Annotated in this window: 392 protein-coding genes, 2 tRNA genes, 19 pseudogenes and 1 riboswitch (1 of these 414 only partly in view); of the genes and pseudogenes, 174 read left to right on the top strand and 239 right to left on the bottom strand. The window is 65.7% G+C overall.

Annotation, left to right across the window (positions count from 1 at the left end; genetic code table 11):
- Positions 1–62 precede the first annotated feature (62 nt).
- From HWX39_RS06090 to HWX39_RS06075, 4 genes and pseudogenes are all read right to left on the bottom strand, one after another.
- Positions 63–1,004, bottom strand: a complete 942-nt coding sequence (locus tag HWX39_RS06090) for an AAA family ATPase (protein ID WP_175966015.1) — start codon at positions 1,002–1,004, stop codon at positions 63–65.
- A gap of 584 nt (positions 1,005–1,588) precedes the next feature.
- Positions 1,589–3,379 (bottom strand): annotated as a pseudogene (locus HWX39_RS06085) (ATP-dependent metallopeptidase FtsH/Yme1/Tma family protein).
- Positions 3,380–3,429: 50 nt separating this feature from the next.
- Positions 3,430–3,543: pseudogene (locus HWX39_RS36115) on the bottom strand (OsmY domain-containing protein); the annotation flags it as partial.
- A gap of 365 nt (positions 3,544–3,908) precedes the next feature.
- On the bottom strand, positions 3,909–4,562 hold the full coding sequence (locus HWX39_RS06075; RefSeq protein ID WP_175966013.1) for a response regulator transcription factor: 654 nt from the start codon (positions 4,560–4,562) through the stop codon (positions 3,909–3,911).
- 504 nt (positions 4,563–5,066) lie between these two features.
- Between HWX39_RS06075 and HWX39_RS06070 the strand changes: the two genes are divergently transcribed.
- The gene (locus HWX39_RS06070) at positions 5,067–5,630 is read left to right on the top strand and encodes an SOS response-associated peptidase family protein (RefSeq protein WP_279613064.1); all 564 of its coding nucleotides are present in this window, start codon (positions 5,067–5,069) and stop codon (positions 5,628–5,630) included.
- 419 nt (positions 5,631–6,049) lie between these two features.
- Here the strand turns inward: HWX39_RS06070 and HWX39_RS06065 are convergent.
- The 6 genes and pseudogenes from HWX39_RS06065 to HWX39_RS06040 all read right to left on the bottom strand — a co-directional run.
- Positions 6,050–6,151: pseudogene (locus HWX39_RS06065) on the bottom strand (CsbD family protein); the annotation flags it as partial.
- Positions 6,152–6,350: 199 nt separating this feature from the next.
- Positions 6,351–6,752, bottom strand: a pseudogene (locus HWX39_RS36765) (PRC-barrel domain-containing protein); the annotation flags it as partial.
- 688 nt (positions 6,753–7,440) lie between these two features.
- On the bottom strand, positions 7,441–7,611 hold the full coding sequence (locus HWX39_RS06055) for a hypothetical protein (RefSeq protein WP_175966008.1): 171 nt from the start codon (positions 7,609–7,611) through the stop codon (positions 7,441–7,443).
- 481 nt (positions 7,612–8,092) lie between these two features.
- Positions 8,093–8,266 (bottom strand): CsbD family protein, encoded by a 174-nt coding sequence (locus HWX39_RS06050; RefSeq protein WP_175966006.1) that lies wholly within the window; start codon positions 8,264–8,266, stop codon positions 8,093–8,095.
- A gap of 139 nt (positions 8,267–8,405) precedes the next feature.
- Positions 8,406–8,876 carry a PRC-barrel domain-containing protein gene (locus tag HWX39_RS06045; protein ID WP_105819269.1) on the bottom strand — a complete coding sequence of 157 codons (471 nt, stop codon included), beginning with the start codon at positions 8,874–8,876 and terminating at the stop codon, positions 8,406–8,408.
- A 274-nt stretch (positions 8,877–9,150) separates the two neighbouring features.
- Positions 9,151–10,437 carry a divalent metal cation transporter gene (locus HWX39_RS06040; RefSeq protein ID WP_175966004.1) on the bottom strand — a complete coding sequence of 429 codons (1,287 nt, stop codon included), beginning with the start codon at positions 10,435–10,437 and terminating at the stop codon, positions 9,151–9,153.
- Between the two features lie 946 nt (positions 10,438–11,383).
- Between HWX39_RS06040 and HWX39_RS06035 the strand changes: the two genes are divergently transcribed.
- Both HWX39_RS06035 and HWX39_RS06030 read left to right on the top strand, forming a co-directional pair.
- Entirely contained in the window at positions 11,384–11,971 is a 588-nt protein-coding gene (locus HWX39_RS06035) for a YSC84-related protein (RefSeq protein WP_175966129.1), read from the top strand.
- A gap of 479 nt (positions 11,972–12,450) precedes the next feature.
- Positions 12,451–13,170, top strand: coding sequence for a Crp/Fnr family transcriptional regulator (locus HWX39_RS06030; protein ID WP_175966127.1), 720 nt, complete (start codon positions 12,451–12,453; stop codon positions 13,168–13,170).
- A gap of 243 nt (positions 13,171–13,413) precedes the next feature.
- On the opposite strand, the gene HWX39_RS36760 is transcribed toward HWX39_RS06030, so the two are convergent.
- Positions 13,414–13,596 carry a hypothetical protein gene (locus HWX39_RS36760; protein WP_105821277.1) on the bottom strand — a complete coding sequence of 61 codons (183 nt, stop codon included), beginning with the start codon at positions 13,594–13,596 and terminating at the stop codon, positions 13,414–13,416.
- Between the two features lie 317 nt (positions 13,597–13,913).
- Between HWX39_RS36760 and HWX39_RS06025 the strand changes: the two genes are divergently transcribed.
- The 4 genes from HWX39_RS06025 (at position 13,914) to tkt (ending at position 18,091) form a co-directional block, all read left to right on the top strand.
- Positions 13,914–14,402 carry a Spy/CpxP family protein refolding chaperone gene (locus tag HWX39_RS06025; protein ID WP_105821278.1) on the top strand — a complete coding sequence of 163 codons (489 nt, stop codon included), beginning with the start codon at positions 13,914–13,916 and terminating at the stop codon, positions 14,400–14,402.
- 133 nt (positions 14,403–14,535) lie between these two features.
- Positions 14,536–14,799, top strand: coding sequence for a hypothetical protein (locus HWX39_RS06020; RefSeq protein WP_226248740.1), 264 nt, complete (start codon positions 14,536–14,538; stop codon positions 14,797–14,799).
- Between the two features lie 350 nt (positions 14,800–15,149).
- Complete coding sequence (locus tag HWX39_RS06015) at positions 15,150–15,935, top strand: PRC-barrel domain-containing protein (RefSeq protein ID WP_175966002.1); 786 nt, start codon at positions 15,150–15,152, stop codon at positions 15,933–15,935.
- Between the two features lie 80 nt (positions 15,936–16,015).
- Positions 16,016–18,091 carry a transketolase gene (gene tkt / locus HWX39_RS06010; protein WP_175966000.1) on the top strand — a complete coding sequence of 692 codons (2,076 nt, stop codon included), beginning with the start codon at positions 16,016–16,018 and terminating at the stop codon, positions 18,089–18,091.
- A 23-nt stretch (positions 18,092–18,114) separates the two neighbouring features.
- On the opposite strand, the gene pgm is transcribed toward tkt, so the two are convergent.
- The gene (gene pgm / locus HWX39_RS06005; RefSeq protein WP_175966125.1) at positions 18,115–19,791 is read right to left on the bottom strand and encodes a phosphoglucomutase (alpha-D-glucose-1,6-bisphosphate-dependent); all 1,677 of its coding nucleotides are present in this window, start codon (positions 19,789–19,791) and stop codon (positions 18,115–18,117) included.
- 167 nt (positions 19,792–19,958) lie between these two features.
- Positions 19,959–20,177, bottom strand: coding sequence for a hypothetical protein (locus HWX39_RS06000; RefSeq protein ID WP_089484737.1), 219 nt, complete (start codon positions 20,175–20,177; stop codon positions 19,959–19,961).
- A 382-nt stretch (positions 20,178–20,559) separates the two neighbouring features.
- Between HWX39_RS06000 and HWX39_RS05995 the strand changes: the two genes are divergently transcribed.
- Positions 20,560–21,849, top strand: a complete 1,290-nt coding sequence (locus HWX39_RS05995; protein WP_175965998.1) for a cation:proton antiporter — start codon at positions 20,560–20,562, stop codon at positions 21,847–21,849.
- 127 nt (positions 21,850–21,976) lie between these two features.
- Here HWX39_RS05995 and HWX39_RS05990 read toward each other — a convergent pair whose 3' ends face one another.
- Together HWX39_RS05990 and HWX39_RS05985 are read right to left on the bottom strand one after the other, a co-directional pair.
- On the bottom strand, positions 21,977–22,135 hold the full coding sequence (locus tag HWX39_RS05990) for a DUF3309 family protein (protein ID WP_175965996.1): 159 nt from the start codon (positions 22,133–22,135) through the stop codon (positions 21,977–21,979).
- Between the two features lie 271 nt (positions 22,136–22,406).
- Positions 22,407–22,706, bottom strand: coding sequence for a hypothetical protein (locus HWX39_RS05985; protein ID WP_157062172.1), 300 nt, complete (start codon positions 22,704–22,706; stop codon positions 22,407–22,409).
- Between HWX39_RS05985 and HWX39_RS05980 the strand changes: the two genes are divergently transcribed.
- Positions 22,705–22,911 carry a hypothetical protein gene (locus HWX39_RS05980; protein WP_105801282.1) on the top strand — a complete coding sequence of 69 codons (207 nt, stop codon included), beginning with the start codon at positions 22,705–22,707 and terminating at the stop codon, positions 22,909–22,911. The genes HWX39_RS05985 and HWX39_RS05980 overlap by 2 nt on opposite strands.
- Before the next feature lie 347 nt (positions 22,912–23,258).
- On the opposite strand, the gene HWX39_RS05970 is transcribed toward HWX39_RS05980, so the two are convergent.
- Together HWX39_RS05970 and HWX39_RS05965 are read right to left on the bottom strand one after the other, a co-directional pair.
- Complete coding sequence (locus tag HWX39_RS05970) at positions 23,259–23,405, bottom strand: DUF3096 domain-containing protein (protein ID WP_006413561.1); 147 nt, start codon at positions 23,403–23,405, stop codon at positions 23,259–23,261.
- A 61-nt stretch (positions 23,406–23,466) separates the two neighbouring features.
- A complete protein-coding gene (locus HWX39_RS05965) occupies positions 23,467–24,054 on the bottom strand; it encodes a YSC84-related protein (RefSeq protein WP_089448655.1) in 588 nt (195 codons plus the stop codon).
- Positions 24,055–24,374: 320 nt separating this feature from the next.
- Here HWX39_RS05965 and HWX39_RS05960 point away from each other — a divergent pair, with 320 nt between their 5' ends.
- On the top strand, positions 24,375–24,551 hold the full coding sequence (locus tag HWX39_RS05960; protein ID WP_175965992.1) for a CsbD family protein: 177 nt from the start codon (positions 24,375–24,377) through the stop codon (positions 24,549–24,551).
- A 116-nt stretch (positions 24,552–24,667) separates the two neighbouring features.
- On the opposite strand, the gene HWX39_RS05955 is transcribed toward HWX39_RS05960, so the two are convergent.
- Both HWX39_RS05955 and HWX39_RS05950 read right to left on the bottom strand, forming a co-directional pair.
- Complete coding sequence (locus tag HWX39_RS05955) at positions 24,668–25,006, bottom strand: hypothetical protein (RefSeq protein WP_175966123.1); 339 nt, start codon at positions 25,004–25,006, stop codon at positions 24,668–24,670.
- A 69-nt stretch (positions 25,007–25,075) separates the two neighbouring features.
- Positions 25,076–25,270 (bottom strand): hypothetical protein, encoded by a 195-nt coding sequence (locus HWX39_RS05950; protein WP_098553546.1) that lies wholly within the window; start codon positions 25,268–25,270, stop codon positions 25,076–25,078.
- A gap of 263 nt (positions 25,271–25,533) precedes the next feature.
- Here HWX39_RS05950 and HWX39_RS05945 point away from each other — a divergent pair, with 263 nt between their 5' ends.
- Positions 25,534–25,806: a hypothetical protein gene (locus HWX39_RS05945; RefSeq protein WP_175965990.1), complete on the top strand. Its 273-nt coding sequence runs from the start codon at positions 25,534–25,536 to the stop codon at positions 25,804–25,806.
- 52 nt (positions 25,807–25,858) lie between these two features.
- Complete coding sequence (locus HWX39_RS05940) at positions 25,859–26,038, top strand: hypothetical protein (protein ID WP_098553544.1); 180 nt, start codon at positions 25,859–25,861, stop codon at positions 26,036–26,038.
- Between the two features lie 64 nt (positions 26,039–26,102).
- Here the strand turns inward: HWX39_RS05940 and HWX39_RS05935 are convergent, their stop codons facing one another.
- From HWX39_RS05935 to HWX39_RS05920, 4 genes are all read right to left on the bottom strand, one after another.
- A complete protein-coding gene (locus HWX39_RS05935; protein ID WP_175965988.1) occupies positions 26,103–27,284 on the bottom strand; it encodes a fatty acid desaturase in 1,182 nt (393 codons plus the stop codon).
- A gap of 88 nt (positions 27,285–27,372) precedes the next feature.
- A complete protein-coding gene (locus HWX39_RS05930) occupies positions 27,373–27,597 on the bottom strand; it encodes a glycine zipper 2TM domain-containing protein (RefSeq protein ID WP_012328540.1) in 225 nt (74 codons plus the stop codon).
- A 155-nt stretch (positions 27,598–27,752) separates the two neighbouring features.
- The gene (locus tag HWX39_RS05925) at positions 27,753–36,377 is read right to left on the bottom strand and encodes a glucoamylase family protein (protein WP_175965986.1); all 8,625 of its coding nucleotides are present in this window, start codon (positions 36,375–36,377) and stop codon (positions 27,753–27,755) included.
- A gap of 59 nt (positions 36,378–36,436) precedes the next feature.
- Positions 36,437–36,889 (bottom strand): type II toxin-antitoxin system HicB family antitoxin, encoded by a 453-nt coding sequence (locus tag HWX39_RS05920; protein ID WP_175033131.1) that lies wholly within the window; start codon positions 36,887–36,889, stop codon positions 36,437–36,439.
- 327 nt (positions 36,890–37,216) lie between these two features.
- Here HWX39_RS05920 and HWX39_RS05915 point away from each other — a divergent pair, with 327 nt between their 5' ends.
- Complete coding sequence (locus tag HWX39_RS05915) at positions 37,217–38,089, top strand: slipin family protein (protein WP_098553541.1); 873 nt, start codon at positions 37,217–37,219, stop codon at positions 38,087–38,089.
- Between the two features lie 706 nt (positions 38,090–38,795).
- On the opposite strand, the pseudogene HWX39_RS05910 reads toward HWX39_RS05915, so the two are convergent.
- From HWX39_RS05910 to HWX39_RS05860, 11 genes and pseudogenes are all read right to left on the bottom strand, one after another.
- A pseudogene (locus tag HWX39_RS05910) lies at positions 38,796–39,886 on the bottom strand (IS5 family transposase).
- A gap of 68 nt (positions 39,887–39,954) precedes the next feature.
- Positions 39,955–40,764, bottom strand: a pseudogene (locus HWX39_RS05905) (integrase); the annotation flags it as partial.
- Positions 40,764–41,396 carry a hypothetical protein gene (locus HWX39_RS05900; protein ID WP_175965984.1) on the bottom strand — a complete coding sequence of 211 codons (633 nt, stop codon included), beginning with the start codon at positions 41,394–41,396 and terminating at the stop codon, positions 40,764–40,766. The gene HWX39_RS05900 and the pseudogene HWX39_RS05905, both read right to left, overlap by 1 nt.
- Positions 41,397–41,823: 427 nt before the next feature.
- Positions 41,824–42,669, bottom strand: coding sequence for an SDR family oxidoreductase (locus tag HWX39_RS05895; RefSeq protein WP_175965982.1), 846 nt, complete (start codon positions 42,667–42,669; stop codon positions 41,824–41,826).
- Between the two features lie 67 nt (positions 42,670–42,736).
- Entirely contained in the window at positions 42,737–43,327 is a 591-nt protein-coding gene (locus HWX39_RS05890; protein ID WP_279613063.1) for a TetR/AcrR family transcriptional regulator, read from the bottom strand.
- Positions 43,328–43,407: 80 nt separating this feature from the next.
- Positions 43,408–44,652, bottom strand: a complete 1,245-nt coding sequence (locus tag HWX39_RS05885) for an MFS transporter (RefSeq protein ID WP_175965978.1) — start codon at positions 44,650–44,652, stop codon at positions 43,408–43,410.
- A gap of 17 nt (positions 44,653–44,669) precedes the next feature.
- On the bottom strand, positions 44,670–47,747 hold the full coding sequence (locus HWX39_RS05880) for an efflux RND transporter permease subunit (RefSeq protein WP_175965976.1): 3,078 nt from the start codon (positions 47,745–47,747) through the stop codon (positions 44,670–44,672).
- Positions 47,748–47,754: 7 nt separating this feature from the next.
- Positions 47,755–48,945 carry an efflux RND transporter periplasmic adaptor subunit gene (locus HWX39_RS05875; RefSeq protein WP_244134919.1) on the bottom strand — a complete coding sequence of 397 codons (1,191 nt, stop codon included), beginning with the start codon at positions 48,943–48,945 and terminating at the stop codon, positions 47,755–47,757.
- 8 nt (positions 48,946–48,953) lie between these two features.
- Complete coding sequence (locus HWX39_RS05870; protein WP_175965974.1) at positions 48,954–50,471, bottom strand: efflux transporter outer membrane subunit; 1,518 nt, start codon at positions 50,469–50,471, stop codon at positions 48,954–48,956.
- 46 nt (positions 50,472–50,517) lie between these two features.
- Positions 50,518–50,895, bottom strand: coding sequence for a hypothetical protein (locus tag HWX39_RS05865; protein WP_175965972.1), 378 nt, complete (start codon positions 50,893–50,895; stop codon positions 50,518–50,520).
- Positions 50,892–51,506, bottom strand: coding sequence for a VOC family protein (locus HWX39_RS05860; RefSeq protein ID WP_175965970.1), 615 nt, complete (start codon positions 51,504–51,506; stop codon positions 50,892–50,894). The genes HWX39_RS05865 and HWX39_RS05860 overlap by 4 nt, the downstream gene beginning before the upstream one ends.
- Before the next feature lie 154 nt (positions 51,507–51,660).
- Here HWX39_RS05860 and HWX39_RS05855 point away from each other — a divergent pair, with 154 nt between their 5' ends.
- A complete protein-coding gene (locus HWX39_RS05855) occupies positions 51,661–52,371 on the top strand; it encodes a TetR/AcrR family transcriptional regulator (protein ID WP_175965967.1) in 711 nt (236 codons plus the stop codon).
- Between the two features lie 4 nt (positions 52,372–52,375).
- On the opposite strand, the gene HWX39_RS05850 is transcribed toward HWX39_RS05855, so the two are convergent.
- The gene (locus tag HWX39_RS05850) at positions 52,376–53,296 is read right to left on the bottom strand and encodes a LysR family transcriptional regulator (RefSeq protein WP_175965965.1); all 921 of its coding nucleotides are present in this window, start codon (positions 53,294–53,296) and stop codon (positions 52,376–52,378) included.
- 115 nt (positions 53,297–53,411) lie between these two features.
- On the opposite strand from HWX39_RS05850, the gene HWX39_RS05845 reads away from it, so the two are divergent.
- The 7 genes from HWX39_RS05845 (at position 53,412) to HWX39_RS05820 (ending at position 58,172) form a co-directional block, all read left to right on the top strand.
- Positions 53,412–54,017, top strand: a complete 606-nt coding sequence (locus tag HWX39_RS05845) for an FMN-dependent NADH-azoreductase (RefSeq protein WP_175965963.1) — start codon at positions 53,412–53,414, stop codon at positions 54,015–54,017.
- A 245-nt stretch (positions 54,018–54,262) separates the two neighbouring features.
- Positions 54,263–54,529: a hypothetical protein gene (locus HWX39_RS36105; protein WP_244134918.1), complete on the top strand. Its 267-nt coding sequence runs from the start codon at positions 54,263–54,265 to the stop codon at positions 54,527–54,529.
- Between the two features lie 74 nt (positions 54,530–54,603).
- Positions 54,604–55,038 carry a DoxX family protein gene (locus tag HWX39_RS05835; protein WP_175965960.1) on the top strand — a complete coding sequence of 145 codons (435 nt, stop codon included), beginning with the start codon at positions 54,604–54,606 and terminating at the stop codon, positions 55,036–55,038.
- A 52-nt stretch (positions 55,039–55,090) separates the two neighbouring features.
- A complete protein-coding gene (locus HWX39_RS05830; protein ID WP_175965958.1) occupies positions 55,091–55,936 on the top strand; it encodes a pirin family protein in 846 nt (281 codons plus the stop codon).
- A gap of 4 nt (positions 55,937–55,940) precedes the next feature.
- Positions 55,941–56,297, top strand: coding sequence for a 4Fe-4S ferredoxin (locus HWX39_RS36100; protein WP_347879568.1), 357 nt, complete (start codon positions 55,941–55,943; stop codon positions 56,295–56,297).
- Between the two features lie 22 nt (positions 56,298–56,319).
- Positions 56,320–57,216, top strand: coding sequence for a haloalkane dehalogenase (locus HWX39_RS05825; protein ID WP_175965957.1), 897 nt, complete (start codon positions 56,320–56,322; stop codon positions 57,214–57,216).
- A 44-nt stretch (positions 57,217–57,260) separates the two neighbouring features.
- Positions 57,261–58,172 carry a VOC family protein gene (locus HWX39_RS05820; protein WP_175965956.1) on the top strand — a complete coding sequence of 304 codons (912 nt, stop codon included), beginning with the start codon at positions 57,261–57,263 and terminating at the stop codon, positions 58,170–58,172.
- A gap of 325 nt (positions 58,173–58,497) precedes the next feature.
- On the opposite strand, the gene HWX39_RS05815 is transcribed toward HWX39_RS05820, so the two are convergent.
- The 6 genes from HWX39_RS05815 to HWX39_RS05790 all read right to left on the bottom strand — a co-directional run bounded on the left by HWX39_RS05815 (position 58,498) and on the right by HWX39_RS05790 (position 65,349).
- A tRNA-Ile gene (locus HWX39_RS05815) sits at positions 58,498–58,573 on the bottom strand.
- A gap of 129 nt (positions 58,574–58,702) precedes the next feature.
- A complete protein-coding gene (gene rpoD, locus HWX39_RS05810) occupies positions 58,703–61,120 on the bottom strand; it encodes an RNA polymerase sigma factor RpoD (protein WP_175965955.1) in 2,418 nt (805 codons plus the stop codon).
- A gap of 88 nt (positions 61,121–61,208) precedes the next feature.
- On the bottom strand, positions 61,209–63,086 hold the full coding sequence (dnaG, locus tag HWX39_RS05805) for a DNA primase (protein ID WP_175965954.1): 1,878 nt from the start codon (positions 63,084–63,086) through the stop codon (positions 61,209–61,211).
- Between the two features lie 68 nt (positions 63,087–63,154).
- Positions 63,155–63,601, bottom strand: coding sequence for a GatB/YqeY domain-containing protein (locus HWX39_RS05800; protein ID WP_175965953.1), 447 nt, complete (start codon positions 63,599–63,601; stop codon positions 63,155–63,157).
- Between the two features lie 210 nt (positions 63,602–63,811).
- Positions 63,812–64,024 (bottom strand): 30S ribosomal protein S21, encoded by a 213-nt coding sequence (rpsU, locus tag HWX39_RS05795; protein ID WP_006479415.1) that lies wholly within the window; start codon positions 64,022–64,024, stop codon positions 63,812–63,814.
- A gap of 104 nt (positions 64,025–64,128) precedes the next feature.
- Complete coding sequence (locus HWX39_RS05790; protein ID WP_175965952.1) at positions 64,129–65,349, bottom strand: NAD(P)/FAD-dependent oxidoreductase; 1,221 nt, start codon at positions 65,347–65,349, stop codon at positions 64,129–64,131.
- A gap of 130 nt (positions 65,350–65,479) precedes the next feature.
- Here HWX39_RS05790 and tsaD point away from each other — a divergent pair, with 130 nt between their 5' ends.
- On the top strand, positions 65,480–66,520 hold the full coding sequence (gene tsaD, locus HWX39_RS05785) for a tRNA (adenosine(37)-N6)-threonylcarbamoyltransferase complex transferase subunit TsaD (protein ID WP_175965951.1): 1,041 nt from the start codon (positions 65,480–65,482) through the stop codon (positions 66,518–66,520).
- A 92-nt stretch (positions 66,521–66,612) separates the two neighbouring features.
- Here the strand turns inward: tsaD and folE2 are convergent, their stop codons facing one another.
- The 4 genes from folE2 to HWX39_RS05765 form a co-directional block, all read right to left on the bottom strand.
- A complete protein-coding gene (folE2, locus tag HWX39_RS05780) occupies positions 66,613–67,422 on the bottom strand; it encodes a GTP cyclohydrolase FolE2 (protein WP_006486446.1) in 810 nt (269 codons plus the stop codon).
- A 154-nt stretch (positions 67,423–67,576) separates the two neighbouring features.
- A complete protein-coding gene (gene dxs, locus HWX39_RS05775) occupies positions 67,577–69,481 on the bottom strand; it encodes a 1-deoxy-D-xylulose-5-phosphate synthase (protein ID WP_175955045.1) in 1,905 nt (634 codons plus the stop codon).
- An 81-nt stretch (positions 69,482–69,562) separates the two neighbouring features.
- A complete protein-coding gene (locus tag HWX39_RS05770) occupies positions 69,563–70,447 on the bottom strand; it encodes a polyprenyl synthetase family protein (RefSeq protein ID WP_175955043.1) in 885 nt (294 codons plus the stop codon).
- Positions 70,444–70,737 carry an exodeoxyribonuclease VII small subunit gene (locus tag HWX39_RS05765; protein ID WP_011355806.1) on the bottom strand — a complete coding sequence of 98 codons (294 nt, stop codon included), beginning with the start codon at positions 70,735–70,737 and terminating at the stop codon, positions 70,444–70,446. The genes HWX39_RS05770 and HWX39_RS05765 overlap by 4 nt, the downstream gene beginning before the upstream one ends.
- A gap of 271 nt (positions 70,738–71,008) precedes the next feature.
- Between HWX39_RS05765 and HWX39_RS05760 the strand changes: the two genes are divergently transcribed.
- On the top strand, positions 71,009–72,115 hold the full coding sequence (locus tag HWX39_RS05760) for an aromatic ring-hydroxylating dioxygenase subunit alpha (RefSeq protein WP_175965950.1): 1,107 nt from the start codon (positions 71,009–71,011) through the stop codon (positions 72,113–72,115).
- Between the two features lie 117 nt (positions 72,116–72,232).
- Positions 72,233–73,102, top strand: a complete 870-nt coding sequence (locus HWX39_RS05755) for a sulfurtransferase (protein ID WP_175965949.1) — start codon at positions 72,233–72,235, stop codon at positions 73,100–73,102.
- Positions 73,103–73,156: 54 nt separating this feature from the next.
- Here HWX39_RS05755 and HWX39_RS05750 read toward each other — a convergent pair whose 3' ends face one another.
- The 3 genes from HWX39_RS05750 to polA all read right to left on the bottom strand — a co-directional run bounded on the left by HWX39_RS05750 (position 73,157) and on the right by polA (position 78,815).
- The gene (locus HWX39_RS05750) at positions 73,157–74,032 is read right to left on the bottom strand and encodes a dienelactone hydrolase family protein (RefSeq protein ID WP_175965948.1); all 876 of its coding nucleotides are present in this window, start codon (positions 74,030–74,032) and stop codon (positions 73,157–73,159) included.
- Positions 74,033–74,455: 423 nt separating this feature from the next.
- A complete protein-coding gene (locus HWX39_RS05745; protein WP_175965947.1) occupies positions 74,456–75,790 on the bottom strand; it encodes an NAD(P)/FAD-dependent oxidoreductase in 1,335 nt (444 codons plus the stop codon).
- A gap of 271 nt (positions 75,791–76,061) precedes the next feature.
- Complete coding sequence (gene polA / locus HWX39_RS05740; protein WP_175965946.1) at positions 76,062–78,815, bottom strand: DNA polymerase I; 2,754 nt, start codon at positions 78,813–78,815, stop codon at positions 76,062–76,064.
- A gap of 1 nt (position 78,816) precedes the next feature.
- Between polA and HWX39_RS05735 the strand changes: the two genes are divergently transcribed.
- A complete protein-coding gene (locus tag HWX39_RS05735) occupies positions 78,817–79,575 on the top strand; it encodes a TIGR00730 family Rossman fold protein (RefSeq protein ID WP_175965945.1) in 759 nt (252 codons plus the stop codon).
- A 391-nt stretch (positions 79,576–79,966) separates the two neighbouring features.
- Complete coding sequence (locus HWX39_RS05730; RefSeq protein WP_175965944.1) at positions 79,967–80,266, top strand: hypothetical protein; 300 nt, start codon at positions 79,967–79,969, stop codon at positions 80,264–80,266.
- Positions 80,267–80,760: 494 nt separating this feature from the next.
- On the opposite strand, the gene HWX39_RS05725 is transcribed toward HWX39_RS05730, so the two are convergent.
- Entirely contained in the window at positions 80,761–81,198 is a 438-nt protein-coding gene (locus HWX39_RS05725; protein WP_175965943.1) for a hypothetical protein, read from the bottom strand.
- A 188-nt stretch (positions 81,199–81,386) separates the two neighbouring features.
- Between HWX39_RS05725 and HWX39_RS05720 the strand changes: the two genes are divergently transcribed.
- The 3 genes from HWX39_RS05720 to HWX39_RS05710 all read left to right on the top strand — a co-directional run bounded on the left by HWX39_RS05720 (position 81,387) and on the right by HWX39_RS05710 (position 84,031).
- The gene (locus tag HWX39_RS05720; protein WP_175965942.1) at positions 81,387–81,641 is read left to right on the top strand and encodes a hypothetical protein; all 255 of its coding nucleotides are present in this window, start codon (positions 81,387–81,389) and stop codon (positions 81,639–81,641) included.
- A gap of 438 nt (positions 81,642–82,079) precedes the next feature.
- Complete coding sequence (locus HWX39_RS05715; RefSeq protein ID WP_175965941.1) at positions 82,080–83,141, top strand: RelA/SpoT domain-containing protein; 1,062 nt, start codon at positions 82,080–82,082, stop codon at positions 83,139–83,141.
- An 89-nt stretch (positions 83,142–83,230) separates the two neighbouring features.
- Complete coding sequence (locus HWX39_RS05710) at positions 83,231–84,031, top strand: DUF4145 domain-containing protein (RefSeq protein ID WP_175965940.1); 801 nt, start codon at positions 83,231–83,233, stop codon at positions 84,029–84,031.
- A 436-nt stretch (positions 84,032–84,467) separates the two neighbouring features.
- On the opposite strand, the pseudogene HWX39_RS05705 reads toward HWX39_RS05710, so the two are convergent.
- Positions 84,468–85,217: pseudogene (locus HWX39_RS05705) on the bottom strand (phage portal protein); the annotation flags it as partial.
- Here HWX39_RS05705 and HWX39_RS05700 point away from each other — a divergent pair.
- The 5 genes and pseudogenes from HWX39_RS05700 to HWX39_RS05680 form a co-directional block, all read left to right on the top strand.
- Positions 85,208–85,600: a phage tail protein gene (locus HWX39_RS05700; RefSeq protein WP_175966118.1), complete on the top strand. Its 393-nt coding sequence runs from the start codon at positions 85,208–85,210 to the stop codon at positions 85,598–85,600. The pseudogene HWX39_RS05705 and the gene HWX39_RS05700 sit on opposite strands and share 10 nt — an antisense overlap.
- Positions 85,600–86,052 carry a phage virion morphogenesis protein gene (locus HWX39_RS05695; RefSeq protein ID WP_175965939.1) on the top strand — a complete coding sequence of 151 codons (453 nt, stop codon included), beginning with the start codon at positions 85,600–85,602 and terminating at the stop codon, positions 86,050–86,052. The genes HWX39_RS05700 and HWX39_RS05695 overlap by 1 nt, the downstream gene beginning before the upstream one ends.
- A gap of 392 nt (positions 86,053–86,444) precedes the next feature.
- A complete protein-coding gene (locus HWX39_RS05690; RefSeq protein ID WP_175965938.1) occupies positions 86,445–86,870 on the top strand; it encodes an RICIN domain-containing protein in 426 nt (141 codons plus the stop codon).
- Between the two features lie 185 nt (positions 86,871–87,055).
- Positions 87,056–87,139 (top strand): annotated as a pseudogene (locus tag HWX39_RS05685) (phage baseplate assembly protein V); the annotation flags it as partial.
- A pseudogene (locus HWX39_RS05680) lies at positions 87,138–87,733 on the top strand (tyrosine-type recombinase/integrase); the annotation flags it as partial. The pseudogenes HWX39_RS05685 and HWX39_RS05680, both read left to right, overlap by 2 nt.
- Before the next feature lie 109 nt (positions 87,734–87,842).
- Here the strand turns inward: HWX39_RS05680 and HWX39_RS05675 are convergent.
- Entirely contained in the window at positions 87,843–89,369 is a 1,527-nt protein-coding gene (locus HWX39_RS05675) for an AMP nucleosidase (RefSeq protein ID WP_175965937.1), read from the bottom strand.
- Positions 89,370–89,498: 129 nt separating this feature from the next.
- On the opposite strand from HWX39_RS05675, the gene HWX39_RS05670 reads away from it, so the two are divergent.
- The 5 genes from HWX39_RS05670 (at position 89,499) to HWX39_RS05650 (ending at position 93,007) form a co-directional block, all read left to right on the top strand.
- Positions 89,499–89,894, top strand: a complete 396-nt coding sequence (locus tag HWX39_RS05670; protein WP_039358086.1) for a hypothetical protein — start codon at positions 89,499–89,501, stop codon at positions 89,892–89,894.
- 101 nt (positions 89,895–89,995) lie between these two features.
- A complete protein-coding gene (locus HWX39_RS05665) occupies positions 89,996–90,994 on the top strand; it encodes a homoserine kinase (protein ID WP_175965936.1) in 999 nt (332 codons plus the stop codon).
- A complete protein-coding gene (locus tag HWX39_RS05660) occupies positions 90,985–91,794 on the top strand; it encodes a BPSS1780 family membrane protein (protein ID WP_175965935.1) in 810 nt (269 codons plus the stop codon). Before HWX39_RS05665 ends, HWX39_RS05660 begins: the two co-directional genes overlap by 10 nt.
- Before the next feature lie 185 nt (positions 91,795–91,979).
- The gene (locus HWX39_RS05655) at positions 91,980–92,432 is read left to right on the top strand and encodes a MarR family transcriptional regulator (protein ID WP_175965934.1); all 453 of its coding nucleotides are present in this window, start codon (positions 91,980–91,982) and stop codon (positions 92,430–92,432) included.
- Positions 92,433–92,587: 155 nt separating this feature from the next.
- On the top strand, positions 92,588–93,007 hold the full coding sequence (locus HWX39_RS05650; protein WP_175954992.1) for an organic hydroperoxide resistance protein: 420 nt from the start codon (positions 92,588–92,590) through the stop codon (positions 93,005–93,007).
- Positions 93,008–93,124: 117 nt separating this feature from the next.
- Here the strand turns inward: HWX39_RS05650 and HWX39_RS05645 are convergent, their stop codons facing one another.
- A complete protein-coding gene (locus HWX39_RS05645) occupies positions 93,125–93,301 on the bottom strand; it encodes a DUF3563 family protein (RefSeq protein ID WP_175954990.1) in 177 nt (58 codons plus the stop codon).
- An 81-nt stretch (positions 93,302–93,382) separates the two neighbouring features.
- Complete coding sequence (locus tag HWX39_RS05640; protein ID WP_175965933.1) at positions 93,383–94,492, bottom strand: PHB depolymerase family esterase; 1,110 nt, start codon at positions 94,490–94,492, stop codon at positions 93,383–93,385.
- A 248-nt stretch (positions 94,493–94,740) separates the two neighbouring features.
- Between HWX39_RS05640 and HWX39_RS05635 the strand changes: the two genes are divergently transcribed.
- The 4 genes from HWX39_RS05635 (at position 94,741) to HWX39_RS05620 (ending at position 97,831) form a co-directional block, all read left to right on the top strand.
- Positions 94,741–95,439 (top strand): phosphatase PAP2 family protein, encoded by a 699-nt coding sequence (locus HWX39_RS05635; protein ID WP_175965932.1) that lies wholly within the window; start codon positions 94,741–94,743, stop codon positions 95,437–95,439.
- Positions 95,440–95,576: 137 nt separating this feature from the next.
- Positions 95,577–96,377: a molybdate ABC transporter substrate-binding protein gene (modA, locus tag HWX39_RS05630; protein ID WP_175965931.1), complete on the top strand. Its 801-nt coding sequence runs from the start codon at positions 95,577–95,579 to the stop codon at positions 96,375–96,377.
- A gap of 10 nt (positions 96,378–96,387) precedes the next feature.
- Positions 96,388–97,065 carry a molybdate ABC transporter permease subunit gene (gene modB, locus HWX39_RS05625; protein ID WP_175965930.1) on the top strand — a complete coding sequence of 226 codons (678 nt, stop codon included), beginning with the start codon at positions 96,388–96,390 and terminating at the stop codon, positions 97,063–97,065.
- Between the two features lie 64 nt (positions 97,066–97,129).
- Complete coding sequence (locus tag HWX39_RS05620; RefSeq protein WP_175965929.1) at positions 97,130–97,831, top strand: ATP-binding cassette domain-containing protein; 702 nt, start codon at positions 97,130–97,132, stop codon at positions 97,829–97,831.
- A gap of 167 nt (positions 97,832–97,998) precedes the next feature.
- Here the strand turns inward: HWX39_RS05620 and HWX39_RS05615 are convergent, their stop codons facing one another.
- From HWX39_RS05615 to HWX39_RS05605, 3 genes are all read right to left on the bottom strand, one after another.
- Positions 97,999–98,835, bottom strand: coding sequence for a TOBE domain-containing protein (locus HWX39_RS05615; protein WP_175965928.1), 837 nt, complete (start codon positions 98,833–98,835; stop codon positions 97,999–98,001).
- A 48-nt stretch (positions 98,836–98,883) separates the two neighbouring features.
- On the bottom strand, positions 98,884–100,521 hold the full coding sequence (locus HWX39_RS05610) for a CHAD domain-containing protein (protein WP_175965927.1): 1,638 nt from the start codon (positions 100,519–100,521) through the stop codon (positions 98,884–98,886).
- Positions 100,522–100,647: 126 nt separating this feature from the next.
- A complete protein-coding gene (locus HWX39_RS05605; RefSeq protein WP_175965926.1) occupies positions 100,648–101,031 on the bottom strand; it encodes a tautomerase family protein in 384 nt (127 codons plus the stop codon).
- A 115-nt stretch (positions 101,032–101,146) separates the two neighbouring features.
- Here HWX39_RS05605 and HWX39_RS05600 point away from each other — a divergent pair, with 115 nt between their 5' ends.
- From HWX39_RS05600 to HWX39_RS05580, 5 genes and pseudogenes are all read left to right on the top strand, one after another.
- Positions 101,147–102,004, top strand: coding sequence for a LysR family transcriptional regulator (locus tag HWX39_RS05600; RefSeq protein WP_175965925.1), 858 nt, complete (start codon positions 101,147–101,149; stop codon positions 102,002–102,004).
- Positions 102,005–102,045: 41 nt separating this feature from the next.
- Entirely contained in the window at positions 102,046–102,969 is a 924-nt protein-coding gene (locus HWX39_RS05595) for a DMT family transporter (protein WP_175965924.1), read from the top strand.
- A gap of 67 nt (positions 102,970–103,036) precedes the next feature.
- Positions 103,037–103,813: pseudogene (locus HWX39_RS05590) on the top strand (HAMP domain-containing sensor histidine kinase); the annotation flags it as partial.
- A gap of 79 nt (positions 103,814–103,892) precedes the next feature.
- The gene (locus HWX39_RS05585; RefSeq protein WP_175954966.1) at positions 103,893–105,236 is read left to right on the top strand and encodes a hemolysin family protein; all 1,344 of its coding nucleotides are present in this window, start codon (positions 103,893–103,895) and stop codon (positions 105,234–105,236) included.
- A 22-nt stretch (positions 105,237–105,258) separates the two neighbouring features.
- On the top strand, positions 105,259–105,843 hold the full coding sequence (locus tag HWX39_RS05580) for a thiamine phosphate synthase (RefSeq protein WP_175965922.1): 585 nt from the start codon (positions 105,259–105,261) through the stop codon (positions 105,841–105,843).
- A gap of 71 nt (positions 105,844–105,914) precedes the next feature.
- On the opposite strand, the gene HWX39_RS05575 is transcribed toward HWX39_RS05580, so the two are convergent.
- Positions 105,915–107,567 (bottom strand): DUF3459 domain-containing protein, encoded by a 1,653-nt coding sequence (locus tag HWX39_RS05575; RefSeq protein ID WP_175966116.1) that lies wholly within the window; start codon positions 107,565–107,567, stop codon positions 105,915–105,917.
- Between the two features lie 309 nt (positions 107,568–107,876).
- Between HWX39_RS05575 and HWX39_RS05570 the strand changes: the two genes are divergently transcribed.
- Together HWX39_RS05570 and HWX39_RS05565 are read left to right on the top strand one after the other, a co-directional pair.
- Entirely contained in the window at positions 107,877–108,584 is a 708-nt protein-coding gene (locus HWX39_RS05570) for a class I SAM-dependent methyltransferase (RefSeq protein WP_175965921.1), read from the top strand.
- A gap of 111 nt (positions 108,585–108,695) precedes the next feature.
- Positions 108,696–109,364, top strand: a complete 669-nt coding sequence (locus tag HWX39_RS05565) for a glutathione S-transferase (protein WP_175965920.1) — start codon at positions 108,696–108,698, stop codon at positions 109,362–109,364.
- A gap of 12 nt (positions 109,365–109,376) precedes the next feature.
- Here HWX39_RS05565 and HWX39_RS05560 read toward each other — a convergent pair whose 3' ends face one another.
- Positions 109,377–110,030, bottom strand: coding sequence for a DUF1345 domain-containing protein (locus HWX39_RS05560; protein WP_175965919.1), 654 nt, complete (start codon positions 110,028–110,030; stop codon positions 109,377–109,379).
- Between the two features lie 137 nt (positions 110,031–110,167).
- Between HWX39_RS05560 and HWX39_RS05555 the strand changes: the two genes are divergently transcribed.
- Positions 110,168–110,899 (top strand): metallophosphoesterase, encoded by a 732-nt coding sequence (locus HWX39_RS05555; protein ID WP_175965918.1) that lies wholly within the window; start codon positions 110,168–110,170, stop codon positions 110,897–110,899.
- Between the two features lie 24 nt (positions 110,900–110,923).
- On the opposite strand, the gene HWX39_RS05550 is transcribed toward HWX39_RS05555, so the two are convergent.
- A complete protein-coding gene (locus tag HWX39_RS05550) occupies positions 110,924–111,625 on the bottom strand; it encodes an RES family NAD+ phosphorylase (RefSeq protein ID WP_175965917.1) in 702 nt (233 codons plus the stop codon).
- Entirely contained in the window at positions 111,622–112,041 is a 420-nt protein-coding gene (locus HWX39_RS05545; protein ID WP_175954952.1) for an MbcA/ParS/Xre antitoxin family protein, read from the bottom strand. Before HWX39_RS05545 ends, HWX39_RS05550 begins: the two co-directional genes overlap by 4 nt.
- A gap of 233 nt (positions 112,042–112,274) precedes the next feature.
- On the opposite strand from HWX39_RS05545, the gene HWX39_RS05540 reads away from it, so the two are divergent.
- Together HWX39_RS05540 and HWX39_RS05535 are read left to right on the top strand one after the other, a co-directional pair.
- Positions 112,275–113,057 (top strand): ABC transporter substrate-binding protein, encoded by a 783-nt coding sequence (locus HWX39_RS05540; protein ID WP_175965916.1) that lies wholly within the window; start codon positions 112,275–112,277, stop codon positions 113,055–113,057.
- A 1,126-nt stretch (positions 113,058–114,183) separates the two neighbouring features.
- Entirely contained in the window at positions 114,184–114,570 is a 387-nt protein-coding gene (locus HWX39_RS05535; protein ID WP_175965915.1) for a GtrA family protein, read from the top strand.
- A 21-nt stretch (positions 114,571–114,591) separates the two neighbouring features.
- On the opposite strand, the gene HWX39_RS05530 is transcribed toward HWX39_RS05535, so the two are convergent.
- Entirely contained in the window at positions 114,592–116,064 is a 1,473-nt protein-coding gene (locus tag HWX39_RS05530; protein WP_175965914.1) for a sigma-54 dependent transcriptional regulator, read from the bottom strand.
- Between the two features lie 450 nt (positions 116,065–116,514).
- Positions 116,515–117,432: a metal-dependent hydrolase gene (locus HWX39_RS05525; RefSeq protein WP_175965913.1), complete on the bottom strand. Its 918-nt coding sequence runs from the start codon at positions 117,430–117,432 to the stop codon at positions 116,515–116,517.
- Positions 117,433–118,013: 581 nt separating this feature from the next.
- Between HWX39_RS05525 and HWX39_RS05520 the strand changes: the two genes are divergently transcribed.
- The 3 genes from HWX39_RS05520 (at position 118,014) to HWX39_RS05510 (ending at position 120,820) form a co-directional block, all read left to right on the top strand.
- Positions 118,014–118,355, top strand: a complete 342-nt coding sequence (locus HWX39_RS05520) for an FKBP-type peptidyl-prolyl cis-trans isomerase (protein ID WP_043177872.1) — start codon at positions 118,014–118,016, stop codon at positions 118,353–118,355.
- A 35-nt stretch (positions 118,356–118,390) separates the two neighbouring features.
- Positions 118,391–119,164 (top strand): AraC family transcriptional regulator, encoded by a 774-nt coding sequence (locus tag HWX39_RS05515; protein ID WP_175965912.1) that lies wholly within the window; start codon positions 118,391–118,393, stop codon positions 119,162–119,164.
- 207 nt (positions 119,165–119,371) lie between these two features.
- Positions 119,372–120,820, top strand: coding sequence for an MFS transporter (locus HWX39_RS05510; protein WP_175965911.1), 1,449 nt, complete (start codon positions 119,372–119,374; stop codon positions 120,818–120,820).
- Between the two features lie 13 nt (positions 120,821–120,833).
- Here the strand turns inward: HWX39_RS05510 and HWX39_RS05505 are convergent, their stop codons facing one another.
- On the bottom strand, positions 120,834–121,286 hold the full coding sequence (locus HWX39_RS05505; protein WP_175965910.1) for a helix-turn-helix domain-containing protein: 453 nt from the start codon (positions 121,284–121,286) through the stop codon (positions 120,834–120,836).
- 154 nt (positions 121,287–121,440) lie between these two features.
- Here HWX39_RS05505 and HWX39_RS05500 point away from each other — a divergent pair, with 154 nt between their 5' ends.
- The gene (locus tag HWX39_RS05500) at positions 121,441–122,676 is read left to right on the top strand and encodes an MFS transporter (RefSeq protein WP_175965909.1); all 1,236 of its coding nucleotides are present in this window, start codon (positions 121,441–121,443) and stop codon (positions 122,674–122,676) included.
- A gap of 126 nt (positions 122,677–122,802) precedes the next feature.
- Here HWX39_RS05500 and HWX39_RS05495 read toward each other — a convergent pair whose 3' ends face one another.
- From HWX39_RS05495 to HWX39_RS05450, 10 genes are all read right to left on the bottom strand, one after another.
- A complete protein-coding gene (locus HWX39_RS05495) occupies positions 122,803–123,969 on the bottom strand; it encodes a glycosyltransferase family 4 protein (protein WP_175965908.1) in 1,167 nt (388 codons plus the stop codon).
- Positions 123,969–125,153, bottom strand: a complete 1,185-nt coding sequence (locus HWX39_RS05490; RefSeq protein ID WP_175965907.1) for a glycosyltransferase family 4 protein — start codon at positions 125,151–125,153, stop codon at positions 123,969–123,971. Before HWX39_RS05490 ends, HWX39_RS05495 begins: the two co-directional genes overlap by 1 nt.
- The gene (locus HWX39_RS05485) at positions 125,150–126,616 is read right to left on the bottom strand and encodes a glucose-6-phosphate isomerase (protein WP_175965906.1); all 1,467 of its coding nucleotides are present in this window, start codon (positions 126,614–126,616) and stop codon (positions 125,150–125,152) included. The genes HWX39_RS05490 and HWX39_RS05485 overlap by 4 nt, the downstream gene beginning before the upstream one ends.
- A gap of 10 nt (positions 126,617–126,626) precedes the next feature.
- Positions 126,627–127,763 (bottom strand): glycosyltransferase family 4 protein, encoded by a 1,137-nt coding sequence (locus HWX39_RS05480; protein WP_175965905.1) that lies wholly within the window; start codon positions 127,761–127,763, stop codon positions 126,627–126,629.
- 49 nt (positions 127,764–127,812) lie between these two features.
- Positions 127,813–128,772 carry a glycosyltransferase family 2 protein gene (locus tag HWX39_RS05475; RefSeq protein ID WP_175965904.1) on the bottom strand — a complete coding sequence of 320 codons (960 nt, stop codon included), beginning with the start codon at positions 128,770–128,772 and terminating at the stop codon, positions 127,813–127,815.
- 64 nt (positions 128,773–128,836) lie between these two features.
- On the bottom strand, positions 128,837–131,062 hold the full coding sequence (locus tag HWX39_RS05470; RefSeq protein ID WP_175965903.1) for a polysaccharide biosynthesis tyrosine autokinase: 2,226 nt from the start codon (positions 131,060–131,062) through the stop codon (positions 128,837–128,839).
- Positions 131,063–131,112: 50 nt separating this feature from the next.
- A complete protein-coding gene (locus HWX39_RS05465) occupies positions 131,113–132,291 on the bottom strand; it encodes a polysaccharide biosynthesis/export family protein (RefSeq protein WP_175966114.1) in 1,179 nt (392 codons plus the stop codon).
- Positions 132,285–132,728 (bottom strand): low molecular weight protein-tyrosine-phosphatase, encoded by a 444-nt coding sequence (locus tag HWX39_RS05460; RefSeq protein ID WP_175965902.1) that lies wholly within the window; start codon positions 132,726–132,728, stop codon positions 132,285–132,287. Before HWX39_RS05460 ends, HWX39_RS05465 begins: the two co-directional genes overlap by 7 nt.
- Before the next feature lie 37 nt (positions 132,729–132,765).
- Entirely contained in the window at positions 132,766–134,178 is a 1,413-nt protein-coding gene (locus tag HWX39_RS05455; RefSeq protein ID WP_175965901.1) for a UDP-glucose/GDP-mannose dehydrogenase family protein, read from the bottom strand.
- Between the two features lie 80 nt (positions 134,179–134,258).
- Complete coding sequence (locus tag HWX39_RS05450) at positions 134,259–135,632, bottom strand: undecaprenyl-phosphate glucose phosphotransferase (RefSeq protein ID WP_175965900.1); 1,374 nt, start codon at positions 135,630–135,632, stop codon at positions 134,259–134,261.
- Positions 135,633–136,060: 428 nt separating this feature from the next.
- Between HWX39_RS05450 and HWX39_RS05445 the strand changes: the two genes are divergently transcribed.
- Complete coding sequence (locus HWX39_RS05445; RefSeq protein ID WP_175965899.1) at positions 136,061–137,587, top strand: mannose-1-phosphate guanylyltransferase/mannose-6-phosphate isomerase; 1,527 nt, start codon at positions 136,061–136,063, stop codon at positions 137,585–137,587.
- A gap of 121 nt (positions 137,588–137,708) precedes the next feature.
- Here the strand turns inward: HWX39_RS05445 and HWX39_RS05440 are convergent, their stop codons facing one another.
- The 8 genes from HWX39_RS05440 to HWX39_RS05405 form a co-directional block, all read right to left on the bottom strand.
- The gene (locus HWX39_RS05440) at positions 137,709–138,650 is read right to left on the bottom strand and encodes a transposase (protein ID WP_175965898.1); all 942 of its coding nucleotides are present in this window, start codon (positions 138,648–138,650) and stop codon (positions 137,709–137,711) included.
- Positions 138,651–139,383: 733 nt separating this feature from the next.
- Positions 139,384–139,965, bottom strand: coding sequence for a DUF3501 family protein (locus tag HWX39_RS05435; RefSeq protein WP_175965897.1), 582 nt, complete (start codon positions 139,963–139,965; stop codon positions 139,384–139,386).
- Positions 139,966–139,996: 31 nt separating this feature from the next.
- Positions 139,997–141,334 (bottom strand): heterodisulfide reductase-related iron-sulfur binding cluster, encoded by a 1,338-nt coding sequence (locus tag HWX39_RS05430; RefSeq protein WP_175965896.1) that lies wholly within the window; start codon positions 141,332–141,334, stop codon positions 139,997–139,999.
- A 120-nt stretch (positions 141,335–141,454) separates the two neighbouring features.
- Positions 141,455–141,877, bottom strand: a complete 423-nt coding sequence (locus HWX39_RS05425) for a rubrerythrin family protein (protein WP_027791020.1) — start codon at positions 141,875–141,877, stop codon at positions 141,455–141,457.
- Positions 141,878–142,281: 404 nt separating this feature from the next.
- Entirely contained in the window at positions 142,282–143,547 is a 1,266-nt protein-coding gene (locus HWX39_RS05420; RefSeq protein ID WP_175965895.1) for an RNA polymerase sigma factor, read from the bottom strand.
- Positions 143,544–143,960 carry a glyoxalase/bleomycin resistance/extradiol dioxygenase family protein gene (locus HWX39_RS05415; RefSeq protein ID WP_175965894.1) on the bottom strand — a complete coding sequence of 139 codons (417 nt, stop codon included), beginning with the start codon at positions 143,958–143,960 and terminating at the stop codon, positions 143,544–143,546. The genes HWX39_RS05420 and HWX39_RS05415 overlap by 4 nt, the downstream gene beginning before the upstream one ends.
- A 41-nt stretch (positions 143,961–144,001) precedes the next feature.
- The gene (locus tag HWX39_RS05410) at positions 144,002–144,421 is read right to left on the bottom strand and encodes a YciI family protein (protein WP_175965893.1); all 420 of its coding nucleotides are present in this window, start codon (positions 144,419–144,421) and stop codon (positions 144,002–144,004) included.
- 125 nt (positions 144,422–144,546) lie between these two features.
- Positions 144,547–144,900, bottom strand: a complete 354-nt coding sequence (locus tag HWX39_RS05405; protein WP_175965892.1) for a YciI family protein — start codon at positions 144,898–144,900, stop codon at positions 144,547–144,549.
- Positions 144,901–145,103: 203 nt separating this feature from the next.
- Here HWX39_RS05405 and HWX39_RS05400 point away from each other — a divergent pair, with 203 nt between their 5' ends.
- Positions 145,104–146,969 carry an ExeM/NucH family extracellular endonuclease gene (locus HWX39_RS05400; RefSeq protein ID WP_175965891.1) on the top strand — a complete coding sequence of 622 codons (1,866 nt, stop codon included), beginning with the start codon at positions 145,104–145,106 and terminating at the stop codon, positions 146,967–146,969.
- A gap of 33 nt (positions 146,970–147,002) precedes the next feature.
- Here HWX39_RS05400 and HWX39_RS05395 read toward each other — a convergent pair whose 3' ends face one another.
- Complete coding sequence (locus HWX39_RS05395; protein ID WP_175965890.1) at positions 147,003–147,212, bottom strand: hypothetical protein; 210 nt, start codon at positions 147,210–147,212, stop codon at positions 147,003–147,005.
- A 42-nt stretch (positions 147,213–147,254) separates the two neighbouring features.
- Between HWX39_RS05395 and HWX39_RS05390 the strand changes: the two genes are divergently transcribed.
- From HWX39_RS05390 to HWX39_RS05380, 3 genes are all read left to right on the top strand, one after another.
- Complete coding sequence (locus HWX39_RS05390) at positions 147,255–147,641, top strand: DUF883 family protein (RefSeq protein WP_175965889.1); 387 nt, start codon at positions 147,255–147,257, stop codon at positions 147,639–147,641.
- A gap of 64 nt (positions 147,642–147,705) precedes the next feature.
- On the top strand, positions 147,706–148,290 hold the full coding sequence (locus tag HWX39_RS05385) for a YSC84-related protein (RefSeq protein WP_175965888.1): 585 nt from the start codon (positions 147,706–147,708) through the stop codon (positions 148,288–148,290).
- Positions 148,291–148,526: 236 nt separating this feature from the next.
- Positions 148,527–149,579, top strand: a complete 1,053-nt coding sequence (locus HWX39_RS05380) for an AI-2E family transporter (protein WP_175965887.1) — start codon at positions 148,527–148,529, stop codon at positions 149,577–149,579.
- 43 nt (positions 149,580–149,622) lie between these two features.
- Here HWX39_RS05380 and HWX39_RS05375 read toward each other — a convergent pair whose 3' ends face one another.
- The 6 genes from HWX39_RS05375 to HWX39_RS05350 form a co-directional block, all read right to left on the bottom strand.
- The gene (locus HWX39_RS05375; protein ID WP_175965886.1) at positions 149,623–150,138 is read right to left on the bottom strand and encodes a thioesterase; all 516 of its coding nucleotides are present in this window, start codon (positions 150,136–150,138) and stop codon (positions 149,623–149,625) included.
- A gap of 205 nt (positions 150,139–150,343) precedes the next feature.
- Complete coding sequence (locus tag HWX39_RS05370; protein WP_175965885.1) at positions 150,344–151,360, bottom strand: NADP-dependent oxidoreductase; 1,017 nt, start codon at positions 151,358–151,360, stop codon at positions 150,344–150,346.
- A 37-nt stretch (positions 151,361–151,397) separates the two neighbouring features.
- Positions 151,398–152,186 (bottom strand): SDR family oxidoreductase, encoded by a 789-nt coding sequence (locus HWX39_RS05365; protein WP_175965884.1) that lies wholly within the window; start codon positions 152,184–152,186, stop codon positions 151,398–151,400.
- Between the two features lie 454 nt (positions 152,187–152,640).
- Positions 152,641–153,231 carry a phosphatase PAP2 family protein gene (locus tag HWX39_RS05360; protein ID WP_175965883.1) on the bottom strand — a complete coding sequence of 197 codons (591 nt, stop codon included), beginning with the start codon at positions 153,229–153,231 and terminating at the stop codon, positions 152,641–152,643.
- 81 nt (positions 153,232–153,312) lie between these two features.
- Positions 153,313–154,629: an Nramp family divalent metal transporter gene (locus HWX39_RS05355; RefSeq protein WP_175965882.1), complete on the bottom strand. Its 1,317-nt coding sequence runs from the start codon at positions 154,627–154,629 to the stop codon at positions 153,313–153,315.
- On the bottom strand, positions 154,578–155,630 hold the full coding sequence (locus tag HWX39_RS05350) for a helix-turn-helix domain-containing protein (protein WP_175965881.1): 1,053 nt from the start codon (positions 155,628–155,630) through the stop codon (positions 154,578–154,580). The genes HWX39_RS05355 and HWX39_RS05350 overlap by 52 nt, the downstream gene beginning before the upstream one ends.
- 496 nt (positions 155,631–156,126) lie before the next feature.
- Here HWX39_RS05350 and HWX39_RS05345 point away from each other — a divergent pair, with 496 nt between their 5' ends.
- A complete protein-coding gene (locus tag HWX39_RS05345; RefSeq protein WP_175965880.1) occupies positions 156,127–157,050 on the top strand; it encodes a LysR family transcriptional regulator in 924 nt (307 codons plus the stop codon).
- Positions 157,051–157,148: 98 nt separating this feature from the next.
- Positions 157,149–157,550, top strand: a complete 402-nt coding sequence (locus tag HWX39_RS05340; protein WP_175965879.1) for an OsmC family protein — start codon at positions 157,149–157,151, stop codon at positions 157,548–157,550.
- A 94-nt stretch (positions 157,551–157,644) separates the two neighbouring features.
- Here HWX39_RS05340 and HWX39_RS05335 read toward each other — a convergent pair whose 3' ends face one another.
- The gene (locus HWX39_RS05335; protein WP_175965878.1) at positions 157,645–158,526 is read right to left on the bottom strand and encodes a Dyp-type peroxidase; all 882 of its coding nucleotides are present in this window, start codon (positions 158,524–158,526) and stop codon (positions 157,645–157,647) included.
- 490 nt (positions 158,527–159,016) lie between these two features.
- Between HWX39_RS05335 and HWX39_RS05330 the strand changes: the two genes are divergently transcribed.
- Positions 159,017–160,879 (top strand): ABC transporter ATP-binding protein, encoded by a 1,863-nt coding sequence (locus HWX39_RS05330; protein WP_175965877.1) that lies wholly within the window; start codon positions 159,017–159,019, stop codon positions 160,877–160,879.
- Positions 160,880–161,088: 209 nt separating this feature from the next.
- Positions 161,089–161,802 (top strand): riboflavin synthase subunit alpha, encoded by a 714-nt coding sequence (locus tag HWX39_RS05325; RefSeq protein WP_175965876.1) that lies wholly within the window; start codon positions 161,089–161,091, stop codon positions 161,800–161,802.
- A gap of 14 nt (positions 161,803–161,816) precedes the next feature.
- On the opposite strand, the gene HWX39_RS05320 is transcribed toward HWX39_RS05325, so the two are convergent.
- The 13 genes from HWX39_RS05320 to HWX39_RS05260 form a co-directional block, all read right to left on the bottom strand.
- Complete coding sequence (locus HWX39_RS05320; RefSeq protein WP_175965875.1) at positions 161,817–162,395, bottom strand: hypothetical protein; 579 nt, start codon at positions 162,393–162,395, stop codon at positions 161,817–161,819.
- Positions 162,392–163,051 carry a shikimate kinase gene (locus tag HWX39_RS05315; RefSeq protein ID WP_244134916.1) on the bottom strand — a complete coding sequence of 220 codons (660 nt, stop codon included), beginning with the start codon at positions 163,049–163,051 and terminating at the stop codon, positions 162,392–162,394. The genes HWX39_RS05320 and HWX39_RS05315 overlap by 4 nt, the downstream gene beginning before the upstream one ends.
- Positions 163,052–163,096: 45 nt before the next feature.
- Complete coding sequence (locus HWX39_RS05310) at positions 163,097–164,338, bottom strand: voltage-gated chloride channel family protein (protein ID WP_175965874.1); 1,242 nt, start codon at positions 164,336–164,338, stop codon at positions 163,097–163,099.
- 79 nt (positions 164,339–164,417) lie between these two features.
- Positions 164,418–164,521: riboswitch (Fluoride riboswitch) on the bottom strand.
- A gap of 85 nt (positions 164,522–164,606) precedes the next feature.
- Complete coding sequence (locus HWX39_RS05305; RefSeq protein ID WP_175965873.1) at positions 164,607–165,626, bottom strand: chemotaxis response regulator protein-glutamate methylesterase; 1,020 nt, start codon at positions 165,624–165,626, stop codon at positions 164,607–164,609.
- Complete coding sequence (locus HWX39_RS05300) at positions 165,623–167,932, bottom strand: hybrid sensor histidine kinase/response regulator (protein WP_175965872.1); 2,310 nt, start codon at positions 167,930–167,932, stop codon at positions 165,623–165,625. Before HWX39_RS05300 ends, HWX39_RS05305 begins: the two co-directional genes overlap by 4 nt.
- Positions 167,929–168,636 (bottom strand): chemotaxis protein CheW, encoded by a 708-nt coding sequence (locus tag HWX39_RS05295; protein WP_175965871.1) that lies wholly within the window; start codon positions 168,634–168,636, stop codon positions 167,929–167,931. The genes HWX39_RS05300 and HWX39_RS05295 overlap by 4 nt, the downstream gene beginning before the upstream one ends.
- Before the next feature lie 46 nt (positions 168,637–168,682).
- Complete coding sequence (locus HWX39_RS05290) at positions 168,683–170,089, bottom strand: CheR family methyltransferase (RefSeq protein ID WP_175965870.1); 1,407 nt, start codon at positions 170,087–170,089, stop codon at positions 168,683–168,685.
- On the bottom strand, positions 170,086–170,598 hold the full coding sequence (locus HWX39_RS05285; protein WP_175965869.1) for a chemotaxis protein CheW: 513 nt from the start codon (positions 170,596–170,598) through the stop codon (positions 170,086–170,088). Before HWX39_RS05285 ends, HWX39_RS05290 begins: the two co-directional genes overlap by 4 nt.
- Positions 170,595–172,271 carry a methyl-accepting chemotaxis protein gene (locus HWX39_RS05280; RefSeq protein WP_175965868.1) on the bottom strand — a complete coding sequence of 559 codons (1,677 nt, stop codon included), beginning with the start codon at positions 172,269–172,271 and terminating at the stop codon, positions 170,595–170,597. The genes HWX39_RS05285 and HWX39_RS05280 overlap by 4 nt, the downstream gene beginning before the upstream one ends.
- 123 nt (positions 172,272–172,394) lie before the next feature.
- Complete coding sequence (locus tag HWX39_RS05275; RefSeq protein WP_175965867.1) at positions 172,395–173,528, bottom strand: hybrid sensor histidine kinase/response regulator; 1,134 nt, start codon at positions 173,526–173,528, stop codon at positions 172,395–172,397.
- A 480-nt stretch (positions 173,529–174,008) separates the two neighbouring features.
- Positions 174,009–175,592: a Na+/H+ antiporter gene (locus HWX39_RS05270; protein ID WP_175965866.1), complete on the bottom strand. Its 1,584-nt coding sequence runs from the start codon at positions 175,590–175,592 to the stop codon at positions 174,009–174,011.
- 286 nt (positions 175,593–175,878) lie between these two features.
- Positions 175,879–177,312: an aldehyde dehydrogenase family protein gene (locus tag HWX39_RS05265; protein ID WP_175965865.1), complete on the bottom strand. Its 1,434-nt coding sequence runs from the start codon at positions 177,310–177,312 to the stop codon at positions 175,879–175,881.
- Between the two features lie 29 nt (positions 177,313–177,341).
- Positions 177,342–178,982 carry an acetolactate synthase large subunit gene (locus HWX39_RS05260; RefSeq protein WP_175965864.1) on the bottom strand — a complete coding sequence of 547 codons (1,641 nt, stop codon included), beginning with the start codon at positions 178,980–178,982 and terminating at the stop codon, positions 177,342–177,344.
- Between the two features lie 359 nt (positions 178,983–179,341).
- On the opposite strand from HWX39_RS05260, the gene HWX39_RS05255 reads away from it, so the two are divergent.
- Both HWX39_RS05255 and HWX39_RS05250 read left to right on the top strand, forming a co-directional pair.
- The gene (locus HWX39_RS05255; RefSeq protein WP_244134914.1) at positions 179,342–179,659 is read left to right on the top strand and encodes a type II toxin-antitoxin system RelE/ParE family toxin; all 318 of its coding nucleotides are present in this window, start codon (positions 179,342–179,344) and stop codon (positions 179,657–179,659) included.
- A gap of 3 nt (positions 179,660–179,662) precedes the next feature.
- Positions 179,663–179,962, top strand: a complete 300-nt coding sequence (locus HWX39_RS05250; protein ID WP_175965862.1) for an addiction module antidote protein — start codon at positions 179,663–179,665, stop codon at positions 179,960–179,962.
- A gap of 48 nt (positions 179,963–180,010) precedes the next feature.
- Here the strand turns inward: HWX39_RS05250 and HWX39_RS05245 are convergent, their stop codons facing one another.
- The 6 genes from HWX39_RS05245 to HWX39_RS05220 all read right to left on the bottom strand — a co-directional run bounded on the left by HWX39_RS05245 (position 180,011) and on the right by HWX39_RS05220 (position 184,950).
- Positions 180,011–181,297, bottom strand: a complete 1,287-nt coding sequence (locus tag HWX39_RS05245; protein ID WP_175965861.1) for a DUF445 domain-containing protein — start codon at positions 181,295–181,297, stop codon at positions 180,011–180,013.
- A 123-nt stretch (positions 181,298–181,420) separates the two neighbouring features.
- Positions 181,421–182,641, bottom strand: a complete 1,221-nt coding sequence (andAa, locus tag HWX39_RS05240; protein ID WP_175965860.1) for an anthranilate 1,2-dioxygenase system ferredoxin--NAD(+) reductase — start codon at positions 182,639–182,641, stop codon at positions 181,421–181,423.
- The gene (gene andAb, locus HWX39_RS05235) at positions 182,631–182,957 is read right to left on the bottom strand and encodes an anthranilate 1,2-dioxygenase ferredoxin subunit AndAb (RefSeq protein WP_175965859.1); all 327 of its coding nucleotides are present in this window, start codon (positions 182,955–182,957) and stop codon (positions 182,631–182,633) included. The genes andAa and andAb overlap by 11 nt, the downstream gene beginning before the upstream one ends.
- A gap of 17 nt (positions 182,958–182,974) precedes the next feature.
- Positions 182,975–183,451 carry an anthranilate 1,2-dioxygenase small subunit AndAd gene (gene andAd, locus HWX39_RS05230; RefSeq protein WP_006490977.1) on the bottom strand — a complete coding sequence of 159 codons (477 nt, stop codon included), beginning with the start codon at positions 183,449–183,451 and terminating at the stop codon, positions 182,975–182,977.
- 14 nt (positions 183,452–183,465) lie between these two features.
- The gene (andAc, locus tag HWX39_RS05225) at positions 183,466–184,737 is read right to left on the bottom strand and encodes an anthranilate 1,2-dioxygenase large subunit AndAc (RefSeq protein WP_175965858.1); all 1,272 of its coding nucleotides are present in this window, start codon (positions 184,735–184,737) and stop codon (positions 183,466–183,468) included.
- A gap of 69 nt (positions 184,738–184,806) precedes the next feature.
- Positions 184,807–184,950 carry a hypothetical protein gene (locus tag HWX39_RS05220; protein WP_175965857.1) on the bottom strand — a complete coding sequence of 48 codons (144 nt, stop codon included), beginning with the start codon at positions 184,948–184,950 and terminating at the stop codon, positions 184,807–184,809.
- Between HWX39_RS05220 and andR the strand changes: the two genes are divergently transcribed.
- Complete coding sequence (andR, locus tag HWX39_RS05215; protein WP_175965856.1) at positions 184,949–185,908, top strand: anthranilate 1,2-dioxygenase regulatory protein AndR; 960 nt, start codon at positions 184,949–184,951, stop codon at positions 185,906–185,908. The two genes, HWX39_RS05220 and andR, sit on opposite strands and share 2 nt — an antisense overlap.
- A 224-nt stretch (positions 185,909–186,132) precedes the next feature.
- Here the strand turns inward: andR and HWX39_RS05210 are convergent, their stop codons facing one another.
- Positions 186,133–187,023, bottom strand: a complete 891-nt coding sequence (locus tag HWX39_RS05210) for a LysR family transcriptional regulator (RefSeq protein WP_175965855.1) — start codon at positions 187,021–187,023, stop codon at positions 186,133–186,135.
- A gap of 91 nt (positions 187,024–187,114) precedes the next feature.
- Here HWX39_RS05210 and HWX39_RS05205 point away from each other — a divergent pair, with 91 nt between their 5' ends.
- From HWX39_RS05205 to catC, 3 genes are read left to right on the top strand one after another with little or no spacing between them, the layout of a single operon-like run.
- Positions 187,115–188,248 carry a muconate/chloromuconate family cycloisomerase gene (locus HWX39_RS05205; protein WP_175965854.1) on the top strand — a complete coding sequence of 378 codons (1,134 nt, stop codon included), beginning with the start codon at positions 187,115–187,117 and terminating at the stop codon, positions 188,246–188,248.
- A 31-nt stretch (positions 188,249–188,279) separates the two neighbouring features.
- The gene (gene catA, locus HWX39_RS05200; RefSeq protein ID WP_175965853.1) at positions 188,280–189,182 is read left to right on the top strand and encodes a catechol 1,2-dioxygenase; all 903 of its coding nucleotides are present in this window, start codon (positions 188,280–188,282) and stop codon (positions 189,180–189,182) included.
- A gap of 43 nt (positions 189,183–189,225) precedes the next feature.
- The gene (gene catC / locus HWX39_RS05195) at positions 189,226–189,516 is read left to right on the top strand and encodes a muconolactone Delta-isomerase (protein WP_105830058.1); all 291 of its coding nucleotides are present in this window, start codon (positions 189,226–189,228) and stop codon (positions 189,514–189,516) included.
- Between the two features lie 90 nt (positions 189,517–189,606).
- Here the strand turns inward: catC and HWX39_RS05190 are convergent, their stop codons facing one another.
- From HWX39_RS05190 to tssB, 13 genes are all read right to left on the bottom strand, one after another.
- Positions 189,607–190,371, bottom strand: coding sequence for a hypothetical protein (locus tag HWX39_RS05190; RefSeq protein ID WP_175965852.1), 765 nt, complete (start codon positions 190,369–190,371; stop codon positions 189,607–189,609).
- Positions 190,368–190,886, bottom strand: coding sequence for a type VI secretion system lipoprotein TssJ (gene tssJ, locus HWX39_RS05185; protein ID WP_175965851.1), 519 nt, complete (start codon positions 190,884–190,886; stop codon positions 190,368–190,370). Before tssJ ends, HWX39_RS05190 begins: the two co-directional genes overlap by 4 nt.
- 13 nt (positions 190,887–190,899) lie before the next feature.
- Positions 190,900–191,991: a type VI secretion system baseplate subunit TssG gene (tssG, locus tag HWX39_RS05180; protein ID WP_244134913.1), complete on the bottom strand. Its 1,092-nt coding sequence runs from the start codon at positions 191,989–191,991 to the stop codon at positions 190,900–190,902.
- A gap of 17 nt (positions 191,992–192,008) precedes the next feature.
- Positions 192,009–193,823: a type VI secretion system baseplate subunit TssF gene (gene tssF / locus HWX39_RS05175; RefSeq protein ID WP_175965849.1), complete on the bottom strand. Its 1,815-nt coding sequence runs from the start codon at positions 193,821–193,823 to the stop codon at positions 192,009–192,011.
- Positions 193,824–193,832: 9 nt separating this feature from the next.
- Complete coding sequence (gene tssA, locus HWX39_RS05170) at positions 193,833–195,416, bottom strand: type VI secretion system protein TssA (protein WP_175965848.1); 1,584 nt, start codon at positions 195,414–195,416, stop codon at positions 193,833–193,835.
- Positions 195,413–199,186, bottom strand: a complete 3,774-nt coding sequence (locus HWX39_RS05165) for an ImcF-related family protein (RefSeq protein ID WP_244134912.1) — start codon at positions 199,184–199,186, stop codon at positions 195,413–195,415. The genes tssA and HWX39_RS05165 overlap by 4 nt, the downstream gene beginning before the upstream one ends.
- Entirely contained in the window at positions 199,183–200,304 is a 1,122-nt protein-coding gene (locus tag HWX39_RS05160; protein WP_175965847.1) for a hypothetical protein, read from the bottom strand. The genes HWX39_RS05165 and HWX39_RS05160 overlap by 4 nt, the downstream gene beginning before the upstream one ends.
- Before the next feature lie 63 nt (positions 200,305–200,367).
- Complete coding sequence (locus HWX39_RS05155) at positions 200,368–200,631, bottom strand: PAAR domain-containing protein (RefSeq protein WP_175965846.1); 264 nt, start codon at positions 200,629–200,631, stop codon at positions 200,368–200,370.
- A 74-nt stretch (positions 200,632–200,705) separates the two neighbouring features.
- On the bottom strand, positions 200,706–201,806 hold the full coding sequence (locus HWX39_RS05150; RefSeq protein WP_175965845.1) for an SUMF1/EgtB/PvdO family nonheme iron enzyme: 1,101 nt from the start codon (positions 201,804–201,806) through the stop codon (positions 200,706–200,708).
- A complete protein-coding gene (locus HWX39_RS05145) occupies positions 201,806–204,196 on the bottom strand; it encodes a hypothetical protein (RefSeq protein ID WP_175965844.1) in 2,391 nt (796 codons plus the stop codon). Before HWX39_RS05145 ends, HWX39_RS05150 begins: the two co-directional genes overlap by 1 nt.
- On the bottom strand, positions 204,189–206,663 hold the full coding sequence (gene vgrG, locus HWX39_RS05140) for a type VI secretion system tip protein VgrG (RefSeq protein WP_175965843.1): 2,475 nt from the start codon (positions 206,661–206,663) through the stop codon (positions 204,189–204,191). Before vgrG ends, HWX39_RS05145 begins: the two co-directional genes overlap by 8 nt.
- 80 nt (positions 206,664–206,743) lie before the next feature.
- Positions 206,744–208,294, bottom strand: a complete 1,551-nt coding sequence (gene tssC, locus HWX39_RS05135; protein WP_175965842.1) for a type VI secretion system contractile sheath large subunit — start codon at positions 208,292–208,294, stop codon at positions 206,744–206,746.
- 73 nt (positions 208,295–208,367) lie between these two features.
- On the bottom strand, positions 208,368–208,880 hold the full coding sequence (gene tssB, locus HWX39_RS05130; protein ID WP_175965841.1) for a type VI secretion system contractile sheath small subunit: 513 nt from the start codon (positions 208,878–208,880) through the stop codon (positions 208,368–208,370).
- A gap of 575 nt (positions 208,881–209,455) precedes the next feature.
- Here tssB and tssK point away from each other — a divergent pair.
- The 6 genes from tssK to tssE all read left to right on the top strand — a co-directional run bounded on the left by tssK (position 209,456) and on the right by tssE (position 217,172).
- Entirely contained in the window at positions 209,456–210,808 is a 1,353-nt protein-coding gene (gene tssK / locus HWX39_RS05125) for a type VI secretion system baseplate subunit TssK (RefSeq protein WP_175965840.1), read from the top strand.
- Positions 210,805–211,560: a DotU family type IV/VI secretion system protein gene (locus tag HWX39_RS05120; RefSeq protein ID WP_175965839.1), complete on the top strand. Its 756-nt coding sequence runs from the start codon at positions 210,805–210,807 to the stop codon at positions 211,558–211,560. The genes tssK and HWX39_RS05120 overlap by 4 nt, the downstream gene beginning before the upstream one ends.
- Positions 211,557–213,320, top strand: coding sequence for an OmpA family protein (locus HWX39_RS05115; protein ID WP_175965838.1), 1,764 nt, complete (start codon positions 211,557–211,559; stop codon positions 213,318–213,320). Before HWX39_RS05120 ends, HWX39_RS05115 begins: the two co-directional genes overlap by 4 nt.
- 94 nt (positions 213,321–213,414) lie before the next feature.
- Positions 213,415–213,900, top strand: coding sequence for an Hcp family type VI secretion system effector (locus tag HWX39_RS05110; protein WP_006479553.1), 486 nt, complete (start codon positions 213,415–213,417; stop codon positions 213,898–213,900).
- Between the two features lie 138 nt (positions 213,901–214,038).
- Entirely contained in the window at positions 214,039–216,753 is a 2,715-nt protein-coding gene (tssH, locus tag HWX39_RS05105) for a type VI secretion system ATPase TssH (protein WP_175965837.1), read from the top strand.
- The gene (tssE, locus tag HWX39_RS05100) at positions 216,750–217,172 is read left to right on the top strand and encodes a type VI secretion system baseplate subunit TssE (protein ID WP_175965836.1); all 423 of its coding nucleotides are present in this window, start codon (positions 216,750–216,752) and stop codon (positions 217,170–217,172) included. Before tssH ends, tssE begins: the two co-directional genes overlap by 4 nt.
- A gap of 13 nt (positions 217,173–217,185) precedes the next feature.
- Here the strand turns inward: tssE and HWX39_RS05095 are convergent, their stop codons facing one another.
- On the bottom strand, positions 217,186–217,968 hold the full coding sequence (locus HWX39_RS05095) for an NAD(P)H-dependent oxidoreductase (protein ID WP_175965835.1): 783 nt from the start codon (positions 217,966–217,968) through the stop codon (positions 217,186–217,188).
- A gap of 86 nt (positions 217,969–218,054) precedes the next feature.
- Here HWX39_RS05095 and HWX39_RS05090 point away from each other — a divergent pair, with 86 nt between their 5' ends.
- Together HWX39_RS05090 and HWX39_RS05085 are read left to right on the top strand one after the other, a co-directional pair.
- The gene (locus HWX39_RS05090; protein ID WP_175965834.1) at positions 218,055–218,948 is read left to right on the top strand and encodes a LysR family transcriptional regulator; all 894 of its coding nucleotides are present in this window, start codon (positions 218,055–218,057) and stop codon (positions 218,946–218,948) included.
- A 215-nt stretch (positions 218,949–219,163) separates the two neighbouring features.
- Positions 219,164–219,568 carry a DUF2471 family protein gene (locus tag HWX39_RS05085; protein WP_175965833.1) on the top strand — a complete coding sequence of 135 codons (405 nt, stop codon included), beginning with the start codon at positions 219,164–219,166 and terminating at the stop codon, positions 219,566–219,568.
- Positions 219,569–219,785: 217 nt separating this feature from the next.
- Here the strand turns inward: HWX39_RS05085 and HWX39_RS05080 are convergent, their stop codons facing one another.
- Positions 219,786–221,819, bottom strand: coding sequence for an NADPH-dependent 2,4-dienoyl-CoA reductase (locus HWX39_RS05080; RefSeq protein ID WP_175965832.1), 2,034 nt, complete (start codon positions 221,817–221,819; stop codon positions 219,786–219,788).
- 75 nt (positions 221,820–221,894) lie between these two features.
- Here HWX39_RS05080 and HWX39_RS05075 point away from each other — a divergent pair, with 75 nt between their 5' ends.
- The 3 genes from HWX39_RS05075 to HWX39_RS05065 all read left to right on the top strand — a co-directional run bounded on the left by HWX39_RS05075 (position 221,895) and on the right by HWX39_RS05065 (position 224,218).
- On the top strand, positions 221,895–222,977 hold the full coding sequence (locus HWX39_RS05075) for an AraC family transcriptional regulator (protein ID WP_175965831.1): 1,083 nt from the start codon (positions 221,895–221,897) through the stop codon (positions 222,975–222,977).
- A gap of 96 nt (positions 222,978–223,073) precedes the next feature.
- On the top strand, positions 223,074–223,619 hold the full coding sequence (locus tag HWX39_RS05070; protein WP_175965830.1) for a hypothetical protein: 546 nt from the start codon (positions 223,074–223,076) through the stop codon (positions 223,617–223,619).
- Positions 223,616–224,218, top strand: a complete 603-nt coding sequence (locus HWX39_RS05065) for a hypothetical protein (RefSeq protein ID WP_175965829.1) — start codon at positions 223,616–223,618, stop codon at positions 224,216–224,218. The genes HWX39_RS05070 and HWX39_RS05065 overlap by 4 nt, the downstream gene beginning before the upstream one ends.
- Positions 224,219–224,239: 21 nt before the next feature.
- Here the strand turns inward: HWX39_RS05065 and HWX39_RS05060 are convergent, their stop codons facing one another.
- From HWX39_RS05060 to HWX39_RS05050, 3 genes are all read right to left on the bottom strand, one after another.
- Positions 224,240–224,689, bottom strand: coding sequence for a DUF126 domain-containing protein (locus HWX39_RS05060; RefSeq protein WP_175965828.1), 450 nt, complete (start codon positions 224,687–224,689; stop codon positions 224,240–224,242).
- Positions 224,682–225,929: an aconitase X gene (locus tag HWX39_RS05055; protein ID WP_175965827.1), complete on the bottom strand. Its 1,248-nt coding sequence runs from the start codon at positions 225,927–225,929 to the stop codon at positions 224,682–224,684. The genes HWX39_RS05060 and HWX39_RS05055 overlap by 8 nt, the downstream gene beginning before the upstream one ends.
- Positions 225,930–226,113: 184 nt before the next feature.
- On the bottom strand, positions 226,114–226,542 hold the full coding sequence (locus HWX39_RS05050; protein WP_175965826.1) for a MarR family winged helix-turn-helix transcriptional regulator: 429 nt from the start codon (positions 226,540–226,542) through the stop codon (positions 226,114–226,116).
- A 91-nt stretch (positions 226,543–226,633) separates the two neighbouring features.
- Here HWX39_RS05050 and HWX39_RS05045 point away from each other — a divergent pair, with 91 nt between their 5' ends.
- The 6 genes from HWX39_RS05045 to HWX39_RS05020 all read left to right on the top strand — a co-directional run bounded on the left by HWX39_RS05045 (position 226,634) and on the right by HWX39_RS05020 (position 233,074).
- On the top strand, positions 226,634–227,554 hold the full coding sequence (locus HWX39_RS05045) for a LysR family transcriptional regulator (protein WP_175965825.1): 921 nt from the start codon (positions 226,634–226,636) through the stop codon (positions 227,552–227,554).
- A 107-nt stretch (positions 227,555–227,661) separates the two neighbouring features.
- Positions 227,662–228,093 (top strand): MarR family winged helix-turn-helix transcriptional regulator, encoded by a 432-nt coding sequence (locus HWX39_RS05040; protein ID WP_175965824.1) that lies wholly within the window; start codon positions 227,662–227,664, stop codon positions 228,091–228,093.
- Positions 228,094–228,157: 64 nt separating this feature from the next.
- Positions 228,158–229,252, top strand: a complete 1,095-nt coding sequence (locus tag HWX39_RS05035) for an HlyD family secretion protein (RefSeq protein ID WP_175965823.1) — start codon at positions 228,158–228,160, stop codon at positions 229,250–229,252.
- A 13-nt stretch (positions 229,253–229,265) separates the two neighbouring features.
- Positions 229,266–230,840 (top strand): DHA2 family efflux MFS transporter permease subunit, encoded by a 1,575-nt coding sequence (locus HWX39_RS05030; protein WP_175965822.1) that lies wholly within the window; start codon positions 229,266–229,268, stop codon positions 230,838–230,840.
- Between the two features lie 19 nt (positions 230,841–230,859).
- Positions 230,860–232,299, top strand: a complete 1,440-nt coding sequence (locus tag HWX39_RS05025; protein WP_175965821.1) for an efflux transporter outer membrane subunit — start codon at positions 230,860–230,862, stop codon at positions 232,297–232,299.
- Between the two features lie 199 nt (positions 232,300–232,498).
- Entirely contained in the window at positions 232,499–233,074 is a 576-nt protein-coding gene (locus HWX39_RS05020) for a hypothetical protein (protein WP_244134911.1), read from the top strand.
- A gap of 215 nt (positions 233,075–233,289) precedes the next feature.
- On the opposite strand, the gene HWX39_RS05015 is transcribed toward HWX39_RS05020, so the two are convergent.
- Positions 233,290–234,615 carry an epoxide hydrolase family protein gene (locus tag HWX39_RS05015; RefSeq protein ID WP_175965820.1) on the bottom strand — a complete coding sequence of 442 codons (1,326 nt, stop codon included), beginning with the start codon at positions 234,613–234,615 and terminating at the stop codon, positions 233,290–233,292.
- A gap of 126 nt (positions 234,616–234,741) precedes the next feature.
- Positions 234,742–235,524: a sulfite exporter TauE/SafE family protein gene (locus HWX39_RS05010; protein ID WP_175965819.1), complete on the bottom strand. Its 783-nt coding sequence runs from the start codon at positions 235,522–235,524 to the stop codon at positions 234,742–234,744.
- A gap of 303 nt (positions 235,525–235,827) precedes the next feature.
- On the opposite strand from HWX39_RS05010, the gene HWX39_RS05005 reads away from it, so the two are divergent.
- On the top strand, positions 235,828–237,171 hold the full coding sequence (locus tag HWX39_RS05005) for a PLP-dependent aminotransferase family protein (RefSeq protein ID WP_175965818.1): 1,344 nt from the start codon (positions 235,828–235,830) through the stop codon (positions 237,169–237,171).
- Between the two features lie 901 nt (positions 237,172–238,072).
- Here the strand turns inward: HWX39_RS05005 and HWX39_RS05000 are convergent.
- Positions 238,073–239,245: an iron-containing alcohol dehydrogenase gene (locus tag HWX39_RS05000; protein WP_175965817.1), complete on the bottom strand. Its 1,173-nt coding sequence runs from the start codon at positions 239,243–239,245 to the stop codon at positions 238,073–238,075.
- A gap of 527 nt (positions 239,246–239,772) precedes the next feature.
- On the opposite strand from HWX39_RS05000, the pseudogene HWX39_RS04995 reads away from it, so the two are divergent.
- Positions 239,773–240,039, top strand: a pseudogene (locus HWX39_RS04995) (IS5/IS1182 family transposase); the annotation flags it as partial.
- A 102-nt stretch (positions 240,040–240,141) separates the two neighbouring features.
- Here HWX39_RS04995 and HWX39_RS04990 read toward each other — a convergent pair.
- From HWX39_RS04990 to HWX39_RS04965, 6 genes and pseudogenes are all read right to left on the bottom strand, one after another.
- Positions 240,142–240,648, bottom strand: coding sequence for a hypothetical protein (locus tag HWX39_RS04990; RefSeq protein ID WP_175965816.1), 507 nt, complete (start codon positions 240,646–240,648; stop codon positions 240,142–240,144).
- A 148-nt stretch (positions 240,649–240,796) separates the two neighbouring features.
- Positions 240,797–241,429 carry a glutathione transferase gene (gene yfcF, locus HWX39_RS04985; RefSeq protein WP_175965815.1) on the bottom strand — a complete coding sequence of 211 codons (633 nt, stop codon included), beginning with the start codon at positions 241,427–241,429 and terminating at the stop codon, positions 240,797–240,799.
- A gap of 143 nt (positions 241,430–241,572) precedes the next feature.
- Positions 241,573–241,983 carry a TIGR02594 family protein gene (locus tag HWX39_RS04980; protein ID WP_175966108.1) on the bottom strand — a complete coding sequence of 137 codons (411 nt, stop codon included), beginning with the start codon at positions 241,981–241,983 and terminating at the stop codon, positions 241,573–241,575.
- 324 nt (positions 241,984–242,307) lie between these two features.
- A pseudogene (locus HWX39_RS04975) lies at positions 242,308–242,430 on the bottom strand (LysR family transcriptional regulator); the annotation flags it as partial.
- 189 nt (positions 242,431–242,619) lie between these two features.
- Positions 242,620–242,847, bottom strand: a complete 228-nt coding sequence (locus tag HWX39_RS04970; protein WP_175965813.1) for a hypothetical protein — start codon at positions 242,845–242,847, stop codon at positions 242,620–242,622.
- Positions 242,848–242,890: 43 nt separating this feature from the next.
- Positions 242,891–243,151, bottom strand: coding sequence for a hypothetical protein (locus HWX39_RS04965; RefSeq protein WP_175965812.1), 261 nt, complete (start codon positions 243,149–243,151; stop codon positions 242,891–242,893).
- Between the two features lie 206 nt (positions 243,152–243,357).
- On the opposite strand from HWX39_RS04965, the gene HWX39_RS04960 reads away from it, so the two are divergent.
- The 3 genes from HWX39_RS04960 to HWX39_RS04950 all read left to right on the top strand — a co-directional run bounded on the left by HWX39_RS04960 (position 243,358) and on the right by HWX39_RS04950 (position 246,967).
- Entirely contained in the window at positions 243,358–244,269 is a 912-nt protein-coding gene (locus tag HWX39_RS04960) for a LysR substrate-binding domain-containing protein (RefSeq protein WP_175965811.1), read from the top strand.
- 133 nt (positions 244,270–244,402) lie between these two features.
- Positions 244,403–245,719: an MFS transporter gene (locus HWX39_RS04955; protein ID WP_175965810.1), complete on the top strand. Its 1,317-nt coding sequence runs from the start codon at positions 244,403–244,405 to the stop codon at positions 245,717–245,719.
- Positions 245,720–245,731: 12 nt separating this feature from the next.
- Complete coding sequence (locus HWX39_RS04950) at positions 245,732–246,967, top strand: amidohydrolase family protein (RefSeq protein WP_175965809.1); 1,236 nt, start codon at positions 245,732–245,734, stop codon at positions 246,965–246,967.
- 167 nt (positions 246,968–247,134) lie between these two features.
- Here HWX39_RS04950 and HWX39_RS04945 read toward each other — a convergent pair whose 3' ends face one another.
- The 3 genes from HWX39_RS04945 to HWX39_RS04935 form a co-directional block, all read right to left on the bottom strand.
- The gene (locus HWX39_RS04945; RefSeq protein WP_244134910.1) at positions 247,135–247,479 is read right to left on the bottom strand and encodes a hypothetical protein; all 345 of its coding nucleotides are present in this window, start codon (positions 247,477–247,479) and stop codon (positions 247,135–247,137) included.
- 260 nt (positions 247,480–247,739) lie between these two features.
- Positions 247,740–248,081: a hypothetical protein gene (locus HWX39_RS04940; protein ID WP_175965808.1), complete on the bottom strand. Its 342-nt coding sequence runs from the start codon at positions 248,079–248,081 to the stop codon at positions 247,740–247,742.
- 54 nt (positions 248,082–248,135) lie between these two features.
- Positions 248,136–248,549 carry a hypothetical protein gene (locus HWX39_RS04935; protein WP_175965807.1) on the bottom strand — a complete coding sequence of 138 codons (414 nt, stop codon included), beginning with the start codon at positions 248,547–248,549 and terminating at the stop codon, positions 248,136–248,138.
- A 521-nt stretch (positions 248,550–249,070) separates the two neighbouring features.
- On the opposite strand from HWX39_RS04935, the pseudogene HWX39_RS04930 reads away from it, so the two are divergent.
- A pseudogene (locus HWX39_RS04930) lies at positions 249,071–249,263 on the top strand (IS5/IS1182 family transposase); the annotation flags it as partial.
- A gap of 57 nt (positions 249,264–249,320) precedes the next feature.
- Here the strand turns inward: HWX39_RS04930 and HWX39_RS04925 are convergent.
- Both HWX39_RS04925 and HWX39_RS04920 read right to left on the bottom strand, forming a co-directional pair.
- Entirely contained in the window at positions 249,321–250,244 is a 924-nt protein-coding gene (locus tag HWX39_RS04925) for a patatin-like phospholipase family protein (protein ID WP_175965806.1), read from the bottom strand.
- Between the two features lie 146 nt (positions 250,245–250,390).
- Positions 250,391–251,686, bottom strand: coding sequence for a hypothetical protein (locus tag HWX39_RS04920; RefSeq protein WP_175965805.1), 1,296 nt, complete (start codon positions 251,684–251,686; stop codon positions 250,391–250,393).
- A gap of 470 nt (positions 251,687–252,156) precedes the next feature.
- Between HWX39_RS04920 and HWX39_RS04915 the strand changes: the two genes are divergently transcribed.
- From HWX39_RS04915 to HWX39_RS35915, 3 genes and pseudogenes are all read left to right on the top strand, one after another.
- Positions 252,157–252,657 (top strand): hypothetical protein, encoded by a 501-nt coding sequence (locus HWX39_RS04915; protein WP_175965804.1) that lies wholly within the window; start codon positions 252,157–252,159, stop codon positions 252,655–252,657.
- Positions 252,654–253,106, top strand: coding sequence for a hypothetical protein (locus tag HWX39_RS04910; protein ID WP_175965803.1), 453 nt, complete (start codon positions 252,654–252,656; stop codon positions 253,104–253,106). Before HWX39_RS04915 ends, HWX39_RS04910 begins: the two co-directional genes overlap by 4 nt.
- Positions 253,107–253,992: 886 nt before the next feature.
- Positions 253,993–254,165, top strand: a pseudogene (locus HWX39_RS35915) (tyrosine-type recombinase/integrase); the annotation flags it as partial.
- Positions 254,166–254,409: 244 nt separating this feature from the next.
- Here HWX39_RS35915 and HWX39_RS04900 read toward each other — a convergent pair.
- From HWX39_RS04900 to HWX39_RS04855, 10 genes are all read right to left on the bottom strand, one after another.
- Entirely contained in the window at positions 254,410–254,865 is a 456-nt protein-coding gene (locus HWX39_RS04900) for a GNAT family N-acetyltransferase (protein WP_175965802.1), read from the bottom strand.
- A gap of 191 nt (positions 254,866–255,056) precedes the next feature.
- Positions 255,057–255,845 (bottom strand): hypothetical protein, encoded by a 789-nt coding sequence (locus HWX39_RS04895; RefSeq protein ID WP_175965801.1) that lies wholly within the window; start codon positions 255,843–255,845, stop codon positions 255,057–255,059.
- 104 nt (positions 255,846–255,949) lie between these two features.
- On the bottom strand, positions 255,950–257,812 hold the full coding sequence (locus tag HWX39_RS04890) for a methyl-accepting chemotaxis protein (protein ID WP_175965800.1): 1,863 nt from the start codon (positions 257,810–257,812) through the stop codon (positions 255,950–255,952).
- A gap of 169 nt (positions 257,813–257,981) precedes the next feature.
- The gene (locus tag HWX39_RS04885; RefSeq protein ID WP_175965799.1) at positions 257,982–258,656 is read right to left on the bottom strand and encodes an OmpA family protein; all 675 of its coding nucleotides are present in this window, start codon (positions 258,654–258,656) and stop codon (positions 257,982–257,984) included.
- Between the two features lie 39 nt (positions 258,657–258,695).
- The gene (locus HWX39_RS04880) at positions 258,696–259,460 is read right to left on the bottom strand and encodes a flagellar motor protein (protein WP_175952203.1); all 765 of its coding nucleotides are present in this window, start codon (positions 259,458–259,460) and stop codon (positions 258,696–258,698) included.
- A 13-nt stretch (positions 259,461–259,473) separates the two neighbouring features.
- Positions 259,474–260,715 carry a cyclic nucleotide-binding domain-containing protein gene (locus HWX39_RS04875; protein WP_175966103.1) on the bottom strand — a complete coding sequence of 414 codons (1,242 nt, stop codon included), beginning with the start codon at positions 260,713–260,715 and terminating at the stop codon, positions 259,474–259,476.
- A gap of 289 nt (positions 260,716–261,004) precedes the next feature.
- Entirely contained in the window at positions 261,005–261,436 is a 432-nt protein-coding gene (locus tag HWX39_RS04870; RefSeq protein WP_244134928.1) for a lytic transglycosylase domain-containing protein, read from the bottom strand.
- Between the two features lie 89 nt (positions 261,437–261,525).
- Positions 261,526–261,909, bottom strand: coding sequence for a hypothetical protein (locus HWX39_RS04865; RefSeq protein WP_175965798.1), 384 nt, complete (start codon positions 261,907–261,909; stop codon positions 261,526–261,528).
- Between the two features lie 14 nt (positions 261,910–261,923).
- Positions 261,924–262,310, bottom strand: a complete 387-nt coding sequence (locus HWX39_RS04860; protein ID WP_244134909.1) for a hypothetical protein — start codon at positions 262,308–262,310, stop codon at positions 261,924–261,926.
- A gap of 202 nt (positions 262,311–262,512) precedes the next feature.
- Entirely contained in the window at positions 262,513–263,175 is a 663-nt protein-coding gene (locus tag HWX39_RS04855) for a glutathione S-transferase family protein (RefSeq protein WP_175965797.1), read from the bottom strand.
- A gap of 288 nt (positions 263,176–263,463) precedes the next feature.
- Between HWX39_RS04855 and phaZ the strand changes: the two genes are divergently transcribed.
- Positions 263,464–264,819 carry a polyhydroxyalkanoate depolymerase gene (gene phaZ, locus HWX39_RS04850; RefSeq protein ID WP_175965796.1) on the top strand — a complete coding sequence of 452 codons (1,356 nt, stop codon included), beginning with the start codon at positions 263,464–263,466 and terminating at the stop codon, positions 264,817–264,819.
- A 106-nt stretch (positions 264,820–264,925) separates the two neighbouring features.
- Here the strand turns inward: phaZ and HWX39_RS04845 are convergent, their stop codons facing one another.
- The 12 genes from HWX39_RS04845 to kdpA all read right to left on the bottom strand — a co-directional run bounded on the left by HWX39_RS04845 (position 264,926) and on the right by kdpA (position 276,885).
- A complete protein-coding gene (locus HWX39_RS04845) occupies positions 264,926–265,393 on the bottom strand; it encodes a hypothetical protein (RefSeq protein ID WP_175952207.1) in 468 nt (155 codons plus the stop codon).
- Between the two features lie 61 nt (positions 265,394–265,454).
- Complete coding sequence (locus HWX39_RS36095; protein ID WP_244134908.1) at positions 265,455–265,595, bottom strand: HHHH-motif protein; 141 nt, start codon at positions 265,593–265,595, stop codon at positions 265,455–265,457.
- A gap of 313 nt (positions 265,596–265,908) precedes the next feature.
- Positions 265,909–266,343 carry a cupin domain-containing protein gene (locus HWX39_RS04840; RefSeq protein ID WP_175965795.1) on the bottom strand — a complete coding sequence of 145 codons (435 nt, stop codon included), beginning with the start codon at positions 266,341–266,343 and terminating at the stop codon, positions 265,909–265,911.
- A 62-nt stretch (positions 266,344–266,405) separates the two neighbouring features.
- Positions 266,406–267,173: an ATP-binding cassette domain-containing protein gene (locus HWX39_RS04835; protein ID WP_175965794.1), complete on the bottom strand. Its 768-nt coding sequence runs from the start codon at positions 267,171–267,173 to the stop codon at positions 266,406–266,408.
- A 33-nt stretch (positions 267,174–267,206) separates the two neighbouring features.
- Complete coding sequence (locus tag HWX39_RS04830; RefSeq protein WP_175965793.1) at positions 267,207–267,920, bottom strand: ABC transporter permease; 714 nt, start codon at positions 267,918–267,920, stop codon at positions 267,207–267,209.
- Positions 267,917–268,606, bottom strand: coding sequence for an ABC transporter permease (locus tag HWX39_RS04825; protein ID WP_175965792.1), 690 nt, complete (start codon positions 268,604–268,606; stop codon positions 267,917–267,919). The genes HWX39_RS04830 and HWX39_RS04825 overlap by 4 nt, the downstream gene beginning before the upstream one ends.
- A gap of 174 nt (positions 268,607–268,780) precedes the next feature.
- Positions 268,781–269,554, bottom strand: a complete 774-nt coding sequence (locus tag HWX39_RS04820; protein ID WP_175965791.1) for an ABC transporter substrate-binding protein — start codon at positions 269,552–269,554, stop codon at positions 268,781–268,783.
- Between the two features lie 274 nt (positions 269,555–269,828).
- Entirely contained in the window at positions 269,829–270,581 is a 753-nt protein-coding gene (locus HWX39_RS04815; RefSeq protein WP_175952214.1) for a response regulator, read from the bottom strand.
- Entirely contained in the window at positions 270,578–272,284 is a 1,707-nt protein-coding gene (locus tag HWX39_RS04810; RefSeq protein ID WP_175965790.1) for a DUF4118 domain-containing protein, read from the bottom strand. The genes HWX39_RS04815 and HWX39_RS04810 overlap by 4 nt, the downstream gene beginning before the upstream one ends.
- A gap of 80 nt (positions 272,285–272,364) precedes the next feature.
- Positions 272,365–274,413 (bottom strand): potassium-transporting ATPase subunit KdpB, encoded by a 2,049-nt coding sequence (gene kdpB, locus HWX39_RS04805; RefSeq protein WP_175966096.1) that lies wholly within the window; start codon positions 274,411–274,413, stop codon positions 272,365–272,367.
- 56 nt (positions 274,414–274,469) lie between these two features.
- Positions 274,470–275,171, bottom strand: a complete 702-nt coding sequence (gene kdpC, locus HWX39_RS04800) for a potassium-transporting ATPase subunit KdpC (protein WP_175965789.1) — start codon at positions 275,169–275,171, stop codon at positions 274,470–274,472.
- Between the two features lie 10 nt (positions 275,172–275,181).
- Positions 275,182–276,885: a potassium-transporting ATPase subunit KdpA gene (gene kdpA / locus HWX39_RS04795; protein WP_175965788.1), complete on the bottom strand. Its 1,704-nt coding sequence runs from the start codon at positions 276,883–276,885 to the stop codon at positions 275,182–275,184.
- Here kdpA and HWX39_RS36090 point away from each other — a divergent pair.
- The 4 genes from HWX39_RS36090 (at position 276,865) to hutC (ending at position 279,940) form a co-directional block, all read left to right on the top strand.
- Positions 276,865–277,287 carry a hypothetical protein gene (locus HWX39_RS36090; RefSeq protein ID WP_244134907.1) on the top strand — a complete coding sequence of 141 codons (423 nt, stop codon included), beginning with the start codon at positions 276,865–276,867 and terminating at the stop codon, positions 277,285–277,287. The two genes, kdpA and HWX39_RS36090, sit on opposite strands and share 21 nt — an antisense overlap.
- Positions 277,288–277,440: 153 nt before the next feature.
- Positions 277,441–277,755: a hypothetical protein gene (locus tag HWX39_RS04785; protein ID WP_244134906.1), complete on the top strand. Its 315-nt coding sequence runs from the start codon at positions 277,441–277,443 to the stop codon at positions 277,753–277,755.
- Between the two features lie 179 nt (positions 277,756–277,934).
- On the top strand, positions 277,935–279,062 hold the full coding sequence (locus HWX39_RS04780; protein WP_175965787.1) for a porin: 1,128 nt from the start codon (positions 277,935–277,937) through the stop codon (positions 279,060–279,062).
- Between the two features lie 182 nt (positions 279,063–279,244).
- Positions 279,245–279,940 carry a histidine utilization repressor gene (gene hutC, locus HWX39_RS04775; protein WP_175965786.1) on the top strand — a complete coding sequence of 232 codons (696 nt, stop codon included), beginning with the start codon at positions 279,245–279,247 and terminating at the stop codon, positions 279,938–279,940.
- A 15-nt stretch (positions 279,941–279,955) separates the two neighbouring features.
- Here hutC and HWX39_RS04770 read toward each other — a convergent pair whose 3' ends face one another.
- Positions 279,956–281,197 (bottom strand): glycosyltransferase, encoded by a 1,242-nt coding sequence (locus HWX39_RS04770; RefSeq protein WP_175965785.1) that lies wholly within the window; start codon positions 281,195–281,197, stop codon positions 279,956–279,958.
- Between the two features lie 94 nt (positions 281,198–281,291).
- Here HWX39_RS04770 and HWX39_RS04765 point away from each other — a divergent pair, with 94 nt between their 5' ends.
- Positions 281,292–281,912 carry a TetR/AcrR family transcriptional regulator gene (locus tag HWX39_RS04765; RefSeq protein WP_175965784.1) on the top strand — a complete coding sequence of 207 codons (621 nt, stop codon included), beginning with the start codon at positions 281,292–281,294 and terminating at the stop codon, positions 281,910–281,912.
- Between the two features lie 306 nt (positions 281,913–282,218).
- Positions 282,219–282,572: a hypothetical protein gene (locus HWX39_RS04760; protein ID WP_175952223.1), complete on the top strand. Its 354-nt coding sequence runs from the start codon at positions 282,219–282,221 to the stop codon at positions 282,570–282,572.
- Between the two features lie 37 nt (positions 282,573–282,609).
- Here HWX39_RS04760 and HWX39_RS04755 read toward each other — a convergent pair whose 3' ends face one another.
- The 5 genes from HWX39_RS04755 to HWX39_RS04735 form a co-directional block, all read right to left on the bottom strand.
- A complete protein-coding gene (locus tag HWX39_RS04755; RefSeq protein ID WP_175965783.1) occupies positions 282,610–283,440 on the bottom strand; it encodes an alpha/beta fold hydrolase in 831 nt (276 codons plus the stop codon).
- A 109-nt stretch (positions 283,441–283,549) separates the two neighbouring features.
- Entirely contained in the window at positions 283,550–284,467 is a 918-nt protein-coding gene (locus HWX39_RS04750; RefSeq protein WP_175965782.1) for a LysR family transcriptional regulator, read from the bottom strand.
- 181 nt (positions 284,468–284,648) lie between these two features.
- Positions 284,649–284,894: a DUF3717 domain-containing protein gene (locus HWX39_RS04745; RefSeq protein ID WP_175952226.1), complete on the bottom strand. Its 246-nt coding sequence runs from the start codon at positions 284,892–284,894 to the stop codon at positions 284,649–284,651.
- Between the two features lie 264 nt (positions 284,895–285,158).
- Positions 285,159–286,694, bottom strand: a complete 1,536-nt coding sequence (locus HWX39_RS04740) for an amino acid permease (RefSeq protein ID WP_175965781.1) — start codon at positions 286,692–286,694, stop codon at positions 285,159–285,161.
- Positions 286,695–287,113: 419 nt separating this feature from the next.
- Complete coding sequence (locus HWX39_RS04735) at positions 287,114–287,356, bottom strand: hypothetical protein (protein ID WP_175964992.1); 243 nt, start codon at positions 287,354–287,356, stop codon at positions 287,114–287,116.
- On the opposite strand from HWX39_RS04735, the gene HWX39_RS04730 reads away from it, so the two are divergent.
- The 3 genes from HWX39_RS04730 (at position 287,295) to argG (ending at position 291,724) form a co-directional block, all read left to right on the top strand.
- Positions 287,295–288,827, top strand: a complete 1,533-nt coding sequence (locus HWX39_RS04730; protein WP_175965780.1) for a sensor domain-containing diguanylate cyclase — start codon at positions 287,295–287,297, stop codon at positions 288,825–288,827. The genes HWX39_RS04735 and HWX39_RS04730 overlap by 62 nt on opposite strands.
- A 163-nt stretch (positions 288,828–288,990) precedes the next feature.
- The gene (locus HWX39_RS04725; RefSeq protein ID WP_175965779.1) at positions 288,991–290,061 is read left to right on the top strand and encodes an FUSC family protein; all 1,071 of its coding nucleotides are present in this window, start codon (positions 288,991–288,993) and stop codon (positions 290,059–290,061) included.
- 328 nt (positions 290,062–290,389) lie between these two features.
- Complete coding sequence (gene argG / locus HWX39_RS04720; protein ID WP_069250949.1) at positions 290,390–291,724, top strand: argininosuccinate synthase; 1,335 nt, start codon at positions 290,390–290,392, stop codon at positions 291,722–291,724.
- Between the two features lie 67 nt (positions 291,725–291,791).
- On the opposite strand, the gene HWX39_RS04715 is transcribed toward argG, so the two are convergent.
- Positions 291,792–292,421, bottom strand: a complete 630-nt coding sequence (locus HWX39_RS04715; protein WP_175965778.1) for an Imm5 family immunity protein — start codon at positions 292,419–292,421, stop codon at positions 291,792–291,794.
- 152 nt (positions 292,422–292,573) lie between these two features.
- On the opposite strand from HWX39_RS04715, the pseudogene HWX39_RS04710 reads away from it, so the two are divergent.
- A pseudogene (locus HWX39_RS04710) lies at positions 292,574–292,783 on the top strand (argininosuccinate synthase); the annotation flags it as partial.
- Positions 292,784–293,030: 247 nt separating this feature from the next.
- On the opposite strand, the gene HWX39_RS04705 reads toward HWX39_RS04710, so the two are convergent.
- Together HWX39_RS04705 and HWX39_RS36085 are read right to left on the bottom strand one after the other, a co-directional pair.
- Entirely contained in the window at positions 293,031–293,537 is a 507-nt protein-coding gene (locus HWX39_RS04705; protein ID WP_175965777.1) for an endonuclease V, read from the bottom strand.
- A complete protein-coding gene (locus tag HWX39_RS36085) occupies positions 293,534–294,412 on the bottom strand; it encodes a hypothetical protein (protein WP_244134905.1) in 879 nt (292 codons plus the stop codon). The genes HWX39_RS04705 and HWX39_RS36085 overlap by 4 nt, the downstream gene beginning before the upstream one ends.
- Positions 294,413–294,813: 401 nt before the next feature.
- Between HWX39_RS36085 and HWX39_RS04690 the strand changes: the two genes are divergently transcribed.
- Together HWX39_RS04690 and HWX39_RS04685 are read left to right on the top strand one after the other, a co-directional pair.
- Complete coding sequence (locus HWX39_RS04690; protein ID WP_347879566.1) at positions 294,814–295,329, top strand: shikimate kinase; 516 nt, start codon at positions 294,814–294,816, stop codon at positions 295,327–295,329.
- Positions 295,330–295,680: 351 nt separating this feature from the next.
- Entirely contained in the window at positions 295,681–296,475 is a 795-nt protein-coding gene (locus HWX39_RS04685) for a polysaccharide lyase family 7 protein (RefSeq protein WP_175965775.1), read from the top strand.
- A gap of 189 nt (positions 296,476–296,664) precedes the next feature.
- Here the strand turns inward: HWX39_RS04685 and HWX39_RS04680 are convergent, their stop codons facing one another.
- The 3 genes from HWX39_RS04680 to HWX39_RS04670 all read right to left on the bottom strand — a co-directional run bounded on the left by HWX39_RS04680 (position 296,665) and on the right by HWX39_RS04670 (position 299,104).
- On the bottom strand, positions 296,665–297,666 hold the full coding sequence (locus HWX39_RS04680) for a LysR family transcriptional regulator (protein ID WP_244134904.1): 1,002 nt from the start codon (positions 297,664–297,666) through the stop codon (positions 296,665–296,667).
- A gap of 95 nt (positions 297,667–297,761) precedes the next feature.
- Complete coding sequence (locus HWX39_RS04675) at positions 297,762–298,181, bottom strand: ATP--cob(I)alamin adenosyltransferase (protein ID WP_175965774.1); 420 nt, start codon at positions 298,179–298,181, stop codon at positions 297,762–297,764.
- A 122-nt stretch (positions 298,182–298,303) separates the two neighbouring features.
- On the bottom strand, positions 298,304–299,104 hold the full coding sequence (locus HWX39_RS04670) for a helix-turn-helix transcriptional regulator (protein ID WP_175965773.1): 801 nt from the start codon (positions 299,102–299,104) through the stop codon (positions 298,304–298,306).
- A gap of 169 nt (positions 299,105–299,273) precedes the next feature.
- Here HWX39_RS04670 and HWX39_RS04665 point away from each other — a divergent pair, with 169 nt between their 5' ends.
- From HWX39_RS04665 to HWX39_RS04655, 3 genes are all read left to right on the top strand, one after another.
- Positions 299,274–299,900, top strand: a complete 627-nt coding sequence (locus HWX39_RS04665) for a LysE family translocator (RefSeq protein WP_175965772.1) — start codon at positions 299,274–299,276, stop codon at positions 299,898–299,900.
- Between the two features lie 13 nt (positions 299,901–299,913).
- On the top strand, positions 299,914–300,675 hold the full coding sequence (locus HWX39_RS04660) for a class I SAM-dependent methyltransferase (protein ID WP_175965771.1): 762 nt from the start codon (positions 299,914–299,916) through the stop codon (positions 300,673–300,675).
- A 96-nt stretch (positions 300,676–300,771) separates the two neighbouring features.
- Positions 300,772–301,362, top strand: a complete 591-nt coding sequence (locus tag HWX39_RS04655) for a nuclear transport factor 2 family protein (RefSeq protein ID WP_175965770.1) — start codon at positions 300,772–300,774, stop codon at positions 301,360–301,362.
- Positions 301,363–301,425: 63 nt separating this feature from the next.
- On the opposite strand, the gene rtcR is transcribed toward HWX39_RS04655, so the two are convergent.
- Entirely contained in the window at positions 301,426–303,042 is a 1,617-nt protein-coding gene (rtcR, locus tag HWX39_RS04650) for an RNA repair transcriptional activator RtcR (RefSeq protein ID WP_175965769.1), read from the bottom strand.
- A 335-nt stretch (positions 303,043–303,377) separates the two neighbouring features.
- Here rtcR and HWX39_RS04645 point away from each other — a divergent pair.
- From HWX39_RS04645 to HWX39_RS04630, 4 genes are all read left to right on the top strand, one after another.
- Positions 303,378–303,450 (top strand) — tRNA-Cys (locus HWX39_RS04645).
- A gap of 258 nt (positions 303,451–303,708) precedes the next feature.
- Positions 303,709–304,848 (top strand): slipin family protein, encoded by a 1,140-nt coding sequence (locus HWX39_RS04640; RefSeq protein ID WP_175965768.1) that lies wholly within the window; start codon positions 303,709–303,711, stop codon positions 304,846–304,848.
- A 66-nt stretch (positions 304,849–304,914) separates the two neighbouring features.
- Positions 304,915–306,138, top strand: coding sequence for an RtcB family protein (locus tag HWX39_RS04635; RefSeq protein ID WP_279613060.1), 1,224 nt, complete (start codon positions 304,915–304,917; stop codon positions 306,136–306,138).
- A gap of 55 nt (positions 306,139–306,193) precedes the next feature.
- Complete coding sequence (locus HWX39_RS04630; RefSeq protein ID WP_175965767.1) at positions 306,194–307,009, top strand: nucleotidyltransferase domain-containing protein; 816 nt, start codon at positions 306,194–306,196, stop codon at positions 307,007–307,009.
- A gap of 92 nt (positions 307,010–307,101) precedes the next feature.
- Here HWX39_RS04630 and HWX39_RS35905 read toward each other — a convergent pair whose 3' ends face one another.
- Positions 307,102–307,269, bottom strand: coding sequence for a hypothetical protein (locus HWX39_RS35905; RefSeq protein WP_208458826.1), 168 nt, complete (start codon positions 307,267–307,269; stop codon positions 307,102–307,104).
- Here HWX39_RS35905 and HWX39_RS04625 point away from each other — a divergent pair.
- Positions 307,268–308,416, top strand: a complete 1,149-nt coding sequence (locus HWX39_RS04625; protein WP_175965766.1) for a DUF1176 domain-containing protein — start codon at positions 307,268–307,270, stop codon at positions 308,414–308,416. The genes HWX39_RS35905 and HWX39_RS04625 overlap by 2 nt on opposite strands.
- A 62-nt stretch (positions 308,417–308,478) precedes the next feature.
- A complete protein-coding gene (locus HWX39_RS04620) occupies positions 308,479–309,768 on the top strand; it encodes a nitrite reductase (protein WP_175965765.1) in 1,290 nt (429 codons plus the stop codon).
- 36 nt (positions 309,769–309,804) lie between these two features.
- On the opposite strand, the gene HWX39_RS04615 is transcribed toward HWX39_RS04620, so the two are convergent.
- Positions 309,805–310,473: an O-methyltransferase gene (locus tag HWX39_RS04615; RefSeq protein ID WP_175965764.1), complete on the bottom strand. Its 669-nt coding sequence runs from the start codon at positions 310,471–310,473 to the stop codon at positions 309,805–309,807.
- A 132-nt stretch (positions 310,474–310,605) separates the two neighbouring features.
- Between HWX39_RS04615 and HWX39_RS04610 the strand changes: the two genes are divergently transcribed.
- Both HWX39_RS04610 and HWX39_RS04605 read left to right on the top strand, forming a co-directional pair.
- Entirely contained in the window at positions 310,606–311,901 is a 1,296-nt protein-coding gene (locus HWX39_RS04610; RefSeq protein ID WP_175965763.1) for an aminotransferase class I/II-fold pyridoxal phosphate-dependent enzyme, read from the top strand.
- 183 nt (positions 311,902–312,084) lie between these two features.
- Complete coding sequence (locus HWX39_RS04605) at positions 312,085–312,810, top strand: hypothetical protein (protein WP_175965762.1); 726 nt, start codon at positions 312,085–312,087, stop codon at positions 312,808–312,810.
- A gap of 22 nt (positions 312,811–312,832) precedes the next feature.
- On the opposite strand, the gene HWX39_RS04600 is transcribed toward HWX39_RS04605, so the two are convergent.
- Together HWX39_RS04600 and HWX39_RS04595 are read right to left on the bottom strand one after the other, a co-directional pair.
- Positions 312,833–313,336, bottom strand: a complete 504-nt coding sequence (locus tag HWX39_RS04600) for a hypothetical protein (protein WP_175965761.1) — start codon at positions 313,334–313,336, stop codon at positions 312,833–312,835.
- Positions 313,337–313,401: 65 nt separating this feature from the next.
- Positions 313,402–313,677, bottom strand: coding sequence for a DUF4148 domain-containing protein (locus HWX39_RS04595; protein WP_175965760.1), 276 nt, complete (start codon positions 313,675–313,677; stop codon positions 313,402–313,404).
- Positions 313,678–313,994: 317 nt separating this feature from the next.
- On the opposite strand from HWX39_RS04595, the gene HWX39_RS04590 reads away from it, so the two are divergent.
- Positions 313,995–315,155 (top strand): porin, encoded by a 1,161-nt coding sequence (locus HWX39_RS04590; RefSeq protein WP_175965759.1) that lies wholly within the window; start codon positions 313,995–313,997, stop codon positions 315,153–315,155.
- Positions 315,156–315,354: 199 nt separating this feature from the next.
- Here the strand turns inward: HWX39_RS04590 and HWX39_RS04585 are convergent, their stop codons facing one another.
- A complete protein-coding gene (locus HWX39_RS04585) occupies positions 315,355–315,603 on the bottom strand; it encodes a hypothetical protein (RefSeq protein WP_244134903.1) in 249 nt (82 codons plus the stop codon).
- A 298-nt stretch (positions 315,604–315,901) separates the two neighbouring features.
- Between HWX39_RS04585 and HWX39_RS04580 the strand changes: the two genes are divergently transcribed.
- Positions 315,902–316,186 (top strand): DUF4148 domain-containing protein, encoded by a 285-nt coding sequence (locus HWX39_RS04580; RefSeq protein WP_175965758.1) that lies wholly within the window; start codon positions 315,902–315,904, stop codon positions 316,184–316,186.
- Positions 316,187–316,268: 82 nt separating this feature from the next.
- Here the strand turns inward: HWX39_RS04580 and HWX39_RS04575 are convergent, their stop codons facing one another.
- The 5 genes from HWX39_RS04575 to HWX39_RS04555 form a co-directional block, all read right to left on the bottom strand.
- Positions 316,269–317,693: a heavy metal sensor histidine kinase gene (locus HWX39_RS04575; protein ID WP_175965757.1), complete on the bottom strand. Its 1,425-nt coding sequence runs from the start codon at positions 317,691–317,693 to the stop codon at positions 316,269–316,271.
- On the bottom strand, positions 317,690–318,370 hold the full coding sequence (irlR, locus tag HWX39_RS04570; protein ID WP_175952251.1) for a heavy metal response regulator transcription factor IrlR: 681 nt from the start codon (positions 318,368–318,370) through the stop codon (positions 317,690–317,692). The genes HWX39_RS04575 and irlR overlap by 4 nt, the downstream gene beginning before the upstream one ends.
- Positions 318,370–321,594, bottom strand: coding sequence for a CusA/CzcA family heavy metal efflux RND transporter (locus tag HWX39_RS04565; RefSeq protein WP_175965756.1), 3,225 nt, complete (start codon positions 321,592–321,594; stop codon positions 318,370–318,372). The genes irlR and HWX39_RS04565 overlap by 1 nt, the downstream gene beginning before the upstream one ends.
- Before the next feature lie 125 nt (positions 321,595–321,719).
- Positions 321,720–323,195, bottom strand: a complete 1,476-nt coding sequence (locus HWX39_RS04560; protein WP_175965755.1) for an efflux RND transporter periplasmic adaptor subunit — start codon at positions 323,193–323,195, stop codon at positions 321,720–321,722.
- A 34-nt stretch (positions 323,196–323,229) separates the two neighbouring features.
- The gene (locus HWX39_RS04555) at positions 323,230–324,567 is read right to left on the bottom strand and encodes a TolC family protein (protein ID WP_175965754.1); all 1,338 of its coding nucleotides are present in this window, start codon (positions 324,565–324,567) and stop codon (positions 323,230–323,232) included.
- 172 nt (positions 324,568–324,739) lie between these two features.
- Here HWX39_RS04555 and HWX39_RS36080 point away from each other — a divergent pair, with 172 nt between their 5' ends.
- The gene (locus HWX39_RS36080) at positions 324,740–325,156 is read left to right on the top strand and encodes a M35 family metallo-endopeptidase (protein ID WP_244134902.1); all 417 of its coding nucleotides are present in this window, start codon (positions 324,740–324,742) and stop codon (positions 325,154–325,156) included.
- Positions 325,157–325,171: 15 nt separating this feature from the next.
- Positions 325,172–325,621 (top strand): OmpA family protein, encoded by a 450-nt coding sequence (locus tag HWX39_RS04545; protein WP_175965753.1) that lies wholly within the window; start codon positions 325,172–325,174, stop codon positions 325,619–325,621.
- A 174-nt stretch (positions 325,622–325,795) separates the two neighbouring features.
- Here HWX39_RS04545 and HWX39_RS04540 read toward each other — a convergent pair whose 3' ends face one another.
- The 6 genes from HWX39_RS04540 to HWX39_RS04515 all read right to left on the bottom strand — a co-directional run bounded on the left by HWX39_RS04540 (position 325,796) and on the right by HWX39_RS04515 (position 333,620).
- Positions 325,796–326,986 (bottom strand): phosphotransferase, encoded by a 1,191-nt coding sequence (locus tag HWX39_RS04540; protein WP_175965752.1) that lies wholly within the window; start codon positions 326,984–326,986, stop codon positions 325,796–325,798.
- Positions 326,987–327,028: 42 nt separating this feature from the next.
- Positions 327,029–327,661 (bottom strand): nicotinamide riboside transporter PnuC, encoded by a 633-nt coding sequence (pnuC, locus tag HWX39_RS04535; RefSeq protein ID WP_021157393.1) that lies wholly within the window; start codon positions 327,659–327,661, stop codon positions 327,029–327,031.
- A gap of 59 nt (positions 327,662–327,720) precedes the next feature.
- The gene (locus tag HWX39_RS04530; RefSeq protein WP_175965751.1) at positions 327,721–329,952 is read right to left on the bottom strand and encodes a TonB-dependent siderophore receptor; all 2,232 of its coding nucleotides are present in this window, start codon (positions 329,950–329,952) and stop codon (positions 327,721–327,723) included.
- 603 nt (positions 329,953–330,555) lie between these two features.
- Positions 330,556–330,759 carry a DUF2970 domain-containing protein gene (locus tag HWX39_RS04525; protein ID WP_175952258.1) on the bottom strand — a complete coding sequence of 68 codons (204 nt, stop codon included), beginning with the start codon at positions 330,757–330,759 and terminating at the stop codon, positions 330,556–330,558.
- Positions 330,760–330,881: 122 nt separating this feature from the next.
- Entirely contained in the window at positions 330,882–332,939 is a 2,058-nt protein-coding gene (locus HWX39_RS04520) for a pyridoxamine 5'-phosphate oxidase family protein (RefSeq protein WP_175965750.1), read from the bottom strand.
- A gap of 36 nt (positions 332,940–332,975) precedes the next feature.
- The gene (locus tag HWX39_RS04515) at positions 332,976–333,620 is read right to left on the bottom strand and encodes a glutathione S-transferase (protein ID WP_175965749.1); all 645 of its coding nucleotides are present in this window, start codon (positions 333,618–333,620) and stop codon (positions 332,976–332,978) included.
- Between the two features lie 126 nt (positions 333,621–333,746).
- On the opposite strand from HWX39_RS04515, the gene HWX39_RS04510 reads away from it, so the two are divergent.
- On the top strand, positions 333,747–334,676 hold the full coding sequence (locus HWX39_RS04510; RefSeq protein WP_175965748.1) for a LysR family transcriptional regulator: 930 nt from the start codon (positions 333,747–333,749) through the stop codon (positions 334,674–334,676).
- Between the two features lie 796 nt (positions 334,677–335,472).
- Here the strand turns inward: HWX39_RS04510 and HWX39_RS04505 are convergent.
- Positions 335,473–336,114: a TetR/AcrR family transcriptional regulator gene (locus tag HWX39_RS04505; protein ID WP_244134901.1), complete on the bottom strand. Its 642-nt coding sequence runs from the start codon at positions 336,112–336,114 to the stop codon at positions 335,473–335,475.
- A 103-nt stretch (positions 336,115–336,217) separates the two neighbouring features.
- Here HWX39_RS04505 and HWX39_RS04500 point away from each other — a divergent pair, with 103 nt between their 5' ends.
- From HWX39_RS04500 to HWX39_RS04490, 3 genes are read left to right on the top strand one after another with little or no spacing between them, the layout of a single operon-like run.
- On the top strand, positions 336,218–337,120 hold the full coding sequence (locus tag HWX39_RS04500; protein ID WP_175965746.1) for an SDR family NAD(P)-dependent oxidoreductase: 903 nt from the start codon (positions 336,218–336,220) through the stop codon (positions 337,118–337,120).
- Positions 337,117–338,691 (top strand): NAD(P)/FAD-dependent oxidoreductase, encoded by a 1,575-nt coding sequence (locus tag HWX39_RS04495; protein WP_175965745.1) that lies wholly within the window; start codon positions 337,117–337,119, stop codon positions 338,689–338,691. Before HWX39_RS04500 ends, HWX39_RS04495 begins: the two co-directional genes overlap by 4 nt.
- 7 nt (positions 338,692–338,698) lie before the next feature.
- Positions 338,699–339,682 carry an alpha/beta fold hydrolase gene (locus HWX39_RS04490; RefSeq protein WP_175965744.1) on the top strand — a complete coding sequence of 328 codons (984 nt, stop codon included), beginning with the start codon at positions 338,699–338,701 and terminating at the stop codon, positions 339,680–339,682.
- Between the two features lie 57 nt (positions 339,683–339,739).
- Here HWX39_RS04490 and HWX39_RS04485 read toward each other — a convergent pair whose 3' ends face one another.
- Together HWX39_RS04485 and HWX39_RS36755 are read right to left on the bottom strand one after the other, a co-directional pair.
- Entirely contained in the window at positions 339,740–340,138 is a 399-nt protein-coding gene (locus HWX39_RS04485; RefSeq protein ID WP_175965743.1) for a carboxymuconolactone decarboxylase family protein, read from the bottom strand.
- A 415-nt stretch (positions 340,139–340,553) separates the two neighbouring features.
- Complete coding sequence (locus tag HWX39_RS36755; RefSeq protein ID WP_347879565.1) at positions 340,554–341,603, bottom strand: highly repetitive protein; 1,050 nt, start codon at positions 341,601–341,603, stop codon at positions 340,554–340,556.
- 46 nt (positions 341,604–341,649) lie between these two features.
- Between HWX39_RS36755 and HWX39_RS04480 the strand changes: the two genes are divergently transcribed.
- From HWX39_RS04480 to HWX39_RS04470, 3 genes are all read left to right on the top strand, one after another.
- On the top strand, positions 341,650–342,969 hold the full coding sequence (locus HWX39_RS04480; RefSeq protein WP_347879564.1) for a collagen-like triple helix repeat-containing protein: 1,320 nt from the start codon (positions 341,650–341,652) through the stop codon (positions 342,967–342,969).
- 120 nt (positions 342,970–343,089) lie between these two features.
- Positions 343,090–344,373 carry an isoprenylcysteine carboxylmethyltransferase family protein gene (locus HWX39_RS04475; RefSeq protein ID WP_175965741.1) on the top strand — a complete coding sequence of 428 codons (1,284 nt, stop codon included), beginning with the start codon at positions 343,090–343,092 and terminating at the stop codon, positions 344,371–344,373.
- 128 nt (positions 344,374–344,501) lie between these two features.
- Entirely contained in the window at positions 344,502–344,999 is a 498-nt protein-coding gene (locus tag HWX39_RS04470) for a GNAT family N-acetyltransferase (RefSeq protein WP_175965740.1), read from the top strand.
- Between the two features lie 78 nt (positions 345,000–345,077).
- On the opposite strand, the gene cml is transcribed toward HWX39_RS04470, so the two are convergent.
- The 5 genes from cml to HWX39_RS04445 all read right to left on the bottom strand — a co-directional run bounded on the left by cml (position 345,078) and on the right by HWX39_RS04445 (position 360,139).
- Complete coding sequence (gene cml / locus HWX39_RS04465) at positions 345,078–346,310, bottom strand: CmlA/FloR family chloramphenicol efflux MFS transporter (protein ID WP_175965739.1); 1,233 nt, start codon at positions 346,308–346,310, stop codon at positions 345,078–345,080.
- A gap of 415 nt (positions 346,311–346,725) precedes the next feature.
- Positions 346,726–347,316, bottom strand: coding sequence for a hypothetical protein (locus HWX39_RS04460; protein ID WP_175965738.1), 591 nt, complete (start codon positions 347,314–347,316; stop codon positions 346,726–346,728).
- Between the two features lie 133 nt (positions 347,317–347,449).
- On the bottom strand, positions 347,450–349,189 hold the full coding sequence (locus tag HWX39_RS04455) for a ShlB/FhaC/HecB family hemolysin secretion/activation protein (RefSeq protein ID WP_175965737.1): 1,740 nt from the start codon (positions 349,187–349,189) through the stop codon (positions 347,450–347,452).
- Between the two features lie 304 nt (positions 349,190–349,493).
- Entirely contained in the window at positions 349,494–350,504 is a 1,011-nt protein-coding gene (locus tag HWX39_RS04450) for a hypothetical protein (RefSeq protein WP_175952274.1), read from the bottom strand.
- An 8-nt stretch (positions 350,505–350,512) separates the two neighbouring features.
- Positions 350,513–360,139 (bottom strand): hemagglutinin repeat-containing protein, encoded by a 9,627-nt coding sequence (locus tag HWX39_RS04445; RefSeq protein ID WP_244134900.1) that lies wholly within the window; start codon positions 360,137–360,139, stop codon positions 350,513–350,515.
- Between the two features lie 1,132 nt (positions 360,140–361,271).
- Here HWX39_RS04445 and HWX39_RS04440 point away from each other — a divergent pair.
- The gene (locus tag HWX39_RS04440) at positions 361,272–361,862 is read left to right on the top strand and encodes a histone acetyltransferase (RefSeq protein ID WP_175965736.1); all 591 of its coding nucleotides are present in this window, start codon (positions 361,272–361,274) and stop codon (positions 361,860–361,862) included.
- 161 nt (positions 361,863–362,023) lie between these two features.
- On the opposite strand, the gene HWX39_RS04435 is transcribed toward HWX39_RS04440, so the two are convergent.
- A complete protein-coding gene (locus HWX39_RS04435) occupies positions 362,024–362,548 on the bottom strand; it encodes a hypothetical protein (protein WP_175965735.1) in 525 nt (174 codons plus the stop codon).
- Between the two features lie 140 nt (positions 362,549–362,688).
- Here HWX39_RS04435 and HWX39_RS04430 point away from each other — a divergent pair, with 140 nt between their 5' ends.
- On the top strand, positions 362,689–363,249 hold the full coding sequence (locus HWX39_RS04430; RefSeq protein ID WP_175965734.1) for an NADPH-dependent FMN reductase: 561 nt from the start codon (positions 362,689–362,691) through the stop codon (positions 363,247–363,249).
- Between the two features lie 79 nt (positions 363,250–363,328).
- On the opposite strand, the gene HWX39_RS04425 is transcribed toward HWX39_RS04430, so the two are convergent.
- Positions 363,329–363,640 (bottom strand): DUF4148 domain-containing protein, encoded by a 312-nt coding sequence (locus HWX39_RS04425; RefSeq protein ID WP_175965733.1) that lies wholly within the window; start codon positions 363,638–363,640, stop codon positions 363,329–363,331.
- A gap of 240 nt (positions 363,641–363,880) precedes the next feature.
- Between HWX39_RS04425 and HWX39_RS04420 the strand changes: the two genes are divergently transcribed.
- Entirely contained in the window at positions 363,881–364,384 is a 504-nt protein-coding gene (locus tag HWX39_RS04420; protein WP_175965732.1) for a DM13 domain-containing protein, read from the top strand.
- A gap of 33 nt (positions 364,385–364,417) precedes the next feature.
- Here the strand turns inward: HWX39_RS04420 and HWX39_RS04415 are convergent, their stop codons facing one another.
- Genes HWX39_RS04415 through HWX39_RS04400 form a run of 4 tightly spaced genes read right to left on the bottom strand, consistent with a single transcriptional unit; the run spans position 364,418 to position 369,541 of the window.
- Positions 364,418–365,059 (bottom strand): DUF2894 domain-containing protein, encoded by a 642-nt coding sequence (locus HWX39_RS04415; protein ID WP_175965731.1) that lies wholly within the window; start codon positions 365,057–365,059, stop codon positions 364,418–364,420.
- Positions 365,056–365,700 carry an OmpA family protein gene (locus tag HWX39_RS04410; protein ID WP_175954149.1) on the bottom strand — a complete coding sequence of 215 codons (645 nt, stop codon included), beginning with the start codon at positions 365,698–365,700 and terminating at the stop codon, positions 365,056–365,058. Before HWX39_RS04410 ends, HWX39_RS04415 begins: the two co-directional genes overlap by 4 nt.
- Positions 365,701–365,703: 3 nt before the next feature.
- Positions 365,704–368,751: a DUF802 domain-containing protein gene (locus HWX39_RS04405; RefSeq protein WP_175965730.1), complete on the bottom strand. Its 3,048-nt coding sequence runs from the start codon at positions 368,749–368,751 to the stop codon at positions 365,704–365,706.
- A gap of 10 nt (positions 368,752–368,761) precedes the next feature.
- Positions 368,762–369,541: a DUF3348 domain-containing protein gene (locus HWX39_RS04400; protein ID WP_175965729.1), complete on the bottom strand. Its 780-nt coding sequence runs from the start codon at positions 369,539–369,541 to the stop codon at positions 368,762–368,764.
- 453 nt (positions 369,542–369,994) lie between these two features.
- Here HWX39_RS04400 and HWX39_RS04395 point away from each other — a divergent pair, with 453 nt between their 5' ends.
- On the top strand, positions 369,995–371,206 hold the full coding sequence (locus HWX39_RS04395) for a hypothetical protein (protein WP_175965728.1): 1,212 nt from the start codon (positions 369,995–369,997) through the stop codon (positions 371,204–371,206).
- Between the two features lie 87 nt (positions 371,207–371,293).
- Here the strand turns inward: HWX39_RS04395 and HWX39_RS04390 are convergent, their stop codons facing one another.
- Positions 371,294–371,932, bottom strand: a complete 639-nt coding sequence (locus tag HWX39_RS04390) for a LysE family translocator (protein ID WP_175965727.1) — start codon at positions 371,930–371,932, stop codon at positions 371,294–371,296.
- A 148-nt stretch (positions 371,933–372,080) separates the two neighbouring features.
- On the opposite strand from HWX39_RS04390, the gene HWX39_RS04385 reads away from it, so the two are divergent.
- The 3 genes from HWX39_RS04385 to HWX39_RS04375 all read left to right on the top strand — a co-directional run bounded on the left by HWX39_RS04385 (position 372,081) and on the right by HWX39_RS04375 (position 374,731).
- Complete coding sequence (locus HWX39_RS04385) at positions 372,081–372,545, top strand: GNAT family N-acetyltransferase (RefSeq protein ID WP_175965726.1); 465 nt, start codon at positions 372,081–372,083, stop codon at positions 372,543–372,545.
- Positions 372,546–372,594: 49 nt separating this feature from the next.
- Positions 372,595–373,173, top strand: a complete 579-nt coding sequence (locus HWX39_RS04380; RefSeq protein ID WP_175965725.1) for a hypothetical protein — start codon at positions 372,595–372,597, stop codon at positions 373,171–373,173.
- Between the two features lie 178 nt (positions 373,174–373,351).
- Positions 373,352–374,731, top strand: coding sequence for an FAD-containing oxidoreductase (locus tag HWX39_RS04375; RefSeq protein ID WP_175965724.1), 1,380 nt, complete (start codon positions 373,352–373,354; stop codon positions 374,729–374,731).
- 55 nt (positions 374,732–374,786) lie between these two features.
- Here the strand turns inward: HWX39_RS04375 and HWX39_RS04370 are convergent, their stop codons facing one another.
- Positions 374,787–375,680, bottom strand: coding sequence for an SDR family oxidoreductase (locus HWX39_RS04370; RefSeq protein ID WP_175965723.1), 894 nt, complete (start codon positions 375,678–375,680; stop codon positions 374,787–374,789).
- Positions 375,681–375,778: 98 nt separating this feature from the next.
- On the opposite strand from HWX39_RS04370, the gene HWX39_RS04365 reads away from it, so the two are divergent.
- Complete coding sequence (locus HWX39_RS04365; RefSeq protein ID WP_175965722.1) at positions 375,779–376,636, top strand: helix-turn-helix transcriptional regulator; 858 nt, start codon at positions 375,779–375,781, stop codon at positions 376,634–376,636.
- A 282-nt stretch (positions 376,637–376,918) separates the two neighbouring features.
- On the opposite strand, the gene HWX39_RS04360 is transcribed toward HWX39_RS04365, so the two are convergent.
- Positions 376,919–377,302: a hypothetical protein gene (locus tag HWX39_RS04360; RefSeq protein WP_175965721.1), complete on the bottom strand. Its 384-nt coding sequence runs from the start codon at positions 377,300–377,302 to the stop codon at positions 376,919–376,921.
- 207 nt (positions 377,303–377,509) lie between these two features.
- Here HWX39_RS04360 and HWX39_RS04355 point away from each other — a divergent pair, with 207 nt between their 5' ends.
- Both HWX39_RS04355 and HWX39_RS04350 read left to right on the top strand, forming a co-directional pair.
- Entirely contained in the window at positions 377,510–378,031 is a 522-nt protein-coding gene (locus HWX39_RS04355) for a GNAT family N-acetyltransferase (protein ID WP_175965720.1), read from the top strand.
- A 149-nt stretch (positions 378,032–378,180) separates the two neighbouring features.
- Positions 378,181–378,366, top strand: a pseudogene (locus HWX39_RS04350) (flavin reductase); the annotation flags it as partial.
- Between the two features lie 20 nt (positions 378,367–378,386).
- On the opposite strand, the gene HWX39_RS04345 reads toward HWX39_RS04350, so the two are convergent.
- Together HWX39_RS04345 and HWX39_RS04340 are read right to left on the bottom strand one after the other, a co-directional pair.
- Positions 378,387–379,655, bottom strand: a complete 1,269-nt coding sequence (locus tag HWX39_RS04345; protein WP_175965719.1) for a YbfB/YjiJ family MFS transporter — start codon at positions 379,653–379,655, stop codon at positions 378,387–378,389.
- A gap of 226 nt (positions 379,656–379,881) precedes the next feature.
- On the bottom strand, positions 379,882–380,427 hold the full coding sequence (locus tag HWX39_RS04340) for an alpha/beta hydrolase (RefSeq protein ID WP_175965718.1): 546 nt from the start codon (positions 380,425–380,427) through the stop codon (positions 379,882–379,884).
- Between the two features lie 117 nt (positions 380,428–380,544).
- Between HWX39_RS04340 and HWX39_RS04335 the strand changes: the two genes are divergently transcribed.
- The 3 genes from HWX39_RS04335 to HWX39_RS04330 all read left to right on the top strand — a co-directional run bounded on the left by HWX39_RS04335 (position 380,545) and on the right by HWX39_RS04330 (position 382,525).
- Positions 380,545–381,000: an Lrp/AsnC family transcriptional regulator gene (locus tag HWX39_RS04335; RefSeq protein WP_175965717.1), complete on the top strand. Its 456-nt coding sequence runs from the start codon at positions 380,545–380,547 to the stop codon at positions 380,998–381,000.
- A 390-nt stretch (positions 381,001–381,390) separates the two neighbouring features.
- Positions 381,391–381,513, top strand: a complete 123-nt coding sequence (locus HWX39_RS36615; protein ID WP_006766865.1) for a hypothetical protein — start codon at positions 381,391–381,393, stop codon at positions 381,511–381,513.
- Positions 381,514–381,571: 58 nt separating this feature from the next.
- Entirely contained in the window at positions 381,572–382,525 is a 954-nt protein-coding gene (locus tag HWX39_RS04330) for a leucyl aminopeptidase (protein ID WP_175965716.1), read from the top strand.
- 16 nt (positions 382,526–382,541) lie between these two features.
- Here HWX39_RS04330 and HWX39_RS04325 read toward each other — a convergent pair whose 3' ends face one another.
- Both HWX39_RS04325 and HWX39_RS04320 read right to left on the bottom strand, forming a co-directional pair.
- Positions 382,542–383,051, bottom strand: coding sequence for an N-acetyltransferase (locus HWX39_RS04325; RefSeq protein WP_175965715.1), 510 nt, complete (start codon positions 383,049–383,051; stop codon positions 382,542–382,544).
- A gap of 55 nt (positions 383,052–383,106) precedes the next feature.
- Positions 383,107–383,441, bottom strand: a pseudogene (locus HWX39_RS04320) (helix-turn-helix transcriptional regulator); the annotation flags it as partial.
- Between the two features lie 3 nt (positions 383,442–383,444).
- Here HWX39_RS04320 and HWX39_RS04315 point away from each other — a divergent pair.
- The 3 genes and pseudogenes from HWX39_RS04315 to HWX39_RS04305 all read left to right on the top strand — a co-directional run.
- A pseudogene (locus tag HWX39_RS04315) lies at positions 383,445–383,633 on the top strand (hypothetical protein); the annotation flags it as partial.
- Positions 383,634–383,993: 360 nt separating this feature from the next.
- Positions 383,994–384,308, top strand: coding sequence for a type II toxin-antitoxin system RelE/ParE family toxin (locus HWX39_RS04310; RefSeq protein ID WP_175966085.1), 315 nt, complete (start codon positions 383,994–383,996; stop codon positions 384,306–384,308).
- Positions 384,305–384,634 carry a transcriptional regulator gene (locus tag HWX39_RS04305; RefSeq protein WP_175965714.1) on the top strand — a complete coding sequence of 110 codons (330 nt, stop codon included), beginning with the start codon at positions 384,305–384,307 and terminating at the stop codon, positions 384,632–384,634. The genes HWX39_RS04310 and HWX39_RS04305 overlap by 4 nt, the downstream gene beginning before the upstream one ends.
- Positions 384,635–384,658: 24 nt before the next feature.
- On the opposite strand, the gene HWX39_RS04300 is transcribed toward HWX39_RS04305, so the two are convergent.
- Positions 384,659–386,677 carry an LssY C-terminal domain-containing protein gene (locus HWX39_RS04300; protein WP_175965713.1) on the bottom strand — a complete coding sequence of 673 codons (2,019 nt, stop codon included), beginning with the start codon at positions 386,675–386,677 and terminating at the stop codon, positions 384,659–384,661.
- A gap of 102 nt (positions 386,678–386,779) precedes the next feature.
- The gene (locus HWX39_RS04295) at positions 386,780–387,232 is read right to left on the bottom strand and encodes a hypothetical protein (protein WP_175965712.1); all 453 of its coding nucleotides are present in this window, start codon (positions 387,230–387,232) and stop codon (positions 386,780–386,782) included.
- Positions 387,233–387,553: 321 nt separating this feature from the next.
- Here HWX39_RS04295 and HWX39_RS04290 point away from each other — a divergent pair, with 321 nt between their 5' ends.
- The 3 genes from HWX39_RS04290 (at position 387,554) to HWX39_RS04280 (ending at position 390,937) form a co-directional block, all read left to right on the top strand.
- Complete coding sequence (locus HWX39_RS04290; RefSeq protein ID WP_175965711.1) at positions 387,554–388,198, top strand: response regulator transcription factor; 645 nt, start codon at positions 387,554–387,556, stop codon at positions 388,196–388,198.
- Positions 388,195–389,985 (top strand): sensor histidine kinase, encoded by a 1,791-nt coding sequence (locus tag HWX39_RS04285; RefSeq protein WP_175965710.1) that lies wholly within the window; start codon positions 388,195–388,197, stop codon positions 389,983–389,985. Before HWX39_RS04290 ends, HWX39_RS04285 begins: the two co-directional genes overlap by 4 nt.
- A gap of 271 nt (positions 389,986–390,256) precedes the next feature.
- Positions 390,257–390,937: a hypothetical protein gene (locus HWX39_RS04280; protein WP_175965709.1), complete on the top strand. Its 681-nt coding sequence runs from the start codon at positions 390,257–390,259 to the stop codon at positions 390,935–390,937.
- Between the two features lie 12 nt (positions 390,938–390,949).
- On the opposite strand, the gene HWX39_RS04275 is transcribed toward HWX39_RS04280, so the two are convergent.
- From HWX39_RS04275 to HWX39_RS04265, 3 genes are all read right to left on the bottom strand, one after another.
- Positions 390,950–392,260, bottom strand: coding sequence for an MFS transporter (locus HWX39_RS04275; protein ID WP_175965708.1), 1,311 nt, complete (start codon positions 392,258–392,260; stop codon positions 390,950–390,952).
- A gap of 111 nt (positions 392,261–392,371) precedes the next feature.
- Complete coding sequence (locus tag HWX39_RS04270; protein ID WP_175965707.1) at positions 392,372–393,388, bottom strand: ABC transporter substrate-binding protein; 1,017 nt, start codon at positions 393,386–393,388, stop codon at positions 392,372–392,374.
- A complete protein-coding gene (locus HWX39_RS04265) occupies positions 393,385–393,579 on the bottom strand; it encodes a hypothetical protein (RefSeq protein ID WP_175965706.1) in 195 nt (64 codons plus the stop codon). The genes HWX39_RS04270 and HWX39_RS04265 overlap by 4 nt, the downstream gene beginning before the upstream one ends.
- A 47-nt stretch (positions 393,580–393,626) precedes the next feature.
- On the opposite strand from HWX39_RS04265, the gene HWX39_RS04260 reads away from it, so the two are divergent.
- Both HWX39_RS04260 and HWX39_RS04255 read left to right on the top strand, forming a co-directional pair.
- Positions 393,627–394,292 (top strand): response regulator transcription factor, encoded by a 666-nt coding sequence (locus HWX39_RS04260; protein ID WP_174944973.1) that lies wholly within the window; start codon positions 393,627–393,629, stop codon positions 394,290–394,292.
- Entirely contained in the window at positions 394,279–395,700 is a 1,422-nt protein-coding gene (locus HWX39_RS04255) for a sensor histidine kinase (RefSeq protein WP_175965705.1), read from the top strand. The genes HWX39_RS04260 and HWX39_RS04255 overlap by 14 nt, the downstream gene beginning before the upstream one ends.
- A gap of 25 nt (positions 395,701–395,725) precedes the next feature.
- Here the strand turns inward: HWX39_RS04255 and HWX39_RS04250 are convergent, their stop codons facing one another.
- The 5 genes from HWX39_RS04250 to HWX39_RS04230 all read right to left on the bottom strand — a co-directional run bounded on the left by HWX39_RS04250 (position 395,726) and on the right by HWX39_RS04230 (position 400,916).
- Positions 395,726–396,172 (bottom strand): hypothetical protein, encoded by a 447-nt coding sequence (locus HWX39_RS04250; RefSeq protein ID WP_175965704.1) that lies wholly within the window; start codon positions 396,170–396,172, stop codon positions 395,726–395,728.
- 74 nt (positions 396,173–396,246) lie between these two features.
- On the bottom strand, positions 396,247–397,011 hold the full coding sequence (locus tag HWX39_RS04245) for an ABC transporter ATP-binding protein (RefSeq protein ID WP_175965703.1): 765 nt from the start codon (positions 397,009–397,011) through the stop codon (positions 396,247–396,249).
- A complete protein-coding gene (locus HWX39_RS04240) occupies positions 397,008–397,865 on the bottom strand; it encodes an ABC transporter ATP-binding protein (protein WP_175965702.1) in 858 nt (285 codons plus the stop codon). The genes HWX39_RS04245 and HWX39_RS04240 overlap by 4 nt, the downstream gene beginning before the upstream one ends.
- Before the next feature lie 11 nt (positions 397,866–397,876).
- Positions 397,877–399,688 (bottom strand): ABC transporter permease, encoded by a 1,812-nt coding sequence (locus HWX39_RS04235; protein WP_175966083.1) that lies wholly within the window; start codon positions 399,686–399,688, stop codon positions 397,877–397,879.
- Between the two features lie 34 nt (positions 399,689–399,722).
- Complete coding sequence (locus HWX39_RS04230; protein ID WP_011356128.1) at positions 399,723–400,916, bottom strand: ABC transporter substrate-binding protein; 1,194 nt, start codon at positions 400,914–400,916, stop codon at positions 399,723–399,725.
- Between the two features lie 355 nt (positions 400,917–401,271).
- Between HWX39_RS04230 and HWX39_RS04225 the strand changes: the two genes are divergently transcribed.
- From HWX39_RS04225 to HWX39_RS04210, 4 genes are read left to right on the top strand one after another with little or no spacing between them, the layout of a single operon-like run.
- Positions 401,272–402,288, top strand: coding sequence for a LysR family transcriptional regulator (locus HWX39_RS04225; RefSeq protein WP_175965701.1), 1,017 nt, complete (start codon positions 401,272–401,274; stop codon positions 402,286–402,288).
- The gene (locus HWX39_RS04220; RefSeq protein WP_175965700.1) at positions 402,285–403,718 is read left to right on the top strand and encodes an NAD(P)/FAD-dependent oxidoreductase; all 1,434 of its coding nucleotides are present in this window, start codon (positions 402,285–402,287) and stop codon (positions 403,716–403,718) included. Before HWX39_RS04225 ends, HWX39_RS04220 begins: the two co-directional genes overlap by 4 nt.
- 45 nt (positions 403,719–403,763) lie before the next feature.
- Positions 403,764–404,294, top strand: coding sequence for a hypothetical protein (locus tag HWX39_RS04215; protein ID WP_175965699.1), 531 nt, complete (start codon positions 403,764–403,766; stop codon positions 404,292–404,294).
- Complete coding sequence (locus HWX39_RS04210) at positions 404,291–404,884, top strand: peroxidase-related enzyme (protein WP_175965698.1); 594 nt, start codon at positions 404,291–404,293, stop codon at positions 404,882–404,884. The genes HWX39_RS04215 and HWX39_RS04210 overlap by 4 nt, the downstream gene beginning before the upstream one ends.
- A 108-nt stretch (positions 404,885–404,992) precedes the next feature.
- Here HWX39_RS04210 and HWX39_RS04205 read toward each other — a convergent pair whose 3' ends face one another.
- Together HWX39_RS04205 and HWX39_RS04200 are read right to left on the bottom strand one after the other, a co-directional pair.
- Positions 404,993–405,637, bottom strand: coding sequence for an isoprenylcysteine carboxylmethyltransferase family protein (locus tag HWX39_RS04205; protein WP_244134899.1), 645 nt, complete (start codon positions 405,635–405,637; stop codon positions 404,993–404,995).
- 429 nt (positions 405,638–406,066) lie between these two features.
- Positions 406,067–406,498 (bottom strand): Lrp/AsnC family transcriptional regulator, encoded by a 432-nt coding sequence (locus HWX39_RS04200; RefSeq protein ID WP_006479718.1) that lies wholly within the window; start codon positions 406,496–406,498, stop codon positions 406,067–406,069.
- 550 nt (positions 406,499–407,048) lie between these two features.
- On the opposite strand from HWX39_RS04200, the gene HWX39_RS04195 reads away from it, so the two are divergent.
- Entirely contained in the window at positions 407,049–408,128 is a 1,080-nt protein-coding gene (locus HWX39_RS04195) for an ornithine cyclodeaminase (RefSeq protein ID WP_175965696.1), read from the top strand.
- A gap of 62 nt (positions 408,129–408,190) precedes the next feature.
- Positions 408,191–409,192, top strand: coding sequence for an arginine deiminase-related protein (locus HWX39_RS04190; RefSeq protein WP_175965695.1), 1,002 nt, complete (start codon positions 408,191–408,193; stop codon positions 409,190–409,192).
- Between the two features lie 152 nt (positions 409,193–409,344).
- Here HWX39_RS04190 and HWX39_RS04185 read toward each other — a convergent pair whose 3' ends face one another.
- The 4 genes from HWX39_RS04185 to HWX39_RS04170 all read right to left on the bottom strand — a co-directional run bounded on the left by HWX39_RS04185 (position 409,345) and on the right by HWX39_RS04170 (position 415,268).
- A complete protein-coding gene (locus HWX39_RS04185) occupies positions 409,345–412,146 on the bottom strand; it encodes an Hsp70 family protein (RefSeq protein WP_175965694.1) in 2,802 nt (933 codons plus the stop codon).
- A gap of 5 nt (positions 412,147–412,151) precedes the next feature.
- Positions 412,152–413,993 (bottom strand): Hsp70 family protein, encoded by a 1,842-nt coding sequence (locus HWX39_RS04180; protein WP_175965693.1) that lies wholly within the window; start codon positions 413,991–413,993, stop codon positions 412,152–412,154.
- Positions 413,990–414,577: a DUF2760 domain-containing protein gene (locus HWX39_RS04175; RefSeq protein ID WP_175004607.1), complete on the bottom strand. Its 588-nt coding sequence runs from the start codon at positions 414,575–414,577 to the stop codon at positions 413,990–413,992. The genes HWX39_RS04180 and HWX39_RS04175 overlap by 4 nt, the downstream gene beginning before the upstream one ends.
- A 250-nt stretch (positions 414,578–414,827) precedes the next feature.
- A complete protein-coding gene (locus HWX39_RS04170) occupies positions 414,828–415,268 on the bottom strand; it encodes an Rrf2 family transcriptional regulator (protein ID WP_175965692.1) in 441 nt (146 codons plus the stop codon).
- Between the two features lie 140 nt (positions 415,269–415,408).
- Here HWX39_RS04170 and HWX39_RS04165 point away from each other — a divergent pair, with 140 nt between their 5' ends.
- The 5 genes from HWX39_RS04165 (at position 415,409) to HWX39_RS04145 (ending at position 420,529) form a co-directional block, all read left to right on the top strand.
- Positions 415,409–416,323 (top strand): NAD(P)/FAD-dependent oxidoreductase, encoded by a 915-nt coding sequence (locus tag HWX39_RS04165; RefSeq protein WP_175965691.1) that lies wholly within the window; start codon positions 415,409–415,411, stop codon positions 416,321–416,323.
- Between the two features lie 197 nt (positions 416,324–416,520).
- A complete protein-coding gene (locus HWX39_RS04160; RefSeq protein ID WP_175965690.1) occupies positions 416,521–417,447 on the top strand; it encodes a LysR family transcriptional regulator in 927 nt (308 codons plus the stop codon).
- Positions 417,448–417,575: 128 nt separating this feature from the next.
- Positions 417,576–418,706, top strand: coding sequence for a DSD1 family PLP-dependent enzyme (locus tag HWX39_RS04155; protein ID WP_175965689.1), 1,131 nt, complete (start codon positions 417,576–417,578; stop codon positions 418,704–418,706).
- 109 nt (positions 418,707–418,815) lie between these two features.
- Positions 418,816–419,787 carry an ornithine cyclodeaminase family protein gene (locus tag HWX39_RS04150; protein WP_175965688.1) on the top strand — a complete coding sequence of 324 codons (972 nt, stop codon included), beginning with the start codon at positions 418,816–418,818 and terminating at the stop codon, positions 419,785–419,787.
- A 19-nt stretch (positions 419,788–419,806) separates the two neighbouring features.
- Complete coding sequence (locus tag HWX39_RS04145; RefSeq protein WP_175965687.1) at positions 419,807–420,529, top strand: HAD-IA family hydrolase; 723 nt, start codon at positions 419,807–419,809, stop codon at positions 420,527–420,529.
- Between the two features lie 125 nt (positions 420,530–420,654).
- Here HWX39_RS04145 and HWX39_RS04140 read toward each other — a convergent pair whose 3' ends face one another.
- Together HWX39_RS04140 and HWX39_RS04135 are read right to left on the bottom strand one after the other, a co-directional pair.
- Positions 420,655–421,272 carry a glutathione S-transferase family protein gene (locus HWX39_RS04140; protein WP_175965686.1) on the bottom strand — a complete coding sequence of 206 codons (618 nt, stop codon included), beginning with the start codon at positions 421,270–421,272 and terminating at the stop codon, positions 420,655–420,657.
- An 88-nt stretch (positions 421,273–421,360) separates the two neighbouring features.
- The gene (locus HWX39_RS04135; RefSeq protein ID WP_175965685.1) at positions 421,361–421,729 is read right to left on the bottom strand and encodes a hypothetical protein; all 369 of its coding nucleotides are present in this window, start codon (positions 421,727–421,729) and stop codon (positions 421,361–421,363) included.
- Between the two features lie 81 nt (positions 421,730–421,810).
- Here HWX39_RS04135 and HWX39_RS04130 point away from each other — a divergent pair, with 81 nt between their 5' ends.
- Positions 421,811–422,275 (top strand): MarR family transcriptional regulator, encoded by a 465-nt coding sequence (locus tag HWX39_RS04130; protein WP_175965684.1) that lies wholly within the window; start codon positions 421,811–421,813, stop codon positions 422,273–422,275.
- A gap of 31 nt (positions 422,276–422,306) precedes the next feature.
- On the opposite strand, the gene HWX39_RS04125 is transcribed toward HWX39_RS04130, so the two are convergent.
- Positions 422,307–422,900 (bottom strand): TetR/AcrR family transcriptional regulator, encoded by a 594-nt coding sequence (locus tag HWX39_RS04125; RefSeq protein ID WP_175965683.1) that lies wholly within the window; start codon positions 422,898–422,900, stop codon positions 422,307–422,309.
- Between the two features lie 118 nt (positions 422,901–423,018).
- Here HWX39_RS04125 and HWX39_RS04120 point away from each other — a divergent pair, with 118 nt between their 5' ends.
- The 4 genes from HWX39_RS04120 to HWX39_RS04105 all read left to right on the top strand — a co-directional run bounded on the left by HWX39_RS04120 (position 423,019) and on the right by HWX39_RS04105 (position 426,407).
- Positions 423,019–424,065 (top strand): saccharopine dehydrogenase NADP-binding domain-containing protein, encoded by a 1,047-nt coding sequence (locus tag HWX39_RS04120; protein WP_175965682.1) that lies wholly within the window; start codon positions 423,019–423,021, stop codon positions 424,063–424,065.
- Positions 424,062–424,823, top strand: a complete 762-nt coding sequence (locus HWX39_RS04115; RefSeq protein WP_175965681.1) for an isocitrate lyase/phosphoenolpyruvate mutase family protein — start codon at positions 424,062–424,064, stop codon at positions 424,821–424,823. Before HWX39_RS04120 ends, HWX39_RS04115 begins: the two co-directional genes overlap by 4 nt.
- A gap of 132 nt (positions 424,824–424,955) precedes the next feature.
- A complete protein-coding gene (locus tag HWX39_RS04110; protein ID WP_175966081.1) occupies positions 424,956–425,513 on the top strand; it encodes a carboxymuconolactone decarboxylase family protein in 558 nt (185 codons plus the stop codon).
- Positions 425,514–425,561: 48 nt separating this feature from the next.
- Entirely contained in the window at positions 425,562–426,407 is an 846-nt protein-coding gene (locus HWX39_RS04105; RefSeq protein WP_175965680.1) for a helix-turn-helix transcriptional regulator, read from the top strand.
- 41 nt (positions 426,408–426,448) lie between these two features.
- Here the strand turns inward: HWX39_RS04105 and HWX39_RS04100 are convergent, their stop codons facing one another.
- Positions 426,449–427,348 (bottom strand): LysR family transcriptional regulator, encoded by a 900-nt coding sequence (locus tag HWX39_RS04100; RefSeq protein ID WP_175965679.1) that lies wholly within the window; start codon positions 427,346–427,348, stop codon positions 426,449–426,451.
- Between the two features lie 96 nt (positions 427,349–427,444).
- Here HWX39_RS04100 and HWX39_RS04095 point away from each other — a divergent pair, with 96 nt between their 5' ends.
- Complete coding sequence (locus tag HWX39_RS04095) at positions 427,445–428,323, top strand: aldo/keto reductase family oxidoreductase (RefSeq protein ID WP_175965678.1); 879 nt, start codon at positions 427,445–427,447, stop codon at positions 428,321–428,323.
- A gap of 49 nt (positions 428,324–428,372) precedes the next feature.
- Here the strand turns inward: HWX39_RS04095 and HWX39_RS04090 are convergent, their stop codons facing one another.
- Positions 428,373–429,575, bottom strand: coding sequence for an MFS transporter (locus HWX39_RS04090; protein ID WP_175965677.1), 1,203 nt, complete (start codon positions 429,573–429,575; stop codon positions 428,373–428,375).
- A 70-nt stretch (positions 429,576–429,645) separates the two neighbouring features.
- On the opposite strand from HWX39_RS04090, the gene HWX39_RS04085 reads away from it, so the two are divergent.
- Positions 429,646–430,695: an AraC family transcriptional regulator gene (locus HWX39_RS04085; RefSeq protein ID WP_175965676.1), complete on the top strand. Its 1,050-nt coding sequence runs from the start codon at positions 429,646–429,648 to the stop codon at positions 430,693–430,695.
- 121 nt (positions 430,696–430,816) lie between these two features.
- On the opposite strand, the gene HWX39_RS04080 is transcribed toward HWX39_RS04085, so the two are convergent.
- Positions 430,817–430,984 carry a hypothetical protein gene (locus HWX39_RS04080; protein WP_174378269.1) on the bottom strand — a complete coding sequence of 56 codons (168 nt, stop codon included), beginning with the start codon at positions 430,982–430,984 and terminating at the stop codon, positions 430,817–430,819.
- 49 nt (positions 430,985–431,033) lie between these two features.
- A complete protein-coding gene (locus HWX39_RS04075; protein WP_244134927.1) occupies positions 431,034–432,920 on the bottom strand; it encodes a DUF3857 domain-containing protein in 1,887 nt (628 codons plus the stop codon).
- 253 nt (positions 432,921–433,173) lie between these two features.
- Here HWX39_RS04075 and HWX39_RS04070 point away from each other — a divergent pair, with 253 nt between their 5' ends.
- Positions 433,174–433,332, top strand: a complete 159-nt coding sequence (locus HWX39_RS04070; RefSeq protein WP_175965675.1) for a hypothetical protein — start codon at positions 433,174–433,176, stop codon at positions 433,330–433,332.
- Between the two features lie 69 nt (positions 433,333–433,401).
- On the opposite strand, the gene HWX39_RS04065 is transcribed toward HWX39_RS04070, so the two are convergent.
- On the bottom strand, positions 433,402–435,372 hold the full coding sequence (locus tag HWX39_RS04065; RefSeq protein ID WP_175965674.1) for an APC family permease: 1,971 nt from the start codon (positions 435,370–435,372) through the stop codon (positions 433,402–433,404).
- A 210-nt stretch (positions 435,373–435,582) separates the two neighbouring features.
- Positions 435,583–436,090: pseudogene (locus HWX39_RS04060) on the bottom strand (glucokinase); the annotation flags it as partial.
- A gap of 482 nt (positions 436,091–436,572) precedes the next feature.
- Between HWX39_RS04060 and HWX39_RS04055 the strand changes: the two are divergent.
- On the top strand, positions 436,573–437,436 hold the full coding sequence (locus HWX39_RS04055) for a crotonase/enoyl-CoA hydratase family protein (RefSeq protein ID WP_175965673.1): 864 nt from the start codon (positions 436,573–436,575) through the stop codon (positions 437,434–437,436).
- Positions 437,437–437,484: 48 nt separating this feature from the next.
- On the opposite strand, the gene pdeR is transcribed toward HWX39_RS04055, so the two are convergent.
- Positions 437,485–439,060 carry the 3' portion of a cyclic di-GMP phosphodiesterase gene (gene pdeR, locus HWX39_RS04050; protein ID WP_175965672.1) on the bottom strand. It continues 428 nt past the right edge of the window, so the window shows 1,576 of its 2,004 coding nt (coding positions 429–2,004); the start codon falls outside the window, past its right edge; the stop codon is at positions 437,485–437,487.

Genomic DNA, 439,060 nt, shown 5'->3' with positions numbered 1-439,060 from the left:
TGAAGCGCTTGCGTTTCATCGTACGGCTCCTTTCATACTGAAAAAGTCCGCCGAAAACTCGCTTACATCATGGCACTGTTTACTGGGGGCCGCTCAGTGGAAATACGTTTGTCGGCCCGCCAAGAAGTGGAAATCCGATAGATATCACGAGAACTGTGACTGTCGAGGAACACCGTGCGCAAATGTTTCCGCACCTGTGCTGAGCAGGATCGCACGCCCCCGGTATGGTACCGCTCGTTGAAAGGAACTACTTTAATCTCTGTCGCGAACGTCGACTGGATTGTTTTCAGAAGAATTTCCCACGCGTCATTTTCCCGTAGGGATTTGAGATCCGAGTTGCTGATCTTTGTCTTCCCTTCCCGCATTTTCGCCCGTTTCCGCTTGTTCTCCTCATGAAGTTCGAAGAGCACATTTCGGATCACCCCACCTGATAATCCTTGCCCAATTAATCGCTCACGCATCGCTGGCGTAAGCCTAGCTTCCCGGTCAGTGATTCCCGCAAAAGGCGGCAAGTACCCGATCCTCGGGACGTTGCCATCAATCGGACTACCGTCTTTGGTCATGACCTCGCCTTCCGAAAGGTTCGTCGAAGTGGTCTTGACAAACAACCGGTCATTGGCCAACGACAGTCCTATCTCGAGGTGACGTTCTTCCCCCGAATCAAGATCCCAAGAGACCCCAATCTTTAACGTGTAGCCATCGGTTTCCGTGTCCTTGTTTGATTTTAGATTCGTCCAAAGATGGCTCAATGAGGGTATCTGCAAAGGTGTAAAGTCCACGATCCCCATCCCGACACCTGCTTTTGTTTTCGTTTGTAGCCAGCCGGCTCGCCCCTTCTCAATTTCGAGCAGCGTTTTGCAGAACTGCCAAGTCGCAAGTGCTTGCAGGAGGGAAGACTTACCACTATTGTTACCCCCCACCACGAGGGAAAGCCCCGACTGCAATCGGATGGTCGTGTCCTTGAACTGCTTGAATCGGTGGAGAGTTATTTTTTTGACGTACATGGCCTATTGGGGATTGTGCTGTTCGATTCAGCTTAAGCCTATTCAATACCCACTCCGCGTGCTGGTTTCACTGCTTCGCGCACGTAGCTACCCCGGGACAACCATCAAAGGGCTGCCGTGGGTTATCTCGAAACTCGGGCATGCGCAGACGACGTCGAAGACTACCATAGAGCGCCCCTCACGGCCCGTGAGCGGTCGCCCGATTGGCGCTTCCGACTGTCCCTTCTTGGCCGGAGGCCGTCAGTAGCTGCTGAGCCACCACCGCCCATACAGTCCTCCAAGGCGTGTCCGGGCGTACCGAGAATCGTATATAAAGCATCCCTCTACGGCCGTTCGGAAGTGTGTACGAGGCGAATTGACGACTTTGCTTCGGACATAGACGAAGTGACGACATTATTTCGGTGAGGTTGTCGATAATGTCGTCAACTCGGACGCAAAGAACCTCGTGCGATGGGCCCCGCGAATTGACATCTTTGCTTTGCTCTACGATTGTGACGCCCCTCTGACAATTAACAGAGTCTGCGTCGTCTCTCATTAATTTGGCGTCTTGAGTCAATGGCGGTGTTCGACGAATCAGTGGACCATCATCTGCTCTCACCGAGCCGTGCGCGTCGCCCGTAAAACGACACGATGCGCTGTACCGGAACACGCGCCGTCGCCTCCGCCCGCGTCGCCAGATCGGCATCGGCCGGCGGCGCGATCAGGGCCGCCAGCGAGCCGTGATCGATCGACTCCTGTTCCAGCAAGCATCGGGCAATCTGCTTGAGCGCGTCATGCTGCTTGAGCGCGTCATGCTGCTTGCCGAGCGTTGACGCGACACGCGTATGCGCATCGGCGAGCAGCGCGCGCACCTCGTCGTCGATCGTCCGCCGTATGTTCGCTGCAACGCCCGTTACCCAGCATCCACAAGCCCGCCGGGCCGTCCGGTGGCGCGCCATCGTCGAACGTCGACAGGTCGATCTGCGCAGCACGTCGCGGCCCTCGGTCGGGACCTGCTGCGTATAGCCGAGCGTCGCGACGCCGCGCGGAATGATGGATACCTTCTTCACGGGATCGCAGTGCGCGCGGCTTTGTGCCACGAGCGCATGCCCGGATTCGTGATACGCGATGATCCGCTTCTCCTGCTCGTTCATCACGCGGCTCCTGTACTCGATGCCCGTCATCGCGCGGTCGATCACCTCGGCGAAATCGGCCATGTCTATCGCCGGCTTGCCGAGTTCGGCCGCGTGCAGCGCGGCCTCGTTGACCACGTTTGCGAGATCCGCGCCGACGAAACAGGGCTTGCGCGACGCCAGTTCGGCAAGATCGACCTCCTGCGCAAGCTCCACACGTTTCGTATGCGCGGCAAGGATCTGTTTTCGTCCGGTCAGGTCCGGCCGGTCGATCGCGATGTGACGGTCTGCGGCCCGGCCGCAGCAGCGCCAGGTCGAGGATCTCGGGCCGGTTGGCCGCGGCAATGATGATCACGCCAGAATTCGCCTGGAAGCCGTCCATCTCGACGAGCAGCTGGTTCAGCGTCTGCTCGCGCTCGTCGTTCCCCGACATCGCGCCAACGCCGCGTACCTTGCCGAGCGCATCGAGATCGTCGATGAACACGATGCATGGCGCCTTCTGCTGCACCTGTTCGAACAGATCGCGCACACGCGCGGCGCCGACGCCGACGAACATCTCGACGAACGCCGAGCCGCTGATCGAAAAGAATGTTACGGCCGCCTCGCCGGCCACCGCGCGCCAGCAGCGTCTTGCCGGTTCTAGGCGATCCGACGATCAAGGCTCCCTTCGGGATCTTCCCGCCGAGCCGCTGACGGCGTTCGGGTTCACGCAGGAACGCGACGATCTGCTGCAGTTCGGCCTTCGCCTCGTCGATGCCTGCGATATCGTCGAACGTGATACCCGTTTCCTGTTGCACGTAGACCCGAGCCTGGCTCTTGCCCATGCCGCTCAGGTCCCGCACCCCGCCAAGCCTGCGCATCATGATGTTCCAGATCAACACGAAGGCGATCACGGACAATGCCCATGACACGAGCGTACCGATCCAGGCGGCTTCCTGCATACCGCGGTAGCGAATGCCGGAAGCCGTCAATGCCGTCGACCAGATGGTCGTCGGTCACGCGATTGGTCGTGAAGCCCCACGGCGGTCCGGTTTTTTTCACCGCGACGGCATCCGGTGCCGGCAGCATCGCCCCGGCCTCCGGCATGCGCAACACGCCGGAAACCGACGACTGGTCGATCTCCAGATCGTCGACGAGCTTCGCTTCGACGAGCCGGTGGAAATCGCTGTAGCCGATCGACGTCGTCGGCTGACGCGACATCAACAGTTGGGCCGCGACCAGTACGACGAAGCCGATCACGATCACCAGCCCGGTGTAGTTGATGGGGCTTTCATCGCATGGGGTCGGAGGATTAAGGCGGAGAATCGCGCGGGTCAGGCGACGGTCAGCTGATCGACGACTTCCCGGACGCCCTTGACCGACCATGCCGCGTCGCACACGGCGCGACGCTCCGCCAGCGATGCGACCTTGGCCGTCACCGAGACGATACGGCCGACGCGCCACGCGACTGCGACTACGAAGTTCGCGTGGTTCGCGTCGGCAACGGAGCCGAGATGCGCCGCGATGACGGCGCATCATCTTGTAGGCGACTCGCATTTAGTGGGGGCGGGTCGCAAACCCGCATGCAGTCAAAAGCGCTCTAACCGGAAAATTACAAGGAAATCAAGGTTACCCCAGCAAAGGCGACGTTTGGACCCGCCGTCATTGTCAGCGCGCGTCGAGAGCGGACGTTGACAGAAATCAACCGTACAAAATGCCCGGTATCGCGCCGGATATCGATGCAGAATCCGCACGACAGGCTCTGCTATGCGATTTCGCACACCGTTGGCGTTTCACCCGTCGCAGCAATCGACTACCCGAGAATATTGTCGCCAAGGTCCAGCAACTGATGACGTAGTGCAAAGCGAATCATGTCCGATTCATTGGTCAGATCCAGTTTTTCCAGAATGCGCGACTTGTACGTGCTGACCGTTTTGATGCTGATGCTCAGGCTCCCGGCCATCTGCGAGATCGATTGTCCGGCGGCCAAACCAACTAGGACCTCGAACTCCCGCTCAGTCAGACGATGATGCGCGAGCGCCCCACTGTCGCCGTTGGCGGTTTGCGCCAACAGATCGCCCACCATCGTGCTCACGTATACCCCGCCATCGGCAAGCTTTCGAACCGCGTCGATCAGGTCCGACCGCGAGCAAGTCTTGGAAAGAAATCCCGAAGCCCCTGCCCGGAACGCACGCACCGCATGGGTCTGTTCGGAATGCGCGGTCAGAACGAGCACCCGGACGTCCTGGTGCTCCTTCTTGATTCGCCTGATAAGGTCGACTCCGTGAATGCCGGACATCATCCATCCGAGCGACAGCACGCGCGGCTTCAAAGCGCGCACGAGTTCGAGTGTGCCGGCCCCGTCCGTCGCTTCACCTGCGACGTCGAAATCGCCGACCGCTCCTAGGACGTCGCGCACACCTTCCCGCAAGACAGCATGCGCGTCGGAAATCACCACTTTGATCATGACAAACACCCATCCGCTCGGCAGGTGAACGAACTCGCAATGACGTGCGATTCACAGACACCGGTTTGTTTGAAAGCATGGGGGCGTAAAGGCGTGTCGTCTGCACGCTGACGTACAAAGTACGTCGGCCTTGGCCGATCGCCACGGCACGCGCGCTTCCGAGCGAAACAAGGTCCGTTCAAACCCGGAGCCGAATGTCGAGCGATACCCCGAAGTTGCGCCCTCTTGATCCAGATCAGCTGCGCAAGCCAGGCCCGTGCCGATGCTGTTCATACGCCGTCAACGGTGTTCCAGCCTGCCGTACGATGTCATCCGTGGGAGCTGTCGGAACCACCTCCTGTACGGCACCGGACAGACCGCGGATTCGGGCGGGTGAGATGCTTCGAGACGGGGCGCGAGGCCCACCCATCATGTCCATGATCGTGAGAGCACCATGTGCGTCCGCTATGTCCGCACTGCTGCCGCCGTCAGCTATTGCGCACCGCTTTCGGCTGAACTTTCCCGATGCGGGGATCCTCGGGAGATCGATTCCCCGACTTGGAACGCCGGATCCGGCACGCGGCAGCTCGTCATCTATCCAGATGGCGTTGTGCGCAGCATCAATTGGGGATACCGCCCCCCTTGTGTGTTGCCCAGCAGCTTCCGCAAATCGTCACTGCACGCGCAGAAAACGTCACCTACAGCGCGGTCTTGCGAGCTCTCTGGACGTCGGGCCGGGTGATCGTGCCAGCTGACACCTGGTATGAGTGGATCGGAACAGACAGCGGAGGGCGGCAGCCCTATGCAATCAGGCCAAAAACCGCCGGCCCGCTCTTTTTCGCGGGCGTTAGCAGTGTGCTGCTCGACCACGAAGTACGCAATGGAGACGGGTTCATCATCACTACGGCCGGCCGATCAGGTCTTTTCGAAGTGCATGGCAGGCGCCCGATGGTATTCGCCGAAGACGCCGCCCGCGAGTGGCTGGATCCCGCGACGTCGGCCGAGGTGGCCGACAAGCTCGTGCGCTACGCTGTCGTTTCAACCGACGCATTGGAATGGTTTCGGGTGGGTCCCGCCGTCAATAGGTGAGGGAATGACGGTGCGGAACTGATCAAACCAATTTGACGGGTACAAAGGACAGGACCGAACTGTCTGCTAGGAAAGCTTCATTGCACGTTGCTTACATCATCGAATGGTCGAGATGTTGACCCTATTACCGATCAGGCTTCAGGCGAGGCGTCCCCGCGAGTGCCGATCTCACCCGCTAAATTGAACATATGACTCAGGACTCCGACATCACAATTGGCGCGAGGATGCCGGCCATCATTCGGCAACCCGGTTCGGTCCGTCGACTTGTGCCAATCGGCAGACTTTTTGTGGTGCTGATGCATTGTATTGCTTAACATGCGAAGGCTCGATTTCGTCAAGAGGCGCGCCATCGAAGAATTCCTTTAACCGCCGAATCTGCATGAAGTTGCAGTTCCTCGCGCGATCGCCCGCGGCGGCTAGCCTTTGACTTCCTGCTTCGTGTCGCCAGTGGCTCGGCCAATTTCCTCGTTGACCTTGCCCTTTGCCTTCTCCGCGACGCCCTTGACGTGATCCTTGTTCATATGAATGTTCCAGTCACACCTGCTGGATGGATGACCTACCTCCCGTCGCGATGAGCGCATCGAGCGATGCACGCGATACGGCAGAAGCTGAAAAGCGGCAATTGCTCACCGCATTCCGCAGTCACGCTGGCGCGTGCATGGCGGAATGCCGGCCGAGCCTCCTGCTGACGTGCCGCTACATCGGCGGCGTATTACCCGAATGAACCGCCCCGCCCCATTGCGAATCCGCCACCGCAGGCCAATGGTCTTTGTCGAATCCGGATGCGCTCTTCATCCGTTCTTCTGTTACGTCGAGCCGGAAGCATTTCTTGCCGGTATCGAGGGTGAACGCGCTCCACGGCACCGCGAAGAGTTTGTCGCCTATCCCGAAGAAACCGCCACACGACAGTACGGCGTACGCGATCCGGCCGCTGCCAACGTCTAGCATGATGTCTACGACCTTCCCGATCTCCTTGCCATCGGATGATAAAACGTTATCGCCGGTCAGCGTGGTAGCAGCCATAACATCAGGACCAGGCCCGCCTGTGGTGGTTGCGCGACCGATGATGCGGGCGCCGCTGCCGTTGCTCGGAAGTGGATTGCTGGGAGAAACAGGTGTCATGATCAGCTCCGGTATTCGTTGCACGAAATGCCGGCGAGCGTCGCCGGCCAGCGTGACGGTGCGAAGCGGGCGCCGATCCGGCTCTGTTCCGAGCCGGGACGATGCGCGCTTCGCCTGCAATTGCCCGCCGTCATTCGGGCCGAAAACATTCTCGATTCGAGCAGCGTTTCGGGCTGAAATGCAAGCTGGTTTCCGCGCTATGCCCAGCCTGGATCGTTGCCGTATCACACTGCGCATCGCCTCGAGCAGCACCGGCTTTCGGCCCCGGTATCCATTGCTGTCGACGAGATGACATTGGAAGCGCGACGCATGTACGATGCGCGTCGACGTGCCGTGCCGAGGCTCCCGCGGTGTCGATGTGTGCTCGGTGCGCGTACCGGGCATGCGGCTGGAGAACACATCCGAACTATCGTGGCATGAGTACATGTCAACTCAACCTACCCTATGCGTGAGCAGCCCGGGAGTCCGTACGCTGCCGTACCCATGCGGGAACGGCAGTGATGCGGTCGCAGCATGGGAGCGGTCACCGACCGCCTGTTGCGACGCCGCCTTGGTCTCAAGCGTCGATTGAAAATGGAATGCCGATTTTCGATCCATGCGGACATCGACAATGGCGTATGCGCCTCCACCCTCCGCATGACGGGGTCACTCAAAGCAAGTCGGGAACGGTCAGCCGGTGGCGGGTTACTTAACCGAAGTGATTCGGCGATTCGGGGGTGGAAAGCGGGTTGCCGGTCAGTCCCGGTCGCTGCGCATCGTGAGAAATCATGCCGTCCTCCAGGATCGCGCACATTGCGACGAGCAGAATGATCGCGACGGCCACGAGTCCCGCACAGCCGATGATCTTGAGCGTTTTCATTTTGCTTCCTGCGATAAACGATGGCTGTCGCGACCTGGATCGTTTTGATCGCGATCGTTGACCAGCCATTGCGCGACGAGCACGTGAACAGGATGCCCTATCTCAATCCCAAATAGCCGAGGACGAACAGAACGATGACCACGGCTCCAACGAGCCAGACAATGTTGTTCATGGCAACTCCCCTCAAGTTAGACGCCAACCTGATCTGCTGCGCGGCTTGTGGGCCACGGAGCCACGCTGGCGAAGCTTCCAGCGATACCCGGCATTTTGCCGCAGCAAAGACTTGCGCGATTGAGCCGGTTATCGGTTCGAGGACGCGCCTCGCGACGGGGGCCGGGACCCCGTGCGCGAAGGACGAAACTTGACGTTCTCGCATCCGACAGCGCATGTCTGTACGGTAGTAGCCGCAGTGAGGTTGGCACGATGCGTGAAGCACCGTCCGAGAGGGGAATAGCCCCCCTCATGAAGCCTCCGTGTCCAATCAGACTTTTTTGACAGCTTCCTTGGCGTCGCCAAGATTCTTGCGCGCCTGGCCGGCTGCTTGCTGGAGATCGCCTTTGACTTCCTGTTTCGTGTTGTGCGTGGCACGGCCAATGACCTCATTCACCTTGCCTTTGACCTTCTCCGCAGTTCCCTTGACTTGATCCTTGTTCATGGTAGAGCTCCAATACGTAACTGATCTGTGGATGCTGCTGCTATCTGTTGCCGTCAGGTGATGACACCGTCCGACCGGTTAATCGGTATTCGATAAAAATCATCAGATATCCATATTTTTACCGGCTGGCAAGGGCGTTTCAATGTGCGGGCGGACGATTCATGGCGACGTCTCGGGTCGCTGCCCAGTACGGCTGCCGATTGTAGAACTGGTGAAGCGACGAGCCCCACTGCTCGTCCGCCATCGATGGCCAATGGTCCTTGTCGAACGCGGGGGCATTTTTCACGTGGTCTGCGGTAACGTCGAGCCGGAAGCATTTTTCGTCCGTGTCCAGGGTCAGCGCACTCCACGGAATGGCGTAAAGTTTTCCGCCGATACCGAGAAAGCCCCCGCTTGACAGCACGGCATAGGCAACCCGGCCGCTGCGTACGTCCAGCATGATGTCTGAAATCCTCCCGATCTCCAGCCGGTCGGACGTGAAGAGCTTGTTTCCCTTGAGCGTATCGGCTTCCATCACGTTGGGGCCGGGTCCGTCGCCGGCCCCACTGCCGACAATCGCCGCACCTGTATCGCTGGTCGATGGCCGATGGGTCGGGTCTAGTATCGTCATGATTCCCTCCTGGGTTCATTTCGCAGGACGCCGGCGCGGATCGCCGGCTCGCCGGCTCGCCGCGATGGACAGCACGCACCGGTCACGCGATATGAACGGTTACGTGCCGGACAGGTGTCGCCTCTGGCCGCCCTACCCGCTGCGCACCTGCCGCTCACGCTGAGCGTCCGGTGCATTGAAGAGGGAGAGCGAGTCGCAACGATGCGCGCAGCCGGGAGACGAAGTCGGTACGGCGCCGTACCGGGCCGAGAAAAGGAACGATCGGAACCGATGCTCAGATGAAAACGAACATCGCGATCACGGCGGCGCCCATCACACCGGTTGAAAGCCACCCCACCCACCGCAGCAGCACGGGCGTGACGAAGGTGCCCATGACCTTTTGGTTCGACGCCATCAGCATCATCAGCACCATGATCGGTACCGACGTGACGCCGTTGATGACCGCGCTCCAGAACAGCGCCTTGATCGGGTCGATCGACGTGAAATCGAGCGCGAGGCCCACGACCGTCGCGAGCACGATGATCGCGTAGAACCGTTTCGCCAGTTGCGGCTCGAGCGCGAGGCTGTTTCTCCACTTGAACGTGCCGGCCATCGCGTAGGCCGCCGAGCCGGCCAGCACCGGCAGCGCGAGCAGCCCCGTGCCGATGATGCCCAGACTGAAGAGCAGGAACGCAAACTGGCCGGCGATCGGTTTCAATGCGGAGGCGGCCTGCGCCGACGTCTGGATGTCGGTGATATGGTGCGCATGCAGCGTGACCGCAGTCGTGAGAATGATAAAAAACGCAACGAGATTGGAAAATGCCATTCCGATCGACGTATCAAGGCGGATGCGGCTCAGGTTTGCCGGCCCTTGCGACGGCATTTTCGTCAGCGCCTGCTGCTCCTTCTTCGCCTGCAGTTCCTCGACCTCCTGTGACGCCTGCCAGAAGAACAGGTACGGGCTGATGGTCGTGCCGAACACGGCGACTACCGTCGTGACGTAGCCGGTGCTCCACGAGCCGTGCGGAAGTACCGTGCGCAGCGCCACGGTCGCCCATGGGATCTGGACCGCAAAGATCACGCCGACGTAGGCGAACAGCGCCAGGGTGAGCCACTTGAGGATGCGGACATACCTGCGGTACGGCACGAACATCTGCAACACCAGCGAGAACACGCCTAATCCGACCGTGTAAGCCCGCGTGGGGCCGCCGACCAGTAGATTGACGGCTGCGCCCATGGCCGTCAGGTCGGCCGCGATATTGATCGTGTTCGCCACCAGCAGGAGGATGACGGTGCCATACAGCAGCCACCGCGGGTAATGACGTCGCAGATTCGTCGCGAGACCATGGCCGCTCACCCGGCCGATCCTCGCGCTCACGACCTGAATGGCGACCATCAGCGGATAGGTCAACAGGACGGTCCACAGCATGTCGAAGCCGAATTGCGCACCCGCCTGCGAATAGGTGGCAATGCCGCTCGGATCGTCGTCCGCCGCACCGGTGATCAGTCCAGGTCCGAGCTTCGTCAGCCACGAGTCGGCCTGGCTATCGACATCGCTATTGAGTTTTTCAGACGGAACCATGTCTTAATCCATAAACGCTCGGAGCGGCGCGACAACTGTTGATTGCAGGACCGAATCCACTATTCATGCCGCGCACCAGACGTGGTTCGGTACCCGAAGTGATTGACCGAGGGCACCACCGCGAAGGCGTGCGGCGTGCCGCCGATCGAACTGCGCCGGCACAGCTTTCCATTGCGCAGTCGTGACATCGGTCACGACGAACCATGCCTGAAGGAACATGGTTGGCCGGTTTCATGTGATGACCGCAGCCGACCTACCATCCTTCCCGTTGCCCGGACCCATGCGCGCCCTGGTCGTCGGCATGCCCGGAGTGATTCATATGGTCGCGGGAAGGGCCACTTTGATTCCACCCGCTTTCGTGACCACCTCCATACGAACCGCCATACCCCCCGCCTCGATCACCACGATAGCCGTCGCCGGGTACCCAAAGGCATCCGGCAAGCACGGTTGCAATAGCGGCAAGACAGACATAGGTCAATGAACTCATGTTGCTCTCCTTACCAGTCGCATCCGAGTGTGGCGCTTCGTTTGATCGACCGGAGACGAATGACGGAATCATTCTCCACAGATGTGAACCACGTCGATGTTCGTGAAAAGATCGTGCACGAATGGATGGTTGCACGAGACATCCTGCTGTCGACGAGATTGCGTGTCTGTACGGTGAAGAACGCTTGTGGAGGCGGACAGGTGGACGCGCCTTGTCGCCATCGTGATTCTTCGTAATACGATTTGACATACGTTGCCGGACCGGTTGCGCGACATCGACCGGCACGGACCATCTCCGTTGTCGGCTTGCCAAAATCGACACGCCGGACGTGACGCGCCCGCTGCAACGCTGAACGAAACGCGGGCCGAGGAAGGTGTTGCGTCTTTGTACGCTGTCGTACCGCGTCCGCAGCCGCCCTGGCGTAGCGTCTGAAGCTCCAGCAACCACCAGGAGACGATGATGCTGCGACGAACATTCATATGGGGTACGCCGGGATCCATCCTTGCCATTTCTCTTGCGGTTTCGGGTTGCACGATGACCGGCACATCCGACGCCAGCGGCCATCAGGTCGACAAGCGCCACACCATCGATGCAGGCGTCGACTCGACCCTTGCACGCCTTTACACGAGCGCCAACGGCTCGCATGAGCTCGTCGGCAAGGCGCGTGGCGTACTGGTGTTCCCGTCCGTCATCGCGGCCGGCTTTGGGATCGGCGGTCAGTACGGTGAAGGCTCGCTGCGCGTTGCCGGAAACACGGTCGGGTACTACAGCACCACGACAGGCTCGATCGGGCTGCAGATCGGCGCGCAATCGAAAGCCATCATTTTCCTGTTCATGACAGCGGATGCGCTTGATCGCTTCCGTAACAGCGAAGGCTGGTCGGCGGGCGGCGATGCATCGGTGGCGGTACTAAAGGTCGGCGCGAACGGCAACGTCGACACCAGCACCGCGACCACGCCGATCGAAGCGTTTGTCATGACGAACAGCGGATTGATGGCGGGTGTGACGCTCGAAGGAACGAAGATCACGAAGCTGACGGCGCTGTAGCGCTCACGCTCAAGGCCTGCCGGGCGAACGAACCGGCCAACACGGCGATCCGATGGCGTGGCGGCGGATCCGAATTCAACGCGCCTGATACCCTCATAAACTTACTCGTGCACGGAGCTTGTCCGGCGACGTACCGGACGCACGCGATTCATCGCGTGCACACCGTTCCGCGGTCGACGCCGGGCAGGCCTCGCGACCGCGATTTCCCGTCAACCGCTACGTGAAATATCGGTTCCATATCGAGTGCGCGTGATTGCGCGCACCTTGATGAGACATGTGCCGACACTATAATTTTTGAAGGCAGATTCGCATTCGAACGGTCATTCCGAACTCATCGAAAAAAGGACGCATTGGCACCGCCCTCCCGTCCGGTCGTCGGATCGGTAAAGTATGATGGTTGTCTGGTCCCGCCGATTCCCGCTGCGCCCATATCGGCCGGATTCTCCATCACCTTCCGGGCGCGAGCGCAGGAGCCACGCATGCAGGACAACCCGCCCATTACCGAAAATCACCTGCTTGCCGCGCTGCCGGAAAACGAACGCGCGCACCTCGCCCCCCACCTGACCCTTGTCGACATGCCGTTGGGAAACGTGCTGTACGAGTCGGGCGGCCAGATGCATCACGTCTATTTTCCGACCACGTCGATCGTGTCGCTGCTGTATGTGATGGAGGATGGCTCGTCCGCTGAAATCGCGATCGTCGGCCATGAGGGCATGATCGGCGTGTCGCTGTTCATGGGCGGCGAAACGACGCCGAGCCGCGCCGTCGTGCAAAGCGCGGGGCAGGCCTACCGGCTCGACGCGCGCATCCTGAAAGAAGAATTCCGGCGCGGCAATGCGATGCAGCGCCTGTTGTTGCGCTATACCCAGGCGCTCATCACGCAGATGGCCCAGACCGCGGTGTGCAACCGACATCACTCGATCGACCAGCAACTTTGCCGCTGGCTGCTGCTCAGCCTCGACCGCCTGCCTTCGAACCAGCTGCGCATGACGCAGGAACTGATCGCCAACATGCTGGGCGTGCGCAGGTCGGGCGTGACGGAAGCGGCACTGAAGCTGCAGGACGCGGGCCTCATCCGCTACAACTACGGCCATATCGAGGTGCTGGATCGCCCTGGGCTCGAAAAGCGCGTGTGCGAATGTTATGGGGTGGTCAAACGCGAATTCGATCGCCTGCTTCCCGATCTGAAGCGACTCTAGCCGCTACTGCGCCGCATCGTACCGGCCTTTCCCGAACGTGCCCCTGGCGCCACGCGAATGCGTGGAAGCGACCCGATATCTCCGTGGCAACGTCTCATCCGGCTACCCTGTACACCGGGAACATCGGCGCGCCATCGCCACGATCGATACCTCCTCGATCAGCGATATCGCTGAATACCGGCGACGACTCGATGGATCGCGGTCACGCAGGGCGCTGACCCGCGCCGCGCCGTGCAAACTGCGCTAACGGTGCTTGACGTGCGACAACTTCCGGTGATGCTTTCGATGTGCCGGGCGGGAAATCATCCTGGTGACACCGCCGATCGACGGCGGATCGCTGGCGGGGAATGTCCCCTCGACTGCCTCGTCGACATTGCGTTCGCTCTTGCCGCCGTTCGTATGCTGCTCTCGATACCTGCTGCGCATAACCGCCTCCGTGGCGCTGAGTGTCGGACGAGGCTGGCCGGCTTCGACTGACCGGCGTATCGACGGCCAGCCAGCGTGGAATCCCGCCGATTACGATGCCAGCATAGGCCCGATTTGAAAATTCCGCTGGACGCGGATCGCGAGCCACCGCGAAGCGCCGCGCATCGGGAGACGAGCCACGCGCACCGGCAAACCGTCCGGCATCGGACAGACTGAGCCACGCGTCCCGCGTATAGCTACGCTACCGGGCCGAATTTTCCGTCGACCGAGTGAGTCGCGGTACGTCGACTCCTTCAGAAATTTCATCAGGATCCACCATGACACCCGCTCTTCTCGCCGCCCCCCGAAAGATTGCCTACGCGTTCTCCCTGGCGGCAACAGTCGCCTTCGGCGCAGCCGTCTTCCCCCAACTCTCGAAGGCCGCCGGACCCGCACCGGACCGGTCACCGCCCCACGTCATGACCGTGGCCGCCCAAAAGTCGGTCGACGGGCGCATCAACAGCCTGCACCAGCGACTTGGCATCACACCCGGCCAGGAATCCCTGTGGCAGCCAGTCGCGCAGGTGATGCGGGACAACGCGAAAGCGATGGAGACGCTCAGGAAGATCCGTAGCGATCATGCGAGCAGCATGAGCGCGATGGACGATCTCCACTCCTATGGCGATGTCGCCAACGTGCACGCCGATGGCGTCAAAAAGCTGACCACGGCATTTCAGCCGCTGTACGACAGCATGTCCAATACGCAAAAGCAGAACGCGGATGCGATTTTCCGTGGCAACGACCACCACCTGATCAAGAAACAATAGTTCCGGACCGTCCGCCGATACCGGCTGTCGATGGCAGTCACTGACCAGCGGATTCCGGATTCGTACACAGGAGAACATGATGGACGTTTCTATCGGACATGCACGTCGAACCACAATGGCGCCGAGATCGGGCATGCGACTCGTCGGCCTGATAGTCGCGATCGGCTGCCTTTTCGCCGCACCGCCGTTGCATGCGGAGAGAATGAATCACGGTTTGGACCAGGGCAATCACGCGCGCATGACACATCAGGATGGTCGTCACTACGGCCATTACCGGAACGGTGGCCACGACGGTTATGACGGCGACGAGGAGTATGCGTATGGCGCGCCTCCGATGGTTTACGCGCCGGTACCGGCACCGGGCATCTCGCTGTTCATGCCGCTGCGGCTGCGCTGAGACACGAACCGAATCCGGCAGCCTCGGTCGCCCGGCAGCCCGTCGACGTGTTGATCCTAACTGCTTCGCGATCCTGACGACGAAGACCGAGAGAATGTTCCGCGACATATCGGGAAGGACGGCTCGCCGCCGGATGGATCACCCCCGTGCTCAAGCGGGTGCATGCTTTGTACGGTTTCGTACCGCATCGGCCATTCGGCGCGTGTAGCGTTTCAACCATGCCGACCATCCGAGGGGGCGCGATCGGCAGGAATCGCTCGGCACCAACGGACGAACGACTGGATGCCACGGTGTGACAGGCAGTTCAGCCGGATCACCGACGTGCCGGGCATCGCTCTGGCGAGGACATCATGTTGCGAAGCATTCGAAGGTTGCACGGAGACACGGTTCGAGCGAAGGACGGCGATATCGGCCACATCCACCAGGCCTACTTCGACGATGGCAACTGGTGCATCCGTTACCTCGTCGTCGAGACGGGCGACTGGCTGCACGACAGGCAAGTGCTGGTCTCGCCATATTCCGTCACGCATGCCGATCCCGAGACCCGTACGCTATACGTCAGCCTCACGCAACAGCAGGTGAGGGACAGTCCGAATGTGGACACGCACAAGCCGGTATCGCGCCAGCACGAGATCGAGTACCTGCGTTACTACAACTACCCGACCTACTGGGGTGGCCCGAACCTTTGGGGAATGGGCGCATACCCTGCTTTCGATCCCGCCGGGCCGTCGCAGGACGCCGACGCGGGCGATCCGCTTCTCCCGCACACCGCGCCGGCCGGCACAGCGGCGGATACGCATCTGCGCAGCACCGGCGAGGTCGACGGATATCGGCTCGAAGCCAAGGACGGACATCTCGGTCACGTGTCCGACTTCATTTACGACGATGAAGCCTGGGTGATCCGCTATCTGGCAATCGACACGTCGAGCTGGTGGTCGACCGGCAAGGAAGTGCTGATCGCGACTCACTGGCTCGACCAGGTGGACTGGCCCACGGAAACGGTATCGACCACGCTCACGCGCGACGCGATCCGCCAGAGCCCTCCATACGACGACTCGCAGCTCGTTCATCGCAGCTACGAGATCGAGTTGCACGAGTTCTACGGCAAGCACGGCTATTGGCACGGAGACCGATAACGCTGACCCGCGCAACGGGTAGCCAACGCAACCCCCTTCCATGCGGGATATCGCGTGACAGGACGCCAGGGAGCAGCTGCATGACCTCAACCGATTTCCCGCCAACCGAAGGTTCGGCACTCGATGCGCTCTGTATCAATACGCTGCGCTTCCTGTCGATCGATGCCGTGCAGAAAGCAGCGAGCGGACATCCAGGCTTGCCGCTCGGCGCCGCACCGATGGCCTATGCGCTATGGATGCGCCATCTCAAGCATCACCCCGCCAATCCGGCGTGGCTCGATCGTGATCGCTTCATCCTGTCGGCCGGACATGGTTCGATGCTGCTGTACAGCCTGCTTCACCTCACCGGTTACGACCTGCCGCTCGATCAGATCGTCCGCTTCCGGCAATCGGGCAGCCTCACGCCCGGCCATCCGGAGCGTGGCCTCACGCCGGGCGTCGAGACGACCACCGGCCCGCTCGGCCAGGGCCTCGCCAACGCCGTCGGCATGGCGATGGCGGAAACGCGGCTCGCCGCGTGCTACAACCGCCCCGGTTTCGAGATCGTGGATCACCACACCTATGCACTCGTCAGCGACGGCGACCTGATGGAAGGCGTCGCGGCGGAAGCCGCATCGCTTGCCGGCCATCTCCGGCTCGGCAAGCTGATCTGCCTGTACGACGACAATCGCGTCACGCTATCCGCCGGCACCGCGATCACCTTCACCGAAGATCGCGCGCAACGGTTCGACGCCTACGGCTGGCATACGGAAACGGTCGACGACGGCAACGACCTTGCCGCCATCGACGCGGCGCTGCTCGCCGCACGTGCCGAGCAGCGGCGTCCGTCGTTGATCCTCGTGCGCACACATCTCGGCTACGGCTCGCCCAACCGGCAAGACACCTACCAGGCTCACGGATCGCCGCTCGGCGACGCCGAGGTGCGCCTGACCAAGCACAACCTCGGCTGGCCGCCCGATCCCGCGTTTCATATCCCCGCACCGGCGCTCGCGCATTTTCGCCGGGCGCTGGCGGAGGGGCAAATACGGGAAGCGCACTGGAACACCTTGTTCGCAGCCTATGCGCGCGCGTTTCCCGAGCTGGCGGAGATGCTGCTGAGCTCGGTGCGCGGCGCGCTGCCCGACAGTTGGGACCGCAATATCCCGGTCTTTCCGGCCGATCCGAAAGGCATGGCGACGCGGGTCGCATCCGGCAAGGTGCTGAACGCCCTTGCCCCCCGCGTCCCGTCGCTCATCGGCGGCTCCGCCGATCTGAATCCCTCCACCTTCACCGCGCTGACCGGGCACGGCGATTTCGAGGCCGTCGGCATGAACGCGCTCGACCGGCAAGGTTCCGACGGCGGCGGCTGGAGCCGCAGCGGCCGCAATCTGCATTTCGGCGTGCGCGAGCATGCAATGGGCGCGATCCTGAACGGCCTGGCGGCCCACGGCGGCATCGTGCCGTTCGGCGCGACCTTCCTGATCTTTTCCGACTACATGCGTCCACCGATCCGGCTCGCCGCATTGATGCGTCTGCAGGTGATCTACGTGTTCACGCACGACAGCCTCGCCGTCGGCGAGGACGGTGCGACGCATCAGCCGATGGAACAGCTTGCCGGCCTGCGTGCGGTCCCGGGCCTGCTGGTGATTCGACCGGCCGATGCCAACGAAACGGCCGTCGCGTGGCGCGTGGCGCTCGAAGCGCGAGAACGGCCGACCGCGCTGATCCTGACCCGCCAGGACGTGCCGACCATCGATCGCCTCCGGTTCGCGCCGGCAGAGGGCTTGCGGCGCGGCGGCTACGTGCTCGCCGATGCCCCCGACGGTCGCCCCGCGCTGATCCTGATCGCGACAGGCTCGGAAGTCGGGCTCGCGCTGGCAGCGCACGCCGAGTTGCTCGCGCGCGGCGTGGCGGTTCGGGTGGTGTCGCTGCCCTGCTGGAGATTGTTCGACGCTCAGCCCCAGTCGTATCAGGACGCCGTGCTACCGAAGTCGGTCGGTGCGCGGCTGGCGATCGAAGCGGGCGTGTCGCAAGGCTGGCACCGCTATGTCGGCGATCGTGGCGACGTACTCGGCATTGCGGGTTTCGGCGCGTCGGCGCCGGGCGCCGAGCTGATGCGCGATTTCGGCTTCACGGTCGAGAACGTCTGCGACCGCGCACTGAAACTGCTCGTGTGACCGTTGGGCGGCCCATGCGCGTATCAGGCGTTCGAGCCGCCACCGGCATCGCGCGTGCCTGCTTCGAGCACCGCGTCGACCATCGACTGCGCATCGGACACGATGCGCGCCACGTGATCCTCTCCGTTGAAGCTTTCCGCATAGATCCGGTAGAGATCTTCGGTACCTGACGGCCGCGCGGCAAACCAGCCGTGCTCCGTCATCACCTTGATGCCCCCGATCGCGGCCCGGTTGCCCGGCGCCCGATCGAGTATCCGGACGATCGCCTCTCCCGCCAGTTCGGTGTGCGTGAACTGATGCGGCGTTAGCCGCGCCAGCAGCGCGCGCTGCTCAGGTGTGGCTGCGGCCTGTACCCTCCGTTCGGCGGGCGCGCCGAAGCGGTGCGCCAGGTCGCGGTAATGCTCCGCCGGATCGCGGCCGGTTCGGATCGTGATTTCGGCCGACAGCAACGCGGGAACGATGCCGTCCTTGTCGGTCGTCCAGGGTTGCCCGTCGAGCTGCAGGCACGTGGCCCCCGCACTCTCCTCGCCGGCGAACCCCAGCGTGCCGTCGAGCAATCCGCCGACGAACCACTTGAAGCCGACGGGCACTTCGTAGATTGCGCGATCGTGTGCGCGGGCGACACGATCGATCATCTCGCTGCAGACGACCGACTTGCCGACCGCCGCGCGAGCGGGCCATTTCGGCCGATGCGCGAGCAGATAGTCGACGAGCACCGCGAGATAGTGATTGGGCGGCAGCAAACCGTCGCTGCGTGTGACGATCCCGTGCCGGTCGTGGTCGGTATCGCACGCAAACGCGACATCGAATTGGTCTTTCCGCGCGATCAGGCTCTGCATCGCATACGGCGACGACGGATCCATGCGGATCCGCCCGTCCCAGTCGACGCTCATGAAGCGAAAAGTCGGATCGACTTCCTCGCTGACGATCGCAAGATTCAGTTGGTAACGCTCGGCAATCGCACCCCAGTAGTGCACGCCGGCGCCGCCGAGCGGATCGACGCCGAGCCGGATCGGCGCGCCGCGCAGGATGTCCATGTCGATGACGCTGGCCAGGTCGTCGACATACGTCGCGAGGAAGTCGTACCGGTGCGTCGTGGCGGCATTCGATGCCGTCGACAACGAGACGCGGCTCACCCCCGCGAGCCGCGCTTCGAGCAGATCGTTCGCGGCCGCTTCGATCCATCGGGTGACGGCTTCCCCGGCCGGGCCGCCGGTCGCCTGGTTGTACTTGATGCCGCCGTTGTCCGGCGGATTGTGCGACGGCGTCACGACGATGCCGTCGGCGAACCCGGCATTGCGTCCCCGGTTGTACGTCAGGATCGCGCGCGAAACGGCCGGCGTGGGCGTGTATTCACCCGGCGGCGCCAGCATGACCTCGACGCCATTGGCAGCCAGCACCTCAAGCACGCTCGCCTGCGCCGGTTCGGAAAGCGCATGCGTATCGATGCCGACAAACACCGGACCGTGGATGCCGTGCGAACGTCGATACCGGCAGATCGCCTGCGTGATCGCGAGGACATGCCACTCGTTGAAGCTGCGGGTCAACGCGGAACCCCGGTGTCCCGACGTGCCGAACGTCACGCGTTGCGCCGGGACTGCCGGGTCCGGCATATCGGTGTAGTACGCGGTCACGAGGCGGGGAACGTCGATCCACAGCGCGTAAGGCGCGAGCCGGCCTGCCAGCGGACTGACGGGCATCGCGGCCGGCGCGCCCGGCGGGTCGGATGTAGCGGGATTCAACATGCCTCCTGTCTGGGACCCAGCCGCCATTCTCGTTCGAGCGCGAACCATGACTACCGCCACGCGCCCGGCGGATGGCGGGCGCCGCCGCGCCCCCCCTCGAACGCGCGACGCGGCGGCCGTGCTCAATGCGCGGCCAGCTTGCCCGCTCGACGCTCGAGCATGAGGAGAAGGGCGATGATGCTGACGAGATGCATGCGCTCCGAGGGTGTCACGCAGCCGTGTTCCAGGATCGATTCCAGCCGAATGCGCCAGAGAGCCCATGGCGCAGGCTCACCGAGCGTGACGCGTGCAACGAGTCGTTCAAGTGAACGCAGATCTCCCTCGATTGCTGTATGCGCCATGGCCATGCTCCAGTTGTCACGAGGATCGGCGAACAGTCTATGACGAAGCACTGCACCGCTCTGCCCGCTACCGTACATGGGTGCATGCCGCTTCGTGCGCACTTTCCCGGCTGCGTCAGCCGCGGCCACGCGTCATTTCGATCGCGATGGTTGCGACGGTTGCGCCCGGTCCTTTGTCCGCCATCGGACAGACGCCGAATCGACTCGCTGCGAACGTGGTACGACCGGAGCGATATTGTGCGACGAATGCAAGGCATCGACGCCCAGTTCGGTGTGTGCCGTCCCGCGCGTGCCGCGTGCCGCCTGAACGACACCGCATGGCGACCTGCGTTCGACGCTCGACGCGCGGCGAGCGCGACGTTACCCATGCAGGACGTTCAAATTGACCGAAACCATCGGATGCCTCATCTTCGGAGCCCTGCTGATTTTCATGGGACTCATCGGGTCGTCGCTCAAGCGTCTGCCGCTGAGCGCGGCCATGGTGTATCTCGGGATCGGCTTTCTGATTGGACCGGCCGGCCTCGGCTTCCTGTCGCTGACATTGCCGGACGACGTCACGCACTTGCGCATCGCGGCCGAAATCGGCTTGCTGATCTCGCTGTTCGCGATCGGCCTGAGGCTGCGTGTCCCACCCGCCGATCGCCGCTGGATGCTGCCGATTCGGCTTGGCGTCGTCGCGATGATCTTCACCGTCGCGTCGATCGCCGCGCTCGGCATGCTGGTGCTGCATTTGAGTCTCGGCGTCGCGGTACTGCTGGGCGCGATGATCGCGCCGACGGATCCCGTGCTCGCTCATGACGTCGGCGTGCGCGACGCGGGTGACGTCGAACTGGTGCGTTTTTCGTTGTCCGGCGAAGGCGGGATCAACGACGGCACCGCCTACCCTTGCGCGGTGATCGGCCTGCTTGCGTGCGGGTCTGGCACGATGTCGGAGCTTCACTGGAGCATGCTCGGCGGCATTGCATGGGGTATCACCTCCGGCGTGGGCGCCGGCTGGCTGCTCGGCTTCGCCACCGCCCGGCTCGTCGCATTCCTGCGCAGCCGCCACGGACAGGCGCTCGGCCTCGAAGGGTTCTTCGCGCTGGGCCTGATCATGCTGTCGTACGGCGTGACGCTCGCCATTCATGGCTACGGGTTCCTGGCCGTGTTCGCCGCGGGCATCGCGATGCGGCGTGTCGAGCATCGAACGAGCGGCCGGAAGACGTCGAAGGAGACGGTCGGCATCGTGGACAGCGAGGATGTCGAGGCCACCGCCACCGATCCCGACAAAGCCCATGCCTTCGTCGCGGAATCGGTCATGGGATTCACGATCGAGCTCGAACACATCGCCGAAGCCGTGCTGATCCTGCTGATCGGCGCGCTCGTCTCCGGCTATTGGGTTGAAATGCTCACCTGGGCCGGCGCGGCCGTGGTCGCGACCCTGCTGTTCGTCATCCGGCCGGCGGCCACCCGGCTCGCGCTGATCGGGTCCCGGGCGTCGCGCCACCAGCGCCGGCTGATCAGCTGGTTCGGCATTCGCGGCGTGGGTTCCCTGTATTACCTGATGCTGGCCCTCGAGCAAGGGCCGCGTGCGCAACTGTTGCCGCTGGTTCCATGGGTACTGGCCATCATCGCCATGTCGATCGTGCTGCACGGCATTTCAGCCGCGCCGCTCATGCGTCGCTATGCGTGAGATCCAGCGCGGGCGCGGTGGCGCGATGCGTACGCGGGTCGAACGGTTCGGCGGGATGCCACACCCGACACTCGCGGTGTCGGGCGGCAGTCTTCCCATGAACCTGCAGCGTCGATGATGTCCCGCGTCACAGCCTGCCCAGCAGCATCAGGATGAGTAACACGACCAATACCACGCCCAGCAATCCGCTTGGACCATACCCCCAGCCGTTGCTGTAGCGCCAGGTCGGGATCACCCCGACCATCAGCAGCACGACAACGATCAGTAGAAGAAGTCCCAGTGACATGTCGTCTCTCCTCAATCAATCATCCGGCGGGTCATGGCGCAGTGCGCTCGCAACGATGGCCATCGAATGCAATCGAACCGATGTGTCCGTCGATACGCTCCCGTGCGCTTCCACGTCGACGCGCGCACGCGCCGTTCGCCGCCTGTCGCGTCGAAATGGGCGGTGCCGCATCTCGAATGCCGGAGGAGCCGGGGAGTCAGTCGTCCTGCTCCTTCATGCAGGACGCGTGCTCGATGCACCCGGTTCGGGACGTGCATCGACTCTTTCGCTATCAATGTAGGCGGACGCGCGCGTGGAGTCTGTCCGGCAACGTACCGGACGCGTGCGGATTATCGCGGACATCGGCGCAAATCATCGGCTTGCCGGTCCGAAGCGACGCCAGCCGCCACTGCACGGCATCGTACCGACTTCCGCTGTTCGCTCGTCCATTCTGGGTCGGCACGCGCGCATGCGCTGCCGATGCCGATACGCGTTCGGCGCCACAACGCGCCGACACATTGCCGATGTACTCGCCGCGATCCGGTTCTAGCGGCCGGATCCATGCGAAGCGGCATTCACCGGAGAAGCTCATGAACGACCTGACTCGGAAAGCCCGCGGCACGCCGCAACAGCATCGGAAATATGCGCAAGATACCGCGACCGATGACGGAATGCCCATTGCCCCCGAAAAGCCGAGGCTGACGAACCCGAACGCGCGCGAGCAACCGCGCACCGCGGAGCAAAAGCGTTCCGACGCGAGCCCGCGTCCGGGAACGGCATGCCGATCGACTCGATAGCGCATCATGCAGCCTGCTTCAGCCACCACGCGCTCAGGGTCGTGCGATGCGGCGGCCAACGCCCGTCAACGGGCGGCAGGGTGCCCTCGTTGCGCTCCGGAGCGTGAAGATGGCGCGGTCGGCCCGCGCCTATGTCCGGGGCAATACCGTCAGATTCCACGCATGGCTCGAGAGCCTGGAGCGTCGCACGTTACCGGAAAACCCCCCGGTCCGGATTGGCGGCAACTGCCACGCAGGCAATCCGTGCCCCGTCGCGAACGCTCAGGGGCACGTCGACAGTCGGAGATCGCGGGCGCCGCCCGCGAGGTTCGTCACCTGCTTTTTCGCGAGAGGCTCGGTTCAGTGGTTCAGTGGAGATGTCCTCCGAACAGCCCGAGCAACCCGATGACGATGAGGTAGATCGCCACGATGTAATTCAACAGACGGGGCACCACCAGAATCAGAATGCCGGCGATCAGCGAAACCAGTGGGCCCGCGCTCGTGAGAATGTGCATACGCCCTCCGCAAGAATGAAAACAACCAATGGAGACCAAGCCGCCCCGCGTCCGCCGCTCGTTACAGCGACTTGAGCCGGGTGACCTTCGTGCCTTCCAGCGTCACGCCGGCCATCAATCCGTTGTTCGTCAGTACGAATGCTTCGATCGGCGCGGTCGCGGTGCTGGTGTCGACATTGCCGTTCGCGCCGACTTTCAGTACTGCCACCGACGCGTCGCCGCCCACCGACCAGCCTTCGCTGTTACGGAAGCGACCAAGCGCATCCTCGGTCATGAACAGGAAAATGATGGCTTTCGATTGCGCACCGATCTGCAGGCCGATCGAGCCGGTCGTGGTGCTGTAGTAACCGACCGTGCTGCCGGCAACGCGCAGCGAGCCTTCGCCGTACTGGCCGCCGACGAAGAAGCCGGCCGCGATGACCGACGGGAATACCAGCACGCCGCGCGCCTTGCCGACGAGTTCACGCGAGCCTTTGGCGGTCGTGTAAAGGCGTGCGAGGGTCGAGTCGACGCCTGCATCGATGGTGTGGCGCTTGTCGGTCTGGTGACCACTGGCGTCGGATGTGCCGGTCGTCGTGCATCCCGAGACCGCGAGGCCGATAGCCAGGATCGATCCCGGCGTACCCCATAGAAATGTTCGTCGCTGCATGATTCACCCCAGGTTGTTCGTGGATACCCCTGACGCTACACACAGGCGAATGCGAATGCGGTACGAAAGCGTACCAAGCCTGCAAAAACAGACAACCTTCTCAACCTGACTTCGCGGCGATCGATCCAACCGCCGCCCGCATGCATACGCTGGCGCACCGGCGGCGATCCGCGTACGGCATCGTACCGACTTCCATCGCGATTGCGCTCAGTGTGTCTTCGGGCGCACCGGCTGTTCCGCGTAAAGCGCCCGATACGACGCTTCGATGGTTCCAGGTTTCGTACCGATCAAGCAGGCGACCCATGTCAAGGAGCAGTGTGATGAACAGGGATCAGGTGAGAGGCCGCATCGCGGAAGCGAAAGGCAGACTGAAGGAAATGGTCGGCAGGATCTTGGGAAATCGATCGACCAGAATGCAGGGTACGGTCGAGCAGGTCGTCGGAAAGACACAAGCGTCATTCGGTGACGCGAAAGAGCAATTCAGGAAGCGGCCGTAGGGGGTTCGCGCGAACGGTTCCGTAGCGCCGCGCGATCGGGCAACGTGATGCGGATTCACTGGATGTTGACCGCGCGTGCAGGCAACATCCGGCGAGACCCGTTTCCCGACTGACCGTCACGATGCCGCAATGCGTCGGGGGTGGTGGTCGCCATGCGCAGCGGCAAGCGGCTTGTGCTGCTCGTTTCCCACGCCGGGAAAGAACGCGTCCCACGCGTCCCGGACACCTTTCGCCGCGGTCGCATCTGCGGTCGCATCCACTGCGTCGCCCGACTTGTCCGGATCGGAGCGCAAGCCTCGCCAGCGCGTAAAGGTGAGCATCGGTTTTTCCGTCCATTCGCCATCGCCAAACTTCGCAAACGCCGTGTCGCCGCTCACCAGTCTCACTTCATACCATCCGTCGCGAACGGGCGCGTATTGGTCCAGCGCAAACCATCGTGTAGATTGGGTTTTCATCATTGCCTCATGGATCCATGAATCGTTGTACAGGACAAAATCCGGTCTCGCCTGGTCGACGCATGCGCGCTAGTCCGCACACCGATTCAGCCACAGACGGCCTGCCGCCGTCATGTTGATCGAACCGCCGGTGCGCGACTCGTATGCAAGCCCGTGAGCCAATAGTTCATCGGCTATGGCGCGTGGAATATCGGCCTGGGAATCCGGAATTCGATCAAGCGATTTGAGTGTCTCGACGACCTCGAGTGAAAGTGGGATGCACATGGCGGCCTCCTCGGTGTTGAGTTCATCGTGAACCGGAAGACGCGCGTCGGTCTGTACGGTATCGACTATTTGGAAGCAGATTCTTCCGCAACCGCACCGCAACCCGGTGATTGACCCGCATCGAGAATATGCTTCGGCATCCGATATTGTTATTGCGAAACCATTGTCGAGCGCGCACACTGAAGATACCTGCCGGTTTGTTGCCAAGGCATCGGCGCCCTTGAATCCTTCGGCGCCAACCGTTGCTCTGTCAGGAGCAAATCATGACCATCCCCACGCTCGAATATCGCGGACATGAACTCCGCGTCTATTCACAAATGCTTTTCCCGCCGTTCGGCGATCCCCACGCTCCCGGCCCGAAGCGTTTTGCTTCAGTCGTGCGCATCGACACGATTCCGGCAACCTCCGCAACGGCACCGCGTTACTCGACCATTTTCGAGCATGGCGCTCCGCAAACGGCGGCGCTCGCACTCGATCTGGCGATGCAATTCGGCAAGGACATCGTGGACGGCAAGATCGCCCCTGCGGCGATCTGATCCGTCCGCCGCATCCGACCCGACGCGAGCACACCTCACTCAGGAGCGATTCATGAAATATCACTCAGGCACCTCAATCGATCGGCGCGATGACGCGACCCGCCAAAAGCAGCGGGATGATCTGGCCCGTGCCGACGTCGAACGCGCCGAAAAGCGCATCCGCCAGGATGCCGGCATCAATTCCAATGCGAGCAAGTGGCGTTATTCGCGTCCAGACAATCGGGCGAGATGAGCGGCGCTTGCGCCGCACCCTGTGGCAGACCGGTCCCGCATGGCGGGTCACCGGCGTGCCGGGATCACGCATACCGGCGCAGACGCATCGAGAAATCGGCAATCGCCTTGATGCCGCTCTGCTCCGCGCAACGGCACCAATCCTGCAACTGAACCAGCAATTGCTCGTGCGACGCGTGCGACCATGTCCATAGCTCGAGCAACGCCTCGTACATATCGACGTACACGCGCATTCGCCGGTTCGCATTGGGGCTCGTCAGCGCCCGCAGATCGGGCTTGCCCCGATGGCCCCAGGCCTGGCGCAACCAGCGTTTCATGGCGAGCGCGAACGCGCGCTTGTCGTCGCGGCTCATGTCCTTGATGCGGCGCAGTTCCCGCCGGCAGGCGGGTTCGAGCATGCGCGCATAGGCGGCCATCACCGCATGGCGGTTGCGGATGACCGCTTGCAGCGTTGCGTCGTCGACCACTGCCTTGTTCGGGAGCAGGCGCGGCTTCGTAGCGACGCGCCGAACGGTCGCCAGTCTCAACGCCGCCAGCAGGCGGATGTACAGCCAGCCGATGTCGAACTCGAACCATCGGTTCGACAGCCTGGCGGACGTCACGTATGCGTGGTGATTGTTATGCAGTTCTTCCCCGCCGATCAGGATGCCCAGCGGGAAAATGTTGGTGCTCGCATCGGGCGTCGCAAAATTCCGATAACCGCCGAAGTGGCCGCAACCGTTGATCACGCCGCTGGCCCAGAACGGAATCCACATCATCTGGATCGCCCACGCCGCCACGCCGGGGAGCCCGAACAACCCGACGTCGATCACGGCGAGCAGCCCGACGCCGAGATTCGGATAGCGGGCATAGACGTGGCGCTCGAGCCAGTCGTCGGGCGTACCCGATCCATACCGGCGCAGCGTTTCCTCGTTCCGCACTTCCTCCCGGTACAGTTCCGCGCCGCGAAGCAGCACGGTCGCGAGGCCACGGGTTCGCGGGCTATGCGGATCCTCCGGGGTCTCGCTTCTCGCGTGATGCTTGCGATGCACCGCGACCCACTGCAGGGTCAGCATGCCGGTCGTCAACCACAGCCAGAACCGGAAGAAGTGGCTGACGCACGGGCGCAGATCCAGCGCCCGATGCGCCTGACAGCGGTGCAGGTACACGGTCACGCTGATGATGGTGACATGCGTGAGCACGAACACGACCCCCGCAAGCTGCCACCAGGACAGCCTCAGCTCGCCGTTCAGGAGAAATGCCGACATACCGGTCGCACTCCGGGTCACGCATGTATCCGCGCGCGCTTCGCCGCGACGGCGAGTGCGCGTGCCGATTCCCTACCCGTCGGCCGGCCTATTTCCCGACCTGGTTGCCGACAACGCCGCCGACGGCCGCGCCGCCCACCGTGCCCAACGCACTGCCGCCCGTCAGGACCGCGCCGGCGACGCCACCGACACCCGCCCCGATCACGGTATCCGTTCCGCGGCGAGACATACCGCCGCAACCCGCCAGCACGACGATCGTCAACGTGACGATCGCCATCTCGACTGCCATGGAATGTAGCTTTCTCATGATCATCCCCTCGGGTTGCCGCCGCGCCGTCCGATCCGGCACGACGCACGGAAGCCCATGCGCTGACATCCCGATGAAGTTCGGGACGTCGGTTCATGATGGGCGGTGAATCGCGCACAGTCCGTCCGCTAACGTACCGGCCCGAATGCCGCCCCGTCGCCTCACAGAAGCACCGCTTGCGCCGCCCCCAGCGTCACGACCACGCTGTGACGCCGACCGTCGTCCACGAGTCGCACCATCGCCTCTCCGGCGGCGAGCCGCACGCCATCCACGACGAGGCGGGACACGCCGCCGCTGACGTCGTCCGGATTCTCGACGACGATGTCGTAGTGCGACGCCCCGTGGCGCAGCGTTGCCCTGAAGCCCGGCCAGGATCGCGGTATGCACGGTTGAATGGACAGCATGTCGCCATGCCTGCGCAGGCCGAGCAGGCCTTCGATGCCCGCACGATATAGCCAGCCCGCCGAGCCGGTGTACCAGGTCCATCCGCCACGGCCGACATGCGGCGCGACCGAATAGACGTCGGCCGCGACCACGTACGGTTCCACCCGATAACGATTCGCGCCGCTGCGCGTGCGGCTGCGATTGACCGGATTGAGCAGCGCGAACAGCTTCGCGGCGCGATCTCCGTCACCCATTTGCGCAAACGCAAGCACCGACCACGTGGCCGCATGCGTGTACTGGCCGCCGTTTTCCCGGATGCCCGGCGGATAACCCTTGATATAGCCGGGATCGACCGGCGATCGATCGAACGGCGGCGCAAACAGCAATGCCAAGCCATCGTCGCGGCGGATCAGCCGCGCTTCCAGCGCGTCCATTGCCTGCGCGGCGCGCGCCGGGTCCGCCGCGCCCGACAGCACGCTCCACGACTGCGCGATCGCGTCGATCGCACATTCGGCGTTGCCGGCCGAGCCGAGCGGCGTACCGTCGTCGAAGTAGCCACGCCGATACCACTCGCCATCCCACCCCGCATCGGCAAGCGCATCGCGCAACGCGCCGGCGCGCGCCAGCCAGCGCGCCGCCAGTTCGCCCGAGCCGCGCGCCGTGGCGAGCGGAGCGAACGCCGTGAGCGTCGCATGCAGGAACCACCCGAGCCAGACGCTTTCGCCCCGCCCGGCCTCGCCGACCCGGTTCATGCCGTCGTTCCAGTCGCCCGTGCCGAACAGCGGCAGGCCATGCTCGCCGACCTGCGCGAGACTCGACTCCAGCCCGCGCGCGCAATGCTCGAACAGCGACGCGCTCGTTTCCGAGACGCGCGGGATGAAGAACGCGTCGTGCTCGTCGGCGGCCAGCGGTCGCCCGTCGATGAACGGGATCGACGCATCGAGAATCGCGCGGTCGCCGCTGACGTCGACGTAGTGCGCAACCGCATGGGCGAGCCAGACGCGATCGTCGGAGATCCGCGTGCGTACGCCGCTGCCGCTTTCGGGCAGCCACCAGTGCTGCATGTCGCCCTCGGGAAACTGGCGCGCCGCCGCCCGCAGCAGATGCTCGCGCGTCAGGGCCGGGCGGGCGACCGTGAGCGCCATGCCGTCCTGCAGCTGGTCGCGAAAACCGTACGCGCCGCTCGCCTGATAGAAGCCCGCACGCGCCCAGATCCGGCACGACAGCGTCTGGTACAGCAGCCAGCGATTCAGCATCAGATCCATCGCGCGATCGGGCGTTTCGACCTGAACGGCGCCGAGCGTCTCGTCCCAGAACGCCGTCACGGCGGCGAATATCGCGTCGAGATCCGCCTGACGGTAATGCGCGATCAACTGTCGCGCCGTTGCCGCATCGGCGCCTTCGCCGAGCAGCAAGACGATTTCGACGCTGCCGCCGGGTTCGAGATCGACCGTGGTCTGCAATGCGGCACACGGGTCGAGCCCGGCGCCGACGCGGCCCGACAGCGGCGACGCGCCGGCCCTGCCCGGAAAACCGGCGGGATCGCTCAGGACGCCATTGCGGCCGATGAACTCGCGCCGGTCCGCGCTCCACGAGGTTTGCAGGCCGCGTAAATCGGCGAACGCCACGCTGCCGCGATACACCTGACTCCAGTCGTTGCGGGCAAACATCGCGCCGGTCGGCGGATCGATCTCGCTCGCGGTGTGTGGCGCCGCGACGCTGCGCGGCGCCCCCAGCGCCCACTCCGCATAGGTGGCGACGGACAGCCGGCGGCGCCGACTCGACAGGTTGCGCAACGTCAGGCGGGAAATCTTGACAGGATCGGCCAGCGGCACGAACTGCAGCAACTCGACGGCGACGTCGGCGGCGGAATGCGCAAACCGGCTGTAGCCCTGGCCGTGACTCGCCACGAAAGCGCTCGCGCTCGGCGCGTCATCGCCGATCGAACCCGCCTGCGGCCCCCAGCGCACGCCCGTCTCGTCGTCGCGGATGTAGAACACTTCGCTCGGCGGATCGGTGACCGGGTCGTTCGACCACGGCGTCAGCGGATGCTCGCGGCTGTTCGTCACCCAGGTATAGCCGCCCCCCTCCGCCGACGTCAGGAAGCCGCACGACGGATTCGCGACGACGTTGACCCACGGCATCGGCGTGCATTGACCGGGCTGCAGGATCACGACGTATTCGCGGCCGCCGCGCGCGAAACCGCCGATGCCGTTGAAGTATTCGAGACCGGCGCCGGCCTGTGCGCCCTTCGGTGACGGATTCGCAGGCGGCAGCAGCGGCGGGCTCGCGGCATCCGGGCGCGCGGCCAGCGGCGAAGCCCCGAGGCGCCGCAATTGATCCACCAGCCGGCCATTGCGCGCGGCAAGCACGGCCCGCGCAACGGCCGGAAACAGCGCGCGCGCCGCCACCGCCATCAGGTCCTCGCGCAGCACGAAAATACTGCCGCGTCCGGCTTCGCGCGGCGGCTGCCGGGGCCGCACCAGCCCCTCGAGCGCCGCCTGCAAATCCTGCACATACGACGCCGCGCGCTCGTTGATGATGACCAGATCGACCTCGAGCCGCTTCATCCGCCAGTACTCGTGCGCGCGAATCAACTGCCGCACCATGGCGATGTGCTCGATGTCGTCGATCCGGACCAGCAGTATCGGCAGATCCCCCGATACGCCATGCGTCCATAACGGCGACGCGCCCACGCCGCCCGCCGCCGATATCGCCGCCGCATGGCGCAGCAGCGCCGCGGAGCCCGGCCGCATCGACGCATCGCTGTAGAGCATGTATCCGGCCAGTTGCTGGAACAACGCGGCCTCGTCGAGGCTCACCGCGCTGTGCCGCAGCTGCACCTGCGCCTGGGTCCACGCGAGCATCGCCGCACGCGCGAACGATTCGCCGTCGCGATGCTTGTCGACCAGATCGAGCAACTGCGCGCGCGAATCCGCGACGATGGTCCAGTAGACGATGCTCGCCTTCGCGCCCGGCTCGATGCGCAGTTGCCGCCGCAATGTGAACGCCGCGTCCAGCACCGCGCCTTCGGAAGCGCTCAGCGCACGCCGTTCGGTCAGCGCAAGCGGCAAGCGAACGCTGCGTCCGCGTCCGATGACACGCAATCGATCGGTATCGAATTCTTCCGCGCCGACGGTTTCGCCGGCAGTCACCGCCAGATGAGCGGCCCAAACCTCCGCCTCGTTCGGCGCGCGCTTGCGGCGCGTCGCCAGGATGGCGCCGGATGCCGGCATGTACTCGGTCTCGATGAACAGCTTCGAGAATGCGGGATGCGCGTGATCGGCGGCGGCCGGCGCGAGCACGATTTCCGCGTACGACGTGAATTCGATCACGCGCGGCCGGGTGCCCGTGTTGGCTACCGACACCCGACGCACCTCTGCGTCGTCCTCGGCGGATACCACCACCTCGAGCGACGTCGTCAAGGTGCCGTCGCGACGCACGAACTCGGCGCGATCCTCGGTGAACGTCACGTCGTAGCTGTCCGGTACCACGCCAGTGGGCTGCCATGTGGCCGACCAGACGTCTCCGTTCTCGGCGTCTCGCAGATACAGATAGCTGCCCCAATCGTCGCGCGTCGCGTCCTCCCGCCAGCGCGTAACGGCCAGATCGTCGCGACGGCTGTAGCCGGACCCCGCGGCCGTGAGCATCACGGCATAGCGGCCGTTGGACAGCAGATGCGTGACGGGGGCGGGATCGTTCGCGGACAGCAGGCGCCGCGCCACGCCGGCATCGATCCCATGCATCCTGCCGGCGGGGCGCGTGTCGACCCGCGGCCGCCCTGCCGCGACCCGGCCCGGCACCCGCTCCTGCAACAGCAGCTCGGTGGCTCGAACGGCCGGTTCCGCATGGAAGAAGGTACGAATGCGCCCGCCCAGCAACGCATTGGCGATCGCCACGATCGACATGCCCTGGTGATGCGCCATGAACGCCTGCACGATGGCAACCGGCACGCCTTCCGGCACGCGCGCGGGTGTATAGTCGAGCGCTTCGTAGAAGCCGAAGCGCCCGCACGCGCCGGCCGTGCGCAGCCGTTCGAAGTTGCACGCGGCGGCATGCGGCGCGACCATCGCCGCCAGCGCGGTCGCATAGGGTGCAACCACCAGATTCTGGTCGAGATCGCGCTTGAGTCCCAGCTCCGGCACGCCGAAGCTCGAGTACTGATAGGTCAGCTCGATGTCGCGCGTGTTGTACGCCGACTCGGACATGCCCCACGGCAGCCGCAGCCCGTCGCCATAGGCGATCTGCCGACGCACCACCAGATGGTTGGTCCGCGCGAGCAGGCTGCTGTCCGGCGCGCGCATCACAAGCGACGGCATCAGGTATTCGAACATCGATCCCGACCACGAGACCAGCGCGGCGCCGTGCCCGATCGGCGTCGCCAGGCGGCCGAGCCGGAACCAGTGGCGCGCCGGGACATCCCCTTTCGCGATCGCGACGAAGCTCGCCAGGCGAGCCTCCGACGCCAGCAGGTCGTAGTTGCCCGGATCGCGCTGGCCGTCGGCCACGGCATAGCCGATCGAAAGCAGGTTCCGCACCGGGTCGAGCAGAAAGCCGAACTCCATCGCATAGGCCATCTGCAACGCGGAATCGGCCAGCACCTGAAGACGCTTGTTCAGCACGTCCGCTTCGTCCGGCGTACGCGTCGCGTCACGACAATGCCCTTGCACCCCGTGCTCCAGCGCCTGCGCCCAGAACAGCACGTCGTCGACGTCGCCGCCCCGCACCCGGCCGACCTCGTCCATCAGCGCGCGCGCGACGTCGGCGACTGTCGCAGCGAGGATCGTGATCGCGTTCCATTCCGTCGCGGCGCGGCCGTCCGTCGCGGCGAGCGTGTCCTCCAGTTCGGTCGCGGCCCGCTCGAATTCGCCGTGCAAGGCCGTCCGGGCGTCGCCATTTCGGCACACGGCCTTGCGCAACAGCGCCAGCGTATCGCCGATCCCTTCATGCGCGGCCTGCCATCCCACGCCAGCGGGCTGATTCGCCCACGCCCGGCAACCGTTGCCGAGCGCGATCAGGTGCCCGGCAAGATTGCCGCTGTCGACCGACGATACATACCGCGGCTCGAGAGGCCGCAGGTCGCGCGTGTCGTACCAGTTGTAGAAATGGCCCCGATAGCGCGACATCAGCCGCATCGTCGCGAGCGTCGCCTCCAGCCGCGACACCGCGTCCTGCGTGCCGAGCCAGCCGAACTCGCGGGCGCTGACGACGGACAACAGGTACAGCCCGATATTGGTGGGCGAAGTCCGGCGCGCACAAACGGGCTTCGGGTCCTCCTGGAAATTGTCCGGCGGCAGCATCTGATCGTCCGCCGTCACGAACGTCTCGAAATAACGCCAGGTCCGGCGCGCGTCGAGCCGCAGTTGACGCGCATCGTGCGGGGTCACCGCCAGTTCGCCCGCCGGCCGTGGTGCACGGCTCAGCCAATACGCGATCGCCGGCGCGGCGAGCCAGACGAGTGCGAACGGCACGGCCAGCCAGCCCGTATGACGATCGAAGCGCCAGCCCGCCGTCAGGCTGGCAGCCGCAGCAAGCAGCGCGAGCGTCACGCCGCCGCGCATTTGCAGATAGGTGGACGCGAGGGTCCGCCGGTCGCGCGCGCCCGCTGCGGCCGCTGTCGTCCATTCGAGCAGGTGGCGACGGCTGATCCCCAAGCGAAACAGCGTACGCGCGATCGCGTCGCCCATCGACCACGCCTGCTGCGGCAGCATGACGATCGACAGGCCGAACCGCGTCAACGCGAAGCGCAGCTCCATCGACCACGCATGGAGCACGCTGCGCGTCGTCATCCTGACATGCGTGCGCCGCCAGCGCGGCACCAGTCCGCTCAATACGGGCAACAGGAACGGCAGCGCGATCATCACCAGCACGAAGGCGCTCCAGCCCAGCGATACGGGGAGCGGCTGCATCCATCCGGCCAGTAGCGCGATCAGCATGGCGGGCGCCGTGAGCGTGCGGCGCAGGTTGTCCAGCATCTTCCAGCGGCCGACCGCCGTCAGCCGTTCATGGCCGGAAATCAACCAAGGCAGGAGCTGCCAGTCCCCGCGCGCCCACCGGTGCAGGCGTCCCGCCGCGACGTCGTAGCGGGACGGCGACGCTTCGACGACCTCGACATCCGACGCCAGCCCGGCCCGCGCGAAAATGCCTTCGAACAGATCGTGACTGAGCACCGTGTTCTCCGGCACGCGGCCGGCGAGCACCGCCTCGAACGCGTCGACGTCGTAGATGCCCTTGCCCGCATAGGAGCCTTCGTCGAACAGATCCTGGTAGACATCCGATACGGCCGACACGTAGGGATCGATGCCGTGCGCGCTCGACGACACGCGCTGGAACAGCGACCCCTCGTCACCGCTTGCGAGGGACGACGTGACGCGCGGCTGAAGCACGCCGTAGCCTTCGACGATGCGCCGGCTCGCCGAATCGAATACCGGCCGGTTGAGCGGGTGCGCCATCTTGCCGATCAGGCGGCGCACGGTATCGCGCAGCAACCGCGTATCGGCATCGAGCGTGATCACGTAGCGCACGTCAGGCGGCACGCGCGGCGGCCTGCCTGCCAGCGAGATGAATGTCGTGTCCGACGCCCCGCGCAGCAACCGGTTCAGCTCGTGCAGCTTGCCGCGCTTGCGCTCCCAGCCCATCCAGCACCGTTCGCCGTCGTTCCACACGCGCTTGCGGTGCAGCAGCAGAAAGCGCTCGCCCTCGCCCGGCGCCGCCGGATAAAGGCGATTCAACCGGTCGATACCCGCCGCCGCGGATGCCAGCAGCCCGTCGTCGCTGTCTGCGTGCGGGGTGGGCGCGTCCACCCAGTCGGAGAGCAAGGCGAAGTAAAGCGCGCCGTCAGGGCTCGCCAGGTGATGAATTTCCAGTTGCTCGATCTGCTCGCCGAGCGCCGCTTCCGTCGTCAGCAGCACCGGCACGGCGACCATCGTGCGCAGGCCCGGCGGAATGCCGTCGAGCAAGGCGAGGCCGGGCAGGATCTTCGCACCGACATCGCGCATCACGCTGCGATTGACGAGCGCGATCGCGGTATCCAGCGCGGGTAGCAGGCCGGCGACGCCGAGCCAGATCAGCCAGTGACCGGGCGGCTCGATGCGAGTGAGCCACGCCAGCATGGCCGTGAGCAGCAGTGCCGCAATCAGCCCGATACGGCCGAGATAGCCGCCGAGACCGGCGTGGCGCGTCAGGCGCCGCAACCACAACGCAACGGGCGGCCGATAGCCGATCTCCGCCTCGAACGCGGTGCGGCCGTCCGCCAGCAGGTAGTAACCGGGGTCCGTCTCGCGGGCCGGCACCGCGTCGGCGGCCGGCACGCGGCTCGCCCCTTGCGCCGCTGCATCGGCGACGACGCGGCGGGCAATCTCGAGTTCGCTGACGGGCGCGCCGCGGGCAAGCGCTTCCACCGCGTCGCGATACAGGTTGCGCGTGGGGAAATCCATCTCCGCGAAGCCCGGATGGCTGCGCAGCACCTGATCGACCAGGCTGATGCGCTCGAACAGATCGGTCCAGTCCACCTCCGAAATCAGCCGCATGCTGGTGATCACGTTGCGCACGGTCAGGCTGGCGGCGCCCTGCTGATGGTTGACGGAGGCGACGATCTGGTCCGGCGTCGCGCCGCGCGCCGCCAGGTGCCGATGCAGCCACGCCAGCGCCGGCACGACGGCCGGATCGGGATCATGCAGCCGCTGAATCAGTTGCACTGCGAACGCATCGTGCAATACGGCCTGCTCATAACGGGCGACGAGCGGCTCCATTTCCTCCCGCGCCTGCCCGCGTTCGCCGAGCAGGCGATCCGCGAGCGCGTCGGCGTCGAGTCGCGCGCGCCGATCGTCGATGATCTGGTCCGCGAGCCGCCGCAGGTTTTCGATCAAGACGATCCGCAGCGTGATCGCCACTGCCCACAGTTCGCCGATCGTCAGCGGTTCCACGGCCTGATAGGCAAGCATGAAACGGCATAGCATATCGGGATCGAAACGGCTGTCCGTATGGGCGACGAACGACCAGTTGATCTCGAATACGCGCGGATAACCGGCAAACGGCCCGTTGCCGAGCTTGGGAAGTTGCCGGTAATAGCGCGGGGAAAGATCGTCGCGGATCTGCCGCACCTGCTCCGCGACAAGATAGTAGTTGTCGAGCAGCCACTCCGCTGCCGGCGTGATTTCCTCGCCGCGCGCATCTGCGGCCACCGTGTTCCGGTACGCCTTCAGCAGATGATCCGCGTTGTCCTTCAGCCGCGTCGCCAGAGACGGGCCAGAGGGCGCCCCGGGAAGTACCTTCTGCGCACGCGCCAGACTGCCCGCATGCTGCGCAAGCCGTTCATCGCCGAAGAACTCCTCGCGAATCGGCCGTGCATTGCTCCATGGCGATGTCCGGCGTCGCGAAACACGCGCAACGTGAATCTTCAACGCACCTTCTCCCAATGACCGCACCACCCGTCCGTCGTCATACGCGGTGCGTCGCTCCATCAACCAGCTTCCGACAGCGATTTCGCGACGGGTTCGAAACGCACGTCGCGATGCTGCGCGGATCGGTCGGCGGCGTTCGCGCACGCCATCGACACGAACGCGTCGCGAGTCATGCGCAGCGCGCTCGCCGTCATGTCGATGTCGCGCACGATGCGCTTCGGCAGGCACAGCGCGATCCGCACGGAACTCGAGGTCACGCCGGTCAGGTCGATATCGAAGAACCGCCAGATTCCGTTACCCCGGTCGACATCCGACGCCTGCAATATCGCCATGTCCGTGGTCGGCGGCGGCACGAGACGCGCGGAGCGGTCATAGCAGGCCATGACCTGTCGCGCCGCGGCCGCCTGCAACTCGCCATACGAGTCGCCCTCCACATCGATTTCCGGAAAATCCGGAAGCGCGCCGCGATAGCGGGGATTCCCGTGATGCGTGATATAGACCGGATATTTCATGAACCGCTCCCGACAGAAAATGACGACGAACGTCATCATGCGTCGCGGCGGCCCGACGAGTCGGTACGCTGAAGAACAGTCTGCGGGGCACGTTTCGTGGTGACCTGCCCGCCGTTCACACCCCGGATCGCCCGATGCCTCGCCACCCGGTCAGTCAGGCACAACGCGCTCGATCGAGGTACGGCACCGTACCGATCGGCACTGCAATGGCGCGCACACTCATATCAAGGGCCGCTGTCCCTGTTGCCAGAATGCCCAAGACGACCTGAATGCGGCGCGCTTCATCGCTCATCCGACAGGTCGTTGTCACCCAAACGGAGCCTCACCATGAATCCCATCACACTCGTTTTATCGGCTGCGTTCGTCCTCGCGGCATTCGCCGCCGGCGCGTGGGGCTACCTGTATCTCGCGGTCTCCCTTTTTATCGTCGCGGTACTGATCGCGTTGTCCGTGCGGGTCGCCAACGTCTGGGAAAAGTTCGTGATCCTTCGGATTGGCAAGTTGCAAAGCGTCAAGGGTGCCGGTTTCTTCATGATCATTCCAATCCTGGACAACGTTGTCGCGATTATCGACGAACGTATTCAAACCACCGCCTTCAACGCCGAACAAGCGCTGACCAAAGACACTGTTCCTGTCAACGTCGACGCCGTGATTTTCTGGCACGTCCATGACGCGCAGAAAGCCGCGCTCGCCATCACCGACTACCGGCAAGCCATTGACCGCGTTGCGCAAACCTCACTGCGGGAAATGATCGGGGCATCGATGCTGGCTGCATTGTTGTCGGATCGCAAGGCGGCCGACATGCACTTGCGCGACGAGATTGGCAGAAAGACCGTGGAATGGGGCGTGACTGTCCGCTCGGTCGAGACCCGCGATGTCGCGATCCCGGTCGCGCTGCAGGATTCGATGTCGCGGCAGGCGCAAGCCGAGCGCGAAAAGCAGGCACGGGTGATCCTCGGCTCGGCGGAGGCCGAAATCGCCGCCAAGTTCGTCGAAGCGTCGCAGGTCTACGAAAATCATCCGGGTGCGCTTCAGTTGCGGGCGATGAACATCATCTACGAAACGACGAAGGAACGCGGCGCGACGATCCTGATTCCCAGCGCGATGGTGGACAGCCTGAATCCCGTGCTCGCGCTTGCGATTGCCGGGCATGACGCGGCGGGCGCCGCGCCCGTGCCTTCGCTCAAGACAGCGGCGTAATCGCTAGCTCGTATTAACTCCCCTGCGACGCCTTGCACAGATCGCCCGGACATTGCCAGAACGGGGTACACCTACAATTTGATGACGAGTCTGTTGTGAATACTCCACCATGGGCAGGAGGCAGAAATCGCTTTACCACGTTACAACGCGGGGATGGTCGCGGCGAAGGTCAGTCCGACACTCATTCCAGATCGGCCGTCGATCCTGATATAGCATCGATTGCTGAACCTGCGTGAACGTGTCATGGCAAGAAGGTAGTGGCCGCGCTCATATCGCAAAGGCTGATCTTCGAATTGCACCTGGTTCGTCACCGAGACGGTGCCGCCGACGCGCCACGCGACTGCTGCTACGAAGTTCGCCTGGTTCGCGTCGGCAACTAACCCGACATGCGCCGCGATGACGGTGCATCACCTTGCGGGAGACTCGCGCGCTTTCATTTCCTATTAACGGTTGGTTTGACGGTATGCCTCGAACCCGCCGGCATGGCACCCAGACAACAACCATTTGATTTTAAACCAATATTTAGTGGGGGCGGGTCGCAAACCCGCATGCAGTCTAGCAGGCCGTTGAAATACCCATCGACCGGATTCAGACCACTCTCGCAAATGACATGAATTCGCTCAACGGCTCGGCAATTTTGTTGCGTCACGCCGGGTTCAGCGGTAGAGCCCGGCCGGCGAAGGTATTTCCCGCCAGATTTCCTGCATTACTCGCCCTGCGGACTCACGAATCCCAACGTTCTCAGCCGCGTCAGGTTGTAGGCCGCCATCGTCAGCGTGAGCAACTGATCAACTTTCTCCAAGCCTCTCACCATCACCTGCCGGATCGGCCCGATCCGTTTGCCCCAGCCGAAGCACTGTTCGATGCATTTCCGTTTGCGCTGGCTCAGTGCGTAACCGAGATGCCGCGTCGTCCGACCATCGATTGCACTTCCGCCGGTGCGCTTCGTGTTGCGTGCGACGTGCGGCGTCACGTTGTATTCGCGGCAGTCCTTCACAAATCCACGCGTGTCGTACGCCTTGTCTGCGCCCACCGTAATACGCACGTCCGAACCCGACACATCGCGCAGCATGTCCGTCGCCACTTTGCGTTCCGCCCGGCCATTCGCCTCGCTGGCCTGAACGTTCACGACCAGACCGTGCCGGTTATCCGTCAGCACATGGCCCAGGTAACTCGGCAAGGCTGGCGCGGCATTGCTCTTGCGATAGAGCGGCTCTCACCGTCGCTCTTCGATTCGTGCGTTTCATTACTGCGCGATTCGCCATGCCAATTGTCAGGCGGACGATCATCGTCCCCGCCATCCTTGCGCCGGATGCTCTTGTGGCTGGCCCACGCATGGATCAAGGTGCCGTCCACACTGAAGTGCTCGCCCGACAGCAAGCCGCGTTTATGCGCCGTTTCCACCGTCGCGTTGAACAGGTCAGTCACTGCGTCGAACTCGATCAGTCGATCCCGGTTCTTGCTGAACACCGAGTGATTCCACACCGCGTCTTCGGTCGACAGGCCGACGAACCAACGGAACAAAAGGTTGTACGAGATCTGCTCGACCAGTTGCCGCTCGCTGCGAATGCTGTATAGCACCTGAAGTAGCATCGCCCGCATCAGCTTCTCCGGCGCAATGCTCGGCCGACCGCCTTTGATGTCCGCTTCGTACATCGCCGAGAACTTGGCATCCATATTCGACAGCGCCTCGTTCATCCAAGTCCGGATCGGGCGCAGCGGATGCGTTTGCGGTACGAACTCCTCCAGTCTGACTGTACTGAACAGGGATTCGTTGTAGCTGTCGGTGCCTCGCATGCTGCCTTCGTGCCTTGGGATCGGGTTCGCTACATCGTGACGGATCGGCGGGGGTATTTCAACGGCCTGTTAATGATCACCAGCAACCAGACGCGTTCGATTTCGAACTCGTGCGTAAAACCGAGCGGATCGAGCATCACGATCTTGAGCCGGATATCGAGCCGGTGCTCGTCGAATTCAACGACCTGGTAAGGACGCGTCGCGGCGGGCGCAGCGAACTCATCGCTGCGCGGCAGGCCTTTCAGATGCGCCGCGCCAGCGGCTCGCGCAGCGATGCCGAATTCGCTCAGCAGTTCGCTTTTGACACGGGCCGAGAGCGATCGGATCGCGTGGCTCGCCGTATTGAACGGATAGTCGGCAGGCGTGAGGCCGCTCTGGCGACATTGCAGCAGAAAACTCGCATGCAGTCCTTGAAGGCCTCTCAAGCGGGTGCGCAATTCGCCGCCGGTACGGATCTCGATCAACGCCACGCGACGCTGCTTGATTTGCAGCCGCAGCCACGCCGCGAGCACCGGGAATCGCTCGAACAGTTGCGATAGCGCGCCGGCGGCGCTGCGGATACCGCGTTCGTCGTTCGGTTTCACCGGACTCAAACGGACGTAATCGGCAACGCGGGCGTGCAAGACCAGCGCGCGAAAGCCATAGAGGCGACCGTCCGGGTGCGCTGCGAGTGCCCGCTCGAGCAGGCGATAAAGTTGTCGTCGGTTGACTCCCGTGCTCTGCTCAATCTCCTTGATCGCAGCGCCACGCGCATACTGCTCGATCGCTGCCATACGCGCCTGGATCGATTCCCTTTCGGCAGCATCAAACTCGGTCCACGCGATGGTCGGCCAGGACGACGGATCCAGTGTCTGAAATTCCGGCTTGCGACGTGCCATCATGCCGCCTCGGTTGCGACGAAGCGCGTCAGCAACGACAGAGGCTCGGTACGCAGATCAACCGCGTCCACGTGCCCTGCATACACGAGCGCGAAAACCGCCGCACGGACCAGCGCCGGATCGCCGACAGAGAGCTCACGCTCGATCTCGAGCAAGGTATGCGGCATCGTCACGAAAGTTTTGACTGCGCGTAGGAGCGAAGACGCGACCAACCCGCGCGCCGCGACCAGGCAGGGCAGCATGTGCCGCCAGTTATCGATCCAGGCGCGCGCGGCCGCGAGGTCGGTTGATGTCACCGACCGGACGGGAACGCCGTCCAATTCATACTTGGGGCGAGCAGCATGGAGCCGCATGTCCGCGAGCGAATCGGACAGGATGACCACCTCTTCGCGGTCGGCGTAGCGGATCCAAAAATCGGCGAGATAGCGCTGTCCGTTGAGCTGCACGTAACCCGGCCGCTCACAAAATGATTGGACAGCGGGATCCGTTTCGATGAGCAGCCACAGTTCGGGCGCGCCACGTTGAAACAGCGTCAGTCGACGATCGAGTTTGAGGCTGAAGGCGTCCAGCCGGGGTGCGCCGCGCGGGCGCGGCGTCGCAACCGGCCGCATCGCGTGCCGGGAATCGTCCATAAGATCAAGGCCTTACGGTCGGGCTTCGAAGTCTATGATGCGAGTTGACAAATTTAATCCGGACATATGCGAATTGACGACTTTATTTTGGTAAGACCGTCAACAAAGTCGTCAATTCAGGGTCCGGATGCCTAGATCGGCGGGATTCTGGAGTGACAGATTTATTTCGCTCTACAGTTGCGGTGGATGACACCGGCGGAATTCGCCCGCCAGTGCTCCGATCGGGCCGGTTCGGCGCGCTCCGAAGAGCCGGAATTTTCCAGCTGAGACTGGGACCGAAATTGGACCAGCCTCAGCGTCGCCGCCTTTCGGGCACACAACCTTCGAGCTCGCCCGTCGCTTCTCGAAGAAATTTGATAATGCATCAGTGCGCGCTACCTACCTACACAACCTGACGGACATGCAGCGGAACCGACGCAACGAGTGATCAAGATGCCAAAGCTTCTGCAACCGCTTCTTGAAGAGAGGCCGTCGCTCGACCGATAAGTGTGGACAGAACTCGAGATTCGTCTTTTAACACTCCAGTGGAAACGCCGCGCGCCTCGATCTCGGCAACCAGCAACGCCATCGGTGCAGGCAAGCCAATTTGCTGCAGTGTGGCGACGAAATCGACCTCTGACTGATTGACATAGCTCACCGATTTGCCGCTCTGACGTGCAGCTTCCGCAGCCAAATCCATGAGAGTGTAGGCTCTATCCCCGGCCAATTCATATGTTTTGCCCTCGTGGCCTGCTTCGGTCATGACTGCCACTGCAGCGTCGGCAAAATCCTGACGAGACGCCCACGATATCTCGGCTTTACCGGCACTGCCTACGAGAGAACCATACTGCACAGCGGCCGGCAAACGGGTCGTATTGTTCTCCCAATACCAGCCATTGCGCAGGATCGTGTATTCGGCCCCCGAAGCCTTTATCCACTGCTCAGTCACCAGATGGTCCTGGGTAAAAGGAATTCCCCAGCTCTCCGCGTGTAGGCAACTCGTATAAAAAATATGCTTAACGCCCACATCCTTGGCTGCAGCCAGAACGTTCGCGTGCTCCGGTTGCCTGTCGAGCGAACTTGACGAAATCAACAGCAGCTTGTCAACGCCGGCAAAGGCATCTTTCAACGCTGCGACATCTTTGTAATCAGCCTCCCGGACATTTACCCCGAGATTGGCCGCGTTGCTCGCACTTCGAGCGATGGCCACAATCTGCGATGCGGGGACCCTCGTTTTGAGACTTGCAATAACCTTGCGGCCCAATTGGCCTGTAGCACCTGTTACGGCATACATGGGATGATCTCCAGAATTAAGCGTACATCATTGTACGCTTAATCGTACATCCGTGTACGCTTGCACCTCAAAAGACGATCCTCTCGTAAGCATGAAGGTCCGGCGTGGCCTGCTCTATTCGACCGGCGTCGACGCCGAGTCCCCGTGCAACCAGCCGAAATCGACGCTCGAGCGCCGCGATACGATCCGGCGCCATATCCAGACGCCAACCCACCGCAATCATTCGACAGGCAAGAAGAACCTCGGCAGACGTTAGGTCGGCGCGAACGATGCCTGCCGCCTGAGCGGCCGCCAAGGGGCGATCAACGAGAGCCTGCAGATTGTCGAGCCGGCAATTAGCCTCGGCAAAGCCTTCTATCTGGGGCAATGCATAGTGAAATTTTTCATAGACGTCCATCAACCCGACCATGCGCCGCATCAGTTCGAACAGACCACACGGCTCCTTTCCTTGAAGCTCTAGGCGAATCAGGTCGATCTCTCGATCCAGCACCGCAAGGTACAACTGGAAGCGGTCAGCGAAATTCCTGTACATCGTCCCGCGTGTGACACCGGCGCGCTCCGCAATGGCCTCAAGAGGAACATCCCCCCCGCTCTCGCGCATGATTGCGCTCGCGGCCTCAATCAGTCTCAGTCTGTTTTCGGTTGCATCTCTCCGCACGTTTACCCTATCCCATTGTGACTGCGGTAAAGCCGATAGTTTATCGCCGGGATCCGGTCGCGTCCCGCCGCTCCGAGGCGTTATTGCCGCTCCGGCCGAAGCGCCCCTTCCACCGACAGCGGGATACGGTTGATAGGCCACTTTTTTCGCCTTGCCAGAACCAACGTGCAGCACCCGCCCGCTGCCATAATGCAGGCGATGGCCAGCCCCCAGCCGACATACAAGCCGTGATCAATACACGCCCCCGCAAAGAGTGGCGCAAAGATATTGCAGACCGCCATGAGAGAAGTATTCACTCCCATCAGGGCGCCCTGCTGCTGCGGTGAAGACGTCATCGACAATGCGGCCATCAGCGTCGGCCTGGTCATTGCCGTTCCAATGCTTGCCATCACCAGTCCAACAATCAGCGGCGCGAGACCTGGCAGAACAGTAAAGATGGTGATTCCCGCAGAAAATAACAGCAGGCTGACAACTGCAAGGAGATGTTCGGGAATGACTCGTTCAAGCCTTTTCATCGCGATGACCTGAATCACGATATTGATCGCACCGGCCGCGGTGAAAATGTAGCCCACCTCACGTGGCCCGAACCGGACTCCATTCCAGAGGTAGTGCGCTTGCAGAAACAGCGCAAACTGAGACACGTACATGGCAAAGGCAAAGTAGAACAGTGCCAGAACGACAAGCACGGGCGATGCACCTGCAGAGCCGAACGATTTCCATACAGATGACATCTGTTGAGCGACGCGACTCAACGGGCCCTTTTCGTCAGGCGGCAGCCAGACCAGATTGACCACCACACTCAAGGCGGACAACATCGCGGCTCCCCAGACCGGGGCAGTCATCGAGATATGCGACAGACCTGCGGAGAGGGACGGGCCAAGCATCATTCCCACGCCGACTGCGGCACCGACGAGGCCGATTGCACGGCGTCGAGTTTGCGGGGAACTATGATCGACTGCATAGGCATTGGCGACAGAAAGATTGCCGGACGTAATACCGTCAAGCATGCGCGCCACGAAGACGACCACAAGATTGCCTGCGCATGCAAGCACAACCAAACTCACACATGTCCCAATTTGGCTCCCCAGAAGAACGACCTTCCGGCCATACCGATCAGAGAGCCTGCCAAGCATAGGAGCGGCAACAAACTGCCCCAGCGAAAAAATAGCCACCAGCGCGCCGATGGCGAACGGGCTAGCACCAAAGTGCTGCGAATAGAACGGTAGCAAGGGCAAGATAACGCCCATGCCAATCGCGTCGATGGCTACTACCCCGAACAAGGGGGCCATAACTCGCAGCGGCAGACGATTCGTTGTTCCAGACATGGTATCGCCACCTCCTGTCACGATCTGGAAAACACTACAGGCGCATCCGGAACACGTGCCGGTTCAGCAGCATCAGTTGCGTGCGTGCTGCCGACGAACATGTACATTGCGGGGACCACGAACAACGTCAGCAACGTACCAATACCCAGGCCCGAGAAGATCACAAGCCCCATATCGTGCCTCCCTGCTGCACCCGCACCCGCAGCCCATACCAGCGGTGCGACACCCAAGACCATGGCGGCAGTCGTCATAAGAATTGGCCGCAGGCGCACAGCTGCAGCTTCCTGAATCGCCTCGCGCTTGCTGCGGCCGCCACGCTGAAGTTCATTGGCGAACTGCACCATCAAAATGCCATGCTTCGTAATCAGGCCCAACAGGGTCACGAGGCCGACCTGTGTATACACGTTAATGGACGCAAATCCGGTGGTGATAAACGCCAGCGCGCCGAAAAGCGCTGGCGGCACGGAAAACAAGATCACCACAGGATCGCGATAGCTCTCGAACTGGAAAGCAAGCGCCAGATAGACAATCAGGAGGGAGAAAAGGAGCAGGCCCAGAAAACCGCCGGACTCCTGGACAAATTGTCGCGACTCACCTGAGGAATCAGCCGAATAGCCTTTGGGCGCAACCTTCTCGAGAATAGCTTGGAGCTTCGGCAACAACTCGCCCTGCGAGAGTCCGCTAACACCAGAAATCGTCGCCGAATTGAGCTGCTGGAAGTGGTTGATCGATTGCGGCTGAACCGACGTCTCAACATGGGCCACCGTGCGCGCAGGAATCATGGCGCCTGACGGGGTGCGGATGTAGTTGTCGAGAATCTGATCGGGATTCAGGCGATCAACCTGCAGCAATTGTGGAATCACTTTGTAGGAGCGCCCTGCGATCGAGAAGTAGTTCACGTAGTTGCCGCCAAGTGCCGCAGACAACGCTGAGCCGAAATCCGCCTCCGTCATACCCATGGCAGCGAGCTTCTCACGGTCAACCACCACTTTTGCCCGAGGCTTGTCCAGCTTGAGGTCAAGATCCGCGAACCAGAAGAGTTGCTGCCTCTGCGCTTCTGCCATCACGGCCCGCGCAACATCGTTCAGATTGCTGATCGGCTCAGTCGTAGTGATCACAAATTGAACAGGCAACCCTTGCGAGCCTGGCAGGGAGGGTAGCGGGAAAGCCGCGATCAGTGCGCCAGGAACATTGTTCCATTTGCGCTGCAGGTCCATCACAAGATCTGCTTGAGTGCGAGCACGCTGGTCCCACGGCTTGAGCAGCACACCGCCCAATCCCTGATTGAGGGCGGGCACGCCGATCAACTGAAACATCTGACTGTATTCCGGCTCTTTGCGCGCAATCTGGAAAGCCTGATCCGCAATGCGCTGCATCTGTTCGGGTGATGCATTAGCAGCCCCCTTGATCTGCATAAATACCAACCCTTGGTCCTCGGTCGGCGATAGCTCACTTTTCGCCGTCATGGCCGCAGCCCCTGCGAGCAAGGCAAGGATGAAACCGAAAGTCACGAGAACCGGCCACACATCGATTGCTTTGACAAGAACCCTTTCATAGCTGTCACGCAGCCGGTCAAAGTACCGGTCCAGCAGAAGCGCAAAGCGTCCTTCCTGCTGCCCGGCCTTAAACAAGCGCGAAGTCATCATTGGAGAGAGGGTGAGCGCTACGATCGCGGAAACGACCACTGCGCCGGCGAGCGAAAAGCAAAACTCCTTGAAGAGTGCGCCTGTGAGGCCCGTGCGCATCCCGATAGGGACGTACGCCGCCACGAGAACCACCGTCATAGCCACAATCGGACCACCGAGTTCGCGCGCCGCGATGAGGGCGGCTTCGAGTACGCTCTTACTCTCTTCCTTGATGTGGCGATCGACGTTCTCCACCACAATAATGGCGTCGTCTACCACAAGGCCAATCGCAAGCACTAGCGCAAGCAGCGTGAGCAGATTGACCGAATAGCCGAGCACATACATGATGAAGAAGGTGCCGACCAGCGACAGCGGTATCGCGACAAGCGGCACGACGACAGCGCGCAACGAACCAATAAAAAGGAAGATGACGACCGTTACGATGAAGAGCGCCTCGACCAGCGTCTTGACGACCTCTTTGATCGACGTGTTGATGTATTCCGTGGAGTCGTACACGATTCCACCGGTCACACCCGACGGCAACTGTGCCTGCAACTCCGGAAAGACGGAGCGAACCTTCGATGCGACGGTCAGAATGTTGGCGTTCGGGGCCACCTTGATACCAATGAAGACGGAACGCTTACCGGAGAACGCAACACTCGAGTTATAGTCCTCAGCACCCAACGCCACGGTGGCCACGTCCTGGAGGCGCACGAGCGCGTCACCGCTCTGCTTGACAATAAGCTGCTTGAACTCGTCAACACTGTGCAGATCGGTGCCGGCTGTCAGGTCGACCATAACCATCTGACCTTTCGTCGAACCAATGGCGGACAGGTAGTTGTTGTTCGACAATGCGGCGTACACGTCCTGCGCAGAAATGTTGTGTGCCGCCAGTTTGTCCGGATCCAGCCACGCGCGGAGGGCAAACTGGCGCCCGCCCAAGATTTCTGCCGTTTGCACCCCTTCAATCGAATCGAGCTTTGGCTTCACGACCCGGCTCAGATAATCCGTAATGTTGTTGGTCGGGAGAACATCGCTGTAGAACCCAATGTACATCGCGTCGGTGGTTTGGCCTACCGCGACAGAGAGAATTGGCTGCTGCGCCTGCGCGGGGAGTTGGTTGCGAACCGAGTTGACCTGAGTGTTTATCTCAGTCAACGCTTTGGTCGCATCGTAGTTCAGACGTAGCGTCGCAGTGATGGTCGACACACCCGACACACTTGACGAAGAGAGATAGTCGATTCCTTGTGCCTGGGCAATCGCAGATTCAAGCGGCTGCGTGATGAAGCCGGCGATCGTGGATGCGTCGGCGCCGTAGTAGTTGGTCGTAATGGTCACCACCGCGTTTTCTGTACGCGGCCATTGCGCAATGGGCAGACTGGCGATCGAACGCAGACCAAGTATCAAGATTAGTGCGGAAATAACGACTGCCCAGACAGGCCGCTTGATGAAGATATCGGTAAATTTCATGGCGGCCTCAATTTTCCTGCGGTGTAGGAAACGCGTCATTCGTCGGCGGGTTACTGTTGTCTATCCTCACGGTCGAGCCATTCTTGAGCTTCATTTGCCCGCTCGTGATCACCACGTCTCCTGCCCTCAAACCGTTCGTTACGGCAACCTGATCGCCTTGCGTTGCACCGAGCCGCACAAAGGTCTGCTTCGCAGTCGATATATCCTTCCCCTGCGCATCCTTGCCCGGAATTGCAATGAAAACGGTGGCACCGTAGGGGTTGTAGGTCACGGCCGTCTGCGGGATTGTCAGATAGTCTTGCGGTACTCCGGAGGTGACGACCGCGCGAGCAAACATGCCGGGAAGCAGAAGCTGCCGCGGATTGGGAACCGTCGCTTCGATCGTGATATTGCGCGTGGTCTGATCGACTTTTGTATCGATGGCCGTCACCTTGCCGGTGAACATCTGTCCAGGTACCCCCTCCGTGCTCACCGAAACGACCTGGCCCAATGCGATCTCGGACTTCTGGCCTTGCGGCACATTGAAATCGATGTAGATTGGATCGAGCGTCGTCAGCGTGGCAATCTTGTCGCCGGGATTCAAGTACTGGCCCGGGTTGATTGCAGTGATCCCGATGCGCCCGGAAAACGGCGCAGCGATCGATTTTTTCGCAAGCAGCGCGCGCTGCTGGTCGACGGCTGCTTGCTTGGACTTCCAGTCACCTTCGTCGGCGTCGACCTGGGCTTGGGAGATGGCGCTCGCATTTAATTGCGCCTTGTCCCGCTTCAGAACGGTGGCGGCAAGTTGGGCCGTTGCCTCAAGCGAACGCAGTTGCGCGAAGTCAGTATCGGCATTGAGCTGCAGTAGGGTCTGGCCGGCCGAAACGTCTTGCCCCGACTTGAACGCGATAGCGCGTACGATGCCTCCCACTTCCGACGTAACGTCGACACCGCGATACGCTTTCAGGGATCCAACTGCGGAGACGCCCGGCTGCCACGAGTCGAGCCGGACGGGGCTAGCGGTCACGACGGCAGGCGGCTGAGGTGTCTTTGCCTGCGCGATCAACTTTGATACCTGAACGAACTTTGTGCCGCCGATGATAAGCACAACCACGACGACGACGACGAGCATGATGAGCATTGGCCGCAACAAGCGCCGTTTTGGAAGACTCTTCTGCGTTTCCGCTTGGCCGGAGGAGTAAAGCGAGTGATCTGCCATGGTTAGTCTCAAGGATTCCGTTGTTCGACGCGGCGCGAGGAAATATTCTCGGCGACCGATTGACTGGGCGGTTCAGTACGGCGGTTCCACCAACCGCCGCCTAACGCTTGAAACAGCGCGACTGTATCGCTGTAGCGACTGGCTTGTGCACGCACGCGTGCCAAGATGGCATTTTGGTAGGATTGCTGAGCGGTTAGTAGATTGATATAGCCAACCGCTCCGAGTCGATACTGGGTCTGCGTGAGATTCAGGCTATCGCGCGCAGCTCGCTCGGCCTTAACCTGCTCGACGAGAGTGTCGGCATCGGTCTCCAGCGCTCGCAAAGCGTTCGAGACGTCTTGAAATGCTCTGATGACCGTGCCTCGGTATTGTGCAGATGACGCATCGTAGGCCGCGATAGCCGCCAGTTTGCGGTGCCTGAGTGCACCTGCATCGAAGATTGTCTGCGTGACTGAACCGGCAAGACTCCAAATGCCCGTGCCGGAAGAAAACAGATCGGCAAGACGAGACGCGTTGCTACCAATAGACCCCGTGAGGCTGAGCTGGGGCAATTGATTGGCGATAGCCACACCGATATTGGCGCTGGCCTGGTGTAATTGCGCTTCAGCCGCGCGCACGTCGGGTCGCTGCTCCACAATCGCGGATGGAAGGCTTACGGGCAGATCGTCAGGAAGACGAAGGTCCTCCAGTTTGAAGCGCTCAACGCGCTCATGGTTTGGAAAACGCCCCAAATAGGCCGTCATCTGGTTGCGAGCCTGGTCGAGCTGCTTCTGCAGAGGCGGAAGGGTCGCCAGCGTTTGCGCCAACGCCGCCTCCTGGGCGAAAACATCCGCGTTGGATACGGCCCCTAGTGCAAGCCGAGACTTGATCAGGTTCAACTGCGCCGTCTGCACGCGCACGATTTCGTTCGTAGCGGCAATCTGGTCGCGAACGGACGCCAGCGTCACAGCTGTATTTACAACGTTAGCCGTTAGCGTTAGGTAAGTCGCTTCGAGTTGAAACCGCTGGTATTGCGCCTGTGCTTCGGCCGACTCGACTTGCCGACGTGTTCCGCCAAATATGTCCGGCGCATAGGAGACGGTAAGTGAAGCCGTGTTGACGGTCAGCAACTGGGGCGGAAATGCACCGAATGAGGCCTGCTCTCTGGTGACCGACCCGCTCGCACCCAAAGTGGGGAAAAACGATGCGCGATCTGCGGATGCGAGTTCGTTCGCTTGCCGAAGCGAAGCCTGCGCGGCAGCAACGTCGGGATTGGCGTGCATGGCTTCGTTGATCATCTCGTTCAGATCGGGCGATCTGAATAGCGTCCACCAAAGGCCCGGAATATCCATGCCGATGACGAGGCGTTGTGAGGCACCGCCCGGTACGTCGGTCGATGCAGTGCCCGTGGGAATCGGGCTCGAAGAGTAGTCGGCATCTTGGGTCGGCGGCCGAACGAAGTCGGGGCCGACGGCACAAGCACCAAGCAATACGACGCTCAGCAGGCTGAGTCGTGGTGTCCAGCCACGGAGTACGGAGGTCTTCATGGATTAGCCTTGACGGGAGTGGCAGGCGCGACGATGCAGTGCACCATCACGAGCGCGCGTAAGCGTAAGTGAGGTAGTTTTGCTCACGTGCGGCCGCATGCCTGTCCTGACTCATAGGCGCGCCGAGGTACAGCGAACCGATTAGTTGCGGTGCTGATTCGTGCGGGCAATGCAAATGCGTGATCGCGCTCGCAGGGTAATCGCGCAGTACGCCCGTGAATAGCCGATCTTTTTCGATGAGGCCCATCGAGAAACCCGATAGATGGATGCGCAATTGCTCGGGTATCCCGCAGCCACCTGTGTCTTCGATTTCCCAAACCGCAAACGAAGTGACTTGGCGATTGCGCCGCACTCGGTACTTGCCGGTCCCTAACTCTTGTGTTCGGATATTCGACCGGTTCAGTGAACCCCATGGATGGCTCATGACTCGCTGGTGTGGCGCCTGCCGTGTGAACGCTCCTGCGCGAATTTACCGGCCAAAATTTCCTCGTGGATCTGCTCCGGTGTCGCGCCGGCGAGACGAGCGGCGACGAGTTTTTCGGGATCGAGGAGCTTGCGCCACGCATGCCCTCCCGGTGGGTTACGCATGTGCTCGGATGCCGTCCAATCGTTGCCGTAGTTATTGACGTTCAGTTCCACCACATTGCCATCCGGGTCCGCGTAGTTGAACACGGTTTGAAAACCCTCCCCCGCAGCAAAGAGCGGCTCGATCCCACAACCTTTCAGCCGTACATAAGTGCCCAGAAGGTCATCCAGAGTGCGGTACTCAAAAGCGACGTGCTGCATGCCGGCCCGACGAGTCGCGTCAGGTTCATAGCCAGGCACCTCGAAGAACACGATGCGATGGTGTACCTCGTCATTGCTGACAAAGACCCCATGAAATGGAGGCCCGCCTTGCGTACCCCCTTCGTTACCGAAGCGATAGTTGACGGTCATGCCCAGCACCTGCCGATACCAATCGGTCATTGCGTCGACATTGCCGGTGACAAGCCCGAAGTGTTGCAGCTTCGGGCGGATAGTGACTTCGGTATTCATTAGACATCTCCTGTGACTCGACCATGAACGAAACGATACCGTTTCGTTCATTTAAACTACCGATTCGATCACGGAGTGTCAACAACTTTCGATACGAGACCGTTTCGTTTCTTTACGGAAGCGCCCAAGCGTGGTAAATCAAGGGGATCTCGTGATGCAAACAACCTTCGCCTTGCCTATGCCGCCGCCGAAAGCTGCCCCGAAAAAGACGTCCAAGCCGCCAGCCGTCCGTACCGGACGTCCGCCGGACACGCTCGCCGGCGAGGTTGACGAACGTATCCTGAACGCTGCCTATTCAGTTTTCATGGAGCGCGGCCTTCATGGAGCAAGCATTGATGAAATAGCGCGCCTCGCCCGCGCCGGCAAACCGAGCATATATTCGCGCTTCGCGACCAAGGAGGCACTCTTCGCCGCGGTAGGAATCCGCAATGCTGCGCGGGTCAACGCGAACTTTGGCCACTACGCAATCCAGGGAGCAACCCTGGAGGAGCGACTCATCAACATCGGACAGGGCATGCTCGGCCAGTTGCTCTCAGACGATGTGATCGATTTCATGCGCCTTTCCGCCGCCGAGGCGCGACGCGTTCCCGAACTGGCCAATTTCGGACTGGGCGCACGAGAGCGAGGCGTCGCCAGGGTACTGGAAGCCTTGCGCGACATCGTAGGTACTGCGGACATCCGGCGGTATCCCGCTCTTGGCCCTGCACATATCGAGACCACAGCACGCTTCTTTCTTGATCTGGTCGTAGGCCCCCTGCTCATGCGGGCGCTCGTTGGCGAAGATCTCACGTTATTGCGCGCCAAAATCGATCAGCACGTACAGGCTAGCGTCGCATTTTTCCTGTCGGGATGCTGCAATACTTGACCATTCAGGGCGAATGGCGCGCGGACTTTTCGCGACCGGCCACCGCTTTGAGCTGGTCGAGTAGCCACCGCCCTGCAGGACCGGGTGGTGTATCGGTCCGGTAGATGGCCGCCAATGAGATGGAAGCGTTGGCACGTGTTTCCTCGAACTCCAGCGGCACGAGAGCACCGCTGTCGACGTCCGCTTGAACGACGTGCAACGGCATGCCGCCCCAACCCAATCCGGCCTTCAAGAAGGCATGTTTTGCCCCCAGGTCAGACAGCCGCCACGTTGCCGGAGATAGCACGCCCAGATCGGTCTTTCCCGTCAACTGTGAACGGTCGCTCAGCACAAGCTGCACGTGCCGTGCCAGTTCGCGCGCAGGAATCGGCCCTTGATGGAGGGCCAGCGGATGCTGAGGCGAGGCAACCATCAGATAGGGCACGGTCATCAGGTGCTCACTTGTCAGATCCGGATGATTCGTAAGTAGTGGTGCGCGTATGCCGAAAGAGCTTTGCCCCTCAAGCACCGGTTCGATCACGGCTCCCATGCCCTCCACTGAAATGCGCAGAGGCGTGCGAGGAAACATGCCATGAAAGGCGCTCACCGCTTGGGTCAGCACATCAGTGGGGAGGAAAACGTGAACCACCACACTAAGCTCCGGCTCCAGCCCTCCGGCCAGTCCCTTCGCCCTGGCCTTAAAGAGGTCCATGTCGCTCGCCACGACGCGAGCATCCGCAAGTAATTCTCGGCCAATCACGGTTAGCGTGGGGCTGCGACTTGTCCGATCAAACAGCTGCACGCCAAGTTGAGCCTCGAGATTGCCAAGAGTGTGGCTCACGACCGACTGCGCTCGCCCCAGCTTTCGACCCGCAGCCGAGAAGCTTCCGGTTTCAGCCGCCGCAATAAAGGTGCGCAATTGATCCAGTGTTACCGCGTCAAGCATATATCCACCAGATAGATACGTTTCATCGAAAAATATAGGCTACTCAGATTGTAAGTCAAAGCCTATCGTTCGACGCATCGGCAAACGCACCGTCTGCCCCTTCGGAGAACTTGTTATGAAACTGCTACACGTCGATTCCAGCATCCTCGGCCAAGGCTCTGTCAGTCGTGATCTGTCGGCGGAAATCGTTGAAACCTTTCGGGCTCGGCACGCTGACCTCAACGTCACATACCTGGACCTTTCTGCCACGCCCATTGGCCACCTGACAGCAGCGCACCTCGCGGCCGCGCACGGCGCGCCCGTCGACGAGGCGTTGAAGGCTGACGTGGCGACTGGCCAAATCGCGCTCGAAGAGTTCCTCGACGCCGACATCGTCGTCATCGGCGCGCCGATGTACAACTTCGGTGTTCCGTCCCAATTGAAGGCCTGGATCGACCGCCTTGCTGTGCAAGGAAAGACATTCCGCTACGACGCAAACGGCCCGATCGGACTGTGTGCGGGCAAGAAGCTGGTGATCGCGTCGTCGCGTGGCGGTGTGTTCAGCGAAGGCACCCCTGCTGCATTCCTGGATCATCAGGAAACCTACCTGAAAGCACTGTTCGGCTTTCTCGGCATCTCGGACATCAATTTCATTCGTGCCGAGGGCGTGGCGATGGGCCCGGATTCCCGCAACGGCGCTATTGCTGCCGCGAAGGAAAAAGTTGCCTTGCTCGCTGCCTAATGTGGCACTGCCATGTCGACCTCGCGCTTGCCGACGTACTTCCTCAGCCATGGAGCAGGCCCGTGGACATACATGGCGGGCACGTTTCGTAAGCAATTTTCCACCCTGGAGATGGCGTTGATGGAAACCGGGGGAGAGCTGGCGCACGCCGAGACTCTCCTCGTAGTGTCCGCGCACCGGGAAACAAGCAGATTCGCGCTCTCGTCGCCATCATTGGCAGCGGACAGAGTTTTCAGAATCTGTCGGTGCGCGACACGCGAGCGATTGAGCCTTCCCCACAGTTCGATCATTGGTTGCAAGACACCATCTCGCCGGACGACCGCAGGGATCGCCTTCTGCGATGGCGGGATGCCCCTTACGCGAGACTCGTGCACGCGCGCGAGGAACACCTCGTACCGCTCATGGTCGCCGCTGGCACCGCACGCGAGGACGATGGCCAGTGCATTTACCGGGAGCAACTAGCAGGCGTCACGACGGCAGCCAGCTTCCGCTTCGGCCCGAGTCCCGGATAGTTGTGCCGAAGTCCGGTCGCTAAGTCCCACCGCCTCAGCACGCTTTCGACAATTACCCAAACAGTAGTAACGCTATGTCAAACACCCAAGTCCCGTCCTTCAATCCTGTGCGCGCTCACCGCGGATGGCATATCTCGCTGTGGATCATCCAGGTCCTTCTGGCGACTGCCTACGCCATGTCGGGGTACATGAACACCTTCACGTCTCCGCAGCAACTGGTCACCATGGGTATGAGCCATGCAGCGGTCTTGCCGTATGGACTGCTACGTTTTCTCGGTATTGCCGAATTGGCAGGATCAATCGGCCTTCTCCTGCCAGCGCTAACGCGCGTACGTACCTCACTCACGCCGCTTGCCGCGCTCGGATTCATCGTCCTTCAAGTGCTAGCAATGGGATACCACGTGACTCACGGTGAGTTCTTCATGCTTCCGGTAAATGTGGTGTTGATGGCTCTTGCAGCCATGCTCTGGTGGGGACGATCCAGGAAGGTCCCCATCGCTTCCCGCTAAGAAGTCCGAGACGCCCCCCCCCTCGCAACTTCATCTCTAGTGAGCCATAGACATGACAATCCAGCTTTCTACACCGATCCAGAGCCAGCCCAGAGGCGGTCCGAATTTCTTCGTGAGGAGTATCGACCTGCACGAACGGGGCGAGCTGATTTCTCCCATTGCGACACTCGACGATTTCCGCGTGAGAGACCGCCCGTTTCCACCTCACCCGCACGCTGGATTCTCTGCGGTTACCTACGTGTTTGAAGACTCTCCTGGTGATCTGCGTAGCCGCGACTCGCTGGGCAATGACATTCGTGTAGGCCCTGGCGGAATCGTATGGACGCAAGCAGGCCGCGGCATCGTGCACCATGAGGTGCCCGCCCTGCAGAACTGTGAACTGCATGGGGTCCAATTCTTCGTCAATTTGAGCGCTGAAAGCAAGCTCATTCCGCCGCAAGTCCTGTCAGTCGACGGCAAGGACGTTCCGCAATGGCATAGCGAACGCGGCGATCGCGTTCGCGTAGTCGTGGGAAGTTATCGCGATATTGAATCGCCGCTCGTTCCAGCAGAACCCTTCATGCTGCTAGATGCGGAAGTGCGCCACGAGATCGCGCTCGACCTTCAGCCGCAACAGTACGGCTTGCTCTCCGTGCAATCAGGCAGTGCCCGAGTCGTCACCGATACGGGAACGACAATCGTGGCGCAGGATCAAGCGGTCACGGTACGTGGATCTGGTTCCTTCTCGGTCGTAGCCGCGCAACCGGTTCGGCTGCTGCTCCTCGTCGGCATGGAAATCCACGATCCGGTGTTCGTCCATGGACCATTCATCATGAACGATCCGAAACAGATTGCCGACGCGATCAATCGTTACCAAGCAGGCGATATGGGGCATCTCACCCCTCTTCCGCGAGATTGATGCGATGGCTCCCTCCGGTTTACCGCTCGCGAAACACCGGCAACGTCGCCAACCGCACGTCACCGAAACGGCGAGAAACTCGCAACATTGCAATGCCGAGCCAGGCGAGTTTAGGCCTGTCGTTAATCCGAAACGTTGCGAGGGAAAAGGCGACTGCGTCGCCGTCTGCCCTTACGCGGTGTTCGAGATCGGACGCATGCCTGACGATCAGTTCGCTGCCATGCCCCTTATTGCGAAGCTGAAGCTATGGGCTCACGGTCGGCAGACTGCCTTTACCCCGAATTCGGATGCATGCCGCGCCTGTGGGGCATGCGTAACTTCATGTCGCGAACGCGCCATCTCGCTGGCCCGTATGGCCTAGCATCCATCATTGGAGAAACGCAATGTCAACTATTGAACGATACGGCGAGCTGAAATATCGAGATGTCCGTGGCATCCGGATGGCATATGTCGACGAAGGGGAAGGCGACACTATCGTCTTTCAACACGGGCAGCCGACATCCTCATACGTATGGCGCAACGTCATGCCCCATCTAAAGGGCATGGGGCGATTAGTCGCGTGCGATCTGATCGGCATGGGCGCGTCCGATAAGCTCCCCGACTCAGGGCCTGGCAGTTACGGCTACGCGCAACACCGTGACTATCTCTTCTCGCTTTGGGATGCGCTTGGCTTGGGAGAGAACGTGATTCTGGTGCTCGACGACTGGGGCGCAACGCTGGGATTCGACTGGGCCAACCGCAATCGCGACCGTGTGAAAGGCATTGTCCACATGGAGTCGGTCGCCCTGCCGATGAGTTGGGCGGACATCCCCGAGCCGGCACATCCGTTTTTTCAGGCGCTACGCTCGCCAGCCGGCGAAGAGCTCGTGTTGCAGCAGAACATCTTTATTGAGCAGCGTCTGCAGCCCGCCATTCTTCGCCCGCTTGATCCCCGCGAAATGGCGGAATACCGCATGCCGTATCTGGAACCTGGCGAAGGACGCAGGCCAACGCTTTCCTGGCCGCGAAGCCTGCCGCTTGACGGTGACCTCACCGATGTCTATCAGGCGATGGAAGCCTATCGTCCGTGGGTCGCCAGCAGCGCAGTGCCCAAGTTGCTGATTAACGGCGATCCCGGAGCCATCATGACCGGACGCATCCGCGACGAGATCCGCACGTGGCAAAACCAGATCGAAATCACCGTCAAGGGTCGCAAGATCCTCCAAGAAGACAGCCCCGAAGAAATCGGTGCGGCCATCGCGAGCTTTGTCGAGCAGGTGCGCGCCCGTGTGGCTGGGTGATCCGACGCTCCAATTCTATTTCTCCGTATTCGGGAGTGTATGAAATGAAAGTAACCAAGCTAGCCTATGTAGGCACGAACGCATCGGATCTCGACGCATGGAAAGAATACGCGCCGCAAGTCCTGGGGCTCGAGGTCAGTGGTGACAGTTCCGATAACTTGCTATATCTGCGCGCCGACGAACGCCATCACCGGCTAAGCATCCATCCCGGGGAATCCGACGACATCGCCTACGTCGGTTGGGAAGTAGCCAACCATGAAGCCCTCGAGGCAGTCGCCTCCCAACTCGACCGCGCAGGCATTAAGGTTCAACCCGGTACTGCAGCAGAACTGGTTGAGCGACGTGTGCTGGAACTCGTTCACTTCACGTGTCCGCATACCGGCGTGCGCATGGAACTGACTGTCGGCAACGAAGTGATCTTCAACCCACGATTCATGCCAACCCGCCCGTTGGCGGGGTTCAAAACTGGAGAGCTTGGGCTGGGGCACGTCGTGCTTTACGTCAAAGCAGACCTCAGAAAGGTCGTGGATTTCTATGTTAAGACCCTCGGCTTCGGCATCTCGGATTGGGTAGTCAATCCTGAAGGTATGCCGCTAGCCGCTTTCCTGCACTGCAACGCGCGGCACCATTCGCTGGCTCTAATTTTCTACCCGCCTGCCCCCCGAAATATCCAACACGTCTTCTTTGAGACCAACTCGCTGGACGATGTGGGCACCACGTACGACCTGTGCCGCGAGCAGCAAATCGCCGCCACCGGAATCGGCCGCCATCCCAATGATCGCTCCGTGTCCTTTTACTTCCGTAATCCCTCGCGATGGTTCATTGAATACGGCTGGGACTTGCGCACGGTGGATCCACAGAATGTGACGGTGGAAAGTTACGTCTTGCGTCCAGGCATTGGCTGGGGACACGATGGATTGCGCAATCTGGAAGACCCACCGACGCAGCTGAAATAGTACGTTGGCCAGTAGTATCAAAGAAATGCTTTGGCTCGGCGACCGCATTCTTCGGCGCCGAGTTTGACGTAGCTAGAAAGCCGCAATTGCACAGCGCCGCAATCAGCACACGCCGAGGCGGACTCGACACATGGTCTCAAACTGTCGCCAAAAGTGGAACCGGGCGACCTGGAGCAGCCCCCTGAAGCGCCGGACACAGTCACCCACTTACAATAACGGGTAGCTGTCCATGGAATCGCTTGGACACATCTGGAATTAAAAAACCCGCGAAGCCTTGCAGCCTCGCGGGTTTCGAGACTTCCTTGGACAATCCTGGAAGGGAATTTGGTGGGCCCGGCGGGGTTCGAACCCGCGACCAATCGATTATGAGTCGACTGCTCTAACCGCTGAGCTACAAGCCCTGATGAGAAGCAAAGCGTGTCACACGCCGCCCCGACAAAGAAGCCGGGCCGGCATTGTAACAACAAAGGAGACAAACGCCACCGGCATCACGCGGATACCGGCGGCGTTCGCAGGAGAGACGCTGGAAATCAGTTCCCTTCGAGGAACGACTTCAGCTTGTCGGAACGGCTCGGGTGACGCAGCTTGCGCAGCGCCTTGGCCTCGATCTGACGGATCCGCTCGCGCGTGACGTCGAACTGCTTGCCGACTTCCTCGAGCGTGTGGTCCGTGCTCATCTCGATGCCGAAGCGCATCCGCAGCACCTTCGCCTCGCGCGGCGTCAGCGAATCGAGCACGTCCTTCACGACGTCGCGCATGCTCGCATGCAGCGCGGCATCCGCCGGCGCGACCGTGTTGGTGTCCTCGATGAAGTCGCCGAGATGGGAATCGTCGTCGTCACCGATCGGCGTTTCCATCGAGATCGGCTCCTTTGCGATCTTCATGATCTTGCGGATCTTGTCTTCCGGCATTTCCATCTTCTCGGCGAGCGTTGCCGGATCCGGCTCGAGACCGGTTTCCTGCAGAATCTGCCGCGAGATGCGGTTCATCTTGTTGATCGTCTCGATCATGTGAACCGGAATCCGGATCGTGCGCGCCTGGTCGGCGATCGAGCGCGTGATGGCCTGGCGGATCCACCACGTCGCATAGGTCGAGAACTTGTAGCCGCGACGGTATTCGAACTTGTCCACCGCCTTCATCAGGCCGATGTTGCCTTCCTGGATCAGGTCGAGGAACTGCAGGCCGCGGTTCGTATACTTCTTCGCGATCGAGATCACGAGACGCAGGTTCGCCTCGGTCATTTCGCGCTTCGCCTGGCGCGCCTTCAGTTCACCGGCCGCCATCTGGCGGTTGGTTTCCTTCAGGTCCTTCAGCGGCAGCACGACGCGCGCCTGCAGGTCGAGCAGGCGCTGCTGCTGTTCGCGGATCGCCGGAACGTTACGCGACAGCACCGCGCTGTACGAATGGCCTTCGGCCATGATCTTCTCGGCCCAGTCGAGGTCGGTTTCATTGCCCGGGAAGCGCGCGATGAATTCCGAACGCGGCATGCCGCACTTGTCGACGACGATGTGCAGGATCTGGCGCTCGACCTGACGCACTTCGTCCACCTGCGCACGCAACGTGTCGCAAAGGCGTTCGACGGTACGCGCGGTGAAGCGGATCGTCATCAGTTCGCTCTGGATCGTTTCCTGCGCCTTCAGGTAGGCCTTCGACTTGTAGCCTTCCTTTTCGAACGCGCGGCGCATCTTGTCGAACCACTCGCTGATCTGCGCGAACTTCTCGAGCGAGGCACGCTTGAGGGCTTCGAGCTGGGCGGCGTTGGCCGATGCCTGGGCGGCACCGTCGTCCTCCTCCTCTTCCTCTTCTTCCTCTTCCTCTTCGGCTTCCTCGTCCTCGTTCTCGATGGCTTCCGCTTCCTTCGCGGAGAAGCCGTCGGTATCGGCGGAGTCCGAAGCATTCGGATCGAGCAGGCCGTCGACGAGTTCGTCGACGCGGATCTCTTCGTTCGCGACGCGTTCGGCCATCGCGAGGATGTCGGCGATCGTCGTCGGGCACGCGGAGATGGCCATCACCATGTGGCGCAGGCCGTCCTCGATCCGCTTCGCGATCTCGATTTCGCCTTCGCGCGTGAGCAGCTCGACCGTGCCCATTTCACGCATGTACATCCGGACCGGATCGGTCGTGCGGCCGAATTCCGAATCGACGGTGGACAGCGCGACTTCCGCTTCCTCTTCGACTTCATCGTCCGACGACGCGGCGGGCGCGTTGTCGTTCAGGAGCAGCGTTTCCGCGTCCGGCGCCTGCTCGTAGACCGCCACGCCCATGTCGTTGAACGTGCCGATGATGCCTTCGAGGGCTTCGGTCTCGGTGAAGTTGTCCGGCAGGTGGTCGTTGATTTCGGCGTACGTCAGGAAGCCGCGCTCCTTGCCGAGCTTGATCAGCGCGCGCAGTTTCACGCGGCGCTCTTCGAGCTCCTCGGCCGTACCCGGCGTGCTCGTCGCGAACGCTTCCTTCAGCAGCGCCTTCTCCTTGGCGCGACGATCGCGCACCTTGGATTTGCCCGGTGCAGCCGCCGCTGCGGGCTGCTCGTCGCTCTGATTTGCGTCGTCTTCGACGGATACTTCGTTCAGCTTTTTGGTCATGGAGTTCGCCGTACCGGCTATATCGACTCGCGGCTGCTGGACGACAGCCGGTTGAACCGTGGGTGCATGAGTAGTACGTACTGCCGTTTCGTCCGCGGCGGCAGTCGTGTCCCTTGCGCTTTTCGCACTTGCCCGCTTCGCCGCCGGCTTGGCCGGCCCGGAGTCGGGTCTGGCGGCAGCCCGTGTTCTGGCTGCCGGCGCCGGCGCAGCCTGAGCAGTGCCGGCCGCGGTTTTCTTTCCTGCAGCGGCTGACGTGGCTGAAGACGTTGTCCTGGTGGAAGAAGCAGACTTGGCCGCTGTGACCTTTTTGGTCGGCTCCGTCGAGCCCTTGCCCGTTGCTTTCTTTCCGCCTGTCGTCTTTGCCATCGCGATTCTCGCCTCTGCTTGGAAAACAAACCGCTGGAAACCTTATATTATAGCACGCTGGGGAGCCCTCTCTAAGCTCCCCAGCCGCCTACAGCCCGAGCCGACGCTTCATGTCGGTTCGCTGCTGGTTCAATTCCGTCAATTCGGCCAATTCCTCGGGTGTGAAGGTGGACTGCCGCGCCAGCCTGTCTAGCCGGTCGCAGCAGGCGTCGTAACGCATCTTGAGCACCGCCGCCTGCAGTTCCTCCCCCGCGATCCGCTCCTGTTCACGCTGCCGCTCGGGCACCGTCTCGTCTTCCGGATTCTGTAACAGCAAATCGCGGACGTTTTCATCATAGTCCAGAATTTCGCGGAAGATTTCCTCGTAAGTCGCTCCATTCGAGGACGTTCGCAGGACATCCGACAGCAGCCGGAACTCCGCGCCATCGCCCAGCGCGCGCGCATGATCGACGACTTCCGCGAACAGTTCGCCGATGCGCGGCAATGCGCGCAAGGTCGCAATTTGTTCGTCGTCGAGCTGCGACGCGATACGCGGATGCATCACCAGCGTGCGCAACGCGCGCTTTTCGCTGTCCGTCACGCGGCGCCGCTCGCTGCGCGCGGGCGCCTGGCGCGGCGGCGCCGCGATCCGCGTATCGACGTCGGACAGCGCCGCGACCTCTTCGAACGGGATGTCGAGGCGGTCCGCGAACATGTGCATGATCTGCGCGCGCAACGCGTTCGCGGGCAGCGCCTGCAGCAGCGGCTTCGCATCGAACAGCGCTTTCGCGCGGCCTTCCGGCTGATCGAGCGCCTTGCCGGCAATTGCTTCGTTCAGCAGAAATTGCGACAGCGGCATGGCGCGCTCGACCTGCTCGGAGAACGCGTCCGCGCCGAACTCGCGCACATAGCTGTCCGGATCGTGCTCGGCCGGCAGAAAAAGGAACCGGATCGTGCGGTTGTCCGCCGCATGCGGCAAGCACGCCTCGAGCGCGCGTCGCGCCGCCCGCCGCCCGGCCGAATCGCCGTCGAAACTGAAAATGACCGTATCGGTCTGGCGCAGCAGCTTCTGCACGTGAATCGGCGTGCACGCGGTGCCGAGCGTCGCGACCGCATTCGGGAAGCCGAGCTGCGCGAGCGCGACGACGTCCATGTAGCCTTCGACGACCAGCACGTACTTGCGCTCGCGAATCGCGAGCCGCGCCTCGAACAGGCCGTACAGCTCGCTGCCCTTGTTGAACAGCGGGGTTTCAGGCGAATTCAGGTACTTCGGCTCGCCGCTGCCGAGCACGCGCCCGCCGAAGCCGATCACCTGCCCCTTCACGTTGCGGATCGGGAACATGATCCGCTCGCGGAACCGGTCGTAGCGGCGCGCAACGCCCTGCGCATCGGTCTTCTCGCTGACGATCACGAGCCCCGACTCGACGAGCGATTCGTCGCGATAGTCCGGGAACGCGGCTTCGAGGTTCTGCCAGCCGTCCGGCGCGTAGCCGAGCCCGAAGCGCGCGGCGATCTCGCCGGTCAGGCCCCGGTTCTTCAGGTACTGGATCGCGACGGTCGCGCCGCGCAACTGCTTGCGGTAGTAGTCGCACGCGGCGGTCATCGCATCGGACAGCGCGGTCGCGACCGATTTCGAAACCGGCGCCGGATAGTCAGCCCCCCCGCCTCCACCCCCACCGCCGCCACGCATCGAAGGCTCGTGCGGCACGGTCAGGCCAACGGACTGCGCGAGCTCCTGCACGGCCTCCGGGAACGTGAGCCCCGCGTGTTCCATCAGGAAGCCGATCGCCGTACCGTGCGCGCCGCAACCGAAGCAGTGATAGAACTGCTTGGTCGGGCTGACCGTAAACGACGGGCTCTTCTCGTTATGGAACGGGCACAGCCCCATGAAGTTGGCGCCGCCCTTCTTGAGCTGCACGTACCGGCCCACCACGTCGACGATATCGACGCGGTTCAGCAAATCCTGCAGGAACGAATGCGGAATCACCGTGGGTTCGAGCGAAAAAAGACAATACGGCACCCCGGCGCACGCACTGCGCGTCGGGGAGACAGGTGTTACTTCGTGAGCGCGGCCTTGACCAGCGCGGAAATGGCCGTCATGTCGGCACGGCCGGCGAGCTTGCCCTTCAGAACGCCCATCACCTTGCCCATGTCCTGCGGGCCGGCGGCGCCCGTCTGCGCGACAGCTGCCTGGACTTCGGCGGCCACCTCGGCCTCCGACAGTTGCTCGGGCATGTAGCCGCTCAGCACGACCAGTTCGGCCTGCTCCTTCGCGACGAGGTCGTCACGGCCGGCTGCCTGGAACTGGCTGATCGAATCCTTGCGCTGCTTGATCATCTTGTCGATCACGGCCGTGATGCCCGCATCGTCGAGGGTGACCTGATCGTCGACTTCGCGCTGCTTGATCGCGGCCATCAGCAGGCGAATCGTTGCCAGGCGCTCGCTTTCCTTCGCGCGCATCGCGGCCTTCATGTCTTCGCTGATCTGCTCTTTCAAACTCATCTCTCACCCGGGAAGGAAACGTGAATCCGACGCCCGCCATAAGGGCGTCAACACAAAAACCCGCTTGGGACAGTGTCTCAAGCGGGTTGCTCGAATCCGGCATCGGCGGCTCGCCTGATCGGTCGCACGATCAGGCGCGATCTTTCGCGATCGCCCGATCGCATGGAGTCGCCGGTGCGCCGCTCAGCGAACCGCGCGGCGCCCAATCGTTCAGTACAACTTCTTCGGCAGTGTCTGGCTGCGGATACGCTTGTAATGACGCTTCACCGCAGCAGCCTTCTTGCGCTTGCGCTCCGCGGTCGGCTTCTCGTAAAACTCGCGCGCACGAAGTTCGGTCAGCAGACCATTCTTCTCGATCGTGCGCTTGAAGCGACGCATTGCAACTTCGAACGGCTCGTTCTCTTTAACGCGAATGATCGTCATGATCCGACACGAATAAAGGTTTGCAGGGAAAGACTACCGAGTATAGCAGAGCGATTGCCTAAAGGCACGGGGCCTGGTCCCGCCAAAACGGCGCCTCCGGCCCGTCAGGTGCCGCGCGAATACTCTGCCGCGGCCTGTCCGGCCGCCGTGCCGGACGCCCACGCCCACTGGAAGTTGTAGCCGCCGAGCCAGCCCGTCACGTCCACCGCCTCGCCGACGAAGAACAGCCCCGGCACGCGCGCGCTCATCATCGTCGCCGACGACAGGTCGCGCGTATCGACCCCACCTTTCGTCACTTCGGCCTTCTTGTAGCCCTCGGTGCCGTTGGGCGTCAGCGTCCAGCCGGACAGCGCGTCGCCGATCTGGCGCAGCGTCTTGTCGGGCAGGTCCGCGAGCCGCGCGTCGGCCGCGACGCGATGCGTGTCGAGCCACGCATGCGCGAGACGCGACGGCACCCAGTCCGCGAGCAGCGAACCGATCTGGCGCCTTGACGTGCGCTTCGCGTCAAGCAGGTCGGCGACCGTGTCGCGCTGCGGCAACAAATCGACGCGGATCGGGTCGCCAGGCTGCCAGTAGCTCGAGATCTGCAGGATCCCGGGCCCGGACAGGCCGCGATGGGTCAGCAGCAGATCCTCGACGAATTCGCCGCCGCGTTTCTTGTCGCCGGTCGATACGCGCACTTCGAGCGATACGCCGGACAACGCCGCGAACGGCTCCCAGTCCTGCTGCGCAAACGTCAACGGCACGAGCGCCGGCCGCGTATCGATGAGCTTGTGACCGAACTGCTTGGCGAGCCGGTAGCCGAAGTCGGTTGCGCCGATCTTCGGGATCGACAGGCCGCCGGTCGCGATGATCAGCGCACGCGCACCGATCGTCCCCGCCTGCTGCGTGTCGAGCGTGAAGCCGTCGGCCGGCGCGTGGCGCACCGCGTCGACGACCACGGGCCGGCGCCACGCAACGCCGCCCGAATCGCACTCGTGCTTCAGCATGTCGATGATCGCGTCGCTGCCATGGTCGCAAAAGAGCTGCCCCTTGTGCTTTTCGTGCCAGGTCACATGATGGCGCTTGAGCAGCCCGAGGAAGTCACGCGGCGTATAACGCGCCAGCGCCGAGCGCGCGAAATGCGGATTCGCCGACAGGTAGTTGTCGGGGCCGGCATACAGGTTCGTGAAATTGCAGCGGCCGCCGCCCGAGATGCGGATCTTCTCGGCGAGCCGCGGCGCGTGATCGATCAGCACGACGCGGCGGCCGAGCTGCCCGGCAACCGCGGCGCTCATCATCCCGGCGGCGCCCGCGCCGATCACGGCGATGTCATAAGTTTCCATGGCGCGAATTGTACCCGCCCGGCATCGGACCCGGGCCGCTGCCGGCGGCGACAGGCCCCCGCCTGCTATACTTTCCGGTTACGTTGACCTTCCTGCGGCGTGCCCGATACGGCGCGCCCTGCCCGTACCCATGCTCGTTCTCGGCATCGAAAGCTCCTGTGACGAAACCGGCCTCGCGCTCTACGACACGCAGCGCGGCCTGCTCGCACACGCGCTCCACTCGCAGATCGCCATGCACCGCGAATACGGCGGCGTCGTGCCCGAGCTCGCGTCGCGCGACCACATCCGCCGCGCGCTGCCGCTGCTCGAGGAAGTGATGGCGCAAAGCGGCACGCGCCGCGACGACATCGACGCGATCGCGTTCACGCAGGGCCCCGGCCTCGCCGGCGCGCTGCTGGTCGGCGCGAGTATCGCGAATGCGCTCGCGCTCGCCTGGAACAAGCCGACCGTCGGCATCCATCACCTCGAAGGCCACCTGCTGTCGCCGCTGCTCGTCGCCGAGCCGCCACCCTTCCCGTTCGTGGCGCTGCTGGTGTCCGGCGGCCACACGCAATTGATGCGCGTGACCGACGTCGGCGTGTACGAGACGCTCGGCGAAACGCTCGACGACGCGGCCGGCGAAGCATTCGACAAGACGGCCAAGCTGATCGGCCTCGGCTACCCGGGCGGCCCGGAAGTGTCGAAGCTCGCCGAGACCGGCACGCCGGGTGCGGTCGTGCTGCCGCGCCCGATGCTGCACTCGGGCGACCTCGACTTCAGCTTTAGCGGCCTGAAGACGGCCGTGCTCACGCAGATGAAGAAGTTCGAAGCGGCGAAGCTCGAGGGCGGAGCACTCGAGCGAGCGAAGGCCGACCTTGCGCGCGGCTTCGTCGACGCGGCCGTCGACGTGCTCGTCGCCAAGTCGCTCGCCGCGCTGAAGAAGACGAAACTCAAGCGCCTGGTGGTCGCGGGCGGTGTCGGCGCGAACCGTCAGTTGCGCGCTGCACTGTCGGCCGCCGCGGCCAAGCGCGGCTTCGACGTACACTACCCCGATCTCGCGCTCTGCACCGACAACGGCGCGATGATCGCACTCGCAGGCGCATTGCGGCTCGGCCGCTGGCCCGAGCAGGCGAATGCCGACTACGCATTCACGGTGAAGCCGCGCTGGGATCTCGCATCGCTCGCGCGCTGAACCATGCGGCGCGACGCAACGTCGCACCGACAAACAACAAGGCCGCTCATTCGAGCGGCCTTGTTCCATCAGCGTGACAAAACGTCGCGGCGTTATGCAGCCTGCCGCTTGTCGCGCTCGATCAGCGCATACGCGCTGTGATTGTGGATCGACTCGAAGTTCTCGGCTTCGAGCACGTACGCCACCACACGCTCGTCCGCATCGAGACGCTGCGCGACGTCACGCACGAGATCCTCGACGAACTTCGGGTTCTCGTAGGCACGCTCGGTGACGAACTTCTCGTCCGGACGCTTCAGCAGGCCCCACAGCTCGCACGACGCCTCTTCCTCCGCGATGCGGATCAGCGCCTCGACCGGCAGGTCGGCCGCGAGCTCCGCATCGATCGTCACGTGCGAACGCTGGTTGTGCGCGCCGTACTGCGAGATCTTCTTCGAGCACGGGCAGAGGCTCGTCACGGGCACGAGCACCTTCAGGAACAGGCGCGTGTCGCCGTTGCGGCTTTCGCCCGCGAGCGTCACCTCATAATCGAGCAGGCTCTGCACGCCTGACACCGGCGCCGTCTTGTTCACGAAGTACGGAAACGTGACTTCGATGCGACCGGCCTCGGCTTCCAGCTTCTCGAGCATCGACGCGAGCATCGCGCGGAAACGCTCGACCGTGAGCGGCGCACGATTCTCTTCGAGCAGCGCGACGAAGCGCGACATGTGCGTGCCCTTCTGATCGGCAGGCAGGCGGACATCGAGGTTCCAGACGCCGACGGTCGGCTGCACGTCGCCGCTTTCGGTACACACCGTCAACGGATGCCGGACCGCCTTCACGCCCACGCGCTGAATCGGAATCTGACGGGTATCCACCGTGCTCTGCACGTCGGGCATCACGAAGGCGGGATTCATCTGGTTCATCTTGTTCAATCCTTGTAAGCCGCGCGTTCGACGACGCGCACGCCGCGTCATGCGGCAGCCGGAAAAGCAACATGGGCCCGCAGGCCCATGTTTTCCGCATCAATGAAGACCGGTTGCGCCAGTCGCACCGACGCCGCCCGCAGGCGGCGCCAGCTTATGCGACGCGCTTCGCCTGACCGGCGACATCGGCCGCCGGATTCAGAAAGCGTTCGCGAATCGATTTCGCGATACCCGCGCCGTCGAGGCCGCATTGCGACAGCAGCTTCGCGGGGTCGCCGTGATCGATGAACAGGTCAGGGAGGCCCAATTGTAGTACGGGTCGGATAACCCCACTCTCCATCAGGGCTTCCACGCAGGCCGAGCCCGCGCCGCCCATCACACAGCCTTCCTCGACCGTGACGAGGTAATCGTGCGTCTCGGCGAGTTCACGCACGAGCGCCCCATCGAGCGGCTTCACGAAGCGCATGTTCGCGACAGTTGCATCGAGCTCCTCGGCCGCGGCGAGCGACGGTGCGACCATCGTGCCGAACGCGAGGATTGCGACGCGCTTGCCTTCCGGCTGCGACGTGCGGCGACGCACTTCACCCTTGCCGAGCGGGATTTCGGTGAATTCCTTCACCGTCGCCACGCCCGTGCCCGCGCCGCGCGGATAGCGCACTGCGGTCGGGTTCGGCTGCTGCAGCGCCGTGTGCAGCATCTGGCGGCATTCGTTCTCGTCGGACGCAGCCATGATCGTCATGTTCGGGATGCAGCGCATGAACGCGAGATCGTACGCGCCCGCGTGCGTCGCGCCGTCCGCGCCGACGAGGCCCGCGCGGTCGATCGCGAACACGACCGGCAGGTTCTGCAGCGCGACGTCGTGGATCAGCTGGTCGTACGCACGCTGCAGGAACGTCGAGTAGATCGCGACGACCGGCTTCAGCCCTTCGGTTGCGAGGCCGCCCGCGAACGTCACCGCGTGCTGCTCGGCGATGCCGACGTCGTAGTAGCGCTCCTTGAAGCGCTTCTCGAACTCGACCATGCCCGAGCCTTCGCGCATCGCGGGCGTGATACCGACGACGCGCGTATCGCGCTCGGCTTCATCGCACAGCCACTCGCCGAACACCTGCGTGTACGTCTTCTTCGCGGGCGCGGCCGACGGCTTGATGCCTTCGGCCGGGTTGAACTTGCCCGGGCCGTGATAGAGCACGGGATCGGCTTCGGCGAGCTTGTAGCCCTGGCCTTTCTTCGTCACCACGTGCAGGAACTGCGGGCCGCGCAGCTCGCGGATGTTCTGCAACGTCGGGATCAGCGAATCGAGATCGTGACCGTCGATCGGGCCGATGTAGTTGAAGCCGAACTCTTCGAACAGCGTAGCCGGCACGACCATGCCCTTCGCGTGCTCCTCGAGCTTGCGCGCGAGTTCCAGCACCGGCGGCGCAACGCTCAGCACGCGCTCGACGCCCGCGCGCGCAGCCGCATAGAAGCGGCCCGACATCAGGCGGGCGAGATGGCGATTCAGCGCGCCGACCGGCGGCGAGATCGACATGTCGTTGTCGTTCAGGATCACGAGCACTTTCGCATCTTCCGACACGCCCGCGTTGTTCATCGCCTCGAACGCCATGCCGGCCGTCATCGCGCCGTCGCCGATCACGGCGATCGAGAAGCGGTCGTCGCCGTTCAGCTGACTGCCGATCGCCATGCCGAGCGCGGCCGAGATCGACGTGCTCGAGTGCGCGGTGCCGAACGTGTCGTATTCGGATTCGCTGCGACGCGGGAAGCCCGAGATGCCGTCCTGCTGGCGCAGCGAATGCATCTGGTCACGGCGGCCCGTCAGGATCTTGTGCGGGTAGGTCTGGTGGCCCACGTCCCAGACGATCCGATCGTTCGGCGTGTTGAACACGTAGTGCAACGCGATCGTCAGCTCGACCGTCCCGAGGTTGGACGACAAATGGCCGCCCGTCTTCGACACGCTGTCGAGCACGAACGCGCGCAGTTCATCCGCGAGCGGTTGCAGTTGGCGACGATCGAGGCGGCGCAAATCCGCCGGGTCGTCGATGGTTTTCAGCAAGTCGTACATCGTCGTTCCATTGTAGGAAATCAAACGCGCCCGCATTCTGTTGCACGCACCGTAGCATGTGCGCGGCGGCGGGCTTTCGCGTCAGCTGACCCGGTTCACTACCAGGTCGGCAAGTTCGGCGAGACGCTGTGCGCGTGCGCCGAACGGTTTCAGCGCGTCGTGCGCTTCGGCGCGCAGTTGCGCTGCGAGCTCGCGCGACGCCTCGAGGCCGAGGATCGATACATAGGTCGGCTTGTCGTTCGCCGCATCCTTGCCGGCCGTCTTGCCAAGCGTCGCCGAATCGGTCGTGACGTCGAGAATGTCGTCGACGACCTGGAAGGCCAGACCCACGGCACCCGCGTACACATCGAGCGCAGCCATCGTTTCCGCGGACGGCGTCTCGCCGGCCAGCGCGCCCATCCGCACGGCCGCGCGCAGCAGTGCGCCCGTCTTCATCCGGTGCATCGTCTCGAGCTGCTCGCGCGTCAGCTTGAGGCCGACGCTCGCCAGGTCGATCGCCTGCCCGCCGGCCATGCCGATCGAACCGCTCGCCAGCGCCAGCTCGCGCACGAGCGCGGCCTGCTGCGCCGGCGACAGCGCAGCGGCGTCGGTCAGCGCAACGAACGCCTGCGACTGCAGCGCGTCGCCGACGAGCAGTGCGGTCGGCTCGTCGTACTGCACGTGCACGGTCGGCTTGCCGCGACGCAGCGCGTCGTCGTCCATGCACGGCATGTCGTCGTGCACGAGCGAGTAGACGTGGATCATCTCCAGCGCTGCCGCCGCCGCATTGCGCGCCGCTTCCGTCGCGCCGGTCAGTTCGCCTGCTGCATGGCACAGCAGCGGGCGAACGCGTTTGCCGCCGCCGAGGACCGCATAGCGCATCGCCTCGTGGAGTTTCTCCGGCACCGCGGTTTCAGCGGGCAAATAGAGGCTGAGTGCGTCCTCGACACGGTCAAGCACGGACCGCATCCATTGTTCGAATGTCATAGATCGTCGTCTTCGCCGTCCGTGGCGGCCGTTCCGGACGAAAGCGGCTTCAGCGTCGCGCCGTCTAGCACGCGAACCTGCTGCTCCACTTTCTCGAGCTGCTGTTGGCAAAACGCAACGAGGGTCGCACCACGGCGATACGCCGTCAGTGAATCCTCGAGGCTCAACGCGCCGCCTTCCATCCGGGCAACCAGCGTCTCGAGTTCCGCGAGCGCCATCTCGTAATTGTCCGGCAACGGTTCGGTGCCATTGCCGGGCGGCGTGGCGCCTGGGGATGCGGTTTTCGCCATGGACGAGGGTGTCAAATTTCAAAACAAGTCGGACATTCTACGGCAAAAGAGAATTTTCCGACCTGCCGTCGTGGGCACCCGGGTACATATTCCGGCCCCACCTACGAAACATAGTGTGCGCCCCCCGATTGTCGCCCGACAAAAAATTGACACAAATCAGGCACTTAATACTGGCCTTACGAGGCGAACCGGGTATAATTCTCCGTTTCCCTAAATCGATTTTTCGATGGTTGGGTTGTTCACTGCTTTCACGCTAACACCGGGAGTGGGAATGTCCAATCTGAGCGACGCGCTTCAGTTGAAGTCGGCTCACAGCCAGCTTCCAGTCACTGCATACTTCGATGAGGCGCTACTCGAGCGCGAGATCGAAACCCTCTTCAAGAAAGGACCTCGTTACGTCGGGCACGAGTTGATGGTGCCCGAGGCGGGGGATTATTTTGCGCTGCCGTCCGAGAAGGAAGGCCGCGTGCTGGTTCGCAACCAGGCGAACCAGATCGAACTGCTGTCGAACGTCTGCCGCCACCGGCAGGCGATCATGCTCAACGGGCGCGGCCACACGCACAACATCGTGTGCCCCCTGCACCGCTGGACATACGATCTGGAAGGCCAGTTGCTCGGCGCGCCGCACTTCCCCGACAAGCCGTGCCTGAACCTCGGCAAGAGCCCGCTGCAGAACTGGCAAGGGCTGCTGTTCGAGGCCGAAGGCCGGAATGTCGCGCGCGACCTCGCCAACCTCGGCACGAAGCATCACTTCGACTTCTCCGAGTACCTCTTCGATCACGTCGAAGTGCACGAGTGCGATTACAACTGGAAGACGTTCATCGAGGTCTACCTCGAGGATTACCACGTCGTCCCGTTCCACCCGGGCCTCGGCAGCTTCGTGTCGTGCGACGACCTCAAGTGGGAGTTCGGCGACTGGTACAGCGTACAGACGGTCGGCGTGCACAACGCCCTCGCGAAACCGGGCAGCACGACTTACCAGAAATGGCACGAGCAGGTGCTGAAGTTCCGTAACGGCGTGCCGCCGGAGTTCGGCGCGATCTGGATGGTCTACTACCCGGGCCTCATGATCGAGTGGTATCCGCACGTGCTCGTCGTATCGTGGCTGATTCCGCAGGGTCCGCAGAAGACGACCAACATCGTCGAGTTCTATTACCCCGAGGAAATCGCGCTGTTCGAACGCGAATTCGTCGAGGCCGAACGCGCCGCCTATATGGAAACCGCCGTCGAGGACGACGAGATCGCGATGCGGATGGACGCGGGCCGCCGTGCGCTGATGGCGCGCGGCGAGTCGCAGGTCGGCCCGTACCAGAGCCCGATGGAAGACGGCATGCAGCACTTCCACGAGTTCCTGCGCCGCCACCTCGGCGACCTCTGACGGCCGGTGCGGCGCTTTGACGCCGCACGGCATCCGGCAGACGAAAAGACGGGCTTCGGCCCGTCTTTTTTTGTTTAGACTTGGAATGTCAGGCCATTCGCACTCCAGGGAGCCGTCATGCCACACACTCACTACACCACGCTCATCTCCGCCGCCAATCTCGCCGAGCGCCTGGCGGCGGCGCCCGGCAGCGTTGCGCTGTTCGACTGCCGCTTCGATCTCGTCGATCCCGCTGCCGGCGAAGCTGCGTATGCGGCCGGCCACATCCCCGGCGCCCAGTACCTCCATCTCGACCGCGACCTGTCGGGACGCAAGACGGGCACCAACGGCCGCCATCCACTGCCGACCCGCGACGCACTCGCCACGCTGCTCGCGAGCCGCGGCCTCAAGCAGGGCCAGCAGGTCGTCGCGTACGACGCACAAGGCGGCGCGTATGCGGCGCGCCTGTGGTGGCTGCTGCGCTGGCTCGGCCACGATTCGGTTGCCGTGCTCGACGGCGGCCTGCAGGCCTGGGAAGCAGCCGGCCAGCCGCTGGCAACCGACGTGCCGCATCCGGCCGCCGGCGATTTCCGCTCGGCCGCACCGCTCGAATCGACGGTCGACGCGGCTGCCGTGCTCGCCAACGTGAACACACCCACGCGCGTCGTGATCGATGCGCGCGCACCCGATCGCTACCGGGGCGAAAACGAAACGATCGATCGCGTGGGCGGCCACATCCCCGGCGCGCGCAACCGCTTCTTCAAGGACAACCTGGCCGCCGACGGCCGCTTCAAGACCGGCCATGAACTGCGCGAGGCGTTTTCCGCCGTGCTGGCGGGCACCGAACCGAACCGCGTGATCCTGCAATGCGGCTCCGGCGTCACCGCATGCCACAACGCGCTTGCGCTGGAGGTTGCGGGCCTGCACGGCGCGTCGCTGTATCCGGGCTCGTGGAGCGAATGGAGCGCCGATCCGTCACGGCCGATCGCAACCGGCCCGACGCCGTAAGCGCCGGCGCGGCGCAGTCGTAACGTAGCGGCGGCCTCTGCCGCCGCTTGCCGTTTACATCACACCGTACTTGTGAAGCCACGCGATCGCGCGCTTCCAGCTTTCCTCCGCATCGGCCTTCACGTAACTCGGCCGGTAATCGGCAAAGAAAGCGTGACCGGCATCCGGATACACGACGATCTCCGATTCGCGCGCGAGCTTCGAATCGCTCGCCTGGATCGCCTTGCGCATGTCCGCGAGCGAAGCCTGCGTGATGTTCGCATCCTTCTCGCCATACAGCCCGAGCACCGGCACCTTCAGCAACGATGCATGATCGACCGGGTTGAACGGTGTCATTTCGTCGGTCTTGCCTTCGACGAACCCGTACCACGCAACCGCCGCACGCACGTGCGGGTTGTGCTCCGCATACAGCCAGCTCTGGCGGCCACCCCAGCAGAACCCGACCACGCCGAGACGCGACAAGTCGCCGCCGTTCTTGCCGGCCCACGCGACGGTCGCATCGAGATCCTCGGTAACCTGCCGGTCGGGCACCTTGCTGATGATGTGCTCGACCAGATCCTTGATCGTCGAATACTTCTCCGCGTTGCCCTGCCGCGCGAACAGGTCGGGCGCGATCGCGAGATAACCGAGCTTCGCGAAACGGCGGCAGACATCGGCGATGTGCGCGTGCACGCCGAAGATCTCGTGGATCACGATGACGACCGGCAGGTTCGTCTTGTCCTTCGGCTGCGCGCGATACGCGGGCACGCTCGCGTCGCCCGAGCGGATCTCGACGGTGTCGACGTCCAGCCCTTCGCTGTCGGTCGTGACCGTCTGCGCCGACACGGGCAGCACGGCCGCCGCGAAGGCACCGCCCAGCGCGGCCTGCATGAACTTGCGGCGCGAGAACGGAACGTGGGGAACCAGGCTGTCGACTTCGGGTTTCAACATGAATGCACTCCTCGATTGGGGGGCCGCCGATGCGATCACGGACACGGCATGACGGCGCATCGCGACGTTGCGCGGCGCGAATGTCGCGGCGGTTGGCACCCCGCCGCAAACGGAAACCCGGACAAGATGCCCAATAATCCGTTGTCGCGTCAACTGTCGGATATGTAAGACTCGATTACGACGCCTTGATTCGGCAGCGAAGAAACGCGCAGGCGGTCCGTCGAATCGCGATGCGGCAAGCCGCTTGTCGATCGCCGTCGCGCGATCGGATGCTTGCCGATTGAAACGAAAAACACGCGCTCGATATCGCCCGTCACACGCAGGCATGGCAGCCCGACTGCCCGCAAGAAACAACGGGCGGAAACGACGCACGACGTGCGCACTGCCCGCCCGCTTCCCGCGCTTCCCGCGCTTGCCGCGCGTTCAGTGCAGCTTGACGCGCGGCAGCGTCGTGCGCCGCAGCCAGTGCGCGACCGTATCGAGCATCATGCGCGGATAGCCGTGCAGCGCGGCGATGTGCATCCGGTACAGCGACATGTACATGAAGCGTGCGAACAGCCCTTCGATCAGCATGTTGCCGCCGATCAGCCCGCCCATCAGGTTGCCGACCGCGCTGAAATGGCCGAGCGACACGAGCGAGCCCAGGTCGCGATAGGTGAATTCGGGCAGCGGGCGCCCGTCGAGCCGGCAGCCGATTGCCTTCAGCAGGAAGCTTGCCTGCTGGTGCGCAGCCTGCGCGCGTGGCGGCACGTTGCGTTCGTTGCCGGGCCAGGCACATGCCGCACAATCGCCGAGCGCGAACACGTTGTCGTCGGTGAAGGTCTGCAGCGTGCGGCGCACGTCGAGCTGGCCGAGCTTGTTGACCTGGAGGCCGTCGAGATTGGCGAGCACAGACGGCGCCTTGATGCCCGCGGCCCAGACCGTCAGGTCGGCGCGCACCGTCTTGCCGCTCGCCGTATGGACGGCCCCGGGCGCCACCTCGGTCACGCGCTCGGCGAGCATCAGCCGCACGCCGATCTTTTCGAGCAGTTCTGCCGTCGCCGACGACACGCGCTCCGGCAACGCCGGGAGGATTCGCGGCCCCGATTCGATCAGCACGATGCCGACGTCGTGCCGCGGGTCGAGCTTGTGCAGCCCGTAGGCCGACAACACCTGCGCGGTGTTGCGCAGCTCGGCGGACAGCTCGACGCCAGTCGCCCCGCCGCCGACGATCGCGACCTGGATGCGCGGCTCGGCCGCCTCGCCCGGCGCGGTCGGCGCCGGCGCCTGGTGCTCGGCGCGCATGCACGCGGCGATCAGCCGCTTGCGGAAGCGCTCGGCCTCGCCGACGGTATCGAGCGCGATCGCATTTTCCGCTGCGCCCTGCACGCCGAAGAAGTGAGTCGTGCTGCCGATCGCGATCACGAGCGTGTCATATGCCAGCTCGCGCGCCGGCAACAGCTCTTCGCCGTCGCTGTCGTTGACCGGCGAGAGCGTGATGCGTTTCGCCGCGCGGTCGAGCCCGGTCAGCCCGCCCTGCTGGAACTCGAAGCCATGCCAGCGCGCCTGCGCCGCATATTCGAGCTCCTGCGTGAACGGGTCCATGCTGCCGGCCGCAACCTCGTGCAGCAGCGGTTTCCAGATGTGGGTCGGATTGCGGTCGACGAGCGTGACAAGCGCACGCGCGGGACGATTGCCGCGCGCGCCGTAACGGTCGCCGAGCCGCGTCGCCAGTTCAAGGCCGCCCGCGCCTCCGCCTACGATGATGATCCGATGCATCTGTTCCCCCTTTGCGATTCGAAACTGCTGCCGCCGAACAGTGCAAACGCGATGCATTCGCGCCACCCGGTGGATTAACCGGTTCGAACACCATCGATGTGCAGTTCGAAGCACTTCGATGTTTCCAACCCCGGAACGCGGGGTGCGCATGCCCCCGCATCAATGACATGCATTGTCCGGGAGCTTGCGCGTTGACCACAAGCAAACCATCTCGATATTCAGCATCCCTGCAACAATATGCCGCAGGAATCGGGAACCGCGCGGCGGTGCGTCAGTGTGCCTCTTCCCAGTTCGCACCGGCGCCCACTTCGGCAACCAGCGGCACCTTCAGCTTCGCCACGCCGCACATCATTTCCGGCAGTTTCTCGCGCACCAGCGACAGTTCGCCGTCGGGCACCTCGAGCACCAGTTCATCGTGCACCTGCATGATCATCCGCGATGCAAGCTTGTCGCGTGTGAGCCAGTCGTCCACCGCGATCATCGACAGCTTGATCAGGTCGGCCGCCGTGCCCTGCATCGGCGCATTGATTGCCGCGCGCTCGGCCGCCTGGCGGCGCGGGCCGTTGCCGCCGTTGATCTCGGGCAGCCACAGCCGGCGACCGAAGACGGTTTCGACGTAACCCTTCTCCTTCGCCAACGAGCGCGTGTCTTCCATGTACTGCGCAACGCCCGGGTAGCGGGCGAAATAGCGGTCGATATAGAGCTTCGCCGCATCGCGCGTGATGCCGAGATTCGACGCGAGCCCGAACGCGCTCATCCCGTAGATGAGCCCGAAGTTGATCACCTTCGCAATGCGGCGCTGGTCGGAATTGACCTCCAGCGGCGTCACGCCGAACACCTCGGCAGCCGTCGCGCGGTGGATGTCCTCGCCCTGCGAGAACGCACGCAGCAGCGACGCGTCGCCCGAGATGTGCGCCATGATCCGCAGTTCGATCTGCGAATAATCGGCCGACACGATCCGGTGGCCCGGCGAGGCGATGAACGCCTCGCGGATCCGCCGGCCCTCGGCCGTCCGCACCGGAATGTTCTGAAGATTCGGATCGTTCGACGCAAGGCGGCCCGTGACCGCAACCGCCTGCGCGTAGTTCGTGTGCACGCGGCCCGTCGACGGGTTCACCATGCGCGGCAGCTTGTCGGTATAGGTCGACTTCAGCTTCGACAGCCCGCGATGCTCGAGCAGCAGCTTCGGCAGCGGGTAGTCCTCGGCCAGCTTCTGCAGCACTTCTTCGTCGGTCGACGGCGCGCCGCTCGGCGTCTTTTTCACGACCGGCAACTGCAGCTTTTCGAAGAAAATCTGCCCGATCTGCTTCGGCGAGCCGAGATTGAATTCGCCGCCCGCCAGTTCGTACGCCTGCGCTTCGAGCTCGATCAGGCGCGTCGCAATTTCGGTGCTCTGCGCGTGCAGGAGCGCATCGTCGATGAGCACACCCGTGCGCTCCATCTTGCGCAGCACGAGCGACACGGGCATCTCGATCTCGCGATACACGCGCAAGAGGCCTGGTTCGCGCGCAACCTGCGGATACAGCGCGTGATGCAGCTGCAACGTGATGTCCGCATCCTCGGCCGCGTATTCGGCGGCCTGCACGAGCGCCACTTCGTCGAAACCGATCTGCTTCGCGCCCTTGCCGGCCACGTCTTCGTACTTGATCGTCTTGACGCCCAGATGACGCAGCGCAAGGCTGTCCATGTCGTGCGTGCGGTGCGATTCGACCACGTAGGATTCGAGCAGCGTGTCGTGCTCGATGCCGTTCAGCGCGATGTCGTAGTTCGCGAGCACCTGCGCGTCGTACTTCAGGTGCTGGCCGACCTTCTTGCGATCGGCCGATTCGAGCCACGGCTTCAGGCGCGCGAGCACTTCATCGAGCGGAAGCTGCTCGGGCATGTCGGGGCCGCGGTGTGCAACCGGCAGGTACGCAGCCTTGCCCGGCTCGACCGAGAACGACAGACCGACGAGCCGCGCGAGCATCGGATCGAGCGAGGTCGTCTCGGTGTCGAATGCGGTCAGCGCGGCCGCGTCGATCTTCGCGAACCACGCATCGAATTGCTCCCAGGTCTGGATCGTGTCGTATTCGCGGCCGATGTCGGCCGCCACCACCGGCGCCGGCTCGCCTTCCGGCGCATCGGCGCCGCCGCCTTCCGCCGGCGCGCTGTCGACTTCACGCAGCCAGGTCTTGAAGCCGTAGCGCGCGAAGATGTCGCGCAACAGGTCGCGCGCTTCGCCGTCGGTCTTCAACGACGCTTCGATCGATTCGAGATGCGGCGCGAGATCGCAGGCCATCTCGACGGTCACGAGCTTGCGGCCAAGCGGCAGGAAGTCGAGCGCGCGGCGCAGGTTGTCGCCGACCACACCCTTGATGTCGCCCGCATGCTCGATCACGCCGTCGAGACTGTCGTACTGCGCCAGCCATTTCACGGCCGTCTTCGGCCCGCACTTCTCGACGCCCGGCACGTTGTCGACGGTGTCGCCGATCAGTGCGAGGTAGTCGATGATGCGCTCGGGCGGCACGCCGAACTTCGCGATCACGCCTTCGCGGTCGAGCGTCTCGTTGGTCATCGTGTTGACGAGCGTGACGTGGTCGGTGACGAGCTGCGCGAGATCCTTGTCGCCCGTCGACACGATCACGTTCATCCCGTGCCGCTCGGCTTCGCGCGCGAGCGTGCCGATCACGTCGTCGGCCTCGACGCCTTCGACCATCAGCAGCGGCCAGCCGAGCGCGCGCACCGCGCCGTGGATCGGCTCGACCTGCAAGGCGAGGTCGGGCGGCATCGACGGGCGGTTTGCCTTATAGTCGGCATAAAGGTCGTCACGGAACGTCTTGCCCTTTGCATCGAACACGCACGCGCTATACTCTGCACTGACTTCCTTGCGCATACGGCGCAGCATGTTGATGATTCCGTAGAGCGCTCCGGTCGGCTCCCCGCCAGGGCCACGCAAATCAGGCATCGCATGGTAAGCCCGATACAGATAGCTCGAACCGTCAACCAATAGCAGGGTCTTACCTTCCAGATTTCGTTCTTCAGGCATTATGAACAAGAGAAAAGTGATTCCGAGTCTGCGTTCGCTCGCAGATCAAGAACGCGCGACGGCCAAGAAGGCGCGCGCATCGTGGCAGATGTTCACGATTATGGCAGAGTTTATCGAGGCGACCGAGTACCTGTCGGAGATCCGCCCGGCTGTCAGCATCTACGGTTCTGCCCGCCTCAAACCCGATACGCCGCACTACAAGCTCGCCACGCAGATCGCGCGCAAGCTGTCGGACGCCGGCTTCGCCGTGATCTCCGGCGGCGGCCCCGGCATCATGGAAGCCGCGAACAAGGGCGCGCACGCAGGTAAAGCGCCGTCGGTCGGCCTGAACATCGAGCTGCCGCACGAGCAGGCCGGCAACCACTACCAGGACATCTCGCTGCGCTTCCGCCACTTCTTCACGCGCAAGGTCACGTTCGTGAAGAACTCCGATGCGGTGATCGTGATGCCGGGCGGTTTCGGTACACTCGACGAGCTGTCGGAAGTGCTCACGCTGATCCAGACGAAGAAGTCGCGCCTCGTGCCGATCATCCTCGTCGGCAGCGAGTTCTGGAAGGGGCTGCTGCAGTGGTTCCGCGACCAGCTGATCCCGATGGGCCTCATCAATCCGGAAGACATGAACCTGATGCAGGTGATCGACGATCCCGACCAGGTGCTCGACGCAGTGCTCGCGTTCTACGAGGACAGCGGCGAGGAAGAAGGCTCGGACGATGACGGCCATCCGCCGCGCCCCGAAGAAGACCGGATGTTCTACCTGTAATCCATTCGTGACGACCGCCGGCCCGCCTGCCGGCGTCCCCCTCGCACGCGGCAGGCGTGGCGATTCCGCCACCTGCCGCGTGTCACTTTGTAACGCGCGATTAATCGCGCTTCGTGGCCTCGCGCCGCCGAATGTCAAATCCGTGCAGCCGGTGCCTTGCGACTCGCGCGCAATCATCCGCGCACGCGGGCCGCCATTGTCAAATGACGCGGCCCGACACTCGCACTCCGCGCCTGCCAGCCGCCAATCCGCCGTAACAAACCCGCCTCGCGTTTTCCGTCGTGCGCCAGCACACTGCATGTGTCGGTGCGGCGTTTCCCCCCGGTGGAACGATCCCCCTCGCTTCCATCGCGTCGCGCCGGCCCTTTACAACGACATCACGGAAAAGAACATGCAACGCTCGCTGATCGCCCTTGCCTTCGCCGGCCTCGGCCTTTCGCTGTCCGGCCTGGCCCACGCCGTCAACGTCGACGTCAACATCGGCACGCCCGCACCGGTCGTCGTCGCGCCCGCGCCCGTCATGGTCGCACCGGCGCCAACAGCCATCGTCGGCTGGCATGGCGACCGCTACTGGGACGGCCACCGCTACTGGGAACGCCGGGAGTGGGAAGATCACGAGCGCCATCACGGCCATGACGATCGCCGCGGCTATCACTGCCCGCCGGGACACGCGAAGAAGGGTGAGTGCTGAGCACATCACCGCCGGGCTGTCCTGCCCCGGCGCTGACGCCGAAAGACAAAGGCCTCACGTGAACAAGTGTTCGCGTGAGGCCTTTGTCATTGGAGGCGCCACCGCGCCGGGCAGTTATTGAAACGCCACTTCCGCAAAGCTGCGCAGCTTGCAGACGCAAAATCACATCAAATCAAGGCGTTCCGTGACTTCCTCTAACTTATTGCGGAAATACCTCTCACGATTACGCGAGGATTTCAGCCGCATTCCGGGAGCAAGTTAGACGACTCTTGCGGGCGGTCAAACGCTGCCTTCGGAGCTTTACCGACGCGCAGTACATCCATATAAATCAAAGCTTCACGCAACTCGCAAACTGCAAAACCAAGGTCGTACAAGGTCAATCAAGGCTAATCCAACTCGCCCAAGCTGCAATTTGGCGGCACTGCGAAAAGCACATTCGAGTCGGTGCCGAGGAAGACTCGAACAATATGCGGAACCGACGCGCGACCTACTTCCTATTCCTTAGCGTCTTGGGTAAGGCTCTTGTAGCGTCTTCGGAACTCCTCCTCCGTGATCCTGCCCTTCGCCAAAAGCCCAGCCAGTGCGGCCGCACGGCGTTCAGTTGTCCACGACCTTGCAGCGCTGAGTTGATCTTCTCGCTTTGTTCCCGCATTTGGCTTCTCAGCCCCAGGCACGCCGACGTTTGGTACCGGGGGCGGCTGCACGATTGCTTGCGGTGATTGCTCAGGGTGAACAGCGTTGTACTGGTGTTGTCCGCGACGCGAATCTTGCGCTGATGCCTTGGGAAAGACTTTCAGAATGAGCTCGATCCCGAAGACGCCGGTGAATCCGAGGACAAGTAATAGTGGGAACCCGTCCGCCACGCCATTAAAAAATATCTGAGCGAAGCCGAGCAGGGTCAAGGCGAGGAAGCAAAGTTGAGCCGTTCGCATGTGCGCCTCTACAGTTCTACCCATGAGTCGTCCCCAGTGTGGCCGGGATTTGAGTCCAAATCGTTTCCTGGGGCCGCCCCAGAATCGGGGGCCCAGTTTCCGTCATTTCCCACTCCAGGATCAACCTGCCCCCCTCCGCCATTCCAACTATCATTCGCGTCGCCACCACCTGTATCAGATTGCTGCCCTTGTCCGGTGGGATCAGCACCGCCACTGCCATCGTGCTCAGGGCCCTGCTGCCCGTCAGTGTTGGCAGTCTGCATCTCGTTCGCCTGAAGAACCCCATCGTTCTCGGGGGAACCGTCGGTTCCGCCGAATGGCGGGTCATCGGGTACGTAGACCGTATCGCCTATCGTTCCGTCGGAATCCGCGTACAGTTCCACGACCTCTTCGTGCGTCAACCCGGATCCTTCCTGACCAATCTCTCGCCGCTCCCCATCTGATTCCAGATAAATGCGAGTGTCACCGGCCTCGTCGGTTTCAATGTAGGTGGTACTGCCGTCGTTATGGCCGATTGGTGTCATGATCATATAGTTACCCCGCACATGGTATACATCCCACCGAGCTTTACAGGCGCGCAATACATCCCTTTAAATCAAAGCCTTACGCAACTCGCGAACTGCAAAACCAAGGCTGCACAAGGTCAATCAAGGCCAATCCAGCTCATCCAAGCTGCAATTTAGCTGCACGCGTGCAGTCAGATAACTGCGTCCAGAGGTCGGAGCATGGCCGGGATATCACGTCCTTGCACCGCACTACCGATCCGGAGATGATAGTGCATCACTATCACGTCGGGGCAGCGTAGACTTTCTGTTGTCGCTGAACAATCGGGACCAAACGGCTCCCGCCAGCCGGAGCCATACTGACCGGGGATAAAAGACATGGCCTTTCCGATTCCGCGATTTTCGAGGAAGGGAGTGACGCGCGCCGGCAACGTACTGATCGACCCCACCGCTGTGAGTGTCGCCGAGCTCCATGAAGCACTTGCGCTGATCAACCACTGGCGTGCTTGCCACACATACCCAATCAACACGTTCCAGGCGACCCTGCGAGCTCGCCTCAAAAAAGTTTGCGCAGAGGCACTCGTCGGGCAACGACTGAAGCGTGTTCCGTCGATCGCGGCCAAACTGGTGCGGAATCCCGGCATGCAACTCGCCCGGATGCAAGACATCGGGGGACTTCGCGCCGTTGTCAACACCATGCCGCAGGTTCGAACGCTTCGTGACTTGTACGTGAATGGAGGTTTGACGCACGAGCTCGTCGACGAAGACGACTACATCGCCGCACCGAAGGATTCCGGATACCGGAGCGTCCACCTGATCTATCGCTACAACAATCCAGCGATGACGCTCTACAACGGTTTGTGCCTCGAGCTGCAGATTCGTACGCGACGTCAGCACGCCTGGGCGACAGCGGTGGAAACCATGGGCACATTCATCAACCATGCTCTCAAAGCGAACGAGGGGCCGCAGGAGTGGCTGGAGTTCTTCCAGGTCGCGAGTGCAGCAATCGCGCACATGGAACAATGTGTCCCCGCTGGAGCTTTTCAGGGGTTGGGTGAGCAAGTAATCTGGAACGATTTTGTAGAGCGCGCTAATCGGCTCGATGTTGTACGCAAGCTGAAGGCGTTTGCCATTGCTGCAAACGCCATCAGTCAAGACACGAGCGGCGGGAGCTACCATCTGGTGATCCTCAACGCAAACAAGCGAGAAGTGACGGTGTCGTCGTATGGCACACGCCGAATCGAGGAAGCAAACCGCGAATATGCGAAGGCCGAGGAGCAGGCCAGCAAAGATGGGAACCTGCAAGTCGTTTTGGTGAACACCGACTCGATCGAATCGTTGCGACGTGCCTACCCGAACTACTTCCTCGATACAAATCAGTTCCTGACAATCATCACCACGATCAGTAAGCGACTGGAAAACGCCGGCATCCGCGTGTAGTGGCAACCGCCACTATCCGATACGAACGCGGAGTACGGCCGGGCAGTTGTCTGATCGAACCACATTACAAGTATCGCGAGAGGCCCAAAATGTCAAAGACAGTCGCACCGGCGACCAATGAAACCGCCTTCAACTGCCCTCACTGCGGAGCGCTGACATCACAAACCTGGCATCAACTTTTCACGAACCGCCTCAGCAACTCGAATCGCGTTCCCTATTTCCCCTCGGCCGCTGACCAAGAGGACATACTTGCCGACGATGAATTGGATGCGGTGGCACGACAGGCCTTTGAACAGTATTTGAGTCAGCTTAGTTCCGGTGCGCCATTCCTAATGAGTCGTCAGCGGCACGACTACATAGATTACGAGGTGGGAAACATACATTTGAGCGAATGCTACAACTGTCACGGGCTCGCGATTTGGGTTCACGACAGGCTGATATATCCTGAGATCGCACCTAGCGTTATGCCTAACCCCGATTTGAACGAGGATGTGAAGGCAGACTTTATCGAGGCTCGTTCAATCCTCAATGTTTCTCCACGCGGCGCAGCGGCGCTCCTTCGTCTTGCCGTGCAGAAGTTGTGTGTCCAGCTTGGTGAATCGGGGAAGCACATCGATTCGGACATCGCGTCTCTCGTGCAAAAGGGACTGAGCCCTAAGATCCAGCGCGCACTTGACATTGTCCGCGTGATCGGAAACGAAAGTGTGCACCCTGGTGAACTTGACGTTCGGGACGACGTGGCAACCGCTACGAAGCTTCTAACGTTGGTGAACCTCGTGGCCGAGCAGATGATCACGCATCCACGTGAAGTCGACAGCCTCTATGAAAGGCTCCCGCAGAGCAAAAGAGAAGCTATCGAGCGGCGAGACGCGACCAAAACCTCAAAATGATCGCGCCCTCAATCAGCATTAGGTTGTAGCCCGAGCAGCGGTATCGAGACTGCATAACCAAGGCGCATAAAAATGCACGGAAGAATTAGCCCGCCGATCGCCGCGCAGCCCGCGCCAGGCGGGCCCGAGCGCCCGGCGCATGACTGCATAGAAACCGTTCGATTTTACGGGCAGGTGCGGCGGGGTCACAACTGCGCGCGCCGGGTCTGAATCGCCATCCCAGGGGCAGGGTCCGGCCCTTGGAACGCCTCGCCAGCTCGTCAGGCGGCCCGCCACGGCCCTGCGGCAGGCCCGTCCGACTCTTGGGGTGCACCTAGGCGGCGGCCGCCCTGAGGCGCACTAATCCGCCGGGGCCGCGCACAGGCGACGGACGCAAAAAAGCCGCCGGCACCGAAGTGCCCGGCGGCTTTGCTTTGCCAGGTGCGCGCTCGGGCCGTCAGCCCTTCGGCATCTCGAAGTCCCTGAACCTCACGACCTCGATCCTGATCCAGTCGTTCAGCTCCCGGAGCCGAGCCTTCAGCGGCTCGATCTCGAGGCCATTGAACACCCCGGCCGCCTTCTCCACGTCACCGAACCCGCCCGCGTTCGACGGGATGATCCCCATCAGTTGCGGCGGCACGCGGTGCGCCGCGAGCTGATCCTCGACCGTCACCTTCTTGATGTTCCAGAACTCGTCCTTCGCCGCGACCTCGCCTATCGGCAAGAGCTGGATGCCGTCCTTCTTCCCCTTCGGCGCATACATGAACAGGTTCCGGAAGTTGCCCGGCCCCTTCGCGTTCTTCAACGCCGAGCGCAGGTTGTCGACGTCCTCCTGCTTCTCGGCCGCGTCGGTCATGTACAGGATGAAGCCGGCGTGGCTCCCGTTCTTGTAGTAGCGCCGGCGAAACAGCGTCGCGCTTTCGTTCAGCCAGGTCGAGTTCAACGCCGACAGGTATTCAGGTAGTCCGTAGATCTCTTGGTTCAGGTCCGGCTCGTACAGGTGATAGACCGAGCCCTTCGGGAACTCGTACGGCTCGCGCACGTTCGTCACGAACCAATATTGACCCGGCTCGATACCGACCCGTGTGTACTTCGCGAGCGACGACTTCAACGCCATCGGCGCGCCGAGCTGGTTCGTGCGCAGCTCGAGGTAGCCGTTCGCGAAGACCAGGTACTCGAGCACGAACCGGCTGAAGTCTGCGCGCGGCGCTCACAGCCGCCCTGCCCGAGTTCGCGCGCAATCCCGACCGGCTTCACATCTTCATCGAACACGGGTCGATTGCCGTCACCGCAGCGAAATCGCTGTCGTTCGAATATGCGTACACGCTCGACATCGTCGTGACCGACTACGCCGGCAATTCGGATCACCTGATGGTGCCGATCATCGCCTGGCTGAAGATCCACCAGCCCGAGCTGCTGCTGAACCGCGATCTCTGTCGCGAAGGGTTCAAGTTCCAGGCCGAGCTGCTCGACAACGGCAAATCCGACGTCGAGATCCTGCTGAAACTGACCGAGCGCGTCGGCGTGGTCGAGCGGCCGGACGGCTACGAGATTCGCCACTTCGGCGAGCCGCCGATCGCGGGGGACTGATGGTCGACCGACTTTCCCGCGCGGAGGAATGGGCGTCCGGCCTGCTCGGCCAGCTCACGAGCGCGCAGCGCACCGTCCTGGCGAAGGGGCTGGCCGCCGAGCTGCGCCGGCGCCATTCGCGCCGTATCGCCGAGGCTCGGAACCCGGACGGCAGCCGCTACGCGCCGCGCAAGCCACAGGCCCGGCGCAAGAAAGGTCGCATCCGCCGCGCGATGTTCGCGAAGCTGCGCACCGCCCGCTTCCTCAAAACCGCCGCGACGGCCGACGCGTCCGTGCTGCATTTCACGCGTCAGGTCGAACGCATCGCGCGCGTCCACCAGGAGGGCCTGCGCGATCGGGTCGAACGCAACCGTGGTCCAGTCGTGCAGTATCCGGTACGCGAGCTGCTCGGCCTGGGCGATGCCGATGTCGACAGGATCGCCGATGCCGTCCTCGACTTTCTGGCGCGGTAGTGCGACGCACCGCCGGTTTTCTTTGCACGGCCGGTTATTCGAAAGCTTCCCGGCCGCCAGAACGGACACTCCACGGAAGGAGACCGATATGGCACCCATTGGATTCCGTAAAATTAACAGCCACTGAACTGTCGATTAAAAGACGTGAAGCCGAACGATGCGGCCGATTATTTCATAGATTGATTTAAATCCAATTTCCACCTCAACGCATCAAATCCGACAAACGACGAAAAAATCACAAATCAAAGCGACCATTTACAGTTATCAGACCCGCAAATATGACAGCTAGAATCCCACAACCTCCCATCTATTATTAATTAGCCGAGTTAATTCCAACCCGGCGGCACCGATAAACGGGGTCATATTTTTGTAGAACGATTAGGAGAGAAAAAATGGGTGTCTATATTATTGAATATTCTCAAGATCCGAACTACGTGATTGGGGTCACGGATCAATTACAGGACAACCCTGTCGTACTTAGAAGCAAAAACGGGTTGGCGCCTCGCTACGGCTTTTGGGATATCAACTTCGACACCGGCATCATCTCGCTGAATTCGAGTGGCGGAGTGCTCGCGATCGGTGCAGACCGGATCGCACCTGAATCCCTCCTGAAGCTCAAGCCCAGCTCCAGCGCAATCCAATGGGATTTCTTCTCGAAACCCGGATACATCGTACCCAGGGCCGATGAATCGTTGTGCCTCGACGACAAGAATCGCGTCGTCAAGGATGGAAACCCGATCTGGCTCTTCCCGATCAATGGCTCACCTGCCCAGCAGTGGCATTTGGTCCCGCTGAACAACCTCAAGGCCTTCGAATAAAACGCAAATCAGAGTCGGCCCCCATCAAGGGACCCTCTGCTTTCGCAGGCTCAAGCACCGTTTGAGCCGGACCGCATCAATACTGAAGCCCGCTGATCGAAGGCCAGCGGGCTTTTTCGTTGTGGGCTGCCCTGACACAACTGAATACCCGTGACCCTCTCCCGCGCGCGCGGCATCCTTGCCGCATGGATGATTTTGCTGACCTGAACCGCCGCCTCGAAAGCCTCCTGCGCGAGGGCACCGTGATCGACGTCGACCACGACGCTCGCGGCGAGGGAAAAGAAGCGGGATCGCTACATCACGGACGACGAGCTGGACGCAGTGCGGGCGGCCATCGTTTCCGGTGCCGGCTACAAGACATCGTCCGCACGGTCGATCCTCTGCCTGATCGACCTGGCATACCAGACCGCACAACGTATCGGCGATCTTCTCGCGCTCAACTGGCAGAACGTGTCCGACGAGGGGATTTCGTTTCACCCGAGCAAGACGGTCAACAGCAGCGGCGTGCGTCTGTTGATCGAGATGACACCCGACCTGCGAGAAACATTGGATCGAGCGCGTGGCGGCAAGATCACCGCCATCGGGCCAGTGATTTGCACGCATGCCGGCGGCCGCTTCACCTATATCGGCGCGTACTCAGTGTGGAAACGCGCTTGCCAGCGCGCGCGATCGGCCTACGAGAAAGACTGCGAAGAAAGGGGAATCACCCCGAACCCGCTATACCTGATCGGCATGCACTTCCATGATCTGCGGGCGAAGGCGCTGACTGATCTTAAGCGGCAGCGGGGGGCCGCGGCAGCGCAATCACTGGCCGGCCACACGACCGAAAGCATGACGGCGCACTACACGAAATCACGCGAAGTAGAACGTGTCCAACCAGTTCCATTAACGCGTGCAAGTTAGACACCAACGCTGATGTTAGACACGAAGGCTCCCCGGGCCGGCCGGGAAGCCTTGTACAACAAGGGTTCGTTACTGGAACGCCACTTCCGCAAAGCTCCGCAGTTTGCGGCTATGCAGCTTGTCGAGCCCGTTCGTGCGCAGGATCTCCATCGCCTTCACGCCGATCTGCAGATGCTGGTCGACCTGCCCGCGATAGAACGTGTCGGCCATGCCCGGCAGCTTCAGCTCGCCGTGCAGCGGCTTGTCCGACACGCACAGCAGCGTGCCGTACGGCACGCGGAAGCGGAAGCCGTTCGCGGCGATCGTCGCGCTTTCCATGTCGAGCGCGATCGCACGGCTCTGCGACAGCCGCTGCACCGGCTCGCGATGATCGCGCAACTCCCAGTTGCGGTTGTCGACGCTCGCGACCGTACCTGTGCGCATCACGCGCTTCAGTTCAGCGCCCTCCAGCCGGGTCACGTCGGCCACCCCGCGCTCGAGTGCGAGCTGCACTTCAGCGAGCGCCGGAATCGGCACCCACAGCGGCAGGTCTGCATCGAGCACGTGATCCTCGCGCACGTAGCCGTGTGCGAGCACGTAGTCGCCGAGACGCTGCGTGTTGCGCAGCCCCGCGCAGTGACCGAGCATCACCCACGCGTGCGGACGCAGCACCGCGATGTGATCGGTGATCGTCTTCGCGTTCGACGGGCCGACGCCGATGTTGACCATCGTGATGCCGCTGCCGTCCGCGCGCTTCAGGTGATACGCGGGCATCTGCGGCAGGCGCGGCGGCGCGACGCCCTCGGCCGGTTCGCTGCCGAGGTTGGCGTTGTACGTGACGACATCGCCCGGCTCGACGAACGCGCTGTACTGGCTCCGGTATGCACGCACCTCGGGATCGTCGCTCTCCGTCATCACCGTGCGGCCCAGCTTCACGAACTCGTCGATGTAGAACTGGTAGTTCGTGTACAGCACGTAGTTCTGGAAATGCGTGGGCGACGTCGCCGTGTAGTGGCGCAGCCGGTGCAGCGAGAAATCGACGCGCGCGGCCGTGAACAGCGCGAGCGGATGCGGCTCGCCCGGCGCCGGCTCGAACGTGCCGTTGACGATGCGGTCGTCGAGATACGACAGGTCGGGTGTATCGAAGATGTCGCGCATCGCGAGCAGGCGGTCGCGGTCGAGCTCGCCCTCGAGATGGATGCCTTCAGGAAACGCGAAATGAATCGGAATCGGCTGCGACGACACGCCGATCTCGATCTTCACATGGTGGTTCTTCGACAGCAGGCGCAGCTGCTCGCGATAGTAGTTCGCGAAAAGATCGGGGCGCGTGACCGTCGTCTCGAACACCCCGGGGCCCGCAACGAAACCGTACGAGCGGCGCGAATCGACATGCGTGTTGACGTCGGTGCGAATCCGCACGAACGGATAGCATGCGCGCACGTGCTCGGTGATCGGTTCGTGGCGGCGATACTGCGCGAACGCGTCGCGCAGGAAGCCCGTGTTCGTGTCGTAAATGGCGGACAGCCGCGCGACGGCGGCGATCGGATCGTCGAAAGCCTCGACTGACGGGCTCTCGGGCGTCAGCACTCGGTGCCGGCGGCTCAAATCGTTCTTCATTTTCATCACCTCGTCTGATCCGACGACATTACCACGGAACCCGGTCACCCTTGTGGCTGCCCCTACGCACGCGAGGGCCGGACGGGGCGCAGTATTTGCTAAAATCGGCGGGTTCACTGGAGACTCATCATGAAGCCGCTCATTCTCGTCGCCGCTGCTGCCGCGTTTGCCGCCGCCAGCGTCGCTTACGCCGCCGGCGGCACGCCTGACGCCGACGCGCAGGCTCGGGCCGAGGCCAACGAGGCCGCCGGCCTGCCCGATCTCCGCAAGATCAACCGGCCGGGCGCCGAAGTCACGTCGAAAGTCGACTTCGCCGACATCCGCCGCACGCCGAGCTTCCACGAAAAGAGCAAGAACGGCACCGAAGTCACCGAGTACCGCGATCGCGGCAAACCGGTCGAGATCGACGTGAAGTCGAACTTCGGCACGCGCTACCAAATGAGCTCGACGCCCGACACGTCGCCGAAGCCGCACGACGCGGGTATCCCGATCACGCGCCTGCCGTCGCTGAACCTGCGCTACTGATTCCATGGCGCGCGGCACCGGACGCCGCGCGCCGCCTCCCTTCACCTGCTGTCGCGACGCACGCCGCCCGCGTGCCGACACCCTCACCTGACGCATCCCGCATGGCCGTTTTCACTGCTGTTTCCGACTCCGATCTCGCGCAATGGATGCGCCACTACGAACTGGGCGACGTGCTTGCGTTCCGCGGCATTCCGTCCGGTATCGAGAACAGCAATTTCTTCCTGACGACGACGCGCGGCGAGTACGTCCTCACGATCTTCGAAAAGCTCACGGCGCAGCAACTGCCGTTCTACCTCGACCTGATGCGCCATCTGGCCGGCCACGGCGTGCCGGTGCCCGATCCGATCCCGCGTGACGACGGCGCGCTGTTCGGCATGCTGCACGGCAAGCCGGCCGCGATCGTCACGAAGCTCGACGGCTCGGCTGAACTCGCGCCGGGGGTCGAACACTGCATCGAGGTCGGGCAGATGCTCGCACGCCTGCACCTCGCCGGCCGCGACTATCCGCGCACCCAGCCGAACCTGCGCAGCCTGCCGTGGTGGCAGGAGAACGTGCCGGCGATCGTGCCGTTCATCACGGAGCCGCAGCGCGCGCTGCTGGAAGGCGAGCTCGCGCACCAGGCCAGCTTCTTCGCATCGGACGACTACGCGGCGTTGCCGGCCGGGCCGTGCCATTGCGACCTGTTCCGCGACAACGTGCTGTTCGCGCACGCTGCGCCCGGCACCGGCCACGACGTGCGGCTCGGCGGCTTCTTCGACTTCTATTTCGCCGGCTGCGACAAGTGGCTGTTCGACGTCGCGGTCACGGTCAACGACTGGTGCGTCGACCTCGCGACCGGCGTGCTCGACGTCGCGCGCGCCGACGCGCTGCTGCGCGCATACCAGACCGTTCGGCCGTTCACGGCCGAGGAGCGTCGCCACTGGAGCGACATGCTGCGCGCGGGCGCGTATCGCTTCTGGGTGTCGCGCCTGTACGACTTCTATCTGCCGCGCGCGGCCGAGATGCTCAAGCCGCACGACCCCGGCCATTTCGAACGCATCCTGCGCGAGCGCATCGCGCATACGCCCGCGCTTCCCGAGATCCAAACCGCATGCAACTGATCGAAGTGCCCGCCAAAACAGGCTATGTCTGGTTCCGTCAAGGCGTCTGGCTGTTCCGCCGGAACCCGCTCGCGTTCATCACGCTGTTCTTCACGTACCTGCTGGCGATCACGCTGATATCGATGGTGCCCGTGATCGGCTCCGCGCTACCGCTGGTATTCATTCCCGGCGTCGCGGTCGGCTTCATGGCCGCGTGCCGCGACACGGTGGCCGGCAAGCCCGTGATGCCGACGATCCTCGTCGACGGCTTCCGCTCGTACGGCACCATCGCGACCCAGCGGCTGCTCGTGCTCGGCGTGATCTACGTCGCCTCGATGGTGCTCGTGTTCGCCGCTTCGTCGTTCGTGGACGGCGGCGCGCTGTTCCACGTGATGATGGGCGCGGCGGACGAAGCGAGCACCACGCCGGAAGGGCTCGCCGCGCAAGGCACGCTCGGCGCGCTGTTCTTCGCGACGCTGCTCTACCTGCCGGTCGCGATGCTGTTCTGGTTCGCGCCGGTGCTGGTCGCGTGGCATGACGTCCCGCCCGTCAAGGCGCTGTTCTTCAGCGTCGTCAGTTGCTGGCGCAATCGCGGCGCGTTCGTCGTGTACGGCATGCTGTGGTTCGGCGTCGCGCTCGGCACGTCGCTTGCGCTGTCGCTGCTGCTGCAGGCGCTCGGCGCCGGCGCCTACGCGCTGACGATCATGATGCCGGTGACGATCATCATCGTCACGATGCTGTACTGCTCGTTCTACGCGACCTATCGCGGCTGCTTCGGCGTACAGGAACCGGGCGCAACGACCACCACGTCGGGTCGCTGAAGCCCCCCGGCCGGCGCATGTCGCCGGCCACCGTTCTCCGCGGCGGGTTGGCTCCCGGCGCCCCATCTCTTCCCCCGCCTCGGTCGGCCGCGCCCCGCGCCGGCCGCCCCCTGTTCATCCCGATCTTTTGCGCGCAAAATAATTTGCGTGCAAATTGTTAGCGCGTTCGCCGCGCCTCCCGAATCATGGACCGCCTGCCCCCGCTGCCCCAGACGCTCGACGAGCAACTCTGCTTCGCGCTCTACTCGACTTCGCACGCGATGACGAAAGCGTACAAACCGCTGCTCGACAAGCTGTCGCTGACCTATCCCCAATATCTCGCGATGCTCGCGCTGTGGGAACGCGACGACATCGCCGTGAAGGACATCGCCGCGCGGCTCGACCTCGACCCGGCCACGGTCACGCCGCTGCTGAAGCGGCTGGAGGCGCTCGGCTATGTCGAGCGCGTGCGCAGCGCGACCGACGAACGCGTCGTGAACGTGCTCGTGACGCCGGACGGCCGTGCGCTGAAGGATCGCGCGCGCTCGGTACCCGTCGATCTCTTTTGCGCGATGCAGCAATCTCCCGAGTTCCTGGTCAGGCTGCGCACCGATCTCCAGCAGTTGCGCGACGCGCTGTCGGCCGCCAACGAACGCTGACAGGCGAGCCTCCGCGAACCGGCCCGCCACGTCCGGGCTTTTTCTTCAAAAATTCATTTGCACACTAATGATTTGTGTTCTATATTTTTCTCGTGGCCGGCGACACCCCGTTCGACCGGACCGCTTTCCTCCCCTTTCCCGACAGGAGCTGCACGATGAACATTCTGTACAAGACCAGCGCCACGAGCACGGGTGGCCGCGACGGCCGCGCGGTGTCCGCTGACAACAAGCTGGAAGTGAAGCTGGCCGCGCCGCGCGAACTCGGCGGCACGGGCGCGGAAGGCACGAACCCGGAGCAGCTGTTTGCCGCAGGTTACTCGGCCTGTTTCCTGAGCGCGATGAAATTCGTCGCCGGTCAGGACAAGAAGGCCCTGCCGGCCGACACGCAGGTCACGGCGGAAGTGGGCATCGGCCCGAACGACACGGGCGGTTTCGCGCTCGACGTCGAGTTGCGCGTGTCGCTCCCGGGATTCGACAAGGCCGACGCGCAAGCGCTGGTCGAAAAAGCGCACCACGTGTGCCCGTACTCGAACGCGACGCGCAACAACGTGCCGGTACGCCTGACGGTCGTCTGACGCGACACAAGGCCAGGCCAGGAATGCAAAAAGGGCGCGTGCGGCTACATGCCGCACGCGCCCTTTTTGCTGCGTGACTCGCCGGAACGGCGGACCTGACTGCCCGCCCTGCGCTGCTTAGCGCGCGCCGATCGAATACGGGCGGTTCATCGCCGCTTCGCGATCGATCTTGCGCATGCGGAATTCGAGGTCGTAGATGTCGGTGGCTTCGGCCAGGTACGCCTCGGCGCGCTCTTTCGAGGCCTTTTCAGCGTTCTTGGTCAGCATCAGGAAGAGGTGGCTCAGCAGGTACATGGTTGATCTCGCAATCCAAAGGTTCTTTGACTAGGGTTTTCCCGAATTATAGGGAAAACCCTAGTCTTTGGCCAGCGTCGATCAGACGATGCGTCGTTCGGTCGCCACAGTGCGACGGTGCGCTTCGAAAAAGGCCCAGATCATCGCGCTCGCATCGGGGCCGACCGCTGCATGAAACGGCACGGCTTCGTCGCCGCCGGCCCACGCATGGTCGAGCCCTTTCACGTGACAGAGCCGCACGACCGGCTCGCCGTCGCGGCAGACATCGGTGATCTGGGCGCCCGCTTCGCGGGTCTCGATCCGCTCGCCGCCGCGCAGTGCGCCGCGGCTGTCGGCGAGCCCGTTCAGCCGCATGAACTGCACCGTCAGCTGGTCGGCGTTCTTCGGCGCGACCACGTGGTCGCCGTCGCCCTGGACGATCAGCGCGGGCATGCCCGGATACGCGGCAGCATCGACCACCGCATCGACGGCCGCAGCCGGGTTCTGGCGTACCCCGCGCCGCATCACGTCCATCGCGGTAATGCCCGAACTCGCCTCGCCGAGCGCAGGGCCCGAATGCAGCGCCACCGCCGCAAAACGGTCCGGATGGTGCAGTGCAAGAAGCGACGCGAGGCCCGCACCGGCCGACAGCCCCGCGACATAGACACGCGACGCGTCGAAACCGTGTTCGTCGACGAGCGCGTCGACGAGCGACGCCACTGCGTTCGCCTCGCCGCGGCCCGCGCGGTCGGTGTCTTCATACCAATGCCAGCAGCCGTGCGCGTGAGCGCGCAGCGACTGCTCCGGATACAGCACCGCGAAACCATGCTTGTCGGCCAGCAGATTCATCCGCGTGCCTTGCACGAATTCGTCGACGGACTGCTGGCAGCCGTGCAGCATCACGACGAGCGGCATCGCGCCACGCCGGCGGCCAGGCGGCACGTAGAGGCCGTACGCGAGATTCTGGACGAGGCGCCCGAGCGCGGGCGCCATCGGATGTTCGCCGCGCGTCCACTCGCCAGCCGCCCATGCGGCCGCGCGCGGCCGCACGCGCGATTCACGCGGCGGGGACAGATCGGATACGGCGGGAGAGGCCGCAGCCTCGAGTGCGTCGCGGGTGATGCGCTGCGCGTCGCGCGCCGCGCGCTTGGCGGCCGGAGACAGGATGCGTTTCATGCCGCCCAGCCACACCTTGGTCAGACTCTTGGTCATCGATCGGGCTCGCAGTCAGGAAAAATAGGGGCACCACAGCGGATGCATCGTTCGTCTTTGTGCAATGCACCATAACATTGTTTCTGGGATTTTTCCTGCTCGCGGTGAGTTCCCGGCCGCGCAAAAAACGGGGCCCGGGCGCACGCGGCGCTATACTGGGGCTTCGTCGCTTGTATCCGTTGTAGTCGTTCTTCCTGGCTCGCGCGTTGATTTAAGCATCTTCCCCGCCTTCGTTCGTCCCCTTCCCGATGTTCGACCTGTCGTCTCACCTGTGGATCATGATCACCGCGTTCGGCGGCGCCGGCCTGACCTTGCCGCTCGCGATCACGATTGCCGTCTGGCTCGCGCTCGGCTACTCGTGGCAGCGCGCAGCCGCGTGGCTCGGCGTGCTCGCGGCCGCGATCGGCGTGGTCGCGCTCACGAAGATCGCGTTCCTCGGCTGGGGGATCGGCATCCGCAAGTGGGATTTCACGGGGTTCAGCGGCCATGCAATGCTGTCGACGTCGGTCTATCCGGTCGCGATTTTCCTGGCGCTGATCCGCACGCGCACGCCGATGCGAATCGCCGGCATCGCGCTCGGGCTCGCGGCCGGCGTCGCGGTCGGCGTGTCGCGCGTCGCGCTCGACGCACATTCGCCGTCCGAATCGATCACCGGCTGTATCGTCGGCGCGATCGCCGCGCTCGCGTTCATCGCCGGCTCGTGGCGCGCGGTGCCGCACCGCTGGTCGGTGCCTGCGGTCGTCGCGAGCCTCGCGCTCGTCACCGTGGCGCTGCACGGCATCACGGTGCCGTCGCATCGGTGGGTCACCAAGGTGGCACTGCAGTTGTCGGGCCACGAGCGTCCGTTCGTCCGCGCGCGCTGGAAGGCCAACCCGAACTACCGTCCTGCATCGCAGCCGTCGTCGCTGCAGCGCACCCAATCGTCGCCGCAAACGCTCCGTACGTGACCGGCCGCCCCGCCGTCACGCCCGCTCCTTTTCACGTCTGACCATTCCATGCGCGCCATCGCATGAGCGGTATGTCGAGCGTTATAACCCACCCTATATTACGATTACGGTTTCCACCCATTCAAATCGAATCCGCCATGCGCTCAACCGTCCGTCCGCTTCGCCGCACCCTGCTCCGTCTGCTGCCGATCGCCACGCTTGCCGCTGCCGGTATCGCGTTCAGCGCGCCCGCTTGCGCCGCAGACGAACTGGTCGTGTCGGCCGCCGCCAGCCTGACGAACGCGTTCAAGGCCGTCGGCGACGCGTACGAGAAGCAGCATCCGGATACCAAGGTGCTGTTCAACTTCGGCGCGTCGGACGTGCTGATGCAGCAGATCGCCAAGGGCGCCCCCGCTGACGTGTTCGCATCGGCCGACCAGAAGGCGATGGACCGTGCGGCCGACGAAAAGGTGATCGTGCCCGGCACGCGTCGCGATTTCGCGGCGAACTCGCTCGTGCTGATCGTGCCGGCGGACAGCAAGGCCGCCGCGCCGACATCGCTGAACGACCTGACGGCGCCCGGCGTGAAGCGCATCGCGTACGGCGACCCGGCATCGGTGCCGGTCGGCCGCTACACGGAAGGCGCACTGCGCGCGGCCGGCGTGTGGGATGCCGTCAGCGCGAAGGGCGTGCTGGCCGCGAACGTGCGCCAGAGCCTCGACTATGTCGCGCGCGGTGAGGTCGACGCGGGCTTCGTGTTCGGTACCGACGCTGCGATCATGCCGGGCCGCGTGAAAGTTGCGCTGACCGTGCCGACGAAGACGGCCATCACCTACCCGATCGCCGTAGTCAAGGACAGCCGCCACGCCGCGCACGCGCAGTCGTTCATCGACTTCGTCGCGTCGCCGCAGGGCCAGGCCGTGCTGTCGACGTTCGGCTTCAAGCCTGCGGGCAAGTGAGCGCAGCGCAATGCAAGACGCCTGGATACCGCTGCTGCTGTCGCTGAAGGTTGCCGGCTGGGCAACCGCGCTCGACATCGCGCTCGGCGTCGCGGCCGCGTTCATGCTCGCGCGCTGGCGCTCGCCGCTGCGCGACGTCGTCGATTCCGTGCTGACGCTGCCGCTCGTGCTGCCACCGACGGTGCTTGGGTATTACCTGCTCGTGCTGCTCGGCCGGCGCGGCGTGTTCGGCGCGTGGCTCGACAAGCTCGGCATCGAGCTCGTCTTCACGTGGCAAGGCGCGGTGATCGCGTCGATGGTCGTCGCGTTTCCGTTGATCCTGAAGTCGGCCCGGGCTGCGTTCGAAGGCGTCGATCCGCACCTCGAACGCGCGGCGCGCACGCTCGGGCTCGGCGAAGTCGCGGTGTTCTTCCGTGTGACGCTGCCGCTCGCCACGCGCGGCATTCTCGCGGGCGCGCTGCTCGCGTTCGCCCGCGCGCTCGGCGAGTTCGGCGCGACGCTGATGATCGCGGGCAACCTGCCCGGTCGCACGCAGACGCTGTCGGTCGCGATCTACGCGGCCGTGCAGGCCGGTGACGACAGCACGGCCAACTTCCTCGTGCTGGTGACGTCGATCACCTGCGTGCTGGTGCTGCTCGCGACCGGCTGGCTCGTGCCGTCGCGCGCCCGGCGGAGCCAACTGACATGACGCGCGCATTTCGTCCGTATCGCCTGCTTCGCCCGGCCGCCGGGTCGCGTCGACGGAGGCTCGCATGAGCCTCGTCGTCGACATCCGCAAGACCTACGCGAACGCCGAGCGCCGCTTCACGCTCGACGTGTCGTTCACGGCGACGACGCAGCGCGTCGTGCTGTTCGGGCCGTCCGGTGCGGGCAAGAGCATGACGCTGCAGGCGATCGCCGGCCTGCTGTCGCCCGACGAAGGCACGATCACGCTGAACGACGAACCGCTGTTCGACGCCGCTCGCCGCATCGACGTGCCGACCCGCGAGCGCCGCGTCGCGTACCTGTTCCAGGATTACGCACTATTTCCGCATCTGAACGTACGCCAGAACATCGCGTTCGGGCTGACATCGGGGCTGCGCAATCCACGCGCGAAGGCGGTGCCGCGGGAAGTCGCGTACTGGCTGCAAGCGTTCGATCTCGAAGCGCTCGCGGGACAGTATCCGTCGCAATTGTCGGGCGGGCAGAAACAGCGCGTCGCGCTAGCGCGCGCACTGGTCGCGCAGCCGCGGATCCTGCTGCTCGACGAACCGTTCGCGGCGCTCGACGGCGCGATGCGCCAGCGCATGCGTCACGAGCTCGCCGAGTTGCAGGCGCGACTCGATATCCCGATGGTGCTGATCTCGCACGATCCCGACGACGTTGCCGCGTTCGGCGACCAGGTCGTGCAGTTGAGCGAAGGACGCGTGCAGGCGGCTCCGCCGCACGCCGAGTGGCCGACGCGCGTCGCATGAGCGCGCGAGGCCGTGGTCGTGGCAGGCAGGTGGGAACCTGAGAGAAGCCGTGCGTAGCGGCACATGCTGAAAGCGGAAACGAAGCCGGCGCCGTGCAGGCACTGTGCGATGCCGGCTTCGCCCCGCCCGTCACACGATCCTCGAAGCGCGCCACCCGGCTTGCTGCGTCAGCCCGTCACCGCAAGAATCACGCTCGACGCTTTGAACAGTGCGATCGCCTGCCGGCCGGCGTCGAGTTGCAACGCATCGACGCTGTCGTTGGTCACGACGGCCGTCAGCGTCCCGCCGCCGTCGAGCGCCAGCGTCACCTCGCTGTTCACCGCGCCCGCCGCGACGGTTTCCACGCTGCCGCGCAGTTGATTCCGCGCGGACACCTTCATCCCGGGCTCGCCATCGTCGACCCCGAGCACGACCCACGACGCCTTCACCAGCGCGCAGGCGTGCGCGCCGACCTGCAGGCCGAGCGCATCGGCGCTCTCGTGCGTCAGCACGGCAACGATCGGCTGTCCGCCGGGCAGCGTGAGCGTCACCTCGTCGTTGACGGTACCGCGCACGATCGATGCGACCTTGCCGAACAACTGGTTGCGCGCGCTGGTCTTCATCCCGATCCGGCCGATCAGCGCCCAGTCGACGTCGAATCCGGCTACAGCCGCGCTCGCGGCCTCGATGAACCGGCGATGCTCGCGCTCGATCGTGCGGAACGCGGCGATCAGCGACGTCGCGCGCGCCGTCAGCGTCGTGCCGCCGCCGCCCTTGCCGCCCGTCGAACGCGCGACGAGCGGTTCGCCGGCAAGATTGTTCATCGTGTCGACCGCATCCCACGCCGCCTTGTAGCTGAGGCCGACGGCCTTCGCCGCGCGCGTGATCGAACCGGTGTCGCCGATTGCCGCGAGCAACGCGATGCGCGTGGCGCCGCCGAGCGTCTGCTCGCCGGCGCGCAGCCACAGCTCGCCGCCCAGTTCGAGCGGTCCGGCGGACGGGGAAGAAAGCGGTGCGTCGGTCATCGGGATGCGTGCAGGAATCGGGCGGCCATTATAGTCAGCGCGTGCCGGTCAACCCGGCTTGCCGTCGAGCTTCGGCGGCCGCAGGCTGGCCAGCAGCGTCTCGGCGTCGCGCGCCGCGCGCTGCTCGAGCGCCGCGCCGTAGCCGCGCACGAAACCGAGCTGGTAAGGCGGCGCAGCCAGTTTTTCGAGGTGATGCAGCGCGACCATCGTGTCGTTCGCTTCGCCGAGCACGCTCTGCACGCGCGTGAGCGTCTTGACCGTTTCGGTACGCGTGCGGCGCGACGCCAGCGACGCGAAAAATTCGAGCGCATAGCGCAGCCGCTTCGCCTCGATCCGCACTTGATGGCGCGCGGCCGTGTCGAGCGACGTGAGCGACGGCGATGCGTAGAGATGACCGAACAGCCGCCGGACGCGCTTCGTTGCGTGGCGCCGCAGCGAGGGCGCGTCGCCGTCTTCGGCGGGCGGCAGCGCAAGCGCGCTCAGCCATTCGAGCCAGCCGAGCGTCAGCCGCGCATAGCGGGCCGAATGCAGCGCCTGCCGCAGCTCCACCCGTGCAGCCGCGCATTGCGCGCGCGCGGCGTCGAGCGTGCCGTTCCATTCGCCGTCGCCGCCGTCGGCCGCGATCAGCACGGGCAGGCTTTCGGTCGCGAACACATCCCAGTCGCGCACCGTGCCGAGCAGCGACGCCAGCCAGCGCAGGTCGACACCGAGCGTGTCGCGCCACTGGCGGTCGGCAAAGAGCGGGAAGAAGCGCATCAGCGTGCGCAGGCGGCGCAGCGCAACGCGCATCTGGTGCACGAATTCGGGATCGTCGTGCTCGAGCACCCCGCCCTCGTTGCCGAGCCATTGCGCGGTGATGTCGCCGGACAGCGCGAACAGCGCGGCGCGCTGCGTGCGCACGCCGGTCAGGTCGACGAGCTTTGCCTTGACGGGCCCGTCGGCGGCCGGCTCGGCCGCGCACGCGCGATCGATCACGCTCGTCAGTTGCACGAATGCGGGCCACGCACCGCTCAATTCGCGCGCCGCGGCAAACAGCGCTTGCAGCGCGGCCGTGCGCGCGGGCAGCGTTTCCCAGTCTGGCGCGGCAAGGCGCAGTTCGACGTAGCGGCGCGGCGGCTCGCTACCATGATGCAGCGTGACGTCGTCGAGCGTCATCTCGACCACGACGCCGCTGTCGTCGGCCCAGCGCCCGCGCCGCCGTTCGCTGACGAGACGCAGCGCCGGCGATTCCGGCGGGGTACCGGCCTCGTCCGGGCGCCCGGCCGGATCCGGCGCGGCGCCGTCGACTTCGCCTGCCGCGACGACGGCCCCGGCTGCGACGGCCGCCTCGGGAACGGGCGGCGGCATCGCGACGACGATGCCCGCATGCTCCGCGTCGAACAGTTCGCGCTCGGTGACACCCGGCGCAAATGCCTTCGTACGCGACGCGACGACCCGCCTGCCTTGCGCATTCGATTCGACCCACGTCCACCAGCTCGCGCCGGGGCTCAGCTCGGCCTCCTCGATCTGGCACGGCTCGATCGTCACGCGCTCGTGGCCGCGGCGCATCCGGACCTGCGGGCAAATCCGCCACGCGCGTACGAGTTCGGCGCCGAAATCACGCGGCGCGCCACGGGCGCGACTTGCAGCCTTGACCGGCCACCCTTCCAGCGACAGCGACAACACGATTTCCAGCACACGCGACATGGAGGCTCCTGCACATGAAGAATCGCCGGCGCATCGTTCGCGCCGGCGTCGCACGTGAAGCAACTTACATGTTACACGCGGTCAAAGCGCGCCGGCGACGATCCGGCCCCGTCTCGCTGTCGCAGGTCAAACGGCGTATTGCGCGAGGCCGTTGCCGAACGACCAGTCCTCTTTCAGCACCTCGACCAGACTGATGAATACGTCCTGCTGCCGCACCCCGGGCTGCTGCGCGAGGTTGTCCGCGATCGCCCGGTACAGCGCCCGCTTCTGCTCGAGCGTACGCGTGTTGTTCGCGGTGATCTGGATCATCGCGAGATCGTCGCTGCGTTCGATATCGAGGTAGTGACGCCCGAACACGAAGTTCTCGGCCGCATGCTCGGTGACGACCATGAAGATGTCGTCCTCGGGCACGTTGAACGTGTGCATCAACGCGCGATGCACGCCGTCGACGAGCGCCGCGCGGTAGGCGGCCGGCTTGCCCTCGCGGACGGCGATACGGGTGAATGGCATGGTCTTGCTCCTGTCGGTGAGGTTGACGTTGAAGAACGGAAACACAGCGTCAGGTTAGGCCCGCCCAACTATAATAAACAGTCATCGATGAATATTTCATCCATTTACATTGAAAATGAAAGTCCTCGACCTCGATGCCGTCCGCGCGTTCGTGCTGGTCGCCGATCTCGCCAGCTTCACGCGCGCCGCCGATGCGCTCGGCACCACGCAATCGGCCGTCAGCCTGAAGCTGAAGCGGCTGGAAGCCCACCTCGGCAAGCCGCTGCTCGCGCGCACGCCGCGCATCGTCAAGCTGGCCGCCGACGGCGAGAATTTCCTGCCGGCCGCCCGCGCGCTGCTCGACGCGCACGATCACGCGCTGGGCGCAATCTCGGCCGGCACGCACCGCCTGTCGCTCGGCGTCAGCGAGCACGTCGCGGTGCCCGACCTGCCGGCCGTGCTCACGAGCCTGCATCGTCAGGATCCGGGGTTGTCGCTCGAAATGCATCTCGGAACGTCGACGAACCTGCTCGCGCAATACGACGAACGCCGGTTCGATGCGGTGATCGTGCGGCACGAGCCGGGCGAAGACCCGCCGCGCGAAGACGGCACGCTGCTGTTCTCCGAACCGCTGGCCTGGCTCGCCGCGCCGGACTGGGCACCGCGTGCGGGCGAACCGCTGCCGCTCGCGGTGCTGGCCGGCCCATGCGGCGTGCGGGCCGCCGCGCTGCGCGCGCTCGACCATGCGGGGCGGCCATGGCGGGAACGCTTCACAGGCGGCGGCGTGGCGGCGGTCACGGCCGCCGCCGCCGCGGGGCTCGCCGTCTGCCCGCTCGCGCGGCGGGTCGCGCCGCGCACGCTGGTCGACGTCGGCGCGAAATTCGGGCTGCCGCCGCTGCCGCTGTCGCAGGTCGTGCTGTATTCGCGCGTGCGCGACGCACGGGCCGCCGCCGCGTTGCGCAGGTTTGCCGACAGCCTTGCAATCTCGGCGTAAACTAGCGGGTTTCGCCGCCCGCAATCTCCAGAAGAATTCCGATGACGCCCGAAGCCCGCAAGCACCTCCGTGCCAACCTGCTGATGCTCACCGCCGCCGCGATCTGGGGTTCGGCTTTCGTCGCCCAACGCCTGAGCCTCGACGTTATCGGGCCGTTCCTGTTCACGGGGCTGCGTTTCCTGCTCGGCGCGCTGGTGCTGGTGCCGCTGCTGATGCTGAACACGGCGTCGCGCATGCAACTCGCGGCGATCCGCGGTGAACCGAAGCGGCTGCTGCCGGGCCTCGCGCTCGGCGGGCTGCTGGCGGTATCGATTTCGCTGCAGCAGATCGGTCTGCAGTACACGCGCATCGCCAACGCAGGCTTCATCAGCTCGCTGTACGTCGTGATCGTGCCGCTGATGGGTGCGTTCGCACGTCACCGGATCGGCCCGGGCACGTGGTTCGGCGCACTGCTGGCGGCGATCGGCCTGTATTTCCTCAGCATCAACGAGCAGTTCTCGGTGCTGTACGGCGACTGGTTCCAGCTCGCGGGCGCCGTGATCATCGCCGCGCACGTGATGTCCGTCGGCCGTTTCGCGAAGCGCCACGATCCGCTCGTGCTCGCGTTCATGCAGTTCGTCGTGTGCGGCGTGGTGTGCTTCGCGGTCGGCCTCGTCATCGAGCCGGTCAGCGGCGCGATGCTGCGCAACGCGCTGCCGACGCTGCTGTATGGCGGCCTGCTGTCGGTCGGCGTCGGCTATACGCTGCAGGTCGTCGCGCAACGCGACGCGGCGCCCGCGCACGCGGCCGTGATCTTCAGCATGGAAGGCGTATTCGCGGCGGTCGCCGGCTGGGCTGCGCTCGGCGAAACGCTGACGCTGCGCGCGCTCGTCGGCTGCGCGCTGATGCTGGCCGGCCTGCTGGCGTGCCAGCTGCTGCCGAACGGCGACGCCCGGAAAAAGGACGAGGACGCGCTGCCGGCGTGACACGCACCGTCCCTATAATGGCAGTTCGCGTGACTTCCACGCCAACCGCTTCCGACAGGCCAGCTCCGTGACGTCCACTTCCGTCGATCCCGCCGCCGACCTGCTGCGCGAACGCGCAGCGCATTACGCCACCCAGGCGGCGCTGTTCCTGCGCGACCAGGCGCTCTCCACCGCGTCACATGACCTGCGCAGCCCGCTGAACGCCATGCACAGCTGGGCGTACGTGCTCGAGCGCCAGCTCGCCAACGCCGATCCGAACCTGCAGCGTGCGCTTGCGGGCATCTGCACGGGCATCGACCAGCAGGTCGCGCTGATCGACGACGTGCTCGACGCGCCGCGTGCCGACACGCGCACGCTCGCCCTCGAGCCGCAGCCGTTCGCGCTGCGCGCGCTGCTCGACGACACGATCGCGCTCGTCCGTTTCGCGCTCGCCGACGCACGACAGGTCGCGCTCGATGCGACGCTGCCGGACGGCGAACCGTCATTGACCGCCGACCGCGAACGCATCGCGCAGGCGCTCTGGACGATGCTGACGGCCGCGGTCGAAGCCAGCGCCGCCGGCAGCCGCGTGGCGTTCACGTGCACCCGCGACGGCGTGCAGTTCACCGCGTGCGCCACCTGCACCGTCAACGCCGGCGCGCTCGCCGATCCCGCTCAACCGCATGCGTTCGAATCGTTCGCACGACGCGAGATGCCGCGCCAGCGCGACGCGAAACGGATCGCCTGGACGCTCGCGCTTTGCCAGCGCGTCGCGCTCGCACACGGCGGCACGTTCTCGCACGACGCGTTCGCCGACGGCGCCACGGCCACCCTCACGTTCTCCGTCCCCGGTGAGGCGCCGGTGCAAGCAATCGGCCACCCAATACATTACAAATTCCTTTCCGGCTCTATACTGATGGGCCTGTCATAACCGGAGTGTTTCTTTGTTACAGATCTTCGCGCTCATCGGCGCGTTGTTCCTGGTGGCCCTGAACGGGTTCTTCGTCGCGGCCGAATTCGGCCTCGTCAAACTGCGCGCCACGCGCGTCAAGACACTGGCCCGCAAGCACGGCCTGCGCGGCCGCATCCTCGGGATCGTGCATGGCCGGCTCGACGCGTATCTTTCCGCGTGCCAGCTCGGCATCACGCTTGCGTCGCTCGGCCTCGGCTGGGTCGGCGAACCGGCCTTCGCGCAACTGCTCGGCCCATTGCTCGACCTGATCGGCGTGCAGTCCGAACGCGTCGTGCACCTGATCTCGCTGGTGTTCGCGTTCTCGCTGATCTCGTTCCTGCATATCGTCGTCGGCGAGCTGGCGCCGAAATCGATGGCGATCCGCCAGTCGGAGAAGGTCGGCCTGTGGGTCGCGCTGCCGCTTTATGCGTTCTACTGGGCGATGTATCCGGCGATCTGGGTGCTCAACAACAGCGCCAACGCGGTGCTGCGGCTCGCGGGGCTGTCGGCCGACCATGGCGGCGACGCGCACTACTCGACCGACGAGCTGAAGCTGATCCTGCGCAGCCGCCGCAGCACGGCCGGCAATCCGGCCCAGCCGGCGCGCGGCACGTACAGCAACGACGAGTGGAACACGCTCGCGCATTCGCTCGATTTTTCGTCGATGACGGTGTCGGACCTGATGCGGCCGGCCCATGAAATGATCGGCCTGCGCCGCGACCTGCCGCTGCCCGACAACATGGAGATCGTCGCGCGCCACCGCTTCAGCCGCTATCCGCTGTTCGAGGATGCGTCGCGCGAGCAGGTGAGCGGGCTGATCCACCTGAAGGACCTGCTGCTCGCGCGTCACGCGGGCGCGGCGCTGGAAGACCTGTCGGACTACGTACGTCCCGTGCAGTATGTGAAGCCCGACACGCCGGCACTCGACCTGTTCCGCCGCTTCCGCAAGGGCGCGCCGCACTTCGCGCTGGTCGGCAACAAGGGCGAGAAGCCGATCGGCTTCCTGACGCTCGACAACCTGCTCGGCGCACTGGTCGGCCAGATCCACGACGAGTTCCGCCAGGGCGACGCCGACTGGAGCCGCCTCGACGACGGCACGCTGATGGGCAAGGGCAGCCTGCCCGTCGTATCGCTCGAACAGGCGCTCGGCATCGACATCGACGAAGGCCGCGCGGAATCGGTCGGCGGCCTCGTGATCCAGGCGCTCGGCGACCTGCCGACCGAAGGGCAGCGCGTGTCGTTCGACCGCTTCGACGTCGTCGTGAAGAAGATGAACGGGCCACGCATCGTGCTCGTGCGCGTCTACCCGAAGATCGCGAAAGAGGCCGACGAATGACGGCCGCGCTTCGCCGCACGCGATGAACGCCACGCTGCCGCGCTGCTGCGTGATCACGCCGAAACCGGCGTCCGCGTCGGCGGCCGATTGCGCGGCGTTCCTCGACCGGCTGTCGGACGTGCTCGCGCGCGGCGAGACGCTCGTGCAGTTGCGGGTGAAATCGCTCGATGCCGCCGCGTTTGCGCGGCTCGCCGCCGAAGCGCTCGCGCGCTGCGACGCGGCCGGCGCGAACCTGATGTTGAACGGCCCGATCGATGCGGCCGGCGTGATGCGGCTCGACGGCGCCGGCTGGCATCTCGACGGGGCCGCCTTGCGCGCTGCCACGCAGCGGCCATTACCGGCCGGACGCAGGGTGTCCGCGGCCTGTCACACGCGCGACGACCTGCTGCTGGCCGCGCGCGCCGGCGCGGATTTCGTCACGTTGTCGCCCGTGTTGCCGACGCTCAGCCATCCCGGTGCGCCGACGCTCGGCTGGACACATTTCGGCGCGCTGGCCGCCGAGGCCGCGATGCCCGTGTTCGCGCTCGGCGGCATGACGCGCGCGCTCCTCGACGATGCACGCCGCCACGGCGCATACGGCATCGCGGGCATTCGCGGGTTCTGGTAGTTCGGGGATGGCCTGCGGTGCAGCCGGGCGCGGATGCGCCCGGTATTTCAGACACTTGCCCGCTCAGGTCGTCATGCGTTCAGGCTCGGACGCATTGCGCGCCACGTGCCGTCATCGATGCGACGCGCATCGTGCGTGAGCGCATACCGGTTGACGTCACCCGTCAGCCACGCGACGAGCGAGTACGGCGGCAACACCCCTTCATCGACCCGGTCGCGCGCACGCGCCGGCGTCTCGAACACGACTCGCCCGCTCGGTGCGTCGAACGGCACCGCGTCGGGCGACAGGTTCAACGCGATCGTCAGCGTCTCGTCATCGGCGAGCCGCCACGATGCAAGCAGCGCGTCGGCTTCGCCGTCGCCGTCCGACTTCAGCGCATGCGCATCCTGCGGCCGACAATCGTACAGCCGCGGCGAGATCAGCTTCGCGCGCACCGCAAGCGCCGACTGCACGAAATGCGCGCGGTCGGCATCGCGCGCGGTTTCGTCGAAGATCAACGGGATCTGCGGCGTGAGCAGCGACAGCGCAAGTGCAGCCAGACCGGCCTCCTGCCCGTGGTCGCCCTGCCCGCTGTCGCGCCACGCGCCATCGGACAGCACCAGCGACGTCAACGACAGCCCGCTGTCGGCAGTCATGCCTTCTCCCGACCCGGCCGGCTGGAATGCGGCCCCGGCCGCGGTCAGCGCGCGGGCGAGCGTGTGAATCGACTGGTGCGTGGAAATGCCTTCGTGGGGCGACGCGTCGCGCCCCGTCAGCCGGTGCAACGCGCGTTCGCCGCACCCGTTCCACTGCGCATCGAAATGGGTATCGGCAAGATGCGCCGGATGCCGCTCGCTGCCGAGCACGAGATGGATCAGCCGGTCGGACGGCACGGCCGCGCGCACGCGGTCCGCGATCTCGCACAGCCACGACACGCCGATCCGGTCGGCTTCGCGCAGGCGCAGCCCGTCGCAACGGTACTCGTCGATCCAGTACAGCGCGTTGTCGCAGAAGAAATCACAGACTTCCGGATGATCGAGCGCGAGCGGCGGCGCCTGCAGCGGATCGTCGCGCGTATGGAAGAACGGTGCCGCGTAGTGACGCAGCGCCTCGGTGCCGCTGCCGAAGCGCGCGTAGTCGAGCTCCAGCAGCACCGCGAGACCATAGCCGTGCGCGTCGTCGATCAACGCCTTCAGCGCGTTGGGGCCGCCTTCGGCCGCGAGCGGCGCGAACGGCAGGCTGTCGTGCGGCGACGCGAGCAGCTCCAGCGCGGTCACGCCGAGGCGCGCGAGTTGCGGCAGGCGCCGGCGCACGCCGTCGAACCCGCCCACCGCGTGCGGACGAATCGCATAGAGCGCGATGTCTTCCCATGCGCGCCCGCGCCAGAATGTATTGCGCCACGTGAACGCGCGCGGATCGACGACCTCGCTCGGGCCGTCGAGCCCTTCGGGTTGCGAGCGCGACGCGGGATCGGGAATCGATACCGCATCGTCGAGGCGATAGCGGTAAAGCGCGCCTGCGCCACAATCGGCAAAGACTTCGAACCAGTTCGTGCCGGCAGCCGTCATCGGGACGAGCAACGGGCCGAAGCCGGTATCGAGCTCGAGCTGGACCTGCGTGCTGCCCGGCGCCCACAAGCGAAAATGCGTGCGCGGCGTCGCGCAGAGTGCACCACAGGGCTGTGCGCCGAACGGCAAGCAGTGAATGTAGTGCTGCGCATACGGATCGTGCGGACAATCGGACATCATGCGCTCCTCGTGCGTACCGAGCGGCATGGCCGCGCCAGCGGGGCGCGGCGCATCGGGGCCCGGCATGCGACGGCCAGGCGGGGGGAGAGAAACGAGTATGCGCCGGTTTCGCCACCGCGATGCATCGCTCCCGGACATTTTTAAATACGAATCGACCCCGGGAAAACCCGAAATCCGGCCGGTCCCGCCGAGTCAGGTAGCCGGCATACCGGAATGACTGCTCGCCTTGTTGCACCGGCCGCGCACGCTTACGCTCTGCGCCATGCTCGCGGACACGTCGTCCGCGCCCGACCCGAGGATCCCGCCATGTCGCTTCCCGCCAGCGCCGCCAAATTCGATCCGGCACGCGCACACGAATACGCCGAGCAATCCCGCATCGCGCTTGCCGGCTACGATGCCTGCCACGAACTGACCGCGTGCATGCTCGCATCGGCAATCGCCGCGCCCGAGGCGCGGATCCTCGTCGCGGGCGCGGGCGGCACGGGGCAGGAAATCTGCGTGGCGGCCGCGCTCGAGCCGGGCTGGCAGTTCACGGCCGTCGACCCGTCCGTGCCGATGCTCGCGCTCGCGCGCTCGAGCGTCGAGACCGCGGGCTTCGGCGCGCGCACGACGTTCGTCGAAGACGGTGTCGAGGCGTTGCCCGATACACCCGCGTTCGACGGCGCGACGCTGATCGGCGTGCTGCATCACGTCCCCGGCGACGAAGCGAAGGCGGCGCTGCTGCAGGCGATCGCGCGGCGCCTGAAACCCGGTGCGCCGCTCGTGCTCGCCGGCAACCATCGCCGCTACGCGGACCACCCTCGCCTGCTCGACGCGTGGCAGCAGCGCTGGCGCATGAAAGGCGCAACGCCCGACGCGGTGCGCGCGCAACTCGCGAAAATCCTGCAGGGCGCCGATCCGCCCGCGTCCGAGGAAGCGGTGTTCGGCGTGCTGCGCGATGCGGGCTTCGACGCGCCGCTGCGCTTTTTCGAGAGCCTGTTCTGGGGGGCGTGGATCGCGGTGCGGCGCGCATGATGGATCGGGGCGGTCGGCTGGACGCGGCTCGTCATGGCGCGCGATGCGTTTCGCGTACGCGCGACGCGCACTGGGTATGATGTCGTTCCCGCCCCCACTTCCAGCGTCGACATGCTCACCGTCCATCACCTGAACAACTCGCGCTCGCAGCGTGTGCTCTGGCTGCTCGAAGAACTGGATGTGCCGTACGAGATCGTGCGCTACGCGCGTGATCCGAAGACGATGCTCGCGCCGCCCGAGTTGCGCGCGATCCATCCGCTCGGCAAGTCACCGGTCGTCACCGACGACGGCCGCACGTACGCCGAATCGGGCGCGATCATCGAATACCTGGTCGAACGCTACGGCAACGGCCGCCTGGCGCCGCCGCCCGGCGCGCCCGAGCGGCACGACTACACGTACTGGCTGCACTACGCGGAAGGGTCGGCGATGCCGCCGCTGCTGCTCAAGCTCGTCGCGCTGCGGATCGCGCACGCGCCGATGCCGTTCTTCGCACGGCCAATCGCGCGCAAGATCGCCGACACGCTGCAATCGAGCTTCGTCGATCCGCAGATCGCGCTGCATCTCGGCTATGTCGACGACACGTTGAGCCGCACCGGCTGGTTCGTCGGCGACGATTTCAGCGCGGCCGACATCCAGATGAGCTTTCCACTCGAAGCCGCGACCGCGCGCGGGGGCGGCAGCCGGTATCCCGCGATCGCGCGCTTCCTCCACGCGATCCACGCGCGGCCCGCGTACCAGCGGGCGCTGGAGCGCGGCGGCCCGTACGACCTGCTCAAGTAGCCCTGGCCTGCGTCAGCTCAGCAGGCCCGCCGCGACGTTGATCGACAGCCCGAGCACGGCCATGTTGAAGTAGAACGACAGGATCGACTGCGCGAGCACCGCGCGCCGCGCGGAGCGGTTCGTCATCGACACATCGGCCGTCTGCGACGCGACCGCGATCGTGAACGCGAAATACAGGAAATCCCAGTAATCGGGTTCCGGGTGCTGGTCCGGGAAGCAGAGCGCGCGGTCGTTGCTCGGCGAGCCGTAGTAGAGCCGCGCATAGTGCAGCGTGAAGATCGTCGGGATCAGGAACCACGCGCCGAACAGCGTCGCGCCCGTTACCGCGTAATGGCCGAGCCCCGCGCGAAACCCGACGCCCTTGGCCGTCGCCAGCTCGATCGCGATCGCGGCCACGCTCGCGACCGTCGCGAGGCAGACGACGGTCAGCACGGTCGTCGCGTTTTCATCCTCGCGAATCGCGATTTCGCGCACCTTGTGATGGTGCGCGGTAACCATGCGCACCCACATCAGCGCGAGATACAACCAGATCGCGCAATCCCAGCCGATCAGCGCGCGCACGGTCGGACGCAGCGGAATCGGCAGCAGCACCGCGCAAAGCAAGCCTGCGACGAACGCCGCGACCATGCGCGGCCGGTTGCGTAAAACCTGCGGATAAAACGTCATCGTGAAATTCCGAAAGCGGATGGAAAGATTCTGGCCGGCGCGCGGGACAGCCCGCCACGCCGCACCGGCGGGTACTGCCCCGATTATCGTCATTCCAGCGTGACGTGGCGATGGGCGCGAGCGCCTAAGATGATGGGATGACTGCCACCGCCCCCCTCTGCCGCCATCCGGCGAACACGGTCGGCCGCGACTTCGTCGTCGGCGACCTGCACGGCTGCGTGGATGTGCTGCGCGCGCTGCTGCACGACATCCGCTTCGATCCGGCCCGCGACCGCCTGTTCTCGGTCGGCGACCTGGTCGACCGCGGCCCGGCCTCCGAAACCACGCTCGGCCTGCTCGACCGCCCGTGGTGCCACGTCGTGCGCGGCAATCACGAGGAAGTGCTGAGCCTCGTGGCGCGCGGCAAGCTGTCGCCCGACGCGTGGCGCGGGATCGGCGGCGACTGGGGCGCCGACCTGCCGCCGGAACGGCTGCACGCGCATGCGGCGCGCGTCGACGCGCTGCCACTGGTGCGCGTGATCGGCGACGGCCCCGGGCGCTTCAACGTCCTGCATGCGGAATTCTTCGGCTCGGACGCGGATCTCGACACGGGCAGCTATGCGCACGACGTGCGCGAGCGGCTGATCTGGGGCCGCGATCTCGTCCAGGGGCTCGCCGATCCGGCGCGGCAGGCCGGGCTGTCGCTGACCTGCACCGGGCACACGCCCGTGCGCGCGCCGCAGCGGATCGGCGCGCAGTGGTTCATCGACACGGGCGCGTTCGCGCCGGCCGGGCGGCTCACGCTCGCCGAGCCGCGCACCGGGCGCACCTGGTCGATGACGCAGGCCGAAGCGCGCGAACGTCACGCGGGCGACTGGCCGCTGCCTTGACGCCTTGACGCCCGCAAGCGTGCCCTAGCCGACCTGGTTCAGTTCGAACACCGCATCGACGACCGAGCCGTTCCAGTTGTATTCGAGGTACGCCGCGTGATGGCAGTCGCGCAGCAGCGCGGTGCGGAACGCCGCCAGGCACTCGCCGCGCGGGTCGCGCACCGACGGATAGACGATCCCCGCGCCGCCGGCATTGCGCACCGCGCGACCGAGCGCCTGCCCGGCGCTGTAATCGAGCGGATGCAGCAACGCCGGATCGCGTTCCGGCCACGTGCGTAGGTCGGCCACGTCGCCTTGCGCGATCACCGTGTAGAGCCGCATCTGCTGACGCATCGGCGGCTCCTTCGTCGCTTCCAGGAACAGCGCGCTGTGATACCGCGTTTCGGCGATCGCCGTATCGCGAGAACGCGCGCAGTAGAACACGCCATAGCTGCCGTCGGAAAAGCGGCTGCCCTGCGGATTGAGGTGCGTGAACGCGGCCATGATCGGCCCCCAGCCGGGCCCGTAGCGGCGCTCGGCGGGCGGCACGAGATCGAGCGCGCCGACTTCGTTGCGGATGCGGTCGTTGGTCAGCGATTCGAGCGCGTAAAGCGCGTCGAAATCGTCCGCCGAGGCCACGCGGTCGAACAGGTTGATCGCCGGAAAACGGGTGGGAATCACGCGATAGGCTGGCGCCCAGTCGACCGCCGTCGTGGGCCATTGTTGTGCTTGGATCGGCAATGTCACGCCCAGCCACCTCGCATCGCGTCGAGATATTGCCGGACGGCGACCAGATCGCCGACGTTGCCGGCGAGCATCCGGTCGAGTGCGCGCTTGCCGCCGAACGGCGCCGCGTCGTTCGGCCGCTTGACCCACGCATCGGCCGCGGCCGGCTGCGGCAGCAGGATCTGCAGCGCCTTGTAGATGCCGAGCAGCAGCGACAGGCGCTCGAGCGTATCGCGCGGCAGCCGTGCCGATTCCGGCGTGGACTTCCACTTGAAGAACGTCGAACGGCCTGGCGACCCGAGCAGCACGATCTGCTCGTCGATCGTCAGCCCCCAGTCGCGTGCGATGTTGAAAAACGCACGCAGCCCGGCCGCCGACATCTGCGCGATCGAGGCCCGCGGTGGGGCGGAGTGCGATTCATAAGCGGGCTGTGACATGATCGTTAGTCTCGAAACGAATTTACTAACAAGATTAGTCCATTTTCGCATTTTTGCAAGGGTCGAGACCCGACGACCGGCCCGCACGTCCGAAGAAATGATATTTTTTGTCCATTCTGGACTCTTATTTTATTTTCTGCGTTAATGGCCGTGCGGACCCCGCGCGCAGACGCGGTTCGTGTCCGTGAAACCGTGTCGCACGGAAACCGGAAGCACCCGCCAAGGAACGCACCATGAAGAGACTGATTGCCGCTGTTTCGATTGCCCTGCTCGCGGTATCCGCAGGCCCCGCCGTCGCGAAGGACTGGACCACGATTCGCTTCGGCACCGACGCCAGCTACGCGCCGTTCGAGTCGAAGGCGCCCGACGGCAAGCTCGTCGGCTTCGACATCGACCTCGGCAACGAGATCTGCGCGCGCCTGAAGGCGAAGTGCGTATGGCTCGAGAACGATTTTGACGGGATGATTCCGGCGCTGAAGGCGAAAAAGTTCGACGCGGTGCTGTCGTCGATGTCGATCACGCCGCAGCGCGCGCAGCAGATCGGCTTCACGACGAAGATCTACAACCAGCCGACGCGGCTCGTCGTGAAGAAGGGCTCGCCGCTGCTGCCGACAGCCGAATCGCTGAAGGGCAAGTCGATCGGCGTCGAGCAGGGCACGACGCAGGAAACGTACGCGAAGACGTACTGGGGCAAGCAAGGTGCGAACGTCGTCTCGTACCAGAACCAGGACGGCGTGTACGCGGACCTGACCTCGGGCCGCCTCGACGCGGCGCTGCAGGATGAAGTGCAGGCGGCCATCGGGTTCCTGAAATCGTCGCGCGGCGCGAACTACACGTTCGTCGGCCCCGAACTCGTCGACGAGAAGGTGCTCGGCATCGGCGCCGGCATCGGGCTGCGCAAGGAGGACGCCGACCTGAAGGCGAAGATCGATGGCGCCATCCTCGACATGGTCAAGGACGGCACCTACAAGCGGCTCGCATCGAAGTACTTCGACTTCGACATCTACGGCGGCTGAAACGGCGTCGCGCGCGTACGGGCGCCACTCCCGTCGCGCGCGTCCGACCGCCCCTCCCCTCACGACCTGGCGGCAACGGCATGATGCCGTGTGCCATCACATCGAATGCATCATCCGTCATACGCGCGGCACGACGCTTCGCATTTCATTCGGATTGCAGATTGACTGTTCGCGACGACGATGCGCGGCGCGAACGGAAATCGTGCGGCTTCAGTCAGTATGCGAAGACCGGGCGTCGAGGTACCGGCGCCCGTGCGCACATGCCCTTGCGTATCGGGTTCGCGTGCAGGAAAGTACCGACCCGGCGCGGATGACCGGCAACCAGCCGGATCCGCCTCGCACCGGGCGCGGAGAGATGGCCTGTCGATGCATGCCGGCCGGCTGCGAGACCCACGTTCGACCGGCGATGCTCCGACTCACTGCGATCGCGGCCTGCCGGCCGCGGCGTGTGGCGATCGATCATTTTTCTTCCCCGTATCAGTCTGATGGTTGTTCCGGCAACCGGACGAGGCCGGTGCCCCGACGATCATCGACGACGCTCCGTGCTCGCCGGAACGCGGCTGTCGTGCCGCGCTCCGCCGCCGCATCCCCGCGGACTGTGTCCTGGCCGGTACTGACAGGGTTCGCTGCCGAACCGGACGGACCGTGCATCGTCGGCTTTCGCACGCCCTCTGTCGCAAGGAGCGGGCCAGCTTCGCGCGAGCCCGTCCGGACAAGGGGTTGACCGGGCAGCGTGGCGGCCGGAACGGGTGCGGAAGGCGGGAAGTTGCGAAACTGAAACACGCGGCGCGCGGCGCGTATCGGCCGCGCGGCAGCCCGGCCTTGCCGGATAAGGCTGAACAATGCAGCGCGACATTTTTACCGACGGGGAGCCGGCCGTTCACCCCGATTTGCCGCGCAAATCGGCCTTGCTGCCGAGGCGAAATGTTTCATGCGCTTTACATGCCGTCGGCCGCGCGCGAGCCACCGGTTGCCCGCACGCTCCCATCGGCCGGCGCCGGGACGGCCGATCGCGTGGCTATACTGCGAAACCGGCGCGCGTCACGTTTGCGTCGGCGCCTGTTGCCGGCCCATTCCCCGTGACACCGCTCCACACGCCACCACGTCGCTCGAACGACCGCACCCCATGATCCGCACCCTCTATACCGCCGAACGCGCCAGGCTGATTCGCTTCGGGGTGTCGGGCGTCGGTTCGACCGCACTGCATGCGCTGATCGCGGCCGCGATGTTCGCGCTGTTCGACGCGACGCCGGTGAGCGCGAACGCGGTCGCGTTCGCATGCTCGACCGCGTTCTCGCATCTCGCCAACACGCTGTGGAGTTTTTCGTCGCCCGTGACGTGGGGCAACTTCATGCGCTTTCTCGCCGTCGCGATGGCCGGCCTCGTCGTGACGATGCTGCTGGCGCACGGCACCGAGACGCTCGGCCTCGCCCGCGCGTGGAGCGTCGTCGCGGTCGTGCTGTGCGTGCCGCCGGTCACGTTCGTGCTGCACCGGCTCTGGACCTATCGCTGAACCGGTTCACGCGTGCATCGCTCAGCCGACCCGCTGATGCCCCGCGTCGCCGGACGGCGTGCCGTCGTGACCGCCGTTGTCGCCGTTGTTGTCGTGATCGTTCAGCCCGTGCTCGATCATCATCCGGTAGAGCGTCACGCGTGAAATACCGAGTTCGGCCGCGGCCTTGTTGATGCGGTGATCGTTGCGCAGCAGCGCATTCTCGATCGCGGTGCGCTCGGCGAGCGCCCGCGCCTGTTCGAGCGTCACCGGTTCGGTTTCTCCCGGCGTGTCGAGCCCGAGATCGTGCGGCGTCAGCAGCCGGCTCTCGGCCATCACGATCGCGCGCCGCACCCGGTTGATCAGCTCGCGCACATTGCCCGGCCATTCGTAACGGCGCATCGCATCCAGCGCGGCCGACGTGAAGCCGCTGATCTTGCGGCCGCTGTCGGACTTGAATTTCTGCAGCACGTAGTGCGCGAGGATGTCGATGTCCTTGCCGCGCGCGCGCAGCGGCGGCTCGTGGATGCGCAGTACGCACAGGCGGTGATAAAGGTCCGCGCGGAAACGCCCGCCCTCGACCGCGCTGTCGAGATCGACGTGGGTGGCCGAGATGATCCGCACGTCGACCGGAATCGACTCCTGCCCGCCGAGCCGCTCGATCTTTCCTTCCTGCAGGAAACGCAGCAGGCTCGCCTGGCTTTCGACCGGCATGTCGCCGATTTCGTCGAGAAACAGCGTGCCGCCGTTCGCCGATTCGATCCGGCCCGCGCGCCGCTGGTTCGCGCCGGTGAACGCACCGCGCTCGTAGCCGAACAGTTCCGACTGCAGCAGGTGATGCGGAATCGCGCCGCAATTGATCGCGACGAACGGCCCCTTGCCGCGGCCGGAACGCTCGTGAATCGCGAGCGCCGTCAGCTCCTTGCCGGTGCCCGACTCGCCCGAGATGAACACGCTCGCATCGGTCTTCGCGACCTTGCGGATCGTGCTGAACAGCTGCTGCATCGCCTCGCAGTTGCCGATCATCCCGTGTTCGCCGATCGACGCCGCATAGGCCGCGCCGTCGACGCGATCGAGCGCGGCCATCCCGCGCGCATGGCCGAGCACGTGCGAAATCCATTCGTACGGCAACGGAAGGGTCACGTAATCGAAGCAATAGCTGCGGATCAGTTCGCGCACCGCGGGACTGATCGTGATGCCGGCCTGCGCGATGGAAATCCAGCCGATCGACGGCTGGCTCAGGCACGCCTTCAGCGCGGGATAGTCGCGCGACGTGAACCCGGTGAAATCGACCAGACCGGCGGCGACACTCACGCCGGACGTCATGTTCTGCGCGGCGCCGGCCGTTTTCGCAACGGAGATTTCCCAGCCAAGCCCGCGCAGTTGCGCAAGCAACGGCTCATCGGGCGAACGCATGATCACGAACAGCTTGCGTCCATCTTCGGGCGCGGTGACGGACACATGCGTCATCTCGGACACCGCTTGCCCGTTTGCGTCAGGTGACCTAGCAACCATCGTTGTTCCCCGCTTGGCGTTGGTATCGCGCCGGCTCGCCGTCGCACGCGACGGACCTCGATAGAACCGACATATTGGCCGCATTTCCGTCCGAATAAAATCCCCTCGTGCATGAATCGCGCGTGAGGTGGACATTGTCATGAACGGTATATCGATGCGGCCGGCGCGCCGCTAGATGGGTGTTATCCCGGTGGCGTACGTGGCGGTAACCCTGAGCGGGCGGCTGCGCGGCGCGCAAAGCCGCGCCGGTGCTGGCGCATGGCGCGTTCGGGCGACGCGGCGCACCCAGGATCCGCTTGCCCGCGCATGCGTGCGCAACGGGTCGGCGGGCCGGCAAGGCGGCCGCGCGACCGGTTCGAGTTGATTTGGGTCAATCGTCAGAGGAAGCCGGCTGATGCACGAACGCAACATGCACGGCCCGACGCCGCGCATGCTGGCGCAGCGGCGGCCTCAGCGGCCCGATGCAAGCGGCGCCGGCGCGTTCGCGCGGCCACGGCCGGCCGGCGTGCCGCCGTGTTCGCCGTAGGTGGCGGCCAGCGCGTCGACGCGCGCCAGATGATGGTGATTGTCGTGATCCCACGGATGGAAGCCCGGCCGGAAGAAGCTCAGCCATTCGCCGGCGATGCGCGGGAACAACCCGCGGCGCGGCCCGTAAAGGAACGCGATCATCCGCAGCATGCCGCGCACGTGATGGCCGGCGCCGCGATCGCGCCACAGCAGCGTCGCGTGCATCAGGAATACGGTCGGCCAGAACGTCAGCGTCGTCAGCAGATACACGCCGATGCGGATCAGGTAACGGCGCAGCCCCGGTTCCATCGCGGCATTCCATACGTCGAACGACACGGCCTTGTGCTCGGTTTCCTCGAGCGCGTGCCAGATCCACATCTGGCGGTAGCCCTCGACCGAGCCATCGAGGCGCGTCGGGTCGCGCAGCAGCCAGTCGGCGAGCATCGCCGTGTAGTGCTCCGCCGCGACCGTGTGTGCGAGTTGCACCGAATGCGGGAGCTTGCGCTTCATGTAGCCGAGCACCGTCCACACGCGCTTGTCGAGCTTGCGCGCGGGCAGGTGGTTCGCCTGCATCAGCTCGTTGTACTCGATGTGCTCGCGCGTGTGCATCGCCTCCTGGCCGATGAAGCCGAGCACCTGCTGCTTCAGCACGGGATCGTCGATCCGGTCGCGGTAGTTGCGCACCGAATCCATGAAGAAGCGCTCGCCGGCCGGGAACAGCAGCGACAGCGCGTTGAAGAAATGGGTCACGTGCGACCCGAGGCCATGCCAGTCCTTCGCGCGTTCGACCGGCAGGTCGAAGCGCAGGTCGCGGCGCACCGGTATGATCCCGGCCGCGGTGGCGGAAGCGGCTGACTTCATGTTCATCGTTCTCCTGGTTCCGGAGCGGCCCGGCGCGTCACTCGACGCAGCCGGCGCGGGCCCGGGCGGCGCGTCGCGCACCGCCAAAATCTTGACATTGACAGCTGTAAAGATAGGCCGCCCGCGGCGACGCACGCAAGCCGCGCGGTAGATGCGCGCTTCCAAACAGGGCACGGTCGAAAAGGCGAAAAGAACGGCGCTCGAACAGCGTCCGGACCAGGCGGGATTCGAACGCGCGCGGCGGCGCGCGACGGCTACGCGCTGCTCCGCGCCGTGTCGCGTCGATGGCCCGAAAGCCTTGTGCGGCGGATGTTTTACGGAAATCGACGGCGCCGCGCGGCGCGTTGTCGGGCACGCCGGTAGCACCGATTCATACACGCGTCGCACTCGTGCGGTGCAACCGCGGTTGCCGGGCGCGAGAAAAATTCAAACGCGCGTTCCATTTGCGTGTCGGGCGATCGCGGCCGCGGTGACCGTGCGCCGCCCGCGACACGCGTGCGGCCAGCCGAAAGCCACGAGCGCCGGCCCGCTGCGCGCTCGCCTACAATAGCGCTTTTACCCATCCTTTTTCAGGAGAAGTCATGTCTGTCATCACGACCGAATCGGGCCTCAAATACGAAGACCTGACCGAAGGCACCGGCGACGTAGCGCAAGCCGGCCAGACCGTCAGCGTCCACTACACGGGCTGGCTGACCGACGGTCAGAAATTCGATTCGAGCAAGGATCGCAACGACCCGTTCGCGTTCGTGCTCGGCGGCGGCATGGTCATCAAGGGCTGGGACGAAGGCGTGCAGGGCATGAAGGTCGGCGGCGTGCGTCGCCTGACGATCCCGCCGCAACTCGGCTACGGCCCGCGCGGCGCAGGCGGCGTGATTCCGCCGAACGCCACGCTCGTGTTCGAAGTCGAACTGCTCGCCCTCTGATACGGCACTCGAGCCGCCGGCTGACACCCTGCCTCATGGCACACCTTCCGTCCCCCACCGTCGCACTGCAACGCTACGACACGCTCGAAGCGTCGGATGTGCACGACTTTCACCAGATCGTGCTCGGCATCGATGGCGCGATGGTGATGGCGGTGGACGGCGTCAGCCAGCGTCTCGACCGGCACGGCGCGTGGCTGGTTCCGGCCGGCGCGCGCCACGATTACGCGGGCCTGGGCGAGAACCGCCAGCTCGTGCTCAATCTTCCCGCCGCATCGCTTGCGGTGCCGCAGCGGCTGTTCGACAGCGCGCGCGCCGTGACGATCGATCCGGCGCTGACGTCGCTGGTCGCGCAGATCGCGGCAGCCGCCGCGCAACTCGACGCGAGCGCCGGTGACGCGCAGCACGCGGCCGCGCACCGTTTCCAGTGGCAGGCCGCCGCGCGGCTGTGCGGCGCGCTGCTCGACGAACGCGACATCGCCGCGCCGGCATCGGGCCTCGATTTCGCGCGCATCGACCGCTGGCTGCGCGCACGGCTCGCGGAACCGCTGCGTATCGCCGATCTTGCCGCGCACTGCGGCTACGGGATGCGCCGCTTTCATCAACTGTTCGTCGATGCGTTCGGCGAAACGCCGCATCGCTACCTGCAGCGGCTCAGGCTCGACGCGGCCGTGATCCTGCTCGCGGACGGCCGGTATCCGCTCGTCGATATCGCCGGGATGGTCGGCTTCGCGGATCAAAGCACGTTCACGCATGCGTTCACGAAGCGCTTCGGCATGGCGCCGGGACGCTGGCGCGGCGATCGGCATTGAACGCAGCTGCGGATCCGCGCCGGGCACGCATCAACGCACGTAGCGGCACGGTTCGGTAAAACGCGCTCGCGCCAGATCGGCCGTGATCTTTGGCGCGTCTGCTTCTGCTTCGTCCCCGCTTGCCGCCCCCGCGATTTCGCATCGGGCGTTTCGACGCTTCACGTCCCGCTGAAACATCACCTGCCGGTCGCATCCTACGATCGACGCATGGATACGACCGCCCCCACCCCCGCCTTCCCGTCCGCGCTCGCCCGCGTCGTCGCGACCGTCAGCGCCGGTTTCGTCGTGACGCAGCTCGACGTGACGATCGTCAACATCGCGCTCGCGCATCTCGCCGGCGACCTGCACTTGCCGGTCGCCGGACTGCAGTGGGTCATCGATGCGTACACGCTCGCGTTCGCCGTCCTGATGCTGTCGGGCGGCGCGCTCGGCGACCGCTTCGGCGCACGTCGCCTGTACCTCGCCGGCCTCGTGCTGTTCGCGTTGGCGTCGCTCGCGTGCGGCGCCGCGCGCGCGCCCGCGATGCTGATCGCGGCGCGCGCGCTGCAGGGCGTCGGCGCCGCGGCGATGCTGCCCAATTCGCTCGCGCTGCTCAACGACGCTTGTCGGCACGACCCGCACCTGCGCGCGCGTGCAGTCGGCTGGTGGACGGCGGCCGGCGCGATCTCGATCGCGGCCGGGCCGGTCGTCGGCGGCCTGCTGATCGCGGCATGGGGCTGGCGCGGCATCTTCCTCGTGAACCTGCCGCTGTGTGCGGCCGGGCTGGCGGCCGCCTTTGCGTGGATACCCGCGCGCCGTACGGTGGCGGCGCCGGCCGCGCCTTCCCGATCCGTTAGCGCACTCGACCTGCGCGGCCAACTCATCGCGATCGCGATGCTGACCGCGCTGACCGGCGCCGTGATCGAATGGCGGCCGCTCGGCTTCACGCATCCGGTCGTCGCCGGCGGCTTCGCGCTGGCCGCACTCGCCGCGCTCGCGTTCGTTGCGGCGCAAGCGCGCACGGCCACGCCGATGTTGCCGCTGTCGCTGTTCCGCCATCGCACCTTCAGCGCGGCCGTGCTGTTCGGGATCTGCGTGAATCTCACGTACTACGGCACCGTATTCGTGCTCGCGCTGTATCTGCAGCGCGCACGCGGCGAATCGGCGTTGCAGGCGGGCCTTGCGTTCCTGCCGCTGACAGGCGGCTTCCTGCTGTCGAACCTCGCAAGCGGGCGCGTCGTGGCGCGTCACGGCCCGCGGGCGCCGATGCTGGCGGGCGCGCTCGTCGCCGCGCTCGGCTACGGGTCGCTGCATTTCATCGACGCGTCGACGCCGCTGGCCGTCCTGCTCGTGCCGTTCCTGCTGATTCCGACGGGCATGGGTTTCGCGGTGCCGGCCATGACGACCGCCGTGCTCGCGTCCGTCGCGCCCGAGCGGGCCGGCATCGCGTCGGCCGTGCTGAATACCGCGCGGCAGGCCGGCGGCGCGATGGGCGTGGCAGCGTTCGGCGCGCTCGCCGGCGGCGGCGGCGCGGGGCAAGTCGTGGACGGGTTGCGGATCGAAACGGCCGTGACGGTCGCGCTGCTGGTCACCGCCGCGCTGCTCGCGACGCTGGTGCGGCCCGATGCGCATCGCGGCGCATCTTCCGCGCGTCAGGCCGTGGCGGCAGCCGATTGAACCTCGGGCGCGGTCATGCGCCGCCGACCTTCTTCACAACCGTCTCGCCCGCCTTCAACGGCCGGCCGTCTTCATGCCGCAGCGCGAGCTTGCGGATCGCGCGCCCGGTACTGCGGTCGACCAGCACCGAATGCGGCTCGCCGCGCGCAAACAGATTCGCCTCGCCCCACTGCCGCAGCATCACGATCACCGGAAACAGCCCCTCGCCCTTTTTGGTGAGCACGTACTCCTGATACGCGCTGCCGTCCGACGCCGGCACGACGTCGAACACGCCCGCGTCCACCAGCATCTTCAGCCGGTCGGACAGGATGTTGCTCGCCACGCCGAGGCTCGCGCGGAAATCGCCGAACCGGCGCACGCCGTCGAACGCATCGCGCACGATCAGCAACGCCCAGCGATCGCCGACGATATCGGTCGCCCGCGCCACCGGGCACGGCGAATCCGCAAGACTTTTCTGCCTGGCCATGTTCCTCTCCGCAATCTTGCCGGCCGCCCTCGCGGCAACGCCGACCATCCGCGCACGGACGTCTCGCCCGCCGCACAACAGGTTGCATTTTAAAACTACTTTTCCTACACTCCACGCTAGTTTCAATTTGCAACTACATTGCACAAGGGAACCCATGGCGTCTTCCTGTCATTCCGGCACCGTTGCAGCAGACGTGTCGACACATGCTGCGCCTCCGGCCGATGGCGGCCGCCTGTCCGCCGCGCGCGTCGCGTTGCTGGCCGTGTGCTGCGCGGCCAGTGTCGCGAACGTGTACTACGCGCAGCCGCTGCTCGATTCGATCGCGCGGGATTTCGGCGTGTCCCAGGCGGCCGTCGGCGGCGTGATCACCGCGACGCAACTCGGCTGTGCGCTCGCGCTGCTGTTCGTCGTGCCGCTCGGCGACCTGCTGAACCGCAAGCGCCTGATCGCCGTGCAGCTTCTGCTGCTGACGGCGGCCTGCATCGGCGTGGCCGCATCGTCGACGCGCGTCGCGCTGCTGGCGGGCATGGTCGCGGTCGGGCTGCTCGGCACCGCGATGACGCAGGGGCTGATCGCGTGCTCCGCCGCGCTCGCGGGCACCGGCGAACGCGGGCGCGTGGTGGGTGCCGCACAAGGCGGCGTCGTGGTCGGGTTGCTGGCCGCCCGCTCGCTGGCGGGCGTCGTCACCGACATCGCGGGCTGGCGAGCCGTCTATCTGGTGTCGGGTGCGCTCGCGATCGCGATGCTCGTCGTGCTGTCGCGGCTGTTGCCGGACGAGCACGCACCGCGCGAGCGCATCGGCTACGCGGCGCTGCTGCGATCGATGGTGTCGTTGCTGCGTGACGAACGCGTGCTGCGCGTGCGTGGCTTGATCGCGCTGCTGATGTTCGCGGCGTTCAGCATCTTCTGGAGCGCACTGGTGCTGCCGCTGAGCACGCCGCCGCACGCGATGTCGCATACGCAGATCGGTGCGTTCGGCCTCGTCGGCGCGCTGGGTGCGGCAGCCGCCGCGCGCGCGGGCCGGCTCGCGGATCGCGGGCGCGGCGAAGCGACGACCGGCGCCGCGCTCGCACTGCTCGCCTGCTCGTGGCTGCCGCTCGCGTTCGGCGATACGTCGATTGCATGGCTGATCGTCGGCATCGTGCTGCTCGATGTCGGCGGGCAGGCCGTCCACGTCGTCAACCAGAGCATGATTCTCGGTGCGCGGCCCGATGCGCATGCGCGCCTCGTCGGCTGCTACATGCTGTTCTATTCGGCCGGCAGCGGGCTCGGCGCGATTGCGTCGACGATGATGTATGCGCGCGCCGGTTGGACGGGCGTCTGCGTGCTCGGCGCGGTCGTGAGCGTCGCGGCGCTCGGGGTCTGGGCCGCGACGCTCAGGCGCGCGTGATACATGCCGGCGCAGCGTATCGAATGGAGAAAACCGGCCCTCCATGGGGGGCCTGCACGCGAACCGGCCACACATGCGCGCCGGTTCCGCTCCCGGTTCGGCGCGCAGGTTGCGCGCCGCGGGCGATCAGCCTGCCGCCTGGATCGCCTCCTCGTACACGCCGGCAACGCGCCGCGCGATCACCGCATTGTCGAAATGATCACGTGCATAGCGCTTGCACGCGGCCTCGTCGGGCAGCGTGATCGCGCCCGACAACGCGGCACCGAGCCCTTCCGCGATCGCGTCCGCGCCCGTGGACGGCAGCACGAGATCGTCGGACAGCCCGGCAACCGCCTCCGGCAGCCCGCCCACTGGCGTGACCAGCACGGGCGTGCCGGACGCGAGCGATTCGACGGTGATCAGCCCGAAGCCTTCGAGCGCGACCGTCGGCACGACGCTGACCGTCGCCGCGCGGTACAGCGCCGCGAGATGGTTGTCGGGCACGAAGCCGAGCAGCTTCACGTTGTCCTGCAGCCCGGCCGCATCGATGCGCTGCTGCAGTTCCTCGCCGATCTTGCCCTTGCCGGCGATCAGCAAAAGCACGTCCGGGTGACGGTGCTTGAGGAGGCCGATCGCATCGATCAGGTCCTCCAGCCCCATGCGCCGCACGAGCCGGCGCACGGCCAGCACGATCGGCCGATCCTGCGGCAGTTGCAACTTGTGCCGAGCCTCGGCCGGTGTGAGCGGCGTATCGAACTGCGCGGTATCGACGCAGCCGGGAATCACGCGCACGCGCGACGGCTCGATTCCGTAGCGGTTCGTCAGGATCTGGCCGAAGGCCTGCGACAGCACGATCAGCCGCGACGAACGCGTATAGACGGCCTGTTCGAGATAGCGCTTCGCGCGCTGCCCGAGCGACGCGGCGCCCTCGACCTGGCTTTCGTCGGCCCACGGCCCCTGGAAGTGCGACACCTGCGGAATTCCGCGCGTGACGTCGAGGCCCGGGAACGTGTACAGCGCGAAGTGCGACGAGATCACGTCCGGCCGCTCGCTGCGGATCTCCTCGCGCAGCGCGCGACGCGCGGCGAGCATCCGGCGCGCAAGCGATTCCGATGCGGGGCCGAAGCCCTGGATCGCGCCATCCGTGTCGTCGGCGACCTTCGGCGAGCCGGCAACGAGCCCGCGCACCTCGACGCCCGCGCCCGGCAGCGCGCCGACGAGCGAGTAGTACATCCGGTCAAGGCCGCCCGCGCGTTCGGGGAACCAGTGCATGCCGATTTGCAACGATTTGATCGGCCGGGAAGATTGGGACATCACGACTGCTCCTGCGTGACCGCATGCTCGACCCGCTCGAAAGCGGACGGCTGCGAGGGTTGGCCGATGCGCCGGTAGAGCGCGACATACTGGGCGCCCATGTGCGCCCAGCCGAAACGGGTCATCAATTCGCGGGCTGCCGCGCCCATCGCGCGACAGGTGTCGCGCGATGCCGCGAGCGCGCCGATCGCCTGCGCGAGTGCGGCCGGATCGTCCGGATCCTCCAGCACGATCCCGCATTCGCGCGTGATGATTTCCGCTCCGCCCGCCGTACGCGCGGTGACGACCGGCAGCCCGGCCGCCATCGCCTCGAGCAGCGACAGGCTCATCGCTTCGTAGCGCGACGGAAACACGTAGGCGTCGACCGAGCGCATCAGCGTCGGCATGTCTTTCACGAGACCGAGGAAATGCACGCGCGAATCGATGCCGAGCGCGCGCGCCTCTTCCGGATACGGGCTGCCGGGCAGATAGCCGGCCACCGCCAGATGCACGTTCGCCGGCAGCTTCGTCACCGCCTTCAGCACGGTGCCGAGGTTCTTGCGCGGCGTGCGCAGGTCGCCGACGAACAGCAGCAGGAACGCATCGGCCGGCAGCTTGAACGCGGCGCGGTCGGCCCCTGCGCCCGCGAACGCGCCGGCGTCGACACCGTTGTAGATCACGCTGATCTTGCGGCTGTCGATGCCGAGCCCGGCGATCTCGTCGGCCACCTTCTGCGATACGGCCGTGATCGCGCGCGAACGCCGGTACGCCCAGCGCTCGAGCGTCGTGTTCACGCGCGTATAGACATACTGGTAAGCCGACCACAGCCCCTTCGTCGGCCCGAACGGATAGTACGGACTCTTGAACCAGCCGCCATGCACGAAGTGCGCGGTATTCACGTCGGCCTTGATCCACGAAATGAAGCCGTTCACGTGCAGCACGTCGTACTCGCTGCGGTGCGCGCGCAGCCAGGCCGCGCTCTTCAGCGCGAACACCTGCTGCTTGACGAGATTCGACGGCCAGAAGCCGCCGACCTTCACGGGCACCCAGCGCACGCGCGGGTCGGCCAGCAGCTCCGGCGCGACGTGCGACGCCACCAGCGTGACCTCGTAGTGCTCGGCCAGCGCCGCGCGCGCGATTTCGTAATTGACGCGGCCCTGGCCGTCGTTATGCCGCACGACATGCGTGACGATCGCGATTCTCAATGGACGCCTCCCCGTAAACGCGCGGCGGCCAGCAGGCGTTGTGCCTTTTGCCAGTGCGCCGCGGAAAGAATCGAAAAAATGGCTGTGAACATCAACAGGCCGCCCGTGCCGATCAGCGAGTTCGTGAACACGAGCATCGCGAAGGTCGACAGGCACAGGCTCAGGCACGCGCCGACGAACTTGTCCTCGCGCAGCCTGAACGCCGCGCGCAGCGTGCGGCCGAACAGCATCACGACGCCCGAGAGGTACAGCAGCGTGCCGGGCCAGCCGAGCACGAACGGCACGTTCATCACGCCGCTGTCGAAGCTGCCGTACTTGCCGAGCTCGCCGCTGTCGCTCGACAGCTTCGTGGATGCCCCCGTCGCGCCCATCCCTTCGCCGGCAACGTCGGTGAACGCCGTCTGCGCGAAGGTGGCGTAGAACTTGTTGCGGTCGTCGTAGCTGCGGTCGTCCTTCAGGTTCGTGATCGACTGCAGACGCTGGCCGAGACGATCGGCCACCGGCCCGACGGTCAGCAACGGCACGCACAGCCCGACCAGCACGACGCCGCTGATCAGGATCCGCATCCGCACGCGGTTGTTCGACTGCGCGAGCTGGATCGCCAGCGCGATCACCCAGCCGCCCCACGTCGAGCGCACGAGACACAGCGCGAACGACACGAAGCCGGCCGCCCCGGCGAACCAGCGGATCTTCTGCGGCGCCGCGAGCACGAACACCAGCGCGCCCATCATCGCGAACGCGAACGGGCCCGACGAGTTCATCGTGCTGAACACGCGCACGCCGTACGGCACCGGCTCGCCCTGCGAGCCCATGTCGGAACCGATCATCCACAGCACGTCCCACTGCGGCATCACGAAGTACTGCACGACGCCGTAGACACCCATCACGAGCATGCCCCACATGAACGTGGACAGCAGCACGTCACGGTACTCGGGGTAGTCGCGCGCGTTGACCATGATGTGAAAGCCGATCAGCACCGGGTACACCCAGTTCGCGAGGTCGTAGGTCGCGGCCATCACGCCGCTCGACACGATCCCGACGAGGTACGCATAGGTGAGCCCGAACAGCATCAGCAGGATCGGGATCCCGCGCCGCTGCGCGAGCACGCGGTAATGCCGGATCAGCCCGAGACCGGCGATCATCGTCACCGCGAGCGGCGCGACCTGGATCAGGCTGGTCGGCGTGAACGCGCCCTTCGACCAGTCGGCGAGACGCCGCACTTCCGGGCTCAGGAACCACACCCACCACATGAAGCCGACATAGCGCGCCGGGCTCTTGAAATACAGCCAAATGCCGACCGCGATGGCCAGCACCGGAAACGCGAGCGTCAGCACCTTGCCCTGGTGAATGGCGATCAGCGCGGCCGTGAACGTCCACAGCCCGGCCTGTCCGACCCAGTGTTTCGGCTCGGGAAGCCGGTTGCGTTTGCGCGACGGCGCGCGTTCGGCGGCAATCGTACTCATCGATCCGCTCTCACCGCGACGACGGGCGCGAATCCGCGAGCGGCATCGCCAGGCCCGCGGCTGCCGGCGTGCGGCGCCGGCGCAGCATGTCGCGCGTGATCCGCACGTGCTGCTCGGCGAACGCCTGCGTGGTCAGGTCGCGCTCGCGCAGGCACGCGGCGGCGGCCCGCGCGCAGCCGAGCGCCGCGACCGGATCGGCCGCGAAGCGATCGGCGGCCTGGCGCATCGCCTGCGCGTCGAAGGCCGGCACATAGGCGGCCGTATCGGGCGGGAAGTAGTCGCCGAGCCCGCCGACGTCGGACACGATCATCGGCTTGCCGACGGCGGCCGCCTCGAGCATCACCGTGATGCCCGACGCGTGGAAGTTCGGCCGCAGCGGCACGACGATCACGTCGGCCCACGCGTACAGCTCGTGCTGCTTCGCGAGCCCCGATGCCGAGCCGATCTTCACGTTCGGCGCATGCCACTCGCGCGGCACGCGACGCCGCGTCGCGAGCCGCACGTCGTAGCGTTCGTCGCCGCCGAACGCGGCGAGGAAGGTGCGCCAGTCGCGGTCGCGGTCGTTGCCGATCGCCGCGATCCGCAGCGGCCGGTTCGGTTGCCAGTGCCGCGGCTCGGTAATCGGGAAATCCTGCGTATTCAGCCCGTAGTAGACGAACTCGGCATCGCGCCCGAGGTAGCGGCGGCACAGCTCGGCGTTGTCGCGGGCGAGCGTGGTCAACGCGTCGGCACGCGCGAGCAGCTTGCGGTACAGCCAGCGCCGCGGGCCGCCGAAGCTGCCCCACTTGTCGAACAGCCAGACGCTCTGTGCGAGCAGCAGCGGGCGCTTGCCCTGCGCACCGGCGAGCTTCAGGATCAGCGCAGCAGCCAGATGCTCCTGTTCCGTGTGCGTCCAGATCACGTCGGTGTTCAGCAGCGCGGCGCGGTTGCGCCACGCATGCACGACGTCGAAGCCGAGCACCGCCTTCAGCGCGCGGCGCGCGAGGCTGGCGACGCGGCTCTCGCCGGCATCCTGCGAATAGGTCAGCCGGAATTCGTCGGATTCGGCATGGTGATAACCGTACAGACAGCCGATGTTCTCGCCTTTCCGGTAGGTACGCGGATCGGCGCCGTAAAACAGGTGAACGTGAACCTTGGTTGCAGTCATTCGAGCCCTTCTCCGGGTTCGGCCGCGCGGCGTGGCGCGCGCGGCGCGTTCAAGACGTCACCGGCGGCATCGCCGCACGATGGGGGGCAAGGTTCGCGCGGCGGGCATCGCGCGCGCCGCGGCGCACCGCGCGCCAATGCGCCCGGATCCGCTCGCGCTTCGCCGTAGGCAGCGACAGCAGCACGTGCGCGAGGCCCGGGTAGACGCGCGTACCGACCAGCGTCCACCACCACCACGCGATCTCGCGCCGGACCGGCGGAAGGTGCTCGCGCAGGATCAGGTGCAGGTTGTACGCGCCGTTGCTGATCGCATTCAGCGACGCGGCATCGCGCCGGTCGTCGTCGAAGCGCTCCGCCGGAAAATGATCGACCGCGATCGCCGGGTCGTAGACGAGCTTCCAGCCGTCGCGCTGCACCTGCATGCTGAAACCCATGTCGTTGTGCACCTGCGCACCGGCGCCTCGCAGCCGCGTGTCGAAGCGCAGCCGCTCGATCGCGGCACGGCGGTAGCTCATGTTCGCGCCTTTCAGCATGTCGACTTCGCGCGGGCCGCCGACGCCGAGATGATGATTGCCGACGATCTTGCCGGACAGCGTGAGCTGGCCGACGAGTTCGCGCGATTCGTCGAGCACGCGGCCCTTCTCGTGCACCCAGTCGCGCCCGCCCACCGCACCCACGCGCGGGTCGGCCTCGAACACCGATACGACGCGCGCGAGCCAGTCGGGGCGGGGGGCGGCGTCGTCGTCGGTGATCGCGACGACGTCGCCGTTCGCCGAGTCGAGCCCCTTGTTCAGCGCAGCGACCTGGCCCGGCACGTCGACCGGCACGATGCGCAGCGGCAGCGCGCCGCCGACCGCCGGATCGGCGAGCCGTTCGTGCGTGGCGTCATCCTCCGGGCGCGCGACGACGATCACCTCGTCGGGCAGCCGATGCTGCCGCTGCAGCGCCAGCAGGCAGCGCGCGAGGTCGGCGGGACGCCGATAGGTCGGAACGAGCACGGAAATTTTCATCGTTGGTTCTCCTGTCGGCCGGGCGGGCAACGCTCGCTGCCCGCCCGGTTACGTGCGGTGCGGATCAGGCGCTCAGGTATTCGTGCACGGCCGCATAGCCGCGGCCGTAGCCGCGCGCCTTCGGCGGCACGCCGTTGAAGATCCCGCCTTCCAGGTCGACGCCCGCGGTGCGCAGGCGCTTGATCGCGTCGGCGATCTCGCCTTCGGTGTGCATGCCCGAGCGCAGCACGAGGAACGTCGAGCCGGCCATGCGGCCGATGATCGTCGCATCGGTCACCGCGAGCACCGGCGGCGAATCGATCAGGATCACGTCGTAGCGCTTGCCGAGCCCTTCGAGGTATTGCGGCAGGCGCGTCGACATCAGCAGCTCCGACGGGTTCGGCGGACGCGTGCCGGCCGAGATGAACGACAGGCCCTGCACCGGCGTCTCGCGCACCGCTTCCTCGAGCGCCGACTGGTCGCTCAGCAGCTCGGACAGGCCCGGCTGCGACGTGAGGCCGAAGTAGCGGTCGAGGAGGCCGCGACGCATGTCCGCGTCGATCAGCAGCACGCGCTTGCCCGAATGCGCGAGCAGCACCGCGAGGTTGACCGCCAGGAAACTCTTGCCGATGCCGGGCGTCGGGCCCGTCAGCACGATCACGCGGTTCTTCGCGTCCATCATCGCGAACTGCATCGCGGTGCGCAGGCTGCGCAGGCTCTCGACGCTGAGATCCTTCGGACGCAGGCTCGCGAGGATCGGCCGCGCGCGGCTGCCGCCCTTCTCGGCCTGTGCGTCGAGCTTCGCCTGCTCGGCGCTTTGCGGCACCAGCCCGTACAGCGGCAGGTTGAACGCGCGCTCGATGCGGTCGGGATCCTCGATGCCCTGGAACAGGTTGCGGCGCAGGAACACGACGCCCGTGCCGAGGATCAGCCCGAGGAACACCGCGGCCGACAGGATCAGCACCTTCTTCGGCTTGACCGGATCGCCCGGACGCAGCGCGGAATCGACGAGGTGGATGTTGCCGCCCGTGCCGGCCCGTTGCACCGACAGCTCCTGCACGCGGTTCAGCAGCAGCACGTAGATGTCCTCGGCAACCTTCGCGTCGCGCTGCAGCTGGACGGCCTTCACTTCGGTGGCCGGCAGGCTGCGGAAGCGGTTGCTGAACTTGTCCTTCTCGCCCTGCAACTCCGCGAGCTGCTGCTTCGCGGCGATCACCATCGGGTGCGAATCGGTGAAGCGCTGCGCGAGCGACGCGAGCTGCAGGCGCTGCGCGGCGATCTGCTGCTCATACTGCACGCTGCCCTCGAGGTAGACCTTCGCCTCGTCGCTCGCGTTGATCGAGCCCGACGTGCGCTGGTACTGCGTCAGCGCGGCTTCCGCGCGTTCGAGGTCGGCCTTCAGGCGCGGCTCCTCGCCCTTCAGGAAGTCGAGCATCTTGGTCGCCTCGGCCTGCTTCGCGACCACGTGCTGGTTCAGGTACGACTGCGCGAGCGCGTTCGCGATCGCCGCGGTCTGGTCCGGATCCTTGCCCTCGAGCGAGATCTGCACGACGCCCGTCTGCTTGCCCTGCTCGGTCACCTGGATGCCGGTCTGGAAGCCGCTGATCGCGTCGAGATCGTTGAAGCGCACCACCGTGAACTGCGTGCCGGGGCGCGCGACAAGCTTCGACACGAGCAGGGTCACGCCGCCGCCCTGCGCCGATTCGCCGACATGGCCCGACAGCAGCCGCATGCCGTTCTGGTCGACGAGCGAATAGGTGCCGTTCGGGCCGGCCGTCAGCGTCAGCTTCTTGCCTTCGAGCGCGGGCACGACGTTGATCGAATCGACGTCGGCGACTTCGCCGCCCCATGCATACGATTTCAGGCCGAGCCACGGCCGGGCCGGCGCGCCCGGCGTCGCGATGCGCGCGGCGAGGCTGCCGATCACCGGCAGCGTCTTGGGCGCGACCGAGAAGTTCAGCTTGAATTGCTCGACCACCGGCGCGACCACGCCGCGGCTCTTGATGATCTCGATTTCCGCATCGGTCTGCGCCTGCTGCGGACCGGTGTTGATCGTCGCGCCGGTCTGCGTCTGCGTGAGCGCCTGCGACGTGTTGTCGTTGCTCTCGACCCGCACGTGCACGTCGGCCTGGTAGACCGGCTTCGCGATGTAGCAGTACAGGCCGGCGAGCGCGACGACCGTGACCGCGATGCCGAGCAGCAGCCAGATGTCGTCCATGATCACCTGGAGCAGCTGGCCGAGGACGACGTCCTCTTCCTCGGTTTTCGCGGACAGATCCGCGTAGGAGTGTTTCGCTTGCGTGTTCACCATTCGTTCCCGCTTGAGTGGTGCCGGGGCGGAGAGGCCGCCCCGGCGGGCTATCAGCGCGTGATCTGCCGCATGTAGAAGATCGTCTGGATCGTCGGCAGCACCTGCTGCAACACACGGTTGAACTGCACCGAGCCGGCCGTGCTGACGTAGACGACGTCGAGCGGTTGAAGCGGGAAGCGGCTCGACAACATCAGCGCATCCGGCTGCGTCATGTCGAGACGGAACACTTCGGGCTTCGTCGGGTTGTCGCGCATGCCGCGCATCACGTAGATCTTGCGCGGGTTCGCGTCGGTATCGAGGATCCCGCCGCCCGCGGTCAGCGCATCGGCGATCGTCAGCTTGCCCTTGAGCATCGGCACCGTGACCGGCGTCTTGACCTCGCCCATGATGAACACGCGGCTGTCGCTGCGATCCGGCACGTTGACGATGTCGCCCGGCTGCAGCATCACGTTCTGCCTCACGTCGCCGCGATCGAGCACGCCGTTCGCGTCGAGCGTGTAGAGCTTGCCGTCGCGCGTCAGGCGCACGCGCTGCAGGTCGGCCTCGCTGGTCGAGCCGCCCGAGCGCGAGATCGCGTCGACCAGCGTCAGCGGCACGTCGCTCACCGCGAGCGGGCCCGGCTGCTTCACCTCGCCCGTCACCTGCACCTTCTGGCTGCGGAACGACAGCACGCGCACGTCGAGCTGCGGATTCTTCACGTAGCGCGACAGCGAGGTGGCCATCTGTTCGCGGATCTGCGCGACCGTCTTGCCGGCCACCTTGATGCGACCGACGAACGGGAAGAAGATCGTGCCGTCGGCGGCGACCGTCTGGCCGTACGGGTCGGCCTGGCCCGGCAGCGCGGTCGTATACGGCTGCTGCAGCGCGCCCGCGACCGACTGCGTCGTGTTGCCGCCGCTCGAGAACGACTGACCCTGCGGCGTCGTCAACTCGGGGTGGTCCCACACGGTGACGCCGAGGATGTCCTGCGGGCCGACACGGTACACGTACTCCGACGGATCGGTATAACGCCCGGGCGGCAGCGGATGGTCGACCTGCGCTTTCTGCAACTGGTCCATCACCACTTGGGCGTCGATGTAATGAACCGGATAGGTTTCGGCCGCTTGCTGCCGGCCTTCGTCCTTCAGGTTCGACGAGTCGAGGTAGTTGCCGGGCGCGGTTGCACAGGCTGACAGGAAAGTCGTCAGCGCGACGGCAAGCGCCACCGGGCGCATCGGGCGTTTCAGCATATTTTCTGTAGCCATCCTTGAACCAGACGTTCGATCAGTGAGTAGCTCTCGCGGTAATCGGCCTCGGGGCCGCCGTGCGGATCGGCAATCTCGGCCCCTTCCCACTTGCCGAGCAGGTGGACCTTGCCGCGCGCGAACGGATCGACCGACTCGACGGCCGCGATCTGTCCGCGCTCGCTGACGAGAATCAGGTCGGCGTCGCGCACGATCCGGCGCGACAGCCGCCGCGAGCGATGGGTCGTCGCATCGACGCCGTGCTCGGCAAGCAGTTGACGCATCACCGGATCGATGCCGTCGCCGTCGTTCGCATGCACGCCGGCCGAGTGGAACGTCGGGCGCGGGCCGCCGCGCGACGCGGCGTGCGACTTGAACAGCATTTCCGCTGCCGGGCTGCGGCAGACGTTCGCATGGCAGACGATCAGGATGTTCCGGAACATGGCGTCTCGTGACGAGTGACGAGTGACGGGAAACGGGTTACGCGCGCTCGCGCGCGGTGCCCGGCACGCGGGCGGCGACGGCCTGGCGCGAGCCCGGCCGGCCGATCGGGTGGTATTCGATGCCCTGCTCGCTCATCGTCTCCGGCTCGTACAGGTTGCGGCCGTCGAAGATCACCGGCGCTTTCCACAGGCGGCCGAGCGCGACGAAGTCGGGGCTCTTGAACGCCTTCCACTCGGTGACGATCACGAGCGCGTCGGCATCGCGCGCGGCCTGCGCTTCGTCGTCGACGAAACTCAGGCGCTCGAGCCAGCTCGGGTGATCGGCGAGATCGAGCGCGATCACGCGACGCGCTTCCTGCTGCGCGACCGGGTCGTACGCGGCGATGCGCGCGCCGCGCGACAGCAGCTCGGCGATCAGCTCGCGGCTCGGCGCTTCGCGCATGTCGTCGGTGTTCGGCTTGAAGGCGAGGCCCCAGATCGCGAACGTGCGGCCCGTCAGGTCCTCGCCGAAGCGCGCGACGATCTTGTCGGCGAGCACGCGCTTTTGCGTCGCATTGACCGACGACACGGCCTTCAGGATCTGCAGCGATTGCCCGTGCTCGTCGGCCGTGCGGATCAGCGCCTCGACGTCCTTCGGGAAGCACGAGCCGCCGTAGCCGCAACCGGCGTACAGGAAGTGATAGCCGATGCGCGGATCGGAGCCGATCCCGCGGCGCACGGCCTCGATGTCCGCGCCGAAGCGGTCGGCGAGGTTCGCCAGCTCGTTCATGAACGAGATGCGGGTCGCGAGCATCGCGTTCGCCGCGTATTTCGTGAACTCGGCCGAGCGCACGTCCATGTACAGCGTGCGTTCGTGGTTGCGGTTGAACGGCGCGTACAGCTTCTTCATCAGCTCGCGGGCGCGCTCGCCCGGCACGTCGTCGTCGCAGCCGATCACGATGCGGTCCGGCCGCGTGAAATCGTCGACCGCCGCGCCTTCCTTCAGGAATTCCGGATTCGACACGACCGAGAACATCTGGTCGCCGCCGCGCTTCGCGAGCTCCTCGGCAACCGCCGCGCGCACGCGCTCGGCCGTGCCGACCGGCACCGTCGACTTGTCGACGATCACCTTGAAGCCCGTCATGGTGCGGCCGATGTTGCGCGCCGCCGCGAGCACGTATTGGAGGTCGGCCGAGCCGTCCTCGTCGGGCGGCGTGCCGACCGCGATGAACTGCACGTCGCCGTGCGCGACCGCGGCCTCGACATCGGTCGAGAAACGCAGGCGGCCGGCGGAGCGATTGCGCGCGATCACTTCCTTGAGGCCCGGCTCGTGGATCGGCACGCCGCCGTTGTTCAGGATGTCGATCTTTGCCTGGTCGACGTCCAGACAGAACACGTCGTGCCCGATGTCGGCGAGACAGGCGCCGGTGACAAGACCTACGTAACCGCTGCCGATGATAGTCAGATTCATGATGTGTCGGACCTCTTGACCAATGATTCGAAATTCGTAAAACCAGAATGCCTGCGTGGCGCGATCTCGGTACTCGGTACTCAGTACGCGTTGCTGCCGGTGAAGCCTTTCCAGAGCGTCAGCACGACGATCTTGATGTCGAGCCAGAACGACCAGTTCTGCATGTAGTACAGATCGAGCTTCACGCGTCCCATCATCTTCTCGATCTGGTCGGTCTCGCCGCGAAAGCCGTTGATCTGCGCCCACCCGGTGATGCCCGGCTTGATCCGGTAGCGGAACATGTAGCCCTTGACCAGATCCTTGTAGATGTCGTCGTGCGCGAGCGCATGCGGACGCGGGCCAACGACCGACATCTCGCCCTTCAGCACGTTGATGAACTGCGGCAGCTCGTCGAGGCTCGTGCGGCGCAGGAACCGGCCGACCGGCGTCACGCGCGAATCGTTCTTCTTCGCCTGCGTGACCTGGCCCGCCGCTTCCTGGTGCACCTTCATCGAGCGGAACTTGTAGATCTCGAACTCGTGCCCGTCGATGCCCTTGCGCTTCTGGCGGAAGAACACCGGCCCGCGCGACGTCAGCTTGATCAGGCCGGCGATCAGCAGCATCACCGGCGCGAGCGCCGTGAGGGCCGCCAGCGCGAACAGCCGGTCAAACACGAACTTCGGCAGGATCCGCACGTCGGTGATCGGCGACGCCGCCAGGTTGATCGCCGGCACGCCGAGCACCTCGACCACTTCCTGGTTGAAGAACGACAGCGTGCGCACGTCCGGGATGAAGCGGATATTCACGAAGTCGTGGCGGAACACCGTCACGATATGGTGAATCCGGCGTTCCTCCGTGATCGGCAGCGTGAGCCACAGCTCGCTGATCGCGCGGCTGCGCACCAGCCACACCAGCGAGTCGAACTGCCGCTCAATGCGCACGTCGTCGAGCGCGACTTCGCCCGGCGCTTCGCTTTCGTCGTAGACGCACACCGGGTTGAAGCCGGCTTCGGGCCGCGCCCGCATCTGCGCGATCAGCCGCCGCGCCGCCGGCGTCCCGCCGACGATCGCGACCGCCTTCAGGTTGTAGCCGCCGCGGCGCAGTTGCCGCAGCACGACGTGCACGCAGGTCTTCGAGCCGGCGAGCAGCGTCATCGTCGCGAGCGCCCAGTAACCCAGCCACAGCCGCGACAGGTCGCCCGACTGATGAAAGCTGAAGCTCAACAGGATGCCCGCGAGTTCGACCACGAGCCACGCGAACGCCACCCGCCCCACCAGCCCGACGAGACGCTTGCCGCGCCAGGACTGGTAAATGCCGAAGGCGGGAAAACACACGACGACGAGCAGGCAATCGAACAGCATCATCGTGCGCTGCAGGTCGTTGAGCCAGATGCTGCCGCCGTGCAGTGCGGCGGCGATCAGCGCTCCCGCCACGACCATCGCGATATCGATGACTCTCGCCAGCACGCTCAACATGTCTGCTTCCTCTTTGAACAGGCGTTTGCCGAACTGCTCCTTGTGCGACCGGTGCCGCACATTCGATTCAAACGTTGCATGTCGTTATTGAAGCGGTAAGAAATTTTCGCCTCAAGCGTACAAGTATTTCGAAAAATAATCGGAAATTATTTCCTGGAAACTTTTGAATTAAATCGGCATGTTTTCCCGAAACGCTCGCGAGCCGGGAATTTTTCGAAAGCTTTACGATTTCCGCTCACCCTTTGCTGGCGGTCAAGGCCGGCCGATAAAAGGATTTATTTTTTATTTTTTTAATTGCATCGGATGCTAGTACGAGAAATCCTTCCGGATGAATTTATGGCGAATATCCGGCAATGGGTCCGGTTTTATTGTCGATTTACTTCGTGCTACAACGACAGGCACTGACTTCAACCGTGGAGAGTGTCCTCATGAATGCTCCGGCCGTGGCTGCCGAAACGCGCCACTCTGCTTCCGCCGCCCCCGCAGCCGGCACGCGCGTCGCCGTGCAACCGGTGATTCTCGCCGGCGGGTCCGGCACGCGCCTGTGGCCGATGTCGCGCGAACGTTTTCCGAAACAGCTGATCGGCCTGCTCGGCGAACATTCGCTGCTGCAGTCGACCGCGCTGCGCCTCGACGGCCTGACGGCCGACCATCCGCTGAACGACGACGTGCTGATCGTATGCGGCGAGGATCACCGCTTCACCACCGCCGAACAGCTGCGCCTGACCGGCAAATCGGCGTCGATCATGCTCGAGCCGATCGGCCGCGACACCGCGCCCGCGCTGACGCTCGCCGCGTTGCGGCTCGTCGCCGGCGGCAACGATGCGGTGATGACCGTGATGCCGGCCGACCACGCGGTCGCCGACCTGCCGCGCTTCCACGCGGCCGTCGCGGCCGGCGTGCACTGCGCGGCGCAAGGCAAGATCGCGACGCTGGGCATCGTGCCCAAGCACGCGGAAACCGGCTACGGCTACATCCGCGTCGGCGCGCCGCTCGGCGACGCCGCCACGGGCAGCCTCGACGTGCGCCGCCTCGACCGTTTCGTCGAGAAACCGCATCTCGAACTCGCTCAGCAGTACGTCGCATCGGGCGAATACTGGTGGAACAGCGGCATCTTCATCGTGCGCGCATCGGTCTGGCTGAAGGCGATCCGCCAGCTCGAACCGGCGATCCATGCGGCCTGCGAACAGGCCGTCGCCCAGGGCAAGGCCGATGGCGATTTCTTCCGCATCGATCGCGACGCATTCGCCGCGTCGCCGTCGAACTCGATCGACTACGCGGTGATGGAGCCGCTCGCCAGCCTGCCGCAACTGTGTGAAAGCGTCGTCGTGCCGCTCGATGCGGGCTGGTCGGACGTCGGCTCGTGGGACGCGATCTGGCAGATCTCGCCGAAGGACGAGGCCGAGAACGTCGGCCGCGGCCACGTGCTGTTCGAAGGCGCGGCATCGACGTTCGCGCATTCGGAAAGCCGCCTCGTTGCCTGCGTCGGCACGCAGAACCTCGTCGTCGTCGAAACGCCCGACGCCGTGCTCGTCGCGGACAAGTCGCGCGTGCAGGACGTGAAGAAAATCGTCGGGCACATCAAGGCGCAACGCGGCGCGGAAGCGACCGATCACCGCAAGGTGCATCGCCCGTGGGGCCACTACGACTCGGTCGACATGGGCGAACGCTTCCAGGTGAAACGCATCGTCGTGAAACCGGGTGCACGCCTGTCGCTGCAGATGCACCACCACCGTGCCGAACACTGGATCGTCGTCTGCGGCACCGCGCGCATCACGCGCGGCGACGAAACGTTCCTGCTGTCCGAAAACGAATCGACGTACATCCCGCTCGGCGTGTCGCACCGACTGGAGAACCCGGGCAAGATGCCGCTCGAGCTGATCGAAGTGCAGTCGGGCGCGTATCTCGGCGAGGACGACATCGTCCGCTTCGACGATACCTATGGCCGGCAGTAACGCACGTGTACGTGGGGCGCCGCTTCGACGGCGGCGCCCCGGCACGGCAAGCATGGAAAGACGGGACTGCCGCGCGGGCGTCATGGCACACGACGGCCCGCGCGTTTCAGCGGTACGGCGATCAGCCGACGCGGTACACGTATTCGCGGCGCTCCGGCTGCACCGGGTCGTTGCGGCTTTCGGACAGCGTGGTCGCGCGACGCTCGGCGATGAAGCGCTTGATGTCCGACTCCGCACGCGCGAGCGCCGACAGGCCGGCCAGCACCTCGCCTTGCGACTCGCGCGCCGGTTCGTCGCTCGCGCCATGGCGATCGATCCACTGGCGCGCCCAGTCGAGCGCGAACTGCTCGGCTTCCTCGGCATCGGTGAAACGCGGGCCGATCAGGCCCGAGCGCTCGACGCGCCGGTCTTGCTGCGAAATCTCGGCCCACGCGCGATACATCAGGTTCTGCACCGGCTGCGCAATGCCGTAGATCGTATAGCCGCGATATTCGTCGACTTGCGGTTCGGCCGCGGCGAAGCTCGCCGACGACGCACGCGCAGGGCGCAGCTCTCTCGACGGCGCCCCGGGCACCGCGAACGACACAGCTGACGGATCGACCACTTCATCGACCGGCATCGCGCTCAGCGACGCGCCCTCGCCCTGCCAAACGTTTGCCTGAGCGACCGGCAATTGCCACGATTCGGGGTTCTGCCAGAACACGCCGCGCAAGCGATCGTTGTCGGGCGCGGGCTCGGCACGGCGCGCGGGTACGACCGGCGCCGGCGGCGGCGGGATATACGCGAACGTGCGCCCGCTGAACTGGGTCAGCACGTCGATCATCTGCAGCAGCGTGCCGGACGCCAGCCATTCCTCGTAACGGCGACGGCACGTCGGCCCGGACGGATAGCGACCGGGCAGCTTCGACCAGGCTTCACCGGTCGTCAGGATCCAGAGCACCGCGTTGGCAACGACGCGCGGTTCGGCTCGTGGACGCCCACGACGATTCAGCCGGATGGGTTCATCGGCGATCAGCGTTGAAAGACGAAACCACTCTTCATCGTTAAGCTCATCGAAGAACATAGTAGATCTCTCCACGCAGCCAGGCCGGGGCTGCGATTGGCGGCGCCGTCGCGACACATCGCGTCGCGGGGCGGCCAGGTTGCACATTATGGTTATCCGACGTTGTGCATGCCGGCGCGGCACCGCACTTTCACGGTGCCGCCATTCCCGGCAATGACGCACAAATCACGGTCTCACTCCAATGTGGGAATTTTTGTGCACGAAGCATACCATCCCTAGGGTTTATCTCAATATGACAATGACTTAATGTTACGCACTGAAACAACCAGCCATGGGTGCGCAATGTATTTACGCTTGAATTTTTTTGCGCGATCTTTATGCCCGACGCTGCAAAGGCCCGTCTGGCGGGGCTCCGCAGCCCATGAAGACTACCTTTTCATGGGCATTTTCGGGCCACCTCACTCCCTGCCGGCAACAATCCCGCGCATTGCTTCCCGACATCGGTAAATCAGGGAAAAAAGCGTAACAAGATATTCACGAATCGGTAAATCATTCAAATTCGGTCGATTTAAATTATCTCCGTGCACAATATTCTTATTGTTTCTCTGCGAGTGATGAAAGCACGGTGACGCACGATGCACATTTTTCGCCGCGCGCAAACTCGCGACGCTTGTTACATCGTCACGGCGGCAGGCGAGCAGTCGCGCCGCATCGGCGACGGACTTCCCGTTTCGGGTCGGAACGGAAAAAGGGACGGCGGTGGGTCGGACGTGTCGGACGTACAGCGGACGCGTCAGCGCAGATCGCCGGCGAGCGAGGCGGTCACGTCCGCGTCCACGCGCTGCGCCGGCATCGTGTAGGCCGGGTGATCGCAGCCGATCGACAGCGCCGCGCCGCCCTTGAGCGCCGCGCGCATCGGCGCGTCGAGCTCGAAGCGCAGGAAGTGCACGGCCGACGTCTTCTCGGCGTTGTCGCGCTCGAGATCCTCGTCGGCGATCGCGTAGACGCTCGCATGCCCGTCGACCTGCAGGTACACCCGATCCTCGATACCGATCAGCCGCGCGAGCGCCGCGCGCCGTTCGAGCTCGTGCTCGTACTCGATCTGCATCGTCGCCTTCAGGTTCGTGCCGTCGGGCACGAGCGGCAGATACGCTTCCAGTTCGCCTTCGATGCCGGCCTGGTCGAAGATCTTCTCGATGTGCAGCATCTCCTGGATCTGATAGCGGATCGTCGTCTCGTCCTCGAACAGCAAGCGCAGGTGATTGCCGAGCGCCACCGCGCGGCGGCGCTTGTACGCGACGAGCCGCGCGTGTTCGGCCTTGCGGATCTTCGCGTACGCTTCGAGCGTCAGCAGGGAATCGCGGGTCAACGTCATGGGAGAGCCTCGTGGGTCGGCCGGCGGCGGCTCAGATGCCGTACGCGCGGCGCAGCAGCGTGAGCGGATGGGCGAGCGGCGCGGATGGCAACCCCTTGTCGTCGATGCCCTGCACGATGTGATGGCCGGCCAGCGCGCAGTCCGACGACACGAAATCCGGCTGCGGTTCGGCCATCGCCTTGAACACGGGCCCGCCGATCCGCATCGCGTCCGCGTGAAATTCCTTCTTCACGCCGAACGTGCCCGCGTGGCCCGAGCAGCGCTCGACGACATTCACGCGTGTATCGGGCACGAGCGACAGCGCGTCGGCCGTCTTGCGGCCGATGTTCTGCACGCGCGCATGGCACGGCACGTGATACGACACGGTGCCGAGGCCCGTCTTGAAATCGGTCTTCAGCAGTCCGTCGCGATGCCGAGCGATCACGTATTCGAACGGATCCCAGAATGCTTCGGCCACCGCGCGCACTGCTTCGTCGCCGGGGAACATCAGCGGCAGCTCGCTCTTGTACATCAGCACGCAGCTCGGGATCGCGCCGATCAGCGCATAGCCTTCGCGTGCATAGCGTTCGAGCACGGGCAGGTTCACGTCCTTCTTCGCGGCCACGCCGGCCAGATTGCCCTGCTCGAGCAGCGGCATCCCGCAGCAGGCCTCGCGCGTGACGAGTTCGTACGGGATGTCGTTGTGCGCGAGGATCGCGAGCAGGTCGTGGCCGATGCCGGGCTCGTTGAAATTCACGTAGCAGGTCGCATAGATCGCGACCTTGCCGGGCGTGCGTTCGCCGTCGCGCACGGGCAAGCCGTCCGAGGGCCTCGCCGTGCGCCGGAACTTGCGCGGCGCGAATTCCGGCAGCCACGCATGGCGATCGACACCGAGTGTCGCCTCGAGCGCGTGGCGCGCGGGCGGCGTGCGGTTCACCGCGTTCACCGTCTGCGTGACGATCGGAATGCCGGCGAAGTGGCCGAGCGCGTCGGTGTTCGACAGCACCTTGTCGCGCAGCGTCGCTTCGCCACGCTTGTAGCGCGCGGCCTTGCCGCGCAGCATCAGGTGCGGGAAGTCGACGTTCCATGCATGCGGCGGCACGTACGGGCATTTCGTCATGTAGCAGAGGTCGCACAGGTAGCACTGGTCGACGACTTTGCCGAACGCTTCCTTCGGCACCTCCTCGATATCGCCCATCGGCGTGTCGTCGACCAGATCGAACAGCGTCGGAAACGCGCCGCACAACGACACGCAGCGCCGACACCCGGCGCAGATGTCGAACACGCGCGTCATTTCCTCATCGATCGCGGCCTGGTCGTAGAACGCATCGGACTGCCAGTCGAGCGGATGCCGGGTCGGGGCTTCGAGACTGCCTTCCTTGTGGGGCATGGGGCGCTCCAGCGTGGCGCGCATGCGCGCCAGCGCCGCCCGCACGATGCGGGCAGCGATGAACGAACAGCCGGCCGCTTGCCGGTCGCACGGCCTGCCGTGCGGCCCGCGGGCGGCCCGTCAGTCGACGAGACTGTCCAGCGCCTTCGTGTAGCGGTTCGCGTGGCTGCGTTCAGCCTTCGCGAGCGTCTCGAACCAGTTCGCGATTTCGTCGAAGCCCTCGTCGCGCGCCGTCTTTGCCATGCCCGGATACATGTCGGTGTATTCGTGCGTTTCGCCGGCGATCGCCGATTCGAGATTCTGCCGCGATGAACCGAACGGCAAGCCCGTTGCCGGATCGCCGACGGCTTCCAGGTATTCGAGATGGCCGTGCGCATGGCCGGTTTCGCCTTCGGCGGTCGAGCGGAACAGCGCAGCGACGTCGTTCTGGCCCTCGACGTCAGCCTTCGAAGCGAAATACAGATAGCGCCGGTTCGCCTGCGATTCGCCCGCGAATGCGGCCTTCAGGTTCTCTTCGGTTTTGCTGCCCTTGAGCTGAGCCATTTGCGCCTCCATTCGAGTCGGCGCGGCCGCATGCGAAGCCGGGCCGATCAGGTATGTGGGGAACGATGCGTGTGCCGGGGCACGCGCATCGTGCTCTTCAATCTAGGCGCTCGCGTTCGCATCCCCCAATAGGCTTTTTCAATCCGGGCGATAGTGCTTGGCGGGACGGGGGGCGCGCTGCCGGGCGCGCCTGGGGCTTGGGGCTTGGGGCTTGGGGCTTGGGGCTCGGGGCTCGGGGCTCGGGGCTCGGGGCTCGGGGCTCGGGGCTCGGGGCTCGGGGCTCGGGGCTCGGGGCTCGGGGCTCGGGGCTCGGGGCTCGGGGCTCGGGGCTCGGGGCTCGGGGCTCGGGGCTCGGGGCTCGGGGCTCGGGGCTCGGGGCTTGGGGTGCGCGCGTGCTGCGTGGGTCATGCGTCCGTCGCGCGCCTGAGCAGCAATTCGCGTTCGCGCTCGTTGCGCGTCAGTTCCGCCGCGCGGCGGAATTCGACCTTCGCCTCGTCGGCGCGGCCCAGCTTCGCCAGCAGGTCGCCGCGCACGCTCGGCAGCCAGTGATAGCGCGCGAGCGCGGGATCGTCGCGCAGCGCGTCGACGAGTTCGAGCGCCGCAGCGGGCCCGAACGCCATCCCCACGGCCACCGCGCGATTCAGCTCGACGACGGGCGACGGTGCGACTTCGGCAAGCGCGTCATACAGCGCGACGATCTGCGCCCAGTCCGTATCCGACGCCTGCCGCGCGCGCGCATGGCAGGCCGCCAGCGCGGCCTGCAGCGCATACGGCCCGCGTACGCCGCCGAGCTTCGTCGCGCGTTCGAGCGCCGCGAGGCCGCGCCGGATCAGCAGCGGATCCCAGCGGCTGCGATCCTGGTCGAGCAGCAGCACGGGCCGGCCCTGCGCGTCGATGCGCGCATGCATGCGCGACGCCTGCAGTTCCATCAGCGCGACGAGCCCGAGCACCTCGCTTTCGTCCGGCGCCAGCCCGGCCAGCACGCGGCCGAGCCGCAACGCCTCGTCGCACAGCGCCGGGCGCGTCCAGTCGTCGCCCGAGGTCGCCGCATGGCCTTCGTTGAACACGAGATAGATCACTTCGAGCACCGACGCGAGCCGCGCGGGCCGCGCATCGGCAGCCGGCACCTCGAACGGCACGTGCGCCGCCGCGAGCGTGCGCTTGGCGCGCACGATCCGCTGCGCGATCGTCGGCTCGGGCGTCAGGAACGCGCGCGCGATCTCGCCCGTCGTCAGCCCGCCGAGCAGCCGCAGCGTGAGCGCGACGCGCGCATCGGTCGACAGCACCGGGTGGCACGACGTGAAGATCAGCCGCAGCAGGTCGTCGCCGATGTCGTCGCTCGCGTCGGCGAACGCCTCCGCGATGTCGGGAACGACGTGCGCTTCGAGCGCGTCCATCTCGTGGCCGAGCTGGTCGCGCTTCGCCGCGTGGAGCGACTCCTGACGGACACGATCGAGTGCGCGACGCTTCACGGCCGTCATCAGCCATGCCGCCGGGTTGTCGGGCACGCCGTCGACGGGCCAGTGCTCGAGCGCCGCGACGAGCGTGTCCTGCGCCAGTTCCTCGGCCACGCCGACGTCGCGCACCACACGCGCGGCGCGCGCGATGATCTTGGGCGCCTCGATCCGCCAGACCGCTTCAATCGCACGGTGAGTCGCCTCACGCGTCACGACGCCTGCCCCTCGGCGGACGCGTCCAGCGGCATGGCCATCAGCTCCCATGCATGGCCGTCCGGATCGTCGAACCCGTGGCCGTACATGTTCGGGTACTCGCGCGGCGCTTGCGGCGCGGTCCCGCCGGCCGCCAGCGCTTTTGCGACGATCGCGTCGACTTCGGCGCGGCTTTCGCACGACAGGCACGACAGGACCTGCACCTGCGTTGCCGGATCGATGATGGTTTTGCCGGTGAACGTCTGGAAAAACGGGCGCACGAGCAGCATCGCGAAGATCGTGTCGCTGATCTTGATGCAAGCGGCCTGGTCGTTGGTATAGGCCGGCACGACTTCGAAGCCGAGCGCCTGGTAGAACGCCTTCGAGCGCGGCAGGTCGGCCACGGGCAGGTTGATGAAGACCATCTTGTGCATGTCGGGTGCTCCGGTGAGGTTGGATTCAGGTGGGCAGTCAATCAGGCGCTGGTACGGCCGACGTGGAGTTCGCGAAACCGCTCGACCGCGTCGCTCGGCGTGAGGTCGTCAAGCTCGAACAGCGGCCGCACCTCGATCTCGCAATCCATCTCGGCGCCGAACGGCGCGGGGAACCGGCGCGTCCATTCGAGCGCTTCGTCGCGCGAACGCACCTGGATCAGCGTATAGCCGGCAATCAGCTCCTTCGTTTCGGCGAACGGGCCGTCGACCACGGTGCCCTTGCCGCCCGAGTAGCGCACGCGCCAGCCGTTCGCGCTCGGGCGCAGCCCGTTCGCGTCGAGCAGCACGCCGGCCCTGGCCAATTCCTCGTGATAGACGGTCATGGCCTCGACCAGCCGGTTGTCCGGCAACGCGTCGGACTCGCTGACGGCGTTCGCCCGAATCATGATCATGAATCGCATCGTTCACTCCTTGTCGTCGTTGAAAGGCGACGCCCATTCTTCGGCGCCTTATCCGGACGACGGCCGGAAGACAACCGGATCGACATATTCCGCGACACATCAGGGTAAATACCGAGTCGCGGCCTTCACAAAAAGCACGGACCGACCGCGCGCACCTCGACCGTGCACCATTGCGCGGCCGGACACTGGCGCGCGATCTCGATCGCTTCCTCGCGCGTGTCGACGTCGACGATGAAGAAGCCGCCGACCATCTCCTTCGCCTCCGCGAACGGGCCGTCGAGCAGGCGCGTCTCGCCGTCGCGCACCTGCACGCGCGTACCGCGCTCAGCGCGCTCCAGCGACTCGACGCCGCGCAGCACGCCGCGCGCCTTGAGCGTCTCGGCGAAATCGACCATCCGCGCGTACAGCGCCTGACCTTCGTCGAGTGTGCGTTCGGCGCGCTGGTCGGTCGGCTCGACAATCAACAGCATGTAAGACATGGGCTTCTCCTGTGGGAACGGGGCGCGGCAGCGTTCGCTGCGCGATCGGGATGCGCCGACCGATGCAAAAGCGTAGCAGCCGCCGTGCGGCTTGCATCGTCGGCCAATCGGTACTGGCCGGACGGCCAATTCGGCCGCTTCCGGACATTTTGCCGTCAAGATGTCCTCCCGAACCGTCGGATTTTCTTCCTGTGGACCGCCCCATGTCACCCCTGCTTGGCCCGCTCGCCATTGCACCGTTCATCGCCCTGGCTACGCTCGCCGGCCTCGCTGCCCGGCCGGCCACGGCCGCGCCGCCGGTCAGCGCCGGCTGCGGCGGCGCAACCACGCCGATTGCCGAACTCCGCAGCGCCGGCGGCCCGTCGCCGCTGGCCGGTCAAACAACCTCGATCGAAGCGGTCGTCACGTCGGCGTTCGGCGGTGCCGACGGCCTCGGCGGCTTCTTCGTCCAGCAGGCCGACGCACAGCGACGGCACCGGCCGGGCATCCCGGAAGGCGTGTTCGTGTATGCGCCGAACGCACGCGCGAAGGCCGGCGATCTCGTGCATCTCACGGGCCGGGTCGACGAGCAATACGGCCGGACCCAATTCACGCTGTCGGGCGGCGTGACCGTCTGCGCACGCGGGCAGACAGTCACACCTGCCACGCTCACGCTGCCGGTCGCCTCGCTATCCGTGCTAAGCGCGCTCGAAGGCATGCGGGTGCGCCTGCCGCAAACCCTGACGGTCAGCGATACCCACGAACTCGGCCGCTACGGCAGCGTCGTCCTCAGCAACGGCCGGCTGCGCATCCCGACCCACGTCGCACCGCCGGCCGAGGCCGCCGCGATCGCGACAGCGAACGCACGCAACCGCATCGTGCTCGACGACGGCTCGAACCGCCGCGATCCCGCCACCGTGCGCTATCCGCCGCCCGCGCTGAGCGCCGTCAACACGCTGCGCGCAGGCTACACGGTACGCGGCGTCGAAGGCGTGATCGAACTGCGTTACGGCACGTGGCGGCTGCAACCGGTTGCCGGCGCGGCGCCGGTGTTCGATGCCGCCGCGAACCCGCGTACCGATGCGCCGGCCCGGCATCCCGATGCCGACGTGCGCATCGTGTCGTTCAACGTATTCAACTATTTCAACGGCGACGGGAACGGTGGCGGATTCGATGCCGCGGCCAATCGCGGTGCGAAAACGCCCGCCGCGTTCGCGCGGCAGGAGACGAAGATCGTCGCGGCATTGCGCGCGCTGCGTGCCGACGTGATCGGGCTGATGGAAATCGCGAACAACGGCTACGGCGACGCGAGCGCCGTGCGGCGTCTCGCCGCGCAACTCGGCGACGGCTGGCGCGCCGTCGATCCCGGCACCGCGCGGCTCGGCCGCGACGCGATCGCGGTCGCTCTGCTGTACGACAGCCGCACGGTCGAGCCGGCCGGGCGCGCCGCGACCGTCGCACTCGGCGGCCGGCACCGCCCGCCGCTCGCGCAGACATTCCGGCGCATCGGCGGCACGCGCGCCTTCACGGTCGCGGTCAATCACCTGAAATCGAAGAACTGCCCGGACGCGACCGGCATCGATCGCGACCAGTCGGACGGCCAGGGCTGCTGGAATGCAGCGCGCACGCGAGCCGCCGCGCGCGTCGCCGATTGGCTCGCCACGTCGCCGACCGGCACCACGGCCGATGGCGTGCTCCTGATCGGCGACCTGAACAGCTACGCGAAGGAAGATCCGGTGCGCGCGCTCGAATCGCGCGGCTACGCGAACCTGGTGGCCCGCTTCGTCGGCGATGCTGCGTACAGCTACGTATTTCGCGGCGAAGCGGGCAGCCTCGACCACGCGCTCGCAACGCCGGTGCTCGCCGCGCGCGTGAAGGCGGTGCACGTCTGGCACATCAACGCCGACGAACCGGTTGCCCTGCAACCCGTGCCCGATTACAAAACGTCCGCGCAACGGTCGACTTATTACGCACCCGACGCGTACCGGTCATCGGATCACGATCCCGTCGTGATCGACGTCGCGCTTGGCGACGGCGGCACGTTCTCCGCCCCGGGCACGAACCGTGCTCGTCAACCACGCGGCGACTAGTGCATTTGCATCAGCACAAAGCCTGCAACGGCACTATTTACCTGATGGCCCCGGCGACGCGATATTTACCGAACCTTCACCGCGTACCGCAACCTGGTACGCCGCTTCATCCGGAAAGCGAATTTTTTTCAATCGCCGCGCTGCCCCGTGCGGCGGGGCTTCGCGGCAATCCTGCCGCCGAATTGAAAATTTGTCTCGAAACAAAATCGGGCCAAGTGAATCACACCAGTTGCTGGGATTCATCTTATCTTCAAATTTAACTTGAATCGAAGGAGGATCAACACCATGGCGCTCACCGACTCGATCGAACACAAGCTGGACCGCGGCCTGTCCGACATTCGTCGCACGGGCCGGCGCGTGGGACGCACGACGCGCTCGGCCGCCCGCGACCTGCATGCCGACGTCACCGACGATCTGCGCGGGCTGGTCGACGAACTGGAAGATCTGCTGAAAAACGATGGCGACGGCGATATCGCCGCGCTGCGCAAGCGCGTGCAATCCAGGCTCGATGAAGCGCGCGGCGCGCTCGATCACGCGTCGGGCAGCGCGGCCGCCCGGCTGCGCGAATCGGCCGAACGCGTGTCGCAGGTCGTACAGGACAACCCGTGGCAAACCGCCGGCGTCGTCGCCGGCCTCGCGTTCGTTGCGGGCCTGCTCCTTGCCCGCCGTTGATCGGAGCCGGCCGCCCCGCTGCCCGCCCCGACCGTCCTCAATCAGACAACGAAGGAGAAACGCCATGCAGAAAACCTTTGCCATGAAAGCCGCCGCCGCCGTCCTGCTCGGCGGCCTCGCGCTCGCCGGCTGCACGACCACCCCGGACAAACCGGAAGGCGCCGCGGCCAGCGCGTCGAAGCGCCAGTCGATCGACGCCAGCGTCAACGCGACGCTGTCGCGTCTCTATTCGACGGTGCCGGGTTCGCGTGAACTCGTCGCGAAATCGCGCGGCGTGCTCGTGTTCCCGAACGTGCTGCAGGCCGGCTTCATCGTCGGCGGCCAGTCCGGCAACGGCGCGCTGCGCGTCGGCGGCAGCACGGTCGGCTACTACAACACGTCGTCGCTGTCGGTCGGCCTGCAGGCCGGCGCGCAGTCGAAGGCGATCGTGTTCCTGTTCATGACGCAGGATGCGCTCGACTCGTTCCGCAAGTCCGAAGGCTGGGCCGCAGGCGCCGACGCATCGGTCGCGGTCGTGAAGGTCGGCGCGAACGGCGCGGTCGATACGACCACGGCCACCGCCCCGGTCGAGGTGCTGATCCTGACCAACGCGGGCCTGATGGGCGACCTGTCGGTGAACGGCACCAAGGTCACGAAGCTCAATATCTGACGATGCGACACGCGGCGTCGCGCCGCGTTTGCTTCCCGGCAGCGCCGCGGCCCCGGCCGCGGCGTTTTCGCATGTGCCGCCCGCAGCGGCTATGATGGCGGCACCTTTGCGGGCATACTCCGCTTCGGGCCGCCCCGCGGCGCATTTCGCCGCGAACCCGTGACGATCGCGAACCGATCGTGCGCGGGGCAACGAGATTCAATCAAACCACGCATCAATCTGCGCGAATGTCATCCATGGAAAGCGGACACGACCACCAAAAATTCTTCTATTTCCTGCTGGCCGCGGTCACCGTCGGACTCTGCTGGATCCTCGCGCCGTTTTCCGGAGCCGTGTTCTGGGGCACCATTCTCGCGATCCTGTTCCAGCCCGTGCAGCGCTGGCTCGCCGCACGCTTCGGCAAGCGGCGCAACCTGGCCGCACTCGTGACGCTGTCGCTGATCGTGCTGATCGTGATCCTGCCGCTCGTGTTCGTCGCCGCGACGCTCGTGCAGGAAATCGCGTACGTGTACCAGGAAATCAAGACCGCGCAGCCGAACTATTCGCAATACTTCCAGGACATCATCCACGCGCTGCCGTCGTCGATCCAGCACCTGCTGCAGAAATACGGGTTGGGCAACCTCCCGGGCATCCAGAAGAAGCTGACCGATGGCGCTGCGCAGATCAGCCAGCTTGCGGCAACGCAGGCACTCAGCATCGGCCAGAACACGTTCCAGTTCGTCGTGAGCTTCGGCGTGATGCTGTACATGGTGTTCTTCCTGTTGCGCGACGGCGGCGAGATCGGCCGCCGCGTGCGCCGCGCGCTGCCGCTCGACGAAGAGCACAAGAACCTGCTGCTGGCGAAATTCACGACGGTCGTGCGCGCGACGGTGAAGGGCAACATCGCGGTCGCGCTCGTGCAGGGCGCGCTCGGCGGCCTGATCTTCTGGATCCTCGGGATCGAAGGCGTGGTGCTGTGGGGCGCGCTGATGGCGTTCCTGTCGCTGCTGCCCGCGATCGGCGCGAGCCTCGTCTGGGTGCCCGCCGCGCTCTACTTCCTGATGATCGGCGCGCTCTGGAAATGCGCGATCCTCGTCGCGTTCTGCGTGGGCGTGATCGGCCTCGTCGACAACCTGCTGCGCCCGATCCTCGTCGGCAAGGACACGAAGATGCCCGACTGGGTCGTGCTGATCTCGACGCTCGGCGGGATGGCGCTGTTCGGCATCACCGGCTTCGTGATCGGGCCGCTCGTCGCCGCGCTGTTCATGGCGAGCTGGGACATCTACGCACGGGCCGAACACGGCGAATGATGCGTCGCGCGGCCGCGTGCCACGCACCTGCATGCACGCGCCGTCACGGATGACGAATGCGAATCACGACGGGCGCCACGGCGCCCGTTTCTTCATCTGCCGTCAGCATCATCAGGCCGCCATACGGACCCACGCGATACGTGCGGCCCGACACCAGCGGCACGCTTCGATCGTCGTGCGCATCGCGCCACGTTGCACGCACACGCGAAGCGATATCCGGTGCGAACGGCGCACCGTCTGGCCCAACCAACGCCACATGGGCACCCGGCAAACGCCGGCCATGCGCATCGAACCGCAGCGTGGCCGCCGCCCCGCCGTTCGCCACCTGGTGTCCTTCGACCACCACGCCCGACCGCGCGTCGAGCGTCACGTCGTAGAGATCGACGAGCGCGCCCGTGAAGCGCACGTCGCCGCCCGACGCCGCGTGCCCGGCCGCCACGGCATTCGACATCGCGCATGCCACGCCAAGCCCGATCGCCATCCTTCGCACTGCTACGGCGCATCGCACCGTTCGATTGCGCATCGCCGCCGATGCCGCCCGCTTCGCGTCGTTTCGCATGTTTCTTCTCCCCTAGCTTGACCAGAAAAAAGGCGGCGTGACATGTCGGTCACGCCGCCTGTCTGCTGGCAATCACTTTAGGGAGAGACGTCCGGACAATATATGGGACAAGTCCTAAACTAAGGCCCGGTTGTTCGAACGCACCGCGTTCGACACCCGCTCGCGGCAGCGTACGAACGGCATCGCACGCTGCGCGGCGGGCCGGTCACGCGCCGGGATCGACGCGCAGCACGAGCTTGCCGCGATGGTCGCCGTCGAACAGGCGATTCAGCACGTCGGGCGCATTCTCGAGACCGTCCGCCACAGTCTCCTCGGCCTTGAGCCGGCCGTCGCGCAGCCAGCCCGCGAGCGTCTGCACGGCCTCGCGGCTCTTGCGATAGTCGAGGATCAGGAAGCCGCGCATCGTCAGCCGCTTCGAGATCAACACGCCGACGTCGTCCGCCGCGCGCCCGCTGTTGTAATTCGAGATCACGCCGCACAGCGCGACGCGCCCGCCGATCACCATCCGCGACAGCACCGCGCGCATCACCTCGCCGCCTACATTTTCGAAGTTCACGTGCACGCCGTCCGGCGTCGCCGCTTTCAGCTGCTGACGGAAATCGTCGGCCTTGTAGTCGACGGCCGCGTCGAAGCCGAGCGTCTCGGTCAGATAGCGGCACTTGTCCGCGCCGCCCGCGATGCCGACCACGCGCGCGCCGTGGATCTTGCCGATCTGCCCGGCGATCGAGCCGACCGAGCCGGCCGCCGCCGATACCACGAGCGTCTCGCCCGGCTGCACCGGCGCGATGTCCGTCAGCCCGTAGTACGCGGTCAGCCCGCTCATCCCGCACGCGCCGAGCAGCGTCGGCAACGGCAGGCCCGTCTCCGCAGGCAGCTTCACGAACTGCGCGGCCTGGTCGGCCGGCACGACCGCGTAGTCCTGCCAGCCGACGAGCCCCTGCACGAGATCGCCTTCCGCGAACCCCGCATGGCGCGACGCCACCACGCGCCCGATGCCGAGCGCGCGCATCACCTCGCCGATCGCGACGGGCGGCAGGTACTGCGGCACGTCGCTCATCCATACGCGGTTGGTCGGGTCCATCGACAGATACAGCACGCGCACGAGTACCTCGCCCTCCGCGAGCGCCGGCACCGGCGTCGCGACGAGCGAAAAGTGTTCGCGGCCGACCCGCCCTTCCGGGCGCGTCTTCAGCAGCAGTTGGCGGTTCACGGGTGTGGACACGATGTTCTCCTCCGGTCGTTGTCGTTCGGTGTACGCATCAGACAGCGCACATGCCGCCGTCGATGACAAGTTCGGCGGCCGTCACGAAGCGGCTCTCGTCGGACGCGAGATACACGGCCGCATGCGCGACGTCGTCCGGCTCGCCGAGCCGGCGCAGCGGAATGCCGCGCGCGAGCTTGCGCGTCGCGTCGCGTTCGCCGAGCGACTGGAACAGCGGCTCGACGATCCCCGTGCGAATGAACGCCGGGTGAATCGAGTTGCAGCGCACGTCGATCTCGCGGCGTGCGCAGTCGATCGCGACCGACTTCGTCAGCGATGCGACCGCCGCCTTCGACGCGTTGTACGCGGTGAAATCCGGCTCGACCTTGAACGCGGCCACCGACGAGATGTTGATGATCGATGCGGGATGGCTTTCGGCCAGGTACGACAGCGCATGCTTGCAGCCGAGCACGATGCTCTCGACGTTGATCGCCATCACGCGCCGCCATTCGTCCAGCTCGATCTGCGCGGGTGAGCCGATCGAACCGACCCCCGCGTTGTTGACGAGCACCGACAGCCCGCCCATCGCATCGACCGCCTGTGCGAGCAGCGCCTGCCAGCGCGCTTCGTCGCGCACGTCCTGCGTCGCGGCGAACGCGACCGGCGTCGCGTGGCCCGCGTTGAGTTCCTGCGCGAACGCGTCGAGCACCGCCGCGTCGGCGATGTCGGTCACGAACACGCGCGCGCCCTGCTCGACCATCCGGCGCGCGATCGCACGGCCGAGGCCGCCCGCGGCGCCCGTGATATATGCGCACTTGCCGGCAAGGCGCGAAGAAACGGCTGTCATGTGACCTGCTCCTGTCGTGAATCGACGTCGCGGAACGCTGCCGCGACGGGTTTGCCGTGCCTGCTCCGGCCGACCCGGGCCGGCTGACCGCGCCTCGGCATCACGAGGCGCCGCACGGATTACGCGAGTATATCGGCGCGTTGGACGGGCCGGGCAGCCTGCCCCGGTTGAACGACAGCCAGCGTACGCGAATGCCACCAATCGATGAAATGAATAATCGTTATGCCCGGTCATAGGTGCTGTTCATGACCTTCGTGTACCGGCGCGCCTGCGCGGGCCGGCGGCACTCGCCCGTCATGTCGACCGGCCGGTACGTTGATTCAGGGCATGGCGGAGCGCCGCGTTCCGCGCAGACGCGAACGCAATCGGGAAGATGAATGGTGTGGAATCGTGCAACCGCCGGGCGAATGCCGGCGGCAAGAAAGCGGCGCCGGCGCGCCGCGACCGGCTGCCGTCAGAATCCGTCGCCCGACGGCGTGCGCACGAACGCGCAGAGTTGCGGCGAGTGGGTATCGATCATCTGCTGGAACGGCGCACGGTGCCCGTACGCGATGCCGGACACGAGCAGCAGGCAGACGGCCGCGACGCGCGGCGAGAATGCACGCTGCCGCGCGCCGTCGTAGCCGCGCAGGAACACCAGCGCGACCGCCGCGCCGAGCATCCAGCCGACGATCACTTCCGGAACGGTGTGCGAATGATCGAACACGCGCGCGACGGCCGTGACCGCGCCCACGGCGAGCCCGGCCGCGATGCCGGGCGCCTTGCCCGGCCGGAACGCCTGCCACAGCATCGACAGCGCGACGGTCCACACGGACGTCGACAACATCGTATGGCCGCTGATCACGCGGAAATCGAATTGCGGCAGCTCGATGCCGCACCCGGCATAGAGGATCTTGGTGGCGCCGACGAGGCCCATGCCGGCGGCGAGCAGCACGCCCCAGCGAACGGCGAGGCGCCAGTCGGTCAGCGCGAACCACGCCGCGCACGTCAGTGCGATCGGCAAGGTCAGCGCGGCATCGCCGATGTTGCTGATTTCACTCCACATAACGGACTTCGGACGACGATCGAAAGGCCGCAGTTTACCGTATGCGCGCCGCGCGACTGTGTCAGCCTGTGACAGGCTGTATCAGCCCGCGACACCGGTAATCAGCAACAGGTTCGTGCCGGTGATGACGGCGAACAGCGCCCACGCGGCAATTTGCATCCCGCGCCCGATCGCGTGCTCGCCCATCGTGTTGCGATCGCTGACCGAGCGGATCAGCGGCCACATCGCGAACGGGAGCTGCAGGCTCAGCAGTACCTGGCTCCACACCAGCAACTGCCCGACCGAGCCGTCGCCGAGCCACAGCACGCCGATCAGCGCCGGCACGAGGGCGAGCCCGCGCGTGATCAGCCGGCGCTGGTAGCACGGGATCTTCGTATGCAGGAAGCCGTCCATGATCACCTGGCCGGCGATCGTGCCGGTCAGCGTCGAGCTCTGCCCCGACGCGAGCAGCGCAATGCCGAACAGCAGCGCGGCAGCACCGCCCGCGATCGGCGTAATCAGTTTGTAGGCCTGTTCGATGTCGGTCACGTTGTGCTGACCCGTCGCATGGAATGCCGCGCCCGCGACGACCAGGATCGCCGCGTTGACGAGCATCGCGACGAACAGCGACACGCAGGTATCGATACGCACCAGCGCGAGCGTGTCGCGGATCATCCCGCGCGCGCCGCCGACCACGCGCCGCGTCTGCACGACCGACGAATGCAGGTACAGGTTGTGCGGCATGATCGTCGCGCCGACGATGCCCAGCGCGAGCACGATCGCGTCCTTGCGGTCGTGGCCCGGATCGCCCGGCACCAGCCCGCCGGCCACTGCGTGCCAGTCGGGCGGCGTGATCGCGACCTGCGCGACGAAGCAGAACGCCATCGTCGCGATCAGCGCGAGCACGATCGCCTCGATCTGCCGGAACCCCTTGCCCTGCAAGCCGAGCACGATCACCGTGTCGAGCGCGGTCAGCACGATCCCCCATGCGAGCGGCACGCCGAGCAGCAGCTTGAACGCAAGCGCGCAGCCGAGGACTTCCGCGATGTCGCACGCGATGATCGACACTTCGGCGGTCACCCACTGCACGATGCGGCCGAACCGGCCGTAGCGGTCGTAGCTGGCCTGCGCGAGATCCCTGCCGGCGACGAGGCCGAGCCGCGCCGCGAGCATCTGCAGGAAGATCGCCGCGAGGCTCGAGAACGCGACCACCCACAGCAGCGAATAGCCGAACTGCGAGCCGGCCTGGATGTCGGTCGCCCAGTTACCGGGATCCATGTACCCGATCGCAACCAGCAGGCCGGGGCCGAAGAAGCGCTTGAGCTTCTGCCAGCGCGGCGCGGCGGCATCGATCGTGATGCTGCCCTTTACTTCCGACGGGCAGAAAGGGGCGGTGGCGGTAGTGGGGAGGAAGGACATGGAAACCGGGTATCGAAATCGCGACAGGACGATTCTACGGGTATCCGCCCGGTTTTCTCGCGCGCGGCCTCGCACGCGGCGCAACGCCCCCCGGCGCCGTCGCAGCGCCCCCCGTCCGCATCCGCCGGCGCCGCGCCACGGGTGAGGATCCTTTCGCGCTCGGCGACGCGAAATTCGGTCGGCGACATCAGCATGCGCTGGCGAAACAGCTTCGCGAGCCGCTCGCCGCTGCCGAACCCGGTACGGCGCGCGACTTTATCGGCCGGCAGCGTCGTGTGGACCAGCATGTGGCAGGCGCGCTCGAGCCGCACGTGCTGGACGAACTCGGTCGGCGTCACGCCGATTTCCTTCTTGAAGCGCCGCAGGAAGTTGCGCTCGCTCATCGCGGCAGCCTGGGCGGCGTTCGCGATCGAGATGCGATTCACGCTCTGCGCGCGCAGCCGCTGCGCCGACATCCGGATCGACGGGCTCGCGCTCAGCTCGCGAAAGGCCCACATCGACTGCGGATAGCGTTGCTCGACCGGCCGCAGCAGGTTGCTGGCGATCTCCTGTGCGGCGCCGTCGCCAAGGTCGGCGCGAAACATGTCGAGCACGGCGGCAAACACGTCGGTTTCGCCGGCCTGCGCCTCGACCGTCGTGGCGCCCCGTCGCCCGGCCCGACCAGGCCGCCCTTCGATCGCCGCCGACGGACGCCGCATGGCCGCGAGCGTGGGCAGATCCATCCCGTCGACGATCCAGCGCGCATGACGGCGAATGTCGGCGAGGCGACGCTGCAACGCGTCGTCCCAGTTGACGGCCGCGCGGTCACCGTGAAGATGAAAGAACGCGAGTGCGCGGCGGCCGTGCTCGTCACCGAGCGGATCGGCCGCGATGCTAACGCCGGAGGACGACTGCAACAGCCCCCCGCTTTCGGATACGTACTTCAGCTGGTAGTCAGCACTGTGTGCGTGCAGGCGATTCGCCAGGTTGAAAGCCTCGCCAAGACGCGCGGCCTGGGCCAACGAAAATCCCGTACTCAAATAGATAACGACCCATCTCTGATCTGCTGCATTCACTGGCCAAGCCCCCGACTTGTTCGACTTCTTCTAATACCGTCGAACTGTCAGGCTTATATTTGGTTTAAATGCGTGCGACAGGACGGCTATCCCGAAATATGAAGCGACGGCATCTTAGCCGAACGGGTCGCGCCTTTGGCACGAAATGGCCGACGCGGACAGCATGATGGCGGATTACTACAGGCTGCAAGGGCTTGTTGGCGGGCCTGAGCGGAATTGCCCGGGCCGATATCGCCCATTATTGCGATTGCGTGCGTCGCAATTCGCGCATTTCATTGCGACTTATTGCGTCAGGTATACGGATAAATACACAACCCAATATCGGCTCAAACGATATCGACTCGCATCCAATGCCGTCGATTGTCACGCAGGACAGCCCGCGTATCCGCTGCCTGCGCATCCTTTAGAATCGGCCCACCATTCACTACGCCGCCCGCGCCCCGTGCCCGCCGATCACCGTCTCGACCTGAACCTGTTTCGCGTGCTCGACGCCGTCTACGTGCATGGCGGCATCGGCGCGGCCGCCCGCGCGCTGCACCTCACGCAGCCGGCCGTCACGCATGCGCTCAACCGGCTGCGCGCACATTTCGACGATCCGCTGTTCGTGCGGCAGGGCAACCGGGTCGTGGCGACCGAGCGCACGCGTTCGATCATCGCGGACGTGCAGTTGCACCTGAAGGGCCTGCAAGGCACCGCGCGCGCGCCGTCGGCATTCGATCCCGCGACGCTCGACCTGAGCATCGCGGTAGGCATTCGCGACGTGCTCGAATCGATCGCGCTGCCGCGGATCGTCGCCGCGTTCGCCGACGAAGCGCCGGGCCTGCGGCTCGTGAGCCGCCGCATCGCGGTGGCCGACATCGAGCGCGAACTCGCATCGGGCAATCTCGATCTCGCCGTCGATCGCCGCGTGCCGACCGGCCCGCGCATCGCCACCGAACACCTGCTCGACGATTCGCTCGTCGTCGCGCTGCGCGGCGATCATCCGCTCGCGCGCGACCCGCTGCGGCGCGGCGACTATTTCGCGGCGCAGCATGTCGCGGTGTCGTCGCTCGGCGAGCCGCAATCGCTCGACGTGCTGCTCGGCAACGACGGCCGTTTCCGCGATATCCGGCTCACCTGCCAGCACTATTTCGCCGCATGCCAGATCGCCGCGACCGGCAACCTGCTGGTCACGCTGCCGCACACCTATGCGTTGCGGATGGCCGCGATGCTGCCGATCGTCGTGCGGCCGCTGCCGTTGCGGCTCAAGCCGTTCCCGCTCCTCGCGTACTGGCACGAGTCTCGCGACGCCGATCGGGCGCACCAGTGGGTGCGCGAACGTATCGCCGCGCTCGTGCGCAGCAGCGCCGGCGTCACCGACGCATAGCCGCGCGGCGCACGCCGTCACGATCGGGACGGTATGCTTGCGGCTGCGCGCCGCCACGCGGCGCCCGCTTCCCTCTTCCCGCTGACCGGAGACTTGCCATGTCGCTCATCCATGCCGCCGCCGTCCTCGACGCCGATGCGCCCGACTACGTCGTCCAGCTGCAGGCCGGCACGCACGCATTGACCGGCGACGAGGCACCACGCGAAGGCGGCCAGGATCGCGGGCCGGCGCCGTACGAATTCGTGCTGGCCGGCCTCGCGCAATGCACGGCCGCGACGCTGCGCATGTATATGCAGCGCAAGACGTGGCCGGCCACCCGCATCGCCGTGCGCACCGAGCTTCATGCCGATCGCGACGGCACGCAGTACGTGCGCCGCGTCGTGACGCTCGACGGTCCGCTCGATGACGCGCAACGCCAGCGCCTCGCCGAAATCTGCGAGAAAACGCCGGTCACGCAGTTCATCAAGCGTGGCACACGGATCGACACGACGTTGAACTGACACACGACGCACGCGGCGCACGATCGCCGCGCCAAAAGAAACGGGGGGCCGCGCACGATGCGCGGCCCCCCGTTGCGTCGCTACCGTCAGGCGCTTACAGGCCGAGCGCGGACAGGTCGAGCTTGCCGCCCTTCATCGGCGGGCACCAGAAATACGCGCCCGTCAGCGGCCGCGTGAAGCGGAACAGGCCGTCGACGATCCCGTCATCCGCGCCGCACATCCGGCGCATCTGCACGTCGAATGCGCGGAACGAGCAGCCGAACGCCACGAAGTAGAGGCCCGCGCGACGCGCGTCCGACCACGGCGACGAACGGCGCAGCATGAACGCCTCGGGCTCGAAGCTTTCCTGCGCGGTACGCTTCACGTGCGCGAACTCGGGTGCATCGTCGAGTTCTTCGTTGTCCGAGCGGCGACGCCCGATGATGTTGTCCATGTCGCCCGACGGAATGCGCTCCATCTGGTCGAAGTCGTGCAGCCATTGCTGGACCGCGACGAAGCTCGCACCGTCGAGCCCCGCGCCCTGCCCGGTCACGATCGCCGCGGCCACCGCGTCGTCGCCTTCCGGGTTCTCGGTGCCGTCCTCGTAGCCGGACAGGTCGCGATCGTTCGAATAGCGGAAACCGTCGACCGCATCCTGCAGCGCAAACGCCGGCGCCAGCTCGCGTTCGATCGCCCGCGTACGCAGCACGATCTCGCCGCGGTCGTCGCCGCGCAGCCAGACCCACACGTCGGCCGGCGTCGCCGGCAGCGTGCGGTCCTTCACCGCGAACGCCGGGAATTCGGTCAGACCCGGCACCGGGTGCCCGAGATGCGCCGCCAGCGCATGCCCGAACCCGACCACCGTGTCGCGTCCGTCGACGATCTCGCGCAGCGCGGCCAGCGCCGCCGCCACATTGCCGTCATTCGAAATCGTGAAAGTGAGGTATCGGGCCGCCGTATCGATCGGGGTCAGGATGCCTTGCTGAACGTCGCTCATCGTGTCCTCAGGAATGTATCGTGGTGAATCTGCGAGGGCCGCGGCGTCTTGCGCCGCAGACGCCGAAGTGTAATCGATGCGCGTGCCGCGCCCTTGCGCTGCCGCACTGGGAAAGGCCCGCAAAAGAAGGGCCCAAAACCCGAATACTAACCGTATCGACGCTGCAACGCGGCATTCATCAGACGTTGCGGCGCCCCCGGCACTGCTGATAGAATCTTTTCACGTCTTTTCGGCGTCCTTTCAACCGTTCACTTCAGGGGAGGTGCAGATGTTCCGAATGCCAGCAACCTTCCCGAACGTGGTCCCACGGCGCAGCTGATCCAGCCCGCCGTCCGCGCCGGCTCCCGAGTTTTCCGCTAACCCGTCAGCCGCGCCGTTTCCCGACAGCCCGTTTCGTTTCGCCGCACGGTTTCCGCGCGGCCCGGCTGTTGCGTTTTCGATGTTCTCCGAACCGGAAAGTCCCGTCGCGCGATGCGCCGGGCAACGATCAATGACCAGAAAAACCTCCCATCTGGGCGGCCAGGCATTCCAGGCCGTCTTCGGCTTCACCTTCCGTTACTGGCGCAAGCAGCCGGCCCGCACCGCCACGGTCGCGAGCCTTGCGCTGCTCGCCGCGCTCGCCGACGTGCTCACGCCGCTGTTCGCCGGTCGCCTCGTCGACGCGCTGTCGACCGGCCTGACCGACCGCGCCGCCGCCTGGCATGCGGCGCTCGTCGCGTTCGGCACGCTCGCCGCGCTCGGTCTCGGCGCGACGGTGCTGCGGCAAGGCGTCTACCTGAACATCATCACGCTCACCCTGAAGATGATGAGCGAGATCGCGGCCGCGTCGTTCCATCGCGTGCAGCGCTTCTCGACCGACTGGCACGCGAACAGCTTCGCGGGCTCGACCGTGCGCAAGATCACGCGCGGGATCTGGGCGCTCGACCTGCTGAACGACACCGTGCTGATCGCGCTGCTTCCGTCGGTCACGATGCTCGTCGGCGCCACCGTGCTGCTCGGCACGCACTGGCCCGTGATGGGGCTCGTCGTCGGCGCGGGTTCGCTGCTGTACATCACGGTGACGGTGGCGGTGTCGCTCGGCATCGTCGCGCCGGCCGCGCGGCTCGGCAACCTGTGGGATACGCGCATGGGCGGCGCGCTCGCCGACGCCGTGAGCTGCAATGCGGTCGTCAAGGCGTTCGGCGCGGAAACGCGCGAGGAAGCGCGGCTCGCGCGCGTGATCGCCAAGTGGCGGCAACGCACGCGCCGCACGTGGGTGCGCGGCACGTTCAACGGCGGGTTGCAGGGCGCGATGCTCGTTGCGATGCAGGCCGCGATGATCGGCGTCGCGCTGCGGCTGTGGGTGAACGACGAGGCGAGCGTCGGCGACATCGCGTTCGCGCTGACGATGTTCTTCATGCTGCAGGGCTACCTGCGCGACGTCGGCATGCACATCCGCAACCTGCAACGCTCGGTGAACGACATGGAAGAGCTCGTCGCGCTCGAACGCCAGCCGCTCGGCATCGACGATCGTCCCGGTGCGCCGGCGATCCGGATCGGGCAAGGCGAGATCCGCTTCGAGCACGTGACGTTCCGCTACGACAACCATCCGGTGCCGCTGTACGACGATTTCTCGATGCGGATCGCGCCGGGCGAGCGCGTCGGCCTCGTCGGCCATTCGGGGTCGGGCAAGACGTCGTTCATCAAGCTGATCCAGCGCCTGTACGACGTGTCGGGCGGCCGCATCACGATCGACGGCCAGGACATCGCGCGGGTGCGGCAGGATTCGCTGCGCAGCCAGATCGCGATCGTCCAGCAGGAGCCCGTACTGTTCCACCGCACGCTCGCTGAGAACATCGCGTACGCGCGCCCCGACGCGAGCCGGGCCGACATCGAGCGCGCCGCGCGGCTGGCCAGCGCGCACGACTTCATCGCCACGCTGCCGGACGGCTATGACACGCTCGTTGGCGAACGCGGGATCAAGCTGTCGGGCGGTGAACGCCAGCGGGTCGCGATCGCACGCGCGTTCCTCGCCGATGCGCCGATCCTGATCCTCGACGAAGCCACGTCGAGCCTCGATAGCGAAAGCGAGCTGCTGATCCAGCAGGCGATGGAGCGGCTGATGGTCGGCCGCACGACGCTCGTGGTCGCGCACCGGCTGTCGACCGTGCGTGCGCTCGACCGGCTGCTGGTGCTCGATCGCGGCAAGGTGATCGAGGAAGGCAGCCACGACGCGCTGATCCGTATCGACGGGGGCATCTACCGCCGGCTGTTCGAGCGGCAGGCGCTGGAACTCGCGAAGGGGCTCGCCGATTCGCCGCGACGCACGGCGGACGACGACGCCGGGCCGCTCGGCGAGCCGGCCGAAGTGTAACGCCAGCGTGTCGCAACGTGCGCCGGCGGTGCGGTCATCACCGCCGGCGCACGTCGACAATCGGATCCGGATCGAGGCCGTGCCAGGTGCACGGCCTTTTTTTTACGCCCGCGAATCGGGCCGGCCACCCCGACGCCACGCGCCGCAAGGCCGCCGCTTCCGGGATCCCTTATCATGTCGACCAGGAAATGTGCGACTAGGGATCGACCATGTTTACAGGAATTGTCCAAGGCGTTGCCACCATCAGGGCCATCGCCGATCACGGGGAACTGAGAACCTTCAGCATCGAATTCCCGGAGCGGTTTACCGACGACATCGAGATCGGCGCCAGCGTCTCGGTCGACGGTGTCTGCCTGACGGTGACGACCATCCATTCGCCGGCGCTGATCGACTTCGACGTGATGCTGCCGAGCCTGCGGATCACCACGCTGGCCGATCTCGCGACGGGCGGTCGCGTCAACGTCGAGCGGGCCGCGAAGGACGGCGCGGAGATCGGCGGGCATCCGCTGTCGGGCCATGTCGACTTCACGGGGACGATCCGGCACATCGCGTCGTCCGAGCATAACCGGATGGTGCGCATCGGCGTGCCGGACGCATTCAAGCGGTATGTGTTCGCGAAGGGCTATATCGCGATCAACGGCTGCAGCCTGACGGTGTCCGACGTCAACCGCGACGAGGGCTGGTTCGATGTCTGGCTGATTCCCGAAACGCGACGCGCGACGACTTTCGATGCGAAGGGCGTCAACGACACGGTCAACATCGAGATCGAGCGCAGCACGCAGGTGGTCGTCGACACGATCCGGGAATCGGTCAAGGAAACGCTCGGCGAACTGAACGGCGTCGTCACCGCATTGCTGGCGGAAAAAGGCATCGACATCGAGGAACTGCTGGCGCGGCATGTCGCGCGGCTGCCGAAGCAGTAACGGATACCGGCGCGCTAGGTGATCCGCTGGATCACCGCGTACCGGCTGCCGTCAAAAAACACCTCGACCCACGGCTCCGCCTCCTCGAACGTCCAGAGGACGAGATCAAGGTCGATCGGCTCGTCGTCGTCGGGCCAGGGCATGTTCCACCCGCCCGCGACGGCGACCACCCCATCCGTGTAGAGCGGGCATTGCGCCATCCACGCGCGCGCGTAGTCGTGCGCCGCGACGCCCTTGAAGTTGCTGTTGAATCCCCAGCCCCGTTGCCAGCCGTGTGCGTCGAGATATGCTTCGATCGCGGCGGAACCGAAGCGGAACACAGCGTCGATCGGCGGAAGCGACGTTGCTTCGGATCGGTACAGCGGGTGTTCGGACTGGACAGGCTGCACGGCGGTTTCCACGCGGCCTGATATCCCGTCCTCGTCGAGATACACGTTCAGCCATGTGCCGTCGCGCTCGACGGAAAGGCACAACGCGCCTGCGTCGACGCCATGCCAGTAGCCGGTGACGGGTTCGCCGTCTTCCGCGAAGCGGTATTGATGGCATGGCCTGGCAAGGCGCCGCGCTTCGATCAGAAAGTCTTCCAGCGTCATTGAATGTTCTCCCGGCTTCCATTGCCTTGGGTACCGCATGGATGCGTCGGACGATCGCCCGCCGCCGGATACGGACCGCGTTCACTCGATGGCATCGACGCCACGATGAAGCGTTCGATGTCGGCCGCCACGTGTTCGGGCGGTCCGTCGCTCGCAAACCGTTTGCAGTTCAGGCGCATGAACGCGGGGAACCGAGCGCGGATCTTGCGCATCTCGTCGGCCTCATTCGCATGCAGATACGGCCGGGACATTTGCCGGCCCACGACCAGTTTCGCGCAGCGTTCGAGATCGAACGACGGCAACAGGAGCGCGGTGAATCCGTCCTCCTCGATGCCGCGGCGAAGTGCCGGATACGCCGGCGCGACATCGGCCGGATACAGCATGAAACCGGACGAAACCGCGCAGATCGTGGGCGCCGACATGTCGTGCTTGAGGCGCTCGTACAGCCGGACGTTGTGCGACGCATACTCGGCATAACCGCGGCGCCGGATGAAATCGGCGATGTTCCCGTGCGCGGCCAGGAAACATTGATCCAGATCGACGAACCGCCAGTTCAGGCGTGCCGCGACAATCGCCCCGGCCGTGGTCTTGCCGGCACCGCCCGGCCCGATCAGATGTACCAGCAACAACACGCCCCCCTTCGACATCGCATGCATCGCGTTCCCGGAGGCGCCGCGACGAATCCGGCTTTCGCGCCCGCCTCACTCCGCTTCCGCCTGCGCGCCCTTCCCCACCGCCACGCGCTGCGCGCGATAAATCCCCGCGTGCCCCGAGAACAGATACGCGACGACACACGCGACGATCGCATACACGCCGATATCCGCGCCGAACAGTTCGATCGCCATGATCGTCGACGCGATCGGCGTATTGGCCGCGCCGGCGAACACCGCGACGAAGCCGAGCCCCGCCAGCACGGGCACCGGCAGCGCCAGCACCTGGCCGAGTGCGTTGCCGAGCGTCGCGCCGATGTAGAACAGCGGCGTCACTTCGCCGCCCTTGAACCCCGACGCGAGGGTGACGACGGTGAACGCGAACTTGCCTGCGAAATCGTAGAGCGGCAGCGGGCCATGAAACGCGGCCTCGATCGTCGGGATGCCGAGGCCGAGATATTGCGGCACGTTCCACTCGGTGGCGGCCACGGCGACCAGCAGGCCGCCGAGCACCGGCTGCAGCGGCGCATAGCGGACGACGCGCCTGAACCACGCGGTCAGCGCATGCGTCGCAAACGCGAACAGCCGCCCGACCACGCCGAACGCCATGCCCGCGACGACCGTCACGGCCAGCCCCGTCGCCGACACGGCCGGCACGAACGGAATCGCATACGCCGTGTGATGCACGCCCCACGCGCGACATACGGCGTCCGCGACGATCGCCGATGCGACGCAGGTCAGCAGCGCGTCGTACCGCACGCGTCCGATCGCGAGCACCTCGAGCCCGAACACGGCGCCCGCGAGCGGCGTGCCGAACACGGATGCGAAACCGGCCGCGATGCCCCCCATCAGCAGCACGCGGCGATGTTCGCGATCGAGACGAAACACGTGCGTGACGCGATCGGCGAGCGCGCCGCCCATCTGCACGGCGGTGCCCTCGCGGCCGGCCGAGCCGCCGAACAGGTGCGTGACGACGGTCGCGACGAGCACGAGCGGCGCCATCCGCTTCGGCACGAGCGCCTTCGGGTCGTGAATCTCGTCGATCAGCAGGTTGTTGCCGCGCGCGACGGACTGGCCGAAGCGATGGTAGATCCAGCCGGTCGCAAAACCGGCGGCCGGCAGCCCCCACAGCAGCCACGGGTGCGCCACGCGCGTGCCGGTCGCCCAGTCGAGCGCGATCAGGAACAGGGCGGAAGCCGTGCCGGCCAGCGTGCCAAGCAGGGCCGAGAGCGCGAGCCAGCGGCACACGTAGCGCACGGTCGCGAGAAGATCGGCAGAAGTCGAGAAAAACATGATTTCCAGATTCGACGGAACATCAAAACCTGGGCGGCAGAATACCGCATGGACGGCCTGCGACCTCCTGACGACCCAGGAACACGCAGGCATCATCAGCCGGGCTGACCGGCGGTTGAGGGCCGCACCGTGCGCAACGCGCCGGGTACGACCGCAGGGAGGCATGCCATCTCCGCTGGCCGCCATTGTACGCGACGCCCTGCGCCGCCCGCAATGCGGCCGCCGGCGCCCCGGAATGACGCGGCATCGCGGCGCCCGTCGGGCGCCGTCAGTCGCGCAGCGGCCGCGTGATGCGCGAGATCAGCTGAGGCGCGATCCGCTCGAGCGGCAGGATCGCCGATGCCGCGTTGATCGCCGCGGCCGCCTTCGGCATCCCGTAGACGGCGCTGGTCGCCTCGTCCTGCGCGATCGTGTAGCAGCCCTTCGCGCGCATCGCCTTCAGGCCGAGCGCGCCGTCGCGCCCCATGCCCGTCAGCAGCACACCGAACGCTTCGCCCTGCCAGCCATCCGCGACGCTGTTGAAGAACACGTCGATCGACGGCCGGTACGGCGTCTCGACCGGATGCCGCGTATAGCCGAGCACGCCCCGCGGCGACAGGTACAGGTGATCGTTGGTCGCCGCGAGCAGCACCTCGCCGGCCTGCGGCACGCTGCCCTGCCGCGCGACGCGCACCGGCAACCGCGTATAGCCGTCGAGCCACTCGGCCATCCCGAGCGCGAACGCCTGGTCGACGTGCTGGACGATCACGATTGCCGCCGGAAAGTCGGCCGGCAGCGCACGCAGCAACGCGGTCAGCGCGGTCGGCCCGCCCGCCGACGCGCCGATCGCGACGAGCGTCGGCTGGCCACGCTCAGGCGCCGGCCCCGGCGGCACGAGCGCCGCGCTCCGGCTTTCGAGCAGGCGGCCGATCTGGTCGATCTTTGCGAGCAGTGCCTGCGGCGACGCATCGGCCGACAGCCCGAGCGCGAGCGTCGGCGTGTCGACCGCATCGAGCGCGCCGGCGCCCATCGCTTCGTAGACCGACGACGTGTTCGCGCTGACGCTCGCCGTCACGATCAGGATCGCGCACGGCGAGCGCGCCATGATCCGGCGTGTCGCGGCCACGCCGTCGACCTTCGGCATCACGAGATCCATCAACACGAGATCGGGCGGATGCGCGACGCAGAAATCCACCGCCTCGTCGCCGTCGGTTGCGACCCACAGCACACGGTGGTCCGCGCGCAGCGCGAGCACGCGGCGCAGCGCCTCCACGGCGAGCGGCAAGTCGTTGACGATGCCGATGTTCATCCGCGCGCGTCCCCGATCAGGTCGTGGACGGCGTCGAGCAACGCCTCGTCGTGGAAGCTGCTCTTCGCGAGGTAGTAGTCGGCGCCCGCATCGAGCCCGCGGCGGCGATCCTCGTCGCGATCCTTGTACGACACGATCATCACCGGCAAGCGCTTGAGCATCGGATCGCTCTTGATCAACGTGACGAGCTCGATGCCGTCCATGCGCGGCATGTCGACGTCCGTGACGACCAGATCGAACCCTTCGCTGCGCACCGCGTTCCAGCCTTCCATCCCGTCGACCGCCACCGTCACGTCGTAGCCGCGCTTTTCCAGCAGCTTGCGTTCGAGTTCGCGCACCGTCAGCGAATCGTCGACGACGAGCACGCGGCGGCGCCGGTCGGCGAGCGCGAGCTGCGGATCACGCGTAAGCCGCGCGAGCTGCCCGCCGCGCACGAGCTTGTCGACCGAGCGGATCAGGTCCTCGACGTCGACGATCAGCACCGGGTCGCCGTTCTCGAGCAGCGCGCCGGCCGCGATGTTCTGGATCTTGTGCAGGCGGCTGTCGAGCGGCTGCACGACGAGCATCCGCTCGCCGAGGAAGCGGTCGACTGCGACGCCGTACAACTCGGGCTCCCCGCCGACCACCACGACCGCCGTGCTCGTGCGCGCGACGTCGGGCTCGCCCGCGTCGAGCAACTGGTGTGCAGCGACGAGGCCCGCGCGCCGGCCGTCGAACGGGAAATGCGGCTGCCCTTCGAGCACGTCGATATCGTCGTGTGCGAGTTCGAGCGTGCGGCGCACGTGCGCGAGCGGGAACGCATACGGTTCGCCGCCCACTTCGACGAGCAGGCTGCGGATCACCGACAGCGTGAGCGGCAACTGCAGCACGAAGCGCATGCCCGCGCCCGGCTCGTTGAAGATCCGCACCGCGCCGCGCACGCCGCGCACCATCTCCTGCACCGCGTCGAGGCCGACGCCGCGGCCCGACACGTCGGTCACCGCATCGCGCATCGAGAAGCCCGGCAGCAGCAGGAATTCGAGCAACTCCGGATCGGACAGCCGCGCGGCCGTCTCGTCGTCGGTCAAGCGCTGGCGCACGACGGCCGCGCGCAGCGCGTCCATGTCGACGCCCGGGCCGTCGTCGATCACGCTGACGAGCAGCGAGCCGGCGCTGTGACGCGCCTCCAGCGTCACGCTCGCCTCGGCCGGCTTGCCGCGCGCACGCCGTGCGTCCGGCGAATCGACGCCGTGATCGATCGCGTTGCGCAGCAGGTGGCCGAGCGGCGCGTCGAGCAGGTCGAGGATGTCGCGATCGACCTGCGTGCCCTCGCCGACGATCGAGAAACGCACCTGCTTGCCGAGCGAGCGCGCAAGATCGCGGACGATGCGCGGGTACGCGCGCGTCGCGTCGCCGAACGGCCGCATCCGGCACTGCAGCGCTTCGTCGTAAAGCTGCTCGGCGATATGCGTGCTGCGCCGCTCGAAGCGGTCGAATTCGTCCATGCGCTCGGCGAGCGAACGCTGCAGGTCGTTGAGCATGTGCCGCACTTCGTTCATCGACGCGAGCATGCCCGCGTCGAGATCGTCGGCGAATTGTTCGTATATCAAATCGAGCGACCGGGCCGCGTCGCGCTGGGCACGCTTCACGCGCAGCATCGATTCGGCGAACGGCTTGAGCCAACGCGATTCGACCAGCGACTCGCCCGACAGGCTCAGCAGCCGGTTCAGCGTATCCGCACGCACGCGGCGCATCGCACCGGCGCCGGCCACGCGGCCGGCCTGGGCCGGATCGGGCACCGGGCCCGACACGGCGAGCGGCGGCACCGCGGCGCCGGCCCCGACGGGCTCGTTCGCGGCGCCGTCGTGCTCGCGATACGGCACGACCGACGGCGGCACCGGCGGCGGGACGGCGGACGGCGCCTGCATCGTCTGCGCGCCATCGGCGCCGGTCAGCGCCGCAGCGAACACGTCGATCTCCGTCTGCGTCACGGGTTGCCCCTGCGGATCGCCGACGCGCACCAGCAGATCGACACCCGCCAGCAGCACGTCGACGTGCGTGGCCGTCAGTGCGATCGTGCCGGCCTGCGCGGCGACGAAGCACTCTTCCATCCGCCCCGCGATCTCGACGCCGAGCGGCACGCCGACGATGCGCGCGGCGCCCTTCAGCGAATGTGCGGCGCGCATGCATGCCTCGAGCGCGACGGAATCGGGTTCGCCCGATTCGAGCGCGAGCAGCCGCTCCGACAGCGCCTGGGTCTGCGTGCGCGTCTCCTCGCGATACAGCTCGAGCAGCGACAGGTGGCTCAGATCGTCATCGCCGCTCATCGCATGCTCCGTGTGACTGCGTCGAACAGGCGGTCGTCGTCGAGCAGGCCCACCGACTTGCCGCGCCACGACAGCACGCCGCGCGACAGGCCGGCGCTCGCGCGCCCGACCGTCGCCGGTACGGGCACCCAGTCGGAGGCGCCGAAGCGCAGCACGCCCTCGACTTCGTCGACCGGAAACACGACCGGCTCGCCCTGGTGCGCAGCCACCAGCAAGCGCGTGAAGCGGCCATCGTCACCGCCGCTGCCGCCCTTGCCGGCGCCGAGGCCGAGCAGCGCGCCGATCGAGATCGCGATGCGCAGCGTGCCGCGGATGTTGACCACGCCGCGCACGGCCGAATTGCGGCGATGCGGCAGCGAATGGATCGGCCGCGTGCCGGCGATCTCGCGCAGCACGCCGATCGGCAGCGCGAGCCATTCGTCGGCCACGCGGAATGCCAGCGCCGCGTGATGCGTATCGGCATCGGCGTCGTGCACGTGCGGCGCGCCGGGTGCGCTCATCCGGCGCGTGGTGTCGGCCATCTCGGCCCCGTCGAGCGGACGCTCGAGCAGCTTCGCCGCGTGATATGCGTACACCGGGCAGTTCAGGCAGCGCAGGCAGTCGTTCAGCCGCTCGCAGGTGCGGTCGCCGCGCGTGCCGATCCGGTTCCAGCAATCGTCGACGCCGATCGTCGTCTCGTCAATGGCAGCGGCGGCGCGGTTCATGAATTCCTCTGGTCATCGCGGTGTCGGTCCCCAACCCGTAGTCTTGTCAGCCGGCCGAGCGCCGTGCGCGCTCGAGCAGCCATTGCGCGCCCGCGCGATCGCCGCCGACGTCGAGCAGCGTCGCAAGATGGGTCAGCGCTTCGTGGTGCGTGGGCCGCAGGTACAGCGCCTTCCGGTAGAAGTCGCCGGCTTCCGCGGCGCGTCCGCGCGCATCCGCGATCAGCCCGTTCAGGTAGAACGCATCGGCATGCGGCCCGACGCGCGCCGAGAACTGCGCGAGCACGCGCTCGGCCTCGTCGAACGCGCCGGCATTCGCCAGCGCCTGCGCATCTTCCAGCGTCGGTGCGGCACTTTCGGCGGCCGGGGCGAGCGACGCGGCCGGTTCGGCCGCCGTCACCGGCAGGTCGCCCCGTGCGTCGAACGCGCCCGCGCGCACGGCCGGCGGCGCCGCGAACGCCTGACGCGTGTCGCCGACCCAGGCCGGCGGTGCGACCGCCAGCACCGAGCGGGTCGCCGCGAGCGGTGCCACCGTGAAACGCTCCGCGCGCCGATACGGTGCTGCCGCTGAGAACGGCGCCGCCGGCCGGGCCGCGAATACGTCGGGCACAGCGCCCGCGGTCTCGCGATGAAACGCGAATGCCAGCGGCACGCGTGCCGAGCGCATCCCGTGCCGCATCGCGACACCCGTCTCGGCCGGCCCGACGAACAGCACGCCGTCGTCGGCCAGGCGCTCGTCGAGCGAGCGGATCACGCGATCCTGCGCGTCGCGATCGAAGTAGATCAGCACGTTGCGGCAGAACACGAAATCGTAGCGAAAGCCCGTGTCCGCGGCCGGTTCGACGAGGTTCGCCTGACTGAACTGCACGCACGCGCGCACGCGCTCGTCGAGCAGCCAGCCGTCGCGGGTCGGTGTGAAATGCCGCGCGCGAAACTCCGTCGCGGTGCCGCGGAACGCGTTGCGCCCGTAGCAGCCGAGCCGAGCCTGCTCGATCGCGCGCGCGCTGAGGTCGATCGCGTCGATCGTGAAGCTGGCCGGGTCGAGCCCCGCGTCGAGCAGCGCCATCGCCGCGGAATACGGCTCCTCGCCTGTCGAGCACGGAGCACTCAGCACGCGGATCACCCGGCCGGGCAGCGCGGCGAGCCGCTCGGCCGCGAGCCGCGCGAGCGTCGCGAAGGCCTCGCGGTCGCGGAAAAACCAGGTCTCGGGCACGACGAACAGCTCGATCAGCGCACGCCGCTCGTCGGCCGACGCGTTGAGCTGCTGCCAGTAGGCGTCGAGCGCATCCTGCGTCACGGGCGGCCGCGCCGCCGACGGCAGGCGCTCGCCGTCCGCCTGCAGCGCGTGCACGCGTTCCGTCAGCGCGCGGGTCAGGAAATCGTTGCCGAGCGAATCGGGGTCGATGCCGGTCTCGCGCAGCAGCCAGCCGCGAAATCGCGATTCGGACTCTTTCATGCGGACTCTCCCCCATGGCCCGGCAGGCCGTCGAACAGATACAGGTGCGCCATGTCGTCGATCAGGTCGGATACCGATACCTGCTGCACGACCCCATCGGGCGTATTCGCGACGGGCCCGAGCCAGCGCGTGCGCGCGGTCGAGATGCCGCTCGACCGAAACGCCGCGCGGTCGATCCGCATCGTCTGCGTCGCACGCTCGACGATCAGCCCGATCGTACGCTCGCCGCCCGCTTCGTCCGTGCGATAGCGGACCATCACGAGCCGCGTCGAGCGCAACGCATGCGCGCGTCGCCCGAGCGCCAGCATCGGCACGTCGATCACCGGCACGGGCTGGCCGCCGCGCATCAGCAGCCCGGCGATCCATTCGGGGGCGCCGGGCACGGCCTTCGTGACCGCAAGCGGCAGCACCTCGTCGATGCCGGCCGCGTCGAGCGCATAGCGTTCGCCGTCGAGCGCGAATATCAGGAACAGCGCGTGAGCGCCGTGCTGCGTGTCGGCGCGCGTCACGCGTCGACCTTGAAGCGCGACACGCTGGTGCGCAACTGGTTCGCGACGAGCGTCAGGTCGTCGATCGCCTGCGACGACTGGCGCAGCGACTCGGCCGTCTGCTGCGCGGCCTCCGACAGCTGCGACAACGCCTGCGTGATCTGCTCGGCGCCGTTCGCCTGCGTCTGCATGCCTTCGTTGACCATCTGGAAACGCGGCGCGAGCGTCTGCACCTCGGCGATGATCTGCGACAGCTGCCCGCCGACCTGCTGCACGTCGAGCATTCCGCGGCGCACTTCCTCGGAGAACTTGTCCATCCCCATCACGCCCGCCGACACCGCCGACTGGATTTCCTTCACCGTCTGCTCGATGTCGTAGGTCGCCACCGCCGTCTGGTCGGCGAGACGGCGGATCTCGGTCGCGACGACCGCGAAGCCGCGGCCGTACTCGCCGGCCTTCTCGGCCTCGATCGCCGCATTCAGCGACAGCAGGTTGGTCTGGTCGGCCACCTTGGTGATCGTCGCGACCACCTGGTTGATGTTCAGCGCCTTCTCGTTGAGGATCGCGAGCTTCGCGTTCACCGAACCGGCCGCGTCCATCACGCTGCGCATCGTCTCGCCCATCCGCGTGAGCCCGCTCTGGCTCACGCCCGCGAGCGTCGCCGACTGCTCGGCCACGCCGGCCACCTCGTTCATCGTGCGCAACAGGTCGCGCGACGTCGCGAAGATCTCGCGGGAGGTCGCGCCGATCTCGGTCGTCGTCGCCGCGGTTTCGTTCGCGGTCGCCTGCTGTTCGCGCGACGTCGCGGCGATCTCGGCGACCGACGTCGTCACCTGCAGCGACGACTGCTGCGCGCGCGAGACGAGTTCGGTCAGCTCGTCGGCCATCCGGTTGAAGCCCGTCTCGAGTGTGCCGAATTCGTCGCGGCGGCGCAGGTCGAGGCGGCGCGTCAGGTTGCCGGTGCGCATCACGTCGTGCACCTCGACGAGCCGCGCCATCGGCACGGTGACCGAACGGAACAGCAAATAGCCGAGCGCGATCGCGGACAGCAGCATCACCGCCAGTGCGGTCGCGAGGACGACCTCGGTGTCCTGCACGGATTCGCGGATCAGCTTCGCGGACTGGTCGGCGAACTTGCGGTTCTCCTGCACCAGCGTATTGGCATTGCGCACGACCTCGACCCACACGGGCTGCACCTTCGCGTAGGCGGCAACGGCCTCGTCGTGCGATACGCGGTGTTTCTGCACGGCTTCGTTCAGCAGCGGCTGGTAGCGGTCGTAGGCGCTGCGAAAGGTCGCGAAACGCTGACGGTCGTCGTCGCGGAACGTCGTGTTCTGGTAATCGACCGACAGCGACTCGACCTCCTTCAGCGCGTCGGCGATTTTCGCGAGATCGCGCTGTACGGCTTCGGGGTCGGTGTCGACGAACGTTGCCTGCTGCAGCAGCGCGAACGATTCGTTGACCGAGCCGCGCAGCGACGCCGCGAGGTAGACGCCGGGCAGCGAGTCGCGCTCGATGCTGACGGCCTCGCTGTTGATCGCGCGCAGTCGCTCGTACGACACGCCGGCCGTCACCAGCATCAGCACGAACAGCACGCCGAAGCTGAGCAGGATGCGATTGCCGAGCGTCAGCCGGGCAGCGCCGATCGTCGGATGCAGGCTTTCATTGGTCGCGCGGGGCGTCACGGTGGCCATGTTCGTTATGGGCTTTATAAAATCAGCGTTGAAAAAATCCGCGCCCGCCTGCGCGCCGAACGGCGCGCCACGAGCGCATCGGGGTCTGCGGGCAGCGCGGCGCCGGCAGGCCGCGCCGCGAAATCACCGCTCCGCTTGCGCCGGCAGCCGAAGCGCGACCATGAAGCCGCGCGCCGTATTGCGCATCAGGATCTGGCCGCGATGCCGCGCCGCCGTCGCGCGGACGAACGCGAGCCCGAGGCCGAAGCCGCCGCGCGCCGCGCCATGCGCGGATTCGAGTTGCACGAACGACTCGGTCGCGGCCGTGCGCTGCTCCGGCGCGATCCCGGCGCCGGTATCCTCGACACCGATCAGCCATGCACCGTCCTCGCTGCTCAGCGTGCAGTGCACGTCCGTGCCGGCCGGGCCGTACTTCAGCCCGTTGTCGATCAGGTTCGCGACCGCGCGCGTCAGCATCATGCGGTCGCCCATCGTCACGCATTCGGCATCGGGCACGTGGCCGACGACCCGGCTGCCAAGCCCGGCCGCCTTCTCCCACAGCTGGTCGACGGCATCGAGCACGATCTCGTTGAGACTCACCACCTCGTGCGCGCGGCGCTCGGACTGCGCGCGGGTCAGGTGGATGAAGCCGTCGGCAAGCGCGAGCGCGCGCCGCGCATGGCCGGCAATGCGCTCCATGATCGCCGGCATCTCGCCGTGCTCGCTCCGGTAGACGTCGAGCAGCGCGAGGATCGACGTCTGCGGCGAACGCATGTCGTGCGACAGGAAATCGAGCGCCTCGTCGCGCTGCCGGGACATCAGGTAAGAATTCGAGTGATAGCGGATGCGGGCGGCCAGTTCCATCGCATCGGGGAGCTTCACCAGGTAGTCGTTCGCGCCGGCGATGAATGCCTCGCGCTTGACGATCGGCTCCTCCTTCGCGGACAGCACGATGATCGGCACGCGAGCGGTGGCGGCGTCCGCGCGCCACGCGCGGACCAGATCGAGGCCGTCGATCTCCGGCATCACGAGATCCTGCAGGATGACCGTCGGCTTCACGTCGCGCGCGACCGCCATCGCCCGGTGCGCGTCGGTGCACACGTGCAGGTCGATGTCATGTTCGCTGCGCAGCGCGCGGCGGATCACCTCACCGACGAACGGTTGATCGTCGACGAGAAGGACCGATAACCCCGATTCAAGACAATCCGAGGCATTATCACCGCTCGATTCTTTCATGAATACAGTTTCAAACGCCGATTCTCCAATCGATTCTTTCATAGGAGTTGCTTATCAGACTTGGACGCTATCTTATTTTGGCGGTTGAAAAACCCGCCTGATTTTGCCGATTTGGCCTGTCGGCACTGCCTTGCAGGGCTCCGGACGCCGATTTCTCCCCGTTAGCGGCCGCATTACCTCCGCATCCTTTCTCTCAATAAACATAACCGGCTGATTCTAAATGAAATTAGAACACAGCATCTATCTCCTTCCGGTTTAGTTTTGCCAAATATGCAGAAAGAGACGGAAAGAGTTAAATCAGATCATTTCCGGATTCGAAAGACGATAACGTTTGCGAGACCGGTGCGATAAGGTTTGCATGCGCCGCAAGGCTGCTTGCCCGCCACATTTGAGGGCCGGATGAAAATCCCCCCAATCGACGGGCGCGCGAAAAAAAAGCGCGCCGGACCGCGATCGGACCGGACGCGCTTCGAGCCGGCTGGCGCCGGCCGCTCGATGGCGGTATGACGCAGGCCTGCGGCCTTACCCGCGCGCGTGCTGCGCGGACACTTCCTGCAGGTCGAGGTCGCGTTCGAGTGCGTGCAGCATCTCGTCGTGGATGTGGCCCGAACGGTGCAGGCGCAACAGTTCCGCACGCCCGGCCTTGATCGCGGCCAGCACGACGTCATAGTGTGCGGCACGCACTTCTGCCGGATACGCGGGCTCGTTCTTCGCCCGCTCGGTCAATTCCGCGCGATAGGTGTACTGCTCGAGCAGGCGTGGATGGATCACGACCCCGTTCTCGTCGCGCACGAGCGGCTGGATCGCCGCGAGCTGCGCCGCCTCGACGTACGCCCACGTCTGCGGCTCGGTCAGGTGGTGGGCCGCGCGTTCTTCGCGCTGCGGCAGGCGCAACAGCCGGATCAGCGGCCCGATCGTCGTGCCCTGCAGCAGCACGGTGACGAGGATCACCGCGAACGACGCGACCAGGATCACGTCGCGGCCGGGCATCGCCTCGGGCAGCGACAACGCGATCGCCAGCGTGACGACGCCGCGCATCCCGGCCCAGCTCATGATCGTCGCGGCCTTCCAGTCGGGCGCTTCACCGCGCCGCGCGATCCCGCGCACCGGCCACTTCAGCGCCTCGACCGCGTAAATCCACACGAAGCGCGACACGATCACCGCCGCCAGCACCGCGAGCATCGGCGGCACCATCGTGGCGAGCACCTGCTCGAAGCCGCCGAGCCGGTGGATCGCGCCGCGCAGCGACAGCCCGATCAGCACGAACACCATCGCTTCGAGCAGGAACACGATGACCTGCCAGAACGCGGTGCCGCGCGTGCGCACGGCCGCCGAGAACACCTCGTGCTGATGCCAGCCGATGATCATGCCGGCCGTGACGGTGGCGATCACGCCGGACACTTCGGCCATTTCCCCCGCGATGTACGCGATCCAGCCGGCGATCACCGCAACGGTGATCACGAGATAGTCGTCGTCGAGCAGCTTCAGGAACCACACGACGAGCTTGCCGACCGCAAAGCCGATCGCCACGCCACCGAGCCCCAGCTCCGCGAAGCGCACGACCGCGTGCTCGAGGCTGAACGCGCCGGTCAGCGCGGCCGCGACCGCGAAGCGGAACAGCACGAGGCCGGCCGCATCGTTCAACAGGCTCTCGCCCTCGAGCAGCACCATCAGCCGGCGCGGCAGCGCGACGCGCTCGAGCACGGCCTTCGCTGCAACGGCGTCGGGCGGCGACACGATCGCGCCGAGCGCGAAGCACGCGGCCCACGGCAACGACGGCGCCACCCAGTGCACGGCGAATCCGACCGCGAACGTCGTGAACACGACCGCGCCGATCGCGAGCAGCAGGATGCCGCCGACGTGGCGCTTGAACTCCTCCCACACCGAGAAGTACGCGCCGTCCATCAGCAGCGGCGGCAGGAACACCAGCAGCACCAGTTCGGGGTCGAGATTGATCGGCGGCAGGCCGGGGATGAACGCGATGCCGATGCCGCCGATCAGCAGCGCGGCCGCGGGCGGCAGCCGCAGCCGCTTGGCGATGCATTCAAGCGCGACGATCGCGAGGAATGACAACAAAACCAGCTTGAATGCCGAGACGGGAGACATGAATCGACCTCGTGAAGAATGAATTCGCGCTTTCCGGCGTCGTACCCCGGTCGGCAGTTTCGCGCGATTACATCACGAGGCGAGGCCCGCAGTCGAGCGCGTTCGGGCGGCCCGCCGCGTGCCGCGGGCACCGTGCGAGCCGGCGCCGGCCCGACGTGCACGAGGTGCACGAGGTGCACGAGGTGCACGAGGTGCACGAGGTGCACGACGCCATGAAAAACGGCACGCGGGCCGGCCCGATCGCCCGCCTGCGTGCCGTCGCGGCGCCGCGCTGCCTGCCCGCGCGTTACCGGCGCCGCACGACCATCAGCCGCGGCTCGGTCATGTCCTCGATCGCGTAGCGGATCCCTTCGCGGCCGAGCCCCGAATCCTTCACGCCGCCGTACGGCATGTTGTCGACGCGGAACGACGGCACGTCGTTGATCACGACGCCGCCGACCTCCAGCTCGTCCCACGCACGCTGCGCATGTGCGAGCGAATCGGTAAACACGCCGGCCTGCAGCCCGAAGTCGCTGTCGTTCACGCGCGCGAGCGCATCGTCGAAGCGGTCGAATTTCTCGAGGATCGCGACGGGGCCGAAGGCCTCCTTCCGGTACAGGTCCTGATCGTGCCCGACGTTTTCGAGCAGCGTCGCCTCGAACATCGCGCCATCGACCTTGCCGCCCGCGACGATCTTCGCGCCCGCCGCGACGGCCGCATCCATCCAGCCCGACAGCCGGCGCGATTCGGATTCGGAGATCATCGGGCCGACGAACGTCGACGGATCCTTCGGATCGCCCATCTTCAGCGAACGGGTCTTCGCGATCAGCTTTTCCCGCAACGCGTCGTACAGGTCGGCATGCACGAGGACCCGCTGCACGCCGATGCAGCTCTGGCCCGACTGGTAGTACGCGCCGAACGCGAGACGCTCGACCACGTAGTCGAGCCGGTCGCGCTGGTCCGCGTCGACGATCGCGGCCGCGTTGCCGCCGAGCTCCAGCACGACTTTCTTCTTGCCGGCCTTCTCCTTCAGCGCCCAGCCGACGGCCGGCGAGCCCGTAAACGACAGCAGCTTGAAGCGCTCGTCGGTCGTGAAGAGATCGGCGCCGTCGCGATGCGCGGGCAGTACCGAGAACGCGCCCTTCGGCAAGTCGGTTTCGGCGAGCACCTCGCCGATGATCAGCGCGCCGATCGGCGTGCGGCTCGCGGGCTTCAGCACGAACGGACAGCCGGCCGCGAGCGCGGGCGCGACCTTGTGTGCGGCGAGGTTCAGCGGGAAGTTGAACGGCGAGATGAACGAGCACGGGCCGACCGGCACGCGCTTCGTGTAGCCCGTATAGCCCTGCGCACGCGCGGAGATCTCGAGGTTGATGATTTCGCCGTCGATACGCACCGATTCCTCGGACGCCACGCGGAACGTGTCGATCAGCCGCGTGACTTCGCCCTTCGAATCGTTGATCGGCTTGCCGGCCTCGATGCACAGCGCCTCGGCCAGCTCGTCGAAGCGCTCGCGAAAGCGCGCGACGCAATGGTCGAGCACCGCCTGCCGCTTGTAGGCCGGCAGCTCGCGCATCGGCTTCGCGGCGGCAACCGCCGCGCCGATCGCCGCATCGATCGCCTTCGCGTCGGCCAGCGCGACGCGCGTCGCAACCTCGCCGCTGAACTTGTCCGTCACTTCCAGATCGGTGTTCGCGTAGACGGCTTCGTTGGCGAGGTAGTACGGATAGGTTTCCTTCAACATGGAGCGGCTCCTTCCTGTGAACGGGACATTCAGAGTTGCGCCGACAGGCGCTTGATCTCGCGGTTCAGCACGCGCTCGTTGTCCGAGTAGTCGATCGGCACGTCGATCACGTGCACGCCCGGCGACGAGAAACACTCGCGCAGCAGCGGCTCGAGATCGTCGGCCGATTCGACGCGATGCCCGTGCGCGCCATAGCTTTGCGCATACGCCACGAAGTCGGGGTTCTGCAGCGTCATCGCGAAATCGGGGAAGTTCATGTTCTCCTGCTTCCAGCGGATCATGCCGAACGCGTCGTCGCGCAGGATCATCACGACGAGGTCGAGCTTCAGCCGCACGGCCGTTTCGAGCTCCTGCGAATTCATCATGAAGCCGCCGTCACCGCACACGGCGATCACCTTGCGCTGCGGATGCACGATCTTCGTCGCGATCGCCGACGGCAGCCCCGCGCCCATCGACGCGAGCGCGTTGTCGAGCAGCAGCGAATTCGGCTCGTGCGCGCGCCAGTAACGCGCGAACCAGATCTTGTACATCCCGTTGTCGAGACAGACGATGCCGTCGACCGGCATTGCGTTGTACAGATCGTTGACGATTCGCACCGGGTACATCGGGAAGCGCGCATCGTGCTGGCCCTTCTCCAGATGGGCGTCGAAATGCGCCTTGATCATCGCGAAGCGCTCGAAATCCCAGTGCGGCTGCGGCGCAAGCGCCTCCTTCATCTGCCACACCGCATTCGCGATGTCGCCGACCACCTCGATCTGCGGGAAGTAGACGGGGTCGACCTGCGCACCGAGGAAGTTCACGTGGATCACGGTCTTGTCGTCGGTACGCATGAAGAACGGCGGCTTCTCGATCACGTCGTGGCCGACGTTGATGATGCAGTCCGCATGCTCGATCGCGCGGTGCACGAAATCGCCGTCGGACAGCGTCGCGTTGCCGAGCCACAGCGGGTGCGTCTCGTCGATCACGCCCTTGCCCATCTGCGTCGTGAAGAACGGGATGCCCGTCTTGTCGACGAATTCGAGCAGCATCTTGCAGGTGGTCTTGCGGTTGCCGCCCGCGCCGATCATCAGCAGCGGATGGCGCGCGGCCTGGATCGCGTCGACCGCGTGCGCGACCGCCTTCTCCTCGGCCACCGGCCGCCGGCTGAAGCTGCGCGGAATCGGCTTGCCGTCGCCCTCCTCGTGCGCGATGTCTTCCGGCAGTTCGAGGTGCGCGGCGCCCGGGCGCTCTTCCTCCGCGCGGCGAAACGCCTCGCGCACGGCCGACGGGATGTTGCCGATCGATACGATCTGCCGCGTGAACTTCGTGAGCGGCTGCATCATGTCGACGACGTCGACGATCTGGAAGTGGCCCTGCTTGCTCGACTTGATCGGCTTCTGCCCGGTGATCATCAGCATCGGCATGCCGCCGAGCTGCGCATACGCGGCGGCCGTCACGAAGTTCGTCGCGCCGGGCCCGAGCGTGGCGATACACACGCCGGTGCGGCCCGTCAGGCGGCCGTAGGTGGCGGCCATGAACCCGGCCGCCTGCTCGTGCCGGGTCAGCACGAGCTTGATCTTCGATCGCCGCAGCGATTCGAGCAGATCGAGGTTTTCCTCGCCGGGAATGCCGAACACGTACTCGACGCCTTCGGCTTCCAGCGCCTTCACGAACAGATCCGATGCTTTCATGGGGGACTCTCGGTTGATGCCGCCTGCCCGGCCTACGGACGCGCGGCGTTCAGAACGCGCGCCGGCCTACGGCACGCGGACGCTTTACCTACTGGACACAAACCACGGCACTTCCCGCCACCTAATGCACGCAATGCGCGATGCGCGGCGGCGCCCCCGGATACCGGAGGACAAACGGACCCGCCCGTGCGCGGCGAGCGCGCACGGGCGGCAAAGACGTGATTGATTGTAGACGGATTCGGAAAACTTCGACTTCGGCCGAACGGCCATTTGGCGCGCAAACGAAGCTGGCGGCCCTAATGTAGCGGCTGCGGAATAGCCCGATACATCTGTGAACCATGGTTGACATACTGCAATCAATGCCCTACAGTGCGCCTACGTTCAGCATCCGGACCACCGACGTCTTCGACGCATGGTTTGCCGGCCTGGCGGATCGCGTCGCGAAGCGCCGCATCCAGGCACGCATCGACCGCCTGTCGATGGGCAATCCGGGCGACTGGAAATCCGTCGGCTCGCCGGTCGTCGAAATGCGTATCGACCACGGTCCCGGCTACCGCGTCTACTACGTCCGGCGCGGAACGATCTGGGTCATCCTGCTCTGCGGCGGCGATAAATCGACGCAACAGGCCGACATCCGCGCCGCGCACGCGATGCTTGCGCATCTCGACATGGAGTAATCGATGGACAAGATCCACACCCGGCCGTGGGATTCGGCCGACCATCTGAAAACCGAAGACGACATGGCCGACTACTTCGAAGCCTGCCTGCAAGAAGCCGGCGACGATCCGGCCTTCATCGCGCACGCGCTCGGCGTGATCGCACGCGCCCGCGGCATGTCGCAGGTCGCGCGCGATGCGGGACTGTCGCGCGAAGGGCTGTACAAGGCGCTGTCGCACGACGGCAACCCGAGCTTCGGCACGATCCTGAAGGTCATCAAGGCGCTCGGCCTGCAACTGCACGGCTCGAAAGCGCACGCGTGATGCGTGGGCGCGCGCCATCGCGCCGTCTGCGCGATGGCCGCGGCCGCATCAATGCAGCCAGCCGGCCGCCCAGCGCGGCACCAGCGACACCAGGTACAACCCGAGCCCGATCAGTCCACCGACAAGCGTGCCGTTGATGCGGATGTACTGCAGATCCTTGCCGATGTTCAGCTCGATCTGCCGCGACATCTCGCGCGCATCCCAGTTGCGCACCGTGTCGCGAATGTGACGCATCAGGAAATCCGCGAAATCCGGCGCCATCTCGTGCACGGCCTTCTCGACGTGCTCGTTCAGCGACGCGCGCAATGCCGGGCTTTCCGCCAGCCGCGCACCGAGCCAGCCGCCGAGCAGCGCGGCCTGCCGGTGCAGCGCCGAGTCGGGGTGCGCGAGATCGGCCTTCAGCCATTCGCGCAACTGGTCCCACAGATCGCGCGCATATTCGTTGAACGCGGCACCGTCGCGGATATACCGCTTGATCTCCTCGCCCTTCTCGATGAACGCGGGATCGTGCTTCAACCGCTCGGTCAAGCGCACGACCGTCCGGTCGAAGCGCTGCCGCAGCTCGTGCTCGGGATCCGCCGCCACGCCTTCCAGCACGCGGCTCACCGCGCTCGCGAGCATCCGCGCGCCGTTCTCGCCGAACCACTGCGTCGGCATGATCTTCTCGACCTTCGGGTACTGTGTCTTCAGCCATTCGACGATGAAGCCCGCGATCACCTCGCGGTTCTCCTCCTTGTCGAGCACGTCGACCACCTGTTCGATCGCATCGTCGAGCAGCGCCTGGTGGCGGCCGTCCTTCGTCAGCGTGTCGAGGATCGCGCCGGCCGATTGCGACAGGTCGACCCGGTCGAGCACCGCGCGAAACGCGTCATGGACGAACGACTGGATCCGCGCGTCGTCGGTCATGTCGAGCGCGAAACTCATCAGCTTCGTCACATAGCCGCCGAGCGCATCGGTGTTCGCCGGCTCGCCGAGCCACGCGCCGAGTTTCTGCGCGGGGTCGTGCTGGCGAATCTGCGCGGCGAGCGCATCGGGGCCGAGGAACTTCTCGCGCACGAACACCGCGAGGTTGTCGGCGATCTTGTCCTTGTTCTTCGGAATGATCTCGGTATGGCGCGATACGAACGGGATCGGCACGCGGCGGAACAGCGCGACGACCGCGAACCAGTCGGCCAGCGCGCCCACCATCGCGGCTTCGGCCACGGCCTTGAAGCCGTCGACCCACGGGCCGCGCGGCAGCAGGATCGTCGCGACGAACACCGCGACCGCGGCCAGCAGCAGCCACAGCGCGCGGCGCTTGCTGCGTGTCAGTTCAAGGGCTTTGTCTGGCGTCATGGGCAACCGGTCGGGCGAACGATGCCGCTAATATGCACCGGTTGCGGTGCCGCCGACAAACATTGCGACGCCCATCGGGCGGGCGGCATCGTCAGCATGCCGGGCCGGACGACCATGCGGCTGCTACAGGAACGTCTTCAGGTTCACCGCCGGATCGGCGAGCTTCACAGGATCGGGCACCGCCCCCGCCGCGATCAGCCGGCGCGACGCGCCGATGTCGCGCCCCAGGTTCGCCGCGGCCACCGCGACGATCTTGCCATCGTCGCCCAGCCCGAACACCGTGAACGGCCCGCTCGCCGGATCACCGCGCACGACGGTCGTGCATTCGCTGCCGAACAGCCCGAGCATCTGCAGGTTGCAGTCGTACTGATCGGACCATAACCACGGCAGCTCGGCATAGCTTTCGTCGGCCCCGAGCAGGTTCGCGGCCGCGACGGCCGGCTGGTTCTCGGCGACCTGCCACGATTCGATCCGCACGTGACGCCCGAGCAGCGGATTGAAGTGCATCGTCACCTCGCCCGCCGCGAAGATCGCGGGATCGGTCGTGCGACAGCCCGCGTCGACGCGTATCCCGTTGTCGACGTCGAGCCCGGCCGCCTGCGCAAGTTCGACGTTGGGCACGACACCGATGCCGACCACGACGATATCGGCCTGCACGTCGCCGCGATCGGTCTCGACGATCGCACCGCCGGCCGGTGCACGACGAATCGCACGCGGCAGCGTCGCCATCTGAAACACCACGCCGCGCGCGTCGTGCAACTGACGCGCATACGCACCGACGACTTCCGGCAACGCACGCTGCAGCAACCGGGGCGCCGGATCGATCACCGTCACGTCGCAACCGAGCTGGCGCGCCGCCGCCGCGACCTCGAGGCCGATGAAACCGCCGCCGAGCACCGCGACACGGCGGCCCGGCGCGAGTTGCGCGCGCAACGCACGCGCATCGGCAACCGTGCGAACGTAATGCGGCTCGACGCCTTCGTCGATCGCGCCGCCGAACCTGCGCACCCGCGAACCCGTCGCGAGCACGAGCCGCGCGTACGGCAGCGTCGCGCCGTCGTCGAGCCGCACGCGCCGCGCGTCACGCTCGATTGCATCGACGCGCGTGCCGAGCCGCAGCTCGATGCGCTGTGCGTCGTACCACGCCGCGTCGCGCACGAACGCGCGCTGCTCGCCGCCGTCGCTCATCAGCGCATCCTTCGACAGCGCGGGCCGGTCGTACGGCAGCTCGCGCTCCGCGCCGATCATCACGATGCGCGCGGCGGCGTCGCGCTCGCGCAGCGCTTCGGCCGTGCGCCGGGCCGCGTGGCCCGCGCCGACGATCACGAACGGATCAGCCGACATTGACTTCCACCTGCCCGTCGACGATCCGGATCGGATAGGTCTTCACCGGCTCCGTGATCGGCGCGCATTTCGGCGCACCGGTGCGGATGTCGATCAACCCCTGGTGCAGCGGGCATTCGACGCAACCGTCCTCCACATAACCTTCGGACAGCCGCGCATGGCCGTGCGTGCAGAGGTCGTGCATCGCGAACAGCTCGTCGCCGATCCGGAACACGGCGATCGGCTTCTGGCCGGCCACACGCGCGGCCGGTTCGTCTTCGGTGAATTCGTCGTAAGCGCCGAGCGGGTGCCACTCGGCGAGCGTTGCTTCGGTCATGTCGGTTCCTTGCTTCGTCAGATCGGGGTGGCGAGCAGCGTCTGCACGCGCGACGTGTCGTAGATCACGCGCTTGGTCTTGTAGCGCAGCCCGTCGGGCGTGCGCACGACCGTGTCGTAGTACTTGCCGGCCTGGTACACGTTCGATTCGCCGTTGCTGCGCGTCTGCACGACGACGTAGTTGCTCTCGGTGTCGATCTCGCCGTCGCGTTCGGCGACGATCGTCAGGCCCGACGTCATGTGCCGGTACGTATGCTCTTCGTAGATGTTCGCGTGCCGCAGCGACACCACGCGGTCACGCAGCATCCGCTGGTTCGTGCAGTGGACGATCCCGACCGGCAGCCCGAGATCGGCGTTTTCCTTCGGCACGATTTCGTACGTGCAGTCCTCGGTGAACATTTCCGGCCAGTGTTCGAGCCGGTCGTTGTCGAGGTGCCCGATATAGCGGTTCTGGAGCATGTAAATCTCGAACCACGTCTTCATGTCTTCCGTCATTTCTCGCTCCCGCTTCAATAGCCCATCAGCTTCTGGTAGCCGACCCAGAACTTGCGGATCAGGCTTTCGGTGATCACCGTGTCCTGCTGGTCCGGATTGCCGCGCGACATCTCGATCACCGACGTCGCATCGGCGTCGCGCACCGTGCCGCGCTGCACGAGCTCGGTCGCTTCGGTGTCTTCCATCGAGATATAGCCGGCCGGCCCGACGAGGTTCGCCTGCTTGATGCGCAGCGCGCGCAGCTCGGGCGTGTCGTCCGCATAGCCGAAGAAGTGGAAGATCAACTCGAAGTTGTCGGGGCCCTTCGGCAGGATCTGTCGTGCAACCAGCGTGTTGTGGATCTGCTGGATCACGAGCTGCGGGAAGATCGGCTGGATATGGTTCGTGCAGTCCTCGTCGTATTCCGACACGAGATCCAGGATCGATTCGTCTTCGAGGTGGAAGCCCTCGTCGAACGAGCGGATGTTCTGCTGCTTGTACGCGGCCGACGTGTCGTCGTTCGTCTTCGTCACCGTGATGATGCTGTGCAGCCCGTGGTTCGCGTCCGGAATCGAGCGCGCCTTCATCCCGACGCGGAAGATGTTGAAGGTCGTATGGAACAGGTGCAACATGCTCGCGTGATACGGATCCTTCACGTTCTCCATGTACAGCTTCCAGTTCGACTTCGAATACTGGCGCGTGCAGCCGAGATACTCGATCGGCTTGTGGAAGATCCGGTCGATCCACGGGCGCATCTGCTCGCCGAGGTAGTCGGGCAGCGGCATCACGTCGTCGCTGAAAGTGGCGAACACCAGCCCGCGATAGCTGTCGACGCGCAGCTTGCGCAGCCCGTGCTGCTTCGGATCGAAATCCGCCGGCATCCCGGTCATCCCCTTCTGGCCGCGCCGGAACGGCACGCCGAGCAGGTTGCCCGTGTTGTCGAAGCTCCACTGGTGATACACGCACGTGTGCGAGCTCGCGTTGCCGCGCGACTTGCGGCACACCTGCGCGCCGCGGTGTGCGCAACGGTTCACCCATGCGGCGAGCGTGCCGTCCTCGGCGCGCGTGACGACGACCGGCGTGTCGCCGACGAACGTGCTCTTGAAGTCGCCGGCGTTCGGGATTTCCGCTTCCAGCGCGACGAAGTTCCACGTCGGCCCGCGGAAGATGCGTTCCTGCTCGCGTTCGTAGACGGCCTGCGAGCTGAACACCTTGTACGGCACGCGCGAGCCGTCGTCGTGCGGAAAGCTCACGTCGGACGCGTCGCCGCGCGCGGCGAACACGACGGGCGATTCTGTCTGCTCCATGTCGGACTCCTTGTTGATCCGTTGCATTAATAAGATGGGGTCCATTTTTGAAAGGCTAATATTCGCCGTCTATCCGGAAAGTGCGATTGCGGCGGTGCAATATCCACTTTCGGCGGATTTCTGAGCTAGCATGGCGGCACGCACGATGCGGCATTTGATCGAGACCCATTCGTCGGATCGAAGCGCGCCGCCCACAATCAGGCTGATGCCCATGTCCCCAACATCGTTCGAGCCGCTCGCGCTGCGCGCGCACCGGCTGTTCGAATCCCGCGATCTCGACGAGACGCGCGAGCGGATCTCGCGCGTGATGCAGCCGCACGCGCTGCTGCCGAACGGCCGCGTGCACGGGGCGTCGCATATGGATTTCGTCAGGCTCGGCGGGCTCGGGATCGGCACGATCGCGTTCGGCGACGCGATGCGCGTGCAGGTCGACGCGGTCGACGGCTATTACCTGCTGATGTTCTGCCTGTCCGGCCAGGCCGAGGTGCGCGCGATGGGGCGGCAGCTCGGGGTCGACGGCCAGACCGGCGTGCTGTGCGCGCCCGGCGAGCGCTTCGACGCGGTGCTGTCCGCCGATTGCGAGCAGTTCGTGCTGCGCATCGACGCGGCGACCGTCGGCTCGCTGACCGGCGACCCGCGCGCGACGCTCGACCCCGTGCTGCATATCAGCGACGCCGCGCTCGCCGCATGGCGCCAGCAACTGATGCTCGTCGCGCGTTCGCCCGAACTGCTCGAACGCGCGAACGCGAACCCGCGCGTCGCGTCGCAACTCGAGCACCTGCTGATCGACCTGCTGATCGAAGGCCACCCGCCGTCCGTACTACACGCGTCGCACCGCGACCCGGCGCCCGGCTTCGTACGGCGCGCGCAGGAGTTCGTGAACGCGCATTACGCGCAGCCGCTGCAACTCGCCGATATCGTCCGCGCCGCCAACGTGCCGGAGCGGACGCTGCGCGACGCGTTTCTGCAGTTCCGCGGGACGAGCCCGATGCAATACCTGCGCGCGACGCGGCTCGACCATGCGCGCGAGCTGTTGCGCGGCGCGGCGTCAGACCGGCGCATTGCCGATATCGCGCTCGATTGCGGGTTTACGCACCTCGGGCGGTTCGCGATCGCTTATCGGGAGAAATTCGGGGAATCGCCGTCGGAGACGCTCGGCGGGAAGCAGTAGGCGGGCGCTGGTCCGGCTCGGTGAATCGAAGGCCAGCTGGATCAAGGGCCGGGGGCACGACCGACTGTTTGCCGGCTTCCGGCTTGCAGGCCTGCCCGGCCGACACCAGAGGGCGCGCCGCGCCGCCCGTGCCGAACAACATCGCCTCGTGCCGCCCTGATGTGCATTTGACCGGATACCCCCAACCCGACCGTTAGTTGCAGTAATGCCCAATCGGCGTGCCCTTACGCCGCCGGCGCGAACATTTCCCGCGCAATCGCGCAGAACGCGGCCGTCGCGGCGCTTTCGCCGTGCAGCCGGCGGCTCATGATGATCGGCGACGTCGCGGTCGGCTCCGGCAGGCGCCGGTAGACGACGCCCCTCACGCGCACGCCCTCCACGCTCTCCGGCACCAGCGACACGCCGACTTTCGCGGCGACGAGCCCGAGCGCCGTCTGCAATTCGCGCACCTCATGGACGGCCGCCGGCACCAGCCCGCCGTCGCGCAACGCGGATAGCTGCTGGTCCGCGAAGCTCGGCCGCGGCGTGCTCGGATAGACGATCAGCGTCTCGTTCGCGATATCCGCGAGCGCGAGCGGCCGGTCGAGATCGGCAAGCGGATGCCCGACCGGCAGCGCCGCGATCAGCTTTTCCTCGATCAGCGCCTCGCGCACGAGCTGGTCGTCGTCGAACCGCAGCCGGCCGAAGCCCACGTCGATCCGGCCGCCCTTCAGCGCGCCGAGCTGCTCCAGCGTGAACATTTCGATCAGCGACAGTTCGACGTCCGGCTGCGCCTCGCGAAACGCGCGGATCACGTCCGGCAGCGCACCGTACAGCGTCGACGGCACGAAGCCGATCACGATCCGCTCCGACAGCTGCGCGAGCCGCCGCGTCAGCGGGCCGAGCTCGTCGGCCTGGTCGACGAGGCGCTTCGCCTGCGCGTAGAACACGCGCCCCGCATCCGTCAGTTTCAGCGGCCGTGCACCGCGCTCGAACAGCGGCAATCCGATCTCGTCCTCGATCGCCTGGAGCTGGCGGCTCAGCGGCGGCTGCGTCATGTGCAGCCGCTCCGCCGCCCGCGTGATGTTCATTTCCTCGGCGACGGCGATGAAGTAGCGGAGCTGACGCAATTCCATTTCATGCCTCAAAGGTATGGAAGTAGTCGGAAAGAGTGTTGGACGACGCGGGGCGGGAATTCCTACCATGTGCACCAACAGGAGGAATCGCATGATAGCAACTGCCGCCACCATCGAACGCATCGAGACGCTGCTCGTCGATGTGCCGACGATCAGGCCCCACAAATTATCGGTCGCCACGATGAATTGCCAGACCCTCGTGCTGGTCCGAGTTCGATGCACGGACGGTATCGAAGGCGTCGGCGAGGCGACGACCATCGGCGGCCTCGCGTACGGCGAGGAGAGCCCCGAAAGCATCAAGGTCAACATCGACACCTACTTCGCGCCGCTGCTGCAGGGCATGGACGCGACCCGCCCGGGCGCTGCGCTGGCGCGCGCCCGCAAGCTGTTCCAGGGCAACCGCTTCGCGAAGTGCGCGATCGAGACCGCGCTGTTCGACGCGCAGGCGCGCCGCCTCGGCGTGCCGCTGTCCGAGCTGTTCGGCGGCCGCCGGACCGATGCGGTCGATGTCGCATGGACGCTCGCGAGCGGCGACACGCAGCGCGACATCGCGGAAGCCGAAGCGATGCTCGACGCGCGTCGCCACCGTGCGTTCAAGCTGAAGATCGGCTCGAACGCGGTGGCCGACGACGTCGCGCACGTGATCGCGATCAAGCGCGCGCTCGGCGCGCGCGGCGACGTGCGCGTCGACGTGAACCAGGCATGGAGCGAAACCGACGCAATCTGGGCCGGCGCACGGCTTGCGGAAGCCGGCGTGAGCCTCGTCGAGCAGCCGATCGCCGCGACCAACCGCGCGGGGCTGAAACGCCTCACGCAACTGGCGCAAGTGCCGATCATGGCCGACGAGGCGCTGCACGGCCCCGTCGATGCATTCGCGCTCGCGCAGGATCGCGCGGCCGACGTGTTCGCGGTGAAGATCGCGCAATCGGGCGGCCTGCAGGGTGCCGCGAGCGTCGCGTCGATCGCGGCGGCGGCCGGCATCGAACTGTACGGCGGCACGATGCTCGAGGGCGCGGCCGGCACGATGGCGTCCGCGCAACTGTTCAGCACGTTCGACTCGCTGAAATGGGGCACCGAGCTGTTCGGCCCGTTGCTGCTCACCGAGGAGATCCTCGTCGAGCCGCTGCGCTACGAGGATTTCAAGCTGCACCTGCCGGTGACGCCCGGCCTCGGCATCACCTTCGACTGGGCCCGCATCGAACGGATGCGACGCGACGCCCGCTGACCCCACACGACAACCGAAACCGGAGACACACATGGACAAGCAAGCCATCGATGCACTGCTGAAGACCTTCGACGACGCCGCCGAGAAGCCGGGCAACCCGCGCGTGCGCGCGATCGTCAACCGGATCGTGAAGGACATCTGCTACACGATCGAGGACTTCGACGTGCAGCCGAGCGAATTCTGGACGGCGCTGAACTACCTGAACGAAGCCGGCCGCGAATTCGGGCTGATCGCCGCGGGCCTCGGCCTCGAGCGCTTCCTCGACGTGCGCATGGACGAAGCCGAGGAAAAGGCCGGCATCCAGGGCGGCACGCCGCGCACGATCGAAGGGCCGCTGTATGTCGCCGGTGCGCCGGAATCGGTCGGCCATGCGCGTCTCGACGACGGCAGCGATCCGGGCCAGACGCTGATCATGCGCGGCCAAGTGCTCGGCCAGGATGGCGCGCCGATCGCGAACGCACTGGTCGAGGTATGGCACGCGAACCATCTCGGCAACTACTCGTACTTCGATCAATCGCAGCCCGCATTCAACCTGCGCCGCTCGATCCGCACCGATGCCGAAGGCCGCTACAGCTTCCGCAGCGTGCTGCCGGTCGGCTACAGCGTGCCGCCGGGCAGCAAGACCGAGCAGCTGCTCGACCAGCTCGGCCGCCACGGCCATCGCCCGGCGCACATTCACTTCTTCGTTTCGGCGGACGGTTATCGTAAGCTGACGACGCAGATCAACATCGATGGCGATCCGCATCTGTGGGACGACTTCGCCTTCGCGACGCGCGACGGGTTGATCCCGCCGGTGAAGCAGGCCGAAGGCGCGGAAGGCAAGCCGTATGGCGTCGACGGGCCGTTCGCGCTGATCGACTTCGATTTCTCGCTGCTCAAGGAAAAGCAGGACGTGCCGGCGAGCGAAGTCGAGCGGGCCCGCGCGCAGGCCTGAGCGGCCTTCCCGTTCGACGAATCGACAACACAAGGAGTGCAGCATGCTGTTTCATGTGGAAATGACCGTTCGCCTGCCGACGGACATGGATCCGGTCAAGGCGGCCACGCTGAAGGCGGAAGAAAAGGCGATGTGCCAGCGGCTGATGAACGAAGGGACCTGGCGGCATCTATGGCGGATCGCCGGACAGTATGCAAATGTCAGCATCTTCGACGTCGAAAGTGTGCAGCAGCTGCATGACGTGCTCAGCCAGTTGCCGCTGTTTCCGTATATGGAGATGGAAGTGCGGGCGCTGTGCCGGCATCCGTCTTCGGTGCGGGAAGACGATCGGTAATTCCGGCAGCGGCCCATGCCGCCGGGTATCCGGCGGCATGGGCCGCGAGACATGGTGTCGCGGTGACGCTACGCAAACCTGCATGAATGATTATTCGACTGTCGGCAACGACTGGGCTAATTCGAACCCATCGCCGACTTGGTCGAGCGTCCAGCGACGCGGCGCGTGCAGCTTTACCCATCGAGTGCGTTCGCGGTCGTCGGATACACGCCCGATCGACATTTTGGCCTTGCCCGTCGAGTAGTTCACACTGAGCGTACGCACGGCGCCCGTATTACGCATCACCGAGAAGTTGTCATAGCCGATCAGCATGAAATTCCGATCCTGCCACCGAAACGTATAGGTGGTCGATCCCATTTCCCAACTCCCAGCGCTGGCAAAGCGACCCAGCCTGACCTGCAACGTACCCCGGTCGATGCTCACGTTCCCCTCTTCCAGCGCATCCGCCAGACACGGTGATTCCCGGGTCGGTATCAGCGTTTCGTTTCGCAGCGCGAGAGCGTACTGCCCATCTGGCTGTGCAAAGGCGACGACAAGGATGCGCGGATTCGCGTCGAACGGACTCTCGCACATGCCGTCATCAGATATCACGTTCTCGGGATCATTGTCACGCAGAACCAGCGCAAGATCGTCGCGGCCATCGCCGTTCAGATCGCCCTTCGTCTCAAATTCGAGCTTCCAGCCCTTTGGAACAAAGTCTTCGGGCTTTCCAGCGAGGGGCACGATGAGTGGGGACGGTAAATCTTGAGCCGCCACGCGAACGGACACGATGGCGCCAAGCCAAATTGCCAGTCCTAGCTGTTTAGAGAACCCGAAGGGCTTGCTCCCACTCAGAATAGATTGCGCGACTTTCACTTAGGCATGTCCTCCGTCATCAGTAATCTGCTCGACGTCAGATCGAGGCGTAACGGCTTATCCGGATCAAGCTTCTTTTTCTCGATAACTCGTCTCCAGTCTCCGGCGGCTCCGGGGACGCGATACAACGCCACGATCGCCACATACGCCGTCTCGCGTTGCATCGGCTGAGACAAACTCGACGAAGCACCGGGGTTTACAACAGCCGACATATCCGCCTGCAAATCCTGGGCAAGCACCATCCGGTCGTTCTTCAACAGATCGTCGTACGACGCCCCGTCGAACAGCTTGCGGTCCTTCAACTGATAGACGCGAACGGCCACCGATGTCGGCCGCCCTGCGTCGTCCGGGTTCAGTGCGGCGCGCGCGGAAAGATCCACGTCGAGCACCTTCACCTGCTTGAAAAATACGGCGCGATACGCATTCGACGACGCGTCCGACACGGACTGCCAGGCACCGCAACCCGACAGCAGCAATACGGCGGCAGCGGCGGCCGCACTCATTCGATGGAACATGGAACCTCCGGGATCAGATCGTGTGCGGCACGAGATGCGGGTTGGGTTGCGGCAAGGGAAACGCGTCGTACACGCCGAGCGCGATGTCGATCATGCGTTCATCGACCGACGGGAGCACCGTCGTCCAGCCCAGACGCGGCGCCGGGCCCGCGCGTTCGACGCCGACGGTCGGGTGCGGAACGAACCGCGACGACACTTCCATCCGCAAATGCACATCGGCCTTGATGCCGACATACAGCTGGATGAATGCCATCACCTCCCGATGCAGCCACGCACCGGGCAACAGGTCCTGCGCCTGCCGCTCGTCGACCGGCCGTAATGTCACGCGCACCGCCCGGCTGCGATATGTGAGGCGCCTGCCGAGCACGTAACCGCCACCGAGCCCGCTGCGCTTCCCGTCCGCAACCGGCTTCGCCGACGTCAACGGCGTCGGTCGCCCGGTACTCGTCGTCACCGCCCAGAACTCGTCGACGCGAACATCGACCCCGGGCGCCGCGAGCGCCACCACACCGGCCAGCCCTGCCGACGTACGCGTGCGCTGGGTCAGCAAGCCCAGCAACCCAAGCACCCGCGAATTCGGCAAGCCCGCCCGCAACGGCTTGTCGCCCCATCCGAATCCGGCCAGACACAGCAGGCTCCGCGAATATTCGTCGGCACCACCGGCCCGAAAACGCTCCGGATAGCGATACTTCTTCCATGCGCGATACAGCAGTGTCGCCGCGCGATGATTGAACGGATCGAGAAATGCCTCGACCGCCTCGTGCCCTTCCTCCCGCAGCACGATCTCGTCGATCATGTGCGACGGCATGGCCGCATCGACGCCGTAAAGCCCCATGAACGTCGTGCGTACGGTCGGCGGCGCATCGGGGTGCGCATCGTCGAATTCGACAGCGGCCACCTCGCCCGCCGGAAACCCCAACCGCGGACGCGGCCTGAATCGCACCGGCTCATGTTCCGGCGTGTCGCGCGTACCGAATCCGGGACGTTCGGGCGCACATGCCTCCAGCAGACGACAGAACTGCATGAAAGTCATCTGCTGCGCCCGCTGGAACAGCGCCCCGGTCAACACCGGCGGCCCCTTCGATGCGGCGGCTTCGGCCGCCATCCGATTGCTCGAACCCGTCATAGCGGCGCCCGCTGCGCCTTGCTGCGCGGCCATTCCGTCCGGAATCGCGACGGCAGGCTGACGATTGCCAGCTTCGTGAACAGATTGATCTCCGCATACGCGCCGAAGAACCGGTGCAGCAGCTCGCCGAACAACATCACGTCGCCTTCGCCGGAGAACGCGTGCGAATCGAGCGTGACCTCGATCAGCACGCCGCGCTCGACCGCGCCGCCCGACACCTCCTCGATCATGTGCTGCGACACATGCAGGATGCCGGCGAGCCGCCGCCGGTTCAGTTCCTCGTTCGTCCAGTCGTACAGCGCCAACGCGCCGCGCAGCACTTCCGCATTCATCATCGACAGAAAGTTCGGCGCGAGATGCGACAGTACGCGCCACTGGAAGCGATCTTCCGTCGGCGGATACAGCGGCAACGTCGGCGACACCAGATTGCGCACGCCCGCGACGTTCGGGGTGCTGGCCGCCAACTCATCGAGGCTCGCCTCGCGCAACCCCTTGCGCGGCAGCAACCCGTTCGTGCCCGTCACACGCAGCGACAGGCTCTCCTCCGGCAGGGTGTCCATCGTTTCCCACGCGTGGCCGCCGAGAATCACCCACATTTCGTGCAGCCCCGATACGCTGGAACGCACACAGGTATGGAAATAGCGTTCCGGCGCCTCGTGACGCAACATGCCGCCGCGATGCCGGAACGTCGCGAACGGCACGTATTCGTATCGCTCGGCCGTATCGTGGTCGAAAGTCGCGACCGCGTCGACCGAATACGTTTCGACATGCTCGCCCTGATGACCGGCCGGCACGACGCGATATTCCGTTTCGTGATGGTCGATCTCGATCGGCTCGGCATCCAGTTCGAACAGGTTGATCACGGGCGAACAGAACAGTCGCACGTGATCCGCGTTGAACCGCTGATCCGACGGATAAGCCTCCTTCAGCACGATCTCCAGTTCGAAGCGGGTGGATTTTTCGGGCAGCGTCGTGACCTCCAGTCCGCACAGATCGACGAACAGGAATTTCTCGCGGAACGTGAAGTATTCGAGCAGCAGCTGATATCCGGAAAACGCCGCATCGGCTTTGGGCCACAGCCGCTCTTCCGTCGAAAATCCCGCCGGCTCGATCGTGACGCCCGGGAGCGGTACGGCTTCGCCATCGCGTATTTCCGGAACGCGCCAGTGAATCGAATCGACCTGACGCGTCAACGCGAGATGCATCGCGAACGCGGTCGGCAGATCGGCGTTCAGGTGCAGCCGCAGCCGCGACAGATCCGTCTCCTTGCGCAGCGCCGATCCGTGCAACGCGAAGCCGACACGGATCACCGAGCGGCCGTCGTGACGCACGGCCGGCCCCGCATGCGTGATCGAGACCGGCTGCAGCGCAACGGTCTGCGTCGTCCGATACAGACATTGCACCGTCCGCGGCGCCACGCCTTCCACGCCGCCCGGAGATGGCACGTTGATCGGCGCCGAACGCACCGGCACGCCGGCCGGCACGGTTACCGTTTTCTGCAGTTTCTCGGCGAACGGCGTCAGCTCGACGATCGACAGCGAAGGGATCATCCGCAGATAGTGCGGCCACAACAGGCTGACGAGACCTTCGGTGAGCTCGGGCAATTCGTCGTCGAGTTTTTGCCTGAGCCTGCCGGTCAGGAACGCGAAACCTTCGAACAGACGTTCGACGTACGGATCGCGATCACCGACGCGGTCGAGATTGAGCAGGCGTGCACGGTCGGGATGCGCCTTCGCGAATTCCTTGCCGGATTCGCGCAGATAGCGCATTTCCGCTTCGTAGTAGCGCAGGATGGGATCGTTGTTGTCCATGGGAATCCGTTACGACAGGGTCAATGCGCGGGCGGGATCGAGCACGGTCAGCTCCGCCTGCAGTTCGGCGATGCGCCGCGCGAGCGCCGGCTTGTCGGCATCCTTCCGGTTGCTCATCGCCTTCAGTGCTTTCATCAGTTGCTGCTTGACATCGAACGTCAGCGCCGGCTCCCAGCGCATCAGCGGCAGCGACCGGGCGGACGCGTCAAGTTCGGCCAGCAGCGCGAGCGACGTATCGGGCCGGCCGGCATGATCGGCCAGACGAGCCATCACGAACCGCTGCAAGTAGCGATGGCGGTCGGTCTTCATGCCCGGAAGCGTTTCGAGCCATGCGAAGGCCGTCTCGATGCCGTCGCGCGCGGCCAGTTCGCGGGCCTGGGTTTCAATCTCCGGCCAGTCGCTGGCGGCATCGCTTTCGCTATCGGCGGAAACCGGCAACGGCGCAACCGTCTCGCCTGCCTCCAGGTCGCGCACGACCGCATGCCGGGCAATCCATTCGAGCGTCGTGTCGTCGGAGAACGGCGTGCCGTCGCTGAATGCCAGCCGCTCGATGCCCGGCAGTCGTTCGAGAAACAGCGCAAAGTCGGCGCGCAGCAGTTCGCGCCACGCGCTGTACGGCGTGCCGACATGATCGAGCGCGACGTGCTGGAAGTACTGCAGGTCGAACCACAAGTGATTCACGCCTTCCATGAACGCACCTTCGACCCGCTCGAGCAATTCGTGCCAATGCTTCTGCAGCACGAGACGCTTCATCTGCTGGCGCAATTCGGCGCGCGGCGGCGCCAGACGCGTATGCGACGCGGCGTCCGACGGCGGCACCTCATGCAACGTGTCCCAGCGAACGCTGCGCACGACGCGCACCGACGGCAAGTAGCCGTTTTCCTGCTCCCGCAACCACGCCGACATCGAACGTGCCTGATCGAGCAGGTCGCGCGTCGACGCGATCTCCCCGTTCGACGCGGGAACCGGCGCAGTCCTTTGCGGCGGAATCTTCCCCGGATTCGCGCCGCGAGCCGGTTCCTCCTTGCGCTCGAAACGGGCAACCAGCGGCTGCAGATTCGGGCGCGCGGCTTCCGGCCAGTTTCCCGTTCGTTCGACGAGCACGTCGAGTGCAGCAAGCGCACGTTCGAGATCGGCCGGCGCGAAGTCGCCGCGGCTGTCCAGCGTCTCGATCATGCGCGAAGTCGCCAGCATTTCCAGCGCCGCCCGCTTCGCCTCGGCCCGCGCGGGCAGCACGGCCTCGCCGAACCGGTCGACGAGCGAAGCAGCCAGCTCGAGCCCGTCGCTAAAGCCTGCCGGACCGTCTTGCCGTAATCTCGCAAACGTGTAGTAGCCAACCAGACGCAGATCCTTCCCGGTTTCCTTGAGCAACTGCTCGCAGGTGCGAACGATCCGCCCGTCGTCGATTCCCGATAGCTTGTTTGCCTCGTCCTTCAGTTCGAAGAACGCATCCTCGTAACCGGGATCGCGGCCGCATGCTTGCTCCCCGGGTATCGGAACCAGCCATGCCGCCCAGGTAGTCTGTCGGGACGCCTGTAGCGAATCGACGCGAGGACCGCCGACGAGTGTCTTGACGAAATTGGCAAGCGTCATGGCAGGTCCCGGAATGCAAATGCGTCGCCCAGCAGACGGAGGGCGTGTCCGAACGGTTTGATGGAGGCGTCGGAAGATGCCGAAGCCGTCGCCAGCGAGGACAGCGCCATCCGCGGATCGCTCTTTTGGGGGGGCTCGACAGGTGTACTCGGTCGCGCTTCCGCTATCGCGGTCGGCTGACGGGAAACCTTTTCGGCCTCCACCGGCATCGCTTCATCCGGCCACGTCATCGCACCCGGCAGCCCCGGCGGCAACGGCACGGCGGCGTGCCTGGCCGCGGCAATCGCCGCAGCCGGCAACGGCGGCGGACTGGCCGTCGACACCTTAGGCCCGGCGCTCGCCGCTCCGGTCATGAAAATCCGTGCAGGCAGCACGAAGTTGCGCAACTGGAGAACGTCGAGCGGGCCCGCGCCCGCCTCGCTGCGCAGTTGCACCTTCAGCGGGATGCCCTGGCTGGTGTCCGGCGTCCAGGTCAGCAGGTAGCGTGCGTTGTCCTGTTGCGTGACCTTCGCTCGCTCGAACAGGCGAACCAGTCCGAAGCGCCCCTGCGAATCGAGCGCCGTCCGCAAGCCGCCCTGCTCGGTCTGCCATTCGATATGCGACAGGTTTTCGAGCGACTGGCCGGGCCATTCGAACGGCGTCCATTCCTGTTTCTGGTTGAAGTAGTGCAATTCGCGGCCGGACAACACGAATCGCATGTCGGTGACACCCGGCGTCGGCACCGCCTGCAACTCGTAGCGCACGCGCGCGTCACCGGACGGGAACAGCACCGTCGAAATGCGCGCGAGTTTGTTCAACCCGCTCAGGAAACCCGGATCGATCGTCAGCGCACCGGAATCGGTGCCCTGCGCGGGCACCCAGCGGTCGCCCTGCCGCTCGATGACGCCGGCGAGCTGCGTCGTCACGAATTGCGTGATCACGCCGCCATCGGGCCGCATGAAGCGCGCCATTTCGGGCAGCGACGCGTCGTTGTCCGAATCCGCGAACGGGTAGCGGCCGCCGAACGACCTGTTCCAGTCGGCCACGATCGCCGCGCGCCAGATCTCGTTCAGGCTCGACGCGGCCGGCTGCACGACGACCTGCCATGCCTGGTCGAACGGCGCGCGGAACAGTGCGCCGAAGCCGGACCATTGCTCGCCAAGGCTCGCGGCGACCCGGCTCGCATAGTCACGGCTATCGGCGATGTCGGATGTCTTGCCCTGCAACACCGACTGGGCGGCCAGTCGCGCAACCGCGTCCGGATCGGCGCTGGAGACAATCTGCGAAGTCTTCAGGCGCATGGCCGTGATGCGCTCCAGATATCGGGCGAGGCTCAGGTCACCGGTCGCGGCCATTTGCGCGACGGCGGTTTTACCGTTTGCCGGCGCAACGGAGACGAGATCGCTGCCGGTCAGACGCAGGATCGGGCCGAACGCGCCCGCCAGCGGTGCGAGCTGCGGCTTGACCTGCTTCGACGGATCTTTTTCGTCGGCGCCGACGAGCTGCTGCGCCTTGCTGATCAGCGTGTCGGACAGCGACTGCGTGTTGGCGCCCGTGCCCGCCTGATAGACGATCGCATTCATCAGCGCGACGAGCGGAGAACGTTGTGGATCGCCCAGCAACGTCAGTTGATCGGCCGTGGCGGAAAGCGTCGGCGCCGGTTGCCAGCGCACGCTGTTGAGGAACTGTGCCCAGGCTCGCGCATAGTCGTCGAAATAGCGTTGGCGCAGCTCGTCCTTTAGGGTCGACGAGGACTGACCGGCGGCCTTGGTATCGGAAAGCACCCAGTCGCTCGACACGTCGTGTTGCTCGCCGGCTTCGTCGATGGCCTTGGCGATCCGTTCGTCCCATGCCGCGCGCGTGAATACGCCCGGTATGGTCAAGGTCGTGTTGAACAAACCACGGCTTGTCGCGCCACCGGCACCTGCCTGGGATGCCGCGTCACCCAACAGCGTGGCGAGCGATATCGGCGGGTACTTCGGCGTCGCTTCGTCCAGGATCTGCTGGTAGACCGCGTCCCGCGAATTCTGAATGCCCCGAACGCCGATCACCGTCTGGCGAGTCGCTGCGATCAACGTACTGTCCTGAACGACTGCCAACGCAGCCGCCGTCGACTTCGCACCGGGTCCCAGATGGTGCGTGAAGAATGTAATGGCTTGCTGCCGCAAGTCCTCCCATCTGCCTGGCGACAACGGCGAATTGACGGGGCGCGCCGGCATGGACGTTGCGACGAGCTGAGGCGTCAGGAATGCAGCCACCGCGTGCTCCGGCTTCGCGAGCATCAGATAGGTCTTGAGCGTGTCGTATGCGGCCTGTACTTGCGCATCGCCGCCGCTGGCGATTTCTGCGTCGGATAGCGACGCCAGTTGATGCAGTCGGGCCTCGAGCTGCCGGCGAATCGGGCCGACGAGAATGCGGTTGGCCGCATCGGCATAGTGCGGCCAGAGGGCATCGAGCAATGCGTGGTCGCGGTTCAGGCCGAAGCGGGCACTCAGCGGTGCGCGGTTGCGCTGGTGGATTTCAAGTGTGTCGATCTGTCGTTCAAGATGGGTAAGCGTCTGCAGGGACTGTGTCGGGTCCCGGGCTTCGTTGAGATTCATGACCGTGTCTGCCGCACTTCCTATCGCCGCGCGGTTGACGAAGCCGGACAGCATCGTGCCGGCGAGCCAGCAGCCGATCACGGCAGTCGCCATCCATGCGGCCGTGGTCGACAGCGAAAAGCCGACACGGCGACCATGAACCTTGCGGCTGTGATCGGCGACGGTTTGCCAGATCGTTCGGTGTTGGATACCAGGCGCCGGATCGTCACCGGATATAGACAGCACCAACTCCCGCTCCTTGAATAGCGGAGCAAACAGCAGACCGTGCACAGCGGCAGACATGCAAAGGGACTGACCGGTCTGCGCCACGAAATTCGAGAACCCGTGTTGAATACCGGATATGTACCGAGACAGATCAGCCGGGTAGCGGTCGTGCGAATCCATCCTCAACCGCTCGACACCGTCATCCGCCAAGTTGTAAGCCAGTTCACGCAAAGATCCATCAATATCATCGAAGCAGATATGGCTGTTCGACCACGTCAAGCCGATGGCCTCGTCTGGTCCCGACGATTTGTCGCCAAAGTCGGTGACATTGAGCAGATAAGCGGGCGCGGCCCAACGCAAGGCGCGCGCATGACGCACGAGCCGTTCAGCAACACCATCGACATCGAATCGACCATTCGCCGCGTTCTCGTTGCGCGTCACCGCGACGATCGCGTCGATCGGACGACGGCGACGCAAACGTCGGATCTCACCAAGCCACTCGGCATCGAGTTCGTTGTTCGTTTGCTTCCCGTACAACAGGACCGCGTCGCCGACGATCGCATAACCTGTATCGGTAAGACCCGGTGCCAGACGTCCTACCAACGGCCCGTCTCCGGCAACCAGCACCCATCGCTCTCGATAACGCCAGAGCCAGCCATGTCTATCGGCCAGGAGGGTATGCAGGTTAGCTGCGCGGGACCGAGCCGCGGAAGATTGGGCGCCGCCGGCAGTCGCCTCCGTCTTCGGCGGCTCCAGGCCTTGTATCTTCGATTCGTTCTGCAGTTCCTGTCGTATCTGACGTCGCCGCGGTAACGCTATCGCCCCAAAAATCAGAACCGCAAGCGCCGCGGCACCGAGAACCTTGCCGTATTTCGACAGCCACCCGTTCAACTGCGCAGCATCAACAGTCAAATAGACGAAGAAAGTCGCGATAACTGCAATACCAGTAAATGACAGCCACCGCCCCCACGTATATTTGTTCTTCAATTCGATACGTCCTTTTTTGTCGACTTCACGACGCACATCGCAGCCCGCGTTCCACCGTCCCCGACTGCCAGCAACTGCGGACTCCCGGTTCGTGAACCGATGTCAAGCGTCAGAGCCAACGCGACCCATGAATTAACGGGGCCTGGAATCCCAAGTACGACATCCAGATTCCGAACACAAGCGCTATCGGTCACGGGATGGTTACCCGCCCCAACCTGCACAGCGGAGCACGCCTCGTCCTCTACCCCGGAAAGCCACACGTATTCGACCTTTTCTCGCACGAACTGCAGATCCAGCAGCTGATTGAAGTCGCTCTTTAGCTCATCCAAAGCAGACAACATGGGACGAAGCACATACCTTCCCGTTGAAGACGCCTCCGTCTGCCGCAAATGATTCGCTTTTGCCTTCCGCTGAAGCAAGATGCCAGCCACTCCCTCGCTGTACGGCTTTTCCTTCGCGTCCTGCCACAGCTGACAGGCAACGATCAATTTGGCAGATGCCGTGTCGGTATCCATTCGCGCTTGCAAGTATTCCAGGCCTGTGGAATCGGGGAGCGTCTCGACAGTCACTCGACGTCCGTGCTGCAAAAAAGCTTCACGTGCGACCGCCTCCCATTTCGCACGATCCTTGCCGGATTTTTCGTCCAGTATTAACGCAACTTCCAGATTGCGCGTTTGCACCAGATGCCCCGACATGCGGTCCGAGATCAACTCGAACAGCGTTTTCCGGCGTTGATCTCCCTCCGTCAAACTCGGCGCCGAGATTCCGCGAGGACGGTCCAGATTGACCGGTAGCGCCGCGTCGCTCACTTCCCAGCCCCCGGTACTACCGACACCCCCAAGAATCGTCGTCGCATGTACCACCTCGGCGCGACTGTTCGCCCACCGACGCCACATGGACATCAATCTGCTGTTTTCGCGCTCGACTTCTTCGAATTCGAGTTTTTTCTGCTCCCACTGGTTGAGTCTCATCCCAAACAACACGGCAAATAAACTTGACGGAAGACCGAAAAGCAAAATCCAGAACGCCTCCGGATGAGCCGTACGTCCGCGCGGCCATAGAAATAGAATCGCGGCAGTTCCCAAGCCAAAAATCGCAATGAACGTCAACAGCCACATCCGCCAATCAATAGGTTCAGGCGGCTTGGGTGGAGGAAGGTCGGGAATCGGCCAAGACATCGATCAGCCCGCGAGCAGCGTGGTGTGGCGTGCCAATACACGACATCCGCAGGCTGCGCGGCAAAGATGCGTGACGAGCGCCCGCCCATCCGAAATCATGTTCGGATCCCCTTCGACAATCGGGTTGGTTCCATGCCCATCGCGGGGGCAATGAACGAGATCGCCGACAAGCGCCGCGCGCTTGCCGTTCTCGATAATTGTTGACGTCGCCGTCTTGACGTAGCCACCGTGATCGGTGGGGTCACCTTCAAATACAAGGCCTTTCATAGTGGACTGATAAGTTGATATCGACAGAAAATCATTTCCGGCATGGTGCCGCCGTTATCTCATGCGACAGCGCCTCATTGACTGCCGTGTACCGCTTCCATCGAACTCGACGCGCAGCGAAATGTGTATGCTCCGGAACTGATTGGCTGCGGCTTGCCGGTCCAGAAATTGGTATGTACTTTTCCTGTAGTTGCGTCGAGAGTCAGACTCGGGTCAGCATAGCCTCGGCTCAAATTGTTGTTGAACTGCCCTTTATGTTCGTCACTTGCGGTGCTTCGGATCACTTTCCATTGACCGCTCGCGGGTCCTCGAGGATTGATTTCTGGGCTGTGCTGGTAGTAGTCAGCGGCATACCAGTCGTTCACCCACTCAAATCCGTTCGAGTTCATGTCATACAGTCCGATCGGGTTTCCAGGAAACATCCCAATTGGGTAATTCCGTGTCGGACTAAGCTTGCCCCATTTATCTAGATTGTCAGCCAGTGGAAGAATCAACTTGCGTTGGTAGGAACTATCGATATTGCGACCAAAATTCAGATTCCCATCGTCCGTTGCAAACAGGAAGTTCTGCCCGCGACTGCGGGCCGCATATTCCCACTGCGCTTCCGTTGGCAGATCAAATGGCTCGCCTGTCAGCTTGCCAAGCCACTGGCAGTAATCTTTTGCCTGCTGCCAGGGGGCGCCCGCAGGCACGAGCGCATTTCGATAGGGCAGGACGTCGTTATCAATATGAGGCTGATGAGTCGCATCGAGAAATACGTCGAACTCCGCAAAGGTCGTCTTGTAACGGCTGATTCTGAAGCTCGATAACGTAACCTCGTGAAGTGGCTTGTTGTCCGAATAGGGCGTGAACGGGAGGCCGCTTTTCAAGAAGACGCTGCCGAAATCGCCCATCATGTATGTGCCGCCTCGCACCGACACGAGATCGTTCAGAACCTTATGCTTCAGTTTTTCGATCCGCTCCTGAAGGGGGCCTTTCTGGAGGTCAAGTAAAGCGTCCCGCAACGCGGTCGGTTGCGTCACGCGTGGCAACTGCTTCGCCTCTTCAAGAGATTGCGTCTCGGGTGGAACGTGCGGTATTGCCGGCGGGCGAACGACTTCTTCGGAGCCCACTGCGGCCGAAGCGAGCAGTCCAAAACACCCGCACAAGACTAATGTCAAGTATCGTTTCATCATTACGCTTCATCCGTGTAATAAGCCCCCCAGCCGGAAGAGGCATAGAGCGGGTGATCTTTCATGCCGCGCTGAATCTCGTAGGCAACCGAAGTCGCGGGGTGCAACACATGGCCGTGAGGCACTTCGTCCATCAGGGTGCTCGAGAATGCGTCGTACCAGCCGCGGAAATCGCCTGACAAAGCGATGGAGCGTAGCGACGTCCCCGGACCACCATCGGCATCCTCAATCGACTGAGTAGATCCGTTGGCACCGAGCTTGAAGAACGCGTCCAGTTCGGCCATGATCGCGTCAAAACCGGCTTTTGTTCCATCCGATGTCATGTGCTGAATCGCGTTGTCCAGTTCGGGCCTTGCCGTGACGTTCTCAAGCAGGGAAAGTACGGTTGCCTTTGCCTGCGGAACTGCGTCCGGAATGGAGGCCTGGATCTGGGCTTGCGTCGACAGATCCATAACGCGGCTTGCAATCATTGCACGGGCCTCAGCCACTGAATCAAGCATGGCAGGATCAACGGCCGCGACTCGTTGGAAATCCTCGGGCGTCGAGGCCGCGTAGATGTCCCGCCACAACTGGTCGAGATCATCTCGTGTTTTGTTGACAAAATCCGATAGGCGTTTCCTGCCGAGAACGGACATGACCTTTATCTTCGCGAATACTTCAAAGTCGGTAGGCGAAAATATCTGCAGATTCTGGAATTTCCCATAGGCGATCTTGGTCGCAATGCAACGGAAGAAGGATTCGATTTCGTTAACGCCAACTGAGAAAGTCACCGCTCCCTCCGCGCCTACACCGATGCACAGGCCGGCATGCGCGGTACATCGAAACATGCCGTTGGTATACTCGATCGAGAAATTCGCATTACCACCAAGACCCAACTCTCCGCCCGCTAGAGGCTGGATCGTCGCGATCGGGGCGAACGCCTTATTTTTCTTTGCAGGGTCACGCCAGTTCAAGGAACCCTGTAGCGACGCGTCAGCCTTCGCGCCAGCAAAGACGTTTGCTCCTGCTTCCAGCGCCCCCACACTGATTTCCTGCCCCTTCTTGAGTTCTGCACGGTTCTGCCGGCGAGCCTCCCGCCCCTTTGGACCCGGTTTTCCCTTCACCCAGGGAGCGGCGCGTTCCGTGACTAGCGCTGGTTTCACTTCCAACGCGAGTTCAGCCGCGATGCTGACCCCTACAACACCAGAAGCCCGCAGATCGGCCTCGAATACCATTGCAACAAGGTCATATTCCTTGCCGTCCGATCCGGTGTGACACCACAACCATCCTTCCTTGCGTGGGAAATAGAGCTTGAGGCCGGCTTCCGCTTTTGCAAGGTCAATCTCCGCATGGCCTTCTGCGCGCACGCTTGCTTGCTTTCCAACGATCGAAAAGTCCGGATTGAGGCTGGCACCGTAGGAGAACCGCATGAGTTGCGCTTTCGCGCTGGCGTCCCAGTCCGCGATCGCAGCGTCTTTAACCGTCCACGTGCCACCTTTCGGCTCCCAAACGGCTTTCTTGTTCCACTGTTCACACCACTGTCCTACCGTCGTACTGCGACTGAATTCGAGGTCGTCCAGGTGAAACTTCTTCTTCACCCAATCAATGCCCTTCTTGTCTGCCTGCTCGAGAACGTACCGGCGCATCTTCTTTCCATCGAAACGTCGATTTCCCTGTTCATCGCGAAGAACATCGCTCCACTTCGTCTTGTCAAGATTTTTTGCCTTGGGCCAGTGTGTCTTGATCTTGTCCGATCGGACATAGAAGAGCGTTTCAGATGGAACCTTCGGCCATTTACCGAGTTCTTTCAGCTGTGGCAAGGTCTTTGCGGACGCAAGTTGTTTCTTCAAGGTCCCCTTTTCGAACTTTGCTTTCTTTTCCTCGGCAGCCTTCTTCGCCTGCTCCTCCGGAGAAAGCTTCTTCAAAGCAATCAGTTCGATGAGCTTCTTACCGGCCCCGTCCAGCCTGTTGCTGTCCTCCTTCTCCTTTTCTGCGTTCGGAGTAGTGGATTTAGGTTCTCCCGCATCTGGCTTCGATGTCACGGGTAACGGATCGAGATCGGCGAAGATCTGGCGATACTTGGCGTGTGCATCATCTTGCCACTGCAACGCCATCTTGAGGGCGTCGATGGTGGGCTGGAGACTCGGGCAGCCAGGCCCGCTCCTACACAATAGCTCGGCATGATGCTCGTCAAGCAATTGGACGACATAGTTTGCCGAATGGAACTCCGCTACCGCATCGCTCAGCGACTTGTGATGATTCGTGAATTCGGTACTGTCCTTCGCCGGAATGAAGAAAATTTCTCCAGTCCCAGTATGAATGACGGCCAACGGCTCAGGAGGAACCTTGACGTCGACATTACTTGAGCCGACGTTCGTGCTGTTGGTGCGTGCATTGTCGAGTGGCTTAGGCATCGCTGTCGCCCTTGAAAATTTTCAGCGCCTGGGCCTTATCCGAATACACCCGAGCAGTCCGACCAGCGGCGTCTGTAACGCCTTCAATTGGCCCCGACGGCGTTTCGATCCGGTATGGCATGTGCGCGAGCACTTCACCTGTATGCTCGTCGCGAAGCGTGAATTGTTCGTCGTAGAGGCCACCAGGCTTCGGCATTCCGTTGAGTGCATCGCTCAACGAGCTCGCGCTCTGCTTTTGCAGGGTGATCACTTTGAGAATCAGGTCGCCAGGACCACCAATGGTGACGTTGCCATCTGCGATTCGGATGTAAGCACCACCTGACTCGAGGACAATCTCACGTTGCCCATGGATACGCACTTTCCCGTCGACGCTCGAAACGGTGAGGTCCTTGTCCGACATAAGCGTCATTGCGTCACTTTGGGCCTGAATATCGACAGGACCACGCCCTGCGAACAATTTGATCCCGAGCTTTTGTGCGAACAATGAGACTGCCTCGCCGGCTGCAACGCTGAATTTCTTGATGATGCTGACATCGAGGCTCTTCCCTGCTACCGCCGAAATGTTGTTTCTCGCAGCGAGCTGTACGCTACTGTTTGTCACAATGCCGACAGAAGCCGGGGCACTCAACAAAAGACCTGGCTGAACCAGCCCTTTCAGTTCGGTATTCACCTGCTGCTGCGTCGCAGTGTCGGCAACGTCAGCCCTAGCAGTTTCGACCGACGAGCTAAGCGACTTCGCGATTTGTAACGCGCTCTCGAGCTGAGAGAGCGCATCATCCATGTCGAGCTGTTTTCCACTCCCTGCTTTCTGCACGGTAGCTGTGACATAGATTCCCTTGCCTCGGACCGCAACCGGACCGTCCGTGCGCAATTCCGCGCCGCGCCCTCGCTCCTTGCGACCTACATCGACCATATGCCCGAGATTCAACTCACTGGTCTGATTCGGCGTGGCCAGGTGGATATGCTCGACACCCTCCTTATCCTCCATCCGCAACTCATTCCGCGCAGCCGTACGAATCAGATTCCGCGTATGGTTCAGGTTGTTGACCAGATCCGGATGCACGCTGTCGTGCATCGCCCCGATGATCACCGGCCGATTTGGATCGCCGTCCGTATGGACAATGGCCACCTCCGCCCCGTCGATCAGCGGAAAGTGATGCCCGTAGTTGTCGCCGCTATAAGGCTTCGCAAACCGCACAGGCCGGCTCGTCCCACCCGGGCTCCATTCGTCGAGATCGAACGGAAGCTTGATCACGTACCAGCCCTGCTCGGTCAGATACGCGTACTTGTAGTTCCCCGGCGACGTAATCCGCGCCGGCAGAATCCCGTCAACGACCGGCCGCGAAACCGAAGCCATTGGCGTACGCCACACGCGATCCGACGGAATCCCCTCGAACGCCACCCAATATGCGTCACTGCGCCCGCCACGCGACTCCACCGACGTCACGAAAATCCCGTGCTTCGCATCGACCTGACTCGGTTCGACCCGCATCACCTCGCCGGCTTCGAGCCAGAACGGATTGCCCACCCCCTTGAACGTAATCTGCTCAGCCAGATAGGCTTCATGCCGCAACCGGGCAACCCGCTTGCCCTCTTCGGGTGTCTCGTAATGCTCGCCCCAGCGATAATCGATGGCATTCGTCGTCTTGTCGTCGCGCGCCGTGTTTTCCTCGACCAGCAACGACAGCTCGGCCTGCCGATGGTTGTAGTCATGCAGCCGCACCGCCTCCGGTACACGCTTCGTCTCGCGCCCGAGTGTCTTGATCGAATCGGCGCCGGCGCTCTCCAGCCCCGAATCACGTCGATACGGCACCGTGCGCTGCTTGCGCGCATACGCATCCAGATCGTCGCCGAACACGACCACGGCGCGATCCTTCTTCTGTTCCCAGCGAAACCAGATCCCCTCTTCCGCGCAAATGCGCCGGATGAACGCGAACGTCGTCTCGTGATACTGCGTCACGTACTCGCGACGCTTGTACTGCCCGCGCAACTGAAACCGGAAATCGACACCCGCGCGATACCCGTAATGCCGCAGCGTATCGGTCACGATCTCCTCGACCGACTGCTTCTGAAACAGCCGGCTGGTCACACCACGATCGAGATCGGCCAGCGTCGGCTCGAGCACGACCCGGTAGCGCGTTTCATCCGCCGACGTCTCCAACTCGTCGAACTGCGTGATCACGCCGTGAACGGTATACGCCGCAGGCTTCGCACTGAACTGCGCCGCGTTCTCCCCGAACATCTTCCGCAGGTAATCCATGTTCGGATCGACCGGATCGGCACTGAACTTCGCGGGCCGGCCCAGCACCTGGTCCATCGGAATCCCCGCCGCCGGGCTCGTGAATTCGATCTCGTATCGATAAAGATGGCTCACGCGGTCCAGCCCGGTGAACTTCAGGATCGAGAACGGCGCCGGATGCGGCGCCAGCTTCAATTCATAAGCCTGCGTAGGCAAAATCATCGACATGGATTCTCCCGGTTGCGCAACACGCGCTGCGCCGCCAGGGCAACCATCGACGCCCCGGCGGCTCGCACACAAACGTCGGATCAGTTCTTGGCCTTCGGCATCTGCGACACGAGCGACAGCCCGATATCCATCCCTTCGACCTGGAAGTGCGGCACGATGAACAGCTTGATCCGGAAGAAACCCGGGTTGTCGTCGATGTCCTCGACCGTTACCTTCGCGTCGCGCAGCGGGTGCGACGCCTGCAGTTCGTCGCCCGGATCTTTCATTTCGGTCACGAGCCCCTTGATCCAGCCGTTCAGTTCGAGTTCGAGCAGACGGCGATCCTTGGTCGTGCCGATGTTTTCGCGCTGGATCAGCTTCAGGTAGTGCGCGATACGCGACAGCAGGAAGATGTATGGCAGCCGCGCGTTGATGCGGCTGTTCGCCGTGGCTTCCTTGGTCTCGTACAGCGCAGGCTTCTGCGCCGAGCTCGCGGAGAAGAAGCACGCGAAGTCGTGATTCTTGTAGAACGACAACGGGATGAAGCCGAGATTCGCAAACTCGAATTCGCGCGTTTCCGGGATCAGCACCTCGGTCGGAATCTTCGGCTGGTAACCGGTGCCGAGGTCGTACAGGTGAACCGGCAGATCCTCGACCTTGCCGCCCGCCTGCGGCCCGCGAATCTGCACGCACCAGCCATTGCTGACGAAGCTGCGCACCATGTTTGCCGCGAACGCGAACGACGCGTTCATCCACAGGTACTTGTCGTGATCGGGGCCCTTGACGGCTTCCTCGTAGTTGAACGCCCGCACCGGCGCCGTATCCTTGCCGTACGGCAGACGGCCGAGCACGCGCGGCATCGTCAGACCGACGTAGCGGGCATCGTCGGTATCGCGGAAGCTCTTCCACTTGATGTATTCGGCGCGGTCGAAGTAGTTGCCGATGTCCTGGATCGCGGCCACTTCCTCCATCGACTGCTTGCCGAAGAATGCCGGCCCGACCGAGCCGATGAACGGCATGTGCGCGGCAGCGGCAACCTTCGAGATGTTCCTCAGCAGCGCAACATCCATCGGCGAATTCGCAAACTCGAAGTCGCTGATCATCGCGCTGATCGGCTGGCCGCCCGGCGTGTCGTATTCCTCGATGTACGTCAAGCGATACAAGCCGCTCTGGATCAGTTCAGGCGTGTCCTCGAAGTCGCGCTGCAGCGCCTCCTTCGACACGTCCAGCACCTCGATTCGCGCGTTCTTGCGGAAATCGGTACGGCTCACGAGCATCTTCAGGCCACGCCAGCGCGCTTCGAGCGCCTGGAATTCCTGCGTATGCATCACCGCGTCGAGCTGGCGGCCGATCTGCCGGTCGATCTGGCCGATATGAAAGTCGAGCAGCGACTTGTCCAGCCGGTCGACGGGCTGGCGCGCGTTCACGACCAACTCGAGGAACGCGCCCATCCCGCGCGCGATGCGCTCGTCGGCCGACGCCTCGGACAGCATGTCGTTGTCCCGGAACGCCTCGAGCGGGCGCGCTTCGTTGACGGGTTTCAGGTTGATCTTGCTGCACAGGGATGCATAGACGCTGTCGATATCCCCGTGCGGGGCGTCCAGCACGACGGTCTCGGTCGCGCCAGTTTGCTGCGTGTCAGTGGATTTCATGTCGGATCCTGTCTGCGATCGAATCGCTACGATGTTGCGGAATGCGCTGAACGCGCGCTTTGCCCGGCGTCGTTCACGCATGCCCTTCCGGCTGCGTCGCGGCGGTCGCGATCTGCGCAAGTTCGCCACGGAGCTTCGCGGACAGGCGGTCGTCCTTCAGCACCTTCTCGAACTCGCGACGGAACGTGCCGTTGTCGAGCAGGTTTGATTTCAAGTCGCGCAACAGATTGCGCATCGCGAGCAGCGCCTGAAGCTCGGGAATCTGGCGCGCCACCCGCTCGGGCTCGAAATCCTTGATCGACCGGAACGACAGGTTGACGGGCAGCTCCGAGCCGTCGCCGGCCAGCGTGTTGTCCGCAGCGATCCTGAGATCCGGTGCGTAGTCGGCCAGCACGGCATCGAAGTTGTTCTTGTCGATGTTCACTTTCTTCCGCTCGGCCAGCGGCGCCTGCTCGCGACCGGCGCTGAAGTCGCCCGCCACCAGCAGCTTCAGCGGTAGCTCGACCTTCTTTTGCGCCCCGCCCGTGTGCAGATCAAGGGTGATCGACACCCGGCTCTTCGGGATCTCTCGCTGAAAGCTATCCAATTCGTTTTCCTTATCTCAGGAAGCATGAAGACATCCGCGATGTGCACCCGCAATCGCAGGTGCACCGTCGTTCACGTCACCTTTGCTCAACCCCGCAACACGTATTGACGGACGACCGAATCGGATATTTGCGGCAGGACATCCGATTCAGGCGGCAAAAAATATCACGCCCTTTCACACGAAGTAAACCACCAAAATTCAAAATCGACCGCCAACCTAAAATACAACCTTCCGAATAATACTAGTACGAACACACAAAACCCAATCACACTTCAACAAGCCCATCCCCACCCACACCAAAAGCCAATCTCAAATATCACCACACACCACCCACATAGCTGATTTTTATGCACAAAATTCGTTCCAAAAGAGCACTTCAGTCCCAATAAAACGGCGCGCCACAAATCCACCAACCACAAAACCAATTCACCCACAAAATCTCAAAAATTAAACCCCACATATCTCGATATAAATTACACATTCGTCAACGATTTACCCAATTCCGGGGTATACGAAATCGGAAAACGATGGTTAGAATCGTCGCCTCATAATTCCTAATCGATATAGACCACACCATGCGGATCGAAAAGCCGCTCTGGCATGAAGGGCTGATTCTTACGCAGCAGCATTTCCAGCAGCAGGACCGCTGGAACGGATTCGCGCTGCAACAGTTCGCGTCGGCCATCGCCGTATCGCCCTGGGGAACGCTGAACGTCGACGTCGACGAAGAAGCACTGGCCTCCGGCCGCCTGAAGCTCACGCGGCTGCAGCTACGCTTCCCGGACGGAACGCCGGTCGACACGACCGTCGCCGATGCACTGCCGCCCGCTCGCGACCTCGTCGGCGAAATTCCTGCCGATACCCAGACTGTCGATGTGCTCGCCGCACTCGCGCTGCCCGATGCGAACGGCGGCAACTGTCGTTTCGACGAAACGGCGCTCGCCCGCCCGCGTCGCGCGTACCGGGAATTCGTGAAGGTGGCGGACCTGAACGGAACCGCGGAAACCGAGATCGCCGCCGAGCGCCACGCGGTCCGGTTGCTGTACGGGTACGAATCGCACGCCGACGATACGGCATGCGCGATAGCCCGCCTGACGCGCGCGACGAGCGGTCAGTTCCAGCTCGATCGCGGATATGTGCCGCCCTGCCTGTCGCTGTCGGGTCATGCACTGCATATCGAGCGCATCCGGCGGCTGGCGGATATCCTCGCCGCCAAAAGTGCGCTTCTCGGCGAGCGCCGCAGCGAGCGGATCGAGCAGGTGGCCGAATACGGGGTCGCCGACGTCCAGCTCTTCTGGCTCCTCCACTGCATTCATCAAGCGTGGCCGCAACTGCGCTTTCTCGCGTCGCATCCCGGGCAACCCACGGATCGCCTGTACCAGGTACTCGCCCAGTTGGCAGGATCGCTCACCACGTTCTCGACGCGCGTGTCGCTGACCGACCTCCCGCCTTACGATCACGCCGCGGCACATGAGGTTTTCGCGACGCTCGAATCGCTGATCCGCGATCTGCTGGACGCGATCATCCCGTCGCGTGTCGTGTCGATCGGGCTTTCACACACGACGCCCACAACCTGGGCCGGCCAGTTCCGCGACGAGCGCATCGTCGAAGGCGCGGCCGACTGGTACCTGTCCGTCAACGCCGCGCTGCCGGCATTCGAGCTCGTCGAACAGTTCCCGCGACTGTGCAAGATCGGCGCGCCGGACGACGTCGAGCACATCGTCAATTCCGCCGTGGCCGGCATTCCGCTCAAGGCCGTGCAGCGGGTACCCGGCGCCATTCCGGTCAGGCTGGACAACCACTATTTCGCGCTCGACGCACATGACGCCGCGCATGCGCGGATGCTCGCCGCGCGCGCTTGCCAGATCTACCTGCCCGCGTCGATTCCGGACGCGTCGATCGAACTCTATGCGGTGCTGCGCCGATGAATACCATCGTTTCCACTCGTCACGAATCCGCACTGCTGGCGCGGGAGCCATCGTCCAGGCGCCCGCCCGGGCCTTCGATACGCGCGCTGCTGCGCGATACGGCACTGCTCGTCACCCACCTGTCGAACGGTGGGCAGGTCGACAGCCAGGAGAACCTGCGTCAACAGTGCATCCGGCTCATCGCGCAGTTCGCGACGGCACTCGATGCGCAAGGGATCGCCGCCGACATCCGGGACGACGCCGTCCTCGCCCAGTGCGGGCTGATCGATGAAGCGGCATTGCGTTACCTTCCCGCGTCGGACAAGGGGAACTGGGAATCCCGGCCGCTGCAGGTCGAGCGCTTCGGCACTCACGATGCGGGAACGCGCATCTACGACCGCATCGAGCACCGGATGCGCGAACCCGCGCCGAACGTCGACCTGCTCGAATGCTATGCAGCCGTGCTCGGCCTCGGGTTCCGCGGTCGTTACACTGCCCGCTCGGGCCTCTCGGCGCAAACCCACGAAGGCGAAGCGAAACGTCAGGCCGTGATCGCCGCGCTGGTCGCACGGATCGATCGGTTGCGACCGGCCTCGCAACCGGGGTTCGTCACCGACCGCTCGAACGCGCGGCTGATCGACCGGCTCAGACGCCTGTCGCCGTGGGCGATCGCGGGAACGGCATGCGTGATCGCGATAGGCGTGTGGTTCGCGTGGGATCGCGTGCTTGACGCGGAACTGGCACAACTCGTCCAGAAAGCTCAGCGGCCGTGACTTCCGATACCGTTCTCCCGCCGGCGCCAACACGCGTCGACGCCGACGCCGCCCGCGCGGCCCTGACGGGCCTCGGCTACCCGCTGCGCACGGTCGTGACGATCTCGGCCGCCCTGGCGCTTGCCGTCATCGGATGGGTCCTGCCCGTCGACCGCGGCATCATGTGGGGATTGATTGCGATCGTCATCGCGCTTTCGGCGCTGATCGTCTGGTTGCATTCGCGCAGATTGACGCATGCCCGCAAGCGGAACGTGCACGTGCTTGCGCAACTCGGGGCGGCGACTGCCGACCTGCCCGTCGCGCTGCGCACCAGGATGCCGCTCGCCCTCGTCACCGGAGACGGGCTGCCCGCCTTGTTCGATCGCGACGCAACCGGGTCGCGCTTCGTCCACGTCGGAGACGGCGCCATCTGGTTGCGGGCCGATCGCCCGCAGGATCTTCCCCGCCTTGCCGTCGCCGTCCGCCAGTGGCGGGACGGTCATGCCCCCGATTGCGTCGTGTTGTCGGTCGCGCCGGGATTGCATGCGAACGACGATGTGTTGTCGCAAACGCTGCGCGTCATCCGACAGGCAGTTGCAGACACGTCGCGCATGCTCGGCGCGTCACTGCCGGGCTACGTCGCCATCTATCAGCGATTCTCCGATACAGCCGCTCCAGCGAAGCCGGCGGCCCAGTGGTATGGCGTATCGGCAGGCTCGCCGATCGCGGACATGCACCGTTTCGACTCCGCGATCGAAGCAGCCGAATCCGACGCCCTCCATGCCGACGGAAGTCGCACGGTCGCGGCACGCGCCGCCGGGATCGGATCAATGATCGGATGGACGCGCCGTACCGTGTTCAATACGCTTACGGACCGACGCCAGCCTGCGCCGCCCTGGCCGTTGTTCGGCGCCGGCTGGGTCGACCATGGCCCCACGACGGGCCCCGGCAAGCCATGGGAGCGCGAAGTCCGATCGCGCATCGGCATCGCACCGGCCGCGCTACCTGCATCGCCTTCTCCATGGCCGCTGCCGCAGCCGCTGATCGACGCGATGCCGCGCCGGTCGCGGCGATCGCCGCGCGTCGCCGCTGTCGTGCATGTCGTCGCGATCATTGCTTGCGCGGCCACCATCGCCGTCTGCGGCGCCGCGAAAAACAACGAAACGCTGATGACCCGAATCGGCGAGCACGTCGAGCGCTACAACCGTCTCCCCGCCACGCAAGACGCCGCGAAGCGCGACGCGCTCAAATCCCTTTCGTCGGACCGGGACCAGCTCGACCGGTATGCACGTATCGGCATTCCGCTCCGGCTGTCGTTCGGCATGTATCGCGGCGCTCGACTGCTGCCGATACTCAACGACGCGATCGCCTCCTACGAGCCGCCCGCACCGCCGCCCGCCGTCGTCACGCTGGACAGCATGTCGCTGTTCGACAGCGGCAAAGCACAACTGAAGCCGGGCTCCACGCGCGCGATGGTCGATGCGCTCGCACTGATCAACGCGCATCCGGGCAAGCGCGTTCTTGTCGCCGGCTATACGGACGCTCAGGGCCGCCCCGAGCGCAACCTGAAGCTGTCGATCGACCGTGCAGCCGCCGTGCGCGACTGGCTCGTCGATGCGTCCGGGATACCGACGACGCAATTCGCGATCCAGGGCTACGGCGATACGCGACCGGTCGCGGACAACACCACGTCCGAAGGACGGGCAAGGAATCGCCGGGTCGAAATCACGCTGGTGCCCGACATGCCGGCGCCGGCCGCTTCGATTCGCACCGTGCGGTAACACGCGTTTTGGTTCCCGGGGCATCCGCTCCGGGTTTGTCAGCGCCGGATTTTGGTTCCGGCGATTCGCAGTACGAACAAGAAGGAGTGGACAAATGGCAATTCCGGCCTACATGTGGCTCAAGGACGACGGCGGTGCGGACATCAAGGGTTCGGTGACCGTCCAGGATCGTGAAGGCAGCGTCGAACTGGTCGCGTTCGATCACGGCGTGCACATTCCGACCGACGGCAATACGGGCAAGCTCACCGGCACGCGCGTGCACAAGCCGATCACGCTGACGAAAGAGACGGACGCATCGACGCCGTACCTGTACAAGGCCGTGACGAGCGGCCAGACGCTGAAGTCGGTCGAGATCAAGTGGTACAAGATCGACGACGCGGGCAAGGAAAAGGAGTACTTCAACACGAAGCTCGACAACGTGAAGATCGTCGCCGTGAAGCCGAAGATGCTCGACATCAAGAACCCCGACTACGAGAAACACAACCATCTCGAAGACGTCGAACTGCGCTACGAGACGATCACGTGGTCGTACAAGGACGGCAACATTATCCACAAGGACACGTGGAACGAACGTTCCTGATGCGCTGACCGACTGGCGGAATCCGGCATGCCCGTGCGCCGGATTCCGCTCCACCGCTCGCCCATTCGCAGTCGCGCCCCTCGATTCGCATGGGCATGGGCGAACGCACACCCTCTCCCTTCCTGCTCTGCTATCCACATGACGCCGCCTATCCGGGACGCCTCCCATCTCATCCGCCGCCTCAATCCCCACTGCACGCGCGCGCTCGAAGCCGCGGCGAGTCTTTGCCAGACCCGGCTCGCGGACGAAATCGCGGTCGAGCACTGGGTGCTGAAACTGATCGAAGCGGACGACGGCGACATTCCGGCGATCCTGCGCCACTACGATCTCGATATCGACGCGGTGTGGGACGCGTTGATCGACGTGATCGACCGCATGCCGCGCACGTTGCGCGGCATGCCCGCACTGTCACGGCAACTCGCCACGGTGATCGACGATGCGTGGACGCATGCGGTGTCGGACGATTCCGACGGCACCATTCGCTCGGGCCATCTGCTGCAGGCGATCGTCGATGCCCCGCACGTCTTGCGCACGCAACGCGCATGGCCGCTGTTGTCGGTTTCGAGCGCGCAGATCCGGCGCGTGTTGCCACGACTTGGGCGACGCTCGTCCGAGAACGCGTCCGACGACATGACGTTGCCGCCGATGCCGTCGCCAACCGCCGATCAATCCGGCCATATCGCGACGGATGCCTCCATCGATCATCACGCGCCCCAGGCGCCGTCGCGCACCACCGACGGCGACGCCCTCGCGCGCTTTACGCTCGACCTGACCGAGAAGGCCCGCCGTGGCGAGATCGACCCCGTCTTCGGACGCGACCGGGAAATCCGGCAAATGATCGACGTACTGGCGCGCCGCCGCAAGAACAACCCGATCCTGGTCGGCGAGCCGGGCGTCGGCAAGACCGCGCTGGTCGAAGGGCTCGCGTTGCGCGTGATCGAAGGCAGTGTTCCGGAAACGATCCGCGACACGCGCATCCTGACGCTCGACCTCGGCTTGCTGCAAGCCGGCGCGGGCGTGAAAGGCGAATTCGAGCAACGGCTGAAGAACGTGATCGACGAGGTGCGGACATCGGCGACTCCCATCCTGCTGTTCATCGACGAAGCGCATACGCTGATCGGCGCGGGCAACGCGGCGGGTGGCGCCGACGCGGCCAACCTGCTCAAGCCGGCGCTCGCGCGCGGCGAGTTGCGCACGATTGCGGCGACCACCTGGGCCGAGTACAACGAATATTTCGAACGCGACGCCGCGCTCGAGCGGCGCTTCCAGGTCATCAAGGTCGACGAGCCCGACGACGACACGGCCTGCCTGATGCTGCGCGGGCTCGCCAGCCGCTATGCAAAGCATCATGACGTCCACATCCGCGACGAGGCGATCGTCGCGGCGGTGCGGCTGTCACGCCGCTACATCCCGGCCCGGCAACTGCCGGACAAGGCTGTCGACCTGATCGACACGGCGGCCGCGCGCGTGCGCATGGCGCTCGACGTGCCGCCGGTCGAGTTGCAGCAGGCACGCGCGACGCTGACGGCACTCGAACTGGAACGCGCCGCGCTCGATGCGGATTCCCGTGCCGGGATCGGCGACGTCGCCGGGCGGCGTGCCACGATCGACACCGAATATGACGCCGTACGCGACACCGTCGACACGCTGCTCGGCCAGTACACGCGAGAACGCGAACTGGTCGACCTGTTGCGCACCCTTCGCGGCACGGCCGGCCCCACGCCTGATCCGGCGGCCGTTGCCAATACCCTCGACGCGCTGGCGACCATTCAGGGCAAGTCGCCGATGATCGCCGCCGACGTCGATGCGCAATCGATCGCGCGCGTGGTCGCGGAATGGACCGGTGTGCCGGTCGGCAATCTCGTCGACGACGAATTGCGCAGCCTGCTCGCGCTCGAAACGACGCTCACCGCGCGTGTGGTGGCGCAAGCCGATGCGATCGGCGCATTGGCGGAGAGCCTGCGGACCGCCAAGGCCGGGCTGAAGAACGAGCACGCGCCGCTCGGCGTGTTCCTGCTCACCGGACCGTCCGGCGTCGGCAAGACCGAAACCGCGCTAGCACTTGCCGACCTGTTGTTCGGCGGCAAAGCCGCGCTGACGACGATCAACCTGTCCGAGTACCAGGAAGCGCATACGGTATCGCAGCTCAAGGGCTCGCCGCCCGGCTACGTCGGTTACGGACGCGGCGGGGTCCTGACCGAAGCCGTACGTCAGCGTCCGTACAGCGTCGTGCTGCTGGATGAAGTCGAGAAAGCGCATCGCGACGTGCTCGACATTTTCTATCAGGTGTTCGACCGCGGCGCCATGCGCGACGGCGAAGGGCGCGAAATCGATTTCCGCAACTGCGTGATCGTGATGACGTCCAATCTGGGCAGCGCGCAAATCGACGATGCAACGGCCGAGAACCCGGCGATCACGCACGAAGCGCTGCGCGAAACCGTCCATCCGCAGTTGGTCGCGCACTTCCAGCCTGCCCTGCTCGCACGCTTTCAGACGCTCGTCTATCGGCCGCTCGACGCTCCCGCGCTCGCTTCGATCGTGCGGATCAAGCTCGACAGGATCGCCGAACGCCTCCATCGACAACACGCGGTGACCCTGGCGTACGCAGACGACCTGATCGAATCGATCGCGCGGCACTGCGTGTCGCGCGAATCCGGCGCACGCAGCGTCGATGCATTCCTGAACCAGCGCGTGCTGCCGGTCGTCTCGCGCGAGCTGCTCGCCAGGATGGCATCAGGCGCGACGCCGCGACACATCCTGTTGTCGGCCACTGCCGATGGATCGTTGACGATCGACTTCGTCGATGCGCCGGCGGCCGGCGACACCGGCACTGCGCGGCGAAACGACCGATGACCGCCGGCCCGTCGCTGTATGACATGCTGCTCGGCCAGATCGGCGGCGAACCGATTGGCGCTCACGACGATCGCACGCTCGAATGCCTGAGCGTGCAGCAAAACGTGCGCCGCATTCTCAATACGCGGGCAGGCTCGCTCAAGCATCTACCCGACTACGGGCTGCCCGACCTCACGAACATCTACAAGGCATTGCCCGCATCGGCGCATTTGCTCAAGCAGCAAATGGAAGCCACGCTGCTGAAGTACGAGCCGCGCATTCGCTCGATCGACGTCGGGATCGTCGACAATCGCGATCCCGGCATCCTCGTCAGCTTCGAGATGACCTGCCACCTGAAGAACGCCGGGCTCGTGCGGTTCGGCACCTACTTCGAGCCGCCGGGCCGCCTGCGCGTCGAACGGCGCATCGACCCGTCATGATCTCGCGCAGTCACTACTCGTACGCAAGATGCGCGGCAAACCCCACCTTCTCCGGCGCGATCTCCGGCTTGAGCGTCAGCGCCGGAATCTCGTAGTCGCCCGCGTTCTGCCGCCGAAACGGAATCGGCTGCGTCGTCCACAGTTCATCCAGACGCTTGCCGAGCGCCGCGCGCGTGTCGTCGAAGCGCGCATCGTTCATCTTGCCCGTCCGGTAGATCACGAACGGCGGCAGCACATCGAAGCCCGGGTAATACAGTACGCCGTGCTGGATCGGGAACAGCACGTCGTCGATCGGCCCGTTGATGCCGCGCGGGCTGTAATGCGATTCCCACCCGCCGGTCGTGACGATCACCATCGCGCGCTTGCCGGCAAACGCGCCTTCACCGTAGCGATCGCCCCAGTGCGTATCGGAATGCTCGCCGACACCGTACGCAAAACCGTACGCATACACGCGCTCGAACCAGCCCTTCATGATCGCCGGCATCGAGAACCACCACAGCGGAAACTGCAGGATCACCGCGTCGGCCCACTTCAGCTTCTCCTGCTCGCGTGCGATGTCTTCGCTTTGCGTGCCCGCCGCGAACGCGCGCTTCGAGTCGAGCGACGGATCGAACCGCGCATCGGGCGCACGATCGGTCACGTCGTTCGCATCGAACGCCGCCTTCCAGTTCATCGCGTACAGGTCGGTCACGTGTACCGTGTGGCCGGCCGCTACGAGATGCTCGACGGCAAAGTCGCGCAACGCGCCGTTCAGCGAGCGCGGCTCGGGATGGGCATACACGATCAGCACATTCATGTTCGTCACTCCGTGGATTGAATGACTGCAGGATGCCGCTACCCACGCTATATTTGAAATGAATTCATGATATTCCAGGTATAGCCATGAATAATCTCAGGCGACTCGATCTCAATCTGCTCGTCACGCTGGACGTGCTGCTCGCCGAGCACAACGTCACGCGCGCGGCCGAGAAACTGAACATGTCGCAGCCGTCGGTGAGCGTGCAACTGCAGAAGCTGCGCGACCTGTTCGGCGATCCGCTGCTGCTGCCGGGGCCGCGCGGAATGCGGCCGACCGCGCGTGCGGAAGCGCTGCGCGAGCCGTTGCGCGACGCGCTCGAAGCCGTCGAGCGTGCGGTCGTTCCGGCCACGCCGTTCGATCCCGCAACCGCGACGAACACGTGGCGTGTGGCCGCGACCGACTACGGCGAATCGACGATCGTGCTGCCCGCGCTGAACACGCTGCGAGCGGCCGCGCCAGGTACGCGACTCGCAGTCGTCGAACTCGTTCCGCCGCGCATCGAGCAGGATGCCGAACGAAATGGCATCGATCTGGCCTTCCATACGACCGAGGGTTCACCGCCCGGCATGCGGCGCTTGCCGCTGTTCGTCGAGCGTTACGTGCTCATCGGCCGCGCCGGGCATCCGAAGCTGAAGCGGCGTCCGACGCTCGCGCAGTTCGGCACGCTCGAACACGTGATCGTGTCGCCCGACGGCGGCGGCTTCTTCGGCGTGACGGATGAAGCGCTCGCGAAGGTGGGCGCCACGCGGCGCGTCGTGCTGTCGGTGCCGCATTTTCTGTTCGTGATGTCGGCGGTCGCCAGCTCCGATCTCGTCGCGATGCTGCCCGAGCGGCTGGTGCGCGACGTGCCCGCATTGCGGGTGGTGGAAGCGCCGGTCGAGGTGCCCGGTTATGAAATGTCGATGCTGTGGCATGAACGCGTGCATCGCGATCCGGCGCATCGGTGGTTGCGGGAGACCATCGCGGATTCGGTGTAAGCGGGACACGGCTGACGAAGTCGGCGCGACAACGCGCGGGCAATGCTCGCGTAGCGGCTTCCATCGGCTTCACGACGTCCGCTCGTGTCCACGCCGACAAGATTCTTCATCCGGGACTTGAAACCGCCTTGAACACTGTATATATTTACAGTGCTTTTGCACCATTTGACCCGAATTCCGTCATCCATCGACGGACGGATTTTTGTGAGGCGACCATGTTCCAGGCATCCGCATTCGATCCCGAGCAACCCGGCTTCAACCCCGTCCAATTCGAGCGCGCCGCGCAGCGGGCGATCGTCGATCTGCAGCGTGTCGCGGGCGGCCCCGCGCAGCGGGCGCTCGGCCTGCGGCGCCGCACCCATCCTGCGGCCGTCCGCACGATGAGCTGGCAGGCGCTGCTGAACGTCGAAGAGCTGGCATTCTCGAATGCCGGTTTCCTGAGCCGCAATGATCCGGCCGTCGTCGACGCGTTCATCCGGCTGCGCGACAGCCGCCTGGTCGCCGCGGACGTCGAGGAGCCGGTCGACTGGCGCCGCGACGACGACGACCTGCCGGCCATCTACCTGATCGTCAAGGCGATTCTGGAAGCGGAAGAGGAAGAACGCGCCGAAGCGGCCTGAGCCGTGTGATGACCGTTCGCGGTCACGGTCTGTCGAGGCAGCGCCGCCACGGTGCGTGGCGACGCGGCCGGCGCTGCTGCCCGTTTCATCCCTGCGCCGACGAATCGGTACCCCGGACGGTGAGTCACGAACCACGTCGCAGGCGGATCACCGCCACGCGGCGTACGTCCGGCATACGTCCGGCGTCCATCCGGGCGGTGGTCGCAACGGCCGCCCGTTACAGCCGTGCCGCGAGCCGTGAGCCCTGGTCGATCGCGCGCTTCGCGTCGAGTTCGGCGGCCAGTTCCGCGCCGCCGATCAGGTGCACCGAACGCCCGGCCGCCTGCAGCGGCGCGAGCAGCGCACGCTGCGGCTCCTGCCCCGTGCAGAGCACGATCGTGTCGGCTTCGATCAGTTCGTGATCGGTGCGTTTCTCGCCGTACGACACGTGCAGGCCGCGCGCATCGATCAGTTCATAGTTCACGCCGCCGATCATCTTCACCTGCTTCATCTTCAGCGTCGCACGGTGAATCCAGCCGGTCGTCTTACCGAGCCCCTTGCCGAGCGGCGCGGCCTTGCGCTGCAGCAGCGTCACTTCACGCGCGGGCGCCGTCACCCGCGCACGCGTGACGCCGCCACGCGTCGTGGCCGGGTCCGTCACGCCCCACTCGGCCTTCCATTCTTCCAGATCGAGCGCCGGCGATTCCCCCTCCTGCACCAGATACTCGGCGACATCGAAGCCGATCCCGCCCGCGCCGACCACCGCGACCCGCCGGCCGACCGGCTGCCGGCCCGCGAGCACGTCGATGTAGCTGAGCACGTTCGGCCCGTCCTGCCCCGGAATCTTCGGGTCGCGCGGCGCCACGCCGGTCGCGAGCACGATCTCGTCGTAGCCGCCCGCGATCAGGTCGCTCGCGTCGACGCGGCGGTTCAGGTGCAGGTTCACGCCGGTCAGCTCGACCTGGCGGCCGAAGTAGCTCAGCGCCTCGTGGAACTCTTCCTTGCCCGGAATCCGCTTCGCCATGTTGAACTGGCCGCCGATCTCCGCCGCACCGTCGAACAGGTCGACCTGATGGCCGCGCTGCGCGAGCACGGTCGAGCATGCGAGCCCGGCCGGCCCCGCGCCGACGACCGCGATGCGCTTCGGCTGCGGCGCGGGCGTGTATCTCAGCTCCGTCTCGTGGCACGCGCGCGGATTCAGCAGGCATGACGCGATCTGGTTCTTGAACGCATGATCGAGGCACGCCTGGTTGCAGCCGATGCAGGTGTTGATCTCGTCGGCCCGACCCTGCGCGGCCTTGACCACGAACTCCGCATCCGCGAGCAGCGGGCGGGCCATCGACACCATGTCCGCGCAGCCGTCCGCGAGGATCTGCTCGGCCACTTCGGGACGGTTGATCCGGTTGGTGGTCACGAGCGGAATGCCGACCTCGCCCTTCATCTTCTTCGTCACCCAGGCGAACGCGCCGCGCGGCACCGACGTCGCGATCGTCGGCACACGGGCTTCGTGCCAGCCGATCCCCGTGTTGATGATGGTCGCGCCCGCGCGCTCGACGGCCTTCGCGAGCTGCACGGTTTCGCTCCAGTCGCTGCCGTCCGGAATCAGGTCGAGCATCGACAGCCGGTAGATCAGGATGAAATCGCGGCCGACCGCTTCGCGCGTGCGCTCGACGATCTCGATCGGCAGGCGGATGCGGTTCTCGTACGAACCGCCCCACTGGTCGGTGCGCTTGTTCGTATGCATCGAGATGAACTGGTTGATCAGGTAGCCTTCGGAGCCCATGATCTCGACGCCGTCATACCCGGCTTCACGCGCGAGCGTCGCGCAGCGCACGAACGCGCGGATCTGCCGCTCGACGCCGCGCGCGCTCAGTTCGTGCGGCGCGAACGGCGAGATCGGCGACTTGATCCGCGACGGTGCGACCGCGAACGGGTGATAGCCGTAGCGGCCCGTATGCAGGATCTGCAGCGCGATCTTGCCGTCCTCCGCGTGCACGGCATCCGTGATCTCGCGATGCCGCCGCGCGGCGGCCGACGTCATCAGCGTGCCGCCGAACGGCTTGGTCCAGCCGGCCACGTTCGGCGCGAAGCCGCCCGTCACGATCAGGCCCACGCCGCCGCGGGCGCGTTCGGCGAAATACTCGACGAGCCGCGGCAGCGTCTTGCGGCTGTCCTCGAGGCCCGTGTGCATCGAGCCCATCAGTACGCGGTTCTTCAGCGTCGTGAAGCCGAGATCGAGCGGGGCGAGCAGGTGGGGAAAGGTCGTGGTCATGATGATCGTGCCGATAAGCGATGCATGACATCGTAGGCGCACGCCGCCTTGAACGTGAGGGGGCAAACAGCCATAATGCTTGTCATTTCCGGCCAAAACGACATGACCTCCCCTCTCGCCAAGGACCGCCTCGGGCTGCGCCGGCCGACGATTCCGGTCGCCTATACGCGCCTGCTGCTGCAGGCGCTGGCCGCGCGCGGCGTCGACCTGGCCGCCGTACGCGCCGGCACGGGCCTGCGCGATGCGGTCCTGGCCGAACCGGACGCGCGCATCGCGCCGTCGCAATGGGGGCGGCTCGTGCTCAATGCGATCGAGATCGGCGGCGATCCGGGCATCGGGCTCGCGTTCGGGCCGCTGCTGAAGCCGACCGTGCACGGCTTTCTCGGCTACGCGACGCTGACCGCGCGGGACATCCGGGAAGCGCTGTCCGTCACGCAGCGCTACTTCCGGATGCGCAACCGCCAATATCGCCTGACCTATGAAGAAGACGAACACGGTGCGACGCTCGAACTGCACGGCGTGCAGGCCAGCCCCGTGCTGCAGCATCACGTGATGTTCGAATTCGTGCTGACGGGGCTCGCGCAGAACATCTCGCAATGGGCCGGGCGCGCGTCGCCGCCGATCAGGCTGCAGTTCGCGTGGCCTGAGCCGCCCTATTTCGCGCGCTATCGCGACTCGTTGCCGCCAGTCGAATTCGGCTGTGCCGCCAACGCGCTGTGGATCGCGCACGACGTGCTCGACTGGCCGCTGCCGCTCGCCGACGAGGTCGCGCACCGGCAGGCGCTCGTGCAGGTGGAACGCGAGTATGCGCAGGTGCGTCAGGACGAAGGCGATCTGGTCGAACGCGTGCGCGCGGAGCTGGCACGTGGCGCCGGCGATTACCCGGGGCCGGAGACGCTCGCCGACGCGCTGCTCGTGTCGACGCGCACGCTGCGGCGCCGGCTGGAGGAAGCCGGTTCGAGCTATCGTCAATTGCTCGACGAAGCGCGGTTTCGCGACGCGAAGCAGTTGCTCGCCGCGTCGGATCTCGACCTGAAAACGATCGCCGAGCGGCTGCAATTCACCGACCCGGCGAATTTCACGCGCGCGTTCCGGCGCTGGGCCGGGCAGACGCCGAGCGCGTATCGCGAAGCGGCCGCGGGTACCGCGCACGGATGATGCGGGGTTGCGGGCGGCACGACGTGCCTGCGCGGGCGTTCATCGGTATGATCGATGCCACGCCAAAGCGGCGCCGACCGGCGCCCTCTCCCGACCATGCGCCATCACACCACCGTGATCGAATCGACGATCGACCGCATCGATACGAACCTCATCCGGGTCACGGCCGACATCAGGAAGGCGCCGCTTTATCGCCTGACGATGCAGGGCGCGTGCTACTTCATCTCCGCCTACGATATCGATGCAGAGGCGTTCAAGCAGATCGATCAATTGAAGCCCGGGATGGCTGTGCGCGCGTGCATCTTCGACGATCGCGGCCGCCGCCGGATTGCGTGGATCCGAAGCAACGATCTGGCAATCGCCCCTTACGATGCGTTCAGACAGAGGAACAGCAACCTGTCGCTGCTCACATGGGCGACATGCATCTTCATGCTGAGCCTGCTGATTGGCGCCGCCGCCTTCAAACTGGGCTGGGCGCTCGTCGTCGCACTCACCCTGTTCGTGACCATCGTCAGCCTGCTGGGCACGCTGCTCGCGATCGCCGGTCTATCCGAGCTGGCCCTCCAGCCCCAGCGGCGCGAGGCCCATGAAAGGTGGCAACTCGAACCGGTCGGTTTCACGGCGGAACGGAGCAGCCCATGACCGATCGCACCATGCAGATCGCATCCGGTCGCGTGACGTCGGTCAGCCAGCAGACGATCAGTACGGAAGTCTGGAGCAACAACCTCGGCTGGACCAGGCAGAGCATCGAGGAGATCGCGCTTCAACTCGACACGCACGATGCACCGCTCACGGTCAGGACCAGCGGCACGCGCAACCTGTTCATCGTCGCGGGCGACCGGTTGACGGTCGCGTACGCCCCCAACCAGGATCGCCGCGCCATCTACGGGATCCGCAATACGACCGACGGCTCCGTGTATCTCGTTCGCACCGCCAAGGTCGCGAGCGGCCGCACCGATGTTTTCGTGACGATCGGCCTGCTGGTCGCGCTGGCCTTCATCGGCGGCATCATGTGTGCGGTATCGCGCAGCACGAGCGGGATGCTCGACGCGTTTGCGTGGTTCGCCTCCGGCGCGATCGGCCTGTTCGTGCTGAGCACGCTTCTGCGTATCGTGTTCGGCGTGATCGTGTGGCCGGAGATTCGGCGGCTCGCACAGCCCGGCGGCAAGCGCGAAATGAATGCCGCCCGGCATGCACTGTCGCTCGCGAAGGAAGACACGCCGCACATTCGCTTCATTTGAGCCGCCCCGGCACACGACGTGTCACGGGTCGATGCAGATCCGCGCGCCGCCGTCACCCTCGTCTGCGTCGATCCGCACCTCCCCCTTCGCGGCAACGATCGCGTCGTACACGTCATCGGTCACGCACACCACCGGCACCGCGATCGCATACAGCTCGGCGGCGACGATCGCGCCGATCGAGATGATCAGGTCGCGCTCCTTCAGCACGATCCCGACCGGCCCCGTGCCGTTGCGCACGGCTTCCGCGAGCACGCTGCTGCTCGAACTCGAGCCCTTCGCGTGCGGCATCACCATCACCTTGCCGGCGAGGCTCGCGCCGGCCTGCGGATGCCCGCGATCGACGATCCTTCCCGCGCCCGAGTCATAGCCGCCCCAGAAGCTGAGCGGCTTGTCGAGCACGAACGGGCGTGCGCATGCGCGGCCCGGTACGAGCGTGTCGCCCGTCAATACCTTGCGCGTGACCTCAGTCATCGAATCGCACCTTTCCTTCGTACGCCGAACGCACGCATTCGCGCATGCTGCCGTACGCGACCGTCACGCCGATGTTCGCGGGCGCATACGACGCCCATTTCCCCGAATTGGTCATCACGAGCCCCGACAGTTGCTTCATCACCGGCGTGATGTACGTGCAGGTGTCGACGACGATCTGGATGCCGCGTGCAGCGAATTTCTCCGCGAGGCCGGCTTCGTCCAGCTCCCACAGGATGAACCGGCTCGTGTTCACGTAGAAATCGCAGGCCGGCTTGCCGTCGAACGCGTCGAGCAACGTATCGAGCGTACGGAATTCGGCCAGCGAGAAATGCGGCGTGCCGAGCGCCACCGCGACGAGCGCATCGCCGGCCGCGCCGTGGTTCAGCGTGCGGCGAATCTCGTCGAGATCGGCCATCGCGAAGTCAACCGTGCGTGGCGCCGCTTGCCCGTGCAACGCGGCGTCGAGCGTCGGCGCCTCGGGTGTCACGCCGACCGCATGGAACAGCGCGACGGCCCCGCTCGACGCGGCGGCCGCACCGAGCGCCTTGAGTTCGTCTTCGGTGGTGTCCGCAGGCAGCCCGACGATCGCCGGCACGACCGCGCCCGCGATCCTGCCGATCAGCAGCCCGAGCGCGGCGAAATGGATGTCGCGCGACGGCAGGCGGCTGAAGTCCGGTGCGTTGAACACGATTCGTGCAGCGCGGTTCGCTTCGACATGCAGCCCCGCATACGGCGCACGCCCGGTGATCGCGGCAGCCAGGTCGAGAAAATCGCCGTACCGGCTCGTCCGCGCGCCGAGCACCGAGTTCGCGAACACGATCGCGTTCGATTCGGCCCACGCGATCTGCTCGCCTTTCGCGGGACGGTTCTTCAACTGGTACGGCGCACACGTGAAGCTCGATTCGCAGCCGAGCTGCAGATGCGCGTCCATCAGACGTTGTGCGTCGCGCTGGATCGTGCGATCGCCGTGATACAGCTCGGGATGGATCAGGTCGAGCGACCCGACGTTCAGCGTGGTCGGCACCGCAACCTTCGCGCCGGTGTCGACGAAATACTCGACGAAGTCGAGGCTCGTCCGGCCGTGGTAAAGACAGCCGTCGATATGGGCGGACGTGATGTCGATCAGGTGCGGCGCGGACATCACTTGCGCCGTGCGCGCGACGATCCGCATCGCGCGCGCGACGCCATCGCCGAAATCCCCGCGCAGCATGGCGCTGTCGCGGTCACTCAACTGCAGCATCGATTGCTCCTCTGACGCGTGCCGGCGGCGCCGGTCGATGACATCCGTCAGGGGACTCTACAACTGGAAATAAAAACTGTCCAGATCACCATCTATCCGGACAGTTTAAAAACCAATTTCCGCCATTCAACGCCAATGAAGCGGCCAATGGCTCGAATTTCGCTCCAGTTTGCCGCCGATCGCTCTAGCGTTCCGCGGTCACGCTGAACAGCTCGTCGCGCAGCGCCTTCGCGCGGTCGCGGCCGAACTGCATCTCGAATTCGTCCTGCGCGGCCTGCCATGCGACCCGCGCCCGCGCGAACGTGTGCTCGCCCTGCTGCGTAAGGCTCAGCGCGTGCGCGCGCGCATCGTGCTCGGATGCGGCCGTCGCGACGACACCGTCGCGCTGCAGCGGCTTCAGCGCGCGCAGCAGCGTCGTGCGATCCATCACGAGCGCATCGGCGAGTTCGCTCATCAGCAGGCCGGGCTGGCGCGTCAGGTTCGCCATGATCGAGAACTGGGCGGGCGTGACCCCGACCGGGGCCAGATGGCGCTCGTACAGTTGCGTGACGAAGCGTGCCGCCTGACGCAGCGCGAGACAGTTGCACGCCTGGACAATCGAGGTGTCGTTCATGCTCCGCAATTTATATGTGCATATGCATAAAGTCAATGTACACTCCGCCGTAACAAGGCCGGTGGCCGGCCCTCGCGTCAAGGAGACGGACATGGACTACATCGACAAGCTGCGGATTTTCCGGTCGGTGGTGGAGATGCGCAGCTTCACGCGCGCCGCCGACATCCACGGCCTCGCACGGCCTGTCGTGTCGCGCGCGGTCGCGGATCTGGAAGCGCGTTTCGGCAGCCGGCTGCTGCACCGGACCACCCGCCAGGTGTCGTTGACCGAAACGGCCGAGCGCATCTACGAGCGCTGCGCGGCCGTGCTCGACGAACTCGACTCGCTCGAGGCGGAAGCGCAGGCCTCGACGCGCGAGCCCGAAGGCCTGCTGCGCCTCGTCGCGCACACGACGGCCGCGCTGAACCAGCTGGTGCCGCTGATCGCTGGCTTCAAGGCCGCTCACCCGAGGGTGCGCCTCGACGTGACGCTGACCGAGCGCCCGGTCGATCTGGTCGGCGAAGGCTACGACATCGGCATCGTCGTGCCGTACATGCTGACGAACGAATCGACCGTCGTGCGGCTCATCGAACGGATTCCGCTCGTGATCGTCGCGACGCCCGCGTATCTGCAAGCCCGTTCGCGCCCGGTCACGCCGGCCGACCTCGCCGACCATCCGTTCGTGCCGATGTCGCCGTCGCTGCGCCGGCCCGCGCTGTCGTTCCGCGTCGACGGCAACACGCTGACCGTGCCGTTCCGCTTCGACATCTCGTCGAACAGCCCCGTCTTCAACCGCGAAATGGTGATGCATGACTTCGGCATCGGCGTCGTGCCGAAGACGCTCGTCGGCGCCCAGCTCGCGTCGGGCGCGCTCGTGCAGTTGCTGGCCGACGCCGATCTCGTCGACGGGTTCGTCGAGATCAAGCTCGCGTACGCGAACCGCGCGCTGCTGCCCGCGAAGGTCAAGGCGTTCATCGACTACACGGCCGCCTACTGCGACCGCGAAGGCTGGATTGTTCCGGCCGCGGCCTGATCCGGCGCGCGAACGCACCGGTCGGCCGCCGATTGGTACAGCCACGACACCAATCTGATCCTGCCCCGACCATCGATTCGTACCCCCCCTCGCCCTAACATGTGTACATGCACAAGACAACGCTCACCGATGACGATTGCTTCGCCGTCCGGCAAGCCGCCCGCCGGATCTCGCAGTTCTACGAACGTTATCTGTCGCAGGCGGGCGTGACGCCGTCGCAGTACAGCATTCTCGCGCTGCTGCGCGATCGGCCGGGCCTGACGATGGCGACGCTGTCGGCCATGCTGGTGATCGAACGCACCGCGCTGCTGCGCGCGCTCAAGCCGCTCGTCGGCGCGGCGCTGGTGGCGGGCCGGATCGAGCCGCCGTGCCGCCGCCAGACGTTCGCGCTGACCGAGCACGGCGAAACGAAGATCGCCGACGCGCAAGTGCACTGGCTCGCCGCGCAGGAAGCGTTCGAGCAGCGGTTCGGGTCGACCCAGGCGGCCCGCCTGAGAGACGAATTGTTCCGGATCACGCACAACCTCCCGGAACGCTAGCCCCTTCCCCGATCGACGACACGACGTCGATCGTTTTGATAAGTGCATATACATAGGTGAATCGATGGATACGACCCAAGGCGCTGCCTCATCCCGTGAAGCAGCCACTCTAGACCGGCCCGCGAAGCAACAGCGCCGTGTGCCGTGGATGCGCATCGCGGTGGGCGCCGTCGTCATCGTCGTCGCCGCCGCCGCGCTCGACTGGCTGTTCGTGCTGCGCTTCCAGGAGAGCACCGACGATGCGTACGTCGGCGGCGACGTGACGGTGCTCGCGCCGAAGGTCAACGGCTTCGTCGACAGGATCCTCGTGACCGACAACCAGCGCGTGAAGGCCGGCGACGTGCTCGTGCAGCTCGATGCGCGCGACTACGACGCGAAACTCGCACAGGCCAGCGCCGAAGTCGACAGCGCGCGCGCCGCCGTGACCGAACTCGAGGCGAAGCAGCAACTGCAATACGCGGTGATCGGCCAGCAGGCGGCCGACAAGAGCGCATCGTCGGCCGAGCTGACGCGTGCCGCATCGGATCGCGTGCGCTACCGCGAGCTCGTGAAATCCGACGCCGTGTCGAACCAGATCGTCGAACGCGCGGACGCCGATTACTCGAAGGCCGGCGCCGCCGTCGAGCGCAGCGACGCCGCGCTGCTCGCATCGAAGCGGCAGCTCGACGTGCTCGGCGCGCAACTCGCCGACGCGCGGGCCCGCGTGAACACCGCGCTTGCCGCGCAGCGCGTCGCCGCGCTCAACGTCGAATACACGACGATCCGCGCGCCGGTCGACGGCTACGTCGGCAATCGCACGGGCCGCGTCGGGATGCTCGCGAACGTCGGCGTGCCGCTGCTGACGATCGTGCCGGCTTCCGGGCTGTGGATCGACGCGAACTTCAAGGAAGACCAGCTTCGCAAGATGCACGCGGGCGATCGCGTCGACGTGTCGCTCGATGCGTCGAGCACGCGCCTGCACGGCCGCGTCGACAGCCTCGCCCCCGCCACCGGCGCCACCTTCAGCGTGCTGCCGCCAGAGAACGCGACCGGCAACTTCACGAAGATCGTCCAGCGCGTGCCCGTGCGCGTGCATCTCGATCCGCAGCCGGGCCTCGACCACGTGCTGCGCCCCGGCCTGTCCGCGGTCGTGACCGTGCATACCGATCACGCGAACTGAACGGGAGACGACGATGACCACCGCGTTTTCCGGCGACCCGGCGTCGCAACCGACCAAGCAGCGCGTGTTCGCGTTCGCGCTGATGTGCGTCGGCTTCTTCATGGCGACGCTCGACATCCAGATCGTCGCGTCGTCGCTGCGCGACATCGGCGGCGGCTTGTCCGCGAGCCAGGACGAACTGTCGTGGGTACAGACGGCCTACCTGATCGCCGAGATCATCGTGATCCCGATGTCGGGCTGGCTGTCGAAAGTGATGTCGACGCGCTGGCTGTTCGCCGCATCGGCCGTCGGCTTCACGATCACCAGCATGCTGTGCGGGCTCGCGTGGGACATCAATTCGATGATCCTGTTTCGCGGGCTGCAGGGTGCGCTCGGCGCCGCGATGATCCCGACCGTGTTCACCACCGCGTTCGTGCTGTTCCCCGGCAGGCAGCGGCTGATCGCCTCGACGACCATCGGCGCGCTCGCATCGCTCGCCCCGGCGATCGGCCCCGTGATCGGCGGCTGGATCACCGATCAATGGTCGTGGCACTGGCTGTTCTACCTGAACCTCGTGCCGGGCATCGCAGTGGCCTTACTCGTGCCGCGCTACGTCCATATCGACGAACCCGACCTCAGCCTCATCAAGCGCGGCGACTATCTCGGCATCGCGCTGATGTCGGGTTTCCTCGGCTGCCTCGAATACGTGCTGGAGGAAGGCCCGCGCAAGAACTGGTTCGGCGACGATGCAATCGTGATCTGCGCATGGATCTCCGGCATCTGCGGCTTCCTGTTCATCGTTCACGCGCTGACCGCGAAGGATCCGATTGTCGACCTGCGCGCGCTCGCGGTGCGCAACTTCGGGATCGGCAGCCTGCTGTCGTTCGTGACCGGCATCGGGATCTTCGTGACCGTGTTCCTGACGCCGCTGTTCCTTGCGCAGGTGCGCGCGTTCAGCTCGCTGCAGATCGGCATCGCCCTGCTGTCGGTCGGCGCGTTCCAGCTGGTCGCGCTCTGTGCGTATGCGTTCGCCGCGCGCTTCTTCAGCCTGCGCGCGCTGCTCGTGTTCGGATTGATCTGCTTTGGGCTCGGCTGCTACCTGTACACGCCGATCACGCACGACTGGGGCTGGCGCGAACTGCTGCTGCCGCAGGCGCTGCGCGGCATCGGCCAGCAGTTCAGCGTGCCGCCGATCGTGACGATGGCGCTCGGCTCGCTGCCGCAGTCGCGCCTGAAATCGGCGAGCGGCCTGTTCAACCTGATGCGCAATCTCGGCGGGGCGATCGGCATCGCGGTGAGTGCGACGATGCTCAACGACCGGCTGAACTTTCACTATCTGCGCCTGAACGAGCACGTGAGCGCCGGCCAGCCGCAGATCGCATCGCTGCTCGATCGCCAGGCCGCGTACTGGGCGTCCGTGGCCGGCAACACGCTGGACACCGCGCAAGCCGGCCTGGCGAACCTGCACCACCTGATCTATCGCGAAGCGCTGACGCTCACGTATGCGGATGCGTACTACGCGCTGTCGCTGTGCTTCGTCGTCGCGCTGATCGCGGTCGTCTTCTCCAAACCCATTTCCCTGAACGCGCCGCCGCCGGACGCGCACTGAGGTTGAGGTCATCACCATCATGAAAAAACTTCTCGTCGCCCTCGCCGTCAGCGCACTCGCCGCAGGATGTGCGGTGCAGCCCGCGCAGCATCCGGCGCTTCAGGATTCGGTTCGAACGCTCGCGCCGGATGGTTGGGATACCGATGTGCCGCGCGCGGACATCGACGCCGCCGCGTGGTGGGCGCAATTCCACGATCCCGTGCTCGACCGGCTGATCGCCACCGTGCTCGACGGCAACCTCGATCTGCAGGCGGCCGCCGAACGCGTGAAGCAGGCGCAGGCGCTGACCGTGCAGAAGCGCGCGGTGCTGCTGCCCGAACTCGACGCGACCGCGCATGCGGCCGACGCCCGCCAGAACACGCCGCCGCCGCTCGGCTATGTGCGACAGGCCGGCGCGGGGCTCGCGCTGAGCTGGTCACCCGACGTGTTCGGCGGCGAACGGCTCGACCTGCTTGCCGCGCAAGCCGAGCTGGTCGGGCAGAAGCATGCGGAGGATGCGATGCGGCTCGCGCTCGCGGCCGATGCGGCTTCCGCGTATGTCGATCTGCGCTGGGCGCAGCAGGAATTGAAGATCCTGCAGGACAACGCGAAGATCCGGCAGCATGCGCTCGAACTCACGCGCAAGCGACAGGCGTTCGGGCTGTCGACGGAGCTCGACGTCACGCGTGCGCAGAACCAGCTCGACGCGCTCGAAGCGCGGATTCCGCCGACGCAGGCGCAGATTGCGCATCAGCTCAATCTGATTGCGGTGTATTCGGGGCGCACGCCGGAATCGGTCGATCGGCTCGTGCTCGCGCAGGCTGGGGAGATTCCGGCGCCGCCGGTGGGCGCGCCGGGGACGTTGCCTTCGCAAGCGTTGCTGCGGCGGCCGGATGTGCTGACGGCGTATGCGCAGGTCGAGCGACGGGCGGCGCAAGTCGGCGTGGCGAAGGCCGAACGGTATCCGAAGTTTTCGTTGAACCTTACGGACGGGATTCTGGCCGCTTCCTATCTCGGGTTGCCGACGTTGACCGATAACCTGTTCAGTGCCGCGTTGAGTGCGACGAGCCCGATCTTCAATGCGGGGCGGATTACCGCCGATATCGCGCAGAGCGAAAGCCGGATGCGCGAGTCGGAACTCGGGTTACGGCAGACGATGCTGCAGGCGTTGCGGGAAGTCGAGGATGCGCGGGCGAATCTCGTCAGTTCCGATGAGACGACGCGCAGGCTTGATAGTGCGCTTGCTGCTTCGGATAAAGCGCTTGGGTTGGCGAATCAGCTCTATAAAGGTGGCGCGACGGATTTTCTGGATGTGCTGTCCGCGCAGGAGGTCTATCTGCGGGATTCGGATTCGCTCAATCAGGTCAAGCGCGAACACGCGCTGGCGGCGGTGGCGCTGTATCGGTCGCTTGGGGGTGGGTGGAGCAGGAATGATGCGGCGGGTGGGCCGGAGGTGGAGGCGGTGGCGAAGAACAACTGAGTCGTGTAAGTCTGGACACTGCCCTTTCAGTCAGCGCCGGATTAGCTCTGAGCTTGCCTGGATGTCACCTCATCAAGGGCAGTGATCGACCCGAAGGGGACAGTCGAGGTTACCGGAAACGGACATTCGGGAGGAATATTGATGGTCTCTGAGGCTCCCATGCCACAATGGCAACACCTCGTACTACCCGCGACGATGTATGACTCTCATTCAACCAACTGCAAACGCGACCCTATTCAGTTCATTCATAGCGGCTTTTCCGAAGGCGTTGCGCTCGGATGTGAGTGTCGTCGCGGATTTGATTGGACGTGGCAACGCAACCGATGATGGATTGCAGGTCGTTGTTCGAGGCGAATCGCTCTGCATACCATATCGGATTTACGACGATCCCGACGAAACCTTGTTCTCATGTCTGAATAAAATTCAAGCCACCGTATACGCGTGCTTGCTAACGAGACATCATGATGGCCATGTGCGCCAGCGCTTGATCGAACGGGTAATAGCGTCTCCTGAACCTTGGGTTGCACCATTCGTTGTGCAGCTCTGCGGCGAATATGTCATTGAGATTCTCGATACCGTCGAAGCGTACTTGTCCTCCATGGATCAACGTATCTACGGGGCGTTTTTCCGAGAGAATTCGCTATTTTTCCAAAGAACTCGCGATCGAATGATTAGCTACTGGGATTGCTACTATCATTGGCTATACAAGCGGGAAGCTGACTATGTTGGATTCCGATTATTCAATCGATTCTGCGAATGGAGTGCTGCAGAGTAAGCTGTTCCTCCTCTACTAATCGCAACGATTTTCGCCACGCGGGCGAATGTCTCTTGCTGGCCGGCTACTGCCTGATGCGGTCGACCGTAGTCGGCCCGTTGCCGACCATCGATCAGTCGCCACCTCAACGGCCGCTCTCAAGAGAGCACCGGCCGTCGGTCACAGATGCCCCCAGGCTTGGGCGTCAGCGCGTCGTGCTGCGTCATTCACTGCGGTCAGCGCAGCGTTCGGAAACTCACGCGAAGCTCTTCCGCTAGCGCTCGAGGCTGCTCCCACGCTGCAAAGTGCCCACCTTTCGACAAACGATTGAAGTGAACCAGCCTGGGATAGGCGGCTTCCGCCCAACTCTTCGGAGCAGCATAGATTTCGTCAGGAAAAACGCTGACGGCCACCGGAATCACAACATGTTTCGGGGCAAAGAAGCTCAGCTTGCTCTCCCAGTACAGTCGCGCCGATGAGACAGCCGTGTTCGTCAGCCAGTACAACGTGACGTTGTCGAGAACGTCGTCTCGCGTCAGTCCTTCAGACTCGCCATTGAAGACGCGTGCAATGAGTGCGAGGCCCGAGGCGTCGTGGTCCAGCATCCACGCTGCGAGGCCGATGGGCGAATCTTCGATCGCATATAACGTCTGCGGTCGGTTTGCCATTTCCTGCGCATAACCGAGCCCGTGCTTGTAGAAGAAATCGAGTTGGTCGAACGCGTGTTTTTCATCCGATGAGAGTCCGGACGGTGCTGGTTCGCCGAATTTCAGTGCCGTCGCGATGTTGTCCGGCACGGTTGCCGGCATGTTGGTGTGAATGCCGAGCAGCCCCGGCGGCTTCAACAGGGCCATTTGCTCCGTGACCGCATTTCCCCAATCACCGCCTTGCGCGACGTATCGCTCGTACCCGAGACGTCGCATCAGCGCGACCCACGCGCGAGCGATGCGTTGTGGATCCCAGCCAGTCGTCGTTGGTTTGCCCGAGAAACCGTACCCGGGCAACGAGGGAATCACGACGTCGAAAGCATCAGACGGCGACCCGCCATGCGCTGTCGGATTGGTGAGTGGATCGATAATTTTCAGCTGTTCGACGATCGAACCCGGCCAGCCGTGCGTGACAATGATCGGTAACGCGTTTTGATGTTTCGACCGCACATGAATGAAGTGAATGTCGAGCCCATCGATTTCGGTCACAAATTGTGGCAACGCGTTGAGCCTTGCCTCGACCTTGCGCCAGTCGTATCTCGTCGCCCAGTAGTCGGCGAGCTTTTGCATCGTCGCAAGCTGCACACCCTGCGAAGTATCGTGCACCGTCTCGCGCTCGGGCCACCGTGTTGCCTTGATGCGTCGCCGTAATTCGACGAGCTGCGACTCCGGCGCATGCACGTGCAACGGCCGGATCGCGGTTTCGTCGCCGCCGGCCGAAGTGGCGATGTCGCCGACAGGCCTGTCCGCGCCGGCGAAGGTGGCCGCATTGAACGAACCCGCCACAGCAGCTGCCACTGCGACGCCCATGAAATGACGGCGCGATGTGGCCGTCGGAGAAACATCCATTGACATACAAACTCCAGTTCGCAGTACAGAAAGTCGGCGAATCAACCAATACGACGAGTGCGTCTATCGATTGCCTTTTACATCTGTATTGCTTATTTATGTGAATGAACAATACAGACCCGTTTGCTACGCTTACGCGAGATACCCCGTTACGCCATCCCAAAGCAGTTTCACCGCGGCCACCACCAGCAGTCCGTAGCAGGCTCGATAAACCTGGCGTTGATCCAGCTTCGCGTGAAGTCGCCAACCGGTCACGACACCAGCAGGAATTGCACAGAGGCAGGCCGCCATCACGATCCAGACATTGCCCGTCGGCCTGGCCAGAAGCAGCCATGGCACTGCCTTGGTCGCGTTCCCCACCGTAAAGAACAGGCTCGTCGTCCCCGCATACACTTCCTTGCTGAGGCCAAGAGACAGCAGATACATTGCGAGCGGCGGGCCACCCGAGTGCGCGACCATCGTGGTTACGCCCGAGGCGAAACCCGCTGTGATTGCCTTTGGCCTGGAACGCGGACGGACCGCCAACGCTGTGCCTCCGACCAACCATAGTCCGACGAAGATCAGCGTAATCACCGCCATCACGATCGCGATCGCGCGGTGATCGAGGACTCGGAAGGTCAGATAGCCGACGCCGATGCCGGTCACGAGTCCCGGCAAAAGCAACACCAGGTCCGGCTTCGACCAGGTCGAAGGCTTCCAGTAGCGCAACGCGAACAGATCCATTGCGATGAACAGCGGTGCGAGCATTCCGCCCGCGGTAACCGGATCCATCACCAACGACAGAAGCGGAATACCGACGATCGAAAAGCCGCCGCCGAAGGCCCCTTTCATGAACGAGATCACGAACACACCCGCAAAGGTGATCAGTATCGTGATGAAGGTCAGTTGCAAATCCATTCCGGTCGACGAAATCATCCTGATGACCTCGCGCGGTCGACGTCACACCCGCCCAGCAGGCATGACGATCCCGTCGTCCTTCCCGCATACGCGGGGCGGGCGGCAATCGAAGAAGTGCACGGCATATTGCGTCTCCATGAATGCTCCGAGGTCAATGCGATGCCTGCGCGGATTCCGTCGAAACGAGGCGCGTGCACATTGGCCGTAGAAGCGCTGCAATCCCGGTACAATCGGGCGGTGAAGACAGAATGCACCGCCCCATCACTCGGTGCAATAAATACATTGACCTCAGTGCAATATATATTGAACTCGGTACATTGAATGTCAAAGTCGGAATACCTGAAGTTGGCCGACATGATCGCCGCGGACATTGCTGACGGAACGCTCAGGCCGGGCGACCAGCTTCCTCCGCAGCGGAATTTCGCGGATCAGCGAAAGATCGCCGTGTCGACGGCCAGCAGGGTCTATGCAGAGTTGTTGCGACGAGGGCTCGTCGTCGGCGAGGTAGGGAGAGGAACGTTCGTTTCGGGTAACGCAAGGCGCGGAGCAGCGGCGCCAAGCGAACCGCGGGACGTCCGGATCGATCTGGAGTTCAATTACCCGATACTTCCCGACCAAACGACACTCATCGCGAGGAGCCTGAGCGGGCTCGAAAGCGCTACCGAGCTCGCGAGCGCCCTGAGCCAGGCAACAAGCAGTGGAACGCCTGCTCTGAGGAACGTCTCCGCCGCATGCCTGGCGCGCGACGGTTGGGCGCCTTCTCCCGAGCAATTGGTCTTCACGGGGAACGGACGACAAAGCATTGCCGCCGCGGTCGGCGCCATTGTTCCGACGGGCGGGCGCTGCGGTGTCGAATCCTTGACCTACCCGTTTATCAAAGGTATCGCTGTTCGGCTCGGTATCACACTGGTTCCACTCGCGATGGACGAAGGCGGCGTGCGCCCCGACGCTGTACTCAAAGCGCACCGGGAGGCGAATCTTTCGGCGATCTACATTCAGCCCGCAATCCAGAACCCGTTGGGCATGACGATGAATGCTGCGCGGCGGGAGGATCTTTTGCGTGTCGTAGAAAAGCTCGGCATTCCCGTCATCGAGGACAATGTGTACGGTTTCCTCGACGACGAGCCGCCGCTTGCGGCGCTCTCACCGGACCATTGCGTTGTGATCGACAGCCTTTCGAAGAAGGTAGCGCCGGGGTTGACGCTGGGATTCGTCGTGGCGCCGCGTAAGTTGCGTGAGACCATGATGGCGTCGGTGCGCTCGGGCGGATGGACGGCGTCGGGATTTGCCTTTGCGGCCGCGCAACGCTTGATGAGCGACGGTACGGTTGCCGAACTCGCACGACTGAAACGCCTCGACGCCGTGGCCCGTCAGAAGCTGGCTGCCGACCGCCTGTCGGAATTCAACATTCAGACGAACGGAAAATGCTTTCATCTGTGGTTGACGCTTCCAGCCCATTGGCGCTCGCAGGCGTTAGTCGCAGCCGCAGCCCGACGAGACATCGCATTGACGCCGTCGACCACCTTCGCAGCCTCGCCGGGTCATGCGCCGAACGCCGTCAGGCTTGCGCTTGCTGCACCGACCATGGACGAGCTCGACGCGGGTCTGCTCACACTGAGCGGAATCCTGAATTCAAGAGAAGAGGATTTCGCGACGACCGAATAAAGTCTGCGGCGAGACTTTGAATTGGCCCCACGAACGGTTGTACCGCCACCTCGCATTGCTCCGAGATCAATACGTTGACTGATCCGAAAACATAATCGGTGCGTTCTCTCACCCATGCTTCGTGAACGGGAGCGGCGCAGTCGCGAAAGCAACGTAGATCCCCACATCTCCGGACAAAGATCGGTTACGCCTTTACTGGCGGAGAAGATAGATCGCTCTGTCTGCGTCTGGGTTGTGACCGGCCGAAAATAGACGAAAAGCCGACGTCGGGTGCGCCGGGTCGAGCTATGTGCGAATGACGCTCATTGGCTGCGGATTCAACCCGTCGATGCAACGATTTGATGAAATCGTTCAGCCGGTGTATCGAAGTTTAGAGTCTTTCGCGGACGCTCATTGAGCCGTCTGGCTACTGCCCTTCGCCTGCCTGCCCTCATTTTGACGATACATTCAGTTGCGCTCGTGTGGATTCAATTCCAGCAGTTGTCGTGCTAGCCGACCGGTGATCATCAGGCCGCATTTGCCGCAAACTCCGTTGTCGGTTTCCTTGCCGCAGGAAGGGCAAAACCACCGTCCCAGCCTGAACTGCGCCAACTTGCAAGTTGAAGAAGGGCCTTTCAGCGCAAGCGTCTCGAATTGCTCCCGAACAGCGGCGCTAAAAAGCGCCCCCGACGAGGAACACCGGAGCTCTCCACTGGTCGTTTCAACGAGTTCGGCGGAACAGTATGGGCAGTGCATAAGCTTTAACGTGCGGTCTCGGTGATTGTCGATGATTCCGGGCTTCGTGTCGAACGGCCGCATTGACCGCACTGAGTCACGCAATCTAACACTGTCTGCCTGGCCTAGTATCTCCTGCATGGATGCCGCCCCCTCGCGACGCCACCGGCGAAGGGGGCTGGCACGCTTACATGGCCGCTTCGAAGATCGCGATGACCTGGGCCAGCGTCGCCTTGCGCGGATTCGTCAGCATGCAGGCGTCCTTCTGTGCGTTGTGACCCATCACTTCGTGATCCTCTGCTTTTACGCCGAGACCTGCAAGACCCGACGGAATCCCCACCGATGCAGACAGGCGCCGGATGGCGGTAACCGAGGCGCCGGCAGCGTCGGCCATGCTCAGACCCGCCGTGTTCGCCCCCAGAAGCGCGGCAATCCGGGCGAAGCGCTCGGGCGCGGCGATGAGGTTGAACTCGCACACGTGCGGCAGCAGGATCGCGTTGCACACGCCGTGCGGCAGGTTGTAGAAGCCGCCGAGCTGATGGGCCATCGCATGCACATAGCCGAGCGATGCGTTGTTGAACGCCATGCCCGCGAGGTACTGCGCGTAGCACATCGCCGCGCGTGCCTCCATGGATTCGCCGTTCGCGACGGCCTTCGGCAGCCATTCCCCGATCAGCGCAATCGCCTTTTCCGCACAGGCGTCCGTAATCGGCGTCGCCGCGGTGGACACGTACGCTTCCACGGCGTGGGTCAACGCGTCCATGCCGGTGGCGGCCGTGAGCGCCGGCGGCATGGCCACCATCAGGCGCGGATCGTCGATCGCGATGAGCGGCGTGCAGCGCCAGTCGACGATGGCCATCTTCACGTGATTGCTGGAGTTGGTGATGATGCAGAAACGCGTCATCTCCGCCGCCGTACCCGCCGTCGTGTTGATCGAGATCAAAGGCGTCATCGGCACGCTCGACTTGTCGATGCCCTCATAGTCACGAATATGCCCGCCGCCCGCCGTGACCAGCCCGATGCCTTTGGCACAGTCATGCGAAGAACCGCCGCCCAGCGAAACGATGAAGTCGCAGCCCTCTTGCTGGTAGAGCTTGACGCCATCGTGGACATTGATGTCGGTGGGGTTCGGCTCGGCGCCCGAGAAGATGACCGCCTCGAGCCCCGCCTCGCGGATGTAGCCGGCGATGATGCCGGACACCCCCATCTTGTGCAGGCCGGCATCGGTGACGATGAGCGCCTTTTTCGCGCCCAGCGATTTGGCTCGTGCGCCCGTCTCGCGCGCACAGCCCGGCCCGATGAGGGTCACACAGGGGATGAAGAAGCTGTCGGTACGGTCGGCGATGCTCAGGTAGCTCATTTTGTCTCCAGTGATGTGGGTTGCTTATGTGGGTTTGCCATGCACACCCGCATAAGCTCATGCATGAACCGTACCAATGGATCGAAGCGAGGATTTTCAGGGGAATGCGTGCCGGTTGCGCCTGCCACGCTGTTTCACCTCGAAACAATGCAACACGGAAGGTGTTCAAAAATCGGACAGGTGCGCAACGCAGCGAGGTGTTCTCTGTCGCGCGTTTTGCATCATCGTCGACTGTCGATTCGACGCGTGCGGGACCGGCACATCAGCCCCGCCCTGCGTGTCAAACGCAAAATCCGGCACCGTAGCAGATCGGTACAATCGCGCGCATTCGAATCACGAATCAGTTGGCCGCCGATACCAACGTCATCCAATTGCTCGACAAACGCCGTGATGGCCTCGCGTCACCTGGCTGAAGTTCATTTGCCGTGGTGCGGATATTTGACGGCGATCAAATCGGAGCAACGCCTACCCCACGCCGCGTCCGGACCGGGTGAGCAGATCGTCGCCTCTATGCGCAGCATCGGCCACTGCACCTGCTGATGGACAAGGCGTACGAAGGAAACGAAGCCCGACAACTCGCGCTCGATCCCGGTTTCATCCCGGTCGTTCCGCCGTTGAGTACGCGCGTCGAGCCTTGGGAGTACGACCGGGAAATGTACAAGCGTCGCAATGAGGTCGAGCGACTGTGCCGTCGATTGAAGGGCTTCCGCCGCATCTTCTCGCGCTTTGACACACTCGATTTGATGCTCACGGCCTTTATAGACTTTGCCCTGATCGTCGAAGCCCTTCGCTAGCGTGAACACGCCCGAGTCCAGACTTATTCAACTGATCACCGGGGTGCGCACTGAATGGCACCCCTACCCTGCACGATGCGACACCGCGCAAGAAAAGGCCCCTCACTTCCTGACGTCGCGTACAACAAAGTACAGGTCTTTGGTTTTCGCGTTCAGCAAGTATCCGCCGCGAACATTCTGATACGACCCGCTTCGCCCGAGTCCGTCGAAATTGAAGCTCACGCAGAGATAGCGCTGACGGCCGACCGTTGCCATGCTCCACTCGGCCAGCGCGGGATTGAATGCCGTCGGCTTGATTCCACCGTTATTTCCAACGGGTATCGCCGCAGACAATCGGTAGAGCTTGCCCGCGTAGATCAGCGCCTGCGTCGACTTTCCTTCGGCGTAGCCGACGTCGGCACCCTCATGTTTGACGACGTAGCTGGCGTTGAACCCGTCCGCGTAGTCGCCCTCTTGCGACACCTCGTGCGTATTGATGCCCTGGATCGCAATCGACGGCGAGACGGACTGCGCCATCAGGCAGCTTTTCACCAGCCCGTCGCCGGGAGGGGCGGCCCACCCGATACCGGACACGGCCATGATCGCGACCAACAAACCGATCTTCTTCATCGATATGCGTTCTCACGCCGATTCGGCAGGGTGACATGAAGTCGCGCTGACATACCGCTTCTCGATGCGTGCGGGACCGACTGAACGACAACGCATCGGCGTGCGGCGTGGACGCCCGCGCCGCCGCCCCGCCCCTCGCACCCGCAAATCACTGCGGCGGCCGCTTCAGCTTCACCCAGCGCTGCACCGACGGCCGTTCCCACTGCGCACGCGCATAGTCGGCGAGGCGCTGCGGCACCGGATCATCGTTCAGCACCAGACGGTTCAGCATCACCGCCAGGTCGACATCGGCAATGCTCCACTCGCCGAACAGGTTTGCCGCGCCCGGCGCGAGCAACTTGTCGGCGGCCGCGAACAGCTTCTGCGCGGCGGCCTGCGCCAGGCTCGACAGCGGTTCGCTCGACGGCCCGTAGAACAGCACTTCGGTCGACCGCTCAGTACGCACCGGCATCAGGTCGCTGCGCAGCCACGCCTGCACCTGTCGCGCCCGCGCACGCTGGCGCGGCTCGACCGGATAGAGCCGCGTGCCCGGGAAGATCTCGTCGAGATACTCGGTAATCGCCGACGATTCCGACAGCGCGAAATCGTCGTGCACGAGCGTCGGCACGCGTTGCGTCAGCGACGTCGCCGCGTAGTCGGGCGCGAAATGCGCGCGGTTGCCGAGATCGACGGTCACCAGTTCGTAAGGCAGCGATTTTTCCTCGAGCGCGACGAAGACCGACATCGCGTAAGGGCTCGTGTATTGCGTATCCGCGTAAAGACGGAGATGACCGGTTTGCACTGCTGGCTCCTTGTGGGTACGGATGCTCGCGGCGGCTGGTTGATGCGCCGACGGGCTCCGGGTGAGTCGATACGGTGGTTTGACAGATTAGCAGCGGCTGGTTTCGTGATGTTCGTGGTTTTGTGTGTGCCGGTGCTACATGATCATGCGGCGTCCGGCCAGCGGTAGCCGATCACTTCGTTCAACGGGTACGCAAGTTCGCGCACTTCTTCCAGTTGATTGCCGCCGAAGAGATACACCTGTTCGTCGTCGTGACGCAGGTAGAACCCGACATGCCCTTTCCAGCTAGTGGGATCGTCACGCGTCAGGACGGCGATGCAACCGTAGACCGGGCGTTCCAGCGGCCGCCCCCATTCGAGCCACGAACGCGCGAGCGCGGAGCCCGTGCCGCGAATGCCGACGTGCGTCACGCACCAGTTGACGAAGGAAGAACACCAGGAAATCTTGTCGTCGTAGCCGACCAGGTTCGTCTGGTTGTTGTATTCGACGATGCGCGGGTTGATGCTGCCGGGCGGGTGGCGGCGGATGCCGAGTTCGGCCATCGCGACGGGCATCCACGGCGGATGGGCGGCGTCCGGTTTGCTCTCAGGGTTGAATGGGCTCACGTCGTTCTCGGGCGAGTGTGATGTGCGGTCAATCTTCGCATGAATGATGCACGGCGACGAGGGTCACCGGCATCGCGACACGGCATGCATGCGCGCCCCTCACGCATTGCCCACTCCCGGTGGGAAATGATCCAACCGGACAGGCGTTTTTCAACGCGCCGTGTCGCCCCACACTGCGTTGGTCCGCCGGCATTTCGGCGTTTCCCGACGAGGTCAACGATGACGCAGCCCCTTCTTCCCCGCGACGACACCTATGCACGTGGTCTCGCATTGTTCGAGCGCGTTCAGGTGCTTGCCGACCATGCTCGGCGACAGGCCGAGCCGCTCGGCCGCGGCGGTCAGGCTGCCGGTGCTGACGATCTCGACGAACACCGACATGCTTTCGAAGCGGTCCATGGTGCCTGGGCAGGGTGAAAGGGGAATGGAGGCCGGCGAACGCCGTCACGCGCGCACCGCGGCAATCTTCGCATGAATGCGATCCGCGACTGTCGTCATAACGTGGCGCAAAAAAAGCACGGGGAAATCTCCCCGTGCGTTGCTGCTACGTCCACATTCTTCGCGCAGACATTCCCGCGCGGTCACACTTTAGCGCCAGCCTCGGTGCCAGCCGTAGTGCGGATGCCACCATCCCCACCCATAGTGCGGGTGATAGCGCCACGAATAGCCGGGAGCCGGCATCACGCCGACCGGCGCAACGTAGACGACGCCAGCGGGGGCCACTGCCGGCGGTTCAGCCGGGGCCACCACGCAGCCGGACAGCGACGCGCCCAACAGCAGCGACGCGACCAGGGTGTAACAGGATTTCGTTTTCATCATTGATCAACCGAACGTCGTGGCCATGTGAGGCGGACAGGGGTTACTGCCAGCCGGGATGTCGCGCGCGGTAGTACTCGAGCGCAGCGGCACGCTCCTGCTCGGCTTGCCGGGCCAGTTGCTCCGCACGCTGCATATGGCCGCCGAACTCGCCGCCATGTTCCTGCTGGATGAGGTGCATTTCGTCGATGGACCGCTGAAGGTCGTGCGTGGCGGCCATCGCCTTGTTGTGAAGCTCGTCGGCGAACGCGGCATTCGCCAGCAAAGCGGCGCACAGAATCACGGGGATGGATTTGAGTTTCATGAGTGCAGTTCTCCGTCTTGTTGTGAAAGGGATTGTTGCTGCAATAGAGAACGCCGCGTCCCGGCCCCCTGTTGACGCCGCATCGCCCACACTTTGTAAATCTGTATTACGTGCCAGGCGTTCGGGCTTTCCCCCATGTGCCAGCTTGTAATTTCCTTTCGATCCGTGTTTATGATGTCGCGAGCCACGAGACCTTCACACCCGCCATGCGCATCACGCCCCTGCCGCCCCTTCAGTGCCTCATCGCGTTCGAAGCCGCCGTGCGGCATGCGAGCTTCACGCGCGCGGCCGCCGAACTGCACCTGACCCAAAGCGCGATCAGCCGGCAGATCCAGCAGCTCGAGGCATTCCTCGGCCGCTCGCTGTTCGTGCGCGAACATCGTTCGCTGCGGCTGACGATGGCCGGCGAGCAATACGCGGCGCAGGTGCACCGTCTCCTCACGCAATGCGCGGAAGCCACGCACGACGTGATGAAGCCCTACGGCGATCTCGAACTGACGATCGCGTGCTCGTCCGGTGTGGCGCTGCTGTGGCTCACGCCGCGCCTGCCCGGGTTTCGCGCCGCATATCCGGACATCAAGCTGCGGCTGATCGTGCGCGACGGGCTTGCGTCGATGTCGCCGGCAGAATTCGACGTGGGCGTCTACTACGTGCGCCAGCAGGCGCCCGCCGAATACACCGCGCGCCGCCTGTTCGACGAGGAAGTGTTTCCCGTCTGCGCACCGGGTTACCTGGCCGGCCGCACGCTCAGCGCGGCCGATCTCGCGAACGAGACGCTGCTGCGCCTCGAGGACGGGCAGCGTCAGTGGATGTCGTGGTCCGAATGGTTCGACCAGAACGACATCGACCGGCAGAAGGCACAGCCGCAGGACATCACGATCAACTCGTATCCGCAGATCGTGCAGATGACGATTCTCGGCCAGGGCGTGTCGCTCGGCTGGCGCTACATGATCGACGCGTGCATCGAGGCCGGGCTGCTCGTGCGCGTGACCGAGGCATCCGCGAGCCACGGTGGCGGCTACTACGTGATCTCGCCCAACGACCGCGCGCAGAACCACGCCGCACGCCTGTTCACACGCTGGCTGTTCGAACAGGCGGAGCGGCAGACCGCGCCCTGACCCATCCCGCACGCGACGCATGCGTCCAGCGCATGCGTGCATGCGAATCTTTCGTTTCAGAAAAAAATCGCGCTGTCCTTAGCATGGGGTTCACGCGGGGCGCCCGTCCCGGCTTCTGACCAAGGAAGAGACCATGCAAGGAACGCTTTCCCCGCGCGCCGCGCCTGCCGTCGATGCGGCTGTGCAGCAGCGCCGCCGCGCCATCGTCGCGACCGTGATCGGCAACGGTCTCGAATGGTTCGATTTCACCGTCTACAGCTTCTTCGCGGTCATCATCGCGAAACTGTTCTTTCCGACCGGCAACGAACTGACGTCCGTGCTGCTGACCGTCGCGACGTTCGGCGTCGGCTTCTTCATGCGGCCCGTCGGCGGCATCGTGCTCGGCGTCTACGCCGACAAGGTCGGGCGCAAGGCCGCGCTGTCGCTCACCATCCTGATGATGGCCGCCGGCACCGCGCTCATCGGGCTCGCGCCGACCTACGAACAGGCCGGCATCGCCGCGCCGCTGCTGATCGTCGTCGCGCGGCTGCTGCAAGGTTTCTCGGCCGGCGGCGAGATGGGCGGTGCCACCGCGTTCCTCACCGAATACGCGCCGCCGGAGAAGCGCGCGTACTACTCGAGCTGGATCCAGTCGAGCATCGGCTTCGCGGTGCTCCTCGGCGCCGCGACCGGCACCTTCGTCACGACGTCGCTCGACGCGCAGGCGCTGCATAGCTGGGGCTGGCGGCTGCCATTCCTGCTCGGGATCATCGTCGGGCCCGTCGGCTACTTCATCCGCAGTCACATCGACGAGACGCCCGCGTTCAGCGCCGTCGAAGCGCAGGCGAAAGAAAGCTCGCCGCTGAAGGAGGTGCTGTCCACCTACCCGCGCGAAACGTTCGCGAGCTTTTCGATGGTCATTCTGTGGACCGTCTGCACCTACGTGCTGCTGTTCTACATGCCGACGTATTCCGTGCGCACGCTGCACCTGCCGCAATCGACCGGTCTCGCGGCCGGCATGGTCGGCGGGCTGATGATCATGTGCTGCTCGCCGATCGTCGGCCGGCTCGCCGACGTGTGGGGACGGCGCGTGTTCCTGTCCGGATCGGCGCTGGCCATCCTCGTGCTCGCGTGGCCGATGTTCGCGTGGATCAACCATGCGCCCGGGTTCACGTCGCTGATCGTGTTCCAGGCCGTGTTCGGCGTGCTGATCGCGACCTACACGGGGCCGATCCTCGCGGCGTTCGCCGAACTGTTCCCGACCAAGGTGCTGTCGACCGGGCTTTCCGTCGCGTACAACTTCGCGGTCACGATCTTCGGCGGCTTCGCGCCGTTCCTGATCACGTGGCTCATCGCCCGCACCGGCAGCAACATGGCGCCGGCCTTCTACGTGACCCTCGCGGCGGCCGTCAGCTTCATCGGAACGCGCTTCGTGAAGGACGCGAAGCGGGCTGCCTCCACGACTCGATAAGGATATTTCCTCATGACCATTACCGTGCTTCAGGGCGGCAACGTTCTGGACCTCGAACGAGGCGTGTTGCTCGAACATCATCATGTGGTGATCGACGGCGAACGGATTGTCGAAGTCACCGATCGGCCGGTGGATTTGCCGAATGCGCAGGTGATCGACGTGCGCGGCAAGACCGTGATGCCGGGGTTCATCGATTGCCATGTGCATGTGCTGGCGTCGAATGCGAATCTCGGCGCGAATGCGACGCAGCCGAACATTCTCGCGGCGATTCGCTCGTTGCCGATTCTCGATGCGATGTTGTCGCGCGGGTTCACCAGCGTGCGCGATGCAGGCGGCGCGGACTGGAGCTTGATGCAGGCAGTCGAAACCGGGCTGGTGTCGGGGCCGCGGATTTTTCCGTCGGGAAAGGCGTTGTCGCAGACCGGCGGGCATGGGGATTTTCGGCCGCGCGGGGACTTGCTGGAGCCATGCTCGTGCTGTTTCAGGACGGGCGCGATTGCTCGGGTGGTGGACGGGGTCGAAGGTGTGCGGCTTGCGGTACGTGAAGAAATTCAGAAAGGCGCGACGCAGATCAAGATCATGGCGTCAGGGGGCGTGGCTTCGCCGACCGATCCGATTGCGAACACGCAGTACGCCGAGGACGAGATTCGGGCCATCGTGGACGAAGCCGAGGCCGCGAATACGTATGTGATGGCGCATGCGTACACGGGGCGGGCGATTGCGCGGGCCGTGCGGTGCGGGGTAAGGACGATCGAGCACGGCAACCTCGTGGACGAGGCGGCGGCGAAACTGATGCACGAGCATGGCGCGTTTGTGGTGCCCACGCTCGTCACTTACGACGCGCTTGCCAAACACGGCGCGGAGTTCGGGATGCCGCCCGAATCGGTGGCAAAGGTGGCTTCCGTTCAGCAGAAGGGGCGCGAATCGCTGGAGATCTATGCGAACGCCGGCGTGAAGATGGGGTTCGGGTCGGACCTGCTTGGGGAAATGCACGCATTTCAGTGCGGAGAGTTTCGGATCCGGGCCGAGGTGCTGGGGAATCTGGAAGCGCTCAGGTCGGCGACGACCGTTGCGGCAGAGATCGTCAACATGCCGGGGCAACTCGGGGTGGTCGCGGCGGGCGCAATCGCGGATCTGGTCGTGCTGGACGGGAATCCGCTCGAGGATATCGGCGTGGTGGCTGGCCAGGGCGAGCGCGTCGAATATGTATTGCAGCGCGGGAAGATCGTGAAAGCGCGCGCGAGTTAGGGTTGGCTCGCGTTTGCGCGGATCTCTCCGTGTACAGCGGTCGTAACAATCGTTAAAGGTAAGCATCAACACGGACGCGGCGCTCGCAAGCGCCTACCGGCCGTCGGTTGAGTTCGCGCGGAAACAGCAATCCAGCAGCAAGGGCCGCGCGAAGCGGCCCTTGCCGCTTATGCCTGTTCCTCTTCCTGGGCTGCCGCACCGTAAGGCTGCTCTCGCCAGTTCAGCGCGCTACGATCAGGTTTGATGGTGACGAACCGAAGATCGAAATTGAACTCGAGATATACGCGATCACCTGGTAGGAATCCGAACATCTCGAAATGCGCGTCGATCGCACGCATCCATGGCATGTACGGCTTGCCCTCCTGCGGAAGGTCAGGCTTGTTGTCGAGGATCAGCTCAACCTCGGGATACTGTTTGCGCTTCTTGGGACGTGACTTACTATAGGCGTTAGCCATTGCCGACTCCTTGTGCGAGTTGGTGGTGGTCAGCGGGTCGTATGGGTTGCCGCCCATGCGGCCCGCGCTTCTTTGATGCCTTGGGTTTCCCCTTCTTTCTCCCCCTTCGCTGCGTCTTGTTGGCAAGACGGCTTACGGTCGACCATCGGCGCGAAGGGGACCGCGTTCAATCTCCGATGGCGAGAAGCAAGGCTTCATGACCAGTGTAGTCGTGCTGGTGTCTCAGAAATGGGGGATTTAGGGGGATTGGCCGTTAGGTAGAGGGGTTGTGCATAGAACAAGACGTGAGCACCAAAGGCGCGGGTACTCAAAAACGGTCACTTGTCGACACGCTGCAGCCGGAGCGTATTCAACGCTTCGAGATACGATCCGGGCGCCAGTCGAATTCCGCCGCCAGGATCCATCACACGAATCGTTTGATCGGAATCCTGAATCTGAAACTCCGGATGGTCGAACCGTTTGCAATTGACGGCTCCATGCGCCGGATCGTTTGACAGCTCCGCTGCTTGCTTCGAGCTGGATGATCGAAACAATGAGCGAAAGATCATGGTTCGCACTTTCTTGAATGATCCGCGATCGGTGACGGTCCATCCTGCTAAGTCGCACGCCTGCTCCTGACCATCGCGCGTTCCGGATGTCTGCGCGCAGCCTCCGGTCATGTAGCGTAGCCTCGCCGGAGGCCTCTTTCCGTTCGGCCCGGCGGGCTCGAAAAGTCAGCGGATAAGCTGTCCGGAAACCCGAGCCCACGCCGCCCTAAGACGTCGCGCGCGGTCTTCGAAGAGATATGAGGCCGCAAGCGTCAAGAGACCTGAAATTGCCCCCGTCACGATGTGCTCGACATAGGGGATACGGTAGTGACTCGTGTGCGAGTAGACGTCGCCCAACGTTGTCAGGATGCCAACGATCAGCGCATTGCCGTATCGATGCGCGTAGAGTTTCCGCACAGGCGTGAAAGTCAACAGTACGGCCAGGAGTCCAGTAAGCAGACCCGTATGAATTGCGATAGTCCAGTGAGCAACGCTCATGATATTTCCCCAGCTCCCCGGCATGCAGGTCATGCACGCACTGGTCGGCTGCCAGAAGCGCTGGACAAACAGTCTGACGCGTTGCTTCCACTCGGTTGACATGATGCTTTCCCATCAATGTCATCGCCACGGCCGGCACCACCACACGTATCGTTGAAGCAGTTTCCAAACTCTCAACGAGCTTGCCGCCGTCGTCACGGATGGGTCGGCTGTGCGCCGTATAGGCCGGGCAATAACCTGGACATGGGGGAATACTACTCCACGGTTAGACGGCCGCTGGTTCGAGCGGAGCCGGAGTTCGACTCTTGCGTCTAGCGGTGCGCCCCTGTCCGTGGCGCGCGTCGGACGATGCGCTTGCGGGCGAAATCGAGCGGCGGCCTCGGCAACCCATTACTGTCACTGGCGACTGTCAGCTTTCAGGAAGGCTGATCGCCAACGGTGGAATTAAGCGGCGACGTAGCCGTCCACCTTGAGCAAATAGTTAGATTGCTACGCTACTCAGTCGGCCCTGAACAATTCGCAAAGGCTTGTGACACAAGAATCGTGAGCTGAAACGGTATTGTGAGATTTGCAAAGAGCAGGCATATTGACGCGTGATTCCTGCAAATTTTGACGAGGTTAGGATGGGTCCGAAGACGCCGGTGACAGAGGGAGATTTCTTCCGCCAGCCGCTGCGCGAGCAGATCAACTTGAAGCATCCGTTGGTTTGCCTGACCGATCTAATCGATTGGGATCGACTTGGCGCGCCAATGAGCACGAGTTTCGTTCGCATCGGGGACGGCCGCAACCTCACCGCGCCTGATCGCAGGGCTGCTGTGACCTGTTTCGCCCAAGTTTGCAGTAGCGACTCTGGGATTCCCATAACATTCCCCGTCACTTGAGCACTTCAGTAAGCACCTTTTCCTTACGAGCGAAGGACTCCCTCCCGCGCTGCCAAATCAAATCCAATTTCTTGAGGTCATGCTCCAAGAAGTCAGTCGCAAGCTCAGGCACATCGAACATGTCGCTGATCCGAAGCGTCCGCACGTCAGCAAAAAGCAGCCCGCGCAACTCCTCCATAGATTTGGTATTGACTTCAAGGATTTTTTGCGAGAGCTCAATGGTCAAGATGGCCTTGTTACGTAGTCGGATTAGCCGATTTGTGGGTTTTGTCGGAAAGTTACCTACTCCGACGTTGATGACCTGTATTGCGCGGCGCTCGTTTCCCATAGCCCCAACTGCATCAGCAATCGCGTACAGTGTTGGGTTATTGGCACAAAATCCGCCGTCAAACAATTCCACCTCTTCTCCCAGGAAGGTCTTTACCACCTTGCGATTGAAGAAAGGATATGCGGAGCAAGAAGCTTGCACGGCATCCTGGAGAGGAACCCCAAATCCCGGGATAAAAGTAGCCTTCCGCCCGAATGCTTGTCTAGGGTCACTCTTGAAGATCATCGGGAGTTCTGTCAACCAGCGTGTCGCCACAATACCGATTGGCGTTTTCATATCCTCAAACTTGTACTCGCCGAACACATCCTCGGAAAGTTTCTTAAGTGCAGCGGTTTTTGTGCGGGGGAACCACGCTCCCATAATTGCTGGCACATGCTTTTTGTACAGTGCGTGTATCTGGTCTACCGAGTGACCAAGTGCCAGTAACGCTCCGATGATTGATCCGGTGCTCGTACCATAGATTAGATCAAAGCGCTCGTGCAGCCGCGCGCCAAGCATCGCTTCAAGCTCATGAAGAACTCCCAGTGTATAAAATCCCTTGGAGCCACCGCCATCCAAAGCTAGGATGCGAAATTGTTTTTCTACCATGCGCCCTCCGGCTTAGCTCTTGATCTGTGTATCGTCCCCGCATGACTGGGATCACCAATACAGGCATCCGTAACGCACGGTCAGGGAGCGATGTGCGCTCCTGCAGAGATTGCGCAGTCTAGGATCGGATCCCGCAGCGCAACGTGCTACAGTTCCAAAAAACAGCGACGATTCGAATACATTGCAATTTGACCATCTGAACTGACCTTAATGACCAGAGCGAGTTTGCTCGCCGCGACCGCCGCTCGTGTGCGAGCGCCTTGATTGGTACCGCTCGCAGGTTTCGTCATCGCGCCGTAAGCGAGAACTGAACCGTTGCGGTCAACGATCACGGCTCCATCAAGTGATGCAATGTCGGCAAGAATCCGGCGGTCAGTATTTTGCACAGCTTTACGTCCAAGCTCGGTGTCGAGCGCACGCTCAATAGAGCGCCGCCCCCGAGACCCAACCGCATCTGTCATGCTAACCAGCAAATCACCGAGATATTTAGAAGAACAAAGCACAATTAGTAGACAACCAGATCTTCGAAACGACATATCCAAAGCTAAATGATATAGGCAACGTAATACGTCATCGACTCGACCACGCTTTCCTCGGCCGCGCCACTCTGACCTTAAACGCTCTATTATTTCTGGGTGATTCCAAATTTGCCATCGTCCGGTGCGATGACTGAACCACAGTCGCCTCCGCGATACGATTGTCATTTCGCCGCTACGTCCAAGCGCTATACCGACCCCTTGTAGATCTGCTGCTCGTTCGGCGAGGCCTGCGACCCACCATGGGCGTCTACTCAGACTAAGCGCTTCTTTCGAGGGAACATGCAGGGCGGCGTAACCTGCGATTTTTCCATGTCCGTCCAACAAAAGAGCTGTCGAAAAACCATCGGTCAAACACTTTAAACGCTTACTGTCGAACGACTGCAAGATTGGCTCACTGCCCGTCAGTTTAGAACTGACAACCACACCATATGCGAGCCGTTGGCTTTCGTAGGTTTCTTGGGTCAGTGCTCGCACAAAACGCAGTATAGAAAGAATATCGCCGTCGAAACCGGTGTCGCCCTTAATTACGTCAGCTACAGCTAGCGTGCCAAAATCGAATAGCGACAACGCACCGCCAAGACGGGACTGGATGAGTATTGCGGCTTCCCTTGCGAGGTACAGCAAGAACTTGTAGTCGTCGGAGCTAATTTGGCCTGCTCGACGCTTTGCGTGGCAGGTGAGGCGCAAATTTTGATCAAGATTTAATCGTATTTCGAGGGCCTTGTTTCCATTCTGGCGCGCCACCTCGCCCTCAGGACTATCGCAGTAGTGGTCAGTAATGCGCCACGGGTCGAACTCGAGATGCGGAACCGCTGTCTCAAGTCGTGCGAGTACCAATCTCACGTCGGCAGGCTCTAGCCCAAATTTGGGTAGTCGAAGTCGGACGCCGGTATAAAAGCGCATACTGCCCCCTCCAGTGCCAAACAAGAAAGGTAACCAAATCGCAATGAGGCGCTCTTCTCAACTGCAGATGGCTGACTCAGCCGGAATGACTAGATACTTCGTTTCCTGATCGACAATTGGCTTACAGAACGGCAGGAGGACTGCCCGACACACGAAAGACAAAAAATTGCATCGAACGTTCCTCCGAGGGCCATCGTAGTATCTTCACCACAGTGGATACTATGAACTGAATGTGTTTGACATTGATGCTAACACGCTAACTCCTAGACTCTAATACAAACATTCCAGGCCCGACATGGAGTCAGCAATCAGCACGCAAAGGACTGCTGTCCGGTGACAGCTCGAGGTTCGAACGTTCGCGCTAGCTCCTCGACGAGTGTCGCCTCGTGGCCGGGTGTTGTCGGACGCAAATTGCATATCGTGTGCTCCACACCCAGACGGGATTGATCGACGATGCTAGCAAATTTGACATGATGCGCCTCTATTGGGTTTACGGACGCTCTTCGTCGCTGGCTCACACCCTACGTCATCATTCATTTCTCAGCGATCTTGAAACCGGATCCAACGTGAAATACGCCAAGCACAAGCCCGAACCGACCCAGCCGGGCAATCCGCATCAGTTAACGAAGAACCAGCACATTTTTCCGGACGCGAGCATTACACGGTTCGAGCATGCAGAGAAAGGCATTACCGCCATTCTCCTCGACCGCGGCCAGCGCATCTCGAATCTGCGCGCAGATAACAAATTGTTCTGCGCTAACCGCGTCTGGGATCAGCGCGCCGAATCCGGGTACATGGTGGGCATCGAGAGCGAGTTCCAGTTTCTAGCGCGACGACTCATCGCCGGCGATCTGCGGTGGCTCGCCCCCATGCAACCCACCATTACTCGTTTCTACGCCCTCTGGGAGCAGCGTGCACACTATGCGCTGAACCCCCCATACTCAAGGGTGTCACTCCGTCCTCGGACATGACCAAGGACTTTAAGGAGCGCCTCGAAAAGGCACACGTGTCGTATGTGGACAACGGCAGCACCTGGCCAAGCAGACAAATGACCGGGATGCGAATTCAGTTCAACATCGACCAGCGGCAGACGGAACTCACCAACCTTAAGTGGACGCTCTGCCGGGCTACCCCGGACGCTGGCGAATTTCTTGTCCCAGACAGGCCCGTGGCATTTTGCATTCCCCTCACGCCAACCATGGCCTTAGTGGCCAACTCGGATCTCGATCTGGTCGGCCCGGCAGCCATGCAATTTATCAACCTGCATACCCTACACATGAGCGCGCGCTACGTCTTCGCTCACGACTTGTCCCGCTGCTTCGTCACGGGAAGGCGACAACTCACTAAGCCCCCCCTGCTCCGGACATTGAAGCTCGATCTCTTCCCTGGCGTGGGCGTCATGCTAGACCTCCTCTGGTGATGAAAAGCGACTGACATGCCCCCTCGATGAGCCAACGCCCTTCTAGCAAAGTCTGACCGTCCAGCCAACGTATGATGAGGACACGCCGGCCGGCTTGAACTTTGCTCGCTCTCTAGCCCTAGCTGACAACTCATCTCACGTGGACGCCGGACGACCAACTGCGACTGGTGCGTAGCTGCCAGTTAAGTGTCCGACTGGCTGTCGAAGCGAATGCTGGAAGATGGCAACCCATTACTGTCACTGGCGACTATCAGCTTTCAGGAAGGGTGATCACCGATGGTCGAGTTAAGCGGCGACGTAGCCGCCACCTTGAACAAATAGTTAGATTGCTGCGCTACTTACCCAATTGGGCCGTGGCTATTTGAGACACCAGTGCCAGCGCGCCGAGCAACAGGAGCATTCCGATGACTACAAGCACCCAGCTCGTCGCCCGCATCACCCACACATTACGAAACTCCAATTTCTTTACGAACGCTATATGTTTGTCCATTACGTACCACATAATGCAACCATATAAGATGCAGGCAAACACTGACAGCAAATAATTTTTTGTTTTTAAAGCGAGAAAATAAATAAACCCACTAAGCGTTAGATACTCTGTAAATTTAAATATTCCAGGGATGATTTTTTGTACAATGTAATCGAACAACGAGGGCTCACGCCCCTCAGGTATCCGATAGATAGTCGGCTCTCTCTCTGACTTCATATCTCTATCTCAAAAATACCAAGTAAGTTAATTTATCTAACTACTGAATACACTGCCCCATGGGTCCAGCTATACATCTTGCACGAAATGCGACCAAGTGTAACGCAAGCCCGTGATTCTGAAACAACTTGCTCTAAGACTGGGCGACTACCACGCTGGAATGCGTCTAACACCGCGATCCAGAGGGCGTTCAAGCTGGCGGTGGAGCAAACCAATGTCCGCAAGCACGCCCGCGTCCATACACTGCGACATTCTTTCGCACACACCTGCTAGCGTAAGGAACGTTTAGTTTAACTATCCAGTTATTGCTTGGGCGCCACAGCTTGAAGACAACGATGATCTATACCCACGTTGACCAAACGGCTCGTCGTACGACAAGCCCGCTTGACCGCCTATAGCAAAATGCATGACGCCGGCCGTTGCTGTAGCCTGCGCCTGCCTGCAGAGGATTGACCCACGTCAACGTGTCATGCTGGCGACCATCTAGCGTCAGCTTTCGGGCGGTGTGATTGAGGCGCTCACTGTCTCATTCTGGCGAACCCGGACCACTAACAGGACATCACCAGATGCTATCTCGCGTCCACCCGAGCCTACCCCTCACCTCGCGATGTGTTTCTGCATGAAAACACTCAACGGATCGTCCGCGTAATCACCAAACGGTCCTCGCCGCTGATATCCGGCAGACGCATACAAAGCCAGCGCCTCAGGCTGATAGGGTCCAGTCTCAAGCCTGATCACCTTGCAACCCGATCCGACTGCCCGTGACTCAAGCATCGTCATAATCTCCCTCGCCACACCCTGCCCACGCCCGCGCGGACTGACATACATCCGCTTCAATTCGCCGAATTCCGGGTTGAGGACAATCGCCCCGCACCCGATTGCCTGCCCCTCACTGTCCCGCGCAACGGCGAACAGCACATTGGATTGCTTCAGCGACGCGATATCCAGCGCGTGCCGACTCTCAGGCGGGTACAAGGTGTCCTGGTACGCATCCAGATCGGCGATAAGGGCAATTACGTCGGGTTGGTCGGGAGACTCGAAAGCGATAGTCATGGCAGACGAAGCTGGATAAAAGGGAAATTGAAGTACCCGACGACGCAGCCGTGCTCGACATCGATGGCTGTCCGGTTTCCAGCAGCTGATTGTCAGCGAAGTCCCCGGCACTGTCGAATCTTTCAAAACCCGGGCGAATCCGATCGCCCCGCGATATCACCCGACTTAACGACCACCAAAACAATTGCATCCTATTGAACAACCGCATCGACCATCGCCTGTGCATCGGACACAAACCGCGAATAGCGCCTCTGTTTGGGCAATTGCTGCGAGAAACAGGCTGGACGCTGTTCCTCGGCCACGTGCTCCGCGCTGCAGGCGACAATCGTCGGCAACGTCGCATCCCGCCACAGGATATAAACCCGGGCGCCCTGCTTGATCGAAACCATCAACGTGTTCGGCCCATCCGGCATCCCGTCCTGACTGTCACCCAACAGCAACGCCTTCACCACCGCATCGGCCGGTTTCCGTTTCACCGGCAATTCGGCAAACCGATACTCCGCAGCGTCGCCACCGAGCACGTCGGTGTAAAACGTCTCGTTGTCGAAAATGGCCGCCGTGTCATCCGCCGACTTGATCCCCGCATCCGCCGTCGCCACCCAGGCCTTCAAAAGCGGAACCGTCGTCACGACGAGATTCACCTTTCCGTCATTCGACTTCAAGCGCAGTCCATCCGGCCCGGGCGTCATTCCGTTGTCGATGTAGAGGGTGTCCACGGTACTCCCCGCCTTCCCGGAAAACCCTTTCGCCCTGACCGTCCCGACAAGCTTAACCAGCCGCGCATTCACCTCGGCCGTGTATTTCTTGTCCAGATCCGCCTGATCTTCCACCCGCGCCGCCGTAACCGCGTCGACGGCTTTCTTCCGATAGGCAAGATAAGAATCGGTAGGCGACGCAATCACCTTCGCGCCCACCGCAGCCACCACCGCGGCGAGCACCACCGCCCCCACCCCGATCTTCCACCTGGAAATGCGTTTCATTTTTATAACCGTCACCGAATTCCGCGCCGATATGCAAAACGGCTGCCGTGAGCCCACGGCAGCCGTCCCTCAGAAACGCCCTATTCTAAATCGCGAATCAGACTTTATTCATCCACCTTGAAAGCCGACACCAGCCGGGTCAATTCCGCCGCCTGCTGCTTCAAGCTCGCCGCCGCCGCCGCGCTTTCTTCCACCAGCGCCGCATTCTGTTGCGTCATCTGATCGAGCGACTGCACCGCCTCCCCGATCTGATCGATCCCGGCACTCTGCTCCAGGCTCGCCTCGGCAATCTCGTTCATCATCGCGCTCACGCCCTGCACTTGCGACACGACATCGCGCATCACTTTCCCGGCCTCGCTCACCAGCCGCGACCCGGTATTCACCGTGCCCGCGCTATGCTCGATCAGCCCCTTGATCTCCTTCGCCGCCTGCGCGCTGCGCTGCGCGAGATTCCGCACTTCCGAAGCCACCACCGCAAACCCGCGCCCCTGCTCCCCGGCCCGCGCCGCTTCCACCGCCGCGTTCAACGCAAGAATATTCGTCTGGAACGAGATGCTGTCGATCATCACGATGATCTCGGAGATCCGCTGCGACGCGTCGCTGATCTCCTGCATCGTGGTCACGACCTCACCCACCACCTGCCCGCCGCGCGCCGCCGCATCGGAAGCGCCGTTGATCATCTTCGCGGCCGTCGTCGCCGTTTCGGTGTTGTTGCGCACCACGGCCGTGATCTCCTCCATCGACGAAGCCGTGCGCTCCAGGTTGCTCGACTGCCCTTCGGTGCGTTCGCTGAGATCGGCATTCCCGGTCGCAATCTGCGCCGACCCGGTCGCAATCGACGAGGACGCCGCGCGAATGCTATGCACCAGCGTCGACAGCGACGACACGAACCGGTTGAACGCATCCGACAACTGCCCGATCTCGTCCTGGCTCTCGACCGTCATCCGGCGCGTCAGGTCGCCCTGGCCGCTGGCGATCTCCGACAGCAGCGTCGCCGCGCGGCGGATCGGCGCGGCGATCGCGCGGCCCACCAGCCAGATCACGAGCAACGCGACGCCGAGGGCCACCACCGCCGCCACCAGCGCGGCGCTGCGGATCGCGCGCGTCACCGGCCCGAGCAGTTCGGCCTGCGGCACCTCGACGACGACATACGCGTTCAACTCCGGAATGAACGACGTCGCGATGAAGCGCGCGCCGCCGTCGCCGTTGTAGCTCAGGTACGCATACGGCTGGCCGGCCAGCAGCGTCGACGACGCATCGCCGGGCAACCCCGGTTGATCCTTCATGAAATGCTTGCCGTCGATCAGCGACGAATCGCGATGCATCATGATCGCGCCGTCGGGACGCACGAGATACGCGAACCCGGTCTCGCCGATCCGGTAAGCAGCGATGCCCTTCGCGAGCGCATCGACGGACAGGCTCATGCAGGCCGCGCCGATCGGCACGCCGTCGAGCTCGACGCGGCTGTTGATGAACATCATGTAGCCGCCGACCGTCACCTCGCGGTCCATGTTCACGTCGAACGCCTTGCCGGACGACAGGAAGCCGGTCAGCCACTGATCCTTGTCGGTCACCTTCCGCTGCAAGCCGGATTCGTTGTAGTAGTTGCCGCTCTTCACGGACACCCACTGCACCGACGCGGCCTTCTGCTCGTCCTTCACGTTCTTCGCGAGCTGGATCCAGTTGCGCGTGCCGGCGTCGGGTTCGCCGTCGGCTTCCCATTGCAGCAGGAACGCATCGCGCGCGAGAATCCGCGACGCGGCGATCGGCCCGGCCATCTGCCGCTGCACGTCGGCGCGGATGCCGTTCACGGCCGTCGGCAGCTCTTCGCGCACGACGCGATCGCGCACCGCGTTGCCGATCAGACGGATGCTGAGCCCGCTCGAGATCGCGACGAACACGAGCAGGCAACTCGTCATGCTGAGAATCAGCTTGTTCTGAATGGAAAGCTTGCGCCAGAAATGCATGGGGAACCCTCGATAACCGCTCGGTCTGAGCCAGTTTGGGTTATCGGCATGCACGCGCAGAACCGCATCGCTGATTTCAGATGTTCATCATGCGAGATTCGTTATGGTGTTGTCAGGCGGGCATATGCAGCCGCCTATGGATGCGCGATCAACGAAAATCCAGCGTGAATCAATACGCCACGAAGATCGTGACACGACGGTTCCGCGCCCGCGCGGCCGCATCGTCCCCCGCGACGAGCGGCTGCGTATCGGCCCGCCCGATGGCCGCGAGCCGATGCGGTGCGACGCCGCGCTCGGTCAGGTAGCGCACGACGCTCCCCGCGCGCGCCGACGACAGCTCCCAGTTCGATTCGTATTTCGCGTTCGCGATCGGCACGCTGTCGGTGTGCCCTTCGACGAGAATGTCGCCGGTCGCGTGATCGCTCAGCGCCTGCGCGATCTGGTTCAGCACGGGCGACGAATCGGGCAGCAGGCGCGCATCGCCAACATTGAACAGGATCTTCGCGTCGATGCCGATCTCGACGCCATGCGGCGCTTTCACGAGCGAGATCCGGCCGTTCGACTTCAACGAATCGAGCAACGCGAGCCACGGCGGCGAGTGCTCGGGCGTCACGGCAGCGGATGGGGATGCACCCGCTGCGCTTTCGGCATGCCGCGCGAGCGTCTGGTACCGCGCATCAAGCGCGTTGTATTTCGCGAGCTGAAGCACGTACAACGCGAGAAACAGCACCATCAGCGTCGTGATGAGATCCGCGTATGAAATCAGCCAGCGGCCGGATTGCGCGCCTTCGTGTTCGTCGTCGTCGCGATCGGCGGCGGATGCACCGTCAGTTCGAGCAGTCATGCGGTTGGAATTCCGGGTTCGTCGTACAACACCCGCGCATCATGCGAGCGATTCGACCGCGCGCCCGCGCACGTCGCCGGTCAGGCGCGTCTCGATCGTATGCGGCGATTCCTTGCGCGAGATCGCCAGCAATCCGTCGAGATACAGCTTGCGAAACCGCAGCTCGCTGTCGATCTGCGCACGCAGCTTGCCGTACAGCGGCAGGAACACGAGGTTGGCGAACGCCAGCCCGTACAGCGTCGCGATGAACGCGACCGCGATGCCCGGCCCGAGCTGCGCCGGTTCGAGAATATGGCTCGTCACCTGCACGAGCCCGAGCACCGAGCCGAGAATGCCGAACGTCGGCGCATACCCGCCGGCCTGCTGCCACACGCGCGCGGCGGCGAGGCGGCTGCGTTCGTAGGCATCGAGTTCGCGCTGCAACGCGTCCTCGAGCACGGCGGTCGACACGCCGTTGGCCAGCAGTTCGAGCCCGCGGCGCGCGAACGGATGGATGCCGCTCACGTCCATCGATTCGAACGCGAGCAGCCCGTCGAGCTTCGCGCGGTCGCCCCATTCGAGCAGGTCGGACAGGTTCTGGCGATCGACCTCGCGCGCACGGACGAACGCGAGCCGCAGCTGTTTCACCGCGTCGAAGAAGCGCGCCCAGGTGTTCTGGATCATCACCGCGCCGAGCGTGCCACCGAGCACGATCACGAGCGCCTCGAACTGGAACAGCATCGAGAAATGCCCGCCTTCCAGCGCGAAACCAAACACGATCGCCGCGCCACCGAGCACCACACCGGCCAGGGTCAACAGGTCCATACGCGCCCCCTCGTCATGCATCCGATGCCGACGCGACCGCCGCGATGGCCGCCGCCGGCGCCTTCGCCGAGCGAACGGCATCCAGCACGCGCCGCTCGATGTCCTCGATCTCGACCGGATCGAGCTTGAGCTCGCGACGCATCACCCACGACACCTCGTTGCGCCGCGCCTCGGTCATCACGGAGAACAGCTTGTCGGCCACCGCGCGATCGTCGAGATTCGCGATGAGCTTCGCGAGATCGTAGGTATCGAATGCGCTGATGACGTCGAACAGCGTGCGCTGGTCGATCGACACGAGATCCTCCAGCGAGCGCACCTCGCCACGACGCGCATTGCGCCGCGCGAAGTACGCGACACCCTTCTGCTCGACGTAGCTGAGCACCTTCGATTTGCGGAACGCGAACACTTCGTCGGCGATCTCGCCGTTCGACAGCTTGTTGAGGAGGATCGTCTTCTCGACGCCGATCAGCGATTCGAGATCGGCCAGCTCGATGAGTTCGAGTTCGCTGTTGATCGACAGGTCGAGATCGTGATCGGCCACCTGCTGCGCGCGATCGATCACGCGCGCGGCGTCGAACGTGACGACCTGGCGCGCGTCCGACGACGCCGCATAGTCGGTTGCGCCACCGGAGAGGTCCGTCTGCGCGGCCTCGATCGTGACGAGATTGAGCTTCTCCATGCGTCGCAGCATCGCGAGCACGTGCGGCCGCGAATGGCCGGCGATCGCGCGGCATTTGCGGATCACTTCGGCGAGCGGCACCGAGGTTTCGGCCGCATGCACCTGCATCGGCCGGCGCGTCCAGGCGTCGCCGCCATCGCGCGCATCGGCGCCCGCCATCAGCGACAGCACATGCGCATACGACAGCACGCCCGGCATGAAATCGGCGTGCGTGTAGGTGGCGAGCTGGTCGTCCTTGCGCTTCACGCGGCGAATCATCGTCCGCACGATATGACGCAGCAGCGCCGACACGCGCTCGATTTCTTCATCGAGCATGCCGGCCGGCACGACCGTGAGCTGACAGAATGAAAGGGCCTTCGCGGTATGGGCACGCGGCTCGGCCGCGAGCAACGCCGATTCCCCGAAGAACTCGCCGCGGCCGAGTGTCGCGACGACGACGCGCTTGTCGTCGCATCGCGTGGACAGCTCGACCTTGCCTTCGGTGATCAGAAAGATGACGGGCTCACCTGCAAAGCCCTCGGAGTAAATGATTTCCCCTGGCGCCGCCGTACGCGTCCACGATTGCTGACGATTCAAGTCGATTCCCCTGCTGCGCTGACTTACTTGTGCGGCTGCGCGTCGCGCTTCATGCGCGATCATCGCCGCCGTTCCCCGTGCTCCCGTTTACGACACACGCGGTAGGGTTCTTTAACGTCATCACAGGGATGCCCCGAGCAAAACTTGATGCAAATCGTTTGCGCTGCGGATACGGCACGATGCATCCGGGAAAACGACGAGACACCGCACGTTCCCCGGATCGGCCAGGCCCGCCGCGATCCTTACTTCCGGCCTTCAACACACACGCATACGCACACGAGCACGCGGCTCACTCGTGCAAGCCCCACGACACGAGCACCGCGTGGATGTTTCGCGCGTATTCGTCCCGATAGCGCGGCGTTTCCGAGTGATACGCGCCGATCGCCTGCCAGGTGTTCCCGTAGCGGACCATCTTGCGTTTGAGCATCCACGCCGCGACGTAGAGGTTCACGCACGCGTCCTTCAGCGCGCCCGGCGGTACGCCGTTGCGGCGCAGTTCGCCGAAGTGCACCGAGTTGATCTGGGTCTGGCCGACGTCGATGCTGCCGTCCGCGTTGCGATGCACGGCGCTGGGGTTGCCCTTCGATTCATACCAGGCGATCGCGCGCAGGATCTGCGGGTTGACGCCCTGATAGCCGGCTGCGCGTTCGAAGCATTCGCCGTCGGGCACGGCGTCGTCCGCACGCACCGGGGTGACGACGAGTGCGCTCAGCAACACCATCGCGAACCCCAGCCACGGCATGAAGCCGGGCCGCATCGCGACCATCCGGGTGCGGGCCGTCACGTATCCGCCGCTTCGATTCCGCAGGTTCATGGCGTCATCGCCAGCGCAGCTGCACCGGCCCCCGTCGTGCGTCGCTCGTGCGTGCTCTTCGCCAGCGCGTCGTCGAGCTTCTTGTCCTCGGCCGCGAGCGCCGCGCGCGACTCGTCGGTCACGACGAGTCGCACCTGGAATTCCGGGGCCTTCTTCGCGGGTGATGCGTGGCGCAGCTTCTTCGCATGACGGCTGCCCGCCGGCGCGGGCGCCTGCACGTCATCGTCGCCGCCCGCGCCCGGCGGCAGCGACGCGAATGGCGGCAGCGGCGGAAACACCTGATTGGAGGCGGCAGGGGCAAACGGCGCGCCGTCGCCCGGCGGTGTCGCAAAGGCGGTGCCGCACACGAGCATGGCGGCACAGATCGACAGTCGTAGCATCGCGGGATCTCCTGTTACTGGGTCGGTCCGACCTGGACGCTGTACGGGCGGCAACTGCCGGCCGCGACGTTCTCGACGCGCACCGACGCAGCACGCGGCGTCGTGATGCCGCGCCGGATCGACTGGTTCAGGTAGCCGAAATCCTGCGGCAGCGCGGCCACGCGAATCGTCATCGGTTGCGATTGCTTCGATGCCAGCGCACCGACTTTCGCGAGCAACGCGGTCAGTTGAGGATCGCGCGCGCCGAGCGCATCGGCTGGTATGACGAAATCGACGAGCGATGTCGACGCGGCAGGTGGGTCGGTGTGCGCATTCGCGTCCTGGCGTCCGGGTTGAAGTTGGGCGCAGCCGGCTGACATGACGAGCGCAGTGGCAAAGACAATCATGACGAACGGTTTCACGTGTTTCTCTTGCGGTCACTGGACCTGCGTTATCGGCACCGTTCCCGCGATGTTTACCCCGACGAAATGCGAGGCCCGCCGCACGGGGCCTCACGCCGTGCGGCGATTCGTCCGATTTAAGCGCGCTTTGGTCAGACGCCATTCATCCGATATTTCGGCGCGTCATGCGATACAGCGCGTGCGCCGCACGTGATCCGGCGCGTCAGAACTCCATGTCGAGTTCGTCGATGTCTTCGTGCTCCGCCTTCGCCGCAGCGATCCATTCCGCGACGAACGGCTGCGCGAGCACCTGCATGCAGTACTCGGCGATATCGGGCTCCAGCTTCACGTCGTAGGTCAGGAAGCGCGTGACGACCGGCGCATACATCGCGTCGGCAATGCCGATCTCCGCGCCGAACAGCCAGGGGCCGCCGTATGCGGCGAGGCACTCGCGCCAGATCGTCACGATCCGCTGGATGTCGTGCTGCGCGCGCGACCAGATCCGGAAGCCGGGGAAATGCGCGCGCAGGTTCATCGGCAACGCGGATCGCAACGCGCTGAAACCGGAATGCATCTCGCCGCAGATCGACCGGCAATGCGCGCGTGCTTTCCGGTCTTCTGGCAGCAGCCGCGCCTGCGGCCGGATTTCGTTCAGGTATTCGGCGATCGCGAGCGTGTCCCACACCGTGTTGCCGTCGTGCGTCAGGCACGGCACGAGAATCGACGGCGACAGCAGCAGCAGCTCCGCGCGCGACGCGGCATCGATCGGCACGCTGACCGTCTCGAACGTGAGCCCGCTCAGCTTCGCGAGCAGCCAGCCGCGCATCGACCACGACGAGTAATTGCGGCTGCTGATGGTCAGCGTCGTCTGTCCGGTGACTTCCATGTCGCTCCCCTGTTCAAAGCCGTTCGTGCCCCTGCACCGAATCGGACGCCACGCGGCATCACCCGCACCATGCCTGTGCGGCGCATTCGCCGAACTGGCGCAGCACCGCACGCTGTCGCGGCACGTGCCGCACGCCAGGCCGGCCGGGTAACGCATCGCGCGCGGTTGCCGTGTGTGGCGTGCCACCTGCGTTGCCGCGCTCCCGAACCGCGTGCAACGCGCGTGCCAGCCGCGGGCTGGCACATCGCTTGCCTCGTACCATGCAATGCGGCACAACGAGCGACAGCCATGAATCTGCTTGCCTATCCGTTCTACCAATGGTCTGCAGAATGCACGCGCCCGGCGCGCGCATGGGCCGCCGCCGCCCGCGCGACGATGTCGCTGTGGCCGCCCGCCACCTCGACGCCGACCGGCCGCATGCTCGACGCGCTGTGCGAACTGCTCGAATGCTGCGCGTTCTCGCATCGGCGTCCGCCGTTCGGCATCGCGTCGATCGCCGTCGACGGCGAGACGGTGCCGATCGTCGAGGAAGCCGCCGCGGCGACGCCGTTCGGCACGCTGCTGCATTTCCGCAAGGCGCTGCCGGTGGCGCGCCAGCCGCGCGTGCTGATCGTCGCGCCGATGTCCGGGCATTTCGCGACGCTGTTGCGCGGCACCGTGCATACGATGCTGGCCGACCACGACGTGTACATCACCGATTGGCACAACCCGCGCGACATCCCGCTGACGGCCGGACGATTCGGCTTCGACGAATACGTCGCGCACGTGATCGACTTCATCCGCCAGATCGGCCCGGACGCGCATGTGCTCGCGATCTGCCAGCCGACCGTCGCCGCGCTCGCGGCGGTCGCGTTGATGGCCGCCGGCGGCGATCCCGCGCAGCCCGCGAGCCTGACGCTGATGGCAGGGCCGATCGACTGCCGCGTGAATCCGACGAAGGTCAACGCGCTCGCGACGAGCCGGCCGATCGAATGGTTCGCGCGCAACCTGATCAGCGTCGTGCCGGCGGGCTTCGTCGGTGCGCAACGCTGCGTGTATCCGGGTTTCGTGCAGGTGGGCGCGTTCATGTCGATGAATCCCGATCGCCATGCGGCGTCGTTCGCCGACCTGTATTACGAGCGCGCGAAAGGCGACCCGGCGAAAGCCGACACGCTGCGGCACTTCTACGACGAATACTTCGCCACCGCCGATCTCACCGCGGAGTTCTATCTGGAAACGGTCGAGAAGGTGTTCCAGCAATATGCGCTCGCGCGCGGCGAGCTGACGGTCGGCGATCGGCTCGTCGAACCGGCGGCGATTCATCGCACCGCGCTGTTGACGATCGAAGGCGAGAAGGACGATATCTGCGCGGTCGGCCAGACGGTGGCCGCGCAGGAGCTGTGCTCCGGGTTGCCGCCTTACCTGAAGACGCACCACGTGCAGACGGGCGCGGGCCATTACGGCGTGTTCAACGGCAGCCGCTGGGAAACGCAGATCTATCCGATCGTGCGCGCGACGATCCACGACAACGAGCCTTACGATCGCACCGCGGATGCGCAAGGCAACGCGGACGGCACGCACTACGTGACGCTGCGCGCGCTGCTCGATGCCCGCGCAACCGCGCACGATGCGGCGACCGATACGCCGTCGCCCCAGGCCCACTGAACGCATGCGACGCTGAAAATGAAACGCCCCGCCATCGATGGCGGGGCGTGCATTGCCGCCGCGTGCGGACGACGCGCGAGGAAGCGGCCTCGCGCGTCAGCCTGCGTTACGAGCAGGCCTTGCCGTGCGATGCGTGGTAGCCCTTCGCCTTCGCATCCGCTTCCGACATGTAGCTGCCGTGCTTCGTCTTGCCGTAGTACTTGTCGGTCGAGCAGTGGTAGACCTTCGTGCTGTCGTTGGCCCACACCTTGCCCGGGCCGCCGCCCGGCGCTGCCGCAGCGGTCGTCGCCGCCGCGCTCTTCGCCGGCGCGGTGCCCGATGCAGGGGCTGCGGAGGCTGCCATGGCCGGCGCGGCGGCCGGTGCGCTCGCGGCGGCCGCCGACGATGCGCCGTACCAGGTCTTCACGCCCTTGTGGCCCGCACATGCGCCCTTCTTCGACGCGCCCGAGTAGAACGAGCCGTCCTTGCACAGACCGGTCGTGCCGGCCGGCGCGCTGGCCGGAACCTGCGCGAACGCACCGATCGACATACCCATGCCGGCGACCAGCGCGGCGATCAACATCGTCTTTTTCATGGTCCTCTCCTGATTTGCCTGAATGAAGAATGCGTCCCGGTTATTCCCGGGAAAGTCGCTGTTACCGCACCCAGCGGCAGACGCGATGGTGGTGGTGGTGATCGAAGTGGCACACACGGTGCGAATGGGCTTCGGCAAGTGCCGGAACGAGAACGGCACAGGCCACTGCGCTAGCCGTCAGGATCTTTGCGATGCGCTTCATGAAACTCTCCCGGGTAGGTCAACCGGTGCTCCGGCTGGTACCTCCTTAACGCCGGTCGTCGACAAGCCGTGCACCGCACCCATGCGCAATTGACGATCTTTGACATCGCAGCGCCGTCGACGCTTCGAAGCTGACGAATGTCTTTCTTTTCTTTCCGGATCTTCAGCGTCGAAACCGTTCGGAACTCGAAAGAATGTGAAGAACGGGATGCGGATCGCACGGAAACATCCGTCGAAAGCGCAACAAAAAAACCGCCCGAGGGCGGTTTGTCACCAACACGCGTGCGGATGATGCGTGCCGAAACGCCGCGCGGCTACGCCCCCGCCTCTCCCCACGGCGTCGGCGGCGGCACCGCGCACGGCCCCTCCACATCGATCGACTTGAAATCGGCGGGCCCGACGATCTCCAGGTATTCCATGTCCGGCGAGTAGTCGAACAGGTAGTGGACGATCCCCGGCGCCTGGTGCACGCAATCGCCGGCCGCCACCAGCGTCTCCCGTTCGCCGTACATGAAGCGCGCCCAGCCCTTCAGCATGATCACGATATGGAACTCGGCCTCGTGACGGTGCCAGCCGGTGCCCGCCTCCGGTGCATGATTCGCCCTGACGAGTTGCGCGAGAACCTTGCCGTTCGTCGCGGCCGCGATGCCGAGATCGCGATACAGGAAGAAGTCGCGCAGGCCCTCGCCGACAAAGGCGGTGTCCTGCGGCTTCACATGGGAAAAGGCGGTGGGGGTCGGTGTGCTCATCGCGGTGCTCCTTCATCGAAAGGATCACGCATGACAAGCATTTTGCGTTCCAGCGTACGACGTTACTTCAACCGCCCCGACAGGAACTGCCCGAGCCGTTCGCTCTTCGGGTTCACGAGAATCTCCTGCGGATTGCCTTCCTCCTCGATCTTCCCCTGATGCAGGAAGATCACGTGATTCGACACGTTGCGCGCGAAGCCCATCTCGTGCGTGACGACGACCATCGTGCGGCCTTCCTCGGCGAGCTTCTGCATCACCTTCAGCACTTCGCCCACCAGCTCCGGATCGAGCGCCGACGTCGGCTCGTCGAACAGCATCACTTCCGGCTCCATCGCGAGCGCGCGGGCAATCGCCACCCGCTGCTGCTGGCCGCCCGACAGGTGCGACGGATACATGCCCTCGACGCGCGGCGCGAGGCCGACCTTCTCCAGGTACTTGCGCGCCCGCGCGATCGCTTCGTCCTTGCCGACCCCGAGCACCGCCATCGGCGCTTCGATGATGTTCTCGAGCACCGTCATGTGGGCCCACAGGTTGAAGTGCTGGAACACCATCGACAGCTTGGTGCGCATCCGCTGCAGCTGCTTCGGGTCGGCCACGCGCAGCGAGCCGTTGCGGTCGCGCGTGGTCTGGATCGGCTCGCTGCCGATCGTGATCTGCCCGGAGCACGGCTGCTCGAGGAAGTTGATGCAGCGCAGGAACGTGCTCTTGCCGGAGCCGCTCGAGCCGATGATGCTGATCACGTCGCCGGCCTTCGCCTTCATCGACACGCCCTTCAACACCTCGTTGTCGCCGAACTTCTTGTGCAGGTTGTCAACGGTGAGCTTGTACATGCTGGGTCCTTCCTTGCGAATCTTGCGAAAGCGTTAATGGCCGCGCGGCGAGAGGTACGCGAGCCAGCGCGTCTCGAGCTTGCGGAACGCCCAGATGAGCGTGAACACGACGATGGCGTACAGCACGGCCGCGATCCCATAGGCCTGGAACGACATGTACGTCGCCGAATTGACGTCGCGCGTGACCTTCAGGATGTCGGGCACGGTCGCGGTGAACGCGAGCGTCGTCGCGTGCAGCATCAGGATCACTTCGTTGCTGTAGCTCGGCAGCGAGCGGCGCAGCGCGGAAGGCAGGATGATCCGCGTATAGAGCTTGAAGCGCGACATCCCGTAGGCCATGCCGGCCTCGATCTCGCCGGCCGACGTCGCCTTGATCGCGCCCGCGAAGATCTCGGTCGCATACGCGCATTCGTTCAGCACGAACGCGAGCAGCGTGCAGTTCATCGCGTTGCGGAAGAACGTGTCGAGCAGCACGTGGTTGTGCACGACCTGCAGGCTGTAGATGCCCGTGTAGCACATCAGCAGCTGCACGTAGAGCGGCGTGCCGCGGAACACGTAGGTATAGAGCCACACCGGGCCCGAGATCCAGCGGTTCGACGACGCGCGCGCGATCGCGAGCGGCACGGCGAGCGCGAAGCCCAGCGCGATCGACACCACCAGCAGCCACAGCGTGACCGCGAGGCCGCTGAAGCGGTAGCCGTCGGTGTAGAGATAGCTTTGCCAGTACTGGCTGACGAGTGCGATCACAGTGCGAGCCTCCGGACGCCGACGGAATAACGCTTCTCGAGGTGATGCAGCACGACGTTGGACACCGTCGTGATCGCGAGGTAGATCGCGCCCGCAGCCAGCGTGAAGAAGAAGAAATCGAGCGTGCTCTTGCCCGCGTCCTGCGACGCCTTGACGACGTCGGCGAGGCCGATGATCGATACCAGCGCGGTGGCCTTCACGAGCACCTGCCAGTTGTTGCCGATGCCGGGCAGCGCGAAGCGCATCATCTGCGGAAACAGGATGCGGCGAAACACGCGCCACCCGCTCATCCCGTACGCGAAGCCCGCTTCGAGCTGGCCGCGCGGCACCGCGAGGAACGCGCCGCGGAACGTCTCGGTGAAGTACGCGCCGTAGATGAAGCCGAGCGTGATGACGCCCGCCACGAACGGGTCGATGTCGATCTGGTCCCAGCCGAGCATGTCGGTGAAGTTGTTCAGCAGGATCTGGATCCCGTAGAACAGCAACAGCATCAGCACGAGGTCCGGCACCGCGCGGATCAGCGTCGTGTAGAAGGTGCCGATCGACTTGAGCACGCGGTTCGTCGACAGTTTCGCGCTCGCGCCGACGAGGCCCAGCGCGAGCGACGCGGCAAGCGACAGCACCGCGAGCTTCACGGTTTCCACCGTGCCGGCCCACAGCAGCGGGCCAAATCCTTGGAAGATCATATGAGGGATCCAGAGCGAGGTGGCTGGATTGTCGATAGCCATTAGCCGCGCATCAAACGATATCTGCGCACTACCTGATGCACCCTGCTCATCAAGTCGGACGCATCACGCGAAGCGGGTTGCACCCGCGACAGACGCGGCGCGCGCCACCGCCGGTGCGCGCCGCATTGAAGGTCAGCCGCCGTAGACGTCGAACGCGAAGTACTTCTTCTCGAGCTTCTTGTACGTGCCGTCCTTGATGATGTCGGCGATCGCGTGGTCGATCTTCGCCTTCAGGTCGGCGTCGTCCTTGCGCAGCCCGATGCCGGCGCCGTTGCCGAGCGTCTTCGGATCGTCGATGTCGTTGCCGGCGAATGCGAAGTTCGCGCCGCGCGGCGTCTTCAGGAAGCCGATGTCGGCCTGTACCGCGTCCTGCAGCGCCGCGTCGAGGCGGCCCGACATCAGGTCCTGGTAGACGCCGTCCTGGTTCTGGTAAGGCACGACCTGCACGCCCTTCGGCGCCCAGTACGCCTTCGCGTAGGTTTCCTGGATGGTGCCCTGCTCGACGCCCACCGACTTGCCCTTCAGCGAGTCGGCCGTCGGCTGCAGGTTCGCGCCCTTCTTCGCGACGAGGCGGGTCGGCGTGTTGAACAGCTTGTCGGAGAACGCGATCTGCTCGGCACGCGCCGGCGTCATCGACATCGACGACAGCACGCCGTCGAACTTCTTCGCCTTCAGCGCGGGAATCATCCCGTCGAAGTCGTTCTCGATCCACACGCATTTCGCCTTCAGCCGGGCGCAGATCTCGTTGCCGAGATCGACGTCGAAGCCGACGACCTTGCCGCTTGCGTCCTTCGATTCGAACGGCGGATAGCTGGCGTCGACGCCGAACCGGATCGTCGACCAATCCTTGGCGTGGGCACCGACCGCGATGCAGGCGAGGGCAATACTGAGCGCGAGTTTCTTCATGGCGTTCCTGTCAGAGGCGAGCGGGGCAAGGGTCCCGCCGGGCAGCGCCGCCGTGAACCCTTCCAACCCGGAGATCGTCCCTTCCGGCGACACTCCAAGTTGTACATACAACTTTGCCTTTTCCGCAGGCTCGCCAGCAATCCGTGTTTATCTCTAATTGTCGGCGGAATGGGATCGCGGGTCGCAAATTTCCTTATATTTCAATTAATTAAGCATTACGACAAGCTAAACGACCGCTTTCTCCGCGCCTCGGCGCGCGGCCGGGCGCCGGCTTTCACTTGTCTAGACCAGGCAACGCCGCGTCGCGCGGCCCGGCCGCCATGCCGACCGTCTCCAGGCCGACCAGCCGGTAGCCGAACTGCAGCTCCGTCAGCAGGTGCCGCGGGCGCGCGGGCACCGGCTCGAGCTTCTGCCGCAGGTTCGTCATGTACACGCGCACGTAATGCGCGCGGTCCGCGTCGTGGATGCCCCAGACCTCCGCCAGCAATTGCCGCGCGGCGATCACGCCGCCGCGCGCACGAATCAGCGCGGCGAGCAGCCGGAATTCGAGGCGGGTCAGATGGACGGGCTCGCCGCCACGCGCGACTTCGTGCTTGCCGAGATCGACCGTCACGTCGCCGAACCGCACGATCGACGACGATTGCCCGTCGGTCGACACGAACGCCGCGCGCCGCAACTGCGCACGCGCCCGGGCGAGCAGTTCGGGCACGCCGAACGGCTTGGGCAGGTAATCGTCGGCGCCCGCATCGAGCGCCGCGACCTTCTCCACCTCCTGCTGCCGTGCCGACAGCACGATCACCGGCACCGTCGACCATTCGCGCAGCTCGCGGATGAACGTCTTGCCGTCGTCGTCCGGCAGCCCGAGATCGACGATCACGAGATCGGGCTTGCTGCTCGCCGCATACATCCGCGCCTCGCGTGCCGTCGACGCCTCGCAGGTGTCGAGCCCCTCCTGTTCCAGCGCCATCCGCACGAAACGGCGGATGTCCGATTCGTCCTCGACGATAAGTACGCGCGATCTGATCATGTCCGGCTCTCGTGTTCGATGTCGGGCGGCGCGCCCAGTGGCAGGCGAATCTCGAACCGCGCGCCGTGCGGATCGAGCGGCACCGCGCGGATCGAGCCGCCGTGCGCGTTGACGATGCTGCGGCACAGCGCGAGCCCGAGCCCCACGCCGCTGATCGACGATTCCTTGCGTTCGCGCTCGAACGGCTCGAACAGCGGCTCGGTATTGCGCGCAATGAAGCCGGGCCCGTCGTCCTCGACGAATACGTAAAGCGTTTCGCCGAACACGCGTGCCCGCACCGCCACGGCCGCGTCCGTGCCCGCGTATTTCGCCGCGTTGTCGAGCAGGTTCATCAACACGCGCTCGATCAGCAGCGCGTCGACGTCGATCAGCGGCAGGTCGGCGGGCAAATCGGCGCTCACGTCGCGGCCGGCCAGCACGCCGGCCGAATGCGCGAGCGCGCTGCCGACGATCTCGTCGAGCATGTGCCACTCGCGATTGAGCCGCACGCCCTCGCTCTGCATGCGCGCGAGATCGAGCAGGTTCACGACGAGTCCGTGCAGCGCCTCGGCCTGGTTGCGAATGCCGTGCGCGAGCGCGGCCGGCTGGCCGTCGGCCAGCCGCTCGGGTCGCTCCAGCGTCTCGGCGAGCCCGCGGATCGCGGTCAGCGGCGTCTTCAGGTCATGCGACACCGCGGCGAGCAGCGCATTGCGCAGCCGCTCGCCTTCGATCCGCACGAGCGTGTGCTGCGCGACGCCAACGTAGTGCACGCGTTCGAGCGCCATCGCGATCGACGAGCACAGCGCATCGATCAGGCGGCGATCGTCGGGGTCCGTGGGCACCGGCTGCGCGTCGCCGAACAGCACGAGCACGCCGCGCACGCGCATCGGCGCCTTCAGCGGCAGGTATTGCGCGGCCGCGCGCTCGAACGGCGGCAGCCCGCACCCGGCGCCGCGTGCATGCTCGTAGACCCAGCGGGCGATCGGTGCTTCGACGAACCCTGCGTGCTGCGCCGGCAGCAAACGGTCATCCGCATCCGGCAGCACGAGCGCGACACGCACGCCGAGCAGCGGCGCGATCGTGCCGGTGCAAATCGAGGCGATCTGCTCGGTCTCGATCGCAGCCGACAGGTCGTGCGCGACCCGTGCGAGCGCGGCCGAGCGTTTCTCGTTCGCGCGCGCGGCCCGCGCCTCCGCGCGCAGGCGTGCCGCGAGCTGGCCAATCGCGAGCGCGACGGCCAGCATCAGCGCGAACGTGAACACGTACTGCGTATCGGACACCGCGAACGACAGCCTCGGCTCGACGAAGAAGAAGTCGAAGCAGCCGACGCAGACGAACGCGGCCCACGCGCCGGCCAGCCGGCCGAGCCGCAGCGCGATCAGCACGACGGTCATCAGGAACAGCATCACGACGTTCGACAGGTCGAACACGCGCAGCAGCGCGCTCGCCGCCAGCGTGGCCAACGCGCACACGAGCGTGGCGAGCAGCAGCGGCATTGCGTACTGCGATACCCACGCGTGCGTGCGCGGCCGCGCTTCGCGCACGGCCAGCGTCGGCCGCGTATCCGGCCCCGCCCCCGCGATGCGGTCGGCGAGCGCCGCGCACGCGCGCAGCACGCCTCGCCAGCGATCGCGGCGCGCGCCGTCCCCGCCGCGGCGGGCGGCGGTGTCCCGCGGCCCCGTTGCCCGTCGATTCGCTTCGCTCACGTTCACATTCACATCCATGATCGCTTCCGGCAATTGAAACGCCGAACGGCCCCGCGCACGCCGTGAAGGCGTGAACGGGGCCGCGACGGCGCATTCGGTCAGATAAACGGCGTCAACAGCATGTCGATCAGCTTGATGCCGATGAAGGGTGCGACGATGCCGCCCACACCGTAGATCAGCAGGTTGCGCCCCAGCAGCGTCTCGGCCGGCTCCGCGCGATACTTCACGCCCTTCAGCGCGAGCGGGATCAGTGCGACGATGATCAGCGCATTGAAGATCACCGCCGACAGGATCGCCGACGTCGGGCTGTGCAGCCCCATCACGTTCAGCGCGCCGAGCGCCGGATACGTCGCCACGAACGCAGCCGGGATGATCGCGAAATACTTCGCGAGATCGTTGGCGACGCTGAACGTGGTGAGCGCGCCGCGCGTCATGATCATCTGCTTGCCGACCTCGACCACCTGCATCAGCTTGGTCGGGTTACTGTCGAGGTCGACCATGTTGGCCGCCTCTTTCGCCGCCTGCGTGCCGCTGTGCATCGCGACGGCCACGTCGGCCTGCGCGAGCGCGGGCGCGTCGTTGGTGCCGTCGCCCGTCATCGCGACGAGATGGCCCTTCGCCTGGTGCTCGCGGATCAGCCGCAGCTTGTCCTCGGGCGTCGCTTCCGCCAGGTAGTCGTCGACGCCGGCTTCCGCCGCGATCGCGGCCGCGGTGAGCCGGTTGTCGCCGGTGATCATCACGGTCTTCACGCCAACCTTGCGCAACTCGGCGAAGCGCGCGGCGATCCCGTGCTTGACGATGTCCTTCAGCTCGATCGCGCCGAGCACGCGCGAGCCGTCGGCAACGACGAGCGGCGTGCCGCCGCGCCGCGCGATATCGTTGACGGCCGTCTCGACCGCGTGCGGAAACGCACCGCCCAGCGCATCGACGTGTGCGCGAATCGCCGACGCCGCGCCCTTGCGCACCTGACGCTCGCCGATGTCGAGGCCGCTCATCCGCGTGCGCGCGCTGAACGGCACGGTGATGCTGCCGGCGGTCGCGGCCAGGTTCAGCGAGAAGCGCTGCTTCGCGAGCGCGACGATCGAGCGCCCCTCGGGCGTTTCGTCGGCGAGCGACGACAGTTGCGCGGCCTCGGCCAGCGCACGCTCGTCCACGCCCGGCGCCGGACGGAACTGCACGGCCTCGCGGTTGCCGAGCGTGATCGTGCCGGTCTTGTCGAGCAGCAGCACGTCGACGTCGCCGGCCGCCTCGATCGCGCGGCCCGACGTCGCGAGCACGTTCGCGCGCATCATGCGGCTCATCCCCGCGATGCCGATCGCCGACAGCAGCGCACCGATCGTGGTCGGGATCAGGCAGACCAGCAGCGCGATCAGCACGGTCAGGCTCACCGCCGTGCCCGACGCGTTCAGCAGCACGCTGAACTGCGAGAACGGCAGCAACGTCACGCACACGAGCAGGAAGATGATCGTCAGCGCGACGAGCAGGATCGTCAGTGCGACTTCATTCGGCGTCTTGCCGCGCTTCGCGCCTTCGACCATCGCGATCATCCGGTCGAGGAACGCTTCGCCCGGTTGCGCGGTGATCCTGACGACGATCCAGTCGGACAGCACGCGCGTGCCGCCCGTCACCGACGAGAAATCGCCGCCCGATTCGCGGATCACCGGCGCGGATTCGCCGGTGATCGCCGACTCGTCGACCGACGCGACGCCGTCGATCACTTCGCCATCGGCGGGAATCGTGTCGCCGGCCTCGACGAGCACGATGCTGCCGGCGGCGAGCTCGTCGCTCGGCACGCGATGGCAGGTGCTGCCGTATTGCTTCGGCTCGTCGAGCACCTTCGCGTACACACGCTTGCGCGCCGCGCGCAGGGCGTCGGCCTGCGCCTTGCCGCGCCCTTCGGCCAGCGCCTCCGCCGCGTTCGCGAACAGCACGGTGAACCACAGCCAGCTGGCGACCGCGAAGATGAAGCCGGCCGGCGCGTCGCCCGTGCCGGTCAGCGCCTGCAGCCACAGCACGGTCGTGACGATGCTGCCGAGATACACGACGAACATCACCGGGTTCTTCAACTGGACGCGCGGCGCGAGCTTGCGGAATGCCTCGCGCAGCACGGCCGTCCAGCGCATCGGCGGCACGACGCCGACCGGCATCGCCGCCGGATTGATCGGGGTTTCGATATGGGACATGAGTGACTCCGTGGTTCCTGCTATTGCTTCGCGCCGGCCGCCTGGCCGAATGCTCGGTCCAGCGCGAGGTTCAGGTCGAGCACGCGCACGCGCGGTTCGCCGAGCACGCCGAGTTGGCGCGGCAACGCGATGCGCTCGACCAGCGCCGCCACCCGGGCGGCATCGACACCGCGTGCCCGCGCGACCCGCGCCGCCTGCAGCCGCGCGTTCGCGACCGAGATCTCGGGATCGAGCCCCGACGCCGACGCGGTCACGGCATCCACCGGCACCGGCGTGCCGGCGGCGAGCGCGTTCTCTTGCCGGTAGGCGCGCACACGCTGCGCGATGTCCGCGAGCAGCTTCTTGCTGGTGGCGCCCTGGTTGCTGGCGCCGCTGCCGGCCGCGTTGTACGGCTGGTCGACCGTCTTCGACGGATCGGCCGGATCGGCGCCGACCGTCGCGCTCGGCCGCCCGTGGAAGTAGCCCGCATGCGTGAATGGCTGCCCGATCACCGCCGAGCCGATCGTCGTGCCGCTGCGCTGCACGAGACTGCCGCGCGCCTGCGACGGGAACAGCACGTTCGCGACGCCCGTGGTGAGCAGCGGATACGCGATCCCCGTGACGAGCATGAACAGCACCGACGACGCGATCACGGGCCGCACGAGGCCGCGCGTCGCCGCGCCGAACGAAGAACCGGGTGCCGGCGCGGCGGCGGCCGCTGCCTGGCGATTGCCTTGCATCATGATGTTTCCCTCAGAACAGTTGGCCGCCCGACATCAGCAGATGCTCGACGACCGGGCCGAGCGCGAGCGCCGGCAGGAACGTGAGCCCGCCGACCACCAGGATCACGAAAATCAGCAGGCCGGCGAACAGGCCCGTCGACGTCGACAGCGTGCCCGCGCTTTCCGGCACGCGCTTCTTCGCGGCGAGGCTGCCCGCGACCGCGAGCATCGGCAGCAGCGTCAGGTAACGGCCGATCAGCATCGCGAAGCCGATCGTCGTGTTGAAGAACGGCGTGTTCGCATTCAGGCCCGCGAACGCGGAGCCGTTGTTGGCCGTGCCCGACGTATAGGCGTACAGCACTTCGCTGAAGCCGTGCGGGCCGAGGTTCGCGAGGCTGTCCATCGTCGAATGCAGCATCGACGCCACGGCGGTGAAGCCGAGGATGCTGAACGGATGCGCGAGCACCGCGAGCATCACGAGCTTCATCTCGCGCGCCTCGATCTTCTTGCCGAGGAACTCCGGCGTGCGTCCGATCATCATCCCGACGAGGAACACCGTGAGGATCGCGAACGTGAACAGGTTGATCAGCCCGACGCCGTCGCCGCCGAACACGTTGTTCAGCATCATCTGCGCGATCGGCACGAGGCCGCCGAGCGGTGTCAGCGAGTCATGCATCGCATCGACCGACCCGGTGGTCGCGGCCGTCGTGACGGTGGCGAACAGGCTCGTCTGCGCGATGCCGAAGCGCATTTCCTTGCCTTCCATGTTGCCGCCCGGCTGCGCCGCGCTCATCTGCTGATCGACGCCCAGCCCGGCCACGAGCGGGTTGCCGTGCTGCTCGGCCGAATAGATCACGGCCAGGAAGCCCACGAACATCACGACGAACGCACCGAGGATCACCCAGCCCTGGCGGCGCCGGCCGATCATCGTGCCGAGCGCGTAGGTCAGCGCGGACGGAATCAGCAGCATCGACAGCATGTGCAGCGTGTTGGTGAGCGGCGTCGGGTTTTCGAACGGATGCGCGGCGTTCATGCTGAAGAAGCCGCCGCCGTTCGTGCCGATATGCTTGATCGATTCGAGGCTGGCAACGGGCCCCATCACGATCTGCTGACGCGCGCCTTCGAGCGTGGTCGCCCATGCATCGGACGCGAGCGTCTGCGGCATGCCCTGCCACACGTACACGAGCGCCATCACGAAGCTGAGCGGCAGCAGCACGCGATAGGTCACGCGGGTGAAGTCGACCCAGTAGTTGCCGATGTCCGCCGCGCTCTTGCGGCTCAGCCCGCGGATGAAGCCGCCCGCGGCCGCGACGCCGGTCGCCGCGCTGACCACCATCAGGAACGTGATGACGGCCATCTGCGAGAAGTTCGACAGGCTGCTCTCGCCTGCATACGCCTGCCAGTTCGTGTTCGTGACGAACGACGCGGCCGTGTTGAACGCGAGGTCGGGACTTTGCGCGGCGCGCTGCAGCGAGTCGAACGGCAGTGCGTCCTGGATGCGCAGCAGCAGGTAGCCGACCAGCATCATCCCGGCATTGCTGAGCAGCAGCACCATCCCGTAGCGTTGCCACGACATCGCTTCGTCGGGATTCACGCCGAGCAGCGCGTAGGTCCGGCGTTCGACCCACGCGTGGCGCGGGCTCGTAAAGGCGTGCGCGAGCCATCTCCCGACGACGGGCACCAGCGCCAGCATGATCGCGAGAACGATCGCGAATTGAATGAGATTGTTGAACATGTCGACGCTCGCTCAGATCCGGTCAAGGCCGGTGGTGAAACCCGCCGTCAAGGCAAAGAACGCGAGCGTGAACAGAATGAAAAGCAGATCGCTCATGACATTCACCGATATTTTCGAATTCCTGTTGAATCGTGCCGATCAATACCGCTCGGGTTGGATCAATGCATGAAACAGATAGATAAAGAGCGCGAGCGACAACGCGCCGGTGATCCACAACATGGCTTTCCCCTTTATTTCATATGCGCGGCAACGCCGCGCGATCGTCGGCGCAACGGACCTTGCCATGCCGGCGCAGGCCCGTGTGACGCCCCCATGCTCATCTGGCAAATGGGATGCGACAGTGTAGAAATCCGCGTATCAAAGCGGTGTTCAATTTCTTTACAGGGAATAAAAAAGCTGTAAAGACGAAAGCCGGCCGCGATGGCGTTTTTATGCGTTATTTTCAGGGCCGGGTCGAGTCTATACACCGTATCGTCATCGCGATTCCTAGAATGGGCGGCATGTCCAAGACGAGATCTTCGCGATGCGGAGCACGACGCGACCCGGGGTGCCAGCATGAAACCGACCTTCACCGAAACCGCCGCTTCACGCGACCTGCCGCCCGTTCGTGCGCGGCGCCGGTCCCCGGCCGACGAACACGTGCTGCTGTCGATCCGCGTCGAATCGGACAACCTCGCCGTCGTGCGGCGCCTGCTGCACCAGGCGGTCGGCACCGCGCTCAATTTCTATACGGCCGCGATCGACAACCGCACCGGGCGCGCATGCATCGAACTCGAAGTGGCGCGGTCGCAGGCCTCGCCCGCCATCCTGTCGATTCTTCGCCTGCTGCCGGCCGCCGAGTTCGGCACGATCCGCCTGCTGCAGCACTAGCCGGCGTCCGTTGCGGCCGCGCGTGACACGCGTCACGCGCCCGCTCCCCTTTCATCGATTCGAACGCGCGTTTCCGGAGCGAACGCGTGCGGTTCGTCACGAGCCGCGCCTGCGCGCCACCGGTGCGCGCGCCGGATCGTCGTTCCCGTCGCAACGGGTTTTTCCAGGAAGCATTCACAATGAAAAAAGCAGTCGTCGGTACCCTCTCCCTCGCATTCCTCAGCGCGGCCGCGCATGCGCAAAGCAGCGTCACGCTCTACGGGATGCTGGATGCGGGTATCGTCTATACGAACAACCAGTCGGGTAAAAGCGCGTGGCAGCAAGGCAGCGGCCTGCTGTCGAACACGGTCTTCGGCCTGAGCGGCAGCGAGGATCTCGGCGGCGGCCTGCATGCGCTGTTCCGCCTCGAGAACGGCTTCAACCTGAACAACGGCACGCAGTCCTACAAGAACACGATGTTCGGCCGCCGCGCGTATGTCGGCCTGCAGAGCGACCAGTACGGCGCCTTGACGCTCGGCCGGCAGTACGACGCCGTGGTCGACTATCTCGGCCCGCTCGCGATGGCGAACAACGGCGACGGCAACAACCTCGCGTCGCATCCGTTCGACAACGACAACATCGACGATTCGTTCTACATCGACAATGCGGTGAAATACACGAGCCCGACGCTCGCCGGCTGGCAGTTCGGCGGCCTGTACGGGTTCAGCAACGCGGCCGGCGGCTTCGCGAACAACCGTGCGTACAGTGCGGGCGTGTCGTACGCGAACGGGCCGGTCAGCCTCGGCGCCGCGTACCTGCAGCTCAACCGCGGCGGGCTGACGGCCGGCGGTGCGCTGTCGAACAACGACGGGCCGAACTTCCCGGCGGTGCGCCAGCGCGTGATGGGCGCGGGCGGCAGCTACGCGTTCGACCGGCTGACGGTCGGCGCGCTGTGGACGCATTCGATGTTCGATGAAACGGCCGCGTCGTCGCTGCCCGGCGCGCTGAACGCGCTGCGCTTCGACAACTTCGAGGTCAACGCGCGCTATGCGCTGACGCCGGCCGTCTCGTTCGCGGGCGCCTATACGTTCACCAATGGCCGCTACGACGACTCGACCGGCAGCCATCGGCCGAAATGGCATCAGGTGACGCTGATGGCCGACTACGCGCTGAGCAAGCGCACCGACGTGTACGCGGAAACCGTGTACCAGCACCAGTTCGGCGTGCCGTCGGGCGCGACGCTCGGCTTCGCGAACGTCACGGGGCTCGCGGCTTCGTCGACCAACACGCAGGTGGTCGGGACGGTCGGCATCCGGCACCGGTTCTGACCGCACGCCGGCTGCCGACGGCCGGCCGCTCTGTGCAATCCCGCATGGACGCGCGCCGGCCGAACAGGGATCATTCGGGGAATCCGGGCCCGCGCGCCCGCGAAACCGGTACACTCGGCGCCGGGCGCGCACCGGATCGGCATTCGGCGGCGGGCCGCTGCCGACTCTGGAACCGTGATCCCATGACCACACCGATCTATCAGGAAATCAAGGACTTCATCCTCGCGCGCATTCATGCCGGCGAGTGGGCGGAAGGCGACCAGGTGCCGTCGGAGAACGAGCTGGCGCGCGAATTCAACGTCGCGCGGATGACCGTCAATCGCGCGCTGCGCGAACTGACCGCCGAGCAGGTGCTCACGCGCACGCGCGGCTCCGGCACGTACGTCGCATCGCCGAAGTACGAATCGACGCTCGTCGCGATCCGCAGCATCTCGGACGAAGTCGCCGCGCGCGGTCACGGCTATCGTGCGCAGGTGCTGCAGGTGGGCGCGGCCGTCGCCGATGCGAAGCTCGCCGACGAGCTGCAGATCGACGCGGGCAGCCCGATCTTTCATTCGCGCGTGCTGCACTTCGAGAACGACACGCCCGTGCAGCTCGAGGAACGCTGGGTCAATCCGGCCTGCGCGCCCGAGTATGCGTTGCAGGATTTCACGACCACGACCCCGAACCAGTACCTGACGCGCGTCGCGCCGCTGCAGCGCGTCGAATACCGGATCGAGGCCGCGATGCCCGACACCGAAACGCGCCGCCACCTGACGATGGACGACCGCGAACCCTGCCTGCTGCTGCATCGGCGCACGTGGTCGCAGGGGATGGTCGCGTCGGTCGCCAATCTGTGGCATCCGGGCAGCCGTTACCGGTTCACCGGGCATTTCTGACGTGGATGCGCGGGCTTACCCCGCGCCTGGCCGCCCCCATCGCTCGATCGCGCTGACGGCCCGCTTCAAGCCCCCCTCTTGCGCCATGCGCGTACCGAGTTCGAGCGCGCGCGCTTTCGTTTCGTCCCGTTCGGCAAACGCGATGGCGCGCGCCAGCGCGGCGGCGTCCATGCGCCGCCCCGCGACCGGCGCAGCGGCCACGCCGAGCCGTTGCAGCCGGTTCGCCCAGAAGAACTGATCGCCCGCGAACGGCACGACGACCGACGGAACGCCGGCCCGCGCCGCCGAATGCGTGGTGCCCGATCCGCCGTGATGAAGCGCCATCGAGACGCGCGGGAACAGCCGGTCATGCGGTGTCTCGCCGATCACGTGAACGTGCGCCGGCAGCATCGATGCATCGATGCCGCTCCAGCCCGGATAGAACAGCGCGCGGCGGCCGGCGAGCGCACGCGTAAGCGCATCGACCATGGCGGCGCGATCGAAGGCGGCCATGCTGCCGAAGCCGATGTATACGGGCCGATCGCCCGCGTCGAGAAAGGCCGAGAGATCAGGCGGCGGCTCCCATGCACGCGCATCGATTCGCCACTGGCCGCAGGCCTGCACATTCGACGGCCAGTCGCCAGGGCCGCCAAGCAGCGCCGGCGACACGCCGTACAGCATCGGATGATCGGTCCACACATGCTTGCGCGGCGGCAACCCGCACACGCTCGCGCGCGCCGCATTCGTCGCCTTCCTGAACGCCTGCCACAACAGCGCATTCACGAGCCGGTGGCTCGCGCGGTTCAGCCAGCGCGGCAGCGTCCCCGGCGGCAGGAACGGCGACGCGAATGCCGCGGTGGGTGTGATCGGGATCATGCCGGTGCCGATCGCCGGCACACCGCGATACTCGGCGACCGACAAGCCGGCGAACGACGCGAGCCCCGACACGAGGATCGCGTCGCAGCCTGCCGACGCGGCCGCGATTTCCCGCATCCAAGCGGCCGTGTTCGCATTGGCGATCGCCGCGAGCGCCTTCGACGTATCGTTGAAACCGCCACGCCCGCGCACCGCATCCGCCAATGCGCCGTCCGGTGCGATCGCACGGCGGATATCACCGGGCAACGGCGCCGACGGCACGCCGAGCGCAGCGGCCGCGCCGAGCGTCGCCGCATCGGCCAGCAGACGGACCTCGTGGCCGGCATCGATCAGCGCACGGCCGAGCGCCGCGAGCGGGCGCGTGTCGCCTTCGGTGCCGTAGGTGGCGATGACGAGCTTCATGCGTGACTCCCCGAGCACGGCGGCAATGGGTGGATTCATAAAAGTGCACGTCGTATACTAATGCAACTCGTGCACTTTCAGTCAATCCCTCGCCATGCCGACTTCGACCGACGATCCGGGCCGCCGCGCGCGCAAGCGCATCCAGATGCTCGCGCATCTCGCCGCCACCGGCGCACGCCTGTTCGACGCGCACGGCTACGAAGCCGTCACGATGGAACAGATCGCCGCGCAGGCCGATGTCGCGAAGCGCACGCTGTACAACCACTTTGCAACGAAGGAAGCCGTGCTCGCGCACTGGCTCGAAGGTGAACTCGCACGCGACCTCGCGCATCTGCAGCGCGACGTCGCGCGACGCAAGACCTTCGCGTCACGCATCGGCTGCGTGCTCGATGCGTCGGCTGCGTGGTGCGAGCAGCATCCCGCCTACCTGCTCGCGTATTTGCGCCATCGCTTCCTGAGCATCGGCGCGGTCGAACCGGAAAGCGGTGGAGAGCACGGCAGCGATATCGCACTCGTGTGGCGGCAACTGATCGCAGCCGGGCAACAATCCGGCGAACTGAACCGCGCGCTGCACGCCGACCAGCTCGCGACGTGGTTCCATCACCTGTATCTCGCGGCGATGCTGCGCTGGCTGACCGTGCTGGGGTTGTCGCTGAAACGGGAGTTCCAGGCGGTCGCGAAGCTGTTTGTCGAAGGCGCGGAAGCGAAAGACTGAGCGGCGACGGTGGCCGCTCACGCGTTCACCGGGCCGCAAGCGCCCGGGCGCGACCGCAAGCAGCGAGCGCCCGATGCGGACGCCCGCCATTCCACTGGCGACGAATCCGGCAAATACGGCGCGATAGATACATCGCGCCGCGCAGATGCATTTTTACGACGAACGCACACATCGCATGCCAAATTTCCCCTGCGGCAGTATGCTGATGTCGTACGGCTGCGCACGACGCTTCGGGTAATCCCTTCGTTTGCACGTCGTCGCACCGCCGTCGCGATCGCAATCATGCGTTGCAAGGAGGGATTCGTGATGACCACCACGCATCAGCATTTCCACCTCGAACTACGGCACGCCACCGCGCCGACCTATTTCATCAGCTACCTGTTTCCCGCGTTGCTGTTCGTGTACGAACTCCTGCGGGTCGGCCAATGGATCCGGGATCACGGGATGCAATTCGCCGCGTTCAAGCAGATGGGTTACGAGTATCTGCTGATGCTGCTGTTCGTCGGGCTGCAGATCGTCGTCGAGGCGATCTTCCTGCTCGGCGCCGCGATGCGCAAGGATCATCGCGACTTCGAGCACCGGCTGCCGAACGTGGTCCTCGGGATCGGCTGCTCGATCGCGCTGCTCGCGATCGACCTCGCGATCCAGCTCGCGTTCTGATGACCGGCGGGCGCATGCCCGCCGGCGGCCGCCACGCTCAGGCGAGCGTGTCGCGCAGGAACGTCGTCACGGCGGCCAACACGTCGCCGGTTCGCTCACGGTGCGGCATGTGCCCGCACTGGCCGAGCAACAGATACGACGACGGCCCCGCGACGCGCGCGGCGATCCGCTTCGGATGCACGTCGGACCCGTATTCGTCGTCTGCGCCGTGAATCGCGAGCGTCGCGCATGGCACGCGCGGCAATGCGTCGTCGAGATTCCAGTCGCGAAAAGCCGGCGACAGCCACGTGTCGACCCACGCGCGCAGCACCCATTCGGCCTTGTCGCCGTGATAGCGCGCGAGCCGGTCGAGCTGGCCCGGTTCGTCGAACTGCTGCGCCGCGCCGCGAATGCCGGCCAGCGTGCGATCCTCGACGAACGCCTGCGCGGCGATCGTCACGAGCGCGCGGCAACGCGCCGGATGCGCGGCGGCGCACCCGACCGCCATCCCGCCGCCCACGCTGTGCCCGAGCGCGACGAACGCGCCGACGCCCAGTTGTTCGAGCAGCGCCGCGAACGCGTGATCGGCCTCGTCGCGCACGAACGTCATGCCGAGTTTCCCCGGATGGCGATCGGAACGACCGAAGCCGAGGCGATCGTACGCGATCACGTCGCGCTGCGTGGCGCTCGCAAGCTGCGCGGGAAAGTCGCGCCACAGTTCGACGCAGCCCAGCGAATCGTGCAGCAGCACGATCGGTGCGGCCGGCTCGGGCGCGTACGGCTTCGCCGCCCCCGCCGCCCGTTGCGCCGGGCCGCCGCGCCAGCGTTTCGCGAAGAGGCACCCTTGCGGCGTCTCGACGGTGGTCTCCTCGATCAGGATTTCGGTCATGGGTCTGTCGCCTGCATGAAAGCGGCCGCCCCTCGGCGGCCGTATCGGATCCTGCGATGCTGGCCCGCGCCCGCACACGGCGTCAAGCAAGCCCCCACCGCCCGTGCGTTCATTCGGGTTGCGGCGGCAGATACTCCATCTGCGCCTCGTCGTACAGCCGGTAGATCAGCGCCTGCATCGCGCGGATGTCCTCCGATTCGTCGAGCATCCGCATGCTCATGATGATGGGCGACACGAGGTTCGGATCGTCGAGCGGCTTGTAGCTGATGTCGTCGCGCTTCAGGCCGTACACGCTGTGCGGCACGACCGACACGCCCTCGCCCATCGCGACGAGGCCGAGCGCGATCTGCAGTTCGCGCGTCTCGTAGATCTTGCGCGGCTGCAACGCCCGATCGTGAAAGGCCGCGAGCACCTGGTCCGCATAGCTCGGGCGCGGCGCCTTCGGAAAGATGATCAGCGTGTCGTTCACGAGATCGTGCAGCGACAGCACGGGCTTCGCGCTGTCGAGCACATGGCCGACCGGCAGCGCGACGATCATCCGCTCCTCGCGCAGCACGACGCGCCGCACGCTCGGATCCTCGTGGCGGATGCGCCCGAACCCGACGTCGATGCGCCCTTCCTTCAGCGCCTTGATCTGGTCCATCGTCGACATCTCGTGCAGGCTCAGCTCGACGGCCGGGTATTCGCTGCGAAAGCGCCGGATGATCTTCGGCAGCATCCCGTACAGCGTCGAACCGACGAAACCGACCGACATGCTGCGCTCGATCTTGCCGACCCGCTTCGTCATCGATTCGAGCTCGGCCGTCTGCGCGAGCAGCTGCACCGCGTGCGAATAGAAGAAGCGCCCCGCGTCGGTCAGCTTCAGCGGCCGCGCGTTGCGCTCGAACAGCGGCACGCCGAGCGCTTCCTCGAGCTGCTGGATCTGCCGGCTCAGCGGCGGCTGCGCGATATGCAGCCGCTCGGCCGCACGCGTGAAATTCCGCTCTTCGGCGACCGCGACGAAGTAGCGGAGGTGTCTCAACTCCATGTTCGATGCCTCCCGGACAGCGCTCCGGCGCGCAACCCCGGCCGGATGATGTCGTCACGATACCGCAGGCGACGCAAACCGCCACGCGCGCGGCCACGCGCCGCCCAAAGCAAAACGGGAAGCCCGCGAGCTTCCCGTTGTTTCATCGACGCCGCGGTGCGGCGGCGCAACGCGCCGTCCGTCACACCTCGGTCGCATAGAGCGCGTCGCGCTGCGCGTCGCTCAGCGAGTCGAGCGGCACGTCCGGCAGCTTGTAGCAGATCATCGTGCCGTACAGCTCGGCGAGGCAATTGCTGCCGGCGTCGAGCGCGTAGCCATCCTCGCCGTCCGGAGCCGGCGGGTACACTTCGCGCCACGCGTTGATCGCGGCTTCGAGTCGCACGATGGAAACGGGTTCGGCCTTCCGCTCGGCGGGTGATGCGCTCATGGATTCCTCTGGGTTGCGCGCTCCGCGGGCCGTATCGGCCCGGATGGAACGATGAAAACGCCGGGCCTCGCGCCGGCCGCCGCACGCCGCGCGCGCCGGATGCCGATCCGCGCCGCGCACCTCGCGCCGGCCGGGCCGTGGCCCGGTAGGGTCGGGCAATATAACCGGCTTTGACCCCGTGCAGACAAAAGCCGGGCAAAAAAAACGGGAAGCGCGAGGCTTCCCGTTTCGTCGTAGGTCACGCGGCCAGGTGCCGCGCCCGCGTCAACCCGCGGTTTCGCGGTTCGCCACCGGCTGCCGCTGCGCGCCGCGGCTTGCGGCGATCCACGGCGCGATTTCCATGTCTTCGTAGCGCACGAAACGGCTCTTCTTCAGGAGCCGGAAGCCGAGCCACACGACGAGGAACAGCGGAATGCCAACATAGGTCGCGGCCACGCCGGCCCAGTCGATCCGGTTCGCGAGGAACGCCTGAAAGTCCTGCCCGAGCGCGATCACGAGGCACAGCACGAACGCGAACAGCGGGCCGAACGGGAACCACTTCGACTGGTACGGCAGCTGGTTGAGCGCGTAGCCCTGCTTCACGTAGCCCTTGCGGAACCGGTAGTGGCTGACCGCGATGCCGAGCCACGCGATGAAGCCCGTCATCCCCGACGTGTTCAGCAGCCACAGGTACACGGTCTTGTCGCCGTACAGCGACGTGAAGAAGCACAGGGCGCCGACGGCCGTCGTCGCGTACAGCGCGTTGCGCGGCACGCCGCCGCGCGACAGCTTCGCGAAGATCTTCGGCGCGCGGCCTTCGGTCGCGAGGTTGTAGAGCATCCGCGTGGACGCGTACATGCCCGAGTTGCCGGCCGACAGCACGGCCGTCAGGATCACCGCGTTCATCACGCCGGCGGCAAACGCGAGGCCGGCGTGGCGGAACACCAGCGTGAACGGGCTCACGCCGATGTCGGTGACGTCCGTCTTCAGCAGGTTCGGGTCGGTATAGGGGATCAGCACGCCGATCACGAAGATCGCGAACACGTAGAACAGCAGGATGCGCCAGAACACCTGGCGCACCGCACGCGGGATCGTCGTGCGCGGGTTTTCCGATTCGCCGGCCGCGACACCGATCAGCTCGGTGCCCTGGAACGAGAAGCCCGCGATCATCGCGACGCCCATCAGCGCCGGCAGGCCGCCCGCGAACGGCGCGTCGCCGATCGTCAGGTTGCCCCAGCCGTTACTCGGCGCCCCTTTCAGAATGCCGAAGATCATCAGCAGGCCGACGCCGATGAACGCGACCACCGTGACGACCTTGATCAGCGCGAACCAGTATTCGGCTTCGCCGAAGCCGCGCACGGTCAGCGCGTTGAGCAGGAACATCACGCCGAGGAACGCCGCGCTCCACCACACGCCCGGCACGTCCGGAAACCAGTAATGCATCACGAGCTGCGCGGCGACGAGCTCCACCGCGATCGTCACGGCCCAGTTGTACCAGTAGTTCCAGCCAAGCGCGAAGCCGAAGCCTTCGTCCACGTATTTCGCGCCGTAGGTCGCGAACGAGCCCGACACCGGCATGAACGCGGCCATCTCGCCCAGGCTCGTCATCAGGAAATAGACCATCAGGCCGATCGCCATGTACGCGACCATCGCGCCGCCGGGGCCGGCCTGCGAGATCGACGCGCCGGACGCGACGAACAGGCCCGTGCCGATCGAACCGCCGATGGCGATCATCGTCAGGTGGCGCGCCTTCAGCGCGCGATGAAGCTTGGGTGGGTTCGCTGGCGAACCGGGTGGGTCGGATTTCGGAATGGCGGACATAAACAAGACGTACGTTGAGCGGGCCGGCATCCGTAGCCGGCGCATGCGGAATCGGAGCGCGGTGCGCGTCCTGCGATGCATTCGATGCGGCCCCGATACGCGTTGCGCGGCGGGCGCCTGCGGCGAAGCGCGGATTCTACCTGATTCGTCATGGGAACAGCGCAGGCGCCGCCGCCCGCCGCCGCTGTGGAGATTTCGCAGAATCAAGGGGTTGGCCGCGCCGAACCGGGCCGAACCGGGCCGTCGTCGCAGGTCGGCTCAAGAAACCCGCGCAACGGCGGGTTATCCGGTGCGCCGATCCGCCCGGCGGTTCTTCACGGTCCCGCCGCCATCCTCCCGACACCGCGTCAGCATTCATAATCGCCGGGTTATCACGTGATTATTCAGACAATACGATCGATATCGACGATTGATTCAAATCAAATCATCTGCACGTAAAGCAGTAATGATGCGTAACACGCTGGAATCGCCGTCCCCGCATGCATGTTTTGCATGTGCACGCGAATGTCAGGAATTCGCGAGATAATGCGGCCCGATTCAAAATAAACAGCGTACGGAATCGCCAACAAGGCGAAAATCCGCCGCCCGCCGCCCTCGAGGATGAAGTCAATCACGCTGCCCGCCGCGCTGCGCCGCCATACCGCGTCGATCGTGGCACGCATTCTGTCGCCCCGCGGCGTGCTCGTTGCGGGGATCGTGCTGCTGATGTTCAGCTGGGGGCTTTCCACGTCGCTTTTAATCGAGACGCGGCGCGATGCATATGACCATGCGGTCGAAAATGCACGCAACCTGATGCTGCTGATCGAACGCGATATCGCGCGCAATATCGAACTCTACGATTTGTCGCTGCAGAACGTCGTCGACGGCATTGCCGACCCGGAGCTGATGACCTTGCCGCCGCGCCAGCGCCACCGGCTGCTGTTCGACCGCGCGGCGACCGGCGAGTATCTCGGGTCGATCTTCGTGATGGATGCGCACGGCAATATCGTGATCGATTCGAGCGCGTCGCCCGCGCGGCAAGGCAATTTCGCCGACCGCGACTATTTCGCCGTGCATCGCGACGGGCTCGCGCAGGGCCTCTACATCAGCAAGCCGTATGCCGCCCGGCTACGCGGCGGCGCATTGACGATCGCGCTCAGCCGCCGGATCAACGGGCCCGACGGCACGTTCGCCGGCATCGTCGTCGGTACGCTCAGCATCGACTATTTCCGTGCGCTGCTCGACGGCCTCGCGGTCGGCAAGCACGGCAGCGCGGCGATCGTCGAGGACAACGGCACGCTCGTGTCGCGCCTGCCGTACGACCCGCATGTGGTCGGCCTCGACCTGCACGACTCGCCGCTCTTCATCGACTCGCAGCGCGCCCGCGACGGCGCGCTGACCGGGGTCGGCGCGATCGACGGCATCCGGCGCGTCTATGTATACAAGCATCTCGCCGGCCTGCCGCTGATCGTCGACGTCGCACCCGCCGAGATCGACATCTACGCGTCGTGGCACCACCGCGCGATCTGGACCGTCGTGCTGATGTGCCTGTTCACCGGGTTCATCGCGTGGGGTTCGCTGGCGCTGTCGCGCGAGCTCAAGCGCCGGCAGGTCGCCGAATCGAAGCTGTACCGGCTCGCGCACACCGATGCGCTGACGGGCCTTGACAACCGCGGCACGTTCGACGCGGTGCTCGCGAAGGAGGCCCAGCGTGCGTCGCGCAGCGGCCGCCCGCTGTCGGTGCTGTTCGTCGACGTCGATCACTTCAAGGCGTTCAACGACTACTACGGGCACCCGGCCGGCGACGACGTGCTGCGGCGCGTCGCGCAGACCGCATCGTGCTGCCTGCGCCGCGACAGCGATCACGTCGCGCGCTACGGCGGCGAGGAATTCGTCGTCACGCTGCCCGACACCGACGCGCAAGGCGCGGTGACCGTCGCCGAGAGCATCCGGCACGCAATCGCGGCACTTGGCATCGAGCACGCGAAAAGCCCGTACGGGCGTGTGACCGCAAGCATCGGTGCGGCCACCTCGGCCAACGGCCGCCTGAACGCCGCGACGCTGCTGCGGCGTGCCGACGAGGCGCTGTACCGCGCGAAGTCCGGCGGCCGCAACCGCGTGCTGGAGGCGCAGCCGAGCGCCGCCGACGCATGACGCCGCCATGACGTGACGTGAAGTCGCGCGGCGGCCGGCCGGGCCGGCTGACCTCGCCATGGACAGCCCTCCCGCGTTCGGCTAGCGTTACGTCTGCTGCGCATGCGGCGCGGCGCCGGCCCGCGCAGGCCGCCGTGCGCATTCCGGCCACTCCAGCTCCGCCATGACCACCCCGCTCCCTACCCGGCTGCCGCCGCTCCTGCGCAACGCGCTCCGCCCGCTGCTCGACCCGTATCGCCGCTACCGGCACGCGAAGCTGATCCATGCGGCGCGCGTCTCGCTCGCGATTCTCGTGTCGATCGCGCTGTCCACCGGCCTGAACGTGCCGCACGGCGAATGGTCGACGATCACCGTGCTGATCGTCGTCGGCGGGCTGCAACATCACGGCAACATCCGCAAGAAGGCCGCCGAGCGCGCGCTCGGCACGTCGATCGGCGCGCTCGCGGGGCTCGGGCTGATCCTGCTGTATTCGTTCGTGCACGCGCCGCTCGCGATCTACCTGCTGATGGCGATCGCATGCGGCATCTGCGCGTATCACGCGATCGGCAAGGCCGGCTATATCGCGCTGCTGTCGGCGATCACGATGGTGATCGTCGCCGGGCACGGCGACAACGAGATCGTCGACGGCCTGTGGCGCGCGGTGAACGTGCTGACCGGCATCGCGATCGCGCTGGCGTTCTCGTTCGCGCTGCCGCTGTATGCCACCTACTCGTGGCGCTACAAGCTCGCCGATGCACTGCGCGCGTGCGCGGCCGTGCATGCGCGGGTCGCCGGCGACCGCCCGATCAGCGACGACGCGCACTTGAAGGAAATGGCCGCGCTGAGCGCGCTGCTCGTGCAACTGCGTTCGCTGATGCCGTCGGTGTCGAAGGAATGCGAGACGTCGATGGCGCAGCTCGAGGCGATCCAGCGCAGCCTGCGCCTGTGCATCGGCTACCTGGAGATCCTGTCGAGCGCGGTGCCGCCCCGCGACGACATCGCGGCCCGCGAATACATGCGCGTCGACATGAAGGGCGTGAACCGGCGCATCCGCGACACGCTGGTCGGCGCGAGCCGCGCGCTCAAGTTCGGCACGCCGAGCCGGCTCTCGCCGCGCCGCCGGCCGGCCGACCCGCCGCACGACGCGCCGCCGCCGCAGTTGTCCGGCTACGTGTCGATCATGGCCAAGCTGGCCGGGGAAGTCGATCAACTGCGCGAGAAGCTGCTCGACACCGCGCAGTCGTGGAACATCTGACGTTCGCGAGACGCCGGCTTCAAGCGCCAGCCTTTCATTTTTCTTTCTGTGTGGTGTGCCGGCATCCTGACGACGGAAGCCCCGCCTTTCGGCCGATCCGGCCCCGGAAGCACGGCCCGCGGCCGAGCTCATCGGCGCCTGTTTTTACGGCGATTTCGCGCCGGCTCTCGTGGCGTTCTCCACCCGGTTAATCGCCCGCCAGGCCCGCTGCGACAGGCCCGACGACGGTTCCGCGCGAAAATCAACCCTTGCCCCAACCTTCCGGACAGCCGATACTCGCATATTCCGCGAAATACGATCCCACCGGCTTCAATCCACGGTAATTCCTATGAGCACGATTCTCGAAAGCCTCCCGACCGGCCAGAAGGTCGGTATCGCCTTCTCCGGCGGCCTGGACACCAGCGCAGCGCTGCACTGGATGAAACTCAAGGGCGCCGTCCCGTACGCATACACGGCGAACCTCGGCCAGCCCGACGAAGACGATTACGACGCGATCCCGAAACGCGCGATCGAATACGGCGCAGCCGGCGCCCGCCTGATCGACTGCCGCGCGCAGCTCGTCGCCGAAGGCATCGCGGCGCTGCAAAGCGGCGCGTTCCACATCACGACGGCCGGCGTCACGTACTTCAACACCACACCGATCGGCCGCGCCGTGACGGGCACGATGCTCGTCGCCGCGATGAAGGAAGACGGCGTCAACATCTGGGGCGACGGCAGCACGTACAAGGGCAACGACATCGAGCGCTTCTACCGCTACGGCCTGCTCGTGAACCCGGATCTGAAGATCTACAAGCCGTGGCTCGACCAGACGTTCATCGACGAGCTCGGCGGCCGTGCCGAAATGTCCGAATTCATGAACCAGGCCGGTTTCGCGTACAAGATGTCGGCCGAGAAGGCCTATTCGACCGATTCGAACCTGCTCGGCGCGACGCACGAGGCGAAGGATCTCGAAAGCCTCGAAAGCGGCATCAAGATCGTGAACCCGATCATGGGCGTCGCGTTCTGGCGCGACGACGTGAAGATCGCCGCGGAAGAAGTGACGGTGCGCTTCGAAGCCGGCCAGCCGGTCGCGCTGAACGGCGTCGAGTTCACCGACCCGGTCGAGCTGCTGCTGGAAGCGAACCGCATCGGCGGCCGCCATGGCCTCGGCATGAGCGACCAGATCGAGAACCGGATCATCGAGGCGAAGAGCCGCGGCATCTATGAAGCCCCGGGCCTTGCGCTGCTGTACATCGCGTACGAGCGTCTCGTCACCGGCATCCACAACGAAGACACGATCGAGCAGTACCGCGAGAACGGCCGCCGCCTCGGCCGCCTGCTGTACCAGGGCCGCTGGTTCGACCCGCAGGCGATCATGCTGCGCGAAACCGCGCAGCGCTGGGTCGCACGCGCGATCACCGGCGAAGTGAAGATCGAACTGCGCCGCGGCAACGACTACTCGATCCTGAGCACGAAGTCGCCGAACCTCACGTATCAGCCGGAGCGCCTGTCGATGGAGAAGGTGGCGTCGACGTTCTCGCCGCGCGACCGGATCGGCCAGCTGACGATGCGCAACCTCGACATCACCGATACGCGCGACAAGCTGCGCGTGTACTCGCAAGTCGGGCTGCTGACGCCGGGTGAAGCGTCGGCGCTGCCGCAGATCAAGGGCGACGAGAAATAAGTCGCTTCTTCCGCTCATGGGCCGCGCAATTCCAGGCCTGCCCATGAGCGGCTGATTTCATTTGCGATCACACCGGCTTGACCTGCAACGGCGCGAGGACATCCCACGCTCGAGGCACCGCGTCTTTCAGATACCATCGCCAATACGACCTGCGGCTTGCACCACCCCCCTTGGCCTCCCAAACCGCACTGCCCGAAATCGCCAGCGAGCCGTAATAACCGACATCCCAATCGTCCGGACGCACGCTTTTTTCGTTTTCGCCGACCAAGTCGAAATTCGTGTCATACAAGATCGTATTGATCGCCGCAAAAACAGTCATGCCGGCGTAAACCGGGACAAACGCCGCTTCGCCATATTCAAACAGGTCGATGACCTTGGTGTGGTACTCGCCGTTATCTCTTTCCAGACGGGCGAGCTCATATTTTCCGACCAGCGCAGCAGCGCCATTCGTCAGAATCGTCCGCGCCGCCGTCAGCACGTTCACGTATGGACTCAGCCGATCGATCGCCTCTTCGGCGCACAGTATCGCAAGCCGCGCACGCCGCAAGTATCCTGCATCGGCATGTTCGGCAGCCGACAACCCCTCGATCAATCGAAGCAGATCCCGTCGCGCATTAGCCTGAAGCTCTCCGTCCGGCGTGATCGCTGCAAGCGATAACGACAGAACAGTTGTCAATTCGTTCGGATTATTCGTCATCTACGCAGATTCACAATAAGGACAATTCGAGTGATTTTCCTAGTCAGTTCGATAAAAAATACTCACATATCCATTTCACATCAATGCATGGTTCGGATTCGCCTGTGGCTCATTACCTTCGGTCGCAAGTGAAAACCCAGCCGCACTGTTGCAACGACTACTCGGCTCTGTACACGAAGTCGCCGAACCTCACGTACCTGCCGGTGTGCCTGTCTATGCGGAAGGCTGCGTCGACGCTCTCGTCGCGCGACCGGATCGGCCAGCTGACGATGCGCAACCTCGACTTCACCGATACGCGCGACAAGCCGCGCGTGTATTCGCAGGTCGGGCTGCTGACGCCGGGTGAAGCGTCGGCGCTGCCGCGGAACCAGACCATGGCCGTTATAGACAACCGGAACATAGTCAAGCCCGGAAATATCAGCATGCTAATTAACAGATTCAAACGATGCGAAGTCGAGTGGTTTGAAATGACTCGTTACCTTTCTTTTGAAAATTTATCCGGGACGAGGCAACCCTATGTTGAGCTTGCTTACGCGCTCGCGCCTACCATCGAGGACGCCATGCATGCCGGCGCTTGGTGCAACAGGTCGGCACTGTCAAGCCTCGCCATCACGAGTCGCCCAGATTTCGAGAGAGTCGGTCAGTGGCTTTGATCAGATCCGGAATTCTGAACTTCCCGACCATTTTCACAATATTGCTCTTTGCCAACTCCAAATCGATACCGGCCGCAGTAACAAACAGCGGCTTCGAACTGCCTCCGCGCAGGATTTCTGCGTTTTTTGGCGTTCCCAGGAATTTGGTCTTTGCGACGCCAACTACCGGAACCTTGCCATCAAGGTGTTGCCACAACCGCATACCGAGGCCTGGACATTCGTCGGCGCCAAGCGTCACATAGCCATCGACGACGATACATTCAAGCGGATGTTCGACATGCTTCAGCAACTCGACGATGCACGGTAATTCACGCAAATAGAATTTTCCGGGGATGTAGCTCGCCAGACCATCGACTTTGGCCGTCAGTCTCTCAACCGCTACGCTGCTTTCCCAAGATTCGATCACCATTCCAGCGGCAAGCGCGCTGTCGTCGGAGTAGGACACGTCGACGATTAAAATCACGTTACCTCACGCCCACCCACAAAAACCTTAACAGAAGAGCCACCACTCTTGACAAATGACTCAAGATCAAGGCACCCGCCACTTCCGTGCTTGATTCCCGTTAACTCGAATCCGTCGACGTGCAACTCTCTCAAATGCTGAAGATCCACCAAACTCAAGAATTTCACACCAACATTTGCCAATTTGAGCACTACAACATCCCTCAACATCCCGCAATCGCTCAAATATCGAAAGAAATCATCTCCAACATCTCCTCCAAAGAGAGTCAGATCATCTGCTATCTCGAACCTCTCGAAATCGCGAACTGTAGAAACGGGAAAAAATCGAGCCCTCCTTACTATTCGCGGAATAGCTTCAAGAAAGCCATTGCATGCACTCAATATTACGAGCCGCCCATCGTCAGAAAAACGCATCCCGCCATAAAAATCGGCATTAGTCGTTATATCTACACCCTTCAACCCGCCAGACGAATACCACTCGTAAACCTCGCCAAATTCATCATTAGGAACGTCAAAATAAACCATCCCTCCGGCCTCGGTCCACCTGGCCTCTGAATACACGATGCCGTTCCGCAGAAAGACTTCCCGCGTGCAGGCACCGTCATCGAATTCATATCCGATTCCGCTGAATGGCCGCCCCTGGTACAACGGCACCTCATAGTCAGACAACATTCCGGTCAGATCAACCTGATCGAATCCATCACCAGGGCTCGCGCAAATTGGACGGTAGCCCCCCACTTCGACACCATCCACCAGTTCTATCGCGCGCACCCTTTGCTCTTGCCCAATTTCGAAGGCAACTCCAGAAAACTCCTTTCCGGAAAGAAAATATCTCCCACCTTTCCGCTCCAACAACTCGATATTTACCCGGCTCAATTCTATTTCCTCCCGGTAATAACATTAACATTGGGCGGAATGATCCCACTACAATTCCGACATGCCGTGAACGCGCCTCCTTGAGTTCCGGCCGCACTGCTCCGCCCCAGCTTTATGGTCGCAATACTGATATCGGCCAGGTTCAGTGCAGCCGGATTTGGCACTGCGTTGTAGATGTAGTTCAAAGACTGAACCTCCGCGTGCAAGCCAGGTATCCCTGCCATGTAATGCTTTTGTGAGTTACCGAGGCGAGCTAACGGCACACACGCCACCTTTCTTTAGGGTATATCCCTAATAAATTTTCATTTCGGATTTGCCACCAAAACATTACAAATAAATTTCAATCGACCGCGCCGGATCGGTGCCGCGTCCCGCCTCCTCTCCGACAATCACGAGCCCCCGTGCAACGCCCCATCGCCCCGCCACCTCTTACCGTCATCCACCTGAACGGCCCGATCAACAGCGGCAAGACGACGATCGGTCTCGCGCTCGCACGCGTGCTGCCCGATGCGCGCTTCATCGACGGCGACGATCACGATGCGCCCGAGGATGCGCCGTTCGACGTGCAGTGGGCGATCGCGCTCGAACGTCTCATCGCGCAGATCACGAACGCGCGTGAGCGTCATCTGGTCATCGCCTATCCGATCGGCGAAACGGAATTCGAGCGGCTCCGTGCCGCCTGCGACGCGCGCGATGCGCGGTTGCTCGTCTTGACGCTCGCGCCACCCGAAGCGGTCGCCTCGTCGAATCGAGGCTCGCGCGCGCTGACGGACTGGGAGCGGAACCGGATCGCCGAGATGTATCGCGAAGGCTATGCGTCGCGGCCATTCAGCCAGATGGTGGTCGATACGTCCGATGCGACGCCTGATGCTTGTGCGGCGCGAATTGCGCAGCACGTCGCAGTCACGGAGTCATAACGCCTGCGCCCGCGACTACGCGAGCGCGCACGCCATGGAGTTGCGCCAATCGCGCTTGCCGCCACCCAGCGGATAGTGGCATCACCCACGGAAGGAAAACGTTTACTCTTCCGAGGCTTCTTGCTAGCATCGTCCCCGGTCGACTGCCCCTCGCATGTGGAAAGCCGATCGAAAGCTCCATTATTCCAACGCTTTTTCGCATTCTTTTATTCGCCGTCGCGCCATACCTGCTTTCTGTATTTTGGAGTGCTTTCTACGGGCAACCGATCTCGCTTCGACGATCGCGCGCCTGAAAAGGAAAACGTTATCCACAACATGGCGCCCAGCCATGGACCATCAGAGAGAGACACCATGAAGAACAGGATCATCCCGTGCGTCGTCGCCGTTCTGTCCGTTGCGTGCCTGTCCGCGTGCGGCGGCGACGATCCGGCCAGCCCGGCCGCCGTTGCCCGCCAGCAGGCCACCGCGATGGCGCTCAGCCCGTCGAACCCGCCCGGCTCGAACTTCAACCTCGCGCCGTTCACGCTGCAGTTGCCGACCGGCTCGTCCGGTAAGGTCGACACGGTGAGCGGTTCGTCGCTCGCGGGCGGCTACGTGAATCCGACGTACTTTTATACCGACGGCAGCGACGGATCGATGGTGATGATGGACCCGACGCAGGGCTGGACAACGTCCGGCTCGCTGCATCCTCGCACCGAGTTGCGCGAGAACGCGATCTGGCCGACCTCCGGCACGAACCGGCTGAATGCGACGGTGGCCGTCACGCAGGTGCCCGATCACACGACGATCGGCCAGATCTTCCAGGGCACCGGCCCGAGCAAGCCGCTGTGCGAACTGCAGTTCACGTCCGGCGGCGTCGTGCAGTTGCTGCTCGAAAGCACCAACCAGGGCGGCAAGGCGACGACCACGCCGATCACCACGGTCGGCGTCGGCAAGCAATTCAGCTACGCGCTGAGCCTGAGCGGGACGACGATCACCGTCACGGCGAACGGCACGACCAAGACCTTCACGATGGATTCGAGTTTCGACGGCGAGCGCTTCTACTTCAAGGCCGGAGACTACGACCAGACGGCTGTGTCCGGCACGCCGCTGACGACGCCCGGTACCGTCGTGAAGTTCTATGCGCTGACGCTCACGCACAGCTGACATAGCTGATCGCGTCTCGATGGAGCGCGCCGGACGGGCATGCGATGCGTCCGCCCGGTGCCCAGGTGCCGATCTCGCGTTGATGAGTGAGGCGCCAAATGGAAAACACTCGCTGCGCGACTCGCGCTGCCGCCCCGGGAACAGGACCGGATGGCGCACGCATTCCATCTCGCAGAAGCATGAGCGCCGTCACACCACCGCGACCTGCCGGTCTTCACGCTCGCACGCGGCGGTCGCACGCGCGTTGAGCCGAACCACCGTTGCCCCCGCAACGATCATGCCCTCCCCGTCCCGCGCGGCGTCCACGAACCGCTCCGCAATCCAGTCGACGAACGCGCGCACGCCGGGCGACACATGCGGCCGCTTCACGTAGACGGCCGACACCGCGATCGCGCCGGGCCGCCAGCGCGGCAGCACTTCGCGCAACCGCCCTGCGTCGATCAGCGGCTGCGCGGCGACGCGCGGCGGCTGGATCAGCCCGAGGCCGTGCACGCCGCACGCCAGATACGCCGGCTCGTCGTCCACGCTGACGATCCCGTCGAGCCGCACCTTGCGCACCGCGCCATCGACGAGGAAATCGAGTTCGGACGTGCGCTGGCCCGGCACGGACGACACGCTGACCGCGCGATGCGAGGCCAGATCGTCGAGCATGCGCGGCACGCCGTGGCGGTCGAGATACGCGGGGCTCGCGCACGTCACGCGCTCGAGCACGCCGAGCCGGCGCGCGACGAGCGACGAATCGGGCAACTCGCCGAGCCGGACACTGCAGTCGATCGCGTCGCCGACCCTATCGGCCGCACGCCCGGATACCCCCAACGTCAGCATCAGGTCGGGATGCCGCGCATGAAACGCGCCAAGCGCCGGCAGCACGATCGCGTCCGCGACCGCCGCCGGCAGCTCGACGCGCAGCGGCCCGCTCGGATGCAGCGCGGCGCCGCGGATGCTGGCCTCGAGTTCGTCGACATCCGCCGTGATGCGCACGCAGCGCCGGTAATACGCGTCGCCTTCGGGCGTCGCCCGCAGCGCGCGCGTCGTGCGCACCAGCAAAGGCATGCCGAGCGCCGTTTCGAGCTCCTGCACGGTCCGCGTCGCGGTGGCGCGCGAAATGCCGAGCGCCTGCGCCGCACGCGTAAAGCTGTTCATTTCGACGATGCGCGTGAAGATGCGCATCGAGCGGATCGGATTGTCCACCGGACACCCCTGCATGGTTGCCGCATGCCGCGGCGCGCATTCGCGCGCCGTACATGCGTATCGAGGAACGCCGCGTCGCCGGCGCGGCAGACGGTTCAGCCGTTCGCCGCCTCGGCGCCGCGCGCCGGTTCGTCGAGCAGCCGCCGCGCAAGCGCGAGCGCGTCGTCGCGGGTTGCTGCCGCGTTCAGCGGATAGCCCCAGACCTTCTCGAACGCGCCCGAGAATGCATCGAGCGCCACGCGCCGCGACGCGTCAGGCTCGATCGCGATCATCGCGGGAATCCATTCATGCGACTGCGCGCGGTTGGCCTTGCTCCACTTCGCGAGCTGCTTGCGCAACGCGTGATCGTCGGCGCCGCGATCGTCGCCGGACGGCGCGTCGTCGGTCAGAAGAACGAACGGTTCGCGACGCGCCAGCAACGCGTCGAGTTCGGCGATCAGGCGAGCAGGATCGGTGTGCGTCGAACCGGTGTAACGCAACCAGACAAACGGGAATTCGGTCGTGACGATTTGCATGTCGGCCTCCAGATGAGAACGATTCTCATTTTATGGGCCGAGGCCCGCGGCGTCATTTATCGTCCCGGCCAACCGCTTGCTCAATCCGGCCAATCGCGCACGGGTGGCGCGGACCGCGCGGTTCAGCGTTGCCGGTCGGTCAGGAATTGCGTCGGCGACTTGCCGGTCGCTTTGCGGAACATCGTCACGAAGCTGCTCGCGCTCTCGTAGCCGAGATCGATCGCGATCTGGTGCACGCGGCGGCCGGTCGTCAGCATCCGCAGCGACAGCGCGACATGCAGCCGCCGGCGCCAGTCGCCGAGGCTCATCCCGAGCTCCTTCGCCGCGAGCCGCGTCAGGCTGCGCTCGCTGATGCCCACGCGCCGCGCGAGTTCGGGCAGCGACGACTTGTCGGCCGGATCGTCGAGCAGATGGTCGATCAGCTTGCGCAGCCGCCGGTCGGCCGGCATCGGCAGGTACAGGTCCTCGACCGGCGCCGCGACGAGTTCGTCGAGCAGCGTCGCCATCAGCCGCCCTTGCGGCCCGTCGATGTCGTACAGGTTCGGAAAGCTCGCCGCCTTCAGCAGCAGCTCGCGCAGCAGCGGCGACACCGACAGCGTGCAGCAGCGCGCAGGCAGGCCGAGCGCGGCGTCCGGCTCGACCAGCACCGCATAGAACGTCGCGCCGGCCGAGCCGCGCGCCGCATGCGGGACGTCGCCCGGAATCCACACCGTGCACTGCGGCGGCGCGCTCCATACGCCGCCGTCGATCTCGCAGTAGATGACGCCGCTCAGCGTGTAGAGCAGTTGCGCCTGCGGATGGCTGTGCCGCTCGAGCCGCCATTCGGGCTCGACGACCGAGCCGCCGAACACGACGAGCGGACGCGGCACGTGAAAGACTGCGTCATCCGCTGCGGGATCGGTGGTGGGTGGAAGCTTGCGCATGAAGGCGGACGATGGAGGAAGCCGGACGCGCTGCCCGCGCGTTCTCTCGTGCTTATACCAGAAAGGTGCCGGGAGCAGCCGTGCGGTTGCCCCGGCTGCGTCTGCAGCCGCATGCCGAAGCGAATACAATGCCCCGATCCCCTCGCTGCGCCCACCTGCCGGAGCCGCCATGTTCGACCTGACCACGCTGACCACCTTCACGGCCGTCGTCCTGGGCCTGTTCCTGATCCCTGGCCCCGCCGTGCTGCTCGTGCTGAGCCGCACCGTGCAGGGCGGCCGCAAGACCGGCATCCTGACCGGCCTCGGCGTCGCGAGCGGCGATTTCGTGCATACGCTGTTCGCGGCGGTCGGCCTGTCGGCGCTGCTGATGACGTCGGCGCTCGCGTTCAATGTCGTGAAGGGGGTCGGCGCCGCGTACCTGATCTACCTCGGCGTGCGCGCGCTGATCGAGAAGCCGTCCGATCCGTCGTTGCCGAGCGTGTCCCCCGTCACGCCGCTCAAGGCATACCTGCAGGCGATTCCCGCCGAAGTGCTGAATCCGAAGACCGCGCTGTTCTTCGTCGCGTTCATGCCGCAGTTCGTGCATCCGGAACGCGGCTCGACGTTCGTGCAGTTCGCGGTGCTCGGGCTGATCTTCGTCGTGCTCAGCTCGCTCTACACGACGCTGATCGCCTGCTCGATCCGCCCGCTCGGCCGCGTCGTGAAGCGGCTCACGTGGCTCACGCGCTGGCAGGGGAAGATCATCGGCTCGATCTTCATCGCGCTCGGGCTGCGCGTGGCCGTGCAGCAGCGCTGACGTGCGCGGCCGCATGACGTCCGCCTTGGCGCCTGCCGGCGAAGCCCTCTACACCGACCCGCGCCTCGTCGCGGCCTACGACCTGTTCAACGCGGGCGATCGGGATTTCGCGTTCTACGCCTCCGTGATCGGCGCCGCGCCGCAACACATCCTCGATCTCGGCTGCGGCACCGGCACGTTCGCGCGCAGGCTCGCGGCAGCCGGGCACGACGTCGTCGCGATCGATCCTGCGCCGGCGATGATCGATTACGCACGACGCCAGCGGGGCGCCGACGCGGTACGCTGGATCGCCTGCGATCTAGCCGGCCTGCCGCCCGACGCCCGGTTCGATGCGGTCGTGATGACCGGTCACGCATTCCAGTGCCTGCTGACCGACGACGACATCGACGCGACATTGCGCGGCGTGCGGCGCGTGCTCGCCGACGGCGGCCGTTTCCTGTTCGATACCCGTAACCCGCGCGTCGAGCCGTGGCGTGCATGGACACCGGAGCATTCGGCACGCAGCGTCGAATCGCGCGAATCCGGCATCATCGATCTCCATCATGCGGTGCGCGCGGTAGACCGCGCGATCGTGACGTTCGACACGCACTACCGTTTCCGCCGCGACGACACATTGCTGACGAACACGAGCCGGCTGCGCTTCATCGCGCAACCCGAATTGCAGGCGCGCATAGTCGCAGCCGGATTCTCGTCGGCCGACTGGTTCGGCGACTGGCAACGCACACCGTTCGATGCCGCGACCAGCGCGGAGATCATCGCGATCTGCCGCGCCTGAGTGCGCGTTCGATGACGTCAGCCCACAACGGCCAGCTGTCCACCGCATACGCATGCCGGAGCGTGCGGCCCGATAACCCGATACTGGAAGATCACCATGCCCCTCCCGCTTCATCCCGCGCAGGTACGCGCGCTGCTCGAATGCTATCTGCGCGCGAAGGACCTGAACCGCCCCGCGCTGATCGCCGACTGCTTCGCGGCCGATGCCGAGCTGAGCTTTTCGCTCGCGAACGACGATATCGATTTTCCGCCGCACGTGACAGGCGCGGCCGCGATTGCGCGCACGCTGGTCGTGGAATTCGGCGAGCGGTTCGAGCGGTGCCGGACCTATTACGTTTGCACGGAGCCCGAGGTCGACCCGCACGGCGTCAGCGGGATGTCGTGGCTCGTCGTGATGCGACAGAAGGACAACGGCGCGCTGCGGATCGGGCACGGCACGTACCGTTGGCAGTTCGCGGGCACCCGCGAAAGCGAGAACGCCGCGCGGATTGCCTCGCTGCACATTCATATCGCCCGGATGGATACGATCGACGATCCGGAATCGGCGAAACTCGATGCGCTGCATGCAGCGTTCGGATATCCGTGGCTGCCGGCACACGCGTTCGCGCGCGGGCTCGAGGATGTCGCGGCAGCGCAGCCGGAGTGGGCATTCCTGGCGCCATTCCGGCACGCAGCGGGGGCGGCATAACCGATCCCGCCGGCCGCGTGCCGGGCCCTCCGGCTCCACGCGGCGTCCGCGCCGTCGTACTCGTCATGCCCCGTCGAGCGCCTGCCGCACGCCCTCCCAATCCAGCCCGAATCGCGCGAGATACTTGCGCAGCCGGTCCGCATCGTTCGGCTGCTTCTTGTTCTGCCGCGAAACCGCGAACAGCGTGCGCCCCGCCTCCGACAGGCTTGCCGACACGCGGCACACGTCGAGCACGCGTTCGAGCTGCGCGCGGTCGAACAGGTCGAGTTCCGCCGCGCGCGCGCCGAACACCGTGTCGACACACGCATCGGACGCACCCGCGCCGCCCGGCGGCGACCACGTGCGCGTCAGCCGTTCGACTTCCTGTTCGACGAGCGCTTCGGTGATCCGCCCGGCATCGGCCAGCGTCGCCATCCGCGTGACCGACGCGGACAGCTCGCGGAAATTGCCGGCCCATGCCGCGCGTGACGACGCGGCGAACGCAAGATAGCGCCGCTTTGCCTCGACGTTGAAACGCACCTGCTCGCCCTGCTCGCGGCCGAAACGGTCGAGTTCGAATTCGAGGTTCGGCTCGATGTCCTCGCGGCGCTCGGCCAGCCCCGGCAGTTCGTACGTCCACAGGTTGATCCGCGCATAGAGATCCTCGCGGAACGTGCCGGCCGCCACCATCTGCCGCAGGTCGCGATGCGTGCCCGCGATCAGCTCGAAATCGCTGGTGGCCTCGACGTCCGCGCCGACCGGCAGGAAACGCTTCTCCTCGATCGCCTTCAGCAGCATCGCCTGTTCGTCAAGCCCGAGTTCGCCGATCTCGTCGAGAAACAGCAGGCCGCCGTCGGCCGCGCGCAGCAGCCCGGCCCGCGCAGACTGCGCGCCCGTGAACGCGCCCTTCACGTGACCGAACAGCGTCGACATCGCCGCGTCGCCGCGCAGCGTCGCGCAGTTGATCTCGATGAACGGCCCCGCGAGCCGATGGCGGCCGCGCTTCAACTCGTACACGCGCTTCGCGAGAAACGACTTGCCGGCGCCCGTCGGCCCGACCAGCAGCATCGGCGCACGCGAACGCACGGCCACGCGCTCCAGTTGCTCGATCAGCGCGTTGAAGCGCGCGTTACGCGTCGCAATGCCGGCCTTCAGGAACGACACGGTTTCGTCGCGCTCACGGGTGAAGCGCTGCGCGATGCGGTTGTAGCGCGACAGGTCGAGATCGATCACCGACATCGTGCCGGGCCCGCTCAATCCTTCGTCGGTCTTCTGCGGCGGCGCCGTCTGCGCGAGACGCGCCGGCAGGTAGCGCGCTTCGGCCAGCAGGAACCAGCAGATCTGCGCGACGTGCGTGCCGGTCGTGATGTGGATCAGGTAATCCTCGTGGTCGAGATCGAACGGGTAGGCGCGCGCGAAATCATGCAGCGTCGCATAGACCTCCTCGAAATCCCACGGGTCGCGAATCTCCATCGGGACGAGCCGCACGTCGGTGTGCGGCGACACGCGCTCGAGATCCTGTTTCACGCGGTTCGCGAGACGTGCGTAGTTCGGCGAATGCAGCAGTTCGAGCCGGTCGATCGGCGTGTCGCGCTGTTCGCACAACGAAATCGTCGGCCGCCAGTTACGCCAGCGGCGCTGCGAGCCGCCGCCCTGGTCGAGCACGGTACCGAGAAAACCGATCGCGACGGTCTTGCGCATGCTTATCCCACAAGATAATAGACGATCTGATTGTATCGAATTTTCAGAATCGAGCGACGGCCTGATTTTCCTGCGCAACCCGCCGCACAAAATAATTCCCCTTTTATTTCAACGGCTTGGGATTTATCGAGCACATCAAGCCGCCTACTGGCACGCTCCTCGCTAAATAGAAGGCGCCGGATGTCCCGCTGGCCCGCGAGCCAGGGTTCAACAAGCCCTGCTGGTGCGCCGCCGCCGAACCTGGTTCGTCGCGGTCGCGTATGCCGCCATGGGCAGACGAAGGCAAACGGGCGCGTACTGGAACTTCGCCCGGGTTCGAATCCCGGGGCGCCCACCGTTCGGTAGCTCATTTGGGTAGAGCAGCCGGCGCAAGCCGGTGTGTAGCGGGTTCGAATCCCGCTCGAACACTGTCCGCAAGGACAGTCTCTTGATAGCAGCAGTACCCGCCGGTGCGGGCCGCGAGGCCCGCCGCGCGTCGGACCGGTTGCGGTTCCGCGCGATCGGCCGGACGGCCGCACGGCCCGCGCGAAGGCGCACGACGACGCGATGCAGGATGCGTCGCCGTGCACTTCGGCGCCGGGCCGGCGCGCCGCCCGCCCGGTTGCGTCGCCCCGCGATCCGCACGATGTGCGTCATCCGGCGGTCATTGAAGAAAAGGACAAGAATATGTGGATGCGACATGTGGTGAAAAAGAACGAACGCGCGCTGCTGATGAATGAGGGCGATTTCGTGAAGGTGCTCGAACCGGGCGTGTTCAAGGCCTTCGATCCGTTCAAGCGTTTGTCGGTGCAGACCGCGCGTCTCGACGCGCCGCTCGCCGACGCGGCCCTGGCCGACTACCTGCGTCACGACGCACCGGACGTGCTCGCCCGGCACTTCGTCGCGATGGATCTCGCCGACGACGAAGCGGGCCTGCGCTACGAAGACGACGTGCTCGTCGAGATCCTCGCGCCCGGCACGCGCCGGCTTTACTGGCGCGGCCTGACCGCGCACCGTCTCGAACGGGTCGATCTCGCGCAGGACAGCATGCTGCCGGCCGCCCTCGTGAAGCGCATCGCGCAACCGGCGCTGCGTGCGCGCGGCGTGGCGGGCCTGACGGGCGTGTTGCTGGCGCAGGTGCCGGCGTACCACGTCGGCGTGCTGAAGATCGACGGCAAGATCGAGCGGCTGCTGGATGCGGGTGTCGCGGCGTTCTGGCGCTTCAACCGCGACGTCGCGGTCGAACTCGTCGACCTGCGTTTGCAGGCAATCGAAGTCGGCGGGCAGGAAATCCTCACGCGCGACAAGGTCGCGCTGCGGCTCAACCTGTCGGCGACGTGGTGCTATGCGGACGTGCTGCACGCGTTCGGCCAGTTGCAGAAGCCGGTCGAACACCTGTATCGCGAGCTGCAGTTCGCACTGCGATCGGCTGTCGGCACGCGCTCGCTCGACGAACTGCTGGAAGACAAGCAGTCGATCGACGACGTCGTGATCACGCAGGTGCGTGCCCGCCTCGGCCATTCGGGCGTGGACGTGCGCAGCGTCGGCGTGAAGGATATCGTGCTGCCGGGCGACATGAAGACGATCCTCGCGCAGGTGGTCGAAGCGGAGAAGTCCGCGCAGGCGAACGTGATTCGCCGCCGCGAGGAAACGGCGGCCACGCGTTCGCTGTTGAACACCGCGAAGGTGATGGAAGAAAACCCGACCGCGCTGCGGCTCAAGGAGCTGGAAACGCTCGAGCGCGTCGCGGAACGGATCGACCGCATCTCGGTGTTCGGCGGTCTCGACCAGGTGCTGAACGGACTCGTCAGCATCAAGGGCGCATAAGGCTCAAAACAAGCGGCGCGGCGCATGTGCACCGCGCCGCACGAATGAATGAATCAGGTGAAGCAAATGAGCAACATGGATTATCAGGTCATGGAACTGGCCAACGGCAAGCCGGTGAAGATGTGGACGCAAGGCGTCGCCGTCGAGGACGAAGCGCGCGCGCAACTGCGCAACACAGCGCAGATGCCGTTCATCTTCCGCCACGTCGCGGTGATGCCGGACGTCCACCTCGGCAAGGGCTCGACGATCGGCAGCGTGATCCCGACGAAGGGCGCGATCATTCCGGCCGCGGTCGGCGTCGACATCGGCTGCGGGATGATGGCCGCGCGCACGACGCTGACGGCGTCCGACCTGCCGGATTCACTCGCGAGCCTGCGCGGCGCGATCGAACGCGCGGTGCCGCACGGCCGCGCGCCGGGCCGCCGCGATCCGGGCGCGTGGGGCGACCGCACGCCGGCCACCGTGACCGAATCGTGGAAGTCGCTGCAACCGGGCTTCCAGCGGATCGTCGACAAGTACCCGAAGCTGGAAAAGACGAACCACTACGCGCATCTCGGCACGCTCGGCACCGGCAATCACTTCATCGAAGTGTGCGTCGACGAAGCGGACCACGTGTGGTTCATGCTGCACAGCGGCTCGCGCGGCGTCGGCAATGCGATCGGCAGCCTGTTCATCGAGCTCGCGCAGGCCGACATGCGGCAGCACATCGCGAACCTGCCGGATCGCAACCTCGCGTATTTCACCGAGGGCAGCCGCCACTTCGACGACTACGTCGAGGCGGTGGGCTGGGCGCAGGACTACGCGCGCCGCAACCGGCAGGCCATGATGGACGCGGTGATCGGTGCGGCGCGCGGCGTGATCGCGAAGCCATTCTCGGTCGACGAACACGCGGTGAACTGCCACCACAACTACGTGCAGCGCGAACGCCACTTCGGCGAAGACGTGCTCGTGACGCGCAAGGGTGCGGTGTCCGCGCAGAAGGGGCAGCTCGGGATCATTCCGGGCTCGATGGGCGCGAAGAGCTTCATCGTGCGCGGGCTCGGCAATCCGGAAAGCTTCTGCTCGTGCAGCCACGGCGCGGGCCGGACGATGAGCCGCACCGAAGCGAAACGCCGCTTCACGGTCGACGACCAGGTGAAGGCCACCCAGGGCGTCGAATGCCGGAAGGACGCGGGCGTCGTCGACGAAATCCCGATGGCCTACAAGGACATCGACGCGGTGATGGCGGCCCAGCGCAGCCTCGTCGAAGTGGTGCATACGCTGCGCCAGGTGGTGTGCGTGAAAGGATAGCGCGGTGCGCGGCCGATGGCCGGCGGCCGCGCGCAACGAAAGGGAAACGACAACCATGAAAACGGAAAAGGCAATGACGACCGTGCGCAGCGCGCACCCGGTCGACCCGGCCGTGCGGGCGCGCGTGATGGCGGAGCTCGCGGAAGTCGAGCGCCGCCACGACGTGAGCGTGCTGTTCGCATGCGAATCGGGCAGCCGCGGCTGGGGGTTCGCATCGCCGGACAGCGATTACGACGTGCGCTTCGTGTATGCGCGCCGGCGCGACTGGTACCTGAGCGTCGAACCGCAGCGCGACGTGATCGAGCGGCCGCTCGACGACGAGCTCGACGTCAGCGGCTGGGAACTGCGCAAGGCGCTGCAACTGCTGCGCCGCTCGAACCCGACGCTGCTCGAATGGCTCGACTCGCCCGTCGTGTATCGCGAAGACGCACGCTGGGCGCCGCGGCTCAGGTCGCTGGCATCGGCGTTCTTCTCGCCGGTGCGCGGGCGTCACCACTACCTCGCGATGGCGAAGAAGAACTTTCGCGGCTATCTGCAAGGCGACACGGTGCGCTACAAGAAGTACCTGTACGTGCTGCGGCCGCTGCTCGCGGTACGCTGGATCGACATGGGGCTCGGGATGCCGCCGATGCGCTTCGCGGATCTCGTCGACGGCACCGTGCACGCGCCGGCGGTGCGCGCGGAACTCGACGCATTGCTCGCGCTGAAGATGAGCGCGAACGAAAGCGAATACGGGCCGCGCCGGCCGGCGATCCACGCGCTCGTCGAGACGATGCTCGCCGATGCCGAACACGATCGCGAATACAAGCGGCCGTGGGGCGACGTGGCGATGCTCGACGCGTTCCTGCGCGACGTGGTCGACGATCGATGACAAGTGAACGGCGCGATGCCTGCGGGCATCGCGCCGTTTTCGCATCCGCACGTGTCCGCCCCATGCCGGCCAGCCATGGTCGTGCCCGCACACTACGCGTCGACGTCACGATTGCAGCCGATTGCGGCGGTATACTCGATGCCGTTCCGGTAAAGCGCGCCGCCGCATGCGCCGCAGCCTTCGCCCTGCCCCGCTTGCTGACGATGCGCTTGCAGTCCGACGTTTCCGCCCGCCCATTCACCGTCGATACGAACCGTCATGTCGCACCGCCTTTCGCTCGCCATCGCCGCGCTCCTCGCCGCTTCCCCGATCGTTGCCCAGGCCCGCCCGCTCGCGCGGCCGCCGGTCGAGCGCGATTTCAAGAACTGGTCGGTCGTCTGCGACAACGGCAACCGTTGCATTGCCGAAAGCCAAGCCGACGATAGCGACGACGCACGCACCCGCCTCATCCTGCGCGTGACGCGCGATGCCGGCCCGGACGCGCAAGCATCGCTCGCCCTCTACGCGTCGGCGCCGCTGGACCTGCGCACCGCACGCGTGGACGGCCGCCCGTTCGATGCAATGGCGGCCCAATGGCATGCGTTCGGCGGCAAACCGGACGATGACGAACCGTACCCGTTCCGGATCCGGACCCACGATCCGGCCACGGTGGCCGCATGGCTCGCCGCGTCGCGCAATGCGCAACTGCTGAGCTTCGGCGATCCGGCGTCGGCGCAAACCGCCCGCACGCCGTTGACGGGATTGAATGCCGCGCTGCTGTTGATCGACGATACGCAGGGCCGTGTCGGCACCGTCACCGCGCTGCTGCGCCCGGGCACCCGGGCCGCATCGTCGGTGCCGGCCGCACCGGCGCTGCCGCCCGCCGTCACGCCGGCACCGGCCGTCGCGAACCTGTCGGCCGCCGAGCAACGCGCGCTGGTCGACGCGGTGCTCGCGAAGTTCGGCGGCGACGTGAAGCAATGTGCGGCCGATGTCGAAGACGAAATGCCGGCGAGCGATCGCAGGAAGGCGTCGCGCGCCGTGGCGATCTCCGCCGACGAAGCCCTGGTCGCGATACCGTGCCAGACCAGCAGCATGTATAACCACACCGACCTGTGGTATCGGGTGCGACGGACGGCGCCGCTCGCGCCGACGGCGATGAATTTCGGCGAGAACGCGAACGCGGGGCTCGATTCGGCGTCGTTCGCGAACGAACTGACCGACGCCGGCTACGATTCCGCCACCGCGACGCTGTCGAGCAAGGTCCGGCTACGCAGTCTCGGCGATTGCGGTTCGACCGCATCTTGGATCTTCGACGGCCGGCGCTTCGTGCTCGCCGATATCGCCACGCACGGCACGTGCAACGGCCTGTTCGACGATCAGTGGCCACGCCTGTATCGACGGGCGGATGCGGCAGCGAGCCGCTGACGCGCGCATCGCACCGAAACACGCCGGCAGACATCACCCATAACAAACCGAGGGGCCGCAGCATGTATCTCCCGCTCATCGATGCGTCGCGCCACGCGAGCGCGACGCGACGCACGCGCGGCTGGCGTGGCGCGCTTGCGTTCGCGCTGGTCGCCATCACCGCGTCCGCGCCGGTGCGCGCGGCAAGCGCCGACGATTCGGTCGAAATCCCGTTCTGGTCGCGTCACTGGACCGGCACGATCGGCAACCGGCACGTCGAAGTGTCGTTGTCGCGCGTGGCCGATGCGGTATCGGGCTGGTACTGCTACGCCCCCTGCACATCCGACAAACGCTATCGGCTCGCCTTGAAGGGAACGCTCGACGCACACGGCGCCACGCTGTCGGAACGCGACAGCGGCGCGACAGCGAACGCCGAGCGCGTAACGGGCACGTGGCGCGTTGCCTCCCTCGACCATGGCGTGTCCGGCACGTGGGCGTCGCCGGACGGCAGGCGCACGCTGCCCGTCTCGCTCGCGCCGAAACCAGACGGCAGGCCGTTCCCTTACGAGATCCGCCTCGTCGCAAACAACCTGCCCGACGACGGCAGTGCGTGCAACGACCCGCCGCACGTTTCCGCGATCCGCCTGTACGATCGAGGCCGCCTCGTTCAGACATTGCAGACCGATTCGCAAGGCACCTGCAGCCTGTTCACGCCCGAATTCGCCGACGTGAATTTCGACGGCTGGCCCGACCTGATGCTCGCGCAAGCATTGGGGGCGAGCCCGAACATTCCGTACCAGACGTGGATTTTCGATCCGAAGACGCGGCGCTTCGTCGATGCGCCGCCGGGGCTGCAGGGCATCACGTCGCCGGAATTCGATCCCGAGCACCGGATCGTCTGGACAAGCTGGCGCGCGAGCTGCTGCGAGCATGGCGTGACGACTTACCGCTGGCAGGGCGACGACGTGAAGGAAGTCGACTCGGCCAGCAGCTACATGCTGCCGGTGCTCGACGGGAACACGCGTCGTTATTGCTACGTCGTGCCCGGCTACGGCGACGGTTACATCGAGTTTCCGCAGCGGATCGAGCAGACCGACACCGGGCTGCGTTCGACACTGGGCGACCCGAAGGCGTGCGACGCGAACGCTTCGCCGTGGATGTCGCGCGTGTACATCGATATCTGGAAGCCGGGCGCGCCCGGCCATGCGCCGACGCGGGTACGCACCGAGAAGGTCACGTGGAAGCGCACGCAAACCCGCGCCGGCATGAAGTTCTGCCCCGATGTCCCGTTCTACGACAACGGCCGCATCCGCCGCATCGTGCTGCGCGACGAACCCGACCAGTGCGAAGAGAAGAATCCCGACAAGAACTAGCGTGCGGGACGACCGCACGCGCGGCCCGCCATCACATCACGCGCCGACGATCGAGATCGAGAACCCGTCCCAGCCCTTCTGCCCGACCGTCTGCACGGCGGTCGTCGTGACGTTCGGGGCGGCCGCGAGACGCGCGAACCCGTCGCGCACGCCGACCACGTCGGGCTCGCGATTGTCCGGATCGGCCACGCGCCCGCCGCGCACGACGTTGTCGACGACGATCACCGTGCCGGGCCGCGACAGCTTCAGCGCCGCGTCGAGATAGGCCGGGTTGTTGTCCTTGTCGGCATCGATGAAGATGAAATCGAACGGCGCTTCACCCGCGTCGATGAGCCGCGCGAGGCTGTCCTTCGCGCTGCCCACCACGACCGTCACGGCCTGCGCAAACCCCGCACGTGCGATGTTCCGTGTCGCGACCTGCGCATGCGCGGGGTTCAGTTCGAGCGTCACGAGCGTGCCGCCCGGCGGCAACGCGCGCGCGAGCCAGATCGTGCTGTAGCCGCCGAGCGTGCCGACTTCGAGGATCCGCCGCGCGCCGCGAATCGTCGCGAGCAGTTGCAGCAGCTTGCCCTGGTTCGGCGCGACGTTGATCGCGGGCAGACCGGCCGCGTCGCTCGCCGCCAGCGCGGCGTCGAGCGCGTCGTCGGACGGCACGAGCGTCGCGGAGAAATACGCATCCACCTGGTTCCAGTGATCCTGATTCATCGCGCACCCCTTGTTTGCGGAACAGGCATTTTATGCGGCGCCCCGCCATAAGCAACACACCATTCGTTCTAAAGCTGGCCGCGCACGTGCTCCTATAATCGCTCGACCACCACAACAACGGAAGGAGCACCCATGACCGATCAGGCCGCATCGAACTGGCGTCTCGAAACCATCGCCGTGCACGGCGGTTATCGTCCCGACCCGACCACGCGCGCAGTCGCCGTACCGATCTACCAGACCGTTGCGTACGCATTCGACGACACGCAGCACGGCGCCGACCTGTTCGACCTGAAGGTCCAGGGCAACATCTACACGCGGATCATGAACCCGACGACGGACGTGCTCGAGCAGCGGATTGCCGCTCTCGAGGGCGGCATCGGCGCGCTGGCGCTTGCATCGGGGCAATCGGCCGTCACGTACGCGATCCAGACGATCGCCGAAGCCGGCGACAACATCGTGTCCGCGAGTTCGCTGTACGGCGGCACCTACAACCTGTTCGCGCATACGCTGCCGCAATACGGGATCACCACGCGCTTCGCCGATCCGCGCGACCCCGCATCGTTCGAGCCGCTGATCGACGCACGCACGAAGGCGATCTTCGCGGAATCGGTCGGCAACCCGCTCGGCAACATCACCGACATCGCCGCGCTCGCCGAAGTCGCGCATCGCCACGGCATCCCGCTGATCGTCGACAACACGGTGCCGTCGCCGTACCTGCTGCGCCCGTTCGAGCACGGCGCGGACATCGTCGTGCACTCGCTGACGAAGTATCTCGGCGGGCACGGCACGAGCCTCGGCGGCGCGATCGTCGATTCGGGCAAGTTTCCGTGGGCCGAGCATGCGGACCGCTTCAAGCGGCTGAACGAGCCCGACGTCAGCTATCACGGCGTCGTCTACACGGAAGCGTTCGGGCCGGCCGCCTATATCGGCCGCGCGCGCGTGGTGCCGCTGCGCAACATGGGCGCGGCGATCTCGCCGTTCAACGCGTTCCAGATCCTGCAGGGCATTGAAACACTGGCGCTGCGCGTCGAGCGGATCAGCGACAACGCGCTGAAGATCGCGCAGCATCTCGCGCGCCACGACAACGTCGAATGGGTGAACTACGCGGGCCTGCCCGATCACCCCGACCATCCGCTCGTCGTGCGCTACCTGTCGGGCCGCGCGCCCGGCATCCTGACGTTCGGCGTGAAGGGCGGCCGCGACGGCGGCGCGAAATTCCAGGACGCGCTGAAGCTGTTCACGCGGCTCGTCAACATCGGCGACACGAAATCGCTCGCGACACACCCGGCGTCGACGACCCACCGGCAACTGTCGCCGGCCGAACTCGCGAAGGCCGGCGTGAAGGAAGAAACGGTGCGGCTGTCGATCGGCATCGAGCATATCGACGACCTGCTCGCGGATCTCGACCAGGCGCTCGCGCAGCTTTGACCGGCACCGGCGCGCCGGCTTGCCGGTGCGCGCCGCATCGAATGGGTTGACCTTGAAGCGGCTTCAAGGTGTTCAATTGCCGGTTGATGCCGGGGCCGCGCCCCCGCGCGTATGAACCGTACCATGCAGCCGGGCAGCGCGACGCCGGGCCCGCTGCGGTACGCCAACCGTTCGAGAGGCCTCATGACACCGACCGCGAAGCTTGCGCTGCTCACGTTACCGCCCGTGCTGGCGGCCTGTTTCGGCGCCCTCGCGGCCGCCTGGCGTGCCCCCGGCCCGAAAATGTCCAGCGTCATCCAGCATTTCACCGGCGGCATCGTGTTCGCGGCCGCCGCGCTCGAGTTGCTGCCGCAGGACCGCGCGCATGCGCTGTTTCCGGTCGTCGTCGGCTTCGTGCTCGGCATCGCGCTGATGCTCGCGATCCGAGCGCTGTCGGGTGCGATCGAGACGCGCTTCGAGCAAGCGCGGCTGCCCATGAGCCTCATCATCGTCACCGCGATCGATCTCGTCATCGACGGCCTCGTGCTCGGCATCGCGTTCTCGGCAAGCGACGAAAGCGGCATCATCCTGACCGTCGCGCTGACGCTCGAGGTGCTGTTCCTCGCGCTGTCGGTCAGCGCGGCGCTCGCGGCCGCCGGCGTCGGCCGCATGCTGTCGATCGTCGTACCGGTCGGGCTCGCGGCGCTGCTGAGCCTCGCGGCCGTTGCCGGCAACGCGGCGTTCGCCGGACTTCCGCCCACGATCTACGCGGCGCTGCTCGGGCTGGGCACCGTCGCGCTGCTGTACCTCGTGACCGAGGAACTGCTGGTCGAAGCGCACGAGGTACCCGAAACGCCGTTCGCGACGGCCGCGTTCTTCATCGGCTTCATCGTGTTCTTCCTGATCGAAGGATCGGTGAAGGCCGGATAAGCCCGGCGCGGCTGCGCGCCGGCTACCACGTCGTCGCACCCGTCGGGTACGACTCGACGATGCGCGTCCCGTTGACGGGCGTCACGCCCTCGTTGCGCAGCGCCGCCCACAGGTCGATCGCATGTTCACGCGACTTGCGGCTGCCGTCGTCGGTCAGCACGTTCAGCGCGATCACTTCGTCGCGCGTCGCCAGTTGCAACTGCTCCTTCAGCTTGCGCGACTGATGCGATGCGGTGCGGACCTCGCCGAGCACGATCCGCTGCTCCGCGACAATCGATCGGCCGCCCTCATTGGCGGGCACGAACGTCAGCCGGCCGTTGTCGACCTCGCATTGCCCGCGCGTGAACGTCGCGCTCCACTCGCCGGCCGGCACGGCCGCGAACTCGCAGCGCATCCGCTCGTTCGCGCGCCGGCCGACGTCATGCGCCGACGCGTGCGACAGCGCACGTTCCGGCCAGCCGGCCGCCATCGCGGCCGTCGACATCAAGGCCGCCGCAAGCACGATTCCTTTCGCGAAATGGCGCATGGCGCCCTCCTCTTCGTGTGGGATGCGCCCGGCCGGCACCGCGCCGGTCAGGCGTGAATGAACGATCAGCGAACCGTGATACGGTTGTCATGCGCATCGACCCGCGGCGCCGCTTCGCCGCGATGCACCGTCGCGCGATGGATCTCCTGATTGCGTGCGACGGTGGCCGGGCTCGCCGGATAATCGTGATTCGGGCTCGGGATCACGCCGTCGTGGCGTGCCCGCACCAGTTCCTGACGGACTTCCTGCCGGGTCTTTTGCTGCGCGGCCGCTGCCTGCGAGAAGGCCGCAAACGATAGTGCGGCGGCGGCAACGGCGATCATCGGTCGCGGAATGTTCATGTGGTTCGCTCCTTGCTTGTAATCCATGACAGGAGCCTTCACTTTGATCCGGCGGCGGTGCGGAATCGTGATCGCAGCATGACGGTTTCGTCACCGCCTCGGCATCCTCTGCATCGCACTGCGAATGAAAAATGCGTCGTCAGTTTGTGCATCCATGACGCGGCGATGACATTTTTCTCATTTGTCCCTCACCGCCACGATCCGAACGCTTTCCAGAATCGGCAGCGCCATTGCGATATTCCGCGTCCGCCGGCACCACGCACGGCGCGGAATCGACCGATGCGCGAAACGATCATCTTGAACTTCAGGGGCACACCATGAAAACTCCAGTTCGGCTCGCCGTGATGTCGGGCGCGCTGCTCGCGACCGGCCACGCGGCCCATGCGTCGGAAGTCACGTTATACGGCCTGTTCGATACGTCGCTGACGTACGTATGGAACGCCAACGCGGACGGCAAGCATCTCGTCGGCCTCGGCAACGGCAACCTGCTCGGCAACCGCTTCGGCGTGAAGGGCGCGGAAGATCTGGGCGGCGGGCTGAAGGCGATCTTCACGCTGGAAAACGGCTTCAATCCGAACACCGGCGCGCTCGGGCAAGGCAACCGGATGTTCGGACGGCAGGCATTCGTCGGCCTCGAAAGCGCGCGCTGGGGCACGCTGACGCTCGGCCGCCAGTACGACGCACTCGCGGATGTCGCATGGCCGGTCACCGGCGACTTCTACTTCGGCAGCGTCTATGCGACACCCGGCGACGTCGACAACTACGACACGTCGTCGCGCACCGACAATGCGGTGAAATACACGTCGCCCGTGATCGACGGACTCCAGTTCGTCGGCATGTATGCGCTCGGCGGCGTTGCCGGCAAGAGCGGCGCCGGGCAAACCTGGTCGGCCGGCCTGTCGTACAGCAACGGCCCGGTCGACGTGGCGGGCGGTTACTACCATGCAGCCAATCGTGCCTCGCTCGCCAACGGCGTCCGGACCGGCTGGAATGGCACCTCCGACGGCACGTTCGACGGGTCGCTGGTCAATGGCGGCTACGTCTCGGCGAAATCGATCGGCATCGCACGCGGCGCGCTGCGCTACACCTTCGCGCCGTTCGCGCTCGGCATCGACTACAGCAACGCGCTGTACAAGGCCGATGCGATGTCCGCGTTTCGCAGCACGCAGAAGTACGACACCGCGCGCGGCTTCTTCAACTACCAGGCGACGCCCAGCCTGCTCGTCGGTGTCGGCTACAGCTACACGCGCGCCCGAGGCGATACGAGCGCGACCTACCATCAGGTGTCCGCCGGCGCCGATTACGTGCTGTCGAAGCGTACCGATCTCTACGCGGTCGGCGCGTGGCAACGCGCGAACGGCGAACAGCGCACGCTCGACGGCGGCACGCAAACGGCGCAGGCGTCGATCGGCTCCTATGGCTATGGCGGAACGCGCACGCAGGGCATCGTCAATCTCGGGTTGCGCCACCGGTTCTGACCGCGCAGGCGATACGCGCGCCGCATGACGAAAATTTCATGTTCCGATCAGGTTCGCGAAGCGTCGTGTCGCTACGATCGTAAACGTGACGGGCAGCGCCCGTTCCAGACCACGCAAGCGGGTCGCTGCCGCACGGCACGTCACGCGTTAGGCCCGGACACGTCGAGTGCCGGGCATTTTTTTGGTTGCGTCCAAGTGATCAGGGTGTCGAATTGCGCCGCGGGAACAGGCACGGATGCGTTTTCACGTACAGGTTCGGATTGCCGCAGCGATGCCCGGCATAGTCGATCTGTTCGCCGGGCATGAGATCGACCGGCACCGGCTTTTTAGCCAGGGCCGGCGTGGCCTGCGTAGTTGACGTCGTGCCGGAACGTGTCGATGCGCATCCCGCGAACAGCGGGACGATCAGGACTGCGATCCAGGCTAGGCGAGTGGCGGGACGATACACGTTTCAAGTCCGGTGTGAAAGTCAGAACAGGGCCGCCCGCTTGCCATGCTGCTGTCGCGAACGGCGCGAATGCCTCCGGCCACATCGACCCTCGGCAGACTTCATGTTCCGCTTCCCGCTCATCGCGCCCGTGACGCGAACATGACGAATGTGTCATGTCGGCCGCGTCCGGACGGCGTATCTGCGCATCACGCTATCTGACGCATTTTTCATCTCGCGATCACGATCACGCACGGCTGCTTTCGCATACTGGGTCCATGGTTCGCCACCCGGCGGCCCTGATCAAGGAGAGCACTCGATGAAAACGGCAACACTCGCAGCACTGTTCGTCACCGCCACGCTGTCGCTCGGCATGGCCACGCAGGCCGCGTTCGCGCAGACGCAAACGCAGGGCAAGACCCGCACGCAGGTCGTCAATGAACTGAAGCAGGCGCAGCACGACGGCGTCGTGCCGACGAGCAAGACGCAGTACCCGCCGACCGGCGAGCTCGTCGCGCGCAACAAGGAGCTTCACGGCATTTCGGTGCATGGCGGCGAGAAAAAGCCGCAGACCGACAATCACGACAACCTGACCGCGCGGTAATGACGCTCGGCCACACGACCGCGGGCAGCGCGCCGCGCGCGGCCGCCTCATGGCGAACGCGCGGGCGGGCCCGCCCGCGGTGTCAGGTGCTGATGGCCGCCGGCCGTTTCAGTTCGGCCAGCTGGCACGGAAAGCGCAGCCAGAACGTCGTGCGCCGGCCCGGGTCGCTGTCGACGCCGCATTCGCCGCCGTGGTTGTCCATGATCGACCGGACGATCGCAAGGCCGAGCCCCGTCCCCGACGCCGAATTGTGCCGCGACGGATCGACGCGATAGAAGCGCTCGAAGATCTTTCCGACATGCCGGGCCTCGATGCCGGGCCCCGTATCCGACACGGCAATGGTCGTCGCACCGCCCTGCTCCACACAGTCGATCGTCACGACGCTGCCGCGCGGCGCGTACCTCAGCGCATTCGACAGCAGGTTGCTCAGCGCGCGCTGATACAACGTCAGGTCCGCATCGACCCACGCATGACCGTCGACCTTCACCGTCACGCCGGCATCCTCCGCCAGCGGCTCGTAGTATCCGGCGACGCGCCCCGCCTCTTCCGACGCGTCCAGGCGCCGCAGGCTGATTGACGTGCCGGCCTGTTCCGAACGCGCCAGGAACAGCATGTCCTCGATCATTCGCGACAGCCGCTGGTATTCGTCGATGCTCGACTCGATCACGCTCCGGTATTCATCCGCGCTGCGCGGCTGCGACAGCACGACCTGCGCGGCCGCCTGCAGATTCGTGAGCGGCGTGCGCATGTCGTGCGCGAGATTCGACGAGAACTGGCTCAGCCGCGTGAACGATTCGTTCAACCGCCCGAGCATGCCGTTGAACGCGTGCTCGAGCTCCTTCAGCTCGCCGGCGGTATCCAGCGCCGGCAGCGGATGGGCGAGCCGGCTCGTCGACATCTGTTCGGCGCGCGCCGCGAACCGCCGCAGCGGGCTCAACCCGAGCGCCGCGATGCCGTATGCGATCGCGGCCGCGAGCACCACGCCGAACACCTCGATCACGACGATCGTATAGGCGTGCGTGCGCAGCAACAGCACGTCGGCGCTACGGTCGTACTGCACCACGACGCGCACCACGGGCGCGCCCGCGCCGGCAAGCGGCACGGTCGTGACGAGATAGCGCTGCCGCGCGCCGGGAGGCGCGACGCCGACCGGCACACGCCCTGCATCCAGCGACATCAACGGCGCAACCGGACGAAATCCGGGCGTGCCGACGAGGCGCGTACCCTTCGCATCGAAGATCGCGAGATCCATGTTCGGGTGGCCGTGCAACTGGTCGATCCAGATATCGGTGTTGCGCGCGACGTCGGCCGTCGAGCGCGCTTCGGCCAGGTGCGCGCCCAACGCGGCGGAAATGCCGGCCATCTGCTCGGCCGCCGTCGTTTCGATGCGATTGCTCAGTGCTTCATAAAGCGCAACGCCGCTCGACGCGAGGATCACCGATGTCGACAGGATGATCAGCGCGGTCAGGCGTCCGCGCAGCGTGCGCGGCAGCAGGCGCGCAATCATGCCGCGCCGCCGCGCGCCTCGAGCACGTAGCCCATCCCGCGCACGGTGTGAATCAGCTTCGGGTCGTACGCGTCGTCGATCTTCGAGCGCAGGCGCCGGATCGCCGAATCGACGACGTTCGTGTCGCTGTTGAAATTCATGTCCCAGACTTGCGACGCGATCGTCGCGCGCGGCAGGATCTCGCCCTCACGGCGCATCAGCAGCCAGAGCAGCGCGAATTCCTTTGCGGTCAGCAGGATCGTGTCGCCCTGCCGCGTGGCCTTGCGGCGCGTCAGGTCGAGTTCGAGATCGGCCACGCGCAGCGTGTTCGAATCGCGCGGCTGGCCGCGTCGCAGGATCGACTTGATGCGCGCGGTCAACTCGACGAAGTCGAACGGCTTCGCGAGATAGTCGTCGGCGCCGAGCTCGAGCCCTTTCACGCGATCGCCGACGTCGTCGCGCGCCGTGAGGAACAGCACGGGCGTCGACTTGCTGCGCCGTAGGTTCTGCAGCAGCGTCCAGCCGTCCTGCCCGGGCAGCATCACGTCGAGGACGAGCAGGTCGTACTCCTCGGTCTCGGCCTGATGCTGGCCCGTGATGCCGTCCTCGACCCAGTCGACGACATAGCCGGCCTCCGTGAGCCCCTTGCGCAGGTAGGCGCCCGTCTTCGGTTCATCTTCGACAATCAGAATTCGCATCACGTATTACCCTTGAAGAAACCCAACCGGCGCAGCACGCCCATGCCGAAGCCGCCGCCGAAACTGCCCCAAAGCGCGGCGCGCCACGACACCGCATGGCTGACGCGGTACAGCACGGGCAGCACCAGCAGCGTCAACGCCGTGGACGACAGGATACCGCCGATCACGACCGTCGCGAGCGGGCGCTGCACCTCGGCGCCGGTGCCGGTCGCGAACGCCATCGGCAGGAACCCGAGCGACGCAACCAGCGCGGTCATCAGCACCGGCCGCAGCCGCGTGAGCGCGCCTTCGCGCACGGCGGCCTCGAGCGGCATCCCTTCATCACGCAGGTTGCGGATGAACGAGATCATCACGAGCCCGTTGAGCACGGCCACACCGGACAGCGCGATGAAGCCGACCGCCGCCGTGATCGACAGCGGAATCCCGCGCAGCCACAGCGACACGACGCCACCGCTCAGCGCGAACGGAATGCCGGTGAACACGAGCAGCCCGTCCTTCGCGTTGTTGAACATCACGAACAGCAGCACGAACACCATGAACAGCGCGAGCGGCACGACCAGCTTCAGGCGCTCGCTCGCGCTTTGCAACTGCTCGAACTGCCCGCCCCACGACACCCAGTAGCCGGCCGGCACGCGCACGTCCTGCTGCAACCGCTCGCGCGCATCGGCGACGAACGAGCCGACGTCGCGGCCGCGCACGTTCGCGCTGACGACCACCCGCCGCTTGCCGTCCTCGCGGCTGATCTGGTTCGGGCCCGGCGCGACGTCGATCGTCGCGAGCTCCGCGAGCGGCACGTACGGCGCCGCGGCGAGCGGTGCGCGGGCGCCGGCCGCGGGTGCGGGCAGCGCGATCGGCAGCCGCTTGATCGCCTCGAGGTCCGAACGCAGCTCGTCGGGCAGCCGCACGACGATGTCGAAGCGGCGGTCGCCCTGGAACAGCGTGCCGGCCTTCTGCCCGCCGACGGCCGCGGCCACCGAGTCCTGCAGGTCGGCAACGCTCACGCCGTAGCGCGCGAGCTTGTCGCGATCGAGGTTGACGGTCAGCACGGGCAGGCCCGTGGTCTGCTCGACCTTCACTTCGGACGCGCCGGGCACCTTCTGCAGCGCGGCCGCGATCTGCTCGCCGGTCTGGTTCAGCACGGCCATGTCGTCGCCGAAGATCTTCACCGCGACGTCGCTGCGCACGCCCGAGATCAGTTCGTTGAAACGCAGCTGGATCGGCTGGGAGAACTCGTAGGCGTTACCCGGCAGCTCGGCGAGCGCTTCCTCGATCTCGCGCACGAGCCGGTCGCGCGACTTCTTCGGATCGGGCCACGTGTCGGCCGGCTTCAGCATGATGTAGCCGTCCGACAGGTTCGGCGGCATCGGGTCGGCCGCGATCTCGGCCGTGCCGGTGCGCGCGAACACGCGCTCGATCTCGGGGAAGCGCGCCTTCAGCGTCTTCTCGATCGACTTCTGCATCTCGACCGACTGCGACAGGCTCGTGCCGGGAATCCGCAGCGCGGAAACGGCCAGGTCGCCTTCGTTGAGGCTCGGGATGAACTCGCTGCCGAGCCGCGTGGCGAGCCCGAGGGTGACCAGCACGATGGCGCCCGCGCCGATCATCACGCGCGCCGGGCGCGTCATGAACGCGGCGAGCGCCGGTTCGTACGCACGTCGCGCCCAGCCCATCAGCCGGTTCTCCTTCTCCTCCACGCGCTCGCCGATGAACAGCGCGACGGCCGCCGGAATGAACGTGACGGTCAGCACCATCGCGGCCGCGAGCGCCATCACGACGGTCGTGGCCATCGGGTGGAACATCTTGCCTTCGACACCCGTCAGCGCGAAGATCGGCAGGTACACGACCATGATGATCAGTTGCCCGAAGATCAACGCGCGGCGCGCTTCCTGCGACGCGCCGAACACTTCGGCGAAGCGTTCGTCGCGTGTGAGCGGCCGCCCGGCCGCCGCCTGCGCATGCGCGAGCCGCCGCACGCAGTTCTCGACGATCACCACCGCGCCGTCGACGATGATCCCGAAGTCGAGCGCGCCGAGGCTCATCAGGTTCGCGCTCACCTTCGCGTTCACCATCCCGGTGAAGGTCATCAGCATCGACAGCGGGATCACGAGCGCCGTGATCAGCGCCGCGCGCATGTTGCCGAGGAACAGGAACAGCACGGCAATCACGAGGATCGCACCTTCGAGCAGGTTCTTCTTCACCGTCGCGACGGCCTTCTCGACGAGCACGGTGCGGTCGTATACCGGAATCGCCTTCACACCGGACGGCAGCGTGCGGTTCACGTCTTCCATCTTCGCGGCGACGGCCTTCGCGACCGTGCGGCTGTTCTCGCCCATCAGCATGAAGACCGTGCCGAGCACGACCTCCTCGCCGTTCGAGGTCGCCGCGCCCGTGCGCAGCTCGCGGCCGATGTCGACCAGCCCGACGTCCTTCATCCGCACCGGCACGCCGCCGACGTTGGTCAGCACGATGTTCGCGATATCGTCGACGGTGCGCGCCTGGCCCGGCACGCGCACCAGATACTGCTCGCCGCGCTTCTCGATGTAGCCGGCGCCGACGTTGTCGTTGTTGCGTTCCAGCGCGCGCACGACATCGGCGAGCGTCAGCCCGTACGACATCAGCTTCGCCGGGTTCGGCGCGACGCGGTATTCCTTCACGTAGCCGCCGATCGAGTTGACCTCGGTCACGCCGCGCACGTTGCGAAGCTGCGGCCGGACGACCCAGTCCTGCAACTCGCGCAGGTCGGCCGCCGTATAGCGCGTGCCGTCGGGCTTGCGCGCAGCCGCGTCGGCCTCGACGGTCCACAGGTAGATCTCGCCGAGGCCCGTCGACGTCGGCCCCATCGCGGGCGCGATGCCGGGCGGCAGCTTGTCCTTCGCTTCCTGGATGCGCTCGTTGACGAGCTGTCGCGCGAAATAGATGTCGGTGCCGTCCTTGAAGATCACCGTGACCTGCGACAGCCCGTAGCGCGAGATCGAGCGCGTCTGCTCGAGTCCCGGCAGGCCGGCCATCACGGTTTCGACCGGATAGGTGATGCGCTGCTCGGCCTCCAGCGGCGAATAACCGGGCGCGGACGTGTTGATCTGGACCTGCACGTTGGTGATGTCGGGCACCGCGTCGATCGGCAGCTTCTGGTAGCTGAACACGCCCAGCGCGGCCACGGCCGCGATCGCCAGCATCACGAGCCAGCGATGCGCAATCGCAAAGCGGATCAGGCGCTCAAACATGACGGGATTCCTTGAAACGGGGGACGGTCACCCTCGACGGACGGGCCGCCCGGCCGGTCAGGCGGCGGGCCGGAACGCGGGCCGCATGGCGGGCCGCGAGTCGTGCAACGGCGCACACGTAACGCTCATTCATGTTCCGCGCTCCCCTTGCCGAGTTCGGCCTTCAGCACGAAGCTGTTCGACGCCGCGTACTCCTGGCCCGGCTTGAGGCCCTTCAGCACTTCAGTCGCACGGTCGTCGCGCCGCCCCGTCTCGACGGCCTGGGCGACGAAGCCCTTCGGCGAGCGCACGAACACGGACGGTGCGCCGTCGACGTCCTGCAGCGCGTCGCTCGCGACCGCGAGGGGCACGCCCTGCCTGCCCGCGTCGACCGACACGTTCACGAACATCCCGGGCCGCCACACCCGGTCCGGGTTCGGCAGCACAACGCGCGCCGGCGCGGTGCGCGTCTGTTCGCCGAGCAGCGAGCCCACGTACGCGATCGGGCCGCTCGAACGCGATTCGAACGCGGTCGCGACGACCGTCGCGTCGCGGCCGACCCGCACGTCGTTCAACCGCTGCGCGGGCACCGCCATCTCGGCCCATACCGTCGACAGGTCGGAGATCACGAACATGCTGGCATCGGCGGCGATCGCTTCGCCCGGCGTCGCGTGCTTCTCGACGATGGTGCCCGCGAACGGCGCGCGCAGTTCGTAGCGGTTCAGCGCGCCCGCGCCGGCCGGCGCGTTCAGCGCGGCAAGCTTCTGCCGCGCGTTCTGCACGGCGATCTCGGCTTCACGCAACTGCACCTGCGCCTGCTGATAGTCCTGCTCGGCCGAGATGCGCTCCGTCCACAGCGTGCGTTCGCGCTCGTAGGTCGCGCGTGCGCCCGACAGCCGCCGCTCGGCGGTCAGCAGCTCGCTGCGCCGGTCGGCAAGATCGGTGCTCGCGATCACGGCGAGCACCTGCCCCTTCGCGACGTTCTGCCCGAGCGACACCGACACCTGTTCGACGATGCCGGCCACGCGCGGCACCACGTGCGCGGTGCGATCCTCGTTGAACTTGATCTCGCCCGGCAACTGGAACGGTGTCGCGATCTGCGCGGGGCCCGCCTTCGCCAGCGCGATCTTCGAGGTCGCTAGCTGCGCGTCGGTCAGCGCGATCGCGCCGTCGGCGCGCGCGAACGGGAACGACGCGGCTTCCTTGCCCGCCTTCACGTCGATCGTCGCATCGAACACGTGCGGCTTGCCGATCGACTGCGCGGACACGAACTTCGGGCCGGCCGCGTCGAAACGCAGGGGTTCGTGCGTGCGGTCGTAGCGAATCAGCGTGCCGGTCACGGTGACGCCCTTGTCGGCCGACTTGCCGTCGACGAACGGATAGACGACGAGGCGCGCATCGCCGGGCTTCTCCGTCATCACGATTTCGACGGACAGCCTGCCGCGCTTGAGCACGACACCGCCGCGCTCGCCGGCGGCTTCGGCGGATGACGCGGCTCCGGAAGCCGTCGATGCGGCCGCGCCGTTGCCGCCGCCGTTGCGGGTGACGCCGAGTGCGCCGATGACGATCCCGGCGCTGCCGAGCACGACCGCCGCGATGATCAGGATTCTGCTGCGTGACATGGTGATCCTTCAGGTAGATGAGGCGTCTGTTGCGCTATTGCGTGACCGCCTCGGGCGGTGCAAGCGACGCGAGCGGCGTACCGACGAGCCGGCCGATGTCGGCGCGGGCCGTATGGGCATCGGCGAGCGCGCGCACGTACTGCGACTGGCCCTGGAACAGCGTGCGCTGTGCGTCGAGCACGTCGAGGAAACTGAACTTCCCGAGCTCGTAGCCGCGCGACATCGCGTCGAGCGCAAGGCGCGCGGCCGGCAGGATGTCGGCCTTCAGGCGCTGCGCTTCCTGCGCGGCGGCTTCGAAATTCGCATACGCCTGCGTGAGGTCCAGCCGCAGGCGCGTGCGCTCGCGATCGAGATCGGCGTTCGCGCGCTCGGCCTTGTGCGTCGCCTCGAGCAGCGCGCCCTGGTTCGTGTTGAACAGCGGAATCGGGATCGACACGCCGACCACCGCCTGGTTGTCCGGCACGCCGCCCGTGGTCACGCGCTTCACGCCGGCACTGATCGTCACGTCGGGAATGCGCCGCGCGCGTTCGAGCGACACGGCCGCGTTCGAGCGCAGCATCTCGGCGCGCGCGATCCGCGCGAGCGGCGCATCGTCGAGCTGCGCGGTCAGCGCGGATAGCGGCTCGACCGGCGGCAGGGCTTCGAGATCGCCCTGCACCGCCAGCCGGCCACCGCGTGCTTCGCCCATCACCGCATTCAGCTTCTCGCGCGCGACCTCGACACGGCCGCGCGCGGTCACGACTTCGATCTGCACGCCGGCCGCCGCCACGTGCGCCTTGGTCGCCTCGACCGGCGACACCTTGCCGGCCTGTGCACGGCGGCTCGCGAGATCCGCGGAGCGCGCAGCGATCGCGGCCGATTCCTCGGTCACCTGCAGCTGGCGCTGCGCGGCGAGCAGCCCGTAGAACGCGGCGATCACGTCGGCGCGCACGACGGCGCCCTGCTCGTCGAGCGATGCATTGGCTGCCTCCCTGCCGTACGACGCGACATCGAGCCGAGCGCTGCGCTTGCCGCCGAGTTCGATCGTCTGGTTGATCAGCGCGGTCGACGTGCGTTCGGCGCGACGAAAGCCCTCCTGCAGGAACGACACTTCGGGGTTCGGACGCGCGCCGGCCTGCATCAGCGCGCCGGCCGACGCATCGACGTCCGCGCGCGCGCCGCGCAACGCCGGATTGTTCCGGGCCGCGACCGACAGCGCGTCGGAAAGCGTCAACGAGGTGGAAGGGAGAGCGTCGGGTGCCGGTGCGCGGATCGGCGCGGCGCTGCCGGAGGCAGCCGGGGCCGGGGCCGGGGCCGGCGACAGCGACGGCTGCGCGTGAGCCGTCGCGGCCATCGCGAAAGCGACGGCCGCGGCGAGGTTGAGTTTGAGCATGTTCGGTTCTGCGGTAACGGTTCGCGACCGATGCTACGGTCCGGCCGCAGTGTGAACATGAGGCGAAGATGACATTTCCGTCATGTTCGGCGCGTGGTACTCGCGGAATCACCGGGCATATCTGCCCAGATAGCTACCTGCACACAACGTTTGAACGCTCGCGCGCGATCCGATGGTGTCGTCACATCTCGTCGGACTCGTCGCCTCGCTTTCGAACGCTCAATTCGGTCGCGTCTGGATCACAAAAAATAATTGTCCATTCCGAAATTTCGAACAAGTTCTATGGACATCTTCATCTGAAAAGATGACCGTTCAAGGCTGCTGGAACGCGAACGTAATCATGCCGCGTCATGACCTCTGGTTCGGCGGCGCCGATTTGCGTGATCAGAATATGTTCGGAGATTCTCGCCTATCCACGCTCATTCATGAAGTAACGCACTTCGCCGACACCTTCGGCAGCAGCGATCCTCGTTACGGGCTCGACCCTACGGCGACCGCATGGGCAAGAGCCCATCCTGATCTCGCATTGAGAAATGCGGATACACTCACTGGATTCGTGATCTATGGTGAAGATTTATTTGCAGAGTAAGAAGTCGAATTCAGCATGAACATCGCGATTGTGGCACTACCGTCTATTTTTTCAGCTCTATCCCTTTTTTCCACAAATTCCATTGCAGAATGCCAGGGTTCGCAAAATTTGCCATCCCGACAATTTTTTGTTTCTTTTTCATCAGACAGCTACGAAATCAGCGAATCCGAGAAAATACGCATCGAACAATGGGTGTCGGAAATCAACTCCAAGCACCCAATTCAAAAATGGATCGATATAATTGGCAGTGCGTCCAAAAATGAAATCACCCCCGATCAACTTGCAAAGAAACGTGCGTCCGCGGTGGCAAAGACCGTCATAGACGATGGCCTGATAAACGCACCATTTCAGATAAAAACGCAAATTTATCCAGCCGGCAGCACAACCGAATCAACATCGGAAACCCGTGAGGTCACCGTTCAGGTAAGTCCCGGCTGCCTCGACAACTGCTGTACGGGCCATTGATATGAAGTCGGCTCATTCATCGCCGCCGCGCTTGCGTTGAGTTGCCCATCTCCAACGCTCGCCTGCAGCGGTCCATCGAATCTGGCCGGACGATATTTCGATGTTCGATTCAGTAATGATTCGAGCAACGTATCAACCGCCGCACGGGTGAAGCTATCAGGGCGCTCTCAAAACTCAAACGATCCCGTGCTTCGCGCGCCGGCGCTGCACGAGCCAGTCGAGCAGTTGCCGTCCGTCGCGTTCGCCGAACCACCGCGCGTGCCCGATCAGATAACCGTCGTACGCGATGTCGACGATGGCCGGCGCATCGATGATGCAACCGAAATAAGCGACCTCCGACAGCGCGAATTCCGTGTGTACGATCGGCAGCAGCGCGACCAGCGCCGCATAGGCTTCGTCGCCCAGCGGTTCGAGCGATTCGTACCCGTCGAGCAGCGCATCGATCTGCGCGTACTCGACGCGGCGCGCGTCGGCCGGCGCCATCCAGTCGACCGTATTGCGCTCGATCGCGAGCGCGAGGTCCATCACCGCGCAGGTGCGATCCGACAGTCCGAAATCGAGCACGGTCCGCACCTGCGCGCCGGGCCCCGCTTCGGTCCACAACAGGTTCGACGCATGCCAGTCGCCGTGTGTCCACAGCGGCGGCAGCGCAGGCAGCAGCGGCACGAGGCGTGCGTGATACGGGCCGATCGCGTCGGCCACGTCGCCGCGCCAGTCGCGCGCGCCAAGCGCGCGCACGAGCAGCGGCTGCGCGTCGACCCAGCGTTCAAGCGCGCCCGCCAGATCGGCGCACGACAGCACGCGAAAGCTCGACAGCAAGGTCCGCACGGGCCGTGCCGGCGCATCGTAGCCGGCCGACGCGCGATGCAGCTCGGCCAGCGCGCGGCCGGCCGCGTACGCGTGCGAAGCATGCGTGAACGGCTGCCACGACATCACGCCGCGATACGGATCGACGCCCGGCGCCCGCACGTGCACCTCGTAGGTCCACTCGCCGGACGCGAATGCGGTCGCGCCGTCGCGATCCGCGAGAATGTCGACCACGGGCGTCCCTCGGTTGCGCAGATGCGCGATGAAGCGATGCTCTTCCTCGAGCCCTTCGACATCGCGCAGACTCACGTGATGACGCTTGACGAACAGCCCGCGGCCGTCCGTCATCTGCACCAGGACGGCCGCCGCGAACTGCCGCGGGCTGTGCCATGTGAGCCGCGCCGGCTCGCCGGCGCCGTCGATCCGCGCGAGCACCGCCGCCACCTCGTCGTGCGTCATCAGCGGCCAGTCGCGTTCGGCCTGCTCGCCGTCGACGCCGAATTGCGGCGGCGCGACGTCACGCGGCAGGGATCCGTCCGGCTCGAGTGGGAATGACATGAACGACGTTGCTCCGTGGTTGAATCCGAATCGGCGCGTGGATCAGCGCGCGCCGCCGCCTGTTGCCAGCGCACCGCCGGCCGCCGCGCGCAGCGCCGCGGCCGTGCGGCTCCAGTCGCGCCAGCCGACGACGGCCAGCCCGATGAACAGCGCATAGAGTCCGGCCGTCAGATACAGTTCCTTGAACACGAACATCCCGACGTACACGACGTTCACGACGATCCACAGCCCCCACGACGCAATGTAGCGCCGCGCGGTCCAGTATTGCGCGACGAGGCTGAACGCGGTCAGCGATGCGTCGACGAACGGCAGCGCCGCATCGGTCCAGCGCGCCATCATGCCGCCGAGCAGCGCGCTGCCGACGACGGCCGCGATCAGGTCGGGCAGCATCTGCATCGGCCGCACGCCCGTGACGGGCGCCACGTCGCCGGCCGGCGCCGCATTGCCGTCGGCCTCGCTTGCACGCTGCGCGAGCCAGCGTTGCCAGCCGTACACCTGCAGCACCGCGAACGCGCCCTGCAGCAGCATGTCCGAATACAGCTTCGCGTCGAAGAAGATCCAGCCGTACAGCGCGACCGACACGAGCCCGACCGGCCAGCACAGCATGCGCCGCTTCGCGGTCAGCCAGATCGCGAGCGCGCTGACGATCACGCCGGCGATTTCGAGTGGGGACATCGTCTGTGCTCTCCAGGTTAGCTGCCGGGGCCGCGTGTCACGCGGCCGGTTCCGGACACTCAGAAATCATAGGTCAACGACACGCGCGCAGTGCGAGGCGCACCCGGGAACAGGTACGCATCGCCCTGCTGCTCGCCCGCGTCGCGCCAGTAGAACTTGTTGAACAGGTTGTCCACCGACACGCGCAACACCGTGCGATGGCCGCCGATCTTCGTCGTATAGCGCGCGCCGAGATTGAACACGAACCACGACGGCACACGCGCGGTGCCCTCCTCGTTCGCGTTGCGGGCCGCGCTGTACTCGACGCCGCCCAGCACGTTCAGCCCCGCGACGCCCGGCACCGCGTAGTCCGCATACAGCGACGCGCGCAGCGCCGGTACGTTGATGATCTGGTGTCCTTCGTACGCCGGCGACCCGGAATCGTATGCACGCGCGCGAATCGCCGCGACGCTGGCCGTCAGCGCGAGGCGCTCGGTCACGCGCCCGGCCGCGCCCAGCTCGATCCCCTGGTGCCGCTGCGTGCCGCGCTGCACGAACGTGTAGGTCGTGCCCGATGCGTCCGGGTCGGCGAACTGGAACGGCTTGCTGATCGAAAACACGGCGGCCGTGAGGCTCAGCCGGTCGAGCCAGTCGTATTTCGCGCCGACTTCGAACTGGTGCGATTCGACGGGCGGCAGGAACGCATACGCGTTGGTCGCGCGCACCGGCGCCTGGTCGCCGAGCGACAGCGCCTTGCTGTACGACGCGTACAGCGACAGCACGTTCACCGGCTTGTAGACGAGCGCGACCTGCGGCAGGAACACCGAGCGGTCGGTATGCGTCGCGTCGCCGTCGAGGCTGCTCCAGCTGCGCTGGCGCAGCAGCACTTCCTTGCCGCCCGCGAGCACCTGCCAGTGTTCGCCGAGGCTGATGCGGTCGAGCCCGAACACGCCGTACTGCCACGCATCGAGGCGCGGATACGACGGGCCGGGCGAATTCGGCGACGGTGAAAACGTCGTGTCGGGCCCGTAGATGTTCTCGCTGCCCACGTAGTCGTACACGGCGTCGGCCATGCTCACGACGCGGCGCTGCACGCTCACGCCGAGTGTCAGCTCGTGTCGCAGCGGGCCCGTCGCGAACTTGCCCGTCGTGACCGCACGCAGGTCGTCGTTGCGACGATATTCGCCGGGGCTGCGGAAGTCGTACACGTCGTAGTCGCCGTTCGCGCCGAAGAAGAACGGCGACGTCGCGCCGGCCGTGCAGCTCGCCGCATACGAGCAGCCGTACGGGAACGCGCTGTTGTCGTCGATCATCGTGCGGCTGCGGCCGGCGGCGATGTAGGCTTTCCAGTCGTCGTTGAACTGGTAGTCGAAGCGCGCGTTCAGGTTCAGCGCGTCGGTCGTCACCGGTTTCGCCCACGGCTGCGTGCCGAGCGCCTTCGATGTCGTCTTGACCGACGGCACGACGGTGCCGCCGAGCAGCTGGTAGCCGGGCCCGGAACGCTGGATCCACTGCTGGAATTCGGCGTTGAGCTGCAGGCTCGCACGCGGGCTGATGTCCCAGTCGGCGGCAATCGAGCCGAACGTGCGCCGCCCGTTCGTGCCGTCGATGTACGAGTGCAAGTTCTCCTTCGCGGCATTGATCCGGAAGCCGAACTGGTTGTCGGGGCCGAAGCGGCGGCCGAGATCGACGGCCGCCGACGTCGAGCCGCGGCTGTCGACGCCCCCCGTCACGCTCGCGACATTAGCCGAGCGCTTCGTCACGAAGTTGATCACGCCACCCGGCGCGACGACGCCGCTGTCGATGCCGGCGAGCCCCTTGAGGATCTCGACGCGCTCCTTGTTCTCGAGCGGCACGTTCTGCTCGGCCGATACCGTCAGCCCGTCGATCCGGATCGCGCTCGCGAGGTCGACCGGAAAGCCGCGGATCGCAAAACCTTCGAAATAACCGACCGGCGCATAGTTGTTGACGACCGACGCGTCGTTGCGCACGACGTCGCTCAACCGCTTCGCCTGCTGGTCGTCGAGCTGCGCGCGCGTGACGACGCTCACCGACGCCGGCGTGTCGCGCAGCGGTGTATCGTCGAGCCCCGCGACCGACGCGTTGCGTGCGCGCAGCGTATTGCCGCGCTCGCCGCTCACCGTGATCGTCGGCAGCGTCGCGCTGCCGGCTGCCTCGGCGTCCGGCGCCGGCGCATCGCCCTGCGCCGCGGCGGCCTGGGCCGCGAAAAGCGTGATGCCGAGACCGACGCCAAGCCCGATCTTCGCGCGCCGCCGCCGTGCGGGCGACGCTGTTGTTCTATTCACCGTCATTGTTCTGGATGGAAAACTCGCCACTCGACCTGTCGAAACCCGTTACAAAGCTGCGAAGCGCGCCCGCGACCGGCCCCCGCCCTTCAGCCGGACGCATGCGTCGGCTCGATATTCATCAGACGAACCGGACGATACGGCGCGCAAGCGGGCCGCTCGGTCGGGACGACGCAGGATGGGACATCGGATTCGGGTGACGCACCGGGCACCGACGCAGCCGTCGACGGGTTCGTCGGGGGGTGTCGGGCGGCCGGCTGCATCGCGCGGCCTTGCCATGCGGAGGGACGCTTCGAACGCCTCGGTGCGGGTGCGACGCGCTTGCGCGCACCATTCGATGGAACGGCGGCGTGCCCGTCGCGCGCGACATCGCGGCGCGGCGCGCATTTTACCCCGGGCGGGGCTGGCCGCCCCGGAATCGGGCGAAACGGGGGGCGGCGAAGGCGGAAATCGCGAAAGCGCGATTCGTGCGGCACGACGACGGCGCCGACGTGCGCGTGACTGGCGTCGTGCGCGGCAGCCTCGAAAACCGGCGCAGTGGCGCGCCGGTCATGCGGCCGCCATTCGGAGCGGGTGCGTTGGCCCGCTCGCGGTTCGGCGGCCGGTCGCTCAGAACCCCTGCATCGTCACCGTCGGATCGACGACCAGGTGCACGACGCCGTAGATGACCGCGCCAACGAGCAGCGCGAGGAGGATCGCCACGAACGGCAGCAGGGTGAAGTTCGCGTTCGCGAGATCCGTCGCGTGCGCCTTGCTGTTGCGTACGCCGAAGAAACTCCACAGGACCAGTCGGATCATGCCGAGCAGTTTCATGATTGCGCTCCTTTCATCTATCGGTTGACGCTATCGTCGATCCGACCGGCATCCGAAAAAAGAAGCAGTTGCGCGCGCTTTTCGCGCAGCAGGCCGTCTGCGGCGGCATGTCGCAGGGTGCGTCAGCGGTCGAGCACGAGCGGGTCTGTCCCTTGTGCGGGCCGCGCGATGCACAGCAGCGCGCAACCGGGTTCAACCGGCGCATCGGACGCCTGCTCGTAGTCGACCGCCCCGGACAGCACGCGCGTCGCGCATGTGCCGCACGACCCGGATCGGCATTCGGACGGCACGTCCACGCGCTGCCCCTCCGCGAATTCGAGCAAGGTGCCGTCGGCGGGCGTCCACGCGGCCTCGCGGCCCGTGCGCCGGAATACGACCGGCACGCTAGCCACCGCGGGCGTTGCAGGCGTGCGGGTCGCGCTGCGCGCCACGCTCGACGGCCCGAATGCCTCGAAGCGGATGCGTTCGTCGGGCACGTTCAGCGCGCGCAGTCCGTCGTACAAGTCGCGCATGAACGCCGACGGTCCGCAGAGGTAGAAGTCGTAATCATCGAACGAAAGGATCCGCTTCAGTCGAGCGATGTCGATCCGGCCGGCATGTGCCGCCGAGCCTTCGTGAGGATGACTGTCGAACCAGTGGAGCGACAATCGTCCATCGGCGGCCGCGACGCGTGCCAGCGCCTCGGCGAACGGTCGATCTTCCGGCTCGCGCGCGCCGTGTACGAACACCACGCGGCGCGACGGTTGATCGTCGGCCAGCGCACGGCGCAGCATCGCGATCATCGGCGTGTTGCCGATACCGGCCGACACGAGCACGGCCGGGCGCGGGCTCGCGAGATCGAACGAGAAGCGGCCGCGCGGCATCTGCGCGTCGAGCGTCATGCCCGCCTGCGCGTGATCGTGCAGCCACGCCGATACGCGCCCTTCACGCTTCACCGTGATCCGGTAATGCGCAGCGCCCGGTGCATCGGAGAGCGTGTAGCTGCGAATCGCCGGCGCATCGCCGCCCGGCAGCGCGACGCGCAGCGTCAGGTGCTGCCCGGCTTCGTAGGCAGGCAACGCGCCGCCGTCCGCCGCTTCGAAATGGAACGAACGGATCGCACGCGCTTCGTCGACGATCTTCGCGATGCGCAGCGGCCGCCACGCCGATGCCGATGCCGATTCAGGTGCGGATGTCGACGGCACCGGCACTGCCCCTGCCCCTGCGCCCGCCGCCATCGCGGCGAACTGCGGCGCACGCTCGACCGCCGACCACCGGAACGGCAGCACAGCGCGCATGCGCCGCACTTCCCGCACATGGAACCGCACGACCCGCTGCGCGCCGTCGAACGACGCAACGAGCGGCCCATCCCACACGATCTCGGCATGCGCGGCCACATACAGCAGGTCGCCGTTGTCGAAATCGACGAACAGCAGCCCGGCACGCGGATCGTGCTGCAGGTTGCCGAGCGTGTTGAAGAAGCGGTTGCCGCTGAAATCCGGCGTCGTCAGCGTGCGCGCATCGTCGACGCGCACGAAGCCCGGCATCCCGCCGCGATGCGACACGTCCGCGCCGCGCGCGGCGCCCGCGTCCGCCGACGTGTTCGCGCTCGCGACGAAAAACGTATCGGCCTGCGCCAGCAGCGCGCGATCCGCATCGTTCAGCGCGTCCGACACGCGGGGCCCGGTGGACGTATCGACTTCCCGTGCGACGAACGCCGGCTTGCGGCCCTGGATGTACTTCGCGCAGTTGCCGAAGCTCTGCTCGACCGCGATCGTCAACGCATCGCCGTCGACCGCGCGCACGACGCCGTTGACGCGATTGCGCCGCCGCGTATCGAATTCGATGCCGAGCCCGCCCAGCGGCGCGCCCGGCTGCCACGCGCCGGCCAGCGGATCGCCCGGCAGCGCGCGCGCCGCGATGCGCAGCGTGCGCGCGTCGGGCGACGACACGAACCCCGGCGCGCCGGCCCGCAGCGTCGCCCACGGCTGACCGTTCGCGTCGACGCCGCCGAGCACGAAGAACGGCAGTTGCGCGAAAAACGTCCGGTGCTGATCCGGCATGAAGCGCCGGATCCCGCGCCGGCCCGCCGAACCCGCGGCCTCCGTCACGCCCGCGCGCTGCTGCACGGCGAGCTCGCCCGCGTGAAACGGCGCGGCATCGAGTTCCCAGCCCGGTACGACGGCGGTCGGGGTGTTCATCACGTTCTCCCTGTTCAGGCCCGGCTTGGGTGGGCGTTACGCGGCGAGCAGGCCCACGCGCGTCGTCGGCATGGCGACGAAGCCCGGCAGCGCCTCGATGCGCGCCAGCCACGCACGCACGTGCGGATACGGCTCGAGCGTCACGCCGCCCTCCGGCGCGTGCGCGATATACGAATACGCGGCGATATCGGCGATCGTCGGCTGCGCGCCGGCCGCGAACGGCTTGCCGGCCAGCTCGCGGTCGATCACGTCGAGCACCTTCGCGGCCGTGCGCTTGGCGGCCTCATGGTCGAGCTTCGCGCCGAACACGGTCACGAGCCGCGCGGCGGCCGGCCCCGATGCGATCGGCCCGGCCGCATACGACAGCCAGCGCTGCACGACTGCCGCGCCGACCGGGTCGTCAGGCAACCAGTGCGCGTCGCCATAGCGCTTCGCGAGGTAGACGAGAATCGCATTCGAATCGGCGATCACCGTGCCGCCATCGTCGATCACGGGCACCTGCCCGAGCGGATTGACCGCGAGGAACGCCGGTTCGCGCTGCGCGCCGGCCGCGAGATCGACGTCGACGGTCTCGGACGGCAGGCCGAGCAGCGACAGGAACAACCGGACGCGATGGGCGTGCCCGGACAGCAGGAACGAATAGACGCGAATCGGCGAGGCGAGCTGGCGGGCAGCAGACATGGAAGCACTCCGGAATCTCGCGCCGCCGGGGATCGGCGACGAACACCTGCAGCGTAGCGCTCGCCGTTCATCACCAGAAGACGGATAATCGTGGAAACATTATCCTCTTTCATAGGACAATCGACGATGGCCGATCTGCGCGACGTGAACCTGAACCGGCTGGCGATCTTCGTCGCGGTGGTCGACGCCGGCTCGCTGACCGCCGCTGCCGAGCGGCTCGGCCTGGCGAAGACGGTCGTCAGCACGCACATGCAGCGCCTCGAATCCGAGGTGGGCGCGAACCTGCTGGTGCGCACGACGCGGCGGCTGAGCGTGACCGACGCGGGGCGGACGTTCTACGACGCATGCCGCGACATCGTGCGTGCCGCCGAAAGCGCGCTCGACGCGGTGTCGTCCGACGCGGGGCCGCTGCGCGGCACGCTGCGCGTGAGCGTGCCGGTCGACTACGGCGCGCTGGTTGTCGCGCCTGCCGTCGTCGCCTTGCGCGACCGCCATCCGGGGCTCGACGTCGAACTCGTCGCGAACGACCGCGTGGTCGATCTCGTCGCGGACAACCTCGACGTCGCGATCCGCATCGGCCGCCTCGCCGATTCGAACTATCGGGCGGTGCAACTCGGCACGTACGAGAAATGGCTGGTCGCGAGCCCCGCGTTCGTCGCGCGCCACGGGCGGCCGCACGATCCGGATGCGCTCGCCGCGCTGCCGTTCGTGATGCTGTCGACGCTGCCGCGCCCGCATACGGTCGAACTCGAAAACACGAACGGCGGCGCCGCTTCCGTGCGCTGTGCCGCGCAAGTCGTGTCGAACACCGCCACCGCGTGCCGCGCGATCGTGCTCGCGGGCGGCGGCTTCGGGCTGCTGACGGATTTCTCGACCGCCGACGACGTCGCGGCCGGCCGGCTCGTGCGGCTGCTGCCCGCGTGGCGCTCCGCGCCGGCCGGGATTCACGCGGTGTATCCGTCGACGCGGCTGCCTTCGCCGAAGGTGCGGGCGTTCGTCGATGCGATGAAGGCGAGGATCGGGGAGATGGCGGCAGCGCCGGTGCGCTCGACATGAGTGAAGCCCACGCGCGGTAGATGCCGGATTGCCGGCGTCAACCTGCACGACCGCCGGCGATCGATGCGCTTTAACTCACCTCCAATTTCCTTGCTCCGGGCTTTCTGATTCAGAATGAATACGCCCTTTATTTTTATAGAAAATCAGGCTTTGCCTTTCCTGATTTTCTACTAATCTTGTTTCCAGCAATACGCTGATTTGCGTTTACCTAAACGCTTCAATTCCCGGCTTTATTCAATCCAGGAGTCTGAAATGCAAGCCGCCGTGATTTCATGGGGAACCACGCCTTTGGTCCGCGTCTAGACGGCCAACGGCAACAAGGTCACCGAGCGCTGCCACGGCGGCCGGAACGGGAACACGGGCACGTTCATCCAGACGGGCGACAACCTATCCGCAACGTGCCGGCTGGTCGGAAGCGCGATACGCATCCGCGTGCATGCAACCGGCGGCTCGACGACCGAGTGGTACCAGGATGACGACTGCCGGGCCCGGAGCGGCTATACGGGTTTGCGACCAAGCGTGCCTGGGGCGCGAGGATTTTCGCGCCACGATCGGCGCAATGCGAACCCAATTTCGCATTGCGCCGCTTTTTTTGTTTCGCCACCTTGTATCGATCAACCCACCGCCACACGCAATCGAAATCGAGAAAAAACGGCAGCTTATTGAACTTTATTTTTTACCCAAAATCTCCGGATTTTTATTTACGCAACAGGCGATTAAATCGAGCAAGAAATCGACACGGCATTCGGGGCGCCGTGCAGCCAATGCTTCATTTTCAACCGGTAATCTCTTCCGGTCAGCCGATCTCCCGCAGCGTCCCCAGCAGCACCCTCCTGCAACTCGCGACCATCTGCGCCTCGGGATCGCGATACTCGGTGAGCAGCCACGCCGCGCCGACGTTCGTCATCGCGCCGACGAGCGCGAGCCCGACCAGCCGTTGCTCGGTGCGCTCAGCGGGCGTCGCCGCTTCGCGCGGCGCGCCGATCGCCATGATCAGCTTGCCGAAGTCGATCAGCATGCGCTGGTAGGTCATGTCGGTGTCCGCGCTCACGCCCATCACCTCGAGCAGCAGCACGCGCGCCGCGCACGGGTCGCGCAGGAACGCGAAGAACGCGGCGAGCCCCGCATCGACGCTCTCGCGCAGATCGCCGCCGCGCTCGGCCACCGCCCGCGCGACCGCGTCGTGCAACTGCTGCGCGTGATGCAGGTAGGTGCAGCGCAGCAAATCCTCGGTGCTGTCGAACGCCGCATAAAAATAGCGATCGTTCAGCTTCGCTTCCTGGCAAATCGACCGCACGGTCGCCTTGCGGAACCCGACCGTGCCGAACACGCGCGTCGCCGCGCGGATCAGTGCGTCGCGCCGCTCCGCGGCCCGCACCTCGGGCGCCACGCCGCCATACGACCGGCCCCTTTTCTTTGTTTCGAGTGCTTTCTCCATTCCGCTATTTGACATCAGGACACCCGAAAACTAAAGTGGTGACGAACAACACCACATTAGACGCGCCATCGGCGCAGGGCAAGCGGAACGGGAGGAGCAACGGATGAACGGGTTTTCCGGCAAGGTCGCCGCGATCACGGGCGCCGGTTCGGGCATGGGCCGCAGCCTCGCGGTCGAGCTCGCGCGGCGCGGCTGCGAGGTTGCGCTCGCCGACGTCAACGAAACCGGCCTCGCCGGCACGGCGGCCGCCTGCGCGCGGCACGGCGTGCGCGTGAGCACGCGGCGGCTCGACGTGTCCGACCGCGATGCGGTGTTCGCGTGGGCCGATTTCGTGCGCGCCGAGCACGGCAAGGTCAACCTGGTCTTCAACAACGCGGGCGTGTCGCTGGCCGCCAGCGCCGAGACCGCGCGCATCGCCGATCTCGAATGGATCGTCGGCATCAACTTCTGGGGCGTCGTGCACGGCACCCAGGCGTTCCTGCCGCACCTGCGCGCGTCGGGCGACGGACACGTCGTCAACACGTCGAGCCTGTTCGGCCTCGTCGCGATGCCCACCCAAAGCGCGTACAACGCGACCAAGTTCGCGGTGCGCGGCTTCACCGAGGCGCTGCGGATGGAGCTCGAACTCGACGGCGCGCCGGTGAGCGCGACCTGCGTGCATCCGGGCGGCGTCGCGACGAACATCGTCGATGCGGGCCGCGTCGATACCAGCATCCACGCGCTCACGGGCCAGGACGAAGCGACCCATCGCCGCCAGGCGAACCGCCTGATCAACGCGACGACGGCCGACGATGCCGCGCGGCAGATCCTCGCGGGTGTCGAGCGCAATGCGCGCCGCGTACTCGTCGGCGCCGACGCGCGCCGGCTCGACCGGATCGCGCGCCTGCTCGGCGCCGGTTACCAGTGGCTGATGCTGCGCCACGTCCGCCGCGCCCGCGCCCGCAACCTTGAACGCGCGCACGCCCCGGCCGCGCTCCCGACCACGCCGACCAAGGATCCCGCATGACCTCGACGACGACCGACCGGCGCGACGCGCCGCCCGCCCCCGATGCCCGCGGCGACAGTAACGACCTCGACGTGCTGATCGTCGGCGCCGGCCTGTCCGGCATCGGCGCGGCCTATCACCTGAAGCAGCGCTGCCCGTATGCCAGCGTGGCCATCGTCGAGGCGCGCGACGCGATCGGCGGCACCTGGGACCTGTTCCGCTATCCGGGCGTCCGTTCGGATTCCGACATGTTCACGCTCGGCTACAGCTTCCGCCCGTGGCACAGCGACAAGGCGATCTCGGACGGCCAGACGATCCTCGACTACATCCGCGACACCGCACGCGCGTACGGCATCGACAAGACGATCCGCTACGGCCAGAAAGTGGTCGCGGCCGACTGGGACTCGAACCGCGCGCGCTGGACGGTACGCATCGAGCGCACGCGGAACGGCGCGACCGACACGCTCGTGTACACCTGCCGCTTCCTGTTCATGTGCAGCGGGTACTACGACTACGACGCCGGCTACCTGCCCGACTGGGCCGGCATGGACACGTTCGAGGGCACGCTCGTGCATCCGCAACACTGGCCGAAGGACCTGTCGTACGCGAACCGGCGCGTGGTGGTGATCGGCAGCGGCGCGACGGCCGTCACGCTCGTGCCGTCGATGGCGGCCGATGCGCAGCACGTGACGATGCTGCAGCGCTCGCCGACCTACATCTTGTCGCTGCCCGCCCGCGACAAGATCGCGAACGCGCTGCGCCGCGTACTGCCGTCGCGGCTCGCCCACCGGCTCGTGCGCGTGAAGAACGTGCTGCTGACGATGTACCTGTACAACGTGTCGCGCCGCAAACCCGACCGGACGAAGCAGTTCATCATCCGCGCGGCCAGCAAGCAGGTCGGGCCCGGCTTCGACGTCGCGAAGCACCTGACGCCGCGCTACATGCCGTGGGACCAGCGCGTGTGCCTCGTGCCGAACGGCGACCTGTTCAAGTCGATCCGCGCGGGCCGCGCATCGATCGTCACCGACGAGATCGAGCGCTTCACGCCGACCGGCCTCAAGCTGAAAAGCGGCCAGCAGCTCGACGCGGATGTGATCGTCACCGCGACCGGGCTGAAGGTGAAGATGCTCGGCGGCGCGCGCGTCACCGTCGACGGTCGCGCGGTCAACCTGCCGGATACCGTGTCGTACAAGGGGATGATGTACAGCGACGTGCCGAACCTTGCGTCATCGTTCGGCTACACGAATGCGTCGTGGACGCTGAAGGCCGAGCTGATCGCGCGCTACGTGTGCCGGCTGCTCAACCACATGCGCGCGAACGGTTACGACACATGCGTGCCGCGGCTCGGCCCCGGCGATCTCGGCAACGTGCCGGCCGTCAACCTGAGCTCGGGCTACATCCAGCGCGCGGCCGGCATCCTGCCGAAGCAGGGGCACGGCAAGCCCTGGAAGTTCCACCAGAACTACGTGCTCGATCTCGCATCGCTGAAGTTCAGCGGACTCGCCGATTCGGCGATGCAGTTCGAACGCCGCGCGAAAGCCGGCCCGGCCGCCACGACGCCGGTTGCCGAACCCGCACTCGAAACCCGTTGAGGCCGACATGACCCCTACGCTCCATCTGATCCAGAACGTGCTGCTCGGCGTCGTCGCGGTGCTCGCCGCGCTCGCGCTGTTTACCGGTTACGTGGGCCGCCGCGTGACGCGCGCGTTTCCGCCCGAAGGCCGCTTCGTCGATATCGGCGGCGACCGCATCCACTACGTCGAATACGGCAACGGCCCGCCGCTCGTGTTCGTCCACGGGCTCGCGGGGCAGCTGCGCAATTTCGCGTACCTGCCGCTCGCGCGGCTCGCGCAGCACCATCGCGTGATCCTCATCGACCGGCCTGGCGCCGGCCGCTCGCTCCGCGGCGCGGGCTCGCAGGCGAACGTGTTCGCGCAGGCCCGCACGGTCGCCGCGTTCATCGATGCGTTGCAGCTCGACAAGCCGGTGCTCGTCGGCCATTCGCTCGGCGGCGCGATCGCGCTTGCGGTCGGCCTCAATCATGCGGACCGCGTGAGCCGGCTCGCGCTGATCGCGCCGCTGTCGCACGAGCAAAGCGAGCCGCCGGCGCCGTTCAAGCCGCTGATGCTGCCCTCGCCGCTGCTGCGCCGCTTCGTGTCGTGGACCTTCGCGATTCCGCTGACGATCCTGACCGGCCGCAAGGCGGTGCGCCAGGTGTTCGCGCCGGAAGACGTGCCGCGCGACTTTCCGGTCAAGGGCGGTGGACTGCTCGGGATGCGCCCGCACGTGTTCTACGCGACCGCGACCGACCTGCTGTCGGCCCCGCTCGACCTGCCCGCGATGGAGCGCCGCTACCCGGACCTCGCGCTGCCGGTCGACGTGCTGTACGGCCGTGCCGATCCGATCCTGAACTGGCGCGAGCACGGCGAAGCGCTCGCGAAAAAATCGGCGCGGGTGCGGCTGAAGGTCGTCGAGGGCGGGCACATGCTGCCGGTCACGATGCCGGAAGCAACGGCCGACTGGCTGCTCGAAGTCGCCGCCCCGCCGGCCGAGGGTGCCGCGCCGGCGGCACGCATCGCATAAGCCGCGACCGCGTCACCAGGCCTGAATCCGCGCCGTGCCGCCGGCGCCGGCGCGGATTCAGGCTTCGTCGTCGGGCACCCGCAGCCCGAGATCCGATATCACTTCCCGTGCGCTGCGGAACGCCTCGACCGCAGCCGGTGCGCCCGCGTACAGCGCGCTGTGCAGCAACACCTCGCGGATTTCGACGAGGCTCGCGCCGTTGTTGAGCGCGCCGCGAATGTGACCCTTCAGTTCCGTGCTGCGGCCAAGCGCCGCCAGCATCGCGCACGTGCACAGGCTGCGCGTCTTCAGGTCGATCCCGCCCCGCTGCCACGTGCTGCCCCATGCGTGCTCGTTCAGCCAGTCCTGCAGCGGGCGCGAAAAACCGTCGAGGTCGCGCATCGCGCGCTCGACGAACGCCTCGCCCATCACGTCGATGCGTCGCGCCTTGCCGTATTCCCTGTCCTGTTCGCTCATGTCCGTGTCCTCTGTGGGTCGTGGCGGCTGCGGCGGCGTCGGCAGCCGGGGAGTCGCGTCATGTTCATCGGGCCGGCGCGTTTCGTCAAAGATGCGGCCCTCAGTTCGCGGCCGCCGCGTCGCGCGATATCGAACGCTACGTAACATCGCGCCGCGCGTTACGGCGGCTTGCGGGAACATCGCAACCGCCGCACCGGCGCACCCTGCGTGCCCGTCGCGCGAAACTGCCGCAACTCCGTTTAAATCGCACCGTTATTCCCGATTTCTGCAATAAAGCGCGACGCCGTTTCGGGAAAGATGTCGTGGCGCGGAATTTGCAGAGGAGGCTTGGACACACTTCCAATGTCGAGGCCAACATGCACAAACTCTTCAAGAAGACGACGGTAACGATGGCCGTCTCGTCGCTGCTCGCACTCTATGGTTGCGGCTCGGTCGATGGACCGACGACGCCGCCGACGATCAAGCCGAGCACGTCAGGGACGGGCGGCAGCTCGGGGACTTCGGGGACGTCGGGTTCTTCCGGTACATCCGGTTCTTCGGGCACCTCGGGATCTTCCGGTACGTCGGGGACTACTTCTGGTACGTCGGGTACTTCTGGTACCTCGGGCACTTCCGGTACCTCGGGCACTTCCGGTACCTCGGGCACTTCCGGTACCTCGGGCACTTCCGGTACCTCGGGCACCTCCGGTACGTCGGGTACTTCTGGTACCTCGGGCACTTCCGGTACCTCGGGCACTTCCGGTACCTCGGGCACTTCCGGTACCTCGGGCACTTCCGGTACCTCGGGTACTTCCGGTACCTCGGGCACCTCCGGTACCTCGGGCACTTCCGGTACCTCGGGCACCTCCGGTACCTCGGGCACTTCCGGTACCTCGGGTACTTCCGGTACCTCGGGCACTTCCGGTACGTCGGGTACTTCCGGTACGTCGGGTACTTCCGGTACGTCGGGTACTTCCGGTACGTCGGGTACTTCCGGTACCTCGGGCACCTCCGGTACGTCGGGTACTTCCGGTACGTCGGGCACCTCCGGTACCTCGGGCACTTCCGGTACGTCGGGCACTTCCGGTACCTCGGGCACCTCCGGTACCTCGGGCACTTCCGGTACGTCGGGCACTTCCGGTACCTCGGGCACTTCCGGTACCTCGGGCACCTCCGGTACGTCGGGTACTTCCGGTACCTCAGGCACCTCCGGTACCTCGGGCACCTCCGGTACCTCGGGCACCTCCGGTACCTCGGGCACTTCCGGTACGTCGGGCACTTCCGGTACCTCGGGCACTTCCGGTACCTCGGGCACTTCCGGTACCTCGGGTACTTCCGGTACGTCGGGTACTTCCGGTACGTCGGGTACGTCGGGCACCTCCGGTACGTCGGGTACGTCGGGCACCTCCGGCACTTCGGGCACTTCGGGCACTTCGGGCACTTCGGGCACTTCGGGCACTTCAGGCACTTCCGGTACGTCGGGCACCGGCGTCACCCCCCTCGGCAATGTCCTCCAGAAATCCGGCAACCTCGTGACGGCAGTCGGCACGACGGTCGCGAACGGCGGCGGCCAGATCGGCGGCGTGCAGATCCCCGGCACGAACCCGACGACGGCCACCAGCGTCGGCAACGCGGTCACCAGCCTCGGCAACGGCGTGCAGGCGCTCGGCAATGGCGTCGCGGCCGGCCTCGGCTCGATCGGCGTGTCGGCCAACCCGCTCGGACCGACGCTGACGTCGACCACCGGCCTGCTGACCGGCGCCGGCGGCGCGGTCAACAACCTCGGCAACGCGGTGAAGAGCCTCGGCTCCGGCCCGCTGTCGCCGCTGTCGCCGGTCACGACGCTCGTCGGCGATCTCGTGAACACCGTCGGCGGCGCCGTCAATTCGACCGCGTCGGGCCTCAACACGGCGCTGAACAGCTCGCCGGTCCAGCAGCTCGAGACGCAGGTCGGCAAGGTGATCAACCCGATCACGAACACGCTGACCGGCGGTGTCTCGACGCCGGGCGCCACGCAGACGCTCGGCGGCGTGACGCTGCTCGGCACACCGCTCAACGGCCTGCTGAGCGCGCTCGGCAACGGCCTCGCAAGCGCCGGCACGAAGGTCGGCGGCGCAACCGACAACCCGGTCGGCGCCGGTCTCGGCGGCGTCGTGGCGCAGCTCGGCAACACCGTGACGTCCACCGGCGGTCTCGTCCACGACAACAACGCGGGCAGTTCCAGCAGCGGCACGGGCGGCGGCAACCCGCTCGCCCCGATCACGGGCCTGCTCGGCTCGCTGACGGGCGGCCTGGGCGGCGGCAGCTCGAGCGGTTCGGGCGGAACCAGCGGCACCAGCGGCACCAGCAGCGGCGGCCCGCTCGGACCGGTCACGGGCCTGCTCGGCTCGCTGACCGGTGCGCTCGGCGGCCTCGGTTCGAGCGGCACGAGCGGTACCGGCGGAACGAGTGGCACCGGCGGCACCAGCGGCACCGGTGGCGCGGGTATCGGCGGCCTGCTGGCGCCGGTCACCAACCTCGTCAACGCGCTGACACCGCTTGGCGCCAGCCTCACCGGCACGGTCACGACGCCCGGCGGCAACGTGACGGGCACGCTCGGCGGCCTGCTGTCGAGCGGCCCGGTCGGCACGGTGACGGGTGCGCTGACGACGCCGGCCGGCGCCGCGGGCGCCACCGGCACGGCCAGCCCCGGCGGTGCGGCCGGCTCGGTCACGACGCCGGCTGGCGGCGGCACCGTGGTGGGTGGCCTGACCGGTAGCTCGAACGGCGGTGCCGCGGGCGGCGCCGGCAACCTGCTCTCGCCGGTGACGAACCTCCTCGGCGGTCTGCTGGGCGGCGGCAACAAGAAGTAACGCTTTACCTATCAGAACCACAGGCCAATGGCCGGGCGCGCATCCCTACCAAGCCCGGCCGACGGCCGGCGTCACCCGCCAAGCGGGGGCGCCGGCCCTCAAACGTACGAGGACCCGATCATGAATTCCACGCTTGACGGCATCGCCGCGGTCCAGGACCGCCTACCCCGTTCCGCCACGCCCCTGCGCGCCGGCCTGCTCGGCATTGCCGCCGGGCTCTTCGCGCTGTGGATCACGCGCGGCCAGCCGACCCTCGACGCAGCCACGCGCGCGGTCATCGCCAGCCTCGCGATCATCGGCACGATCGCGCTGCACGAAATCTTCATCTCGCGCGTCTACCTGCGCCCGAGCGCGGGCCTGTCGCGGCAGGCGGTCCGGCCGCTCGGCATCGCGCGCGTCGCGACGCGGCTCGGCGCGCTGACGTCGATCTATGCGGGCATCGGCGCGATCTACTGGCTGCTGCCCGAATACCATGGCGCGTTCTACCTGCCGTTCTGGTCGCTGCTGCGCTCGCTCGCACCGTACGTGATCGTCGCCGCGCCGTTCTACTTCGCGTGGATGGACCGCCACCAGCGCGAGACCAACGACGCCTACCTGCTGTGGGGCCGCTTCCTGTTCCGCCGCGAGCAGCCCGCGAGCTGGAAGCCGGTGCGCGAGATGCTGGCCGGCTGGGGCGTGAAGGCGTTCTTCCTGCCGCTGATGACCGTCTACCTGTCGAAGGACGCCGATCACCTGACCGCGTCCCTCACGAACGCGATGCACGCGCCGATGACGATCGCGGCCTTCGTGTTCATGTATGACCTGTCGTTCACGATGGACCTGATGTTCGGCACCGTCGGCTACCTGTGCACGTTCCGCATCCTCGACAGCCACGTGCGCACCGTCGAGCCGACGACACTCGGCTGGGTGGCCGCGCTGATGTGCTACCAGCCGTTCTGGTCGCTGTTCTCGAACAACTACATCCGCTACGAAGGCTCGATGTTCTGGGACAACTGGCTGATGTCGGCTCCGACGCTGCGCGTGATCTGGGGCACCGTGATCATCCTGCTGCTGCTGACCTACGCGCTGTGCACGATCTCGTTCGGGCTGCGTTTCTCGAACCTCACCAACCGCGGGATCATCACGTCGGGCCCTTACCGCTTCACGAAGCATCCGGCGTACATCACGAAGAACCTGTCGTACTGGATGGTGTCCGTGCCGTTCGTCGAGCCGCTCGGCTGGCAGGTCGGGCTCATGCATTGCGCGGGGCTCGTCGCGGTCAACCTGATCTACTACACCCGGGCGAAGACGGAAGAGCGCCACCTGATGCGCGATCCCGACTATCGCGCGTATGCCGAATGGATCGCGCAACACGGGCTGTTCGCGCGGATCAGGCAGGCGTTCGGGCAGCGCGCGCCGGCCTGACGCGGCGGCAAAAGGCGGGGCCGGCTGCCCCGCCCTCGTCTGCGTTAGCGTTAGCGTTCCCGCATCGACGTTTCGCCGGTTCCGGCGCACAATGCGCGCTCCCTTCAGAACGGTGCGACAGACGAACGATGAGCGTCACCACGGTACGGCCGGCTACGATCGATGATGCGGCGATTGCCGCACGCATCCTGACCGATGCCGTTGCGTTCAAGACCGCGCACGACGACCCGGCATGGGGACACCGCGCGCGAACCGAACGGGACGTTCGGCCGATGCTCGACGCCGGCAGCCTTCACATCGTCGAGCAGGACGGCATCGCGGCCGCGACGTTCGTGCTGAGGTGGGAAGACGAGGCGTACTGGGGGCCGCAGGCGCCCGTCGCCGGTTATCTGCACCGACTCTCGGTACGTGACGGCTTCCACGGCCGCGGGCTCGGCCGCCACGTGATCGACTGGTGCGCGGATCAGGTACGCGCGCAGCAGCGCACGTTTCTGCGGCTCGATTGCGATCCGCGCAACGCAAAGCTGTGTGCGTATTACGAGGCATTCGGCTTTGAACGTGTCGGGCTTCGCCCGCTGCCCAGCGGTTACATCGCTTCGCTCTACGAGCGCGCGGTGGCCGGTTGACGACGCCGGCCGCACGCAACCGCGACTTCACCGGCGCGCCGCCCGGCCCGCAACCGCCACGCGTCGCCGCACGCGTGCTCAGTCGAACGAAACACTGCTGTCGCGCCTGTCGCCCATGCGACCAGTCGCCCGCGCCAGCCCCCTGATCGCGACGAAGCTCGCGACGCCCATGCCGAAGCAGCAGGCCACCAACGGCCACGGGGTAGCCCCGTCGAAGACCAGTGTCGCGAGCGTGCCCACGCCGGTGACGATCACGCCCTGCACCGCGTAGTAGAGCGCAACCGCCTTGCCTGCAGCATCGCCGAAATCGCGCAGCGCCCCGTTCGCGGACACCGACGACATCAGCACGATACCGACCGCAACCAGCCACATCGGCATCACGAACGTCACGAACGACGGCTTCGCCAGGACCGTACCGACGGCCAGCACGATCGCACCCGTCATCATCGTGAGCGCCCCTCGCGCAACGCAGCCTGCCTCGCCCCACCGCGACACGAACGTCCCCGCGAAGCGCGACACGACGACCATCACGATCGCGACGGTCGCGAAGGCCACGCTGAACGCCTCGCGGGAATAGCCAGCACCGCCGACCAGCACGCGCGGCGCGGTGGAGAAGAACACGAAGAACGCCGCCATCGCGGCGGCAAACGCGAGCGTATGAACCCGAAACGGCCGGCTGCCGAGAATCGATGCGACGGACGGCCCCTGCCGGTTCGCCGTCCGTGGCCGCGTTTCGTGCCAGCGTGGCCACGCGCGACCGCACGCGAGCAGACCCAGCAGGCCGAGCGTCGCGAAGATCGCGCGCCATCCGCAGGCTGTCGCGATGGCCGCGCCCAGCAGCGGCCCCAGCGCGGGCACGCACGCCAGCATCGCGCCGAACCGGCTGTAGATGAGGCGGCCTTCGGGGCGATCGGCGTAGACATCGCGAACGGTCGCGAACGTGGCGACGAGGGCGGCCGACGCGCCCAGCGCCTGCAGCACCCGTAGCGCGACGAACAGGCCGCCGCCGGTGGCGATCGCAAGCGCCAGGGAAGCCGCCGCGAAACACAGCGCGCCGCCCAGCACCACCGGCCGTCTGCCGACGCGGTCCGACAACGGACCGAAGATCATCTGGCCCAGCCCGAGGACGACCATGTAGACGCTCAGCGTCAACTGGACGACGGCCGGCGACGTGCCCAGCGCGGACGGCATCTCGGGGATCACCGGCAGGTACGCGTCCATCGCCAGCGAAGCGAGGAGATCGAAAGGCGCCATCAGCAGCAGCGCCGACGGCAACGAATAGGCCCAGACGGGCGTGGATTGTTCAGGCATGACAAGGCATCCGCTCAGAAAAGGGAATCTGGCGGCGATCTGCCTGGTCAGCGAGAGACAACGGGAGATCGCCGCAACGACCGGTTGACGAAGGTCGTTGCGGCTTAGCGATCCGTGGACGGGCCGGCTCCCATGGAGGAATCCTTGCGGTGTGCGTTGACTGCGCAGTGTAGTCGGTTCGACAGAACGGCACCAGCCGTGCACGCACGGCCGAGTGGTTGCGACCCGGTCGGCCAGCTCGCGTATCGTGCTGGCCAGCCGCGTGCAATACGGCGCCGCGCATTCCGGTGGAACGGAACGTGGCCCACAAAGTCCCGATCCGGTTCGCACGCTGTCTGGCTGGCCGCGCCGCGATCGCCGCCGCGAATCGACACATCCCCGGCGGTTTCGCGGCCCCGGCTCGCGTCGCCGAGCGTTAATGCTTCAGACGCACAACGTACAGGCCGGTGAAGTTTGCAGCCGCCGCCAGGCTGAAGTTCGGCGGGGTCGAAATGATCGATCCCATGATGGTTGGCTTGTACGTGACGGTCCCGCCCGAGAGGTCGGCCATTTCGATGACCGCCGGGCTCGGATTGGGAATGATGTTCGAGGTGAAGTTCAGGGTCAGCGTACGGTCGTACATGTTGTCGAACCCACCGTAGGACTTGATCTCGTAGACAAAGTCCGCGTTCACGCCTGCCGGCACCGGATCCGGTTTGCCCAGGCAAATCAATCCGTCGCGAACCACGCCATCCGGCGGGGTCTTGAAGGTCAACGTCGCGATGCCGTCGTCGGTGACCAGCGTCATCGTCGCATTCGCAACGGCACTCTTGGTGAGCTGGATCGACTTGTAGCCGTCCGGACACTTGAACGTGACAGGCTGAGGGTCCGGCGCGGTCGGCGAAGGGGTTCCCGCCGCGCTGTCGCTACTCGTCGCGTTGCTCCCGCCGCCGTCACCGCCACCACCGCATGCCGACAACAAGATGGTAGAACCTGCCAGGATCGCCAGAAAAATATTGTTTTTCATCTTTCACTCTCTCATTTGATAAATACAACTAATAAAATCGATGATCCTCGTGATCGATTTCTGCCTACCGCTCGACGCCACGCCAGGAAGCGCCGGGAAAAGCTACCGTAGGATCCAGGCGGACCTCATCAACTCAAAACTGCGCCGTCACCTGGAATCCGACCGTGACACGCGCCGTCGGAAACCCGGACGGCTTGTAGACAGGCGTACCCGCAAAGAGGTCGTACGCGTAGGCGCCGAAACGCGTGCCGACGCTGCCCTTCACGCCGATCACCGCACCGGCCAGTTGCGTCCCGACGAGTGCGATCGGCTGCGGACCCCATACGCGGCCATAATCTAGTCCCACATAAACTGCTTGCCCCGTTTGCCCGATCGGTGCCTGTAGCTCGTTGCGCCAGTAGAAGCCGCGTGCTGCGGCGAGCATCGTTTCGCCGTCGAAGCCGCGCACCGTGTAGCGGCTACCGATTGTCAGATCGTCGATGTAGTGCAGCGTGTTACCCGTGTACTGGCCGTGAAATGTCGTGACGTACCGGAACGGCTGCTGTGCGATCGCGAACGGCACCGACAGGTTCGCGTCGAGTACCGCCATCTTGAAGCGATAGGTCTGGCCATCGCCTGCCGCCAGCACATCATCCTGCGCGCCGAACCCGCCGACGCCTTGACGATATGCAAGTGAGCCATCGAACTGCGCGCCGCCGAAGTAGTGGCGATCGGTCAGGCCGAGTTCGATCATCGTGTTATTGCGGCGCTGCTGCGAAATCTCGGTGTCTTCGATAAAGCTCTGCCCGAAACGGCGCGACAACCGGAAATATCCACCGAACACGTCGTTCTGGCTGCGTGCCAGCACACGGGCCAGCTTCAAATCGACCGTCTTCGAATTGCCGCTCGCGACGAACGTCTGGTTCACGCCGGCGATCTGCTGGTAGTACGTATTCGTGTAGGCGGACAGCGTGGCCGTCCAGTAGCCCCACGGGATCGAATAGAAGCCGTTCCAGCCATGCGAACCAAGGCGCTTGTCGCCGAGTTCGAGATCCTGGCTGACGCCGATGTTGAATACGTCGTTCAGGCCGAGCGGGTTGTCGATGCCGACCGACAGATTGCCTTGCAACCTGCCGGTGGCGCGCGTGCCGGAATTGTCGATCGACGCGACGACCGTCCACGGCTTGCCGCGCTTCACATCGAGCACGACATCGCTTTCGCCAGGCAGATCGCCGGGAACGATTTGCATCGAGACGTCCTGGCTCGATACGCGTTTCATCTGCTCGAGGCCTTGTTCGAGGTCGCGCAGGTTCAGCAGTTCGCCATCGCGAGTCGGGAAGGCAGTTTTCCACGTACCGCGCAGTTTTTCATCGGCGAAGCGCACATGGCGGATCACGCCGGGGATTAGCGCGAGTTTCAACGTACCGGAGGCCAGATCCTGCTCGGGCACCAGTACGCGCGTCGTGACGTAGCCACGCGCCAGAATCACTTGCGATAGGCCTTTGACGAGCAAGTCGAGCCCCTGCTTGCCGACGCACTGCCCCGCGTAGTGGTCAAGCCATTCGCGCGCGAACGTGAAACGATCCATTGGGAGGGCCGACGCACCTTGTGCCTTTACCGCATCGGGCAATGTACTCGGTGCGTCGAGCACAAACCGGTCGATGCGAAAGCAGGGGGCTTCCGACGGAAGCATTGGATGCCCAGGGCGTGCCGTCACGCCCGAGCGTACGCCCGGCGCGGAAACTCTTCGTTCACGCTCGCGCGCTTCTTCTTGCTGACGCGTCTGCTGGTCATTGCCCGGAAGAATAGCGCGCGGCGCTTCTTGCGCAGACAAGCTGGTCGCGACAAACAGCAGCGTTGCGGCTGCGGAATTTCCCCGGCGAATAGTTTTCATGTATTTTTTAGAAACTTGATCGTGACCGATAGCGATGTCGTGCGCTTATCAACGCGTTACTTTCGGTTGAACGCGGGCCATTCCGCAAACGCAAAAATCCAAATCGAAGCGAGATTCACACCAGGAATCAACAGCACAATCACCCACCAGCCCGAATGTCCTGTTCGGCGCAAAATTCGAACATATGGATAAAGGAACAGGCAAAAGAATAGAGCCGACATCATTACGGCAACCGGCCCCCAACTCGCAAACGTCGTCATCGCATGGTTCATTGCTATGCCTTCATGGATAAAGATACCTGAATTCAGATTCGTCCAAACAGTCTGGCGATCAGGCCACGTTTCTCACGACCAACGGATGGAGATGACGGACGCGCACTACCCAAATCTGGCATTTCCTCGCGACGAAGCCGCTCCAACGCGACCTCCAACACCGAATCCGTATAAAGCGGCGTCGCGGGCCGGAGTCGCGCGTAGGTGGGTTTCATCAGCGGGTGATCAATCGGCTCGCTCTCCAGCCCTCGAACTTCCCGGAGCCGTTGCCATGCCAGTATCAGTGCTGGAAAACGCGTAAGAAGATGGCTGTTACTGAACTCGTACCACTCTTTCCTGCGCGTCCGGTGCGTATAGTAATCACATAACCAGATGATGTGATCCTGCATCGGTGTTAGATCGGTATCACGCCAATGCTCAAACAATTCATTCAATACGGGCTGGCTCAATGCTTGCGGCTTCTCTTCATCAGGGCGGCCCCATGCGTCAAATTGGATGTTCCAGTGATCGAAGCAGACTCGCAGCAACCAATGATAAAGCGGATAATGGTCAGCATCAAAGAACCGCCTTCGCTCGTATAGAGTTTTTATTTCTTCCGCCAGCATTCGTGCCTGATCGATCCATCCCGCGCATAGGCAAGTCGACAGGGTTTCGACGGCGCGATTCAGTGACGTCAGATAGTCGGCGCGCGTAGAATTGATTTGTTTATACTGATCAATTCGTGTTCGCCAATACTCATAAGCCCAATTCTTCGCCAAATATTCATCCCATCCAAAATCATTACCAGGAGAAAACATAAGCTTTGCAGCTTCAGCCTGCTCCTGTTGAGCACAGACCAATGAATTGCTGACACCCAGAGATAGATGCTTCGCCGGAGACACGCCAGATACATCTGTAAATGGGTTTTCACCAAACGCATATGCCTCCAAGTCTTTCCGACGTGGCTCCCATACGTTTTTCCGCAATTGCTCCCAATTCCCTTCAACCTGAGAAAGGAGTTGAGCTTCAGTCTCCCAACGCGGAAGAATCCCAAGGCGCTTCATGTGTTCTCTCATTTTGCAGGTGGCCACGGCAAAAGGTTCGCGGAAATCGAACCAGTGCTCCCCGGCCGAGGAATTTGGACCTGCATGACATTGTGACTAACCGTATAACCTTCGTCCTGCGCCTTACCAATCCGGTTCGCCAGGTCAACAGCATCTTGCGGCAATACTTGCCCACTGAGCTTACCTTGAGACGCCTGTCCAATCCAATTTCCAAATCGACCAGTGAGATCATCCTCCGGTGTGATGGGAATCCGATCACCGGTAACGGTTTTCACCTCGACATGATAAATCGTCCTGGTCTGCTGATCGATATAGACCAAATCAATGCCATGTCCGGATGCGTTCTGGATCGGCACAAAATTCTGCCCAGTCGCTTCCTTCATCAGTTGAGATGACAACTGTTCCCCGAGCTTCCCATCGTTCCGCCAAATAGTCGACAACGCCGGCAACTGATCCGCCGTGAAGCGATAGCTACCCGCCATATCGGCCATCGTGCCAGTCACAAGTGGCGGTGCCCGGCGTGCGAGGGTCTCGAGCGCACCAGCCGTCACGTCCAGCCCTACTCGACCGAGGGTCGCACTTGCTTCGACCGCGCCTTTGGCCGCCGTGACGACACTCGTAGCCTGCCACAGAAGATTGCCTAAATCGCGCCCGAGTTGCTCGGCATTCGCGTCGCCGCCGACCGTCAGCGCATTGTCCATGCTGGCGATCCGAGTCTTCAACGAGGTGACGATCTGATCGCCGAGCGCAGCGCGCACCTGGGGATCTTCGACCAGCGCCTGAAGCCCCTTCAGTCCAGCGACGGGATCGGCCGCAAAACGCACGAGCCCAGCGGCGTCAAAGACCGCAGCCTCGTTCAAGCCCTTCCACACGCCCCCAGCCGTAAGCAAATCCTGCTTCCCGCTGACCGCGAACCACTTCGCGTTGGTCTGCAACTGACATCCGAGGTTGCCGTTACAGGCAACCAGATCCTTTTGCATCTGAACGCGCTGTTCGGTCGCGAGCCAATTGTTCTGCGCGGCAGCTGTCGCGCTGGTCGTTGCCGTGGCCGCGCCCGAAGCACCGCCCACGCCCGATTCCGCCGCCACACCTGCCACGATGGACGAAATCAGATTCTGTTTCGCTTCCTTCTCCTGCTCGGTCATGTCGGGAGTAGGCGGTGCAAACAGATTGGTCAGCAGACTGGATGCCGCCGCGCCCATCGCCCCAGCGCCGCAGCTCTGGCTACTAGCCGCCGCACCAGCGCACCCCACAATCGCGTGCAGCGCTGCATGCAGCGGGCTACCTTCCGTCACGGTGCCGTTTTCGACCAGCTTGCCGATGTACGATGCACCTTGCTGCTGCAGGTAATTCACCACACCGGCCTGCGCAAACTGACCGGCGCCGCCGGTAACGTTGCCGCCCGCAGCTGCGGTCAGTGCGGACAGCACTTGCCGGTACGTACCGCCTGGGCCCCATTCCGCCGTCAACTGGTCGGCCTGCTGCTGCGCCTGCAATCGTTGCTCGGGCGTCAAATTCGGATTCTTGGCGGCAGTCTGTGCCGCGTCCGCTTCCTTCAATCGATTGTCGACGAAGGTCCCGACCTGGTTGATAAACTGGCTCGTGATGTCGAACCCGGCCTGAATCTTGTCCTTGTCGAAGATCGGCGCGAGCGCACTGCTCGTGTTCGACGTGTCGCGATTGATGTTCGCTACCGCTTCGGCGGCGGTCTCGCCCGTCAGTTGCTGTTGCTTCGCGCCGTCTGTAATCGTGACCGTACCACCGCTCACACCGCTCTTCGTGGTCGAGCTCGCGTCACCTGATGCGCCCATCACCACTGGCGGCGCAACCGACACCCCGCCCTTGCTCGGCACACTGGTTCCCGGCACCGGATTCACGTTATCCGCCGTGCCTTTCTGATCCTTGCCGATAGTGCCGCCATAGCCGCCCGAGAGCCCGACCGACGATGCGTCGTACGATGCGTGGTTCTCGATGTCGCTATGGGTGAGGGTGCCGGTCGTCAGTTTGTTCAGGTTGTCCTGCACTGCCTTGTCGCTGCTCGCGATCACACTGCCTTTGAGATCGGTATTGCCCTTCACATCGACCTGGAAACCGCCATCACCCGCCTTGATTCCCGATTGCTCGATCACACTTGCGTAATCGCTGTTCATCTTGGTCTGGCCGACACTGCCCGCCACGCTCGACTTCCCGGCGCAAAGCGGCGGCGCACACACGCTCGCCGAAATACCGGCGCTCTGCTGCTTCGAATCATAGTGATCCTTGTCCTGCAGGCTCTCGATGTTCAGGTTACCGCCGACATCGGCAACCACCTGTTTGCCTGACACGACCGCGCCCTTCAGATTCGTATCGCCGCCCGACTGGATTGCAAGCTGGTTGCCTGCAGCCACGTGCGTATTCGTCCACGTCGACGAATCCCCATCCGCGTTGCCTCGATTGCCTGCAACGCCCGCCGTGAAGGCTATCCCCGACTTGTCGCCGACCGTGAACGACACGCCCACCGACGCACTCGACCCACTGTTCGTACTGTGCTGGCTACTGGTATTTTCTGCCGCCTGAAGGTTCACATTGCCTTCGGCGGCCAACTTCGCATTGTTGCCTGCAGAAATCGTGCTGCCGATCACGTCGATATTGCTGTCCTTGCCGGCGCCAGCGGCAGCGATCGTCACGTTGCGGCCTGCCGACACGGTACTCCCCACCGCAGTGTTCGACTGTGCCTGCATTTGGCTGTCGCTCTTGCTCGCGCCGACCGACACGTTGATCCCGACACTTGTCGCGGCTTTCACCGGGTCGCCGCCCATCTGCTTCAGCGAGTCATAGGTGTTCTTCGCCGCAAGGCCCGTCGTGGCGGCTGCCAGTGCGATCAAGCGCGGATCGCCACCCACGCTTTGCGCAGCGTTCGTCATCTGCCGACCAGTCTGCACCGCGGCCACGACCGGATTCGTCACGCCCACCGTCACGCCGGCCTGACGAAACTGCTGCTGCTCTGCGAAGTTGGATGTATCCGTCGCGGCGTCGATCTTCACGGTCTTGCCGGCAAGATTCACGTCGTTGCCCGCATGCAGGATGCTGCCGGTCGCGTGCAAATCGTTGCCCGCACTCACAGTCAGGTTGCCGTTCAGTGCTCCAATCGCACTGCCGTTGCTTGTCACCGATGAAGACTGCTGCTTGTCCGAGTTCGAACGAGAACCGACCGACACCGAGAGGCCCCCATTCGACATCAGGCCGGTTTCCTTTTTGTCGTAATAGGTAGACGATTGAATCGTGTCCTGCGAGGTCTTGATGTTCACGTCCCGCGCAGCCGACAGCGACACATCGTTTGTACCGACGATATTACTGCCCGTCACGTTGATGTCCCGGCCGCTCGTGACCGTCACGCCATCCGCCGAAATCGTACTGCCCTGGCTATAGGTCGCCGTCTGGTCGATTCCGCTTGCGACCTTCGACCCGCTCACCACATTGCTGTGGCTATGCGTCTCGTGTGAGTTCAGCTCATGCGTCTCGGTTGCCGTGCCGACATTCACATCGCCGGCCGCCAGCAAGTTCGCGTTGCCCTTGTCGAGGCTGATCGCACTGCCGCTGACGGTAATGTCCTTGCCCGAGACGATATTGACCGTATCGCCGCCCTTGAGCATCGTCCCGGTCAGCGCCTGGTCCGACGTATGCAGCGTTTCCGCATAGCTGCCGTGACTGTCACTACCCGAGCTATTGCTGTTTACGGTCGACGTCGCGCTCGCCGCGCCCAGCGTGACGTTACCTTTGGCCGCGATCGTTCCACCCTGCCCGAGGTCGATCTGCGCGCCCTTCGTCGTCAGATCGCCACCCACGACGACATTAGATTGCCCACCGACTGTCACCGAGCTACCGGTAACCTTGTTGATGTCGGTGTTGGACACGCCGTTCGCGCGCTGCACGATCTTGTGCTCGCCCGTCTGCACCGCGCCGAGATCCCAGTTACCGCCGACATTCATGCCGAGATTGCCACCGACCGACAAATTGCCCGCGTTCTGCTGGAAGTTGCCACCCGTCGTGATCGACGCGTCACCTGCGACGTCGAGTTTCGCCATCGGCCCGAGCGTCGTCACCACGCTCGTCGCGCCGTCGCGGCTCACCCGGGTATTCGTCTTCGTCGCCGTATCGAGAATCAGGTCCTTCCCGGCATCGAGCTGCAGACTGCCGGCCTTCACATTCGCAGATGTCAGGTCGATGTTGTTCTCGGTCTTCAACGACATCAGTCCGCCGCTTTGCAGCGCGCCGAACGCGTTGTCGATCTGCTTACCCTGGATCGCCAGCGCGTTGTCCGCCTTGATCGTGCCGCTGTTCGTGAACGACTGCGCGTTCTGGAAGTCGATGTTCGTCGCGCTGATCAACGGCCCATCGATGTTCTGCTGACTGGCCTTCGCGAGATACACAACCGGCACCAGCACCGACTGGCCGTCGACCACCCGCGTTTCCATCATGATCACGTTGCTGGTCAGCTTCGACACCTGATCGGCCGACAGGCTGGCTCCGATCGGCAGATCGAGCGACTTCGACAGATCCGCGCCGGCCGCCATCAACGACTGGTACATCGTCTGCAGGTCCGTGTACGGCCCCAGCACTGCCTTGCCGGTCAGCGATGTGATCTCGTTGCGCACGAGCTGTTGCTCGTAAAAACCGTCGCCGAGCCGCTTCGGGATATGAGTCAGGTCGACGCCAAGCTGACTGAAGAAGTAGTCGCTCGAAATGAAATTCTTCTGGTTCGTGAACGCCGGATTCGTTTCGATCACGTAGCCCGCATTCGGCGCAGTCGTCGGCTTGAACAAGCCGCCTTGCGGAATGGTGAGGTTGTTCAGCACGATCAATGCCGTTGCACTGGCGATGATCGGATCGACCGGCGCCGACGGGCCACCGTGCACGGCCGACGCACCCGATTTCGCGCCGCTCGCGTTACCGCTCAGGTTGGTGGGGGTGAGACCCGGCACCGACTGCCCCGGCAGCAAGCCGAGCGACGGAATCGAGGCGTTGCCCGCCGCGTTGTTGACGCTGACACCCGTGCCCGAAATCGTGCCGTTCGAACTCAACGTCGAGTCGTATTTCGGTAGTTTGTAATCCTTGATCGAGGCCGGTGCCGCCTGCGTGTAACCGCCCGGGCGACCGGTCACGAACGGCGCGTTGCCGAACGGCAATTGCCAGTCGTGTTCCGTGTTGTCGTAGTTGTTGTAGTGATATTGGCCCGAGTAGGAAACCGACACGCCCGGCAGCTTCTGGCCGGACGCCGCCCAGCCGTCGGCGTCGTAGTAGGCCGGCATCTTGATATCGCCGACCGCCGCGAGGTTGCTCCAGTAGTTTTGCAGCGTGCCGACCGACGACGCATCGATCTTGCCGCCCGACACGATCTGCGCGGCCGGGCTGATGTCCGTCACGGTCGTCGCCGTCGCGCTGTCCGCGTAGTAGGTCGTGAACTGATACGTGCTGTTCCACTGACCGCCATGAGGCGGCTCGGTATAGACGCCGCCGATGCTGTCCGGATCCTTCACGCCGATCTGGCCCGTGCGACCGCTGATCGGAATACCGAACTGCGCGAGCAATGCCGGATCGATCTGGCTGGTGGACGTCTTCATCGCGCGGCGGGTGCTCGTCACCTTGTCCGCGTGCAGTTCCATGTCGCCGCTCGACTGGATCAGGGCCGACACATTGTTGACGAGCGCCGCGTTCGTGTAGTTGCCGCTTGCGTCCTTCCCGCCAGCCAGCACGACCTTGCCCATCCCGAAGATGGCTGTCGTCGCCATCGAATCGGTCGCGGTCGTGTCGTCGCGGTTTTCGATGTCGTGCGCGAGGATTTCGAGCGTGCCGTTGCTATCTGAACCGCCAATCAACGCGGTCGGGCCGAGGTTCGAGATCGTATTCGTCGCGTTAAGCGACACGCTCGCGCCCACGAGCGCGCCGGTATTGGTCAGGTTGGTCGACTGCGTGTGCAGCAGACCGCCGGCAGTCAGGGCGCCCACGTTGACGATGTTGCCCGCGTTGACGCTCAGGTTGTTGACCGACTGCAGGTTCGCGTTGTTCGTGAAGGTGCCGGGTAACGTGAAGGCAAGATCGTGACCGACGTTGAACTGCGTGTCGGCCGCCGCCGTGTAGTCGCCCTGCAGGTTCACGTTGGCGTCATGCGTCGCGCTATATGTGCCACCGCCTTGCAGCGTGGCAGCCGCGACCGACAAGTCGTGCGTCGAGCTGATCTGACCGCCCGTATTCGTGATCGCGCCGGTCGTCGTGACGTTCACGTCGCCGTTCGAATTCGTGACGTTGCCGATAGTGCCGCCACTGTTGTCCAAGGTGTTGCCCTGGACACGAAGCGATGCGCCGCTGAGCTGGCCGCCTTGCGTGTTGCTGATCGACGCTGCGCCGATCGTCACGTCGCCGTTGCCGGTAATCGCCCCCATGCCCGATACGCCGCCGGCGTGGCTGTTGGCAATTTGGCTGCCGCCTTGCACCGTCATCTTGCCCGCGCCGAGGTCGACGATGGCGCCGTCCGCGTTGTCGATCGAGGCCGATTGAATGGCGAGCGTGCTGGTGTCGCCCGCAGTCGATTGCCCGGCCTGGACATGCCCGCCGCGGTTCGACAGCGCACCGCCGTTCTTCAACGACAGCGACGCGTCGGATCGCAGCAGACCCTGTGCGTTGTTCACGTCGCCGGCAATGGTCGCGTGGATGCCGCGCTGCGCCGCGAGAATACCGCCGGCGTTGTTCCAGGTAGCCGCGTTGACGATGGCTTGTCCCTTCGTCACGATGGTGCCCGACGCGTTGTTCAACGCGCTGGCTCCATTGCCCGGTGTGATCGTCAAAGCACCCGTACCAGCGTGTGTAATGGTGCCGCCCGCGTTGTTCAGCTCGGCCGGCGTGAGCGTCAAGTCCGTGCTGTTGGTCTGGATCACGCCGGCAGCCGAGTTGTCGAGCGTGCCGCTGACGTTCATCCCCATCGCCGACGGTCCATACTGCGTGATCGTGCCGCCGTGGTTCACGAGGTTGGCGGCGGTCAGCGCAAGCTGATTGGCTTCGAGCTTGCCGCCGCTGTTGTCCAGCGTCGAATCGGCGGTGACCGACAGGTTCGGCCCGACGATCGAACCGCCCTGATTCGTCATCGAACCGGTGTGGATCGTCGCGTTCGTGCTCGCGCCGATCTGGCCGCCGTCGTTCGCCAGCGTACTGCTGGTGACGCCCAGATCCGTATTCGACAACAGCTTGCCGCTCGCGTTGTTCAGCGTACCGTCGACGGTTGCCGTCAGTCCGTTCTGCGCGCTGATCGAACCCGACGCGTTGTTCAGCGTGCCGGTTTGCGCGGTCACGCGCCCGTTGCTGGCAATCGCGCCACCGACGTTCGACACCGACCCCGTACCACCGCCGAGCGTCAGCGTCCCGTTGCCGGCATGCGTGATTGTGCCGCCGTCGTTGACGATTGCCGTTGGCGCGAGCGTCAGGTCGGTACTGTTGGTTTGCAGCGTGCCACCGGTGGAATTGTCGAGCGTGCCCGACACGTTCACGTTCATCGCCCCGGCGCCGGTCTGCGTAATCGTGCCGCCGTGATTCACGAGGTCGGTCGCGTTCAACGAAACCTGGCCCGCCTGCACGGTGCCCGCGCTGTTGTCGAGCGTTGTTCCACTGACCGTTGCCGTCTGACCGACGATCGAGCCGCCGTTGTTGATCAGGCGCGCGCCCGCATCGACAGCAACCTTTTGCGCAGCCTGCAGCGTACCGCTGCCGTTGTCGACCGACTGGCCCGATACCCGAAGATTCGTGTTGGAGGTGATCGCACCGCGATTGACAACGTTTGCGCCCTGGACCGACACATCGCCGTTACCGCCAATGACACCGCCTTGCGCACCGTTCGCGGTGGTCCCCGCCGCATTGGTCAATTGGCCGCTCGTCGTCACCGACAAACCGTCGCCATTGAGCGACGTGATCCGCCCAGCCGTGTTGTCCAGCGACGTGCCGGCCACCGTCATGCCGGCCGCGCTTTGGAGAGAGCCCTGATTGTTCGCGATGGCGCCGCCACGCACGTCCGCCGTGCTCTCGGATACCAGTTCGCCGGACTGGTTGGCGATCTGGCCAGCCACGTTGACCGACAGAGGCCTCTGCGATGAAACCTTGCCACTCTGGTTCGACAGATTGCCACCGGTCAGCGTCGTGCTGCCGCCGCTCGACAGGCGGCCGTGATCGTTGATCACGGTGCCCGATGCGTTCGCCTGAATGGCGCCTTGCGCGCTCGTCGTCGCGTTCGACAGGTTCACGTCGCCGGCCGTCGCGTTCAGCGACAGGTTGCCGTTCGCGGCCGTCGTGCTGCCGGCGAGATTCACATCGTGGCCCGTCGCCGACAGGTTGCCACCCGCAATGTTCTTGCCGGTCGCATTCAGCTGGCCTGTCGTCGCAAGTTGCAGGTCCCCCGCTTGCGTGACGGCACCGTCGCTGTTCACGCCCGCGCCGAGTGTACCGGTTGAATCCAGCGAACCGGCATTCACGCCCACGTTGTGCTGTGCGGCGAGCGTACCGGAGTTCACTACGTCGGCACCGGTATTCAGTACAACAGACTGCTGGCCATAGGTCGTGCCGCTGTTCTCGACCCCGCCCGCGGCCGATACCACGACGTTGCCGAGCGAGCTCACCTTGCCGGACTGTACCAGCCGTCCGGCCGTCGTCAGCGTCAGGCCCATCGCATCGGCAGCGATCGTGCCGGCGTTCCGAACCCCGACACCGCCCTCGGTGCCGACCAGGAAAATCCGGTTGCTGTACATGCCGCCCAATTGACCGACATCGATTGCGACGGCCGGCGCGGCGCCTTCACCCTGAATTCGGGTCGCCTGAAGCGTGTCGTGATTAACCTGATTCGCGCCGGCCACCACGTTCAGGTTGTTCGCGTAAATGGCCGCATTGGTTTGAACGGCCCTGGCAATCAGATCCACCTGGTCGACATTCTTCGCATTCAGGCCGGCGCCTTGCACCGTAATGAGGCCGCGCGTCGTGTTGAAACCGGCCAGCGATCCGTCCGCATTCAGATTGGGGGTTCCGGTCGTGAGAATGGCGCGCGACGTGTTGATGAAGCCGCCACCATCGACCACCAGACCAGACGGGTTCGAAATAATCATCTCGGCCCGCTGGCCGGCGATCTCGACATACCCCCTCAATTGCGAAGGGTTGTTGCTGTTGACTTGATTGATGATGATTCTGGCTGCATCGTGTGCGCCAAAATTCGGGTTGCCGTTGATATAGCCGGCCTGCTGCGTGTTCGTCATCACCGGCGAGTTGTTTACGATCACGCCGGGTTTCTGAACGTCGAACTGGGAATAGGTATTCAGCGAAACACCGGCCCCGCTAGGCTTGTTGATATTGACCTGTGGCAAACCGTTCGGAGTCTGCACGACCGACGGTGCATTCGCCCCTGCGCCCACCACCTGTGCCTGCACCCAGCGTGGCGCCACGCCCGCCGCAAGCAGCACCGCAAACGCCGCGTGGCGCAGCGCGAACCTCACCCCTACGCGCGGCGGCTGTGCAACGTGGACGGCTTCTCCACGGCTTGGGTTCCCCGACGAGCTGGCCGTCTCTGCGACTGCGATCAACATGCCACGTACGCGGCTGAATACCAGACGATATTGGTTCTTGTTCATGGTACGGCGGGCGCGCTTTTACGCACCAGGCGAATAAGTTTGGAACGCCGCGACAGGTAACGAAGAGGTTGGCAACGCCGGGATCGACGCACCCGAATTTCCCCGCCTTTTCGTCACTCAGGTCGTAGCGAACTTGATTGGTCTCTCCCGCCGAAATATATCGAAACATTTGTCAGTACATTGTCAGGAATTGATAAAGTCGCGTCGCTCCGGAATGGCCGCAATCGACTTTCCGGGTAGGTACGCCTCGGTTTCTCGCGCTTCAGAGTCGTGTGCTGATCAAAATGGCTCGCAATTCCCCACCACTATTCAACAATTGGAATCTATTTTAAAAACGCCCCCGATATTTGAGATAATTCGATATCCGTAGCCGTCCCGTGATCGGCACCACATCAATCGCTCGATGACGAAGCCGTTCAAACAAGCGGAAATCGGGCATATCCGCGCTTTGTCATCGTCAATCAAACGCGGGGTTTTCTCACTTCATCCCGGAGGGCTGCCCTCTCCATTCCTCCTATCCCGAATTGATCGTTCACATTCCTTATTGACAATCTCGCCAAACAACGGGCGTTTGAGCGAGACGTTTCGCGGCCGAATCGATGTAGCGACTGCATTGTCGTGAGCACGCAACAAAAGCACGCGTGTGATGCCGGAACGCACTTCCTGCTCGCGCGGGCGAATTTGCGCTCCCCCTTGCGACCAATCGTCGCGAAACACCCCGAATCCCCGCGATTCGTCGCTTTTCTCCCCTAGTCCGATTGCCCTCCCGAATCACGTCGCGTATGGTGCTGCCCGTCCGCGTGCTCTCCGGCGCCCGACCCGCGCGCTGCCGCCCGGACCTTCGACCGTCGTCCCGCACGACGGCCGTGCGGGCCGTGCCCGCCGCTCACCGTCTCCGCGATGCCGCCCGTCGGCGCCGCGCATTCATGAGGAGAGAGACGTGATCCAAAAAGTCCTGATCCTGTTCGCACTCTGCATCGCGGGCCTCGCCGCGATCGCCGCCGGTTTCCAGCACATCCCCAGCTGATTCGCGGCCCCGGCTCGCTTCGCCGAGCCCGGGGGCCGCAGCCATTCCCTTCCCCTTCTGCGATGAACCACTTTCTCGGACCGCCCGGGACGGGCGACCTTTGCCATGCGTATCGACGTACAGCATTCCCAGCACGACATCGACGATGAACTCGACACGCTCTACGCGCGTCTGCACCAGCCAGGCCATCGCCTGCACGGCCTGCCGGCCGTCGCGCTCGGCCGCTCCGGCCTGATCGTCCGCCACCGCGAGGCGGACGGCGAGTACTTCCTGTATGTCGAAGATCCGGCCGCGCGCCAGCTCGCCGGCTATACGGTGTTCAACCGCCTGCCCGAAATCCCGCGCCGCGCCGACCGCTACCTGCGCGCGCCGCATACGCGGCTGCGCGGCTCAGCGCAGCGCAAGGGCCTCGCGACGACGTTGTATCGCTGGGCGCTCGACGCGGGCCTGTGCCTGATCAGCGGCGCGCGCCAGTCGGTCGGCGCTGCGCAGTTGTGGACGGCGCTCGCGCAGGACTACCGGCACGGCTTCGTCGATATCGAAGGGCGTGCGCTGCGTTATCTTGGCGAAACCATCGCCGACGACGTACACGGCGCGCTGCATACGCGGCGGCTGATGCTCGGCACGCGATGGAACCTCGAAGCATTCGCGCTTGCGGTCGGAATGACCGACATGGCAACGGGATCGACGCGATAGCGGGTACTGTCGTATCCCGTTGGCATTGCCAAACATCGATCGCGACGGCTGCTCTTCACGTTTTACAGGAGACCGGTGCGCGCCGGACATGCCGGAATACGCGCGACCCGACGCCCCCGCATCCATGGAAAACGGCCATCCCGCATCTTCGCCGGGGCGCGTTACGGATTCGCGCGCTGAAGCGCCTGGCGGCCGCGTTCAAGAATCCGCCAATCCTGCTCGGCCTCCGATCGATCGCCCGGAGACTGGCGCGCGTATTGCAAGAGCATGCCGGCCCGGCGCATATCCCGCTCGATTGCGTCGTGATTTCGCTGCTGCTCCGGCAATCTCGACTGCATCAGGACAGCGACGGCAAGTTGCCCCCCCACGAATTCCGACGTCGTGGCCAATTCCCACTTTCTTTGCGGTCCGCAAAATGCAAACGACGCTGCAAGACGCTCGGATTGGTCGAATGCGTCCAGGTTACGCTGCTGCTGGACCATCCGGGTGGCCTCTGCGATCTCCATTTTCAAATGCGCCGGATCACAGACTGGATGATTCGCGGAACCGGCAATCTCCGCGAGAACGGCCTGCACCTCCGGATCGCCCGGCGGGCGCAAGACCTCGTCATGTTTGGAAGAAGGGCCGGCGCAAGCGCTCATCAGCACCGTGACGGCAACACTTGTCAGATAACTCCAGCGCGTCATGAGCGAACCATTCGTCAAAGAATTCCCAGGGCCGACAAAATCGATGCCGCGATTCTAGCGCTTGCGATCCGATCCCGCGGCAATCACGCGCCGGTGCGATAATGCGTCCGCTCCACGCATCGCGTCCCGAATACTCACCGATGGCTACCGATCCCACCCGTCACATCAACATCGTCGCGCTGTGCGGCAGCCTCCGCGCGCAGTCGTACAACGCCGCGCTGCTCGATGCGGCCGCGCTCGTCGCGCCGAGCGGCATGCGCATCGTGCGCTTCGATCGTCTCGGCGAATTTCCGCTGTTCAATCCTGATGCCGAATACCCGTCGCCTGCCGCCGTGCGCGACCTGATCGAGCGCCTGAACGCGGCCGACGGCGTGCTGATCGCGAGCCCCGAATACGCACACGGCGTGACGGGCGTCATGAAGAATGCGCTGGACTGGGTCGTGGGATGCGAAGCGTTCGTATACAAACCGGTCGCGGTGCTGAATGCGTCGCCGCGCGCGACGCATGCGGACGCGGCGCTGCGGGAAACGCTGGCAGTGATGTCGGCGCACATTGTCGAACGCGCGTCGATCACGCTGCCGGTGCTCGGCAGTCAACTCGACGCGGCGGGCATCGCCACGCATCCGCCGTTCGCATCCGCGCTGGTTGATGCGTTGCACGCGTTGCGCGCGGCAATTTCGAAAGGCGAGTCGTCGCGCTGACGTCACGCAGCCTAAAACACATCGCAGTCCGGAATAATTGGACAAGACGCCCGTCGACAGGCGTCATGTCCGGCCCGGCTCATCGTCCACGATAGATCGACAGATCGCGGGCAACCGAGCCCGATTCGCTCGCGGTCGGCGACATCGTCCCGTATCCGCTCGTATCGGCCGTCGACGGGCCAGTCGAACCGATCTTCGTCAGCACTTCGGCGAGGCGTACCGGATAGTGCGGATCTTCGCCGGTCTGACGGTAGCCGGCCGCGCGCACGGCGGCCAATTCGGCCGTGACGTCCGCGCGCGTCACGGTGGACTCCGGCGCGGCCCATGCGGAAACGGAAATGGAAGCAGTCGCGGCAACCGTCGCGAGAACATACAGGGCAAGCTTGTTCATCTGATCTCTCCTGAGCGTCGACGACGTTGTCGACGGAGAGTGAGTCGCCCCGCGAGCGCAAAGATGACACGCGCCGGCGGAAAATTTTCGACATCGTGTCGCCATGCGGCTGCCGGGCGCCCTGCCCCGTGTATACGGCATACGCAAATAAATGCCGGCCTGGTGTCAGATTTTGCCGACCCGCGCGACTACCGGGGCGTGGCCCTGCGCCACCCTCCGTTTCCGCTCATGGGGTCCGACATGAAAACCAGAATCTGGATACTGATCGCGTCGCATTTCGCGACGGGGCTCGTGGCATTCGCCGCGGGCATCTACGTCCTTCCGATCCTGACGGCATCGGAAGGCGCAAGCGCCGTCGAACTGCAGGTGGCCGCCGAAAACGCGCGTCATACCGGCCGTTTCGAACGCGGCCTGCCGGGCAGTGACGCGCTGCACTGGGCCGACGGCAAGCTGACCATCACCGACTCGTCGATCGCCTTCGAGGGCGACATCGCGCCGGGGCCGGATTACAAGATCTATCTCGTGCCGGAATTCGTCGATACCCGCGCGTCGTTCCTCGCGATCAAGGCGCGCGCCGCGCGCGTGGCCGACCTGAAGACATTCGGCAACTTCGTCGTGCCGCTTCCCGCCGACGTGAATCCCGCGCAGTACACGTCGGTCGTGATCTGGTGCGAGCGCTTTTCGAAGTTCATCAGCGCGGCCCGGTATCGGAACGCGACGACATCGGGCCTGGTGTCGATGTAGCGAGTCCGGACCGCCGCCGCACGAGGTGGCGGGCTAGCGGCTCCTGCTCCGCGCGACCTTCTTCACCGCCTTCGCGCGCGGCGCTTCCTTCTCGGGCTGCGCGCCGCCGCCGGCGAGATCCTCGAGCCACGCGAGCGCGTCGACATACGACAGGAACTGCTGCAGATAAGCCGGCGACAACTCGCGCATCGTCGCGAGCGACCGGTGCACGAGACTGTTCGAATTGAGCGGCCCCGCGTTGCGCGGAACCTGGTCGAGCGACTGACGGTACTGCTGTTCCGTGCGGACTTTCGACCACAGCGAGCGGAAGTAGTCGACCAGTTCGGGATCGAGCCCGCGCCGGTCGGCCTGCGCGTCGCGCGCGAGCCGCTCGACGAGTTCCGCCAGCGCGCCGCGCGCGAGCCGCTCGACGAGTTCCGCCAGCGCGCCGCGCGCGGGCGCATCCGCCGCGCCGCTCGCGGCTGCCGTTTCATCGGCGCGCGCGACAACTTCCGCGAAGCCTTCGAGCAACGTCGCCAGACGCGCGTCGAGCAACGCGCGTGCGTCGCCTTCGAGCGCGGCCGCACGCCGTTCGAGCGCGTCGATCCGGTGAAAGCGCACCGGATCGAGCCGGTCGGCACCCTGCTCGCGCCATGCGTCGAGCATCGCTCGGACGTGTGTCGCGTCACCGGTCACTGCGCCTTCCCTCCGTTCGACGCGGACTTGCGCGGCACCGGCGCGATCTCCACGCGGCGGTTCTTCGCGCGGCCTTCGTCGTCCGCATTCGAGCTGACCGGCTGCTCGGAACCGAACGCGGCCGCGAACACCGACGACGCCGGTACGCCGGCGTCGATCAGCGCACGCGTGACCGTCAACGCGCGCTTGGCCGACAGCTCCCAGTTGTCCGCGAACAGGCGGTTGCCCGCATGCACCTGCTGGTCGTCGGCGAAGCCACTGACCATCAGGATCTCGTCGCGCGTCTTCAGGTAAGCGCCCAGCGGCGCGGCCAGCGTCTTCAGCAGGTCGCGGCCCGCGGGCTGCAACTGGTCCGAGTTCAGCGCAAACAGCACATTGCCGCTGATGCCGATGCGGCCGTTCACGAACGTCACGCGGCCAGCCGCGAGCGGCCCGGCGAGCGCCTGCTCGAGCGACTTGCGCTGCTGCGCTTCGAGCTGCCGCGCGCGCACGGCTTCCTCGAGCTTCGACGTGAGCTGAAGCTGCATGCCGATCACGCCGACGAGGATCAGCACGAACGCGCCGAGCAGCACCGACATCAGGTCGGCGAACGCGGGCCACACCGGCGCGGAGGACGCGCCGCCGTCGATTTCGTCATGCATGCGTTACGCTCCGACGCTCGCCCGCCGGCCGGCGAGCTGCTGCAGGTCTTCGACGATCTGCTTCTGCGACATCATGCTCAGGTCGATCACCTCGCGCGCCTGCGCGACGTAATACTCGAGCTGCTCGTCGCTGCGCGCGAGCGATTTCTCGAGCGCGGCCTCGATGCGTTGCAGATGGGTCAGCAGCTTGTCGTTCGACTCGCCGAATACCTGCACGGCCATCCCGAACGCATCGCCGAGGCTCGCGACCTCGACAGCGCCTGCCGTGACCTGTGCGGCCACCGAGTCGAGCTTGCGCGTCTCGGCATCGACGGTGTCGTTGAAGCGCGCGCCGACGCGGTCGAGCAGGTCCGCCGACGTGCTGACGAGTGCGTCGATCGCGGTGCGCTGTTCGGTCGACGCGTGGTTGACCGCACCGAGCAGCGTTTCGAGCGTCGCGAGCAGGCGGCTGCGTTCCTCAAGCATCGCGGTATCGTGCACCAGGCTGTCGGACAGGCGCTGGCGCAGCTCGGCGACGACGTCGGCCGCGGCCTTCGGCGCCTCCGATGCAGCCTGCACGAGGCGCGCGATCTCGTTGATCGTGTCGCTCGCATGCACCTGCGCCTGCGCGGTGATGTCGTTCGCGGTGCGGGCCAGCGTGTCGCAGATGTCCTGCTGGCGCGTCGCGGCCTGCGCGCTCATTTGCGCCCATTCGTCACGCAGCGCGGCCGCCATCGCGGCGAGCGAGTCGTTCCATGCGGCGAGGCGTGCTTCGTCACGCGCGGCGAGTTGCGTCTGCAGGCCCGTGTGCGAATCGCGGATCGTCGACAGCAATTCGTTCGAGCGTTGTTCGAACGTCGACGCCTGCGTGGCGAGGTCACGCGTCGTTTGTGCGAGTGCATCGCAGATTTCCTGCTGGCGGCCCGCGCTATGCACGCCCGCGCGCTGCCATTCGTCACCGAGCTTCGCGGCCATCGCGGCCAGCGACTCGCTCCATGCGGTGAGGCGTGCTTCGTCACGCGCGGCGAGTTGCGTCTGCAAGCCGACATGCGAATCGCGGATCGTCGACAGCAGTTCGTTCGAGCGTTGTTCGAACGTCGACGCCTGCGTGGTCAGATCGCGCGTCGTTTGTGCGAGCGCATCGCAGATTTCCTGCTGACGGCCCGCACTATGCACGCCCGCGCGCTGCCATTCGTCGCCGAGCTTCGCGGCCATTGCCGCCAGCGAGTCGTTCCACGCGGACAGGCGCTGTTCGTCGCGTGCGGCGAGTTGCGTCTGCAGCCCCGTGTGCGAATCGCGGATCGTCGACAGCAGTTCGTTCGAGCGTTGTTCGAACGTCGACGCCTGCGTGGCGAGGTCACGCGTCGTTTGTGCGAGTGCATCGCAGATTTCCTGCTGGCGGCCCGCGCTGTGCACGCCCGCGCGCTGCCATTCGTCGCCGAGCTTCGCGGCCATCTCGGCCAGCGAGGCGTTCCAGGCCGACAGGCGTGCTTCGTCACGCGCCGCCAGTTGCGTCTGCAGCCCCGTGTGCGAATCGCGAATCGTCGACAGCAGTTCGTTCGAGCGTTGTTCGAACGTCGACGCCTGCATGGCGAGGTCGCGCGTCGTTTGTGCGAGCGCGTCGCAGATTTCCTGCTGACGGCCGGCACTGTGCACGCCCGCGCGCTGCCATTCGTCGCCGAGCTTCGCGGCCATCGCGGCCAGCGAATCGTTCCACGCGGCAAGACGCTGTTCGTCGCGCGCCGCCAGGTCGGTCTGCAGCCCCGCGTGCGACTCGCGCATCGCGGCGAGCGTCGCGCCCGAATGGCGCTCGAACGTCGCGGCGGCCTCGCCCAGCGCGCGCGCATGCTGCGCGGCCAGCGTCTCGCCGACCTGCTCCTGGCGCGACAGCGCATCGCGCCATGCGTCCGACAGGCGGCTTTCCGTCGATTCGAGGCGCGTCGCCACGCCGTCGAGCAGATCCGTCGAACGCTGCGCGAACGTGTCGGTGAACTGGCCGAGCGTCGTCTGCAGTTGCTGCGCGACGGCGTCGCCCGCGCGACGCTGTTCGTCGAGCGCGCGGTTCCAGACGGCCGTCACGTTGCCGGTGGTCTTCTCGAAGCCGTCCGTCAGCCCGTCGAGCTGACGCTGCACGGCACCCGTCACGGTATCGCGCAGCGCGGCCATCTCCTGCGCGAGCCCCGTCATCGTCGCGGCGACGACCGGCTGCAGCGCGGCGCCGGCCACGCGCGCGCTTTCGGCGGCGCTTTCCTTCAGCGCATCGCCGACATTCGACGCGAGGCCCGCATACGCGCGCTCGGTTCGGTCGAAAAACGCCTGCTGGCTTTCGATCTGGCGATCGTGCAGCGCGACGCTGCGTGCCTCGAGCGTCGTCATCATCGTCTGCAACCGGTCGACCAGCGCCGGCATCACGTCGGCCTGGCGCTGCAGCAGCCGGAACGACTCGTCGCGCTGGTGCGCGGAAGAATGCACGCGCAACGTCGTCGCGATCTTCGCGTCGAGCTGCTGGGCCGCATCGATCCGCTCGCGGCGCGCGAGCGCGGACAGCAGCCCGAGCATCGCCGACGTCGCGACGCCGGCGATCGACGTGCCGAACGCGAACCCGAGACCCTTCACCGGCGCGATCAACGACGCGCGGATCGCGTCGAGATCGGTCGCGCTTTCGAGCGCGGCGCCGGTGCCCTTCAGCGTGACGACCATCCCGAGCAGCGTGCCGAGCATGCCGAGCAGCACGAGCAGCCCGACGAGGTAAGGCGTGAGCGACGGGCCCGGCAGCGCGACGCGCGCGCCTTCGACCCGCGCGCGCACGGCGCCGCGCAGGCCCGGGTGCAGCGTGTCGAGCCACGCGTCGAGCTTCGCGGGCGGCTCGGTCAAGCCGGCGACCGCGCGCGACAGCGTGGCGGTGGCCTGCCGGTAGCGCAGCAGTTCCCACGCGCCGGCGACGTAGCACGCGGCGATCAGCAGCGTAACGGCCGACGCCAGCGGGTTCGACGCGACATAGCCGACGCCGATCCAGCCCACAGCGAGCAGACCGACGACGAAGACAACGAGATCAAGGCGAATTCTGGACATAGCGTGTTGATTAGCTGGTGCGAAGGGCCGCGAGCAGCCCGTCTACCGTTTGAAACCGGACTTCGAGTTCGGCAAGCAGGATGCCTTGCATCTCGTCGCGAAACGTATCGAGCCATGCGCCGGGCACGATCGCCGCGACGGCCGCGCCCTCGGCCACCACCGCGCCGTCATCGGCCGGGGCGGCTGTGGCCGTGGCCGCGGCCGCGGATTCGGCGTCTGCCAGCGCCTGCCGCTCCGCGTCGCGCAGCCGCCCGAAACGCGTGGCGAGCAGCGCGGGGATGGCCGACAGCAGGCTGCGCTCGCGCGCGCCGAGCACGCGCTCCATGATCGCGTCGAGCGTCGCGAGCCGCGCCATCCCGGCCGAGCGCGCGGCGACCGCGACCCGCAGGCGGCCGCGCAGCTGGCCGATCGCCGTTTCCATGTCCTGCTGCAGGGACAGATAACGCTGGCGGAAATCCGCGAAATCGGCCGTGTCGGCGGCCGGCGGCGGCGGATCGCCGGGCCGGCGCCGTGCTCGCGGCCGGTTGGTAGCCGTGATCGCCTGCGCGAGCTCGTGGCGCACACGTGCGCAGTCGCGCTCCGCGTCGTAGCCGCGCACGCCGGCCGCGACGCCGGGCGGGCTCGCGTTCAGCGCGGACGACAACGTGATCGCGTCGGTCCAGCCGAGCCACTGGCTCAGCCGGTCGGACAGCGTCTGCCGGGATTCCGCGACGTCGGCATCAGCCAGGCGCGCGAGCAGCCGGACGAGCGCCGGGCCGCTCAGCGCCGGGCGCGGAGATGCTTGCACCATGCTGCAAACCGTCAAAAAAGGCAGCAGTTTACACGTCGCCGGGACGTCGGCCGCCAGAATCGGGGAGGTGGCGCCGTTCGGCGCGGCATGCGGCACACGCGAACGCCCGCCGCGCAAGGCCTGGCGGGCGACCGGGGACTGCTGCGGCGACGGTCCCGCCGCGCCCTTGCCCTTGCCCTTGCCCTTGCCCTTGCCCTTGCCCTTGCCCTCGTCCTTGCCCTTGCCCTTGCCCTTGCCCTTGCCCTTGCCCTTGCCCTCGTCCTTGCCCTTGCCCTCGTCCTTGCCTTCAGCCGTGTCGCCAGCAGGTTTCGAATATCGTCCGACGATACCTGTCGCGTTGCGCTACCATCGCAGCACCCGTCGAGCCACGCGTGCCGGCCGCGGGCTGCGCCGCCGAGACCGGGCGCCACCGACCCACGACGACAACAGACGGGCCCGGCCCGACCGCACACGATGCTTGCCAATCTCGTCACGCGCCTGCGCGACCGTTTCGGCAAACCGCCGACCCCGCAGGCCTTCGCCGAACGCCTGATCGCCGCGCTGCGCGCGTCGGGCGACACACGCACCTGGCGCCACGAGGACGAGAAGGGCTGTCTCGTCCAGTCGGATGCCCCGTCGAACATCATCAACCTGCACAACCTGTTCCGCGACTACGCGGCCGCGAAGCCGTCCGAGCGGGACACCGTGCTGAAGCGGCAGGCGAGCGCGATGATGCAACACGAAATCCCCAAGGATTTCGCCGTGGCGCGCGCGAAGCTGCGCCCCGTGATCCGCAGCGCGACCGAGCGCTGCGTGGCCGAGCTGCAACTGGCCGGGCGGCCCGGCATCACGGCGCTCGCGTTCCGGCCGCTGTGCGAGAACATCGAGATCGGCATCGCGTACGACGGCGAGTTCAACATCGCGCGCCTGCCGACCGCGACGCTCGACCAATGGGGCGTGTCGTTCGACGAAGCCTGCGACATCGCGATCGACAACCTGCGGGCCGAATCGTCGAAGCCGTGGGCCGCGCTGCCGAACGGGGTCTTCCTGTCGCAATTCGACGATTCCTACGACGCAGCGCGGCTGCTGCTCACCGACCTGCTCCACCGTCAGCCGATCGCCGGCGCGCCGGTCGTGATGGCGCCGAACCGCGCGGTGCTGCTGCTCACCGGCGATCGCAATCCGGCCGGGCTCGCGGCGATGGTCGACCTCGCCGAACAGGCGCAGGCGCAGCCGCGCCCGCTGCCGCCGCTGATGCTGCGCTGGGACGGCACCGCCTGGCGGCGCTTCGTGCCGGAAGGGCTCGAAGCGAAGCTGCACGCGCTGCGCATCGGCGAGCGCGCGGGCGACTACCAGGATCAGCGGATGCTGCTCAACGACACGCACGAACGCGACGGCACCGACATCTTCGTGGCGACCTACTCGGTGTACAAGCGCCAGGACGGCAGCCTGTTCAGCGTCGGCGTGTGGAGCGACGGCGTGCATACGCTGCTGCCCGAGACGGACATCGTCGCGCTCCATCGCGCGTCGACGGGGCAGTCCGCCTACGTGCCGATGGCCGAGCTGCTGCACACGTGCGGCGACCTGATGACGGCCACCGGGCATCAGCCGGTGCGGTATGAAGTGAAGGTGTTTCCTGATGACACGCGGTTCGCGGCGTTGCTGGCGCGGTTCAGCGAAGCCTGATGCCGAGGCGCGTTCGCGCGGTGCGCGCCGGCGGCCAGCCAAGGGAATGGCCGGCCGCCGGGCGATGCAGATCGGGAATGGAAGCGGTCAGATGCCCGCTTTCGGTGCATTCAGGATCAGTCGCAGCCCGAGCAGCGTGATCGCGCCGGCAGCAACGCGATCGACCCACTTCTTCGCGCGCAGGTAGAGTTCGCGCGGCCGGCGCGTGGAAAAGCACAGCGCGACGATCGTGTACCAGCCGAACTCGACGCCGAACACGAGCGGCGGCAGCGCCAGGTAGCACCACAGCGGCGGATGCTGCGGGAGCAGCGCCGCGAAGATGCTGCCGTACCAGATCGCCGTCTTCGGGTTGCTGAGCTGGGTCGTGAGGCCCGTCCAGAACGACTTGCGCGCGCTGCCGCCGGCGATCGCCTGCGGATCGTCCATCGCGATCGGCCGGTCGGCGCCGCGCCAGATCTTCGACGCCATGTAGATCAGGTACGCGCCGCCCGCCAGCTTGAGGCCCACGTACAACCATTCGACGGCCTGCAGCAGCGTATAGAGCCCGGCCAGCGCGACCCCGCCGAACACAATGCCGCCGATGCCCATGCCGAGCGCGGTGGCCAGCCCGTCGCGGCGCGACAACCCGATCGAATTGCGCGCAACCAGGACGAAGCTCGGACCCGGAATCATCGCGCCGAGAAACAGCGCAGCCAGGATGGCGAGTACGGCAGCCGATGCAGTCATCGAAGTCTCCTTGGTGAGCGACGCCGAATCGCCGGCGCCTGCGGGTCGTTTCCAACGGCCGAAGCGCTGATTCTGGCACGCTTCGCGCATGGCCGAAAGCCGCCTCGCGCTGCTATGCTGGCCCTGTTTCCCGTCATTCGCGCCCCCCATGATCGAGATCCGCCCCGCCCGCTATCCCGACGACGCCCGCGTCGTCGACGCGATCTTCCGCGAGACCATCGCCAGCCCGACCGTCAGCCTCGACTTCCAGGACTACGCGTCCGAGATCGCCGCGCTGCCCGGCAAGTACGCGGCGCCGCGTGGGCAACTGCTGCTCGCATGGCAAGGCGGGCGCGCGGTGGGCTGCGCGGCGTTTCGCGAGATCGACGACACGACGTGCGAGATGAAACGCGTCTACGTGCGCCCCGAAGCGCGCGGGCTGAACGTCGGCCGCCGGCTCGTCGAACGGCTGCTGCGCGATGCGAAGGCGGCCGGCTATGCGCGCATGTGCCTCGACGTGCTGCCCGAGTTCGTCGCGGCCCGGAAACTGTATGCGTCGCTCGGCTTCACGCCCGCGCCGCCCGTCGCGTTCAATCCGGTGCCGGGCACCGAGTTTCTCGGGCGGGACCTGTAGCCGCCACGCCATCGGCAGCGCTTACCTCCTTTCGACCGGACACCCCGCCATGCGCGTTTCCCGCCTGCCCTTCGTGCTCCTCCCGCTGCTTGCCGCGCTGTCGCTCGACGCCCGCGCCGGCGACCTGCCCCAGTCGATCGCCGCGCAGTTGCCGCCCGGCTACCAGCCGCTGCTCGCGCATACCGGGCCGGATCTCGACAATGGGCGGCACAGCTTCCTCGTCGTCGTGCATCGGGCGGTCGATACGCGCGAGCAGCCGTCGCCGCGGCCGCTGCTGATCTTCGAGGAGCAACCGGATCACGCGTTCCGGCTCGTCGCGCGCAACGACCAGGTCGTGCTGCGCGCGGACGAAGGCGGCCAGTGCGACCCGTTCGATCCCGAAGAGGCCGCCGACAGCGGCTTTGCCGTAAAAGGCCGCTTTTTCACCGTGCAGAACTTCGTCGCGTGCGGGCAGCACTGGAGCGACTACGTGACGTTCCGCTATGACCCGCATACGCACGGGTGGTTATTTTCGAACCAGGTCGTCACCGAATCGTTTCCGCTCGACGACCAGCCCGATCGCGTCACCGTCACGCGCGCCGACGCGCACCGGCCGGTGTCGTTCAGTCAGTGGCAACGCAAGGACTGACGCGGCCGGCGCGAACACGGCCGGACCCGGTCAGGCCTCGCTTCTCCCGCCCCGCCCGCACTCGCGGGCGCACGCCAACAGGGCTACCATAAGCGCTCGCCGTCGCACGGCCGTGCGACGGCCTCGCACGCGGCTCGCCCGCACGCGCTCCCTCGCTGCACCTGCACAGGAGGACGTCATGACGCAACACTTCGACGCGATCGTCATCGGCACCGGGCAGGCCGGGCCGCCACTCGCCGCGCGACTGTCCGCCGCCGGCATGAAAGTCGCGATCATCGAGCGCGGCCGCTTCGGCGGCACCTGCGTGAACACCGGCTGCATCCCGACCAAGACGCTGATCGCGAGCGCATACGCCGCGCACCTCGCGCGGCGCGCAGGCGAATACGGCGTGTCGGTCGGCGGCCCCGTCACCGTCGACATGAAAGCCGTGAAGGCGCGCAAGGACCAGATCTCCGGCAACTCCAACCAAGGCGTCGAGCAATGGGTACGCGGCCTCGCGAACACGACCGTGTTTCAGGGTCACGCCCGATTCGAGCGCGCCGATGCGGTGCGCGTGGGCGACGAGGTGCTCGAAGCGGAGCGCATCTTCATCAACGTCGGCGGGCGCGCGCAGATACCGGCCATGCCGGGCCTCGACACGGTGCCGTACCTGACCAACTCGACGATGATGGACGTCGACTTCCTGCCCGACCATCTCGTGATCGTCGGCGGCAGCTATGTCGGGCTCGAATTCGGCCAGATGTACCGCCGCTTCGGGTCGAAAGTCACGGTCGTCGAGAAGGGCCCGCGCCTGATCCGCCGCGAGGACGAGGACGTGTCGCAGGCCGTGCTCGAGATTCTCGCCAACGAAGGGATCGACGTGCAGCTCGATGCGACCTGCCTGAGCGCACGGCGCGACGGCAACGGCATTGCGGTCGGCCTCGACTGCGAGGGCGGCGGCCGCGAGGTCGCGGGCTCGCACCTGCTGCTTGCGGTCGGACGCGTGCCGAACACCGACGATCTCGGGCTCGACCGGGCGGGCGTCGCGACCGACGCGCGCGGCTATATCGAGGTCGACGAGCAGTTGCGCACGAACGTGCCCGGCATCTGGGCGCTCGGCGACTGCAACGGTCGCGGCGCGTTCACGCACACCGCGTACAACGACTACGAGATCGTCGCGGCCAACCTGCTCGACGGCGATCCGCGCAAGGTGTCCGACCGCATCACGGCGTACGCGATGTATATCGATCCGCCGCTCGGCCGCGTCGGCATGACGCTCGCGGAAGCGAAGCAGACGGGCCGCCGGCTGCTTGTCGGCACGCGCCCGATGACGCGCGTCGGCCGGGCCGTGGAAAAAGGCGAGAGCCAGGGTTTCATGAAGGTGATCGTCGACGCGGACAGCCACGCGATCCTCGGCGCGTCGATCCTCGGCGTGACGGGCGACGAGGTCGTGCACGGGATGCTCGACGTGATGGCCGCCGGCGCGCCGTACACGACGATCAGCCGCGCGATGCACATCCACCCGACCGTGTCGGAGCTCGTGCCGACGTTGCTGCAGGATCTGCATCCGGTCGAATGACGCGCGGCCTGACGGACGGCCGCCGCTTGAAAGCGACGGCACACCCGCCGCCCGCTCAGCTTTCGAAATACCGCGGCCGGTCGATATCGGCCAGCAGCCCCGGCTGCGTCGGCGCCCAGTCGAGCAATGCACGCGTGCGCTCGCTCGTTGCCGGCGCATCCAGTCCCGCGAACATCGCGAACCAGCCGAAGTGTTCGCCGGCTTCAGCCGCCGTTTTCGCGACGACCGGCACGTTCAACCGCCGGCCGATCACTTCCGCGATGTCCCGGAACCGCACGCCGGTATCGTCGACCGCGTGATAGCGCGCGCCGGCCGCGCCGCGTTCGATCGCGAGCCGATAGACGCGCGCCGCATCGAGCCGGTGCACGGCCGGCCAGCGGTTGCCGCCGTCGCCGAGATAGGCCGATACCCCCTTCTCCTTCGCGAACGCAATCAGGCGCGGCACGAAACCGTGATCGCCGTCACCGTGCACGGACGGCGGCAGGCGGACGACCGACGCGTGCACGCCGCGCGCCTCGAGCGCGACCGCGGTCGCCTCGGACGCACGCGGATAATTCGCCGATACCGGCACGTGCGGATCGTCCTCCGTCGCCGCGCGGCCGGGCGCGACGAGCGCGAGGCCCGACGTGACGACGAGCGGCCGCGCCGAGCCCGCGAGCACCGCGCCGATCGTCTCGATCGCGCTCCGGTCGAGTTCGCAGTTCTGCGCGAAGCGCGAGAAATCGTGATTGAATCCCGTATGGATCACCGCATCGGCGGCCTCGGCGCCCCGGGTCAGGCTGTCGAGATCCTCCAGCGACCCGCGATGGACGTCCGCGCCGGCGGCGGCCACCGCCGCCGCGGCCGCATCGGACCGCGCAAGCCCGAGCACCGAGTGCCCGGCGGCCACGAGTTCGGCGACGACGGCCGAGCCGACGAATCCCGACGCTCCCGTAACAAAGACACGCATGTTCAGCACCTCCGGATGAAATGGAGGCTTACTATCTGCCGATGGCCGCTCGCGGTGAAGCCGTGACGGTTTACCGGTAAACGAACTAACAGGATGTGATGGCCGACGCCCCCGACAACCTGCTCGGCGCGTACCTGCGTGACCGCCGCGAGAAACTCGACCCGGCGGCGCTCGGTCTGCCGGCCACGCGCCGACGCACGCCGGGCCTGCGGCGCGAGGAAGTCGCGCAGCGCGCACACGTGAGCACCGCGTGGTACACGTGGCTCGAGCAGGGCCGCGGCGGTGCGCCGTCGGCCGACGTGCTCGACCGGCTGGCCCGCGCGCTGCTGCTGAACGACGCCGAACGCGAACACCTGTTCCTGATCGGCGTCGGCCATCCGCCCGAGGTGCGCTATCACGCACCGGCCAACGTGACGCCGCGCCTGCAGCACGTGCTCGATTCGCTCGATGCGAGCCCCGCGATCGTGCGCACGGCGACCTGGGACGTCGTTGCGTGGAACGTCGCGGCGGCCGCGACGCTGACCGACTATGCGACGCTGCCGCCACCTGCGCGCAACATCCTGCGGCTGATCTTCATCGACGACGGCGTGCGCGACGCGCAGCCGAACTGGGAACGCGTCGCGCGCTTCGCGGTGGGCGCGTTTCGCGCGGATATCGCGCGCGGCGGCGCAACGCGGGCCGTGCAGGCATTCGTCGACGAGATGCGCGCGACGAGCGCCGAATTCGACACGATGTGGCGCGACCACGCTATCCGCACGCACGACGAAGGCACGAAGGAAATCCGCCATCCGCAGGCCGGCCGGATCGCGCTCGAATACTCGGCGTTCTCGGTCACGGGCCGCCCCGACCTGAGCCTCGTGATCTTCACGCCTGCGACGCCGGCTGATCGTGAGCGCATCCGGGCGCTCGTCGCGGCCCGCGAGCAGGCGCGTGAACTGCAGGCGCCGGCTGCCTGAAAACCGCGAAGGGGGCGAACTTCGAATTCGCGGGGCCGCCGCTGCATGGCCCGTAAACGCTCGTCGTGGGCTCGGCGATCGGCGTGCGCTAGGATGACGACGCGCTGCGCACGCCGATCAACCAGGCGCTTGCGAGCCTGATCCAGGACAGCGGCGTACCAGCGAATCTCGAAGCAGTATTTCTCGTTCGATATCCGCAACTGACGGACACGAACGGACAACGCCAAGAGGCGTCACGCACGAATGCGCGACGCCTCTTCTTCGTTGACCGAATGAAATCGACTACGCCGCTCGCTGCAACAGGTCGGTTGCAAAAGACCTCGCGTGCTCGACGGCCTCTTGCGCGTCGCCGAATACACCGAGCTGATCCCAGTGTTCTTCAGCCGCATACGTTCCCTTCACGGTGAGCGCCCGCTGAACGCTCAACTGCGCCGCGTACCTGCCATCTTCCAGCGGTCGGGCCGTTGCAACCACCTTGTGCGGAGGGCTCGCTCGCTCCGGCTGAATCAGCTCGACCGCGCCGCCGACCATGTCGACATGCATCAGCTCGTTCCTGGTGTTGCAGTCCGGGCAGTAGAAGCACCACCCCGCGTCCTCCTGACGGGGCCTGACCTGCCCGCGAGCCAGCACGGCACGGCATTCAACGTTTTCGCAGATGAACGGCATGGCAGTCTCCGAAGTTGTTTGCCGGAAATCCTAGCATGTCCGTCGGCGGCCAACCATCGGCATCGGCATGATTTCAGTGCGGCGAATCACGGTCGCGCGCAACAGCCCGTCACACGTCGCGCACGCCGGCCATCCAGGCGCTCGCAAGCTTCTTGTCACCCGGGATAAACTGCCTGCCTGCCCGACCCACGAACCGAGCCGCCGCCCATGCTGATCCGCGTTGCCACACCGTCCGATGCCATCCCGCTTGCCGAATTGAAGCGCGACACGTTTCGCGAAACCTTTCTGCATGACGGATTCGGCATCGACTACCCGCCGCACGATCTGGCCACTTATGAGGCCCAAGCCTACTCGGTGGAAACGATCGCGGGCCAGCTCAACGATCCCCAGTGCCGCACGTGGGTCGCCGAAAACGACGACGGCCAGTTGGTGGGGTATGCGCACGCGGGGCCGTGCAAGCTTCCTCACCCGGAAGTGACGGACGGTTCGGGGGAGATCCATCAGATCTACCTTCGGCGGGGGACGCAAGGGACCGGCGCCGGGCGCGCCTTGTTCGACGCCGCACTGGACTATCTGGCAACGGAGCGCCCCGGCCCGGTATGGCTTGGCGTGTGGTCCGGCAACGCGAAAGCCATCGCCTTCTACGAGAAGGCCGGGTTCGAGCGGGTCGGCACGTACCAATTCAAGGTCGGTGACGCGACCGATCTGGAGTTCATCTACCGTCGCTGATGCCACGGATCGAGAGTCGGTGCGATTGGCGCGCCGCGACTGGTCGGGCTGCCCTGATCGTGTGCGGCCGGGCCTTGCGGATTTCGGCCACGTGGCGGCAGGACACCTGCAGCGCTACTGAACCGGGCGGCTAGTGTCGTGGCGACCAGGACGTGCCGGTGCTGCGCGATGCGCTCGCGAGCCTGCAGGGCACGATCGCCGACTTGAAAGAAGTCGGCTCGCATTCGGTGATGTTCATCGAGGCGACGTCGATCCGCGTGCGCGACGACGGCGACAGCCTGATCTACTTCAGCCGCGCGTTTCATCGCGTGTCGCGCACGGCCTGCGTGCGGTGAATGGCGCGTGTCGCGCGTGATTACGCGGCAGCCCGCAACGCGCGCTGCCCGGCCGCCAGCGCGGCGCCCGCGAACAGCGTCAACGCCGAATACACGAGCCCGCGCGCGAGCCCCGCGCTGTCCGACACCCAGCCGATCGCGACCGGCCCCGCGATCTGCCCGAAGGCGAAGACCGTCGTGAACGCGCTGATCCCTTTTGCCCAGCCGCCGGGCGGCAGGTTGTGGCGCACGAAGGCCGTCGTCGACGCGACGGCCGACAGGAACGTCGCGCCGAACAGCACACCCGACGCGAACGCGGCCACCGGATGCACGAACATCGCCGGCATCAGCGTCGCGATGCCGAGCAGCGCGTTGAGCACGGCGAGCGCCTGGCCGCCGCGCATCCGGTCGAGCAGCCCCGACCACAGCCGCGCCGACACGACGGTCGCGACGCCAAGCATCACGTAGAACGCGGCGACCACCGTGCCGCTCATCCCCGCGCCGCGCAGCAGCGCGACGATGAACGTCATGTAGCCGATATAGCCGACGCCGAACAGGCCGTAGCCGGCCAGTGCGGGTGCGAAGCGTACGGGGCTCGCGGTCGCGGCCGGTGCCGTGCCGTCACGCGACACGGCCGGTGCCGCGTGCGCGCGCTCGATGCGGCGTGCGGCCGACACGGCCACCGCCGAGAACAGCACGCACGCGAACGCGAGCGCGAACCACGCCGGCTGCCAGCCATGTACGCCCTGCGTCAGCGCGGCCGGCACGAGCAGTGACGATGCGACGATGCCCCAACCCGTGCCGCCGTAGTAGAGCCCGAGCAGCAACCCCGCATCGCGCGGCGACGCCGACGCGAGCCGCGCGGCCAGCACGCCGCCGCTGATGAAGATCAGCGCGCTGCCGACGCCGGTCGCGAGCCGCTGCACGAGCAGCGCGTGCATGCCGGACGTGAGCCCGCATGCTGCCATCAGCAACGCGGTCAGCACGCATCCCGCCGCCAGCAGCGTGCCCGCGCGCCAGCGCCGCGACAGCAACGGAAACGCGAGTGCACCGACCAGGTAGCCGGCCGCGTTCGCCGTGTTCAGCGCGCCGGCCTGCGCGAACGTCCAGCCGAGATCGGCCTTCATCGGCGGCAGCAGCAGCGCATACGAAAAGCGCGCGAGGCCGAGCGCGATCGCGCTGCCGAGCGACAGGCCGATCGCGAGCCGCCACGCGGCGATGCGATCGGGGTCGCGGTCAGGGTAGGTACCGGTCGCGCCGGTGTCCGGCTGCGGCGGCCCCACCTGCTCCGGTTGCGGCGCTGCGCGCATCGCATGTCTCCTTTGTCGTTCGAAGCCGCGGCAAGTCGACTCGGCGAAACCGGTGTTCCGCACGCGGCAATCCCGACTGTCGAGGCTTCCGATTCTGTCGAACGATCATACTTGAGCCGTCGCATACCGGCATGCGTTGGCGACAGGAACCCGGCCGCGGCAGCCGGATCGTCGATGCATCGCCCACCGCGGGCCCTCGCGCGCGCGCGTCGGCCCCTTGCCCGCGCTACCCTCGCAACCCCGCCATGAAAGCGGTGAACAACGCGCGTCCCTCGGCCCATTCCGCCAGTCCCGCCTCCGTATTCAGATGGCCGCGCGGGCCGAGCAGCAACGGCGTCGCACCACGCTCGCTTGCCCACGCCATGCCGCGCCCGCATGGGTCGTACCCGTCGTCCGAACTGGCGATCGCCAGCACCGGCAAGCCGCCGAAATCGCCGCCCGGTAGTTCCGCGAACGCACTGGCCGCGGCCGGAAAACGCGGGCCGCCCGGATCGGGCACCGCAACGAGCCACGCGGCGCGCACGACGCGTGTCGACGCCGCATGCCAGTGCGCGAACAGCAGACAACCCAGCGAATGACAGATCAACACCGGCGGCGTCGCGGCTTGCGCAACGGCTTCATCGAGCGCGGCCATCCAGTCACGCAGGTCGGGCGCATCCCATGACGCAGGCGCCAGGCGGATGGGGCCCGGAAGTGCGGCCTCCCAACGGCTCTGCCAATGATCCGGTCCCGAGTTGCCGATCCCCGGCACGATCACGATCGTCTGGTCCATCTCCGTCTCCATGAATGAGCGAGCTCGCAGTCTGGCCTGCCGGAAACCGGCCGGGAATGGCAAATCATCGGATATTGAGACAATATGCCGATGAATTAACGGAGCGGGAAAGCGGACATGTCGAACGAAGCGCTCGATCGCCTGGATCTTTCGATCCTCGAGGCGCTGCAGGAAAATGCGCGGATGCCGCTGTCCGAAGTGGGCCGGCGCATCGGGCTGTCGCAACCGGCCACGTCGGAGCGCGTCAAGCGGCTGGAAGAGCGCGGCATCATCGCGGGCTACGGCGCACGAATCGACCCGGCCGCGCTGGGGTTGGGGATGATGGCCATCATCCGGTTGAAGACGACGCACGAACACATCCAGCCCGCGCTGCGCGCGTTCGCCGAGATGCCGCACGTCATCGAGGTCCATCGGATGACCGGCGAGGATTGCTTCCTGCTGAAGGTCCTGGTGCCGACACCGGGACAACTGGAAACCCTCATCGATGCGATTGCCCGCTTCGGCGCGGTCACGACGTCGCTGGTGCTGCGGTCCGAGCCGGTCAAGCCGCTCGGCAAGGCGCTGCTCGGTTGATGCGGTCATCGGGCCGCCGACGCGCCGCCGATGACCGGCGACGCGTGCGCCCGCATGCCCCCCTCGAACGACCTCGATCGCGGCGCTCGATGCCATTCGAATTCCCGATGAAAAATCGCCGAATGCAATGCGTCGATTCCGATTCCGGTCATCGAGAAAATGACATCGAATCCTTTATCCGCTTTAGCCGTGTTTTACGGCACGCGGGCCGCAAACCTCCTGTGTTTAGCACGTCTTAGCTAAAAACCTTGCAACGCATTGCATTCGTAAATTCATCAGACTAATATCAACGCCACTCGCCGCGCATTCACGAAATGCGTGATGAGGAGTGGCAACTTTTTAGCCGCGATTTCATGTTGAAACGCTCATGTTCACCACAGGAGAATTGACATGCAGGACACCCAGCAGATCGAATTGCTTGACTGGATGCAGGAAGACACGCACCCCGAGGCCGTCGACATGATGGTCGAGGACGCCGTGGTGCCGTTCGGCACCGCGCTCTGGCCGGTCTGAGCGGGCCACCCGTTCTCGCGGAAGGGCCTCGGCCCTTCCGCCGCTTCCGGAGACACGCATGCTGAACCTGCACCGCGCGCTGGGCTTCCACCCCGCGCTGCGCGACAAGCTGGCGCGCGGCGAGTCGGGAAAACTGCTGGTCGGCCATGACACCCGCAACCGCGACATCGCGTTGCGCGCGTTTTCCGCCCTGCCCGATTCGCTCGACGCGACCACGCTCTGCCTCGAAAGCACCCCACCCGCCGAGATCGCCGCCGCGCTCGATCGCGCCGATCTGTTCGTGCTGCTGTACGACTCGTCGTGCCTGCCGACGCCATCGCCGAGCGGGCCGCCGTTCCTCGCCGCGATCCGGCCTGCGATCGTCGAGCACTGGAGCAAGTCGGTACTGTTCAAGGATTACGGCCCGCATCTCGACGAGGCGTTCGCCGAATCGCTCGACGACATCGCGGCGCGCAACGGCCGGCTGATCGACGCGGCCGCGCGCGCCTCGCAGATCCGCTTCATCGACGAAGCCGGCAACACGCTGACGGGCTCGCTCGCGCCGGACCAGAAATGGACAAGCGTGGACGGCATGGGCAACCTCGACGTCGTGCCCGGCGAGATCGCGACCCACGTCACCGATCTCAACGGCTCGATCGTCTTCAGCGGCACGTTTCTCGGCACCGTGCCGTTCGCGATCAAGTACAAGGTGGCCGAACGACTGGCCACACTGCAGGTCGAGAACAGCACGATCGTCGGGTTCGACACCGACAACGAAGGCTTCCGGCGCGATTTCTCGACCTATCTCGACCGGCATGCGAATCACCGGCGGATCGAGGAATTCGGCATCGGCACGAACCTCGGGATTCGCGGGCTGTACGGCCGCAACGCGGGGTTCGAGGAACGCCATCCGGGCCTGCACCTCGGGCTCGGCGGCGGCGAGAACGGCAGCCACCATCTCGACCTGATCTTCGCGCGCGGCACGCTCGCGCTCGACGACCGGATCGTGTTCGACGGCGCGTTCGCCGTCTGACGAAGCGGCTGCGTGCTCAGGCTTCGGCGGCCGCCGTGTCGCCGAGCCACTTGTACATCACGAGGCTGTCGACGAAGCCGAGCCGCGCGTGACGATGTGCGCGCGGCAGGCGGCCGACGATTTCAAATCCCAGCTTCTGCCACAGCGCGACCGCCACCTCGTTCGTCGAGACGACCGAGTTGAACTGCATCGCGAGGAAACCGCGCTCGCGTGCAACCTGCTGCGAGTGCTCGCACATCAGGCGCGCGACGCCGCGGCCGCGCGCACGCTCGCTCACCATGTATCCGCAATTGCTCACGTGATTGCCGGGGCCGGCTGCGTTCGCCTTCAGATAGTACGAACCGAGCACGACGCCGTCCTCTTCGGCGATCCACGTGCAGAGCGGCGCGTCGAGCCACAGTGCGCGCGCCGCTTCCTGTGTCGGCGTTGAATCGAATGCATAGGTTTCCTGAGCGGCGACGATGGCGCGGTACGTCGGCCAGAAGCGCGGGAAATCGTCGTCGGTCATCGGGCGGATGGTGATCATGCGGAGTCTCTCGTGATTGGCATGCCGGCGGCAATGCCAGCGATCGTACCGTGATTCAGGAACGGCCGCTGCCCCGTTGCGCCGCGCTGCGATACGCGCCCGGCGGCACGCCGTACCAGCGCTTGAACGCCTGCGAGAAGCTCGACAGATCGCTGAAGCCGAGCCGCTCCGCCACGTCCGCGAGCGACAGGCCCGCGTCGCCGAGCAACGTCTCGGCCATCGCGCCGCGCGCCTGCGCGAGCAGCGCCCGGAACGTCGTGCCCTCTTCCTGCAGCCGGCGCTTGAGCGTGCGCGGGCTCGTGTTCATCAGCCGCGCCATGTCCTCAAGCGAGAACGGCGCGGACCGGGCGTCGCGGTCAGGTATTGGCGCACCATCTCCGACGTGCCCACCACGAGGTGCTGCTGTCGGATGCGCAGCGGCTGGCCCGTCATGCGCAGGCTTGCGGCGTGCCGTGCAAGCTGGAGATTCATGCGGCGCGCTGGCATGTGTTTCATCTGCAGGCGTTTTACCTGCGGTCGGCGCGGGATGCGTTGCGGACACTGGCGGGGTTTGCGGCGGAGCGGGTGGCGGTGACGGCATGACGATGAAGCCGTCACGCGCCGCGGTCGGGGCCGTGGTTCGCGGCTTCCCCGATCGGGCACCCGGCGCGTGCCCCGTCTTCGCGCCATCGACACCGGCCATTCGGCCGAATCGCCACCGTACGCACCGGATGAAAGAATGATCGTCGTCCGGGAAGCCGGCTTCGCTGCCTGAAACCCCGAACCACGAAGGCGCTGCATGCGCTCCGGCCGCGGCGCCGCTGCGTTGCACGCCGTCTCGATCCGACGACCGGCAACGCGTGCATCGCACCCCGTTCACACCGCCTGTTGCCGGCCGCATGGTCGCCTCGTTCCCTCCACCCTCTTTGTAGCTTTTAAGTTACAACGCTATCCAAGTTCGAACTGCTTCGCTATCAGCGCGACGACGGTCGCGAGGCCTTCACCGAATGGCTGAACGCCGTGCGCGACAAGCTCGCCCAGGCGCGGATTCGCGAACGCCTGCGCCGCGTGCAGACGGGCAACTTCGGCGATTGCGAGCCTGTCGGCGAAGGCGTGATCGAACTGCGCATCCCTGTCGGCGCCGGCTATCGCGTGTACTTCGGCCGGCACGGCGGCGCACTGGTACTGCTGCTGTCCGGTGGCAGCAAGAGCAGTCAAGCCGACGACATCAGGCGCGCAAAGGAACACGGGTCGAACTGGAAACGGAGGCAAATGTGACCACACTCAAAGGCGCGGTATCGCACCACGATGCGGAAGTCGCCGAACTCGGCGCCGATCGCGAACTCGCGGTGGCCTATCTGCGCGTCGCAATGGAGTCGCTCGACGATCCCGACAACCGCGCGGCCGGCCTGCTCGCGCTACGCACGGTCGCGGAAGCGTACGGCGGGCTCGGCGCCGTCGCGGCCGAAGCCGGCATCAGCCGCGAATCGCTGTATCGCACGCTGTCGCCCAACGGCAACCCGACGCTGAAAACCCTGCTCGCGGTACTCAAGACGGTCGGCCTGCGCCTGTCCGTCGTCCCCGCGCAGCCCGCACACCCGTAAGCGGCACACCGCCCGCCTGCGCCCTCACGGCCGAACCATCCACACCAGCAGCATCGCCACCGGCGCGTTCGTCATCCCCGCCGGCGGACGCTCGATCGTCGGCTCGATCGACAGCGCCTGCGCAATCGTCGCCGCGTCGTCGATCGTCGTCGAGCGCACGATCGTCATCAGCCGCGCGGGCCGGCGCAGCGTCTCGCGATACAGCGCGCCGTACCACAGCGGCCGCGTGCCGAGCGCGTCCTGCAGCACGTACGGATAACGCCACAGCCGCAACACGAGGCGGCTTTCCGGCTGCCCCGGATCGACACGGACGAACACGCGGCGCGTGCTTTCGCCATGCGTGTAGCGCGGCAGCACCGGCAGCGCATCGGCCGGCGCCTGCGGCAACAGCCAGCGCAGCGCGGTGGCCGGCGACCACGGCGTCGCGCGCTGCCAGCCGGCCTGCGCGAGATGCCGGTCGAGCGTGTCCGACGTCGCGCTCCATTGCAGCGGCAGATATTCCTCGCGGTCGCCGCCGATCTCGGTGCGCCGCATCGGCACGCGCTGCCACCCGCCGCGCAGCCACTGGTCGACGGTCATCGCGACCACGTCGCCGGCATGCGGGCGCGACGCGCGGTCGAGCTGCCATTGCGCAGGAACCGTCCATACGCCGGCCGTCGCGAGCACCACCGTCACCGCGACGAGCGCGCCCCTCGGCTGCACGTGCTCGCGCACGCGCCAGTACGCGTAGGCGCCGGCCAGCAGCGCGAACCAGGCGAGCCCGAGGCTCCAGCCGCCCAGCAGGCCAGACAGCCACGTGTCGCCGACATACAGCCGCGCGAAGCCGCCGAGCACGATCCACAGCACCACCGCCGTCACGACCGGAACCCGCCATCGCGCGGGCCGGTCGCGCGTCAGCACCCAGCCGAGGCCGCTGCTCGCGAGAATCGCGAACGCCGCGTCGGCATCGGGCAGCGGCACGTGCAGCGCGCCGGGCGGCAGGCTCGCGGGCGTCGCGCCGGGGATCCCCGCGCCGAACACCGGCACGAGCACGACGGCAACGCCGACCGTCACGAGCCACCACGCGGCCGTCAGCCAGCAGCGATGGATCATCAGCCAGACGAGAAACGCGGCCGCAACGATCAGCCCCGTATCGTGCCCGTGCAGGACGGCCAGCGCGCGCATCGTGGCGTCCACCGGTGGCGTGCGCAGGTTCTGCAGGAACGCATACAGCGCGATGTCCGCGTGCATCAGCGGATCGTTCGCGACGACATCCTGCACGAGGCCCGCGAACAGCCACACGCAGCCGACGAACAGCAGCGCGAGCACCGGCACCGCGCCCGGCAGGCCGCGCACGTATGCGATCGCGTCGTGCAGCCGCGCGCCGAACCGCGGCCAGCGGCGCGCGCAGGCGTGCACGCCTTCGACGAGCGCACGGCGCAGCAGCGGCCAGCCGCGCTGCAATGCGACGCGCACGCCGATCCACACGAGCGCGACCAGCGCCGCGACGACCAGCAGGATCACGGCGACCCGCACGCTGATCGCCGCGGCCAGCGTGGCCGACGCCCCGAACAGGATGCCCGGCGCGACGTGCACGGGCGCCCAGATGAGCGCCGAGATGACGTTGACCGGATAGAACGACCGGCGCGGCAGCGTCGCGCAGCCGACGACGACCGGCACGACCGCGCGAACCGGCGCAAGAAAACGCGCGAGCACGATGCTCTTCATGCCGTGACGCAGCACGAACTCCTCGCCGCGCGCGTAGGCGGCCGCATAGCCGAAGCGCGTCCACGCATGGCGGATCACGCCGCGGTAGCGCCGCCCGAGTTCGTAGCTGATCCCGTCGCCGATCACGGCGCCGACCGCCGCGACACCGATGGTCGCCCAGCCGTCGAGCGCGCCCGCGCCGATCAGCGCGCCGGCCGCGAACATCACGGCGCCGGCCGGCACGACCGTGCCGATCAGTGCGATCGCCTCGGCGCAGGCCGCCACGAACACGATCGCGAGCACGAGCAGCGGATGCGCGCCGATCGCGCCGATCCACGCGTGGATCGTGTCGCTCATCGCGCGTGTCTCGGCGGGGCGCCCCGGCGTGCGAACACCGGGCCGGCGCTGGCAGGGGGAACGTTCATCGGACGGTGCGCGCGGTCGCGCCGGCGTGACGGATCAATCGAACTCGTGCTGCCGCGCGTCGGCCTCGAGCGGCGCGTCGTGGTAGCCGACCGTCGCGATCTCCTGCAGATAGCGCGCAAGAAACGCGCCGATCGAGCCGGCGGCCTCGTACTGATGCACGTGGCGGAATTCGTGGGTCAGCAGGCGGCGCGTGTCCTGCCCGCGCAGCACGTACACCGCATGGCCGAGCGTGAGCCCGATCGTCCCCGGCGACAGCAGCCCCGAGTCGCGGGCGATCGCGGCCAGCGATGGCACCTCGGGAAACGGCATCCGATCGACGATCACCACGCGGATCCGCTCCGGCTGCGCGACGCCCACCGTGCGCGCGTCGTCGGCTTGCGCCGGCGTCAGCGGCGCGCCCTGCGCGATCCCGCGCGCCGCTTCGGCTTCGGCCCATGCGACGGCGGCGGGCAGCGCGGACGGCAGGATATCGGCAAGATCGATCATCACGTGGCTCCTCGGGTGGTGGGATGGCATCGGGCACCAGTTTAGTCCCGAATCGGGACGGTTCGCGGGGAGGCTCGCGACACGCGGCGCCGGCCTGTTCCGGCCGCCGCAGCCACCAGGGAATACCCTGATTCATACCCGCTCCGTCCCGTACCTTTTCCCCGCGATTATTTCGTTTCCGTGCACATTCCGCGATCCTCTATCTCGAAAATTTCCCGGATGTGTACCGTTTTCGGATTCGGCGGAATATATTGATCAGAAGAACAGCCGCGGCGACCACCGGACAGCAGTGCGCTGCGTCATCCCGAAGAGGATCGCTAGATGATCAGGGTAATTCTGGCTGACGATCACGCAGTCATGCGGGACGGACTGCGTTACATCCTGGAAAGAGCCGGCGGTTTCGAGATCGTCGGCGAGGCAAGCGACGGCTCGGCCACGCTTGCGCTGGTCGAGCGCGGCAACGCCGACGTGCTGCTGCTCGACCTGTCGATGCCCGCGCCGACCGGCATCGAGCTGATCCGGCTGGTGAAGCACCACGCGCCGTCGCTGCGCACGCTCGTGCTGACGATGCATGCGGAGGCGCAGTACGCGGCGCGCGCGTTCAAGGCCGGCGCAACCGGCTTCCTGACGAAGGACAGCGCGGCCGCCGAGCTCGTCGAGGCGGTCGGCAAGGTGGCGGCGGGCGGCGTCTACGTGAGCCCGTCGGCGGCCGAAAGCCTCGCGCTCACGCTGCGCACGCCGGCCGCGACGCTGCCGCACGAACGGCTGTCCGCGCGCGAGCTCGACGTGATGCGCCGCATCGTCTCGGGCCAGACCGTCACGCAGATCGCGACCGAACTCACGCTGAGCGCGAAGACGGTCAGCACGTACAAGACACGGATCCTCGAGAAGATGGACCTGCCGCACGAAGCCGCGCTGGTCCGCTACGCGGTGCGCCACGACCTCGACCCCGGCGGCGACGCATGACGGCCGCCGTCCCCGTCCCGCCCTTGCTCCCGGACGACGACGATCCGGACGCGTCGCGCCTGTTCATGTCGTCGCTGCCACCGGGCCGGCGCGAACGGCGGCTCGCGCTCGCGACCGTGCTCGTATCCGCCGTGATCTTCGCCGCGCTCGCGCCGTTCGCGGGCAGGCCGCTTGCGCCGGGCTGGGCGTTCATCCCCGTGTACCAGTCGGCGATCGTCGTCAACGACATGGTGACGGCCGGCCTCCTGCTCGGCCAGTACGCAATCCTGCGCGAGAAACCGCTGCTCGTGCTCGCGGGCGGCTACCTGTTCACGGGCTTCATGGCCGGCACTCACATGCTGACCTTTCCAGGGCTGTTCGCGCCGACCGGCCTGCTCGGCGCCCGCGACCAGACCACCGCCTGGCTGTACCTGTTCTGGCACAGCGGCTTTCCGCTGGCGGTCGCCGCGTACGCGCTGCTGCGCGCGACGTCGCGCGCGGCCGGCCCGATCGCGGCGCCGCAGCGCCGCGCGGCGATTCCCATCGTGCTGTGCATCGTGGCCGCGGCCGGCGCGACGGTCGCGCTCGCGCTGCTCGCGACGGCCGGCCACGACCTGCTGCCGCGCATCATGAACGGCAACCGGATGGCCGCGAAGATGACGAACGCGATCACGATCGTCTGGGGGCTGAACCTGGTGGCGCTGATGCTGATGTGGCAACGGCGGCGGCGCCATTCCGTGCTCGACCTGTGGGTGATGACGACGCTCGTAGCGTGGCTGTTCGACATCGCGCTGTCGTCGATGCTCAATCACGGGCGCTACGACCTCGGTTTCTACGCGGGACGCGCGTACGGCCTCGTCGCGTCCGGCGTCGTGTTGTTCGCGATGCTGTTCGAGAACGGCCGGCTGCATGCGCAGACGGTGCGCGCGCTGGCCGGCGCGCGCTACCAGCATCTGCTCGTCGTGCAGAAGAGCGCGCAGCTGAACGACGCGAACGAACGGCTCGAACAGCGCGTCGCCGCGCGCACCGCGCAACTGAGCGCGTCGAACCGCGACCTGCGACGCGAGGTCGAGGAGCGCGTGCGCGCCGAGCGGGCGCTGCAGGTGTCGCGCGAGGAGCTGCGCGAGATCGCCTCGATCAGCGCGAGCGCGCGCGAAGCCGAGCAGCGCCGCATCGCGCGCGAGCTGCACGACGAACTCGCGCAGACGCTCGCGACGCTGAAGAATGAGCTCGAATGGCTGATCAACCAAGTGCCGCAGGACGACGCGCCGCTGGCGCGCAAGATCGCGGCGATGCACACGATGGCGCGCGGCGCGGTGGCCGCGACGCGGCGCATCGCATCGGACCTGCGCCCGCTGATGCTCGACGATCTCGGCTTCGCCGCCGCGATGCAATGGCTCGCGGAGGATTTCCGGCAGCGTCACGGGATTGCATGCGAGCTGCACGTCGATCCGCCCGAGCTGCAGCTCGACGAGCCGTATGCGACGGCCGTGTTCCGCATCGCGCAGGAAGCGCTCGCCAACATCGCGCGGCACGCGGCCGCGTCGCATGCGGACATCGACCTCGTGTACGCGGACGACGCGATCGCGCTGACGATTCGCGACGACGGCGCGGGATTCGATCCCGGTGTGCCGCGCAAGGCGGGATCGTTCGGGCTGGTGGGGTTACGCGAGCGCGCGTACCTCGTCGGCGGCACGCTGCGGATCACGACGACGCTCGGCGAAGGGACGACGGTCGAGGTGGAGATTCCGCTGTCACCTGCACAGGTGACGGTCGCGCATGGCGGGGTTGGGGGGCCGCGCGGGTAGAAGCGACAACGCGATGGCGCCGGCGGGTGCCGCGATGCCCCGCCGCCAGCCGGTCGTCAGTGGTAATCGTCTTCGCGTCGATGGCCAGCGGCCAGGATCGGGAAGCGTCGGTCGTTCGCACCCCCGGCTCGTGAAATACCTCCGCCCCACCCGCCCATCCCCGCGCGCTACGCCCGGCGACGGCAACGGCGTGGCGCTACAATCCTTCGCCATCACCGTCCCGCGTCCTTGCGCGCCCGTGCGCCAGCGGATCGCATTCCCCTTCGCCACGATGAAAACACTCCGCAGCTACGTCCTCATCTCCTGTGCGGTGCCAGCCGGCTGGCTTGCCGTATCGCTGCTGTGCTGGCCCATCCTGCTCGCGCTGCAGGCCCTGACGACGGCCGTGTTCATCCCGCATCCGGCCGGCAGCTACATCGGGCTCGGGTTCGTGTCGACCGCGCGGCTCCTGGATTTTCCGACGAGCTTCGTCGGCGCGTTTTCGGTGCCGTTCATGAACGTGCCGCTCGGGTTCATCGCGATCGCGTGGTGGTTCGCCGTCTGGCTGATCGTACCGTCGGCATACCGGCGCTACCGCACCAAGCCGCGCGGCCGTGCGTCACGGGCCATCGTGTGGCGTGCGGTCCGATCGTGGCTGATCACGACTGTCGTGCTCTTCGTCGTCGCGATACCGTTCCTGCGGCGCTACGAGATCGTCACGCCCGATCACCTCTACGTGCGGCACCTGTTCGACTGGCACGAGCGCGCGTATCCGCTTGCATCGCTGAAGGAGATCCGCGTGGACATGCCCGAATACAGTCGCGGCATCGTCACGTGGGATTTCATGTTCGACGGCGGGAACCGCTTCTCCACGACCGCGCCGGACATCGACGCGCTCAAGTACCTGCTGTCGAACAACGCGCACGTATCGACCAACTTCAGGGTCGTTGGAAACCACGTGACGATGCGGTGACGCCGCGCGCCGTCACACCCGCGCCGCCACCATCCCCCGCTCCGACCGCGTCCACGCGACCAGCGCACCGATCCCGAGCAGCGCGAGACACACGATCGGCACGATCATCGGCCCGAACGCGGTGCCCGTCACCTTGCCGGCAAACGGCATCAGGTTCTGGCTGAAGAAGCCGCCGAGGTTGCCGATCGAGTTGATCGCCGCGACGCTCGCCGCCGCCCGCGCGCCGGTGAAATAGCGCGGCGGCATCGACCAGAAGCACGGATACAGCAACGGGATGCACGCACCGCCGAGCACCAGTGCGATGAAGCGCAGCGGCGTCGACGGCAACACGAGGCTCAGCAGGAAGCCAAGCGCGCCAAGCGCCGCGACGATCGCGATCGTGCGCAGGATGCTCTTCGCGCGGCGCAGCTTCGCCGGCAGCCACAGCAGCAGCAACACGGCGAGCGCCCACGGCAGCATGCTCAGGAAGCCGTTCGTGCTGCTCGACACGCCGAACGACTTCACGAGCGTCGGCAGCCAGTACGTCACGCCGTACAGCGACGTCGACATCAGCATGTAGGTCGCCGCGAACAGCATCACGCGCGGATCGAGCAGCGCCTTCCACGGCTGGCCGTGCTCGGCCTTCGCGGGCTTCTCGCGTTCGAGCGCGGCCTCGACGATCTGCTTCTCGCGCTCGTCGAGGAAACGCGCGTCGCGCACCGATGCGGGCAGCACGCGAAACACGACGATCGCGACGATCACCGCCGGGATGCCCGTCGCCACGAACACCCACTGCCAGCCCGCGAGCCCCCATACGCCGTTCAGGCTCAGCAGCACGCCGCCGACCAGCGAGCCGAGCATGTTCGCGAGCGCGCTGCCGAGCGTAAAGATGCCGAGCACCTTCGCGCGATAGCTCTGCGGAAACCACAGCGTCAGGTAGTAAATCACGCCGGGATAGAAGCCGGCTTCGGCGATACCGAGCACGAAGCGCAGCGCGCAGAACGCGGGCATCGACGTCGTGAAGCCCATCAGCACCGTGATGAGCCCCCACGTCAGCATGATCCGCGCCAGCCACACGCGCGCGCCGTAGCGATGCAGCGCGAGCGTGCTCGGCACCTCGAACAGCAGGTAGCCAATGAAGAACAGCGACGACGCGAGCCCGAACGCGGCTTCCGTCATCCCGAGGCTGTGCACCATCTGCAGCTTCGCGAACCCGACGTTCTGCCGGTCGATGAACGCGATCAGGAACATCACGACGAGGATGGGCATCAGGCGCCGCGACATCTTCGACATGATGCGCTGTTCTTCGGCGGACGCGGGGTCCAGGGTGTCGGTAGCGTTCACTTCAGGCTCCTTGCGTGAATCGGTTGTATTGCGGTTGCATATCGGTTGAATCGGCGTCGCGCGCGACGCTGGCACGGGCGCGACGGGTTTCGATGAAAGGCAGCGGCGGTATCAGCCCGACCGGTAGTCGTCGAGCATCGGCGCGAACATCTCGTGCCACGCGCGCGGCTTGGCCTTGATCGTGCCGGCCAGGTACAGGAATTCGACGTAGTCCATCAACTGGTTCGGCAGCACCGAGAAGCGCGTGTCCGGCGCGGCGAGCATCCGCATCACGTCGTCGTGCGACACGCCGACGCCCGACGATGCCGCGTAGAGCGCGGCCGCCGCGCGCGGGTCCTGCACGATCAGGCGGTTCGCTTCGTCGAGCGCGCCGAGAAACGCGACGGCCAGCGCGGGCGCCGTATCGACGAGCCGTTTCGGCGCGAACACGACGTCGAGCGTCATCGGCCCGAGCACGTCGACCGAATTCACGACGCGGTGAATGCCCGGCTGCCGCAGCTCGAGCGTCGAGAACGGCGGCGACGTGAAGTGCGCGGTGACGCCGTTCTCGCGGCGAATCAGCGCCTGCATCGCCTGCGGATGCGGCAGGTTCACGGTGATCGCATCAAGCTGCGCGAAATGCTTCGGGCCGAGTTGCCGGCTCGCGACCATCTGCAGCACGACCGCCGACAGCGACGTGCGGATGCCCGGCACCGCGATCCGGTCGGACGGCGTGAAGTCGCGCAGCGACGTCAGGCCCGGCCGGTTCGCGTTCAGCGACAGCGACGTGGTCGACAGCCCGCTGATGCCGATCACCTCGACGTTCGGAATGCCGCGCGCCCGCGCCCACAGCTCGATGAAACCCGGCGCGCCGGCGCCCGCGAAATCGAGCGTGCCGGCCATCATCGCGTCGTTGACGGAATTGCCGCCATCGAGCAGCACCCAGTCGACCGCGACGTCGCGCACGCCGTGGCGCGCCGCGTGCCGCTCGAACAGCCGCTGCTTCTCCATCACGAGCAGCGGCAGGTACAGCACGCCATAGCCTTTGGAAATCCGCACCGTGCGCGGCTTCGCGCGCACGAGCGCCGGCGCGGTCAGCATGCCGAGCCCGGCGGCGATCACTGCGCGGCGGCGCGGCGACGTCGTCATGCGCGCGCCGCCGTGCGGCGGACGGCAAACGGCCACGCGAAGGCCCGCGTCGCGCCACGCCCCGCGTTCGTCGCGCCCATGACATGCTGCATGTTGCCGTCTCCTTGAATATTTCTGGTATTAATGCCGTCCTTGCGTGCTGCATCCGGCTCGACACAGGTTATCGACCGAGTCTGAGAAAATGCTGACATCCCGGCCTCGGGAAAACCCCTAACCCACCCACCTGCGAAACGGCACCATGCGCATTCTCGTCGTGGAGGACGATGCCGAAATCGGCGCGGCGATCCGCAGCCGCCTGGCGCGGCTCGGCCATGCCGTCGATCTGGAAACCGACGGCGCGACCGCGCACGGGCTGCTGCGCGTCGAGCGCTTCGATCTCGTCGTGCTCGACGCGAACCTGCCCGGCATGGACGGCTTCACGGTGCTGCGCCACCTGCGCGCATCGGGCAGCACGACGCCCGTGCTGCTCGTCACCGCGCGCTCGGCGATCGACGACCGCGTGAGCGGCCTCGGCCTCGGCGCCGACGACTACCTGGTGAAACCGTTCGATTATCGCGAGCTCGACGCCCGCGTGCAGGCGCTCCTGCGCCGCAACAGCGGCCATGCGAACGACGTGCTGACACTCGGCGGCCTCGTGATCGACCGTAGCAGCCGCCTCGCGGAACTCGACGGCCAGCCGCTGTCGCTGTCGCGCCAGGAATTCGCGCTGCTCGAAATCCTCGCGAGCCGCCCGCAGCGGATCTTCTCGAAGGACGAGCTGCTGAACCAGCTGTTCAGCTTCGGCAACGAGCCGACCGCGAACGCGGTCGAGCAGTACGTGACACGCGTGCGCAAGAAGCTGCAGGGCAGCTCGGTCGAGATCCGTACCGCGCGCGGGATGGGGTACCAGATTGCGGCGCATTGACTGGTTCCCGAAGACGCTGTTCGGGCGCACGCTGCTCTTCATCGCGCTCGTCGTCGCGACCGGCGCGCTCGCGCTCGCGGCGATCGCGCGCTACTACGCGGGCGTCGCGGCCGAACGCGCGTACGACCAGTTGCTTGCGGGCGCATCGATCCAGGTCGCGGAAAACCTCTACGTACAAGGCGGCGTGCTCGCGCTGAATCCGCCGGTGGCCGCGCTGTCGACGCTGTCGCGCTACGACCTCGTCTACTACAAGGTGGTCGATTCGCGCGGCATCGTCGTGGCCGGCTACAACGATCTCGCGAGCCCCGCGACGCTCGCCGCCGCGAAACAGGGCCCCGCGTTCGCGAACGGCATGTACCAGGGCCACCGGATCCGCACCGCGACCATCGCGCGCTACATGCCCGAGGAAAGCACGCCCGGCTGGGCGCTCGTGACCGTTGCGCAAACCACCAACGCGCGCCAGCAGCTCACGAACGACATGAGCATCAAGGTCTGGACGCTGATCCTGCTGATGAGCGTACTCGCGATCGGCGCGAGCGGCCTCGCGATCCGGCGCGGCCTGCGCCCGCTCGCGCAGATCGGCGCGATCATCGCCGCGCGCGACCCGGCCGACCTGCGGCCGGTGGCCGTCGATACGCCGAGCGAGATCGATGCGATCATCGGCTCGATCAACGGGTTGATACACCGCCTGGCCGAGCGCATCAACGCGATGCAGCGCTTCATCGCGGATGCCGCGCACCAGATGCGCACGCCGCTCGCGCGGCTCGACGCGCAGATCGAGCTGCTCGACGGCGAAGCCGATCCCGCGCGCCATGCGGCGCGGCTCGACGCGTTGCGCGCGACCTGCTCGGACGTCGGGCGGCTTACCGGCCAGCTGCTCAACCATGCGATGGTGATCCATCGCACCGAGGCCGTGCCGCTGCAACCCGTCGAACTCGTCGCGCTCGCGAAGGTCGTGCTCGGCCGCACGATTCCGCTCGCGGGCGAGCGCGATGTGGCCGTCGCGTTCGCAAGCGACGCGCCGATCGCCTGGATCGACGGCGACGCGATCAGCCTGCAGGAAGCGCTGTCGAACGTGCTGCACAACGCGTTGCTGCACGGTCACGCGGACGATATCGTCGTCTCGGTCGCGACGCAGGGCAACGCCGGCGATGCCGTGACGCTGACCGTCACCGACAACGGTCGCGGGATTCCGCGCGAGCACTGGGATGTCGCGCTGCAGCCGTTCGTGCGGATCGCACCGGATGGCAGCGAACGGCGCACCGGGTCGGGCCTCGGGCTCGCGATCGTGCAGGAAGTGATGAAGGCACACGGCGGGCGCGTCGGGTTTGCGTTCCCCGATGCGGGCGGGTTCGCGGTGGTGTTGACGTTTCCGCGCGCGGCGGGAATCGGCGCGGAAAACGCATGAGCCTGCGGACCTGCGCAGCAGGCACTCAATCGTCGCTGTCGTCATCGAAGCGGTTACGCTCCACGTGCCGCGCGACCACCCGGTCCAGCTCGTCGTACTGACGATCGCAAAACAGCCGGCACAACGTATCGACGTCCGCGCGCGTGTCGACGTCGATCGTGTCGACATGCCGCTCCAGCTTGCCCTTGCCGATCCCGAACAGCCCCTTCTTCATCCGCATGGATACGGCATTCAGCTGGAAGCCGCCCGCATGCGCATCGCTCAACGCGGTCACCCACAACTCCCGCTGATCGTCGGCATGCTGCAGCACGAGAGCCGGCAACGGGCCTTCCTGCGTATCGTCCCATTCGGCATGCTGCGCCGCCCACGGGAATGCATCGAATGCCTGCATGAACGACGGGTAATCCGTCGCCCCCTGCGGATCCAGTTGCTCGAAATCGTGGCCGACCTTCTGAATGGAGTAAGTCAACATGGCGCGCTAGCCCCCGTGGCGTTCGAGTTCAGGAGAACGTCAATTTACGCCGAATATCGGAAACGTCACACTCACTACGCCGCTACGGCCTCCCCGCCGAGATACGCATCGCGCACGCGCTCGTCGTCGAGCAGCGTCTTCGCGGGCCCTTCGAGCACGACGCGTCCCGTCTGCAACACATACCCGTAATGCGCGATCTCCAGCGCGAGGCTCGCGTTCTGCTCGACCATGAACACCGTCACGCCCTGCTTATTGATCGCATCGATCAGTTCGAGCACCTTGTCGACGTACAGCGGCGACAGCCCCATCGTCGGCTCGTCCATGCAGATCAGCTTCGGTCGCGCCATCAGCGCCCGCGCCATCGCGAGCATCTGCTGCTCGCCGCCCGACAGCGTGCCCGCTCGCTGCGTCAGCCGCTCGCGCACCCGCGGAAACAGGTCGAGCACGCGCTCGTAGTCGTGCGCCACCGCCGTGCGGTCGCCACGCGTGTACGCGCCCATCAGCAGGTTCTCGCGCACGCTCATGTCGCCGAACAGCCGCCGCGCCTCGGGCACGGCCGCGATCCCGCGCCGCACGCGCTGCGGCGTCGCGAGCGCCGTGACGTCGTCGCCGTCGAAGCGCACGACGCCGCGGCGCGGCCGCATCAACCCGAGAATCAGTTTCATCGTCGTCGACTTGCCGCTCGCGTTGCCGCCGAGCAGGCTGACGATCTGCCCGCGACCAACCTCGAAGTTCACGTCGAAATGCACCTGCACCGGCCCGTAGAACGTGTCGAGGTGTTCGAGTGTCAGCAACGCGTCGGTCATGGTCGTGTGGAGCCCTGAAGAAAGTGCGGTCATGCGGCCGCCTGTGCCGCGCGGCCGGCCGGTGCGCCGCCCGCATGGCGACGGCCGAGGTACGCCTCGATCACGCGCGGATCGTGCCGCACGTCGCGTGGCGCGCCTTCGGCGATCTTCACGCCGTTGTCGAGCACCATCACGCGGTCGGACACGCGCATCACGAGTTCGAGCTTGTGCTCGATCAGCAGGATCGTCAGGCCGCGCGCCTTCAGCGACTGGATCAGTTGCAGCATCTCGGCCGTCTCCGTCTCGTTCATCCCGGCCGTCGGTTCGTCGAGCAGCAGCAGGCGCGGATGCAGCGCGAGCGCGCGGCCGATCTCCACGCGCCGCCGGTTCGCATACGACAGGCTGTGCGCCGGATGATCGATGCGCGGCGTGAGCCGCTCGCCGAACCCGGCGACGATCGCGCGCGCCTCGTCGCGCAGCGCGGCTTCCTCGCGCCGCACGGCCGCGGGCCGCACGAGCGCGCGCAGCACCTCGGCCGCCGCGCCGAGCGCGGGCCAGCCCGGCCGCGCCGCGCGCAACCGCGCATGCGCGCCGATCAGCACGTTGTCGAGCACGCTCAGGTTGCCGAACACGCGGCCGTGCTGGAACGTGCGCGCGATGCCGAGCGCCGCCAGGCGTTCGGGCGCCGTGCCCGTGATGTCGCGGCCGTCGAACGTCACGCGGCCGGCATCGGGCCGGTCGGCGCCCGCGATCAGGTTGAACAGCGTCGACTTGCCCGCGCCGTTCGGCCCGATCACGCTCAGCAGTTCACCGTCGGCGAGTGACAGGCTCGCGCCGTCGAGCGCGGTCACGCCGTCGAAGCGGCGCGTCAGGCCCTGCACGTCGAGCAGGGGTCGATGGGGGGTCATCGTGTTCCTCCTTACACCGTGCCGAGCAGGCCCTGCGGCCGGAACCGGACGAGCAGCAGCAGCACGAGGCCGTAGATCAGCATCCGGTAGTCGGCCGCCCAGCGGAACAGCTCGGGCAGCCCGATCAGCGCGATCGCGCCGGCGATGCCGCCGAGCACGTTGCCGAGCCCGCCGAGGATCACCATCGTCAGCGCGAGGATCGACACCTGCGAATCGAAGGTCTGGTGATTGATGTAGCTGTACAGATGCGCGGCGATCCCGCCGCTCACACCGGCCGCGACGCCGCCGACCGCGAACGCGATCGCCTTGTAGCGGTTCGGCGCGATACCGTGCGCACGCGCGGCGACCTCGTCCTCGCGCACCGCGCGCAGCGTGCGGCCGAGATGCGAGCGCAGCAGCCGCACCTGCACGAGCGCGAACCCGACGAGCACCGCGAACGTGAACCAGTACGCGGCACGCGCGGTCGTCGCCCACGGCAGCGGTGCGATGCCGGTGATGCCGAGCGGGCCGCGCGTGAGGCCGTCCCAGTTCAGGATCACGAGGCTCACCACTTCGCCGATGCCGAGCGTCGCGATCGACACGTAGTGCCCGCGCAGCCGGAATGCCGGATAGACGAGCAGCGTGCCGAGCACGGCCGTGATGACGCCCGCGCACGGGATCGTCACGGCCGGCGACCAGCCGAGATCCGACGACAGCAGCGCCGACGCATACGCGCCGATCACGAGCAGCGCCGCGTGACCGAGCGAGATCTGCCCGACCGTGCCCGCGACCAGCGTGAGGCTCAGCGCGAGCAGCCCGTACAGCCACGCGTTGGTCAGCGTCTGCAGCACGTACGGCGACGCGCCGAGCCACGGCAGCACGGCCGCCAGTGCGACCAGCACGACGAGTACCGGGCGCGGCACGCGCACGGCCTTCGCGGCCGCGAGGAAGGTGCCGGTCATCGGCTCGGGCGGCAGCGCGCGGTTCGCACTGAACAGCCCGTTCGGCCGCCATACGAGGAACACGATCAGCAGCCCGAACGCGAACAGGTCGCGATAGCTGGTGCCGAACAGCGCGACGCCGTAGCTTTCGACGAGCCCGAGCAGCAGGCTGCCCGCGATCGCGCCCGGCACGTTGCCGAGCCCGCCGATCAGCAGTGCGACCACGCCCTTCAGTGTCGCCTGGAAGCCCATCGCCGGATCGATGCTGTTGTAGTACATGCCGACCAGCAGCCCGCTCACGCCGCCGAGCGCGCACGCAATCGCGAACACGGCCTGGTTCACGCGGTCGACGTCGACCCCCATCTGCAGTGCCGCGTCGCGATCCTGCGCGGTCGCACGCACGGCCCAGCCGAGCCGCGTGAAGCGCAGGAAGCCGTACAGCAGCGCGGCCGCCGCGATGCCGATGCCCGCGATCAGCAGGTCGAGCGAGCCGAGCGTCGCGCCGGCGATCCGCAGATGCCAGTCCGGCAGCGGCGTCGGCACCGCGCGCGGGTCCGCGCCGAACGCGAGCTGCGCGAGCTGGTCGAGGATGAAGCTGATGCCGATCGTCGCGAGCAGCGGTGCGATGCGCGCCGCGTGGCGCAGCGGCCGCAGTCCGATCCGCTCGATTGCGACGCCGAGCGCGCCGCAGCCGACCACGACCGCGGCGAGCGCGACCGGCAGCGGCAGCCCGAAGCGCGTCAGGCACAGCCAGCCGATGAACGCGCCGGCCATGTAGACCGAGCCGTGCGCGAAGTTGATCAGGTGCGACACGCCGAAGATCAGCGCGAGCCCGACCGCGAGCAGCGCGTAGATGTTGCCGACGATGAGGCCGTTGAGCGTGTAGTCGAGCCAGGAAGCCATCACGATGCGTCCGTCACGTGCATTCGGTTCAGGTTCAGCGTGCGGCGAGCTGCGGTTTCGCGCCGTCCCACAGCGCCCACTGCCCCTGCTTCACGACGAGATAGACGGTGCGTGCGCCCGCGACGCGGCGCGTCTGCGGATCGAAGCGCACCTTGCCGAAGATCACGCTCGGCACGTCGCTGATTTTCGCGAAGCCGTCGTGCGCGGCCTGGCGCGTCGTGCCGTAGCGGCGCAGCACCTCGGCCGACAGGATCAGCGCGTCGTATGCGCGCGCAACGAACGAATCGGGATCGGCGTGGAATTTCGCGCGATAGCGCTGCACGAACGCCTGCACCTCGGGGCGCGGCTCGGCCGGGAAGAAGTTCGATTCCGTATAGACGCCGTCGACGGCCGCGCCGCCCAGCTCGAGGAATTTCGGCGAATACACGGAGCCGACCGCCGCGATCGGCAGCGTGACGCCGGACGTGCGCGCCTGCCGCACGATCTGCGCGCCGTCCGCGTAGTACGAGATCAGCACGATCGAATCGGGCTTCGATGCGCCGATCCGCACGAGCGTCGAGCGGAAATCCTTCTCCGTCGGCTGATAGCCTTCGGCCGCGACGACCTGCGCGCCGAGCCCGGCCACCGCCTTCGCGAAAATGTCCTTGCTGGTACGGCCCCAGTCGGTGTTCAGGTACAGCACCGCGATCCGCTTGAAGCCGAGCTCCTTCACCGCGTAGCGCGCGAGCAGCGGCTGCTCCTCGGCCTGACTCAGCGCGGTGCTCCACAGATAGTCGCCGCCCTTCGTGAAGTCCGGATGCGAGTTCGTGAAGCCGAACTGGATCAGTTGCCCGCGCTGGTAGATCGGCGACGCGGCCATCGACGTCGCGCTGGAGAAGTCGCCCAGCTCGATCGCGATGCGCGGATCGGCGACGAACTTCTGCGCGATCGCCACGGCCTGGCGCGGGTCGCTGCGGCTGTCCTGGAAGTCGACTGCGAGCGGCCGGCCGTGAATGCCGCCGCTGCCGTTGATCTCGTCGAGCGCGAGATCGAAGCCGCGCTTCCATTGTTCGCCGTACTGCGCGTCCTGGCCCGTGAGCGGCCCGCTCACGCCGATCACCACCGGCTCGCCCGACACGCCCGCCGCGAGCGCGCCGCCCGTCGACAAGCCCCATGCGGCAGCAAGCGCCGCCACCGTGCCCAGCACGCGTCGCCATGCACCGCGTGCGTCGTTCCCCGAAACGTTCATGCGTCCCCCAGCTTCAGTCAGTCGAAAAGAGTGAGGGCATGTAACCATCCGGGTCAGGGCGATCCAACGAAGTTTTGCGCATATCGATATCGCGCGCGGCGCGAACGGGTGGGGGCTCGCGAACGCCCGCCTGCATGCCCCGCATCGCCCGACGCGTCGGCATGCATCGCATCACGTTGATTCGATTGGCGTTTCGCTCTCGTCACCCGTCGCAGCCGACGCACGCGCGCGCACCACCGGCCATCGCAACGATCGGGCCGTTCGCAGTTTTCGCGCTGTCGATAGCAAGAATGATTATATGAATCACGCATGCTCACACTCCTACAATGCGCAAATCGCATCATCGGAAGGTGTCATGGAGCTGCATCAACTCGAAGCCTTTTCCGCGGTCATGTCGGCCGGCAGCGTGACCGGCGCGGGCGAACTGCTCGGCCGCTCGCAGCCGGCCGTCACGCGGCAGATCCAGGAGCTCGAAGCCGATCTCGGCTACGCGCTGTTCGACCGCCACGGCCCGCGCGTCACGCCGACGCGGCGCGCGTTCCTGCTCTACGAGGAAGTCGAACGCTCGCTGGTCGGCCTGCGTGCGATCGAGGCGCGCGCACGGGCGCTCGGCGACGAAACCGCCGAACCCGTACGCATCGCGGCAACGCCTTCGCTCGCGGCCACGCTCGTGCCGGCCGCGCTCGCCGCGCTGCCCGACGGCGCGCAGGCGCCCCACTACCAGTTGCGCAGCGAATCGGCCGAGCATGTCGTGCACGAGGTGCTGGCCGGCACGGCCGATGTCGGCGTCGTCACGCTGCCGATGGCGCATGCGGGGCTCGACGTGCACTGGATCGCGCAGACGCCGTGCGTTGCCGTACTGCCTGCCGGCGATCCGCTCGCGGCGCAGCCACGCATCGCGCTGCGCGATCTCGCACGCCGCCGCATCGTGACGGTCGCGAACCGGCACCGGTTGCGCCAGCGGATCGATGCGGCATTCGCGGCCGCGCGGGTCGACGCGCGAGTATTCATCGAAACCAACGCGTCGCTGAATGCGGTGATGGCCGCGCGTGCGGGCATCGGGATCGGCATCGTCGATCCGGCGACGGGCGTCGCGCTGCCGGTGGACGGCGTCGTCGCACGCCCGCTCGACGTCGACATCCCGTTCGCGTTCGGTGTCGCGACGCCGGCCGGCAAGGCCCGCACGTCCGCCGTCGATGCGCTGCTCGACGCACTGCACCGTACGACGCGCGCGCTGCTCGACGACGTGATCTTTCACGACGCCGCCGCGCACGACGCGTTGCTGCGCGGTGACCGGCTGCGTGCCGAACGCGCGCCGCGCGGCGCAACCCGCACGACGCGCGCACGCCGTACCCGCCCGGAGGCCGCATGACGACACGGCCCGATGCACTCCCCGCGCTCGAAGCCCGGCTCGCGCAGGACCTGCGCTGGCTCGACCTGCCCGCGCCGTCGTGGGTGCCGCCGCGCGAGGCCGACGGCACACGCGTGCTCGACGTCGCGATCGTCGGCGGCGGCATGGCCGGGCTCGCGGCCTCCGCCGAACTACGCCTGCTCGGCATCGACAACCAGTGCGTGATCGACCGCGCGCCGGCCGGCTACGAAGGCCCATGGGTCACGTTCGCGCGGATGGACACGCTGCGCTCGCCGAAGCAGCTCGCGGGCCCCGCGCTCGGGCTGCCCGCGCTGACGTTCCGTGCCTGGTTCGAAGCGCAATACGGCTGCGATGCGTGGGACGCGCTCCACAAGATTCCCCGCACGCAATGGATGGACTACCTGCGCTGGTACCGGCGCGTGCTCGGCCTGCAGGTATGCAACGACACCACGCTCGTCGCGCTGCGCCCGCGCGACGACGGCCTGCTCGCGCTCGACGTGCACGGCAACGGTGAAGCCCGGACGCTGCTGGCGCGGCACGTGGTACTCGCCACCGGCCGCGACGGGCTCGGCGGACCATACGTACCGCCCGTCGCGCAACGCGCACCGCGCACGCGCTGGGCCCATTCGTCGGAGCCGATCGATTTCGCGGCGCTCGCGGGCAAGCGCATCGGCGTGGTCGGTGCGGGCGCATCCGCGTTCGACAATGCAGGCACCGCGCTGGAGGCCGGCGCCGCGCGCGTCGACCTGTTCTTTCGCCGCACGGACATTCCGCGCATCAACAAGCTGACGGGCATCGGCAGCCCGGGCCTCGTGCACGGTTACGCCGATCTCGACGACGCGACGAAGTGGCGCTTCATGCACTACGCGCTGACGTCGCAGACGCCGCCGCCGCGCGACAGCGTGCTGCGCGTGTCGCGTCACGCGCATGCGCATTTTCATGCGGGCAGCCCGATCGAGACGCTCGCGGAACACGCGGACGGGCTCGACGTGACGACGCCGCGCGGACACTACACGGTCGACTTCCTGATCTTCGCGACCGGCTTTCATTCGGACTGGACGACGCGCGCGGAATTCGCGTCGTTCGGCGCGCAGGTTCGGCGCTGGAAGGATCGCTATCGACCGGAGCCGGGCATGTGGATCGACGAGCTCGCCGAGTCGCCCGATCTCGGCCCCGCGTTCGCGTTCCAGGAGCGCGAGCCCGGCGCATGTGCGGCCATCACGCGGATCCACTGCTTCAACCATGCGGCGAGCCTGAGCCACGGCAAGCTGTCCGGCGATATCCCGGCCATCAGCGCGGGCGCCAGGCGGCTCGCGCGCGGGATTGCGAGCCGCCTGTTCGACGCGGACCGCGATCGTCACTACGACGCGCTCGTCGCGTACGCGAACGCAGAACTGCAAGGCGACGAATGGCACGACACCGACGCGTGAGCGCGCGTCCATCGATCACATTGACGACGAAGGGAACCCGAAACGATGACTGAATCCATCCCGCCGGCCGCCGCGCCGGACACGATCGACGCGATCGCCGGCCTGCGTGCCGGCGACGCCGTCGCCGCGCTGCGCCACGCGCGCGACAAGGTGCTGCTTCATACGCGGCTGAGCGAAGCTGCGCTGTTCGATCCCGCGTTGCCCGATCTTGCATTGATCGAAAGACTGCACGCGGCACGGTATGTCGCACACCAATCGAATGCGCAGGCATTGGCCGACACTTATCGCGCACGACTGATCGACGCAGGCGGCACGCCCGACGACATCGCACGCGCAGACGCCGATGCATTCGACGCATTGCCCCGCCGCATCGGCGCGATCCTTGCGCATGCGCGCCTGCTGACGCGCGCCCCCGTCGATGCGCGCCCGTCCGACCTCGACGCGCTGAAGTCGGCCGGGCTCACGACGCCCGCGATCGTCGCGCTGTCGCAGCTCGTGGCATTCGTCGCGTATCAGTTGCGGGTTGCCGTTGCCGCGCGGGCGCTTCAGGCACACGTCACCAGGGAGGCCGCATGACGACGGTCACGCACGGCTTCACGTCCGACACGCTCGGCTGGCGTGCCTGGCTCGACACCGTGTCGCTCGATGCCGCGACGCCCGATCAGCTCGCCGTGCTCGAAGCGAGCCACCCGCAAGCGAAGACGTCCGACTATTACCTGCTGCTCGTCCATCTTCCCGAGATCCTGCGGCAGCGTTCCGGCGTATTCAACGCGATCATGTACGGCCCCGGCGGGCTGTCGCGCGCGGAGCGCGAGCTGGCGAGCACGGCCGTGTCGCGCGTGAACGGCTGCGTGTACTGCGCGTCCGTGCATGCTCAGCGCTTCACCCAGCTCGCGAAACGCACCGACGCGATCGAGCAGGTGTTCGACGATCCGGCGACGGCCGGCACGACGGCGCGCGAACGCGCGATCGTCCGCTATGCGATCGCGCTGACGGAGCGGCCCGATACGGTCGATGCGAGCGATATTGCAGCGCTGGAAACCGAAGGGTTGACGCATGAGGAGATTCTCGACCTGTCGCACGCGGTCGCGATCTTCGCGTGGGCGAACCGATTGATGCTGACGCTGGGCGAGCCGGTGTTTCCGGAGCCGGCGGACAGCGCCTGACCATGTGGCGGTACCTGCACCTTTACTCGGGATCGACCCGATCGCGGCGCGGCACGCCGCGCCCATGTGCGCATCGGCGACGCGCATGGCGGGCGCCCGGCCCTCGCGTCAAAACACGCCCGGAATCAGCCGGTACCGCACCTTCTCCTTGTACGCGCGATAATCCGGGTCTTCCGACAACACTCTTTCCTCGAGACAGATCCGCCCGATCTGCAGCAGCATCCAGCTCGTGATCATGAACACGTTTCGTGGGCTGTAGTTGGCGAGCACGAAACCGATTTCGGACAACAAGTAGGCGGCATAGATCGGGTGGCGCACGAACCGGTACGCACCGACCGAAACGACCCCGCGATTGGCGGGCAGCAGACCGAACGAGCGCCCCAGTGACAGCTTCGCGAACAGCTGGCACGCAATCCCGCAAAACTGCAAGGTTCCGCCGGCCCACTCAGGAATCAGTTGGGTACTGGCGTCCAGTTGATAGGCGAGGCAGTAGAACGAGCCGCCGAGGGAAAAGAACACCGCGACCGGATGCCAGTCGCGCCGCTTCGGCAATTTCGCGAATGCTGACAAGCCAACGGTCAATGCCGCGGAGACGAACAGCAGGATCAGCGTGATCCGGCCTGGATTCTGGCGCCAAGGTATATAAGTCAGACAGGCAAATACGCCCAGCACGGTCACCGAACACACGCGAGCGCCAAGTTCGACCAGATTGATTGGCTCCGACGCCCCATCCGCACCCGCAGCATGCGGCATCAGGGTGCCCTGCGCACACGCTCCCCGCCCCCCTGCGTCCTGTGTGGCCTGTGTCATCTTGCTAACCCCGTCATTTATTGCGGTTATTTTTTTCCGTTTCAGATTAGCATGTCAAACCTGTCGAAGCGGGCCAAAGTTTTGACTTGGTGACGCCGATTAGTGTAATTCCCGAGAAACCAGCCAAATGGAAAACCGGAAGGGTTGAATATCCCGGTTGCCGGACGGTACGCCGCACATTCCACGCCCCGGGCGGATGAAACGATTCCCGTTCTCCGTAAGTTGACTGGCTTGCATTCCGACGGAATCGGGCCCGGGTAAACGCCATGTATGTCATGGCTGCGATCGCAACGGAATCGACGCCCGGCCCCGCGAACTTCGCATCGGCATACCCTTTTGTACGGCCGTCGCGGCCTCGCCGGGATACCCGCGTCACGCCTTGTGCGTCGACAGCAAAATACTCGTCTCGGTATTCGCGATCCCGTCGATCAGCCGGATCGCGCCGAGCACCCGATCGAAGTGCTCGAGCGAATCGGCATGCAGCTCGGCGACGAGATCCCAGCGCCCGTTGGTGCTGTGGATCGACGCGACGTTCGGATGGCCGCGCAGCACCTTCACCACTTCCGCGCCGCGATTGCCCTGCACGGCGATCGACATCAGCGCGCGGATCCGGTGCCGTTCCGCCGCCGGCTTGAGCCGCACCGTATAGCCGACGATCACGCCGTTCTTCTCCAGCCGCGTCAGCCGGTTCTGCACGGTCGCGCGCGCGACGCGCAATTCCTTCGCCAGCGCGACGACCGGCAGTCGCGCGTTGTCGCGCAGCAGCGCGATGAGCTGCCGGTCGACGTCGTCGAGCGTGATCATGAGTGGCGCTTCCTTGTTGAACGCAAACCGGCTGCCAGCGTGCCCGAGGCTGCGCGTTCCGACCAACCGGTATTGATCAAATTGCCAAATCTGGCCAGCATTTTGACAAGTCTATCGATAAATCTGCCACTTTTGCCGCCTTTTTGTTGGCTCGACTCGCGGAAATAATGACGCTATCGACCGGCGGGACATGTCGCGCCGCCGCTTTCCGCGAAGCCGGGACGCGCGCCGATGCACCGCCCGGTCGACCGGAATGCCAGGGGCACGCTGACCGGCACTGAGTATTTGAAGCATGGGACTCGAATAGGCGCTCAAGCGCCAGCTCGGATCGACCGCACAAGGCATGGGACCCGAGCAAGCGCTCAAGCGCCAACTCGGATCGACCGCACAAGGCATGGGACCCGAGCAAGCGCTCAAGCGCCAACTCGGGTCGACCGCACAAGGCATGGGACCCGAGCAAGCGCTAAAGCGCCAACTCGGGTCGACCGCACAAGGCATGGGACCCGAGTAAGCGCTAAAGCGCTAACTCGGGTCGACAGGAGACACACTGATGACCCGCTTCCTCGACGTTCCCGCCACCGCCCGACTGATCGCCAGGACCGGCGTCACGACGTTCCTCCGCGAACTCGTCGACACACTGCACGCCGACTACCTGCAATGGGCCGACTTCGACAAGTCACCGCGCGTCGCGTGCCACTCGCGCGACGGCGTGATCGAACTGATGCCCGTCGCGAACGCGTCGCTGTTCGCGTTCAAGTATGTGAACGGCCACCCCGTCAACGCCGCGCGCGGGATGCACACGGTGATGGCGTTCGGCGCGCTCGCCGAAGTCGATACCGGCTACCCGCTGCTGCTCGCCGAACTCACGCTGACCACCGCGCTGCGCACGGCCGCCACGTCGGTGCTCGCCGCACAAGCCCTCGCGCGCCCCGACTCGCGCACGATGGCGCTGATCGGCAACGGCGCGCAGAGCGAATTCCAGGCGATCGCGTTCCACACGCTGCTCGGCATCGACGAAATCCACGTGTTCGACGTCGATCCGCGCGCGACCGACAAGCTCGTGCAGAACCTCGCCGCGTACCCGGCGCTGCGCGTCGTGCGCGCCGCGTCGACCGCCGACGCCGTGCGTGGCGCCGACATCGTGACGACCGTCACCGCCGACAAGGCGTACGCGACGATCGTCACCACCGACATGATCGAGCCCGGCATGCACCTGAACGCCGTGGGCGGCGATTGCCCGGGCAAGACCGAACTCGCAGCGGGCGTGCTGCAAGCGGGCCGCGTGTTCGTCGAATTCGAGCCGCAGTCGCGCATCGAAGGCGAGATCCAGCAGATGCCGGCCGACTTCCCCGTCACCGAGCTGTGGCGCGTGCTGCAACGCGAGACGACCGGCCGCGAACGCGCGGACGAAGTCACGGTGTTCGACTCGGTCGGCTTCGCGCTCGAGGATTACTCGGCGCTGCGCTACCTGTATGCGCTCGCGCAACGGCACAACGCGGGTGTCGAGATCGCATTGATTCCGCCCGCCGTCGACCCGAAGAACCTGTTCGCGCTGATCGACGACCCGGCCGCGATCGCGCAGGGTCACGCGGCGTACGTGACCGAAGCCGTCGCCGCATTCGCGCGCTGACCGTCACACCCGGGCGGCGCGTACCAAGCCGCCCGGCCCGTTGCCTTTCGCTCCCGCCTTCCATGAATCTCGTATCGATCCAGGCGCCGGCCGCCGTCGTGATGATCCGGCCGCACGGCTTCCTGCCGAACCCGCAGACGGCGGCCGACAACGCGTTCCAGCGCACGGCCGAAGGCGGCTCGACCGACACGTCGTCGGTGTCCGCCGCCGCACGCGACGAAGTCACGGCCGCCGCGCAGACGCTCGCCGATGCAGGCGTGCGCGTGCACGTGTTCGACGACCATGGCGAGCGCGACACGCCCGACTCCGTGTTCCCGAACAACTGGTTCTCGACGCATCCGGGCGGCCACGTCGCGCTGTATCCGATGCACAGCCCGAACCGCCGCCGCGAACGGCGCGCGGATGTGATCGAGATGCTGAAGGCCGAGTACCGCGTGCAGGACGTGATCGACTACTCGGGCCTCGAATACGACGACGTGTTCCTCGAAGGCACCGGCGCGATGGTGCTCGACCACGTCGCGCGGATCGCGTACACCGCGCGGTCGCGCCGCGCCGATCCGGTCGCGCTCGAACGCTTCTGCACGCATTTCAATTTCGAACCGATCTGCTTCGATACGGCCGATGCCGACGGGCGGCCGATCTATCACACGAACGTGATGATGAGCGTCGCGACCGAGTTCGCGATGGTCGGCCTCGACCTGATCGCCGACGGCCGGCGTCGCGCCGAGATCGCGCAACGGCTGACCGAAACGGGCCGCACGGTGATCGCGCTCGATGCATCGCAGATCGCGAACTTCGCGGGCAATACGCTGGAATTGTCGGGAAGCAACGGGCGCGTGCTTGCGCTGTCGCGGCGTGCGTTCGATTGCCTCACACCCGACCAGCGCGCGACGATCGAGCACTCCGCACGGCTGCTGCCGCTCGACGTGCCGACGATCGAACTGGCCGGCGGATCGGTGCGCTGCATGCTCGCGGGGATTCATCTCGCGCGGCGGGCGGCCGCGCCGGATACGATCGCCGTCGAATCGGCCGCCTTGCCGCGCGAGACGACGCCGCACATCTGACCCGCAGGCTCGCCAAGCGCAAACGGCTGCCGATGCGATGCAACGGCAGCCGTTTTTGGTTCGAAGGGCATTGAATCGGCGAGCGTCGGCCCGCATCGTCAACGCAGCGGAATGCTCCGGCATCCGAACGATACCGGAGCCCGCCGCACCGTTCACCCCGCCAGCAGCTTCAACCCGGCCGGCAGCGTTTCGCCGAACACGCGCACCGTGTCGGCTTCGTCGAACGCGATTGCCTCGCGCACCATGTCGATCCACGCCGCCGACGCATTCGCGGCCGACAGACGCTTGATCACCGCGTCGCGTGTCTCGTCCGGCAGGTCGCGCGAACGGTCGCCGGTCATCCGCGCGATCTGCGCCGCCGCGAACGCGGCCGGTTCGACCTGTTTCCAGTCGAGCGCGAACAGCGCATCGAGCCAGCCTTTGGCGACTTCCGCCGGCACGACACTGTGCGCGCTGCCATAGAACGGCCGCCGCGCGCCGATGCGCCCGAGCGCCCACGCGCACAGCGCACGATCGGCCGGCTTCTGCAATTGCGCGATCAGCCGCCCGGCCAGTTCGACCTTGCGCTCGACGGGCAGCCGCTCGAGCGACGCGGACAGCCGCGTCATGTCGGCCGGCCCGACCTTGCCCGGATCGAACGGCAGCTTGCGTCGCTTGTCGTCGGTCGGTTCGAGGAACGCGATCGCGTCGCGCACCTGCGCCTGCGCATCGTCGTCGAGACCACCGGCCACGCGCCGCCACAACGTCCACCACTCGGACCACACCTGGGCGTCGGTCACATACTGAATCCCGTCGTCGAACAGCGGCCACAGCTGCTCGATGCGCCACGCATCGAGCGGATGCCCGAACCCCGGACGCAGGCAATAGCCGGCGAGGTTCAGCCATGCCCGTTCATGATCGGCCGAGCGCCGGCGCCGCCGCGCGCGCGCGAGCAGCGCATCGAACAGTTCGCGCGCGAGCGCAACGTCCCACTCCTCGCGCGCGCCGAGCACCTGTTCGAGCTGCGCGCGCAGCCGGCGCGTGTCTTTCGGCGTGACGCCGGCGGCCTTGCTGCCGAACGAGCGCTCGATCAATTCGATCGCCTGGTCGAGACGCGGATGCCGCGCGAGCGCAGCGTCGTCGCCCTGCGCAGGCGCGTCGCCGCGCAACTGGAATTCGAGCCGCCAGCGGCGCGACGCATCGTCGGTCGCGATGCAGTGCATTTCGAGCGTGCCGACCTCGGTCAGCGACGCGGTGAGCTTCACCGGCGTTTCGCGCGCATCGCTGCCCGCCCGCCGCTCGACGACCGTCGCGATCGGCGGCAGCCGCACGAAATCGCCGCCGTCGAGATCGACGAGGTCGCCGGGCCGGTACGCGGTGTCGGCCACCGTCGACACGAGGTGGAAACGCACCGGCTGCCCGAGTTGCAGCGCGAACGTGCGATCGTCGAGCCGGATCTCGTACCCCTCCTCCGCGCCGCGCGGCAGCAGGCAAACGCCACGCGCGGCGGCGCCTTCCGCACCGTCGTCGAGCACGAGGAAATAGCTGCGCGCGGAGCCCCCGCCGATGCGCGGCGCATGCCCGGCGCGCGCGAGCCCGTAGGCCACCGCACCGCGCGCGACCGCCACATCCGGATGCGCGTTGTGCAGCACGTCGAGCGGCGCGCCACGCCACGCGCCGAGCGTCTGCGCGAGACGGCCGGCAAGCGCGCCCGCGCGGAACACGCCGCCGTTGAGCAGCAGCGTGTCGGGCAGCGGGCCTTCGGCATGACGGTTCAGGAACGCGGCGACGTGCCGCGTGACGGCCGCATCGCTCGCATACGGCAGCCCGAATTCGACGATCGCGGCGCGCGCACGGCGCGGCAACTCGCCGGCTTCGACCTGCGGGAAGAACCCTTCGACGACGACCTGCTCGACTTCCTGCCGCGTCAGCTCGGCCGAACGCGCGCCGCCGACGAGCTTGCTGCCCGCGCCGAGCAGCGTGACGTTGACGGATTCGGGTGCATCGTCGCCGAGCAGCCGCTCCTTCGCGGCACGGCACCGCTCGACGAGCTGCGACAGGCTCGCGGCGGACAGCCGCGTGCCGGGCTCGGTCAGCCGCGACTCGACCAGGCGCGCGAGCGCAAGATCCATGTTGTCACCGCCGAGCATCAGGTGGTTGCCGACGCCGACGCGCGTGAAAGTGGGCTCGCCGTCGTCGCCCGGCGCGACATCGACGAGCGTGAGGTCGGTCGTGCCGCCGCCGACGTCGCAGATCAGCACGCGCCGCGCGGCGGCGAACGTGTCGCGCAGCGTGTCGCGCTGGCCGTACAGCCAGTCGTAGAACGCGGCCTGCGGCTCTTCCAGCAGCCGCAGCGCGGGCAGCTTCGCGCGCCGTGCGGCCTCGACCGTCAGTGCGCGCGCGCCGTCGTCGAACGACGCGGGCACCGTCAGGATCACGTCCTGCTTCGCAAGCGGCGCATCGGGAAAACGGGCGTCCCACGCGTCGCGCACGTGCGCGAGATAGCTCGCGCTCGCATCGACCGGCGACACCTTGTCGACGCCGTCGGCCGCGCCCCACGGCAGGATCGCCGCGAGCCGGTCGACCGACGCGTGCGACAGCCAGCTCTTCGCGCTCGTGACGAGCCGGCCCGGCACCTGCGCGCCGAGCGTGCGCGCGTAGCGGCCGATCACGGCCGGCAGCGCGTCACCCGCGCCGCTGTCACGACCGGCTGACCCGCCGTCACGGCCGCCGCCCGAACGGGTGGCCGCGTCGCGTGTGCCGGCCGCCTGCCACGGCAATCTCAACGCGTCCGCCGCGAGCTCGCCGGCCGCCGGGTGATAGCGCACCGACGGCAGCAGCGGCTGCGCGGCCACCGCGCCGGGGCCGACCAGCTGCTCGACGTCGAACACGCGGATCGCGTCGGAACCGGCCTCGACGTACGCGACGACCGTATTGCTCGTGCCGAGGTCGATCCCGACCGTATAACGCTTCATCGCGCTCAGGCGGCGCCGCGCACGTCGAACTCGACCTTCCAGCGCTCGTTCGTGCCGCTCGGGATCGCCTCGAGTTCGAGCGTGCCGGCTTCGGTCACGCGCGCGTGCAGCTTCACTGGCACGACCTCGCCGACGGTGCGCCCTTCGGCGGGCAGCGTCGCCTGGATTTCTTCCAGTTCCTGCAGCTCTTCAGGCGACCAGTAGTCGAGCAGCGTGCCGACCTGGTCCTGGCGGCGCACCGACGAGCCGAAGAAGCGGAACTGCACCGGTTCGCCGACGACGAGGCCGAACTCCTGCGGCGGCAGCGCCGCGTCCGAGCCTTCCTCCATCCCGAACGGCGCGACGCACAGCGCCTGCACCGGCGGTTCGAGCCCCGGCACCGCAGGCATCGCCGACTCGATCGCGACGTAGTACGCGCGCGCCGTGCCGCCGCGAATGCGCACGCCACGGCCGCGTTTCACGTAGCCGTAGTACGCGGCACCACGCGCGACCGCGAGATCGAGATCCGCGCCTTCGAGCAGGCGCGCGGGCGGCGCGCCTTCGGCGTCGAGCCAGCTGTTGAGCGTATCGAGCACGCGCTGCGTGAGCAGCGTCGACTTGAACACGCCGCCGTTGAACAGCACGGCCGTCGGATGCAGGAACGTCGCGCCCTGCGGCAGCGTGCGCTGCACGCCTTCGAGCGAGTCGAGCGCCGCAACCTGGCGGCCGAGGAACGCCGCGAGATGGCGCGTGATGCCCGCGTCCTGCGCATACGGCAGGCCGAGCTGCGTCAGGCCGACGCGCGCGCGGCTCACCGGGCGCGCGGCTGCGTCCACCTGCGGGAAGAAGCCTTCGAGGATCGTCTGCGTGAGTTCCGCGCGTGTGAGCTCCGTGCGGATCGACCCGCCGATCAGCTTCGAGCCGCGGCTCGGCACGACGAGCGGCACTGCGTCGGCCGTCGGGTCGGACAGCAGCGTTTCCTTCGCGGAACGGCACGCATACGTGAGCGCGCGCAGTTGCCACGGGTCGGCCTGCGTGCCCTGCTGCGCGAGCTTGCGGGCCACCACGTGCGCAAGCGCGAGGTCCATGTTGTCGCCGCCGAGCAGGATGTGCTCGCCGACCGCCACGCGATGCAGTTCGAGATTGCCTTCGCGCTCGACCACCGCGATCAGCGACAGGTCGGTCGTACCGCCGCCGACGTCGACGCACAGGATCAGGTCGCCGACCTGCACCTGCTTGCGCCAGCCACCCTGGCTCTTCTGGATCCAGCTGTAGAGCGCGGCCTGCGGCTCCTCGAGCAACGTCATGCGCGAGTAGCCGGCGGCGCGTGCGGCCTCGGCCGTCAGTTCGCGTGCGGCCGGGTCGAACGATGCGGGGATCGTGACCGTCACGTCCTGGTCGGCGAACGGCGCGTCGGGATGCGCGTGGTCCCACGCTTCGCGCAGGTGTGTCAGGTAGCGGATCGAGCTTTCCAGCGGCGACACGCGCGACACCTCCGGCGGCGCATCGCTCGGCAGGATCGCCGCGCGGCGGTCGACGCCCGGGTGGCACAGCCAGCTCTTCGCGCTCGACACGAGGCGGATCGGCGTGCCGGCGCCGCGCGTGCGCGCCATCTCGCCGACCGCGAAGCCGCGCGAGGCCGTCCACGGCAGCGTCAGGTCGCCCTGCGTGAGTTCGCTTTCATGCGGCAGGTAGAGGAACGACGGCAGCAGGTCGCGCGATTCCAGCGCGCCGGGCGCGGTGAGCTGCGCAATCGGCAGCACCTGCTGTGTGATGGTTTCGCCGTCGCTCGCGGCGCTGTCGACGTACGACAGCGCGCAGTGGGTCGTACCGAGATCGATGCCGATCGAATAGCGCGGATCGCTCACAGTTCCACCTCCGCCGGTGCGACGACCGAGGCGTCGTGGCTGCCCGTCAGCTTCGGCAGGCGCACGTCGGCCACGCGCCAGCCGCGATGGCTGACCGTGCCCGTGAACGGCGCGGAACCGACCACGTTGCCCGTCACGCGCACGGCCGTTGCGTCAAAGCCGGCCGGCAGCGTCACGCGGCTGCCTTCGGCTTCGTCGCGCACCGGCACGATCGTGAAGTGTTCGCGCAGCGCGGCGCGGCAGCCGTCGTGCACGAGGCGCGCGGCCGCGCCGATGTCGGCGTCCGCGTAGCCGGCGATGTCTTCCTCGACGAAGTCGATGAAGCGCGCATCGCGCTGCAGCAGGCCGAGCAGTTGCAGCGCGGCCTGCGGGCTCGCTTCGCGCAGCTCGGGCGCCGGCGCCTTCACGGGCGCGGCGGCAGGCGCCGGGGCCGGGGCGGCAGCGGGTGCCGGTGCGACCGGTGCCGGGGCGCCATCGCGCACGCGCAGCACGCCGGCCGCGAACTCGCGGTTGCCGAGCACGGAGAAGAACGTGCCGACGGCAAGCGACAGCCGGCCGAAGAAGGACAGGTTGGATTCGGGCATGGGGTCTGGACTCCTTTAGGCTCGCGACATGGCGAGCGATCTTGCCTGGGCGCCCGGCGGCGGCGTGCGGATTGCGCACTGCCGCCGCCCGGCGCGTGATTCGGTCGCGCCCTCGCGGGTGCGGAAAACCCGTATTTTGCCCTGTGGCGGGCGAACCGGGCAGAAGTTGGGGGACAGACCGTCGCGGCACGCGGGTTTCGGTCGTGCCCGATCGCAGGTCGGCCGCCCCCGGCCGCCATGCTGCGGCGCGTCAGCGCGGCTTGCGTCGCCGGGCCGCCTTCGCGTCGAATTCGCGCGACAGCATGCCGAGCGTGACGTCGCCGAAGCGGGCGAGCAGCGTCGTCTCGGCCTCCTTCAGCGTGGCCGACAGGTGCGCATTGACGGCCTGCTCGACCCGGCATCCGGCCTCGTCGTCGGTCACGAGATCAGAGAACAGCGGCGGCTCGCCCACCGCCCGATAGACGTCGAGCAGCGTGATGTCGTCGAGCGCGACACTCAGCGCCCACCCTCCGCCATGCCCCTTCTCCGACTGCACGTAGCCACGCTCGCGCAAGCCGCCGAGCAGGCGCCGCACGACCACCGGGTTCGTGCACAGCATCGTCGCGATCGCTTCGGACGTCATCGGGCCGTCAGCCTGGTCCAGGTGGATCAGCGCATGCAGCATGCGCGACAAGCGACTGTCGGTTCTCACGGGCGGTGCTCCCCTCTCTCGAAACTTTTGAAGTTGCGTGAATGATACCATCGCCCTATCATGCAACTTCTCGTGTTCCATGAATTGGCCGCCATCGGCGCACGTTCGTCATTCACGCACATTCAGGAGGGGAGCGGGTGATGCATGACCATCATGAAGTGATCGTGATCGGCGGCAGCTTCGCGGGGCTGTCGGCCGCGATGCAGCTTGCGCGGGCGCGCCGCCGTGTGCTCGTGGTCGACGCCGGCCGGCCGCGCAACCGCTTTGCCGCGCATGCGCACGGCTTTCTCGGGCAGGACGGCAAGCCGCCCGCGCGGATCGTCGACGAAGCCGCCGCGCAACTCGCCGCGTATCCGACCGTCCAGCGGATCGCAGGCGACGTGCGCAGCGCCGGGCGCGATGCGCACGGCCGCTTTCACGTGACGCTGGCCGACGGCCGCCGTGCGAGCGCCGACCGGCTGATTCTCGCGACCGGCATCCGTGACGAACTGCCTGCCCTGCCGGGGCTTGCCGAGCGCTGGGGCGTCAGCGTGCTGCATTGCCCGTATTGCCATGGGTACGAGGTGAGCGGCCAGCGGCTCGGCGTGCTCGCCACGCATCCGCTGTCCGTGCATCAGGCGATCCTGCTTCCGGACTGGGGCCCGACGACGTGGTTCACGCAGGGCGTGGTCGAAGCGAACGACGAAGAGGCCGCGTTGCTCGATGCGCGCGGCGTGCGTATCGAGCGCTCGCCGGTCGTGGCAATCGTCGGCGATGCGCCGCGTATCGAAGCATTGCGGCTAGCCGACGGGCAGGTCGTGCCGATCGATGCGCTGTTCGTCGGCGCGCGCACGGTAATGGCAAGCGATCTCGCGCAGCAGCTCGGTTGCGCATTCGACGAAGGGCCGCTCGGCATCGCGATTCGCGTCGACGCGTGGAAGCAGACGAGCGTCGCCGGCGTGTTTGCCGCCGGCGACGCATCGAGCCTGATGACCAATGCAACGTTCGCGTCGGCGTCGGGCGTGGCGGCGGGAGTCGGTGCGCACCGGTCGTTGATTTTCGGGCCGAACGCTTGACGGGAATGCGTGCAGCCGGGTGTGACGCGATGCGCGGCGCTTTCGTCGCGTGACAAAGGCCGACCTGTCGGGCCCGACACGGGCTCGCATACGGTCGTGTCATCGCACGCATTTGCCGCGATCCGCAGCCGCGCCGATGGATTCGCGGCGTGATGTGCGGTTTAATGCTCGGCAACGCCAGCATTAAGAGACATGAAATGCTCGACCTCGACGACCTTCGACTCGTACGCGCGATCGGCACGTCGCGCTCGCTGGCCTCGGCCGCACGGCTGCTAGATCTCACGCCGCCCGCGGTCACGATTCGCCTGCAGCGGATGGAAACGCGATTGAACGCGCGGCTCGCCGTGCGGCAGCCGAAAGGGATCGCGTTGACCGACGAAGGGCAGCGGCTGTACCAGGAAGCCGTCGACATTCTCGAACGCGTGGAGGCGCTGCCGGTCAGCATTGCGGGCGACCACGGCGACGTCCGGGGCACACTGCGCGTCGTCGCCCCGCTCGGCTTCGGCAGAAAGTACGTCGCGCGGATCGTGCGCGACGTGCAACGCGCGCACCCGAAGCTGGAAATATCGCTCCACCTGTCGGAGAGCCCGTTGACCAGTGCGTCGGGCGCCGACGTGGTCGTCCATGTCGGCAGCCTCAAGTCGTCGTCGTGGATCGGATATCCGCTCGCACCCAACGAGCGCTTTCTGTGCGCGAGCCCGGCCTATGCACGTCGCATCAAGCAACTGAACCATCCGTCCGACCTGGCCCGCTACGACTGCCTGTGCCTGCGCGAGAACGACGAGGACATCCCGCGATGGCGCTTCTCGCCAGGCGGCAACGCCAGGGACGAGCCGCGACGGTCCACCGTGATCCGCGTCAGCGGCGCGCTGTCGTCCAACGACGGCACCGTCATCACGGAATGGGCGCTCGCCGGGCTCGGGATCCTCGAACGCTCCGAGTGGGACGTCGCGCCGCTGCTGGCGAACGGCAAGCTCGTGCGGTTACTGCCCGACTGGCGGCTGCCGCCCGCGCCGGTGACGGCGCTGCTGCCATCGCGCACCGGCCGTTCCGCGCGGCAACGGGTGTTTCTCGAAGCCGCGACGCGGTTCCTGAGCCCCCCGCCATGGCGCGGCGACGCATGAGCCGCGCCCCGGCCCGCGCGATCCGGTCGATTAAACCGCATTTAATGCCGGATTAGCCGTGCGTTAAACACGGCGCCCGTCGACGCCTCTACAGTGTTCGCATCGGCAACCCTCAGAGGCAACGCATCGTGGATCTTCAAACCCTCAACACCCCGGCCGCCCTGGTCGACGTCGGCCGCATGCGTCGCAACATCGGCCGCATGCAGGCGCATCTGGACGCGCTCGGCGTCAGGTTCCGGCCACACGTCAAGACCACCAAATGCGCGCACGTCGTCGATGCGCAGCTCGCGGCCGGCGCGCAGGGCATCACGGTGTCGACGCTCAAGGAAGCCGAACAGTTTTTCGCGCACGGTATCCGCGACATCGTCTACGCAGTCGGCATGGTGCCCGCGAAGCTGGGCCAGGCGCTCGCGCTGCGCCGGCAGGGTTGCGACCTGAAGCTGGTCGCCGACAGCCTGGCGGCCGCGCACGCGATCGCCGAATTCGGGCGCGCGCAAGGCGAGCGCTTCGACGTATGGATCGAGATCGACGTCGACGGCCACCGCTCGGGGATTCCGCGCGACGCCGACCTGCTGATCGACGTGGGCCGCGCGCTGGTCGACGGCGGGATGGTGCTCGGCGGGGTGCTCGCGCATGCGGGCTCCAGCTACGAATACGACACGCCCGAAGCGCTGGCGGCAATCGCCGAGCAGGAACGCAGCCGCACCGTGCGGGCAGCGGAACGCCTCCGGGCCGCCGGGCTGCCCTGCCCGGTCGTGAGCATCGGTTCGACACCCACTGCCCTCGCGGCGGAACACCTCGACGGCGTGACCGAGGTGCGCGCCGGCGTGTACGTGATGTTCGATCTCGTGATGCACAACATCGGCGTGTGCGGTCTGTCCGACATCGCACTATCGGTGCTGACCACCGTCATCGGGCACCAGGAAGAGAAAGGCTGGGCAATCGTCGACGCGGGCTGGATGGCGATGAGCCGCGACCGCGGCACGCAGCGTCAGGCGCGCGACTTCGGCTACGGGCAGGTCTGCACCGAACACGGCGACGTGCTCGGCGACTACGTGATGAGCGCCGCGAACCAGGAGCACGGGATCGTGTCGTGCGTGGGCTCACCCGACGCCGACATCGCGCAACGGTTCCCGATCGGCACCCGCCTGCGCATTCTGCCGAATCACGCGTGTGCCACCGGTGCGCAACATCCCGAGTATCAGGCGCTCGGCGACGACGGCGACGCGCAAACGTGGCCGCGCTTCTACGGGTGGTGAGCGAAACCGTGCGCCCACGTAGCCACGTCGAATCATTGAATATTTATCCAAATCTGGACAAAATTTATATAACCCAGATTCACCTTGCGCCGAAAGCGCTCGCCTGAACATGCCGACAGACGCCCGACTCCTGCTCCTCGACCGCGATACGGTCGAACCCGCCCTCCAGGCCGCGCAAGTGACGGCGGCGGTTCGCGAAGCCTTCGTGCTCCACAGTCAACGAGCCGGGCGCGTGTTCCCGGTGGTCCGCGAGAAACTGCACACCGGCGGCGTGTTCGGCATCAAGTCGGGAGATGTCGCGAATCAGGATCTGCTCGGCTTCAAGGCGGCCGGATTCTGGCCCGGCAACCGGGTGCTCGGCGGCGAACCGCATCAGGCGACCGTCGCGCTGTTCGACCCGGCCACCGGCCGCCCGCTGTGCATCATGGACGGCAATGCGATCACCACCGCGCGAACCGGTGCCGCCGGCGGCCTCGGGCTGCAGTTGCTCGCACGGCGCGACAGCACGCGAATCTGCGTGTTCGGCACCGGCGTGCAGGCGCGCGTGCAGCTCGACTACGCACTCGCGCTGCTGCCGCAACGGTGCACGGTGCGGTACGTGAACGTCAGCGGCGAGCCCGATCCCGTATTCGAATCGACCTTCCGGGAACGATGCACGATCGGCGTGGCTCGCGACCGGCACGACGCGGTGGCCGACAGCGACGTGGTCATCACGGCAACGCCCGGCGGCGGCCCGCTGTTCGATGCGGACGCGGTTCAGCCAGGCACCCACCTGACCTGCGTGGGCGCCGATACCGCCGGCAAGCGTGAGCTTCCGGCAGGCGTGCTGGAACGCGCCCGCATTTTCGTGGACGATCAGGACCAGGCGCGCAGCATTGGCGAGTGCCAGTGGGCGCCGGATTTGCCAGGCACTGAAATCGGTGACATCCTCGCCGGAACCGCGACGGTTAGCCGTGCGCCGCACGAGATCACCGTCTTCGACATGACTGGGCTTGCGCTTCAGGACCTGACCGTCGCACGCTTCCTGTATCGACAGGCCCTCGAAAACGGCACCGGACGCTCCATTCCGTGGCCCTGGTAAACGACCTTTTTCAACCGCCATGCGTCTCACCCAAGTTTCTGCCCTCTCGTTCGACCTGGACGACACCCTGTGGCCGTTCGGGCCGTCCGTCGTACGGGCCGAGCGGGCGCTTCGCACGTGGTTGATCGAGCACGCGCCCGGTACCGAAAGCGTGCTGCCCACGCAGCAGGCGCTAAGCGACTTGCGTGAGGAATACGAACGATTGTGCCCCGATCTCGCCGGCGACTTCCGCGCGATGAGAATCGGTTCGATCCGGCTGGCGCTGGAGCGGGCGAACGAAGATGTCGCGCTCACCGACCGTGCGTACGCAGCCTTCTATGCCGCGCGCAACCGGGTCGAATTCTATGAGGATGCGTTGCCGGCGCTCGCGTGGTTGAGCGCGCGGTTTCCGTTGATCGCGGTGACCAACGGCAACGCGGATCTCCGGCTGACCGGCGGCGGCGAATTCTTCCGTGCGACGCTCAGCGCGCAGGCGTTCGGCGTCGCGAAGCCGGAGCCCGGGATATTTCATGCGGCGGCGGAAACGCTCGACGTGCGTCCGGCGGAACTGCTGCATGTCGGCGACGATTACCACCTCGATATCGTCGGCGCATTGAATGCGGGGCTTCAGGCGGCATGGGTGGTTCGCGATACGCATCCGGAAGCGGAGCGCGTCAAACAGCAGGCCGCGACGCCGCACCTCACGTTCAGCGACCTGTCGATGCTGTGTCACGCGCTTGGTGGGCCTGACGACGTTTCGTGAGCACCCGCGTGCGCCGCGTTAGCGACGCACGCGTCACCCCGTGAACGCGGCGAAACCGCCGCTCACCGACTGCACAAACCTAGCGGTCGGCCGTGCCGATGCAGCGCACGACCGACCACCGCGCGTCACGCCGCCTTGCGCGCGTCCGCGATCCGCTGCGGCGCTTTCGGCCGCGCATACAGCCGTTCGAGATACGCCCGCAAATTCGGAAACGATTCGATCAGGTTGCACTCGCCCGCCCAGTCGATCAGGTAAGCGGTCACGCAATCGGCTACCGTCAACGTATCGCCGACGATGAACTCGCGCCCTTCGAGATGCTTGTCGAGAATCGCGGCCATCGTCTTGAAATCCTCCCGCGCCAGTTCGATGTCGGCCGGCGAGCGCTTCTCCGGCGGATAGATGAACGCGTGCCGCGTGATCCGCCACAGCGGCTGCTCGAGCTCCGTCACCGCGAACATGACCCACCGGTAAGCCTCGGCCCGCCGCGCCGGATCGGCCGGCAGCAGCGCCTTCTCCGGGTACTTGTCCGCGAGATACAGCACGATCGCGGCCGATTCGGGAATCACGAGATCGCCGTCCACCAGCACGGGCACCTTGCCGGCCGGATTGAGGCGCAGGAACTCAGGCCGCTTGTGCTCGCCCTGAAGCAGGTTCACCGAGATGAACTCGAAATCGGCATCCAGCTCCTTCAGCCCCCACAGCGCGCGTTGCGAGCGGGTGCCGGCAAATCCGTAAAGCTTCATCGCCAGTCTCCATCCAGAATGTCGGGAAAACGTCCGCAGGCCGGCCACCGCGCATCGCCGATACGCGACGCGTGGCCTCGCGCGTCGTTCACGCGCCGGGAATCGCCAGCACCGGCATCACGTCGATCGCCACGCCCGGGAACAGCGTGAAATGCGGATGGCCTTCGAACAGCGCGGCCGCCGCGTCGTGCGAGGCCGCCCGCACGACGGTAAAGCCGCTCATCGCGTTCGCCGTGTCCTTGACGCCGGTCGCATCGATGGTCTTCGTCTTGCCGAGCGGCCCGCCCATCTCGACGATCGCGTCGCGATGCCGGTCGACCCATGCGTGCCATGCGGCGATGCCGTCACGCTCGCGCGTGCGCCGCGCCTCTTCCGGCAGCGCCATCCAGGCCTTCATGGCGGGACTCTCCTTGCCTCCGAGAAACACCGCGAGATACAACTGCTGTTGAGCACTCATGCTGCCTCCTCCGGTGGCGGACGCGACGGGCTGCCGCGCCTCGACCTTGACAAGATAGGTTGATATCAACACAATTGCAACATGGCACGAAAAGAAAAGCTCCCTTTCGAAACGACGCTGATGGTGCGCGATTGCTGCCTGTGCCTGCACATGCAGCGCGCGGCGCGCAATCTTGCGCGGATCTTCGACGATGCGCTGCGCCCGCTGGATCTCACCAACGGCCAGTTTTCGCTGCTGATGTCGCTGAACCGGCCGCAGCCGGCACCGATGAAATCGGTCGCGTCGCTGCTCGCGATGGACCGCACCACGCTCACGGCCGCGCTCAAGCCGCTCGAGCGGCGCGGCCTGGTCACGATCCTCCAGGATCCGGACGACGGGCGCAGCCGCCTGCTCGAACTGACGCCGGCCGGCCAACACCTGCTGGCCGAAGCGTTTCCGCTTTGGCAACAGACGCATGCCGAGATCGAACGGCCGTTCGCACCGGGGGAAGTCGATCAGTTGCGCGGCCAGTTGCGCGCGCTGGCGGTCGACCCGGCGCGCGACTGAACCGGCGCGCGGTTCGCTGCGGCGGCAGCGCTTATTTCCGGCCCCGCTTCGGCAACAGCAGTTGCGCAAATGCCTGCAGGAAGGCCACGGGCCCGTGCGCATGCAGCGCCTGCCCGCTGCTCAGCGCACCGTCGATGACGGTTGCGAGCCGCAATGCGAAAGTTTCCGGTTCGTCGACGCCGATCGCCCCGGCCAGCTCGGTCAGCCGGCGCCGCAGTTCCTGCTTGTGCGCGACGGCCACCTTGCGGGCCGGATGGTTGCCGTCCGCGTATTCGGCGGCAATGTTGATCTGCGGACAGCCACGATAGCCGGGGCGCGCAATGCGTTCGCCGATCCATTGCAGTTGCGCATCCAGTTCCTCGCGCGGGGTGCGCCGGTACCGCGCGGCCACCGCATCCCAATGCGCCCAGAAATCGGCGTCCTCGCGCAGCAGGAACGCTTCGATCAGGTCGTCCTTCGTCGCGAAGTGACGATAGAGGCTCGTCTTCGCCACGCCTGCCTGCGCGACGATCAGGTCCACGCCGACCGCGCGCGTACCCTCCCGGTAGAACAGCTCGCTGGCCGTTCGCAGAATGCGTTCGCGCGTATCGGGCGCGTTCCCTGGTGTGCCTGTGTCCTTTTTCATCCCGACCCGGCCTGGCTGGCCGCCCACTCCCGCAACAGTGATCCGATCATAGCACCGCCGGCTTGACGACGATACAGGTCTGTACTATAAAACAGACCGTTCTGTATCGGAACGGATCATGGACGATCGAACGACGGTTGCAGTCTATGGCGCCACGGGTCACACCGGGCGGTTTGTCGTCGCCGAGCTGGCGCGGCGCGGCCTGCGCGCGATTCGCGTCGGGCGCGATGCCGCGCGGCTCGCGGAAGACGGCGGCGATGCGACGCTCGCGCGCGTCGCGGCGATCGACGATCCGGCCGCGCTCGACGCCGCGTTGCACGGCACGGATGCGGTGATCAACTGCGCGGGCCCGTACCTCGATACCGCGCTGCCGCTGGCCGATGCCGCGCTGCGGGCCGGCCTCCCCTATCTCGACCTGACGGCCGAGCAGCCGTCGGTGCTGGCGCTGGCCGAACACGGCGACGCGCGGGCGCGCGCCGCCGGCGTGACCATCGTGCCGGCCGCGGCGTTCTACGGCGGCCTGGCTGACCTGCTCGTCACGGCCGTCGTGGACCAGCACCAGCCGATCGAGCGCGTCGATATCGCGACCGGGCTCGACCGCTGGCACCCGACGCGCGGCACGCGCGTGACGGGCGGACGCAATCGCGCGGTGCGACTCGTGCTGAAGGACGGCAAGCCGACGCCGGTGCCGTCGACCGCACTCGAACGCGCATGGCCGTTCCCGCCGCCGATCGGCCGCGTCGACGTGACATTGCTGCCGTTTTCCGAAGTGATGACACTATCGCGTCACCTGCGTATCGACACGATCGAATCGTGGCTCGCGACCCCTGCGCTGCGCGACGTGCGCGATGCCGCCACGCCGCCGCCCGAGCCGACCGACGCGCTGGGACGCTCGGCGCAGCGGTTCGCGATGGACGCGATCGTCGTGCAGGGCGGCACGACGCACCGCGCGACGGCGTCCGGGCAGGACATCTACGCGGTGAGCGCACCGATCATCGTCGAGGCAGCCGTGCGCCTGATCGCGGGCAACACCGCGGTGTCGGGCGGCGTGCGCAGTCTCGGCGAGCTGTTCGACGCGCGCGATTTTCTCGCGGCGCTCGATACGGTGGCAGTATCGTTCGGCACGACGACCGACCCCGTTTTCCACAAGGAGACACAAGCATGAGCAGCAATGAGAAGGGCGCGTATTTCCGTTCGCTTCACCGCGCAGGCCAGCCGCTGGCGCTGTTCAACGTGTGGGACGCCGGCAGCGCGCGCACGGCGGCCGACGCGGGTGCCGTCTCGCTGGCAACCGGCAGCTGGTCGGTTGCGGCGGCCAACGGTTTCGTCGACGGCGAGCAGATGCCACGCGCACTGATGATGGAAGTGCTGGAGCGGATCACGCGCGCGACCGACCTGCCCGTCACCGTCGATCTCGAAAGCGGGTACGGCGAGCGGCCGGAAGATGTGGCCGAGACGATCGCGCTCAGCATCCAAGCCGGCGCGATCGGCTGCAATCTCGAAGACAGCTTCCCGGCGACGGGCGAATTGCGTAACGTCGAAGAAGCGGTAGCGCGTCTCGCGGCTGCACGGCAGGCGGCCGATCGTGCAGGCGCCGACTACTTCATCAATGCGCGTACCGACGTGTTCTTCAAGGCGCCGGCCGACACGCACGACGAACGCCTGCTCGACGCCACGCTGGCCCGCGCACGCGCGTATGCCGCGGCCGGCGCCGATGGCCTGTTCGTACCGGGGCTGCGCTCGCCGGCGCTCATCCGCGCGCTGACGGCCGCCTCGCCGCTACCGGTGAACGTGATGCGCATCGCGGAGACGCCGACGCTCGCCGAATTCGCGGAATACGGCGTGGCCCGCATCAGCCACGGGCCGTATCCGTACCTGCAGGCGATGAAGACGCTGGCGGAGATGGTCAGGCAAGGCGGCTAGCCGCTTCGGGGAGTGGACGGCTTCGCGCGCATCGAATGATTACATCCGATGTAATTGGCGCGCGACGCGGCCGCTCCTACGCTTCGGGTGTCGCGCCGCCATTCCGGCGGCGCTCACCACCCCGGAGTCATCATGTCCGCCTATCCGCTTCACACCATCGACTCGGCGCCGGCCGCATCCAAGCCCGTCCTCCGGCAGCTCCAGCAAACCTTCGGCATCGTCCCGAACATCGCGGCGGCCATGGCCGCGTCGCCGGTGCTGATCAACGGCTTCATCGGCCTGTTCGAGCGCGTGCACGCCAGCAGCCTCACCGAGCCGCAGATCCAGACGCTCCTGCTCACCAACGCGGTCACGAACGCGAGCGAATGGCCGGTCGCCTTCCATACCGCGCTTGCGCTGAAACAGGGGGTGACCCGTGCCGACGTCGACGCGATCCGCCGCGGCGCTCTGCCGGGCGACGCGAAACTGGCCGCGCTGTCGGCCACGGCGCGCAAGCTGATCGACACCCGCGGCCGCCTGGCCGATGCCGACCGGCAGGCGTTCCTCGACGCGAGCTTCAGCGACGAACAGTTGCTGGAAGTGATCGCGGTGGTCGCCGCATCGACTATCACGAACTACGTCGGCAGCGTGACGCGGCCCATGATCGAAGCGCCGTTCGACGCGTTCGCGTGGCATGCGAACGCCGCGTGAGTCCGATATAGTCGAGCGCGTCGCTTACGGAACGCCCTGGGAGGCACGATGAACGCCAGCCGCCGCGAACCGCACGCGCCGCCGCGCGAACTGGGCCAGTTGCTGCGTTACTGGCGCGACGTGCGCGGCGTGAGCCAGCTCGATCTGTCGCTCGACGCGGGCATCTCGCAGCGCCAGATCAGCTTCATCGAAAGCGGGCGCAGCGTGCCGGGCCGCGACACGCTGCTGACGCTCGCGCAGGCACTGGACGTGCCGCTGCGCGAGCGCAACGCACTGCTGCTCGCGGCCGGCTATGCACCGGTGTATTCGGAAGCGCCGTGGGACGCGCAGGAGATGAACGGCGTGATCCGCGCGCTCGAACGGGTCGTGCGCCAGCACGATCCGTTTCCGGCGATCGTGATGGACCGCCACTGGAACGTGCTGATGACCAACGACGCGGCACCCCGCTTTTTCGGCTGCTTCATCGAGATGGCCGCGCGCGGCGGCCCTCGCAACCTGCTGCGCCTGATGTTCGATCCGCACGGCATGCGGCCGTTCGTGGCCGACTGGGAGACGGTGTCGCGCAGCCTGCTGCAGCGCGTGCATCGCGAATCGGTGGGGCGCGTGATCGACGACGACACGCGGCGACTGCTCGACGACCTGCTCGCCAGCCCCGATGCCCCGCACGACTGGAACACGCCGCCGGCGCCGGCCGCCGCACCGTCGCTGCCGGTGATCCCGATCGGCTTCGTGCACGAAGGCGTCGTGCTGCGTTACTTCTCGCTGGTCACGACGGTGGGGACGCCGCAAAGCGCCGCCGCGCAAGAGCTGCGCATGGAGTGCATGTTCCCCGCCGACGACGCGACGGAGGCGCGCCACCGGCAGTTGCTCGACACGCACGCACCGGTGCGCTGAGCGGCGGGCCGCCACGTCGCCCGCCCGCAGGCAAGCAACGCTCAGGATGCCTTGATGAAATCGATGAACGCGCGCAGTGCGGGCGGCACGAGACGGCGCCCGGGGTAATAGAGGAAGGGGCCCGAAAACGGCCGCCACCACGGTTCGAGCACGCGTTCGAGCGCCCCGCTGTCGAAATGCGGTCGCAACCAGTCCTCGAAGAGATGCACGATGCCCGTGCCGGCGATCGCCGCGTCGACGACCAGGTCGGTCGCGCCGCCGATCTGCACCAGCAGCGGCCCGGCGGCCGGCTGGATCCGCACGACCTCGCCGTCGCGCTCGAACTCCCACGGCGGCATTGCGCCGCTCGCGAACCGCCCCCGCAGGCAACGATGCGCGAGCAGTTCGCGCGGATGCCGCAGCCGGCCATGACGGTCGAGATAGCCGGGGGCGGCCGCGGTCGCGAACCGCTGGATGCGCGGGCCGATCGGCACCGCGATCATGTCCTGCTCGAGCCGTTCGTCGTAACGGATGCCCGCGTCGCATCCGGCCGCCAGTACGTCGACGAAATTTTCGTCGGCGATCACTTCCAGCCGGATGTCCGGATACGCATCGAGAAAGCGCGGCACGATTGCCGGCAGCACGAGCCGCGCCGCGCTGACCGGCACGTTGAGCTTCAGCGTGCCGGCCGGTCTGTCCCGGAATTCGCCGATACCGTCGAGCGCCGCCGCCACTTCGGTCAACGCGGGGCCAAGACGCGCGAGCAGGCGCTCACCGGCTTCGGTCGGCACGACACTGCGCGTCGTGCGATGCAGCAGCCGCACGCCAAGCTGCGCTTCCAGCCGGCGCACGGCCTCGCTCAGCCCCGACGCGCTGAGGCCCGTCACGCGCGCGGCGTCACGGAATCCGCTGGCGCGCGCCACGGCCAAGAACGCATTCAGATCACCCAGATCGGCTTGCATTGTTCGCCTTTTCGTACAACCCGTGCGGATTATGCCGGCTTATCGCGCAGGCGGCCAATGCCTATGCTGGTCGCATTCATCAACAGGAGCACCGTCATGTCCGACATTCGACACACCGCCGCCTTCCGGCTCGGCAATCGCCACGTCAAACGGATCGGCTACGGCGCGATGCAGCTCGCGGGGCCCGGCGTGTTCGGCCCGCCGAAGGACCGCGACGCGGCATTGCGCGTATTGCGCGAAGCCGTCGCGTGCGGCGTCGACCATATCGACACCAGCGATTTCTACGGCCCGCACGTCACCAACCGGCTGATCCGCGATGCATTGCATCCGTATCGCGACGATCTCGTGATCGTCACCAAGATCGGCGCGCGGCGCGGCGACGACGCATCGTGGCTGCCCGCGTTCGCGCCCGACGCACTCGAACGGGCCGTGCACGACAACCTGCGCAACCTCGGGCTCGATGTGCTCGAGGTCGTCAACCTGCGCATCATGTTCGACCCGCACGGGCCGGCCGAAGGATCGATCGAAGCGCCGCTGAGCGCACTCGCCGAACTGCAGCGGCGCGGGCTCGTCCGCCACGTCGGCCTGAGCAACGTCACGGCCGCGCAGGTCGCGGAGGGGCGCCGGATCTGCGACATCGTCTGCGTGCAGAACCACTACAACATCGCGCATCGCGACGACGATGCGCTGATCGACGCGGTCGCCCGGGACGGCATCGCCTACGTGCCGTACTTTCCGCTCGGCGGCTTCTCGCCGCTGCAGTCGTCGACGCTGTCCGGCGTGGCGACGCGCGTCGGCGCGACGCCAATGCAAGTCGCGCTGGCGTGGCTGCTGCACCGCGCGCCGAACCTGCTGCTGATTCCCGGCACGTCGTCGGTCGCGCATCTGCGCGAGAATCTCGCGGCGGCCGACCTCGATCTGCCGGAAGACGCGCTCGCGGAACTCGACCGCATCGCGGACGCCGGCGCCGCCTGACGGACGAGCGCCGCCGGGCCCGCGCGCGAAGCACGGGCCCGGCGGCCGGTCAGGACACCGCCACGCCGACCCGCTTCGGTACGCCGGTCACGATCGTCGCAACCGCGACGGCCAGCACGACGGCTGCGGCAACGAACACGCCGGCCGCACCGTTCGCGTCGAATACGACGCCGCCGGCTGCCGCGCCCGTGGCGATCGCCAGCTGGATCGCCGCGACGATCAGCCCGCCCGCACTCTCGGCTTCGTCGGGCACGGTGCGCGTGACCCACGTCGACCAGGCGACGGGTACGCCGCCGAACGCCATCCCCCACAACGCGACGAGCACCGCGTCGATCATCGGCGCGCGGCCGAGCGCGACGAGCGCGACGCCGAGCACGACCATCAGCGCGGGCATCCCGATCAGCATCGGCCGCAACCGGTGTTCGAGCACACGGCCGGCGAGCGACGTGCCGACGAAGTTGGCAATGCCGTAGCCGAGCAGGATCGCCGACAGCCCGTTCACGCCGACGCCCGCAACCTGTTCGAGGAACGGCCGCAGGTACGTGAAGAACGCGAAATGCCCGGTGAACACGAGGATCGTCGCGAACATCCCGAGGCCGACGGTCGGCCGGCGCAGCACGTCGATCAGCGTGCGCAGCCGTGTCGTGCCGCTCGGCGGCATCGACGGCAGCGTGATGACCTGCGACACGAACGCAACGCCGCCGAGCACGGCCGCGATCAGGAACACGTTGCGCCAGCCGATCAGGTGACCGAAGTAGCTGCCCATCGGCGCGGACGCGATCGTCGCGACCGCCACGCCGCTGAAGATGATCGACAGCGCACGCGGCACCATCGCCGTCGGCACGAGCCGCATCGCGGTGGCCGTCGCCATCGTCCAGAAGCCGCCGAGCGCGATGCCGAGCACGACGCGGCCGATCAGCAGCGTCGTCAGGTTGGGTGCGAACGCAACCGCCAGGTTCGATGCGACGAGCAGCACCGAGAACGCGAGCAGCACGCGCCGCCGGTCGATCGTGCGCGTCAGCGCCGAGATCAGCAGGCTGGTGACCAGCGCGACCGTCGCGGTGGCGGTGACGGCCTGCCCGGCCACGCCTTCGGTCACGCCGAGGCTGTCGGCCATCGGCGTCAGCAGGCTCGCGGGCAGGAATTCGGCCGTGACGAGCCCGAAGACGCCGAGCGTCATCGCGAATACCGCGCCCCAGGCCGGTTCGCGGGGGGCCGCCGTCGAGGCGGCCGTGGAGATTCCGGGATTCATGCGTGGTTCCGTGTTGGCTAGGGAAAGTACTGATGAGAGCGTATCGTAAGGAACCACGTCAGGACGGTCTATGACATACAATCCGCTCTTGTTGATCGATCGTCCGAATCTCGATATGTCCGAGCCCCTGCTTCCGCCCATCCCCGACGTGCACGACCTCGTCAGCGAGCTGCTGCTGGGGATGCGCCTGAGCGGCGTCCAGTACCGTCGCATCCAGGTCGCGCGGCCGTTCGGGCTGAACTTCGGCCATGTGACGGGCCGCGCGCAGTTCCATTTCGTCGGGCGCGGGCCCGTGCTGCTGCGCGACGCGTCGGGCGACACGATGCGGCTCGAGGCCGGCGACGCGATCCTGCTGCCGCGTGGCGGCATGCACGCGCTGGTGTCCGATCCCGATGCGCCGTGCCGCGAGATCAACGGTTTCGAGGTCGCGAAGATCTGCGATACGGTGGCGTCGGTGGCGCCGGCCGGCGTGTCGCCCGCCCGTTGCGCGACGACCGAGCCGGGCGCCGGCGATGCGCTGATCTTCAGCGCGTGCATGGAGCTCGACCTCGGCGGCATGCAGCCGCTCGTCGGCACGATGCCCGAGTTCATGCACGTCGGCACGCTGCTTGCGCGCTACCCGGAAATCCGCCCGATGCTCGATGCGATGGAGCGCGAGGCGTGCTCGGCGCGGGCGGGCTTCGCGGGCATCCTCGCGCGGCTCGCGGATGTGGTCGCGGCCTTCATCGTGCGCGGCTGGGTCGAGTGCGGATGCGGTGATGCGACCGGCTGGGTGCAGGCGCTGCGCGAGCCGAAGCTCGGCCGCGCGATCGTCGCGCTGCACCGCGACCCGGGCCGCAACTGGAGCGTGGCGGAACTCGCGACCGAAGCCGGCGTGTCGCGCTCGGTGTTCGCCGAACGCTTTCTCGCGGCCACCGGGATGACGCCGGTGCGCTACCTGACCGAGCTGCGGATGCGGCTCGCCGCGCAATGGATCACGCGCGACCACGAAACGATCGAGGCCGTCGCGTACCGGCTCGGCTACGGTTCGCTCGCCGCGTTCAGCCGCGCGTTCAAGCGCGTGGTGGGCAAGCCGCCGGGCGCCGTGCGCGCGGACGGCGAGGTGCGTGTCGAAGCGTAATGCGTGATGCCTGACGCTTGACGTGCGACGCTGACCGGGGCCGCTACGCGTTGCTTCGTTCCGAAGTCGCACATTCGCCGGCGGTGCTCAAGTCGCCGCCGCGCGTGACGTCCTTCCGCTTTCAGCCGCTGCGCGCGTCGAGCTTGTCGACCAGCGCCGTCGCGCATTGCACGGCGAGCGCAGCGCACTGCTCTGCATCCACAGGCGCGCCGTTCGCGACGGTGCCCTGCACGATCCGGCCCAGCAAATCCTTCGAGAGATCGGCGATCTCGTAGTCCCGTTCCGTCATGATGTCCTCCTGTGCGTTGGCCGATGGCGGCGACGCGCCCACTGCCCGTTCAACGCCCCTTCGCCCGCACGACGATCTGCGCCTGCGTGTCGCGTTCGATGCGTTCGAGCGACGCGCGCAGCGCCGTGAATTCGTCCGCCGTACACACCTGACGGCCAAAATTCGCCGTCATCCGCCGCGTGACCTGCACGACGCGCGCGGCCGCGTCGAATACGTAATGCGACGTGAAGTCGACGAAGCGGTCGTGCACGGTCGTATCGGCCGGCAGGTCGGTCACCGCGACGCCGGCCGGCAGCGCAATCTGGCCGGTCTCGTCGAACGTACCGCCAACGCAGCCCCACGGCTGCGTGCGCACGGGCTCGGCGAGCCAGCTCTCGACCTGCGTCGCGATGCCGCCCGTCAGGCTCGACAGCGCGGGCAACGCGGTCGTGCCGTCAGGCCACACGAAATGATCGAGCGTGCCCGACATCGTCACGTCGAACGGCCCGTCGGTGACGCGCCGGTCGCTGGTCGACAGTTGCGCGCGGCCGCGCAAGCCGCTTTGCCGGAGACGCTCGGTCGCGAGCTGCTCGATGCGCTCGTGCGTCGCGCGGCGAAACACGTTGCGTTCGAGTTCGGCCGTCCAGCCGTCGTCCTCGACGTACGCGTGAAAATGCGTGGCGTCCGGCCCGGCCGCATCGATCCCGACCCGCGCGATACGGCCGCGCGGCTGCGTGGCCGGGGTGCGCGACAGCACGCCCGTGTCGACCCGCAGCGCGGGACGATCCATCACGATCGGCGGCAGATAGCCGAATGCGATGCCGGCCGTCGTCGTGTCCGCATAGCGCGCGAGATCGGGCAGCCACGTGATCGCGTGATTGATCGCACCGCCGCCGTAGCCGGGCACCGACGGCAGCGTGTAGACGGATCCGAGATTGAGCAGCACCGGTTCGCTGCGAATGCCGACCGCCGCGAGCAGCGCGCCGAACAGCGCGACATGATCCTTGCAGTCGCCGTAGCGGTTGCGCAGGATGTCCGTCACGTGATGCGGCGCGGCAGCCGTTTCGCCGAGAAACAACCCGACGTAACGGATGTTCGCCTGCACCCAGTCGTACAGGATGCGCGCCTTGTCGCGCGGATCGGCGACACCCGCGGTGAGCGTGCGCGCCAGCTGCGCCACGACCGGATCGTCCGCGCCCGGATCGACGGCCGCGTTGCGGTAGCGCGCGGCGAACGCCGCGTAGTCGGGCAATGTCGACACGACGAGGCGGTCGCCGTAGGTCGCGTAGCCGACCGCGCCGTTCTCGATGCGGTCGTACGGGCCGTGCCGGTAGTCGAATTCGTAGCGCGTGCGGCCGTTCGCGGTGACCGGCGGCAGCGCGACGTAGCCGCGCGCATCCGCATACAGCGGCATGTCGGCGGGCATGTCGAAGATCAGCCGCTGGCTGTCGACCGGCTCGCGCGACGGCGCCACGGTATAGCCAAAGTAGCCGCGGTTGACCGGCTTCGTGCGGGTCTTGCGGAACGCCACGCGCGTGCTCGACCCGGATTCGACGCCGGGAAACACGACGGTGCGCAGCAGCCCGTCCTGGAATGTCGGCGCGCCGGCCGAGCGCGGTTCCTGCACGTCACGGATGCCGTCCGCACCGACCGGATGCGCGACACCGTCGCGGTCGATCGTCTCGGCCGCGAGCAGGTCCACCTTCTCGAGATTCTTGTCGAACCACACGTAGCGCTGCGCGATTGCATCGATACCGTTCGCGTCGTTCGCGCGCAGCGTCGAATCGTCGTGCTCGTCGAGCGAGCCGTCGTGCTGGATCACGAATTCGTGGACGTCGCTGACGACCGTGACGGGCGCTTCGTCGGCGACGTCGTTCGCCCCACCCACCGCCGGGCCCGTGCCCGGCGGCGCGCCGACGGCGTTCAACGCGCCGAACGCGGCAGCGCACGCCAGCATCCGGCCGGCCAGGCCGACAGAAAAGCGCACCACATCGCACCTCGTCGCGGTTCACGGAAAGCGCGGTCGTGCAACGGACAGAGTCAACCGCGCGACCCTCGTGTCGACCAGTGTGGGCGACGCATACGCACGCGTCAAGCCGGCGCACGCCGACCTACAATGAGACATGAAAGCGTCGTCGCATGCGGCCGCCGGCATTCGCTCGAACGCCGAACACCGCAGAAGGATCGTCCGCCCGCGACCGGGAGACACCATGGAAAACGGGATCGTGGAAGTCGTCGTGCTGCTGGCGTTTGTCGCGCTCGCCGTGCTGTTCTTCATCAAGCGCCCGGGGCGCGACCGACTGAGGGCCAAATTCCATCACCCGCCGCTGCGGCGGCCTCACCGCCCGCATCGGCATCATCAGCCCTGACGGCTGCTCCCGGCAGTCGCCCACACGCTTGCCGCGCCACGCTCATGCGAGCGCGTACGCGCCGCACCGTTACCCGACGTTCATCGGCAACAGCACCATCTGCTTGCCCTCGACGTGCAGGCGCGCCTGCAGCTCGACGGGCGTCTGGTTGTGCAGCCAGGCCGTGAGGAAATTCACGCGCCGGAAGATCAGCTTGCTCGCGAAGCACACGGCGTTCGGGTACTCGTCGAGCGTCGACGACGCGAGGTTCATGAATTCGACCAGGGGATTCGTGCCGAACGCGATCCGGTAGTCGGCCGCGATGCCGTTGCGGCGGCAGTGCGCGACATAGTAGTCGAGCGCTTCGGTGATCGAATGACGCAGCCGTTCGAGATGCTCGTGCCCGTCGTACGCCTTCGCATCGACCTCGCCGACCGCGAGGAAGATCACGTTGCGGAAATGCCCGGGAAACAGCCGGTTGACCCACAGCAGCGCGTGCATGCTCGCGCCGCGATGCTTGCCGACCAGCAGCACGGCCGTCGGTTGCGACGGATCGGGCTTGCCCGGCGCGGTAGCCTCGTCGACTTCGGGCGGTTTGCCGGAGAACAGCGCATCTTCCTTCGCGAGCTGCGCGCGCGTGTATGCGTAGTGGCGGTTGATCATGAAGCACAGCGCGATCACCGCGCTCGTCACGAGCACCGTGAGCCAGCCACCCGCCGTGAACTTCTCGATCAGCGTGATGACGAGCACGGTCGCCGTCACGCTCAGCCCGAGCGCCGACAGGAAGAAGTGCTTGAACCAGCCCTGCTCGCTGCGATGGCGCCACCAGTAAGTGCACAGCCCGAGCAGCGACAGGCTGAACGTGAGGAACACGTTGATGCTGTACAGCACGACGAGCACGTCGACGCTGCCGTGCGTCCACAACAGGATCAGCAGGCTCGACAGCCCGACGACGATGATCCCGTTCTGCCGCACGAGGCGCCCCGACAGGTCGCGGAAATGGCGCGGCACCCACGAATCCGACGCCATGTTCGACAGCACGGCCGGGCCGTCGAGGAAGCCCGTCTGCGCGCCGACCATCAGCAGCCCGGCCTCGAACGCGAGCACGGCCGCGAGCAATGCGTGGCGCGCGAATGCCGAGCCGAGCCCGAGATGGTCGATCACGCTGCCGAACACGACCGCGTTGAGCGTCTGGCCTTCGACCGGCCGCGCGTGCCACAGCATGTACAGCAGGATGATGCCGCCGGCCGTGAACGCGAGCGAGGTCGACATGTACCACATCGTCACCTTGCCATTCGGCACGCGCGGATCGGCGAGCATGTTCACGTTGTTCGACACGGCCTCGAGGCCCGTATAGGTGCCGCCGCCGAGCGAGAACGCGCGCATCAGCAGCGCGAGCATCACGAATACGCCGAGCGACTGCGACATCCCGTGCGCCTCGTGCACGGCATCGGGCACGATCATCGCGAGGTTGCCGCCGTGCACGGCGATGCCATAGACGATCAGCGCGAAGTGCAGGATCACGAAGCCGACGAAGATCGGCAGCAGCACCATGATCGATTCGCGCATCCCGCGGAAGTTGAGCCCCGTCATCAGCAGGATCAGCACGATCTCGGTCGTGAGCTTGAACGCCTGCGCGCTCACCGGCAGCAGGCTGAAGAATGCGTCGACGCCGCTCGCGAGCGACGTCGCGACGGTCAGTACGTAGTCGACCAGCAGCGCCGCCCCCGATACGAGCCCCGGCTTCGACCCGAGCAGCGACGTCGCGACGCGATACCCGCCGCCGCCCGTCGGGAACAGCTCGATCACCTGGTTGTAGCCGAGCGCGATGATGAATACGGTGGCCGACGTCGCGAGCGCGAGGAACAGGGCGAGCGGCGTGTGGTGCGCCAGCGCGAGGAACGCTTCTTCCGGGCCGTAGCACGACGACGACAGCCCGTCGGCGCCGAGCCCGACCCAGGCCAGCAGCGGCGTCACGGCGATCGCATGCCGCGTGCGCGGATCGAGCGGGTCGAGCGGCTTTCCGACGAGCAATTGCCAGACCTTCTCAAGTCTTGTCACGACGCCTCCCGATCGCGCTACGCCGAAGCCTCTCCATCAACGATAAATGAGCTGCCGATCAACTTCCAGTCCGCACATTCCATAGGCAAACGCCGAATCCGGAAGATTTTCTTTCAGGATGCCGACACGATGACGACTGAACGATGACATTGCGGCCCGCTGCCGCCGCATCGAGCGCATGTGTCTTCAATCGGCCTCGCCGAGCACGCGCGCCAGCAGCCGCGATACGCCGGCGAACGCCGGATAGGGCGCGGTGATCACGAACGTCGGAATACGCGCGAGATAGCCCGCGAAGCGGCCTTTCGCCTCGAAGCGTGCGCGAAACGGCGATGCATCGAAACGGGCGCCGAGGCGCGGCCCCCCCGCCGCCGATATGGATGCCGCCGGTCGCGCCGAGCGTCAGCGCCAGGTTGCCCGCGAACGTGCCGAGCATTGCGCAGAAGCAATCGAGCGTCACGCCGCAATCCGCATCGCCCGCGAGCATGCGCTCGACGATGACGGCCGGATCGGTCTCGACGATCGCACGGCCGTCGCGCGCGGCCAGCGCCTCATGAATCGCCGCGATCCCCGGCCCGGCCGCGAGCCGCTCGAACGACCCGTGCGGCCAGCGCTTGCGCGCATGGGCAAGTACCCGGTCCTCGCGCTCGTCCGACGGCGCGAACGACACGTGCCCGCCTTCGCCGGACAACGGCACCCACGCTTCGCCCGCACGCACGAGCGCCGGGGAGGAGAGCCGCGCCCCTGCGCGCGGAACGACGCGTGCAGAGATGAACGGGCGCGCGATTCTAACGCGGCAAAAAATTCGCCGGATACCCGTCGGGCCCGATGCATACCCTGCACGCCGAGCGGTCGCGACGCGTTCCCCGCATTGCCAATTCGCGGTTACGACTGCGCGCATCGCACGCGGCATTGCCGCGCCGTTCGCAGGTTTGCCGACATCCGGCATGCCCGCGTTCCGTCGTCACGTCCGGAACGCCGCGATACCGGCCCGGCCGGTCCCCCCACGCTCCCCGACCGCTCGTCCGGGACCGCCGCCCTGCATGGGCCCGCGCGGCTTTCGGGTGACCCACTCCACAGATACGCCGAATGTGCGCGCGCAACAATGGCGATGCCTCGCGCCCGGCGCCCGTCAGGACACTCGCCTCCTGCACGGCACCGGGCGCGATGGTCTTCAAGAACCACATCTCACGAGGACATACCATGCAACTCCAATCCCATCCCGCGTGCCGCCCGTTTTACGAAGCTGGCGAACTCACGCAACTGACCGCCTTTTATGAAGAGGGACGTAATGTCATGTGGATGATGCTGCGATCGGAGCCGCGGCCGTGCTTCAACCAGCAACTCGTTACCGACATCATCCATCTCGCGCGCGTCGCACGCGACTCGGGCCTGCCGTTCGACTTCTGGGTGACGGGCTCGCTCGTCCCCGAGCTGTTCAACGTCGGCGGCGACCTGAGCTTTTTCGTCGACGCGATCCGCAGCGGCAAGCGCGACCTGTTGATGGCCTATGCGCGCTCGTGCATCGACGGCGTGTACGAGATCTACACGGGCTTCGGCACCGGGGCGATCTCGATCGCGATGGTCGAGGGCAGCGCGCTCGGCGGCGGGTTCGAGGCCGCGCTCGCGCATCACTACGTGCTCGCGCAGAAGGGCGTGAAGCTCGGGTTTCCCGAGATCGCGTTCAACCTGTTCCCGGGCATGGGCGGCTATTCGCTCGTCGCGCGCAAGGCCGATCGGGGCATTGCGGAGCAACTGATCGCGACCGGCGAAGCGCACGCTGCCGAGTGGTACGAGGATCGCGGCCTGGTCGACCAGACGTTCGACGCGGGTGACGCGTACCTCGCGACGCGCACCTTCATCGACGTGACGAAGCCGAAGCTGAACGGCGTGCGCGCGATGCTGCGCGCGCGCGAGCGGGTGTTCCAGCTGACGCGCTCCGAGCTGATGGACATCACGGAAGCGTGGGTGCATGCGGCGTTCACGATCGAGCCGAAGGATCTCGCGTACATGGAACGCCTCGTGATGCTGCAGAACCGGCGCGTGTCGAAGCTGCGCACGGTGTAATGCGACGGGCGCCGCCGCTTGCCGGCGGCGCCTGTTCGTGAACGAAGCTCAGGCGATCAGCCTGAGCTTTCTCGTCTCCGCGAGCCACGCCTCGAACGCCTGTGCCGGCATCGGGCGGGCGTAGTAGTAGCCCTGCGCATGATCGACGTCGAGCTGCTTGAGGAATTCGGCTTCCGCATGCGTTTCGACGCCTTCGGCGACCACCGCGAAATTCAGCGCCTTCGCGAGCGACACGACCGAGCGCACCAACGCCTGCGAGCGCGGATTGCGGTCAATGCCCGTGATGAAGCTGCGGTCGAGCTTGATCGCGTCGAGCGGCAGGCGCGACAACTGCGACAGCGACGAATAGCCGGTGCCGAAATCGTCGAGATGGATCTGCGCGCCGAGCTGGCGGAACTGCCGCATCAGCCCGTTGGCCGCATCCTCGTCCTCGATGAAACAGCTCTCGGTCAGCTCGATGTCGAGCAGGCCGGGCTTCAGCCCCGCGGCGTCGAGGATCGACGCCATCTGGTTCACGATGTTCATGTCCTGCAACTGCCGCGCGGACACGTTCACCGCGATCCGGATGTCGAGCCCCTTCGCCTTCCACGCGGCAGCCTGCGCGGCCGCGGTACGCATCACCCAGCGCCCGAGCGGCGCGATCAGGCCCGACTCCTCCGCGAAGCGGATGAACTCGATCGGCGCGACGAGCCCGCGGTCGGGCGACTGCCAGCGGATCAGTGCCTCGACGCCGTGCACGTCGCCGGTCGCGATATCGACGACCGGCTGGTAGTGCAGCACGAACTGCTCTTCCTCGAGCGCCTTGCGCAGGTTCGTGTCGAGCCACATGTACTTCGCGACCTTCTGGTTCATCTCCAGCGAGAACACGCGGTACGTATGCTTGCCCTCTTCCTTCGCGACGTACATCGCGGTATCCGCGCTGCGGATCAGCGTCTCGAGCGAATCGCCGTGCTGCGGATGCATCGCGATGCCGATCGAGCAGCTCGTGTAGACCTCCATCAGCCCGAGATGAATGGGCGTGCGCAGCCGTTCGAGAATGATCTGCGCGGTCGCTTCGAGCAGCGGCCGCGTGCCGTGCTCGAACAGCACGAGGAATTCGTCGCCGCCGAGCCGCGCGAGCGTCGCGCCGGACGGCAGGCAGCCGCTGATGATCGCCGACACGTCCTGCAGCAGCCGGTCGCCGGTGATGTGCCCGTAGTGATCGTTGACGCGCTTGAAGTTGTCGAGATCGAGGAACAGGATGCCGACCTGCCCGCGCGATGCGGCGGTCTCGGCCGCAATCGCCGCGTGGATGCGCTCGCTGATCGCGTGGCGGTTCGGCAGCCCGGTGAGCACGTCGGTGTTCGCGAGTTCGATGAGCCGATGCTGCGCGTTGCGCTCCTCGGTGATGTCGATGCCCGAGCAGATCAGGAACTGCTCCTCGACGCCGCTGCCGCTCTGCACGAACTTGTTGCGGAACTGGAACAGGCGCGGCCCGTTGACCGTGTTGATGTAGCGCTCGACCGCGAACGAGTGGTTGCTCGCGAAAAAGCCCGTGATGTTGCTGCGCGACTGCGCGCCCTGCTCGGGGCTCATGAACAGTTCGAACGCGCTGCGGCCGATCACGTCGACCTCGCGCTTGCCC

The sequence above is a fragment of the Burkholderia sp. BCC0322 genome (assembly GCF_902833045.1).
Taxonomy (GTDB): Bacteria; Pseudomonadota; Gammaproteobacteria; order Burkholderiales; family Burkholderiaceae; genus Burkholderia.
The sequence above is the reverse complement of the archived record's forward strand: the minus strand, read 5'-3'. Positions and strand labels throughout refer to the sequence as shown.

What these genes read in the sequence shown, in the direction of transcription:
- HWX39_RS05085 (WP_175965833.1), top strand. Translation starts at nt 219,164, where the DNA reads ATGTTCCAGGCATCCGCATTCGATCCCGAGCAACCCGGCTTCAACCCC.
- HWX39_RS36760 (WP_105821277.1), bottom strand. Translation starts at nt 13,596, where the DNA reads ATGCGCAGCAGGTATCGAGAGCAGCATACGAACGGCGGCAAGAGCGAA.
- HWX39_RS05920 (WP_175033131.1), bottom strand. Translation starts at nt 36,889, where the DNA reads ATGAAATATCCGGTCTATATCACGCATCACGGGAATCCCCGCTATCGC.
- HWX39_RS04440 (WP_175965736.1), top strand. Translation starts at nt 361,272, where the DNA reads ATGCGTATCGACGTACAGCATTCCCAGCACGACATCGACGATGAACTC.
- modA (WP_175965931.1), top strand. Translation starts at nt 95,577, where the DNA reads ATGCGCTCAACCGTCCGTCCGCTTCGCCGCACCCTGCTCCGTCTGCTG.
- HWX39_RS05010 (WP_175965819.1), bottom strand. Translation starts at nt 235,524, where the DNA reads ATGATTTCGTCGACCGGAATGGATTTGCAACTGACCTTCATCACGATA.
- HWX39_RS05390 (WP_175965889.1), top strand. Translation starts at nt 147,255, where the DNA reads ATGGCGCTCACCGACTCGATCGAACACAAGCTGGACCGCGGCCTGTCC.
- HWX39_RS04250 (WP_175965704.1), bottom strand. Translation starts at nt 396,172, where the DNA reads ATGTTGACTTACTCCATTCAGAAGGTCGGCCACGATTTCGAGCAACTG.
- HWX39_RS05415 (WP_175965894.1), bottom strand. Translation starts at nt 143,960, where the DNA reads ATGCACAAGATGGTCTTCATCAACCTGCCCGTGGCCGACCTGCCGCGC.
- HWX39_RS04735 (WP_175964992.1), bottom strand. Translation starts at nt 287,356, where the DNA reads ATGCGTGCCACGATCGACGCGGTATGGCGGCGCAGCGCGGCGGGCAGC.
- rpsU (WP_006479415.1), bottom strand. Translation starts at nt 64,024, where the DNA reads ATGACGATCATTCGCGTTAAAGAGAACGAGCCGTTCGAAGTTGCAATG.
- HWX39_RS04785 (WP_244134906.1), top strand. Translation starts at nt 277,441, where the DNA reads ATGAAACCGACCTTCACCGAAACCGCCGCTTCACGCGACCTGCCGCCC.
- HWX39_RS04920 (WP_175965805.1), bottom strand. Translation starts at nt 251,686, where the DNA reads ATGCGCTTTTATACCGGCGTCCGACTTCGACTACCCAAATTTGGGCTA.
- HWX39_RS05300 (WP_175965872.1), bottom strand. Translation starts at nt 167,932, where the DNA reads ATGAGCGGCGATGACGATCTGAGCCACCTGTCGCTGCTCGAGCTGTAT.
- HWX39_RS04520 (WP_175965750.1), bottom strand. Translation starts at nt 332,939, where the DNA reads ATGAACACCCCGACCGCCGTCGTACCGGGCTGGGAACTCGATGCCGCG.
- HWX39_RS05800 (WP_175965953.1), bottom strand. Translation starts at nt 63,601, where the DNA reads ATGAGTTTGAAAGAGCAGATCAGCGAAGACATGAAGGCCGCGATGCGC.
- HWX39_RS05990 (WP_175965996.1), bottom strand. Translation starts at nt 22,135, where the DNA reads ATGTCACTGGGACTTCTTCTACTGATCGTTGTCGTGCTGCTGATGGTC.
- HWX39_RS04475 (WP_175965741.1), top strand. Translation starts at nt 343,090, where the DNA reads ATGAATTCCACGCTTGACGGCATCGCCGCGGTCCAGGACCGCCTACCC.
- HWX39_RS05405 (WP_175965892.1), bottom strand. Translation starts at nt 144,900, where the DNA reads ATGTCTTACATGCTGTTGATTGTCGAGCCGACCGACCAGCGCGCCGAA.
- HWX39_RS04285 (WP_175965710.1), top strand. Translation starts at nt 388,195, where the DNA reads ATGACGGCCGCCGTCCCCGTCCCGCCCTTGCTCCCGGACGACGACGAT.
- HWX39_RS05885 (WP_175965978.1), bottom strand. Translation starts at nt 44,652, where the DNA reads ATGTCTGGAACAACGAATCGTCTGCCGCTGCGAGTTATGGCCCCCTTG.
- HWX39_RS05690 (WP_175965938.1), top strand. Translation starts at nt 86,445, where the DNA reads ATGGGTGTCTATATTATTGAATATTCTCAAGATCCGAACTACGTGATT.
- HWX39_RS04495 (WP_175965745.1), top strand. Translation starts at nt 337,117, where the DNA reads ATGACCTCGACGACGACCGACCGGCGCGACGCGCCGCCCGCCCCCGAT.
- HWX39_RS04615 (WP_175965764.1), bottom strand. Translation starts at nt 310,473, where the DNA reads ATGAATCAGGATCACTGGAACCAGGTGGATGCGTATTTCTCCGCGACG.
- HWX39_RS05335 (WP_175965878.1), bottom strand. Translation starts at nt 158,526, where the DNA reads ATGAGCGACGTTCAGCAAGGCATCCTGACCCCGATCGATACGGCGGCC.
- HWX39_RS05020 (WP_244134911.1), top strand. Translation starts at nt 232,499, where the DNA reads ATGACTCTCATTCAACCAACTGCAAACGCGACCCTATTCAGTTCATTC.
- HWX39_RS04460 (WP_175965738.1), bottom strand. Translation starts at nt 347,316, where the DNA reads ATGAAAAACAATATTTTTCTGGCGATCCTGGCAGGTTCTACCATCTTG.
- HWX39_RS05715 (WP_175965941.1), top strand. Translation starts at nt 82,080, where the DNA reads ATGGCCTTTCCGATTCCGCGATTTTCGAGGAAGGGAGTGACGCGCGCC.
- HWX39_RS04560 (WP_175965755.1), bottom strand. Translation starts at nt 323,195, where the DNA reads ATGTCACGCAGCAGAATCCTGATCATCGCGGCGGTCGTGCTCGGCAGC.
- HWX39_RS04225 (WP_175965701.1), top strand. Translation starts at nt 401,272, where the DNA reads ATGGAGCTGCATCAACTCGAAGCCTTTTCCGCGGTCATGTCGGCCGGC.
- HWX39_RS05730 (WP_175965944.1), top strand. Translation starts at nt 79,967, where the DNA reads ATGCAACGCTCGCTGATCGCCCTTGCCTTCGCCGGCCTCGGCCTTTCG.
- HWX39_RS05295 (WP_175965871.1), bottom strand. Translation starts at nt 168,636, where the DNA reads ATGAACCGCGCCGCCGCTGCCATTGACGAGACGACGATCGGCGTCGAC.
- HWX39_RS04730 (WP_175965780.1), top strand. Translation starts at nt 287,295, where the DNA reads ATGAAGTCAATCACGCTGCCCGCCGCGCTGCGCCGCCATACCGCGTCG.
- HWX39_RS06055 (WP_175966008.1), bottom strand. Translation starts at nt 7,611, where the DNA reads ATGAAAACGCTCAAGATCATCGGCTGTGCGGGACTCGTGGCCGTCGCG.
- HWX39_RS04950 (WP_175965809.1), top strand. Translation starts at nt 245,732, where the DNA reads ATGACCATTACCGTGCTTCAGGGCGGCAACGTTCTGGACCTCGAACGA.
- HWX39_RS05155 (WP_175965846.1), bottom strand. Translation starts at nt 200,631, where the DNA reads ATGAAAGGCCTTGTATTTGAAGGTGACCCCACCGATCACGGTGGCTAC.
- HWX39_RS05330 (WP_175965877.1), top strand. Translation starts at nt 159,017, where the DNA reads ATGACCAGAAAAACCTCCCATCTGGGCGGCCAGGCATTCCAGGCCGTC.
- HWX39_RS04580 (WP_175965758.1), top strand. Translation starts at nt 315,902, where the DNA reads ATGAAAACGGCAACACTCGCAGCACTGTTCGTCACCGCCACGCTGTCG.
- HWX39_RS06025 (WP_105821278.1), top strand. Translation starts at nt 13,914, where the DNA reads ATGACACCCGCTCTTCTCGCCGCCCCCCGAAAGATTGCCTACGCGTTC.
- HWX39_RS05530 (WP_175965914.1), bottom strand. Translation starts at nt 116,064, where the DNA reads ATGGTTGCTAGGTCACCTGACGCAAACGGGCAAGCGGTGTCCGAGATG.
- HWX39_RS05305 (WP_175965873.1), bottom strand. Translation starts at nt 165,626, where the DNA reads ATGAACATCGGCATCGTCAACGACTTGCCGCTCGCCGTGGAGGCGCTG.
- kdpB (WP_175966096.1), bottom strand. Translation starts at nt 274,413, where the DNA reads ATGCCGGTCGGCGTCGTGCCGCCGATGCGCTGGACGGCCGTGCTGCGC.
- HWX39_RS04960 (WP_175965811.1), top strand. Translation starts at nt 243,358, where the DNA reads ATGCGCATCACGCCCCTGCCGCCCCTTCAGTGCCTCATCGCGTTCGAA.
- HWX39_RS04400 (WP_175965729.1), bottom strand. Translation starts at nt 369,541, where the DNA reads ATGGTGCAAGCATCTCCGCGCCCGGCGCTGAGCGGCCCGGCGCTCGTC.
- HWX39_RS05655 (WP_175965934.1), top strand. Translation starts at nt 91,980, where the DNA reads ATGGACCGCCTGCCCCCGCTGCCCCAGACGCTCGACGAGCAACTCTGC.
- HWX39_RS04660 (WP_175965771.1), top strand. Translation starts at nt 299,914, where the DNA reads ATGACGTCCGCCTTGGCGCCTGCCGGCGAAGCCCTCTACACCGACCCG.
- HWX39_RS05005 (WP_175965818.1), top strand. Translation starts at nt 235,828, where the DNA reads ATGTCAAAGTCGGAATACCTGAAGTTGGCCGACATGATCGCCGCGGAC.
- hutC (WP_175965786.1), top strand. Translation starts at nt 279,245, where the DNA reads ATGACCACACCGATCTATCAGGAAATCAAGGACTTCATCCTCGCGCGC.
- HWX39_RS04665 (WP_175965772.1), top strand. Translation starts at nt 299,274, where the DNA reads ATGTTCGACCTGACCACGCTGACCACCTTCACGGCCGTCGTCCTGGGC.
- HWX39_RS04340 (WP_175965718.1), bottom strand. Translation starts at nt 380,427, where the DNA reads ATGGACCAGACGATCGTGATCGTGCCGGGGATCGGCAACTCGGGACCG.
- HWX39_RS05445 (WP_175965899.1), top strand. Translation starts at nt 136,061, where the DNA reads ATGAATGCTCCGGCCGTGGCTGCCGAAACGCGCCACTCTGCTTCCGCC.
- HWX39_RS04725 (WP_175965779.1), top strand. Translation starts at nt 288,991, where the DNA reads ATGACCACCCCGCTCCCTACCCGGCTGCCGCCGCTCCTGCGCAACGCG.
- tssK (WP_175965840.1), top strand. Translation starts at nt 209,456, where the DNA reads ATGCGGATCGAAAAGCCGCTCTGGCATGAAGGGCTGATTCTTACGCAG.
- HWX39_RS04765 (WP_175965784.1), top strand. Translation starts at nt 281,292, where the DNA reads ATGCCGACTTCGACCGACGATCCGGGCCGCCGCGCGCGCAAGCGCATC.
- HWX39_RS04835 (WP_175965794.1), bottom strand. Translation starts at nt 267,173, where the DNA reads ATGTACAAGCTCACCGTTGACAACCTGCACAAGAAGTTCGGCGACAAC.
- catA (WP_175965853.1), top strand. Translation starts at nt 188,280, where the DNA reads ATGGACAAGCAAGCCATCGATGCACTGCTGAAGACCTTCGACGACGCC.
- HWX39_RS04145 (WP_175965687.1), top strand. Translation starts at nt 419,807, where the DNA reads ATGCGTCTCACCCAAGTTTCTGCCCTCTCGTTCGACCTGGACGACACC.
- HWX39_RS04080 (WP_174378269.1), bottom strand. Translation starts at nt 430,984, where the DNA reads ATGACGGAACGGGACTACGAGATCGCCGATCTCTCGAAGGATTTGCTG.
- HWX39_RS04970 (WP_175965813.1), bottom strand. Translation starts at nt 242,847, where the DNA reads ATGAAAACGAAATCCTGTTACACCCTGGTCGCGTCGCTGCTGTTGGGC.
- HWX39_RS05015 (WP_175965820.1), bottom strand. Translation starts at nt 234,615, where the DNA reads ATGTCAATGGATGTTTCTCCGACGGCCACATCGCGCCGTCATTTCATG.
- HWX39_RS05970 (WP_006413561.1), bottom strand. Translation starts at nt 23,405, where the DNA reads ATGCACATTCTCACGAGCGCGGGCCCACTGGTTTCGCTGATCGCCGGC.
- HWX39_RS04870 (WP_244134928.1), bottom strand. Translation starts at nt 261,436, where the DNA reads ATGGTGTTGCTGAGCGCACTCGTCGTCACCCCGGTGCGTGCGGACGAC.
- HWX39_RS04445 (WP_244134900.1), bottom strand. Translation starts at nt 360,139, where the DNA reads ATGAACAAGAACCAATATCGTCTGGTATTCAGCCGCGTACGTGGCATG.
- HWX39_RS04435 (WP_175965735.1), bottom strand. Translation starts at nt 362,548, where the DNA reads ATGACGCGCTGGAGTTATCTGACAAGTGTTGCCGTCACGGTGCTGATG.
- HWX39_RS04410 (WP_175954149.1), bottom strand. Translation starts at nt 365,700, where the DNA reads ATGCATGACGAAATCGACGGCGGCGCGTCCTCCGCGCCGGTGTGGCCC.
- HWX39_RS05160 (WP_175965847.1), bottom strand. Translation starts at nt 200,304, where the DNA reads ATGTGGCTGTTGACGTTCATTGCGATTTTTGGCTTGGGAACTGCCGCG.
- tssH (WP_175965837.1), top strand. Translation starts at nt 214,039, where the DNA reads ATGACGCCGCCTATCCGGGACGCCTCCCATCTCATCCGCCGCCTCAAT.
- HWX39_RS04500 (WP_175965746.1), top strand. Translation starts at nt 336,218, where the DNA reads ATGAACGGGTTTTCCGGCAAGGTCGCCGCGATCACGGGCGCCGGTTCG.
- HWX39_RS06075 (WP_175966013.1), bottom strand. Translation starts at nt 4,562, where the DNA reads ATGATCAAAGTGGTGATTTCCGACGCGCATGCTGTCTTGCGGGAAGGT.
- HWX39_RS04210 (WP_175965698.1), top strand. Translation starts at nt 404,291, where the DNA reads ATGACGACGGTCACGCACGGCTTCACGTCCGACACGCTCGGCTGGCGT.
- HWX39_RS05595 (WP_175965924.1), top strand. Translation starts at nt 102,046, where the DNA reads ATGACGCCCGAAGCCCGCAAGCACCTCCGTGCCAACCTGCTGATGCTC.
- HWX39_RS05055 (WP_175965827.1), bottom strand. Translation starts at nt 225,929, where the DNA reads ATGCTGCAGTTGAGTGACCGCGACAGCGCCATGCTGCGCGGGGATTTC.
- HWX39_RS05260 (WP_175965864.1), bottom strand. Translation starts at nt 178,982, where the DNA reads ATGAAAGCATCGGATCTGTTCGTGAAGGCGCTGGAAGCCGAAGGCGTC.
- HWX39_RS05980 (WP_105801282.1), top strand. Translation starts at nt 22,705, where the DNA reads ATGAACGACCTGACTCGGAAAGCCCGCGGCACGCCGCAACAGCATCGG.
- HWX39_RS05850 (WP_175965965.1), bottom strand. Translation starts at nt 53,296, where the DNA reads ATGCTTGACGCGGTAACACTGGATCAATTGCGCACCTTTATTGCGGCG.
- HWX39_RS04885 (WP_175965799.1), bottom strand. Translation starts at nt 258,656, where the DNA reads ATGACTGCTCGAACTGACGGTGCATCCGCCGCCGATCGCGACGACGAC.
- HWX39_RS05495 (WP_175965908.1), bottom strand. Translation starts at nt 123,969, where the DNA reads ATGTCCCAATCTTCCCGGCCGATCAAATCGTTGCAAATCGGCATGCAC.
- HWX39_RS05025 (WP_175965821.1), top strand. Translation starts at nt 230,860, where the DNA reads ATGAAAAAACTTCTCGTCGCCCTCGCCGTCAGCGCACTCGCCGCAGGA.
- HWX39_RS04530 (WP_175965751.1), bottom strand. Translation starts at nt 329,952, where the DNA reads ATGACGGTGAATAGAACAACAGCGTCGCCCGCACGGCGGCGGCGCGCG.
- HWX39_RS05755 (WP_175965949.1), top strand. Translation starts at nt 72,233, where the DNA reads ATGCCACACACTCACTACACCACGCTCATCTCCGCCGCCAATCTCGCC.
- HWX39_RS05645 (WP_175954990.1), bottom strand. Translation starts at nt 93,301, where the DNA reads ATGTACCTGCTGAGCCACCTCTTCCTGATGCTGACCAAGAACGCTGAA.
- HWX39_RS05870 (WP_175965974.1), bottom strand. Translation starts at nt 50,471, where the DNA reads ATGAAGACCTCCGTACTCCGTGGCTGGACACCACGACTCAGCCTGCTG.
- HWX39_RS06070 (WP_279613064.1), top strand. Translation starts at nt 5,067, where the DNA reads ATGCGGGGATCCTCGGGAGATCGATTCCCCGACTTGGAACGCCGGATC.
- HWX39_RS05735 (WP_175965945.1), top strand. Translation starts at nt 78,817, where the DNA reads ATGAACAAGAGAAAAGTGATTCCGAGTCTGCGTTCGCTCGCAGATCAA.
- HWX39_RS04510 (WP_175965748.1), top strand. Translation starts at nt 333,747, where the DNA reads ATGGCCGATCTGCGCGACGTGAACCTGAACCGGCTGGCGATCTTCGTC.
- HWX39_RS05090 (WP_175965834.1), top strand. Translation starts at nt 218,055, where the DNA reads ATGAATAATCTCAGGCGACTCGATCTCAATCTGCTCGTCACGCTGGAC.
- HWX39_RS04125 (WP_175965683.1), bottom strand. Translation starts at nt 422,900, where the DNA reads ATGAAAAAGGACACAGGCACACCAGGGAACGCGCCCGATACGCGCGAA.
- HWX39_RS04955 (WP_175965810.1), top strand. Translation starts at nt 244,403, where the DNA reads ATGCAAGGAACGCTTTCCCCGCGCGCCGCGCCTGCCGTCGATGCGGCT.
- HWX39_RS04165 (WP_175965691.1), top strand. Translation starts at nt 415,409, where the DNA reads ATGCATGACCATCATGAAGTGATCGTGATCGGCGGCAGCTTCGCGGGG.
- HWX39_RS05620 (WP_175965929.1), top strand. Translation starts at nt 97,130, where the DNA reads ATGAGCCTCGTCGTCGACATCCGCAAGACCTACGCGAACGCCGAGCGC.
- HWX39_RS04295 (WP_175965712.1), bottom strand. Translation starts at nt 387,232, where the DNA reads ATGATCGATCTTGCCGATATCCTGCCGTCCGCGCTGCCCGCCGCCGTC.
- HWX39_RS05070 (WP_175965830.1), top strand. Translation starts at nt 223,074, where the DNA reads ATGCGCCATCACACCACCGTGATCGAATCGACGATCGACCGCATCGAT.
- HWX39_RS05065 (WP_175965829.1), top strand. Translation starts at nt 223,616, where the DNA reads ATGACCGATCGCACCATGCAGATCGCATCCGGTCGCGTGACGTCGGTC.
- HWX39_RS04865 (WP_175965798.1), bottom strand. Translation starts at nt 261,909, where the DNA reads ATGCTACGACTGTCGATCTGTGCCGCCATGCTCGTGTGCGGCACCGCC.
- HWX39_RS04345 (WP_175965719.1), bottom strand. Translation starts at nt 379,655, where the DNA reads ATGCGCGCAGCGCCGCAACCGGAGCAGGTGGGGCCGCCGCAGCCGGAC.
- HWX39_RS04215 (WP_175965699.1), top strand. Translation starts at nt 403,764, where the DNA reads ATGACTGAATCCATCCCGCCGGCCGCCGCGCCGGACACGATCGACGCG.
- HWX39_RS05875 (WP_244134919.1), bottom strand. Translation starts at nt 48,945, where the DNA reads ATGGCAGATCACTCGCTTTACTCCTCCGGCCAAGCGGAAACGCAGAAG.
- HWX39_RS05675 (WP_175965937.1), bottom strand. Translation starts at nt 89,369, where the DNA reads ATGAAGAACGATTTGAGCCGCCGGCACCGAGTGCTGACGCCCGAGAGC.
- HWX39_RS06045 (WP_105819269.1), bottom strand. Translation starts at nt 8,876, where the DNA reads ATGACGATACTAGACCCGACCCATCGGCCATCGACCAGCGATACAGGT.
- HWX39_RS05820 (WP_175965956.1), top strand. Translation starts at nt 57,261, where the DNA reads ATGAAAGTAACCAAGCTAGCCTATGTAGGCACGAACGCATCGGATCTC.
- HWX39_RS05275 (WP_175965867.1), bottom strand. Translation starts at nt 173,528, where the DNA reads ATGAAAGAATCGATTGGAGAATCGGCGTTTGAAACTGTATTCATGAAA.
- HWX39_RS06030 (WP_175966127.1), top strand. Translation starts at nt 12,451, where the DNA reads ATGCAGGACAACCCGCCCATTACCGAAAATCACCTGCTTGCCGCGCTG.
- HWX39_RS04575 (WP_175965757.1), bottom strand. Translation starts at nt 317,693, where the DNA reads ATGATTGCGCGCCTGCTGCCGCGCACGCTGCGCGGACGCCTGACCGCG.
- HWX39_RS05435 (WP_175965897.1), bottom strand. Translation starts at nt 139,965, where the DNA reads ATGACGTTGACCCGCGATTCCCTGCTGACGCTCGAAGCGTACGCGAAG.
- HWX39_RS05520 (WP_043177872.1), top strand. Translation starts at nt 118,014, where the DNA reads ATGTCTGTCATCACGACCGAATCGGGCCTCAAATACGAAGACCTGACC.
- HWX39_RS05360 (WP_175965883.1), bottom strand. Translation starts at nt 153,231, where the DNA reads ATGTGGAGTGAAATCAGCAACATCGGCGATGCCGCGCTGACCTTGCCG.
- HWX39_RS04815 (WP_175952214.1), bottom strand. Translation starts at nt 270,581, where the DNA reads ATGATCAGATCGCGCGTACTTATCGTCGAGGACGAATCGGACATCCGC.
- HWX39_RS05745 (WP_175965947.1), bottom strand. Translation starts at nt 75,790, where the DNA reads ATGCATCGGATCATCATCGTAGGCGGAGGCGCGGGCGGCCTTGAACTG.
- HWX39_RS05510 (WP_175965911.1), top strand. Translation starts at nt 119,372, where the DNA reads ATGGATACGACCGCCCCCACCCCCGCCTTCCCGTCCGCGCTCGCCCGC.
- HWX39_RS04230 (WP_011356128.1), bottom strand. Translation starts at nt 400,916, where the DNA reads ATGAACGTTTCGGGGAACGACGCACGCGGTGCATGGCGACGCGTGCTG.
- HWX39_RS04635 (WP_279613060.1), top strand. Translation starts at nt 304,915, where the DNA reads ATGAGCAACATGGATTATCAGGTCATGGAACTGGCCAACGGCAAGCCG.
- HWX39_RS05515 (WP_175965912.1), top strand. Translation starts at nt 118,391, where the DNA reads ATGGCACACCTTCCGTCCCCCACCGTCGCACTGCAACGCTACGACACG.
- HWX39_RS04820 (WP_175965791.1), bottom strand. Translation starts at nt 269,554, where the DNA reads ATGAAGAAACTCGCGCTCAGTATTGCCCTCGCCTGCATCGCGGTCGGT.
- HWX39_RS05050 (WP_175965826.1), bottom strand. Translation starts at nt 226,542, where the DNA reads ATGAACGACACCTCGATTGTCCAGGCGTGCAACTGTCTCGCGCTGCGT.
- HWX39_RS04185 (WP_175965694.1), bottom strand. Translation starts at nt 412,146, where the DNA reads ATGAAGCGTTATACGGTCGGGATCGACCTCGGCACGAGCAATACGGTC.
- HWX39_RS05245 (WP_175965861.1), bottom strand. Translation starts at nt 181,297, where the DNA reads ATGACGCCAGACAAAGCCCTTGAACTGACACGCAGCAAGCGCCGCGCG.
- HWX39_RS05580 (WP_175965922.1), top strand. Translation starts at nt 105,259, where the DNA reads ATGAACGCCACGCTGCCGCGCTGCTGCGTGATCACGCCGAAACCGGCG.
- HWX39_RS04980 (WP_175966108.1), bottom strand. Translation starts at nt 241,983, where the DNA reads ATGCCCGTCGCGATGGCCGAACTCGGCATCCGCCGCCACCCGCCCGGC.
- HWX39_RS04810 (WP_175965790.1), bottom strand. Translation starts at nt 272,284, where the DNA reads ATGGATGTGAATGTGAACGTGAGCGAAGCGAATCGACGGGCAACGGGG.
- tssJ (WP_175965851.1), bottom strand. Translation starts at nt 190,886, where the DNA reads ATGTTCCATCGAATGAGTGCGGCCGCCGCTGCCGCCGTATTGCTGCTG.
- HWX39_RS04370 (WP_175965723.1), bottom strand. Translation starts at nt 375,680, where the DNA reads ATGCGTGTCTTTGTTACGGGAGCGTCGGGATTCGTCGGCTCGGCCGTC.
- HWX39_RS05045 (WP_175965825.1), top strand. Translation starts at nt 226,634, where the DNA reads ATGGACTACATCGACAAGCTGCGGATTTTCCGGTCGGTGGTGGAGATG.
- HWX39_RS04990 (WP_175965816.1), bottom strand. Translation starts at nt 240,648, where the DNA reads ATGAAGAAGATCGGTTTGTTGGTCGCGATCATGGCCGTGTCCGGTATC.
- HWX39_RS05425 (WP_027791020.1), bottom strand. Translation starts at nt 141,877, where the DNA reads ATGGCTCAGCTCAAGGGCAGCAAAACCGAAGAGAACCTGAAGGCCGCA.
- HWX39_RS04190 (WP_175965695.1), top strand. Translation starts at nt 408,191, where the DNA reads ATGAATCTCGTATCGATCCAGGCGCCGGCCGCCGTCGTGATGATCCGG.
- HWX39_RS04260 (WP_174944973.1), top strand. Translation starts at nt 393,627, where the DNA reads ATGCGCATTCTCGTCGTGGAGGACGATGCCGAAATCGGCGCGGCGATC.
- HWX39_RS04610 (WP_175965763.1), top strand. Translation starts at nt 310,606, where the DNA reads ATGACCGATCAGGCCGCATCGAACTGGCGTCTCGAAACCATCGCCGTG.
- andAd (WP_006490977.1), bottom strand. Translation starts at nt 183,451, where the DNA reads ATGACGGAAGACATGAAGACGTGGTTCGAGATTTACATGCTCCAGAAC.
- HWX39_RS05670 (WP_039358086.1), top strand. Translation starts at nt 89,499, where the DNA reads ATGAAGCCGCTCATTCTCGTCGCCGCTGCTGCCGCGTTTGCCGCCGCC.
- HWX39_RS06050 (WP_175966006.1), bottom strand. Translation starts at nt 8,266, where the DNA reads ATGAACAAGGATCAAGTCAAGGGAACTGCGGAGAAGGTCAAAGGCAAG.
- HWX39_RS05505 (WP_175965910.1), bottom strand. Translation starts at nt 121,286, where the DNA reads ATGGCCAGGCAGAAAAGTCTTGCGGATTCGCCGTGCCCGGTGGCGCGG.
- HWX39_RS04195 (WP_175965696.1), top strand. Translation starts at nt 407,049, where the DNA reads ATGACCCGCTTCCTCGACGTTCCCGCCACCGCCCGACTGATCGCCAGG.
- andAc (WP_175965858.1), bottom strand. Translation starts at nt 184,737, where the DNA reads ATGGAGCAGACAGAATCGCCCGTCGTGTTCGCCGCGCGCGGCGACGCG.
- HWX39_RS04425 (WP_175965733.1), bottom strand. Translation starts at nt 363,640, where the DNA reads ATGAACAAGCTTGCCCTGTATGTTCTCGCGACGGTTGCCGCGACTGCT.
- phaZ (WP_175965796.1), top strand. Translation starts at nt 263,464, where the DNA reads ATGAATCTGCTTGCCTATCCGTTCTACCAATGGTCTGCAGAATGCACG.
- HWX39_RS05430 (WP_175965896.1), bottom strand. Translation starts at nt 141,334, where the DNA reads ATGCCCCACAAGGAAGGCAGTCTCGAAGCCCCGACCCGGCATCCGCTC.
- HWX39_RS04450 (WP_175952274.1), bottom strand. Translation starts at nt 350,504, where the DNA reads ATGAAGCGCCTTGGGATTCTTCCGCGTTGGGAGACTGAAGCTCAACTC.
- HWX39_RS05375 (WP_175965886.1), bottom strand. Translation starts at nt 150,138, where the DNA reads ATGCGAAACGACGCGAAGCGGGCGGCATCGGCGGCGATGCGCAATCGA.
- HWX39_RS04325 (WP_175965715.1), bottom strand. Translation starts at nt 383,051, where the DNA reads ATGATCACCATCCGCCCGATGACCGACGACGATTTCCCGCGCTTCTGG.
- HWX39_RS04160 (WP_175965690.1), top strand. Translation starts at nt 416,521, where the DNA reads ATGCTCGACCTCGACGACCTTCGACTCGTACGCGCGATCGGCACGTCG.
- HWX39_RS04235 (WP_175966083.1), bottom strand. Translation starts at nt 399,688, where the DNA reads ATGGCTTCCTGGCTCGACTACACGCTCAACGGCCTCATCGTCGGCAAC.
- HWX39_RS04330 (WP_175965716.1), top strand. Translation starts at nt 381,572, where the DNA reads ATGCTGAACCTGCACCGCGCGCTGGGCTTCCACCCCGCGCTGCGCGAC.
- HWX39_RS05950 (WP_098553546.1), bottom strand. Translation starts at nt 25,270, where the DNA reads ATGTGCATCCCACTTTCACTCGAGGTCGTCGAGACACTCAAATCGCTT.
- HWX39_RS05095 (WP_175965835.1), bottom strand. Translation starts at nt 217,968, where the DNA reads ATGAATGTGCTGATCGTGTATGCCCATCCCGAGCCGCGCTCGCTGAAC.
- HWX39_RS05985 (WP_157062172.1), bottom strand. Translation starts at nt 22,706, where the DNA reads ATGAGCTTCTCCGGTGAATGCCGCTTCGCATGGATCCGGCCGCTAGAA.
- HWX39_RS05060 (WP_175965828.1), bottom strand. Translation starts at nt 224,689, where the DNA reads ATGACTGAGGTCACGCGCAAGGTATTGACGGGCGACACGCTCGTACCG.
- HWX39_RS04600 (WP_175965761.1), bottom strand. Translation starts at nt 313,336, where the DNA reads ATGCGCCATTTCGCGAAAGGAATCGTGCTTGCGGCGGCCTTGATGTCG.
- kdpC (WP_175965789.1), bottom strand. Translation starts at nt 275,171, where the DNA reads ATGATGCAAGGCAATCGCCAGGCAGCGGCCGCCGCCGCGCCGGCACCC.
- HWX39_RS04590 (WP_175965759.1), top strand. Translation starts at nt 313,995, where the DNA reads ATGAAAACTCCAGTTCGGCTCGCCGTGATGTCGGGCGCGCTGCTCGCG.
- HWX39_RS04245 (WP_175965703.1), bottom strand. Translation starts at nt 397,011, where the DNA reads ATGACCGCACTTTCTTCAGGGCTCCACACGACCATGACCGACGCGTTG.
- HWX39_RS05940 (WP_098553544.1), top strand. Translation starts at nt 25,859, where the DNA reads ATGAAATATCACTCAGGCACCTCAATCGATCGGCGCGATGACGCGACC.
- HWX39_RS04105 (WP_175965680.1), top strand. Translation starts at nt 425,562, where the DNA reads ATGAACGCCAGCCGCCGCGAACCGCACGCGCCGCCGCGCGAACTGGGC.
- HWX39_RS05340 (WP_175965879.1), top strand. Translation starts at nt 157,149, where the DNA reads ATGTCGCTCATCCATGCCGCCGCCGTCCTCGACGCCGATGCGCCCGAC.
- HWX39_RS04540 (WP_175965752.1), bottom strand. Translation starts at nt 326,986, where the DNA reads ATGTCATTCCCACTCGAGCCGGACGGATCCCTGCCGCGTGACGTCGCG.
- HWX39_RS04555 (WP_175965754.1), bottom strand. Translation starts at nt 324,567, where the DNA reads ATGCTCAAACTCAACCTCGCCGCGGCCGTCGCTTTCGCGATGGCCGCG.
- HWX39_RS05475 (WP_175965904.1), bottom strand. Translation starts at nt 128,772, where the DNA reads ATGAAAATTTCCGTGCTCGTTCCGACCTATCGGCGTCCCGCCGACCTC.
- HWX39_RS06000 (WP_089484737.1), bottom strand. Translation starts at nt 20,177, where the DNA reads ATGGCGCATACAGCAATCGAGGGAGATCTGCGTTCACTTGAACGACTC.
- HWX39_RS04085 (WP_175965676.1), top strand. Translation starts at nt 429,646, where the DNA reads ATGACATACAATCCGCTCTTGTTGATCGATCGTCCGAATCTCGATATG.
- HWX39_RS06015 (WP_175966002.1), top strand. Translation starts at nt 15,150, where the DNA reads ATGTTGCGAAGCATTCGAAGGTTGCACGGAGACACGGTTCGAGCGAAG.
- argG (WP_069250949.1), top strand. Translation starts at nt 290,390, where the DNA reads ATGAGCACGATTCTCGAAAGCCTCCCGACCGGCCAGAAGGTCGGTATC.
- HWX39_RS04565 (WP_175965756.1), bottom strand. Translation starts at nt 321,594, where the DNA reads ATGTTTGAGCGCCTGATCCGCTTTGCGATTGCGCATCGCTGGCTCGTG.
- HWX39_RS04670 (WP_175965773.1), bottom strand. Translation starts at nt 299,104, where the DNA reads ATGCGCAAGCTTCCACCCACCACCGATCCCGCAGCGGATGACGCAGTC.
- HWX39_RS05385 (WP_175965888.1), top strand. Translation starts at nt 147,706, where the DNA reads ATGCAGAAAACCTTTGCCATGAAAGCCGCCGCCGCCGTCCTGCTCGGC.
- HWX39_RS04940 (WP_175965808.1), bottom strand. Translation starts at nt 248,081, where the DNA reads ATGACCGGAGGCTGCGCGCAGACATCCGGAACGCGCGATGGTCAGGAG.
- HWX39_RS05665 (WP_175965936.1), top strand. Translation starts at nt 89,996, where the DNA reads ATGGCCGTTTTCACTGCTGTTTCCGACTCCGATCTCGCGCAATGGATG.
- HWX39_RS35905 (WP_208458826.1), bottom strand. Translation starts at nt 307,269, where the DNA reads ATGACGGTTCGTATCGACGGTGAATGGGCGGGCGGAAACGTCGGACTG.
- HWX39_RS04070 (WP_175965675.1), top strand. Translation starts at nt 433,174, where the DNA reads ATGGAAAACGGGATCGTGGAAGTCGTCGTGCTGCTGGCGTTTGTCGCG.
- HWX39_RS04675 (WP_175965774.1), bottom strand. Translation starts at nt 298,181, where the DNA reads ATGCAAATCGTCACGACCGAATTCCCGTTTGTCTGGTTGCGTTACACC.
- HWX39_RS05640 (WP_175965933.1), bottom strand. Translation starts at nt 94,492, where the DNA reads ATGACCAAGAGTCTGACCAAGGTGTGGCTGGGCGGCATGAAACGCATC.
- HWX39_RS05080 (WP_175965832.1), bottom strand. Translation starts at nt 221,819, where the DNA reads ATGACCACGACCTTTCCCCACCTGCTCGCCCCGCTCGATCTCGGCTTC.
- andR (WP_175965856.1), top strand. Translation starts at nt 184,949, where the DNA reads ATGTCCCCAACATCGTTCGAGCCGCTCGCGCTGCGCGCGCACCGGCTG.
- HWX39_RS05120 (WP_175965839.1), top strand. Translation starts at nt 210,805, where the DNA reads ATGAATACCATCGTTTCCACTCGTCACGAATCCGCACTGCTGGCGCGG.
- HWX39_RS05605 (WP_175965926.1), bottom strand. Translation starts at nt 101,031, where the DNA reads ATGCCATTCACCCGTATCGCCGTCCGCGAGGGCAAGCCGGCCGCCTAC.
- tssG (WP_244134913.1), bottom strand. Translation starts at nt 191,991, where the DNA reads ATGGCGGCCGAAGCCGCCGCATCGAAGGGGCCGCCGGTGTTGACCGGG.
- HWX39_RS04200 (WP_006479718.1), bottom strand. Translation starts at nt 406,498, where the DNA reads ATGATCACGCTCGACGACGTCGACCGGCAGCTCATCGCGCTGCTGCGC.
- HWX39_RS04140 (WP_175965686.1), bottom strand. Translation starts at nt 421,272, where the DNA reads ATGAAGCTTTACGGATTTGCCGGCACCCGCTCGCAACGCGCGCTGTGG.
- HWX39_RS04755 (WP_175965783.1), bottom strand. Translation starts at nt 283,440, where the DNA reads ATGACCGAAATCCTGATCGAGGAGACCACCGTCGAGACGCCGCAAGGG.
- HWX39_RS04685 (WP_175965775.1), top strand. Translation starts at nt 295,681, where the DNA reads ATGAAGAACAGGATCATCCCGTGCGTCGTCGCCGTTCTGTCCGTTGCG.
- vgrG (WP_175965843.1), bottom strand. Translation starts at nt 206,663, where the DNA reads ATGTCGATGATTTTGCCTACGCAGGCTTATGAATTGAAGCTGGCGCCG.
- HWX39_RS05220 (WP_175965857.1), bottom strand. Translation starts at nt 184,950, where the DNA reads ATGGGCATCAGCCTGATTGTGGGCGGCGCGCTTCGATCCGACGAATGG.
- HWX39_RS05750 (WP_175965948.1), bottom strand. Translation starts at nt 74,032, where the DNA reads ATGTTGAAACCCGAAGTCGACAGCCTGGTTCCCCACGTTCCGTTCTCG.
- HWX39_RS05400 (WP_175965891.1), top strand. Translation starts at nt 145,104, where the DNA reads ATGTCACCCCTGCTTGGCCCGCTCGCCATTGCACCGTTCATCGCCCTG.
- HWX39_RS04115 (WP_175965681.1), top strand. Translation starts at nt 424,062, where the DNA reads ATGAGCAGCAATGAGAAGGGCGCGTATTTCCGTTCGCTTCACCGCGCA.
- HWX39_RS04770 (WP_175965785.1), bottom strand. Translation starts at nt 281,197, where the DNA reads ATGAAGCTCGTCATCGCCACCTACGGCACCGAAGGCGACACGCGCCCG.
- HWX39_RS05895 (WP_175965982.1), bottom strand. Translation starts at nt 42,669, where the DNA reads ATGTATGCCGTAACAGGTGCTACAGGCCAATTGGGCCGCAAGGTTATT.
- HWX39_RS04290 (WP_175965711.1), top strand. Translation starts at nt 387,554, where the DNA reads ATGATCAGGGTAATTCTGGCTGACGATCACGCAGTCATGCGGGACGGA.
- HWX39_RS05960 (WP_175965992.1), top strand. Translation starts at nt 24,375, where the DNA reads ATGAACAGGGATCAGGTGAGAGGCCGCATCGCGGAAGCGAAAGGCAGA.
- HWX39_RS36095 (WP_244134908.1), bottom strand. Translation starts at nt 265,595, where the DNA reads ATGAAGCGCATCGCAAAGATCCTGACGGCTAGCGCAGTGGCCTGTGCC.
- HWX39_RS05110 (WP_006479553.1), top strand. Translation starts at nt 213,415, where the DNA reads ATGGCAATTCCGGCCTACATGTGGCTCAAGGACGACGGCGGTGCGGAC.
- HWX39_RS04135 (WP_175965685.1), bottom strand. Translation starts at nt 421,729, where the DNA reads ATGAGTGCTCAACAGCAGTTGTATCTCGCGGTGTTTCTCGGAGGCAAG.
- HWX39_RS04525 (WP_175952258.1), bottom strand. Translation starts at nt 330,759, where the DNA reads ATGAAACTGCTCGGCATGATCCGACTGGTCCTGTGGAGTTTCTTCGGC.
- HWX39_RS05710 (WP_175965940.1), top strand. Translation starts at nt 83,231, where the DNA reads ATGTCAAAGACAGTCGCACCGGCGACCAATGAAACCGCCTTCAACTGC.
- HWX39_RS05035 (WP_175965823.1), top strand. Translation starts at nt 228,158, where the DNA reads ATGGATACGACCCAAGGCGCTGCCTCATCCCGTGAAGCAGCCACTCTA.
- HWX39_RS05040 (WP_175965824.1), top strand. Translation starts at nt 227,662, where the DNA reads ATGCACAAGACAACGCTCACCGATGACGATTGCTTCGCCGTCCGGCAA.
- HWX39_RS04300 (WP_175965713.1), bottom strand. Translation starts at nt 386,677, where the DNA reads ATGAGCGACACGATCCACGCGTGGATCGGCGCGATCGGCGCGCATCCG.
- HWX39_RS05650 (WP_175954992.1), top strand. Translation starts at nt 92,588, where the DNA reads ATGAACATTCTGTACAAGACCAGCGCCACGAGCACGGGTGGCCGCGAC.
- HWX39_RS05310 (WP_175965874.1), bottom strand. Translation starts at nt 164,338, where the DNA reads ATGTTTTTCTCGACTTCTGCCGATCTTCTCGCGACCGTGCGCTACGTG.
- HWX39_RS05325 (WP_175965876.1), top strand. Translation starts at nt 161,089, where the DNA reads ATGTTTACAGGAATTGTCCAAGGCGTTGCCACCATCAGGGCCATCGCC.
- HWX39_RS05145 (WP_175965844.1), bottom strand. Translation starts at nt 204,196, where the DNA reads ATGCCTAAGCCACTCGACAATGCACGCACCAACAGCACGAACGTCGGC.
- HWX39_RS04095 (WP_175965678.1), top strand. Translation starts at nt 427,445, where the DNA reads ATGTCCGACATTCGACACACCGCCGCCTTCCGGCTCGGCAATCGCCAC.
- tssC (WP_175965842.1), bottom strand. Translation starts at nt 208,294, where the DNA reads ATGAAATCCACTGACACGCAGCAAACTGGCGCGACCGAGACCGTCGTG.
- HWX39_RS04380 (WP_175965725.1), top strand. Translation starts at nt 372,595, where the DNA reads ATGCGCGTTTCCCGCCTGCCCTTCGTGCTCCTCCCGCTGCTTGCCGCG.
- pnuC (WP_021157393.1), bottom strand. Translation starts at nt 327,661, where the DNA reads ATGTCCCCACTCGAAATCGCCGGCGTGATCGTCAGCGCGCTCGCGATC.
- HWX39_RS04895 (WP_175965801.1), bottom strand. Translation starts at nt 255,845, where the DNA reads ATGAAACGCATTTCCAGGTGGAAGATCGGGGTGGGGGCGGTGGTGCTC.
- HWX39_RS05525 (WP_175965913.1), bottom strand. Translation starts at nt 117,432, where the DNA reads ATGAAGTCAGCCGCTTCCGCCACCGCGGCCGGGATCATACCGGTGCGC.
- HWX39_RS04110 (WP_175966081.1), top strand. Translation starts at nt 424,956, where the DNA reads ATGTCCGCCTATCCGCTTCACACCATCGACTCGGCGCCGGCCGCATCC.
- HWX39_RS05695 (WP_175965939.1), top strand. Translation starts at nt 85,600, where the DNA reads ATGGTCGACCGACTTTCCCGCGCGGAGGAATGGGCGTCCGGCCTGCTC.
- HWX39_RS05570 (WP_175965921.1), top strand. Translation starts at nt 107,877, where the DNA reads ATGTCGCTTCCCGCCAGCGCCGCCAAATTCGATCCGGCACGCGCACAC.
- HWX39_RS05770 (WP_175955043.1), bottom strand. Translation starts at nt 70,447, where the DNA reads ATGACATTCGAACAATGGATGCGGTCCGTGCTTGACCGTGTCGAGGAC.
- HWX39_RS04430 (WP_175965734.1), top strand. Translation starts at nt 362,689, where the DNA reads ATGGCTACCGATCCCACCCGTCACATCAACATCGTCGCGCTGTGCGGC.
- HWX39_RS04640 (WP_175965768.1), top strand. Translation starts at nt 303,709, where the DNA reads ATGTGGATGCGACATGTGGTGAAAAAGAACGAACGCGCGCTGCTGATG.
- HWX39_RS05205 (WP_175965854.1), top strand. Translation starts at nt 187,115, where the DNA reads ATGATAGCAACTGCCGCCACCATCGAACGCATCGAGACGCTGCTCGTC.
- HWX39_RS04485 (WP_175965743.1), bottom strand. Translation starts at nt 340,138, where the DNA reads ATGAGCGAACAGGACAGGGAATACGGCAAGGCGCGACGCATCGACGTG.
- HWX39_RS05410 (WP_175965893.1), bottom strand. Translation starts at nt 144,421, where the DNA reads ATGCGATTCATGATCATGATTCGGGCGAACGCCGTCAGCGAGTCCGAC.
- HWX39_RS04355 (WP_175965720.1), top strand. Translation starts at nt 377,510, where the DNA reads ATGCTGATCCGCGTTGCCACACCGTCCGATGCCATCCCGCTTGCCGAA.
- HWX39_RS05865 (WP_175965972.1), bottom strand. Translation starts at nt 50,895, where the DNA reads ATGAGCCATCCATGGGGTTCACTGAACCGGTCGAATATCCGAACACAA.
- HWX39_RS04470 (WP_175965740.1), top strand. Translation starts at nt 344,502, where the DNA reads ATGAGCGTCACCACGGTACGGCCGGCTACGATCGATGATGCGGCGATT.
- folE2 (WP_006486446.1), bottom strand. Translation starts at nt 67,422, where the DNA reads ATGAACCAGATGAATCCCGCCTTCGTGATGCCCGACGTGCAGAGCACG.
- HWX39_RS05455 (WP_175965901.1), bottom strand. Translation starts at nt 134,178, where the DNA reads ATGAATCTGACTATCATCGGCAGCGGTTACGTAGGTCTTGTCACCGGC.
- HWX39_RS04740 (WP_175965781.1), bottom strand. Translation starts at nt 286,694, where the DNA reads ATGTCCGCCATTCCGAAATCCGACCCACCCGGTTCGCCAGCGAACCCA.
- HWX39_RS04365 (WP_175965722.1), top strand. Translation starts at nt 375,779, where the DNA reads ATGGCCGACGCCCCCGACAACCTGCTCGGCGCGTACCTGCGTGACCGC.
- HWX39_RS05600 (WP_175965925.1), top strand. Translation starts at nt 101,147, where the DNA reads ATGAAAGTCCTCGACCTCGATGCCGTCCGCGCGTTCGTGCTGGTCGCC.
- HWX39_RS04825 (WP_175965792.1), bottom strand. Translation starts at nt 268,606, where the DNA reads ATGATCTTCCAAGGATTTGGCCCGCTGCTGTGGGCCGGCACGGTGGAA.
- HWX39_RS04090 (WP_175965677.1), bottom strand. Translation starts at nt 429,575, where the DNA reads ATGAATCCCGGAATCTCCACGGCCGCCTCGACGGCGGCCCCCCGCGAA.
- HWX39_RS05725 (WP_175965943.1), bottom strand. Translation starts at nt 81,198, where the DNA reads ATGCGAACGGCTCAACTTTGCTTCCTCGCCTTGACCCTGCTCGGCTTC.
- polA (WP_175965946.1), bottom strand. Translation starts at nt 78,815, where the DNA reads ATGCCTGAAGAACGAAATCTGGAAGGTAAGACCCTGCTATTGGTTGAC.
- HWX39_RS04910 (WP_175965803.1), top strand. Translation starts at nt 252,654, where the DNA reads ATGACCAAGGACTTTAAGGAGCGCCTCGAAAAGGCACACGTGTCGTAT.
- HWX39_RS04505 (WP_244134901.1), bottom strand. Translation starts at nt 336,114, where the DNA reads ATGGAGAAAGCACTCGAAACAAAGAAAAGGGGCCGGTCGTATGGCGGC.
- HWX39_RS05500 (WP_175965909.1), top strand. Translation starts at nt 121,441, where the DNA reads ATGGCGTCTTCCTGTCATTCCGGCACCGTTGCAGCAGACGTGTCGACA.
- HWX39_RS04900 (WP_175965802.1), bottom strand. Translation starts at nt 254,865, where the DNA reads ATGACTATCGCTTTCGAGTCTCCCGACCAACCCGACGTAATTGCCCTT.
- HWX39_RS04240 (WP_175965702.1), bottom strand. Translation starts at nt 397,865, where the DNA reads ATGACCCCCCATCGACCCCTGCTCGACGTGCAGGGCCTGACGCGCCGC.
- HWX39_RS05255 (WP_244134914.1), top strand. Translation starts at nt 179,342, where the DNA reads ATGCCCTACAGTGCGCCTACGTTCAGCATCCGGACCACCGACGTCTTC.
- HWX39_RS05565 (WP_175965920.1), top strand. Translation starts at nt 108,696, where the DNA reads ATGCTCACCGTCCATCACCTGAACAACTCGCGCTCGCAGCGTGTGCTC.
- HWX39_RS05535 (WP_175965915.1), top strand. Translation starts at nt 114,184, where the DNA reads ATGATCCGCACCCTCTATACCGCCGAACGCGCCAGGCTGATTCGCTTC.
- HWX39_RS05935 (WP_175965988.1), bottom strand. Translation starts at nt 27,284, where the DNA reads ATGTCGGCATTTCTCCTGAACGGCGAGCTGAGGCTGTCCTGGTGGCAG.
- HWX39_RS04945 (WP_244134910.1), bottom strand. Translation starts at nt 247,479, where the DNA reads ATGGGCGGCAACCCATACGACCCGCTGACCACCACCAACTCGCACAAG.
- HWX39_RS05945 (WP_175965990.1), top strand. Translation starts at nt 25,534, where the DNA reads ATGACCATCCCCACGCTCGAATATCGCGGACATGAACTCCGCGTCTAT.
- HWX39_RS04625 (WP_175965766.1), top strand. Translation starts at nt 307,268, where the DNA reads ATGTCGCACCGCCTTTCGCTCGCCATCGCCGCGCTCCTCGCCGCTTCC.
- HWX39_RS04220 (WP_175965700.1), top strand. Translation starts at nt 402,285, where the DNA reads ATGACGACACGGCCCGATGCACTCCCCGCGCTCGAAGCCCGGCTCGCG.
- HWX39_RS05635 (WP_175965932.1), top strand. Translation starts at nt 94,741, where the DNA reads ATGTTCGACCTGTCGTCTCACCTGTGGATCATGATCACCGCGTTCGGC.
- HWX39_RS05465 (WP_175966114.1), bottom strand. Translation starts at nt 132,291, where the DNA reads ATGCTGAAACGCCCGATGCGCCCGGTGGCGCTTGCCGTCGCGCTGACG.
- HWX39_RS36080 (WP_244134902.1), top strand. Translation starts at nt 324,740, where the DNA reads ATGGTGTCGTCACATCTCGTCGGACTCGTCGCCTCGCTTTCGAACGCT.
- HWX39_RS04935 (WP_175965807.1), bottom strand. Translation starts at nt 248,549, where the DNA reads ATGTCAACCGAGTGGAAGCAACGCGTCAGACTGTTTGTCCAGCGCTTC.
- HWX39_RS05615 (WP_175965928.1), bottom strand. Translation starts at nt 98,835, where the DNA reads ATGACCGACGCACCGCTTTCTTCCCCGTCCGCCGGACCGCTCGAACTG.
- HWX39_RS04130 (WP_175965684.1), top strand. Translation starts at nt 421,811, where the DNA reads ATGGCACGAAAAGAAAAGCTCCCTTTCGAAACGACGCTGATGGTGCGC.
- HWX39_RS05320 (WP_175965875.1), bottom strand. Translation starts at nt 162,395, where the DNA reads ATGACGCTGGAAGACTTTCTGATCGAAGCGCGGCGCCTTGCCAGGCCA.
- HWX39_RS05075 (WP_175965831.1), top strand. Translation starts at nt 221,895, where the DNA reads ATGCTTGTCATTTCCGGCCAAAACGACATGACCTCCCCTCTCGCCAAG.
- HWX39_RS05930 (WP_012328540.1), bottom strand. Translation starts at nt 27,597, where the DNA reads ATGATCATGAGAAAGCTACATTCCATGGCAGTCGAGATGGCGATCGTC.
- HWX39_RS05835 (WP_175965960.1), top strand. Translation starts at nt 54,604, where the DNA reads ATGTCAAACACCCAAGTCCCGTCCTTCAATCCTGTGCGCGCTCACCGC.
- HWX39_RS05575 (WP_175966116.1), bottom strand. Translation starts at nt 107,567, where the DNA reads ATGTCCGATTGTCCGCACGATCCGTATGCGCAGCACTACATTCACTGC.
- HWX39_RS05760 (WP_175965950.1), top strand. Translation starts at nt 71,009, where the DNA reads ATGTCCAATCTGAGCGACGCGCTTCAGTTGAAGTCGGCTCACAGCCAG.
- HWX39_RS05365 (WP_175965884.1), bottom strand. Translation starts at nt 152,186, where the DNA reads ATGACAGCCGTTTCTTCGCGCCTTGCCGGCAAGTGCGCATATATCACG.
- tssA (WP_175965848.1), bottom strand. Translation starts at nt 195,416, where the DNA reads ATGACGCTTGCCAATTTCGTCAAGACACTCGTCGGCGGTCCTCGCGTC.
- catC (WP_105830058.1), top strand. Translation starts at nt 189,226, where the DNA reads ATGCTGTTTCATGTGGAAATGACCGTTCGCCTGCCGACGGACATGGAT.
- HWX39_RS05765 (WP_011355806.1), bottom strand. Translation starts at nt 70,737, where the DNA reads ATGGCGAAAACCGCATCCCCAGGCGCCACGCCGCCCGGCAATGGCACC.
- HWX39_RS05900 (WP_175965984.1), bottom strand. Translation starts at nt 41,396, where the DNA reads ATGGACGATTCCCGGCACGCGATGCGGCCGGTTGCGACGCCGCGCCCG.
- HWX39_RS04120 (WP_175965682.1), top strand. Translation starts at nt 423,019, where the DNA reads ATGGACGATCGAACGACGGTTGCAGTCTATGGCGCCACGGGTCACACC.
- HWX39_RS04655 (WP_175965770.1), top strand. Translation starts at nt 300,772, where the DNA reads ATGCCCCTCCCGCTTCATCCCGCGCAGGTACGCGCGCTGCTCGAATGC.
- tssF (WP_175965849.1), bottom strand. Translation starts at nt 193,823, where the DNA reads ATGGACAACAACGATCCCATCCTGCGCTACTACGAAGCGGAAATGCGC.
- HWX39_RS05555 (WP_175965918.1), top strand. Translation starts at nt 110,168, where the DNA reads ATGACTGCCACCGCCCCCCTCTGCCGCCATCCGGCGAACACGGTCGGC.
- HWX39_RS05790 (WP_175965952.1), bottom strand. Translation starts at nt 65,349, where the DNA reads ATGGAAACTTATGACATCGCCGTGATCGGCGCGGGCGCCGCCGGGATG.
- HWX39_RS04760 (WP_175952223.1), top strand. Translation starts at nt 282,219, where the DNA reads ATGACCACCACGCATCAGCATTTCCACCTCGAACTACGGCACGCCACC.
- HWX39_RS06090 (WP_175966015.1), bottom strand. Translation starts at nt 1,004, where the DNA reads ATGTACGTCAAAAAAATAACTCTCCACCGATTCAAGCAGTTCAAGGAC.
- HWX39_RS05380 (WP_175965887.1), top strand. Translation starts at nt 148,527, where the DNA reads ATGGAAAGCGGACACGACCACCAAAAATTCTTCTATTTCCTGCTGGCC.
- HWX39_RS04965 (WP_175965812.1), bottom strand. Translation starts at nt 243,151, where the DNA reads ATGAAACTCAAATCCATCCCCGTGATTCTGTGCGCCGCTTTGCTGGCG.
- cml (WP_175965739.1), bottom strand. Translation starts at nt 346,310, where the DNA reads ATGCCTGAACAATCCACGCCCGTCTGGGCCTATTCGTTGCCGTCGGCG.
- HWX39_RS06035 (WP_175966129.1), top strand. Translation starts at nt 11,384, where the DNA reads ATGCTGCGACGAACATTCATATGGGGTACGCCGGGATCCATCCTTGCC.
- HWX39_RS04880 (WP_175952203.1), bottom strand. Translation starts at nt 259,460, where the DNA reads ATGGACCTGTTGACCCTGGCCGGTGTGGTGCTCGGTGGCGCGGCGATC.
- HWX39_RS04055 (WP_175965673.1), top strand. Translation starts at nt 436,573, where the DNA reads ATGCAACTCCAATCCCATCCCGCGTGCCGCCCGTTTTACGAAGCTGGC.
- HWX39_RS04265 (WP_175965706.1), bottom strand. Translation starts at nt 393,579, where the DNA reads ATGTCAGCATTTTCTCAGACTCGGTCGATAACCTGTGTCGAGCCGGAT.
- HWX39_RS05450 (WP_175965900.1), bottom strand. Translation starts at nt 135,632, where the DNA reads ATGTTGAGCGTGCTGGCGAGAGTCATCGATATCGCGATGGTCGTGGCG.
- HWX39_RS04605 (WP_175965762.1), top strand. Translation starts at nt 312,085, where the DNA reads ATGACACCGACCGCGAAGCTTGCGCTGCTCACGTTACCGCCCGTGCTG.
- HWX39_RS04385 (WP_175965726.1), top strand. Translation starts at nt 372,081, where the DNA reads ATGATCGAGATCCGCCCCGCCCGCTATCCCGACGACGCCCGCGTCGTC.
- HWX39_RS05610 (WP_175965927.1), bottom strand. Translation starts at nt 100,521, where the DNA reads ATGTCGCGTGTGCTGGAAATCGTGTTGTCGCTGTCGCTGGAAGGGTGG.
- HWX39_RS05955 (WP_175966123.1), bottom strand. Translation starts at nt 25,006, where the DNA reads ATGAAAACCCAATCTACACGATGGTTTGCGCTGGACCAATACGCGCCC.
- HWX39_RS05830 (WP_175965958.1), top strand. Translation starts at nt 55,091, where the DNA reads ATGACAATCCAGCTTTCTACACCGATCCAGAGCCAGCCCAGAGGCGGT.
- andAa (WP_175965860.1), bottom strand. Translation starts at nt 182,641, where the DNA reads ATGTCGGCTGATCCGTTCGTGATCGTCGGCGCGGGCCACGCGGCCCGG.
- HWX39_RS05845 (WP_175965963.1), top strand. Translation starts at nt 53,412, where the DNA reads ATGAAACTGCTACACGTCGATTCCAGCATCCTCGGCCAAGGCTCTGTC.
- HWX39_RS05880 (WP_175965976.1), bottom strand. Translation starts at nt 47,747, where the DNA reads ATGAAATTTACCGATATCTTCATCAAGCGGCCTGTCTGGGCAGTCGTT.
- HWX39_RS05000 (WP_175965817.1), bottom strand. Translation starts at nt 239,245, where the DNA reads ATGAGCTACCTGAGCATCGCCGACCGTACCGACAGCTTCTTCATCCCC.
- HWX39_RS04335 (WP_175965717.1), top strand. Translation starts at nt 380,545, where the DNA reads ATGTCGAACGAAGCGCTCGATCGCCTGGATCTTTCGATCCTCGAGGCG.
- HWX39_RS04750 (WP_175965782.1), bottom strand. Translation starts at nt 284,467, where the DNA reads ATGGAGTTGAGACACCTCCGCTACTTCGTCGCGGTCGCCGAAGAGCGG.
- HWX39_RS04915 (WP_175965804.1), top strand. Translation starts at nt 252,157, where the DNA reads ATGATGCGCCTCTATTGGGTTTACGGACGCTCTTCGTCGCTGGCTCAC.
- HWX39_RS04420 (WP_175965732.1), top strand. Translation starts at nt 363,881, where the DNA reads ATGAAAACCAGAATCTGGATACTGATCGCGTCGCATTTCGCGACGGGG.
- HWX39_RS05965 (WP_089448655.1), bottom strand. Translation starts at nt 24,054, where the DNA reads ATGCAGCGACGAACATTTCTATGGGGTACGCCGGGATCGATCCTGGCT.
- HWX39_RS05915 (WP_098553541.1), top strand. Translation starts at nt 37,217, where the DNA reads ATGAATCCCATCACACTCGTTTTATCGGCTGCGTTCGTCCTCGCGGCA.
- kdpA (WP_175965788.1), bottom strand. Translation starts at nt 276,885, where the DNA reads ATGTTCAACAATCTCATTCAATTCGCGATCGTTCTCGCGATCATGCTG.
- HWX39_RS36615 (WP_006766865.1), top strand. Translation starts at nt 381,391, where the DNA reads ATGCAGGACACCCAGCAGATCGAATTGCTTGACTGGATGCAGGAAGAC.
- irlR (WP_175952251.1), bottom strand. Translation starts at nt 318,370, where the DNA reads ATGCGAATTCTGATTGTCGAAGATGAACCGAAGACGGGCGCCTACCTG.
- HWX39_RS05395 (WP_175965890.1), bottom strand. Translation starts at nt 147,212, where the DNA reads ATGAATCCCAGCAACTGGTGTGATTCACTTGGCCCGATTTTGTTTCGA.
- HWX39_RS04390 (WP_175965727.1), bottom strand. Translation starts at nt 371,932, where the DNA reads ATGACTGCATCGGCTGCCGTACTCGCCATCCTGGCTGCGCTGTTTCTC.
- HWX39_RS04100 (WP_175965679.1), bottom strand. Translation starts at nt 427,348, where the DNA reads ATGCAAGCCGATCTGGGTGATCTGAATGCGTTCTTGGCCGTGGCGCGC.
- andAb (WP_175965859.1), bottom strand. Translation starts at nt 182,957, where the DNA reads ATGACCGAAGCAACGCTCGCCGAGTGGCACCCGCTCGGCGCTTACGAC.
- HWX39_RS05290 (WP_175965870.1), bottom strand. Translation starts at nt 170,089, where the DNA reads ATGAAAGAGTCCGAATCGCGATTTCGCGGCTGGCTGCTGCGCGAGACC.
- rtcR (WP_175965769.1), bottom strand. Translation starts at nt 303,042, where the DNA reads ATGCGCAAGACCGTCGCGATCGGTTTTCTCGGTACCGTGCTCGACCAG.
- HWX39_RS04455 (WP_175965737.1), bottom strand. Translation starts at nt 349,189, where the DNA reads ATGAAAACTATTCGCCGGGGAAATTCCGCAGCCGCAACGCTGCTGTTT.
- HWX39_RS04405 (WP_175965730.1), bottom strand. Translation starts at nt 368,751, where the DNA reads ATGTCCAGAATTCGCCTTGATCTCGTTGTCTTCGTCGTCGGTCTGCTC.
- HWX39_RS04205 (WP_244134899.1), bottom strand. Translation starts at nt 405,637, where the DNA reads ATGCCGCATGCTGCGGGTGCGGATGGGGCGTCGGAGCCAATCAATCTG.
- HWX39_RS05485 (WP_175965906.1), bottom strand. Translation starts at nt 126,616, where the DNA reads ATGAGTACGATTGCCGCCGAACGCGCGCCGTCGCGCAAACGCAACCGG.
- HWX39_RS05440 (WP_175965898.1), bottom strand. Translation starts at nt 138,650, where the DNA reads ATGTTCTTCGATGAGCTTAACGATGAAGAGTGGTTTCGTCTTTCAACG.
- HWX39_RS04595 (WP_175965760.1), bottom strand. Translation starts at nt 313,677, where the DNA reads ATGAACATTCCGCGACCGATGATCGCCGTTGCCGCCGCCGCACTATCG.
- rpoD (WP_175965955.1), bottom strand. Translation starts at nt 61,120, where the DNA reads ATGGCAAAGACGACAGGCGGAAAGAAAGCAACGGGCAAGGGCTCGACG.
- HWX39_RS04490 (WP_175965744.1), top strand. Translation starts at nt 338,699, where the DNA reads ATGACCCCTACGCTCCATCTGATCCAGAACGTGCTGCTCGGCGTCGTC.
- HWX39_RS04840 (WP_175965795.1), bottom strand. Translation starts at nt 266,343, where the DNA reads ATGAGCACACCGACCCCCACCGCCTTTTCCCATGTGAAGCCGCAGGAC.
- HWX39_RS05660 (WP_175965935.1), top strand. Translation starts at nt 90,985, where the DNA reads ATGCAACTGATCGAAGTGCCCGCCAAAACAGGCTATGTCTGGTTCCGT.
- HWX39_RS05855 (WP_175965967.1), top strand. Translation starts at nt 51,661, where the DNA reads ATGCAAACAACCTTCGCCTTGCCTATGCCGCCGCCGAAAGCTGCCCCG.
- HWX39_RS04360 (WP_175965721.1), bottom strand. Translation starts at nt 377,302, where the DNA reads ATGCCGTTCATCTGCGAAAACGTTGAATGCCGTGCCGTGCTGGCTCGC.
- HWX39_RS04545 (WP_175965753.1), top strand. Translation starts at nt 325,172, where the DNA reads ATGAACATCGCGATTGTGGCACTACCGTCTATTTTTTCAGCTCTATCC.
- pgm (WP_175966125.1), bottom strand. Translation starts at nt 19,791, where the DNA reads ATGCCCGTCAGTCCGCTGGCAGGCCGGCTCGCGCCTTACGCGCTGTGG.
- HWX39_RS04150 (WP_175965688.1), top strand. Translation starts at nt 418,816, where the DNA reads ATGCCGACAGACGCCCGACTCCTGCTCCTCGACCGCGATACGGTCGAA.
- HWX39_RS04175 (WP_175004607.1), bottom strand. Translation starts at nt 414,577, where the DNA reads ATGCCCGAATCCAACCTGTCCTTCTTCGGCCGGCTGTCGCTTGCCGTC.
- HWX39_RS04375 (WP_175965724.1), top strand. Translation starts at nt 373,352, where the DNA reads ATGACGCAACACTTCGACGCGATCGTCATCGGCACCGGGCAGGCCGGG.
- HWX39_RS04075 (WP_244134927.1), bottom strand. Translation starts at nt 432,920, where the DNA reads ATGCTGGCGTGCGCTGCCGCGTTCGGCGCGTTGAACGCCGTCGGCGCG.
- HWX39_RS05315 (WP_244134916.1), bottom strand. Translation starts at nt 163,051, where the DNA reads ATGCATGCGATGTCGAAGGGGGGCGTGTTGTTGCTGGTACATCTGATC.
- HWX39_RS05460 (WP_175965902.1), bottom strand. Translation starts at nt 132,728, where the DNA reads ATGTTCCGGAACATCCTGATCGTCTGCCATGCGAACGTCTGCCGCAGC.
- HWX39_RS05545 (WP_175954952.1), bottom strand. Translation starts at nt 112,041, where the DNA reads ATGTCACAGCCCGCTTATGAATCGCACTCCGCCCCACCGCGGGCCTCG.
- HWX39_RS04630 (WP_175965767.1), top strand. Translation starts at nt 306,194, where the DNA reads ATGAAAACGGAAAAGGCAATGACGACCGTGCGCAGCGCGCACCCGGTC.
- HWX39_RS05540 (WP_175965916.1), top strand. Translation starts at nt 112,275, where the DNA reads ATGAAGAGACTGATTGCCGCTGTTTCGATTGCCCTGCTCGCGGTATCC.
- HWX39_RS05030 (WP_175965822.1), top strand. Translation starts at nt 229,266, where the DNA reads ATGACCACCGCGTTTTCCGGCGACCCGGCGTCGCAACCGACCAAGCAG.
- HWX39_RS05270 (WP_175965866.1), bottom strand. Translation starts at nt 175,592, where the DNA reads ATGTCTCCCGTCTCGGCATTCAAGCTGGTTTTGTTGTCATTCCTCGCG.
- HWX39_RS05470 (WP_175965903.1), bottom strand. Translation starts at nt 131,062, where the DNA reads ATGGTGAACACGCAAGCGAAACACTCCTACGCGGATCTGTCCGCGAAA.
- HWX39_RS06040 (WP_175966004.1), bottom strand. Translation starts at nt 10,437, where the DNA reads ATGGTTCCGTCTGAAAAACTCAATAGCGATGTCGATAGCCAGGCCGAC.
- HWX39_RS36100 (WP_347879568.1), top strand. Translation starts at nt 55,941, where the DNA reads ATGGCTCCCTCCGGTTTACCGCTCGCGAAACACCGGCAACGTCGCCAA.
- HWX39_RS04280 (WP_175965709.1), top strand. Translation starts at nt 390,257, where the DNA reads ATGAAAACACTCCGCAGCTACGTCCTCATCTCCTGTGCGGTGCCAGCC.
- HWX39_RS04715 (WP_175965778.1), bottom strand. Translation starts at nt 292,421, where the DNA reads ATGACGAATAATCCGAACGAATTGACAACTGTTCTGTCGTTATCGCTT.
- HWX39_RS04925 (WP_175965806.1), bottom strand. Translation starts at nt 250,244, where the DNA reads ATGGTAGAAAAACAATTTCGCATCCTAGCTTTGGATGGCGGTGGCTCC.
- HWX39_RS04620 (WP_175965765.1), top strand. Translation starts at nt 308,479, where the DNA reads ATGTATCTCCCGCTCATCGATGCGTCGCGCCACGCGAGCGCGACGCGA.
- HWX39_RS04890 (WP_175965800.1), bottom strand. Translation starts at nt 257,812, where the DNA reads ATGCATTTCTGGCGCAAGCTTTCCATTCAGAACAAGCTGATTCTCAGC.
- HWX39_RS04515 (WP_175965749.1), bottom strand. Translation starts at nt 333,620, where the DNA reads ATGTCTGCTGCCCGCCAGCTCGCCTCGCCGATTCGCGTCTATTCGTTC.
- HWX39_RS05280 (WP_175965868.1), bottom strand. Translation starts at nt 172,271, where the DNA reads ATGGCCACCGTGACGCCCCGCGCGACCAATGAAAGCCTGCATCCGACG.
- HWX39_RS05250 (WP_175965862.1), top strand. Translation starts at nt 179,663, where the DNA reads ATGGACAAGATCCACACCCGGCCGTGGGATTCGGCCGACCATCTGAAA.
- dxs (WP_175955045.1), bottom strand. Translation starts at nt 69,481, where the DNA reads ATGTACGACTTGCTGAAAACCATCGACGACCCGGCGGATTTGCGCCGC.
- HWX39_RS06020 (WP_226248740.1), top strand. Translation starts at nt 14,536, where the DNA reads ATGCGACTCGTCGGCCTGATAGTCGCGATCGGCTGCCTTTTCGCCGCA.
- tsaD (WP_175965951.1), top strand. Translation starts at nt 65,480, where the DNA reads ATGCTCGTTCTCGGCATCGAAAGCTCCTGTGACGAAACCGGCCTCGCG.
- HWX39_RS04745 (WP_175952226.1), bottom strand. Translation starts at nt 284,894, where the DNA reads ATGAGCGCATCACCCGCCGAGCGGAAGGCCGAACCCGTTTCCATCGTG.
- HWX39_RS05825 (WP_175965957.1), top strand. Translation starts at nt 56,320, where the DNA reads ATGTCAACTATTGAACGATACGGCGAGCTGAAATATCGAGATGTCCGT.
- tssE (WP_175965836.1), top strand. Translation starts at nt 216,750, where the DNA reads ATGACCGCCGGCCCGTCGCTGTATGACATGCTGCTCGGCCAGATCGGC.
- HWX39_RS05355 (WP_175965882.1), bottom strand. Translation starts at nt 154,629, where the DNA reads ATGTCCTTCCTCCCCACTACCGCCACCGCCCCTTTCTGCCCGTCGGAA.
- HWX39_RS05560 (WP_175965919.1), bottom strand. Translation starts at nt 110,030, where the DNA reads ATGACGTTTTATCCGCAGGTTTTACGCAACCGGCCGCGCATGGTCGCG.
- HWX39_RS05860 (WP_175965970.1), bottom strand. Translation starts at nt 51,506, where the DNA reads ATGAATACCGAAGTCACTATCCGCCCGAAGCTGCAACACTTCGGGCTT.
- HWX39_RS05210 (WP_175965855.1), bottom strand. Translation starts at nt 187,023, where the DNA reads ATGGAATTGCGTCAGCTCCGCTACTTCATCGCCGTCGCCGAGGAAATG.
- HWX39_RS05480 (WP_175965905.1), bottom strand. Translation starts at nt 127,763, where the DNA reads ATGACTGCAACCAAGGTTCACGTTCACCTGTTTTACGGCGCCGATCCG.
- HWX39_RS05265 (WP_175965865.1), bottom strand. Translation starts at nt 177,312, where the DNA reads ATGTTGAAGGAAACCTATCCGTACTACCTCGCCAACGAAGCCGTCTAC.
- HWX39_RS04855 (WP_175965797.1), bottom strand. Translation starts at nt 263,175, where the DNA reads ATGGAAGTCACCGGACAGACGACGCTGACCATCAGCAGCCGCAATTAC.
- HWX39_RS04780 (WP_175965787.1), top strand. Translation starts at nt 277,935, where the DNA reads ATGAAAAAAGCAGTCGTCGGTACCCTCTCCCTCGCATTCCTCAGCGCG.
- modB (WP_175965930.1), top strand. Translation starts at nt 96,388, where the DNA reads ATGCAAGACGCCTGGATACCGCTGCTGCTGTCGCTGAAGGTTGCCGGC.
- HWX39_RS04270 (WP_175965707.1), bottom strand. Translation starts at nt 393,388, where the DNA reads ATGACGACGTCGCCGCGCCGCCGCGCAGTGATCGCCGCCGGGCTCGGC.
- HWX39_RS05150 (WP_175965845.1), bottom strand. Translation starts at nt 201,806, where the DNA reads ATGATGAAACGATACTTGACATTAGTCTTGTGCGGGTGTTTTGGACTG.
- tkt (WP_175966000.1), top strand. Translation starts at nt 16,016, where the DNA reads ATGACCTCAACCGATTTCCCGCCAACCGAAGGTTCGGCACTCGATGCG.
- HWX39_RS04395 (WP_175965728.1), top strand. Translation starts at nt 369,995, where the DNA reads ATGCTTGCCAATCTCGTCACGCGCCTGCGCGACCGTTTCGGCAAACCG.
- HWX39_RS04845 (WP_175952207.1), bottom strand. Translation starts at nt 265,393, where the DNA reads ATGAAAAAGACGATGTTGATCGCCGCGCTGGTCGCCGGCATGGGTATG.